Origin of the sequence: Limosilactobacillus portuensis, assembly GCF_028607025.1 — a bacterium.
Taxonomy (GTDB): domain Bacteria; phylum Bacillota; class Bacilli; order Lactobacillales; family Lactobacillaceae; genus Limosilactobacillus; species Limosilactobacillus portuensis.
The window spans coordinates 691,038-1,152,410 of the sequence record NZ_CP117296.1; the positions used below are offsets into that span (position 1 = coordinate 691,038).

At 40.1% G+C, this 461,373-nt stretch carries 449 protein-coding genes, 22 tRNA genes, 2 rRNA genes, 1 other RNA gene, 8 pseudogenes, 4 riboswitches and 2 other annotated features (2 of these 488 running past the window's edge); of the genes and pseudogenes, 222 read left to right on the forward strand and 260 right to left on the reverse strand.

Annotation, left to right across the window (positions count from 1 at the left end):
• From pknB to PRK60_RS03635, 27 genes are all read left to right on the forward strand, one after another.
• Nucleotides 1-883: the end of a Stk1 family PASTA domain-containing Ser/Thr kinase gene (gene pknB / locus PRK60_RS03510; RefSeq protein WP_102169429.1), read on the forward strand. The gene continues 1,019 nt to the left of window position 1, outside the view; only the last 883 of its 1,902 coding nucleotides appear in the window; its start codon lies beyond the left edge, outside the window; it ends in the stop codon at nt 881-883.
• An 11-nt stretch (nt 884-894) separates the two neighbouring features.
• Nucleotides 895-1,779: a ribosome small subunit-dependent GTPase A gene (rsgA, locus tag PRK60_RS03515; protein ID WP_148444666.1), complete on the forward strand. Its 885-nt coding sequence runs from the start codon at nt 895-897 to the stop codon at nt 1,777-1,779.
• 12 nt (nt 1,780-1,791) lie between these two features.
• Nucleotides 1,792-2,445: a ribulose-phosphate 3-epimerase gene (gene rpe / locus PRK60_RS03520; RefSeq protein ID WP_273646332.1), complete on the forward strand. Its 654-nt coding sequence runs from the start codon at nt 1,792-1,794 to the stop codon at nt 2,443-2,445.
• Between the two features lie 186 nt (nt 2,446-2,631).
• Nucleotides 2,632-3,288 carry a thiamine diphosphokinase gene (locus PRK60_RS03525; RefSeq protein WP_102169431.1) on the forward strand — a complete coding sequence of 219 codons (657 nt, stop codon included), beginning with the start codon at nt 2,632-2,634 and terminating at the stop codon, nt 3,286-3,288.
• 130 nt (nt 3,289-3,418) lie between these two features.
• On the forward strand, nt 3,419-3,604 hold the full coding sequence (gene rpmB / locus PRK60_RS03530) for a 50S ribosomal protein L28 (protein WP_003713527.1): 186 nt from the start codon (nt 3,419-3,421) through the stop codon (nt 3,602-3,604).
• 206 nt (nt 3,605-3,810) lie between these two features.
• Nucleotides 3,811-4,173, forward strand: a complete 363-nt coding sequence (locus PRK60_RS03535) for an Asp23/Gls24 family envelope stress response protein (protein ID WP_102169432.1) — start codon at nt 3,811-3,813, stop codon at nt 4,171-4,173.
• 25 nt (nt 4,174-4,198) lie between these two features.
• On the forward strand, nt 4,199-5,905 hold the full coding sequence (locus PRK60_RS03540) for a DAK2 domain-containing protein (protein WP_102169433.1): 1,707 nt from the start codon (nt 4,199-4,201) through the stop codon (nt 5,903-5,905).
• Between the two features lie 78 nt (nt 5,906-5,983).
• Complete coding sequence (gene recG / locus PRK60_RS03545; RefSeq protein ID WP_102169434.1) at nt 5,984-8,020, forward strand: ATP-dependent DNA helicase RecG; 2,037 nt, start codon at nt 5,984-5,986, stop codon at nt 8,018-8,020.
• 13 nt (nt 8,021-8,033) lie between these two features.
• On the forward strand, nt 8,034-9,041 hold the full coding sequence (gene plsX / locus PRK60_RS03550; protein ID WP_273646333.1) for a phosphate acyltransferase PlsX: 1,008 nt from the start codon (nt 8,034-8,036) through the stop codon (nt 9,039-9,041).
• 58 nt (nt 9,042-9,099) lie between these two features.
• A complete protein-coding gene (acpP, locus tag PRK60_RS03555; RefSeq protein WP_003717350.1) occupies nt 9,100-9,354 on the forward strand; it encodes an acyl carrier protein in 255 nt (84 codons plus the stop codon).
• Nucleotides 9,355-9,414: 60 nt separating this feature from the next.
• Nucleotides 9,415-10,137, forward strand: a complete 723-nt coding sequence (rnc, locus tag PRK60_RS03560; RefSeq protein WP_102169436.1) for a ribonuclease III — start codon at nt 9,415-9,417, stop codon at nt 10,135-10,137.
• 5 nt (nt 10,138-10,142) lie between these two features.
• Nucleotides 10,143-13,706: a chromosome segregation protein SMC gene (gene smc, locus PRK60_RS03565; RefSeq protein ID WP_273646334.1), complete on the forward strand. Its 3,564-nt coding sequence runs from the start codon at nt 10,143-10,145 to the stop codon at nt 13,704-13,706.
• Nucleotides 13,707-13,722: 16 nt separating this feature from the next.
• Entirely contained in the window at nt 13,723-15,120 is a 1,398-nt protein-coding gene (ftsY, locus tag PRK60_RS03570) for a signal recognition particle-docking protein FtsY (RefSeq protein WP_102169438.1), read from the forward strand.
• Nucleotides 15,121-15,134: 14 nt separating this feature from the next.
• Nucleotides 15,135-15,476 (forward strand): putative DNA-binding protein, encoded by a 342-nt coding sequence (locus PRK60_RS03575; protein WP_102169439.1) that lies wholly within the window; start codon nt 15,135-15,137, stop codon nt 15,474-15,476.
• Between the two features lie 3 nt (nt 15,477-15,479).
• Entirely contained in the window at nt 15,480-16,934 is a 1,455-nt protein-coding gene (gene ffh, locus PRK60_RS03580; RefSeq protein ID WP_178696376.1) for a signal recognition particle protein, read from the forward strand.
• 325 nt (nt 16,935-17,259) lie between these two features.
• On the forward strand, nt 17,260-20,022 hold the full coding sequence (locus PRK60_RS03585) for a mucin-binding protein (protein ID WP_273646335.1): 2,763 nt from the start codon (nt 17,260-17,262) through the stop codon (nt 20,020-20,022).
• A 36-nt stretch (nt 20,023-20,058) separates the two neighbouring features.
• Complete coding sequence (locus PRK60_RS10110) at nt 20,059-20,127, forward strand: LPXTG cell wall anchor domain-containing protein (protein WP_392391052.1); 69 nt, start codon at nt 20,059-20,061, stop codon at nt 20,125-20,127.
• 83 nt (nt 20,128-20,210) lie between these two features.
• On the forward strand, nt 20,211-20,486 hold the full coding sequence (rpsP, locus tag PRK60_RS03590; protein WP_102169442.1) for a 30S ribosomal protein S16: 276 nt from the start codon (nt 20,211-20,213) through the stop codon (nt 20,484-20,486).
• Nucleotides 20,487-20,498: 12 nt separating this feature from the next.
• Entirely contained in the window at nt 20,499-20,759 is a 261-nt protein-coding gene (locus tag PRK60_RS03595; protein ID WP_102169443.1) for a KH domain-containing protein, read from the forward strand.
• Between the two features lie 56 nt (nt 20,760-20,815).
• The gene (rimM, locus tag PRK60_RS03600; RefSeq protein ID WP_102169444.1) at nt 20,816-21,325 is read left to right on the forward strand and encodes a ribosome maturation factor RimM; all 510 of its coding nucleotides are present in this window, start codon (nt 20,816-20,818) and stop codon (nt 21,323-21,325) included.
• Complete coding sequence (trmD, locus tag PRK60_RS03605) at nt 21,325-22,083, forward strand: tRNA (guanosine(37)-N1)-methyltransferase TrmD (RefSeq protein ID WP_102169445.1); 759 nt, start codon at nt 21,325-21,327, stop codon at nt 22,081-22,083. Before rimM ends, trmD begins: the two co-directional genes overlap by 1 nt.
• Nucleotides 22,084-22,095: 12 nt before the next feature.
• A complete protein-coding gene (locus PRK60_RS03610) occupies nt 22,096-23,532 on the forward strand; it encodes an APC family permease (RefSeq protein WP_102169446.1) in 1,437 nt (478 codons plus the stop codon).
• Nucleotides 23,533-23,646: 114 nt separating this feature from the next.
• The gene (rplS, locus tag PRK60_RS03615) at nt 23,647-24,006 is read left to right on the forward strand and encodes a 50S ribosomal protein L19 (RefSeq protein WP_056974551.1); all 360 of its coding nucleotides are present in this window, start codon (nt 23,647-23,649) and stop codon (nt 24,004-24,006) included.
• A 464-nt stretch (nt 24,007-24,470) separates the two neighbouring features.
• Nucleotides 24,471-25,493, forward strand: a complete 1,023-nt coding sequence (locus PRK60_RS03620; protein WP_102169447.1) for a serine hydrolase domain-containing protein — start codon at nt 24,471-24,473, stop codon at nt 25,491-25,493.
• 110 nt (nt 25,494-25,603) lie between these two features.
• Nucleotides 25,604-25,924 (forward strand): MazG-like family protein, encoded by a 321-nt coding sequence (locus PRK60_RS03625; RefSeq protein ID WP_102169448.1) that lies wholly within the window; start codon nt 25,604-25,606, stop codon nt 25,922-25,924.
• Nucleotides 25,925-25,937: 13 nt separating this feature from the next.
• Complete coding sequence (locus PRK60_RS03630; protein ID WP_102169449.1) at nt 25,938-26,765, forward strand: exodeoxyribonuclease III; 828 nt, start codon at nt 25,938-25,940, stop codon at nt 26,763-26,765.
• 70 nt (nt 26,766-26,835) lie between these two features.
• On the forward strand, nt 26,836-27,555 hold the full coding sequence (locus PRK60_RS03635; RefSeq protein ID WP_219721856.1) for a M57 family metalloprotease: 720 nt from the start codon (nt 26,836-26,838) through the stop codon (nt 27,553-27,555).
• An 84-nt stretch (nt 27,556-27,639) separates the two neighbouring features.
• On the opposite strand, the gene PRK60_RS03640 is transcribed toward PRK60_RS03635, so the two are convergent.
• A complete protein-coding gene (locus PRK60_RS03640; protein ID WP_273646428.1) occupies nt 27,640-29,457 on the reverse strand; it encodes a heavy metal translocating P-type ATPase in 1,818 nt (605 codons plus the stop codon).
• A gap of 198 nt (nt 29,458-29,655) precedes the next feature.
• Here PRK60_RS03640 and PRK60_RS03645 point away from each other — a divergent pair, with 198 nt between their 5' ends.
• Genes PRK60_RS03645 through PRK60_RS03655 form a run of 3 tightly spaced genes read left to right on the forward strand, consistent with a single transcriptional unit; the run spans nt 29,656 to nt 32,824 of the window.
• Nucleotides 29,656-30,612: an aspartate carbamoyltransferase catalytic subunit gene (locus tag PRK60_RS03645; protein WP_273646336.1), complete on the forward strand. Its 957-nt coding sequence runs from the start codon at nt 29,656-29,658 to the stop codon at nt 30,610-30,612.
• Complete coding sequence (locus PRK60_RS03650; protein ID WP_273646337.1) at nt 30,612-31,907, forward strand: dihydroorotase; 1,296 nt, start codon at nt 30,612-30,614, stop codon at nt 31,905-31,907. The genes PRK60_RS03645 and PRK60_RS03650 overlap by 1 nt, the downstream gene beginning before the upstream one ends.
• Entirely contained in the window at nt 31,907-32,824 is a 918-nt protein-coding gene (locus PRK60_RS03655; RefSeq protein WP_102169221.1) for a dihydroorotate dehydrogenase, read from the forward strand. The genes PRK60_RS03650 and PRK60_RS03655 overlap by 1 nt, the downstream gene beginning before the upstream one ends.
• A gap of 101 nt (nt 32,825-32,925) precedes the next feature.
• Here PRK60_RS03655 and adhP read toward each other — a convergent pair whose 3' ends face one another.
• The 3 genes from adhP to PRK60_RS03670 all read right to left on the reverse strand — a co-directional run bounded on the left by adhP (nt 32,926) and on the right by PRK60_RS03670 (nt 35,950).
• Complete coding sequence (adhP, locus tag PRK60_RS03660) at nt 32,926-33,951, reverse strand: alcohol dehydrogenase AdhP (RefSeq protein WP_273646338.1); 1,026 nt, start codon at nt 33,949-33,951, stop codon at nt 32,926-32,928.
• A gap of 286 nt (nt 33,952-34,237) precedes the next feature.
• A complete protein-coding gene (locus tag PRK60_RS03665; protein ID WP_102169272.1) occupies nt 34,238-34,915 on the reverse strand; it encodes an ion transporter in 678 nt (225 codons plus the stop codon).
• 57 nt (nt 34,916-34,972) lie between these two features.
• Nucleotides 34,973-35,950 carry a polyprenyl synthetase family protein gene (locus PRK60_RS03670; protein WP_102169223.1) on the reverse strand — a complete coding sequence of 326 codons (978 nt, stop codon included), beginning with the start codon at nt 35,948-35,950 and terminating at the stop codon, nt 34,973-34,975.
• 73 nt (nt 35,951-36,023) lie between these two features.
• On the opposite strand from PRK60_RS03670, the gene PRK60_RS03675 reads away from it, so the two are divergent.
• Nucleotides 36,024-36,923, forward strand: a complete 900-nt coding sequence (locus tag PRK60_RS03675) for a prenyltransferase (protein WP_102169224.1) — start codon at nt 36,024-36,026, stop codon at nt 36,921-36,923.
• A 481-nt stretch (nt 36,924-37,404) separates the two neighbouring features.
• Here PRK60_RS03675 and ubiE read toward each other — a convergent pair whose 3' ends face one another.
• The 3 genes from ubiE to PRK60_RS03690 form a co-directional block, all read right to left on the reverse strand.
• The gene (gene ubiE / locus PRK60_RS03680; RefSeq protein WP_273646339.1) at nt 37,405-38,103 is read right to left on the reverse strand and encodes a bifunctional demethylmenaquinone methyltransferase/2-methoxy-6-polyprenyl-1,4-benzoquinol methylase UbiE; all 699 of its coding nucleotides are present in this window, start codon (nt 38,101-38,103) and stop codon (nt 37,405-37,407) included.
• Between the two features lies 1 nt (nt 38,104).
• Nucleotides 38,105-39,328: an MFS transporter gene (locus PRK60_RS03685; protein ID WP_273646340.1), complete on the reverse strand. Its 1,224-nt coding sequence runs from the start codon at nt 39,326-39,328 to the stop codon at nt 38,105-38,107.
• Between the two features lie 62 nt (nt 39,329-39,390).
• Nucleotides 39,391-40,758 carry an MFS transporter gene (locus PRK60_RS03690; protein WP_102169227.1) on the reverse strand — a complete coding sequence of 456 codons (1,368 nt, stop codon included), beginning with the start codon at nt 40,756-40,758 and terminating at the stop codon, nt 39,391-39,393.
• A 133-nt stretch (nt 40,759-40,891) separates the two neighbouring features.
• On the opposite strand from PRK60_RS03690, the gene PRK60_RS03695 reads away from it, so the two are divergent.
• The 22 genes and pseudogenes from PRK60_RS03695 to PRK60_RS03800 all read left to right on the forward strand — a co-directional run bounded on the left by PRK60_RS03695 (nt 40,892) and on the right by PRK60_RS03800 (nt 62,589).
• On the forward strand, nt 40,892-41,746 hold the full coding sequence (locus PRK60_RS03695; protein ID WP_102169228.1) for a metallophosphoesterase family protein: 855 nt from the start codon (nt 40,892-40,894) through the stop codon (nt 41,744-41,746).
• 267 nt (nt 41,747-42,013) lie between these two features.
• Nucleotides 42,014-42,283 (forward strand): 30S ribosomal protein S14, encoded by a 270-nt coding sequence (gene rpsN / locus PRK60_RS03700; protein ID WP_102169229.1) that lies wholly within the window; start codon nt 42,014-42,016, stop codon nt 42,281-42,283.
• Between the two features lie 492 nt (nt 42,284-42,775).
• The gene (gene ahpC, locus PRK60_RS03705) at nt 42,776-43,339 is read left to right on the forward strand and encodes an alkyl hydroperoxide reductase subunit C (RefSeq protein ID WP_040531529.1); all 564 of its coding nucleotides are present in this window, start codon (nt 42,776-42,778) and stop codon (nt 43,337-43,339) included.
• 19 nt (nt 43,340-43,358) lie between these two features.
• Nucleotides 43,359-45,023: an FAD-dependent oxidoreductase gene (locus tag PRK60_RS03710; protein WP_273646341.1), complete on the forward strand. Its 1,665-nt coding sequence runs from the start codon at nt 43,359-43,361 to the stop codon at nt 45,021-45,023.
• A 143-nt stretch (nt 45,024-45,166) separates the two neighbouring features.
• The gene (locus PRK60_RS03715; RefSeq protein ID WP_316243091.1) at nt 45,167-46,195 is read left to right on the forward strand and encodes a sugar transferase; all 1,029 of its coding nucleotides are present in this window, start codon (nt 45,167-45,169) and stop codon (nt 46,193-46,195) included.
• Nucleotides 46,196-46,214: 19 nt separating this feature from the next.
• Nucleotides 46,215-46,379 carry a glycosyltransferase family 2 protein gene (locus PRK60_RS03720; protein ID WP_273646429.1) on the forward strand — a complete coding sequence of 55 codons (165 nt, stop codon included), beginning with the start codon at nt 46,215-46,217 and terminating at the stop codon, nt 46,377-46,379.
• 43 nt (nt 46,380-46,422) lie between these two features.
• Nucleotides 46,423-46,980: a hypothetical protein gene (locus tag PRK60_RS03725; protein ID WP_273646342.1), complete on the forward strand. Its 558-nt coding sequence runs from the start codon at nt 46,423-46,425 to the stop codon at nt 46,978-46,980.
• Between the two features lie 231 nt (nt 46,981-47,211).
• Nucleotides 47,212-48,405, forward strand: coding sequence for an accessory Sec system protein translocase subunit SecY2 (secY2, locus tag PRK60_RS03730; protein WP_102169233.1), 1,194 nt, complete (start codon nt 47,212-47,214; stop codon nt 48,403-48,405).
• 2 nt (nt 48,406-48,407) lie between these two features.
• Nucleotides 48,408-49,928: an accessory Sec system protein Asp1 gene (gene asp1 / locus PRK60_RS03735; RefSeq protein ID WP_102169234.1), complete on the forward strand. Its 1,521-nt coding sequence runs from the start codon at nt 48,408-48,410 to the stop codon at nt 49,926-49,928.
• 11 nt (nt 49,929-49,939) lie between these two features.
• Nucleotides 49,940-50,512 (forward strand): accessory Sec system protein Asp2, encoded by a 573-nt coding sequence (locus PRK60_RS03740; RefSeq protein WP_273646343.1) that lies wholly within the window; start codon nt 49,940-49,942, stop codon nt 50,510-50,512.
• Between the two features lie 32 nt (nt 50,513-50,544).
• Nucleotides 50,545-51,078, forward strand: coding sequence for a helix-turn-helix domain-containing protein (locus tag PRK60_RS03745; protein WP_102169382.1), 534 nt, complete (start codon nt 50,545-50,547; stop codon nt 51,076-51,078).
• An 8-nt stretch (nt 51,079-51,086) separates the two neighbouring features.
• Nucleotides 51,087-51,974 carry an IS3 family transposase gene (locus PRK60_RS03750; protein ID WP_260846181.1) on the forward strand — a complete coding sequence of 296 codons (888 nt, stop codon included), beginning with the start codon at nt 51,087-51,089 and terminating at the stop codon, nt 51,972-51,974.
• A gap of 10 nt (nt 51,975-51,984) precedes the next feature.
• Complete coding sequence (asp2, locus tag PRK60_RS03755) at nt 51,985-52,974, forward strand: accessory Sec system protein Asp2 (protein ID WP_273646344.1); 990 nt, start codon at nt 51,985-51,987, stop codon at nt 52,972-52,974.
• Nucleotides 52,975-52,978: 4 nt separating this feature from the next.
• Nucleotides 52,979-53,881: an accessory Sec system protein Asp3 gene (asp3, locus tag PRK60_RS03760; protein ID WP_178695744.1), complete on the forward strand. Its 903-nt coding sequence runs from the start codon at nt 52,979-52,981 to the stop codon at nt 53,879-53,881.
• Nucleotides 53,878-56,245, forward strand: a pseudogene (secA2, locus tag PRK60_RS03765) (accessory Sec system translocase SecA2). The gene asp3 and the pseudogene secA2 overlap by 4 nt, the downstream one beginning before the upstream one ends.
• Before the next feature lie 20 nt (nt 56,246-56,265).
• Entirely contained in the window at nt 56,266-57,801 is a 1,536-nt protein-coding gene (gene gtfA / locus PRK60_RS03770) for an accessory Sec system glycosyltransferase GtfA (RefSeq protein WP_273646345.1), read from the forward strand.
• Complete coding sequence (gene gtfB / locus PRK60_RS03775; protein WP_273646346.1) at nt 57,794-59,137, forward strand: accessory Sec system glycosylation chaperone GtfB; 1,344 nt, start codon at nt 57,794-57,796, stop codon at nt 59,135-59,137. Before gtfA ends, gtfB begins: the two co-directional genes overlap by 8 nt.
• Nucleotides 59,121-59,306 (forward strand): hypothetical protein, encoded by a 186-nt coding sequence (locus tag PRK60_RS03780; protein WP_102169239.1) that lies wholly within the window; start codon nt 59,121-59,123, stop codon nt 59,304-59,306. Before gtfB ends, PRK60_RS03780 begins: the two co-directional genes overlap by 17 nt.
• 334 nt (nt 59,307-59,640) lie before the next feature.
• The gene (locus PRK60_RS03785; protein WP_102169240.1) at nt 59,641-60,300 is read left to right on the forward strand and encodes an amino acid ABC transporter permease; all 660 of its coding nucleotides are present in this window, start codon (nt 59,641-59,643) and stop codon (nt 60,298-60,300) included.
• Nucleotides 60,281-60,958, forward strand: a complete 678-nt coding sequence (locus PRK60_RS03790) for an amino acid ABC transporter permease (protein WP_003717460.1) — start codon at nt 60,281-60,283, stop codon at nt 60,956-60,958. The genes PRK60_RS03785 and PRK60_RS03790 overlap by 20 nt, the downstream gene beginning before the upstream one ends.
• Before the next feature lie 17 nt (nt 60,959-60,975).
• Nucleotides 60,976-61,716 carry an amino acid ABC transporter ATP-binding protein gene (locus PRK60_RS03795; RefSeq protein ID WP_102169241.1) on the forward strand — a complete coding sequence of 247 codons (741 nt, stop codon included), beginning with the start codon at nt 60,976-60,978 and terminating at the stop codon, nt 61,714-61,716.
• Nucleotides 61,717-61,731: 15 nt separating this feature from the next.
• On the forward strand, nt 61,732-62,589 hold the full coding sequence (locus tag PRK60_RS03800; protein ID WP_102169242.1) for a transporter substrate-binding domain-containing protein: 858 nt from the start codon (nt 61,732-61,734) through the stop codon (nt 62,587-62,589).
• A 238-nt stretch (nt 62,590-62,827) separates the two neighbouring features.
• On the opposite strand, the gene PRK60_RS03805 is transcribed toward PRK60_RS03800, so the two are convergent.
• On the reverse strand, nt 62,828-64,231 hold the full coding sequence (locus PRK60_RS03805; protein ID WP_102169243.1) for a C69 family dipeptidase: 1,404 nt from the start codon (nt 64,229-64,231) through the stop codon (nt 62,828-62,830).
• Nucleotides 64,232-64,427: 196 nt separating this feature from the next.
• Between PRK60_RS03805 and PRK60_RS03810 the strand changes: the two genes are divergently transcribed.
• The 10 genes and pseudogenes from PRK60_RS03810 to PRK60_RS03855 all read left to right on the forward strand — a co-directional run bounded on the left by PRK60_RS03810 (nt 64,428) and on the right by PRK60_RS03855 (nt 73,447).
• On the forward strand, nt 64,428-66,260 hold the full coding sequence (locus tag PRK60_RS03810; protein ID WP_273646347.1) for a cation:proton antiporter family protein: 1,833 nt from the start codon (nt 64,428-64,430) through the stop codon (nt 66,258-66,260).
• A 69-nt stretch (nt 66,261-66,329) separates the two neighbouring features.
• A complete protein-coding gene (locus tag PRK60_RS03815; RefSeq protein ID WP_124031687.1) occupies nt 66,330-66,515 on the forward strand; it encodes a 2-hydroxymuconate tautomerase in 186 nt (61 codons plus the stop codon).
• An 84-nt stretch (nt 66,516-66,599) separates the two neighbouring features.
• Entirely contained in the window at nt 66,600-68,105 is a 1,506-nt protein-coding gene (gene glpK, locus PRK60_RS03820) for a glycerol kinase GlpK (RefSeq protein ID WP_102169246.1), read from the forward strand.
• Nucleotides 68,106-68,301: 196 nt separating this feature from the next.
• Nucleotides 68,302-68,643, forward strand: coding sequence for a hypothetical protein (locus PRK60_RS03825; protein WP_273646348.1), 342 nt, complete (start codon nt 68,302-68,304; stop codon nt 68,641-68,643).
• Between the two features lie 210 nt (nt 68,644-68,853).
• A complete protein-coding gene (locus PRK60_RS03830) occupies nt 68,854-69,840 on the forward strand; it encodes a hypothetical protein (RefSeq protein ID WP_273646349.1) in 987 nt (328 codons plus the stop codon).
• A gap of 1 nt (nt 69,841) precedes the next feature.
• A pseudogene (locus PRK60_RS03835) lies at nt 69,842-70,642 on the forward strand (dTDP-glucose 4,6-dehydratase); the annotation flags it as partial.
• Between the two features lie 99 nt (nt 70,643-70,741).
• Nucleotides 70,742-71,104: a hypothetical protein gene (locus tag PRK60_RS03840; RefSeq protein ID WP_102169249.1), complete on the forward strand. Its 363-nt coding sequence runs from the start codon at nt 70,742-70,744 to the stop codon at nt 71,102-71,104.
• Nucleotides 71,105-71,350: 246 nt separating this feature from the next.
• On the forward strand, nt 71,351-72,736 hold the full coding sequence (locus tag PRK60_RS03845) for a hypothetical protein (RefSeq protein ID WP_273646350.1): 1,386 nt from the start codon (nt 71,351-71,353) through the stop codon (nt 72,734-72,736).
• 132 nt (nt 72,737-72,868) lie between these two features.
• Complete coding sequence (locus PRK60_RS03850; RefSeq protein WP_102169251.1) at nt 72,869-73,114, forward strand: type II toxin-antitoxin system HicA family toxin; 246 nt, start codon at nt 72,869-72,871, stop codon at nt 73,112-73,114.
• Entirely contained in the window at nt 73,115-73,447 is a 333-nt protein-coding gene (locus PRK60_RS03855; RefSeq protein ID WP_102169252.1) for a type II toxin-antitoxin system HicB family antitoxin, read from the forward strand.
• Nucleotides 73,448-73,621: 174 nt separating this feature from the next.
• Here the strand turns inward: PRK60_RS03855 and PRK60_RS03860 are convergent, their stop codons facing one another.
• Together PRK60_RS03860 and PRK60_RS03865 are read right to left on the reverse strand one after the other, a co-directional pair.
• Nucleotides 73,622-74,635, reverse strand: a complete 1,014-nt coding sequence (locus PRK60_RS03860) for a lipoate--protein ligase (protein WP_102169253.1) — start codon at nt 74,633-74,635, stop codon at nt 73,622-73,624.
• Nucleotides 74,636-74,638: 3 nt separating this feature from the next.
• Entirely contained in the window at nt 74,639-75,076 is a 438-nt protein-coding gene (locus tag PRK60_RS03865; RefSeq protein WP_102169254.1) for an OsmC family protein, read from the reverse strand.
• 202 nt (nt 75,077-75,278) lie between these two features.
• Here PRK60_RS03865 and PRK60_RS03870 point away from each other — a divergent pair, with 202 nt between their 5' ends.
• The 7 genes from PRK60_RS03870 to PRK60_RS03900 all read left to right on the forward strand — a co-directional run bounded on the left by PRK60_RS03870 (nt 75,279) and on the right by PRK60_RS03900 (nt 80,242).
• Nucleotides 75,279-75,464 carry a type II toxin-antitoxin system HicA family toxin gene (locus PRK60_RS03870; RefSeq protein ID WP_102169255.1) on the forward strand — a complete coding sequence of 62 codons (186 nt, stop codon included), beginning with the start codon at nt 75,279-75,281 and terminating at the stop codon, nt 75,462-75,464.
• Nucleotides 75,465-75,495: 31 nt separating this feature from the next.
• The gene (locus PRK60_RS03875) at nt 75,496-75,882 is read left to right on the forward strand and encodes a type II toxin-antitoxin system HicB family antitoxin (protein WP_102169256.1); all 387 of its coding nucleotides are present in this window, start codon (nt 75,496-75,498) and stop codon (nt 75,880-75,882) included.
• 81 nt (nt 75,883-75,963) lie between these two features.
• Nucleotides 75,964-76,815 carry a dTDP-4-dehydrorhamnose reductase gene (gene rfbD, locus PRK60_RS03880; RefSeq protein WP_102169257.1) on the forward strand — a complete coding sequence of 284 codons (852 nt, stop codon included), beginning with the start codon at nt 75,964-75,966 and terminating at the stop codon, nt 76,813-76,815.
• 347 nt (nt 76,816-77,162) lie between these two features.
• Nucleotides 77,163-78,170 (forward strand): hypothetical protein, encoded by a 1,008-nt coding sequence (locus tag PRK60_RS03885; RefSeq protein WP_102169258.1) that lies wholly within the window; start codon nt 77,163-77,165, stop codon nt 78,168-78,170.
• Nucleotides 78,171-78,368: 198 nt separating this feature from the next.
• Nucleotides 78,369-79,562 (forward strand): hypothetical protein, encoded by a 1,194-nt coding sequence (locus PRK60_RS03890; RefSeq protein ID WP_273646351.1) that lies wholly within the window; start codon nt 78,369-78,371, stop codon nt 79,560-79,562.
• Between the two features lie 60 nt (nt 79,563-79,622).
• Nucleotides 79,623-79,814 carry a type II toxin-antitoxin system HicA family toxin gene (locus PRK60_RS03895; protein WP_273646352.1) on the forward strand — a complete coding sequence of 64 codons (192 nt, stop codon included), beginning with the start codon at nt 79,623-79,625 and terminating at the stop codon, nt 79,812-79,814.
• A gap of 32 nt (nt 79,815-79,846) precedes the next feature.
• Nucleotides 79,847-80,242: a type II toxin-antitoxin system HicB family antitoxin gene (locus tag PRK60_RS03900; protein WP_102169262.1), complete on the forward strand. Its 396-nt coding sequence runs from the start codon at nt 79,847-79,849 to the stop codon at nt 80,240-80,242.
• Between the two features lie 42 nt (nt 80,243-80,284).
• Here PRK60_RS03900 and PRK60_RS03905 read toward each other — a convergent pair whose 3' ends face one another.
• Nucleotides 80,285-80,929: a sunset domain-containing protein gene (locus tag PRK60_RS03905; protein WP_178696390.1), complete on the reverse strand. Its 645-nt coding sequence runs from the start codon at nt 80,927-80,929 to the stop codon at nt 80,285-80,287.
• 197 nt (nt 80,930-81,126) lie between these two features.
• A complete protein-coding gene (locus PRK60_RS03910; protein ID WP_273646353.1) occupies nt 81,127-82,068 on the reverse strand; it encodes an NAD(P)H-binding protein in 942 nt (313 codons plus the stop codon).
• A gap of 120 nt (nt 82,069-82,188) precedes the next feature.
• On the opposite strand from PRK60_RS03910, the gene PRK60_RS03915 reads away from it, so the two are divergent.
• Complete coding sequence (locus PRK60_RS03915; protein WP_148444587.1) at nt 82,189-83,586, forward strand: PucR family transcriptional regulator; 1,398 nt, start codon at nt 82,189-82,191, stop codon at nt 83,584-83,586.
• An 80-nt stretch (nt 83,587-83,666) separates the two neighbouring features.
• Here the strand turns inward: PRK60_RS03915 and PRK60_RS03920 are convergent, their stop codons facing one another.
• Both PRK60_RS03920 and PRK60_RS03925 read right to left on the reverse strand, forming a co-directional pair.
• A complete protein-coding gene (locus tag PRK60_RS03920; protein ID WP_102169265.1) occupies nt 83,667-84,515 on the reverse strand; it encodes a transporter substrate-binding domain-containing protein in 849 nt (282 codons plus the stop codon).
• A gap of 128 nt (nt 84,516-84,643) precedes the next feature.
• Nucleotides 84,644-85,321 (reverse strand): amino acid ABC transporter permease, encoded by a 678-nt coding sequence (locus PRK60_RS03925; RefSeq protein ID WP_219721819.1) that lies wholly within the window; start codon nt 85,319-85,321, stop codon nt 84,644-84,646.
• Between the two features lie 129 nt (nt 85,322-85,450).
• Between PRK60_RS03925 and PRK60_RS03930 the strand changes: the two genes are divergently transcribed.
• Both PRK60_RS03930 and PRK60_RS03935 read left to right on the forward strand, forming a co-directional pair.
• Nucleotides 85,451-86,938 (forward strand): amidase, encoded by a 1,488-nt coding sequence (locus PRK60_RS03930; RefSeq protein ID WP_273646354.1) that lies wholly within the window; start codon nt 85,451-85,453, stop codon nt 86,936-86,938.
• 42 nt (nt 86,939-86,980) lie between these two features.
• Entirely contained in the window at nt 86,981-87,484 is a 504-nt protein-coding gene (locus PRK60_RS03935; protein ID WP_273646355.1) for an SDR family oxidoreductase, read from the forward strand.
• 85 nt (nt 87,485-87,569) lie between these two features.
• Here the strand turns inward: PRK60_RS03935 and PRK60_RS03940 are convergent, their stop codons facing one another.
• Both PRK60_RS03940 and recU read right to left on the reverse strand, forming a co-directional pair.
• On the reverse strand, nt 87,570-89,825 hold the full coding sequence (locus PRK60_RS03940) for a PBP1A family penicillin-binding protein (protein WP_148444585.1): 2,256 nt from the start codon (nt 89,823-89,825) through the stop codon (nt 87,570-87,572).
• A 12-nt stretch (nt 89,826-89,837) separates the two neighbouring features.
• Nucleotides 89,838-90,452, reverse strand: coding sequence for a Holliday junction resolvase RecU (recU, locus tag PRK60_RS03945; RefSeq protein ID WP_273646430.1), 615 nt, complete (start codon nt 90,450-90,452; stop codon nt 89,838-89,840).
• Between the two features lie 423 nt (nt 90,453-90,875).
• Here recU and PRK60_RS03950 point away from each other — a divergent pair, with 423 nt between their 5' ends.
• The 25 genes from PRK60_RS03950 (at nt 90,876) to PRK60_RS04065 (ending at nt 115,528) form a co-directional block, all read left to right on the forward strand.
• Nucleotides 90,876-91,457 carry an SLOG family protein gene (locus tag PRK60_RS03950; RefSeq protein WP_102169270.1) on the forward strand — a complete coding sequence of 194 codons (582 nt, stop codon included), beginning with the start codon at nt 90,876-90,878 and terminating at the stop codon, nt 91,455-91,457.
• A 97-nt stretch (nt 91,458-91,554) separates the two neighbouring features.
• A complete protein-coding gene (gene gpsB, locus PRK60_RS03955; RefSeq protein WP_180960004.1) occupies nt 91,555-91,917 on the forward strand; it encodes a cell division regulator GpsB in 363 nt (120 codons plus the stop codon).
• Between the two features lie 14 nt (nt 91,918-91,931).
• Nucleotides 91,932-92,306: RNase P RNA component class B (gene rnpB / locus PRK60_RS03960), an RNA gene on the forward strand.
• Between the two features lie 144 nt (nt 92,307-92,450).
• On the forward strand, nt 92,451-93,269 hold the full coding sequence (locus PRK60_RS03965; RefSeq protein WP_273646356.1) for an aldo/keto reductase: 819 nt from the start codon (nt 92,451-92,453) through the stop codon (nt 93,267-93,269).
• 511 nt (nt 93,270-93,780) lie between these two features.
• Nucleotides 93,781-94,314, forward strand: coding sequence for a helix-turn-helix domain-containing protein (locus tag PRK60_RS03970; protein WP_102169382.1), 534 nt, complete (start codon nt 93,781-93,783; stop codon nt 94,312-94,314).
• Nucleotides 94,315-94,322: 8 nt separating this feature from the next.
• Nucleotides 94,323-95,210 (forward strand): IS3 family transposase, encoded by an 888-nt coding sequence (locus PRK60_RS03975; protein WP_260846181.1) that lies wholly within the window; start codon nt 94,323-94,325, stop codon nt 95,208-95,210.
• Between the two features lie 26 nt (nt 95,211-95,236).
• Entirely contained in the window at nt 95,237-95,395 is a 159-nt protein-coding gene (locus tag PRK60_RS10115; RefSeq protein WP_392391053.1) for a linear amide C-N hydrolase, read from the forward strand.
• Nucleotides 95,396-95,595: 200 nt separating this feature from the next.
• Nucleotides 95,596-96,846: an argininosuccinate synthase gene (locus tag PRK60_RS03980; protein WP_102168675.1), complete on the forward strand. Its 1,251-nt coding sequence runs from the start codon at nt 95,596-95,598 to the stop codon at nt 96,844-96,846.
• On the forward strand, nt 96,836-98,221 hold the full coding sequence (gene argH / locus PRK60_RS03985; protein ID WP_216972224.1) for an argininosuccinate lyase: 1,386 nt from the start codon (nt 96,836-96,838) through the stop codon (nt 98,219-98,221). The genes PRK60_RS03980 and argH overlap by 11 nt, the downstream gene beginning before the upstream one ends.
• Before the next feature lie 127 nt (nt 98,222-98,348).
• Nucleotides 98,349-99,383: a PhoH family protein gene (locus tag PRK60_RS03990; RefSeq protein WP_273646357.1), complete on the forward strand. Its 1,035-nt coding sequence runs from the start codon at nt 98,349-98,351 to the stop codon at nt 99,381-99,383.
• A 3-nt stretch (nt 99,384-99,386) separates the two neighbouring features.
• Complete coding sequence (gene ybeY / locus PRK60_RS03995; protein ID WP_102168672.1) at nt 99,387-99,866, forward strand: rRNA maturation RNase YbeY; 480 nt, start codon at nt 99,387-99,389, stop codon at nt 99,864-99,866.
• Nucleotides 99,850-100,248 (forward strand): diacylglycerol kinase family protein, encoded by a 399-nt coding sequence (locus PRK60_RS04000; protein WP_191912797.1) that lies wholly within the window; start codon nt 99,850-99,852, stop codon nt 100,246-100,248. The genes ybeY and PRK60_RS04000 overlap by 17 nt, the downstream gene beginning before the upstream one ends.
• Before the next feature lie 15 nt (nt 100,249-100,263).
• Nucleotides 100,264-101,169: a GTPase Era gene (gene era / locus PRK60_RS04005; RefSeq protein WP_102168670.1), complete on the forward strand. Its 906-nt coding sequence runs from the start codon at nt 100,264-100,266 to the stop codon at nt 101,167-101,169.
• A gap of 18 nt (nt 101,170-101,187) precedes the next feature.
• On the forward strand, nt 101,188-101,961 hold the full coding sequence (recO, locus tag PRK60_RS04010) for a DNA repair protein RecO (RefSeq protein ID WP_102168669.1): 774 nt from the start codon (nt 101,188-101,190) through the stop codon (nt 101,959-101,961).
• Between the two features lie 284 nt (nt 101,962-102,245).
• Entirely contained in the window at nt 102,246-103,241 is a 996-nt protein-coding gene (glyQ, locus tag PRK60_RS04015; RefSeq protein ID WP_102168668.1) for a glycine--tRNA ligase subunit alpha, read from the forward strand.
• 1 nt (nt 103,242) lies between these two features.
• Entirely contained in the window at nt 103,243-105,318 is a 2,076-nt protein-coding gene (glyS, locus tag PRK60_RS04020) for a glycine--tRNA ligase subunit beta (RefSeq protein ID WP_273646358.1), read from the forward strand.
• Nucleotides 105,319-105,455: 137 nt separating this feature from the next.
• Nucleotides 105,456-107,345 (forward strand): DNA primase, encoded by a 1,890-nt coding sequence (gene dnaG / locus PRK60_RS04025; RefSeq protein WP_273646359.1) that lies wholly within the window; start codon nt 105,456-105,458, stop codon nt 107,343-107,345.
• A gap of 1 nt (nt 107,346) precedes the next feature.
• Nucleotides 107,347-108,489 (forward strand): RNA polymerase sigma factor RpoD, encoded by a 1,143-nt coding sequence (gene rpoD / locus PRK60_RS04030; RefSeq protein WP_273646360.1) that lies wholly within the window; start codon nt 107,347-107,349, stop codon nt 108,487-108,489.
• A 285-nt stretch (nt 108,490-108,774) separates the two neighbouring features.
• On the forward strand, nt 108,775-109,962 hold the full coding sequence (locus tag PRK60_RS04035) for an aminotransferase class I/II-fold pyridoxal phosphate-dependent enzyme (protein WP_102168664.1): 1,188 nt from the start codon (nt 108,775-108,777) through the stop codon (nt 109,960-109,962).
• Between the two features lie 122 nt (nt 109,963-110,084).
• On the forward strand, nt 110,085-110,780 hold the full coding sequence (locus tag PRK60_RS04040) for a tRNA (adenine(22)-N(1))-methyltransferase (protein WP_102168663.1): 696 nt from the start codon (nt 110,085-110,087) through the stop codon (nt 110,778-110,780).
• Nucleotides 110,780-111,619 carry a Nif3-like dinuclear metal center hexameric protein gene (locus PRK60_RS04045; protein ID WP_102168662.1) on the forward strand — a complete coding sequence of 280 codons (840 nt, stop codon included), beginning with the start codon at nt 110,780-110,782 and terminating at the stop codon, nt 111,617-111,619. The genes PRK60_RS04040 and PRK60_RS04045 overlap by 1 nt, the downstream gene beginning before the upstream one ends.
• A 2-nt stretch (nt 111,620-111,621) precedes the next feature.
• Complete coding sequence (gene pepT, locus PRK60_RS04050) at nt 111,622-112,866, forward strand: peptidase T (protein ID WP_102168661.1); 1,245 nt, start codon at nt 111,622-111,624, stop codon at nt 112,864-112,866.
• Between the two features lie 279 nt (nt 112,867-113,145).
• Entirely contained in the window at nt 113,146-114,060 is a 915-nt protein-coding gene (locus PRK60_RS04055; protein ID WP_102168660.1) for a metal ABC transporter solute-binding protein, Zn/Mn family, read from the forward strand.
• Between the two features lie 2 nt (nt 114,061-114,062).
• The gene (locus PRK60_RS04060) at nt 114,063-114,731 is read left to right on the forward strand and encodes a metal ABC transporter ATP-binding protein (RefSeq protein ID WP_273646361.1); all 669 of its coding nucleotides are present in this window, start codon (nt 114,063-114,065) and stop codon (nt 114,729-114,731) included.
• The gene (locus PRK60_RS04065) at nt 114,731-115,528 is read left to right on the forward strand and encodes a metal ABC transporter permease (protein ID WP_102168658.1); all 798 of its coding nucleotides are present in this window, start codon (nt 114,731-114,733) and stop codon (nt 115,526-115,528) included. The genes PRK60_RS04060 and PRK60_RS04065 overlap by 1 nt, the downstream gene beginning before the upstream one ends.
• 59 nt (nt 115,529-115,587) lie before the next feature.
• On the opposite strand, the gene PRK60_RS04070 is transcribed toward PRK60_RS04065, so the two are convergent.
• The 3 genes from PRK60_RS04070 to PRK60_RS04080 all read right to left on the reverse strand — a co-directional run bounded on the left by PRK60_RS04070 (nt 115,588) and on the right by PRK60_RS04080 (nt 117,315).
• Complete coding sequence (locus PRK60_RS04070; RefSeq protein WP_144356498.1) at nt 115,588-116,532, reverse strand: IS3 family transposase; 945 nt, start codon at nt 116,530-116,532, stop codon at nt 115,588-115,590.
• The gene (locus tag PRK60_RS04075) at nt 116,484-117,017 is read right to left on the reverse strand and encodes a helix-turn-helix domain-containing protein (RefSeq protein ID WP_102169382.1); all 534 of its coding nucleotides are present in this window, start codon (nt 117,015-117,017) and stop codon (nt 116,484-116,486) included. Before PRK60_RS04075 ends, PRK60_RS04070 begins: the two co-directional genes overlap by 49 nt.
• A 91-nt stretch (nt 117,018-117,108) precedes the next feature.
• Nucleotides 117,109-117,315 carry a DUF2929 family protein gene (locus PRK60_RS04080; RefSeq protein WP_273646362.1) on the reverse strand — a complete coding sequence of 69 codons (207 nt, stop codon included), beginning with the start codon at nt 117,313-117,315 and terminating at the stop codon, nt 117,109-117,111.
• Nucleotides 117,316-117,433: 118 nt separating this feature from the next.
• Here PRK60_RS04080 and dnaE point away from each other — a divergent pair, with 118 nt between their 5' ends.
• From dnaE to PRK60_RS04170, 18 genes are all read left to right on the forward strand, one after another.
• On the forward strand, nt 117,434-120,784 hold the full coding sequence (gene dnaE, locus PRK60_RS04085) for a DNA polymerase III subunit alpha (RefSeq protein WP_273646363.1): 3,351 nt from the start codon (nt 117,434-117,436) through the stop codon (nt 120,782-120,784).
• A gap of 170 nt (nt 120,785-120,954) precedes the next feature.
• The gene (pyk, locus tag PRK60_RS04090) at nt 120,955-122,376 is read left to right on the forward strand and encodes a pyruvate kinase (protein WP_273646364.1); all 1,422 of its coding nucleotides are present in this window, start codon (nt 120,955-120,957) and stop codon (nt 122,374-122,376) included.
• A 151-nt stretch (nt 122,377-122,527) separates the two neighbouring features.
• The gene (locus tag PRK60_RS04095; protein ID WP_102168813.1) at nt 122,528-123,424 is read left to right on the forward strand and encodes a CvfB family protein; all 897 of its coding nucleotides are present in this window, start codon (nt 122,528-122,530) and stop codon (nt 123,422-123,424) included.
• Entirely contained in the window at nt 123,408-124,286 is an 879-nt protein-coding gene (locus PRK60_RS04100) for a tyrosine-type recombinase/integrase (RefSeq protein WP_180959987.1), read from the forward strand. Before PRK60_RS04095 ends, PRK60_RS04100 begins: the two co-directional genes overlap by 17 nt.
• A gap of 23 nt (nt 124,287-124,309) precedes the next feature.
• Nucleotides 124,310-124,669 (forward strand): reductase, encoded by a 360-nt coding sequence (locus tag PRK60_RS04105; RefSeq protein WP_191912637.1) that lies wholly within the window; start codon nt 124,310-124,312, stop codon nt 124,667-124,669.
• Nucleotides 124,659-125,450: a segregation and condensation protein A gene (locus PRK60_RS04110; RefSeq protein ID WP_178695433.1), complete on the forward strand. Its 792-nt coding sequence runs from the start codon at nt 124,659-124,661 to the stop codon at nt 125,448-125,450. Before PRK60_RS04105 ends, PRK60_RS04110 begins: the two co-directional genes overlap by 11 nt.
• Nucleotides 125,419-126,051 (forward strand): SMC-Scp complex subunit ScpB, encoded by a 633-nt coding sequence (gene scpB, locus PRK60_RS04115; RefSeq protein ID WP_273646365.1) that lies wholly within the window; start codon nt 125,419-125,421, stop codon nt 126,049-126,051. The genes PRK60_RS04110 and scpB overlap by 32 nt, the downstream gene beginning before the upstream one ends.
• A complete protein-coding gene (locus PRK60_RS04120; RefSeq protein ID WP_273646366.1) occupies nt 126,023-126,745 on the forward strand; it encodes a pseudouridine synthase in 723 nt (240 codons plus the stop codon). The genes scpB and PRK60_RS04120 overlap by 29 nt, the downstream gene beginning before the upstream one ends.
• 61 nt (nt 126,746-126,806) lie before the next feature.
• Nucleotides 126,807-126,924, forward strand: a riboswitch (FMN riboswitch).
• A gap of 118 nt (nt 126,925-127,042) precedes the next feature.
• Nucleotides 127,043-127,624 carry an ECF transporter S component gene (locus PRK60_RS04125; RefSeq protein ID WP_102168819.1) on the forward strand — a complete coding sequence of 194 codons (582 nt, stop codon included), beginning with the start codon at nt 127,043-127,045 and terminating at the stop codon, nt 127,622-127,624.
• Nucleotides 127,625-127,773: 149 nt separating this feature from the next.
• Nucleotides 127,774-128,811, forward strand: a complete 1,038-nt coding sequence (locus tag PRK60_RS04130; protein ID WP_273646367.1) for a helix-turn-helix domain-containing protein — start codon at nt 127,774-127,776, stop codon at nt 128,809-128,811.
• Entirely contained in the window at nt 128,804-130,270 is a 1,467-nt protein-coding gene (locus PRK60_RS04135) for a RecQ family ATP-dependent DNA helicase (RefSeq protein ID WP_102168821.1), read from the forward strand. The genes PRK60_RS04130 and PRK60_RS04135 overlap by 8 nt, the downstream gene beginning before the upstream one ends.
• 61 nt (nt 130,271-130,331) lie before the next feature.
• Nucleotides 130,332-130,898: an SAG1386/EF1546 family surface-associated protein gene (locus PRK60_RS04140; RefSeq protein WP_102168822.1), complete on the forward strand. Its 567-nt coding sequence runs from the start codon at nt 130,332-130,334 to the stop codon at nt 130,896-130,898.
• An 11-nt stretch (nt 130,899-130,909) separates the two neighbouring features.
• Entirely contained in the window at nt 130,910-131,596 is a 687-nt protein-coding gene (gene cmk / locus PRK60_RS04145) for a (d)CMP kinase (protein ID WP_102168823.1), read from the forward strand.
• Between the two features lie 72 nt (nt 131,597-131,668).
• A complete protein-coding gene (gene rpsA, locus PRK60_RS04150; protein WP_098044580.1) occupies nt 131,669-132,904 on the forward strand; it encodes a 30S ribosomal protein S1 in 1,236 nt (411 codons plus the stop codon).
• Between the two features lie 84 nt (nt 132,905-132,988).
• The gene (gene der, locus PRK60_RS04155; RefSeq protein ID WP_273646368.1) at nt 132,989-134,302 is read left to right on the forward strand and encodes a ribosome biogenesis GTPase Der; all 1,314 of its coding nucleotides are present in this window, start codon (nt 132,989-132,991) and stop codon (nt 134,300-134,302) included.
• A 203-nt stretch (nt 134,303-134,505) separates the two neighbouring features.
• The gene (locus PRK60_RS04160; RefSeq protein ID WP_003717019.1) at nt 134,506-134,781 is read left to right on the forward strand and encodes an HU family DNA-binding protein; all 276 of its coding nucleotides are present in this window, start codon (nt 134,506-134,508) and stop codon (nt 134,779-134,781) included.
• A gap of 138 nt (nt 134,782-134,919) precedes the next feature.
• Complete coding sequence (locus PRK60_RS04165) at nt 134,920-136,182, forward strand: tetratricopeptide repeat protein (protein WP_102168825.1); 1,263 nt, start codon at nt 134,920-134,922, stop codon at nt 136,180-136,182.
• A 153-nt stretch (nt 136,183-136,335) separates the two neighbouring features.
• Entirely contained in the window at nt 136,336-137,097 is a 762-nt protein-coding gene (locus PRK60_RS04170; protein ID WP_102168826.1) for a KxYKxGKxW signal peptide domain-containing protein, read from the forward strand.
• Nucleotides 137,098-137,248: 151 nt separating this feature from the next.
• Here the strand turns inward: PRK60_RS04170 and PRK60_RS04175 are convergent, their stop codons facing one another.
• Nucleotides 137,249-137,620: a hypothetical protein gene (locus tag PRK60_RS04175; protein ID WP_273646369.1), complete on the reverse strand. Its 372-nt coding sequence runs from the start codon at nt 137,618-137,620 to the stop codon at nt 137,249-137,251.
• On the opposite strand from PRK60_RS04175, the gene PRK60_RS04180 reads away from it, so the two are divergent.
• A complete protein-coding gene (locus tag PRK60_RS04180) occupies nt 137,611-138,126 on the forward strand; it encodes an LPXTG cell wall anchor domain-containing protein (protein WP_273646370.1) in 516 nt (171 codons plus the stop codon). The two genes, PRK60_RS04175 and PRK60_RS04180, sit on opposite strands and share 10 nt — an antisense overlap.
• Before the next feature lie 69 nt (nt 138,127-138,195).
• On the opposite strand, the gene PRK60_RS04185 is transcribed toward PRK60_RS04180, so the two are convergent.
• Nucleotides 138,196-139,020 (reverse strand): phage integrase N-terminal SAM-like domain-containing protein, encoded by an 825-nt coding sequence (locus PRK60_RS04185; RefSeq protein ID WP_102168829.1) that lies wholly within the window; start codon nt 139,018-139,020, stop codon nt 138,196-138,198.
• A 145-nt stretch (nt 139,021-139,165) separates the two neighbouring features.
• On the opposite strand from PRK60_RS04185, the gene PRK60_RS04190 reads away from it, so the two are divergent.
• The 4 genes from PRK60_RS04190 to PRK60_RS04205 are packed head-to-tail and all read left to right on the forward strand — an operon-like array spanning nt 139,166 to nt 143,783.
• Entirely contained in the window at nt 139,166-140,377 is a 1,212-nt protein-coding gene (locus tag PRK60_RS04190) for a CCA tRNA nucleotidyltransferase (protein ID WP_102168830.1), read from the forward strand.
• 6 nt (nt 140,378-140,383) lie between these two features.
• Entirely contained in the window at nt 140,384-142,294 is a 1,911-nt protein-coding gene (locus tag PRK60_RS04195; protein ID WP_178695752.1) for an ABC-F family ATP-binding cassette domain-containing protein, read from the forward strand.
• A gap of 15 nt (nt 142,295-142,309) precedes the next feature.
• Complete coding sequence (locus PRK60_RS04200) at nt 142,310-143,272, forward strand: thymidylate synthase (protein WP_102168832.1); 963 nt, start codon at nt 142,310-142,312, stop codon at nt 143,270-143,272.
• A gap of 22 nt (nt 143,273-143,294) precedes the next feature.
• Nucleotides 143,295-143,783: a dihydrofolate reductase gene (locus PRK60_RS04205; protein ID WP_102168833.1), complete on the forward strand. Its 489-nt coding sequence runs from the start codon at nt 143,295-143,297 to the stop codon at nt 143,781-143,783.
• Here PRK60_RS04205 and trhA read toward each other — a convergent pair.
• The gene (gene trhA, locus PRK60_RS04210) at nt 143,772-144,410 is read right to left on the reverse strand and encodes a PAQR family membrane homeostasis protein TrhA (protein ID WP_102168834.1); all 639 of its coding nucleotides are present in this window, start codon (nt 144,408-144,410) and stop codon (nt 143,772-143,774) included. The two genes, PRK60_RS04205 and trhA, sit on opposite strands and share 12 nt — an antisense overlap.
• A gap of 182 nt (nt 144,411-144,592) precedes the next feature.
• On the opposite strand from trhA, the gene PRK60_RS04215 reads away from it, so the two are divergent.
• From PRK60_RS04215 to PRK60_RS04240, 6 genes are all read left to right on the forward strand, one after another.
• Nucleotides 144,593-145,435, forward strand: coding sequence for a DegV family protein (locus tag PRK60_RS04215; protein WP_102168835.1), 843 nt, complete (start codon nt 144,593-144,595; stop codon nt 145,433-145,435).
• A 69-nt stretch (nt 145,436-145,504) separates the two neighbouring features.
• A complete protein-coding gene (locus tag PRK60_RS04220) occupies nt 145,505-146,425 on the forward strand; it encodes an SGNH/GDSL hydrolase family protein (protein WP_102168836.1) in 921 nt (306 codons plus the stop codon).
• A gap of 3 nt (nt 146,426-146,428) precedes the next feature.
• The gene (locus tag PRK60_RS04225) at nt 146,429-147,019 is read left to right on the forward strand and encodes a YpmS family protein (protein WP_273646371.1); all 591 of its coding nucleotides are present in this window, start codon (nt 146,429-146,431) and stop codon (nt 147,017-147,019) included.
• 14 nt (nt 147,020-147,033) lie between these two features.
• On the forward strand, nt 147,034-147,261 hold the full coding sequence (locus PRK60_RS04230; protein ID WP_102168838.1) for a YozE family protein: 228 nt from the start codon (nt 147,034-147,036) through the stop codon (nt 147,259-147,261).
• Between the two features lie 12 nt (nt 147,262-147,273).
• Nucleotides 147,274-148,146, forward strand: a complete 873-nt coding sequence (ylqF, locus tag PRK60_RS04235) for a ribosome biogenesis GTPase YlqF (protein ID WP_273646372.1) — start codon at nt 147,274-147,276, stop codon at nt 148,144-148,146.
• Complete coding sequence (locus PRK60_RS04240) at nt 148,139-148,912, forward strand: ribonuclease HII (protein WP_273646373.1); 774 nt, start codon at nt 148,139-148,141, stop codon at nt 148,910-148,912. Before ylqF ends, PRK60_RS04240 begins: the two co-directional genes overlap by 8 nt.
• 65 nt (nt 148,913-148,977) lie before the next feature.
• Here the strand turns inward: PRK60_RS04240 and PRK60_RS04245 are convergent, their stop codons facing one another.
• Nucleotides 148,978-149,922 (reverse strand): IS3 family transposase, encoded by a 945-nt coding sequence (locus PRK60_RS04245; RefSeq protein WP_144356498.1) that lies wholly within the window; start codon nt 149,920-149,922, stop codon nt 148,978-148,980.
• Nucleotides 149,874-150,407, reverse strand: a complete 534-nt coding sequence (locus PRK60_RS04250) for a helix-turn-helix domain-containing protein (protein ID WP_102169382.1) — start codon at nt 150,405-150,407, stop codon at nt 149,874-149,876. The genes PRK60_RS04245 and PRK60_RS04250 overlap by 49 nt, the downstream gene beginning before the upstream one ends.
• A 74-nt stretch (nt 150,408-150,481) precedes the next feature.
• Here PRK60_RS04250 and dprA point away from each other — a divergent pair, with 74 nt between their 5' ends.
• The 3 genes from dprA to PRK60_RS04265 all read left to right on the forward strand — a co-directional run bounded on the left by dprA (nt 150,482) and on the right by PRK60_RS04265 (nt 154,608).
• Nucleotides 150,482-151,348 (forward strand): DNA-processing protein DprA, encoded by an 867-nt coding sequence (dprA, locus tag PRK60_RS04255; protein WP_102168841.1) that lies wholly within the window; start codon nt 150,482-150,484, stop codon nt 151,346-151,348.
• A gap of 137 nt (nt 151,349-151,485) precedes the next feature.
• Nucleotides 151,486-153,612, forward strand: a complete 2,127-nt coding sequence (gene topA, locus PRK60_RS04260) for a type I DNA topoisomerase (protein WP_148444551.1) — start codon at nt 151,486-151,488, stop codon at nt 153,610-153,612.
• 117 nt (nt 153,613-153,729) lie between these two features.
• Nucleotides 153,730-154,608 (forward strand): aldose 1-epimerase family protein, encoded by an 879-nt coding sequence (locus tag PRK60_RS04265; protein ID WP_102168843.1) that lies wholly within the window; start codon nt 153,730-153,732, stop codon nt 154,606-154,608.
• Between the two features lie 57 nt (nt 154,609-154,665).
• Here the strand turns inward: PRK60_RS04265 and plsY are convergent, their stop codons facing one another.
• Nucleotides 154,666-155,292 carry a glycerol-3-phosphate 1-O-acyltransferase PlsY gene (gene plsY / locus PRK60_RS04270; protein ID WP_102168844.1) on the reverse strand — a complete coding sequence of 209 codons (627 nt, stop codon included), beginning with the start codon at nt 155,290-155,292 and terminating at the stop codon, nt 154,666-154,668.
• Between the two features lie 221 nt (nt 155,293-155,513).
• On the opposite strand from plsY, the gene parE reads away from it, so the two are divergent.
• From parE to msrA, 7 genes are all read left to right on the forward strand, one after another.
• Nucleotides 155,514-157,544, forward strand: a complete 2,031-nt coding sequence (gene parE / locus PRK60_RS04275) for a DNA topoisomerase IV subunit B (protein ID WP_273646374.1) — start codon at nt 155,514-155,516, stop codon at nt 157,542-157,544.
• A gap of 22 nt (nt 157,545-157,566) precedes the next feature.
• On the forward strand, nt 157,567-160,038 hold the full coding sequence (parC, locus tag PRK60_RS04280) for a DNA topoisomerase IV subunit A (RefSeq protein ID WP_270512710.1): 2,472 nt from the start codon (nt 157,567-157,569) through the stop codon (nt 160,036-160,038).
• A gap of 147 nt (nt 160,039-160,185) precedes the next feature.
• Nucleotides 160,186-161,121 carry a manganese-dependent inorganic pyrophosphatase gene (locus tag PRK60_RS04285; RefSeq protein ID WP_273646375.1) on the forward strand — a complete coding sequence of 312 codons (936 nt, stop codon included), beginning with the start codon at nt 160,186-160,188 and terminating at the stop codon, nt 161,119-161,121.
• 103 nt (nt 161,122-161,224) lie between these two features.
• Nucleotides 161,225-161,722 carry a GNAT family N-acetyltransferase gene (locus PRK60_RS04290; protein WP_102168848.1) on the forward strand — a complete coding sequence of 166 codons (498 nt, stop codon included), beginning with the start codon at nt 161,225-161,227 and terminating at the stop codon, nt 161,720-161,722.
• A 299-nt stretch (nt 161,723-162,021) separates the two neighbouring features.
• Nucleotides 162,022-163,206, forward strand: coding sequence for an aminotransferase class I/II-fold pyridoxal phosphate-dependent enzyme (locus tag PRK60_RS04295; RefSeq protein WP_273646376.1), 1,185 nt, complete (start codon nt 162,022-162,024; stop codon nt 163,204-163,206).
• Between the two features lie 3 nt (nt 163,207-163,209).
• On the forward strand, nt 163,210-164,202 hold the full coding sequence (locus PRK60_RS04300; protein WP_102168849.1) for an NAD(P)-dependent oxidoreductase: 993 nt from the start codon (nt 163,210-163,212) through the stop codon (nt 164,200-164,202).
• A 148-nt stretch (nt 164,203-164,350) separates the two neighbouring features.
• Nucleotides 164,351-164,881: a peptide-methionine (S)-S-oxide reductase MsrA gene (gene msrA / locus PRK60_RS04305; RefSeq protein ID WP_102168850.1), complete on the forward strand. Its 531-nt coding sequence runs from the start codon at nt 164,351-164,353 to the stop codon at nt 164,879-164,881.
• 311 nt (nt 164,882-165,192) lie between these two features.
• Here msrA and PRK60_RS04310 read toward each other — a convergent pair whose 3' ends face one another.
• Entirely contained in the window at nt 165,193-165,984 is a 792-nt protein-coding gene (locus PRK60_RS04310) for a 2-keto-4-pentenoate hydratase (protein WP_273646377.1), read from the reverse strand.
• 637 nt (nt 165,985-166,621) lie between these two features.
• On the opposite strand from PRK60_RS04310, the gene PRK60_RS04315 reads away from it, so the two are divergent.
• Nucleotides 166,622-167,809 (forward strand): aminotransferase-like domain-containing protein, encoded by a 1,188-nt coding sequence (locus tag PRK60_RS04315; protein ID WP_102168852.1) that lies wholly within the window; start codon nt 166,622-166,624, stop codon nt 167,807-167,809.
• Nucleotides 167,810-167,957: 148 nt separating this feature from the next.
• Complete coding sequence (gene tpiA / locus PRK60_RS04320; RefSeq protein WP_102168894.1) at nt 167,958-168,731, forward strand: triose-phosphate isomerase; 774 nt, start codon at nt 167,958-167,960, stop codon at nt 168,729-168,731.
• A 60-nt stretch (nt 168,732-168,791) separates the two neighbouring features.
• Here the strand turns inward: tpiA and PRK60_RS04325 are convergent, their stop codons facing one another.
• From PRK60_RS04325 to amaP, 3 genes are read right to left on the reverse strand one after another with little or no spacing between them, the layout of a single operon-like run.
• Complete coding sequence (locus PRK60_RS04325; protein WP_102168853.1) at nt 168,792-169,199, reverse strand: Asp23/Gls24 family envelope stress response protein; 408 nt, start codon at nt 169,197-169,199, stop codon at nt 168,792-168,794.
• Nucleotides 169,200-169,219: 20 nt separating this feature from the next.
• The gene (locus PRK60_RS04330; RefSeq protein WP_102168854.1) at nt 169,220-169,411 is read right to left on the reverse strand and encodes a hypothetical protein; all 192 of its coding nucleotides are present in this window, start codon (nt 169,409-169,411) and stop codon (nt 169,220-169,222) included.
• 15 nt (nt 169,412-169,426) lie between these two features.
• A complete protein-coding gene (gene amaP, locus PRK60_RS04335) occupies nt 169,427-169,972 on the reverse strand; it encodes an alkaline shock response membrane anchor protein AmaP (protein ID WP_273646378.1) in 546 nt (181 codons plus the stop codon).
• A gap of 230 nt (nt 169,973-170,202) precedes the next feature.
• On the opposite strand from amaP, the gene PRK60_RS04340 reads away from it, so the two are divergent.
• Nucleotides 170,203-170,742 (forward strand): GNAT family N-acetyltransferase, encoded by a 540-nt coding sequence (locus PRK60_RS04340; protein WP_102168856.1) that lies wholly within the window; start codon nt 170,203-170,205, stop codon nt 170,740-170,742.
• A gap of 48 nt (nt 170,743-170,790) precedes the next feature.
• Here the strand turns inward: PRK60_RS04340 and PRK60_RS04345 are convergent, their stop codons facing one another.
• Together PRK60_RS04345 and PRK60_RS04350 are read right to left on the reverse strand one after the other, a co-directional pair.
• On the reverse strand, nt 170,791-171,099 hold the full coding sequence (locus tag PRK60_RS04345) for a hypothetical protein (RefSeq protein ID WP_102168857.1): 309 nt from the start codon (nt 171,097-171,099) through the stop codon (nt 170,791-170,793).
• Nucleotides 171,100-171,171: 72 nt separating this feature from the next.
• Nucleotides 171,172-172,428 (reverse strand): chloride channel protein, encoded by a 1,257-nt coding sequence (locus PRK60_RS04350; protein WP_273646379.1) that lies wholly within the window; start codon nt 172,426-172,428, stop codon nt 171,172-171,174.
• 232 nt (nt 172,429-172,660) lie between these two features.
• Between PRK60_RS04350 and PRK60_RS04355 the strand changes: the two genes are divergently transcribed.
• Nucleotides 172,661-173,473 (forward strand): alpha/beta hydrolase family protein, encoded by an 813-nt coding sequence (locus tag PRK60_RS04355; protein ID WP_102168859.1) that lies wholly within the window; start codon nt 172,661-172,663, stop codon nt 173,471-173,473.
• Nucleotides 173,474-173,476: 3 nt separating this feature from the next.
• Nucleotides 173,477-173,962: a PAS domain-containing protein gene (locus PRK60_RS04360; RefSeq protein WP_102168860.1), complete on the forward strand. Its 486-nt coding sequence runs from the start codon at nt 173,477-173,479 to the stop codon at nt 173,960-173,962.
• Nucleotides 173,963-174,053: 91 nt separating this feature from the next.
• Here PRK60_RS04360 and thiE read toward each other — a convergent pair whose 3' ends face one another.
• From thiE to PRK60_RS04385, 5 genes are all read right to left on the reverse strand, one after another.
• Nucleotides 174,054-174,704: a thiamine phosphate synthase gene (thiE, locus tag PRK60_RS04365; RefSeq protein WP_102168861.1), complete on the reverse strand. Its 651-nt coding sequence runs from the start codon at nt 174,702-174,704 to the stop codon at nt 174,054-174,056.
• Nucleotides 174,694-175,515, reverse strand: a complete 822-nt coding sequence (gene thiD / locus PRK60_RS04370; protein WP_102168862.1) for a bifunctional hydroxymethylpyrimidine kinase/phosphomethylpyrimidine kinase — start codon at nt 175,513-175,515, stop codon at nt 174,694-174,696. The genes thiE and thiD overlap by 11 nt, the downstream gene beginning before the upstream one ends.
• 24 nt (nt 175,516-175,539) lie before the next feature.
• Nucleotides 175,540-176,319 (reverse strand): hydroxyethylthiazole kinase, encoded by a 780-nt coding sequence (gene thiM, locus PRK60_RS04375; protein WP_219721776.1) that lies wholly within the window; start codon nt 176,317-176,319, stop codon nt 175,540-175,542.
• Between the two features lie 64 nt (nt 176,320-176,383).
• Nucleotides 176,384-176,489, reverse strand: a riboswitch (TPP riboswitch).
• 35 nt (nt 176,490-176,524) lie between these two features.
• Complete coding sequence (locus PRK60_RS04380; protein ID WP_273646380.1) at nt 176,525-177,379, reverse strand: patatin-like phospholipase family protein; 855 nt, start codon at nt 177,377-177,379, stop codon at nt 176,525-176,527.
• Between the two features lie 64 nt (nt 177,380-177,443).
• Nucleotides 177,444-178,328 carry a LysR family transcriptional regulator gene (locus tag PRK60_RS04385; RefSeq protein ID WP_273646381.1) on the reverse strand — a complete coding sequence of 295 codons (885 nt, stop codon included), beginning with the start codon at nt 178,326-178,328 and terminating at the stop codon, nt 177,444-177,446.
• A gap of 99 nt (nt 178,329-178,427) precedes the next feature.
• Between PRK60_RS04385 and PRK60_RS04390 the strand changes: the two genes are divergently transcribed.
• On the forward strand, nt 178,428-178,904 hold the full coding sequence (locus PRK60_RS04390; RefSeq protein ID WP_102168866.1) for a flavodoxin family protein: 477 nt from the start codon (nt 178,428-178,430) through the stop codon (nt 178,902-178,904).
• Nucleotides 178,905-179,018: 114 nt separating this feature from the next.
• Entirely contained in the window at nt 179,019-179,435 is a 417-nt protein-coding gene (locus PRK60_RS04395; RefSeq protein ID WP_102168867.1) for a cupin domain-containing protein, read from the forward strand.
• A 121-nt stretch (nt 179,436-179,556) separates the two neighbouring features.
• On the opposite strand, the gene manA is transcribed toward PRK60_RS04395, so the two are convergent.
• The gene (manA, locus tag PRK60_RS04400; RefSeq protein ID WP_191913489.1) at nt 179,557-180,522 is read right to left on the reverse strand and encodes a mannose-6-phosphate isomerase, class I; all 966 of its coding nucleotides are present in this window, start codon (nt 180,520-180,522) and stop codon (nt 179,557-179,559) included.
• A gap of 186 nt (nt 180,523-180,708) precedes the next feature.
• Here manA and PRK60_RS04405 point away from each other — a divergent pair, with 186 nt between their 5' ends.
• From PRK60_RS04405 to PRK60_RS04445, 9 genes are all read left to right on the forward strand, one after another.
• Complete coding sequence (locus PRK60_RS04405; protein WP_102168869.1) at nt 180,709-181,203, forward strand: prolyl-tRNA synthetase associated domain-containing protein; 495 nt, start codon at nt 180,709-180,711, stop codon at nt 181,201-181,203.
• Nucleotides 181,204-181,322: 119 nt separating this feature from the next.
• A complete protein-coding gene (locus tag PRK60_RS04410; protein WP_273646382.1) occupies nt 181,323-182,441 on the forward strand; it encodes a low temperature requirement protein A in 1,119 nt (372 codons plus the stop codon).
• Nucleotides 182,442-182,580: 139 nt separating this feature from the next.
• Nucleotides 182,581-182,901 (forward strand): ArsR/SmtB family transcription factor, encoded by a 321-nt coding sequence (locus tag PRK60_RS04415; RefSeq protein ID WP_102168871.1) that lies wholly within the window; start codon nt 182,581-182,583, stop codon nt 182,899-182,901.
• A gap of 265 nt (nt 182,902-183,166) precedes the next feature.
• Complete coding sequence (locus PRK60_RS04420) at nt 183,167-183,706, forward strand: flavodoxin family protein (protein ID WP_102168872.1); 540 nt, start codon at nt 183,167-183,169, stop codon at nt 183,704-183,706.
• A 114-nt stretch (nt 183,707-183,820) separates the two neighbouring features.
• Nucleotides 183,821-185,116, forward strand: coding sequence for a PTS transporter subunit EIIC (locus PRK60_RS04425; protein WP_273646383.1), 1,296 nt, complete (start codon nt 183,821-183,823; stop codon nt 185,114-185,116).
• Nucleotides 185,103-185,945, forward strand: a complete 843-nt coding sequence (locus PRK60_RS04430) for an alpha/beta hydrolase (RefSeq protein ID WP_102168873.1) — start codon at nt 185,103-185,105, stop codon at nt 185,943-185,945. The genes PRK60_RS04425 and PRK60_RS04430 overlap by 14 nt, the downstream gene beginning before the upstream one ends.
• 127 nt (nt 185,946-186,072) lie before the next feature.
• On the forward strand, nt 186,073-187,077 hold the full coding sequence (locus PRK60_RS04435) for an aldo/keto reductase (protein WP_273646384.1): 1,005 nt from the start codon (nt 186,073-186,075) through the stop codon (nt 187,075-187,077).
• A gap of 42 nt (nt 187,078-187,119) precedes the next feature.
• The gene (locus PRK60_RS04440) at nt 187,120-187,389 is read left to right on the forward strand and encodes a hypothetical protein (RefSeq protein WP_219721780.1); all 270 of its coding nucleotides are present in this window, start codon (nt 187,120-187,122) and stop codon (nt 187,387-187,389) included.
• Nucleotides 187,364-187,687, forward strand: coding sequence for a type II toxin-antitoxin system RelE/ParE family toxin (locus PRK60_RS04445; protein ID WP_273646431.1), 324 nt, complete (start codon nt 187,364-187,366; stop codon nt 187,685-187,687). The genes PRK60_RS04440 and PRK60_RS04445 overlap by 26 nt, the downstream gene beginning before the upstream one ends.
• A gap of 74 nt (nt 187,688-187,761) precedes the next feature.
• Here the strand turns inward: PRK60_RS04445 and PRK60_RS10070 are convergent, their stop codons facing one another.
• From PRK60_RS10070 to PRK60_RS10080, 3 genes and pseudogenes are all read right to left on the reverse strand, one after another.
• Complete coding sequence (locus PRK60_RS10070) at nt 187,762-188,202, reverse strand: LysR substrate-binding domain-containing protein (RefSeq protein ID WP_316243092.1); 441 nt, start codon at nt 188,200-188,202, stop codon at nt 187,762-187,764.
• Between the two features lie 13 nt (nt 188,203-188,215).
• Nucleotides 188,216-188,323, reverse strand: coding sequence for a hypothetical protein (locus PRK60_RS10075; protein WP_316243095.1), 108 nt, complete (start codon nt 188,321-188,323; stop codon nt 188,216-188,218).
• 189 nt (nt 188,324-188,512) lie between these two features.
• Nucleotides 188,513-188,653: pseudogene (locus tag PRK60_RS10080) on the reverse strand (LysR family transcriptional regulator); the annotation flags it as partial.
• Between the two features lie 108 nt (nt 188,654-188,761).
• Here PRK60_RS10080 and PRK60_RS04455 point away from each other — a divergent pair.
• Nucleotides 188,762-188,869, forward strand: coding sequence for a hypothetical protein (locus tag PRK60_RS04455; protein ID WP_206705635.1), 108 nt, complete (start codon nt 188,762-188,764; stop codon nt 188,867-188,869).
• A 2-nt stretch (nt 188,870-188,871) separates the two neighbouring features.
• Nucleotides 188,872-189,846: an alpha/beta hydrolase gene (locus tag PRK60_RS04460; RefSeq protein ID WP_102168877.1), complete on the forward strand. Its 975-nt coding sequence runs from the start codon at nt 188,872-188,874 to the stop codon at nt 189,844-189,846.
• Between the two features lie 81 nt (nt 189,847-189,927).
• Here PRK60_RS04460 and thrC read toward each other — a convergent pair whose 3' ends face one another.
• Nucleotides 189,928-191,424 (reverse strand): threonine synthase, encoded by a 1,497-nt coding sequence (gene thrC, locus PRK60_RS04465; protein ID WP_273646385.1) that lies wholly within the window; start codon nt 191,422-191,424, stop codon nt 189,928-189,930.
• A gap of 113 nt (nt 191,425-191,537) precedes the next feature.
• Here thrC and PRK60_RS04470 point away from each other — a divergent pair, with 113 nt between their 5' ends.
• Both PRK60_RS04470 and thrB read left to right on the forward strand, forming a co-directional pair.
• Nucleotides 191,538-192,812: a homoserine dehydrogenase gene (locus PRK60_RS04470; RefSeq protein WP_102168879.1), complete on the forward strand. Its 1,275-nt coding sequence runs from the start codon at nt 191,538-191,540 to the stop codon at nt 192,810-192,812.
• A 14-nt stretch (nt 192,813-192,826) separates the two neighbouring features.
• The gene (thrB, locus tag PRK60_RS04475) at nt 192,827-193,690 is read left to right on the forward strand and encodes a homoserine kinase (RefSeq protein ID WP_273646386.1); all 864 of its coding nucleotides are present in this window, start codon (nt 192,827-192,829) and stop codon (nt 193,688-193,690) included.
• 126 nt (nt 193,691-193,816) lie between these two features.
• Here thrB and PRK60_RS04480 read toward each other — a convergent pair whose 3' ends face one another.
• Both PRK60_RS04480 and PRK60_RS04485 read right to left on the reverse strand, forming a co-directional pair.
• Nucleotides 193,817-194,761: an IS3 family transposase gene (locus tag PRK60_RS04480; protein WP_316243096.1), complete on the reverse strand. Its 945-nt coding sequence runs from the start codon at nt 194,759-194,761 to the stop codon at nt 193,817-193,819.
• A complete protein-coding gene (locus tag PRK60_RS04485) occupies nt 194,713-195,246 on the reverse strand; it encodes a helix-turn-helix domain-containing protein (protein ID WP_102169382.1) in 534 nt (177 codons plus the stop codon). Before PRK60_RS04485 ends, PRK60_RS04480 begins: the two co-directional genes overlap by 49 nt.
• A gap of 369 nt (nt 195,247-195,615) precedes the next feature.
• Between PRK60_RS04485 and PRK60_RS04490 the strand changes: the two genes are divergently transcribed.
• The 3 genes from PRK60_RS04490 to PRK60_RS04500 are packed head-to-tail and all read left to right on the forward strand — an operon-like array spanning nt 195,616 to nt 197,527.
• Nucleotides 195,616-196,071, forward strand: coding sequence for a MarR family winged helix-turn-helix transcriptional regulator (locus PRK60_RS04490; protein WP_102169275.1), 456 nt, complete (start codon nt 195,616-195,618; stop codon nt 196,069-196,071).
• A gap of 56 nt (nt 196,072-196,127) precedes the next feature.
• Nucleotides 196,128-196,385 carry a hypothetical protein gene (locus tag PRK60_RS04495; RefSeq protein ID WP_273646387.1) on the forward strand — a complete coding sequence of 86 codons (258 nt, stop codon included), beginning with the start codon at nt 196,128-196,130 and terminating at the stop codon, nt 196,383-196,385.
• Complete coding sequence (locus PRK60_RS04500) at nt 196,334-197,527, forward strand: DHA2 family efflux MFS transporter permease subunit (protein WP_273646388.1); 1,194 nt, start codon at nt 196,334-196,336, stop codon at nt 197,525-197,527. Before PRK60_RS04495 ends, PRK60_RS04500 begins: the two co-directional genes overlap by 52 nt.
• Before the next feature lie 85 nt (nt 197,528-197,612).
• On the opposite strand, the gene PRK60_RS04505 is transcribed toward PRK60_RS04500, so the two are convergent.
• Nucleotides 197,613-197,933 carry a carboxymuconolactone decarboxylase family protein gene (locus PRK60_RS04505; RefSeq protein WP_102169277.1) on the reverse strand — a complete coding sequence of 107 codons (321 nt, stop codon included), beginning with the start codon at nt 197,931-197,933 and terminating at the stop codon, nt 197,613-197,615.
• A gap of 140 nt (nt 197,934-198,073) precedes the next feature.
• Entirely contained in the window at nt 198,074-199,456 is a 1,383-nt protein-coding gene (locus PRK60_RS04510; RefSeq protein ID WP_273646389.1) for a DHA2 family efflux MFS transporter permease subunit, read from the reverse strand.
• A gap of 336 nt (nt 199,457-199,792) precedes the next feature.
• Between PRK60_RS04510 and PRK60_RS04515 the strand changes: the two genes are divergently transcribed.
• Both PRK60_RS04515 and PRK60_RS04520 read left to right on the forward strand, forming a co-directional pair.
• Nucleotides 199,793-200,722 (forward strand): NAD(P)-dependent oxidoreductase, encoded by a 930-nt coding sequence (locus PRK60_RS04515; protein WP_102169279.1) that lies wholly within the window; start codon nt 199,793-199,795, stop codon nt 200,720-200,722.
• Nucleotides 200,723-200,833: 111 nt separating this feature from the next.
• Nucleotides 200,834-201,277, forward strand: coding sequence for a GNAT family N-acetyltransferase (locus tag PRK60_RS04520; protein WP_273646390.1), 444 nt, complete (start codon nt 200,834-200,836; stop codon nt 201,275-201,277).
• A gap of 35 nt (nt 201,278-201,312) precedes the next feature.
• Here PRK60_RS04520 and PRK60_RS04525 read toward each other — a convergent pair whose 3' ends face one another.
• Entirely contained in the window at nt 201,313-202,176 is an 864-nt protein-coding gene (locus PRK60_RS04525) for an AraC family transcriptional regulator (RefSeq protein WP_102169280.1), read from the reverse strand.
• 106 nt (nt 202,177-202,282) lie between these two features.
• Here PRK60_RS04525 and PRK60_RS04530 point away from each other — a divergent pair, with 106 nt between their 5' ends.
• Nucleotides 202,283-202,813 (forward strand): methylated-DNA--[protein]-cysteine S-methyltransferase, encoded by a 531-nt coding sequence (locus PRK60_RS04530; protein ID WP_102169281.1) that lies wholly within the window; start codon nt 202,283-202,285, stop codon nt 202,811-202,813.
• The gene (locus tag PRK60_RS04535) at nt 202,803-203,243 is read left to right on the forward strand and encodes an MFS transporter (RefSeq protein ID WP_273646391.1); all 441 of its coding nucleotides are present in this window, start codon (nt 202,803-202,805) and stop codon (nt 203,241-203,243) included. Before PRK60_RS04530 ends, PRK60_RS04535 begins: the two co-directional genes overlap by 11 nt.
• On the opposite strand, the gene PRK60_RS04540 is transcribed toward PRK60_RS04535, so the two are convergent.
• From PRK60_RS04540 to PRK60_RS04550, 3 genes are all read right to left on the reverse strand, one after another.
• Nucleotides 203,141-203,821: an alpha/beta hydrolase gene (locus PRK60_RS04540; protein ID WP_273646433.1), complete on the reverse strand. Its 681-nt coding sequence runs from the start codon at nt 203,819-203,821 to the stop codon at nt 203,141-203,143. The genes PRK60_RS04535 and PRK60_RS04540 overlap by 103 nt on opposite strands.
• Nucleotides 203,822-203,836: 15 nt before the next feature.
• Nucleotides 203,837-204,310, reverse strand: a complete 474-nt coding sequence (locus PRK60_RS04545; RefSeq protein ID WP_273646392.1) for an alpha/beta hydrolase — start codon at nt 204,308-204,310, stop codon at nt 203,837-203,839.
• Nucleotides 204,311-204,384: 74 nt separating this feature from the next.
• The gene (locus tag PRK60_RS04550) at nt 204,385-205,650 is read right to left on the reverse strand and encodes an MMPL family transporter (RefSeq protein ID WP_316243093.1); all 1,266 of its coding nucleotides are present in this window, start codon (nt 205,648-205,650) and stop codon (nt 204,385-204,387) included.
• On the opposite strand from PRK60_RS04550, the pseudogene PRK60_RS04555 reads away from it, so the two are divergent.
• Nucleotides 205,611-205,964 (forward strand): annotated as a pseudogene (locus PRK60_RS04555) (aldo/keto reductase); the annotation flags it as partial. The gene PRK60_RS04550 and the pseudogene PRK60_RS04555 overlap by 40 nt on opposite strands.
• Before the next feature lie 14 nt (nt 205,965-205,978).
• On the forward strand, nt 205,979-206,842 hold the full coding sequence (locus PRK60_RS04560; protein ID WP_273646393.1) for an aldo/keto reductase: 864 nt from the start codon (nt 205,979-205,981) through the stop codon (nt 206,840-206,842).
• A gap of 49 nt (nt 206,843-206,891) precedes the next feature.
• On the opposite strand, the gene PRK60_RS04565 is transcribed toward PRK60_RS04560, so the two are convergent.
• Nucleotides 206,892-207,275, reverse strand: coding sequence for a winged helix-turn-helix transcriptional regulator (locus tag PRK60_RS04565; protein ID WP_102169284.1), 384 nt, complete (start codon nt 207,273-207,275; stop codon nt 206,892-206,894).
• 116 nt (nt 207,276-207,391) lie between these two features.
• Here PRK60_RS04565 and PRK60_RS04570 point away from each other — a divergent pair, with 116 nt between their 5' ends.
• Nucleotides 207,392-207,682, forward strand: a complete 291-nt coding sequence (locus tag PRK60_RS04570; RefSeq protein WP_191913073.1) for a hypothetical protein — start codon at nt 207,392-207,394, stop codon at nt 207,680-207,682.
• A gap of 68 nt (nt 207,683-207,750) precedes the next feature.
• Here the strand turns inward: PRK60_RS04570 and PRK60_RS04575 are convergent, their stop codons facing one another.
• Nucleotides 207,751-208,542 carry a Cof-type HAD-IIB family hydrolase gene (locus PRK60_RS04575; protein ID WP_102169286.1) on the reverse strand — a complete coding sequence of 264 codons (792 nt, stop codon included), beginning with the start codon at nt 208,540-208,542 and terminating at the stop codon, nt 207,751-207,753.
• A gap of 233 nt (nt 208,543-208,775) precedes the next feature.
• Between PRK60_RS04575 and PRK60_RS04580 the strand changes: the two genes are divergently transcribed.
• From PRK60_RS04580 to PRK60_RS04595, 4 genes are all read left to right on the forward strand, one after another.
• Complete coding sequence (locus tag PRK60_RS04580; protein WP_392391046.1) at nt 208,776-209,312, forward strand: sugar O-acetyltransferase; 537 nt, start codon at nt 208,776-208,778, stop codon at nt 209,310-209,312.
• Entirely contained in the window at nt 209,313-210,170 is an 858-nt protein-coding gene (locus tag PRK60_RS04585; RefSeq protein ID WP_273646395.1) for an alpha/beta hydrolase, read from the forward strand.
• A gap of 191 nt (nt 210,171-210,361) precedes the next feature.
• Nucleotides 210,362-210,643, forward strand: a complete 282-nt coding sequence (locus PRK60_RS04590; RefSeq protein ID WP_273646396.1) for a hypothetical protein — start codon at nt 210,362-210,364, stop codon at nt 210,641-210,643.
• Nucleotides 210,643-211,503, forward strand: coding sequence for an alpha/beta hydrolase (locus PRK60_RS04595; protein ID WP_273646397.1), 861 nt, complete (start codon nt 210,643-210,645; stop codon nt 211,501-211,503). The genes PRK60_RS04590 and PRK60_RS04595 overlap by 1 nt, the downstream gene beginning before the upstream one ends.
• Nucleotides 211,504-211,562: 59 nt before the next feature.
• Here PRK60_RS04595 and PRK60_RS04600 read toward each other — a convergent pair whose 3' ends face one another.
• From PRK60_RS04600 to PRK60_RS04610, 3 genes are all read right to left on the reverse strand, one after another.
• Nucleotides 211,563-212,909, reverse strand: a complete 1,347-nt coding sequence (locus PRK60_RS04600; protein ID WP_273646398.1) for a hemolysin family protein — start codon at nt 212,907-212,909, stop codon at nt 211,563-211,565.
• Nucleotides 212,910-212,988: 79 nt separating this feature from the next.
• Complete coding sequence (gene xerS / locus PRK60_RS04605; RefSeq protein ID WP_102169291.1) at nt 212,989-214,059, reverse strand: tyrosine recombinase XerS; 1,071 nt, start codon at nt 214,057-214,059, stop codon at nt 212,989-212,991.
• 84 nt (nt 214,060-214,143) lie between these two features.
• Nucleotides 214,144-214,217 (reverse strand) — tRNA-Pro (locus tag PRK60_RS04610).
• Nucleotides 214,218-214,440: 223 nt separating this feature from the next.
• Between PRK60_RS04610 and PRK60_RS04615 the strand changes: the two genes are divergently transcribed.
• Together PRK60_RS04615 and PRK60_RS04620 are read left to right on the forward strand one after the other, a co-directional pair.
• The gene (locus PRK60_RS04615) at nt 214,441-215,565 is read left to right on the forward strand and encodes a hypothetical protein (protein ID WP_102169292.1); all 1,125 of its coding nucleotides are present in this window, start codon (nt 214,441-214,443) and stop codon (nt 215,563-215,565) included.
• Nucleotides 215,566-216,338: 773 nt separating this feature from the next.
• A complete protein-coding gene (locus tag PRK60_RS04620; RefSeq protein WP_273646399.1) occupies nt 216,339-217,271 on the forward strand; it encodes a DNA/RNA non-specific endonuclease in 933 nt (310 codons plus the stop codon).
• A gap of 86 nt (nt 217,272-217,357) precedes the next feature.
• Here the strand turns inward: PRK60_RS04620 and PRK60_RS04625 are convergent, their stop codons facing one another.
• The 3 genes from PRK60_RS04625 to msrB all read right to left on the reverse strand — a co-directional run bounded on the left by PRK60_RS04625 (nt 217,358) and on the right by msrB (nt 219,647).
• On the reverse strand, nt 217,358-217,951 hold the full coding sequence (locus PRK60_RS04625) for a site-specific integrase (RefSeq protein ID WP_148444626.1): 594 nt from the start codon (nt 217,949-217,951) through the stop codon (nt 217,358-217,360).
• 272 nt (nt 217,952-218,223) lie between these two features.
• On the reverse strand, nt 218,224-219,165 hold the full coding sequence (locus tag PRK60_RS04630; protein WP_273646400.1) for a 3-hydroxyacyl-CoA dehydrogenase family protein: 942 nt from the start codon (nt 219,163-219,165) through the stop codon (nt 218,224-218,226).
• A gap of 44 nt (nt 219,166-219,209) precedes the next feature.
• The gene (gene msrB, locus PRK60_RS04635) at nt 219,210-219,647 is read right to left on the reverse strand and encodes a peptide-methionine (R)-S-oxide reductase MsrB (RefSeq protein ID WP_148444625.1); all 438 of its coding nucleotides are present in this window, start codon (nt 219,645-219,647) and stop codon (nt 219,210-219,212) included.
• A gap of 179 nt (nt 219,648-219,826) precedes the next feature.
• Here msrB and PRK60_RS04640 point away from each other — a divergent pair, with 179 nt between their 5' ends.
• The gene (locus PRK60_RS04640) at nt 219,827-220,627 is read left to right on the forward strand and encodes an Abi family protein (RefSeq protein ID WP_219721830.1); all 801 of its coding nucleotides are present in this window, start codon (nt 219,827-219,829) and stop codon (nt 220,625-220,627) included.
• A 347-nt stretch (nt 220,628-220,974) separates the two neighbouring features.
• Here the strand turns inward: PRK60_RS04640 and PRK60_RS04645 are convergent.
• A tRNA-Arg gene (locus PRK60_RS04645) sits at nt 220,975-221,046 on the reverse strand.
• Nucleotides 221,047-221,138: 92 nt separating this feature from the next.
• Between PRK60_RS04645 and PRK60_RS04650 the strand changes: the two genes are divergently transcribed.
• Nucleotides 221,139-221,951 carry an HAD-IIB family hydrolase gene (locus tag PRK60_RS04650; protein WP_102169297.1) on the forward strand — a complete coding sequence of 271 codons (813 nt, stop codon included), beginning with the start codon at nt 221,139-221,141 and terminating at the stop codon, nt 221,949-221,951.
• A gap of 102 nt (nt 221,952-222,053) precedes the next feature.
• On the opposite strand, the gene PRK60_RS04655 is transcribed toward PRK60_RS04650, so the two are convergent.
• Nucleotides 222,054-222,578, reverse strand: a complete 525-nt coding sequence (locus PRK60_RS04655; RefSeq protein WP_102169298.1) for a nucleoside 2-deoxyribosyltransferase — start codon at nt 222,576-222,578, stop codon at nt 222,054-222,056.
• A gap of 80 nt (nt 222,579-222,658) precedes the next feature.
• On the opposite strand from PRK60_RS04655, the gene PRK60_RS04660 reads away from it, so the two are divergent.
• Together PRK60_RS04660 and PRK60_RS04665 are read left to right on the forward strand one after the other, a co-directional pair.
• Nucleotides 222,659-224,080: a DHA2 family efflux MFS transporter permease subunit gene (locus PRK60_RS04660; RefSeq protein WP_273646401.1), complete on the forward strand. Its 1,422-nt coding sequence runs from the start codon at nt 222,659-222,661 to the stop codon at nt 224,078-224,080.
• Nucleotides 224,081-224,154: 74 nt separating this feature from the next.
• Complete coding sequence (locus PRK60_RS04665; RefSeq protein WP_003717119.1) at nt 224,155-224,286, forward strand: hypothetical protein; 132 nt, start codon at nt 224,155-224,157, stop codon at nt 224,284-224,286.
• Between the two features lie 65 nt (nt 224,287-224,351).
• Here PRK60_RS04665 and PRK60_RS04670 read toward each other — a convergent pair whose 3' ends face one another.
• The 4 genes from PRK60_RS04670 to PRK60_RS04685 all read right to left on the reverse strand — a co-directional run bounded on the left by PRK60_RS04670 (nt 224,352) and on the right by PRK60_RS04685 (nt 229,601).
• The gene (locus PRK60_RS04670) at nt 224,352-224,516 is read right to left on the reverse strand and encodes a hypothetical protein (RefSeq protein WP_178696315.1); all 165 of its coding nucleotides are present in this window, start codon (nt 224,514-224,516) and stop codon (nt 224,352-224,354) included.
• A gap of 18 nt (nt 224,517-224,534) precedes the next feature.
• On the reverse strand, nt 224,535-225,380 hold the full coding sequence (locus PRK60_RS04675; protein WP_148444624.1) for an alpha/beta hydrolase: 846 nt from the start codon (nt 225,378-225,380) through the stop codon (nt 224,535-224,537).
• A gap of 21 nt (nt 225,381-225,401) precedes the next feature.
• The gene (locus PRK60_RS04680) at nt 225,402-227,705 is read right to left on the reverse strand and encodes an ATP-binding protein (protein ID WP_392391047.1); all 2,304 of its coding nucleotides are present in this window, start codon (nt 227,703-227,705) and stop codon (nt 225,402-225,404) included.
• Between the two features lie 120 nt (nt 227,706-227,825).
• The gene (locus PRK60_RS04685) at nt 227,826-229,601 is read right to left on the reverse strand and encodes an oleate hydratase (RefSeq protein WP_102169302.1); all 1,776 of its coding nucleotides are present in this window, start codon (nt 229,599-229,601) and stop codon (nt 227,826-227,828) included.
• A gap of 181 nt (nt 229,602-229,782) precedes the next feature.
• On the opposite strand from PRK60_RS04685, the gene PRK60_RS04690 reads away from it, so the two are divergent.
• Nucleotides 229,783-230,613, forward strand: a complete 831-nt coding sequence (locus PRK60_RS04690; protein WP_102169303.1) for a DNA/RNA non-specific endonuclease — start codon at nt 229,783-229,785, stop codon at nt 230,611-230,613.
• 58 nt (nt 230,614-230,671) lie between these two features.
• Here PRK60_RS04690 and PRK60_RS04695 read toward each other — a convergent pair whose 3' ends face one another.
• The 3 genes from PRK60_RS04695 to PRK60_RS04705 all read right to left on the reverse strand — a co-directional run bounded on the left by PRK60_RS04695 (nt 230,672) and on the right by PRK60_RS04705 (nt 235,699).
• A complete protein-coding gene (locus tag PRK60_RS04695; RefSeq protein ID WP_102169304.1) occupies nt 230,672-232,051 on the reverse strand; it encodes an amino acid permease in 1,380 nt (459 codons plus the stop codon).
• Nucleotides 232,052-232,341: 290 nt separating this feature from the next.
• A complete protein-coding gene (locus PRK60_RS04700; protein WP_102169305.1) occupies nt 232,342-233,847 on the reverse strand; it encodes an LPXTG cell wall anchor domain-containing protein in 1,506 nt (501 codons plus the stop codon).
• A 76-nt stretch (nt 233,848-233,923) separates the two neighbouring features.
• Nucleotides 233,924-235,699, reverse strand: coding sequence for a 1-deoxy-D-xylulose-5-phosphate synthase (locus tag PRK60_RS04705; RefSeq protein WP_273646403.1), 1,776 nt, complete (start codon nt 235,697-235,699; stop codon nt 233,924-233,926).
• Between the two features lie 180 nt (nt 235,700-235,879).
• On the opposite strand from PRK60_RS04705, the gene PRK60_RS04710 reads away from it, so the two are divergent.
• Nucleotides 235,880-237,127 carry a DUF2075 domain-containing protein gene (locus PRK60_RS04710; RefSeq protein WP_392391048.1) on the forward strand — a complete coding sequence of 416 codons (1,248 nt, stop codon included), beginning with the start codon at nt 235,880-235,882 and terminating at the stop codon, nt 237,125-237,127.
• A gap of 16 nt (nt 237,128-237,143) precedes the next feature.
• On the forward strand, nt 237,144-237,836 hold the full coding sequence (locus tag PRK60_RS04715) for a TVP38/TMEM64 family protein (RefSeq protein ID WP_273646404.1): 693 nt from the start codon (nt 237,144-237,146) through the stop codon (nt 237,834-237,836).
• Between the two features lie 180 nt (nt 237,837-238,016).
• On the opposite strand, the gene PRK60_RS04720 is transcribed toward PRK60_RS04715, so the two are convergent.
• The 3 genes from PRK60_RS04720 to PRK60_RS04730 are packed head-to-tail and all read right to left on the reverse strand — an operon-like array spanning nt 238,017 to nt 241,273.
• Entirely contained in the window at nt 238,017-240,542 is a 2,526-nt protein-coding gene (locus PRK60_RS04720; protein WP_273646405.1) for an excinuclease ABC subunit UvrA, read from the reverse strand.
• An 18-nt stretch (nt 240,543-240,560) separates the two neighbouring features.
• Nucleotides 240,561-240,899, reverse strand: a complete 339-nt coding sequence (locus PRK60_RS04725; RefSeq protein WP_102169308.1) for a FluC/FEX family fluoride channel — start codon at nt 240,897-240,899, stop codon at nt 240,561-240,563.
• Nucleotides 240,896-241,273: a fluoride efflux transporter FluC gene (locus PRK60_RS04730; protein WP_273646406.1), complete on the reverse strand. Its 378-nt coding sequence runs from the start codon at nt 241,271-241,273 to the stop codon at nt 240,896-240,898. Before PRK60_RS04730 ends, PRK60_RS04725 begins: the two co-directional genes overlap by 4 nt.
• A gap of 103 nt (nt 241,274-241,376) precedes the next feature.
• Between PRK60_RS04730 and PRK60_RS04735 the strand changes: the two genes are divergently transcribed.
• A complete protein-coding gene (locus tag PRK60_RS04735; protein WP_102169310.1) occupies nt 241,377-241,769 on the forward strand; it encodes a VOC family protein in 393 nt (130 codons plus the stop codon).
• Between the two features lie 88 nt (nt 241,770-241,857).
• Here the strand turns inward: PRK60_RS04735 and PRK60_RS04740 are convergent, their stop codons facing one another.
• From PRK60_RS04740 to PRK60_RS04750, 3 genes are read right to left on the reverse strand one after another with little or no spacing between them, the layout of a single operon-like run.
• Nucleotides 241,858-242,808 (reverse strand): YdcF family protein, encoded by a 951-nt coding sequence (locus PRK60_RS04740; protein ID WP_102169311.1) that lies wholly within the window; start codon nt 242,806-242,808, stop codon nt 241,858-241,860.
• Nucleotides 242,805-244,571 carry an ABC1 kinase family protein gene (locus PRK60_RS04745; protein WP_273646407.1) on the reverse strand — a complete coding sequence of 589 codons (1,767 nt, stop codon included), beginning with the start codon at nt 244,569-244,571 and terminating at the stop codon, nt 242,805-242,807. The genes PRK60_RS04740 and PRK60_RS04745 overlap by 4 nt, the downstream gene beginning before the upstream one ends.
• 14 nt (nt 244,572-244,585) lie before the next feature.
• Nucleotides 244,586-245,017, reverse strand: a complete 432-nt coding sequence (locus PRK60_RS04750) for a CopY/TcrY family copper transport repressor (protein WP_102169313.1) — start codon at nt 245,015-245,017, stop codon at nt 244,586-244,588.
• Between the two features lie 147 nt (nt 245,018-245,164).
• Here PRK60_RS04750 and PRK60_RS04755 point away from each other — a divergent pair, with 147 nt between their 5' ends.
• A complete protein-coding gene (locus tag PRK60_RS04755) occupies nt 245,165-246,532 on the forward strand; it encodes a DHA2 family efflux MFS transporter permease subunit (RefSeq protein ID WP_273646408.1) in 1,368 nt (455 codons plus the stop codon).
• Between the two features lie 70 nt (nt 246,533-246,602).
• Here the strand turns inward: PRK60_RS04755 and PRK60_RS04760 are convergent, their stop codons facing one another.
• From PRK60_RS04760 to PRK60_RS04780, 5 genes are all read right to left on the reverse strand, one after another.
• Nucleotides 246,603-247,547 (reverse strand): IS3 family transposase, encoded by a 945-nt coding sequence (locus PRK60_RS04760; protein ID WP_316243096.1) that lies wholly within the window; start codon nt 247,545-247,547, stop codon nt 246,603-246,605.
• Nucleotides 247,499-248,032, reverse strand: coding sequence for a helix-turn-helix domain-containing protein (locus tag PRK60_RS04765; protein ID WP_102169382.1), 534 nt, complete (start codon nt 248,030-248,032; stop codon nt 247,499-247,501). Before PRK60_RS04765 ends, PRK60_RS04760 begins: the two co-directional genes overlap by 49 nt.
• Nucleotides 248,033-248,219: 187 nt before the next feature.
• The gene (locus PRK60_RS04770; protein WP_102169351.1) at nt 248,220-248,558 is read right to left on the reverse strand and encodes a branched-chain amino acid transporter permease; all 339 of its coding nucleotides are present in this window, start codon (nt 248,556-248,558) and stop codon (nt 248,220-248,222) included.
• A gap of 3 nt (nt 248,559-248,561) precedes the next feature.
• Complete coding sequence (locus tag PRK60_RS04775; RefSeq protein ID WP_102169350.1) at nt 248,562-249,257, reverse strand: AzlC family ABC transporter permease; 696 nt, start codon at nt 249,255-249,257, stop codon at nt 248,562-248,564.
• 177 nt (nt 249,258-249,434) lie between these two features.
• Complete coding sequence (locus tag PRK60_RS04780; RefSeq protein WP_102169349.1) at nt 249,435-249,962, reverse strand: GNAT family N-acetyltransferase; 528 nt, start codon at nt 249,960-249,962, stop codon at nt 249,435-249,437.
• Nucleotides 249,963-250,137: 175 nt separating this feature from the next.
• Here PRK60_RS04780 and PRK60_RS04785 point away from each other — a divergent pair, with 175 nt between their 5' ends.
• Entirely contained in the window at nt 250,138-250,779 is a 642-nt protein-coding gene (locus PRK60_RS04785; RefSeq protein ID WP_191913220.1) for an endonuclease III domain-containing protein, read from the forward strand.
• On the opposite strand, the gene PRK60_RS04790 is transcribed toward PRK60_RS04785, so the two are convergent.
• On the reverse strand, nt 250,768-251,595 hold the full coding sequence (locus PRK60_RS04790; protein ID WP_102169347.1) for a glycosyltransferase family 8 protein: 828 nt from the start codon (nt 251,593-251,595) through the stop codon (nt 250,768-250,770). The genes PRK60_RS04785 and PRK60_RS04790 overlap by 12 nt on opposite strands.
• A 71-nt stretch (nt 251,596-251,666) precedes the next feature.
• Between PRK60_RS04790 and PRK60_RS04795 the strand changes: the two genes are divergently transcribed.
• Complete coding sequence (locus tag PRK60_RS04795) at nt 251,667-252,323, forward strand: HD domain-containing protein (RefSeq protein ID WP_102169346.1); 657 nt, start codon at nt 251,667-251,669, stop codon at nt 252,321-252,323.
• Nucleotides 252,324-252,368: 45 nt separating this feature from the next.
• On the opposite strand, the gene PRK60_RS04800 is transcribed toward PRK60_RS04795, so the two are convergent.
• Both PRK60_RS04800 and PRK60_RS04805 read right to left on the reverse strand, forming a co-directional pair.
• Nucleotides 252,369-252,998 carry a hypothetical protein gene (locus tag PRK60_RS04800; RefSeq protein WP_273646409.1) on the reverse strand — a complete coding sequence of 210 codons (630 nt, stop codon included), beginning with the start codon at nt 252,996-252,998 and terminating at the stop codon, nt 252,369-252,371.
• On the reverse strand, nt 252,995-253,873 hold the full coding sequence (locus tag PRK60_RS04805) for a DegV family protein (protein ID WP_273646410.1): 879 nt from the start codon (nt 253,871-253,873) through the stop codon (nt 252,995-252,997). The genes PRK60_RS04800 and PRK60_RS04805 overlap by 4 nt, the downstream gene beginning before the upstream one ends.
• Nucleotides 253,874-254,080: 207 nt before the next feature.
• Between PRK60_RS04805 and PRK60_RS04810 the strand changes: the two genes are divergently transcribed.
• Nucleotides 254,081-255,769, forward strand: coding sequence for an NFACT RNA binding domain-containing protein (locus tag PRK60_RS04810; protein ID WP_102169343.1), 1,689 nt, complete (start codon nt 254,081-254,083; stop codon nt 255,767-255,769).
• Between the two features lie 82 nt (nt 255,770-255,851).
• Here PRK60_RS04810 and PRK60_RS04815 read toward each other — a convergent pair whose 3' ends face one another.
• The 5 genes from PRK60_RS04815 to PRK60_RS04835 all read right to left on the reverse strand — a co-directional run bounded on the left by PRK60_RS04815 (nt 255,852) and on the right by PRK60_RS04835 (nt 261,319).
• A complete protein-coding gene (locus PRK60_RS04815) occupies nt 255,852-258,341 on the reverse strand; it encodes an ATP-binding protein (protein ID WP_273646411.1) in 2,490 nt (829 codons plus the stop codon).
• Nucleotides 258,341-259,423: a carbamoyl phosphate synthase small subunit gene (locus PRK60_RS04820; RefSeq protein WP_273646435.1), complete on the reverse strand. Its 1,083-nt coding sequence runs from the start codon at nt 259,421-259,423 to the stop codon at nt 258,341-258,343. The genes PRK60_RS04815 and PRK60_RS04820 overlap by 1 nt, the downstream gene beginning before the upstream one ends.
• Before the next feature lie 131 nt (nt 259,424-259,554).
• The gene (locus PRK60_RS04825; protein ID WP_273646412.1) at nt 259,555-260,472 is read right to left on the reverse strand and encodes an RluA family pseudouridine synthase; all 918 of its coding nucleotides are present in this window, start codon (nt 260,470-260,472) and stop codon (nt 259,555-259,557) included.
• Entirely contained in the window at nt 260,469-260,921 is a 453-nt protein-coding gene (gene lspA / locus PRK60_RS04830) for a signal peptidase II (protein ID WP_102169339.1), read from the reverse strand. Before lspA ends, PRK60_RS04825 begins: the two co-directional genes overlap by 4 nt.
• Nucleotides 260,922-260,923: 2 nt before the next feature.
• The gene (locus tag PRK60_RS04835; RefSeq protein ID WP_102169338.1) at nt 260,924-261,319 is read right to left on the reverse strand and encodes an EbsA family protein; all 396 of its coding nucleotides are present in this window, start codon (nt 261,317-261,319) and stop codon (nt 260,924-260,926) included.
• Between the two features lie 39 nt (nt 261,320-261,358).
• On the opposite strand from PRK60_RS04835, the gene PRK60_RS04840 reads away from it, so the two are divergent.
• Entirely contained in the window at nt 261,359-261,748 is a 390-nt protein-coding gene (locus PRK60_RS04840; RefSeq protein WP_102169337.1) for a ribonuclease HI family protein, read from the forward strand.
• Between the two features lie 120 nt (nt 261,749-261,868).
• On the forward strand, nt 261,869-264,403 hold the full coding sequence (locus tag PRK60_RS04845) for a M1 family metallopeptidase (protein WP_273646413.1): 2,535 nt from the start codon (nt 261,869-261,871) through the stop codon (nt 264,401-264,403).
• A 70-nt stretch (nt 264,404-264,473) separates the two neighbouring features.
• On the opposite strand, the gene asd is transcribed toward PRK60_RS04845, so the two are convergent.
• Genes asd through lysA form a run of 7 tightly spaced genes read right to left on the reverse strand, consistent with a single transcriptional unit; the run spans nt 264,474 to nt 271,731 of the window.
• Entirely contained in the window at nt 264,474-265,571 is a 1,098-nt protein-coding gene (gene asd / locus PRK60_RS04850; RefSeq protein WP_102169335.1) for an aspartate-semialdehyde dehydrogenase, read from the reverse strand.
• An 18-nt stretch (nt 265,572-265,589) separates the two neighbouring features.
• A complete protein-coding gene (locus PRK60_RS04855) occupies nt 265,590-266,774 on the reverse strand; it encodes an aminotransferase class I/II-fold pyridoxal phosphate-dependent enzyme (RefSeq protein WP_273646414.1) in 1,185 nt (394 codons plus the stop codon).
• 12 nt (nt 266,775-266,786) lie between these two features.
• The gene (dapB, locus tag PRK60_RS04860) at nt 266,787-267,566 is read right to left on the reverse strand and encodes a 4-hydroxy-tetrahydrodipicolinate reductase (RefSeq protein ID WP_273646415.1); all 780 of its coding nucleotides are present in this window, start codon (nt 267,564-267,566) and stop codon (nt 266,787-266,789) included.
• Between the two features lie 19 nt (nt 267,567-267,585).
• Nucleotides 267,586-268,503: a 4-hydroxy-tetrahydrodipicolinate synthase gene (gene dapA / locus PRK60_RS04865; protein ID WP_102169333.1), complete on the reverse strand. Its 918-nt coding sequence runs from the start codon at nt 268,501-268,503 to the stop codon at nt 267,586-267,588.
• A 15-nt stretch (nt 268,504-268,518) separates the two neighbouring features.
• Nucleotides 268,519-269,664, reverse strand: a complete 1,146-nt coding sequence (locus tag PRK60_RS04870) for an N-acetyldiaminopimelate deacetylase (RefSeq protein ID WP_102169332.1) — start codon at nt 269,662-269,664, stop codon at nt 268,519-268,521.
• 9 nt (nt 269,665-269,673) lie between these two features.
• On the reverse strand, nt 269,674-270,384 hold the full coding sequence (gene dapD / locus PRK60_RS04875; RefSeq protein WP_273646416.1) for a 2,3,4,5-tetrahydropyridine-2,6-dicarboxylate N-acetyltransferase: 711 nt from the start codon (nt 270,382-270,384) through the stop codon (nt 269,674-269,676).
• Between the two features lie 36 nt (nt 270,385-270,420).
• Nucleotides 270,421-271,731 (reverse strand): diaminopimelate decarboxylase, encoded by a 1,311-nt coding sequence (lysA, locus tag PRK60_RS04880; protein WP_273646417.1) that lies wholly within the window; start codon nt 271,729-271,731, stop codon nt 270,421-270,423.
• Nucleotides 271,732-271,821: 90 nt separating this feature from the next.
• Nucleotides 271,822-272,001: riboswitch (Lysine riboswitch) on the reverse strand.
• A 199-nt stretch (nt 272,002-272,200) separates the two neighbouring features.
• Here lysA and PRK60_RS04885 point away from each other — a divergent pair.
• The 6 genes and pseudogenes from PRK60_RS04885 to PRK60_RS04910 all read left to right on the forward strand — a co-directional run bounded on the left by PRK60_RS04885 (nt 272,201) and on the right by PRK60_RS04910 (nt 280,558).
• A pseudogene (locus tag PRK60_RS04885) lies at nt 272,201-273,507 on the forward strand (NCS2 family permease).
• A gap of 547 nt (nt 273,508-274,054) precedes the next feature.
• Entirely contained in the window at nt 274,055-275,419 is a 1,365-nt protein-coding gene (locus PRK60_RS04890; RefSeq protein ID WP_148444637.1) for an aspartate kinase, read from the forward strand.
• Nucleotides 275,420-275,429: 10 nt separating this feature from the next.
• Nucleotides 275,430-276,419 carry a diaminopimelate epimerase gene (gene dapF, locus PRK60_RS04895; protein ID WP_102169327.1) on the forward strand — a complete coding sequence of 330 codons (990 nt, stop codon included), beginning with the start codon at nt 275,430-275,432 and terminating at the stop codon, nt 276,417-276,419.
• Nucleotides 276,420-276,616: 197 nt separating this feature from the next.
• A complete protein-coding gene (locus tag PRK60_RS04900) occupies nt 276,617-277,732 on the forward strand; it encodes a tyrosine-type recombinase/integrase (protein WP_273645703.1) in 1,116 nt (371 codons plus the stop codon).
• Nucleotides 277,733-277,831: 99 nt separating this feature from the next.
• Nucleotides 277,832-280,162: a KxYKxGKxW signal peptide domain-containing protein gene (locus PRK60_RS04905; protein WP_273645704.1), complete on the forward strand. Its 2,331-nt coding sequence runs from the start codon at nt 277,832-277,834 to the stop codon at nt 280,160-280,162.
• 165 nt (nt 280,163-280,327) lie between these two features.
• Nucleotides 280,328-280,558 carry a hypothetical protein gene (locus PRK60_RS04910; RefSeq protein WP_273645705.1) on the forward strand — a complete coding sequence of 77 codons (231 nt, stop codon included), beginning with the start codon at nt 280,328-280,330 and terminating at the stop codon, nt 280,556-280,558.
• A gap of 176 nt (nt 280,559-280,734) precedes the next feature.
• Here the strand turns inward: PRK60_RS04910 and PRK60_RS04915 are convergent, their stop codons facing one another.
• From PRK60_RS04915 to rpsU, 14 genes and pseudogenes are all read right to left on the reverse strand, one after another.
• Complete coding sequence (locus PRK60_RS04915) at nt 280,735-282,009, reverse strand: glycosyltransferase family 2 protein (RefSeq protein WP_102169323.1); 1,275 nt, start codon at nt 282,007-282,009, stop codon at nt 280,735-280,737.
• A 228-nt stretch (nt 282,010-282,237) separates the two neighbouring features.
• Nucleotides 282,238-282,306: pseudogene (locus PRK60_RS10120) on the reverse strand (hypothetical protein); the annotation flags it as partial.
• Nucleotides 282,307-282,458: 152 nt separating this feature from the next.
• A complete protein-coding gene (locus PRK60_RS04920) occupies nt 282,459-284,246 on the reverse strand; it encodes a KxYKxGKxW signal peptide domain-containing protein (protein WP_273645706.1) in 1,788 nt (595 codons plus the stop codon).
• Between the two features lie 361 nt (nt 284,247-284,607).
• Complete coding sequence (locus tag PRK60_RS04925; protein ID WP_273645707.1) at nt 284,608-284,964, reverse strand: 6-carboxytetrahydropterin synthase; 357 nt, start codon at nt 284,962-284,964, stop codon at nt 284,608-284,610.
• A complete protein-coding gene (locus PRK60_RS04930) occupies nt 284,940-286,295 on the reverse strand; it encodes a TIGR03111 family XrtG-associated glycosyltransferase (protein ID WP_102169320.1) in 1,356 nt (451 codons plus the stop codon). Before PRK60_RS04930 ends, PRK60_RS04925 begins: the two co-directional genes overlap by 25 nt.
• Nucleotides 286,296-286,443: 148 nt before the next feature.
• Nucleotides 286,444-287,577 carry a THUMP domain-containing class I SAM-dependent RNA methyltransferase gene (locus tag PRK60_RS04935; RefSeq protein ID WP_191910617.1) on the reverse strand — a complete coding sequence of 378 codons (1,134 nt, stop codon included), beginning with the start codon at nt 287,575-287,577 and terminating at the stop codon, nt 286,444-286,446.
• 79 nt (nt 287,578-287,656) lie between these two features.
• The gene (locus tag PRK60_RS04940; RefSeq protein WP_102169318.1) at nt 287,657-289,087 is read right to left on the reverse strand and encodes a lipopolysaccharide biosynthesis protein; all 1,431 of its coding nucleotides are present in this window, start codon (nt 289,085-289,087) and stop codon (nt 287,657-287,659) included.
• Between the two features lie 28 nt (nt 289,088-289,115).
• Nucleotides 289,116-289,733, reverse strand: a complete 618-nt coding sequence (gene xrtG / locus PRK60_RS10125) for an exosortase family protein XrtG (protein WP_146001943.1) — start codon at nt 289,731-289,733, stop codon at nt 289,116-289,118.
• Entirely contained in the window at nt 289,654-290,379 is a 726-nt protein-coding gene (locus tag PRK60_RS04945; protein WP_273645708.1) for a hypothetical protein, read from the reverse strand. The genes xrtG and PRK60_RS04945 overlap by 80 nt, the downstream gene beginning before the upstream one ends.
• A gap of 233 nt (nt 290,380-290,612) precedes the next feature.
• Entirely contained in the window at nt 290,613-291,557 is a 945-nt protein-coding gene (locus tag PRK60_RS04950; RefSeq protein ID WP_316243096.1) for an IS3 family transposase, read from the reverse strand.
• Nucleotides 291,509-292,042, reverse strand: coding sequence for a helix-turn-helix domain-containing protein (locus tag PRK60_RS04955; protein ID WP_102169382.1), 534 nt, complete (start codon nt 292,040-292,042; stop codon nt 291,509-291,511). Before PRK60_RS04955 ends, PRK60_RS04950 begins: the two co-directional genes overlap by 49 nt.
• Nucleotides 292,043-292,061: 19 nt before the next feature.
• Nucleotides 292,062-292,928, reverse strand: coding sequence for a choloylglycine hydrolase (gene bsh, locus PRK60_RS04960; protein WP_273645709.1), 867 nt, complete (start codon nt 292,926-292,928; stop codon nt 292,062-292,064).
• 21 nt (nt 292,929-292,949) lie between these two features.
• Nucleotides 292,950-293,396, reverse strand: a complete 447-nt coding sequence (locus PRK60_RS04965) for a GatB/YqeY domain-containing protein (RefSeq protein ID WP_102168677.1) — start codon at nt 293,394-293,396, stop codon at nt 292,950-292,952.
• Between the two features lie 75 nt (nt 293,397-293,471).
• On the reverse strand, nt 293,472-293,660 hold the full coding sequence (rpsU, locus tag PRK60_RS04970; protein ID WP_003716981.1) for a 30S ribosomal protein S21: 189 nt from the start codon (nt 293,658-293,660) through the stop codon (nt 293,472-293,474).
• 311 nt (nt 293,661-293,971) lie between these two features.
• Between rpsU and PRK60_RS04975 the strand changes: the two genes are divergently transcribed.
• Together PRK60_RS04975 and PRK60_RS04980 are read left to right on the forward strand one after the other, a co-directional pair.
• Nucleotides 293,972-295,477, forward strand: coding sequence for an ABC transporter substrate-binding protein/permease (locus tag PRK60_RS04975; protein ID WP_098044601.1), 1,506 nt, complete (start codon nt 293,972-293,974; stop codon nt 295,475-295,477).
• A complete protein-coding gene (locus PRK60_RS04980; protein WP_003716979.1) occupies nt 295,467-296,207 on the forward strand; it encodes an amino acid ABC transporter ATP-binding protein in 741 nt (246 codons plus the stop codon). The genes PRK60_RS04975 and PRK60_RS04980 overlap by 11 nt, the downstream gene beginning before the upstream one ends.
• Before the next feature lie 98 nt (nt 296,208-296,305).
• On the opposite strand, the gene aspS is transcribed toward PRK60_RS04980, so the two are convergent.
• Nucleotides 296,306-298,093, reverse strand: coding sequence for an aspartate--tRNA ligase (aspS, locus tag PRK60_RS04985; RefSeq protein ID WP_102168678.1), 1,788 nt, complete (start codon nt 298,091-298,093; stop codon nt 296,306-296,308).
• Nucleotides 298,094-298,461: 368 nt separating this feature from the next.
• Between aspS and PRK60_RS04990 the strand changes: the two genes are divergently transcribed.
• The gene (locus PRK60_RS04990) at nt 298,462-299,316 is read left to right on the forward strand and encodes a fructosamine kinase family protein (protein ID WP_392391054.1); all 855 of its coding nucleotides are present in this window, start codon (nt 298,462-298,464) and stop codon (nt 299,314-299,316) included.
• Nucleotides 299,317-299,392: 76 nt separating this feature from the next.
• Here the strand turns inward: PRK60_RS04990 and dtd are convergent, their stop codons facing one another.
• From dtd to PRK60_RS05020, 6 genes are all read right to left on the reverse strand, one after another.
• A complete protein-coding gene (dtd, locus tag PRK60_RS04995; RefSeq protein WP_003716975.1) occupies nt 299,393-299,830 on the reverse strand; it encodes a D-aminoacyl-tRNA deacylase in 438 nt (145 codons plus the stop codon).
• A gap of 15 nt (nt 299,831-299,845) precedes the next feature.
• Nucleotides 299,846-302,083: a RelA/SpoT family protein gene (locus PRK60_RS05000; RefSeq protein WP_273645710.1), complete on the reverse strand. Its 2,238-nt coding sequence runs from the start codon at nt 302,081-302,083 to the stop codon at nt 299,846-299,848.
• Nucleotides 302,084-302,113: 30 nt separating this feature from the next.
• Nucleotides 302,114-302,443 (reverse strand): hypothetical protein, encoded by a 330-nt coding sequence (locus tag PRK60_RS05005; protein ID WP_178695851.1) that lies wholly within the window; start codon nt 302,441-302,443, stop codon nt 302,114-302,116.
• Between the two features lie 55 nt (nt 302,444-302,498).
• A complete protein-coding gene (locus tag PRK60_RS05010; RefSeq protein WP_102168682.1) occupies nt 302,499-303,254 on the reverse strand; it encodes a 16S rRNA (uracil(1498)-N(3))-methyltransferase in 756 nt (251 codons plus the stop codon).
• The gene (prmA, locus tag PRK60_RS05015; protein ID WP_273645711.1) at nt 303,254-304,216 is read right to left on the reverse strand and encodes a 50S ribosomal protein L11 methyltransferase; all 963 of its coding nucleotides are present in this window, start codon (nt 304,214-304,216) and stop codon (nt 303,254-303,256) included. The genes PRK60_RS05010 and prmA overlap by 1 nt, the downstream gene beginning before the upstream one ends.
• A gap of 62 nt (nt 304,217-304,278) precedes the next feature.
• A complete protein-coding gene (locus PRK60_RS05020) occupies nt 304,279-304,578 on the reverse strand; it encodes a hypothetical protein (RefSeq protein WP_003716970.1) in 300 nt (99 codons plus the stop codon).
• 505 nt (nt 304,579-305,083) lie between these two features.
• On the opposite strand from PRK60_RS05020, the gene PRK60_RS05025 reads away from it, so the two are divergent.
• Nucleotides 305,084-306,040 (forward strand): L-lactate dehydrogenase, encoded by a 957-nt coding sequence (locus tag PRK60_RS05025; RefSeq protein WP_003716968.1) that lies wholly within the window; start codon nt 305,084-305,086, stop codon nt 306,038-306,040.
• A 71-nt stretch (nt 306,041-306,111) separates the two neighbouring features.
• Here PRK60_RS05025 and PRK60_RS05030 read toward each other — a convergent pair whose 3' ends face one another.
• The 9 genes from PRK60_RS05030 to PRK60_RS05070 all read right to left on the reverse strand — a co-directional run bounded on the left by PRK60_RS05030 (nt 306,112) and on the right by PRK60_RS05070 (nt 315,634).
• The gene (locus PRK60_RS05030) at nt 306,112-306,954 is read right to left on the reverse strand and encodes a transporter substrate-binding domain-containing protein (RefSeq protein ID WP_102168686.1); all 843 of its coding nucleotides are present in this window, start codon (nt 306,952-306,954) and stop codon (nt 306,112-306,114) included.
• A 20-nt stretch (nt 306,955-306,974) separates the two neighbouring features.
• Nucleotides 306,975-307,673, reverse strand: coding sequence for an amino acid ABC transporter permease (locus PRK60_RS05035; RefSeq protein WP_003716966.1), 699 nt, complete (start codon nt 307,671-307,673; stop codon nt 306,975-306,977).
• A gap of 15 nt (nt 307,674-307,688) precedes the next feature.
• Nucleotides 307,689-308,357, reverse strand: a complete 669-nt coding sequence (locus PRK60_RS05040; RefSeq protein WP_273645712.1) for an amino acid ABC transporter permease — start codon at nt 308,355-308,357, stop codon at nt 307,689-307,691.
• 17 nt (nt 308,358-308,374) lie between these two features.
• The gene (locus PRK60_RS05045) at nt 308,375-309,118 is read right to left on the reverse strand and encodes an amino acid ABC transporter ATP-binding protein (protein ID WP_003716964.1); all 744 of its coding nucleotides are present in this window, start codon (nt 309,116-309,118) and stop codon (nt 308,375-308,377) included.
• A 13-nt stretch (nt 309,119-309,131) separates the two neighbouring features.
• Nucleotides 309,132-310,148, reverse strand: a complete 1,017-nt coding sequence (locus PRK60_RS05050) for a uroporphyrinogen decarboxylase family protein (RefSeq protein ID WP_273645713.1) — start codon at nt 310,146-310,148, stop codon at nt 309,132-309,134.
• Between the two features lie 297 nt (nt 310,149-310,445).
• Nucleotides 310,446-311,378, reverse strand: a complete 933-nt coding sequence (locus PRK60_RS05055) for a DMT family transporter (protein ID WP_148444530.1) — start codon at nt 311,376-311,378, stop codon at nt 310,446-310,448.
• 22 nt (nt 311,379-311,400) lie between these two features.
• Nucleotides 311,401-312,120 carry a DnaD domain-containing protein gene (locus PRK60_RS05060; protein WP_102168690.1) on the reverse strand — a complete coding sequence of 240 codons (720 nt, stop codon included), beginning with the start codon at nt 312,118-312,120 and terminating at the stop codon, nt 311,401-311,403.
• Between the two features lie 77 nt (nt 312,121-312,197).
• Nucleotides 312,198-312,716 carry a cell wall elongation regulator TseB-like domain-containing protein gene (locus PRK60_RS05065; RefSeq protein WP_273645714.1) on the reverse strand — a complete coding sequence of 173 codons (519 nt, stop codon included), beginning with the start codon at nt 312,714-312,716 and terminating at the stop codon, nt 312,198-312,200.
• Between the two features lie 53 nt (nt 312,717-312,769).
• Nucleotides 312,770-315,634, reverse strand: a complete 2,865-nt coding sequence (locus PRK60_RS05070; RefSeq protein WP_392391055.1) for a helicase C-terminal domain-containing protein — start codon at nt 315,632-315,634, stop codon at nt 312,770-312,772.
• 204 nt (nt 315,635-315,838) lie between these two features.
• Between PRK60_RS05070 and mvk the strand changes: the two genes are divergently transcribed.
• From mvk to PRK60_RS05095, 5 genes are all read left to right on the forward strand, one after another.
• Nucleotides 315,839-316,744 carry a mevalonate kinase gene (mvk, locus tag PRK60_RS05075; protein WP_273646436.1) on the forward strand — a complete coding sequence of 302 codons (906 nt, stop codon included), beginning with the start codon at nt 315,839-315,841 and terminating at the stop codon, nt 316,742-316,744.
• The gene (gene mvaD / locus PRK60_RS05080; protein WP_102168693.1) at nt 316,744-317,715 is read left to right on the forward strand and encodes a diphosphomevalonate decarboxylase; all 972 of its coding nucleotides are present in this window, start codon (nt 316,744-316,746) and stop codon (nt 317,713-317,715) included. Before mvk ends, mvaD begins: the two co-directional genes overlap by 1 nt.
• A gap of 25 nt (nt 317,716-317,740) precedes the next feature.
• On the forward strand, nt 317,741-318,853 hold the full coding sequence (locus PRK60_RS05085; RefSeq protein ID WP_102168694.1) for a phosphomevalonate kinase: 1,113 nt from the start codon (nt 317,741-317,743) through the stop codon (nt 318,851-318,853).
• A gap of 123 nt (nt 318,854-318,976) precedes the next feature.
• A complete protein-coding gene (gene fni, locus PRK60_RS05090) occupies nt 318,977-320,014 on the forward strand; it encodes a type 2 isopentenyl-diphosphate Delta-isomerase (protein WP_102168695.1) in 1,038 nt (345 codons plus the stop codon).
• Between the two features lie 16 nt (nt 320,015-320,030).
• Nucleotides 320,031-320,717, forward strand: coding sequence for a YjjG family noncanonical pyrimidine nucleotidase (locus tag PRK60_RS05095; protein WP_102168696.1), 687 nt, complete (start codon nt 320,031-320,033; stop codon nt 320,715-320,717).
• A 44-nt stretch (nt 320,718-320,761) separates the two neighbouring features.
• Here the strand turns inward: PRK60_RS05095 and PRK60_RS05100 are convergent, their stop codons facing one another.
• From PRK60_RS05100 to PRK60_RS05130, 7 genes are all read right to left on the reverse strand, one after another.
• Nucleotides 320,762-321,733 (reverse strand): L-lactate dehydrogenase, encoded by a 972-nt coding sequence (locus tag PRK60_RS05100; protein WP_273645716.1) that lies wholly within the window; start codon nt 321,731-321,733, stop codon nt 320,762-320,764.
• 30 nt (nt 321,734-321,763) lie between these two features.
• On the reverse strand, nt 321,764-322,504 hold the full coding sequence (locus PRK60_RS05105) for an LrgB family protein (protein ID WP_182581543.1): 741 nt from the start codon (nt 322,502-322,504) through the stop codon (nt 321,764-321,766).
• Between the two features lie 15 nt (nt 322,505-322,519).
• Nucleotides 322,520-322,924 carry a CidA/LrgA family protein gene (locus tag PRK60_RS05110; protein WP_003716951.1) on the reverse strand — a complete coding sequence of 135 codons (405 nt, stop codon included), beginning with the start codon at nt 322,922-322,924 and terminating at the stop codon, nt 322,520-322,522.
• Nucleotides 322,925-323,335: 411 nt separating this feature from the next.
• Entirely contained in the window at nt 323,336-324,061 is a 726-nt protein-coding gene (locus tag PRK60_RS05115) for a LytR/AlgR family response regulator transcription factor (protein WP_273645717.1), read from the reverse strand.
• Nucleotides 324,039-325,808 carry a sensor histidine kinase gene (locus tag PRK60_RS05120; protein WP_273645718.1) on the reverse strand — a complete coding sequence of 590 codons (1,770 nt, stop codon included), beginning with the start codon at nt 325,806-325,808 and terminating at the stop codon, nt 324,039-324,041. The genes PRK60_RS05115 and PRK60_RS05120 overlap by 23 nt, the downstream gene beginning before the upstream one ends.
• A gap of 17 nt (nt 325,809-325,825) precedes the next feature.
• On the reverse strand, nt 325,826-326,692 hold the full coding sequence (locus PRK60_RS05125; protein ID WP_102168701.1) for an SPFH domain-containing protein: 867 nt from the start codon (nt 326,690-326,692) through the stop codon (nt 325,826-325,828).
• A gap of 14 nt (nt 326,693-326,706) precedes the next feature.
• Nucleotides 326,707-328,074, reverse strand: a complete 1,368-nt coding sequence (locus tag PRK60_RS05130; protein WP_102168702.1) for an RsmF rRNA methyltransferase first C-terminal domain-containing protein — start codon at nt 328,072-328,074, stop codon at nt 326,707-326,709.
• A gap of 158 nt (nt 328,075-328,232) precedes the next feature.
• Here PRK60_RS05130 and PRK60_RS05135 point away from each other — a divergent pair, with 158 nt between their 5' ends.
• Complete coding sequence (locus PRK60_RS05135) at nt 328,233-329,042, forward strand: Cof-type HAD-IIB family hydrolase (RefSeq protein WP_191912726.1); 810 nt, start codon at nt 328,233-328,235, stop codon at nt 329,040-329,042.
• Between the two features lie 91 nt (nt 329,043-329,133).
• On the opposite strand, the gene PRK60_RS05140 is transcribed toward PRK60_RS05135, so the two are convergent.
• On the reverse strand, nt 329,134-329,382 hold the full coding sequence (locus PRK60_RS05140) for a cytochrome b5 domain-containing protein (protein WP_273645719.1): 249 nt from the start codon (nt 329,380-329,382) through the stop codon (nt 329,134-329,136).
• 538 nt (nt 329,383-329,920) lie between these two features.
• Between PRK60_RS05140 and PRK60_RS05145 the strand changes: the two genes are divergently transcribed.
• A complete protein-coding gene (locus tag PRK60_RS05145; protein WP_273645720.1) occupies nt 329,921-331,150 on the forward strand; it encodes an MFS transporter in 1,230 nt (409 codons plus the stop codon).
• Nucleotides 331,151-331,218: 68 nt separating this feature from the next.
• Here PRK60_RS05145 and lepA read toward each other — a convergent pair whose 3' ends face one another.
• From lepA to hrcA, 5 genes are all read right to left on the reverse strand, one after another.
• The gene (lepA, locus tag PRK60_RS05150; protein WP_273646437.1) at nt 331,219-333,054 is read right to left on the reverse strand and encodes a translation elongation factor 4; all 1,836 of its coding nucleotides are present in this window, start codon (nt 333,052-333,054) and stop codon (nt 331,219-331,221) included.
• Nucleotides 333,055-333,226: 172 nt separating this feature from the next.
• Nucleotides 333,227-334,381, reverse strand: a complete 1,155-nt coding sequence (gene dnaJ / locus PRK60_RS05155; RefSeq protein ID WP_102168706.1) for a molecular chaperone DnaJ — start codon at nt 334,379-334,381, stop codon at nt 333,227-333,229.
• A 120-nt stretch (nt 334,382-334,501) separates the two neighbouring features.
• Entirely contained in the window at nt 334,502-336,373 is a 1,872-nt protein-coding gene (gene dnaK / locus PRK60_RS05160) for a molecular chaperone DnaK (RefSeq protein WP_178696293.1), read from the reverse strand.
• Nucleotides 336,374-336,394: 21 nt separating this feature from the next.
• On the reverse strand, nt 336,395-336,970 hold the full coding sequence (gene grpE, locus PRK60_RS05165) for a nucleotide exchange factor GrpE (RefSeq protein ID WP_273645721.1): 576 nt from the start codon (nt 336,968-336,970) through the stop codon (nt 336,395-336,397).
• 12 nt (nt 336,971-336,982) lie between these two features.
• Nucleotides 336,983-338,032 carry a heat-inducible transcriptional repressor HrcA gene (gene hrcA / locus PRK60_RS05170; RefSeq protein WP_102168709.1) on the reverse strand — a complete coding sequence of 350 codons (1,050 nt, stop codon included), beginning with the start codon at nt 338,030-338,032 and terminating at the stop codon, nt 336,983-336,985.
• A gap of 114 nt (nt 338,033-338,146) precedes the next feature.
• Here hrcA and PRK60_RS05175 point away from each other — a divergent pair, with 114 nt between their 5' ends.
• The gene (locus PRK60_RS05175; protein WP_148444533.1) at nt 338,147-338,518 is read left to right on the forward strand and encodes a hypothetical protein; all 372 of its coding nucleotides are present in this window, start codon (nt 338,147-338,149) and stop codon (nt 338,516-338,518) included.
• A gap of 88 nt (nt 338,519-338,606) precedes the next feature.
• On the opposite strand, the gene ribF is transcribed toward PRK60_RS05175, so the two are convergent.
• From ribF to PRK60_RS05270, 19 genes are all read right to left on the reverse strand, one after another.
• Complete coding sequence (ribF, locus tag PRK60_RS05180; protein WP_273645722.1) at nt 338,607-339,572, reverse strand: riboflavin biosynthesis protein RibF; 966 nt, start codon at nt 339,570-339,572, stop codon at nt 338,607-338,609.
• A gap of 14 nt (nt 339,573-339,586) precedes the next feature.
• Nucleotides 339,587-340,486: a tRNA pseudouridine(55) synthase TruB gene (truB, locus tag PRK60_RS05185; protein ID WP_102168712.1), complete on the reverse strand. Its 900-nt coding sequence runs from the start codon at nt 340,484-340,486 to the stop codon at nt 339,587-339,589.
• A 58-nt stretch (nt 340,487-340,544) separates the two neighbouring features.
• Nucleotides 340,545-340,910: a 30S ribosome-binding factor RbfA gene (gene rbfA, locus PRK60_RS05190; protein ID WP_003716934.1), complete on the reverse strand. Its 366-nt coding sequence runs from the start codon at nt 340,908-340,910 to the stop codon at nt 340,545-340,547.
• 15 nt (nt 340,911-340,925) lie between these two features.
• Nucleotides 340,926-343,202 carry a translation initiation factor IF-2 gene (gene infB / locus PRK60_RS05195; RefSeq protein ID WP_273645723.1) on the reverse strand — a complete coding sequence of 759 codons (2,277 nt, stop codon included), beginning with the start codon at nt 343,200-343,202 and terminating at the stop codon, nt 340,926-340,928.
• A 13-nt stretch (nt 343,203-343,215) separates the two neighbouring features.
• Nucleotides 343,216-343,527: a L7Ae/L30e/S12e/Gadd45 family ribosomal protein gene (locus tag PRK60_RS05200; RefSeq protein ID WP_102168714.1), complete on the reverse strand. Its 312-nt coding sequence runs from the start codon at nt 343,525-343,527 to the stop codon at nt 343,216-343,218.
• Nucleotides 343,517-343,819, reverse strand: coding sequence for an RNase P modulator RnpM (gene rnpM / locus PRK60_RS05205; RefSeq protein WP_102168715.1), 303 nt, complete (start codon nt 343,817-343,819; stop codon nt 343,517-343,519). The genes PRK60_RS05200 and rnpM overlap by 11 nt, the downstream gene beginning before the upstream one ends.
• Before the next feature lie 18 nt (nt 343,820-343,837).
• The gene (gene nusA / locus PRK60_RS05210; RefSeq protein WP_273645724.1) at nt 343,838-345,073 is read right to left on the reverse strand and encodes a transcription termination factor NusA; all 1,236 of its coding nucleotides are present in this window, start codon (nt 345,071-345,073) and stop codon (nt 343,838-343,840) included.
• A gap of 15 nt (nt 345,074-345,088) precedes the next feature.
• Nucleotides 345,089-345,571: a ribosome maturation factor RimP gene (gene rimP / locus PRK60_RS05215; RefSeq protein ID WP_102168717.1), complete on the reverse strand. Its 483-nt coding sequence runs from the start codon at nt 345,569-345,571 to the stop codon at nt 345,089-345,091.
• Between the two features lie 114 nt (nt 345,572-345,685).
• On the reverse strand, nt 345,686-350,014 hold the full coding sequence (locus tag PRK60_RS05220) for a PolC-type DNA polymerase III (RefSeq protein WP_273645725.1): 4,329 nt from the start codon (nt 350,012-350,014) through the stop codon (nt 345,686-345,688).
• 82 nt (nt 350,015-350,096) lie between these two features.
• Complete coding sequence (locus PRK60_RS05225; protein WP_102168719.1) at nt 350,097-351,839, reverse strand: proline--tRNA ligase; 1,743 nt, start codon at nt 351,837-351,839, stop codon at nt 350,097-350,099.
• 18 nt (nt 351,840-351,857) lie between these two features.
• The gene (gene rseP / locus PRK60_RS05230) at nt 351,858-353,135 is read right to left on the reverse strand and encodes an RIP metalloprotease RseP (protein WP_273645726.1); all 1,278 of its coding nucleotides are present in this window, start codon (nt 353,133-353,135) and stop codon (nt 351,858-351,860) included.
• A gap of 22 nt (nt 353,136-353,157) precedes the next feature.
• Entirely contained in the window at nt 353,158-353,943 is a 786-nt protein-coding gene (locus tag PRK60_RS05235; RefSeq protein WP_102168721.1) for a phosphatidate cytidylyltransferase, read from the reverse strand.
• Nucleotides 353,944-353,960: 17 nt separating this feature from the next.
• Nucleotides 353,961-354,728, reverse strand: coding sequence for an isoprenyl transferase (locus PRK60_RS05240; RefSeq protein ID WP_273645727.1), 768 nt, complete (start codon nt 354,726-354,728; stop codon nt 353,961-353,963).
• Between the two features lie 156 nt (nt 354,729-354,884).
• Nucleotides 354,885-355,445, reverse strand: a complete 561-nt coding sequence (gene frr / locus PRK60_RS05245) for a ribosome recycling factor (protein ID WP_102168723.1) — start codon at nt 355,443-355,445, stop codon at nt 354,885-354,887.
• Nucleotides 355,446-355,448: 3 nt separating this feature from the next.
• Nucleotides 355,449-356,171 carry a UMP kinase gene (pyrH, locus tag PRK60_RS05250; RefSeq protein ID WP_273645728.1) on the reverse strand — a complete coding sequence of 241 codons (723 nt, stop codon included), beginning with the start codon at nt 356,169-356,171 and terminating at the stop codon, nt 355,449-355,451.
• 76 nt (nt 356,172-356,247) lie between these two features.
• Nucleotides 356,248-357,123, reverse strand: a complete 876-nt coding sequence (gene tsf, locus PRK60_RS05255) for a translation elongation factor Ts (protein WP_124031402.1) — start codon at nt 357,121-357,123, stop codon at nt 356,248-356,250.
• 111 nt (nt 357,124-357,234) lie between these two features.
• Nucleotides 357,235-358,020: a 30S ribosomal protein S2 gene (gene rpsB, locus PRK60_RS05260; RefSeq protein ID WP_102168726.1), complete on the reverse strand. Its 786-nt coding sequence runs from the start codon at nt 358,018-358,020 to the stop codon at nt 357,235-357,237.
• 174 nt (nt 358,021-358,194) lie between these two features.
• Nucleotides 358,195-358,467 carry a GIY-YIG nuclease family protein gene (locus PRK60_RS05265; protein WP_225415963.1) on the reverse strand — a complete coding sequence of 91 codons (273 nt, stop codon included), beginning with the start codon at nt 358,465-358,467 and terminating at the stop codon, nt 358,195-358,197.
• Nucleotides 358,457-359,218, reverse strand: a complete 762-nt coding sequence (locus PRK60_RS05270; RefSeq protein WP_102168728.1) for a tRNA1(Val) (adenine(37)-N6)-methyltransferase — start codon at nt 359,216-359,218, stop codon at nt 358,457-358,459. The genes PRK60_RS05265 and PRK60_RS05270 overlap by 11 nt, the downstream gene beginning before the upstream one ends.
• An 88-nt stretch (nt 359,219-359,306) precedes the next feature.
• On the opposite strand from PRK60_RS05270, the gene PRK60_RS05275 reads away from it, so the two are divergent.
• A complete protein-coding gene (locus tag PRK60_RS05275; RefSeq protein ID WP_273645729.1) occupies nt 359,307-359,945 on the forward strand; it encodes a lysophospholipid acyltransferase family protein in 639 nt (212 codons plus the stop codon).
• A 47-nt stretch (nt 359,946-359,992) separates the two neighbouring features.
• Here PRK60_RS05275 and PRK60_RS05280 read toward each other — a convergent pair whose 3' ends face one another.
• Together PRK60_RS05280 and PRK60_RS05285 are read right to left on the reverse strand one after the other, a co-directional pair.
• Nucleotides 359,993-360,217 (reverse strand): YneF family protein, encoded by a 225-nt coding sequence (locus PRK60_RS05280; RefSeq protein ID WP_003716917.1) that lies wholly within the window; start codon nt 360,215-360,217, stop codon nt 359,993-359,995.
• 74 nt (nt 360,218-360,291) lie between these two features.
• On the reverse strand, nt 360,292-360,543 hold the full coding sequence (locus tag PRK60_RS05285; protein ID WP_003716916.1) for a DUF896 domain-containing protein: 252 nt from the start codon (nt 360,541-360,543) through the stop codon (nt 360,292-360,294).
• Nucleotides 360,544-360,716: 173 nt separating this feature from the next.
• Here PRK60_RS05285 and lexA point away from each other — a divergent pair, with 173 nt between their 5' ends.
• Nucleotides 360,717-361,349: a transcriptional repressor LexA gene (gene lexA / locus PRK60_RS05290; RefSeq protein ID WP_102168730.1), complete on the forward strand. Its 633-nt coding sequence runs from the start codon at nt 360,717-360,719 to the stop codon at nt 361,347-361,349.
• 59 nt (nt 361,350-361,408) lie between these two features.
• On the opposite strand, the gene cytX is transcribed toward lexA, so the two are convergent.
• The 4 genes from cytX to PRK60_RS05310 all read right to left on the reverse strand — a co-directional run bounded on the left by cytX (nt 361,409) and on the right by PRK60_RS05310 (nt 365,778).
• Nucleotides 361,409-362,569 (reverse strand): putative hydroxymethylpyrimidine transporter CytX, encoded by a 1,161-nt coding sequence (gene cytX, locus PRK60_RS05295; protein WP_102168741.1) that lies wholly within the window; start codon nt 362,567-362,569, stop codon nt 361,409-361,411.
• 81 nt (nt 362,570-362,650) lie between these two features.
• Nucleotides 362,651-362,758: riboswitch (TPP riboswitch) on the reverse strand.
• A gap of 15 nt (nt 362,759-362,773) precedes the next feature.
• Complete coding sequence (locus PRK60_RS05300) at nt 362,774-363,934, reverse strand: hydroxymethylglutaryl-CoA synthase (protein ID WP_273645730.1); 1,161 nt, start codon at nt 363,932-363,934, stop codon at nt 362,774-362,776.
• Entirely contained in the window at nt 363,934-364,620 is a 687-nt protein-coding gene (locus PRK60_RS05305) for a ribonuclease H family protein (RefSeq protein ID WP_102168732.1), read from the reverse strand. The genes PRK60_RS05300 and PRK60_RS05305 overlap by 1 nt, the downstream gene beginning before the upstream one ends.
• A 102-nt stretch (nt 364,621-364,722) precedes the next feature.
• Nucleotides 364,723-365,778 carry a dipeptide epimerase gene (locus PRK60_RS05310; protein WP_273645731.1) on the reverse strand — a complete coding sequence of 352 codons (1,056 nt, stop codon included), beginning with the start codon at nt 365,776-365,778 and terminating at the stop codon, nt 364,723-364,725.
• A gap of 48 nt (nt 365,779-365,826) precedes the next feature.
• Here PRK60_RS05310 and PRK60_RS05315 point away from each other — a divergent pair, with 48 nt between their 5' ends.
• Nucleotides 365,827-366,234 (forward strand): hypothetical protein, encoded by a 408-nt coding sequence (locus PRK60_RS05315; RefSeq protein ID WP_102168734.1) that lies wholly within the window; start codon nt 365,827-365,829, stop codon nt 366,232-366,234.
• Nucleotides 366,235-366,303: 69 nt separating this feature from the next.
• A complete protein-coding gene (locus PRK60_RS05320) occupies nt 366,304-367,185 on the forward strand; it encodes an aldo/keto reductase (protein WP_273645732.1) in 882 nt (293 codons plus the stop codon).
• A gap of 65 nt (nt 367,186-367,250) precedes the next feature.
• On the opposite strand, the pseudogene PRK60_RS05325 reads toward PRK60_RS05320, so the two are convergent.
• Both PRK60_RS05325 and PRK60_RS05330 read right to left on the reverse strand, forming a co-directional pair.
• Nucleotides 367,251-368,765, reverse strand: a pseudogene (locus PRK60_RS05325) (YfcC family protein).
• A gap of 8 nt (nt 368,766-368,773) precedes the next feature.
• The gene (locus tag PRK60_RS05330; RefSeq protein ID WP_273645733.1) at nt 368,774-369,928 is read right to left on the reverse strand and encodes an ArgE/DapE family deacylase; all 1,155 of its coding nucleotides are present in this window, start codon (nt 369,926-369,928) and stop codon (nt 368,774-368,776) included.
• A 327-nt stretch (nt 369,929-370,255) separates the two neighbouring features.
• Here PRK60_RS05330 and PRK60_RS05335 point away from each other — a divergent pair, with 327 nt between their 5' ends.
• Both PRK60_RS05335 and PRK60_RS05340 read left to right on the forward strand, forming a co-directional pair.
• Nucleotides 370,256-370,993, forward strand: a complete 738-nt coding sequence (locus PRK60_RS05335) for a glucose 1-dehydrogenase (protein WP_148444536.1) — start codon at nt 370,256-370,258, stop codon at nt 370,991-370,993.
• Between the two features lie 378 nt (nt 370,994-371,371).
• The gene (locus tag PRK60_RS05340; protein WP_273645734.1) at nt 371,372-371,863 is read left to right on the forward strand and encodes a DUF805 domain-containing protein; all 492 of its coding nucleotides are present in this window, start codon (nt 371,372-371,374) and stop codon (nt 371,861-371,863) included.
• 59 nt (nt 371,864-371,922) lie between these two features.
• Here PRK60_RS05340 and PRK60_RS05345 read toward each other — a convergent pair whose 3' ends face one another.
• Both PRK60_RS05345 and PRK60_RS05350 read right to left on the reverse strand, forming a co-directional pair.
• A complete protein-coding gene (locus PRK60_RS05345) occupies nt 371,923-372,867 on the reverse strand; it encodes an IS3 family transposase (RefSeq protein WP_144356498.1) in 945 nt (314 codons plus the stop codon).
• A complete protein-coding gene (locus PRK60_RS05350; protein WP_102169382.1) occupies nt 372,819-373,352 on the reverse strand; it encodes a helix-turn-helix domain-containing protein in 534 nt (177 codons plus the stop codon). Before PRK60_RS05350 ends, PRK60_RS05345 begins: the two co-directional genes overlap by 49 nt.
• 224 nt (nt 373,353-373,576) lie before the next feature.
• Here PRK60_RS05350 and PRK60_RS05355 point away from each other — a divergent pair, with 224 nt between their 5' ends.
• Nucleotides 373,577-374,365, forward strand: a complete 789-nt coding sequence (locus PRK60_RS05355) for an acetoin reductase (protein ID WP_273645735.1) — start codon at nt 373,577-373,579, stop codon at nt 374,363-374,365.
• Between the two features lie 122 nt (nt 374,366-374,487).
• Here PRK60_RS05355 and PRK60_RS05360 read toward each other — a convergent pair whose 3' ends face one another.
• From PRK60_RS05360 to uvrC, 10 genes are all read right to left on the reverse strand, one after another.
• Nucleotides 374,488-375,312 (reverse strand): amino acid ABC transporter substrate-binding protein, encoded by an 825-nt coding sequence (locus PRK60_RS05360; protein ID WP_273646438.1) that lies wholly within the window; start codon nt 375,310-375,312, stop codon nt 374,488-374,490.
• A 91-nt stretch (nt 375,313-375,403) separates the two neighbouring features.
• Nucleotides 375,404-375,742, reverse strand: a binding site (T-box leader).
• 54 nt (nt 375,743-375,796) lie between these two features.
• Entirely contained in the window at nt 375,797-376,933 is a 1,137-nt protein-coding gene (locus PRK60_RS05365; protein WP_102169081.1) for an ArgE/DapE family deacylase, read from the reverse strand.
• 230 nt (nt 376,934-377,163) lie between these two features.
• A tRNA-Ser gene (locus PRK60_RS05370) sits at nt 377,164-377,252 on the reverse strand.
• A 69-nt stretch (nt 377,253-377,321) separates the two neighbouring features.
• Complete coding sequence (locus PRK60_RS05375; protein ID WP_273645736.1) at nt 377,322-377,933, reverse strand: DUF308 domain-containing protein; 612 nt, start codon at nt 377,931-377,933, stop codon at nt 377,322-377,324.
• 24 nt (nt 377,934-377,957) lie between these two features.
• Nucleotides 377,958-378,476, reverse strand: a complete 519-nt coding sequence (locus PRK60_RS05380) for an adenine phosphoribosyltransferase (protein WP_273645737.1) — start codon at nt 378,474-378,476, stop codon at nt 377,958-377,960.
• An 18-nt stretch (nt 378,477-378,494) separates the two neighbouring features.
• Complete coding sequence (recJ, locus tag PRK60_RS05385; protein WP_178695415.1) at nt 378,495-380,819, reverse strand: single-stranded-DNA-specific exonuclease RecJ; 2,325 nt, start codon at nt 380,817-380,819, stop codon at nt 378,495-378,497.
• A gap of 83 nt (nt 380,820-380,902) precedes the next feature.
• Nucleotides 380,903-381,736: an SDR family NAD(P)-dependent oxidoreductase gene (locus PRK60_RS05390; protein WP_102169077.1), complete on the reverse strand. Its 834-nt coding sequence runs from the start codon at nt 381,734-381,736 to the stop codon at nt 380,903-380,905.
• 25 nt (nt 381,737-381,761) lie between these two features.
• Nucleotides 381,762-382,691, reverse strand: a complete 930-nt coding sequence (rnz, locus tag PRK60_RS05395) for a ribonuclease Z (RefSeq protein WP_102169076.1) — start codon at nt 382,689-382,691, stop codon at nt 381,762-381,764.
• Between the two features lie 33 nt (nt 382,692-382,724).
• The gene (obgE, locus tag PRK60_RS05400; RefSeq protein WP_273645738.1) at nt 382,725-384,038 is read right to left on the reverse strand and encodes a GTPase ObgE; all 1,314 of its coding nucleotides are present in this window, start codon (nt 384,036-384,038) and stop codon (nt 382,725-382,727) included.
• Nucleotides 384,039-384,103: 65 nt separating this feature from the next.
• On the reverse strand, nt 384,104-385,915 hold the full coding sequence (uvrC, locus tag PRK60_RS05405) for an excinuclease ABC subunit UvrC (protein WP_273645739.1): 1,812 nt from the start codon (nt 385,913-385,915) through the stop codon (nt 384,104-384,106).
• Between the two features lie 137 nt (nt 385,916-386,052).
• Between uvrC and PRK60_RS05410 the strand changes: the two genes are divergently transcribed.
• On the forward strand, nt 386,053-386,193 hold the full coding sequence (locus PRK60_RS05410) for an SPJ_0845 family protein (RefSeq protein ID WP_178695411.1): 141 nt from the start codon (nt 386,053-386,055) through the stop codon (nt 386,191-386,193).
• A 57-nt stretch (nt 386,194-386,250) separates the two neighbouring features.
• On the opposite strand, the gene PRK60_RS05415 is transcribed toward PRK60_RS05410, so the two are convergent.
• The 8 genes from PRK60_RS05415 to rpsO all read right to left on the reverse strand — a co-directional run bounded on the left by PRK60_RS05415 (nt 386,251) and on the right by rpsO (nt 394,764).
• Nucleotides 386,251-386,550, reverse strand: a complete 300-nt coding sequence (locus PRK60_RS05415) for a nucleoside triphosphate pyrophosphohydrolase family protein (RefSeq protein WP_003716887.1) — start codon at nt 386,548-386,550, stop codon at nt 386,251-386,253.
• On the reverse strand, nt 386,550-387,146 hold the full coding sequence (yihA, locus tag PRK60_RS05420; protein ID WP_102169073.1) for a ribosome biogenesis GTP-binding protein YihA/YsxC: 597 nt from the start codon (nt 387,144-387,146) through the stop codon (nt 386,550-386,552). Before yihA ends, PRK60_RS05415 begins: the two co-directional genes overlap by 1 nt.
• Before the next feature lie 24 nt (nt 387,147-387,170).
• Entirely contained in the window at nt 387,171-388,424 is a 1,254-nt protein-coding gene (clpX, locus tag PRK60_RS05425; RefSeq protein WP_273645740.1) for an ATP-dependent Clp protease ATP-binding subunit ClpX, read from the reverse strand.
• A 248-nt stretch (nt 388,425-388,672) separates the two neighbouring features.
• Nucleotides 388,673-389,989: a trigger factor gene (tig, locus tag PRK60_RS05430; protein ID WP_273645741.1), complete on the reverse strand. Its 1,317-nt coding sequence runs from the start codon at nt 389,987-389,989 to the stop codon at nt 388,673-388,675.
• A gap of 183 nt (nt 389,990-390,172) precedes the next feature.
• Nucleotides 390,173-391,363: an elongation factor Tu gene (tuf, locus tag PRK60_RS05435; RefSeq protein WP_102169071.1), complete on the reverse strand. Its 1,191-nt coding sequence runs from the start codon at nt 391,361-391,363 to the stop codon at nt 390,173-390,175.
• A gap of 186 nt (nt 391,364-391,549) precedes the next feature.
• Nucleotides 391,550-392,443 (reverse strand): hypothetical protein, encoded by an 894-nt coding sequence (locus PRK60_RS05440; protein WP_273645742.1) that lies wholly within the window; start codon nt 392,441-392,443, stop codon nt 391,550-391,552.
• Between the two features lie 86 nt (nt 392,444-392,529).
• On the reverse strand, nt 392,530-394,323 hold the full coding sequence (locus PRK60_RS05445; RefSeq protein WP_102169069.1) for a ribonuclease J: 1,794 nt from the start codon (nt 394,321-394,323) through the stop codon (nt 392,530-392,532).
• 171 nt (nt 394,324-394,494) lie between these two features.
• Entirely contained in the window at nt 394,495-394,764 is a 270-nt protein-coding gene (rpsO, locus tag PRK60_RS05450; protein WP_102169068.1) for a 30S ribosomal protein S15, read from the reverse strand.
• Nucleotides 394,765-395,008: 244 nt separating this feature from the next.
• Here rpsO and rpsT point away from each other — a divergent pair, with 244 nt between their 5' ends.
• Nucleotides 395,009-395,263 (forward strand): 30S ribosomal protein S20, encoded by a 255-nt coding sequence (gene rpsT / locus PRK60_RS05455; RefSeq protein ID WP_003716879.1) that lies wholly within the window; start codon nt 395,009-395,011, stop codon nt 395,261-395,263.
• Between the two features lie 161 nt (nt 395,264-395,424).
• Here rpsT and holA read toward each other — a convergent pair whose 3' ends face one another.
• From holA to pdhA, 16 genes are all read right to left on the reverse strand, one after another.
• The gene (gene holA / locus PRK60_RS05460; protein WP_273645743.1) at nt 395,425-396,462 is read right to left on the reverse strand and encodes a DNA polymerase III subunit delta; all 1,038 of its coding nucleotides are present in this window, start codon (nt 396,460-396,462) and stop codon (nt 395,425-395,427) included.
• Complete coding sequence (locus PRK60_RS05465; protein ID WP_273645744.1) at nt 396,432-398,651, reverse strand: DNA internalization-related competence protein ComEC/Rec2; 2,220 nt, start codon at nt 398,649-398,651, stop codon at nt 396,432-396,434. The genes holA and PRK60_RS05465 overlap by 31 nt, the downstream gene beginning before the upstream one ends.
• A 50-nt stretch (nt 398,652-398,701) precedes the next feature.
• On the reverse strand, nt 398,702-399,187 hold the full coding sequence (locus PRK60_RS05470; protein WP_191912589.1) for a ComE operon protein 2: 486 nt from the start codon (nt 399,185-399,187) through the stop codon (nt 398,702-398,704).
• Between the two features lie 63 nt (nt 399,188-399,250).
• Entirely contained in the window at nt 399,251-399,895 is a 645-nt protein-coding gene (locus PRK60_RS05475; RefSeq protein ID WP_102169064.1) for a helix-hairpin-helix domain-containing protein, read from the reverse strand.
• A gap of 168 nt (nt 399,896-400,063) precedes the next feature.
• Nucleotides 400,064-401,113: a SepM family pheromone-processing serine protease gene (locus PRK60_RS05480; RefSeq protein ID WP_178695404.1), complete on the reverse strand. Its 1,050-nt coding sequence runs from the start codon at nt 401,111-401,113 to the stop codon at nt 400,064-400,066.
• A complete protein-coding gene (gene coaD / locus PRK60_RS05485) occupies nt 401,097-401,618 on the reverse strand; it encodes a pantetheine-phosphate adenylyltransferase (RefSeq protein WP_102169062.1) in 522 nt (173 codons plus the stop codon). The genes PRK60_RS05480 and coaD overlap by 17 nt, the downstream gene beginning before the upstream one ends.
• A gap of 5 nt (nt 401,619-401,623) precedes the next feature.
• A complete protein-coding gene (gene rsmD / locus PRK60_RS05490; protein ID WP_102169061.1) occupies nt 401,624-402,181 on the reverse strand; it encodes a 16S rRNA (guanine(966)-N(2))-methyltransferase RsmD in 558 nt (185 codons plus the stop codon).
• Nucleotides 402,182-402,183: 2 nt separating this feature from the next.
• Nucleotides 402,184-402,462 carry a DUF2129 domain-containing protein gene (locus PRK60_RS05495; protein ID WP_102169060.1) on the reverse strand — a complete coding sequence of 93 codons (279 nt, stop codon included), beginning with the start codon at nt 402,460-402,462 and terminating at the stop codon, nt 402,184-402,186.
• Nucleotides 402,463-402,467: 5 nt separating this feature from the next.
• A complete protein-coding gene (locus PRK60_RS05500) occupies nt 402,468-403,676 on the reverse strand; it encodes an FtsW/RodA/SpoVE family cell cycle protein (protein ID WP_392391020.1) in 1,209 nt (402 codons plus the stop codon).
• 117 nt (nt 403,677-403,793) lie between these two features.
• The gene (gene typA, locus PRK60_RS05505; protein WP_102169059.1) at nt 403,794-405,638 is read right to left on the reverse strand and encodes a translational GTPase TypA; all 1,845 of its coding nucleotides are present in this window, start codon (nt 405,636-405,638) and stop codon (nt 403,794-403,796) included.
• Between the two features lie 107 nt (nt 405,639-405,745).
• Nucleotides 405,746-406,531: an inositol monophosphatase family protein gene (locus PRK60_RS05510; protein WP_273645745.1), complete on the reverse strand. Its 786-nt coding sequence runs from the start codon at nt 406,529-406,531 to the stop codon at nt 405,746-405,748.
• Nucleotides 406,521-406,817 (reverse strand): UPF0223 family protein, encoded by a 297-nt coding sequence (locus tag PRK60_RS05515; RefSeq protein WP_273645746.1) that lies wholly within the window; start codon nt 406,815-406,817, stop codon nt 406,521-406,523. Before PRK60_RS05515 ends, PRK60_RS05510 begins: the two co-directional genes overlap by 11 nt.
• Nucleotides 406,818-406,936: 119 nt before the next feature.
• Nucleotides 406,937-408,364, reverse strand: coding sequence for a dihydrolipoyl dehydrogenase (gene lpdA / locus PRK60_RS05520; protein WP_273645747.1), 1,428 nt, complete (start codon nt 408,362-408,364; stop codon nt 406,937-406,939).
• A gap of 5 nt (nt 408,365-408,369) precedes the next feature.
• Nucleotides 408,370-409,710, reverse strand: coding sequence for a 2-oxo acid dehydrogenase subunit E2 (locus PRK60_RS05525; protein WP_273645748.1), 1,341 nt, complete (start codon nt 409,708-409,710; stop codon nt 408,370-408,372).
• 44 nt (nt 409,711-409,754) lie between these two features.
• Entirely contained in the window at nt 409,755-410,732 is a 978-nt protein-coding gene (locus PRK60_RS05530; RefSeq protein ID WP_102169054.1) for an alpha-ketoacid dehydrogenase subunit beta, read from the reverse strand.
• A 2-nt stretch (nt 410,733-410,734) separates the two neighbouring features.
• On the reverse strand, nt 410,735-411,841 hold the full coding sequence (gene pdhA / locus PRK60_RS05535) for a pyruvate dehydrogenase (acetyl-transferring) E1 component subunit alpha (RefSeq protein ID WP_178695394.1): 1,107 nt from the start codon (nt 411,839-411,841) through the stop codon (nt 410,735-410,737).
• A 315-nt stretch (nt 411,842-412,156) separates the two neighbouring features.
• On the opposite strand from pdhA, the gene def reads away from it, so the two are divergent.
• Entirely contained in the window at nt 412,157-412,720 is a 564-nt protein-coding gene (gene def / locus PRK60_RS05540; RefSeq protein WP_216972238.1) for a peptide deformylase, read from the forward strand.
• 177 nt (nt 412,721-412,897) lie between these two features.
• Here the strand turns inward: def and PRK60_RS05545 are convergent, their stop codons facing one another.
• Nucleotides 412,898-413,401: a hypothetical protein gene (locus PRK60_RS05545; RefSeq protein WP_102169051.1), complete on the reverse strand. Its 504-nt coding sequence runs from the start codon at nt 413,399-413,401 to the stop codon at nt 412,898-412,900.
• Between the two features lie 135 nt (nt 413,402-413,536).
• Here PRK60_RS05545 and PRK60_RS05550 point away from each other — a divergent pair, with 135 nt between their 5' ends.
• Nucleotides 413,537-413,749, forward strand: a complete 213-nt coding sequence (locus PRK60_RS05550) for a DNA-directed RNA polymerase subunit epsilon (protein ID WP_003716860.1) — start codon at nt 413,537-413,539, stop codon at nt 413,747-413,749.
• Nucleotides 413,750-413,817: 68 nt separating this feature from the next.
• The gene (locus tag PRK60_RS05555) at nt 413,818-414,756 is read left to right on the forward strand and encodes a diacylglycerol/lipid kinase family protein (RefSeq protein ID WP_102169050.1); all 939 of its coding nucleotides are present in this window, start codon (nt 413,818-413,820) and stop codon (nt 414,754-414,756) included.
• A 66-nt stretch (nt 414,757-414,822) separates the two neighbouring features.
• Here the strand turns inward: PRK60_RS05555 and PRK60_RS05560 are convergent, their stop codons facing one another.
• The 3 genes from PRK60_RS05560 to PRK60_RS05570 all read right to left on the reverse strand — a co-directional run bounded on the left by PRK60_RS05560 (nt 414,823) and on the right by PRK60_RS05570 (nt 417,283).
• Nucleotides 414,823-415,461, reverse strand: coding sequence for a DUF421 domain-containing protein (locus PRK60_RS05560; RefSeq protein WP_178695388.1), 639 nt, complete (start codon nt 415,459-415,461; stop codon nt 414,823-414,825).
• An 11-nt stretch (nt 415,462-415,472) separates the two neighbouring features.
• Complete coding sequence (locus tag PRK60_RS05565; RefSeq protein ID WP_102169048.1) at nt 415,473-415,916, reverse strand: DUF3290 family protein; 444 nt, start codon at nt 415,914-415,916, stop codon at nt 415,473-415,475.
• Between the two features lie 95 nt (nt 415,917-416,011).
• Nucleotides 416,012-417,283 carry a C40 family peptidase gene (locus PRK60_RS05570; protein ID WP_273645749.1) on the reverse strand — a complete coding sequence of 424 codons (1,272 nt, stop codon included), beginning with the start codon at nt 417,281-417,283 and terminating at the stop codon, nt 416,012-416,014.
• A gap of 269 nt (nt 417,284-417,552) precedes the next feature.
• Between PRK60_RS05570 and PRK60_RS05575 the strand changes: the two genes are divergently transcribed.
• Entirely contained in the window at nt 417,553-417,978 is a 426-nt protein-coding gene (locus PRK60_RS05575) for a Spx/MgsR family RNA polymerase-binding regulatory protein (protein WP_102169046.1), read from the forward strand.
• A gap of 157 nt (nt 417,979-418,135) precedes the next feature.
• Here the strand turns inward: PRK60_RS05575 and PRK60_RS05580 are convergent, their stop codons facing one another.
• The 27 genes and pseudogenes from PRK60_RS05580 to PRK60_RS05710 form a co-directional block, all read right to left on the reverse strand.
• Nucleotides 418,136-419,107 (reverse strand): ribose-phosphate diphosphokinase, encoded by a 972-nt coding sequence (locus PRK60_RS05580; RefSeq protein WP_102169045.1) that lies wholly within the window; start codon nt 419,105-419,107, stop codon nt 418,136-418,138.
• Between the two features lie 73 nt (nt 419,108-419,180).
• Nucleotides 419,181-421,655 carry an SF1B family DNA helicase RecD2 gene (gene recD2 / locus PRK60_RS05585; protein ID WP_273645750.1) on the reverse strand — a complete coding sequence of 825 codons (2,475 nt, stop codon included), beginning with the start codon at nt 421,653-421,655 and terminating at the stop codon, nt 419,181-419,183.
• A 24-nt stretch (nt 421,656-421,679) separates the two neighbouring features.
• Entirely contained in the window at nt 421,680-422,372 is a 693-nt protein-coding gene (locus tag PRK60_RS05590) for a tetratricopeptide repeat protein (protein WP_273645751.1), read from the reverse strand.
• Between the two features lie 15 nt (nt 422,373-422,387).
• Complete coding sequence (locus PRK60_RS05595; protein WP_191912604.1) at nt 422,388-423,044, reverse strand: histidine phosphatase family protein; 657 nt, start codon at nt 423,042-423,044, stop codon at nt 422,388-422,390.
• Between the two features lie 135 nt (nt 423,045-423,179).
• On the reverse strand, nt 423,180-424,313 hold the full coding sequence (gene mnmA, locus PRK60_RS05600) for a tRNA 2-thiouridine(34) synthase MnmA (protein ID WP_102169041.1): 1,134 nt from the start codon (nt 424,311-424,313) through the stop codon (nt 423,180-423,182).
• 107 nt (nt 424,314-424,420) lie between these two features.
• Nucleotides 424,421-424,768 carry a DUF1831 domain-containing protein gene (locus PRK60_RS05605; RefSeq protein WP_102169040.1) on the reverse strand — a complete coding sequence of 116 codons (348 nt, stop codon included), beginning with the start codon at nt 424,766-424,768 and terminating at the stop codon, nt 424,421-424,423.
• Nucleotides 424,768-425,934: a cysteine desulfurase family protein gene (locus tag PRK60_RS05610; protein WP_273645752.1), complete on the reverse strand. Its 1,167-nt coding sequence runs from the start codon at nt 425,932-425,934 to the stop codon at nt 424,768-424,770. The genes PRK60_RS05605 and PRK60_RS05610 overlap by 1 nt, the downstream gene beginning before the upstream one ends.
• A 15-nt stretch (nt 425,935-425,949) precedes the next feature.
• Nucleotides 425,950-426,645, reverse strand: coding sequence for a 5'-methylthioadenosine/adenosylhomocysteine nucleosidase (locus PRK60_RS05615; RefSeq protein WP_178695380.1), 696 nt, complete (start codon nt 426,643-426,645; stop codon nt 425,950-425,952).
• Between the two features lie 11 nt (nt 426,646-426,656).
• On the reverse strand, nt 426,657-426,908 hold the full coding sequence (locus PRK60_RS05620; RefSeq protein ID WP_102169037.1) for a hypothetical protein: 252 nt from the start codon (nt 426,906-426,908) through the stop codon (nt 426,657-426,659).
• Entirely contained in the window at nt 426,901-427,452 is a 552-nt protein-coding gene (locus tag PRK60_RS05625; RefSeq protein ID WP_102169036.1) for an NUDIX hydrolase, read from the reverse strand. The genes PRK60_RS05620 and PRK60_RS05625 overlap by 8 nt, the downstream gene beginning before the upstream one ends.
• 1 nt (nt 427,453) lies before the next feature.
• Nucleotides 427,454-427,669, reverse strand: a complete 216-nt coding sequence (locus PRK60_RS05630) for a cold-shock protein (protein WP_102169035.1) — start codon at nt 427,667-427,669, stop codon at nt 427,454-427,456.
• 89 nt (nt 427,670-427,758) lie between these two features.
• A complete protein-coding gene (gene ileS, locus PRK60_RS05635) occupies nt 427,759-430,554 on the reverse strand; it encodes an isoleucine--tRNA ligase (RefSeq protein WP_102169034.1) in 2,796 nt (931 codons plus the stop codon).
• Nucleotides 430,555-430,608: 54 nt separating this feature from the next.
• Nucleotides 430,609-430,829: a binding site (T-box leader), on the reverse strand.
• A gap of 385 nt (nt 430,830-431,214) precedes the next feature.
• Nucleotides 431,215-431,800 (reverse strand): annotated as a pseudogene (locus PRK60_RS05640) (DivIVA domain-containing protein); the annotation flags it as partial.
• A 25-nt stretch (nt 431,801-431,825) separates the two neighbouring features.
• A complete protein-coding gene (locus PRK60_RS05645; RefSeq protein WP_273645753.1) occupies nt 431,826-432,611 on the reverse strand; it encodes a YlmH family RNA-binding protein in 786 nt (261 codons plus the stop codon).
• A 6-nt stretch (nt 432,612-432,617) separates the two neighbouring features.
• The gene (locus PRK60_RS05650) at nt 432,618-432,878 is read right to left on the reverse strand and encodes a YggT family protein (protein WP_178695423.1); all 261 of its coding nucleotides are present in this window, start codon (nt 432,876-432,878) and stop codon (nt 432,618-432,620) included.
• Nucleotides 432,879-432,901: 23 nt separating this feature from the next.
• Nucleotides 432,902-433,306 (reverse strand): cell division protein SepF, encoded by a 405-nt coding sequence (locus PRK60_RS05655; protein WP_102169031.1) that lies wholly within the window; start codon nt 433,304-433,306, stop codon nt 432,902-432,904.
• An 80-nt stretch (nt 433,307-433,386) separates the two neighbouring features.
• A complete protein-coding gene (gene ftsZ, locus PRK60_RS05660) occupies nt 433,387-434,625 on the reverse strand; it encodes a cell division protein FtsZ (protein WP_102169030.1) in 1,239 nt (412 codons plus the stop codon).
• A 21-nt stretch (nt 434,626-434,646) separates the two neighbouring features.
• Nucleotides 434,647-435,996, reverse strand: coding sequence for a cell division protein FtsA (gene ftsA / locus PRK60_RS05665; protein ID WP_273645754.1), 1,350 nt, complete (start codon nt 435,994-435,996; stop codon nt 434,647-434,649).
• Between the two features lie 118 nt (nt 435,997-436,114).
• Nucleotides 436,115-436,945 carry a cell division protein FtsQ/DivIB gene (locus PRK60_RS05670; RefSeq protein ID WP_273645755.1) on the reverse strand — a complete coding sequence of 277 codons (831 nt, stop codon included), beginning with the start codon at nt 436,943-436,945 and terminating at the stop codon, nt 436,115-436,117.
• An 11-nt stretch (nt 436,946-436,956) separates the two neighbouring features.
• Nucleotides 436,957-438,057, reverse strand: coding sequence for an undecaprenyldiphospho-muramoylpentapeptide beta-N-acetylglucosaminyltransferase (gene murG, locus PRK60_RS05675; RefSeq protein ID WP_102169027.1), 1,101 nt, complete (start codon nt 438,055-438,057; stop codon nt 436,957-436,959).
• A complete protein-coding gene (gene murD / locus PRK60_RS05680; protein ID WP_102169026.1) occupies nt 438,057-439,433 on the reverse strand; it encodes a UDP-N-acetylmuramoyl-L-alanine--D-glutamate ligase in 1,377 nt (458 codons plus the stop codon). Before murD ends, murG begins: the two co-directional genes overlap by 1 nt.
• Nucleotides 439,434-439,455: 22 nt before the next feature.
• Nucleotides 439,456-440,430 carry a phospho-N-acetylmuramoyl-pentapeptide-transferase gene (mraY, locus tag PRK60_RS05685; RefSeq protein ID WP_178695376.1) on the reverse strand — a complete coding sequence of 325 codons (975 nt, stop codon included), beginning with the start codon at nt 440,428-440,430 and terminating at the stop codon, nt 439,456-439,458.
• A gap of 14 nt (nt 440,431-440,444) precedes the next feature.
• The gene (locus tag PRK60_RS05690) at nt 440,445-442,598 is read right to left on the reverse strand and encodes a penicillin-binding protein (protein ID WP_102169024.1); all 2,154 of its coding nucleotides are present in this window, start codon (nt 442,596-442,598) and stop codon (nt 440,445-440,447) included.
• Nucleotides 442,598-442,969, reverse strand: coding sequence for a cell division protein FtsL (gene ftsL2 / locus PRK60_RS05695; protein ID WP_191912617.1), 372 nt, complete (start codon nt 442,967-442,969; stop codon nt 442,598-442,600). Before ftsL2 ends, PRK60_RS05690 begins: the two co-directional genes overlap by 1 nt.
• A gap of 24 nt (nt 442,970-442,993) precedes the next feature.
• Nucleotides 442,994-443,944, reverse strand: a complete 951-nt coding sequence (gene rsmH / locus PRK60_RS05700; protein WP_102169022.1) for a 16S rRNA (cytosine(1402)-N(4))-methyltransferase RsmH — start codon at nt 443,942-443,944, stop codon at nt 442,994-442,996.
• A gap of 13 nt (nt 443,945-443,957) precedes the next feature.
• Nucleotides 443,958-444,386 (reverse strand): division/cell wall cluster transcriptional repressor MraZ, encoded by a 429-nt coding sequence (gene mraZ, locus PRK60_RS05705; RefSeq protein WP_102169021.1) that lies wholly within the window; start codon nt 444,384-444,386, stop codon nt 443,958-443,960.
• Nucleotides 444,387-444,550: 164 nt separating this feature from the next.
• Nucleotides 444,551-444,907 (reverse strand): DUF3397 family protein, encoded by a 357-nt coding sequence (locus PRK60_RS05710; protein ID WP_102169020.1) that lies wholly within the window; start codon nt 444,905-444,907, stop codon nt 444,551-444,553.
• Between the two features lie 131 nt (nt 444,908-445,038).
• On the opposite strand from PRK60_RS05710, the gene PRK60_RS05715 reads away from it, so the two are divergent.
• Entirely contained in the window at nt 445,039-445,158 is a 120-nt protein-coding gene (locus PRK60_RS05715) for a DUF4044 domain-containing protein (protein ID WP_102169019.1), read from the forward strand.
• A gap of 84 nt (nt 445,159-445,242) precedes the next feature.
• Here the strand turns inward: PRK60_RS05715 and PRK60_RS05720 are convergent, their stop codons facing one another.
• The 3 genes from PRK60_RS05720 to PRK60_RS05730 form a co-directional block, all read right to left on the reverse strand.
• Complete coding sequence (locus tag PRK60_RS05720) at nt 445,243-447,546, reverse strand: FtsK/SpoIIIE family DNA translocase (protein ID WP_273645756.1); 2,304 nt, start codon at nt 447,544-447,546, stop codon at nt 445,243-445,245.
• Nucleotides 447,547-447,562: 16 nt separating this feature from the next.
• A complete protein-coding gene (gene trmL / locus PRK60_RS05725; protein ID WP_003716825.1) occupies nt 447,563-448,072 on the reverse strand; it encodes a tRNA (uridine(34)/cytosine(34)/5-carboxymethylaminomethyluridine(34)-2'-O)-methyltransferase TrmL in 510 nt (169 codons plus the stop codon).
• Between the two features lie 169 nt (nt 448,073-448,241).
• Nucleotides 448,242-449,096 (reverse strand): methyltransferase domain-containing protein, encoded by an 855-nt coding sequence (locus PRK60_RS05730; RefSeq protein ID WP_178695983.1) that lies wholly within the window; start codon nt 449,094-449,096, stop codon nt 448,242-448,244.
• A gap of 103 nt (nt 449,097-449,199) precedes the next feature.
• Between PRK60_RS05730 and PRK60_RS05735 the strand changes: the two genes are divergently transcribed.
• Complete coding sequence (locus PRK60_RS05735) at nt 449,200-450,225, forward strand: lactonase family protein (protein ID WP_273645757.1); 1,026 nt, start codon at nt 449,200-449,202, stop codon at nt 450,223-450,225.
• Nucleotides 450,226-450,292: 67 nt separating this feature from the next.
• On the opposite strand, the gene PRK60_RS05740 is transcribed toward PRK60_RS05735, so the two are convergent.
• From PRK60_RS05740 to PRK60_RS05750, 3 genes are read right to left on the reverse strand one after another with little or no spacing between them, the layout of a single operon-like run.
• Nucleotides 450,293-451,177 (reverse strand): RluA family pseudouridine synthase, encoded by an 885-nt coding sequence (locus PRK60_RS05740; RefSeq protein ID WP_102169015.1) that lies wholly within the window; start codon nt 451,175-451,177, stop codon nt 450,293-450,295.
• The gene (locus PRK60_RS05745) at nt 451,177-451,992 is read right to left on the reverse strand and encodes an NAD kinase (RefSeq protein ID WP_003716820.1); all 816 of its coding nucleotides are present in this window, start codon (nt 451,990-451,992) and stop codon (nt 451,177-451,179) included. Before PRK60_RS05745 ends, PRK60_RS05740 begins: the two co-directional genes overlap by 1 nt.
• A 9-nt stretch (nt 451,993-452,001) precedes the next feature.
• A complete protein-coding gene (locus tag PRK60_RS05750) occupies nt 452,002-452,646 on the reverse strand; it encodes a GTP diphosphokinase (RefSeq protein ID WP_040531036.1) in 645 nt (214 codons plus the stop codon).
• Between the two features lie 166 nt (nt 452,647-452,812).
• On the opposite strand from PRK60_RS05750, the gene PRK60_RS05755 reads away from it, so the two are divergent.
• Nucleotides 452,813-453,448 (forward strand): DsbA family protein, encoded by a 636-nt coding sequence (locus PRK60_RS05755; protein WP_244974005.1) that lies wholly within the window; start codon nt 452,813-452,815, stop codon nt 453,446-453,448.
• 58 nt (nt 453,449-453,506) lie between these two features.
• On the opposite strand, the gene PRK60_RS05760 is transcribed toward PRK60_RS05755, so the two are convergent.
• The 4 genes from PRK60_RS05760 to spxA form a co-directional block, all read right to left on the reverse strand.
• Nucleotides 453,507-454,883, reverse strand: coding sequence for a C69 family dipeptidase (locus PRK60_RS05760; protein WP_102169013.1), 1,377 nt, complete (start codon nt 454,881-454,883; stop codon nt 453,507-453,509).
• 67 nt (nt 454,884-454,950) lie between these two features.
• Complete coding sequence (locus PRK60_RS05765; RefSeq protein ID WP_102169012.1) at nt 454,951-455,943, reverse strand: competence protein CoiA; 993 nt, start codon at nt 455,941-455,943, stop codon at nt 454,951-454,953.
• 104 nt (nt 455,944-456,047) lie between these two features.
• Nucleotides 456,048-456,734, reverse strand: a complete 687-nt coding sequence (locus PRK60_RS05770) for an adaptor protein MecA (RefSeq protein ID WP_102169011.1) — start codon at nt 456,732-456,734, stop codon at nt 456,048-456,050.
• 139 nt (nt 456,735-456,873) lie between these two features.
• Entirely contained in the window at nt 456,874-457,275 is a 402-nt protein-coding gene (spxA, locus tag PRK60_RS05775; RefSeq protein ID WP_102169010.1) for a transcriptional regulator SpxA, read from the reverse strand.
• Nucleotides 457,276-457,569: 294 nt separating this feature from the next.
• Between spxA and PRK60_RS05780 the strand changes: the two genes are divergently transcribed.
• Entirely contained in the window at nt 457,570-458,064 is a 495-nt protein-coding gene (locus PRK60_RS05780; RefSeq protein ID WP_102169009.1) for a hypothetical protein, read from the forward strand.
• 634 nt (nt 458,065-458,698) lie between these two features.
• On the opposite strand, the gene PRK60_RS05785 is transcribed toward PRK60_RS05780, so the two are convergent.
• The 21 genes from PRK60_RS05785 to PRK60_RS05885 all read right to left on the reverse strand — a co-directional run.
• A tRNA-Asp gene (locus PRK60_RS05785) sits at nt 458,699-458,773 on the reverse strand.
• A gap of 5 nt (nt 458,774-458,778) precedes the next feature.
• Nucleotides 458,779-458,852: transfer RNA gene (locus tag PRK60_RS05790), tRNA-Met, on the reverse strand.
• Nucleotides 458,853-458,864: 12 nt separating this feature from the next.
• Nucleotides 458,865-458,936 (reverse strand) — tRNA-Glu (locus PRK60_RS05795).
• Nucleotides 458,937-458,943: 7 nt separating this feature from the next.
• A tRNA-Ser gene (locus PRK60_RS05800) sits at nt 458,944-459,031 on the reverse strand.
• A 3-nt stretch (nt 459,032-459,034) separates the two neighbouring features.
• Nucleotides 459,035-459,109 (reverse strand) — tRNA-Ile (locus PRK60_RS05805).
• A gap of 7 nt (nt 459,110-459,116) precedes the next feature.
• Nucleotides 459,117-459,187, reverse strand: a tRNA-Gly gene (locus tag PRK60_RS05810).
• Nucleotides 459,188-459,203: 16 nt separating this feature from the next.
• Nucleotides 459,204-459,276, reverse strand: a tRNA-Phe gene (locus PRK60_RS05815).
• 5 nt (nt 459,277-459,281) lie between these two features.
• Nucleotides 459,282-459,356, reverse strand: a tRNA-Asp gene (locus PRK60_RS05820).
• A 5-nt stretch (nt 459,357-459,361) separates the two neighbouring features.
• Nucleotides 459,362-459,435, reverse strand: a tRNA-Met gene (locus PRK60_RS05825).
• Between the two features lie 8 nt (nt 459,436-459,443).
• A tRNA-Ser gene (locus tag PRK60_RS05830) sits at nt 459,444-459,531 on the reverse strand.
• 37 nt (nt 459,532-459,568) lie between these two features.
• A tRNA-Ile gene (locus tag PRK60_RS05835) sits at nt 459,569-459,642 on the reverse strand.
• Nucleotides 459,643-459,657: 15 nt separating this feature from the next.
• A tRNA-Met gene (locus PRK60_RS05840) sits at nt 459,658-459,731 on the reverse strand.
• 31 nt (nt 459,732-459,762) lie between these two features.
• Nucleotides 459,763-459,836, reverse strand: a tRNA-Pro gene (locus PRK60_RS05845).
• 5 nt (nt 459,837-459,841) lie between these two features.
• Nucleotides 459,842-459,915: transfer RNA gene (locus tag PRK60_RS05850), tRNA-Arg, on the reverse strand.
• Between the two features lie 8 nt (nt 459,916-459,923).
• A tRNA-Leu gene (locus tag PRK60_RS05855) sits at nt 459,924-460,009 on the reverse strand.
• Between the two features lie 16 nt (nt 460,010-460,025).
• Nucleotides 460,026-460,097 (reverse strand) — tRNA-Gly (locus PRK60_RS05860).
• Nucleotides 460,098-460,106: 9 nt separating this feature from the next.
• A tRNA-Thr gene (locus tag PRK60_RS05865) sits at nt 460,107-460,179 on the reverse strand.
• A 41-nt stretch (nt 460,180-460,220) separates the two neighbouring features.
• Nucleotides 460,221-460,293 (reverse strand) — tRNA-Lys (locus PRK60_RS05870).
• A gap of 17 nt (nt 460,294-460,310) precedes the next feature.
• Nucleotides 460,311-460,383: transfer RNA gene (locus PRK60_RS05875), tRNA-Val, on the reverse strand.
• A 6-nt stretch (nt 460,384-460,389) separates the two neighbouring features.
• A 5S ribosomal RNA gene (rrf, locus tag PRK60_RS05880) occupies nt 460,390-460,506 on the reverse strand.
• A gap of 75 nt (nt 460,507-460,581) precedes the next feature.
• Nucleotides 460,582-461,373: ribosomal RNA gene (locus PRK60_RS05885) — 23S ribosomal RNA — on the reverse strand (it continues 2,130 nt past the right edge of the window).

The following is a 461,373-nucleotide window of genomic DNA, read 5'->3' on the forward strand; positions in this document are numbered from 1 at the left end:
TTCTGGCGGTTGGTGGTTTTTTGGTCGAAGTGTAGTGATGCCTGATGTTGATGGACAAAGTGCAGTAAAGGCGGAACAAACATTACATAAGCATAATCTGCGGGTTGGCAACATTACACGGGTATATAATTCAAGTATTCCTAAGAATCATGTAGTTAGTAGCTTGCCAAATGGCAGTGACAAGACACGGGTTAACAGCTATGTTAATCTCAAGGTTAGCCAGGGTATTAAACAGATGACAATGGCTGATTATGTTGGTTCTGATTACAGTGAAGTCGCAAGTAATCTTCGTGCTAAGGGATTTCGTGTTGAACAAGTCAAAGTTCATTCGGAGACAGTTGATCCTGGGCAAATCATGAAACAAAATTACGCAAAGGGGAAGACCGTTGCTACAGCATCCCATACTATTCGTTTTAAAGTCAGTGCAGGCAAGACGCAGATTAAAATTCCTGACTTTAAGAACCAGGATGTTAGTGTTGCCCAAAAATTTGCTAATGAACACCACTTGCAGTTAACAACCCAAGAAAAAACATCCAAGACGGTTGCAACGAACCACGTAATTGCACAGACACCAAAGGCTGGTTCGACTTTAAGCCGTGATGATACGTTAACAGTGACCGTTGCAAATTCGGGAAATGAAACCAAGACTACTAATATCCAGATCAATATCCCGTTTGATGGTAATGGCGGTCAACGAGAAAACCGTGTTCAGGTTTATATTAAGGATGCTCAGCATAATTTAACTATGCAGTATCAAGATATTACAATTAACCAGGAAACGACAATCAATGTTCCATTTACCCTTCGACAAGGTGAAATGGGTGCTTACCGGGTTGTGCGGAACGGGCGAACAATTATGAGTGCAACTAACATTACCGCTTAAGGAGGATAAAGGTGAAACAGGGAATAATACAACAATCTTTAAGTGGCTTTTATGATATTTTGGCTGACGGTGAAATCCACCGGACAAGAGCACGGGGGAATTTTCGTGCTCGGAAAATTAAACCAATTGTTGGTGACCGGGTTGAATTCGAGAATGGCTATCTTCTTCGTGTTTTACCACGAAAAAACGAATTAGTTCGTCCGCCAGTGGCTAATGTTGATATTGCTGTTGTTGTAACGGCAGCTAAGAAGCCAACGTTTTCGACTAATCTGTTAGATCGGCAACTGATTGCTCTCGAAGCACAAAAAATTATTCCAGTGATTTACTTTTCAAAAACTGATCTTCTTAGTGATGACGAGTATGCAAAACTGGCTGAGATCGTTGCTGGTTATCGAAAAATTGGCTACCAGGTCTTCTTTGACCGGGAAGCATTTGCTGAAGATCAGCTGCATCAATTAAAAGAACTTTTAAAGGGCCAAATCGTTACAATGATGGGACAGACAGGTGCAGGGAAATCAACACTCTTAAACCATCTTGCACCGGGACTAGGCTTAGCAACTGGTGAAATTTCAACGGCATTAAAGCGTGGACGACACACAACGCGAAAGGTTAGTCTGTTGAATGTTGCTGGTGCTTGGATTGCAGACACTCCTGGCTTTTCATCGTATGAAACTTTTGACATGACCGTTGAAGAATTACCAAATTTCTTCCCGGAAATGAAAGAGTTAGCGGCTAATTGTAAATTTCGGGGATGTCTTCACCTAAAAGAACCTCAATGTGCGGTTAAAGATGCGGTAAAAAATGGTATAATCATGAAAAGTCGGTATGATGATTATGTTCAATTTCATAACCTAATTGCTAACCAAAAACCAGATTATAGTAAGAATAAGAAATGAGGGATTGATAAAATGATTAAAGTAGCACCTTCGATTCTCAGTGCTGATTACGTTAACCTGCAACGGGATATTGAAAAAGTAGATAAGGCGGGTGCCGAATATCTTCACATTGATGTGATGGATGGTTCATTCGTACCAAGTATTTCTTATGGGCCAGGATTTGTAAAGGCAATTCGTCCAATTACGAAGATGGTTCTTGATTGCCATTTGATGGTTCAAAATCCTGAACACATTTTACCTGCATTTATTGATGCTGGTGCTGATATCATTGGTGTTCAAGTTGAGGCTACTCAACACATCCACCGGGCACTCCAAATTATAAAAAATGGTGGTGTAAAGGCAGAAGTAGTTATTAATCCTGGTACACCAGTTGCCATGATTGAACCAGTTCTTCACATGGTTGACCAAGTATTAGTGATGACCGTTAACCCTGGCTTTGGTGGTCAAAAGTTTCTTCCTGAAACTGTAGAAAAGATTGCTCAGCTTAACCAAATTAAGAAGAATAAGGGATATGACTTTGACATCGAAGTTGATGGCGGTGTTAACAATCAAACTGTTGTAGACTGCTATAAAGCTGGAGCAACTGTTGCCGTTGCTGGCTCATATGTATACAACGTTGATGATCCTGCTAAGCGGATTCAGGCGTTAAGGGATGCAGCTAAATAATTAGTAGAAAAGGGAGCGTGACAGAAGTCATTTATGACTTCGTTTTCACGCCCCCGCGAGCGCAAATAGGGTTCCAGAGTTCGGTTATACTGGACACTGGAACCCATTTGCGTACCGCGCTGTTCGTATTTGAACTTGGTAAAAGTACTTATGTCACAGTCCCTTTTCTTTATTAAGGAGAAATTAATGCGGGTAAATATTATGGTGGGTGGACCTGACTCATTAATTCCACTATCAGAAGTTCACGCACGGCAAAATGAAAAATGGGTCGGGGTCGATATTGGCGCGACCCGTTTGCTAAATGAAGGAATAACACCAGCAGTTGCTGTGGGTGACTTTGATTCAACAAATGATCAACAATTTAATCGGGTGAAAAAGGCAATTAATGATATTCACCTTTTCCCTCCTGTAAAAGACTATACTGATACGCAACTTGGTATGAAAAGCGCAATCGAACTTTACAATCCGGATCAAATTACGATTTTTGGTGCAACTGGCGGACGGCTAGATCAATATTTGAGCAACCTCTTTTTGCCATTAGAAAAGGAATTCAAAGGTTATTTAGAAAAAATCCAATTTATAGATAAGCAGAATATTGTTGATTACTATTTTCCGGGAGAATATGAGATTAAGGCTGAGACGGGTTTTAAGTACCTTGCTTTTGTCAATTTAACGCCAGTAACTGGATTAACATTGGTTGATGAAAAATACCCGCTAACTAACTGGAATTCATCTACTCCTTTCTGTTGGTCAAGCAATGAGTTTAATGGGAAAGTAAACCATTTTAGCTTCCAATCAGGGATTGTGGCTGTGATTAAGTCACGTGACTTAATAATTAAGTAGCCTGTCAAGGAAAATTACTTGAAAGAAAACTGTTGCATTGTTACTCAGCCTATGGTAAATTGTTTAAGTGAGTTATAGCGCAGATGCGTAAAAACGAAAAAACATAGATGAGAAGAGGAGGGTACCACCAATGGCTAAAGATTTTATCAACGGTAAACGGACACGCTTTGGTAATAAGCGTTCTCACGCCCTTAACTCAAGTCGTCGTAGCTGGAAGCCTAACTTGCAAAAGGTAACCATTTTGGTTAACGGCAAGCCTAAGAAGGTTTACGTTTCAGCACGTACACTGAAGTCCGGTAAAGTGACTCGGGTTTAATTAAATCAGAAAATATGGTCGTTCAGTGATGAGCGACTTATTTTTTATTTTAAAAATAGTATATGCCATTAACTATTATTAGTAGACGACTTTTTTCATTTCGTCTGCTATGGTATTATTAATATGAGTTTTTAACAGTATGATTGCTAAACAATACTCGTTTTATATGATAGAGCATTGATTGACCAATATAAGGAGGCCATATGATGGCGGTTAAAATTAAAACACAATCTGGAATGATCGATATCAACAATGACGTAATTTCAGCAGTTGTTGGTGGCGCTGCTACTGATAACTATGGTGTGGTTGGAATGGCATCACGGAATCCACTTCGCGATGGTGTTAACCAAATCCTGCGTCGTGAAAACTTTAGTCGCGGGGTTGTTGTTCGTCAGCAAGATAACGGTGTTGCCATTGATGTGAACATCATCGTCGGTTATGGTACTAAGATCTCGGAAGTTTCAAAGAGTGTTCAATCAAAGGTAAAGTACAACCTTGAATCGATGCTTGGCATTACAGCAAACTCGGTTAATGTTTGTGTTCAAGGTGTTCGCTCACTTGATGATTAATTTGCGTTACTAGGAGGAAAGATAATTGGCTGTAACTGAAATTACGAATCTTGAATTTGGCAAAATGGTTCAAGCTGCTGCTAGTAAGCTGAGCAAAAACGCTGAATTTATCAATTCACTGAATGTTTTCCCTGTTCCTGACGGTGATACGGGGACAAACATGACATCTTCAATGGCTAGTGGTGCCAAGTACGAACGCAACGCAAATAGTACTAAGGTTGGCGATTTGGCTGGGGCCTTAGCTAAGGGACTTTTAATGGGTGCCCGTGGAAACTCCGGAGTGATTCTTTCACAAATCTTCCGCGGTTTTGCTAAGGGAGCAGAAGGGAAAGCAGTTCTTGACGCCCATGATTTTGCTGAAGCTTATGCCAATGGTGCTAAGGTTGCATATAAGGCTGTTATGAAGCCAACTGAAGGAACAATTTTAACTGTTGTCCGTGAATCAGCACAAGCGGGATTAGAAAAGGCCAAGCAGACCGACGATATCGTCGAAATTATGCATACAATTTATGAGGCATCAACAGTTGCTCTTAAGAAAACCCCTGAATTATTGCCTGTTCTTAAGCAGGTCGGGGTTGTTGACTCTGGTGGTCAAGGGCTTGTTTTTGTTCTTCAGGCTTTTGATGAAGCCTTGAGTGGTAAGGTTGATAAGGACGATAGCTACAAGCCTGACAACGCTGAAGTTGATGAAATGGTTAAAGCAATGGATCACCAAAGCGTCCAGGGGAAATTAAATCCAGAAGATATTCAATATACTTATTGTACGCAAATGCTTGTGCGAATTGGTAAGGGGAAACAGGTTAAGCAAAAGTTCGATTATGACACCTTCTACAATTACCTTGCCAAAATGGGTGACAGTCTTCTTGTCTTAAACGATGATTCTGTTGTTCGGGTCCATGTTCATACTGAACATCCTGGCGAAGTTTTATCATGGGGTCAGCAATTCGGTGATCTTCAAACCATTGAAATTCATAACATGGTTTGGCAACAAGAAGAGATTATGGAACACGACGAAGAAGAAGCGGAACGCTCAGAAACACCAATTGACAAAGCCCGTGAAGCAGCTAAGCCTAAGCCAGAAACTGCTGTAATTGCGGTTACGTCTGGTGATGGAATTGCTAAACTGTTAAAGAGTCTTGGCGTAACCCATATTATTAAGGGTGGACAAACGATGAACCCAAGCATTCAAGATATTGCGGATGCAATTAATAATAGTGGTGCCAAGCAAGCAATTGTTTTGCCAAATAACGGCAATATCTTTATGGCAGCAGAACAGGCCGCTGACATTACAGATATTCCAGCTACCGTGGTTCATAGTAAGACGATTCCTCAAGCAATGACTGCACTTCTTGAATATAATCCAGAAGCATCGTTAGAAGATAATCAATCGAATATGGAAGCTAATCTCTCCGCAGTTAAGAGCGGTGAGGTTACTAATGCCATTCGGGATACAGAAATTGATGGTCAAACGATTAAGAAAGATGACTTTATGGGAATTGTTGACGGAAAGATTGTTGATACCGATCCAGACCTCAAGGAAGCTGCTATCAAGATGGTTAAAAAGATGCTTGATGAAGACAGTGAAATTGTCACAATTCTGTATGGACAAGACGGCGATAAAAAGACAGCTGAAGAAATTAAGGCTGCTGTTGAAGAAATGGATGATGAATTGGAAACCGAAATCTATGAAGGTGGCCAACCGGTATATCCATATTTGATTTCTGTCGAATAATTTAAATTAAGGAGTTGGATGCAGAACACCAGTCAACTGATGTCCATCCAACTCTTTTTACAGTGGGGAGGGAGGATGATGAAAAGTCTTCAGGATCCAGTTTCGGTGTTAAAAGGAGTTGGTCCTAAACGGGTGGCTGATTTAGCAACTTTGAATATCGATACGATTGAAGATTTGCTAACATACTACCCGACAAGGTATGATGATTTTACACCGAACGATTTAAGTGCGGTTAAGGATAAGCAACGGGTAACTATTAAGGGAAAGATTGTTTCAGAACCCTTATTTAGCCGGTTTGGTTACCGTCGAAATCGGCTGAGCTTTCGGTTGCAGGTTGGTCAGCAAGTGGTCATGGCCACGTTCTTTAATCAACCATACTTAAAAAAGCAAGTGGAGCTAGATCGCCAGGTAACCGTAATGGGAAAGTGGGATGCTAGTCGTCAACAAGTAACCGGGACTAAACTATTAACGACAACGGGAACCCCAGAGAATGAATTTGGTGCTATCTATCCGACAAATAAGCATCTTCGGCAAAGTACCTTGAGATCGTTAATCCGTCAAGCGTATGAAGATTATCAGCGGGTTATCCCAACATTACTTCCCACTTTTCTTCGCCAAAAATATCGCTTGTTAGATCGGCGAGAAATGATTAAGGATCTCCACTTCCCAGAAAGTCAAATGGTTGCTAAAGCTGCACGACGAACCGCGGCATATGAGGAGTTCTTCTTATTTCAATTGCGTCTCCAAGCGATCAGACGAGCACACCGTCAAGAAGATGGCACACGAATCTTGTACCATAATGACGAGTTAAAAGAATTTATTTCTCGGCTCCCGTTTGAACTTACCAATGCGCAAAAGAAGGTCGTCAATGAAATCTGTCGTGATTTGCGGCAACCAATTCAGATGAATCGCCTTCTTCAGGGGGATGTCGGTTCTGGGAAGACGATTGTTGCTGCAATTGCCATTTACGCGACAATCAGCGCAGGTTATCAAGCAGCCCTAATGGCGCCTACTGAAATTTTGGCAACCCAACATGCGGAAAAATTAGCTAAAGTTTTTGCGGATACTCATGTTCATGTTGGGCTGCTTACTGGTTCGCTAACTGCTAAACAGCATCGTGAACTAGTTAGTGCAATAAAAAAGGGCGATATCAATTTAATAATTGGAACGCATGCATTAATTCAAGCGGACGTAGAGTATGCTAACCTTGGCTTGGTAATTACCGATGAACAGCATCGGTTCGGTGTTAACCAACGTCAACAATTACGAGAAAAGGGCGAACATCCAGACGTTCTTGCCATGACGGCAACGCCAATTCCACGGACATTAGCAATTACCTCATATGGTGAAATGGATGTGTCAGTAATTGATGAGTTACCAGCAGGACGGAAACCAATCGAAACACGTTGGTTAAAGGATAAGCAGAGCAATGACGCGTTAAAGTTCCTTCGTCAGCAATTGGCTAGCGGGGCACAAGCTTATGTTGTTAGTCCGTTAATTGAAGAATCAGAAGCATTGGATGTCCAGAATGCAACTGATCTTTATGAACGATTGGCTAATTACTTTCAGCCGGATTATAAGGTTGGCCTTTTACATGGTCGTCTAAATGGGAACGAGAAGGATGCAGTAATGAAAGACTTTCAAGACGGTAAAATCCAGGTTCTTGTTTCAACAACGGTTGTTGAAGTCGGTGTTGATAACCCTAATGCAACCGTGATGATTATCTACAATGCTGATCGTTTTGGCCTTGCTCAATTACACCAATTACGTGGTAGAGTAGGGCGAGGTGAACGGCAAAGTTATTGTTTATTAATTGCTGATCCAAAAACAGATGAAGGAACAGCACGAATGAAAACAATGGTCGCAACTACTGATGGCTTTAAGGTTGCCCAACGAGATCTTGAACTTCGTGGAGCAGGAGATGTCCTTGGAGCAAAGCAATCAGGACTTCCTGATTTTAAGGTTGGTGATCCAATTGGTGATTTGAAGATTTTACAAATTGCTAAGGAAGATGCCACTAACCTATTAGCAACTCCTCATTGGGATGAGGTAGATGATAATCAGCCACTAGTTCTCTACTTAAAACGAAACCAACTTGAAACACACTTTGACTAGGAGGGTTAATATAATGAAAATTGCTGTAGATGCAATGGGCGGTGATAATGCCCCTAAAGCAATTATTGAAGGGGTCGAAGAAGCTCGGGACTTGTATCCTGACTTGACCTTTGATCTCTATGGTAATCCGGATAAAATTAAAGCCGTGATTACAAATCAAGATCGTTTGAAGATCGTTGAAACTACTGAAGAAATCTCGATGGGTGAAGAGCCAGTCCGGGCGATTCGCAAGAAAAAAGATTCATCAATTGTTCGGGCTGCCAAAGCTGTTAAGGAAGGGGATGCAGATGCATTCTTTTCTGCTGGTAATACGGGAGCAGTTCTGGCCGCAGGAATCTTTATTGTTGGACGAATTCATGGAATCGATCGGCCAGGACTAACAAGTATCCTTCCCATTGCTAAACCAGGATCTAAACGTCAAAATTTTGTTTACCTTGATACCGGTGCTAACGCTGAAAGCAAAGAAAAGAATCTTGTTCAGTTTGCTTACCTTGGTAAATTTTATGCAGAAAAAGTTCTTGGGGTTGCTAACTCGCGGATTGCACTGCTTAATAATGGTGCTGAAGAGGATAAGGGTGATCAGCTCCATAAGGATGTTTGGCAACTGCTTAATGCAGAAGATGAACTTAACTTTATCGGTAATGTTGAATCTGGTGATCTCTTATTTGGTAAGGCTGATGTCGTTGTTAGTGATGGCTGGACAGCTAATGCCGCATTGAAAGCAACTGAAGGAACCGCTAAAATGATGATGACATTGATTAAGGATGGAATCCTAAATGGTGGTATCCGCGCTAAGTTAGGTTATCTAATGTTGAAACCAGTCTTTCATCAGATTGGGCAGAAGATGAGTGCTTCAACTTATGGTGGCGCCGTTCTTCTGGGCTTAAAAGCTCCCGTAGTTAAAACACATGGCTCATCAGACGCGACAGCCGTTAAAAATACCATTAGTCAGATTCGGACAATGCTAAAAACTGGTGTCATTGATGAAACCGTTAAATTTTTTAACCAAAACAATGAGTAGACAAGAAGACAAAAAACGCCTAAAATAGTAGCGAACTAATAAAGAGAGGTAACAGTCAATGGCTGAAGATAAAAAGCAGGAAATCTTTAATAAGGTTTCAGAAATCGTGGCTGATCATTTTGATGTTGATCGGGCAAAAATTACCGATGAATTAAATTTAAAAACAGATTTAGACGCTGATTCAATTGACTTTGTTGAATTTGTCCTTGAGCTTGAGGATACGTTTGGTGAAGAAATTGATGATGAAGATGCTGAAAAGTTAAGTACGATTGGTGAAGTAGTTGACTACATTGCCGAACATACCGCTGATTAATAATTCTTTGAGGTCCGCGATGAAGGCTTGTACTTTATCGCGGCTTTTTTCACATCTTTAATGAAAAGAAAGGAAGTTTTTACTATTAAGAATTTACAAGACTACCTGGCCAAGGAATTTGATATTCATTTTACCAATCCCGATTTGCTTGCGGAAGCATTTACTCAGGCTTCATACGTAAATGAGCACCCACATCAAGGGCTTAAATTTTATGAACGGATTGAGTTTCTTGGCGATGCTGTGTTGGAATTAATTGTTTCCGAATACATCTATAAGCGTTTTCCAGAATTACCCCAGGGGAAATTGACTCGTTTACGTGCCGCAATGGTTTGTGAAGACAGTTTTTCTAAATTTGCAAAAGAGTGTCATTTCGATCAATATATTCGTTTGGGTCACGGTGAAGAGATGGCTGGTGCTCGTCAACGTCCAGGGTTACTCTGTGATATTTTTGAATCGTTTATCGGTGCACTTTACCTTGATCAAGGGCGGCCTGCCGTTGAAAAGTTTGTCCAACGAGTGATTTTTCCTAAACTTGATCTGGGTTGGTTTGACCATGCTGTTGATGCCAAAACAAGTCTTCAGGAATTTTTACAGCGCGATGGTGATGTTGACATTGAATACCATCTTCTTCAGGAATCGGGAACGGAAAATGATCCAGAATTTAAGGTAAACGTTTCAGCTGATGGAGAGGTAATCGGTGAGGGAACAGGTTCCTCTAAGAAACACGCTGAAATGCAAGCAGCAAGTCAAGCACTTAATAAACTCCGTCAAGAAGGTAAGTAGGCACTATGCAGTTATTATCTCTAACATTGGATGGCTTTAAGTCCTTTGCTCAGAAGACGACAATTAAGTTTGAACCAGGAATGACAGGAATTGTTGGCCCTAACGGAAGTGGGAAAAGTAATATTATCGAAGCAATTCGCTGGGTAATGGGTGAACAATCTGCTCATCAACTTCGTGGCGATAAAATGGCTGATGTTATTTTTAACGGTTCTAGTGACCGGAAGCCGCTTAACCGAGCACTTGTATCAATCACATTTGATAATAGTGATCATTACCTTGCTAGTGACTTTACTGAATTAACAATTACCCGGAAACTATACCGCAATGGTGATAGTGAGTACTTGGTTAATGGTCAAGAGGTTCGCTTAAAAGATATTACCGATCTCTTCATTGATTCTGGATTAGGTCGGGAATCCTTCTCCATTATTTCCCAGGGACAAATTGAAGCGATTTTTAACGGTAAGCCAGCGGATCGTCGTTCAATTATTGAAGCGGTGGCTGGAGTTGCAAAATACAAGAAGAATAAGGATACCGCCGAAAAACGGCTCAGCGCAACCATGGATAACCTTAATCGGGTTAACGATATTATTGCTGAGTTGACGAGCCAGCTGGAACCATTAGCTGATGAAAGTGCCCTTGCTGAGGATTATTTAGAGCAAAAGGGACAATATGATCTTCTCGACCGTACCCAGACAGTGCGTCTTTATGATCAAACTAGTAAGGAATTAACGAATCTGAAAGCTAAGCTAGCGGCTGATCAAAAGCTGGTCAGTGATTATACGGCCCAGCTTGCTAAATCAACTGCAGGGTTAAACCAGTTAAAGCGTCAGCAAGGTAATTTGCAGACGCAAAAAGACCAATTACAGGCCAAAATTCTGACGACTACCGAAATGATTGGTAAATTGCAAAATCAGCAATCTGTGTCCTCAATCAAGCGTGAGCAACAGCTTCAGGAACGGGAACGGCTAACTAACCAACTGCAGGAGCTTAAACAGCAACAAATAGAAATTGACCAAAAATTAACCCAGGCTAATGAAGAGGTTCAGTCACAAAAAAAGAAAATTGTTAATCACCAGGAAGAATTGGCTGTTGCCAAGCAAATGACTAGTGGTCAACGGATTCAGCACGTTAATCAAGAGCTAGAAAAATTGCGGGGAAATCAAGTTGACCTAATGCAACAAATTACAACCCTGCAAAATCAGCAAGCTTTTCTGAAAAGTAATCATGAGCAAACCATTAACGCACAGCAGCAAAGCAATGCTGAACTTCAGGCTGCTCAAGAACAATTAGCTGAAATTAAAGCTCAGGAAGCAACGGCAAAAAAAGAAGCAACGGCCCAACAAGCTCACGTTACCGAACTTCAAAGCCAGTTAAGAAGTCAGCAGGAGAAGCAGGAACGCGTCCAGAGACAGTATCAAGAAGCTCAACGTTCTTGGTACCAATCACTTGGGGATGTTCATTCGCTTCAATCACGTCTGAAAAATTATCATTCAATGCAAGAAGAATACTCTGGATATTATCAGGGCGTTCAAAATGTTTTGAAGCAACGGCAACAGTTTTCGGGGCTTGACGGTGCTGTAAACGAGCTATTAGATGTTCCTGAAAAATATACAACTGCAATTGAGACAGTCCTTGGTAGTCAGTTGCAACAACTGGTAGTCGCTCACCAGTCGACTGCTAAGCAGATCATTAATTATTTGGTCCGTCGTCGTGCGGGGCGTGTAACCATCCTGCCCCTTGATACGTTAAGGCATTATCAGACTTCATCGATTTTTAACCAATTACGATCGCTACCTGGATATGTTGGTCGGACAACTGAATTAATCAATTATGATCCTAAGTATGATGTGGTTGCACAACATCTTCTCGGAAATACGGTTGTAGCTGATAATCTTGATCATGCAACAGAGATTTCTCGACACGGTCATCACTATGTCAGGGTGGTAACGCTTGATGGTCAATTGATTAATGCTAGTGGATCAATGACCGGGGGTGCCAATCATCACCAGCGAATTGGTCTACTTAGCCAAAAGCAGTTAGCTAGCCAGCTGCAAAATGCCCTTAATAAGGAGCAGGTTACAGCAAGTCAGTTGGAAAAACAGGTTGCCCAATTGCAGGCTACCCAAAAAGAAATTGATAAGCAGGTAACTGATTTACAGACTTATTTACACCAAGCAAGTGAAAAGCTTCATTCTGCAACAGGGCAGCAGCAAGTGTTGCAAAGCCAGTATCAAGCAATTGAACGTCAAGTATCCGCTCTTAAGTTTCAATCGGGTCAGCAGGATGATCAACACGCTGATTACGAGCAAAAAGTACAGCAAAATACTCAGCAGCTGAAAGATGCTCAGCAACAGTTTGATATTAATAAGCAACGGACTATTGAATTACAGGAACAAATTAAGCAGTTACAAAGTGACGAATCGGCGCAAAGTCAGCAGCTTCATCAGATGGAGCAGTGGATTGCAGTTGCTCAGGAACGATTGCAACAGCTTAAGAGTAACTGTCATGCTCTGCAACAGGAGAAAAACTCACTGCAAATAAATGCTGATCACCTTGAACAACAAATTCAACGACTTAATTTACAAATTAATAGTGATCATGCAGATAACGAGTCAAACGAAACGGCTTTGCAGGATGCTATTCGGCGGTTGGCAACTGTCAAACAACAGTTAGTTGCGGCTAAAGAGGAGTTAAACTCGCTTAGTAAACAGGTTGATAATGCCGAAGAAGGGCATAACCGGTTGCGCGATTTATTATCAGCGGCAACAAATGAACTGAACCATTTAGATGCTCAACGGATTCGTCATGAATCACAGTTGGATAGTTACTTGAATCATTTGAGTTCACAGTATTCAATGACCATTGGTGAGGCCAAAGAAAAGATTAGCGACCTTCCAGATGATCAACTGAAGATTAAGTTGAAACTATTAAAGCGGGGATTAGCTGATCTTGGTGAAGTCAATACTGGGGCGATTGCTGAATATAAGCGTGTTAAGGAACGGTATGATTTCTTATCAACTCAGCAAGCAGATTTATTGGCTTCGCGTGATCAATTAAATGAAACAATGGATGAAATGGACGAGCAAGTTAAAACAAGGTTTAGCGAAACGTTTAATAAGGTTTCAGCTGCATTTGACCAGACGTTCCAGCAGATCTTTGCTGGTGGTCATGCGCGGTTAGTTTTAACGGATCCCCATGATATTTTGACGACGGGAATTGATATTATGGCCCAGCCACCCGGGAAGAAGAATCAGCGAATGAGTCTTCTTTCAGGTGGTGAGAAAGCATTAACCGCAATTACCCTATTATTTGCAATTCTCAAAGTACGGCCAGTACCATTTGCAATTCTCGATGAACCTGAGGCAGCACTTGATGAAGTCAATGTGCAGCGCTTTGCTAACTACCTGAGTCATTTTGGAAATGATGGTCCGCAATTTATTGTCATTACTCACCGTAAGGGAACAATGATGAATGCCAATGTCCTTTATGGGGTAACAATGCAGGAGTCAGGAGTATCCAGAATGGTTTCCGTTGATGTGATCGATACCTTAGAAAGTTCAAACAACTAGGAAGAAGGCGTAAATTATGGGATTATTTGATATTTTTCGTCGGCATAAGAAGCATGAAGATAAGCAAGAAGAACATCCTCAACAGGAAGAGGCCAAGGATCAGGAAGTTGATAGTGAGGTAGCAACAACTTCACAAAATGCTAGTAGTAAATCCGTAGCACAGGAAGAAGCTACTGAGGTTGATCAAGATTCCTCTGCAACTGCAGATGTGCAACCTCAAAATGAAGAGGTTTCCGATAATACAACTCCAGTATCTTCTGTTGAGCAAACTGCTGAATCAGCAAGTGCTGTTGAAGAAGAAACAGTCACAAGTCAAAATGATGAACCAGAAGAAGAGACTCCAACAACAGAAAGTAGTTCTCAAGTAGCCGAAGTGTCGGCTCCTACACCAGAGAGTGAAGTTAAGAGTGATAATGCTGAGGAAGAAGCCGAAGAATCAACGGCTGTAAGTGATGACGAAACTGTTGATGAGGAAAGTACAGCAGCAAAGTATGATCAAGGACTAGAAAAGTCACGGACGGGATTTGGTGCTCGGCTTAACCGTTTCTTAGCTAATTTCCGTCATGTCGATGAGGACTTCTTTGATGATCTGGAAGATCTACTGATTGAGTCTGATGTTGGTTACGATATGGCAATGAAACTTAGTGATGAACTTCGTGAAGAGGTAAAGTTAGAAAATGCCAAGAGTAAACAAGAAGTCTCTAACGTGATTATTGAAAAAATGGTTGAGCTATATGATCAAGCAGGAAAAGATGAAAAGCCTGACCTGAACTTCGCTAAGGAAGGACCAACAGTGATCATGTTTGTTGGTGTCAATGGTGCTGGGAAGACAACTACTATTGGGAAGATGGCAGCATTGTTTAAGAGCCAAGGTAAAAAAGTCCTTTTAGCAGCTGCTGATACTTTCCGGGCAGGGGCTACCGAGCAACTAGATGTCTGGGCTAAACGTGATGGCGTTGATATTGTTACTGGCCCAGAGAATGGTGATCCGGCTGCAGTTGTGTTTGATGCCGTTCAAAAGGCAAAGAAAGAGAATTATGACATTCTATTCGTTGATACTGCGGGAAGATTACAGAATAAGGTTAATTTGATGAAGGAATTAGCCAAGATGAAGCGGATCTTGACTCGTGAAATTCCTGATGCTCCGCACGAAGTTCTCCTTGTCTTGGATGCAACAACTGGTCAGAATGCTTTGAACCAGGCAAAATTATTTAAGGAAAGTACGGATGTTACCGGAATTGTCCTGACTAAGCTTGACGGGACTGCCCGTGGTGGAATTGTCTTAGCTATCCGGAATGAACTTCATCTTCCAGTGAAGTATGTTGGTCTAGGTGAAAAGGTTACTGATCTGCAGAAGTTCGATGCGAGTGAATTTGTTTATGGACTATTTAAGGATTTAGTTGAAGTTAATTAGTTAAGGAGTTGCTGATGGAGATTGAAAAAAACGAGCGGATTAATTCGCTGTTTGAGTTTTATCAACCGCTCTTAACGGAGAAACAGAACCAGTATCTTGAGCTTTATTATGCTGATGATTTTTCACTTGGCGAGATCGCTGAAAACTTCAACGTAAGTCGTCAGGCAGTTTATGATAATATTAAACGGACTGAAAAGATCTTAGAAGCTTATGAAGCTAAGTTGCATTTAGACGCTGAGTTTCAAGCGCGAAATAAGCAGGCTGATGAAATTCAGCAATACGTTAAACAACATTATCCAGATGATCAACAGTTGAATAAACTCGTGGGTCGTTTGGAAAATTTGGAGGAAGAATAAAAGATGGCATTTGAAGGATTAACAGATCGTCTGCAAAAGGCGATGGAGAAACTACGACGGAAGCCCAAAGTTACCGAAGCTGACCTCCGTGAAACGATGCGAGAAATTCGGCTAGCGTTACTAGAAGCCGATGTTAACTTCGCTGTTGTAAAAGATTTCGTCAAGAAGGTTCGGGAAAAGGCTGCTGGTGCAGAAGTCCTCAAGGGATTAAATCCAGCTCAACAAATTGTTAAAATTGTTAATGAAGAGTTAACCGAATTAATGGGTGAAGAAGCGGTGCCGCTTAATAAAGCCGCTCATATTCCAACCGTTATCATGATGGTTGGTCTTCAAGGGGCCGGTAAAACGACAACTGCTGGTAAGTTAGCCCTCCGCTTGAAGAATGAAGACAAGGCGCGACCACTGTTTATTGCTGCCGATGTTTATCGGCCTGCCGCAATTACCCAGTTAAAGCAGGTTGCTGACCAGATTGATGTTCCGGTTTTTGAAAAGGGAACTGACGTTGACCCAGTCGAAATTGTTCGCCAAGGGATGGAAGTTGCCAAGCAAAATCATAATGACTATGTAATTATTGATACTGCTGGTCGTCTGCAAATTGATGAGCAATTGATGGATGAGTTGGCAAACATTAAGCAGCTTGTTAATCCTAATGAAATCTTGCTGGTAATTGACTCAATGACGGGGCAAAATGCGGTTAATACTGCTCAGGGATTTGACGATAAACTAGATATTACCGGTGTAGTATTAACTAAGCTTGATGGTGATACTCGTGGTGGGGCTGCCATGTCAATTCGTGCCGTTACTGGTAAGCCAATTAAGTTCGTCGGTGAAGGGGAAAAGATGGAGGATCTTGATGTCTTCCACCCAGACCGGATGGCTTCACGAATTCTGGGGATGGGGGACATGATGACCCTAATCGAAAAGGCCCAGAAGGATTTCGATGAAGAACAGGCTCAGGCAACAATGGATAAGATGCGTGAAAATACCTTTGATTTCAACGACTTCTTATCACAGATGGATCAAGTAACCAAGATGGGGCCATTAGAGAACATCATTAAAATGATGCCTGGAATGGCTAATAATCCTGCATTAAAGAACTTAAACCTTGATCCAAAACAATTGGATCATATTCGGGCTATCATTTATTCCATGACTCCAGAAGAACGGGAGAATCCTGACTTGATGAATCCAAGTCGGCGTCGGCGGTTAGCGGCTGGGGCTGGTCGGCCGATTGTGGAAGTTAACCGAATGATTAAGCAATTTAACCAGATGCGGAAGATGATGAAGCAAGTTACCAATGGTAATTTTAATGGGATGCAAAATATGTTCGGTGGACAAATGCCGGGAATGCCTGGTGGCCGAATGGGGCAAATGGCTATGAGCCATATGGCACGGAAGATGAAAAAGGATAAGCAAAAGCGGATTAAGAAGTTACGGAAATTGCGGAAAAAACATTAGATAAACAATAACCGGTTAGTTAAGGGTGATAAGTGATTAACTAACCGGTTATTATTTTTGAATTATTATAAAGAAAATAATTCATTTAAATTACAAACTAATATGCACTTTAATAGACATTAACCTTGATCGTGAAAAGCTAATTAAGTCGATTAATTATCAAATTCCAATTTTCCTAATTATCAATTGATTGATTTAAAAATAGTCACCTTGCTATCGAAAAATTAAAGGGCTAAAATTACGGTGTTTTGGGGATCTGCAATCAGCTTTTTTCTGAAACTATAAGCTATATAGAGAAATCTAGCCGATAAGTGGAGTGATTAATATGGTTTCAAAGGGAAACAAAAAGTACTTAATGACAAAGCAGGAACGGTTGATTCTGCATTATGGATTACGGAAGTTAAGTGTAGGGGTTGCTTCTGTATTGCTATCAACGTCAATTTTAATGGGGATGACCACGAAAGCACAGGCTGATACTGCTACTGGGCAAGTTAATCAGGAGAGTAGTCAAACTGATAAAGCTTCAGATAATAACGCGACTAATTCAGTTACCTTGAAAAATAATCAAGCACCAACCGAGACTTCGATAACACAAAAGCAGGGACAAACACCAGCAGAATCACCTGCTTCGAGTAATAGCTCGCAGCAAGCGGTTACGGCGGTTAAACTAACCACTTCAATTAACGACCAGGTTGGTAAGTCAATTAATGTCGTTACCCATGATGTTACTGAAACTACTGGAAACCAGGAAACAGGACAACGGGGGACAACTAACCTTCACCTAGAGCTATCCGTAGCTGCTGACGAGATTAGCAGAATCAAAAATGGTGATTATCTTGACATCAGTTTAGGACTTCCCTATACCACAGTTGATAATCAGACTTATATTTTTAGTTATGGTGCGGTGAATAAAGATAATCAGACACCAATTTATTATCAGGGAATAATTGTTGGTTACCTGATTCCTGCAGGAAATACTGAAAGTTATAAGCAATCAGTTCCTCAGTATTCAGGATCGGGTAAGCCTAGTTGGAGTGTGATTGATAATAACAATAACGAGGAACTTGCCAACCTTGGAAGCAACGGTTATTACCAAATTATATTTAATAATGCCCTAAGTGAGTATGTTAAAAAGAATCCCGGTAAGAATAAGAAGTTAACGGTTAGCGCAAACTTAACTTGGTACAATCCGAGTGGTAATGGTGAAAGAAGTGCTCATAAACCTAGTGAGATGATTTCTCTTTATGGCAATAACCCGTCATCTTCAAAGTATACGCCGAGCGACGACTTGAAGATTGGTGCTCAGACGTTTTCTAGCGGTATTAGTTTAAATGTTGTCCCTAAAAAGCAGGGGACTGGTGAAATTGCGGTTGCAGATAAGATCGTTCAGAATTCGCAAACTGGTAGTATTCAGGCCCACACATGGATAAAAATTGGGGATAAAGGGTATCTTAAAATTGTTGATCCAACTCAGAGCGTGGGAATCTCACTAAAGAATTTAGAAAGGGACTTTACAATAACCGTAACGAAACCGGCTAGTAACGAGGATGTTAAGACTAGTTTTGTAAGTGCAGAAGACTTGAAAAAGCAATTACAGAAGAACATTGTTCCGGTTGGTAATAATGCTTCATCATACCTTAGTGATCAAATCGCTAGCGAGGACTATTACCTCTCGGATCAATTTGCCTACACAACGCCCAAAATCAATGTCGCGGTTTCAAATAATGGTGATAATCAATTAACTTACCATGTGACGATTGATGGAGATTACAAGGGATTTAGGGCAACTTCCGATGATGGAACTTCGGCAATAACATTAATCACGTGGAAGCCCACTGATCAAGTTGCGCTAATGCCAGGTAAAGGAATTAACTCTTACAATGAGGATCGTAGTAAGGTTAATTATAATAACAATTGGGTTGACGGCTGGCTAAGCGGTTATCAGATTCAAAATAAGGCAGTATTTGATTATATGAATGCGCATCCTTGGCATGCTACTGTGAAAGGTCAAGGTGATTCTGATCCCGAATATGATTCGGATTGGGGCTATTGGATCGGGAGCACTACTGATGCGAAGCCAACCAATAAGGCATATGTCGATCTAACATATTACGGTTTCGTTAACCAAACGATCCATTATGTTGATGCAGACGGTAATCAGATGCTGGACAATAGTGGTAAGTCTATTCCTGATACCGTTCGCCAGGTCACTTTTACAAGTAAGACTGGGGAAAATGGTTCGTTTAGTACAGATAATTACTTCACTGATCTTAATATTCCTACGGTAACCGATTATTCGGCTTATCTCGGTAAGATGCAGACTAATGGTAAACCAACTTACAGCGGAGAAAAAATTACCCAGATTGGTAATGAGGGCCAATTTGCATACCCGCATGCTGATTTTGTTGAATATGTTGTGTATGTCAAGAATAGTGACCCGACTCCAGTAAATCCTCAACCGGATCCAAAGCCACAGTCAGATCCAGAGCCAGTAAAAGATAGCACAACAGTTACTGAAACAATTCATTATGTTTATCAAGATGGAACCAAAGCGGCAGAAGACCAAACACAACAAATTACCTTTACGCGAAATGGTTCTAAGACAGCCGAAGGTACTACTTGGAACGACTGGACACCTGCAGAAGGAACGTTTGCTAAAGTAGTATCACCTGAAATTGAGGGTTATACTCCTGATCAAAAGGTAATTAGTGAATTTAAGGTAGCTCCAGAAAATAGCAATATCGAAAAAACAGTTATCTATATTAAAGACCCAGTACCAGATCCTAAACCGCAACCACAACCGGCTCCAACACCAACTCCAGATCCGATACCGACCCCTAAACCGCAGCCAGATCCAACGCCGGATCCAAAACCGACCCCTGAGCCACAGCCGACACCGCAGTCAGATCCAAAACCAGAACATACACCGGCTCCGGCACCAATGCCACAGCCAGAACCCGAGTCAGAACTAACGCCGACTCCACAACCACAACCGGAGTCACCTTCGCAGCCGGGAACAAATAATTCTTCTGAAATGACTAGGTTAGTTGAACCTAAAGCAACGTTAGTCATAGCCAACCAGCAATAATTACCACAAACTGGAACTGACCAAGACAAGGGATTGATGGCACTTGGCTTAGCTAGTTTATTAACTAGTTTTGGTCTTGGAATAAGGAAAAAGAAAAATATTTAAGCTGTCAAGAAAAAATACTTTACATTCTTTTGGAAGACTGGTATATTATTACCTGTTAAGAAATTTATAGGGAGGTGCAAAGAATGTCCGTTAAAATTCGTTTAAAGCGTATGGGTTCAAAGAAGCGTCCATTCTACCGTATTGTTGTAGCTGACTCACGTGCACCACGTGATGGTCGTTTCATTACTTCTTTAGGTACTTACAACCCATTGACCACTCCTAAGGAAATCAAGTTTGACGAAGATGCCGTTATGGATTGGTTACAAAAGGGTGCTCAACCTTCTGACACTGTTCGTAACATGCTTCAAAAGGCTGGAGTTATGAAGAAGTTCCACGAATCAAAGTATGCTAAGAAGTAGTGATGTTTAGTCATGGCTGAGACAAATATTGAAGGGCTGGTTCGTAGTTTAGTAACTCCATTGTTGGAACATCCGGATGCTCTAACAATTACCAAGTCTGAAGATGATCGTTTTCAACGGTACGTTGTTGATGTTCATCCCCAAGATGTTGGTCGCTTAATTGGGCGGCAGGGACATATTGCTTCAGCACTGCGTACAGTCGTTGAAGGAGCACGTCCACGACGCTCCAATTCAAAAAAGGTCCGGTTACTAATAAATGACCACCGTCACTAAAATAAAAACTCCCACACTAATCTGTGGGAGTTTTTGTCAATTTTAGGAGAATTTGAATGAAATTTTATAATGTTGGAAAAATAGTAAATACTCACGGAATCCGTGGTGAAGTTCGGGTAATCCCCACTACCGACTTTATTGATGAGCGGTTTGCTAAGGGGGCTAAACTCTATTTAGATCAACAACAGGGAGAACCGTTAGAGTTAACAATTGAATCGTCACGTCCACACAAAGGCTCAATTCTTGTTAAGTTTGTTGGGTACGACAATATTAATGATGTTGAAAACTTCCGCAATCATGAGTTGAGAGTTAGTGAAGAGGATCAACAACCGCTCGAAGAAGGTAGTTATTATTACCACCAAATTATTGGCTTGACCGTTAAGACGATCGATGGTCGTGAATTAGGAAAGATTAAGGAAATCCTTTCTCCTGGCGCCAATGATGTTTGGGTTGTTCAACGACCACATCAAGCCGATTTATTATTACCCAAGATTGATGATGTGGTAAAAAAGGTTGATCTGGATAACGGCATAGTTGAGGTGGAACTATTGGAGGGACTTGAATAATGCGAATCGATATTTTAAGCCTATTTCCTGATATGTTTCAGGCGACTCTTGGTGAATCAATTGTTGGTAAGGCACAGGATAATGGTTTCCTCGATATCAAGGTAACGGATTTTCGTGATTATACTGATAATAAGCACAATCGGGTTGATGATACGCCATTTGGTGGTGGTGCGGGAATGCTTCTCCAAGCGCAACCAATTTTTGATGCAATGGCAGCAGTTGATGAAGAGACAAAGGATCGTTATCCCAAAGGAAGGGTAATCCTGATGGATCCTGCGGGGCGAAAGTTTGATCAGGATTATGCTCAGGAATTATCTCAGGAAGAGCATCTTACCTTTATCTGTGGTCATTACGAGGGGTATGATGAACGGATTAGAAGCCTTGTGACTGATGAAGCATCATTAGGTGATTATGTTCTTACTGGTGGTGAACTAGCTGCAATGGTAATGATTGATGCTACTGTCCGCTTTGTTCCGGGTGTCCTGGGGAATATGTCTTCACCAATGGGCGATTCCTTTAGTAATGGCTTGCTAGAATATCCACAATATACCCGGCCTGCAGACTTTCGGGGAATGAAGGTTCCTGAAGTTTTAACTAGTGGGAATCACCAGAAAATAAAGGAATGGCGTCAACGTGAGGCGTTACGACGAACGCTTGAGCGGCGGCCAGATTTGTTAAAAACAGCCAAACTGACTCGTGAGCAACAACTTATGCTTGAAGATTTGAAACTCGATCAAGATCCAGATGTGCCGGACTAGAAGGGGGTTCAAATGAAAAAGTTTATTCAACGATTACTGTGGAAGCAGGATCCAGCTTTGTACCGCAGTAAGGATGCCAAATTAACACCCAGTTTGCGGACAATTGATCTAGTTGGTCTAGGGACCGGAATGGTTGTTGGGACAGCAATCTTTACTTTGCCTGGGATCGTGGCTGCTGAACATACGGGGCCAGCAGTTCCATTAGCATTTATTGTTGCAGCAATTGGTGCCGGCTTATCAGCACTAGCGTATGCAGAGACTTCATCAGTATTGCCGTTTGCTGGTTCAGCCTTTTCATGGATTAATGTTCTTTTTGGCGAGTTCTTCGGCTGGATTGCTGGCTGGGCGCTTTTGGCTGAGTATTTTATTTCAGTTGCTTTCGTTGCGTCAGGCTGGTCAGCCTATATGCAGGGGTTTCTCGCTAGTTTTGACATTAAGTTGCCAGTGGCATTAACCGGGGGCTTTAATCCACAACGGGGTTCATATGTTGATATTTTAGCTGCAATTGCTATTTTAGCCGTGGGAATTTTAATTTCTCGTGGGGTTCACCAGGTGAGCCGGATTGAAAATATTATTGTCAGTGTGAAGCTCCTGGTTATTTTAATGTTTATTGTTGTTGGGATGACGGCTATTCATCCGCAAAACTATTCACCATTTATTCCGCCTCATGTTGCTGGAACAACATTTGGTGGTTGGCAGGGGATCCTTGCCGGGACAGCGCAAATTTTTATTGCTTATGTTGGTTTTGATGCAATTGCGGCTAATACGGCTGAGACAATTAATCCCCAAAAGACAATGCCACGGGGATTAATTGGGACGCTGGTTTTAGGTACTGGCTTCTTCATTGCGGTGTCCCTTGTCCTTGTGGGGATGTTTAAGTACAGTCGCTATGCAAATAACGCAGAACCAGCTGCCTGGGCACTCCGTCAGTCGGGGCATTACCTTACTGCTAATTTGTTATCAATCGTTGCCATTGTTGGAATTTTTTCGGCCTTAATTGCGATTTTATTAGCCTCATCACGGCTGATCTATGCTTTTGGTCGGGATGGGCTCCTTCCCCGAGGCTTAGGTCATATCGATCGTAAGCATGTGCCTAATCGGGCGTTATGGATGATTACGTTTTTGGCAATGATCCTAGGCTCTGTTTTCCCGTTCACTTTCTTGGCAACGCTAGTATCAGCGGGAACGCTTGTAGCATTTATTTTTGTCTCGCTGGGAATTTACGCCCTCCGTCCTCGAGAAGGGAAGGATCTTCCTGCAGCTCAGTTTAGAATGCCTGGTTATCCGGTATTACCAGCAATCTCAGCTTTGTTTTCCGCGGTGATTTTCTGGGGATTAAATGCCGATGCTAAGATCATGATGGTTATCTGGTTCCTTATTGGTTTAATCATTTACTTTGTTTACGGTATCCATCATTCAATCATTAATCAGGAACATCAATCAAAATAACCCTTGAAAGGGAAATGAAAAGCTAGTATAGTAATAGGTGGCTGTTTAGCCATAAGAAACGGTATTCCGCTGCCCACATCGGACATGAATGTCGGCGAAAGGAAAGAATTTTTAATGCGTCAAAACAAGTTAATCGAAAAGATTACTGCAAGTCAATTACGGGATGATATTCCAGATTTCCGTGCCGGTGATACTGTTCGTGTTCACGCCCTCATCGTTGAAGGTTCACGTGAACGTGTTCAGATGTTTGAAGGGATCGTTATTAAGCGCCATGGTGCTGGTATCAGTGCTACCTACACTGTTCGTAAGATCAGTAACGGTGTTGGTGTTGAACGTACTTTCCCAGTTCACTCACCACGTGTTGCTAAGATTGACGTTCTTCGTCATGGTCGTGTACGTCGTGCTAAGTTGTACTACTTACGTGAACGTACTGGTAAGGCTACTCGTATCGCTGAAAAGCGTCGCGACAAGTAGTAGCTGGGAACCCTTGTGTATCAAGGGTTCTTTTTTGTTTTAAATTAAAATTGATCATAAAAAAATGCTAATTCGAATCAGCGAATTAGCACTTTCTATATGTTTCAAGTTATTTTTGGGAGGATAACTTGAATTCGGCCTCAAGGACCAATAAATGGTGTGTCTTTGATAAGACAAGTATATTTTACTCCAATTGGCAGCTAGATAAAAGTTTAAAACGAAAAGTGGATGCCAAGAAAGCATTCACTCATACCGTCTTGTGAGCTAGAAAGCACTCACTGCACACGGTATATTCCTTATTACAATTTATATTATATCCTATAAATCAAATATATAGTATGGCTTTCATAAATGAAGTTTACTCAATTCCTGATGCTCTCATTTTCTTGCCCGGGTTATTAAATAAGGATAAAATAAAATTATACTATTTATATTATTGGGCTTTTATTATCTGGAGTACAATTATGAAAAAACTTAATTTATTTATCTTTCTAATGTTTAGTTCCTTCGGGTTATTCTTTGTATCAACTCAGCAGCAAAGTAAAGCGGCCGCAGTGGATAGGCAGACGCAAACACAGCTTCATGACTATTTAAAATCGCACCATATTAATGGTGTAATGTTAGTTAATGGCAAGGGAAGTAAAGCGATCACCATTACAAATAATGAAACAACAAATAACAAACAGTTAGTGAAGGCTAACCGTTTGTTTCCAACTGCTTCTCTCCAGAAAATCGTGACAGGAACAGCGATTTATCAACTTGCACAGAAAAAACAGCTGGGATGGGACACGTCCCTAAATACGTATTTCCCGCAGATTGATGGCAGCGAGGATATCACGATTCGTGAATTAATGAACCATACCAGTGGTCTTGTTAATAATGATCGTCCGGCACTTCCTTTAAGAGGACAAAAACAGCAAATTACCTACATGCTTGAACACATGAGAAATGATCATGTTCACACCTGGGATTACCAGGATGTTGATTATGAATTATTAGCAGCGATTATCAGCAAGCAGGTTCATTTAAGCTACAATACATATATTCATCAACGTTTCGCTAAGCCGCTTCATCTAAATCAGATTAAGGATTTCTCTGAAGTTACTCCAAAGCAAGTTCCTCAACCGATGGATCCAGCTATTAGTTGGCACCAAGTAACGGTTACGACCTCTTCAGATTTTGGTGCGGGAAATCTTTTCATGTCACCAAATAATTACTGGAAATTCATTTATAATGAGGTCCTCGGTAACTCGAAAATGACAACTGAATTTTATCAACAGGCCAAAAAACAAGAAGTTGCCTATTTTGGTGGGGTATATTTTGATGGTGATATTATTCGTGCTAACGGTAGTATTCCTGGCTATAATTGTTGCTTTATCGCTAACTACAAGACAAAGAAAATGGTAATGCTCTTCTCTAATAACATTGACTATCTGACCTTAAAAGCTGCATCAGATGACTTGCTGCATAACTATATGGGAGCATAATTCTTTTCAACACTCAGCTAGCCTTTAAAAACTCTTACGCCGTTATTGCTTTTAGTTGAAATAATGTAAAATAGACAAGAAGAATATATCAGCTTAGGAGGAATATCGTGGTGGAGTACGAAGAATTAATTAATAAGATCCATGATTGGGCGCACCAACGAAAAATTGATCAGGCGGATCCACGAGTTGAATTTATGAAGATGGCTGAAGAGCTCGGGGAATTATCTGGTGCCTATAATAAACAAAATCACGAGCGGTTAGTTGATAGTATTGGTGATCTTCAAATTGCTTTGTTAATTTTCTGCCAGTTAGTTGGTGTTGATCATAAGAAAGCATTGACAGCTGCTTATCAGGAAATTGCGGATCGCCAGGGCAAAACTACTTCTGCCGGTGTCTTCATTAAGCAGAGCGATCTTGAAAAGAAAAATTAGGAGGAAGTTATTTATGAAGTTAATTTCATGGAATATTGATTCAATTAACGCGGCCTTAACTGGGACATCAACAAGGGCCGAAGAAACGAGAAGTGTTCTCCATAAGATTGCAGATCGGCACCCGGATGTGATTGCAATTCAAGAAACTAAATTATCCAAAAATGGACCAACAAAAAAGCATCTTGCGGTTTTGGCAGAGTTGTTCCCTGACTATCAGGTTGCCTGGCGAAGTTCAGTCGAGCCCGCACGGAAGGGATATGCTGGTACAATGTACCTCTATCTAAAAAAATATGAACCAACAATTACTTACCCTCAAATTGGGGCACCGGAAACAATGGATGATGAGGGACGAATCATTACCCTTGAATTCCCCGACTTTTTCGTTACCGAAGTTTATACACCCAATTCCGGAAGCGGGTTGAAACGGTTAGCTGATCGCCAGGTTTGGGATGATTGCTATCGTGAATATTTACAGGAGCTCGATCAACAAAAGCCAGTAATTGCAAGTGGGGATTTCAATGTGGCTCATGAACCGATTGATTTGGCTCATCCAGAAAATAACCATCATTCTGCAGGCTTTACGGATGAAGAGCGGGAACACTTTACAAAATTGCTTGCGGCTGGTTTTACTGATAGCTTCCGTCATCTTAATCCAGAAAAAACAGGTGCCTATTCTTGGTGGGCACAACGGGTAATCACTAGTAAGCAAAATAACTCAGGCTGGAGAATTGATTACTGGCTCGTTAGTGACCGGCTTGCCGATAAGATTAAGAATTCAATAATGATTGATTCAGGTGAACGGCGTGATCATACACCGATCGAATTAGATATCGAGCTTTAAAGTCATGATTAATAAAAATTTAATATCTTGGTCACAATTTAGTAAATATTGCTAGTTAGAATATTAATCATTGAGAAAGAAGGTGGCCAAGATCAGGATCTTTCGTCTTCTTAAACGATTGGTCGTTTTGACGCTAATTATCGGTGGTGGCTGGCTTTACTTTAACAATTCACGAATCCAAGCAGCATCAACCGCGATGATTTGGAACTTTCGCCAACGAATTGTTAATTTAATCGGTCATGGGGATGATTCGATTACTCAAAGCCTTAACCTGAGAGATTCGAATTCTCAAAATAATCAGCAAACGGGTCAGCAACAAACCGATTCAACAACGATTCCTACTAATGGGCGATGGGCAACCAATACCGCAACGATTTATGTTAATACTGGCAACCAAACCCTTGATTCAGCAGCCCAATCAGCAATTCAACAGTGGAATCAAACCGGAGTGTTTACATTTCGTCAAGTTAATAACCGTCAACAAGCAGAAATTGTTGTGAGTGCGATGGATAATGATAGTACTAATGCAGCTGGTCTGACCAAGACTTCATCGAATTCAATTAATAATCATTTTGTTCACGCGAATGTTTATTTAAACCAGCGATATCTTCTGGATCCTGACTACAGTTACGATCAACAACGAATAGTTAATACGGCGGAACATGAACTTGGCCACGCAATTGGCCTTGATCACACAAATCATGTTTCAGTAATGCAGCCTGCTGGTTCTTTCTATACTATTCAGCCAGCCGATGTTCAAGCGGTTAAGAAATTGTATGCAACAAAATAAAAACAACGCAGTACATAAATAATGGGCTCTAGTGTTCGGTCTTGCCGAGCACTGGAGCCCATTATTTGTACTTTTTAAAGCATTCTAATCTAATTTAACTTTCCGTGCTTTCAATGCCCATAAGATTGAAACCGTATCAATCACTTCTTGGAGCATTGCCCCTACAAAAGCAGGAAGGATCCCAGTGCAGGCAACCAACATTAAAATGATGCAGATTGCAATCCCAATTAAGACCGCTTGTTTAGCGATCTTAATTGTGTCTTTAGCAATTTCGACAATTTTGGCAATCCGTGAAAGATCATCGCGAATAATTACCACTGATGCCGATTCACTAGCAGCGGTAGCACCATGAGCTCCCATGGCAATTCCAACGTCGGCAGTCACAAACGATGGGGCATCGTTAACACCATCCCCAACCATAAAGACCGGATGTTGATCTAATGGAATTGCTTTTAGCGCGGCAATCTTTCCTTGTGGCAGTAAGTTCGTTTTAACGTCTGTAATACCAACCTGTTTAGCAACTTCCTTTGCAAAGGCTGCCTGATCACCAGTTAGCATCATCAGGTTAGTAACCCCCATTTTACGGAGGGTATTCATTGTCTGCCGTGCTTCTGGACGAATATGATCAACGAATGTTACTGCTCCAGCATATTGACCATTAATTTCAATATAAACCGCGGTTGAGGGGAGAATAGCTTGCTTTCCCTCAGGATCGACGAATGCTAATTTACCGATCTTCATTTGGTAGCCATCAACTGTAGCCGTGATTCCTTTACCAGTAACTTCTTGGAGATCTTGAACCGGGCTAAGGGAAACTGCTTGCTTTTTGGCATAGTCAACTAGTGACCGGGCAAGGATATGCGAGGATTCGCTTTCAGCACTCGCTACCAGTTGCAAAAGCTGGTCATGAGAAAAGCTGCAATCAGAAGCAGGGATAATTTCCCCAACTGCTAGCTGACCATTGGTAATTGTTCCAGTCTTGTCAAAAGCCCCGGTTTTGGCGTTGGCTAATTTTTCGAGAACGGTTCCGGTTTTAACCACAATCCCGTTTCGGGAGGCGCGGCTCATCCCCGAAACCATTGCAATTGGGGCAGCTAGAATTAATGGGCAAGGCGAGGCAACTACAAGAACCTCTGCGATCCGCACCGGATTTCCGGACCACCACCAAGCAGCTAGCGCAATCACGATTGCAACGATAGTAAATGGCACTGCGTAGCGATCTGCTAACCGGACAAAGTGGGCAGGAGATTCTTCAGCAGTCTTAACCAACTTAACCAGCTGTTGATACTGACTATCCTTGGCGAGTTTAGTTACCCTGATTGTAATTGAGTTGGCACCGTTAATTGCTCCTGACATCACTTCATCACCGGGAATTTTACTTACTGGGCGTGATTCACCTGTAAGGGATGACTCGTCTAGCTCACTTTGACCAGTGACTACTTTTCCGTCTAGCGGAACAATTTCTCCAGGTTTAACAATTACCTCAGCACTAATCTGCACATCCTTTACAGCGAGATCGTTGGTTGTCCCATCAGTTACGACATGAGCAATTTGGGGAGTATTATCCAGTAGTGACTTCAGTTCAGTGTTCGCTTTCTTGGCTGCATAGTCTTCTAGTGCATCCCCACCCGTTAACATTACCAGGATTACCATTGCAGCCCAGTATTCACCTACAGCTAGGGTGGCAACCACGGCTAAAATTGCAAGGAGGTCGACGCCGTAGTCACCGGTACGGATTGACTTGACCATTCCGATAAACATTGAAAGAGCAACGAATGCCCCAACCACCGTTACTAATATTTGTGCAAAAAGCGGATAACCACATGCGTACTGTAAAATAACAGCAACAGCAGCAATGATGATGATTAACCAGAGCTTCTGCTTATTTGATAATTTTTTCACCATTTGACATTTGGCATCAATCAGAGTACATTATTAGCAACAATCAATGTCCTTTAATTTAGTCCCGTGAGGCTAGAAAGACGACTTTTTCAAAGTAAGATTAACTAACTTTAAAAAATTTCGTTAACACCAGGCCTCCATTACGCCTGGTGTTTTTCTTTTAGGACAAATTTTTAGATAAAGGAAGTTAATTCAATTATGACTGAATTACCATTAGTTAAGCTCCCCCACTTTGTTACTGTTGAGGATTTATCCTCTGAACAAGTATTATCATTGATTCACCGCGCTGAATTTTACAAAGATGGTGGTGAGACACCAAAGCTGACAGAACCAGTTTATGTTACCAACGCCTTCTTTGAGAACTCAACTCGGACTCACACAAGTTTTGAAGTTGCTGAAAAGCGCCTTGGGTTAACTGATATTTTCTTTGACCCACAACACAGTTCAGTCAAAAAGGGTGAAACGATGTATGACACTATGTTAGTAATGGATGCCCTCGGTGTTGACCTCGCAGTTATTCGTCACTCAACGAATGCCTATTATGAACCACTGATTCACCCCCAAACAGGCTCTCATTTGAACATGGGAATTGTTAATGCCGGTGATGGTTCTGGTCAGCACCCTTCACAAAGCATGCTTGATATGATGACCATTCATGAACACTTTGGTCATTTTGATGGCTTAAAGGTTGGCATTATCGGTGACATTACTAATTCACGGGTTGCAGGAAGTAACATGGAAATCTTGAATCGTCTTGGTGCTTCGGTTTACTTCTCTGGTCCTGATTACTGGTATGACCATGCTTATGACAAGTATGGTAAGTTTATGCCACTCGATGATCTGGTTGGTGAAATGGATGTCTTAATGCTTCTCCGGGTTCAACACGAACGGCATGCCGGGGATGCTAACGAAGCAAAATTCTCTGCTGAATCCTACCATGAAAAGTACGGAATTAACGAAGCCCGTTACAACCGGATGAAAAAGAATGCGATTATCATGCACCCAGGTCCGATCAACCACGATGTTGAATTAGCAGGTAGTCTGGTTGAAGCACCTAACTGCAAGTTCTATGAGCAAATGCAAAATGGTGTCTTCATGCGGATGGCAATGTTAGAAGCAGTTCTTCGCGGTCGAAAGTTGGGTGGCTTAGACTAATGAGAATGCTAATTAAGGGTGGCCGCTGTTTTGTTGACGGTCGGCTAGTAGATACGGATGTTCTGATTAAGGATGGTAAAATTCAGGCACTTGGTAAGAATTTAGTTGCTGAAGATAGTGTTAATGAGCTAATTGACGCTAGCGGGAAATTAGTTGCTCCCGGCTTAGTTGATGTTCACGTTCACTTCCGGGATCCGGGCCTTACCTATAAGGAAACGGTAGAAACCGGGAGTAAGGCCGCTGCCCATGGCGGTTTTACAACTGTTGGCGCGATGCCAAACGTTGATCCGGTCCCAGATACTCCTGAAAAACTGCGGCAAATGATTGATCATAACCAGCAGACCGGGGTTGTTCACGTGGCTCAATATTCAAGTGTCACGGTTAACCGTCAGGGTGATCAGCCGGTTGATTTTCAAGCAATGAAGGATGCGGGAGCCTTTGCTTTCAGTAATGACGGTAGTGGAATTCAAACTGCCGGAACCATGTATCGAGCAATGGAGGGTGCCGCTAAGGTTGGTCTGCCATTAGCAGCTCACGTTGAAGATAATTCACTTCTCTTTGGTGGCGTAATGACTGCCGGAAAGCGAGCTGAAGAATTAGGTTTACCTGGGGCACCGAGTGTTTCCGAATCGGCTCAGGTAGCGCGTGACCTCGTCCTTGCAAAGGCAACCGGGGTTCATTATCATATCTGCCATGTGTCAACGAAGAAAAGTGTTGAACTTGTTCGTTTGGCAAAGAAAGAGGGGGTTAACGTTACCTGTGAAGTGACACCACACCACCTCTTGCTTGCTGACAAAGACATTCCAGCAAATAACTCATACTTTAAGATGAATCCGCCGTTGCGGCATGAAGAGGATCGCCAAGCTGTTATTGAAGGGTTACTTGACGGAACAATTGATATGATTGCGACTGATCATGCTCCTCATTCACGAAAGGAAAAACCACAAGACGATATGCGCGGTGCAGCTAACGGAATTACCGGGAGTGAAACCGCATTTGAGATGCTTTACACGAAGTTTGTTCGTCCAGGGATCTTTAGTTTAACCCAGCTATTAAATTGGATGAGTACAATTCCGGCAGAACAATTTGGCTTAGACCAGGCTGGACACCTAGAACCTGGCAAGCCAGCTGATATTGCAATTTTTGATCTGAATACAGAGCGGAAAATCTCTGAAGATTCTTACCTTTCCAAGGGCGTTAACAATCCATTCACCGGTCAGCGAGTTTATGGAACCACTGATTTAACCCTAGTTGATGGAAAAATTGCTTATTCACGAAATGGGGAGGGAAAATAATGACTGATGTCCGTCTTGCCGTAAAATTGCCTGGGTTAAAAATGAAGAACCCTGTAATGCCAGCCTCTGGAACATTTGGCTTTGGTGATGTTCCACAAGCACGAAAATATGATCTTAACCGACTGGGCGCAATCGTAATCAAAACTACGACTCCCCAAGCGCGAACGGGAAATCCCCAACCACAGATTGCGGTATTGAACGATGGGGTGTTGAATTCAGTCGGCTTAACTAATCCTGGAGTAAAGGTGGTCGCAGAAGAAAAAATCCCTCAGCTTAAACAACAATATCCTGACCTTCCTTTAGTGGCAAGTATTGGTGGCGCAAGTGTTGAGGATTATGTAATGGTTACTGAACACTTAGCCGCGACCGGATTAGTTGATGCATTGGAACTGAATATTTCGTGTCCCAACGTTAAGCATGGTGGGATGGCTTTCGGAACTGATCCGCAAGTCGCTGAGAAGTTAACTAAGGCAGTTAAAGCTGCTAGTGGCGATGTTCCGGTTTATGTTAAACTAACTCCTAACGTTACCGATATTGTGGAAATTGCGCAGGCAGTTGAAGCAGGAGGGGCTGATGGGTTAAGTATGATAAATACTTTACTAGGGATGAAGATTAATCTGAAAACCCGGAAGCCGGTTCTGGGAAATGTCATGGGTGGCCTTTCAGGAACCGCAATTAAACCACTAGCTATTCGGATGATTTATCAGGTTTCCCACGCAGTAAACATTCCGATCATCGGTGAAGGGGGAATTTCCTCTGCAGAAGACGTTATTGAATTTTTCTTAGCCGGTGCGTCAGCTGTTCAGGTTGGTTCTGCACACTTTCACGACGCTTTAGCAATGCCACACATTATTGAACAGTTGCCGCAAGCGATGGCCCGAGTTGGAATTGGCTCACTGGCAGAGCTAAGAATATAAATTACAGTCTGAACTTGCTTGCAAAAAATTCATCAGATAATAATAAAATCATCTTTAGCTATATCAGTTAAAGGTGATTTTATTATCTATTTTTTTAATATTTAATTAGCGCCATTAGTGAAATCAACAACCATTCGACCAACGATTTTACCGTTCTTCATTTTGTCAACAATATCATTGATTTCGGATAACTTTCGCGTGTGAACAATTGGGTTAATAGCTCCTTCAGCTGTTAATTCAAAGGCTTCAGCTAAATCCTGCCGGGTACCAACTAATGAGCCAACAATTTCAATCCCATCAAGGACTGTTTTAGCGATTGGGACGTCAATATTTCCTTTTGGTAGTGAAATTGCAACAACCTTCCCACCGGCACGAACAGAAGCAAGTGCCTGATCGTAACAAATCGCTGCAGTAGCAGTAACAACTGCTGCCCATGCTCCGCCAATCTTATCTTGAATCTCCTTTGCAGGATCAACCTTGGCAGAGTTAATAACCATATCCGCACCAGCCTCTTTAACGGCTTGGAGCTTTTCATCACTAATATCAACGGCAATTACGTGGGCCTTAAAAACATTTTTCGCCCATTGAACGCCCAGATTACCTAACCCCCCAGCACCATAGATTACTAACCATTGACCAGGACGAATTTGACTAGTCTTAATTGCTTTGTAAGTGGTTACTCCAGCACAGGTAACGGAAGTAGCCTTAATTGGATCCAAGTTTTCTGGAACTTTAACAGCGTAATTAGCTTTCACAATGCAGTATTCAGCCATTGCCCCATCAACAGTGTAACCAGCATTTTCGACGTGACGGCAAAGTGACTCGTTACCAGTAATGCAGTATTCACAGTGACCACAGCCAGAGAAGAACCAGGCAACTGATACCCGATCGCCAATTTTAAGGCTAGTTACATTTGGCCCAACTTTGACAACGCGACCAACACCCTCATGACCGGTAATTCTACCAGGAACCTTACCAAAATCGCCAGCAGCAACGTGTAAATCGGTATGACATAAACCGCAATATTCAATTTTTACTAGGGCCTCACCCGGTTTTAAGTCACGAAGAGTAACATCCTTAACATCAAAGTATCCATCACAATCTTTACGAACAACGGCAGCTTTCATTTTGTTAGCCTCCCAACTTAGTAAAACAGTTAGTTAACAACTATGATCCGAATCACTATGGTCAATGTAACATAGGTTTATTTTTCTTGCAAACGCTTACAAGTAAAGGAACTCTCATTTTATAAACGTAAAATTTTACTAAAAGGGTAATTAGTAAATTGGTAAACTAATGATTAATTTTAGCTCTATGCTAACCGGTTAACATAAAGAATGGTATTGGTCTAGATGAATATATGCAAAATTATTCTAAGAAAAAATAATTTAAAAAATGATCAGTTGATGCTGATCATTTAGTAAGGTGATTCAAGTGTTCATTTAACTCTTGCAATTCTTTGCGCAATTCCTGGTTTTCTCTTTCAATCTGGTCTAATTTATCTTGGATTTGGTTATTGTCTTCTTGGGAGAAATAATCGGTAATTGTACTGGTAATAACCCCGATTAACCCAATTCCCACGAGCATTAATAGGACACCAGCAATGCGGCCGATCGTGGTGGTAGGTGAAATATCACCATAACCAACTGTTGAGGCCGTAGTAATTGCCCACCAAAGAGCGGTGGAAAAATGAGTACCTTCAGAGATGCTGTACATCGAAGCAGAAATCAGAAGGACCGCGCAAGTTACATAAAGGTAGTACAGGAGACCATCCTTTTCGATAAACCGGTTTAACCGCCCAGTCAATCCAATTAGCCGAACGATTCGTAAGAAAGTGAAAACTCGACTAACCCGATTCCACCGGAAAATCCATGCAAGACCATTAACGGGGATAATTGAAAGCAGATCAAAAATATTATGCTTGAAGAACTTTTTCTTATCCTTTGCAAGGTAAAATCGGGTAAAGTAATCAATTGTAAAAATAACTAAGATCCCGTTATTAACTGCCTTGAAAGGTTCATTATTGATATTAAGCTCATGAGCAAAGTCAAATGCGATTAATAGAACCGAAATAACCGCTAATAGGGCCATGGTAAGAAGATATAAAATGTATACTTGACGTTTCAATTTGGCTTAACTTCCTTATTTTTACATTGAGCGGTTCAAGAGTTGGGTTGTTACTTTTTTAAGAAGTTTCTGAGTAGGGCTTGTTGGTAATTTATCAATTAATTGTAATGATTTATTAGTAAACTTACCAGCCAGTTCATGAGCCTGCTTAACACCGCCATACTGGTTAACTAATCGTTGAACCGCCTGAGTATCTTCGACCGTCATTTCCTGTTTTTTGGTCAAGTACGGGTTAAGTTCTTCATAGTGCTCTTTTAAGACTAGGAGAAGTGGCAGGGAATAAACACCGGTAGCGAGGTCTTCAAGAATTGGCTTATTTAATTTTTTATTGGTAGTATAGTCCAACATGTCATCCAGAATTTGGAAGGTAATCCCGATATTTTGCCCGATGTGCTTAGCGAGGTGAACGGTTTTAGCATCGGCACCGCCGAAATATGCTCCTTCTTGAGCAGCCAAACTAAAAAGGGTAGCTGTTTTGCCGTTAATATTCCGATAATACTCAAGAAGTGATTGTTGGCGATAGCGTTGATTCATTTGCCCCAGCTCACCAGCGAGAATCTTGCGCATTGCTTGAGCGTTCGTTGCTAGATAAGGTGAACTCTCCATGGTTTCAACTAATAAGTCGAAAAAGACGGTAAATAGTAAATCACCACTATATACCGCTGTATCCTTGCCAAAAGCTTTTTGAATACTTGGCGCTCCCCGTCGTTCAGGGGAGTCATCAATCACATCGTCATGAATTAAGGTTGCCATGTGGAGGATTTCTAATGAGGAGGCAATTTTGATTAACTTAAAACTGTTCCAATTATCCTTGCCGCTTAATCGAGCAAAGGTTAGGCAGAAAGCAGGACGGAGATACTTACCGCCCTTTGAAGCCATTTGTTTTAGTGCTGCCTGCAAATCAGTATTGTTAACGGTTATTCGCTGATTAATCAGGTGATTGACTTCCTGAAGTGCGTTATTAAGCTGTGGGTCACTACGGAAATAATGTTTGTCCATTGAATGATAATTCCTTTGTATTGGTGTACTATCATATTGTAACAATATTTTTAAATGAATGGGAAGTATGAATGTGTCATTAGATGTCTTTTTAGAGTTAGTTGAGATTAAAGCCAAAACTGCTAGTATCCTCCCGATGCTTCTCGGGGTCTGCATGAGTGTTTATTATTATCACTCATTTAACCTCATTAACTCAATTCTCTTTTTTATTGCGATGCTCCTTTTTAATATGGCCGTTGATATGATGGATAATTATAATGATTATAATCATGCGGTTGATACTGAGGATTACAAGAAAAATACTAATATTATTGGCCGGGAAAAAATTTCTCCCAAACTTGTCTTAGCCTTGATCCTTATTTTTAGTATTATCGCTGCTGGATTGGGAATTTACCTTGTTACCCGAGCTGGATTGCCGCTGCTTTGGATGGGAATCTTCTGCTTTGCTGTGGGAATTTTATATTCGTCAGGCCCATTCCCGATGAACGGGTTACCGGTCGGTGAATTCTTTTCCGGTTTTACGATGGGCTTTATGATTATGCTGATTTCGGTTTATATTAATAAAACTGGTAACTTTGATTGGAGCTGGACTAACTTAATCAAGATTTGGTTAGTGGCTTTGCCATGTGAACTGTGGATTTCAAACCTGATGCTTGCTAATAATATTTGTGATGCTCAAGAAGATGAAGATAACCACCGTCACACCATTATTCATTTTATTGGTGTTCAGCAGGGGCTAAATAGTTTTACCACTAAAAATGTTATTGCGTTCTTAGCAATTATTACCGCTGTCATGGCCCGCTTGGCTCCGTGGACAATGTTGCTTACTCTATTGGTTATTCCGTTTGTTATCAAACAGACAAAGCTTCTGTATCACGAACAGGTCAAAAAGCGCACTTTCCCCTGTGCCGTTAAAATCCTCCTCGTCGGCTCCCTCGCCCAAGTAATAACATATGGGGTGGGAGTGTTATAGAGTTAGAGTGCGAAGCCGTAAAAAGCTCCCGGATGATAACGATTTCTCTCGACGAAGGCGACTCGCGCCTAGGAGAGAGGTCGTTATCTTGGGGGAGCTTAGGCTGAGCACGTTTTGACTATGTTGTCTAGAACGTTAGGGCGAGCACAATTCTACTCAGCTGCATTAGAAAGCTGGAGGTTGCTGGCTCTAGCAAGTTCCTGGCGAGCAGATCTTAGCTATGTTGCATCGGAGGTGGCGGTCGTGACGAAGGAGTGAAGCAGAAAACTTATTTTCGTCTGTGAACCCTCGCAAGGCTGATTAGACTTCTGGCTATCAACTTGTTGATGAAAGAAGTCAATCAGCTACTGCGTACATCTCTATTCCGTTGCCCTAATCCAATAAGCTATCAAACGAAGAAAAGGACCAGGAAGAAACAAATCGTTTCTTCCTGGTCCTTTAACTATTGCCAGTAATTTACTGAGTCTAATTCGTAGTTTGTTTATTCTTTAATTCCAAAATGAATCGCTGCAGCACCAAAATTAAGTGATGAATAGTTGACGGCCTTAAATCCGGCATCAGCTATCATTCTAGCTAATTGATCAGCGGAAACAAATTGCTGGCTTGTTTTTTTGAGGTACTGGTAATCTTTAACGTGGCCACCAGCAAGTTTGGCCAAGTAAGGGAATGCTTTAAAGTAAGCTCCCCAACCAACCTTAATCAGTGAATTGGTCGGCTGTGACATCTCCAGGACTCCTAATTGTCCACCAGGCTTTAATACCCGATAAATTTCGCTTAATGCTTTATCTGCAACGTTCCGTAAGCCAAAGCCAATCGTAACAATATCAAATGACTCATCTTCTAATGGGAGGGCCATTGCATCTCCATTAATCAGGATGAGATTCGGGATTGCCTTGGCTTTTTTCTCAGCAATTTTTAACATTGCAGCATTAAAGTCAACACCGGTAACGCGTCCTTGGGGTAGCCGGTTAGCCAGTGCAATTGCTAAATCTCCGGTTCCACAACATACATCAAGGGCCTTAATTCCCGGTTTGAATTCTAAACCGGCTAAAAGCTTTTTCCGCCAGAGCTTTTGTGTTCCAAGACTAATAATATTGTTAAGCTTGTCGTAATTGGGAGCAACTCTGGTAAACATTTCGTTAACTTCAGATTCGTTTTTGAGGTGATTTGTTTTTGTCATACTAATAACCTTTCTTGTTAGTAGCTGGTTTCTTTGGTTGTACTAGTACAATCAAGATAAAATTAATTAATAGTGTTAGTCCGGTAATCGCGAAGACCATCGGGTATGAGGATAGTCCAGAGATGATCGAGCCCAGAAGTGAACCAAAAACAGCTCCACCAGCTTGGAATGACTGGTTAATGCTGAAGACCCGACCAAAGGCTTCCGTTGGCACATTCAGTGTTAAGACGGTCTGGGCAGCGGGCATTAATGCTGCGTTGGCTAAACCAAGAAGAAAACGCCAAAAAGCTAGTGACCATGGTGAATGGGTAAAAGTCATTGGGATGAACAGGATAAAGGCAGTAATTAGTCCGATTCGTAGGACCTTTTCTGGACCGATTTCGTCCATCGTATGACTAACTTTTGAGGCAGCAATGAGGGTCCCTAATCCCGGGGTTGCGGCAACAATCCCAGCAACAAAGGCAATGTTGCCATGGTTATGCATTAATTGACGGACGTACAAACTAATAATTGGGCTAATTGACATTGACGATGCCATAACGATAAGCGTCGTTAGGAAAGTAACGAAAATTAGCTTGCGGTTAGGAATTTCAGCCATAACTTCCCTAATTGGTCGCATCTTTTCTTTCTTAATCGGTTTGAAATGTCGTTCCTTAACTAGGAATGTCGTGCTTAGAAAGACACAGAACATCAAAAAACCAGTAATGAAGAAGGGGACCCGGTAGCCGAATGCTCCTGAAAGAACCCCACCAAGTAGTGGTCCAACAAGGTTTCCGGCAATCCCGGCGGTTGAAATTGCTGACATTGCCCAACCAGACTTGCTATGGGGAGTTTCACCAGCAATTAAAGCCGCCGCGTTATTAATGTATCCAGAGAAGGCACCCTGTAAAAATCGCATTCCGATAATCATCCATGCTGACTGCGAAAGTCCAGTAACAAAGATTGTACAGGCCATTACTCCAGAAGCCCGCATACACATTAATTTACGCCCTTTTTGGTCGGCTAAACTACCCCAAAGTGGTGAAACAATTGCCTGACTAACAAAGGTGGCACCGAATGCTAATCCTGAGTAGAAATTTAATTGAAATTTTGAAAAGTTACCAAGTTCATTGATAAATAGTGAAACGAATGGCATTGTCATTGAGAATCCCATCCCGGTTATAAAACAGCCAATCCACAATGAATAGAATGTTTTGCGCCACAGGGGAGATAGCTCAGAATCCATATAAATATTTACTCCTTTTTAATTGTAGTAATTACGAGTATAGCAAGTTCACGGGAAAGAAGCTAATTTTGTTCAGTTTTCTTGATTCGTAAATAACGGTAGAAACTAAGGATCATGAGAACAACCATGATGACGGTTGCCCACATTCCATAGCGGATCCCTGTTACTAATGAAGCTGGTGTGTTGGCAATAACCACACAGAGAGTAACTGAAACAGCCCCGAAAACTTGTCGCAGGGTATTGTTTAACGCTGTACCGTGACTATTCTCCTCCTGGTTCAAGTTAGAAAATGCTTCCGAAAGTGCCGGGCTAAAGACAAAGGCATTCCCAATCATTCGGAGCATATAGGTTAGGGTAAGGAGAGTGATGGACGAATGGCGGTTAACGAGAACCAGTGGAATCGAAGCAAGCAGCATAATAACTGCTCCGATCGTAATCAGCCATTTTGGGCCATACTGATCATAGAGTCGACCGACAATTGACGCGGTAATGGCATTGGCAATTGCTCCAGGAAGCAGAATTAATCCAGAGAGAAAACTGCCCATTCCGATAATCTTTTCTGTATAAATTGGAATTAACTGTTCAGTCCCTAAAAGAACCATAAAAGTAAACACACCGACAATCGTCATCCAGCGAAAGGATGGGTAAGTAAAAATTTGAACTTTCAGCATTGGATTCTTTAAGTGAAGCTGTCGTTTGACAAAACCTCCAATGACAATGAAACCGCTAATTAACATTACCAGACCGCACCAAAAATTGATTTGGAAAACGGTTAAACTTCCTAAAGCTAATCCAGAACCAATTAATGAGATGATCACGGAAATGTAGTCGATCTTGATTGGTCGTGGGGTGGAGAAGTTAGGCAATTTCAAATAGCCAATAATAAAGGCCAGAATCATTAGTGGCAGGACAAGGATGAATAACCAGCGCCATGAAAGAAACTCAAGGATCAATCCAGAAATCGTTGGACCAAGGGCTGGGGCGGCAGAAATAACAAGGCTTGAAAGGCCAAGAATCGACCCGCGCTTTTCAATTGGATAAATTGAAATCATTGTCGTCATTTGAAAGGTCATTAGCATCCCACTGGCACAGGCCTGGATCAACCGTGCAATTAAAAGGCTTGCAAAATTACTGGCAAAACAGCCTACTAATGTCCCGATAAGGAAAGTTCCAATAATTCCAATAAAGACGTGTCGATTAGTAAACTTTTCGTACATGTTTGATGAGAGCGGGGTCACAATACCGATAATCAGGGTGTAGCCAGTTGTTAACCATTGGACTGCATTTAATGAAACGTGAAGATCCTCCTGAATAACGGGGAGGGCTGTTACCATCATTGTCTGACTTGCTAAACTAATAAAACACGAGCCGAGCAATACGATTGTAATAATTTTTCGGATCTGTGGGCTTACTTCGCCATTTTGATTCACGCTATTACTCCTTTACTTTTTAAGATTACTAAAATAGTTTACCATGAGGTGTCAAATCAATTGCTGCTTCTTTAACGAATTCTTTGGTACAATTATCAGTGAAGTGTAAATTTTAGGAGAAGGAGCGGACTTAATGAAAACGAGGATTGCAGTTTTTTCAGACGTTCACGGAAACCTAAGTGCAATGCGTGCAATGTACCGTGATAGTCGTCAACAACACGTTGATCAATATTGGTTTGTGGGCGACCTGTTAATGCCAGGGCCGAGTGTTAGTAAAATCTGGCGGTTACTTAAGATCATTAATCCAAGTGTAATCGTTCGGGGAAACTGGGACGATCTGGTAGTTAATGGCGTTCGGGGGAAAATTGATGTTAATTACCCATCTCATATTTACTTTGCTCGGTTAGCCCAGTATGTTGGTCAAAGCGCTCCACGGGGGATGGTTGATGAGATAGCAAATTGGCCTCTTCATATTACCAAGAAGGTTGGTCCCCTGAATTTCGGTATTTCCCATAATCTACCGTGGTTAAATATGGGTCAGGATCTTTTTCCAACCCAATCAACTAAGAATTTTGATCAGGTGTTTACCCCAGCTAATCCGCCAATTGATGTTGCGATCTATGCTCATGTCCACCATGAGATTATGCGGTATGCAAGTGACGAACGAATTGTCATGAATCCTGGGGCTGTTGGTGAGCCATTTAATGGTTGGGATAAACTGCATCGCGATATGCGGGCTCATTACTTGGTAATTGAGGTTGATGATCTCGGAATGGCATCCGTCAATTTCCGTCATGTTGGTTATGACCGAAAGGCAGAACAGGCAATTGCTGATCAGTCTGCCGTTCCCTATGTTGAACTGTACGATCTGATGATGCATACCGGAAGGGCGTATACTCATGATCCCGAAAAATTAACTCGGCTGAATCAAAAGTACGGTTATGCTGCTCAGTATTTAGATTACTGTAAACGTCTTGGTCAAAATTAGTCAGACTTTTTTCTTGTAAGTCTTACAAAAAGTTAGTATAATAATATTTAATGAATTGTTCGCAAATGTTGATTAATGACGCGGGTTCTCATTATCGCTATAAGCTGATGAGAGCACGTTATGCTGTTACAGTCGCTTGAAAATATTAGCCTAAACTAATCGGAAAATTCAATACGGGCCTTAACCATTAGTTTGTTAATATTTCGTTCGTTTTGTTATTAATAGCTTATCCACAAATAATATGAATACAAAGGAGATCTTTAATTTATGGCAAAAAAGTCAAAGATTGCTAAGTTGAAGCACCAAGAAGCATTAGTAAAGAAGTATGCTGAAAAGCGGAAGCAATTAAAGGCACAGGGAGACTACATCGCTTTGTCCAAGTTACCACGTAATTCAAGTGCTGTTCGTCTGCACAACCGTGACCGTTATGATGGTCGTCCTCATGCTTATATGCGTAAATTCGGCATGTCCCGGCTAACTTTCCGTGAACTTGCCCACAAAGGACAAATTCCTGGTGTTAAGAAGGCTAGTTGGTAGTAGAAACAGAGTGCGAGCCAGCAAAGGACTTGCGGAAAGCCAGCAATTTCTCCTGACGAAGGCGTTCTGCGCCTAGGAAGGAGGTTGCTGGCTCTAGTTAACTCTCACTGCGCACATTTCAATTCAGCTGCCGAGAACATAATACTATTATCCAACTAAACCATTGTTAACATGATCACGATCATGTGCTATACTATTGTCTGTAATAGTTAAGTAAATAAGAATTTAATTTAGATAGAGAGTATGATATAGCCTCTTGAATCAGCAAATTTGTTGGTTTAAGAGGTTTGTCTATATTAAGGAGTCATTATAAACAACCTAAGATTAGTTCAGAACGATTGTTTTTCGTTCTGAACTAATCTTAGGTTGTTTATTTTTTAGTTTAAAATATTTTATTTAAAATAATTCTAATTTAGACTTGATCTTAAATTTAAATTAGTTATACTGAAGATGTAGTTAAGAATGATTCTAAATTAAGGAGAGATTATTATGATGAATTTTATTGGCCACGAAATTGATGATTTTAAGGTAAACGCATACCAAGATGGTAAGACTAAGGAAGTTACTAAGAATGATGTTTTGGGCAAGTGGAGCATCTTCTTCTTCTACCCAGCTGACTTCTCATTTGTTTGCCCAACAGAACTTGAAGCTCTCCAAGATAAATATGATGACTTTAAGAAGGCTGATGCTGATATTTACTCAGTTTCAGAAGATACTGAATTTGTCCACAAGGCATGGGCTGAAGCATCAGAAAAGATTGGCAAGATCAAGTACAACATGTTAGCTGATCCTGCTGGTAAGCTTGCCCGGATGTTTGATGTTTTGGACGAAGACGCTGGTCAAGCTTACCGTGGTGTCTTCATCGTTGATCCTGATGGTAAGATCCAATCTTACACAATTAACAACATGGGAATTGGTCGTAGCGCTGATGAAATTCTGCGGACACTTCAAGCTGCTCAATTTGTTCGTGAACATGGTGATCGTGTCTGCCCTGCAAACTGGAAGCCAGGCCAAGACTCAATTAAGCCAAGCCTTGACCTTGTTGGTAAGCTTTAATTTATAGGAGGAAACACCGATGAGTGAGCATATCTATGATTTGATCATCGTTGGTGCCGGCCCAGCCGGATTGACGGCTGGCCTTTATGCTGGTCGGGCAACTCTTGATACGCTAATTCTTGAGGGGAATAGTGTTGGCGGTCAAGTAACGACGACATCCGTTGTTTATAACTATCCCGGGGTAGCAGAGGTTGACGGCACTGAATTGATGAATAAAATGCAAAAGCAGGTTGCGGATTTCGGTGTTGAAATCAAACATGCTGAAGTTGCCAAGTACGATAATTTAACCGCTGACGTTAAAACCGTAACTGATGCTAATGGTCAGCAGTATCAGGCCCGGAGCATTATCATTTCTGGTGGGGCTAACCCAAGAAAGGTTGGCTTCCCTGGTGAAGAAAAGTTCCGTGGCCGGGGTGTTGCCTACTGTTCAACTTGTGATGGTGAGCTTTTCACTGGTCTGCAGATTTTCGTTGTTGGTGGTGGCTACGCCGCTGCGGAAGAAGCTGACTACCTAAGTCGTTACGGGAAACACGTTACCGTTTTAGTTCGGGGTGATCACTTTACCTGTCCGCCATTGATCGCATCTCGGGCATTAGATAATCCAAAGGTTAGCGTTAAGTATAATACTGAGGTAGAAAGTGTTTCTGGTGATGATTACTTAACCGAAGCCACTCTGGTTAATAATAAGACCGGTGAAAAGACAGTTTACCACCTTAATGATGGTGACCAAACCTTTGGCGTCTTTATCTATATTGGGACTCAACCAGCAACAAAGAACCTTGAAGGAGTCATTAATCTTAATCAGCAAGGTTATATTATTACTGATAGTCAACGACAGACAAACATTCCGGGCGTCTTTGCAGCTGGTGATATTATTGAAAAGTCGCTTCGACAAATAGTAACGGCTACTGCTGACGGCGCTGAAGCTGCTACAGCTGCCGAAAAGTATATTGCTGATCAAAAACAGCGGCTTGGGATTCCAATTCATGCAGAAATTAAACAGCCAACCAAGACAGTCGGTCAAACCTCTTCTCTTGATAATCAAGAGGAAGTTACTCCGCACGCTGGTAATTGGTTATCTGCAGATATTGATCAACAATTGAAGCCAATCTTTGCTCGTTTGACAAGAACCGTTACTTTACAAATTTTAACTAACGGGACACCATTAAGCGACCAGTTGCTTGGCTTTGTAACGGAATTTGCCAGCTTGGATGAGGAACATATGAAGGTTGAGAAGCAGGCTGCCCCGCAAGATGTTAAGTATCTGCCACAATTACGGTTGCTTGATGCTAATGGTAATGATACTGGACTTCACTATGCAGGGATTCCGACAGGTCATGAATTAAACTCTCTCGTTTTAGGCATCTATAATGTTGCAGGACCTGGACAAACGATTTCACCGGAAATGGTTGAACGGATTAAAGCACTTCCTGAAGCAACCATTAAGATTGGTGTTTCACTAACCTGTCATTTCTGTCCTGATGTTGTCGCTGCATGTCAACGGATGGCTGCATTAAATCCAAAGATTACGGCAACGATGATTGACCTACAACACTTCCCAGAATTACGGAAAGCTAAGAACATCATGAGTGTCCCCGCAACAATGATTAACGATGGACCTGTCATTTTTGGCAGTCAGACGATGGAACAGCTTGTTACAGCTGTTGAGAACACTCGTACTTAAATTTCTCAGAATAGTCATTTCGTTTTATATTAGATAATGATTGAACATGTATCAGAACAAAGCTCCACGCATTTAGGCTTAAAATGCTGGAGCTTTTTTTATAAAAAAGATTAAGTCTGCTATAATTGGTTTTAGAAAGAAGGATGGATAATTTGAGAGTACACATTACCAACACGCACCATATGATTGGGGTGGCTAGACTGGCCCAGAATATGGTAACGGACATTGCGACGAGAGAACTTGGCTTTCGTGAACTTGGTGTTTTTCAGTATCAGGACAAAAATGAGAGCAAGAGTTCACTAATTTCTCGCTTTGATGGGATGTTAGCGGGAGTCGAAATGGGTGATGTAATCATTTTTCAATCGCCATCCTGGAATTCAGTTGAATGGGACACGGCATTTCTTGAACGAACCCTGATTTATGATGGGTTAAAGCGGATTATTTTTATTCATGATGTGATTCCATTAATGTGGAAGAGTAATCGATACTTGTTGGATAAGTGGATTAGGTATTACAACATGGCTGATGTGATCATTGCCCCATCTCAATCCATGGTTGATCTTTTACGTCAGCATGGCTTAACTGTTAAAAAAGTTGTTATCCAAAAGATGTGGGACCATCTAGTTGACAGTGAGCTGGGGAAGGAAAAGCCTCACTATGCTCCAATCATTAACTTTGCTGGCGACCCAACTAATCCAAATAAATTTGGCTTTGGTGGAACCTGGTTTAATCCAGACGTTAAGCTCCGGGTCTTTACATCACCAAAAGATTGGGGAGTCGGTCGTAATATTGAGTTTGTTGGCAGTATGCCCGATATCGCTTTATTAAATGATATTCGTCGGACAGGGGGCTTTGGTCTAATTTGGTCTGGGGATCCTTACTGGCTTGAATATATGAAGCATAATTGCTCATTTAAGCTATCAACCTATTTGGCTGCTGGGCTACCGGTCATTATCAATAGTGGAACCCCCGCTCGTGACGTTATTGAGAAAAAGAATCTGGGAATTATTGCTGATTCGCTTCCCGAAGCAATCGAACGAGTTCAAACAATGACGACCGCGGAGTACGATCAAATGGTTAACTCAATTGATGACTTTGCAAAGCTGATTCGTGGAGGCTACTTTGTAAAACGAGCATTGACTGAAGCGGTTTTTAAGGCTTTTTATGATTAGTAATGCTGGGTAATTAATGATGAAAAAAGAAGATCAAATATCAGTTATTGTTTCAGTCTATAACACCGAACAGTATTTAGCTCAATGTATTCAAAGTATATTGAAACAAACGTATCAGAACCTTGAACTAATTTTGGTCGATGATGGGTCAACGGATCGCTCACTTGCAATTTGCACTCATTGATGATTATGTAATGCCTAATTATTTAGAGGAGTTATTTGAGGCCTTGAAATCAACTGGGAGCCAGATCGCAATAAGTGACTTTCAGTATTATAAGGGGAATGGTCATCTACTAGTTCACATGCCAGAACACAAGGTTAGTCAGCATATCTTCACTCCACGGGAATGGTTTGATTTTGCTTATACTAACAGGGATGATTTCTTTCAATTAATTTATACTGTTCTTTGGGGAAAACTTTTTCAGCGAGAAGTTCTTAAACAAATTTTTTGCCCAGAAGATACCCAAATTGATGATGAATTTACAACTTGGAAAACGTACCTCCAGACTAGCAAAATTGTTTACTTAGATGACGAGGATTATATTTATCGTCTTAATCAAGAGGGACTCTCGCATTGCAAAAACCAAGAAGACATTCGACCATTGCGGAGCCTGGAGGAGGAGATTACTTTTCTTCACATTTTATGCTATGATCCGCGGATCCTAGAGAAAATTTATATCAAACGGTTAAAGAGATGCCGAAAAGCATACTTGAATGCCGGAATGTACCATGAGTACCAAGATGTTGATTTTAAATTAAGAATGATCGCAAAAAATAAGCCGTGACATTATTAGCTTTAAATAGTAAAGAGGTTGGAGTCAATCCCTGACCTCTTTTAGTTTGTCATGAATTTCGTTTATATGGTAATAAGTGTTTTATTTATGATCTATTTGCATTAAAATTAAGATGTTAGCAAGATTTAGTGGTCAAATTTTAATTATTTGTTGGGGAAAGTTCGTTAAGAGCAAAACCACTATTTCTGTATTTCTAGAAATATATTTGAAAGCGTGTGAAAAATGCGAAAAACATCTCAGTTGTCTAATTTGCGTCGTCGGGTTGCGGTGACGTTGCTTACATTACTGGTTTACATGCTCGGATCGTCAATTCCAGTTCCGTTTGCACGGTTTACCAAGTCGTTTCATCATTTATTAAACAATACGCCGTTGAGCGTTGTTAGCTTCATGAGTGGGGCTAACTTCCAGAAGCTATCGTTGTTCATGATCGGACTAAACCCGCTGATGATTGCAATGCTGATTATGCAACTTTTAATGATGATGAAGCTCTTCAGTCTGGATTCTTTATCAATGCGCCAGATGATGGTGGTTCAACAGTTTGTGACCTTAATCTTAACGTTGATTCAGGCCATTACCCTGGTTATTGGTCTTCACCTAACTTCAGATATCCTGCAAGCGATTGCCGTAATAATTATTTTAACGGCTGGTAGTTTATTCGTTGTCTGGATGGGGTACATGAACATGGAATTTGGTATTGGTGGGACGATCACGATCGTTCTTTTTAACATGGTTACGATGTCACTGCCAAACCTTAAAAAGGCCGTTCAGGGAATTACTACTTTAGGTCACCCAGCATTCTGGATCGTTGCCTTAATTCTTGTCGGAATTCTCGCAATTGTTTTCTGGAACGCCTTTGGTCATGCCTATTACCCGGTTAAGACGATTAATACATCAATGCCAAGTAGCGCCAAACCGATTATTGTGCCAATTGGGCTTAACTCAGGAGCAATGATGACGTACATGATCGGGATGGCCTTATTGATGTTCCCAACAATGATCGGAAGTCTTCTCGGGAGGGATTCAATCTTTGCTAATGTATACTTTGATGCCATTATTAGCGGATTATTAGCATTTGGGTTATTCTACTTTTTTGCATTTATGCAATTCAACCCGAAGGAACAAGCAAAGCAGCTGCGGAACAGCAACAATTACGTTCTCGGAATCCGACCAGGAAAACCAACCCAAGAATACTTGAAACAAAAGTTATTACGGGTCTCATTCTGGGGAGCACTTCTGAACGCCATTCAATTGACACTAGGATTGCTTGGCAATCAGCTATTGGGGAAATTTGCTGGTTTTGCTGTTATCCCAATGAACATTGTTATGTTGGTTATGTTTATGACTGGGATTAAGGATCAATTATTGACCTTGCTGTTCCCAAGTCGTTACGAGAAGTTAATGAAGAAAGAGGGATAATCTTGGATTACTTAGTACCAGCTTGGCATGAATTAATGGAAGACTGGGCGACAACTGTCCCGAAAATTGCTTTTGACGATGCAACGAGTCACATGCAATTGTTACAAAATACCCAGAATAAAGCAGGATTAGTAATAACTGATTACCAGCCCCAGTTAATGACTAAACTGAACGAAATGGCGTTAGCACCTTCAAAGATCTTTTCTGTGTTTGATTATTTGCAGGGGGTTAATCACTTTGCTAGTCGGATTATTGATCTGCATGATCTTAATTGGCCGGATGATACTAGCTTTAACTACACCGCCTTTCGGGTATATGCGATCCGTAAAGATAATCTTTACGCAAAGGTAACATTTGATAATCAAGGGAAAATCCTTACCGTTGAGTACTACGATCAACAGGGACGAATCAACCGCATCCTTGATTTTGACAGTCGCGGTTTTATTTCTCGTGAAAGACGGCTAAATAATCGGCGTCCAGTTCTCCACACCTATTATGATGAGCAGGGACATTGGCGCTTCAAACATCACTTGCAAAGCAATGAAGTAGAAATCAATGCTGATCTGCCACGCTTTACTAAGCAACTTCAATATTCACGGTTGACAGATTTGGTTTCCGAGATCGTTGAGACTCAATTCCTTGCCCATCTTCATAAAGAAGATAACTTAATCGTAACGATGGACGATCATTCCCTGGTTAAAAATGAAACCTTTGCTAAATTGCGGCCGGTTTATTCAGTCAGTGGCTGGCATCCCTTCCAAAAAACACTCCAAGTATTACGCGGGGAGGCTAATCAAGGGGTCCTTGTTGATTCAGAAGAAACGTCTGCAATGTTAAAGAAATCATACGTGGTTGCCATCCAGACAGGGGTAATTCCGCTATTTCCGTCCCAGTTCAAGTTGGGGCACAGTCAGCGGATTAGTCAGCAACGAATCGGTGTCTTCGTGGAAGATGTTGATCCCAACATGCTGCGGCCGATTATCGAATTGGTTTACCAACGACTTCTCAAGAATCCTAAGGGAGAGGCTTTGTACATGTTTGCCTATACTAGCGAAAAAGAACAGTTGGCTAACCAGATGATTGAAGAACTTAAGGCTGCCCACCCCGGAGAATTTAAGTTAAAGCCGGAAAAACCAATGCTGAAACGATCCCTTCCTGATGAGGATGATCAAACACCTGAACTAGAAATTCGGGTTCATCGCTGGACAAACAATAATGATGTGATGAGTGCCTTGGATAAGATTCGCCTCGTTATTGACTGGGGAGAACATCCGGATAGTTTCCTTCAAATGGCAACAATTAATGTTGGAATTCCGCAAATTCGTCAAGTTGGAACAGCTGCTATTGTTGATCGGAAGAATGGCTTTGTTTGTGAGAATATGCTTCAGCTGCCAGTAGCTTTAAGTTACTACATGGATAGCTTGAAGAATTGGAATATGGCGCTAACGTATGATGTTCAAATGCTTAACCAGTATTCAGAAGAGAATATGCTGAAGGTTTGGCAACGAGTTACTGCAAAGTGAGGTGAGAGTTAATGAATGTCCTTCAACTAGGGCCAAGCGATTGGTCAGTAAATTACGCGATTCCGAAAGATGTTAAGTGGGAATATAATGCTTATCCGCGACTGATAAAAGAGGAAAAGCCACACCGCTATACGGTTGTTATTATTACTGGAGCAACCCAGTTGAGTGATGAAGATTGGGCAAAGCTGCAGTGGTTATCTGATCCTTACACCGTCCTTTATGTTCCGGAAGCTAAGGAACAAATTAGTCTTGCGGGGCAAACATATCTCCGTCTCCAACTAGCCAAGCCAATTAATGAGGAACCGCAAGCACTAATTAATACCTTGCCTAGTAAGTATTACTTTGGTCAATCGGGAATACGGATTTCACCACAAAGCCTGATGCTTAATGATCGGTACGTTCAAGAAATGCAGTTCCATGATGAGGGTCACCTGATTCTGAATGTTGATACAAAGGAGGAGTGGCGTTCGTTAGGTAATTATCGGCCATCTCTTTACGTTGACCCAAATCGAGTAATTAAGTTTTGGCTTGAACACCAAAATACTGATGACTTACATCTTCGTGAAGTGCCTCATAATTGTTAGACAAAAGTTCTAACGATTGTGAGGCACTTTTTATGACTAAATACAAACCTGACTTTAAAGCTAAAATTGTCCACGAATATCTGACTACTCCACAAAGTTCTCGAGCCTTGGGGCGCAAATACAGTATCAGTAGCCGACTGATCAGGAAATGGATTCAAAGATATCGCTTAAGTGGGATAGACGCCTTGAAACGGCGTCGTCATCCACGAACCCTTACCGCAGATTTTAAGTTGAGTGTGATAGACTACTACCAAACTCATGAGGAATCGATGGTTAAAGTAGCGGCTCGATTTGACGTGCAAGCGTGCCAAATTTCACTTTGGCGGTCACAGTTCAAGCGAGATGGTATTGAAGCCTTGAAACCTCACCCGAAAGGTAGGCCGTCAAAGGTGAAACATACTAAGAAACGACTTCGTCGTCTTACTAATAAGACTGAAGTGGAACGTTTAAAAGAAGAACTTGCCAAGAAAAGCCAAGAACTCTATGACACAAAATTGGAACGTGACATCTTAAAAAAATCGTTGGCCCTGTTCGGACCCTCCAAGGCAAAGAGAAAACGCAAATAGTTGATCAGATCAGGGCAGATCAAGCATCGCTACCGAAGAAATATCGCTATAAGATTGGTGACATTCTCCATAAAATCAACCTTCCTAAGGCTACTTACCATGATGAGCGCAAGCGCATCGCTAACCATCATGATAAATATGCGAGTGTTAAGCAAGTGATTCTTAGCGTGGCTAAAGAAGGGCAAGTCCGCGGACGATGGACCTACGGTTATCGTCGCGTGAACCAAAAACTGCGGGCAATGGGCATTCATTTGGCGGACATGACGGTGAACAAGTTGATGGCGAAATTAGATGTTCAAGTGGCACTGTATAATCGCCACCGTAGTGGTAAATACTCATCTTATGAAGGTAATGTGGGCACAGTTGCGGATAATCTACTAAAACAACAATTTCAGGCCACCATTCCTTATCAAGTCCTCCACACAGATGTTTCTCAAGTTCGCTTAGCTAATCACAGTTGGGCTTATATTTCCTCAATTATCGATGAAGCCAGTAAGGAAGTTTTAGCCTTCCAATTGAGTCAACATCCTGATCGACAGTTGATTACCGCTACTCTCAACGAGCTATGTACAAAGCTGCCTGATAATGCTCAACCAATTATTCATTCTGATCAGGGGTGGCACTATCAACTGGGGTACTATACCCAAAAGTTAGCTGATAATCACTTTATTCAAAGTATGTCCCGTAAGGGAAATTGTCATGATAACGCACCAATGGAGAGTTTCTTTCACCTGTTTAAGACAGAGTTATTAGATGGTTTCCCACCATGTAAAGACTTAGCTGAATTAAAATCACTCTCAGCTCAATACATTCATTACTTTAATTACCAACGTATCTCCTTAAAAACAAAAGGTATGACTCCGGTTGAATACCGAAATCATACCTTGGTAGCTTAAATAATCAATTTTGTCTAACTTTTTTGTTGCACTTCATCGGTTGCGGGCATTTTACAGTCCGTTAGGTGGGGATGGTGATCCCGCTAAGTCATTTATTCTTGATATGGATACTTCAGATGAACAAGATTTGCCGCTTAAGCCGCTTGAAGTTGGTCGGTTAACCAATGTTCAGTTAGAGGCTCGTGGTCAAGGGGTACTGATTCTTGGTAACCTGCACCTTCGTTGGTCACGACGAGGTGTTGGTCATTATATTGTTGGTGGAGATAGACTAGTTGATCCACAAACAAGAGAAGAGGTTGGCGTTTACTTTAATCCTGGCGATCTAAAGCCACCGCTAAATGTTTACTTTTCTGGTGCCCGTGAATTGGAAGGGTTTGAAGCTTACCCGCTATTCAGAAGTGTCCATGCCCCATCCCTCCTGTTTACGGATCCCCGGCTTGAAGTTGGTCAGTTCTACACCGGCGCTAAAATTTCAGAGTTAATCAAAGAAAAGATCATGACCCACTTGAAAGAGCTGGGCTTCACCAAGGATCAGTTAGTAATGAATGGGATTTCAATGGGAACTTATCCGGCACTAAAGTATGGTGCGGAATTGTCAGCTCATGCAATCATTGTTTCTAAGCCAATTACTAACCTGGGTTACGTCGCGTTACGTGGTCGTCTTCACCGTCCAGATGAATTTGATACAATTTTTGATATTGATTCACAATTAACGAAGAAATTAAGCATTGCCGATCTAAATATGATTGACCAAACATTCTGGGAAGACTTTACTGAATGTGACCTGACTAATACGAAGTTATTTATCGCTTACATGAAAGATGATGACTACGATAATTTGGCATATCATGATCTATCAAACAATCGTGCAGTAAAGAAAGCGCGGCAGTTTATTTATAAGGGTTTCCCTGGACGACACAATGACGATCCAGAAGTTGTTAGCTGGTTTGTCAGTCGACTAAAGGAACTAATGCAAAACGATTTTGGCAGGAAGGGCTAATAAGATGCAGAATTATATTAACCAAGTATATTGGGGACCATCGTGGAATACCTACTATAACGGGTCCAAAGTAACGATTTCCGCCAAAAAGGAAGTGGACTTTAATAATCCGTTAATGGTTCCCGGGAAGGATATTATTAAGTGGGGCTCCGTCTATAATTTTCAGGCGAATAAGATTGTTCCCCAATTACCATTGTTACGAATTAACCAGCGCTACCGAATTTCAATTAAGGCGTCGTCCGAGCCGGCACAGGGTTTCTTTACCCGAATCGTCTTCTTTAATGGACAGGGGGATGAAATTAGTCGGCTTGAATTTCATAACCTTGAAAAGGCATTTACGTTTCCAGAGGGGGCCGTTCATTACGAAGTTAGTCTCGTAAATACGGGGTGTACTAGCCTACAATTTAAACGGCTTGAAATTTGTCCGGCTAAGCTTCCCCGTAGCGTTCACAATGATTTATGGTTCCACAAGCCAGTTAATTCAGATTCTGATCAGCCGGTTAATATTGTTGTAATGCATGACCCAAAGCGGGTGAAGAAAACCTGGGAAACGGTTGGCAAGATGCTCAATGGCTTGCCTTTACAGATCATCAGTATTGGGTGGCAGTATGATGGTGACCTGGCTGATGCAATTGTTCATTGGATTGAACAGAAAAATCAGCTTTATGCACACTTAATTAGTGCATCTGCTGACCTAGATAAGGTCTTACGGAAGGTTCACCAGGCTAGTCCCAAGACACAGCTACTACTGACGGAAGAAAGTCAGGATGACAAATTGCATATTGACTATGAAATTTACGCCAGTCGTGATATTCCCGAGTGGAGTACGGCTAACTTAGTTGATCCGGACTGGATTACAATTACTCACGCAATCAATGGATTATGGGGAGGAGTGAAAGTTAAATGATTCTTGATGCTTTTGAACGTCACCAAATTAAGCGCCAACTGCGGAAAGTCAATAAATGGGCTCCCAAGATGCGCAAGATGAGTGATGAGGAATTAAAGTCACAAACTAAGATTCTCCAAAAGCAATTGGCTGACGGTAAGACTGTTGACCAAATTCTTCCTCGTGCTTTTGCAGCTATGCGTGAGGCCGATTTGCGGGTGCTAAAGATGTTCCCGTATGATGCTCAGGTAATGGGAGCGATTGTCCTTAATCAGGGATACATCGCTGAAATGAAAACCGGTGAAGGGAAAACGTTAACCGCGACCCTCGCCTTATACCTGAATGCGTTGAGTGGCAAGGGCGCAATCCTAGTTACACCGAACGCTTACTTGGCGCAACGTGATGAAGAACAGTTGGCGCCCGTTTATGAATGGATGGGGCTAACGGTAAGTACCGGGTTCCCGAAGGATGATCCTGAGCGAAAGGTTCGACCAGAAGAAAAGCGGCAATGGTATAACTCAGATATTCTCTACACGACCGCTAGTAACCTGGCCTTTGACTACTTATTCAATAACTTAGCAGCCAATAAGGATGGTCAATACTTACGGCCGTACCATTACGTTATTATTGATGAAGTGGATGATGTCCTGCTGGATCAAGCCACTTCACCATTCGTTGTTGCGAGTGCTCCGATGCTTCAGTCTAACCTTTACCGGCTGTGTGATGACTTTGTGCGGACATTGGTTCCTAAACGAGACTTTACCGTTCGTCGTCGGGATAAGGCAATCTGGTTAACGTATAACGGGGTTCAACGAGCCGAACAATATTTCCGGATCCGCAACCTGTATGATGATGAAAGTCGTGAGGTTTACCGTCATATTGCTTTGGCGATGCGGGCTCACTACTTCATGAAAAATGGTCACGACTATCTGGTTGAAAAGGGGAAGGTTGTCCTGCTTGATGAAACCGATGGTCGGCTGAAAAACGGGGTTAAGGTTAATACCGGTCTTCACCAGGCCGTTGAACAAAAGGAGCACGTGAAAGTTACCGATAACCAAAAAACAGCTGCTTCAATCACGTTTCCGAGTTTATTCGGACTATTTGATAAGATCTCTGGAATGAGTGGGACGGTTAAGGGTGATGAAGACGAATTTATCAACGTCTATAACATGAAAGTTGTCCAAATTCCGACCCATAAGCCAGTTATTCGGAAAGACTATCCGCCAAAGATTTACTTAACAACTTCCGAAAAGTTAATGCATGCGTTGAATGACGCAATCACGCTCCATAAAGCAGGACGACCGATTCTGCTAGTTGCCGGTTCGGTGGAAAATTCCGAAATTATTTCAGAACTCTTACTTGACCGCGGAATCCCGCACAACGTCCTGAACGCCTTTAACATTGCCCGTGAAGCTGCCATTGTTAAGGACGCTGGTCAGCCAGGAGCCGTTACGGTCGCAACTAATATGGGCCGGACGAGGGACTGATATTAAGTTGGGCCCTGGCGTTAAGGAGAAGGGCGGTCTTGCTGTTATTGGGACTGAAATGTTACCAGAACGGGTTAAGCTGCAGCTTGCCGGTCGTGCTGGACGGCAGGGAGATCCGGGTTCCAGCCAATTCTACATTTCGTTGGAAGATAGTTATATCGCAAAGGCAAGTACAAAGCGGTTTAAAAAGATGTACCGCAAGTTAGTTGAAAAGCGTCGTAAAGGGGCAATGCCGAAGGAGCTTACCAGTCCTCGAATTCGCTTAAGTCTGGAAATGTTAAAGAGCCGGGTAGCTGATGGTGAAGTCCGGTCACGGAAAAAGACTAACAAGTATGAAGTTGCCCTGCGAATTCAACGAACCCAATTCTATAAGGAACGGGAAAAGTTGATGAATAATGCCCGTCTTGAACGAACCGTTGGTAACTGGTTAAGCGAAGGAATTGACGACTTCCTTAATACCCAGACGGACTGGTCGCCTAGTCAATTGCAACATTTGATTAACGAGCATTTTACTTATCAGGAGGTTAAGATTCCCGATAATTTAATGTATAACCGTAAGGCACTGAAAAAGTACCTGGAAAACTTATGTACAGATATTCTCAAGGATAAATACAAGACGCTGATTAATACGGAACAGTTAAACCAATTTTACCGTTCTGCATTGTTAACCGCCTTGGATAGTTGTTGGACTGATCAGGTTAATTACCTCAATGATTTACGGATCATTGTTGAGCCATGGTCACTTTCTGGTCGTGATCCCGGTTATATTTATCAAGTAAAAGCCTTTGAATCATACAAAAACATGCTACGTGAAGCACGGAAAAAAGCGGTTGATAACTTGCTGCTTAGTCGGATTAAGTTAAATAAGAAGAACCAACTAGTGGTTAGTTTCAACTAGGTAAACGGGAGGACGATTAGATGACTGTATATAATGTCAACCTCGGAATTGGTTGGGCAAGCAGCGGTGTCGAGTACGCCCAGGCTTACCGCGCCCAATCATTACGAAAATTAAAAATACCAGCTAAGTTTATTTTTTCGGATCTAATCTTGGCAAACAACATTGAGGACTTAACGAAAAACCTTGGTTATTCTGACGATGAGATCATTTGGTTCTACAATTTCTTTACTGATGTAAAAATCGCACCATCAGACTATCCTCTGAGTAAGTTTGCGGATGATATTAACCTTAAAGACCGGAGCTTTAGCTGTAAGGAGATCAATGGGGGCAAGAATTACTTCTACACTTCTGATGAAGAAGGACTATCGATCAATGTTCGCTTCCATGATCCCGAAAAGAAGACAATTGATCAGGTTTCCTATGTTGCCAATGGCGCAATGGTAAAACGTGATTTCTACTCGTACACGAAATACGCGACCGAATATTATAGCGGCGAAAAGAACGGCAACCATGTAGTTTACCGTGACTTCTATAATGAGGACGGCAGTGTTGCTTACACTCAACATCTTCGGGGAAAGTATGAAATCTTTGAATTTCCTGATCAGATTTATTATTCAAAGAATGATCTTTATCTTGAAATGTTACAACGACTTCACTTGACGAAGGATGACACGATTATTCTTGACCGTGAGGATGATGGAAACATTCTGATTAATGGTCAGTTAATTTTTGAACATCATAATCCGGCTAAGTTAGTAATTGTTGTCCATGCAGATCACTATGATGAACACTATACTAACAAGAAGAATGTTTTGTGGAATAACTTCTACGAGTACCAGTTTACCCATACAAAGGATGTTGCTAGTTTCATCGTGGCCACTGATAAGCAGCGTGAACTGTTATCCAAGCAATTTAAGCAATACCAGAACGTGATACCGAACGTTACTACTATTCCAGTGGGAAACCTGCAGAAGTTGACGAAGCCAACCACTAAGCGGAAGCCGCATTCACTAATTACTGCCTCGCGGTTAGCTACTGAAAAGCATATTGACTGGTTAGTAAAGGCAGTTGCTAAGGCACATAAGGAAGTTCCAGACGTTACCTTGGATATCTACGGTCAGGGTGGCGAAATGGGCCGGCTGACTGAGCTAATCAACCAGTACCATGCAAATGATTATATTCGGTTGATGGGGCAACATGACCTTACCGATGTTTATAAGAATTATGCAGCCTATATTGCTGGTTCTACTAGCGAGGGCTTTGGCTTGAGTCTTCTGGAAGCAGTTGGGTCAGGATTGCCGATGATCGGGTTTGACGTGCCATATGGTAACCAGACCTTCATTGATGATGGCAAGAACGGTTACTTATTACCGTATACTCAAGATTGGAGCGATGATAAGAAGGTTGACCTCTTAGCTGATGCAGTTATCAAACTCTTTACCACCGCTGATCAGGAGAAATTCATCCAGCACTCCTATGACCTTGCGGAACCATACCTCACCGATAACGTTGCTAAGCGGTGGGGAAAGCTATTGGAGGAATTAAAACATGATTAACCTATTTGAAAAATATGATGGCAGTTCTCGTGACTTCCTCTTTTCACAAAAAACGGCAAAGATCAAGATTCCGTCAGTAGCGATGGTTGATGATGGCTTCTTGCCTGACGATGTTGATTCGCCGTTTAAGTATTTCTGTAATTTGACTGATAACCATGATCCGTTGTACTTTGATCAGCTTAAGATTCCGTATTATTGGCGGATCTTGAGTACAGCCTCTGAAGGCCGGATTTATGATTTAGATAAGAGAAAGGCCCAGATCTTTTATAGTTCTACAAACAATACGCGGCTAGTGAAGGAAGTTCGCTGGTCTGATGATATTGGTCCGGTTTCATGGGTCGACCATTACAATAATCATGGGCACTTATTTGCTAAAACCTACTATGAGAATGGTCAGGCAAAGTACCGGAAGTATTTTGATAATCACGGCAAAATTGTGATTGAGTGGAACCTTACCGCTGGCGATATTTTCTTAGATACCAAGAAGATTCACCGCCACTTTACTTCATTACCGCAGTTCGTCACATTCTACCTTCAGTTACGAAAGTATAACCTTGATCACATCTTCTATAATTCCCTTAGCTACCCGTTATGGGTAATGGATCAATTACCAGCTAATGGTTCAGATACGCTCTTCTGGAATGAAGATACTGGCGCAAAGATCCCCGGGAATATGCAGTACTTGCTGGATAAGAAGACGAGGACAAAGCATATTGTTTTCCAACGTCATCGTGATTGGATGCGTCGACGGGAATTATTCCCTAATGGTACTGGTAATGTTGACGTTCTCCAATATTTGGGGATGATTTACCCGCACCCACGGGGGAATAAGCTACAACCAAGCATTCTCATTATGACTAATTCTGACCAAATTGATCATTTAGATGAATTAGTGCGGGCAATGCCAAATATTCAATTCCATATTGCTGCGGTGACTGAAATGTCCGGGAAGCTCCTCGCATTTGGTGAACGACCAAATGTAACGGTTTATCCAAACGTTAGCCGTCAACGGGCTTTGCAATTATTGAAAGATTGTGACGTCTACCTTGATATTAACCGGGGGAGTGAAATCCTTGATAGTGTCCGGGCAGCGTTTGAACAAAACATGTTAATCCTTGGCTTTAAGGACACCTTGCATGAACCGCAATTTGTTGCGCCACAAAATATTTTTGATCAAAACCAGGCCAAAGAAATGACCCAAACGATTTTGACAGCGTTGCTTAAGCCAGCATTGATGGAGAAACTAATCGATACCCAGCGTGAACATGCTAATGATGCGACTGTTGAACAGTACAAAGAAGTGATTGGAGCGTTGACAAATGGCAAAGCAAGATAAAGATAATGAATCAATGGTAGAGAAACATGCCCTTGACCGGTTGAACCACGTTGAAAAGGAACACCGAAAAGCGTACGCTAAGAAACCTGAAAAGTTTAGTCCGGCCAAGATCATTATGGGGATTATCCTGATTATTGTTCTGCTAACCTCGTTGGTAAGTATTTTCTAGCTAAAACGAGACCTTGTTCAATTGATAACTTACAAAAAGTTAGGATATTCTATTGACTTTTAGCTATTATCGGGTAGAATTTAATTAATTCATCACGAAGGGAGTACAGATTATGCTGAATAATGTCATGCCAAATGAATTCTGTTCTGCTTGTTGCGTTGCTTGTAACAAGTTTTTTGGCGTGATTAAAATTCAGTAATTTGTATTCTAGTAAAATCAAAGGTAATCAAGCTATTTTTAGATTGATTATTAACAAACTAGGCTTACAATTCTGAATTTGAATTGTAAGCCTTTTTTCACTTCGCGGTAAAAGAAAAGAGAGGATGATCTTTATATGGATTGGACGATTATCCAGCAGAGTCTCCCTAACTTTGTCCAAGGGTTCAAATTAACTCTTTGGCTTTCGCTAGTTGGGATTGTCGGCTCAATCATTGTTGGAATTATCACCAGTTTAGTACAGTATTTTCGGGTTCCAGGTCTCCGGCAGGTTCTTAACGTTTACGTTGAGGTTGCAAGGAACACTCCATTACTAATTCAGCTATTTTTCTTATACTATGCCTTTCCGGTAATGGGGATTAAAATGACGGCTGAGACCTGTGGGATTATTGGGTTGATTTTCCTTGGCGGGGCATACATGGCCGAAGGATTTACCGGTGGTTTTAATGGGGTTAGCCAAACCCAGATTGATGCTGGTGAAGCACTAGGGATGAATCAGTATCAGCTTGCACGGTACGTTATTCTTCCGCAGGGATTGTCATTAAGCGTTCCGGCTTTAGCGGCGAACATCATTTTCCTAATCAAGGAAACGTCAATCTTTTCCGTAATTGCAATTCCAGAGCTGACCAATACGGCTCTTGACTTGATTGGAATGTACTACCGGTCAAACGAGTACTTGTTTGTGTTGGTAATCGCCTACGCAATTATCTTGATCCCGGTAATCTTACTGCTTGACTGGCTTGAAAGAAGGGTTCGGTATGGCTCATTCGGGAATTAGTGTTTTATTTGAAGGAACAAACTTTGCCCGGTTAATGGGTGGGCTGTGGACATCGGTTTGGATTGCGGTTGTTTCGTTAGCAATTGGCTTGTTACTGGGAACCATCTTCGGTCTTTTAAGAACCCTGCCTAGTCGAATTATTCGGTTTATCCTGCTTCTTTACCTCGAGTTCTTTCGGATTGTGCCGACAGTAGTTCTCTTGTTCCTGGTTTACTACATTTTACCGCGACAGTTTAATGTTAATTTGCCGGCAACCTGGATGGCAGTTCTGGCGTTCTCCTTGTGGGTTGCAGCTGAATTTAGCGATATTGTTCGAGGAGCGCTTGAATCGGTTCCTAAACACCAGCGTGAGTCAGGATTAGCATTGGGGTTGAACCAATGGCAATTATTCCGTTATGTCCTGTTGCCCCAAGCAATCCAGCTGGAACTCCCGGCAACAATCAACTTAGCAACGCGGGTGATTAAGACAACCTCGCTATTGCTGATGATTAGTGTTATGGATGTCATCAATGTTGGTCAACAGATCATCGAAGCAAATAACCAAACGCACCCAACCGGTATTTTCTGGGTATATGGTCTGATTTTCATCCTCTACTTCATTGTTGACTACCCATTATCTCTCTGGGCAAAGCATCTCACTGCAAAAGAAGAGCATTAATTTTAGTAGGTGGTAATATGGCAGAAGAAATTCTTAAAGTTGAACATTTAAATAAGTTTTATGGTGATTGGCAAGCTCTTCATGACATTAACTTTGAATTGAAGAAGGGCGAGGTTGTGACGTTACTAGGCCCTTCTGGTTCTGGAAAGAGTACGTTGATCCGAACCCTGAATGGTCTGGAACCTTTTCGGGATGGGAGCATCTATTTCAAGGGAAATAAGGTTAACCCTTCACCAAAGGAATGGCAGGAGTTGCGCCAAAAGATCGGAATGGTTTTTCAGAGTTACGACTTATTCCCGAACTTGACTGTTTTGGATAATATCCTCTTAGCACCGACAAAGGTCCAGAAGCGGAATCGGGAAGAGGTTAAGAAAGAAGCAATGACCCTATTGGAACGGGTTGATCTGGCAGACCAAGCAAATTCATATCCTCGTCAGTTGTCAGGTGGTCAAAAGCAACGAATTGCAATTGTCCGGGCATTAGCGATGCATCCTGAACTAATGCTTTTCGATGAGGTCACTGCTTCCCTCGACCCAGAAATGGTGCGGGGGGTTCTCGAGATTATTAAGGAGTTATCTGATCGGGATCACATGACGATGATTATTGTTACTCATGAAATGAATTTTGCGGCACAGATTGCGGATCAAGTTCTCTTCCTGGAAAACGGTCGAATTTTAGAGGAGACACCAGGGAAGCAGTTCTTTGAACATCCGCAAACTGCTCGAGCAGAAGAATTCTTATCAAGCATGGAGTTTTAGAAAGGGAGAATTGATATGTTGAAGATTAATTGGAAAAAGATTATTGCCGGTGCTGTTGCTGTAGCAGGAGCAGTAGCCTTGCTCGCTGGTTCAAGTTACCTTAAGCCAGCCACCGTAAATGCCGCGAGTGATTCTAGTTCCGTTTCTGCAATTAAGAAGCGGGGGACTTTACGAGTTGCCGTCTTTGGTGATTTGCCACCATATGGCTGGGTGAACAAGGATGGTAAGCGTGTTGGTTACGATGTTGAATTGGCACGGCGGATGGCGAAGGATCTTGGTGTTAAGCCAAAGTTTATTCAAGTTAACGCTAACAACCGGGTTGATACGTTGAATTCTAATAAAGCCGATATCGTTTTAGCTAACTTCACTGTTACCCCTGAGCGGAAGAAGGTTGTTGACTTTGCTAAGCCTTACATGAAAGTATCCGTTGGGGTTGTTTCGCCAAAGAAGAAGGCAATCACTAAGGTTAGTCAATTAAAAGGCAAGAAGGTCATCGTTACTAAGGGAACCACCGCTGAAAACTACTTCACTAGTAAGCAACCAGGTGTTCAACTATTGAAGTTTGATTCGAAGACCCAACAATTCAACGCCCTGAAGAATAACCGGGCCGCAGCACTTGCCGATGACAACTCATACCTTTACGCTTGGGTAAAGAATAATCCTAAGTACACTGTTGGTATTAAGAGTATCGGTCCTAAGCAATACATCTCTCCAGCCGTAAAGAAGGGGAACAAGTCCCTCCTCGATTGGAGTAATAAAGAAATCACCAAGTTAAATAAGGAAGACTTCTTTACTAAAGATTACAATAGCCAACTCAAGCCTTACTTCGGTAGTGAAGTAAAGCCATCGGATATTGTGTTGAATAATAAGTAGAGTGTCTTCGCCCCAAAGAGTTCCCGGAAAGCTAGCAATTTCCCTCGACGAAGGCGACTTGCGCCTAGGAGAGAGGTTGCTAGCTCTAGGGAACTCGGGCGAAGCACGTTTCGGCAATGTTGCATTAGAACATTAGCTCTAGCAGATCCTGACTCTACTACCTAGAACAATCTCCAACACAAAAACCAGCAACATCGTAATTGGTGTTGCTGGTTTTTCAGTTTGAATATAATACTAATTACAAATTTTCATCCGTCTTAAAGTTTAACTCGCAGTAATCAGTCATCTTCGTAATTAACTCCATTGCGAGGTTGCGGTATGCGGTTAGGGTATCGTTAGCAAATTTGTCACTTTGTTCGTTTAAGTAGTTGGTTAATGCATCCCCTTGCAATGCAGCTGCCTTAGTATCAGTTTCGCGAATTAACTTTTGTGCAGCGGCGTTCCGTTCCTTTTGAACATCCCGTAGTAGGGGAAGAAAGTCATGAAGGTGACTATCAACCAGAACACTGGCATGTTTGAAGATCCAGTAAGCGGAATTTAATTGGGCCGGTAGTTTTCCTCGACCATAGGCGGCTGGCAACTTGGTAATCCCGTTAAAGAATGGAACATAGGTACTTTCATTAGCCACCCCCATGGCGAGCCAGTGAATATCTGGACCCTTACGGCCGGTTTGGAGAATATGTGATTCTTGAGTTTTTGCCAAGCTGATTGGCCGGTATTTGTGGGCATTCGGACTGCTCGTCAACGGATCAAATTCGGTTCCCTCATAGTGATTGCTCAAGTAGTTTTGTGCATCAATCACTGAAAGAAGGCGATCCGGCTTCATCAAGAATGGTAATTCAGTTGATTCTGGTGTTTCAGCACTAGCTTGACGAGGACTGAACATTTGATGACCGATCCAAACCCGTGGTTCACTATAAATTGCATCCGACCGGTCAGCTGTTCCGAAGATTTTACGAAAGTTAAATGTCGTTGGATCTGGATTAAGATGGTTCTTTTCAACGAATTCCTGAATCCCAGGATGGAACATGAAGTTATCTGGGTCGTTAAAATCAATTTCTTGGATTGCTAATTGGTTAGCAACAACCGCATAACAATCATCAGGAATTCGCTGGGCAACCCAGTAATGGCCAGCACCGCTTTCAAAGTACCAAGCTTCGTTATCGTCAGCAAACAGGACACCGTTAGTTTCGCCCGTTCCGTATTTGGCGATTAAATTACCAAGACGGAGAACTCCTTCACGAGCAGTTTTAATGAATGGCAAAACAACGGTTACCATTGCTTCTTCGTTCAGGCCGTTCTTGACTAGTGGATCAGCACCTAAAACCAGACTATTGGAATAGGCGCTTTCGGTTGCGCTCATTGCAACGTTGTACTCGTTAATTCCGTCCTCTTCAAATAACCCGTACTTATCAGTCCATTCAGGTGTAGCGGAGTAGCGGGCACTGTCATCAGGAAGTTCAAGTTCCAATTTAGTTTCTTTTGAAATGAATTTACGTGGCACAGCACCGTGAGGGTGAACGACCATGTGCTTTGGCCATGCGGCTTTAGCGTCTTCGTTTCGACCAATCATAATTGAGCCATCAATACTGGCTTTTTTTCCAATCAAAATACTCGTACAAGCGGATAATTTGTTTGGCATCTTTAAAACCCCTTTTAATTAATTAAGTGTGAGTACCAAATTGTTCTCAAAATAACGGTTGCTCACTAACATTCTTTCTTAATTATACACCGCTTAGATTAGCAGTGAAAATTTCACCCAGTGAATTCTTTTGCCGTGCACTAGAAAAAGATCATATAATTAGGTTGATTATTTTTTTCGTAAGAGAGGGAAAATTATGCAACAGTTATCAATGCTAATTATTATGTTGGCGGCACTTATTATCCCGATTGCAATGGCTCGATTTAAGGTTTCAAGTATTCCGACCGCCGTTGCAGAAATCGTTGCGGGAATTCTCCTGGGGAAGAGTGCCTTTAATATTGTTCAGGAAACGTCTTCACTGACGTTGCTTTCTGGTTTAGGGGTAATTATCTTAATGTTCCTCTCCGGAATGGAAATTAATTTTGACCTCTTTAAAAAAGCCCCTGGTCAGAAAAAACGTGATGCTAAGTCCCCAGTTTCAATCGCTGTCCTTAGTTTCATCTGTGTGATTATTACCGCCTTTCTGTTGGGCGTGTTCCTTTATTTCACGGGACTGTTCTCTGATATTCTACTGGCAACGTTACTCTTTTCAACGATTGCTTTAGGGGTTGTTATCGCAACGCTTAAGGAAAAGGAGATCCTCGGTCGGCCGATGGGGCAGACACTCTTGTTAACTGCTGTCCTCGGTGAAGTAATTCCGATGTTGGCATTGACATTTTATGCCTCAATTTATGGTCACAACGCGGGGCGTCTTTGGCTAATCGTGCTTCTTTTCTTGGCAGCCATTTTCCTTTTACGTCGGTTCCGTCAACCCTATGTCTGGTTCAATAATGTTTCTAAGGCGACTACCCAACTTGATATTCGATTAGCCTTTTTCCTGATTTTTACTTTGGTGACGGTTGCTGAATCAGTTGGGGCAGAAAATATTCTGGGGGCCTTCCTTGCTGGGATGGTTATGAAATTACTGGAACCAAGCGAGGCTACACAGGAAAAGTTAACTTCAATTGGTTACGGCTTTTTTATCCCGATCTTCTTTATTATGACGGGGGTCCGATTAGATCTAAAATCGTTATTTGCTAATAGTACTGCACTAGCGTTAATTCCAGTTTTGGTGGCCTGCTTTATTATCGCCAAGCTACCAACAATGTTAATCTATCGTCGGCGGTTTAACAGCCGAAATTCGTTTGCTGGTAGTTTCCTAACCGTTACAACCATTACTTTGGTACTGCCATCACTACAAGTGGCTAAGGACCTTCATGCAATTACAAATACGCAATCAGATGCCTTCGTGTTGGCGGCCGTGATTGTTTGTGTCGTGGCACCAATCGTCTTTAATTCAACCTATAAGTTAAATAAAGAAGACCTGGTTAAGGAACGGGTTGTCATTATTGGTGCAAATATCTTAACTGTTCCGGTTGCCCAGCAGTTGTCCCATAATTGGTATATTGTTCGGATGCTGACCGACAACCAAGATAACTACAAGACTTTCAACAGCGAGGTTGATGATTTAAAATACCTTGAAAAAATTGATGAGCAGGCGCTTGATAACGGAGATTACTTTGATACTGACGTGATGGTTCTTGGCTTCAGAAATGATAATAAGAATTATCAAATGGCAGTCCTAGCAAAAAAGCATGGTGTTAAGCGGGTAATTGCGAGTGTTCAGAACCCAAAGATTTCTACCGAACACATTGATGAGCTTAATCGTCTCGGGGTAGAAATCTTCAATAGCTTTGTGGTCCAGAATAGTGTTCTGCGTTCGCTGATTGAATCACCATCGGTCTTTGAAATGCTGATGAGTGCTCATTCAGGATTGTTTGAAGCGACAATTCATAATCAGCGTTATGTTGGTATTGAACTTCGCAGCCTACCATTTATTGATCAAATTACGGTTAGTCGAATTTACCGCAAGCATAAGCCGATTTCGCCAAGTGGGGATACTGTTCTTGAATATGGTGATCACATTCTTTACACTGGGCCGTATGAGATTGTTAATGAAGTACGGAAACGGCTTGGTCGTCGTGGTTAATAAGAATAATTGCCGGAAGATAGTCGATTATGGTAAGATTAAATAAATTTAACAAGGGAGGGCATACAAATGCCATTAGTACATATTGATTTGCTTGAAGGTCGGACTGATGAACAGTTAAAGGCCTTGGTAAAGGATGTTACAGCTGCTATTTCGAAGGATGCTAATGTCCCAGCTGAACGAATTCACATCGTTTTAAATGAAATGCGAAAAGACCGTTACAGTGTTGCTGGCAAGATGGTTAGCGACAAGTAAACAGAGCATTAGAGGGGGCTGGGCAGTTAGCTTGGCTCCCTTTTTTCGACCGTTCCTGAGCTTAATTTGAAAAGGATGAGAATTTTGAATGAACAACAATATGTAATGGCGATTGATGAAGGGACCACTAGTACGCGGGCGATCATCTTTGATCACCAAGGAAATAAAGTAGCAATGAGCCAACGAGAGTTTCCCCAATACTTTCCGCAGCCTGGTTGGGTTGAACATGATGCAATGGAGATTTGGGATGCCGTCCAGTCAGTGATCTCGGATGTCATGATCAAGTCTCAGATCCCACCATATAAGATTGCTTCTATCGGAATTACTAACCAGCGGGAAACCACCGTTATTTGGGATCGTCACACCGGTAAGCCGATCTACCACGCAATTGTTTGGCAGTCAAAACAAACCAGTGAGATTGCTGAACAGCTAATTAAAGACGGCTATAAGGATATGATTCATCAAAAGACCGGGTTGGTAATCGACTCGTACTTTGCAGCAACCAAGATTAAGTGGATCTTGGATCGGGTTCCTGGAGCACGGCAAAAGGCAGTCAATGGTGATTTGCTCTTTGGAACGATCGATACTTGGCTATTATGGAACCTTTCTAGTCGACGGGTTCATGCTACGGATGTTACTAACGCGAGCCGGACAATGCTCTTCAACATTCACGATCTGAAGTGGGATCAGGATATCCTGAAATTATTAGATATTCCAGAAGCAATGCTGCCAGAAGTCAAGCCGAGTTCTGCAATCTATGGCTATACTGGTGATTACCACTTCTTTGGTGTGCAGATCCCAATTGCCGGAATTGCGGGGGATCAACAAGCAGCTTTATTTGGTCAAGCAGCTTATGAGAAGGGTTCGGTTAAGAATACTTATGGGACCGGTGCCTTTATCGTGATGAACACGGGACTGGAACCGACACTTTCGGATAATGGCCTGTTAACAACGATTGCTTATGGGATCAACGGTAAAACGTACTATGCCCTTGAAGGAAGTATTTTTGTTGCCGGGTCTGCAGTGCAATGGTTACGTGATGGCCTGCAGTTATTTAAGCACGCGAGCGAGTCAGAACAGATGGCTGTTGACGCAAAGACTACTGGTGGTGTTTACGTTGTTCCTTCGTTTACCGGACTTGGAGCGCCATACTGGGATCAGGAAGTCCGTGGTGCCATGTTTGGTTTGACCCGGGGAACTAATCGAGGGCACATCGTTCGGGCAACTCTGGAGTCAATCGCCTACCAGACTCGTGATGTCGTTGATACGATGGTTAAGGATACTAACTTGCCATTGAAAGCCTTAACTGTAAATGGTGGAGCATCACGGAATAATTTCATGATGCAGTTCCAGGCTGATATTTTACAAACACCAATTAAACGGGCAGCAATGGAGGAAACGACAGCCTTAGGGGCAGCCTTTCTTGCCGGTCTTGCAGTTGACTTTTGGCACGACCAAGATGAAGTAAAGAAGCTCTCAAAGATTGGGGATGAATTTACCCCAAAAATGGAACCAGAAAAGGCCGCAACTCTCTATGATGGCTGGCAGCAAGCAATTAAGGCTGCGCAATTTTTTAGTCACGGGGAATAAAATTTAATATTATTGGAGACCGAAAGGAGTTTTTTGAGTGGATTAAAATACTAATCCGCAAAAGTTAATTGATGATCTTCAGCATTGGATTACCGCTAACCGTGAAGACCAGGTATGGACGCAACATGAGTCTCTATACCTCGAAATACTTGCACAGTGGAAAGCGGTTAATCGCTACCGCCCTGAAAATGGGACAGTGGATGATCAGCGATTATACCAGCTATATTGGACAGCTATGGATCAATGGCACCAATCATTTGCCCAGCAAAGTGAAGAAATCTTTGAGGCCTTCCCAATTCAAGCAACGGATAAGGTCGGTTTTTATGACGGTGTCCTTCAAGAATTACAAACTGTTATTTTAGATCGACTACCACAGGTTCAGCAGGCTAAAATTGTGCGAATGACCAGCTTCCTCAATATCTTGCGGGTTAGTGTAAATGATATGACTAAATTAAGTTTGGATAATCTGAACGTTGTTGACATGTCACTTTTATTAGATTATTGGAAGTTTCTTGGGGATGCATTGAAAAAGTTTTAGGATAAATTTGTACATTGCGAAATCAGTTTACTAGGGTTATAGTAATAGTTGAGTAATGAATTAATCTATCAACTGAATTATGAAAAAGAGGTTAGCTTCTATTGCAGTAATTTAATGGAAAACAATTACTGTGTTCTTGTGGATTTTATCCATAAGATAACCGCGATTCTGCTAACGGAATAATGATTTAGCAAAGGCAGTGGTAATATTATGGAAAATAAATCTGAAACGTCAGCAAACAATAAACAGGTCTTAACAACTAGTCAAGCACCGACACAATCGCTCAAAAGAGAAAGTGAATCAGCACCAAAAGACTTATCGACTAATAAGGATGCAGAATCCTTATTTGTGGCGACTGCATTTACGACGGCAACAGGGGAGGGCGAACCGCTCTCTTTACGGACAAAGATGAATTTGGCTGATTATCGGTCAATGCTTCGGGAACAACTTGAGAATGCGCAGTCTGCGGTACCTAATAATGAATTATCAACAGAACCGGATGTTCAACAGACGACAACGGAATCTACTGGAAAGAAAATTCAAACAATTTCTATCACCCAACCGCAAACACCAGCATTGGTTAATCCTGCATCAGTGAAAGCAAAGGTTGACCAAGTTGTTGCTAAAGAAGTTGATGGTCAAGATGGCGAGAAGTTTCTCCAAATTCCAATCAAAGAGATCCATTTTGTTATTAATGGTAAGCAATCGAATGCTTCAAAGCTAAAACAGTTTCTAGCTAATGGGGAGAGCAACCTGTTTAAAATTATGGGAAACGCAATTAATGTGGTTCCGGCAAAGCAATTTAGCGGTAAAGTTGCTCCGGTTAAGCTGAGCGTAACAACAGTTAATGGTGATCGCCATACGGTCGATTACGTTACCACAATCCTAAAACCGGCAATTAACTATTCTGCTGACCACCAAAAGGATCAAGTTGTTTTTCGTGCTGGAAATACTGATGTTTCCTTAAAGAAGGCTAATGTACAGCAAGTCTTCTTTGCTAAGGATGGTAGTAACACAACAATTATTAATGTTACTACTAATGGGCAAACTGATGGTGAGGCACAAATCGATCCGGCAACTGGAGAAATTAACCTGGTTCAGTTATCAGGCTATACCGGTCAATTGGACGAGATTACTGTTTTGATTTACCTGAAGGACAATCAGGTAGTTAAGTGTAGCTATCAACCAGTATTTTAAGGTTCACTATGCAGCTGAAAGTCACAATGACAATTCCTTGATTGACCCCACGCCACTTATCAAGACCAACATTGAAGGGACCTTTACCTTAATTCAAGCTTGTCGGAAGTATGACGTGCGTTACCACCACATTTCTACCGATGAAGTTTATGGTGACTTACCACTCCGGGAAGACTTACCGGGTCACGGTGAAGGCAAGGGAGAAAAGTTTACTCCGGATTCACCATACCGACCATCTAGTCCTTATTCCTCATCTAAGGCTAGTTCCGACTTATTAGTCCGGGCTTGGGTACGTTCCTTTGGTCTCCGCGCAACGATTTCTAATTGTTCTAACAACTATGGTCCTTACCAACACATTGAAAAGTTTATCCCCCGGCAAATTACGAATATCTTAAGCGGGATCCGGCCAAAGCTTTATGGTTCCGGAAAGAACGTCCGGGATTGGATTCATACCAATGATCATTCTCGCGCCGTTTGGGATATTTTAACCAAAGGCAAGATCGGTGAAACCTACCTCATCGGCGCTGATGGGGAAAAGAACAATAAGGAAGTTCTGGAAATGATTCTTGAATTGATGGGGCAGCTTAAAGATGCCTATGATCACGTAAAGGATCGTCCTGGTCATGATTTACGGTACGCCATTGACGCCACTAAGCTAGAAACCGAACTTGGCTGGGAACCGGAATTCACTGACTTTAAGAAGGGTTTACAACATACCATTGATTGGTACACTCAGCACGAAGATTGGTGGAAAGATGAAAAGGCCGCCGTGGAAGCTAAGTATGCGAAGAATGGACAGTAAATAGTAAAATGAAACAGATACTAAAGTACTTTCAATTATTGAGTTAGTAACTAGTATCTGCTTTTTGTTACTAGAATATGATTTTATCTGAGGATTATTATGATATCTAAATTTAGAAAGTATAAAACATGGTTCATTTGTGTTTTTGTAATTTGTGTTTTAATGGTTATTAGTTACTTGATGACGGGAAAACAGACATTACCTGATATTTTTTCAAATATTGCTGGCGGAATTGCTGGCGGGGTCTTTGCTGTATGGATTGTTTTTATAGAAATAGATTCTCGGCATCGTGATGAAGCCCAAATCTCTATTATCAAATTGTTAAACTTAATTGATGAATTTTCATTTATCTTACCTGAGAAAGATAGAATTAGAGAGTTATATTCAAACAACTATGATAATGCTTTTATGAACATGCATACTATCATTTGGTTGAATTTAATCATGAGTTTCATATTTTAGCTAATGAATTTGAAACAAAGGTTTATCATTTATACTCATCTTGTAAATATAAAGGAAAATTTCGGTTATTAAACTTTAAAATTTATTGCTCAAAGTTGTTTTAAACACTTTATGGACAAGTTGTACTTCTATTTATGATGTTCTTGCTTTAGAAATCTGATATAATTTTACGGTTAAGGTCAATCAACGCATACACGCTGACTGACCTTTTTAATTTGTATTATATTGCGAAAGGATTGTTTTAGTATGATTTGGGTTCATTATTTCTATGAAGGACAAACATTGATAATTTGGGGAATAATGTTGTTAATTGCGATGGGCTGTATAGAAGCTTTATTAAAGTATGTGTCTAAGATAGCATTCATGAGGTCATACGCTGATGAAATTATTGTTAGTTTTTGGGGGATGATGCTACTTATACAAGGACTTTTATTTAGTGAAAGACTAGCTACTTTTGCTGGGAGCTTATCTATCTTGATAGGAATAGTTCTATCTATATCAAGGAAAATTAATAAGGAGGAGTGGCTAAAGTGGGAAAATTGTGTAATAGGACTTATATTTTTGCTTATAGGTCTTTATTTTAGAGCTATTGATTTAATTCTTATTGGTATTTTGTATATAATTTTTACTTTTATAAAAAAATTTCTATTAAAGAAACAGTTAAATGATTTTTTTGTGTTAAGTGGATTATTATTATTTGCAGGAATTGGAATGTTTCTTATTGCACGTATACAATTACAATCTCCTTTCTTAGAAGTTTCCCAAAATACTGTTGTTCTTAAAGAAAAAGATGTAAGGCTTAAAGTTAATACTAATCCAAATAGTAATGTTGAATTGTGGAAAAATAATAAAAAGTATAAGAAACTCGAGACTGATCAGTATGGGGTAACAAGCGCAAGTTTTTATGCACCTGGTAACTATGAATTGAAAGTAAGAAAGAATAATCTTGTAAAAGTTATAAAGATTCGTGTTAAGGCTTCTAATAGGTATTTGAAATATAAAGCGCATGAAAAGTTGCTAGAAAATAATAAAAATGGGATTAAAGAAAAAATTGAAGTAACATCAGAAAAATTAATGTGGAATAAAAGCCAAGATGATAGTGGCTATTTCGTAAATATAAAAGGAGCCACCTCTCCAGGTGCTCTTGTAACCATTAGTGATGAATATGATGAGGAAAAGACATATGCTGATAAAAAAGGATATTTTAATATTAAATGGAGAAGTTATAATAATGATGAACAGGAGATTGAAGCCTATGTAATTAATAGTGAAAGGACTAAGGAAAACAGAGAAAGACTGAAGATCGAAGTAAATAAAGAACTAAAAAAACAAGAAGAGCAAAATCATAGTAAATATGAAAACAATTTAAATGATAGCTTAGTTGATCAAGAAAATAATGATGATAAGAATAGTTCAGCCTTGAAAGTGGCTACTGAAAACTATGTAATAGAGCGTCATCCAGAAGCTGAAGTAGATCCGTTTAATTATGAAATTAAGAAGGTCTCATCAGGAATGTATAAGATATATGGTTCGTATGATGAAAATGGAATTAAGCACCATTATATCGCACTTGCAATGGATGATGGGATTAGCAAAGTAAAAATTTTACAATTAGCAGATCAAGGTGAATAAAGCACTAAATAACCGAATTAACTGAAACCTCAGACACGTCTGGGGCTTTGTTATTTTAAATTTAAGTCTGTGATTTTTTGATATTATGATGGTAAAATGTAACTATAAATAGTTGCAAAAGGAAAACGATAAATGGGACATCAGAAAACGATTAGTAAGTTACAGAGTGGTTCTAATAATATAACTTTTGATGAAGTAGCATCGTTATTAAAGTCAATTGGCTATAAACAACTTAATAAAGGTAAAACTAGTGGGTCGAGGGTAAAATTTATAAATTCAATCGGGGAACCGATCTATTTACATAAACCTCACCCACGGAAAACATTGCTACCTTATCAAATAAAACAAATTGTCAATGAATTAAAGGGGAGGATTTAAATGAAAGAACTTTTGCATTATAAAGACTATTACGGGACTATAGAGGCCTCATTGGAAGATAATGTTTTGTATGGGAAAGTGGTCGGTATAAAAGGACTCCTTTCTTATGAAGGTACTACTCTAGCAGAGTTAGAAAAAGATTTTAAAGGGGTTGTAGATGAATACTTAAATGATTGTCAAAGACGAGGGATTAAACCTCAAGTATCCTATAAGGGGAACTTCAATGTTAGGGTAACGCCAAAACTTCATCGAGATTTAGTAGTTTATGCCGACCAGAGAGACGAAAGCTTAAATTCAGTGGTTCGCGAGGCAATTGAAAAGATGATTTATTGACAAATTAAATTCAGTCAATTAGACCAATAATAGTATTGAAAAACAATAGTATTTGCTTTTGTAGGGAATAAGTTTATCTTATTTCTGATTTTTGCATTTAAATAAAATTTAAGAGCAATGAATCACTTAAGCCCTGATACCATCCCACTTAATAATCTGGTATCAGGGCTTCTCTTATTCTTGTTTTAATAATAGGTCTAAAATATCAGTTTCTGGAATTTTCCCAAAGTAATCACTTAATTCAATATTATCCAACACATTCTTGACAGCAGTTCGTTCATAACGGGTGCCAATTAATTGTTTTTCAAATTCTTCAATTGGCTTTTGACCGAAGAAATCACCATAGGTTGTTAACGCAGCGATTCGACCATCTTTAATTGTTAGCCGGAAATCAACAGTTCCTTGGGGAAAGTGCTTCCGATGTTGGATTGCGGCTTTTGGTGATTGACCGTAGATCCAATCCCAGTTACTAAAGATTGACTGATTTAGTTTTTCGACATCGCGTTTCGTTTGTGTATCTAATTCGTATTCCTTAGCATCATTTAAATCGTCAACATCCAAGATTGTTTTCGCTAAGGTATCACGAAATTCTTCAATTGTTAAATTTTGAAATTCAGGTTTAAAGAAGGGCTTGAGGTTAGTCACCCGGCTATGAACTGACTTGATTCCCTTAGAAGCAATTTTATCTGCCGGAACATTCAAGGCCTTGCCAATCACGCTAAGATCAACATCATACATCAGGGTACCGTGGGAGAACATTCGACCTTTTTCGGTTTTCATGGCGTTTCCTGAAAACTTCTTGCCGTTAATTTGCAAATCATTTCGGCCCGTCATCTTTGCTTCAGTCGCACCTAGTTTATGGAGTGCCGTAATAACTGGATCAGTAAATTTACGGAAGTTACCAATTGAATCGCCATCATCCTTAGTAATGAAACTAAAACTAACGTTACCGAGATCATCATAAACAGCGCCACCGCCAGAAGTTCGTCGGGTCACGATAATGTTATGTTGATCGACATATTCTTGGTTGATTTCTTCGTAGGCATCCTGATAACGCCCAAGAATAATGCATGGTGAGTTAATGTAGAAGTAAAGAATTGGCTCGTCTAAGTTGGCGTGCTCCATTAAGTAAGTTTCGAGTGCTAGGTTATACCGAATATCACGGCTATCAGTTACAAGATATTTCATTTGTTAGTCCTCTTTTTCATTAAAATCGAAATCATCAACCAGATGAACAGATACGTTGTCACTATTCTGGAGAAGCTTAGCGACCGGGCAACGGGTCTCTGCTTTCTTGAGAATTGCTACTGCTTCGTCATGTTCAACTTGCGGGATCTTTACCTGGGCATCTAGCCAAAACTGAAAGCCAGGATTATCAAATCCCATCTTGATGCCAACTCGAACGACACTTTGATGAGCTAATCCACGACGCTTTTCTTCAGCCTCGATTGTGGCATTAAGACAAGTTGCCAGAGCAAGTCCAATTAACTGTTCTGGATTAGTACCCGGATTATCGTGAATCGGATTACTAGTTAAAACGTCTAAATTACCGCCTTGGATTACCTTCGCATGCCCATTAATCCCAGCATCGTTCTCTACCACTGTTTGATACAATACCTTTTCGCCCATTTTAAATGCCTCCTTTGAATCCGCTTACTTAATTATAATCCGTATGAAAGTAGTTTAAAAGATACAAAAGTAATTAATTTGTATAGTAAAATTTAAATAGTAACATTTCTCTTTCTTTACGTTCTTTATTAATAGAGGTTCTCTAAATGTAGGAGTTAGCCTTCATACGTAGTAAATACGTATGATATAATAAAGAAAAGATATGGAATGTTTGGTAAGACGACGAGATGTCGAAAAAAGGTTCAAGCTAAATGGCTGGTTCTTTGTTAGACATGGTGGAAATCATGATATTTGGTCAAATGGGAAAGTTAAGACTCAATTACCGAGACATCCAAAGATCAGTGATAGACTCTATAATTCTTTAATAAAAAAGTTTAATTTAAGGTAATTGAAAAAAATTCTTAGTAGGAGGAACAATCATGGATGAGATTAGAGTATTTCCAATTATAATTACTAAGGATAAGGGGAGTAACGAATATCCTTACTTTGTTGAAATTCCGGATATTGATGGTATGACTGAGGGGAAGTCTGTTGCGGATGCGATGGAAATGGCAAAGGATTATATTGGTACATTCTCGTTAGAAAATAAATTGCCTGAATCAAATACTAAATTGCCTAAAGCGGGAGAAGGGGCAATTGTAACTTTGGTGACAGTGAACGTTTCTGAATACAAACGTAAGAATGATAATCGGGTAGTTAAGAAGACGATTTCGATCCCCAATTACTTAAATGAATTGGGAAAAGAAAATAAGATTAATTTTAGCGAAGTAATGACGGCAGCATTGAAGAAAAAGTTAAGTGTGTAAATACTAAATACTCTATAGTTAGTTAAGGTGGTTTATACACAGTTAGAAGATTAAAAGTTATTATTTAAGGGGAGTTATTAAATGTCAAAAATCTTAATTACTGGTGCTCACGGTCAACTGGGTACTGAATTATGTCACTTATTAGATGAAAAGGGAATTGCTTATGATGCCTTTGTTTCCAAAGAATTGGACATTACCAATCAAGAACAAGTAAAAGCTAAGTTTGCTGAATTAAAACCAGCAGTTGTTTTCCATTGTGCTGCCTATACCGCTGTTGATAAGGCAGAAGACGAGGATAGGGACCTGAATTGGCAAGTTAATGAAAATGGAACCAAGAACGTTGCCGAGGCTGCTCAAGCAATTGGTGCAACGCTGGTTTATATTAGTACTGACTATGTCTTTGATGGGACCAATGAGGACGAATATCAGGTCGATGCTTCTACTAACCCGAAGAATGAGTACGGTAAGGCTAAACTTGCTGGTGAAGAAGCAGTCAAATCGATCATGGATCGGTATTACATCATTCGGACTTCCTGGGTCTTTGGTAAATACGGGAAGAACTTTGTCTACACAATGCTCCGTCTAGCCAAGACTCATGATCATTTAACAGTAGTTGATGATCAAGTCGGTCGACCAACATGGACACGGACGTTAGCTGAATTTATGCTATATGCAATTGACAATCAGATTCCATACGGTACTTACCAGCTATCAAACGATGATTCTTGTACTTGGTATGAATTTGCCCGAGAGATTTTAAAAAATGAAAATGTTGAAGTTAGCCCCGTTACTTCAGCAGAATATCCTCAAAAGGCTTACCGTCCGCGGCATTCAATCATGAGCTTGGATAAGGTCAAAGCAACTGGATTTGAAGTTCCAACGTGGCAAGAGGCGTTGGGAAGGTTTATGGATGAAATTGGTGAGGATAAGTAAAACCTGGTGCATTGCTACTAAGGGGAGAAATTATGTCAGCAGAGTCGTCACTAAAAAATTTTATTAATTAAATAGAAAGTATTCAAATTAATCGTGAAAAGATATTTAGACAATCAACCGCCCAAATTGATCATAATGTTGATAAACTAATTCAGCTTAACCAAATACTAATTAGTGCCTTTACCGATGAACTAAGTCAACATCTTTCTCGGAAAACAATTACTCGACACCATCATCGCCTTGATGATTTTCTAAGTGGTTACTTAGCTGGTAACTTAGAAAATCTTTTTGGGGATGAAGTCGTTGATCTAGAACTGGCTCTGGATGCTGGCTTTTCTGTAGAAGAGTTGCGTCAGACTAAGACAGCATTAAATAAATTCTATAAGTTTCTTCGTAGTCAAAAATTAATTACTGGTGCTCTTTATCAGCAACAGCTGGAGACTTTAAAGCCGCAATTCAGTGCTGCAGAAGCACGACAAATGCTTCGAGAAGAAAATCAAAGACTTTTAGCTGCATTAGAAGCAAGTAGTCCAGTATTTAGTGCTGAGATTGATGAGCTGATCGAACATTATTTTGATGCTTTTGCTAATTTGTATGGTGTAATTTCCTGCGATCAAGCTTATCGGATTATTCGTCGACAAAATCCACAGTTAGAATTGTCAGTTGATGATTTTATTCAATTAATTGAACGCTTTCAATACCAGAACCAGCATTTATATAGTCTTGTTTCTTCGCCACAAATGACGATAATCAATCATGAATTATTAACTGCTCCTGATAGCCTATCAAGCCTTCACAAATTAACTGAAGGACGTCCTTTCGCAATTCCAAAGCGAACAATTTTACTAAAGTACGTTGATGAAGATTATGTTGAAGATTCTCCACAATTGAAGAACCTTAAAATATTTTATCAGGACGTTCTGGGAATACCTGAATCTAAATTATTGGGTAATATAAACGATACAATTAGAAAATTCCGAACTTGGACATCAGACAAAATAAGTCCGTTATTTAGTGAGATTAATGAAATGCTCCTTAAGCAAGACTATGGATGCAAGGATCGAGCAGAATTGGAACAGTTAGTTCAGAATTTAATTGCTCTTTATAACATTACGCCAAAATGGTCATTGCGTGGACACTCTCCTTCACAGGCAAGGACATATCCGAATGCACTTGAATTGCTGGATAATCATCAGTCAACTTTGAATAAACGATTAGTTAAAATGATCAAGTCGGCAACAATTGATCCAATGGAAATTATTTTGTATTTACTTACAGATAGTGACTTTGATCAGAGTACTATCAGACGGTTTGAACAGCAACTCATAAATTTAGATATCCCGTCATTAGATTAAAATCGGATAAAATCCTTCTAAAATTGGTAACTTAAGCTGATTTTAGAAGGATTTTTTGCGTATGGGTGTTAGTAATAGCGATTATCGATATTGTTCATTATTAAAAATGTGAAGGCTCTTTTCGAACTAATGTTTGCTAAAGAATAAAGATTGATGTATTATTATATAAAAAACATATGTTCGAAAGGAGATAACGTTATGGAAAACAAAGGTGAAATAAACTTTTATTGGGATAAAGTAGGTAATCGATTAAGAAATTTAGATAAAACTGAAGTCAAAAATATAATTGCAGATTATTATACGAATAAAATAAAAGTAAAAGATATTATTACGAAGTATCATTTAAATATACTTAGTTCTCAATTAATAAAAGAGTTTCCTCCAATAGTTGTGGATAAAAAATGTCCTTATGACAATGAAAAAATGATCGTTAATTTACATAGTCGAGACGGGCTTGGATTAAGTGGTGAACCATACTGTCCAATTTGTGGGCATCAGAATTCACAATATTGTCGTTGTGAAAACTGTTTGGAGGAAGAGAAAAAGTATTTAGAGAATTTACGTAATAAGGTTCGTGATACCTATTTAGTTCCTAAAGAGAAAGTAAAAATTGAAGAACTCACACTAAGAGATAAGTTACTTTTAGCAGCGGTGTTAAAAACTGGTTTGAATGAGGAGACAACTAAAATAATTGGGAGTAAGTTAGCGGAAGGGAATCTTTCACCGTTAGCAGATATGAACAAAGATATTTTATCTAATTTAGTATCTAAAGCTATAATTTTAGTTGATCCAGAATCATCACTCGATGCCTTTACCGATGAGAATTTCCCTGAAGCTTATTATATTTATAAAGTCGATTATCTGCTTAATGTAACTAGCGAGAACGATAATCATGATCAATTAATTGGGATGTTAGAGTATCCAAAATCTGAAGAATTTTATTTAGAACCTAAAATAAGTTTAGATTTTTGGAAAGAATTGGCTTTGGCAGAGTGTATAGAATTTTTGAATTGTCGAATGAAGGCTGTTGGATTTAATTTCAATCCAGGAAAAAAGACAAATTTGGTATTAAATAATTTACTAAATAATTTTTCTATCGGTCAAATCTGGCGGTTAATTTATATCTCTGTTGCTTACGCAGTTCAGTGGCAAACTGAGGAAAAAGTACCAAAGAAAAGAGCTGCTAATTCAGTGATAACAGGATTAGAATCGCGAGGTCAAAGAGCAATTGCAGAGGATTGGAATTTAAGAAATTTTGGTCGTAACTATAATTTACCTGAAAGTATGCTAGCAAGGACATTATATGATGGTATTTTAAAGATTGGTAATGAGGGTATAACGGAGATACCATCAATTAAGTTAATTAGTAGGGGTAAATCTAGTGAAAGATAAATTGCTCAATTATTTGATATACACAAGATAGTGTGTATAATTAAAGGAGGAGGTAAAGGTATGCCCATTAAGGCAAGAAAAATGATTCACTATCTTGTGAAAGCTGGATTTAAGGAAGTTGCTAAAAGTGGTGGTCATCGAAAGTTTGTTCATCCAGATGGCCGCATAACTGAGGTTCCCATGCATAGCAAAGAGCTAACTCCTTTTACACAAAGAAAAATAATACAAGAAGCCAAGTTGAAAATTAAATAAGTAATAGGAATACGGCATACTAACTATTAATTATGAAAGAAAAAATTTTAATTTATCCAGTGATTGTAACAGAGTGTAATGATGAGGCAGGTCATTATTATGGGATCTCTTCTCCAAATATTAAGGGGATGGTTACAGATGGTAAAACTATGCAGGAAGCTATCCTTCATGCGGAAGATGCTATAGCAACGATGATTAGTGATATGGCGGACTATCCGGAAGTACAAGATCCGAGAAAGTGGAAACTTGGTAAAGACGATTCAGTTATGTGGGTTACAGTGAATATGGCAAAGTGGCTTAACCAGTATGGTAAAACCGTGCGTCGGAATATTTCACTCCCAGAAGGATTGAATAACTGGGCGAAAGAGAATAATATTAATGTTTCTCAAGTTACAACTAATGCTTTAAGAGAAATGAAAGAAGCATAAATAAAAGAAGTTAAGGATAGATGAATCCCTAACTTCTTTTATTTATCTTAATGACTTCCGGTAACCGGCGGCTTGTGCTTCAGCTTCAGAATTGAAGTAAACAGCATTGGCGGAATTCATATGATAACCTTGTTGGTCTGGTGTATGGTAAATCTTTGAACGAGAATTACCAACTATTAAACCATTAGCTTCATCGGTCTTCATGTCTCCATTGTTTTCAATGGATGAACTTGAAGATGATATACTACTTGCTTCCTCGCTTGATGCGCTACTATCATCATTTTGGGGAGCTGGCTTAACATAAGCAGTATTTTTTACTACAAAGACTTCTTTATTACTCTGACTTTCCTCAGTAGATTTAGCTGAGACAATAAATTTACATTTTTTAGTTGAGGTAGCCAGATTTATCTTTTTGGTAAAATTACCATTCTCATCAGGTTTAACCTTATAGTGATGCTTATTACCGTTATGCTTTTCAATAGTGATAACCGCATCTTTGTCAGCCTTACCTGTAAAGGTGACGCTTCCGTCATTCTCAGAGTCAATTTTGATACTTTGATTTATCACTTGTGCATTGTGACCATCTGGGATATTAACGGTAAGTTGCGTCCTACTAGCTAGAGTAGGTGTAATGAATAAACATAATCCGGCAATTACTCCGCCCAAAACCGATACAAACTTTTTCATATAGAAATACTCCTCCTTGGTTATTTCTACGCTTGTCTATAATAGGTTATCATACTTTAGTATAAATAATAAGGTGAAAATGAAAGTTCACTTTTCCTTAACCTCGTGTTCCAAAACAAGTAATTCTCATCTGCCATTAGATAAAAAATACCTTCTCAAGACTGAATCTTTATTTAGCCTTGAGAAGGTTATTTATTTTACTTATCTTCCGAATGTCGTGCACCAATTTGGAAGTCGTTCGCATGTTCAAACATATATCTAACTGTTAGTGGCTCGTCTCCAGTTAATTTTTGAAAATCATTAGTCTGGAGACTCATTTTACCTTCACGAATTGCTTGGCCAAAAGTTACCATCCCATCACTAGAGAATGGAGCTTCTGAATCTTCTTTAAATTTACCATCTGTGGTCCGGGGAACTCCCATTGCATCAAAGACTTCATAGTTTTGTTCATCAGTAATTTCCTGATAAGTAACATGATTACCTGTTGCTTCATTTCCAATTTGAATGAATTTACTAATTGTCATCGCTTCAGGCCCGTTAATGTTTAGAATTGCGTGATGATAGTCATTCGAAGCTAATGCATAAGCAGCAGCTTTGGCACAATCTCGTCGGGAAATATAAGCCATCAAACCATCACCTTGGTTATTCTTCAATACTCCGTCACTCTTAACATAGGTAAAGTAGTTGGTAATCATTGCTTCCGCATATTGTGAATTCCGGAGAAAAATATAGTCTAATCCAGAGTCCTTAATATAATTTTCGGTATAGATATGATCTTTCTTTTCAACACTTGGATTGGTAGGATCGTCTGCATTAACGAGTGAAGTATAAATGATTTGTTTAACACCAGCTTTTTTAGCAGCATCAATCACGTTTTTATGGGCTTGACGACGTTTCTTACCAACAAATGGCATTGAAATCAATAAAACTTTATCTGCATCCTTAAAAACAGGATCCAAAGTTTCGGTATGGGTGAAATCAATTACTGCTGTTTTAAAACCAAGCTTTTGGTATTGCTGTAATGGCTCATCAGAGGGAGCAGTAAGAATAACATTTTTCTTTGGAATTAGGTTAATAATATCAGTAACAACTTGCTTACCAAGATTGCCATCAACTCCATTGATAATTATTTTGCTCATTGCTTGTTTCTCCTTTCACATTCTATAATTAAAGTATAGTGATGGATTTTTGCTAAATCATCATTCAATTATCGTCAATTTTCAGCGTATTATTACTACATAATGTAGGAGAAACATGAAATGAAACTAAAACTATTCTTAGACTCAATCGTAGATCGTTACAATTTAAACAATGAATTACTGGATGTTGAAATTAATCAAGTGAACTTTAAATTACGCTCAAAAACTATTCAAGTGGTGGATCCTCTAGGCCAGCAACTGATCGGAAACATTCTGATTGTAGATCAAAGGCCATGTAATAATGATGAATCATGGTTAATTACTAAAAGCTCAGCGACAACATTTTTTACTGAGTTTCAGAGTAAGATTATTCAGTATTTAAAATGGGAAGATCAGTTATCCCAATCACTTTCTTACAAGCAACCAGTTAAAAGGATTCTTCATGTTTTACAGCAAAAAATAATTAACCCGCTCTTGATTTTTGATTCTAGTTTAAAGCTATTAGGACACAGTTCGGGTAACCGGAACCAATTAACTGATTGGCAAAAAAGTGTTAGGGCAGGTTATATTAGTGTAAGTGGAAAGACTAATTCTAAATTAGCTGAGCTTTTTAATTCAACTGAGATAATTTCTGGTCGAGTATGCCGGTTATCTGGTTTTAAATTACCGTTCTACCTTCAAGAGATTATTTTACGGAATGATGATCACTTTTATATGATTATTGTGCTTGAAGAGCAGAGTAAACTTCAGAAGGATTTGGCTGTTATTGAATCAGTAACTGATAAAATTGCGGCAACGGTTGGTCTTCATAATTTTCCGTATCAATCACGAGGTGGCAATCTTGAGGGACTATTACGAGATATTTTGGTTCGCCCTAACATTTCAATTAATGAGATTCAGAATCGGCTACAATTTGATCCACATCGGTTAAAGAGACCGTTACGGGTTTTATGTCTTAAGACGCCGCATTCCAATCTTCAACCATTAGGAACAATTCTGACAAAGTTTGTCGTTTTTCATTATGAACAGTATGACGTTTATGTCATTGAGGATAGTAACCCAACGATTCTTAAAACCATTATTCAGGAGTTAGACCCATACTTGAAAGCAAATAGCACTTGTGCAGGAATCAGTAATGCTTTTACTCAGTTACATCAATTTAACCAGTTTTACCAACAAGCTGACCGGGCAATTAAGCTTGGGAAAAGTGTTGGGATTAACGAATATCACGATTATATTGCAGCAGATTTAATCGATCATATTAGTCAGGATCAATCGCTTAGTAATTATCTAAGTAAAAAGGTGCTGGAGCTAAAAGAAAAGGATCAAAAACTATTTCAAACACTAAAAACATTCCTAATTAATCGTGAGAACAAAAAAGAGACAGCCATTGAGTTGCAAATCCATCGATCGACTCTGAATTACCGATTAAGTAAGATCGAAGAAAAGTATAATATTGAGTTAACAACACCTAATCAATACCTCTATACATTATTATCGACGTTACTTATAGATTAAACTTTGGTATGGAAAAAGAGAGCAATAATTGTGACAAAAAAGGATGCCCGTTAATTCTGGACATCCTTTTCATTTATTCCCTAATCACCCTTATACTTACTCTCAATCGTAAAGTGACGGTCGATATGAACATTCGGCTTCTTAGTAACATCAGCGCCATAGTACTTCTTCGCAATTTTAGATAAGGTACCGTTCTTCTTTAATTTAGCTAATTCATCGTTAAATTGTTTTTGCAGTTTTTGGTCATTCTTGTTAAAGACGATTCCTTCACCCTTGCCATCTTCGTTCGTGGTAAAGTACATCCCTTGTCTGATTTTAAGTCCGCTATTAGGTTGTGCTTTGAGGGCCAACTTTTGAAGATAATAGTCATTCATAATAAAGTCGGTTTTCCCGCTTGCAACCCCCTTCATGTAGACGTCATTAGAAACATTGTCGTAGTTAACTAACTTGGCGCCTAGTTGTTGTGCTAATCGTTGGTAATTGGTTCCAGCTTCACCGGCAGACTTCTTTCCTTTAATGTCTTTCCAGTTGTTGATTCCAGAGTTATCGCTCTGTCGAACAATCAAACTATTGAAAGAATGTTTAATTGGGGATGACATCAAATAGTTTTTTTGACGGGCAGGTGAAATGGCAAAGTCATCCGCTGCCATATCCGCTTTTCCAGTCTTGACCGCAGTTAACATCCCATCAACATCGTACTCTTTAAACTTGACCTTCTTATGGAGTCCCTTGGCGACCGCACGAATAACTTCAACATCATAACCAGTTAACTTCTTAGTCTTCGGATCATGATAGGAAGTGGGGTAAAGGGTTCCAGATGTTGCGACAGTCCAGGTATCTTTATCTGCGGCACTCTTTTTCCCACAGGCGGATAAACCAACAATTGCTAAAATAATTACTGAGAAAATTGTTAAAAACTTTTTCTTCATATGGGTGACTTCTTCCTGTATTTTATTTTGATAGTGACGTGAAAACGTTTTAATTATATTCCGAATATTTAGTCGATTCAATCAAATTTGCATAACTATTCAATAATACTAAACATTATTAAGTATGATCATTCATTAACGTAAAGTTGTAAATGATTTTCAACTCTCTGCTCACCCCAACTGAGAATGCAGCAAACAATCCAGTAAATGATGGCAATTTCAATATAAATGGTCATATAATCCTGATTTACTCCAGCGACGACTTTTGCTTTCATGAACATTTCAGAAACGGTAATCATTGCGGCAAGGGAGGTACTTTTAAACATGTCGAGTAAAACGTTCCCCAATGATGGGAGGACGATCCGAAAGGCTTGGGGTAAAATAATGTAAGTCATCATGGTGAAATAGGACATTCCCAAGGCGCGCGCGGAATCATATTGAGATTGACTAACGCCCTTGAGAGCAGACCGGTAATATTCAGCAAGGAACGCACTCGGGACGACGGTAAAAGAGAGGATTGCCGCGGGCAGGGCAGCCATGTTTAATCCAAAGTAGGTCAGGAAAAGCACGACTAGCATTGGAACACCACGGAAAAAGGAAATATAGAAGCGAGCAATCCCACGAAGAAGTCGGTATTTACTAATTTGCATCAGCATTACTAGAACACCAACAATGTTAGAAGTGACAAAACAAATTGCTAACAGGATGATTGATAAGGGCAAGCCACTAAGAATAGTTGGTAGGGACTGCCAAGCTAGTGGTGCATCAAAAAATCCTGGAATGTTAAACCAGTGTTCCCAATTCAAGTGAACCATCTCCAAATTAAGTTATTAACCTAAAGTATATTGAATTAAAAACGCTTTTACAATGACTAATAGACGATTTATAATATAAATGCCTATTTGTAACTGTGATTATCAGAAAGAAGAAAATAGATGGATATTTATTCTTTATTAAGGAAACCAGCTTATCAATTAGCGGATATGGTTAGGGCAAAGAAAGTCAGTAGCCTTGAATTAGTAAGTGCCGCACTTGAAAAAGTTAAAGCGGAGAACCGGCAATTAAACGCAGTAATTCACCTGCGTGCGGAGTCAGCCCTAAAGGAAGCCCGGCAACTAGTTGATCATGGACAGCCGTTCCTGGGTGTTCCAATCTTGATTAAAGGGTTGGGTCAACAACTTGCTGGTGAGCCAGATACTAACGGCAATAAGCTATTTCAAAATAACGTTGCCCAAGCGACCAGTAACTTTGTTCGAGCCTTGCAACAAGCGGGGTTTATCATTATTGGTCAGACTAATTTCCCCGAGTTTGGTTGGAAAAATATTACTGACGCGAAGCTCTTTGGTCCAGCCCGGAATCCGTGGAATACTGCGGTTACCCCTGGTGGTTCTTCCGGTGGCTCAGCTGCTGCGGTGGCCGCTGGTTGGATGCCGTTAGCTGCCGGAAATGACGGTGGCGGCTCGATCCGGATTCCCTCTAGCTGGTCAGGACTAATTGGGTTGAAGCCCACTCGTGGTCGTGTACCAACTGGACCAAGTGATTGGCGATCTTGGCAGGGAGCCTCGATTAACTTTGCTCTGACACGATCAGTTGAGGATTCTGCCCAGCTACTAGATCAGTTACAAACTGTTCAGTCAGCAGCTGTTTTTCAAGTACCAAGGTTTACTCCTGGATTTAGTCACGTTTTACAGCAACCAATGAAAGATATCGAAATTGGCTATACAGTCAAATCGCCGGTTGGAACCCCCGTCAGTGACGAAGCAAAGCAAGCAGTCTTGGATGCAGTAACTTTTTTAAGTGATCAGGGATTTAAATGTACTGAATTTACCGATCCAGTTGATGGTAGAGCGCTAATGAATAGTTATTACACGATGAATGCTGGTGAAACCGCGGCAATGTTTGATGGAATTGAACGGTATCTTGGGCGGCCTGCTAAGCGAGAAGATATGGAATTATTGACCTATGCCCTATGGAAAACCGGTGTGAATGTTTCAGCGGCTCAATACAGTGAAGCATTAAGTCAATGGGATCATGCAAGCTACATTCATGATCAGTTACACGATCAGTATCCATTATTCCTTACGCCAACTAATGCTCAGCCAGCTCCCCGAGTTGATCATGACTTAATTAAGCCAACCGACCGCAAGCGGATGGAAAATATTACAGAATTCTCACCGGTAGAGCAGCGCCAATTGATTTATGATCAATGGCTTCCGGCGCTGACCTATACACCTTTTACCGAACAGGCGAATATGACTGGTGAACCAGCGATTAGTTTGCCGACCCATGTTTGTGCTAATAGAACTCCACTAGGAATCCAGTTTATTGCCCGAAAAGGGAATGAAAGCTTGCTTCTCCAAATGGCCAAGTTTTTTGAAGACCATCATCAATTTAAAATGCTTCAGCCAACCCTTTTCTCATAAAAGGTATAATGAAGTTATCTAATAAGGAAGAAGTGAGGGCAGATGGCACTATATTTTACGGACGTTTTTTCCGGAAGTGCGGATTGGATAGTAACTGATCCCCATGCTCAGGGAACAATTGTGAAGGCCTCCCAGGGAACGGGCTATGTTAATCCAAAATATGAATACCAGTATTCTTTAGCGAAAACTAACGGTCGTTTATTGGGTCTTTATCACTATGCGGGTGGCAATGACCCGGTCGCCGAGGCAACATATTTTCTCGATCATATTCGAGGGAAGGTTGGTGAAGCGGTTTTAGCAGCCGCTCTTGAGCTAGCACCGTATAACATTCGTGTCAACTCGGTTCACCCCGGAGTTGTTGAAACACCAATGATTAAGCAAAATGATAATAGTGATGAGGTTAAGGCATTCGCAAAGACAATTCCGTTGCAGCGAATCGCTAAACCAGAAGATGTTTCGCAAATGGTTGCCTTTCTCGCCTCAGATGAAGCTGATTATTCTACCGGCTCTGAGTTTATTGTTGATGGCGGGTTAACGGCAAAGTAAACAAGTTAAAATTTATCAGTTTAAAAGGAGCAGCTGACGTCTAAAATGCAAACGTTAGCTACTCCTTTAGCTTTTATGTTAATAATTATTGACCATTACCAGTGTTCGGAGCTGGTGGTGTTGGATTAGTAGATGAAGCGGAACTAGCACTGCTACTTTGCGTAGTTGAAGATGAATTACTTTCATTTCTTGAGCCGCCATTCAAAATACTTTCAATGGATCGACTTTCAGAGATTGATTCACTTCGACTATCAGAAGAAGAGTTGGAACTCGAACTAGAACCAGAACGTGATGATTCATTGTCATCATCACCACCATCCCAAGCACCATACATTAATGCCCACTTGGAATCCTTAATTACAAGTTGGCGTTTACCATTTACCCGAACAGCTTCAACAGTATCTGGCATCTTCCAGTTAGAAGCGTGATTCTGTTCGTCAAGGTACTGCATGATGCTTTTATAAAGGAGGACCGCAGTTCGTTCATATTGGGTGGAGATTGCGCCACCATTCATTGGGTGATCAAAACCAGTCCAGATTCCGATCGAGTAGTTCTTCGTGTAACCAGCCATCCAGGAATCCATTACTCCTGATTGGTTCCGGTTAGGGAAGTCGGTTGTCCCGGTCTTCCCGGCCTGGTGAACACCGCTTAAGTAAGCAGAGGTTCCAGTAGAAGCAGAATTAGTGAAGACTCCCTTTAACATATCAGTCATCATGTATGCGGTCGCCTTACTCATTGCTCGCTTACCATGAGGAGAGTAAGTCTTGGTTTTACCATCCATGGTAGTGATTGAACTAATGTAGTATGGCTTATAGTAAGTCCCACCGTTAGCAAAGGCTGCATAGGCGGCTGACATTTGAAGTGGGGAAATGTAGAGGGCAATCCCGTTTTGGAGGGTGTAAGGATCCTTTTGCGAAATTCCTAAGCCACCTAAGAAGGTTGTTGCCCGTTTAATCCCGACTTCCTGCAGTGTCCGAATAGCAGGAACGTTTCGTGATTCGACCAGTGCGGAACGCATTGTCATGTTCCCCTTGTACTTGTTATCAAAGTCGTGAAGAACTTTATTTGTTCCTGGCCAATAGAACTTCGTATCAGAAACGGTCTTGAACGTTGGCCATTGAAGATACTCAATCGCCGGACCATAATCCATCAGTGGCTTAGCGGTAGAACCAGAACTCCGGTTTTCCTGAACAGCCCGGTTAAGTCCATAGATGACGTTAGAATGACGGCCACCAAGCATGGCAATCACTTGACCATTATGTGGATCGGTAACCGCTGCCCCAGCTTGCATTTGGTCGTTTTGGAAGGAAATTTCGCTATTTGCAGCGTTGTATAACTTCTTTTGAGCACCCAGATCCATGTTGGTGTGGACCAGCAAGCCGTCAGTGTTTGGATTGTATCCTTCTGCTTGTAATTGAGCGAGAACTTCCTTGACGTACGGATCAACGATCTTTTCCTTAACGTTAGTCTCACTTGATTCAACGTCACCATGATCTGGGTCGAGGCCATCAGTAACACTTTCACTGGCAGCATTTTGAGCAGCAGACTTAGTAATGTAGCCAGCCCGAACCATCGCGTTCAAAACTTCATTCCGCCGTGCGGTTGCGTACTTAGTATTCGAAGCAAGCGGATTGTAGTTAGTTGGTGATTGAGGCATTCCGGCAAGCAAGGCTAACTGTGAAAGATCCAAATCTTTCAATTCTTTACCATAATAATACTGGGCAGCAGTCCGCATTCCGTAGACCCCATTACCCATGTAAACCTTGTTAATGTAGTACTTAAGAATTTGGTCTTTACTGAAGTGCCGTTCAACATTTAAGGCTAACCAGGCTTCTTGAGCTTTCCGCTTAAAGGTCCGGTCAGATTGAGCAGTTGAGAAGACCGACAATTTAACCAGTTGTTGGGTTAGGGTACTTCCACCTTGCATTCCATCTGAACGACCAATCACGTTATTGATTGCCGCACCGAAGATTCGCCGAACATCAACCCCATGATGCTTATAGAAACGTCGGTCTTCGATTGCGACTACCGCGTGTTTCAAAGTGTCAGGAATTTGCGAATCTTTAGCATAATCCCGTTTTTGAGCACCAAGCCGAGAAATTACCTTATTGTTGGCATCATAGATAATCGTTGTGTTCTGACTTGATAATTCCCGTTGACTGATCTTCGGGGCACTTGAAGCGTAGTAGAAAAATAGTGCACATCCAGCCACGAACAGGAGGACAATTGCCCCTGCTATCCAGAGGAGGATGCGCTTTAATAATGGCTTTTTTCCGCCATCATCATAACTACCATCAGCACGATACTGATCTTCGCGCCGTGGTTCATCGTTATTCGACATGATATTCTCCTTTTACTTTGTATTAGCAATAATTCGGTCGACTGCTTCCAAGTATGGAAGACGGGGATTAAGTCGGTAACCAATTTGATAGCCGCACTTCTCAATTGAAGCAAGCGGAATTGATTTTCGACCGCCGGATTCTTGCTGATCCCAGAATTCAAACAGGTTGGTAGCTGGTAGTAAATAAATAAGATCTAATTCGGTAAATTTAATAAATGCGAAACAGATCCCACCCTGTTTGATACATTCACGCATGTGGCGAATTTGGTGGGGATGAAAATTCTTTAACGGGAACGACCGCTTATTCCGCGTTTCTTTCGCGTCAAAGTCAATATAGTAGCCTTTGTAGACACCGTTATAGTCGGTCGTTGATGGTCGACGAAAATATGCTTCCTTAATAACGGTAGCACTCCGCTTCGGATAATCGACCTTTACTAACTGGATTGGTGTTGGCTTCTTATGAATCACAGCAATGTGGTTTGCTAAATAATACTGGTTGCTATGATTAATTTCATCTTCCAGTGACATTCCCCGTTTTGCGTAAATCGATTGATGGGGGGTCGGCAAATCTCGTTGCGGGTTATACTCCCGTTTCGGTTGCTGACCATTGGGATAGTGAATATTCACCATTGATCACTCTCCTAACTAGAAGTATTATACCAGAGATACATCAAGATGATTGATACAGAATGATTAAATTTAGAGCGTGAGCCGTGACGAATTAGCAACTGAGCACTAGAAAATCCCGGACGATGATTGTTTACAATCAAGGACGGGATAGCTAGGCGGAAGTTGCGGTCACGGCGAACGCATTTCGGCTCGGTCGCCTAGAACATTAGCTCTAGCAAGTTTCTGGCGAGCATATTTTGGCTCTGTTGCAGTAGAACTTTAGCTCGAGGAAGGTTAGGGCGAACACGTTTCGGCTATGTTGCAGTAGGAGGTTAGCTCTAGCAAGTTCCTGGCAAACAGTTCTTGACCTTGTTGCAGTAAATAAACACTTCCTCTAAAAATAACTTTACCTATATAATAGTAGAAAAAGGTGGCGATTAAATGCGACGATTATGGATCACGGGTTACCGGAGCTATGAATTAAATGTTTTCAAGGATGATGATCCAAAAGTTGCTGTAATCAAAGATGTCCTTTCTCGTGAACTAAAAGCACGACTAGAAGAGAGTGATGAAGAATTTTGGTTGATTACTGGTCCTCAGTTGGGAACTGAGCAATGGGCAATTGAAGTAGCGTTGAAACTAAGGGATGATTATCCACAGTTGAAGATTTCGATGATGCTGCCGTTTACCGAGTTTGGTCAACAATGGAATGAGAATAATCAAGCTAAATTAGCTAACCTTCAATCGGCTGTTGATTTCAGTGCGAGTGTCAGCGATCATCCATATCAGTCACCGCAACAGCTTCGTGCCTTTCAACGTTTCATGTTAACTCACACTGATGAAGCACTCTTGCTTTACGATCCAGATCATGAAGGAAAGGAAAAATATGATTATCAAGCAATTCAAAAGTATCAAGCTAATCATGATTATTCCTATCGTTTAATCGACTTTGACGAACTCCAGGAAGCAGCTATTGAATGGCAAGAGCATCAACGGGAAGCAGAAGAAGCAGATAAATTCTAGGTTTTCGTGAATATCGGGCGAAATTGCTTGAATTTGCGGGATGAGTTAGGTATGATAATTAATGTACTTTTGAAGTTTAGCAATTGAGGTGTATAAATTGGATAACATTAAATTTACTCCACAAGATATTTTGCATAAGCAATTTAAAGAACGGAACATCGGAAAGGGCTACGATGAAGCTGACGTTGATTCCTTCTTGGACGATGTTATCAAAGATTATGACACCTTTAACAAAGAAGTTGATCGTTTAAATAGTGAAAATGAACGACTTCGTGCTAAGGTTGATGAACTTAACCGTCAAGTTGAAGTTGGTTCATCAATGAATAATGGAGCTGTTTCTCAACCAGTTTCTAACGCTACTAACATGGATATCCTGAAGCGGTTATCTAATTTGGAACGGCGTGTCTTCGGTTCTCAAATGGGAGCTAACGGTCAAGAGAACGACTCACACTTACTTTAATAATTTCAGATGCAAGTCTTGGGTAATTGAGCATAACTGATGTTATGTTAGGAAGGTCCATGCTCGCACAGACTGCGATGTCTGTAGTGTTTGTGCTCGCTGAAAAAATAAGGCGGGGTACCGATTTATTCGGTAACGGCGGAAAAAACGACTACGGTTTTACTATGTCCGAGTATTCCTGAAAAGTGCCACAGTGACGATACAATAAGGGAAACTTTATTGGTGGAACGCGGTAAACCCCTCAAGCGGTAAACCCAAACTACGGTAGGGGAGCTTTGGATAACGAATTGAAGTGATTCCAGGGGAGAGCTTTATGCTCTGAGATAGATGATTACCTCGGTATAACTTTTACCTGATAGTTATACTACGACAAAACATGGCCTACAGATTCTTGCATTCAGGTAGTCCGGGTTCGCCCGGGCTTTTTTATTTTTAAATTTTTAGTAATAATAAGCATATATTTACTTTAACTAATTGTCAAAACAACAATCTCAATAAAGAAATAATATAATAGAAGTAAGGAGATGAGTTTAATGAAAACAGTAAAACTTAATAATGGTCTTGAGATGCCAATGATTGGATTTGGAACGTACCAAATCACTCCTAATACAACTTTATTAAATGTTGCTAAGGCACTCCGTTTAGGATATCGAATGATTGATACTGCGCAGTACTATGGAAATGAGGAGGGTGTTGGTGAAGCGATTAAGGAAAGTGGCCTTGATCGTGGGCAACTGTTTGTAACAACTAAGGTCCAAACGAGTGGCTATGAAGAGACTAAGAAAGGGCTAGATGGCTCATTGCTTGACTTCAATCAGGACTACTTTGATCTTGTACTAATTCATTGGCCAATGGGAAATGATTTAGAAACTTACCGAGCATTGGAAGATGCATATCAGGAAGGTAAAATCTGTGCAATTGGCTTAAGCAACTTTAATGAACTACAAGTTCAAGAGATTATTGATCATTCGTCAATTAAACCAGTTGTTGACCAAATTGAGACTCATATTCTTTGGCAACAACAGCGGATGCATGATTACTTAACTGCAAATAATATAGTTCATGAATCATATGCACCTCTGGGAGAAGGTAATCCTGGTTTCTTAGATATTCCTATTCTAAAAGAGATTGGTGATAAATATCAGAAAACACCAGCTCAAGTCACCTTACGCTATTTAATTCAATGTGGAATTGTTGTTATTCCTAAATCATTAAACACTAAGCATATGGAAGAAAATATTGATATTTTTGACTTTGAACTTAATGGTGAGGAAATGGCAAAGCTTCGTGATCTTGATGCTAAGAAGTCAATTGATGGTTGGCCAGCTACAATGCAGGAAAATAATTACTAAAAAATCTCAAAAAAATTTTCACTGATAAAGGGATAAGCGAATTTGAACTTTTTGAAGTGGGGGGGGGTAAACGAGCTTCCCTAATGAACTAATTTAGGATCTCTTAAGAACAAGGATTAGTGAGCATAAATCACTATTTTTAACTTATCACTACCAAAACAGCTTTAGCTCACTTAATGAACAACTTCTTATAAATCTGTGAATTGCTTTATCATTTTGTTACGAAAACGAGAATAATTTGTTAAAAATAGTTGAAATTTTATCACAAGTCTAATATAGTAATGATGATTCAAAGTAATTATTGGATCCAATTAGTACTTTTCTACGCTTAGTCAAGTGGGATTACCGACATTAATTGTTTTAGTGTTGGTAATCCCACTTTTCTTTAATTTAAATTTAGTAATTGAATGCGTGCAAAGTTGATCTGGAGCCACGACAAAAAAGCCCAATGTTAATGTGAAGTGCCTCATAATTGTTAGACAAAAGTTCTAACGATTGTGAGGCACTTTTTATGACTAAATACAAACCTGACTTTAAAGCTAAAATTGTCCACGAATATCTGACTACTCCACAAAGTTCTCGAGCCTTGGGGCGCAAATACAGTATCAGTAGCCGACTGATCAGGAAATGGATTCAAAGATATCGCTTAAGTGGGATAGACGCCTTGAAACGGCGTCGTCATCCACGAACCCTTACCGCAGATTTTAAGTTGAGTGTGATAGACTACTACCAAACTCATGAGGAATCGATGGTTAAAGTAGCGGCTCGATTTGACGTGCAAGCGTGCCAAATTTCACTTTGGCGGTCACAGTTCAAGCGAGATGGTATTGAAGCCTTGAAACCTCACCCGAAAGGTAGGCCGTCAAAGGTGAAACATACTAAGAAACGACTTCGTCGTCTTACTAATAAGACTGAAGTGGAACGTTTAAAAGAAGAACTTGCCAAGAAAAGCCAAGAACTCTATGACACAAAATTGGAACGTGACATCTTAAAAAAATCGTTGGCCCTGTTCGGACCCTCCAAGGCAAAGAGAAAACGCAAATAGTTGATCAGATCAGGGCAGATCAAGCATCGCTACCGAAGAAATATCGCTATAAGATTGGTGACATTCTCCATAAAATCAACCTTCCTAAGGCTACTTACCATGATGAGCGCAAGCGCATCGCTAACCATCATGATAAATATGCGAGTGTTAAGCAAGTGATTCTTAGCGTGGCTAAAGAAGGGCAAGTCCGCGGACGATGGACCTACGGTTATCGTCGCGTGAACCAAAAACTGCGGGCAATGGGCATTCATTTGGCGGACATGACGGTGAACAAGTTGATGGCGAAATTAGATGTTCAAGTGGCACTGTATAATCGCCACCGTAGTGGTAAATACTCATCTTATGAAGGTAATGTGGGCACAGTTGCGGATAATCTACTAAAACAACAATTTCAGGCCACCATTCCTTATCAAGTCCTCCACACAGATGTTTCTCAAGTTCGCTTAGCTAATCACAGTTGGGCTTATATTTCCTCAATTATCGATGAAGCCAGTAAGGAAGTTTTAGCCTTCCAATTGAGTCAACATCCTGATCGACAGTTGATTACCGCTACTCTCAACGAGCTATGTACAAAGCTGCCTGATAATGCTCAACCAATTATTCATTCTGATCAGGGGTGGCACTATCAACTGGGGTACTATACCCAAAAGTTAGCTGATAATCACTTTATTCAAAGTATGTCCCGTAAGGGAAATTGTCATGATAACGCACCAATGGAGAGTTTCTTTCACCTGTTTAAGACAGAGTTATTAGATGGTTTCCCACCATGTAAAGACTTAGCTGAATTAAAATCACTCTCAGCTCAATACATTCATTACTTTAATTACCAACGTATCTCCTTAAAAACAAAAGGTATGACTCCGGTTGAATACCGAAATCATACCTTGGTAGCTTAAATAATCAATTTTGTCTAACTTTTTTGTTGCACTTCAGTATTAATTTAACTACGGGGACTTTTTACTATTCAACGTATGGTAATAACCAAATTAATGCGGTTAAATTGGAAAAGGATCGGCTAGATCAAACTGAATTACTTCAATATCCACTTCAGAGTGAACAAGCAATTAATTTTCAAAATTAAATAACTAAGCAGGATTCCCTTCATTTAGGCTGGTGATTAGCTTCACCGAGTCAAAATGAAGGGGATTTTTTTATTCATTAATATACATAATAAATTATTATTTTTGAATAAAAATGACAAATTACTGATTTTTACTTGCTTTAAATTAATATTAAGTGTATATTTATTACCAATTTCTAAAATGGATGGAGGATATACAGATGACAAAAGAAAAAATTGTATTAGCTTATTCCGGTGGTTTAGACACTTCGGTTGCAATTGCGTGGTTAAAAAATAAAGGATATGACGTGATTGCATGTTGTATTGACGTTGGTGAAGGAAAAGATCTTGAAGCAATTAAGGAAAAAGGAAAGCAAGTTGGCGCATGGAAGTCAGTAGTAATTGATGCTAAACATGACTTTGCTGAACAATTTGTTTTGCCAGCACTTCAGGCACACGCAATGTATGAGCAAAAGTACCCACTTGTTTCTGCACTATCCCGTCCATTAATCGTTCAAAAACTGGTGGCTGTTGCCCGTGAATATGGCGCCACTGCAATTGCTCATGGCTGTACTGGTAAGGGAAACGATCAAGTTCGTTTTGAAGCCGGTATTCATGCCCTTGCTCCAGAAATGAAAATCGAAGACCCAATTCGTGATTGGCATTGGTCACGGGAAGAAGAGATTCAATACGCTAAGGATAACAATATTCCGGTTCCAATTACTAAGGCTAGCCCATATTCCATTGATGAAAATCTCTGGGGCCGGGCAAATGAATGTGGGATTCTTGAAGATCCATGGGCTGCCGCACCAGCCGATGCGTATGACCGGACAGTAGCGATTGAAGATGCTCCCGATACCCCGACAACAATCGAAATTAGTTTTGAAGAAGGGGTGCCAACAGCCATTGATGGTGAAAAACTACCACTTGATGAATTAATTATGAAATTAGATCACCTTGCTGGTAGTCATGGAATTGGTCGAATTGATCACGTTGAAAACCGGTTGGTCGGGATTAAGTCACGGGAAATCTATGAATGCCCAGCGGCGACTGTTTTACTGGCCGCTCATAAAGATCTAGAAGATTTGACCTTAGAGCGTGAACTAGCCCATTTTAAGCCGATTGTTGAACAAAAAATGAGTGAGATTATTTACAACGGTCTTTGGTACTCACCGCTAATGAAGTCGCTAGTTGCATTCATCGATCAGGCACAAGCTGTTGTCAATGGTGTTGTCCGGGTAAAGCTATTTAAGGGGAACGTAATCTGTGAAGGACGGAAGTCGCCTAACTCCCTTTACGATAAGAATTTAGCTACATATACCTCAGCGGATGAATTTGATCAGGAAGCTGCTACCGGATTTATCAAACTATGGGAACTCCCTGACAAGGTATATGCTCAAGTCCAGCAAAAAGCATTGGCAACGAAGCAAGAACAAATTAATGATAAAGGTGTGACTGCTGATGCCGATTAAGCGAATGTGGGGTGGCCGGTTTGAGGAAGCTGGCGATGACTTTATTAATAATTTTGGTGCATCAATTGGATTTGACCAGGAGATGGCCGAAGAAGATATCCATGGTTCACTAGCTCATGTAAAGATGTTAAAAGCAACTAACATTCTCTCAGAAAATGACGCTGACCAAATTATTTCTGGCTTAGAGAAACTTGAACAGAAGTTACACCAAGGTAAGTTAAAGTTTTCGGTCGACAATGAAGATATTCATATGAATATTGAAGCATTACTAACTGAAGAGATTGGCCCCGTAGCAGGAAAACTCCATACTGGACGGAGCCGAAATGATCAAGTAGCAACGGACTTACACTTATACGTTAATGAACGCTTGCCATTAGTGATTCAAGCTTTGCGTAATTTGCAGCGCGTTTTAGTTATCAAGGCCGAGAAAAATGTGGAGACAATTATGCCTGGCTATACGCACATGCAACATGCGCAGCCAATTTCTTATGGGCATTACTTGATGGCATATTTTCAAATGTTTCAGCGAGATATTGAACGGTTTGAATTTAACAAACAGCATACTAGTATTTCACCGTTAGGAGCTGCCGCTTTAGCAGGGACCACTTTTCCGATTGATCGTGAATTAAGCTCTCAATTATTGGGCTTTGACCAGCCGTATGCTAATTCATTAGATGCAGTTTCGGATCGTGACTTTGTCTTAGAATTCTTGAGTAATGCCAGTATTCTCATGATGCACTTGTCTCGCTTGTGTGAAGAGATTATTTATTGGTGTAGCTATGAATTTAACTATATTGAATTAGCGGATGAATATTCAACTGGGAGTTCAATTATGCCCCAGAAGAAGAATCCTGATATGGCTGAATTAATCCGGGGAAAGAGTGGCCGTGTTTATGGCGATTTGTTTGGCCTGTTAACAACAATGAAAAGTTTGCCGTTAGCATACAACAAGGATATGCAGGAAGATAAGGAAGGGGTATTTGATGCCGTTAAAACAATTCTTCCTTCAATTAAGATTATGACTGGAATGGTAAAAACGCTACATGTCCATAAGGCACGGATGGAACATGCAACCCATAATGATTTTTCTAACGCCACTGAGCTTGCTGACTACTTAGCAACTAAGGGAATTCCTTTCCGTCAGGCGCATGAAATTGTGGGTGAGTTAGTTCTTCAAGGATTAAAGACGGGGACTAACCTGAGTGACATTCCGTTAAATAAATACCAGGAAATTAATTCAAAAATTCAGGAAGACGTTTACGAATGCCTGAAACCAAAAGTAGCTGTGGAACGTCGGCAGTCACTTGGGGGAACGAGCTTTATCCAAGTATATGAACAAATTAAGCAGGCTAAAGAACTTCTTGCTAATCATTAGCCATTACTTGCTTAAAGGAATAAAATAGCCAAAGAATGATTTTAACGATGAGTCATCCTTTGGCTGTTTTTGTTATGATATAATGTGCTAAGGATCTACTTATATTAACTAAGAGGAGCTATTTTAATTGGTAGAAAATAACGAAGAAATTGAGCAAACATTCCAAATCAGTAGTCCAGAATCTGAGGTTGCTTTACTAGGAATTCAAGATAAGTTTGTCTCCTTATATGAACAAGGAATGAATGTTACCGTTAACCCCTTTGGCGACAATTTAAAGATCAAGGGGTTGCCTGAGGATGTTAAATTAACTGCAGATGTTTTCCATGCTTTATTGGATTTAAGCGAACAGGGGATCCACCTTCATAGTACAGATATTGTCAGTGCAATGAAGATGGCTCATCGAGGAACGCTAGATTACTTTGCCGATCTTTATAGTGAAACAATTATTCGGGATCGTCGTGGGCGTTCCATTCGGGTAAAGAATTTTGGTCAACGTCAATATGTTAATGCCATTAAGCACAACGATATTACTTTTGGGATTGGTCCAGCTGGTACCGGGAAAACATACTTAGCTGTTGCAATGGCAGTGGCTGCACTTAAGCGTGGCGAAGTTGAACGGATCATTTTGACCCGGCCAGCAGTTGAAGCGGGTGAAAGCCTTGGTTTTCTCCCAGGGGACCTTCAGGAAAAAATCGATCCATACTTGCGGCCAATTTATGATGCATTGAATGATATTTTTGGAGCGGATCATACTCAACGACTAATGGAACGGGGAGTAATTGAGATTGCGCCACTGGCTTATATGCGTGGGCGAACCTTGGATGGTGCTTTTGTTATTATTGATGAAGCGCAAAACACTACTAATGCACAAATGAAGATGTTTTTAACCCGGCTAGGATTTGGTTCAAAAATGGTAGTTAATGGTGATATTTCTCAAATTGATTTACCACATGGTACCCGGAGCGGATTAGTAAGTGCAAAACGAATTTTGAAAGATATTAAGTCAATTAAATTTGTTCAGTTTACGGCCGAAGACGTTGTTCGGCATCCCGTTGTCGCCCGAATTATCAATGCCTACGAAACCAATGCAACAAAACGGTTAGTTAAACGGGATGAGGAAAAAGAAGCGGCAGCGAAAAAGGAAGCCGAGAAAAAGGATTAACTTATGGAATTAGAAATATTTGATCATACTTCACAAAAGGTTAGTACAGCTCATATTGAATTAATTAAAAAGCTACTTGAGTTTGCGGGAAATAAGCTGGAATTAGCTGACAGCACTGAAATGTCAGTAACTTTGGTTAATAATCCTGAAATCCGAGAATTAAATTCTCAGTATCGGCATGTTGACCGGGCAACTGATGTATTGAGTTTTGCTGCTGAGGAATCTGGCGATGAAACGCCAATTATTTTGGCGCCTGAACTGGCAGCCGAATTACCGGTAAATCTTGGCGATCTCTTTATTTCAATTGATAAGGTTGCTGAACAAGCAAAGTTCCTTGGTCACTCGTTTGACCGAGAACTGGGTTTTCTTGTTGTTCATGGCTTCCTTCATTTAAATGGTTATGATCATGAGCAACCAGAGGATGAAAAGGAAATGTTTACATTACAACGGGAGATATTGGATCAGTATGGCCTCGAAAGATAGTCGGCAAACAGAAAAGAACCACCACTTGATTCAGGCGATGGGACACGCAATCGATGGTATCTTTGATGTCATTTCACAAGAGCGAAATATGCGTTATCATCTTGCGGCGGCGATAGTGGTTATTATCTTAGGCTTCCTGTTGCGGGTTGATCGGTTGGAATGGCTGTGGCTCCTTCTTGCGATCCTAGTTGTCTTTTCGGCTGAATTCTTGAATACGGTCACTGAATCAGTAACAGATTTACTTGGTGAGCATCACTACGATGTTAATGTTAAGAAAGCGAAGGATGTCGCTGCAGGTGGCGTGTTAATTACCGCAATATTTGCGGTTTTAGTGGGATTAATTATCTTTTTACCAAGGATAATAAAGTTATTAGGTTATTAGAAAGGAAGCAAAAGAATGGATAATCCAAATTATAAGTCCGGCTTTGTTGCTTTAATTGGTCGGCCCAATGTTGGTAAATCAACGTTCTTGAATTACGTGGTTGGTCAGAAAGTTGCAATTATGAGTAATGTTGCCCAAACAACCCGAAATAAGATCCAGGGAATTTATACTACTGATGATGCTCAAATAGTGTTCATTGATACTCCGGGAGTTCATAAACCACAAACAAAACTAGGTGACTTTATGGAAAAGTCTACTTTGTCAGCTCTTGATGAAGTAGATGCTGTATTGTATCTGGTTTCAGCTACTGAGGATCGTGGACCAGGAGATGATTTTATTATTAACCGGTTGAAGAATGTTAAGCAGCCAATCTTCTTGGTAATTAACAAGATTGATCAGGTTAACCCAAATAACCTACCAGAAATAACTGCGCAATATAAAGATGCATTACCATTTGCTGGAATTTACCCAATCTCAGCCCTTCAAGGAAATAATGTTAACCCACTAATTAATAAGCTAATCGAGATTCTGCCGAACGGGCCACAATATTATCCTAGTGATCAGATTAGCGATCATCCCGAACGGTTTGTAATTGCAGAGATGATTCGGGAAAAGGTCTTTGAATTAACTCGCCAGGAAGTTCCTCATTCAGTGGCAATTGATGTGACCTCTGTTAAACGGGAAGATGATGAGCACGTTCACATTTCTGCTAACATTATCGTTGAACGTCCTGGACAAAAGGGAATTATTATCGGTAAGAAGGGACAAATGCTGAAAAAGATCGGTACTAAGGCCCGACAAGATATTGAACACCTTTTAGGTGATAAAGTCTTCCTTCAATTGTGGGTAAAGGTTGTTCCCGATTGGCGAGATAAATCAGCAATGCTTAAAGATTATGGTTACCGTAATAAGGATTATTAATTGAAGGGATGAACCCCAATGAGTCGGATTACCACTGATTTTAGGGGAATAATAATGTTTCGCCGTGATTATCGTGAGCGGGATCTCCTAGTAAAAATCTTAACTGATAAGATTGGCCCGGCAATGTTCTTTGTTAAGGGGGCCAAAAAACGAGGGTTTCGAATGGCTGCAGATATTCTACCCTTTACGCATGGTGAATATATTGGTTCATTAACTGATAACGGATTGAGTTTCATTAATACCGCGAGTGATACTAGTCAGTACCGTTCCATTGCCACTGATATTAGTAAAAATGCATATGCGACATACATATTGGCGTTAGTTGATAGTGCATTTCAGGATGGTCAGGGAATTGGCGGTTGGTTTAACCAGGTTGTTGCAGCCCTTGCTTTGATTAACAACGGCCTTGATGAGCAGGTGATTGCAAATGTGATTGAAACACAATTATTAGTCCGCTTTGGAGTTGCACCAACCTGGGATCGTTGTGTTATTTGTGGTCGTGACGATCTACTATTGGATTTTTCTGAGCAGTATGGTGGAATGCTTTGTCGGAATCATTGGCATCTTGACGAACGACGGCTACATCTTGACCAGCGAACAGTTTATTATTTGCAACGCTTCTCGACGTTAAACCTTCAAAAACTCAATTCCATTAAGATTAATCCTGTGACGAAACGACGACTGCAATTCGTAATGGACTCGTTGTATGACAATGAAGTCGGCTTGAATTTGAAAAGTAAACAATTTATTCGTCAAATGGGGCAATGGGAAGAGAAATTAAAAAAATCGTGATTTAGTAATTGACATTTAGAAAATGTTTATCTATCATAAGTCACGTATAAAAATATATTTACAGCAACGACAAAGAAAAAGCTAATGACGGTTAATATTGAGCGACAGAGGGAGAGTGCAAGCCTTTGAGTTAGCCTATTAGTGGGGCACTTTAGCAGCTGTAATAACTAAGCTGTTTTGTAGTGATACAAAGAAGCAGGGTGGAACCGCGAAATTAATTCGTCCCTGTAGAAATTAGTCGCAGACTAGTTTCTACAGGGACTTTTTTGAAAGGAAGAGTCGATATGTCTGATAAGTTAAGTGTTCAAGATATTATATTTACACTTGAAAAGTACTGGGCAAAACAAGGTTGCATGTTAATGCAGGCTTATGATAATGAAAAAGGTGCCGGAACAATGAGTCCATACACCTTTTTACGGGCAATTGGTCCTGAACCATGGAATGCTGCTTACGTTGAACCATCACGACGGCCTGCTGATGGTCGTTATGGTGAAAACCCTAACCGGTTATACCAACATCACCAATTCCAAGTAATTATGAAGCCGTCTCCTGATAACATTCAGGAACTTTACTTAGGGAGCTTGCGTGAATTAGGAATCGATCCACTTGAGCACGATATTCGCTTTGTTGAAGATAACTGGGAAAATCCTTCAATGGGGTGTGCCGGTGTTGGTTGGGAAATCTGGCTTGATGGAATGGAGGTTACCCAATTTACCTATTTCCAAGTAGTTGGTGAATTGCCAATGAATCCAGTGGCGGCCGAAGTTACTTATGGTCTTGAACGGTTAGCTGAATATATTCAAAATGTTGATTCTGTTTACGACCTCGAATGGGCAGACGGGGTTCTTTATGGTGATATCTTTAAGGAACCAGAGTACGAGCATTCAAAGTATGCCTTTGAAGAAAGCAACCAGGATATGTTGCTAGCAGAGTTCAATAATTATGAGACTGAGGCAAAGCGTCTAATTAAGCTTGGTTTGGTTCATCCTGCATATGATTATGTTCTTAAATGTAGCCATACTTTTAACTTATTAGATGCTCGTGGTGCAGTTTCCGTTACGGAACGTGCTGGTTACCTTCACCGGATCCGGATTATGGCTAAGTCAATTGCCAAGGCCTTTGTTGAAGAACGACGTAAACGGGGCTTCCCACTTATCCATGATGAAAAGCTTCGGCAAAAGACCTTAGACGAGTACACAAAGAAAGCAGAAAAGGCTAAGCAACGGGCTGCAAAGCAAGCTGCTAAGAAAGCAAAGCAAGCTCAAAAGGGGGACAAGTAACATGGCTAACTCATACTTATTAGAAGTCGGTGTTGAAGAAATGCCTGCCCATGTGGTAACGCCAAGTATTAAGCAGCTACATGAACGGGTAGCTAATTATCTTAAGGAACAACGGATTCCCTTTGACGAGATCCAGGAATTCGCAACCCCACGGCGGCTATCATTGTTGATTCATGGACTAAGCGACAAGCAACCTGATGTTGATGAATCCGTAAAGGGTCCCGCAAAGAAAATTGCTCAAGATGCAGACGGCAATTGGACTAAGGCTGCAATCGGGTTTACTCGTGGACAAGGTGCATCAGTAGACGATATTGAGTTTAAGGAAGTTAAAGGCGTTGAATATGTTTTTGTTGAAAAGCATATCAGTGGTAAGCCAGTAGCTGAAGTTCTTCAAGGACTACCAGACGTAATTACTTCAATGAACTTCCCAACCTTGATGAAGTGGGGATACAATAACCTGCAATTTATCCGGCCAATTCGCTGGTTGGTTTCTCTTTTGAACGACCAAGTGGTGCCGTTTAAGATTCTTGACGTTGAAGCGGGACGGACTACTCGTGGTCACCGCTTCCTTGGCCATGAGGTTGAACTAAACCAAGCAACTGATTATGAAAAGGCCTTGCATGATGATTTTGTGATTGCTGATCAAACAAAGCGTAAGCAGTTAATTGAGGAGCAAATTGATAAGATTGTTTCCGCTAATGATTGGGTAATTGATAAGGATCCGGATTTACTAGAAGAAGTTAATAACTTAGTTGAATGGCCAACCGCTTTTGCTGGATCATTTGACAAAAAGTACCTGGTCCTTCCAGATGCCGTTTTAATTACTTCAATGAAGGATAACCAACGGTTCTTCTACCTTCGTGATCACGAAGGTAACCTCTTACCAAACTTTATTGCAGTTCGTAACGGTAATACCGATTACCTAGAAAACGTGATTAAGGGGAACGAACGGGTCTTGGTACCTCGTTTGGAAGATGCTAAATTCTTCTATGAAGAAGACCAAAAGATTAGTATTAATGAATACGTTGAACGATTAAAGCGGGTTAGTTTCCATGATAAGATCAGTTCGATGTACGATAAAATGCAACGGGTTGCTGTAATTGCAGCAGTTCTTGGTAACCGATTGAACTTTAGTGATGAAGAATTAGCTGATCTTGATCGGGCGGCACATATTTATAAGTTTGATTTAACAACTCAAATGGTTGGTGAATTTGCTGAATTGCAAGGTGTAATGGGTGAAATCTATGCTAAGCTCTTTGGTGAAAAGCCGGCTGTTGCTCAAGCAATTCGGGAACATTATATGCCGGTTTCAGCTGAAGGGGATCTACCTGAGAGTAAGGTTGGCGCTGCTTTAGCAATTGCTGACAAGCTTGATAGTATTATGAGCTTCTTTGCTGTTGACATGATTCCAAGCGGTTCCAATGATCCATATGCATTACGCCGTCAAGCGTTTGGGATTGTGCGGATTATTGCTGACCGGAATTGGCATTTACCACTATTGAATATCCAACCGGAAATCATTAAGGCCTTTAATGAAACTGGGCTTGATGTCGATATTGATATTAGTAAGAATGCAGCCCAGGTTCGTTCCTTCTTTATGGATCGAATTCACCAGTTATTGAGTGGTCAACACATGAAACATGATGTGATTGATGCCGTTACTGATACTCAATCTGATGATATTGAAAACGTTCTGGACGCTGCAAAGACAATCAAAGCCCATCATGATGATGAAAACTTCAAGGGTGTTGTTGAAGCATTAACTCGGGTATTACGGATTGCTAAAAAGGGGAATGATGACTCTTCTGTAAAGGTTGATCCAAGTTTATTCCAAAATCCATCAGAACAGAAGCTTTATGATGCCGTTAACGACTTAGTTGATAAGAATGCACAAAGGACGGTTGATGATAACTTTGCTGCTCTGCGGTCATTAGCACCGATTATTAGTGAATACTTCGATGAAAACATGATCATGGATAAGGATGAAAACGTAAAGAATAATCGTTTGACTCAGCTAGGAATTCTTGCGCGGCAAACATACTTAATTGGTAACCTGGATAAGCTAATCGTTAAATAAGCCTTTTTGATTGTATTATTGATGACTTGTGGTATCATATATATTAGTTAATTTTGGCTAAATAGTTATGGAGGTCGCATTCCGCAGGGGTTGCGGCCTTTCGTAGCTGTTCTAGCGTTAGTGGGGGGTGTCAGCTAGTGGCAAGAATACCATCAGAGGTCATCGATCGAATTCGTGATTCCGTAGATATTAGTGATGTAATTGGTCACTATGTACAATTGCACCAATCAGGAAAGGGATTTGTTGGTCTTTGTCCATTTCATGAGGAGCAGACTCCTTCTTTTTCCGTTAACGAACAGAAACAATTTTTTTACTGCTTTGGTTGTGGCCGTGGTGGAAACGTGTTTCAATTTCTAATGGAATTAAAGCATATTCCGTTTACAGAAGCCGTTGCCGAAGTCGCTCAACTTGCTAACGTTGATCTACCTTCTCAATACCTCAATAATGGTGATAGAAATACTCGCCAAGAGAATAATACTCCTAATGGTAAGTTGATGATGATGCATGAAGAGGCTGCAAAGTTATACCACCATATCCTGATGAACACTCCTGCTGGTGCTCAAGCCTTAAAGTATTTAAAAGGGCGGGGGATGACCGATGAGCTAATTAATGACTTTAATCTTGGCTTTGCTCCGGAACAACGAATTTTGAAGCCTTTTTTGGAGCAAAAGATCAATGATTACCAGTTATTACGTAAGTCAGGACTTTTTGTAGAAGATAATGATGGTGGCCTTCACGACCGGTTTGTAGATCGGGTAATGTATCCACTCCGCAACCAAAATGGTCGTGTGATCGGTTTTTCTGGACGAGTAATTGGTAAGGTGCCTGCAGAAACGCCTAAGTATTTAAATAGTCCTGAGACACCGATCTTTAATAAGCGCCGAACCCTCTTTAATTTTGACATTGCCCGTAAGGAGGCCCGAGGGACATCAAAAATATACCTTTTTGAAGGATTTATGGATGTTATTTCTGCTTATAGTGCTGGGGTCAAGAACGGTGTTGCCTCGATGGGGACGAGTCTGACCGAAGAACAGGTTGGCATTCTCGGTCGGGCAGTTAGACAAGTCGATATCTGCTATGATGGTGATTCCGCTGGTCAGAATGCGATTGATCGTGCAGTGACGCTTTTTCGCGATCACCAGCCTCAGGGAATGCAATTGCGTGTCGTTCAATTACCAGCGGGAATTGATCCAGATGAGTACGTTCAACAAAATGGTGCTGATAAGTTTGCTAAGTATTTAGTTGATCAAGAGGAAACGCCAGTTGATTTTTATTTGCGTTTTTACCGGTTGAATAAGAACCTTAACAACCAAAACGAATTGATTTCATACTTAGAACAATCCCTAAAACTGCTAGCCACTCTTTCATCGCCATTGGAACAGGACATGTACCTTACGCAGCTTGCTAAGGAGTTTGACCTTGATAAGGCAACGTTAAAGAGTCAATTACAAGATATTAGTCGGCGATTAGGGGGAAGAAGTCGCCACTCGCAGCCAGTAGGGTTACCGCAGAATGAGGGGGATTCCTCGGAAATTTCATTAGGACCACCTAGTTCGCCAGCACCACAGCGCAATCCCATTAAGCGGACTGAATTAGCAGAGCAGTTACTATTAAGGTATATGTTCCATGATCAGGAAGTTTGGGATCATGTAGCGGCAATAAATGATTTTCACTTTGCACATGAACGCTATCAAACGTTATACTTATTAGCGGAGAGTTATTTTTCTGAGCATGGAGAGTATTCAGCTGCAGGACTAATGGATTATCTTAAGGAAGATAGCTTACGATCAACTCTCGGTCAAATTGAGCAGTTAAACGTTGATGATGTAGTTAATATGCAACTTATTGATGATTGTGTTCAATTGATTCAGGAACAAATCCCCCTGTCACAAAAAATCAAAGAATTACAATCGCAGATTAGAGAAGCTGGTTCGTTAAATAATAGTGAACTAGCAACCCAGTTAACAATGAAGTTAATAAAACTTTTAAAGAAGCAACAAGAATTAAAAGCGGAGGAGACCAATTAATATGGCAAAAAGCAAAAAGAAAGAAATCGTCATTTCAAATAGTGATAACTTCGATCAAAAAAAGTATGATACCGCTGTTGGTAAGTTAATTCGTACTTACAAGAAGCGCAAACACATTAAGTATGATGATCTGACCGAACTTGTTGCAAAACCATTTGAATTGAATGCTGATGGAATTGATAACTTGCTCCAAAATTTTGAAGATTCAGGAATTAGTGTTGTTGATGAAAATGGTGATCCTGATCCGCGAGCATTAAAGGCTACTGAAAAGCTATCTCAAAAAGCGATGAAGGATACTTCTGCTCCTACTGGGGTAAAGATTAATGACCCCGTACGGATGTATCTGAAGGAAATTGGTCGGGTAAACCTGTTAAGTGCTGACGAAGAAGTTGCGCTTGCTCTCCGGATTGAACAAGGCGATGAAGAAGCAAAGCAAGAACTTGCTGAAGCCAACTTACGGTTAGTTGTTTCCATTGCTAAGCGGTATGTTGGGCGAGGAATGCAATTCCTTGATTTGATCCAGGAAGGTAACATGGGGTTGATGAAAGCCGTTGAAAAGTTTGATTACCGGCGGGGGTTCAAGTTCTCAACCTATGCTACTTGGTGGATTCGTCAAGCAATTACCCGGGCCATCGCTGATCAAGCCCGGACTATTCGGATTCCAGTTCATATGGTAGAAACGATTAATAAACTGATCCGGATTCAGCGGCAACTACTTCAGGATTTGGGACGGGAACCACTTCCAGAAGAAATTGGTGCTGAGATGGATATGCCGACTGAAAAGGTAAGAAATATTCTTAAGATTGCTCAAGAGCCGGTTTCTCTTGAAACACCAATTGGTGAAGAGGATGACTCACACTTGGGAGACTTTATTGAGGATCAGGATGCAACTAGTCCAGCCGATCATGCTGCTTATGAAATGATGAAGAAACAACTGGAAAATGTTCTTGATACATTAACCGATCGGGAAGAAAATGTTCTTCGCCTTCGGTTTGGTCTTGATGATGGTCGTACTAGGACACTTGAAGAAGTTGGAAAAGTCTTTGGTGTTACCCGTGAACGGATTCGGCAAATTGAAGCAAAGGCCTTGCGGAAGTTGCGCCACCCATCTCGTTCAAAGCAATTAAAGGATTTCCTTGAGTAAAATAAGTAAAATTAATAGATAAACGATAGAGCGCGTGTGAGAGAAGATTTTCTCACCGCGCTCTATTAAGTTCTAGTTACCAAGACTTATCAATGATAATTAAGACTTTATTTTATTAATTGTTTTTCATCAAATACCTATTAAATTAAATAATTCTAAGAAAAAGATTAAAAGGTGCTTGACTTGGGCATATGTTCCACAGTACACTTAACTTGTTTAAGTTTTAAGGACTTAAACTTAATTATATTTATAATGTTCAATTGTTAACAAGGAGGAACCATTATAATGCCAAAGTTGTCATCAGATTTAACAGGTACTATTAACCATAAATTAGCTGCAACATCGCCTTCGGGGATCCGGGCATTTGATCGCTCAGTTTCTAATATTCCTGGAATCATTAAGTTAACCCTTGGTGAACCAGATATGAATACCCCTGAACATGTTAAGCAAGCTGCAATTAAGAGTATTCAAGATAATGATTCCCACTATGCACCACAAATGGGAAAGCCAGAATTACTTGAAGCAATCTCTAAGTATGTTGAGCGTACTCGTGGTGTTAAATACGACCCTGAAAGTGAAATTGTGGTAACTGTTGGTGCAACAGAAGCATTAGCATCGACCCTTTTTGCATTATTAAATACTGGTGATAAGGTAATTATCCCAACACCAGTATTTGCGCTTTACTTCCCATTAGTAGCAATGACCGGCGCTACTCCAATTCAGGTCGACACTTCAGCAGACGGCTTTGTGTTGACCCCTGAAAGACTTGAAGAGGTATTACAAAAGGAAGGTCATGGTGCGCGGGCAGTTCTTCTAAACTACCCAAGTAACCCTACTGGTCGTGAATACCCTCAGGAAACTTTAGAGGGGTTAGCTAAGGTAATGACAAAGCATCATTTGTACGCGATCGCTGATGAAATTTATAGTGATCTTGTTTACGGGGTGGAACATTATTCGTTAACTTCAATGATTCCTGAACGGACAATCTTTATTTCAGGACTATCGAAGTCACATGCGATGACTGGTTATCGCTTAGGATATGTAGCCGGCCCTCAAGAGATTATGGGTAGCATTGGGAAAATGCACGCCTTCTTGGTAACAACTGTTACTGATAATGTTCAGGCAGCAGCCGTTGAGGCACTTAATAATGGTCAAGAAGATCCAGTTGAATTCCGTAAGACCTACGAAAAACGTCGTGACTTCGTGACTGCTGGGCTACGTGATCTTGGCTTTGAAATGTCAACGCCAGAAGGAGCATTCTATATCTTTGCTAAGATTCCAGAATCATTTGGTAAGGACGATGTTAAGTTTGCCACTGAATTAGCTCATCAAGCGAAGGTCGGGGTTACTCCCGGGAGTGCGTTTGGTGCTGGGGGCGAAGGCTACGTTCGTCTTTCGTATGCTTCTTCTGATGAGGATCTTCACGAAGCCCTTGACCGGATTGGTAAATTTGTAAAAGAATTGAATGATTAATAATTAGCTTGAATTGGATGGGGAGGACAATGATAAAGTCATTTTGGCTTTATTGTTGTCCTCCTTTTGGTTAAACATTTGCTATACTTATATATAAAGAAATGTTGAGAGGAAATGGTATAGTGGATGCACAAAATTTATCCCAGCGGTTAACAACTGTTGCTAAATTTGTTCCTCAAGGAGCACGAGTAGCCGATATTGGGTCGGATCATGGCTACTTGCCAGCAGCATTAGCACTGCAAGATCAGATTGAATATGCAGTTGCTGGTGAAGTCGTAAGAGGTCCCTATGAAAATGCAGTCAGCGAGATTAAAAAGTTAGACTTAGCAAGGACTATCCAAGCACGGCTAGCTGACGGACTAGCAGCGATTAAAGATAGTGATCGAATCGACACAATTACAATTGCTGGAATGGGTGGAGCATTAATTACCCAAATTCTTGATGCTCATCCGGAAAAATTAGCTGGGGTAACTCGATTAATTTTACAGCCGAATGTTGGTGAGGACCGTTTAAGAAAATGGTTAATGAATCACCAATTTCAGATTATGGCTGAAAGAATGGTCGCCGAAGATGGTCATATTTATGAGGTGATCGTTGCTGAACCATCAATTGTTCCTTTTCGTTATAGTAAGTATGAGTTAACTTTTGGGCCGTTCTTGCTTGAACAGCATTCTCCTGTATTTGTCAAGAAATGGCAAAGTGAATTACAACGGCAAGAGGATGTTCTCCGACAAATTAAATGTGCTAGCAAGCCACCAGTTGCTAAAATTAAGCAAGAGGAGGAATACATTAATTTGATAAGGGAGGTTCTTAATTAATGACGACAGGAAATGAATTAATCCAGCGCTTTGAACAATTTGCGAGTCCGCAACTTGCAGAAAGTTGGGACAACCCCGGATTGCAATTAGGGAATCCTGATCGGCCGATTAAACGGTTGATGACGACTCTTGATGTTCGGCCAGAAGTTGTCCATGAAGCAATTAAGCAAAATGTCGATTTTATTTTTGCTCATCACCCGGTAATGTTTCATCCAGCAAAGAATTTGGATACTCGAGTTCCGCAAAATGAAATGTATGCGCAGTTACTTAGTCATGAAATTACAGTGTATGCCGCCCATACTAATTTGGATACGGCTAACGGGGGAATGAATGATTGGCTAGCAGCTAAATTACGGTTAACTAATCTGAAACCGCTTGTTGAAGCTGGTGTTGATCCTGTATCTGGTCAACCAGTTGGGATGGGAAGAATTGGAACCTTAAATGGCTCAATGACCACAAAAGAATTTGCTCGGTACTGTATGCGAATTTTCAATGTTAATGGGCTGCGGTGGTTAGCTGCACCAACAGATCTGGATAAGCCGATTCACCGGGTCGCAGTTCTTGGTGGTGCTGGTCAAGACTTTTGGCAAGTTGCTGTTGATAAGGGTGCGGATGCTTATGTTACTGGTGATGTGACCTACCATTTTGCCCATGACATGGTTGCCAACCATCTAATGGTAATCGATCCAGGGCACCACATTGAGGCGATCTGTGAACCACAATTGGCTAAACTTTTTAACCAGTGGAAACAGGAAAATAATTGGGATTTTACAATTGTACAAAATCAGCTGAATACTGATCCATTTAATTTTATGGTTAATAATGAAGGGAAGAATTAACAATGACAGAAGAAAAATATGAAGGTTTATTACCACGCTTCTTAAAGTATGTAAAGACAGAAACTCGTTCTAATCCTGATTCAGATACTGTTCCTTCTGACCCTAAGGAAACGGCATTCTTAAATGAATTAGCAGCAGAATTAAAAGATTTAGGATTGAGTGATGTTCATATTAATCCGCAATGTTCATACGTTTACGCTACGATTCCAAGTAACTTAGACCATGATGTTCCAACAATCGGCTATATCTCACATGTTGACACAGCGGATTTTAATGCCCATAATGTTAACCCACAAATTGTTGAAGACTATGATGGTCAGAGTGATATTCAACTTGATGAAGATGGTAACTATGTTTTATCAACTGCAGAATTTCCTAATTTGAAGAATTACCAGGGTGATACGTTAATTACTACTGACGGTTCAACTTTATTGGGTGCCGATGATAAGTCGGGAGTCGCTGAAATTGTGACAATGGCTGCATATTATATGAATCATCCAGAAGTTAAGCATGGCGAAATCAAGATTGGCCTTGGCCCTGATGAAGAAATCGGGACGGGTGCTGACCACTTCGATGTTGATGACTTTGGCGCAGACTTTGCCTACACCGTTGATGGCGGTCCGCTAGGTGAATTGGAGTACGAAACCTTTAACGCTGCTCAAGCTGAGATCGAAATTTCTGGGAAGGATGTTCATACTGGTGTTGCTAAGGGAACAATGGTTAATGCCATCCAGGTTGCAATTGATCTTCACAATAGTTTGCCAGCGCATGAACGGGCTGAAAGAACTGAGGGTCGAGAAGGCTTCTTCCACCTCTATAAGTTTGACGGCAGCGTTGATCATGCACGGATGGTTTACCTTATCCGTGATCATGATCGGGAAGTCTTTGAAGAACGGAAGCACTTATTAGAACGGATCGTTGATGGTTTAAATACTGAGTTGGGCAGCAAGCGAATCAGTATGAACCTGTACGACCAATACTATAATCTTAAGGATGCTTTAAAGGGAAAGATGGAGTCGGTTGAAATTGCCAAAAAGGCGATGGAAGACCTAGATATTAAGCCGGTAATCTATCCAGTTCGTGGTGGTACTGATGGTTCAACCATTTCTTATAAGGGCTTGCCAACACCAAACCTGTTTGCTGGTGGAGAAAATATGCACAGTCGGTTTGAATATGTTTCTCTGCAAACAATGGAAAAGGCACTAGATGTTCTTCTTAAGATTAATGAATTAAATAGTGTGAACTAATGAATATTTATTAAAAATCGAAATTACGGATAACACACTAACATAAATGATGGGCTTCAGTAATCGGTAAAACCGAATTCTGAAACCCATTTGTGCTTTCTAAGGACCAGCTGCGTGTCGACGGGGACGTGAAAACAAAATCAGAAATGATTTCTGTCACGTTCCCATATTTTCACCTTTTTAAGTAATTATTCAGTTTTGCCTTGCATTCAAGCGAATAGTTCGGTAAGATATTAATTGTTCTTAATAGTAATTATTACTCTTAAAAGGGAGAGCAGAATGAAGAAATATTTTATCGGTGTAGGGTGTCTAGTTAGTCTATTACTAGTTGTTTTAGTTTTATCTTGCATCCCGTTTAAAACGCACAATATTGACAAAAAGCCAATCCAAGTAGTTACTAGTCTCAATTTTTATGGGGAAGCAGCTAAGCAGGTTGCCGGAAAGTACGGTAAAGTAACATCAATCATTGATAATGCCTCTGTTGATCCTCATGATTACCAGCCAGGAACCGCTCAGGCTAAGCAGGTAGGGAATGCCAACGTGGTGGTTGAAAACGGTTTAAGTTATGATGAGTGGTTGAATAAAGTTGTTAAATCTAGTAGTCATCGGCATTCTCAAGAAGTAATTAATGTTGGCCAGCTGATGGGAAAACATTCCGGGCAAAATGAGCACCTATGGTATGAACCGGCAACGATGAAAAAATTAGCTCAACAATTAGCTCATCAATATAGTAAACTTGATCCAGCGCACCGTGCCTACTACCATAAAAACGCCCAAAAGTACATCGATTCTTTGAAACCGTTAGATCAGGAAATCGCGAAAATTAAAGCCAATGTTAATTCGGAAAATAATAAGGTTGCGGTTAGTGAACCGGTTTTTGATTACTCATTAACAGCGCTTGGCTACCAGATAGTGGATCAGCATTTTGAGAAAGCAATTGAAGATGGCAATGATCCATCGCCACATGATATTCAACAACTACAATCTGCGATAAAGAACCATCAGATCGCTTTTTTTGTCGAAAATTCTCAAACTAGCGACCATGTCGTTAATGGATTAGTAAAACTAGCCCGTGAAAATCATGTTCCAGTGCTTAAGGTAACGGAAACTAAACCAAATAATGCTAAAAGTTATCAGGAGTGGATGCTTTCGCAGTATCGGAATCTTTCGCGAATTCAGCAGGAGGAAAAGTAAAAATGTCAATTGTTGCAGTTAATGATTTAACGGTTGCCTATGGTAATCATCAAGTGATTGATAACTTAAGCTTTAATATTAACCAGGGAGATTTTTTGGTAGTTATCGGGGAAAATGGTGTTGGTAAAACAACTCTTGTTCGCTCAATGTTGGGTTTCATTAAGCCGCAAAAGGGTGAAATAATAATTAGTCCGCAAACCAAAATTGGCTATGTTCCGCAATTTCGGAATATTGATCAGGAATATCCGCTTTCAATTCGTGATTTCATTGCGTTGAATGTTCAGCATAGCTTTCTCCCGTGGTTGAGAACGAGTGAACGTCAACGGGTAGACGAAATAATTAGTCAAACTAACTTACAAAAGATTGCTGATCGGCCGTTAGGGCTGGCGTCTGGTGGAGAAAAGCAGCGAGCATACTTAGCGCAGGCACTGCTTCCCAAGCCTGGCTTATTAATTCTTGATGAGTCAACAGCTAGTTTGGATAATGAAATGAAGTATGAATTATTGGATCTTGTTACCCGTTTTCAACAGCAGGGATTGAGTGTAATGTTTGTTACCCATGATTGGGATCTAGCTCAACATTATGGAACTCGTTTCCTTCAAATGACTGGGGATGGTTATTTGACAGGTCCAATTAATGAACTTCCTCACCCGGAAAAGGAGGCTGAGTAATGTTAACGCTTAGTTTTATGCGTCATGCTTTTGTTGCTAGTACCTTTATTGCAATAGTTAGTGGCTTTGTTGGCGTTTTTGTTGTTGCCAGAAACTTATCCTTTTTAACTCATACCTTATCGGAAATTGGTTTTGCCGGGGGAGCATTTGCTGTCTTTATTGGCTGGCCAGTCTTGAACGGAATGATCCTTTTCACAATGCTTAGTTCGATTCTTGTTGGTCAAATGAGTATTAAAGAATCCCGTCGTGAGGCAGTAACGAGTGCAGTCTCCGCTCTTTTTATTGGCTTAGGGATCCTGTTTCTTTCTCTAAGCAGTAAGAATGCTAGTTCAGCAACTAATATTTTGTTTGGTAGTGTTGTCGGGATTAACTTAGGTGAAGTTCAACAATTGATCTGGTTATCAATCGTTGTCCTGATGGTAATCTTTATCACCTACCGGCAGCTGAAGTTCACCTCGTTTGATGCTATTGGCGCGCGGGTAAGCGGACTTAATGCTGCACTATATTCAGTCATTTTCTTAATTGTTTTAGCGTTGAGCGTGAGTGTAGCAGCGCAAATAGTTGGTTCATTGTTGATTTTTATTCTATTAACTCTTCCGGCAGCTAGTGCTAAATATTTTACTCATGGAGTTGCTAAAATGATTGGCCTGGCGATCCTCTTTTCCCTTTTAGGAACCTGGACAGGACTATTTCTGGGTTACTTAACTAATTGGCCAGTTAGTTTCTTTATTGCCGTGATTGAAGTTGTAATTTATTGTTGTGCCCTAATTAAACAAAAATATAGTGGGGCGGCATAATAAAAAGAACCAGGAAAGTTAACTGAAGTGCAACAAAAAAGTTAGACAAAATTGATTATTTAAGCTACCAAGGTATGATTTCGGTATTCAACCGGAGTCATACCTTTTGTTTTTAAGGAGATACGTTGGTAATTAAAGTAATGAATGTATTGAGCTGAGAGTGATTTTAATTCAGCTAAGTCTTTACATGGTGGGAAACCATCTAATAACTCTGTCTTAAACAGGTGAAAGAAACTCTCCATTGGTGCGTTATCATGACAATTTCCCTTACGGGACATACTTTGAATAAAGTGATTATCAGCTAACTTTTGGGTATAGTACCCCAGTTGATAGTGCCACCCCTGATCAGAATGAATAATTGGTTGAGCATTATCAGGCAGCTTTGTACATAGCTCGTTGAGAGTAGCGGTAATCAACTGTCGATCAGGATGTTGACTCAATTGGAAGGCTAAAACTTCCTTACTGGCTTCATCGATAATTGAGGAAATATAAGCCCAACTGTGATTAGCTAAGCGAACTTGAGAAACATCTGTGTGGAGGACTTGATAAGGAATGGTGGCCTGAAATTGTTGTTTTAGTAGATTATCCGCAACTGTGCCCACATTACCTTCATAAGATGAGTATTTACCACTACGGTGGCGATTATACAGTGCCACTTGAACATCTAATTTCGCCATCAACTTGTTCACCGTCATGTCCGCCAAATGAATGCCCATTGCCCGCAGTTTTTGGTTCACGCGACGATAACCGTAGGTCCATCGTCCGCGGACTTGCCCTTCTTTAGCCACGCTAAGAATCACTTGCTTAACACTCGCATATTTATCATGATGGTTAGCGATGCGCTTGCGCTCATCATGGTAAGTAGCCTTAGGAAGGTTGATTTTATGGAGAATGTCACCAATCTTATAGCGATATTTCTTCGGTAGCGATGCTTGATCTGCCCTGATCTGATCAACTATTTGCGTTTTCTCTTTGCCTTGGAGGGTCCGAACAGGGCCAACGATTTTTTTAAGATGTCACGTTCCAATTTTGTGTCATAGAGTTCTTGGCTTTTCTTGGCAAGTTCTTCTTTTAAACGTTCCACTTCAGTCTTATTAGTAAGACGACGAAGTCGTTTCTTAGTATGTTTCACCTTTGACGGCCTACCTTTCGGGTGAGGTTTCAAGGCTTCAATACCATCTCGCTTGAACTGTGACCGCCAAAGTGAAATTTGGCACGCTTGCACGTCAAATCGAGCCGCTACTTTAACCATCGATTCCTCATGAGTTTGGTAGTAGTCTATCACACTCAACTTAAAATCTGCGGTAAGGGTTCGTGGATGACGACGCCGTTTCAAGGCGTCTATCCCACTTAAGCGATATCTTTGAATCCATTTCCTGATCAGTCGGCTACTGATACTGTATTTGCGCCCCAAGGCTCGAGAACTTTGTGGAGTAGTCAGATATTCGTGGACAATTTTAGCTTTAAAGTCAGGTTTGTATTTAGTCATAAAAAGTGCCTCACAATCGTTAGAACTTTTGTCTAACAATTATGAGGCACTTCATAACTTTCCTGGTTCTTTTTATTAGTTCTTTTAGGAATTAGCTTTTTGATGGATCAGCTTTTCGTGTGATGAAGTATACACAGTTAGCGGCAACTAAACCGAATACAACGGCCAAAATACCAGTAAGTAGGTAATCTGGGGTCATTGTTTCTAGTTGACTATCAATGTAAGCTAAGATCTCACCTAAAATGAGAGCAATGACACCAGCACCGATGTTTGCTTCTAATAGTTTCACTCGGAACATCTCCTTATCCATCTCAATTAAAATAATTTTAACACTTACTAAATAATCTCGCTAGCCTTTCACAGCATAATTTAACGACATTTGTTATAATTTCTTAATGAAAGGGGGATGAATGAAGGTGGATTTTGTACCGCTCCAAGTAAAAAGTAGTTTTTCTCTGTTAAGAAGCCCGATTCGCATTACTGAATTGGTCACAACCGCAAAGGAACGCGGTTACTCTGCAATTGCATTGACCGATAAGAATGTATTATATGGGGCAATTGATTTCTATAATGCCGCTAAAAAAGCAGGTATCAAACCAATAATCGGCTTGCAATTAACAATTGCGTTAAACAATGTTGACGGGACGAACTTGGAATTACTGTTTTTAGCTAAAAATCGGTCAGGCTACCAAAATTTAATGGAGATTTCCACTCGTCAACAAACGAGTGAGCATGATATGCTTCCGTTAACTTTTGAACAAATTAAACCGTTTCTTTCATCACTATACGTTATTATTCCACCGCAATCGACAGTTTTTAGCTGGTTAAAAGCCGAGGATGCAGTTGTTAATCTTCTTCATGAAAGTACTGATCGGGACAGTCTCCTTTTAGGAATTAATCCCCAGTTAGACCAAATTCAACGCTCAACACTGAGCCAACTAGCAGCGAGCCATTCTTTACCATTAGTGGGGGTTAGCCCAGTTGAATATTTGAATGCAGATGATCTATTTACCAGTAAGGTCCTTCAGGCAATTGATGCTAATACTCAGTTAGAAAACGTTGAAGAAAAAGCTAAAGAACTTGGAAAGAACTATCTTCAACCCCAGGCAGATGTTTTAGGGGCCTACCAAGCAGTCGATCTTGAGCAAGCGGCTGAAAAAACGGTCGAAATTGCAGCAAAGTGTAATATTGACTTTGAATTTAAGCAGCCCATCCTCCCGCACTTTGATACGCCAACGGGGAAATCTTTTGCTGAATATCTTCGTTACTTATGTATTGAGGGATTGAAAAAACGGCAGATTGCGCCGGGGTTAAAACTAACTGACTATCAACAACGGTTAACTAAGGAATTAAAAGTAATCCATGAAATGGGATTCGATGACTATTTCCTGATTGTTTGGGACGTAATGCGGTTTGCTCACCGGACAAAAATTACAACTGATCCGGGAAGAGGATCAGCCGCGGGATCATTAGTAGCTTATGCATTAGCAATTACTGATATCGATCCGCTACAATATAATCTTTTATTTGAGCGGTTCCTTAATCCCGAACGAGCTCAAATGCCGGATATTGACCTTGATATTCCTGATAATCGGCGAAGTGAGGTTCTTGAATATGTCCACCAGAAGTATGGACACAGTCGGGTGGCTCAAATTATTACTTTTGGGACGCTAGCCGCTAAGCAAGTTATTCGTGATGTGAGTCGGGTCTTTGGGTTAAACCGTTTTGCAATCAATGAATTAACAGGAGCGCTCCCCCATGGGTTGCACATTAGTCTGGCAGGGAGTTTGAAAGAGTCTCAGCGGTTACGTAACCTTTTGAACGATCACCCAGAATATCGATTGCTATATCAAGTAGCACAAAAGCTAGAAGGTTTGCCTCGTCACTACTCAATTCATGCGGCGGGGATTGTTTTATCTGAAAAGCCGCTTCATGAAATTGTCCCTCTGCAGAACGGAAGTGAAGGGTTATTGATGACTCAGTTCCCAAAGGATACCGTGGAGGCATTAGGGCTATTAAAAATGGACTTCCTTGGTTTGCGGAATCTTTCAATAATGGATAATAGCTTAAAATTGATTCGTCAGCAAAATCCCCAATTTGATCTTTCCAAAATCTCATTAACGGATTCTAAAACGTTAGCTCTCTTCCAAAAAGGGTTAACTGATGGTGTATTTCAATTTGAATCAGCGGGAATTAGGGAAGTATTAGTCAATCTTCATCCTGACAGTTTTGAAGACATTGTTGCGGTTAATGCGCTTTACCGACCGGGTCCGCTTGAAAATATTCCCCATTTTATTGCTCGTAAACAGGGGAAAGAGAATTACCAGTTGCCAGATCCATCACTAGAACCAATTTTGGGAGCAACGTATGGTATCTTAGTCTATCAGGAACAAGTAATGCAGCTAGCATCGGTAATGGCTGGATTTAGTCTGGGTGAAGCCGATCTTTTGCGTCGTGCAATGAGTAAGAAGAAGCGTGCGACAATGGAGGGGATGCGGACTAAATTCATGAAGGGTGCTCAAGCAAATGGCTATTCGGCAGAATTAGCAGAGCGCGTTTTTAACTATATTGACCAGTTTGCTAACTACGGATTTAATCGGTCACATGCGGTTGCGTACTCAAAAATGGCCTTTCAAATGGCTTACCTAAAAGCCAATTATCCTGCTGAATTCTTTACCGCGTTGATGAATGCTGAACCAAACGTCGATAAATTAAAGATGCATGTTCAGGATGCCCGTCGTTCAGGTGTTAAGCTAGTCGGTCCCCGGATTAATGAAAGTCAGCAGCAATTTTCACTGTCTCGGAATCAATTATTCTTCGGCTTGGCTGCTATCAAGGGGCTTCGTCGCGACTTTATTCGTGAAATTCTTCAAGAACGAAACCAAAATGGTCCCTATAAGGATATTCGTAATTTCATTTCTTGCTTAGCCAGTAAATGGCAAAAGCCGGAATTAATTGCACCACTGATTTATGCGGGCGCATTTGATGATCTTGGCTATAACCGTGCCGAAATGATTGATGCATTGCCAATGCTGATCTCTGGAATTCAATTATTTAGTAGCACTAATGAATTAGGGGCAGATCCTGAATTGCAGTCTACAATTGCTGCTCGGCAAGAGTATCCATTAACGGAGCGCTTAGCAAAGGAAAACGAATATTTAGGGGTCTATCTTTCAGGACACCCAGTGACCCAATACCAAGATCTAGCAATTAAATACCGAGTCCAGCTAGCAAGTCAGCTCCGACCTGGCCAAACGGTTGTGATATTAATGTTAATTAATCGGGTTAAAACAATTCATACTAAAAAGGATCACCGTCAAATGGCATTTCTTTCAGGAACGGACCAGACTGGCGAAATTGAAGCCACAGTCTTTCCGCGGCAATATACCCGATATCAGTCATTATTGAAGAGTAACCAGGTAGTGATGATTAATGGACATACAGAGCAGCGAGAGGGACATGGCCTTCAGGTAATTGTTGATCAAATTCGGGACGCTAATGAATTGCGTCAACAGCAACGCCACACTCAACAACGGTGGTTCTTGCGAATCATGCCAGAAAATGATAATCAGCATGTCCTACAACAACTTTATCAGTTTATGACAGCTCATCGGGGACCTATTCCAGTGATTATTTATTATCCTGAAAATGACCAAAAAAAGATTCAACCGCAGTCACGATGGTTGAATTCACAGGCTGAAACGCGTCAGGGACTGATAAAAATCCTTGGTAAGGACAATGTTGTTCTTAAGCGAAGTCAGCAATGAGTTGAAAAATTAAGAGTTAATGAGATTTATTGAATGATAGCGTTTTCTTGATATCTTTTCACAAAAAAGTACAGACACAGATTTTAAAAAGTGCTATCATAAGGCTGTGCAAATGAGGTATGCGATTGCAAACCGCAGTTGATGCATAAATGCAAAGGAGAGATTCATTTATGAAGAAAACCAAGATTGTAAGTACACTTGGTCCTGCAAGTACAGATGTTGACACCATTGTTAAGTTAATTAATGCTGGTGCAAATATTTTCCGGTTTAACTTCTCACACGGTGACCACCCAGAACACTTGGGTCGGATGGAAAACGTTAAGAAGGCCGAAGAAATTACTGGTAAGTACGTTGGTTTGATGCTTGATACCAAGGGTGCTGAAATTCGGACAACTGTTCAAAAGGAAGGTAAGATTACCTACGAAATCGGCGACAAGGTTCGTATTTCCATGGATCCTTCAATCGAAGGTACTCATGACAAGATTGCCGTTACTTACCCAGGCCTTTACGATGATACTCATGTTGGTGGCCACGTCCTCTTCGATGATGGTTTAATCGACATGTTGATCGACGAAAAGGATGAAGAACACAAGGAACTTGTTTGCCATGTTCTTAACCATGGTGTACTTGGTTCTCGGAAGGGTGTTAACGCTCCTGGCGTTTCTATCAACTTACCAGGAATTACTGAAAAGGATAGCAGTGATATCCGCTTCGGTTTGGATAACAAGATTAATTACATTTCAGCTTCATTCGTTCGTAAGGCTCAAGACGTCCTTGATATCCGTGAACTCCTTAAGGAAAAGAACATGGAAGACGTTCAAATCTTCCCTAAGATTGAATCACAAGAAGGTATCGACAACTTCGAAGAAATCATTGAAGTTTCTGATGGTTTGATGGTTCCTCGTGGTGACATGGGTGTTGAAATTCCTGCTGAAAATGTGCCAATTGTTCAAAAGCACATGATCAAGCGTTGTAACGAATTAGGTAAGCCAGTTATTACTGCTACCCAAATGCTTGACTCAATGCAAGAAAACCCACGGCCAACTCGTGCCGAAGTATCTGACGTTGCTAACGCTGTCTTTGACGGTACCGATGCAACCATGCTTTCTGGTGAAAGTGCTAACGGTGACTACCCTGTTAAGTCAGTTGCCATGATGAACGCTATTGACATTAAGGCTGAAAACCACCTTTGGGAATTTGGTACTGAAAAGTTTGATTGGGATAAGTCAGACGTTACTGAAACTATCGGTTCCGCTGTTGCTAATGCTGCTAAGGACTTAGATATTCACACTATTGTTGCTTACACTGCATCTGGTTACACTGCTAAGATGATTTCTAAGTACCGTCCTAACGCTGATATCGTTGCTCTTACACCTAACGAACGGGTAGAACGCGGTTTGATGATCAACTGGGGTGTTCAACCATTCGTTGTTGACGAAATGAGCAACACTGATAAGATGTTCGACTTGGCTGCCAAGAAGGCTGTAGAACTTGGCTTTGCTAAGAAGGGCGACAAGATTATTGTTGTTGCCGGTGTACCTTTGGGTGTTAAGGGTGCTACTAACATGATGCGGATTAAGACTATTGACTAATTAGTCCTATAAAGTTATCAGAATAATGAAAGAAGTTGAGAGGAACTCTCAGCTTCTTTTTGTTTCCCGTAATACTAGTAAAATTGATTAGAGCCGTGTAAAATTATTTATTAGTAAAATGAAATCGGATTAATGAAAGTGGGATTAGTTGATGAATTCAGCATTAGGAAAAGTTGTTACAGCAGTAATGATTGATGAGAACGAAAAGGATTATTTTGTCCAACCTGATCGTAACGGGCAAACATACCGGTTACCAAAAGACGAGAGCCCTCAAGTCTTGCATATTGGTGGGCAAGTTCGGGGATTTGTCTACGAAAATGAAGATCACCAACTACAAATGACATGTAAGCATATTCCAACCGTTCAGGTGGATCATTATGACTACGGAACTGTAGTTAGCGTCCGTCGAGATTTAGGAGTATTCGTTGATATTGGTTTGCCAAATAAGGATATTGCAGTTTCCTTAGACGATCTGCCATCATTAAAGCACCTTTGGCCACAACCAGGCGATCGGCTTCTCCTCGCGCTTCAAGTAGATGATAAGAACCGGATTTGGGGTAAGCTGGCAGATGAGCAGATTTATCAGGCTATTTCGACTGCTCCTAATAAACGACTGTTGAATCAGGATACTTATGCAACTGTTTATCGATTAAAAATGAGTGGTACCTTTGTATTAACTGATGGCTACCACCTTGGCTACATTCATCCAAGTGAACGTGATCAGGAACCACGTCTTGGTCAACGAGTGAAAGCTCGAGTAATTGGTCTTTCTTCTCATGGCGGATTGAACCTGTCTCTCAAGCCCCGAGCTTATCAAGCAATTAACGAGGATGCAAAAATGCTTCTTGCAATGTTAGAGCATAATCCCAACCATCGTTTGCCATATACTGATAAAACTGACCCAGGTGTAATACGAGAAGTCTTTGGAATTAGTAAGGGACAATTTAAGCGAGCAATCGGGCACCTCTTAAAAGCCGACTTAGTGAGGGAAGAGGAAGGGCAACTAGTTCTCCGGGAAAAGAAGAATGATAATGCAGGAAACAATTGATCACTTTATTAACTATTTAATGACTCAAAAGGGTCGTTCACGAAATACAGGAGAAAGTTATCGCCACGACTTAGAACAATGTGCAGCTTTCTTTGCCGCCAACGGGATTAATACGTGGCAGGAAGTAGACCAGTATGCGGTAATTAATGTTATTGCTGAGATGAAACATGAGGATCGTGCTAGTACCACAATTAATCGGACAATCTCAAGTCTTCGCCAACTTTATCGTTACCTTTTACGTCGACATGAGGTTCAGGTAAATCCAATGGACTATATCGATCTTGAAGAAGTAGCAGTAAGAAAGACTCCCGTAACGTTATCCCAACAAGAGATTGAGCAGTTGTTTGCGATCCCTGACACAACTACGGTTATTGGCTTGCGTGACCGGACGCTGCTAGAGTTGATGTATGGGACGGGAATGCTGGTTAGTGAATTAATAACTTTAAAGCGGTCGCAGATTCATTTTGATTTACAAATCCTGCAACTTCAAGATAATCCTCGTCACCAACGCATTGTTCCTCTTGGTAAAATGGCTAAGGAATGGTTAGTAAAATACCTTAAAGCAACGGCAGATAATTCGAGTGACTATGTTTTTTTAAATGCTCGTGGCGGTCAAATGACACGACAGGGGGTTTGGAAAAACTTTAAGGAGATTGTTAGGAAATCTGGCTTATCAAAGGAAATTACATTACAAACGCTTCGCCATACCTTCACCGCAGACTTATTAAAAAATGGTGCTAGTTGGCAAGCGGTCCAGGCGCTCCTTGGCCGAGAAACTGGTCGAGAAAGTTTTGAGTCGTATATTCGTTTTAATACGCAAGAACTTGTGGCAATTTATCATCGCTGTCACCCACGAGCTTGAATTAATTAAAAAGGGAGGAAAGTATGCTAGTTAAATACCGGAAAGACTATCAAAAAATTGCAATGGGTCTCCTATCCTTTCTTCCAGAATTACGAGATTACGATCAGCTAGCAAGCGCGATCAAATTTTCTTTAGATAAAAATTACCAGATATTCTTATGGAAAGATACTGAGGATAACCATTTTATTGGGATCATTGTGATAGAGGTAGGAGAAAAGTACGTCTTGGTTCGCCACCTTTCTTTTACGCCGACTGATCGTTCTGGAAAAAATGTTTATGCGCTATTAACTGCAATTCATGAGCAATACCAAGATCGTCGGTTAATGGGAACGTTAAAAACACAACCACTAATATCAAACTGGGAGCGAAACAATGAAAAATGATCAAGAAGTGATTCCACGGTATCCTTTTCAGCCTACTTTAAAGATTGGTGGCTTTGAAGGACCACTCGATCTCCTTTTACACTTGATTCGTCAATCAAAGATGGATGTTTATGATATTCAAATTGAGCAGATTACTCAACAATACTTTGATTATTTACGGGCGATGAAAAGTCACCAACTTGAAGTAGCTGGTGATTATTTTGTGATGGCAGCAACGTTAATGAATATAAAGAGCCGCTTATTACTACCACAACCAGAAGTAGAAGAAGAGGAAACAAACGAAGAAGTGGTAGACCCGCGACAAGAATTAGTTGAACAATTACTGGAATATCAGCGTTACCAAAAAGCAGCCTCTCATTTAAAAGATAAGGCTGATTTCCGCCAAGCTGAATATACCAGACCAGCAATGCATGTTCCTGCTGAGATGATTGCTCAGCATGTTGAGCCGGGAGTTACCCTTGGCCAGCTTCAACGAGCATTTGCAGACGTTCTTCGGCGACGCCAATTAACCGCACCGGTTCACGAGACGGTGGCAGCGGAAAAAATTAGTGTTGCTCAACGGATGAACCAGGTCTTTGCAACTGTTAAGCAGGCAGCAACGAGGTTTAATGATTTGTTTGTTGGTCAGTGTACCCGTGACGAACTAGTAACAACCTTTTTAGCAGTGTTAGAGTTAACCAAACATCAGGCGATTGCTGTTCATCAGAACGAGTTATTCGGGCCAATTATTTTAGTGGAGGGATCAAAGAGTGAACAATATCGAGCCGACAAATCTAGCTAAAATTGAGGGGCTCCTTTTTATTAGTGGAGATGAAGGAATTACGTTAGGCGACTTATCAAAAATTACCGGTTTTATGAAGCCGGCGATACTTGGATTGCTTCAACGATTAAAAACAAGGTATGAAAACGATCCTAATTCAGCACTTGTGTTATTAAATAGTGGCGATACATACCGGTTAGCAACTAAACACGAGTTGTCGCCAATTATTAAGCATTATTTTGAAGTGCCGCTAACGATTCCGCTAACACGAGCATTGTTGGAGGTCTTGGCGATTGTTGCTTATCGTCAACCAATTACTCGTTTAGAGATTGATGATATTCGTGGTGTTCAGAGTTCAGGTTCACTTCAGAAATTAATGGTTCGGGGACTGCTTGATACTCATGGGCGATTGGATGCTCCCGGAAGGCCGTTCTTATATGTAACAACGGATAGCTTTTTAGATTATTTTGGCCTATCTTCGTTGAAGGAGTTACCACCACTAGCTAAACAAGAAGATCTCGATTTGGATGACATGAATGGTGATTTGTTCTTGGAAGCCTTACAGGCACGACAAAAACAACAGGAGGAAGAAAATGGAACGTCTACAAAAGGTAATGGCTGAAGCAGGAGTAGCATCGCGCCGAGCTTCAGAAAAATTAATTGCTAACGGTCACGTTCAAGTTAATGGAAAGACCGTGACAGAAATGGGAATTAAGGTTGGTGACCATGATGAAGTTGTGGTTGATGGTGTGCCGTTACACCGGGAAGCTCATGTTTACTACTTGCTGAATAAGCCCCGCTCTGTAATTACGAGTGCTCATGATGATAAGGGACGGCGAACAGTTGTGGATATTTTAAAGGAGGAAGGAGTAGAGGAACGGGTCTACCCGGTCGGGAGGTTAGACTATGATACTACTGGTATTCTACTATTGACTAATGATGGAGAACTTGCCAATCGACTAATGCACCCAAAATTTGAAGTAGAGAAAATATATATTGCAAAGGTGCGGGGAATCATTAATAATAATGATTTGAAGCAATTGCGAATTGGTGTTGAGGTTAATGGTCGGTTAACCAAAAAGGCAAAGAGTCGGTTAATTGAGGCTGACCATAAAAAGCAGACTAGTTTAGTCAAGTTAACAATCCATGAGGGACGTTATCACCAAGTTAAGCTAATGTTTGATGCAATCCACCATCCTGTAATAAAACTTCATCGCAAAACCTATGGACCATTAGATCTCCATGGCTTGCAGTCTGGTGAGTTTAGGGAGTTAAAACAGGACGAGGTTAAGCTTTTAAAGAAGATCAGCAAATAAAACGTCAAGCGTTGACAGTTTGAAAAATTACTTGTAAAATACAAGTGTAAAATTTAATAGAAATTGTCTTCAAGGCGGGGTGAAATTCCCGACCGGCGGTATAGCCCGCAACCCATTTTTATGGTTGATCTGGTTAAATTCCAGAGCCGACAGTATAGTCTGGTATGCAGAAGATTCTACTACACTTATTTAAACATGAATTATAAAATGCACGTTGCCGAGGGACAAATTAGGTAACGTGCATTTATTTTATGTTTAGGTAATTTTGAAGACAATCTCAATAGGAGGTTGTTATTGATGGTTACATCTCATCAAAAAGTTCACCAAATGGTGGGTGTCTGTTCACTAAGTGCGTTGGCGTTTATTTTAATGTTGTTTGAATTTCCTATTTTACCGGTTGCCCCTTATTTAAAAATGGATTTTTCCGATTTACCAGTATTAATTGGCGGGTTTATCTATGGCCCTGCTGCTGGGGTAATGGTTGCTTTCTTGAAGTGCCTAATTCATGCAATGACACGTGGCTTTTCTGCCGGTGAATTGGTTGGAATTCTTGGTAACTTTCTATCGTCATTGGCCTTGCTGTTACCATTCTGCTGGGCATGGAAGCATAAGTCGTGGTCGTTCAAGCGTCAATTATGGTTAGGAAGTATTTTAGCAACAGCCACTCTAGTTGTAGTGATGGCCCTATTAAATTGGTGGGTACTGACACCGTTGTACATGGCGTTGTGGAATTGGAAGTCAACTTTGCCAATTCCGGAATTAATTGCGGTGGCAGTTATTCCATTTAATTTGATTAAGGGAGTTCTTGTTTCAGCCGTTTTTGCATTAGTGGCCGTTCGCTTAAAATCTTGGCTTAGTCAAAAGCAGCTAGAACAATAATAATTAAGGCCTTTAAGATCAGTGTTTAGTGTTCAATTAAGATGGACATTGGAGACTGGTCTTTTTGTCTATTTTAAAGATAATCTAATTTTATTTCAGATCATTTTCATTGCTTTTCGTTATAATTAATTAGAGTGGAGAGTGAAAAAATGAATAACTTCTTGTTAAGCTTTTTTGATGAACGTCAGCCACGACGGATCAGGGTGATTGAAAATACGTTAAGGAACCGACGAACTGTATCAACCCTCTTCTGGGCTAAACAGTACGGTATTCTCAAATGGACGGGAGCAACCCGCTCATTAGAACGACAGCAGGTTGAAAATTCAATTGAAGAGTTAGTTAAGGCTAATTTAATTCAGCGAGATCCTGCTGGACAAGTGCTGTTAACTACTTTAGGAGTTTTAAGACAAGAGGAGTTAACAAGTGGACAGTATCAACCTCATTTCTTTGATTGGTACTGGTTAGCTAATACGCGACGGATTGAGCAACGATTATTGCTCGGTATACAAGTTGCCTCTGAAGCGTCGTACCATAATCGCTATTATGCTCCGGTAGTTAATGAATATCATGAACAGCAAATTGTAAAGCAGTGGCTTCTTAGCTGGCATGGAAACATAATTGGTGATCTTGTACGGGAGCTTGAATTATTTGGCGATTCATTGGAAAGTGCTGATGAGCGATTAGCTAATTATTTCTTTTATTCCCTCATTGGTCATCAAATTACTGGTAAAAACGATATGCAGTTTAGCAGGCAGCTAGAGCTTCCCGGTTACCAACTACCAATTATTAAGCAGGATGCCCTACTAGCAATTGCTGCATTTGCTAATAGCTATCACGGAGTCTTAAATCGTTTGTTAGCGGATCTGCTGGCAAATAGTCCGTTAAGTCAAAGTGCTAACCAAACGTTGCTGCTATATCAACAAGGGATGTCAATTAGTCAAATTGCCCAAAAAAGGGAGATCAAGGCTAACACTGTTCGTGAACATTTGTTAGAAGCTGCAATCGTTTATCCTGAATCGATTGATTGGGATCGAGCTTTGCCAGTAAGCATTCGGACTCAACTAGCTGAACGCTATCAAGGGAAAATAGTAGATTGGCAATTTGATCCCGAAATTGTCCCAGGAGGACCGGCGGCGTTCTATTACTTCCGTCTTTACCAATTGTATGAGGAGAGAGTAAATGATTAGTGATCGGCAACTGTTAATAAAACTAAATGAGCAATTTGGCTTCACCACTTTTCGTGACGGTCAACAGGAAACGATTAAAGCAGTTCTTAATCATCAAGATACTTTGGCTATTTTGCCGACTGGTGGTGGAAAATCATTGCTTTACCAAATGCCGGGATACTTGTTGTCCGGGACAGTCTTGATCGTGTCACCGTTAATTTCCTTGATGCAGGATCAAGTTGATCGGCTTCACCGTTCTGGTGAAAAACGGGTTCTAATGATCAATGGCCAGCTAACTGGTAAAAGTCGTCACCAGGCCTTACAGCGTCTGTCTTCGTTTAAATTTATCTTTACTTCGCCAGAAACACTTGCTAATCCTGAAATTATTAATAAGTTAAAGAAAATTCGGATTACGTTGTTTGTTATTGATGAAGCTCATTGTATTTCGCAGTGGGGGCCTGACTTTCGTCCAGAATACCTTTTGCTTAGTTCAGTGAGAAAGGAGCTTGGTTCACCAACGACACTTTTACTGACGGCCACGGCAACTCCGGAAGTACGTCGGGATATTATTCAAAAGATGGGGTTGAAGGAGAACACGGTTACTCAAGTAATTCGTTCTGTGAATCGGCCCAACATTTATTATGCGGTAGAACGTTTCCTTTCCGTTAATGAGAAGGAGCAGTATCTAATTAATCTAGTTAATCAATTAGCAGGTTCTGGAATTATTTATTTTGCAAGTCGTAAATTAGCTACACAGTTTGCTGAAACGTTAAATCAGAAAACAAGGAAGACCGTGGCTGCTTACCATGCGGGAATTGCTCCAATAGACCGCTACCGTTTACAGCAACAGTTTATGGATAACCAGGTTCAGTTAATTTGTGCCACTAGTGCTTTTGGAATGGGAATTGATAAAGATGATATCCGCTTTGTCATTCATTTTCATGAACCAGCGAATCTGGAGAGCTATGTCCAAGAGGTCGGACGGGCAGGTCGTGATGGCAAGCCAAGTCTAGCGTTGCTTCTGTATTCTCCAGGTGATGAACAGATTCAACGAACGCTAAACCATATTGAACTTCCTGATAAGAAATTATTAGATGCTGTAAGGGAAAAGCGCCAACCTAGTAGTGTATTGGGAGATAATCGAGAATTATTTACCTTTTACTTACGACACGGCTATGACGGTGAGACAATTATAAAAGCATTTAAAAGCAGACAAGCAAGTCTAAAGGAGCATTTGAATTGGATGGCAAGATACGTAAATAATACTAAATTATGCCGCCGACAGATGATTTTAGAATATTTCGGTGAACAGCTGGTTAAACCCCAAGTACCATGTTGTGATATTACTGACGAAACGCTGCTTCAACAGTTTGAGAAAAACGATGATGGACTGACTAAGCACTCACAACTAACGGTAAAACTAAATTGGCAAGAACGACTTTATCAGTTATTTAATATTAATCATAATAAAGAAAACTAGACATTCTATGATTGTTTGCGCTACAATCAGAATGTTAATTTTATAAAAAGGAGGGGCAACCATGAGTGAACGACGGGAAGAAAGTCGTGAAGCTAACGACAGGCTATGGGATAAGAAGTTTGCTGATAGTGAAGATTTGGGTAGTGATGGTCACCTGTCACGAACCGAACATCGGCGGCAAAGAGAACATAACTCTACTATTACCACTGTCTTGATCGTTTTAATAATTATTTTGGCAGCTATTCCGCTGATATACTGGGTTAATCATAAGCAAACGATGAATCATCCGGTAAGAACTGAACGGTTAGCGCAGTCACAATCAAATAAAAAAAAAGCCCAGCCAAAGGAACGGGAAGCCAGTTCAAAAAAGCACAATTCTCTGAGTTCGTCTAGTAAGGCTAATGAGAGCTCAGCAACAAGTATGAGTAGTTCTTCATCGGTTAGTACAAGTTCTTCCTCATCAGTGAGTCAATCATCAAGTATGGTTCGCTACGCTACTGTTCCTCGTAATGGTAGCTTATATCGTGTTGCAGCACAGAACGGAATTTCTGTTAATGAGTTAATGCGGTTAAATGGTTTAACCCCGAATGCCCATTTGAGGCCAGGACAACAGTTAAGAGTACGGTAAATGAGGAGTGAATGACGATGGGATTACAGGTTGCAATTGATGGACCAGCTTCAGCGGGTAAAAGCACCGTTGCTAAGCGGGTTGCCAAGAAGTTCGGGTATGTCTATTGTGATACGGGAGCAATGTATCGGGCGGTTACCCTTGCAGCTTTACAACAAGGATTAGCAATGACTGATACCGAAAAAATTAGTGAGCTAGCAAAGCAAATCAAGATCACTTTTCAACCAGCAGAACCAGAACAGCGAGTATTTATTAACGGGCAGGAAGTGACACGAGACATTCGACTTCCTAAAGTTGCCAAAAATGTTTCGGCAGTCGCTGCGATCCCAACCGTGCGTCAGGAAATGACAAAACAGCAACGGCAAATTGCAGCTGAAGGCGGAATTGTAATGGATGGTCGTGACATTGGAACGACAGTTTTGCCTCATGCTCCAGTTAAAATTTTTATGGTAGCGACTGCTCATGAACGGGCACGGCGCCGTTATTTGGAAAACAAGCAAAAAGGGATTACAACCACAAGTTTAGAAGAGCTACAGCGGGCAATCGAATTACGTGATCAAAAAGATTCAACGCGGAAGGTTTCACCGTTAACTCAAGCTAGTGATGCTATTCGATTGGATACAACCAGTTTGACAATTGATGAGGTTGTTGCCGAGATTAGTAAAATAATTAAAAAAACTGAAAAACATTTAGCATAATTACTGGAAATGTGAGCGTTCATCTAGTAAAATGGTTTTTAGAGTTGATTGTCGCAAGGAGGATTTTTTTTAATGGCTGAAAACAACGAAAACAAAAACGATATGTTAGAAGCTCTTGATAGCATTGAAACTGTAAAAGTGGGTGATGTTGTTAAGGGTGAAGTATTGGCAATTGATGATGATCGCCAAGCTATCGTTGGTATTAAAGATGCAGGGGTTGAAGGTGTCGTCCCTGCTAAGGAATTATCAACCAAGCCAGTTGAAGACATCAATGACGCAGTTAAAGTCGGTGACGAACTTGACTTAGTAGTTATTTCTAAGATCGGTAACGATAAGGAAAATGGTAGCTACTTACTTTCACACCGTCGTCTTGAAGCACGTAAAGTTTGGGATGACGTTCAAAAGAAGTTCGATGCTGGTGAACACATTACCGCTAAGGTTACCCAAGCTGTTAAGGGTGGCTTAGTAGTTGATGCCGGAGTACGTGGCTTCGTCCCTGCTTCAATGATTACTGATCACTACGTAGAAGACTTGAACCAATTTAAGGGTCAAGAACTTGAATTCAAGATTATCGAAATCGAACCTAGTGAAAACCGTCTTATCCTTTCTCACAAGGAAATTGTTCAAGCTCAACACGAAGAAGCAGCTAAGGAAATCTTTGCTAAGCTTCAACCAGGCGACGTTGTAGAAGGTAAAGTTGCTCGGATGACTAACTTTGGTGCTTTCATCGACCTCGGTGGTGTTGATGGTTTGGTTCACGTTTCTGAAATTTCTTACGATCATGTTGACAAGCCTTCAGATGTATTGGAAGCAGGTCAAGAAGTTAAGGTTAAGGTCTTAAATGTTGATCCTGAACGTGAACGGATTTCACTTTCAATCAAGCAAACATTACCTGGACCATGGGATGATATTGAAGAAAAGGCTCCAGAAGGCAGTGTCCTTACTGGTACTGTAAAGCGGTTAACCAGTTTTGGTGCTTTCGTAGAAGTCTTCCCTGGTGTTGAAGGTTTGGTACACATTTCCCAAATCTCTCACAAGCACATTGCTACACCAGCTGATGTATTGAAGCCTGGTCAAGAAGTTAAGGTTAAGGTCTTAAATGTTGATCCTGAACATCAACGACTTGGTTTATCCATGAAGGCTCTTGAAGAACGTCCAAAGGATGAAGAAAACAACGGTAACGAAAACCGGGGTCGTCGTCGTCCTCGTCGTAACAATAACCGAAACTTCATGAACAACGCCCCTGAAGAAGAAAGTGGCTTCTCAATGGGTGATTTAATTGGTGATCAATTAAAGGGCTTGAAGTAATCGAGACCACATATTTAACTTAGAAAGGGGTATGGCATTTTGTCATACTCTTTTTATTTCAAATAAAAGAAGGAAGGTGTAAAAATGGCAAATCCAGTTGTTGCGATTGTTGGTCGTCCAAATGTCGGAAAGTCGACATTATTTAACCGAATCGCTGGTGAACGGATTTCTATTGTTGAAGATACACCGGGAGTTACCCGAGACCGAATTTATGCCCATGCTGAGTGGCTAGGCAAGAATTTTAACCTAATTGATACTGGTGGGATTGAAATTTCTGATCAACCCCTCCTCACACAAATCCGTCAACAGGCAGAAGTGGCAATTGATGAAGCAGATGTCATCGTTTTGGTTGTTGATATTCAAAATGGTGTTACTGATGCTGATGAACAGGTTGCCAAGATTTTATATCGTTCAGACAAACCAATTGTCTTAGCTGTCAATAAAGTTGATAATCCAGAACGGCGGAGTGATATTTACGATTTTTACTCATTAGGTTTGGGAGAACCTTACCCAGTTTCTGGAGTTCACGGCGTTGGGGTTGGTGATTTACTTGACGCGGTGATTAATCACTTCCCTGAGACTGCTGATAATGAGGATGATGACACTATTCACTTTAGCTTAATCGGTCGGCCCAATGTTGGTAAATCCTCATTAGTGAATGCGATCTTAGGTGAAAATCGGGTAATTGTCTCCAATGTTGCCGGAACGACACGGGACGCCATTAATACTCGCTTTACGGCTAAGGATGGTCGTGAATTTACGATGATTGATACGGCCGGGATCCGGAAAAAGGGTAAGATCTATGAAAACACTGAACGTTACTCATTAATGCGGTCAATGCGAGCAATTGATGATAGTGACGTTGTTTTGGTGGTTCTAAATGCTGAAGAAGGAATTCGTGAGCTTGATAAGCATATTGCCGGCTATGCTCATGAAGCAGGCTGTGGAGTCATTATTGTTGTTAATAAGTGGGATACAATCAAGAATAAAGACCACCGGACAATGACTGATTTTACGACTTTAATTCGGAATGAATTTCAATACTTAAGCTATGCACCAATTATTTTTGTTTCTGCAAAGACTAAACAACGGCTAAATCAACTGCCAACAATGATTGAAGATGTTTACGATCATAGTCGACGACGGATTCAATCTGCTGTCCTTAACGATGTTTTGATGGATGCACTAGCTGCCAACCCAACGCCAACGCAAAATGGACGCCGGTTGCGGGTATACTATGGTACTCAGGTTGCTATTCAGCCACCAACATTCGTCATTTTCGTCAATGATCCTGACCTAATGCATTTCTCATATCAGCGTTATTTAGAGAACCAAATTCGTCGGGCGTTCGATTTTACGGGGACACCAATCCGGATTATTAAACGAAAGCGTCAGTAAATCATTCAATTTGGTTATAAATTTCTGAAAAAAGGGTGAAAAAGCCTATAAACCGCTTGTCATCAAGGCTTCACTATGCTAATCTTAACAATGAAATTATACGAGTTCTTCGTATGTTTCGTTAATTTTGGACCACTCAAAATTAACATTCATTCATTGATGTAATCAATTCTGGTTACGTTAAATGTTGGAGGTGAAATTCAATGGCTAACAAAGCAGAATTAGTAAGTAATGTTGCAACTGCAACTGGTTTAACTAAGAAGGATGCTACTGCTGCTGTTGATGCAGTATTTAGTTCAATCCAAGCATCATTAGCTAAGGGTGAAAAGGTTCAATTGATCGGTTTCGGTAACTTCGAAGTACGTCAACGTGCTGCTCGTAAGGGTCGTAACCCACAAACTGGTCAAGAAATCCAAATCCCTGCAAGCAAGGTACCAGCATTTAAGCCTGGTAAAGCTTTGAAGGATGCTGTTAAGTAATTCTGGATTACTTGATAAATTATTTAAAGGACTGTGAACGTCATGCTCACAGTCCTTTTTTAGGTGCGGTTAGTAACTGTTTTTGGCTTAACTATGCTAAGATAATTAATGTGATGGGGATAGTAGAGGAGGAAAATAATGACTTATTCTGAAAAAATGTTAGAACAGATCCAAGCTGGACAAATGCCAGCTGCCCAACAATCCTTTACCGAAGCCCTGGCTAAAGATAGTGATGATATGATCTTTAGTTTAGCTGAGGAACTATATGGAATGGGCTTCCTACACCAGGCTCGTCAGGCTTATCTGCACCTATTGGCTAAGTATCCAAATGAGGATGAACTACGGGTTAATTTAGCGGAAATTGCGGTTAGTGAGGGCCACAATGACGAAGCTTTATCTTACTTAGCTCAAGTCCAGCCTGATTCAGATGCTTACTTACAATCATTATTGGTTGCAGCCGATTTGTACCAAACTGAAAATGAGTATGAGGTTACGGAGGAAAAACTGAAGGAGGCCTATCGGATTGCTCCCGATGAGCCAGCGGTCCAGTTTGCCCTTGGTGAATTTTACTTTATGACCAGTCGGTTTGATGAGGCCATTCAATATTACTTCGAACTAATTCGGAATGGGTATACTGAATTTGCCAAGGTCAACATTGCGGGCCGATTGGGGATTTGTTATGCGCAAAGTGGTCAATTTAAGCAGGCGCTAGGTTACCTAAAGCAGGTGAGCCCGGAATATCGGACGAGTGACATTCGGTTCCAAACAGGCCTAACCGAATTGCAACTGGGAGAAACAGCCAATGCAATTAAAACATTTAATGAACTAATTCAGGACGATTCTCAATATGCTTCCGTCTATCCAGAACTTGCTAAGGCTTACGTTGAGGAAAATAAGTACCAACAAGCCCTCAAGACTCTCCAAGAAGGATTGGCGGTCGATCAGTATAATGCTCGTTTATATGCCCAAGCAGCTGAAGTAACTAGCCATTTGGGTAATAATAAACTGATGGATGAGTACCTAAAGAAGGCTCACGAGCTTGATCCCGACAACCTAACGATTACTTTGGATTACAGTAACTTCCTTCTTCATACCCATGATGACGAGGGAAATATCAAACTACTGGAGCCGTTAATTGAAGAAGACGAGGTTGACCCGCAGATTTACTGGAATCTAGCGCGTTCATACCAGCGCTTGGAAAAATTTGACCTTGCTGGCAAGTACTACCGTGAAGCAGCAATTACCTATAGTGAAAATCCAACCTTCTTAAAGGAGTTAGTGAACTATTACCGTGAGGCTGGTGATACCGAGCAAATGGTTGAAGAATTAAAGCATTATCTCAAACTCGTGCCAACCGATGATGAAATGCAAGAACTGCTGGATGAGTATGAAGAGTATTAAAATAAATAAGAAAACTGTCCAACAATTGTCAGTGAAAGACTGCGATTGTTGGACAGTTTTCTTATTTAGAGGTAATAGAAACACTTGATTTTTTATGAGGGAGGGGTAGTAAAATCGGTTCTAATGACAGGAGTTAGGAGGACGTGATTAACAATGAGAGAACATAAAAAATTATATAAAGCGGGTAAAACTTGGGTAACCGCAACAATTTTGACGGTTTCTGTTGCTGCTAGTGGGTTATATCTTGGCACATCTGTTCATGCCGATGCTGGGGAACAAGTAAATGGTGCCGATAGCTATCAATCAACAGGGACTACACAAAGTTCTAGTGATCAATCAAGTAGTGACGTTACAGAAAAGCGTGAACAACTAGAACAACAAGTCCAACAGGCCCAAGCAGATGTTAACCAAAAAGAAGCTAATTACAATAATGCTAAAACTACCCAGGATAAAGCCAGTAAGGAGCTTACGAAAATCGGTGGAGAGTGGGCAAGAAATCAGCGATATGTAAGACAATATAAAAATTACGCGCCCACAACGATAGAGCTATATAATAAAACAGATACCCAATTATCTACGAATTATAATCAGTTGCTTAACGAATATAATGAGATGGAATCGACAGATGCCCAAAAGTTATACGATCAATATTTCCAGAAATGGAATGATGCTTATAATAAGATGCAGCAAATGTTTGATAATAAAAAGGGTAATTACTCATTTTCGGAACAGGAGCAAGCTCTCATTCAAAGGCTTGATAAGGAAAGGGAGGAATATAATGCAAAACTGCAAGAATTAAAACCTCTAAGGGACCAAGGAAATAAGGCTCGTGACAAGGTATACGCTGACTACCAAGCGGCATATGCTAAATGGGAAAATTTAGGGATTTACATAATGAGAATTGGCCAATCCTAGGCAGATGGTATACTTTTGATCCATCGTACCTATCCCCAGAGGATCAAAATGAGTACAATAAAGCAGTTACCTTTTTGAACCAATATAGTGCAAAGTTAAATAAAATTAATGATGAGCATTTACAAGCTGCTAGAAACTATGATAATGCAACTCAAGCAGTTAAGTAGGCCAGCGTTGCCTTAGCACAAGCCAATTCTAAGCTAACAGCATTAGAAGCTGAGCTAGCAAAATTACAGCCAAGCAACAGCAGTGCCAGTTCGAGCGCAGCACAGCCAAGTGACAGCAGTGCTAGTTCAAGTGCCGCACAGCCAAGTGATAGTAGTGCCAGTTCGAGCGCAGCACAGCCAAGTGACAGCAGTGCTAGTTCAAGTGCCGCACAGCCGAGTGACAGCAGTGCTAGTTCAAGTGCAGCACAGCCTAGCGACAGCAGTGCCAGTTCAAGTGCCGCACAGCCAAGTGACAGTAGTGCTAGTTCAAGTGCCGCACAGCCAAGTGACAGTAGTGCTAGTTCAAGTGCCGCCAAGCCGAGTGACAGCAGTTGCCAGCTCCAGTGCCGCCAAGCCGAGTGACAGCAGTGCCAGCTCCAGTGCCGCCAAGCCGAGTGACAGCAGTGCCAGCTCCATTGCAGCTAAACCAAGCGACAGCAGTGCTAGTTCGAGTGCCGCTAAACCAAGCGACAACAGTGCCAGTTCGAGTGCAGCCAAACCAAGTGACAGTAGTGCTAGTTCGAGTGCTGCTAAACCGAGTGACAGTAGTAGTGCCAGCTCCAATGCGGCTAAACCAAGTGACAGTAGTTTTGTAGCTTCGAAAATAATTAATAGTACTTATTCAAACAGTGAAAATTCAAATGCTAATTTATTATCATCAAAGGAAAAGGCTGAATTTCCAGATAATAAATTAATGAATTCACAACAAAAAGCTAACCGACAACTTCCACAAACAGGTGAGAATGATTACTTAGGGTTAATCTTTATAGGCGCCTTCTCCGCATTATTTGGGTTCGGGTTGTCCTTTAGAAAGCAACATTAATATCTGAGTGGTAAAAAGATAATAGTCTCTTAATATCCAAGTTGATTTGAATATTAAGAGACTATTTTATTACTTCCGGTTAATCAATTGCTTTTGATAATACAATAGTGAAGCTGGATCGAGTCTTAGTTTCTCCATTAATTGGCCGTCAGAAAGTTCTGGATGGTGACCAAGTTCGTAGAGGATGAATGACTGGTGGAGAAATTTGGGCGCTAAGCTAAAGCCAAGGTAGCTTTCATCTTGACACAGGTATTTATGTAGACCAGCATTTGATAGTCCGGGATTATCCGGTGAGAAGCGCTGTTTAAGAAAGATCCGCGAAGAGTGTTGAAGTTCTTGAAGTGGCCGAATAAATTGATTGAAGTTTGCGATAAACTGTTTTTCTGTTGAGCTTGTTGGTGAAAGCTTATTCCAAACGTTTTCAAAACCGGGAGCAAGAAATTCACTAACGGTATAACCGCGACTTGATAAGAAAATGGTTAATCTGGTATAGAAGTGGAGGTGCTCATCCTGAAGAATATCAGGAAGCTTCTCAAGCCACTTAGTTGTTAATCGTTTGTTGTTGCTAGTGGCTTTCCCATGGATTGTCAGAGTTGGGTAAATCTTAATTAGCTGATGGGTGAAGAGGTAACGAAAATAACGATTCAGGTGGGAAAGGTTCTTGTTGTAAGTGCTAAGGGTAATCTTTTCATCTTCTTTTAGGGCAGTTAGGAAGGCCCGCACATCTGATTCAGTTAGGTTCTTTAATTTTGGTTCAGCAGCGAATTCTGGTCGATTGTCCATGAGAAAAGTAAAGAAATGGGTTAGGGTAGCATCGTAGGTCTTAATTGTTAGTGGTGCCAGCCCCTGTTGATTCAAGAATAATTGAAAACGATCTTGGTATGGGTAATTCATGTTTTGTCTCCTTGATAAGCAGATATTTACTTTAACTAACATTTTAAACCAAAACCACTCAAAAGAAAAGAATCTACAACAGTTCACACGCCCTTGCTAGATTTGCTATAATCGAGGTTGACTAAAAAATGAAGGACTTGATTAAATGATCATCAAACACTTACCGCCAATCTTTGAACCTGCTCGTCCGGTACTCCAAAAAATTGAGGACGCGGGATTCGAAGCTTATTTTGTGGGTGGTTGCGTTCGTGACACGATCTTAGGCGATTCAATCCACGATATTGATATCGCTACTAGTGCTTATCCAAGTGAAATTAAAGCGATTTTTAACCGCACTGTTGATACCGGGATCGAACACGGCACAGTGATGATTCTTGATCATGGGACGGGATACGAAACCACAACATTTCGAACCGAATCTGGCTATCAAGATTTTCGCCGTCCTGATAAGGTAACTTTTGTTCGGTCGTTAAGCGAGGATCTGAAACGGCGTGACTTTACGATTAATGCACTCGCGTTGAAGGAAAATGGTGAGGTGATTGATCTTTTTAATGGTCTGGATGACTTAAAACATCATTTAATCAAGGCTGTTGGCGATCCCAATGAGCGGTTCCATGAAGATGCCTTGCGGATGATGCGAGCGGTTCGCTTTGCTAGTAAACTGGATTTTGTAATTGCAACGGAAACATTAGCAGGGATTAAACAAAACGCTGCTTTATTGGAAAAAATAGCGGTTGAAAGAATTCGGGTAGAGTTTGAAAAACTATTAATGGGACAAAACCCGGTAGCAGGCCTGAATGAATTTCTGCGAACTGGCCTTTATCAGTATTGTCCAGGGTTAGCAGGAAAGCAAACTGAATTAAGCGGACTATTATTGCTAAATAACTGGCAATTACGGAATGCAGAACAGGTATGGGCAGTTATTGTGACCCAATTGGGATTTGATTCACGGGAGGCTAGTAAGTTCCTTCGCAGCTGGAAGACCTCAAATGAACTGATCACTAACGTTAAAAAGATGATCCCAGTAATTCAGGGGTTGAAGAGCAAAAAGTTATCACCGTTGACTTTCTTTACGGCTGGTAGAAATGCTGTTCAGGATGCTAATCAAGTTGCAAAATTATATGGCTGGGCAATTCCTGATGAACAATTAATGAAGCAGTACAACTCATTACCCATTAAAAGCGGTAAAGAACTGGCTGTTAATGGGGGAGTGCTAATTAACGATACAGGGGTAAAGCCTGGTCCATTACTAGGAAAGATCATTAAGAAGCTAACAGTACAGGTTGTTAACGGCGAATTGCCTAATGATAGGGAAACCTTAATTAATGAAGCAGAAAAAATAAAAAAAGAGGGATAAAACGAGATGCAAACAATGCAAGCTGAGGGATTAACCAGTACTTATGGTGAGAAAACCCTGTTTGATAATGTCTCCTTTACAATTAACGAAAACGATCGAATCGGTTTAATCGGTGTTAACGGGAGTGGAAAGACCAGTCTTCTTAACGTTATTAGTAAGCGGACAAGTCCGGAAAGCGGCTCAATTACCACACCTAATGACTATACAATTGGGTATTTACAACAGCAGCCAGCGCTTGACCCGACCAAAACAATTATGGATGCAATCTTTGAAGGTGACCAGCCTGTTTTTCAAACTATTCGGGAATATGAGCTTGCGCTAGATCGTTTTAGCAACCACCCCGAAGATCCTCAGGCAATGGATCAATACACGAAATTGCAAGCAAAGATGGATCAAGAGGATGCATGGGAAGCTGATAGCCGGGTTAAAACGATCCTTACCCAATTAAAAATTAAGAATGTTAGTCAAAGGGTTAGTGAATTATCTGGTGGTCAGCAAAAACGGGTAGGATTAGCCCAAGTATTAATTCAACACCCGGATTTATTGCTTTTAGATGAACCAACTAACCACTTAGATCTTGATTCAGTAGTCTGGCTTCAAGATTTTCTTGCTTCTTATAAGGGAGCTGTTCTCTTGGTAACTCACGATCGGTACTTCCTCGATCAAGTTACTAATCACATTTGGGAACTGTCATTTGGTAAACTTTATCATTATGATGGTAATTACCAAGATTTTGTTCGGCAAAAAGCAGAACGAGTAGAGTTAGCTAAAGATACCGAGAAAAAGAATCAACAGTTATACAAGAAGGAATTAGCGTGGATGCGAACCGGTGCAAAGGCACGATCAACCAAGCAAAAGGGACGGATTAATCGTTTCCATGAGCTTGAAGATAAGGTTGGTAATCTAAAAACTGACGAAGATATTTCAATCAATTTAGGTTCTCAACGGCTCGGTAAAGATGTGATTAAGTTTAAGAATGCTGATCTGACCCTGGGTAATCACCAGATTCTCCATAATTTTGATTGGTTGGTTCAGGCTGGCGATCGAATTGGAATTACCGGTGAAAATGGTGCAGGGAAGACCAGTCTGTTGAATGTAATTGCGCAACGAGTACCGTTGGATAGCGGAGTGCTCAAAATTGGTGAAACGGTAAAGCTTGGTTACTATACTCAGCAAACTGAGGGAATTGACGATGATAAACGAATGATTAGTTTTCTGAGTGAAATTGCTGAAAATGTTACCGATAAGGACGGCAATAAGCTTAGTGTTACCCAGCTTCTTGAACGATTCTTATTCCCCCGCTTTATGCACGGAACGTTGATTAGGAAACTTTCGGGTGGTGAAAAGCGCCGTCTGTACTTGCTGAAAATTCTTATGCAGCAGCCCAACGTCCTTCTTCTTGACGAACCGACTAACGATCTTGATATTGGAACATTAACGGTTTTGGAAGATTACCTGGATAACTTTGCTGGAACAGTTATTACAGTTTCTCATGATCGCTATTTCTTGGACAAAGTAGCTGATGATTTATTAATTTTCCATGGTAATGGTGATATTCAACGCTACACTGGACGTTTTACTGATTACCTTACCGATGCTAAAAAGCAGGCTGAAGAAGAGCAGCAGCAAAAACGAGCTGCAAAAAAGCAACAAACTGCCAAGCGTCAACAGCCAATGCCAAGTTCAAGCGAAAAGAAGAAGACTAAGCTAACTTATGCGGAAAAGTTGGAATGGGATCATATTGACGATGATCTTGATCAACTTGATAATAAGCGTAAGTCAATTGAGAAACAGATGACTGAACAGTCTGCCAATTATCAAAAACTAGCTGAATTGCAAAAGGAGCTAGACCAGGTAAAAAAAGAAATTGACGATAAAACAGCGCGGTGGGAATATTTAAGTAACTACATTGACTAACAGTGAGGATACGTAATGACAATCAATGAAAATGAACAACAATATTTAAATTTAGCGCAATATGTACTGGATCATGGGCACACTAAAAGTGATCGTACTGGTACGGGAACCAGATCTGTTTTTGGTTATCAGATGCGGTTTAATCTTGAAGAAGGGTTTCCGCTACTTACAACCAAGAAGGTTCCATTTGGCTTAATTAAAAGTGAATTGTTATGGTTCCTTCGGGGAGACACTAATATTCAATTCCTTTTAAAGCATAAAAATCATATTTGGGATGAATGGGCATTTAAAAAATGGGTAGAAAGTGATGAATATCATGGTCCAGATATGACAGACTTTGGTCATCGTTGGCTTCAGGATCCTGAGTTTAAAAAGGCTTATTTAAAAGAAAAACGTGATTTTTGTGACCGGATTGTTAACGATGATGATTTTGCTAAAAAATATGGTGATTTAGGCTTAGTTTATGGAAGCCAGTGGCGTCACTGGAAAACTAGTAATGGACAAACAATTGACCAGATCGCTAATGTGATTCACCAAATAAAGACGACTCCAGATTCACGCCGGATGATCGTTTCCGCCTGGAATCCTGAAGATGTTCCATCAATGGCCTTGCCTCCATGTCATACGATGTTCCAGTTTTATGTGAATGATGGAAAGCTAAGTTGTCAACTTTATCAGCGAAGTGCTGACATCTTTCTTGGGGTGCCATTTAATATTGCCAGCTATGCATTGTTAACGCATATGATTGCTCATCAATGTGGGTTACAGGTGGGCGATTTTGTTCATACCTTAGGGGATGCTCATATTTACTTGAACCATCTTTCACAGATCAAGGAACAATTATCACGAACTCCGCATAAGGCGCCAAAGCTAATATTACCGGATGAACCAAAGCCAATTGACGAATATGAGATGAGTGATATTAAGTTGGAAGGCTACACCCACGAACCTGCCATTAAGGCACCAGTTGCGGTTTAATTAATTAAGGAGAGAAAGAAAAATGCGTGAAGTTAATTTTATTTGGGCTGAGGATCTTGATGGTTGGATTGGGAAGGACAATCAGCTGCCTTGGCATGTTTCAGCAGACTTAGAACATTTTCGCAAATTAACAGCCAATCACCCAATCATTATGGGAAGGAAAACCTATAATTCGATTGGTCAACCATTACCACAGCGGCAGAATATTGTCTTAACTCATCAATCGATTGCTAATGATCAGGTTACAGTTGTCCATGATGTTGAAACCCTTGATCAGCTGATTGATGCGTTACCGGACAATCAAGTATATGTGATTGGCGGAGCACGAATTTTTTCCTTAATGATGCCACTAGTAAACAAGCTTGAACGAACGGTCATCAATGGTCATTATGATGGTGACGTAAAAATGCCATCGATCAATTATGATCAATGGCATTTGATTAATCGTGATGAAGTTAACGAGGATGGTCAGACTAGTTGTTGGTTTGAAACCTGGGAGTTAAACAAATAAAAGGATTGAGAAGAACATAAAGGTAGTCCCTCCTAGTACAAAAATATGCCAGATAAGATGGGTATACTGCGTTGGCCGACTGTAAAATAGCGCGCCAATTGTAAAGGTTAAGCCACCGGCAAAGAGCAAGCCAAAGCCAACGGGACCTAGAGCATCCCAAAGTGGCCAAAAGGCGACAATACATAACCAGCCCATCAGGACATATAAAAGTGTTGACCAGTGACTTTTCTTCCTTAACCAAATGCTTTTATAGACAACACCTATAATTGCAAGTGCCCAAATGATCCCAAATAAGGTCCATCCTTGCCAGCCTTTAATACTTACAAGACAATAAGGAGTATACGTACCAGCAATTAGGATGTAAATAAAATCATGATCAAAGATTTGAAAGATTCGCCGAGCTCTGGTGAAGTAAAGTGAATGATAAAGTGTAGAGAAAAGATAAAATAATACAAGGGTGCTTCCGTATATTGTGAATGTAACGATTCTCATTGGGCTTCCAGTCCTAACAGCCTTGACGATTAACAATACTAAACCAGCGATTGCAAGGGCAAGGCCGATCCCGTGGGTAATTGCATTGCCAATCTCAATAATTACTGAATGCTTTGATCCGCTGCTTTTTTCCATTTTTCTACCCCTTTCATGTAATGTAGCGATGAATTTTACCGCTACTTTTGCTATACTTAAATAATAAATAAACAAGTTGACCATCGCAAATTTATATCGCATAATGGTTCATGAAACTTTATCATCTAGTTTTAAGGACTAGATTATTATAACATAACATTTTCTAGGAAGAGTGAATTTTCATGGGAAAGATTAAGATCGTTTGTGATTCCTCTGCAGGATTAACAGAAGAAGAAATAAAAAAGTATGACATTACTGTTATTCCATTAACGGTAATGATTGATGGAACTGTATATGTGGAACGGGAAACAATTACTAATGACCAGTTCCCAGAACTAATGAAAAACGCAAAATCATTACCTAAGACATCCCAACCGCCAATTGGACGGTTTGTTGATGCGTTTAACAAACTTGGTGAAGATGGCAGTGAGGTTCTATGTGTCAATATGATGGAATCTATTAGCGGAACTGTTCATGCGGCTGAGCAAGCTGCGGGGATGACGAAAACTAAGGTTACTGTTTACGACTCCCAAACAACCGATCGTGGAATGGCTTTCCAGATCATTGAGGCGGCTAAGGTAATTGAAAATGGTGGCTCCGTTGAAGATGCGATCGAACGAATGAAGTATGTTCTTGCACATTCTAAGCTTTATTTGGCAATTGATAACCTCGATAATTTGGTTGCCGGTGGTCGTGTTAGCAGATTTGCGGGAGCCCTTTCTAATTTATTAAATATTAAGGTAATGCTTCAAGTTTATGATGGCCAGATCCATATTATTATGAAAGGCCGGGGAAAGAAAGCTCTTCATAAAGAGTGGAATCGAATCTTAGACGAGATGAAAAATGGTCCTAAAGTTATGGGCGCTGGTATTTCTCATGTTGAAGGAGATAGTGAAGTTAACCGTCTCTTAACGAAGATTAAAGAATTTGAACCTAATCTCGATATCGTTGTTCGGGAAACCGTGCCGATTATCGCCACACATACAGGTTTAGGAGCTTGTTGTTTGCTTTACTATACTGAATAGTTTAAATTTAAACATTTCGGAAGCGGTCATAGTCACTATGCCGCTTTTTTGGTAAAAAGTGAAATAATAATGAAAAAATTAAAGTGGTTATGGGGCGTCTTCTTGTTTGCTCTTCTTGTGGTTGGTGGATGGTATGGTTATCAGCATTTTATTCAACCATCTGTAAGACAGGAACAACAAGTTAAACGTGTAGAAAAGCGTCACGTGAAGTTGGTAGCAGTTGGCGACTCGCTTACTTATGGACAGGGTGATGAGAAGAAAAACGGCGGTTACGTAGGCATTATAAAGCAGAAAATTCAAGATAAATATAAGAAAACGGCCGTTTCGACCGTTAACTACGGTGTAAGTGGCGATCGCTCTGACCAGATCCTTGCTCGACTAAATAAGCAGGCAGAGATGCGGAAAGATTTAAGAAATGCTGATGTAATCGTAATGACGGTTGGTGGTAATGATTTAATGCAAACACTGGAAAAGGACATTATGATGCAATCCCAAACCAAGATTCAGTCGAGCATTAATCAAGCACAGGGAATATATGAAGATAAGTTAAACCAACTATTTACAGCTGTAAGAAAAGAAAACAAACATGCACCGATCTTTGTAATTGGTATTTATAATCCGGTTTATACATACTTCCCAGATGTAGCTGCAATTAACGACTCAATTAATCAGTGGAACCGGGCAACTCAAAATGTTGCAAGAAAATATTCAAAAATGCATTTTGTTAGTATTTATAAGGTAATGTCATATGGTCAATACCAAACGAAAGCTCAACGGCAACAATTGATTCAACAAGAAGAAAAAGTGAACCATGGAAAGGTTCAGCAATCACAACTATTGTCAATTATGAGTAACAAGGACCATAATTTGAACGAATACATTTCGACTGAAGATAATTTTCATCCGAATAATTTGGGATACCAACACATGGCAAGTCGATTGTTTAAGAGTATGGTTAAGTACGATAGTTGGGAATACGTGAGGGAATAGTCAATGAATAGTAAAAAACAAATTAACTGGTGGAAATGGGCATTTATTACTTTGGTCTTGTTAATTGTAATTAGCTGTGGTGTTGTTCTTCAGCGGGCAACCGCACCAGTACCACAAGCAGAAGTGTCGCAAACCACCAGGGCTAATGATTCATCATTAATGGTGGAGTTAAACCGAAAACAAGTAAATGCCTTGTCAGCAAATTATTTGGATAATTTTTTAAAGGATAATAAAATTAAATATAAGTTTATTGTTGGTGAAAAATACGCAACGTTAGTCGGCGATACTAGGTTTCTTGGTACTAAGATTCGGTTCGCAATTAATTTTATTCCTGAACGGACAAGTCAGGGAAACATTCTTTTACGTGCTAAAGGATTAAGTGTTGGGCGCCTCAATATCCCAATTAAGTTTGTGATGGGATACATCGCAAAAAATTATAATATTCCTAAGTGGGTTTCCATTAATTCAAAGAAAGAGACCGTTTTGCTAGATTTAAATCGTTATAGTAAAAATCGACAATTGAAGTATTCAGCGCAAGAAATTAACATGCAAAATGGTCAGTTTAAATTTCTAATTACTGTTCCTGAAAAATAAAAGGAGGAAATTAGATGGCAGTTCGTGAAAGCTTTTATCACTATTTAATGACGCAGCGAAAGCCTACGGATGCGGATGAAGTTGAACAGTTTGCTAATAACGCGTTCTACGATTCAGCCTTTCCAAAGCAGTCAACGGATTTTGACGAAATTTCAAAATACCTAGAAGAAAATGCGGATTATTTACCCTCAATGACAATTTTTGATACCGCATGGCAACAATATCGCGATGCAATGAATTAGGAGATGAAATAAATGGCTACAATTCAATGGTTTCCGGGACATATGGCGAAGGCGCTTCGACAAATTCGTGAGCAAATGTTCTTAGTTGATATTGTGTTTGAATTAGTTGATGCCCGGGTTCCTTATTCTTCACAGAATCCAGAAATAGCGTTAGCAGCAGGGGATAAACCACGTTTATTAATTATGACTAAAACGGATCTTGCGGATCCTAAACGATTAGATGAATGGTTAACTTACTTTAAGGAACACAACCAACCAGTGGTAGCACTTGATTCTCGTCAACAAAATGTTAGTAAAATTGTTACCGCTAAGAGTAAAGAAATCCTTCATGATAAGCTAGCAGAAGAAGCAGCCAAGGGATTAAAAAAGCGACCTATTCGGGCAATGTGCGTAGGGGTTCCAAATGTTGGAAAGTCAACCCTATTAAACCACCTGGTAAAGAAGAATGTTGCCGTAACTGGAAACCGTCCGGGAGTTACAACGGGTCAACAATGGCTACGTTCATCGGCTGAGTTGGAATTGCTAGATACACCAGGAGTTCTTTGGCATAAATTTGCCAGTCAGAAGCAGGGGACAATGCTTGCTTTGTCAGGGGCAATTAAAGATAGTCTTTACGCTAAAGACGATGTTGCCCTATTTGCCCTTGACTATCTTCGGCGCCAACAACCAGAAGAATTAAAGAAACGGTACCGATTAACAGATGCTGACTTAGATGAAAGTGTTTCTAATCCAGACTTATTATTAAGAATTACAGAGAAAATGGGGTTTCGTGATGATTATGATCGGGCCAGTGAACGGTTAATCTTTGAATTACGTAAGGGGAAGCTAGGTCCCATTACGATGGAAATTCCAGCTGACTTAAATGAGGACGGAATTAATGAGTAAGCAAACGATTGCAGAGGTTAAACAAGCGCTTCAAACACTCCATGATTCAAATTCACCGTTATTACTAGAGTTATCTCAGGATCCGCGAAAGGGAGTTCAAAATGCTCTTCAGCAGTGGCAGCGACGAGAAGAACGCTATCAACAAGCATTAGCCGCATTTCATCAGCGGTTTAAATTTGAAAAACAGTATTGGCAGCAGGGATGTCAGTATGTAGCTGGAATGGACGAGGTCGGTCGTGGCCCATTAGCAGGACCGGTTGTAACGTGTGCCGTCATTTTGAGTCCAGAGTTTGATTTGATTGGGGTCACTGACTCAAAACAGTTAACCCGTCATGAACGAGAACATCTTTACCTGCAAATTGTTAATGAGGCGGTTGAGGTTAGCATTGCAGTTAATAATTCGCAGAAAATTGATCAGTTAAATATCTATGCGGCAACACAAGATGCGATGATGACAAGCGTTCGTCAATTACATCATCAGCCCGAGCACTTAATTGTTGATGCTGTTCCTTTACCAGCGCTTGATATTCCCCAAACCACTTTAATTAAGGGAGATCAAAAATCAATAAGTGTAGCAGCAGCCAGTATTGTGGCTAAGGAGTACCGCGATCACCTAATGTGCGATTATGATCAGGTCTATCCCGGATATGATTTTGCTGAAAATATGGGATATGGAACAAAAAAGCATTTAGCTGGTTTACGTGAGTTAGGAGCAACCCCAATCCACCGTCGTTCATTTAATCCAGTTCCAGAATATTTAAAATAATATTAAATTGAAAATTCTCCGTACTGTAATGAAGTGCAACAAAAAAGTTAGACAAAATTGATTATTTAAGCTACCAAGGTATGATTTCGGTATTCAACCGGAGTCATACCTTTTGTTTTTAAGGAGATACGTTGGTAATTAAAGTAATGAATGTATTGAGCTGAGAGTGATTTTAATTCAGCTAAGTCTTTACATGGTGGGAAACCATCTAATAACTCTGTCTTAAACAGGTGAAAGAAACTCTCCATTGGTGCGTTATCATGACAATTTCCCTTACGGGACATACTTTGAATAAAGTGATTATCAGCTAACTTTTGGGTATAGTACCCCAGTTGATAGTGCCACCCCTGATCAGAATGAATAATTGGTTGAGCATTATCAGGCAGCTTTGTACATAGCTCGTTGAGAGTAGCGGTAATCAACTGTCGATCAGGATGTTGACTCAATTGGAAGGCTAAAACTTCCTTACTGGCTTCATCGATAATTGAGGAAATATAAGCCCAACTGTGATTAGCTAAGCGAACTTGAGAAACATCTGTGTGGAGGACTTGATAAGGAATGGTGGCCTGAAATTGTTGTTTTAGTAGATTATCCGCAACTGTGCCCACATTACCTTCATAAGATGAGTATTTACCACTACGGTGGCGATTATACAGTGCCACTTGAACATCTAATTTCGCCATCAACTTGTTCACCGTCATGTCCGCCAAATGAATGCCCATTGCCCGCAGTTTTTGGTTCACGCGACGATAACCGTAGGTCCATCGTCCGCGGACTTGCCCTTCTTTAGCCACGCTAAGAATCACTTGCTTAACACTCGCATATTTATCATGATGGTTAGCGATGCGCTTGCGCTCATCATGGTAAGTAGCCTTAGGAAGGTTGATTTTATGGAGAATGTCACCAATCTTATAGCGATATTTCTTCGGTAGCGATGCTTGATCTGCCCTGATCTGATCAACTATTTGCGTTTTCTCTTTGCCTTGGAGGGTCCGAACAGGGCCAACGATTTTTTTAAGATGTCACGTTCCAATTTTGTGTCATAGAGTTCTTGGCTTTTCTTGGCAAGTTCTTCTTTTAAACGTTCCACTTCAGTCTTATTAGTAAGACGACGAAGTCGTTTCTTAGTATGTTTCACCTTTGACGGCCTACCTTTCGGGTGAGGTTTCAAGGCTTCAATACCATCTCGCTTGAACTGTGACCGCCAAAGTGAAATTTGGCACGCTTGCACGTCAAATCGAGCCGCTACTTTAACCATCGATTCCTCATGAGTTTGGTAGTAGTCTATCACACTCAACTTAAAATCTGCGGTAAGGGTTCGTGGATGACGACGCCGTTTCAAGGCGTCTATCCCACTTAAGCGATATCTTTGAATCCATTTCCTGATCAGTCGGCTACTGATACTGTATTTGCGCCCCAAGGCTCGAGAACTTTGTGGAGTAGTCAGATATTCGTGGACAATTTTAGCTTTAAAGTCAGGTTTGTATTTAGTCATAAAAAGTGCCTCACAATCGTTAGAACTTTTGTCTAACAATTATGAGGCACTTCATAATAGTAGGGGGGATTTTTATGTTACAAGCTCGAGAATTTTTATTAAAACTAAGCCTTTGTCCAGGATTAAGTCCAATTTCCCGGTGGCGACTATGGCGAACTGCAGAAAGAGCACGGGTATTTAATAATCTTAGCCTGTTAATTGAACGTGCTGGTATTAGTATTCGTGCACAAAATGCTCTTTTAACAAAGTGGGACAGTATTGAGTTACGTGAAAAGATTCAATTAAATATGAAGCAGTCCTATATTACAATTGTAGATAGTGAATATCCGCGCCAACTAAGTGAAATTTTCTGTCCGCCATTAGTGTTGTTTTATCAGGGTGATCTTAGTCTTTTGAATACACAAGGTTTAGCGGTTGTTGGTGCTCGCCAGATGACAAGTTATGGGGAGGCAACACTAAAGGGAATCTTGCCAATAATTATAAAACGGGGAATTACAGTCATAAGTGGGTTGGCAGCTGGGGTTGATGGGCTAAGTCATGAGATTACATTAAAAAATCAGGGAAAGACAATTGGTGTCATTGGTTCTGGATTAGACCAGGTATATCCCCGAAACCATCAGTATCTTCAGCAAACGGTTGCTGAGCAGGGACTGGTGATTTCTGAGTACGGGTTAGGCGAGAAGCCATTAGCTTGGCATTTTCCCGAGCGTAACAGAATTATTGCTGGCCTTGCTGAAACGCTCTTGGTTGTGGAAGCAAAGAAACGCAGCGGGAGCCTAATCACGGCAAATATTGCTTTAGAAGAAAATCGGAATGTCTGCGCAATTCCTGGACGAATTGATGCTCCGCTATCATTGGGATGTAACCAGCTAATTGCAGCAGGGGCTAAACCAATTACAGAGGCTAAAGATCTCCTTGACGAATTTCTTTTAACGAATTAATCCTTGCATTTCGGCTCCTTTTTAATTAAAATCAACATTCGATTGGATATAGTTTGACAGATACTATATAAATGCATTAATAATAGTAGTATCGGTAAGCAAGATATTTAAAAGTATAGAAGTAAGGAGCCAATATAATGGCAACTAGTACTACAAAGAAAAAGACAACGAGTAAACGAAAAACGACTCGTCGTGCAAAACCAAAAAAGAAATTAGTGATTGTTGAATCACCATCAAAGGCCAAAACAATTGGGAAGTTTTTGGGCCGCTCTTATAAGGTAGTAGCAAGTTTAGGTCACGTGCGCGATTTACCTAAGAGCCGGATGGGAGTTGATATTGAGAATAATTATCAACCAGATTATATTTCTATCCGTGGTAAGGGTGACGTGATTAAGGAATTACGAAAAGACGCTAAAAATGCCAAAGCAGTCTACCTTGCATCTGATCCCGATCGTGAAGGAGAAGCAATTGCTTGGCACGTTTCAAATATTCTTAAGCTTGATGATTCTGAAAAGAATCGGGTAACATTTAACGAAATTACTAAGGATGCGGTTAAAGAAGCCTTCAATGAACCACGAACTATTAACATGGATCTTGTCGATGCCCAGCAAGCACGACGAGTTCTTGATCGGTTGGTAGGTTATTCCATTAGTCCAATTTTATGGAAAAAGGTTAAGAAGGGGTTAAGTGCCGGTCGTGTTCAATCAGTTGCCCTGAATTTAATTATCCAGCGAGAAAACGAAATTAGGAATTTTAAGCCTGAAGAGTATTGGACAATTGATGCCGAATTTAAACATAATCGTGAAAAGTTTAAAGCAACCTTTTTTGGCGAAAACGGGAAGAAAGTTAGCTTAAAAAATAATAATGATGTTCAACAAGTTTTAGGCAAACTTGATAAGAATAAAGACTTTGCAATTACTAAAGTAACTAAACGGGAGCGTAAGCGTCAACCACAGCCACCGTTTACGACTTCCACGATGCAACAGGATGCTAACCGTCGTTTGAATTTCCGTACCCGAAAAACAATGATGACTGCTCAAATGTTGTATGAAGGGATTGATATTAAGCAAGGGGCACCTGTCGGCTTGATTACTTATATGCGGACTGACTCCACTCGGATTGCATCAATTGCTAAGCACGAAGCATCTAAGTTTATTCATGAAGAATATGGCGGTGAATACGCTGCAATTAAGCCAATTAAGGGTAAGTTGCCTGAGGGCGCCCAAGACGCCCACGAAGCGATCCGTCCGACGTCTGTTTTTCGTACACCCGCTAAAATGAAACCATATCTGACTAATGATCAATATAAGCTGTATAGTTTGATCTGGTCACGGTTTGTCGCTAGTCAGATGACACCGGAAATTATTGATACAATGAATGTCAACCTGCAACAGAATAATGTTGATTTTCGGGCATCTGGTTCAAAGGTGAAGTTCGCTGGTTTTACGAAGGTATATAAGCGGGGGAAAGAAAAGGATAACTTGCTTCCTGAACTAAAAGAAGGCGATAGTGCCCAAATGGTCAGTGATGATCCTGCTCAGCACTTTACCCAACCTCCTGCACGGTATACTGAAGCTGCTTTGATTAAGACGCTTGAAGAAAACGGTGTAGGTCGTCCTTCTACTTATGCACCAACACTTGACACGATTCAGCGTCGTTATTACGTTCGTTTAGTTTCACGGCATTTTGAGCCAACGGAATTAGGAGAAATCGTCAATACAATTATTGAAAAGCAGTTTCCAGATATTGTTAATGCCAAATTTACTGCTGATGTTGAAGATAAACTCGATCAAATTGAAGAGGGAAAGCAAAATTGGATTCGAGTTGTTGATAGTTTTTACCAACCATTCTCAAAGGAAGTTAGTACCGCTGAGAGCGAAGTTGCTAAGATCGAAATGAAAGATGAACTTGCTGGAATGGATTGTGACATCTGTGGTGCTCCAATGGTAGTTAAAATGGGCCGTTATGGTAAGTTTTATGCTTGCTCACGCTTCCCTGAATGTCGAAACACAAAAGCAATTGTTAAGGATACCGGGATTACTTGTCCAAAATGTGGTCAGGGAACGGTTGTTGAGCGGAAGTCAAAAAAGAATCGTGTGTTCTATGGTTGTTCACGTTATCCTGATTGTGACTTTGTTTCCTGGGATAAGCCAATTGGACGAAACTGTCCAAAAGATGGTCACTTCCTAGTTGAAAAGAAAATCAAGGGTGGTACTCAAGTCGTTTGCCCGAATGGAGACTACGAAGAAGAACCGCAAAAGTAGTTTAGTAAAACCGCTTTCATAGTTTTTACTAAATTTTACTATTTTACTAATTTAAAAGAACTCTCTAATTTGCTATTATGCGGTTAGAGAGCTTTTTTACTAAGGAGAAATGGTACTATGATTAAGCTAGAAAACGATGATTTAACTGTTGAGATTGCTGAGCTAGGAGCCCAATTGCATAGTATTCGGCGAAATGACAACCAAATTGAATATCTGTGGCAGGGAGATCCAGCTTCATGGAAACGTCAAGCACCAATCCTCTTTCCATTTGTTGGTCGGTTAAAGGATGATCAATATGAATTTGCCGGAAAGACATATCACCAAACCCAACATGGCTTTGCTCGGGATCGTGAATTTAAGGTAATCGATCAGACTTCTTCTCAGGTTACTCTTGAACAAACCGATAGTGAAGAAACGTTAAAGGCCTTTCCGTTTGCTTTTAACCTTCGTGTCAGTTATAAATTAGTTGATGATCAATTAAACGTTTGCTATTCGGTTATTAATCCTGATAATAATCATTCACTAATTTATGCAATTGGTGCTCATCCTGGCTTTAATATGCCACTGAGCGCTCAAGGTTCTTTCGAACAAGTTCAACTTAGTGTTTCTCCCGCTGAAAAGTATTCACGTGTTTTATTAGATGGATCTTATAATGATTCACAGAACCCAATTACTATTGACATGCAAAAGCCAATGACAATTAGTCATGAACTATTTGACAACGATGCAGTAATTTTTGAAACGGGTGGTGCAAGGTTTACCGCAACCTTAACTGATCCAATTAATAATCACGGTGTTCATGTTCATACTCTTGGGACCCAGCATGTTGGTGTTTGGTCACCATACCCCACTAAAGCTAATTTAGTTTGTGTAGAACCGTGGTGGGGAATTGCGGACAATGTTGATGCAGATGGCAAATTGCTACATAAGCAGGGGATGCATCGGCTAGCACCGCAGGATAATGCTAAGTATGAGTTTAGTATCCAGCCGTTTTAAGACTATAGACTAAAAAAGAAGTTCGAGAATTCATGTTTTGAGTTCTCAAACTTCTTTTTACTTATGGTGCTTTTGCTTTAGATAATAAACAAGTCCAAAACTTACCAGTGACTCTTTGCCAGTAATAATTCGAATAATATTACTTTTATGTCGCCAAAGAACAAGTGCAGTTAAAATTCCAGCAACACAACTAAGAATTAGATCGTGCTCACAAAGAGCAATGATAAATATTGAGGTAATTCCAACGATGCTGGCACAGCTGGCCATACTTGTTAACAATAAAGTGATGATAAAGATCGCACAGGCAAGAGCGAATAATGGTGGGTTGTAAGCTAGCAGAATTCCTGCACTAGTTGCAACTGCTTTACCACCATGGAAATGGTCAAAAATTGAAAAAGTGTGTCCTAGTGAGGCAAAGATCCCAATTAATAATGGATTTACCGAATGAGAAACACCTAAAAGATATGGCTGACTTGCTGCTAGTGTTCCCTTTAGAACATCCATTAGAAGAACTACCACTCCAGCCTTGGGCCCCAATTCACGGAAAGTATTCGTTGTCCCAATGTTACCACTGCCAAGCTTTCGAATATCTTTGTGGTAAAAGGTTTGCCCAATCCATAAGCCGGATGGAATTGATCCTAGAAGATAGGCAACAATCACCATTCCAATTATTTTAATTGTCATTCAATTTACTCCTTAAAAATAGCTACCCACTAAAGATAGCACGAAATCCTGTTAGAAACCACTAGGAAACTTATTTTTAAAAATGTAGTTTGCAAAATAAGGATTAAATGAAGTATTATCGTTATTGTTAAAGATTGTAATATTACTATTACGATCCTGTTCGAATTAGGGTATAATATATAAATCGAACAAACGTTCAAAATAAAAAGGGAGGTCATTTTGTGGCCACAAAGAAAGAAACGTATGATGCATCATCAATTCAAGTTTTAAAAGGGCTTGAGGCTGTTCGGAAACGACCAGGGATGTATATTGGATCTACAGATTCAAGAGGACTGCATCACCTCGTATACGAAATTGTTGATAATGCGGTAGATGAAGCATTATCCGGTTATGGTGACGAGATTAACGTTACGATTGAAAAAGACAATTCAATTACAGTCCAGGATCATGGTCGGGGAATGCCAGTAGGAATGCATGCCTCTGGGAAACCAACACCTGAAGTAATTATGACGGTTCTTCACGCTGGTGGTAAGTTTGGTCAATCAGATGGTTATAAGACTTCTGGTGGACTTCATGGAGTTGGTGCTTCAGTAGTTAATGCTTTATCGACTAGCCTTACGCTAACAATTGTCCGTGATCATGAACGCTACCAAGAAAAATTTAAGGATGGCGGTCAGCCGATCGGTACCTTAAAAAAACTAGGTCATACAAACGCTGGAAACGGAACAACGGTATCTTTCAAGCCTGATCCAGGTATTTTTACGACAACTGTTTATGATTACAATACCTTAGCAAATAGGTTGAGAGAATCTGCTTTTCTGTTAAAGGGAATTAAAATTGTTCTAACTGATAAACGACAGGACCATGAGAAGCAGGATATCTTTCAGTATAAGGATGGTATTCAGGAATTCGTTACTTACCTGAATGAAGGTAAAGATACTTTAGGAAAAGTTTTATACTTTGATGGCAGTCAGGATGGCGTTGAGGTCGAGGTCGCTGCCCAGTATAATGATGGTTATTCTGAATCATTGCTTTCCTTTGTTAATAATGTTCGTACTCCAGATGGCGGAACGCATGAGGCCGGATTTAGGAGCGCTTGGACCAAGACTTTTAATGAGTACGCCCATAAGGTTGGACTGCTGAAAGATAAGGACAAGAACCTTGAAGGAAGCGATGTTCGTGAGGGCTTGACTGCTGTTGTGTCTGTTCGGATTCCCGAACGAATTTTACAATTCGAAGGACAGACAAAGGATAAGTTAGGGACTCCAGAAGCGCGAAAAATTGTAGATTCCATTGTAAGCGAGCAGCTTAGTTATGCGTTAATGGAAAATGGCGATTTTGCCCAGATGTTGATTCGGAAGTCAATCAAGGCCCGTGAAGCTCGTGAAGCAGCGCGAAAGGCAAGAAATCAAGCCCGTGGCGGTAAACGGAAGAGTCGAAAAGAACGAAATCTTTCTGGAAAACTAACTCCAGCACAATCAAAGAATGCGAAAAAGAATGAATTATTCTTGGTCGAAGGTGATTCTGCTGGTGGTTCTGCTAAACAGGGACGTGACCGGAAATACCAAGCCATTTTACCGTTACGGGGAAAGGTCTTAAATACCGAAAAGGCTAAGCTTGATGACGTGTTAAAGAATGAAGAGCTGAACACGATTATCTATACGGTTGGTGCAGGCGCTGGCTCCGAGTTTAATGTTGACGATTCAAACTACGACAAAATAATCATTATGACGGATGCTGATGACGATGGGGCACATATTCAAATTTTGTTATTGACATTCTTTTACAAGTACATGCGGCCAATGATTGAGGCCGGAAAAATTTATATTGCCTTACCACCCTTGTATCGTTTACAAACAGGTCGGGGTGCTAAAACTAAGATCACCTATGCATGGACCAATGATGAGTTAACAGAACTGACCAAGAAAGCAGGAAAGAGTGCTCAATTGCAACGGTTTAAGGGCCTTGGTGAGATGAATGCCGATCAATTATGGGAAACAACCATGAACCCTGAAACACGGACGTTAATTCAGGTACGAATTGAGGACGCTGAATTAGCTGAGCGTCGGGTAACAACTTTGATGGGGAATAAGGTTGAGCCGCGACGGGAGTGGATTGAAGATAATGTTCACTTCACCCTTAGTGATGATAAAGAATCAGATGAATTAGTGGAGAATAAGGGACACTTGTCAAACCATAATGAGCAACCAACAAAAACTAAAAAGACTTTTAACCAAGAGGCACTTTTTTAGGTGAGCAGAAAGGAACATTATAGTGAGAGACGGTAAAATTGAAAAAATGACCCTGGAACAATTGATGGGGGATCGTTTTGGTCGTTATTCAAAGTCAATTATTCAAGAACGGGCGTTGCCTGATATCCGGGATGGCCTGAAGCCAGTTCAACGACGGATCTTATTTGCAATGAATAAGGATGGCAATACCTATGATAAGGGATTTCGGAAATCAGCAAAGTCCGTTGGTAATGTTATGGGGAATTTTCACCCCCACGGAGATAGTTCAATTTACGAAGCTCTAGTTCGTCTAAGTCAAGATTGGAAACTTCGGGAACCATTAATTGAAATGCACGGGAATAATGGTTCAATGGATGGTGATCCAGCTGCGGCAATGAGGTATACGGAAGCGCGGTTAAGCAAAATTGCTGGGTTGATGCTTCAGGACATTGACAAAGATACTGTTGAAATGACGTTAAATTTTGATGATACCGAAAAGGAGCCAACAGTCTTACCAGCGCGGATTCCTAACCTTCTTGTTAATGGTGCTACCGGTATTTCAGCAGGATACGCGACAGAAATACCGACCCATAACCTCGGTGAAGTATTGGACGCTTTGGTTTACCTCCTAAATAATCCAGATGCTAGTTTAGAGAAACTAATGGAATTTATCCCGGGTCCAGATTTCCCAACTGGAGGAATTATTCAGGGGATTGACGGTATTCGAAAGGCTTATCAAACAGGTCGTGGACGAATCGTTGTTCGTGCTAGAACTGAGATTGAAACCCTTCGAGGTGGCCGTCAACAAATTAACGTAACTGAAATTCCTTATGAAGTTAATAAAGCTCAACTGGTTAAGCGAATTAATGATCTCCGCTTAGCTAAAAAGGTGGAAGGAATCGCTGAAGCACGTGATGAGACAGATCGTAGTGGTTTGCGGATTGCCATCGAGTTAAAGCGTGGTGCTAATGCCCAGGGAATTCTTAATTACCTTCTTAAAAATACTGATTTACAAATTAACTATAATTTCAATATGGTTGCAATTGACGAACAACGGCCAATGCGGGTAGGGTTAAAACGAATTTTGACCTCATACCTTTCCTTTCAGAAACAGATTATTCGTCGGCGAACGCAATTTAACCTAAATAAAGCTCAACATCGTCTTCATATTGTAGAAGGGTTAATAAAAGCTTTATCAATCTTAGACCAAGTAATTAAGACTATTCGTGGAAGTAAAAATCGAAAAGATGCTAAGGAAAATCTGATTAGCCAGTATGCATTCTCCGCAGAACAAGCAGAAGCAATTGTTACTTTGCAACTTTATCGGTTAACAAATACTGATGTTACTGAACTCAAAGATGAACAGAAAAAGCTAAACCAGCAAATCGAAGAATTTCAATTGATCTTAACAAATGATCAAGAATTAGCTAATGTTCTCCGGAGAGAAATGTTAGCAATTAAGAAGGAGTTTGGTAACCCACGACGCACAAAGATTGAAAGTCATGTAGAGAAGTTAAAGGTTGATACTAAGGTAACGGTAGCAAACGAAGACGTTATTCTCTTGGTTTCTCACGCGGGATACATTAAGCGGTCAAGTGTACGCTCGTTTAAGGCATCGCCAATAGAAGAAAATGGCCTTCGTGAAGATGATTATCCGATTTTAATTCAGGAAACAAATACTTTAGCGCACTTATTTATGTTCACCAATTTAGGCAATGTTATTTACCGACCGGTTCATGAAATTACCGATACCCGGTGGAAGGATACTGGAGAACATATTTCACAGACGATTGGTTTAGCAGAAAATGAGCATATTATAAAAGCAATGGTCTTTGATAAGCTGGATCAACCAGGAACCATCATTATGGGAACAAGTGATGGTCAGGTTAAGCAGTCGGCATTTACAGATTATAAGCCAGGGAGTCGTTATAAGAGTCGAACAACAGCTGGAATTAAGTTGAAGAGTAACGAATCGAGGTTAGTAAGTGTTGATTATTATGAGCCAACAAATGAAAATCGGTCACTCCTAGTCATTAGTCATGAAGGATATGCGGTTCGGTTTGATGTTGCTGATGTTCCTGTTACTGGTTTAAGAACTGGTGGGGTTCGGGCAATAAACTTAAAAGATGCTGACTATGCCACTGACTTTACTCTTGTTTCTGAAGGCCAAAATTTGGCAATGATTACCCAGCGTGGTGCCTTTAAGGAAATGGCAAGTTCTGAAATTGAAACAGGTGCTCGTGCTCGTCGTGGAGAATTAGTAATTCATAGAATTAAGAATCACCCTCATAAGATTGTCGATTTTCTTGCTTATGATCCAAATAATCATGATGTCCTTGAAATTATTACTGATCGACCAGCTTTCCAAGACGTTGCAGTAGATGATCACCACCTTGGAACGGCTAAATCAAACGGGACATTTGTTGTCGATACTGATACACAAGGAACACCTGTAAAATTAAAGCGTAAACAAGTTAATATCCTAAATGAAGAGCCAGTAAATCAGGAAAATTAATAAACTTTCTCTACTTTCATTTATTTTCAGTGAGATATTTTATAATTATCTCACCAAGCTGGGGCTTCCATGATAGAATAGAAATTGTAGATTGTTTCATGTCTTAGTATTTGCGGACAATATCGAAACAAACAGGAGGAATTTTAAATGAGTAACAAAGAATTAATTTTTGGTCATCAGAATCCAGATACTGATGCAATTACAGCTGCAATGGCTTTTTCATACTTTCAAAATCAATTAGGTTACGAAACTGAAGCTGTTGCTCTTGGTGAGCCTAACGATGAAACAAAGTATGCTTTGGATCACTTTGGAATGAAGGCACCTCGGGTTGTTAAGACCGTTGCAAATGAAGTTGACAAGGTTATGCTTGTTGACCATAACGAACCACAACAAAGCGTTAGCGATCTTGATAAGGTTACTGTTACTCACTTGGTTGATCACCACCGGATTGCTAACTTTAATACTGCTCAACCACTTTGGATTACTGCTCGTCCATATGGTTGTGTAAGCACTATTATCACTGAACTATTCCAAGAAAAGCACATTAATATTCCAGCAGACCTTGCCGGGATGATGCTTTCAGCAATTATTTCAGATACATTACTTTTGAAGTCACCAACCACTACTGACCATGATCGTGAAGCTGTTAAGTACTTAGCAAAGGTTGCTGGTGTTGAAGATTACGAAAAGTACGGCATCGACATGTTGAAGGCCGGCACTAACATTGCTAAGAAGACAGATAACGAAATCGTTGATGGTGATGCTAAGACATTTGAACTTGGCGGTACTAAGTTACGGATCGGTCAAGTTAATACTGTTGACTTAGATGACGTTTTCTCCCGTCAAGCCGATCTTGAAAAGGAAATGCACAATTTAATGGATCAAAATGGTTACGAGACCTTTGTATTAATGGTTACTAACATTTTGAACAGTAATACTGACCTCTTTGTTGTTGGTGATCACACTGATACAGTTGAAAAGGCCTTTGGTAAGAAGCTTGATAACAAGCGGATGAACTTACCAGGTGTTGTTTCTCGGAAGAAGCAAGTTGTTCCTCCATTGACAGACGCCTTTGAAGGATAATAACTTTATTTCTTTAATCGTTCGTGTTCAATTTAATAATGCAATAAAGTGAAAAACTCCTATAATAAGGTATTAAATTATTCTTATTATAGGAGTTTTACTTATGGAGTTTGAATTTTCACTTGCAAGCGAGAAGGATTTACCAAGGGTTGTTGATATTTATAATCAGATTATCCCATCCCGCCTTGCTACTGCTGATCTAGAGCCAGTAACTGTGGCGGAGCGAGAACCATGGTATCATTCATTTACCAAGACTCATCCATTGTGGGTTATCAGAAATAGTCAACAAAAAATAGTAGGCTGGGTAGGGCTTGAACCGTTTTATGGTCGACCAGCTTATGAGCATACCTGTGAAATAGCAATTTATATTGATAAGAGTGTTCGTCATCATGGCCTTGGGACACAAGCAATTAATTTTGTGATCGGCCAATTACCTCAACTAGGAATCACGGCAATCGTAGCCTATATTTTTGGTCATAATTTGCCAAGCTTAGGATTATTTAAATCATTTAGTTTTACAGAATGGGGAAGATTACCTCGAGTAGCAGAACTTGATGGAGTTCAACGGGACCTCATAATAATGGGGAGAAGGTTTGACTAGAATAATAATCGTAAATATTTACCTAAAATACTGGTTGACAAACATTAGAAAATGATTAAAATGATTAATAATTACTTAAAGGAGGAACACAATGATGGATGCTTTAGTTCAACCAAATATTAAAGCGTATGCCTTCTGGTTTAGCGATTAATTATCCGCTAACCAGCAGTGCTTTTCATTGTGCGTTCCCGGATAGTTGTTAACCTTAAACCATCCGGGGCTCCACTAATTCTGACTTAGTCATTACAGTCCTGGATGGATGATAACCATCGAGGACTTTTTATTTTGGAGGGAAAATTATGCCAACTACTAAGTCACAATTATTAAATAACTTGAATACAAATTTTGGTCGATTAAAGCCAGTGGGAATCCGAGAGTTCGATTACAAGGCTAGTGCAATTCCTGGAATCATTAAATTAACGCTTGGCGAACCTGATTTTAACGTTCCTGGGGTGATGAAGAAGGTAGCGATTGATAGTATTGAGAAAAATGATTCTCACTATGCACCAGGTAGCGGGTCAATCCAATTACGGAAAGCAATCGCCAAATTTATGGTAGATCGGTATGGACTGACTTATGATCCAACAAGCGAAATTGCTGTAACGGTTGGGGCAACTGAAGGAATTTATGCTTCGTTATCAGCCTTAGTCAATCCGGGGGACGAAGTTTTAATTACTACCCCAACTTTTCCGTTATACATGGCGGTAACGACAATTCTTGGCGGAAAGCCCGTTGAATTTAACACTAGTAATGACCAGTTTGTCCTAACCCCTGAAAGGCTCCGTCAAGTAATCGCTGAACATCCCCATGCCAAAGCAATTATCTTAAATTACCCGTCAAACCCAACCGGAGTAACTTATACTCGTGAACAGGTTAAACAGTTGGCAGCTGCAATTGACCAAACCAATTTAGTCGTCATTGCGGATGAAATATACTCAGAATTAGTTTACAGTGGGCATCATACTTCGATCGCGGAATTTATTCCGGGACAAACCTTAGTCTTAAATGGAGCTTCAAAATCACAAGCAATGACTGGGTACCGCGTTGGTTTTATCGCAGGGCCACAAGAATTGATGAAACCTGTCTCTGCTATTCATGCCATGATGGTTACCGCTGCTGCTGATCCAATGATGGCAGCGGCAGCTAAAGGCTTTGCCAGTGAGGAAGGTAAACAAGCGACTCTGGAAATGAAGGCAGCTTACAAGCAGCGCCGTGACACCTTAGTTCCGGCATTACGCGAGCTCGGCTTTGAAATTACTAACCCTAATGGAGCCTTCTATGTCTTTGCTAAATTACCAGAACGTTTTGGAACTGATGATGTGAAATTTGCTACTGAACTGGCTGAACAAGGAAAAGTCGCTGTAATTCCTGGTTCATACTTTGGGGCTGGTGGTAGTGGCTACCTAAGAATTAGTTACGCAACAAGCATGGCGGAGATTGAGGAAGCAATTAAACGAATTAACCAATTTGTACAGGAGGACTAGCCAATGACTAAAATTTTAATGACAAGTGTCCGGGATGATGAACAAGCAGCAATTAAGGAATTTGCTAAAGAGAATAATGTTGAAATTATTACTACCGAAAAATTAATCGATGATGCCGTAGATTTGACAAGGGATGTTGATGGCCTGGTTATTCAACAACGAAGTAAGCTGCCCACATCAATCTATGCTAAACTACGGGAGAATGGCTTGAAACAAATTGCCACCCGAACCGCGGGTTTTGATATGATTGATCTTGCTGAGGCACAGACCAATAATTTAACGGTAACGAATGTTCCAGCCTATTCGCCAAGAAGTGTTGCCGAACATGCACTAATGCAGATCTTTCGGTTATTACGGAAAGCTTACCGATTTGATGCTCAGGTAGCAGCAAATGATTACCGGTGGTTTAGTGATGAGCAGGCGATGGAAATCCATACAGCAACCATTGGAATTATTGGTGTTGGTCGAATTGGCGGAACGTTGGCTAAACTATTAAAAGCTTTAGGGGCAACGGTTCTGGGGTTTGATACTAACCCGCGAGAAGAAATGAAAGGGATCGTTGACTACGTTACGAAAGAAGAACTTTTACAGCGGTCAGATGTGGTATCATTACACGTTGACCTTAATCCGACCTCGGTTGGTTTACTCACTGCGAAGGATTTTGCCACGATGAAACCGAGTGCGGGCTTAGTAAATGCTAGTCGGGGACCAGTAGTTAATACAGCTGATTTAGTAGCTGCACTGAAAGCAAAACAAATAACTGCAGCTGCCTTGGATACTTTTGAGGGTGAAAATGAAGTTGTTATGACTGATCGGCGGCAAACTGGCCTTGGTGATGTACCGTTAGTTGCTGAACTTCATTCAATGGATAATGTAATTCTGACCCCACATATTGCTTTCTTTACGAATCTAGCCGTAAAGAATATGGTTGATTTTGCACTTGAAGATGTTTTAACGGTTCTTGCAGGAAAGAAGTCACCACATGAAGTGAACTGATCCTATTAAGTTAGCCGCTTTGGCAGAATAGGGTAGGTTAGTTTTCTCATTTATTTTTAATTTTAATAAATATATGTTAGAATACCTACAATTTATAATCTGTACCAATATAGTTGACATTGGTAGGCTACGAAAGAGGTTGATATAGATGAGTTTAGACACAGCAATCTTTGCGGGCGGATGCTTCTGGTGCATGGTCCAACCATTTGATACTTATCCGGGAATTAAATCAGTTGTTTCCGGGTATACTGGGGGTCATGTCCCTAATCCAACCTATGAAGAAGTTTGTTCAGGAAAGACCGGGCATACTGAAGCTGTCAAAATCACCTTTGATCCTGATGTGATTTCATATGATGATTTAGTAACAATTTATTGGCATCAAACGGATCCAACTGATGCGATGGGACAATTTCAGGATCGTGGAGATAATTACCGACCAGTAATTTTTGTTAATAGTCCTCAACAGCGTGAGATTGCTGAGAAATCAAAGGCTGCTCTTCAAGCTAGTGGACAATTTGGCAATGATAAAATTGTTACTCAAATTGAAGATGCAAAGCCTTTTTATCCTGCAGAGGATTACCATCAAGACTTCTACAAGAAGAATCCAGAACGGTACGCTCTTCAAGAAGCTGGTGGTAGAGAACGATTTAAGCAACAGCATTGGGATAACAAGGATTAATATAGAAAAAGGCAGGGAAAAACATTTTGTTTTTCCCTGCCTCTAATTGTTTACCAGTAGTTTACGAACTTACCGAGTCTAATCGCGGTAATTAACCCGAGCCTTCGAGTCTAACGCAGCGGAGCAAGCCTATTTGGCTACGAACGACTCTGATGATTGCATCATCATTCGTCATTCTAGGTTAGCCCACCAGGCTCTTAAATGGGTTAATTACCAGCTCCTTTTCTTTATCTAGCTGGATAGATAAATTTAACAAGATTATGATGCTTATTAGTTTTGTTGATTATCACTTAATTTCATTTAATCATCTCCTAGTCGACATTTAAATTGACACTACCAAGTTGGTGATCGAAATTGACGGCCCAATGTCCTCCCTTGAGATGTGGTGGTAAAACGAACGTTCCGGAAGAAACCAGTTGACCTTCTTTGAATTGCTTGCCTTGTTCTTCAAGCTTCTTGACAAGCCATTGAAGGGATTTGAGCGGGTTACCAAGAACTTCTTTCGAATCACCCTCATCAAGTTTCTGATCATCAAGGAAGAGTTCAGCATGGACTGTTGCAACATCAGCGACATCCTTGAAAACTTTTGTTGAAGGAACCTCTTTTCCATAAACAACTAATCCACCAACAGCACAATCTGACATGACGTTGTATTTACCAAGACTCGGGAACCAATCCTTAAACCGAGAATCTGGTACTTCTAGTGCACCAGCGACTGTTGTCTTGTTTAAGAGATCTTCTAATGAATCATTACTCGTTAAGTCTGTAGTTGCACGAAAGGCTAATTCAACTTCGACTAATGGTTCCATCAAGTCATTTAAATTGACGTTCGCTGGTGCAGGAAGAAAACGACGATTAACCTGTTGACCATATAAGGGTGAATCCGCGTCAAACATATCTTGGGTTTGTTTGCTTGTAAGCGACACTTTATATCCACCAACAGGGACACCCTTAAGTCGCATTACTTCGTCTTGAACAGCGTATGCAGTATCGTCATCTTCTACAACACCTTTCCAGTCTTTTTCTTCTAATGGCTTGCCAGTTAGTGTCGCATCGTAAAGGGCCATTGCAAATTCTTTTTGGTTAGCGTTTAATGTTGTCATAATTGATTCCTCCAATTTTAGTTATTTATGATTATCATCACCATCAAAAATGCCAACACTGATGAGAATCATTATTCTTAATTATTCCTCGAATGTCACTAATGTCGCTAATGTCACTATCTTTCATGATCCTCACCTCACTTAAAATAAATTTCAAAGTAAACAAAAACCCTTCAAACATATTTGAATATGCTTGAAGGGCGACGTTGCCGCGGTACCACCTTCATTTATGGAAAGAGTCCACATCTTGAACCGGACAAATTCATCTGGAGCCAGGATAATGGTCGGCAGCCAGGCAACCTTACTTAGTTCAGGAGCCAATTCACAGGGGATTTAACATTGATTAACGTTGCTTAGTTCACACCAGCCACTAAGTCTCTGAACCAGTTAATCAGGTTACTTCCTGTTCGGTATCTTTAACGTGTTTACATTTGATGCTTCGTATTCTACTCATTAAATTTTAATCTGTCAACCATAAATTTTAATTTTTTATTATTTTGATAATCCCTTATATGAAGAAATTAAATTTATAAACCATTTGGAAATGCATGAAGTACAATTAGGGGGTTCACAAGTCGAATTTTGTATTGTAAACTACACAACAATTACAAAATGATGAGAAAGAGGAGTGGTAACGATGTTTAAATTTTCAAAAAGAGTTCCTGCTGACGGGACCGATGCTGTTGGTGCAATCTTAAAAGCGGCGGCTGATCCTAAAATCATTTCATTTGCGGGTGGATTACCGGCTCCTGAATTATTCCCAGTTGAAGGGATGAAGAAGGCCACCGATAAGGTTTATGCAGAACATGGTCAACAAGCACTTCAATATGGTGCGGCTAAAGGGGTAACCGAACTGCGTGAATTGATTCTTAAGCGAGTAAAGGAAAAGGAAAATGTTGATGCTAAACTAGAGAATGTCATGGTAACAACAGGTTCTGAACAAGCAATTGACTTAGTCGGGAAGGCATTTGTCAATCCTGGAGATACGGTTTTGGTGGAAGAGCCAACCTACCTTTGTGCTCTCGATGTTTTTCGTTCATATGGCGCTAATTTTGTTAGTGTGCCGATGGATGAGGACGGAATGAAAATGGACGCTTTGGAAGAAGCGCTTAAGGCTCATCCAGAAACAGCGCTGGTTTATACAGTACCAAACTTCCAAAACCCAACTGGACGAACAATGCCAGCGGAACGACGAAAGAAGTTTGCGGAATTGGCAGCGAAATACGATGTTCCAGTTCTTGAAGATAATCCATATGGTGATATTCGCTTTGCAGGAGAGCACGTTCCTTCTGTTAAGTCATTTGATCATGCGGGGAAAGTCTTTTACATGAGCACATTCTCAAAGATTCTTGCTCCGGGATTCCGCCTTGGTTGGTTAGTAGCGGATCCAAAAGTGATTGAAAAATTAACTGTGTTAAAGCAATCCGCTGATCTCCATACGGATAATCTTGTTCAGTATGTAGTTACTGAATTCTTTAAGGAAAATGATGTTGATGCCCATGTTAAGGAAATTAGTGACCTTTATGGCAAACGGAAGCAACTGATGATTGACGGAATTAAGAAATACTTCCCGAAGGATGTTAAGTACACTGATCCAGAAGGTGGAATGTTCCTCTGGGTCGAGGTACCTGGTGTCACTGATACCGTTGAACTCTTTAAACAATGTCTTGAACACAATGTTGCCTTTGTCCCTGGTGACCCGTTCTTTGCTGGCAAGCCACAACCAGGAACATTCCGGTTGAATTACTCTAACATGCAGGAAGACCAGATTGAAGTCGGATTAAAGCGGCTTGGTGAAGCACTTTCACAGGCTCTTGAAGCATAATTACTAAATAGTTCTTGAAGGACGCACGATGATGATGCCCTTTAAGAACTATTTGCGTTTAAAAGCCCGCTCTTTCTTTGTTTGGCAGATAATTGTAAAATATAAGATAATTAGACAAACGGAAGAAATGTTAGAAAGGGTTAAAATTATGCGTAAACCATTTATCGTTGCAAACTGGAAGATGCACAAGAATGTCCAGGAGTCAGTTGATTTTGTTAATCAGATCAAATCAAAACTCCCTGACCCTAATAAGATGGAGGTTGGAATTGCGGCACAAGCTTTTGCTCTGCCAAGTATGGTCAAAGCAGCAGGAAATTCAGGTTTGAGAATTATCGCCCAAAATGCTGCTGCAGAATACTCTGGCCCATATACAGGTGAAGTAAGTCTTCGTGGGTTAGCGGATGCTGGAGTTTCGTATGTTATGTTAGGTCATATTGAGCGTCGACGATTATTTGGTGAAACTAATACTAGTGTACACAAAAAAGTTCAAGCAGCCCTTCAACGTGGCATTACTCCAATTATCTGTACAGATGAAACAATGGTCCAGCAGGTGGTTAATGATGAAATTCACTATGTTTTCCACCAACTGATGACCGTTTTGCATGGTGTCTCGTTAGATCAGATCAAGCAGGTTGTGATCTCTTACGAACCAAGTTGGGCAGTTGGGGCAGGACAACACGCCAATCCCACCTTGGCCGAGGAGGGTTGCCGGCTAATTCGCCAGACAATTGCTGAATATTATAGCTATGAAATTGCGGATAAGATTCGGATCCTTTATGGGGGAAGTGTTAATCCTAATAATATTAAGGACATTATTGATAAACCCGATATTGATGGCGCGTTAATTGGTCGGGCGAGTTTGGACCTAGATAATTTCTTAAAAATGATTTCCAACGCTCAGTTAACACTAAAAGAAGAATAATAAAAAAGTTCCCAGTACTCAATTTACGAATACTAGGAACTTTTTTATTAGGTTAAACCATTAGCTTACTTGTTTATCGTCATCCTTCTTCAATTCTTCACGAGTTTTGACATCATTGACATGTAATTCAAACTTAACTAGTTTCAATCCGGTCATCTTATCTAGAGCACTGTCAATTTCTTTACAGACTGCCTCAAAAATTTCTGGTGCGCTTTTACCGTATTCAATCGTGGCATCCATTTTAATTGCAACTTGTTTTTCGCCTACATCAGCATTGATCCCCTTAGTCATATTATTACCGGACGAAACTTTATCCGCAAATTCAGAGAACATGTTGCCATCAAGTGAAATGATTCCTGGAACTCGAGTAGCTGTGATCCCGGCAATTTTCTCAATTACACTGTCGTCAAAAGTTAGGTGTTGATCAACGTTAGTTTTAGTGGTTTGGTTTGTGTTTGTAGTTGTCATAATTAATTCCTCCTTAGAAATTATTCGGCAAGTTTAGCACTTAATTTATTAACAATTCCCTTAAAAGAGAATCCGATGAGGTCTAAAACAAGACCGATTATGGCGAAGATAGCGGTAGTTAAAAGAATACCAATCGCTGTCCAGAATCCCCAAACGGTCCAACTAATGCTGAGAACTAATCCAATAATCGCACCAATGAGAGCAAGTTTCATTGTTATCCCTCCTTGTTAGACGACTGTGACTGATTTCTTGTGGCTATAAGGTTCGAGGCAAACTCGTAATTTACGAAGTCCAATAGCAAAGTTTATTTGTAAATTGTTTTCGATTGCATCAGTTAAAGAATTCTTCAGTAGTTCTGGATCAGATTGTCCAGAAAGCATTCCAGTAACGGTAACGTCTGCTTCTTGACGATTCTTGAGCATTTTAACTGTCGTTGTGGGATTGTAGAGACCAAAACTTGAGAGGTTAAGTCGAATACTATTTTCCACTGCCGTTTTATCAACTGAGATATGACGAGCACCATCACGAGCAATTATTAATTGTTTACTCGTTGTTGGTCGGAAAATAGAACTTCCGATTACAATTATCGCCATTAGAATGATATAGCTTGCTAAACCAATAATTGTGTATTGTCCGGGGCGGGTTAATAGCCATTGGCTGATTTCTAGTGTCCAGGGTTCGTGACGGAAGATCCAGAGAAGGATGACAATCCCACCGATTAATCCCTGAATTAGCATTGCTAACGTGATCCACCATTTTTTCCAATTAGCCATTAAAGAATCACTCCTTTCTATGTCTGCAGGCTGCTGTTTTAATGTCTTAACTTTAACATGGATGAAAAGGCTTTACAGTAGATTGCTAATGGACATAAGGCTTTCTTATACGGGTGATCATTAATTCTTCACAGGTGTTTACAAATGGAGTATAAATTGGCAAAAAAGACCATTTTTGATTAATAATCTGCTATGATTAGAGTGATTTAATTCTAATTGGGGATGATAAAATGCAAATTCGGAAAGCAACACAAAAGGACCTAAACACTATTTTGGAAATCCTTCGTGATGGGCGCAATCAATTGGCTGAACGCGGGGTTGATCAATGGCAGGGGGACTATCCAAACGCTCAGCACATTCAGGAAGATATTGATAATGGCTACTCATATCTCGTCAAATCTGATGATGGGATGACTGTTGGGGCAGTTGCAATCGTCAATTCACCAGACCACGTTTATGATCATATTAATGGTGAATGGCTAATTAATACGACGAACTATGTTACTATTCATCGGGTAGCCATTCACTCAAGTCATGCGGGGAAAGGTTACGCATCAAAGCTATTTATTAGCGTGATTGATTACCTAGAAAAGCATCGTCCTGATGTGGAGTCAATTCGTCTTAGTACGAACGAAAATAATTTGGTAATGCAACACATTGCCGAAAAAAATGGCTTCCAAAAGGTAGGGACGATGCCAGGAGCATACCGTCCTGAAGAACTTTCTTACGTGTATGAGTTATTAACAAACACTCATGCGTTAGCTAGCTAAAATGAAGGAGACTAGTGCGAAATTATTTTCGCACTAGTCTCCTTCATTTTATTTATTAATTTGTTGAGCGTAATTCCGAGCGTTGTACAGTTCGTAAACAATAATGGTTTCAATTAGAGTGATAATGCAGATTAAAAGAAATGTATATACCTCAGGAAGAATGAAGAGGAGGATCAGTAAAATCCATGAAAACCAACTCCACTGGGTTTCAATCTTAACTACTCGTTGAACCCGTTTAGTTGGGGTAATTCTTCCTGAACGCTGAAAAATATCACGAATTTGGGCAAACCACTTAACTTCAAAGAAACTTTCAATCATAAAAATAATGATCAAAGTCATTAGGTAAATATGTGCCATGTTTTTTAAACTCCTTTAAGCATGATGCAAGGTTAAGTTTAGCTGTTTCATAGTCAATAAGCAAACATCACACTACTTTGTAAGCCTTGTATTAACCCATCGGGAAACGGTAATCGATAATGCGACTCCTAAGGCAAGGGGGATAAAAGCTGTAAAGTTCAAATGGCAGACTTCAAACAACATGAACATCGCCATAAGAGGTGCTTGTTGAGAAGCGGTCAAAAAATAGGCTGCGCCGAGTACAGCACATTGGGTAATTGTTACTCCCGGCATAATTTGGACATAGAGCATTCCTAAAAAAACACCAATAACAGCGCCAAGAGAAATTGAAGGAGTCAGGATTCCTCCATAAGCCCCGCTCTTAATACTAAGAAGGGTCACAACTGCTTTAGCAATGAAACCAAAAAGAAGGGCTAAAATAACGTTTTTATTGATGGCAGTAGTGCTCATTGCTAATTGAGCCAGTCCACGACCATTTCCCATTATTTGTGGGTAGAAAGCAGCAACAATCCCAGTGATAATTCCCATTAGTGGTAGCTGATAGAGAACGTTTTTGGTAACGGCTCGGTGAGCACTTGCCTTCTTAACGCCCAACTTGAAGTAAGCACCCATGATTCCAAGAAGGGGTGCCAAGATGATTACAATTGGAAAGATCCGTAATGAAGGGAAATTTTTGGAGCCAACTAAGTAGTAAGGCTTATACCCCTTAACAATTGATCCAATTAAAGTTGCGATTACCGACATTGTTAAACTAACAGCGACTACTCGAGCGTTAACTTTCTTGTAAAGCAGCTCAATAGCAAAGACGGCACCTGTGATTGGCGCGATATATACCCCTGAGAAACCAGCACCGGCAGCGCACGCGATTAGCATTTTTTGATCTTCTGGATCAAGCTTTAGGTAACGGTTGTTAGCAAAGTACCGTTCCCATTTTTGAGCAATTGCAGCACCAGCTTCCCGTGGAGCCAATTCACGGCCAATGGAATTCCCTGTCCCCACGTAAAAGATTTGTGTAACAACATGGATTAGTGTTTTGACTAGCGGCATTGTCTTACCAGTAATCGCTTTACTGATGCCGACTGGGCGGCAATCTTTTTGAAGAAAATACCAGATAATTGCAGCGATTGCGGAACCAACAAAGACCGAAATAAATCGGTGCCCCGGACCAACAAAAATATCAACCGGAATTCGATTGCTCTCTTCAAAGTTAAGAAAGTATTTTTCTGATAAATCAAGAAGAATACTTAATAGTAGAGAACTAATTCCCACGATTACCCCAAGTACAACCGTAGCAATGACTAAAGGAACATTTTTTGAAATCGACTTCATTCTTCTCTCTCCCATGAATATTTATACCTCGTTAGTTTATAACACCAGAAAGCAGAAATAAAGTCTCTCAAGAGAATCAAGTAATTTAGGTGTATGATAAAGGAAAAAGATCTAGGTGAGTTGAAATGGACAAACAACCGACAAAAAAAGATGCAATTATGTTAATTGTTGTTGCTCTCGCTGTGGCAACCATTCAGGGAATTTGTGCACAGTTAGGTAAGTAGGTGGCAAGATGACGCATTTGGTTAGTGGGAAGCAGTCATTAACTGATTGGCAGCGAGTCCAATTAGCTCAGCTTGAATATCATAACTGGCACTTAGGAGAAGATGTCTTGTTACCAGATGGCCGATTAATTGGTGAAGTGGTTAAATTGATTTGGACGGCTGATGGATTTCGAGCAACAGTAATTCGTTCAGCTACTGCTCCTCAAATAATAGTTCTTTTTCGTGGATCGTCTGGCGTTCGGAAGGGCGATCCAACAACATGGACTAACGAATGGCTTCGGGTTAACTTCCCGATTGGTAATGCAATTATTAACCAGGTTCCTGATGTTCCTCAGGAGTTGTGGACGGCAAGTAAAGAATTTAATCATCTGCTAGCTGTTTACCCACAAATGACCTTTTCTCTTTATGGACACTCGTTAGGATCAATTAACGCCCAATTTGCTTTAGCTAATTGTCACTATCCTGAGCGAATTGGTCGGGCGTATCTTTATGAAGGACCTAATCTTTACTGGTTACTAGATGAACGTCAACGGCAAACAACGACTCTCCTTCGCTGTCAGATATTTAACTATATTGATCCGCTTGATGTGATTGCATTGGGATATATTGATATGGAACATACAATTGGATTGCTTCGGGTAGTTGATTCGATGATGACCAGCCCAATTAATCAGCATATGTGGGGTGGGTATCAATTTGATAAACAACAAAACTTACTACTAGAGAATAATTTTTGGCAAAACAGACGAGCGCAAATTGATCAACGACTGATTAATGCGGTTCAAAAATTAAACCAAAATAATGATGAATGGGAGCGTTAAAAGATGAATTTACCATTTATGGATGACGCCACGATTAACTTTTTCAGTGGTAAATTAACTTTGGCTGAGGTTGATGCTTTATTTCGAACAATGCCATATGAATTAGATTATATTAATGCAGATGACGAATATGTTTGGTATTCACCAAATAGCTGGCGTGATGATCAGCGTCTTCATCAGCGACTTAACCATAATGTCCTTGGTTGTCACCCACAACGAGTTGTTCCAATGGTTAAACAGGTCTTAAAAATGCTGAAGACAGAGGAAAAGGACATGGTTGAATCACCACAGATAATGGACGGTCAACGAACCTTAATTCGGTATTATGCGATCCGTAAGCCTAATGGTCATTATTTAGGAGCATTACAAGTGACAGAAAATGTTGAACATATTTGTCGGCTTTGTGAGCAAGATATCTTCGAACATGGGATTGTAGAGGGACAAGTTATTGATGGTATTTCATCGGCGTCGATTAATGAAAATAAATAAAGCATTTGTAAATTTCATAAGGCTTTATCACGCTAATTGAAATTTACAAATGCTTTTTCGTAGTAAGGGCTCTCAATTTTACGATCAAATACTAATTATTTATCAATGCCTTAATTTCTTCGACGGTTTCCGTAATATATTCACTATTTAAAACCAGTGAAATCATTGATAAGCCAGCAACACCAGTTTTTAAAACCTCTGGAATATTCTTTAGAGAAAGACCACCAATTGCAACTAGGGGATGAGTACTCAGTTTATTTAGTTCTTTAAGTTTAGTGAGGCCCAAGACAGGATCAGCATCGATCTTTGACGTGGTTTCAAAGACGGGACCACAACCTAGATAGTCAATAGCAGATAAATGATTTGCTTTTTCTACTTCAGTAGCCGTGTTGCATGAGTAGCCAATAATTAACTTACCAGCTGCTTCTTTAATTACCTGCTCAATTTGTTCATCATCCTGGCCAACATGAACACCATCAGCACCAACACGCAATGCCATTTGAACATCATCATCAATCAAAACGGGAATTGAGTAGCGTTTTCCCATTTCGACTAGTCGCCTTGCCATGATTAATCGTGCATCGGCAGTCATGGTTGAATTATCTTTTTCTCGATATTGAAATGCGGTAATTCCAGCTTGCATTGCTTCTTCTACTTTAGCGAGGAATTCATAGGAATCATGGTGGGTGTCTTGAGTTCCGCCGACAAGGTATACTTGTAACATTTTTGGATTAAAGTTCATTATTATCGCTCCTTATTTTTGCCCAATGATTTAGTGGACCATGACCGTGACCAACGTTAATGCCTTGCTTAATCGTTGCTTCAACATAGGCCTTTCCAATTTTGAGGGCGTCTTCCATTGATTTGCCCTTAGCGAGTTCAGCAGTGATACAGGAAGAAATAGTATCACCGGTACCATGAGTATTCTGAGTTTGCTTTCGCTTGGCAGTCATCCAAAACGAGTGCCCATTCTCTAATAATACAAAGTCATTTGCTTCACCATCATTTGAAAAATGACCTCCCTTAACCAGGACATTCTTCGCTCCCATTGATTGAAGACGATGTCCAGCAGCTTCCATTTCAGCTTCTGTTGTGATCTTCATTTGAGCTAATTCTTCAGCTTCTGGAAGGTTAGGGGTAATCAAATCGGCGAGTGGCAATAGTTGTTCACGAACCACACTAATCGCATCCTCACTTAAAAGTTTAGCACCACCTTTAGCAATCATCACGGGATCTACCGTTAGTGGACCGAAATTATATTGCTTGAGGTTGTTGACAACGGTTTTGACACGGAGGGAATCCGCCAGCATTCCTGTTTTGCAGGCGCGGATATTAAAATCAGCAGCTAGGGAGAAAAACTGTTCATCAATTAATTTTGGTGGCATTGCTAGGGCATCCTGAACGCCAAGGGTATTTTGCGCTGTTACCGCGACAACAACCATTGTGGCAAAGACACCGCGCATTTGCATGGTTTTGAAATCAGCAGAGATTCCGGCACCACCTCCAGAATCAGTACCAGCAATTGTTAAAGCTTGAGGAAAATCATTTGTCATTTTTATTAGTAACTCCTTTATTTTTTACAATACTGAGAGAACTTCGCTGGATTTAATTGACGCTAGTTCATCCCGGAATTTGACTTGCCATTGGCCAAAGCCACTTGACTCTCTAGCAGCTTTGACTCCCGTGGCAGTAAAAACTGTAGTTGCAGTGCAGGCAGCTGTATAATAATCCTTGCTTACACCGAGATAAGCAGCAATAACACTGGAAAGAATATCACCGCTCCCTACATTAGTTACAAAATAACTAGTGGAAAGCTGATTAATAAAAGTATTATCGCCGTCTGTAATAATATCTGTTTTACCAGTCAGGACGACAATACAGTGATATTTATTAGCGACCGTTTTAGCAATCTCGTGAAGATCCGCTTGCCCACTGCCACTGTCAATTCCGCGTGAATGCCAGTTAACATTCGCTAATGCAGCAATTTCACCAGCATTTCCCCGAATAACAGTAAAGCGGTGGTCTTGTAATAGTTGTTTTGCAAAAGCTAACCGGTAATGACTAGCACCGATCGCAACCGGATCAAGCACCATTGGCTTTTGATTTTGGTTATTTTTGAGGATAGTTGTAATCTCGTTAGCCTGTTCTTCGTGAATGGTTCCTAGGTTAATCGTAATCGCATCGGCTAATTTCATCATTTCTGCTGCTTCTTGAGGTGCGGTAGACATGATTGGTGAAGCACCAATCGCACTCAACCCATCAGCAACCTTATCTGGAGTTACCATGTTAGGGATTGTCAGCACAACCGGGTTTTGATGACGAACTTGCTCTAATAGTTTTAGCTGTAATTTAGTCAAAATCTCACGTCCTAAAAAATGGAGCTACTAGTTAAGTGTTAACTAACAGCTCCATTATTTTTTATATATTGAGTTAGCATTTTCCTTCGCAAGTACTAGCTTAACAGGTTCAAGGGTCCGTATATCTTAATACATCTCAGTCTGGCAAACAGACACCCCTAATGCTGTTTATTAACATACCATTATAATAACATAGAAACCGCTTTTAAGCATTAAGGTAGTCAATTAAACTTGGTAATAGTTGTTCTGCTTCTTGACGCCCAGTTTCGTATAGTTTCCGGATCTTTTTAACGTTACTTTCTACTCGACCAACCTTAACGGGATGTTGGGGTGCAATATTAAAGATTTGTCCGGTCCTTCTAAGATGTTCAATCTGTGCTACTTGTTGGTTATAAACCTCTGGACGAAGGATCCCAGCTTCAGCAAACTGAGGATAGTCTTTGAAATAACGTCGGTATAATTGGCAAACTGGTCGACTTGACGGTTTCTTTCGGTAGCTAACATCGCGAGTACGGATCACAACAATTTTATTGTAGCCTTGTTCTTGGGCGACATCAAAAGGGATTGAATCAGCAATTCCGCCATCGAGGCAAAGACCATCAGGAGTCGGGGCAGGATCCATCATAAATGGCATTGAGCAAGAAGCAATTAATACTTGAGTCAATTTCTCACCCGTTAAGTCCGTAAAGAGTGCTTTTTTACCATCCTGAAGTCTAGTAGCAACAGCTGTGAAATGTGAGGCTGATCTGATATAGGCTCGTTCATCAAAGTTATGCCATGAAAGACCATGATCCTCGAATAGGTAGTTCATGTTGATCACTTGTCGTTTGAAAGGGCGCGTCATAGAAATATAGTCGCGATCATGACGATGGTTAATATTAATGTTTGCTGCTCGACCATATTGCTTTGCTACAAAGTTGACACCATTTAATGATCCAGCAGAAACGCCAATCACACTACTAAATTCAATGTGATTAGCGAGTAATGTGTCACAGACGCCAGCAGTATACTGTCCTCTAAAAGCGCCACCTTCAAGAACTAGCGCTGCGTTATATAGCATTGATTTCACTCCTTAGAATGTTGATAATTTATTGTAAGTCGTTTACCCTATCAATTTCAATCTTCTAAGAATTTTCAGCTTGGTCAGCAAATTCTTGAAGAAATTTTTCCATTACGGGAGTAACGACGGTGTTTTTCCGCCATGCAAGAACATGACCGGTGTCTTTATGTGGAGAAAAGGGGATAAATGTCAATTCGGGATCATGAAATGAATTAATGATCCCTTGAATTCCCAACATATAATAATCTCCGGCTTTCAGCAGTTCATAGGCATTGCTTGGTAAGTTATTTGTCGCCATAATATTTAACTTTGTTTGATCTAACTTTAAAACATCACTAATTTCATCACGAACAATATTCCGGGTGGGAATAATTAGTGGTAGCTTATACAGATCGCTTTTGGTAATCGAATGTTTTGCTGCTAGTTGATCAGATTTCTTGGTAATCAATCCCCACTGCTCATGAACTGGTAAAACAATAAAGTTATACTTGGCAGCCTCCACTGGTTCAATCAACACAGCAAAATCTTCTAAACCGGAATCCAAGCGTTGACGAAGCAAATCACCATTACCATCGTAAAGGTTAAAGCTTACCTTTGGATATTTTTTCTGAAAGTCACTAATAATCTTCATCACGAATTTTGAAACCTTTGAAACAACACAGCCAATATTAAGAACACCAGTTAATTCTTCCTTGGTGTTTTGAAGTTCCTGTTTTGTTTGGCTAAGCAAGGAAGGGATCGTAGACGCACGTTGTTGGAAGAGAATTCCTTCACTAGTAAGTTCCATTCGGCGCTGCTTACGGTCAAATAAAGTTACCCCGAGTTCTTTTTCGAGTTCAATCATTTGTCGGGAAAGAGTTGGCTGAGTAACATGAAGTTGTTGTGCAGCATGGGTAATATTATTCGTTTGTGCTACAGTTAAGAAGTATTTAATTACTCTTGTATCCATAATAGGGGTTCCTCGATTCAAATAGTGAATAGATAACACTATTTTAAGCTAAAATTTGAATAACGTAAATCGATTAGTTTTTGCGAAAGGAAGATAAACATGGTACGAAATGTCTTAATTCTTTACTATTCACAGTTTGGTAACACTGCTAAATTAGCTAGTGCAATTCATCGGCAGACAGGAGCTGATATTCTTCGTCTCCAAGTTCCTGAAGGATATTTCCCTGATGATATGGAGGAAACAGATCAAATTTTTAAAGCTGATAATCAGAATGGTCGACTTCCCCAAATTATCACTGAATTACCAGCATTGGATTATTACGATACCATTCTGGTTGGCGGACCAGTTTGGGACGGTAAGGTTGCCTCCCCAATTATTAGCCTTTTAAGAATGATGAAAGATTATCAGGGGAAGGTAGTGCCATTTAGTACCGGTTGGAGTGATACGGGCAATTATCAAGCTGATTTTGTTGCTCATGCTGGTAAGCTAAAGATTGCTGATGGTTATCACGTTTTAACCCACGCAACTCCCAAATACAGTCCAAGTTCGTTAGCGTCATGGCTTCGAAAATTATAATTCAACTTTTGAATGATTGGACACTTATAATAAGTATTATACATAGTGGCATTTTTCTTATAAGCTAAGAGTAACCAAGAAATTGAATTTTAACTTATTAAGGAGAATGTTTTTATGACGAAGAATGAAGAAGCTGTAAAAAATGATATGTTTGGCTTTGGCGACAAGAATATTGCTTTTGCAAAATATTTTATTGGAACAAGCTATCTTAATGGCTTAGTTTCTCCTGATGACAATATCGATATTAATGTCTCCAACGTTAACTTTGAACCCGGCTGCCGGAACGACTGGCACATCCACCACGATGGTTTCCAAATTCTCCTGGTAACTGCCGGTGAAGGCTGGTACCAAGAAGAAGGCAAGCCAGCTCAACTGCTCAAGCCAGGTGATGTGGTTGCAATTCACGAAGGCGTTAAGCACTGGCATGGCGCTACTAAGGACTCCTGGTTCTCCCACATTGCAATTACCAAGGGGACTAGTGAATGGCTAGAAAAAGTTGATGATGGTTACTATGAGCAACTGGCTGACTAGGGAATATTAATATAAATTTTGAGTTTAAAATTTTAATTCACAATAAAAACATGGGCTAACAGAACTAGAGATTGTTTTTCTCATTTTTGCTAGCCCATATTTTATTAAATATTAGTTAATACTATTCTACCGATTCCGAAGCAATAATCAGCATCTTACCATCCAATTGCCATTCATCAATAGTTGCCGGCATTAGAAGATGAACACCCTTCTTTAATGGGTATGTCTTACCATCAGCGGTTAGGGTCCCTTCACCATCAATAACTGACATTAAGGTATATGGCCCATGTTCATGCTTTCTTGTTAATTTACCATTTACATCCCACTTATAAACACTAAAGAATGGTGAATCAGGTTGGGTAATTAAAGTCGTTACTTCAGAATTGCCAATTTTTTCAGAGGTAATATGTAGTTCAGGTTCTTTGAATGGAACAGTAGTAACATCGATTGATTGCTTCAAGTGTAGATCACGTTTCTTACCAGTCTTTTTGTCGACCCGATCGTAGTCGTAAATTCGGTAAGTAGTATCTGAACTTTGTTGGGTTTCAAGAACGACAATTCCCTTATTAAGGGCGTGGATAGTACCTGATGGAACGTAAACAAAGTCACCAGTCTTAACAGGCTTTTTATCGAAAAGCTTTTGCCATTCATGGTTGTTAATCATTTCTTTGAGCTCTTCACGAGTTTTAGCTGTATGGCCATAAGTTAGGTAAGCACCTTCATCAGCGTGAATAACGTACCAACATTCAGTTTTCCCTAATTCATGCTCGTGTTCTTCAGCATACGCATTATCTGGGTGAACCTGAACCGATAAGCTGGCTTCAGCATCGAGAATCTTAGTTAATAGTGGAAAGACCTTTGATTTGGGATTGCCAAATACTTCTGGATGCTGTGCGTAAACATCTGGAAGGAGTTGTCCTTTAAATTCACCATTTTCAATTACGTTAGGGCCATGGGGATGTCCGGAGATTGCCCAACACTCTCCAATTGTCCCGTCTGGAATATCGTAATTAAAATCTTCAGCTAACCGACGACCACCCCAAATCTTTTCGTGAAAGACTGGTTTTAAAAATAATGGTTCTGTCATAACTATCACTATCCTTTTTATGTTTAGCGTAAAGCTCTTCAAAATAGCCAACACTTTTTATTATGCCTAATAAAGCGCTTTCTGAAGATGATTTTAGCAGTTTTTATAGGTGAAAGCTATCTAAATTACAGAATTTAATTAAATATGAAATGATATAATATAATTATTAAAATGGTGGTGATAGATATGGCAGAAGGAACGTATGAACAGGTAATTAACGAGCTTGACCGACTAGGCATTGAGTATGGAATGGTTGATCATCCTGCTGCAGAAACAACCGAGCAAGCGGATAAGTACATTGAAGGTCATGAGGGTGTTCGGACAAAGACGATGTTTCTGAAGGGGAAGAAAAAGCATTTTTATCTGGTAATTATGGATGATCAGAAGTCAATGAACTTTAAGAAGTTCCAAGAATTAACTGGAGCTAAGCGGGTATCAATGGCTCGACCAAGTGACTTGCAAGAACAACTAGGTTCTCATGCAGGAGTAGTTTCACCATTTGGCTTGATGAATAACGAGGAACATAATGTCAAAGTTTACTTTGATCAGGAAATGCTGGCGGAGGACCCGATCCTTACTTTCCATCCTAATGTTAATACCCATACGATTTTTATTAAGACACCTGATTTGATGAAGTTTATCAAAGAACAGGGGTATGATCCGGAAATAATTGATCTATAAGTATTTAACTTATGGGGAAATAGGGCATTATAGAATCCTGTTGAAGAGTTTTGCCTTTGACAGGATTGTTTTTTTCGTGATTACTTTGTTATTCTTAAATAAAAAAGGGAGGAATGAATGTGGCTAATACCCTAACCAAGCGCGTGTCACTGATTGAGCTGTTCTATGATCTAGTCTTTGTTTACATGGTTTCACAGGCAACGGGATTAATTCACCACCTTCATCATGGAGTCATTAACTTAACAACGCTGGGAATCTTTTTCTTAGTAATCATCGTTTTTATAAACTCATGGATGGTTCAAATGGTCTTTACGAACCGGTACGGCCAATCATCATGGACGAATATCGTGTTCTCGTTCATTGACATGACAATCGTTCTTTACATGTCAAATGCCTTTACCGCAACCTTTGACCAGAACTTAGCGACCTTTTTTATTGCTGCCGGATTGTTATCACTAACCTTGTGTTTACAGTATTTAATAACGTACTTTCAAGTGAAAAAAGAGGTTGATAAAAAGATTGCGGCAGCTTTTACAAGGATTCTTGGATTTCGTACGGTTACCCTATTGATTGGTGGCTTATTTTATAACCCATTTGGTATTAGTATTGCTTTAGTGGGGATCATCATCAGTTGGATCGCTCCCGGGTTTACCGGTAAGTATACACACCAACACCCAATTATCTTTTCACATATTCTTGAGCGTTTAACTGCTTTGATTATTGTGATGTTCGGTGAAACGATCGTGGGGATTGCCAGCTACTTTACTCAATCCAGTCTCTCCAGTCTCTCGTGGCCTTCGATTCTAATTTTTACCGTAGTTGTAGGGTTGTTCTTTACTTATATTGTTGAGTTTGATCACTTAATTGATGAGCATCGGGCAAAAGAAACGGGCAATTTACTGATATACCTTCATTACTTTATTCTTTTTGGCCTCAGCTTAGTGACAGTGGCGCTCAAATTTATTAGCGAACCAGAAGCCAACCATATCTTTGCAATTACTTTCTTATACGGGGGAATTACGCTATTTTATCTTGGCTTAGCAATTGCTAATTACTATAATAAAACTCACTTGAAAGTTAATTCGGTAGTCAAAACGATCTTTGTCTTTTCAACGTTAGCGGGTTACTTATGCTCATTCAAAATTTATGATTTTGGGTGGCTAACGTTTGTTGTTGCTATTGTAGTTCTAATTAATGCCGTTACATTAGTCCGCTTTTTGACTAAACGAATGAATTAGGTTAATTGGCGCTGGGACAAGGCTAACTGGTTTCGTTCGTTGCTCCCAGCACAAGCAGTTAAGAGACTGAGTTAATTCGCAGTCTCTTTTTTTATTGGGATAGTATTGACATATCGAAAAATGACGATATAATGAAATCATGAAATTAAATGAAAAACTATTTAAGGCGTTAGCAAACAAGACACGTCTTGAAATCTTGCATTGGTTAAAGGATCCTGAAAAGACAATCACAGTACCAACCTGTTTACCGATAAGAGAAGAAATCAAAAATTATGGTGGCGTTTGTGTTGGTGACCTGGTTAATCAGTCTGGATTAGCTCAATCAACAATTTCATCTTACCTGAACATGCTTGAGGAGGTAGAACTTGTAATTTCAGAGCGACATGGTAAGTGGACATACTACCGTCGAAATGAGCAAGCAGTTCAAGAGCTGGGGGATCTGATTAAAGAAGAATTATAGTGATTCTTCTTTTATTTTTAGAACAACATATCGTTAAATAGCGATATGTAAATTAGAAGTATTACAGTGGAGGAAGAAGAATGTTAGTCAATCAATTAATTGCAATTGGCGTACTGTCGCTAATTATATTTACCCTAACTGGTGGGAGCATGTCAAAGAGAAAGTAATTTTAAGATAATCTTTTTGCATAGTTAATCATGCAATTTAAGTCTTTTATTTTTGGGAGGTAATTAATTACAATGAAGATAGAAAAGGAGCGATTCAAATGAAAAAGATTGTCGTTTTAACTGGTAGTCCGCACCATCCAGGAACATCAGAAAGACTAGCAGATGCCTTTATTAAAGGGGCAACTGAAGCAGGCAACGAAGTATATCGGTTTGATGCTGGACGGCGAATTAATGAATTTTCAATGATTCAGCTGGAAGATAATCACCCAGGACAAGAAATCGAAGTGGAGCCGGATGACATTATTAAGCAAGAGGTAATGCCTAAGCTATTGGACGCTGATATTGTAGTTCTTGTTAGCTCGCTTTATTATTACGGGGTTAACGCTGCTCTTAAGGCGGTAATTGATCGGTTCTATAATTACAATCATGAATTGCACGGCGGTAAGAAGGCAATTACTTTAATTTCTGGCTATGGTCAGGAAGATGCTTTTGCTTCATTAAAGCTATACTTTAAGCAATTACTTAATTACATGCGATGGGATCAAGTTGGTAGTGTCCTGACAGCGGATTCCTGGAACGAAAAGAAGTTAGCTCAACATGCTCAAGAAGCATATGAACTAGGTAAAGCAATCAAATAATTATGAATCAACTGAGGAGCATTGGTGATTGTTAGCGAATGATAATAAGGCTATAATTTAGAGACTGAAATTGGTTCGGTCTCTTTTTTGTTTTAATATACGAGGAGGAATCATATGAAAAAAGAACGGTGGTTTGTTAAGTGGGCTATCTGGGTTAATGAACGGACATTCATCAAAATTTTTCAGCGAACAATGATTGTTTTATTTCCAATCGTACTAGTCGGCTCGTTTACTTGGGTAATCAGCACGAATTTTTTGGCGACTAATGGGTTTCTAGCCAATATTTTTCGTGTTCGTCAATGGTTACCGCAAATGCAATTTTGGCGACAACTATTTAGGGATGCAACTCTGGTAACGGTCGGGTTAATTTCCCCGTATGCAGCATTTATGAGTGCAAACTTAACGACTTATTACTACCATCGCCCCAATATGATTGCTGGACTAACCGCGGTAATCAGTTATATCTTGCTTTTCTTCCACAGTATTCGTGGCGGGCAAACAATTGATATGCGCTACTATAATGCCGGTTGGTTGATCGTCGCTATTTTACTTGGTTATGTAATCGGGATGATCTTTACAAAATGGGGACATGAATTAAAAATAGCTGATATTTACTTATCTAGTCCGCAACTAATGAAGAAGAACCTGAGTAATTTACGATTATTTGCGTTAATCATTACTGGCGCGTTTTTGCTTCATATTGGATATGCTTTATTACGGGTTTTTAATCTTGATGCCACAGCTACTCAGGTGTTAAGTTCGTTAATTAGCCAAAACAGCAATTATTTATTAAATATTTCGCTTTCGTTTATTAATACGATCATTGTTTGGCTTGGTTTTGGTGAGCCGATTAGCTTATCAGCAAGCGCATATAGTAATGAAATTAGTAGTAATTTAACGTATGCATTAACTCATAAAACACTAGTTAACGTGCCATACCCGTTTACTCCATCATCGCTTTATAATGGTTTTGCTAACTTTGGTGGAATTGGAGTGACCTTGGCCTTAGTTATCGGTATCTTATGGGTTGGAAAACAAAAGAACCAGCAAAGGATCGCTGGTTGGAGTACCTTTCCAGCAATCTTTAATACGGGGATGCCGATTTTATTTGGGTCGCGAGTTTTTCTTAACCCTGTATTTCTGTTACCGTTTGTCTTCTTGCCAGTGTTTAATATGTTAGTTGCTAGTGTGCTTATTTTCATTCATGCAATTCCGCCGATTGTATATCCAGTACCGAACGGAACGCCAGGAATTCTGATCCCGTTTATCGGAACGGGCGGTGACTGGCGCGCTTTAGCAATTTCAATTTGTTTGCTGATTATTGATGTTGCGGTCTATATTCCGTTTATTAAGTTAGCTTTTAAGGTTGAAGAGAAAATAAGCAAGAAGGAGGAACATCAAGATGACTAAGCGTCAACGAATTATCATTGTGATATTTGTCCTGATCTTCGGTTTTCTGACCTTCTTTTCTTATTGTTGGTCCCATCAAAGCGTCAGTGTCCTTCAAAAACGGCAACAATCACGAATGTCACCGGTAATTATGATCCCCGGGAGTAGCGCAACTGTTAATCGGTTTGATACACTAGTTACTCGAATTAACCAAATGGATCACCGAAATCATAGTCTGTTGAAAGTTAAAGTATATAATAGTGGAAAAATTACCTATTCTGGACAAATCCGGCAGAATGATAACGAACCATTTATTGTTGTCGGCTTTGAAAACAACCATGATGGCTATAGTAATATCAAGAAACAGGCAAAAATGTTTAACGTGGCCTTTAACCAGCTGAAAGAACAGTATAATTTCAACAACTTCAAGGGGATCGGTCATTCAAACGGTGGCTTAATCTATACTTACTTTTTGGAACATTATTTTAATGAACGTCAAATTAAGATTAAACGGTTGATGACCATCGGAACCCCGTATAACTTTGCAGAACCTTCTAACCGACGAACACAGATGTTGACTGATTTTATCAAATACCGGAAAAACTTGCCAAGTAATCTCACAATGTATTCGGTGGCGGGTTCGGAAAACTATGTTGAAGATGGACTGGTGCCGCTCAGTAGTGTTCTTGCGGGAAAGTATATTTATCAAGGAATCGTAAAACATTATACTCAGGTCACAGTTACCGGGAAATTAGCCCAACATTCGGCACTACCGCAGAATCGGGAAGTCCTTGACTTAATCCGCCGTTATGTCTTGAATCGCAATAATCCAAGACAATCGAATAATTAGTAAAAGAAGCTGGATTGATACTTTTTAATATACACTAATTGAATGCTTAACTATTAACTATAAGTATTTAACATCATTATTGGCAGCTCCTATACTGATAATTAATAAAGTGAGGGGAGTGCCTGAGATGAAGTACAGTTATATTCCAGGAACAGACATCAAGATTTCCAAGTTAGCGGTCGGGGGGATGAGTTTTGGGATTCCCGCGGTTAAAACTTATCGGTGGATTTTAGACGAGAATCAAACTGATAAGATGGTCCAACATGCCCTCGATTTAGGGATTAACTTTTTCGATACAGCGAATGTCTACGGTGCGGGAACTAGTGAAGAATTTATTGGGAAATCACTAAAGAAGCACCAAATTCCGCGAGATCAAGTGGCAATTGCCAGTAAGGTTTATTTTAATGATGGTCGCTTGTCAAAAGAAGCAATCAATCGTGAAATTGATGGAACTTTGAAGCGCTTAGGCACTGACTACCTTGACCTATATATCATTCACCGATTTGATTATGATCACCCAATTGAAGAAACAATGGCAGCACTTAATAACCTTATTGAAGAAGGAAAAGTTCGTGCGATTGGGGCGTCTGCAATGTATGGCTACCAGTTCCAGAACATGCAGCACATTGCGGAGAAAAACGGCTGGCACCAATTTGTGGCAATGGAGAACCACTATAACTTGCTTTACCGCGAAGATGAACGTGAGCTAATTCCGATTTGTAAACAAGATGGGGTAATGTTAATGCCATATAGTCCACTGGCTGGTGGTCACCTTGCACGGTCAACCTGGGATAGTTCATCGAAGCGTAGTCAAGTTGATACTTCAGCTCGTTCTAAGTATGATCATGCCGAACAACAAGACTTGCCGATTATTAAACGGGTGGCAGAATTAGTGGAAAAGCATAATGTTAAGATGTCACAGATTGCCCTTGCTTGGCAGTGGGCGAAGGGCGTTACTGCACCAATTATTGGCGCCACTAAAGAGCAATATTTAGATGATGCTGCCAAGGCCGTTGAGATCGAATTAACACCAGATGAAGTGGCATATTTGGAAGAACCATACACCGCTCACGAAATCGTCGGTGCTCTTGATAAAAATCCGGATGGTTTGTTGCCTAAGGATGTAAAGTAAAGTCTCACATATAATTATGTTATAATTATATGTGAGGTGGGTATGATGAGATATAAAACTGTTAAGGCACGAAGGCAGGGTACTTCACTGACTTTAACTGTCCCCGCTCAGTTTAAGGTCTGTGAAAATGCATTATTTGAACCACAACTATTAGACGATGGGACAATTCAGTATCGTCCTATTGCAAGTTCGGCTGATATAGAACATGATCGAAAAATGATTGAACAATCATTTGAGTCTGATAAGCTACTTACTGAAGAAGATATGAAGCAGCGCTTTGGAAAATATGGTTGGGGACAAGATGAAGATTAAATATACCAGTCACTTTGCCACTTCATTAGATCAAATTATTTCATATTGGCAAACCCATCTAAAATTATCTCCAGAAAAGATCGATCAATTTACGTTTCATATTGATAAAAAGATTAGATTATTGAAAGATTTTCCAAGACTTGGTCAAGATGTTACTAATTTGTATGGCTTTACTGAACAGACATATCGACTTTTGATTGGCAGTAGTTATGGAATCTTTTATCGAATTAATTCAAAGAAAAATATAATTATCGTTGGTGCTATTTTTGGCACATCAGAAATGAAAGTCAAATTTTAATTATTCTCTCTATATCGAATAATAAATAAGGGCTCGTAGCAGTAATGCCACGGGCCCTATTTTAATAAGCTATTCTAGTCTAATGATGCCAATAATCGCTGGGTAAATAACTTAGCTACTTTAGATTGGGTGACATTCTTTTTCCAAATAATATTTGTTGATTCAGAAATAGATGGTGAAAGCGGCCGGAAGGTGAGTTCGCTGTTGTTTGAAGTGTTGAGGAGGTTATCGAAAGTAAGAATGTAGGCACTCCCTTGTTTAACCATTAACTCCGCATTAAAAACTAACGTGTAAGTACCGATAATGTTAATTTCTTTTCCTACGTTACCCCACCAATCTTGGAAGCGGTGTTCATCAAGAGCTTGCTCGGATACCAGAAGCGGAAGACCAATAAGATCAGCGGGCCCAATAACATTTTTTTGAGCAAGGGGATCGTCTTTTTGCATGGCTAATCCCCACCGATCAGTTTCCGGTAATTGAAGATGATGGTAGCTGTCAAGACTACGGTGAGCCATTAAGACCGCAAAATCAATGGTACCGTGTTTTTAATGCAGTTTCCATTTCATCAGCATTTCCGCTGACTAGTCGAATTTTAACATCAGGATAGTCCTGAATAATCCCGCTTAGTACTTCCATGATTCGTTGCATTCCAATACTTTCGCCAGCACCAATTGAGAGTGTCCCAGTAACAACTTGTTCTTTTTGAATATTAGTGGCTGTTTGGTCCGCAAGTTGAATAATTTCTTTTGCCCGGGCTTGGAGATACTCGCCTTCGTCTGTTAAAGTAATTTGCCGATGCCCACGGATAAATAATTTGACACCAAGTTCACTTTCTAAATCTGCTAGTTGCTTTGATAATGTCGGTTAAGATACTAGTAGTTCTCGAGCAGCTTTGGTGATATTTCGTTGTTGGGCAACAGCGAGAAAGTAACGTAAAACCCGAAGTTCCATATGATCCTTTCCCATAACTAAAAGCTATTTTTAATCATATTATATAAGTATTTCACATCATAGCAAAGGGAAAATATAATAAAGACAGTTGATTATATAAAAATTGGTGGAAGCGTAATTATTTTGCCGAATGTTCATATTGGAACTGATGCGGTAATTGGTGCTGGGTCAATTATTACTCACGATATTCCAGCAAGAGAAAATATTTCATACGTATACGAGGAGAGATAACAATGCAAGAATTACATTTAACTCAAGAATGGGATAAGGTATTTCCTAAAAGCGATAAAGTTGATCACAAAAAAGTAACTTTTACTAACCACTTTGGTATTACTTTAGCAGCAGACCAATACACACCGAAGAACTACGAAGGCAAGTTACCGGCATTGGCAGTGGCTGGACCTTTCGGGGCAGTGAAGGAACAGTCTAGTGGCTTGTATGCTCAAACGATGGCGGAACGGGGCTACTTGACAATTGCCTTTGATCCATCCTTTACTGGCGAAAGTGGTGGCGATGTCCGCGATGTTTTTTCATTGGATATTAATACTGAAGATTACCAAGCTGCAGTGGACTATTTAAGTAACCTAGATAATGTTGATCCAGAGGAAATCGGCATTATCGGTATTTGTGGTTGGGGAGGAATTTCTCTCAATGCTGCAGCGATTGATCCCCAAATTAAGGCGACTGCTGCGGTAACGATGTATGATATGCCACGTGTCGGCTCATGGGGCTACTTCGATCAGGGAACCACGGAAGAACGTTATGCAAGCAAAAAGCAAATTGCTGAGCAACGTACTAAAGAATATGGTAAAAAGGATGTAGCTAAAGCCGGTGGTTGCTATGATTACCCAGCTCCTGATGATCAACCGGACTTTGTTAAGCAATATAGTGCGTACTACAAGACTAAGCGTGGCTATCACAAGCGTTCCGTTAACTCCAATGAAGGCTGGGTCTTGCAGAGTCAGCCAGCTTGGATGAATACTAAGATCTTGGTTCACCCCGAAGACCTGGAGAATGCAGTTTTGATTGTTCATGGTGAAAAGGCTCACTCACGTTACATGGGTGAAGATACCTTTAAGAAGTTGAAGGGTGACAACAAGGAATTAGTAATTGTGCCCGGCGCAACCCATACTGATTTATATGATGGTGGTGACCATGATTACATTCCGTTTGATAAAATTGATAGTTTCTTTAAGAAGAACCTATAGTAATAATTAGCAAAAACCGAAGCATCCTAGAATTGCGAATATTTCTAGGGTGCTTCGGTTAATTTAAAACGATCAAAATTATTAATACGTTGAAGCAAGTAACTTACTAATCGTTTTTTCCATTTTAGCTGGTTGAATTACCAGTTCAGTTCGAATTGATTGTTCAAATAAGGCTTGAACATTGTTACTTAACGGTTGTTGGACAACTTTCTGCAAATCATGAATGGCTGTTAGTCCTGGTGTTGAAACAGCTTGTTCCGTAATAGCCTTGTAAACTGTTTCAGGGAATTTATATGGACTAGCCGTTGATACAATGACCGTTGGTGTTTTATCACTATGGCTGGCTTGGTATTGCTTAGTAACAAATGAAGCAACAGCCGTATGCGGATCGATTAGGTAACCATCCGCTTTATAAACCTGGTGGATCTCTTGGACGACTTGATCCTGAGTTGCAAATCCGGCAGCAAACTGACGATCTAACTGCGCCTTAATAACCGAGTTGACTTGATAATGACCTTCTTGTGCTAATTGATCCATATACTCACTAATCAATTCAGCATTATTACCAGCTAAATCAAATAATAGTCGTTCTAAATTGCTGGATACTAAGATATCCATTGCGGGTGAATTGGTTAAGTAAAACTGACGCTGACGGTTGTATTTTCCGGTTTTGAAAAAGTCGGTCAGGACATTATTTTCATCAGAGGCACAAATCAATTTATTAATTGGTAATCCTAACTTTTTAGCGTAATAGCCAGCTAGAATATCGCCAAAATTACCAGTAGGAACAGCAAAGTTCAGGGCATCGCCGACATTAATTTTACCCTTATCTACTAGTTGACCATAGGCACTAAAGTAATAGGCAATCTGTGGAATTAAGCGCCCGATATTCATTGAATTAGCTGAGGAGAATTGATAGCCGTTTTGTTGTAGTTGCTGATTAAATGTGGTGTCGTTAAAAATTCGTTTGACTTCAGTTTGGGCATCGTCAAAATTACCTTCGATCGCAATAGCAGTAAGGTTATTCCCTCGTTGACCTAGCATTTGTTTCAATTGAACGGGACTAACTCCCCCATGAGGATAAAAGACAATTACTTGTGTACCAGACTGATTACTAAATCCCCGCATAGCTGCTGTCCCCGTATCACCAGAAGTAGCAGTTAAAATAATAATTTTATTACTGATTTGTTCAATGGTAACTGCCGAGGTCATTAAATGGGGAAGGATTTGTAAGGCAATATCCTTAAAAGCTAAGGTTGGTCCATGAAAAAGTTCTAGATAGTAATTATTTGAATGATGGTTAGAAATAGGGGTAATTTGCTGATTGTCCCATTGTTCACCATAAGCCTGCTCGATACCCTTTTGTAGCTGTTCAGAGGTAAAATCGTCAAAAAACAGGTTTAGAATCAGTTGTACAATTTGTTGATAAGTCATCTTCGGCAATTTTTCGATTGGTAAAGATGAAGAAGGAAATTTGACGGGAACTAGCAGGCCACCATCGTCAGCAAGTCCTTTAATAATGGCCTGGGGTGCGTTTAAAGTATCATCAATTGAACCACGCGTACTACGGTATTGCATATGAGTGCCTCCTATTACAACTAAAATCGTAACTCTTTGTTTGATATTGTACCTGTCTTGGTGGTATGTTACAATCAAAAAATGAAAAAATGATGAGAAAATGAGGTGGCATTATGGAAACCGTTCAGGTAGGAATGTTGGGTCTTGGAACAGTTGGATCTGGTGTACTGCAAATGATTCAGAATAATGAAGACAAGGTGGCTAATGTCACCGGTCGGCAACTTAATGTTAAAAAAGTATTAGTAAAACATCCCGAGCGTCATCAGAAGGTCCAGGGAGAAATTGGTTTAACGACTGATATTCAAGAAATTATTGATGATCAAGAAATTCAAATTGTTGTGGAGTTGATTGGCGGCATTCATCCCGCAAAGGAATATATTGAAATGGCCCTCCACTCCCGAAAAAATGTTGTAACTGCCAATAAGGACCTAATTGCAACTTACGGACCAGAATTAAGTAAATTAGCTCATGATAATCATTGTGATTTAATGTATGAAGCAAGTGTCGCTGGGGGAATTCCAATTTTACGGACAATTAATAATAGTTTTTCTGCTGACAAAATAACGGAAGTTAAGGGAATTGTTAACGGAACCACTAACTACATTTTGACACAGATGAGTCAGCAAGGGTGGTCATATGAAAAAGCATTAGGCGAAGCACAAAAATTAGGCTTTGCTGAAGCAGATCCAACAAATGACGTTACTGGAAAAGATGCTGCGTTTAAAATGGTGATCCTTAGTCAATTTGCCTTTGGTATTCAATTAACGATTAATGATTTTAACGTAACCGGGATTGATCGATTGAGTGCATTCGATGTTCAACAAGCGGGGAAATTTGGTTATGTAATTAAGCTAGTAGGAATTTCGCGAGTAATTAATGATGGTGTCTTTGTCGAAGTGGCTCCGGTTTTGGTTCCAGTAGATCATCCACTAGCTACCATTAATAATGAATACAATGCAGTAATGGTCACTGGACAAGCGGTAGGAGATACTCTATTTTATGGTCGAGGTGCAGGTGGATTGCCAACTGCCAATAGTGTTTTAAGTGATATTACTTCAGTTACTAAAAATCTTGTTTTGAAAACTAACGGTAACTTCTTTAATAATTATCAGCAGCGTTATATTCCAGCTACTACTGATCAAGTTGCTTATCCATACTTTTTATCCATTACGATGCCGGATATAACTGGTCAAATGCTGAAGTTAACGCAAATTATGACAGAAATTAATGCTAGTTTTAGTCAAATCACCCAAACAGAAGCAAATGGAATAGCTCGAATAGTAATTATTACGCATGCAATGAGCGAGTCACAGTTACATGAATTTAAAGCGCAGATTGCTAGCGAGCCAACCATTAATCTTGATGCTGCTTATAAGGTTTTGAAATAATAGGGGATGATTAAATGAAAATTAAGGTTCCTGCCTCCAGTGCTAATCTTGGTCCGGGCTTTGATTCAATTGGGCTTGCGGTTTCGCTGTATTTAACTGTAACGGTAAAAGGCGCTGCTAAAGAATGGCAAATCGATCACCAATTAGGAGATTTACCGCATGATAAACATAATATGATCGTACAAACAGCGCTCCAAGTAGCGCCCCAACTTTCTCACCAACATCTTGAAGTAAGTAGTGATATTCCAGTTACTCATGGTTTAGGAAGCAGTTCCAGCGCAATTGTGGCTGGTATTGAATTAGCTAACCAGCTAGCGAATCTAAAATTAACTAAGGCGGCCATGGTAGAAATTGCCAGTCAAATTGAGGGCCATTCTGATAATGTTGCTCCAGCAATCCTTGGTGGTTTAGTAGTAGGGACTAACATTGACCAGCATTTTGATGCTGTGGAAGCTCCTTTACCACCATATGATTTTGTGGCTTATATCCCAGCGTATAGCTTAGCAACCAAAAAAGCTCGGGCGGTTTTACCACGTCAGTTAGACTACCATTCTGCCATCCATGCCAGTGCAGTTGCTAATACATTAGTAGCAGCTTTATTTAAACAAGATTACTCATTGGTAAGTGAACTTATGGAGGCTGATAACTTCCATGAACAGTATCGGGCCCAACTGGTACCGGAGTTAATGCCAATTCGGCAAGTAGGTCATGTCTATGGTGCAACGACATACTTAAGTGGAGCCGGTCCCACAGTTATGACAATGATTACCCCAGACAAAACGGCAGCATTTATTGAAGCACTCCGCAAGAAAGGATTATCTGATCGCATTGAAGTTTTACATCCAGATCGTAATGGTGTGGTCGTCGACGATCAGTAAATTATAGTTTTCAAAGAGGCTATGATAGTGATAACTATTCAGAAAATAATAAAAGAGAATAACCAGTAATTTACTTCAAAGGGATCTCCTTGAAGTGCAACAAAAAAGTTAGACAAAATTGATTATTTAAGCTACCAAGGTATGATTTCGGTATTCAACCGGAGTCATACCTTTTGTTTTTAAGGAGATACGTTGGTAATTAAAGTAATGAATGCATTGAGCTGAGAGTGATTTTAATTCAGCTAAGTCTTTACATGGTGGGAAACCATCTAATAACTCTGTCTTAAACAGGTGAAAGAAACTCTCCATTGGTGCGTTATCATGACAATTTCCCTTACGGGACATACTTTGAATAAAGTGATTATCAGCTAACTTTTGGGTATAGTACCCCAGTTGATAGTGCCACCCCTGATCAGAATGAATAATTGGTTGAGCATTATCAGGCAGCTTTGTACATAGCTCGTTGAGAGTAGCGGTAATCAACTGTCGATCAGGATGTTGACTCAATTGGAAGGCTAAAACTTCCTTACTGGCTTCATCGATAATTGAGGAAATATAAGCCCAACTGTGATTAGCTAAGCGAACTTGAGAAACATCTGTGTGGAGGACTTGATAAGGAATGGTGGCCTGAAATTGTTGTTTTAGTAGATTATCCGCAACTGTGCCCACATTACCTTCATAAGATGAGTATTTACCACTACGGTGGCGATTATACAGTGCCACTTGAACATCTAATTTCGCCATCAACTTGTTCACCGTCATGTCCGCCAAATGAATGCCCATTGCCCGCAGTTTTTGGTTCACGCGACGATAACCGTAGGTCCATCGTCCGCGGACTTGCCCTTCTTTAGCCACGCTAAGAATCACTTGCTTAACACTCGCATATTTATCATGATGGTTAGCGATGCGCTTGCGCTCATCATGGTAAGTAGCCTTAGGAAGGTTGATTTTATGGAGAATGTCACCAATCTTATAGCGATATTTCTTCGGTAGCGATGCTTGATCTGCCCTGATCTGATCAACTATTTGCGTTTTCTCTTTGCCTTGGAGGGTCCGAACAGGGCCAACGATTTTTTTAAGATGTCACGTTCCAATTTTGTGTCATAGAGTTCTTGGCTTTTCTTGGCAAGTTCTTCTTTTAAACGTTCCACTTCAGTCTTATTAGTAAGACGACGAAGTCGTTTCTTAGTATGTTTCACCTTTGACGGCCTACCTTTCGGGTGAGGTTTCAAGGCTTCAATACCATCTCGCTTGAACTGTGACCGCCAAAGTGAAATTTGGCACGCTTGCACGTCAAATCGAGCCGCTACTTTAACCATCGATTCCTCATGAGTTTGGTAGTAGTCTATCACACTCAACTTAAAATCTGCGGTAAGGGTTCGTGGATGACGACGCCGTTTCAAGGCGTCTATCCCACTTAAGCGATATCTTTGAATCCATTTCCTGATCAGTCGGCTACTGATACTGTATTTGCGCCCCAAGGCTCGAGAACTTTGTGGAGTAGTCAGATATTCGTGGACAATTTTAGCTTTAAAGTCAGGTTTGTATTTAGTCATAAAAAGTGCCTCACAATCGTTAGAACTTTTGTCTAACAATTATGAGGCACTTCAAATATTTGTATTTGTTAGGTGGTATTTTTTAAAGCATTAATTTAATTTTTGGTTGTACGGATGCCAAGAATAATGCCAGAGAAGTAAACATTAAAAGGGCAAATAAGCTAAATTATTTCATAATTGACAGATACTATTAGTATGAACTTGTTTTACTGACTGGGCAAGGAAAGTAATCGCTGTCAAAAAGAGCGAACTTTAAATAAGTAGTAGAGAAAAGCAACCAAACGGAAGGAGTAAAATTATGTGCTTTTCTTGTATTATTTAATAATCTGTAGTAAGCTACACATATTGAGAGAGAGGGGATGCTCAAAAATGAAGTCAAAAAGACTACCTACACAGGATTATATTGGACCACAAATCAAAACTCTGAGTATTTTGATTGAAAAAAAGATGAATGCCCAATTGGTTGCCAATGGAATTAACTTAACGGGGACCCAAATTTCAATTTTAGCCTTTTTATATGATCATCAAAAGACGGTAACCCAAAAAGAGATTGAATTAAAGTTCAAAATTAGTCACCCTACTGTGCGAGGAATAATTCGGCGATTGGTTGCATTGAATTTAGTTGAAACAACTACAAGTGATCAGGACAGGCGTCAAATTATTTTAATGTTATCAACTCAAGGACAACAATTTATGAAAGAAAATCTGAAGATAATCCGGGATCCAGCTAAGAAGATGGAATCAAGATTACGAGATAATATTAAAAAGTCAGATTACGATACTTTTCAGCAGGTATTGCATCAGATGATTAATAATTTGCAATAACCTGCTTTATTTTTAGGCATAAATGTAGCTCGCTACATTTATAAGGAGGAAAATTTATGATTACAATTGACACACCTAATAAGCAAAAAGTAAAAATGATAGCAGTATTAATCTTCGGAGCATTTATAATGATGCTCACCGAAACATTTTTCAATAATGCTTTGCCAACAATTATTAATCAGTACAGTGTTAGCCAGTCAATAGCGCAATGGGTCAGCACCGGCTACCAACTTGTGACAGGATTAATGATTCCTTTGTCTGCATGGTTTTTCACCGCTTTAATACTAAACATACTTTCATTAGCTTGTTACTGATTTTCTTACTCGGTTCAGCTTGCGGCTTCTTAGCAAGTAATTTTTGGCTATTACTACTTGGACGATTAATTCAAGCGATTGCTGCTGGTGCAATGATTCCTTTAATTCAAAATGTAGTTCTTGTACTCTATCCTCAAGAAAAACGAGGCTTTATTATGGGAGTAATTGGTTTGGTGATCGCATTTGGCCCAGCACTAGGTCCAACGACTGGTGGATGGATCATTGATAACCTAGGATTGAAATGGTTATTTGGAATTTTAATTCCCTTAACTATTATCTTACTAGCTATCAGTCTTTTTAATGCTAAAAATGTTAATAAAATTGACCGAACGCAAAGAGTTGACTGGGTATCCGTAGTAGAATCTTGTCTTGGCTTTGGGGCGCTATTATATGGCTTCTCTGATATTGGTAATATAGGAACAATTAATTTTACAAACGGCTTTATCACAATAATGGGTTTTGTCGTATTAGTATTTTTCTGCTGTCGCCAATTAAAGTTAGAAAAGCCATTGGTGAATTTAAGCGTTTTTAGGAATTATACTTTTAATTTAACGACTATTTTAAGTGCAATTAGTAATATCGCATTACTTAGTGTTGAGCTAGTCTTACCACTATATTTACAACGAGTTCATGGCCTTTCAGCATTTCAGGCTGGACTGATGCTCTTACCTGGAGCGATTTTGGAGGGAATAACAAGTCCGATTGCTGGAAGACTATATGATAAATTCGGTATTAAGAAACTCTCATTAATCGGCTATGCTATTATTATTTTGGGGACTATGCCGATGATATTTTTTACTCCAGAGACTAATTTGCTACTTGTTGCAGGAGCATATGCTTTCCGAATTATTGGAATTGCTACTGTAATGATGCCAACGTTCACAGAAGGACTTAACGCGTTACCAATTGACTTATATGTTCATGGAAATGCTGCAGCATCGACTGCTCGCCAGATTGCCGGTTCACTTGGAACAGCAGTATTAATGATGATTATTGCCTTTGGCAGCAAGCACATAGCAGGTAACAATATGTTGCAGACTGAGCAGTTTAACTATGGGTATCGATACGCATTTTTAGCTTCCTTTATTTTTGCTTTAATTGGTTTTGTATTATCATTTTGGTTAAAATCAAAACATCAGTAACTTCATAGAGAGTGAGAAAAACACCGAAAAGCGGCTGGCAAGCTGATTTCCGGTGTTTTTTGAGTTGATTTTCAGCCTCTAAACATTAATCGTCCCAAACTTTCTTGGCAACGTTAAATGCTGACCAGGCATTTGGCCAACCAACATAAAAGGCAAGTTGAGTAATAACTTCTGCGATTTCTTCTTTTGTAATCCCATTATTCTTTGCTGTTTGCATATGGTAAGGAAGTTGTTCAAAGGCACCCTTAGTGATTAAAGCGGTAACTGTGATTAAACTCCGATCACGAGGACTTAATTCCTTTTCTCGGGACCATACTTGTCCAAATAGCACATCATCGTTTAATTCAGCAAATTTAGGGGCAAAATCACCTAATTGATCGCGTCCAGCAGTTTGTTTCTTCGCCATGATAAAGACTCCTTTCAAAGTTCTCTTTAGTTATCTTTACTATAAACTAGATCAAATAAAATAAGAAATACTCATATTAAGTAATTATCTATGCAAAAAGTGAATTAAACGCATATGCATAACGGGCTACGCAAGTCTAACTACTTTAATTCAACTGTCGACCGATTCTTAAGTTTGAACAAGAGACAGAAGGCAATAATGTTAAGAACCGCGATCGACCAAAAGGACCAATGAAAGCCTTGGAGAGCCGCTACTGATGTTGAAAGCTTATGGGCGATGCCGTGCTTTTGGCCGAGTGATTGCAAGGTAGCAGCCATCGCATTAGCAAAGGCATCCGCAATTTGGTTCATGTTGACCATAAAAACAACGTACTCCTGAGGAAGAGCATTCAAACCATAAACGCTAACGGGAGAATAGGCTAAGTTAAGGCCACCACAACGTAAGGCATACAGGGTAGTAACAGTAAATACACTAGTAGTCGGTGAGTAGAAGGCCATTGGAATCGTCGTCAGCAAGCCGATTCCAAAGCCTAGGAAAGCGACCTTCTTAATCCCAATTTGGTCATAAAGCCGTCCAGCAATTGGTGAAACTACCATCATCACGAGGGCGCTCGGGATTAGCATTAACCCAGAGATAGTTGGTGTGACTTTGAGAACATTCTGGTTAAAGAGCGGCAGCATTAGCTCAGTTGCCATTAAGGACGAGGTGTTAAGGAGAGCCAGGGTTGCGCCGAGGCGGAAAGAGGGCGCTTTAAAGACCCGCATTTCTAGTAATGGCTTCTTAAGCTTGAGTTGACGTTTAACAAAGAAAATCATGACGGCGATTCCAACTGCTTGAAGGAACAATGTAAGCCAGTCAAACCGTCCCATTTCACCAACACGACCTAGACTATATAGCAAAAGAGCTAGTCCTGATGTTGACGTAAGGACTGAGGAAAAATCAAGTGATGATCGCTTTAATGGAATTATGTTTTTAACGAATAATTGAGTGGCAATCAGAACGAGAATACAGATCGGAATTAAGATAATAAATAACATTCGCCAACTGAAATAATCAACTATGATTCCAGAAACGGTTGGTCCAGTGGCCGGACCGAGATTAATAATAATTCCCGCGAGGCCCATTATAGTTCCACGGTGGCGTGGGGAAAAGATTAGGGCAAGGACGTTTGGAATGAGTGGCATATTGATACCGACTGCAACCCCTTCAATTAGTCGGCCGATCAATAGTAAAGGAAAATTGGGCGCAAATGCTGAAATAATTGTTCCAACCAAAAAGATAGCCATTGTCACGGTAAATAATGTTCTTAATTTTACTGAATTAGTAAGATAGGCGGCAAGTGGCATGGTGATTCCAGCAGCTAGCATGTAACCGGTGCTGAGCCATTGAACGGTCATCTCACTAACATGGACCTCCGCCATTATTGTTGGTAGGCCATTGTTGAGTAGGGTTTCCGAAAAGGCAGTGATGAAGCTTCCACAGAGCAGGGTGATCACCATTAGAATTTTGTTTTGACGAGACATAATAACTCCTTTCAAAGAAAAAGAGCTGGACAGGAAATTAACTTCCTTATCCAGCTCTTATTTTTTCGCCCGCTGTTCTTGAGCGCCTGATATTAAATTACGAGTATCTTACCAAATAATGATTGTGTTTGCAAATTGAATGAAGTTATAAAAAGTTATAAAATATCTGAAAAGTTATAAAGAGTTATAAAATGAGGAGCTATAGTAATGAATAATCCATTTACTCCGAGCTTTGGGACCGTTCCAAATGTTTTTTGACCGCTTTATTGAAGAATAAATAAGGTTAGATGAATTTTAAGATTAGCAGTTAAAGTTAAAAAGGAGTCAAAGGTTAGGATGAATGTTCTTATTATTGGTGATTTTCCATCCAAGACAAAGCAAGAAATTTATAAAGCTTTTCCTCAAGAATGGCAAGTTCACATTACAGATTTACAATCAGCATCATTATACTTATCGACTGCAGAAGCAATTATTCCTGAACATGTGCCAGTTAATTCATCACTACTAAAACAAGCGCCGCAATTAAAGATAATTCAAACCGGAGCTGGTTATGATAATGTTGACGTGGCTGAATGTACTCATCGAGGAGTTAAAGTTTGCAACGCTGCAGGAGTTAATGCTAATGCAGTAGTTGAACACACACTTGCATTAATCCTAAGCTGGTTTAAAAATATTCCATACTTAGACCAATTTATGAAAGAACAGCAACCGGCAAGTCAACTCACATATAGTGGCGCAGAAATTGCCGGAAAAACTTTAGGGATCATTGGCTTGGGAAATATAGGAGAGAGACTTGCCCGTATTGGATTAGCGCTTAATATGAATGTGCTAGCATTTAATCATCATCCACGGCATATTTCAGGAGTTAGAATGGTTGATTTGTCAACATTATACAAAAATAGCGATATTATTAGCCTTCATATTGCTGCGACTTCCGTGACCCACCATTTAATTGATTATCAGGCATTTCAGCAAATGAAATCATCAGCACTCCTAGTAAACACATCACGAGGAAGTATTGTTGATGAGGCTGCTCTTATTTCAGCGTTGCAAACTCATGAAATTGCCGGAGCTTGCTTAGATGTCTTTGAACAAGAACCATTACCCATAAATAGTCCGTTGCGGCATTTAAGTAATGTCATCCTAACACCGCATACGGCTGGTCTTCCCGATGGTGTTAAATTTCACCGTCGTCGATATGAATTCTTTAAGGAGAATCTGACTAGATTTGCTAAAGGAGAAGAATCAGAGAATTTGGTGAATTAATCGTCCTCATTGCTGATTAAATCTGTATACCAAATTTCAAACGATGGATTAAAACTCAGCAAACGTAACAAAAGAAGGCATTATTAAAAGTTAATAGGGAGTGAAAAATAAGTGAAAATCAAAGAATTAACGACAATCAGCGATAGTGAAATGGAACAACTAATTGCTACTTGGGAAAGCTCGGTTATTGCGACCCATCAGTTTCTTAGTCCTCAAGAAATTGCGACGATCAAGCAATATGTTCCGCAGGCTTTTCGTAGCGTTCAATACTTAATAGTTGCTCTTGAAAATGATCGAATTAAAGCGTTAATGGGAATTAATGAGACGAAACTTGAAATGCTATTCGTAGCGGCAAGTGAACGCGGTAAAGGGATTGGCAGTCAACTACTTCGCTATGGAATGACCCAATACCATATTGACGAATTGGCAGTTAATGAACAGAATCCGAATGCTCGTGGCTTCTATGAACACATGGGTTTTAAGATTGCTTCACGGTCACCACTCGATGAACAAGGAAATCCATATCCGATTTTAAAAATGAAACGAATTTATTAAAATCGACAGTATAAAAATAGATATCATTTGCAAGTTTATTCTTTACGAAATTGAAAAGGGGTTAGGTTAGTTTTAGCCTTAAAATACTTACCAAATTGACTAGCTTGACCAAAACCAACCTGATTAGCAATTACACTTATTGGCAACTCTGTCTTTTTCAATAGTTCTGCAGCTTTTGATAATCGATATTCCAGCAAATACTTGTAGGGTGAAGTTTGCAAAATATTGTGGAAGCACCGGTTGCATTCTGCTTTGCTAATATTGGCACTCTTTGCTAATTCCGCTAGTGTAATTTTTTGTGGGTAATTTTCCTGAATATAATTTAACATTGCTGTTATTCTAATTTTAGCGTTGGAGTCTTGCTGTTGCTGAGGCAGTGAGACTCTTTTTTGTAGTTCCAAGAAGATATTAACTAAAGTTGTTAGAACTTCATAAGGATACAGACGTTGTTGTCGATCATTTTCAAATAACTGAGATAAATTATTTAATTTTTTGCATATAGTTGACCACTTACCGGCTGGCTCAAATTTAATTAGTTCCAAGTTAGAATTTAACGTTAATTCTTCAACTAGTCGCTGAGTTGGTCCACCAAAGTAAAATTCTAAGAAATATGTTGGAAAAATAAACGAACGATAATGAGAGTTATTTTGATGAATTACCTGGTGAACAACATTTTGATTGATAAAAGCACCAGCTCCAGCCGAGAGATTTTCAGCCTTTTCTAGTGTTCTAATATTAACTGTTCCTTTTAATACGTAAATAAATTGCAGATCACTATGCCAGTGCATAACGTTAAATCCGGGGTTAATCGGGTTCGCATGATGGTTAATGACGTCTAATACTAAATACGGGAAGTCTGACTGGGCATTAATATTTTTGGAGTTAATATATTTATTCATAGATATTCCTTTTGATAATATTTAGATAATTCTTGGACATATTAACATAATATATAGCTTTTAGCGAAGATATAATCATAATAGTACAGGAAAGGAACGTTGATTTATGCAGTACATTACTAGCTATCAGTCTCCCTTAGGGAAAATATTACTGGCGAGTGATTATCAGGGATTAACTGGATTATGGTTTGAAAATGATAAATATTATGCGGACGGCCTTGGGTCACAGAATATATCGATGGAAACAACGATTTTAAAGCAAACTAAGCAATGGTTAGATGAATACTTTTCGCAACGTCAGCCTTCATTTATATTACCTCTCCATTTAATAGGAACCGATTTTCAAAAAATGATTTGGCAGATTTTGCTAACCATCCCCTATGGACAAGTAATGACTTACCGAGAAATTGCCGACATCGCTGCTGCTAGGCTTCATAAAGAGCATATGTCAGCGCAGGCAGTTGGCGGAGCGGTTGGTCGTAATCATATTGAAATTATTGTCCCGTGTCACCGGGTGGTTGGATCCAATGGGAGCCTAACCGGTTATGCTGCAGGGCTATCAATTAAGAAGAAATTATTACAGCTAGAAAAAATTGATGTAAGTAAATTTAAAATCCCCAAAGGAAGTGAGAATTAGTTTGAAAGTATCGAAGTATATTTATAGCCTATCCCTGGGACATTTATTTGTTGATTTCAGCCAGGGAGCGTTAGCAGCCTTATTGCCGACCCTAATTGCGCAACACTATTATAACTATGCTGTTGCAGCAACCTTAGTTTTTGCGATGAACTTGGTATCTTCCGTTGTTCAGCCCTTATTTGGCTTCTTTTCGGATAAGTATAATACCGGTTGGATTATTATTTTAGCGATTTTGATTACGGGAATTGGTTTTAGTTCTTTGGGCTATGTACCAACATATGCATTATTAGTGATCGGATGTTTAGTTTGCGGAATTGGAATAGCAGCCTACCACCCAGATGCAGCTAAACTCGTCAATGGTCTTGCTGGGGCATACCCGCCCATTTGGGTATGCTGCTGGGCAGTGGAATTTTCATCAAAAAGTAGGTAGTCCTTAGGGCAGGTTAACAAATCATAGAATTCTTTAGCAGCTGTTGGATTAACTTCGGCAGCACCATTAAGAACGAGTGTTTTAGCTGATATTTTATTAATTATTTGGGTATTATCGTATTTTGCCAACTCGTTCAACAGGTTTTCTTCCGAGCAACCTTGTTTCCAAGTATAATCCTTTAACAGATATTCGAGTAGTGCTGGGCGAAGAGATCTTGGTAAGGAAAGAATCTTCTTCAGCCGCTGGCTAATCACCTTTCCCCAAGCAATGTTTCCCGGATCGGTGATACAAATCTTAATCCGCTTATCAAATGCAGCAGCCTGGGGAATTTGGAAGCCACCAAAACTCATCCCCATGACCCCAATCCGATTGTTATCGACGTGCGGTAAACTGGTAGCAAAATCAAGAACTGGTTTCATGACCTTCTCAAAGTCTGGTCTGAATGGTAATCCCTGCAGGCGTAGTGTCATTCCCTGACCGGGGCCATCGAACGTTAAGGCGTTAATACCACGTTTAATTGCAGCATCGGTTACCCAGCGAGTATCGTCAGCCCAAGTATCACGTCCCGGAACAACAATTAATAGTGGAGCATTTTACCCAGCGGATGGAGCGGTAAAGTAATGACCGGGAAGAGTAGTATCCTCATAAGGAATTTGAATCGCGGTTCCTGGATAATCAGATAAGTCAAGAGCTTTATCATAACAATTTTGGCTGGCCAGACAATAGTCCTTCATCCGATCGTCTTCTGTCTTACTGAAATACATTAAAGATACTCGCCAGTAGGTTGAAGCACGGAGATAAGCACTTGCCGCATTAATCTTTTTATCCTTTGCTTCGTAGTTTTGCGCCTTTTTCTGCAGACGGTTAGCCATAGTTGACCAAGAATTGATCCAGTTTTCTTCATTGCCATGCTTTAGGTTAACTGTTACTTCAAATACTTCACCAATATCCGCCATATGATAATTAGTTAGACCGAGAACGTGTTTAATTAAAGCATCCTGCAACATATTTTTACTAAATTTCATTTCCGGCCAATGCTTGTTAAAGCCCTCGTTACTTACCGTCATGATGGATTACCTCCTAAAGTCAGTTATTTTTTATATTCAATTTTACTGCGCCGCATCCCAGGGAATACCTAATTTCATTTACCACATAGTTTAATCATTGCCGGAACAAAAATTAGGCGGACGATAAAGGCATCAAAGAAAACACCGAATGCAAGTGCAAGACCAATTGATTTACTTGTAGGGTTAGATGTAATTGCAAAGCTACCAAAAACAGAAATCATGATTAGACCAGCAGTGATAATTACCTTGGCATTTTCTTTCATTCCAGTCCTAACTGCCTTAGTATTGTCGCCAGTTAGTAAGTAGATTTCGCGAATCCGAGAAACGAGGAAGACTTCATAGTCCATTGCTAGTCCGAAGAGAATTCCAATCGCAATTACTGGAAGGAAGGCAATAATTGGTGCTCCTTTGCTAATGCCAAAGACAGTATTTAACACCGCATCCTGCATGACAGCGGTAAGTGCCCCAAAGGAAGCGAGAAGTGAGAGACCAAATCCAGCCATCGCAACTAATGGAATAATGAATGAGCGAAAGACAATCATCATTAAGACGAACGCCAATGCCATTACGATTCCGGCAAAAATAGGGATTGCCTTATTTAACTTTTCAACAATGTCAATATTAATAGCATTAGTACCAGTCAGAACCAGCTTGGTATTCATTTTATCTTCGGTTGTGTTGGAGTACTTCTTAATATGATGAGCAAGCTGATCGGTCTTCACGGATTCAGGTCCTTCGGTTGGAATGACCATAAAGACTGCATACTTTCCACTACTACTCATCATCCCTGGAGTAGCCATTTTGACATATTTCATTTCTGAAAGATGCTTAGTAATTTCCATTACATCTTGTTGCTTTTCGTCTGGAGTAGCATTTTTATCTAACTTGGCAACCGTTATTAATTGGGCATTCATTCCTTCACCGAACTTATCGGACAAAATATCATAAGCCTTTCGTTCAGTTTGATTGGTAGGTAAGGCTCCATTATATGGCATTCCAAGCCGCATGTGCCCAGAAGGAATTGCAAAGCCAAGCAGAACAAGAGCACTGACGATTACAGTCACAAATGGGTGGCGGATGATAGTGTGCTCAACAAGCCCGTTATTTTTAGCTTTTTGCTTATGCTTCCCTGTTTGATTGTTAGCTGGTCTAATATGTTTATGCACTAATGAAATTAAAGCTGGCAAGAGGGTTAGGGCTGAAAGAATTGCAAAAGCAACGCCAACGGCAGCAGCTAATCCCATTTGGGTTAAGAAGTCAATGCCCACAAGGCTTAACCCAGCAACAGCAATAATAACTTGCGCAAAGCCAAGATGTCCGCGTTGAAGCCTGGGCACCATTTGCCGAGGGTAAACACAATATTTTTACTAACGAAACCATTGCTGAAATTGCTGTCAAGTACGGCAAGAGCAATGGTCAAGTAATCCTGCGCTGGCTCTTACAACGCGGAATCACGGTAATTCCTAAGTCTGTTCATCAGAAGCGGATGGCTGAAAATATTGATGTCTTTGACTTTGAACTTTCTGATGATGATATGAAGAAGATGGCTAGCCTTGATAAGAACGAAAGTCAATTCTTTGATCACCGTGATCCAGTGACGATTGAACAAATTTTTGGCTCCAGTTTGAAGCAAGTGCAAGATAGTGAGAAATAAGGAGGAGCTTAATTATGGCTAATATTCCAACATTTAAACTCAACGACGGTAATGAAATCCCTTCATTCGGTTTTGGAACTTTCCAAATCCCTGCTGACGGCACAACCTGCCAAGTAGTTAAGGATGCTTTAGCTGCTGGCTATCGGCATATTGATACTGCAACAGCCTACTTTAATGAACAGGAAGTTGGTAAGGCGATTAAGGATAGTGGCATTCCTCGTGATCAAATCTGGGTAACTTCTAAGCTTTGGCTCCAAGACTACGCTTATGAAGATGTCAAGAAGGCCATTGATCTTTCATTGAAGAAACTTGGCCTGGATTATGTGGACCTTTACCTAGTTCACCAACCGTACGGCAAAGTTGATGGAGCCTGGCAAGCAATGGAAGAAGCGCAAAAAGCGGGAAAGATTCGTTCAATTGGTGTTTCTAACATGACACCGAAGATTTGGAATAAGTTTGTTCCGAACTTTGATGTAATGCCAGCAGTTAACCAAGTTGAATTTAACCCATACTTCCAGCAAAAAGAATTGCGGCAAATCATGGCTAAGAATGGGGTTGCTCTTGAAGCTTGGGCACCACTAGGTCAAGGTAACGCTGACCTCTTTAAGGAACCAGTCATTACTAAAATGGCGGAAAAGTATGGTAAGGACGCTGGGCAAATTATCCTCCGCTTTGAACATCAAGAGGGGGTAACCGTCTTTCCAAAGTCCGTTCATGAAGCACGAATCAAGAGCAACATGGAGATCTTTGACTTTGAATTGAACTCTGCTGAAATGGCTCAAATGCGGGCTTTAGATAAAGGTAAAGGGATGCACGATCCAGATGCACCGGGCGTTGAAGAAATGCTCAGTCAATATGATGTGCACGCTAATGATTAATTGAAATTGCAAAAGATGACGATCCAGCATTAAAACTGTACCGTCATTTTTAATTCTCAAATTTTGCTCGATGCACTTTCTCAAAATGTTTTCCTGTATATATTTCCGCATCACTATGTTTGATCGCCCAATTAGAAATCGTATTGAGTACCGGAATTAAACTTTCACCTTTAGCAGTCAATGAGTATTCGACCCGAATCGGCATCTCATTATATTGTCGACGCTCAATAATTCCTGCCTGCTGTAATTCATGGAGACTATCTGCTAAGGCAGCGTCTGAGATATTTTCCATTTGCGCTTTTAGTTCACCGTAGCGCATTGAATTAACGTGACCAAGAATACAGAGAATTCGTGGCTTCCACTTGCCGCCAAAGATATCTAATCCATAGTCAACAGTACAATAATATTCTTTTGGTATTTTACGTTGATACATACCTGACCTTCCTCAAAAATTATTTAGTAGCTTAATCGTTTTTGAATTCGTATTAATTTTGATTGTAAACGACTATTATCAAAATTGTAAATTAATTGATTTGAGGAGGAAATAAAATGGCAGTTAAAGCATATTTACAAGTAACAATGGTAATTCCGGAGAAGAATCGGGCAGCTGCAGCAAAGGTTTATACAGACTACCGTGAACCGTTCCTCAAGACCATCCCCGGTGCAGAAACCAAGGATCTTTTAATTCGGGATGAAGATGTTCAAGTTCTTCATGGCTTTGATAGCGTTGAGCATGCCAAGGCATACCTCGACAGTGAAATGTTTACCCAACATGTTTTCCCAGGTTTGAAGCCAACATGGTCAGCAGCCCCCGAAGTACGGATTTATAGTGTAAATTAAATTGAATAGAGTTCCTTAATGGCATCGCATAAATAGTGGTGCCATTTTTTGTAAGCTGATTTTTGAAGCTAATTAAGCAATCTATTTATCTCGTGTAACACTGCTTGCTCATCGTTAGTTCCAATTGTATGCGTGGCTGCTTTCTTAACATTTGTCGGTGCGTTTCCCATGGCGTAACTAGTACCGGCAAGATCAAACATCTCAAGATCATTTTCACCATCACCAAAAACCACTAAGTCTGCTGGTGAAATTTGCCAACGATTGAGTAACTTTTTTAACCCGTATGATTTATTCATTTCTGGAATTATTAAATCAATCGCGCCATTACCACTAGCAGTTGCACGAATAATTCCCGCAAATCTAGTGTTGACGTTATGTGCAATTGTCCGCATGTTTGCTGGCGGGACGACTAGGGCAAATTTAAATATTTTGTCATCAAGGGACGAGAAATTTTTAACGACCTTGGTACGCGTATAGAAGCGATGAAGCCCCTGTTTGAATTTTTCGGGCATAGTATCTTTAACATAGGCAAATTGGCGGCCACAAACAACGTAGTGAGTATCGGGAATCGCATCAACATAGGCGATAATGTTTTCAACATCATTCATCTTTAACTGACCACAGGCAATTTCTTCTCCTTGATCAACCGTTAAAACACCATTTTCAGCGACAAAGGCAATCTGATTAGCAATGTCTGGGAAAAGTGACCGAAGAAAGTAATATTGGTCACCGCTAGCAACAATAAATTTAACATTTCGTTGATGCATTAGCTGAAAAGCAGTATTGAATAGCTGATGGTCATACGTCCGGTTAGTTGTCAGAAATGTGCCGTCAATATCGGTAGCAATTGCACGAATCATAAAGCATCCTCCATATAAGCATTTTGAGTTTATTTTAAAATTAGCCCTGTCAAAAAAGCAAGACGGTAAATGGTTGAACCTCGGAATTAGCGCGATATTATATCAAAGTTAATCAAGGTGCCATATTTATAGTTTTATCATTCTTTTTGATTATAGTTTGCTATAAAATATAAGTATTTAACATTCTTACTGTGAGTAGTTATGATGAATATAACAAATTAATAAAGCGAGGGATGTTAATGCAACACGCAGATCTTAAAGAGATAAAGGAAATTACTAAAACTGCTTTAAAAAACCAAGACCTTCTTCAACAGTTGAATGGCAGGGCGGCAAGTCAAAGAGAAATTCGCCAAGTGATCGGTGATATTACTGGTCAGCAAATTGATGATTCAGTTGAAATCCGATTACCAATCCGAAGTGACTATGGTGCTAATTTAAGGATTGGAAAAGGCGTCTTTATCAATAGCGGTGTAATGTTTACTGACCTTGGCGGGATTACATTAGCTGATAATGTTTTAGTTGGACCAAATGCAACGATTATTTCAGTAAATCACCCGCTAGATCCAAAGAAAAGGCATGAGGTTGAAATGAAGCCAGTGCTAATTGATAAAAATGCCTGGTTAGGTACTAATTCAACGATCTTACCTGGTGTAACAGTTGGTAAGAATGCCGTTATTGCGGCAGGGGCGGTGGTGACGAAAGATGTTCCGGCTAATACGGTTGTGGCTGGTGTACCAGCAAAAATAATTAAGAAAATTGGAGAGAAATAAATGCAAAGAAGCTTGAAACTAATTTTTATCCTAGCAGTGGCACTGTTAGGAGTAGGTGGATTCACTGCTAGTGCCCATGCAGTTACTCACCATGTTCAATCTTCAACCCCAACAATCTTTGTCCATGGCTGGGGTAGTAGTTCCCATGCGGAAGAGAAGATGGCGAACGCTGCTCGTGACGCAGGAGTTACTAAAACAATCGTGCGGGCAAATGTTGATAAGAAGGGGAATGTTACTTTTAACCGCAAAATCCCAGCTAATGCAGTCAACCCAATTGTTGAAGTGAATTTAGAGGATAATAAATTGGCTGGTTACCAGGATGATTATACTCAAGGGTATCGTCACGGGGGAACTTATATCAAAAATGTAGTAGTTGCTTTGCAAAAACAACACCATTATAAGCGGATTAACCTGGTTGGTCATTCAATGGGAAACTTAGAGATTATTAACTACATTAATGATAATGTGAATAATAAAAAATTACCTAAGGTCGCTCACTTAGTCGCAATTGCCGGTCATTATAATGGATTAGTTGGCGAACATGGTGCTGATGCTAAAGTAGATGCACAAACAGGTGAACCGGAACAACAGGATTCTGCATATCGCGGATTATTAGGATTGCGCCAAACCTTTCCGAAGAATACCGCGGTTCTAAATATTTATGGTGATGTTGGTGATGGTAGTCATTCTGATGAAGATGTGCCAGTCAATTCTGCTAAATCACTGAAATATCTTGTTGCCGGTCGGGCTAAATCGTATCAAGAAGTTGAAATCCACGGGAAGAATGCTCAACACAGCAAACTTCATAACAACAGTCAAGTCAATCGTTTATTAATTAATTTTCTCTGGAGAAAATAGTATTTTTGGTTATCAAACATTATTTAGATTGTTCCGTAGTTGAATGCTAGCAGGACAATTTTTTAGTTATTTAGGAGCGAAAAACATTTAGTTTACATAATTATTATTCAGTGTTAACGGATCATTTTCTTGTCGCTCTTTGAAACTAAGCATATAATTAAAATGAGAAATAATTGGAGGAGGGTTGCCTAATGAATAAAATCTTCATGAATGGTTATTACCAAGGTGTTATTGAAGTTGCTCCGGCATCACTTTCAGCATCAAAGGTAGAAGAACTGGCAATTACGATGACTATTCAGCACCTTCGTCATGCAGGGGTTAAGGTTTCAACAATTCATGATTTTCTAACATTTGATATTCAAGCTAATGAGCGGCTTGTTAATAAATACATTAATGATAGTGCGGCGGAACTTGAAGAAATTCAAGCCAAAATTTTAAGCTTAGCATTTACAAAGAAAAGTAGTATTGACTAATGAAGAAAAGTACAATTGGTACTACAATTGCAATTCTTATTGTTTTAACGGCAATTATTGGTGGTGCGGTGTACCATACCCAGAAAAATAATCGATTTGTTCATTCAACAACAGCAACGCTCTTTTTCCATGGTGGTGGAAGTAGTTATCGTGCAGAAACCGGAATGGTTAATGCTGCAAAAAAAGCGGGAGTAACTAATACGGTTATTAGGGCCGATGTTACCAACAACGGGAAAGTTACCCTTCATGGTAATATGCATCGTGGCGCAATTAATCCAATTGTTGAAGTTAACTACGAAAATAACCGTCAGCTTAATTTTAATAAGCACGGTGAATATGCGACTAATGTAGTTAAGATGCTCAAAAAGCGATATGGAATTAATAAAATCAATATGGTTGGTCACTCACTTGGGAATATTTCAATTATCTACTACATGCTTCGCAACGGTCAAAACAAAGATATGCCAAAATTAGAGAAGCAGGTAGACATTGCAGGACACTTCGGTGGTTTAACATTTGATGGTATTCCGGATGACCTTAAGCAACCAGCCGGTATGAAACTGGATTCTAACGGGAAGCCTAATTACATGAACGCTACTTATAAGCAAATGACTGCAGCGCGTAAGGCTTATCCTAAAGGGCAGGTAGCTGTTTTAAATATTTATGGTGATATCGGTAACCATACTGACGGACGGGTTGATAATATTTCATCACGTTCACTTCAGTATTTAGTTGCATCACGGGCAAAATCTTATACTGAATTAAAGGTAACTGGGAAGAATGTTCAACACTCAAAGCTTCATGATAATAAACAAGTTGATCAAGCATTAATTAAGTTCCTCTGGCAAAGAAAAAAGTAAATAAGATCAAGAATGCTCCTCGCTAGGAATATTAGCCTAGCTGAGGAGCATTCTTGATCTTATTTGTCTTCTTGTTTAGTTTTATTTTTCTTTGGTTTAATGTAAATTACTTTGAACTTATTTACGTAAGCATTCTGTAAGTCTAGTGGGATAAATGAGAAGCTGTCGACTCTAATTGGCTGGCCAACTTTTAAGTCATATTGCCGTTCGAGGAAGAATCCTGTAAGAGTCGTTACTTCTGAGTTTTCAAATTGTTCAATTTTAGTATTGAAATACCGTTCAAAATCATCAAGGGGCATCTTACCAGAAACTTCATAAGTAGGGTTCCCCTTGCTATCTGGCTCCTTCTTTTCGATCATATCGGATGTGGCGTGATCAATTTCCTCACCAACAGTTCCAAAGAGTTCTTCGTAAATATCCTTATCGGTAATAATCCCTGATGTTCCACCATATTCGTCTTGAACAACAACAATTGGAACCTGCTTCTTAATCATTTCTTGAAGAACCTTAGTAATTGGCTCATTTTCGTAAACGATTGGAATCTTTCGCATAATCGTCCGAATTGATTGTTGAGGATTAATTTGGTTTTGCCGCATAATATCGTAGGCAAAGATATAACCAAGAATATGATCCTTATCGTTATTAGCGACGACCGGGAATCGAGTAAACTTCTTCTCAAAGTATAGCTGGGCCGCATCAGCAATTGAGGCAGTAATATCGATTACCGCTAACTGAGTCCGGTCAATCATGATATCTTCAGCGACTTTATCATTCATTTCGAAAGCCCGTTGCATAAAGATAACGTCTTCTTTGTCCATTTCACCAGCTTTTTCAGACTGTTGTGAAAGGGTCATAATCTCATTTTGTGAATAAGTATCCTCTTCAGGTTGGACGTTATATCCCAAAAGCTTCGTTACCCAGGCAGCAACGACAGCGAATAACCATACAAATGGATAGAAGATTGTATGGAAGAACTGAATCGGGTGGACAATTGCCAGAAGAATCGGAACTGGTTTATCGATTGCCATATTCTTTGGTACTAAGTCAGTAAAAACAGCGTGGAAGAACGTGAAGATTAGAACACCACAAATAGGGGAAGTAACTTCTCGCACGTCAGCTGGAACAACCGTGATCTTTAACAGTAAGTTGGTAATAAATTGATCACCAATCCACCCTAAAATCAAGGAAGTCATCGTAACCCCAACCTGGGCTGTTGATAGGTACTCATTAAGGTTATTAACCATGTGTTCGGCACGTTGAACCTTCTTAGTTTGACGTAATTCCTTTAACTCACTTGGTCGAACCTTAACAACAGAGTATTCAAGCAAAGTAAATAGTGCTGCTAGCAGCAAAATCAAAATGATAACAATCAGTTGAAACCAATATGAATCCATTAATCCATTCATCTTTTAAATCTCACCTAAGCCTTTAGTTTATTATATTCAAACTCTATTTTAACAGTCTTTTCAAAGAGCGCCAATAACTTCATTCCTTTTCTGGATGATTACTAATTTCGTCAAGTGCCTCTCGCTGTTTTCGCTGATCAACGTGAGTATAGAGGTCAGTCGCGGAAGTTCCTTTCTGACCTAGCTGCTGGGCAACTAACACCTGATCTTTGGTGATGTTGTACATTTCCGAAGCAAGGGTATGGCGAAGTTTGTGCGGGGTCAGCGGATGACCAAAGGCAGTTGAATATTTTTTAACCATTTTTTCAATTGCATTAGCTGTTATTCGCCTGGTTTCACTATGATAAACAGTAAGGAATAGGGCAGTATCTTTTTTTAAGGCGTGGTATCGTTTTGCGCGAATTTCCAAATATGCTTTGATGTACTGCATTGCCCATGGTGCAATTGGCACAGAATCCTTCTGCCCACCTTTCCGCACAACGTCAAGTAAGTTCTGTTTCAAATTTAGGTCAGCCAGGTTAACGTTAGCAGCTTCTGAGACACGAACCCCAGTACCAAGAATCAGGGTGATAATTGCAATATCGCGTTGTTTATTAATTTTATATGCCGGTAACGCGCGCTTATCACACATTTGCGGGTACTGGTTACTGATAAAATCAATAAAGTCGAATTTCATTTCTCCACGATACATGTGAGACGCTAAAGTATGCGCACGGTAGTTTAACGTCTTTGTATCATTTAATGAATCGATCTTGAGCATCACATTTCGGTAAAAATATGGTTCACCATCATTAACATCAGCTGTCACTGTTAAATACTTAAATAGTGAACGTAAGGCATTAATTGAGCGATTGATGGAAGTAGGGGAGTTTAAATGACCTTGTGCATTAGTGGTATGGCCAAGATGATCAATGTACAGCATAATGTCATTTCGCCGTAGCTTAGCAAGTTCATCAGTTTGGATTTCGGTATTGCTCTTTGCCTCAGATATACCACTGATCCGAAGCCAATCAAAAAAGCGCCGGATCTCCGTTAAATACTGGTAAGTAGTGGTAACTGCATGATTAGTTCCCAGATAGTATTCATTTACATAATCAGGAAGCCTTGTAAGTTCCTGTTGAATTAAACTTAGATATTTATCTGATTCCATTATTTTACATTCCACCTGATATATACTTTTATCTACTATTATAATAAAAAAAGCCATCCCGGAGAGGAATGACTCTTAGATTAATCGGGAAAACAGGATTCGAACCTGCGACCCCCTGGTCCCAAACCAGGTGCTCTACCAAGCTGAGCTATTTCCCGTTGACGGGTTGTGTCGCACAACATGAATTATATTACCAGAAGCGTAGTGAGTTGGCAAGAAGATCAAGAAAGAAAATTGAAAGAAGTTAAAAAAGATAATGCATCAGCTAAGAATATCCAACCATTACTTAAATTTTTGTACTTTTACGAATATTCGTTCGAAAAAAAGGAACAAATTTGCTAAAATATATTTTAGCGAACAAACGTTCAGAGGAGAAATAAAATGACATTTGAACTAGTCTATCGCTCTAGTAAGGGTAACAAAAATTATTGGACTACTAAACACCACTTTACGCGGAAAGAGAGCGATCATTACCAATGGGAAACAATTCAAAGGATGAATACAGAATTTCCGCAATTAAAATTTAACTACCCAACACTATTTGCCAATAAAAAGATTGAGCGCTTTTACTATCTGGATTTGGAAAGTAAGAACTTGCGAAAGTTGGTACCTAATAAGCCTAAATCTTCATCTGTTAACGTTTCAAATGAAGATTACCAAAGTCCATTAAAATCGAAAGACCGAAAGTATTATGCTATCGCAATCGACATTGATAATGAAAGGCATTACTTTAACACGAATAAAGGGATCTTCATCAAAGAATTTGGCGAGCAAGTCCGTCGCTGGAAAGAGCTAGATAAAGCGATTGCCACGGCTAATGCGATCCGGTCTAATAAGAAGGTGCTAGCCCAATATCCAGAATTAAAGCCGCTAGCTAATTATGTAGTTAATTTAAAAACTGGTGTGGTTGTTTGGCCTGATAATGTTTCTCTGGTTAAGGAAAATGATACTGATCAGATAACAATCGATAACCCTGTTATTATGTTAATGAAATTAGAACAACTTCAAGGACAGCTTACCCAACATTTTAGCGATAATAATAAGTTTCCCGTAAACGATAGACGAGATTCAATTAAACTAGCCCAAATTAATTTTGAAAAGTTTAATGCTCAGAAAACATTTGAGGCACTTAGCTATTTAGTTACAGTGATGAGCCAAAAGCAGCTAATAGACAAGCTACTTAAGTCTTATGATAAAGGTCTGCTTCAAGATTACTTGCATACAATAGAATTAGCTAACCTAGAATCCTTTGACGCAGATAGCTTCGCTAAACACCTTCAATTAATGCGCCAAGACCGCCGACAAGTTAAGAACTTAGCCCTAATCCTAGATGTATTAGCAAGAAATATCGATTTGAAAGAAATCCTAAAACAACTACTACAAGAGCCCTCATTGAAAAATCAATATCACTACCGCCATAAGGAAACCGGTAAATTGCTATTACGGTTTCTTAATTCAAACTCAGAGGAGCCTTTACCCGAAGACGGACGGGGAGGGGAGGTGTAGTTTTTATATACCCTACTCTCTAGATAAACTCTTATCTAACAGCAATCATGAGAATGAAATTGGCTAGTTTAGTAGTAATATCGGTCTAAACTAAAGATTAAGTCTGGAGCTCTGTGCAACTTCTTACATTAGGAATGTGTAGCCGACATACGAAACAACTGCTTTATATTTTATATAGCAGCAAATATAGTTTGCGGATTATTGATCTTGCTTAAGCAAAGAATAATGGCTAAGGCTGATATGTCAAGAACTGTTGATATATCAGCAATCCAAGAAAGTTATAAGTTACCGTTGATTAGAATCAAGTGACTTCTGAGATCATAAGTATTTGCCAATCTAGTTAATAAAGCAATTTGAGCCCAAATATTATACGTCATCGAATGGATGAACCATGCACCAAAAGCACCCGCTCAAGATCGCGATATTTAAACTTATAATAGATTATGACTTTCAAAATTAAGCATATTATTGCTAAGTAAACAATTTAATATGACAGTGGAATGTAATTAACCAATAAAAATAGTCAAGGTTTGTGACTGATTATTTAAAGAGGGGTTCTCTAATTAAGATATCAACCTGTCATTAAAATTATAGTTTTAATGCTAGAGATATTGAAAAAGTACCCCAGCACTCATTTTTTACTCAATTATCCTTTCATACATAGACTCAACTTTAGTAATTAAATATTTGTAAATTTGTTTTTAGCAACTTGACTCCTCACTACTGACTTAACTAAAATACAAATACTTTGAATTACTAAGGAGAAAATTCTTTTGCGGCTAATTAAAGCAATTAAGATTGGCTTATTATTTATCATTGGATTTGGCATTGGGATTGGTTTTGCATATGGCTATCCATATTACCAGAAACTCCAGTTCCAACATCATTTTCAGCAAAATTACGATCATCGATCATCAAATACTGTTGGCGGAATCACTAGTCATCAAAAACAGATGCTGGCACAATTAAATTATCATTCTGGTCAATATCCGATTATCTATTTAAACAACGGTAAATCAACCTTAAACCCTAAGTCATGGAAAACAAACCATGTTAACTATCAACAACTTGATGCTCAGCAACGAACATCGGCTAGTAATACCGCATTCCTTCAACAACGGAATCATGCCAACACTAGTTTACGAGTTCAGCAAACCGTTGAACCTGCTGGTTGGCATCCTAATCGCAATGGTCTGTTGATTTATAATCGTGGTCACTTAATCGCTTATTCATTAACAGCCGGTCTTAATAAAATAACTGGTAAGTATCAACCAAGTGCCGTTGGTGATCAAGATAATCCACGAAACCTCTTTACAGAAACTGATTTTACTAATCAGATGCTTCAAACAATCTATGAAACGGAAGTTCGTCATGCAATTGAACATGGTAAACACGTTATTTTCCAAGCAACACCAATTTTTCGTAATAATGAAACAATTGCTCGCGGAATTAATCTTCAAGCGCTTTCAACAGATGGAACGCTTAATTTTAATGTTTATCTGTTTAATGTTGAGCCTGGAATAAGGATTAACTACCAAGATGGGACAACAATGGTTGATAATTCACAACAGATTCCAGTTCCATTTGCTGCTGACGATGATTATGAAATCGACAAAAGTAATGAAGCAGATGGTCCAATTAAAGCAACTGGCAAATATTCACGACCGATCACTGATCGACCACGACAATATTATCGTTCGTATTGATAATAGAATATTGAAAAACAGCGGTTCTCGTTGGTTTTTTTGCTAACGAGAACCGCTATTTTTTAATAGATAAAATATTATGTAAACTAACCAAAATCAATCTTATTTAGCATTTGTTCTCGACTGGTTTGATCAAGGCCAAGATACTTTAGTGTCATGGCCTCGCTGGAATGATTTAGCAGACTCATCACCAAACCAATATTATAGTTACTCTGAACGTAAACTCGGTAAGCACCTGTTTTACGCATCGTATGTGTTCCAAGATAATTAATATCTAACAACTCGCCAACTTCGTGCATAACATTATAGAATTGGCGTTCATCAATATGTTTAGTGGGTCGTGTGATTGAAGGAAATAACCATTCGGTAGTTCCCTCAAAATGCATCTTTTTAAGCCATTGCTGATACATTAATAGATCTTGGTTAACCGGTCGTAAATACAAGGTATTCTGTTTACCGGTTTTCTTATCTTTAATAAAAGCATGTTCACGCAACAAGCCATTTTCTTCAAAGACATCTGATTGCTTTAAGCGTAAAACATCACTCACTCGCAATAATGTCGCTTTACCAACTTGAAAGATGGTATAGTTTCGTCGCCCAGCCTTAAAATTGTGAAGGAGTGTGTCTTGAACTTCGGAAAGAATGTTTGAATCCTTAATTGGTAGTACTAATTGTTTCATTTTCCCCACCTAATACTGGTAATGTTATTATTTTGTTATTCACAATAATAACACATCTATTATTTTATTTAAAACGCGATCCTATTATATCAACATTTACGAAGTGTTATTATATACAAATAACACTTCCTTGCTGAGAATAATTTAAATCTAAGTCAAAATTTAGGGGTAATTTCGTTTAAAAACAAAATTAGCTCTCAGACGCAATGAAAATCAGTTAGACATGTAGTTGTCCATTTGATTTATTCTGAGAGCTAATTTTATTTCAATAATTATTTTTGATCGTCCTTAAGCTGATCAAGGAGTGCCTGATCCCGTTGTTTAACGATTTTCTTACCAGCATCCCCTTGCCAATCAAAGAAGCCCTTTCCCGTCTTTAATCCTAATTCATTTTGGGAAACTTTTTTAGCGAGCGCTGGATCAGTTCCGGTTTCGTTAGCTAAATCTGCATATAAGTATGAACTAATATTCTTAAAAACATCCAGCCCGCCTGGATCTGCACTGGCGACTGGCCCAACTAAATTCCAACGACGACCAAGACTATATTTAACAATATCATCAACTGCCTCTGGACTAGCAATGCCTTCATCGATAATATGGAAGGCTTCCCGCAAGACTGCTAGCTGAATTCGGTTACCGACAAAACCGAGTGCCTCCTTCTTAAGCGGTACAGCATGTTTGCCGACCTTATTCATGAGCTTAACAGTAACATCAACCGTTTCTTGAGTCGTCTTTTTACCAGGAACAACTTCAACTAATGGCATTAACTGTGCAGGATTCCAAAAGTGGGCAACGACAAACCGTTCTGGATGCTGAAGGACACTTTGTAAGGCTGTTGGGCTTAATCCCGAAGTGTTAGTTGCCAAAATTGCTGACTCTTTAACAATCTTCTCAATTTCCGTCCAAACTGACTTCTTAATTTCCTCATTCTCAATAATTGATTCAATTACAAAATCTGCATTTTGACAAGCAGCAGTAAGATCAGTTGTATAGGTTAGCCGGTTTAAAATTTCTTCTGGCTTTTCAGTGATCATTCCAGCATCCATAAAAGTTTTCAGATCATGACGAATCAGCTCTTCACCACGCTGAAGTCCCGTTTGCTGACGATCATAAACTTTAACATTATAACCATTCATTGCAAATTGGAGAGCGATCGCGTGACCCATTGTTCCAGCACCAATATTAGCAATCTCTTTAATTCCGGTTAATTCCATCGTCATCACACTCCTTAATATTACTATTATAATTATAATAGATATTATTGGAAAAGTGATTGATATTCACCATATCCTTGAGCAGCTAATTGGTCAACCGGGATAAACCGTAACGCGGCAGAATTGATGCAATATCGTAAGCCTCCGCGATCTTGTGGACCATCAGTGAAGACATGTCCTAAATGAGAATCACCATCCTTGCTACGGACTTCAGTTCTTTCCATTCCAAATGACTGATCACGTTTTTCTTTAACTGCCCGACTCTTAATTGGCTGTGTGAAAGATGGCCAGCCACATCCTGCATCATATTTATCTAAGGAAGAAAACAAGGGTTCACCACTGACAACATCTACGTAAATTCCGGGTTGGTCAAAATGATCATACTTTCCCGTAAAAGGTCGCTCCGTTGCTGCTTCTTGTGTAACCGCGTATTGTGTTGGCGTTAATTTTGCTAATGCTTCTTTTTTCTGCTCTTGATTCATGAGATTACACCCCCATAAGCCATGTTTGTCTTATACTTATAAGATAAACATACTTAATAGATTAATGTCGAGAAAAATGCTTTTATTCTATTGAAAAATATATTCAATTTACGTCTTATGCCTAACAAAATGATCGACGTTAAAAAACTAATTAATACAAAAGTGAGGTAATATCACCAATGGATAAGCCAATGTTAAACAGTGCGCAACTCGTTAAGCATATGCAAGAAAAAGGGATTAAGTTTGAAATTACAACTACTAAAGACGCACGATATATGCTAGACAATGTAAATTATTATTTTAAACTTGCCTCTTATAGGGTAAATTTTCCAAAAAATTATGATAAAAAATATATTAATTTGGACTTTGCATACTTAACCGACTTAGCATCCATTGATATGCAGCTTAGAGATTACCTACTTGATCTATCTTTGGATATCGAACATGGTATTAAAGTAATTTTACTTCACCAAATAGCAAACGATCCCAAAGAAGATGGATATACTATTGTTAAGGAATTTAAAAATAAATTTCCACAATACTACAATAGAGCAATTAAAACTTTTAAGAACAACCGATATGAAAAAGATATGTTTAATAAGTATCAAGCCACCGTACCTGTTTGGGTATTCATGGAAATAATCACATTTGGTACTTTATTACGTTTCGTAAATTTCTATTATGAGAAAACACACTATAAACGTATTAGACCGATTTATAATCATCTAAAATATAGTAAGCATATTAGAAATGCTTGTGCGCACAGCAATCCACTTCTACTAAATTTATTTTCATCAAAAGAGTTTTTACCCCACCCTTCTGATCCAGTAAAAGCTGCAGCAAGATTAATGGGTGTTTCAAATGGATATTTACAAGATTTGAAAGTAAATGATTTAATTTCGCTATTTTACTTACACAAGATTATCGAAAGTAAAAAAAATGAGCGAACACCGTATCAGACAAGGAAAAAGGCTTATTAAACGATTTCACCGTCACAAAGAGTGGTACGCTGACAATACTAAGCTGAACACCTTTTTCACAATACTTACGCAAATGATTGACCACTTAAATATAAAATAGTATTATATATGTATTGAATTAACGGTAAGACCGTTAACTGATGGAGGCCTTGCGCCAAAGTCAGGTATTTATGAAAAGAGTCGATCAAATAAATGATCGACTCTTTTTGCTTAAATAAACTATAATTCTGCACACATGTGTGCAGAGTTCACATTTTTGGGTGTTTTTTGAAAATTACTTAAGAAAACAAAAAGCCTACAACCGCTGATATTTAGACGATTATAGACTTTTCATGATTTATCAATAATGCGCCCCCCGAGAGTCGAACTCGGATCATGAGGACCGAAATCTCATGTGCTATCCATTACACTAAGGGCGCCTTACATAGTTTATTTTAATCCTTTTCTAGTAAAATAGTAAGTAGTAATTAATAAATTAGAGAATTTAATCTCTAATAAAAGGGAGAACGCCATGCTACCACAAAAATTTATCGCGATTGATATTGATGGAACATTATATGACGACAATGATTATTTTGATCATCAACGCTTTAACCGTGACTATCAAGAACTCTTCAATAATGGGATCCTTCTAATCGCTGCGACGGGAAATAGCTATGATGCGGTTCAATCAATTTTCCGCGGATGCCCAGTAGATACATTTGTTGCCGAAAACGGTGGCCGGATAGTCATTAACAGTCAAGATGTTATTAGTCATGTTCATCCACGACCACTATTAAAAGATTTAATTGAGTTTCTTATTCAGCAAGATTATCATCCAGATCTCTTTTCGCTTTCGGGAGCTTCAAATACTTTCATTAGTAATAAATTTAAGGGTATTCCTGTCCCATTTTACCCCCATCATCAATATTTCTCATCGCTTGAACAGGTTAACGAGCCAGTGTATAACGTCAACTTAAATTGGTTTAAAAGCCGCCCACAATTATCAATAATTGAGAAAGTCATTCAATCCATTAACAACGCTTATCCTAAGATGGTCCAGGCTACTTATAGCGGTGCTTACGGGATCGATATTTTACCGTATGGGGTGAACAAGGCAGCTGGACTAAAAGAATTAATTAGTCATTTCCCTGGTAGAAGTCTTGCTGACGTGACTGCATTTGGTGATACTAGTAATGATCTTGAAATGATTCAAGAAAGTGGGATTGGTTTTGCAATGAAAAACGCTACCCCCGATTTAAAACGAGTTGCTGACCAGATTACCCAAAAAGATAATAATCATAATGGTTTGCTTTATGAAATTGAAAAGCAATTTTTAAGTTAACAATTGAAAATATATTATGTAAACTTAGGCAAAAAAGGAACCAGCGCCTTACCAATCTTATACGGTAGACACTGGTTCTCTTTTTGTCTTTACTCGATTAAATTAGTAAACAGCCCCATCATAGAAGTTAAAGGATGGTTTGTTAAAATCAAAAGACGCTAATTCAGACATTTTAATAAATTGATCGGCAATTCCCCAACTCATTAAATTAATTGGTTTTCCCCAATCTTCATCCGGAATAACAACCAGAATGTGCTTGCCAAGTGCAGAGGCCATCCCTAGTTCAACCCCCATCCCAACATCTTCTTCCTTAGGGATATAAACGGCTAATAATAAGTCACTAGTTGAAACACCAACTCGATCACCATTATAGGTAGCTGTTGCCCATTCACGGTCTTCTAGCAACTCAGGGTGTTCATCAACCCTTAATCCCTTATATTGGTGCTCTAATGGAACGTATGAGTTTTCTACATCAACCGTTGGATTTTCCTTAATTGCTGCCATTGCATTCTTATAAGCCTTGTTTTGATTATCTGTAAACCAACCGGCGCAAAAGTAAACAGTCTTTGTCTTTTGACCCACGAAATTTCCTCCTCTAATTAAAACAATCAGATCATATTTTAGCATACGAATGAAAAAAGTGCTTACGAAAAAAATTTAAATCTGGTAGACTAATCAATCGTTGAGTAAAGGAGTGAAGAAATATAATGGATAATACTCAAAATAATACTGCACGAAAGCAGCTTGCGCATCCTAAACTAGCAATGGTAGCAATGTTATTAGGAGCTTTTGTGGGAATGTTAAGTGAAACCTCACTTAACATTGCGCTTCCCAAACTAATGTTGTCCTTACGTGTCAATATGGCAACTATTCAGTGGTTAGTTACCGGGTACATGCTTGTTATTGGAATTATTCTTCCCTTATCAAGCCTAATTTCAAAATGGTTTACTACTCGTCAGATCATTATCTTTGGTTTACTAAGCTTTATCATTGGGGCGGTTATCTCCGCTTGTGCAAGCAGTTTTCCAGGAGTGTTAATCGGTCGAATGGTACAAGGGATTGGAACCGGGTTTATTCTTCCACTAATGTTTGCCGTCGCAATGCAAATCTTTCCACCCCAAAAGCTTGGGGCTGTATTGGGAATCTGTGCACTAGTAATTATGTTTGCACCAGCGATTGGGCCAACACTTACCGGACTAATTCTTGCTAAACTTTCTTGGCGCTGGATCTTCTGGCTATTTATCCCGTTCTTAGTCTTAGCGCTAATTTTTGCAATAACTTCATTAGATAACGTTAATAACATTAGTAAACCACATGTCGACTGGCTTTCAATTATTGAATCCGCAGTTGGCTTTTCTGGGCTAGTCATTAGTGCTAGCCTCTCTAGTCGTGATGGCTGGCTATCAGTTCCCGTTCTCTCGGCATTAGTGGTTGGAGTAATTGTTTTAGGATTTTATATTCACCGCCAACTCCACTTAACAGAACCAATTCTTAATCTAAGGTTATTTAAAATTCCGGCCTTTAGGACAGGAGCTCTGTTAGTGATGCTCGATTTTGGGATCATCCTTTCAGCAATGTACTTATTACCAAACTACCTACAAAATGGTTTGTTGATTCCGGTTGCTCTTACTGGTATGATTATGCTTCCCGGAGGAGTGATCAATGCTATTACATCTGCACTAGCCGGTCGACTTTACGATAATATTGGCGCTAAAAAAACAGTAATGATTGGCTTAGTTATTGCACTAATCGGAACTATTATGTTTGCAAGTACTTCAAATCATTCATCGGTTGGTTATATCATTATGGCTCATGTGATCTTAATGATTGGTTGTCCATTAGCAATGTCCCCCGCGCAGACTAGTTCGCTAAACTCCCTCAATGGTCTTGAATCAGCAGATGGAAGTACAATTCTTAACACTCTCCAGCAAATTGTTGGTGCATTGGCAACTGCATTGGCAACTAGTTTCCTCGAACTTGGGCAAAAGAATGTTACTGGTACTGCAGCTCTTAAATTTACTAATGGGTTCCACTATGGAATTTACTTTACCCTTGTCTTAGTTGTGATTACCTTAATTCTTTCCTTTAGGCTTCAAGACCGCGCTAAGAAAACGCAAGATATTAATTAGCTATCGGTTGCAATTTCTTGGCAAAATGCTGATAATAAGACCAACCGCCTATTAACTATAAGGAGTTGGTTTTATTGTTACCTTCATTACCTGTTGGTATTGGTGAAGTCCATGCAATGCATGAGCTGTTTAAATTAAACCCGCGTTTGGCGATTATTGTTTTGCTACTATTAATATGCCTAGCATTTTACCTGAAAAATAAGTAGAAATAAAAACAGAGCTTTGTCACTCTGCCCTCTAATTAAGAGGAATGAAGGAGCAATGCTCTGTTTTATTTTGTCATTATATCTTTAAGGCCGATTTTTACTAATTCTTTAGCTGCTGCAGAAACGGTTAATGATTGTTTTTCTGCATATTGCTTAACTAGTTGATAAACCGCTAGATCTTCTGGGCCGCGCCAAATAATACCAGTTACCTGCCCATGTTCTTTTTCCATTAAACCACTTCCTTAAACCTAATCCTTATCCCAAAGTATCTTGGCGACTCGCTGTATAATAGCCATTCGATCATGGAGTTGAAAATGATTGGTCTTGGGAACCACTACTTGTCTGTATTGAATCTCTGGATGAATCCTCACAAGTGTTTGAAGCATTTCTGACTGTACACGTGGGACCGATTCATCCCTGCCACCCATGATATTAAAAAACTTGATAGAAGAGTTAGGATGCCAGCTCCTCATCTGCTGCTCCAACTGGTGGAAATTACGATCCTTTGATTTACGGTTTAAATTAGGAACAAACTTTACTTTAACGCCAAAACTCTCTTCAACTGGGACACCAAGAAAAACTACTTTATGAAGTTGAATATTTTTTTGTAGTTTTTCAGAACTCATATAAGCATGAATGAACTCGGTTCCCCCATAAGAATGGGCAATAACATTCATTCGTTTAATATGGTAACGATCATGAAGTAATTGAAGCGCTTTGGTTAATTGGTAAACTTGGGGATGGTAAGAGGCGTTATAGTTCCAATTGTAGAGTATTTGAATAAGCGCATTTTTCTGCTGATGATAACTTCCACTAGTTTTAACCGTTCCTGTTGGTGACACCCATACTGTCATTACCTTTTGCGCATAATGATGACTTTCAAAGTAATGCGTCATTCGATAATAAGTAGTTGTGTTACCGCCCCAGCCAGGAATCATTACAGTTGGCGTTTCATCGTAATGAATATTTGAACGATAGTCACTTGTTTTTAACGAATGATTAGGCAATGGTAATAGGATAGTAAATTGAATGATTAACATCAGTATTAATAGAATACTAATAGTTGCGGTGAACCCTTTTAATAATCGTCTCATTACTTATCATCTCGGTTCGTCTTAACCAAATAACCGGGCCCAGAAGCCTTTCTTCTTTGGCTTTTCTTCTTCAACTGGAGAAGTTGATTGTTCATCAGTACTCGTAACGGGATTCTCTTTCTCATAAGGATTGTGCTCACCAATCCACCGGAAGAATTCTGGAGCCTTAATTTCAACAAACTTCCCTCGTTTACCATTAATCCCATCTACACAAAGCTCAATTGGCAAAGCATTTCGGTATTTTTCGATACTATCAGCTGTAAAGCCGTTAAAGGTATTCAACTTTGAAATATCGAATAGTAAACTGTCATCCCCCTGACGATATTGAAAATCATCTTGCTGGGTCAGGTAAAGCTTAGCCCAACGATTTCGCGAACTTTCCTTAAAGTCATCGCAGATTGTCTCGGAGAAGTAATCAGGCAATGGGAGATTAGCCATTTCATAATAGTTCTTAAATAACTGCCTGGTCATTGCAAGGAAGTCAAGTCGTCCCGTATCAGAATTGAAGCCCCTCCATGGGGTTTCATCGTCTTCAAGAAGGTTCGCCATCCGCATTACAAAGTCCTTAAACAGAGTATTATTCAGTGTCTTTCGAACATTAAAGATATACTGGTTAGCTGCTCCTTTCTGCGACTCATCAATGACCTTGTCAATTTGGAGGTAGTAAGTACGCCGAGCGGTTTCCCGAAGCATAGTAAAACCCGAATCATAATTAGTTGTCCCGATTAATGGAGCAATTGGGTGCGGATGGTTTACAAGCTCATTCATAATATCGACGATCAGATGTCGACTGTATTGATCTTGCTGGAAGAAGTACGGTTCAATTTCATCTAACAAAACCGGGTATGAACTACCAAGTTTCATATAATGTTCCATCGCCTCAACAGTCTTTGCTTTCTTTTGAGGAGTTTGCGATGGGTAGATCGTTCCAAAGTCAATCAACGAGCGATCAGTATTCCATGTGAGCTGATTAATAATCCGGAGAAGAGTTGACTTTCCTGAACCAGCCGTTGCCCCTAAGATTAGGAAATTAGGAACATCATTCCCATCTTCAGGGTTCAGGCTAGCTTTAGAACGAATTTCCCATAAAAATGGCGCAGTAAAACTATACAAAATTGCTTCAAAGAACCGCTTCCCGTAGTCAGCATCATAATCAACGACAAACTGCTGATAGCCTTTCATAACAGCATCAATACTTTTTAAACCGTCACGAATTTCAGAAATAGTTGCAATTTTACCAAATGGGATTGGGTGAGTTCCCGTATCATTAGGAACGTATAGGCCACTATTGTTATTCGCGATGTTTCGTTCCATTGGTCGATCGTACAGAAACGTCGTGTACTTTTTCTCAGCATCCCGTTGCTGTGGTGACATTCCACTGATCAAAGCATCCTGAACCTGCTTGGTAATTTTTTCTCGAGTCTTTAGTTTTGGCTTAGCTGCCCGAGGAGAGACTGCTTCTTTTTGCAAAGTATAAATCGTATCATGTTGCTTAACCTGCTTAGCAATTTTCTCCTTTGCTTGAGAACGATTTATGGTAATATCACGCATTGACTTTGTGATCATTTCAGGAACAAGATTATGGTCAATATCATGCTGAAGGTCATGCTTCAACAGATCCACCATGTCTGTTTCAGCGATCTTATCTGTTGTTTCATTATCAAGGATAACCGGTCCCTTACCGCTATCCTGATCTTTCTTTCCTTCCTCAACTTGCTTTTGAGCTGCCTTTACTAGGTTCGTAGTAAAGAAAGGCTTCAATACTGGCTTAAAATCCTTTTTAAAGTGGTCAGCAAGGTTTTGGTATAAGCGGATATCATTGTCAAATACCAATACTTCTTCAAATTGATTTCGGTGAGCATCAAATGAAGCTTCGTCTAAATCTACACTCCCAAGAATCACACGGGAATCATGAGTAGTTGAACTACTTAACAAGTAAAACTTAGAATGGATAACCTGAGTAGGCGCGATTGATACGCGAAAAAGATTATTTAAAACGTTCGTTTGGTTGTCACTGGTTAACGCTGAGAAGAGTTTAGCAGCTTCTTTATTTGCTGAACTGAGGAGAGCATTGGTAAGTGCAACCTTTGTCACCATCTCATCAGCACTTAATTCACTAGTTGATTGGGAGCTTAACGCTACATTAATACTGATAAAATTACTAAGGTATTTATTAATGAAGTCAGCAGTAATCTTCCCAGTTACTGCGATTAACTGATCGTATTTTTGTGAATCAAATAATTGATGGATCTTTAATGGTGGTGTTTCTTGACCATCAAAAACAATATGAATTTTTCTTATATCAGCAGTTTCTGTCATGACCATAATCCTTTACTATCAATAAATATATTAGTTTTATTTTCGACTATTTAATCCCTTTTTGCAAGTGGTTCCCCGATAAGCTATATAAAAAAAGAAGCCGGAAATTTCCAGCTTCTTTCATCTTTATAGTAAGTGCTGTTGCTCCATTAATTCACCAATCCACGTTCCTTGGAGTTTCTTTAATAATGGCTTTTCAACAATCTTTGGAATTGGCAAGTCCATGTCTTTTAACGGCTTCTTATCATTCATGTAATACATTGCCCGCATCAACTCTCGAAGATCATAAATAGAGTTAAAGACTTCTGGAACACCCCGATCAACATCTAATAGAGTGTAGACGGCTTCCATTGCGGTCCGTACTGAATATTCCGTGGTAAATACGGTATCACGACTTGGGGATTCAGCAAAGTTACCAATAAATGCCAAGTTAGCAGATCCTTCTGGAACAACGTCTGGACGGTCGCCCTTAACTCGTGGCATAAAGTAGCTAGTGATGAATGGCATATATACTGGAACAGTATTAATTGAACTCTCCTTAGCCAAATTGTCAATTAACGCTTCTGGAACTCCCAGATGGTATAGCCATTCCTTGGTAATCTCTTCACCAGTACAATCAACGATCCGTTTCTTAATATAGTTTCCCTTTGTATTAGAGTACAGACCGTAAATCCAAACAATAGTTTCATTTTTCTTTTGCTTCTTGAAGTGTGGTTGACGGTGAATTGTCCAGGAAAGCATCCAATTAGAGTCAGTGACCGTAATGATTCCACCAGTATTAACTTTGCCATCATGGAGATCCCGTTTGGTTAAGCGTTCGATGTATGGTTCAACTTGCGGATTCTTAACGGTTGCAGTAGCGGAAATGAACCAGCTTCTCCCTGGAAGATTCTTGCAAAAGACATCAGGATGACCAAAATCAGCTGACTGCCGAGCAAGGTTTTCCCACAGTTTCCAACTACCACCAAGTGCTTGCGTTGGTCGAGCTGCTTGATGGTGACTGCCGTAAGTAGAACTTTCTGTAATTGAACCGTTTGTGACAAAGACAAGGTCATTGTCCGTTAACTCAACAACTTTATCTTTACCGGCTTGAGTTAATAAGATTCGCTTAGCGTGCTTTTGCCGCCCCTGAGTATCAACAATAACATTCTTTACCTGGGTATCGTACTCAATCTTGACATGATGATCTTTCAAGTAGGCCAATAGCGGCTTGGTCATTGATTCATATTGGTTATACTTATTAAACTTCAGTGCAGTGAAATCCGGTAAACCATCAATATGGTGAATAAACCGCATCATGTAACGACGCATTTCAGCTAGGGAGTGCCACCGTTCAAATGCAAACATTGTTGACCAATAAATCCAGAAATTGCTTTCAAAGAAATCATCAGAGAAGTATTCACCAATAGTCTTCCTTCCCAGCTTTTCTTCAGGGGTCATAATTAGCTTAGTCAGCTCTTTGATTGCCTTTTTACTTAAACCATATTTACCGTCCGATGGAACTTCATTTCCCCGCTTATAGGTTAAACGACAATTAGAACTGTTTGGATCTTCCTTATCTAACCAGTAGTATTCATCAAGGTAGGAAGCACCTGGAATTTCAAGTGATGGAATTGAACGATACATGTCCCACATACACTCGAAATGGTTCTCCATTTCCCGGCCTCCACGAGTAACAAAACCAATTCCAGGACGATCTTCACCATCAAGAGAACCACCAGCAACCGGTAATTCCTCTAAAATATGGATATTCTCACCCGGCATTTGAGCATCACGAATTAAAAACACGGCTGCCGATAAGCCAGCTAAACCACCACCGATGATGTAGGCGTGTTTCTTGTCAACGCCAGCGGGCTTCTTTGGTCGAGCAAAGGCTTCATAATTCCCGTTTGAATAATACATTTTGACGACTCCCTTCTCAGTAAACAAGTGCATCATAACTACCTTAATTTTAGTGAAAGCGGTTGAAAGTGTCAATTTTATTAAACACAATGAACTTATAAATTAATTCTAAATAATTATTCCAAACGTATGTTCAAACTAGTAAAATAGACTTTGGAATTATTAGAAATGGAGTGAATTTATGAAACTTAAGAAACGCCTCTATCACCTTTTATTTGCTCTTGCTGGTTTATTAGTAGTTACTGGAGTTATCCAGCAACCTCAGCTAACAAATGCTTCGTTAAACCATATTAGTAAAATTGCTTATTGGAAGAAAACCAGTCATAACGCTCAAAAAACATTACCGCCAACTCAGGAACAGGCTAATTCAGTCTTAACTCCGGCTGTTCGCCAACAACTTGGCACTTCAATTACCTGGAACAAAGCCGGTGCGTTTATTATCAATAATAACCAAACAAATCTTAACGCTAAGATTGCAAGTGCCCCCTATGCTGTAAATCATCTTGACCGTCAAGGAAGGGCGTGGCAAGGTGATGCCTGGTTAAACAGGACAACTCGTCAATATAAAAGCCGAATTGCCACAGGGAATGGTGCTACGGATTGGCGACCAGCTGGCTTCCTTCAGGCGCATAATCTTAAAGGCGGGTACAATCATGCATACGATCGCGGACACCTTCTTGCCTATGCACTAGTTGGTGGTATTCATGGATTTGATGCATCCGAATCAAATCCATCTAATATTGCCACGCAAACTGCCTGGGCAAATGAAGCACGAAGTAAGAACTCAACAGGACAAAATTACTACGAAGGTCTGGTGAGAAAAGCATTAGATCAGAATAAGCAGGTTCGCTACCGAGTTACCAATATTTATGACGGTAATAATATCGTTCCGGCAGGTGCTCATATCGAAGCTAAATCTAGTGATGGTTCTTTAGAGTATAATGTCTTTGTTCCGAATGTCCAAAGAAACATTACCATCAATTATTCAACCGGTGCAGTAAAGCAAAACTAAAAAAGCAGCTTTGTGAGTCCCCTCAAACAGGATTTACAAAGCTGCTTTAGCTATATATTTACTTTTCTTTTCCTTCATGAACACGGATACGGTAAATAATACTCATAATAATCAGAAAGATAACACCAACTGATACTGAAACCCGAGTATCTGGGTTAAAGAACATGAAGAGCAAGATCACAGTCAAAGCGATCAAACTAAAGTAGTTATAGGCCGGGTAAAGCGGCATCTTGAATGGATGATCTTTAAGCTGTTCAGGGTGTTCTTTCCTGAAGTGAAGTTCTGACAAGAGAATGATAAACCATGGTACCATCCCTGGAAGAACACTGGAACTATATACAATGACGAAAATGTTTTGAGCAGCAGAACTAAAAATCGACATTAATTCATTAATTACAAAACCAAGGAAAATCCAGAAGGAAATCGTGAGGATTGCAACATTAGGAACAACGCGCTTGGAAAGCTTACTAAAGAACTTTGGTACTTCCCCATCAACAGAAAGCTTGAACAGCATCCGACTAGCACTATAAATTCCAGAGTTAGCTCCAGAAAGAGCTGCCGTCAACACAACAAAGTTAATGATTCCGGCTGCTCCAGTAATTCCAACTTTCGTGAAGGTTTCAACGAATGGTGAGCCAACTGACTTCAATTCGTTCCATGGGTAAATAGAAACAATGACGAAAATTGCACCAATATAGAAGATTAAGATCCGCCAGATAACGGACTTAACTGATTTTACAATCGCATGACGTGGTGATTCAGCTTCACCAGCAGTGATTCCCAATAACTCAATTCCCTGATAAGAACCAGCAATCACAGATAGCGAGAACATAAAGCCCATAAAGCCACCAGTAAAGAATCCGCCATGAGACCATAAATTAGAAATCCCAACTGGATGCCAGTTATTACCTAACCCAAGAACAATAACCAGTAAACCAAGAATAATCATCGCAATAATCGTAACAACCTTAATCATAGCAAAACAGAACTCCAGTCGACCATATGCTTTTGCTGATGCTAGGTTCGCTAAGGTCAAAATAACGATCATTATTAACCCAGAAATCCAATCCGGAAGGTTCGGCCACCAATAATTTAGATATTGACTCATTGCGATAATATCAGAAATCCCAACGATGATAAACTGGAAGACATTACTCCATTTCGTTAAATACCCAGCAACTGGATGAATATACTTCGAACCATAATCCGCAAAGGAACCAGTTCCCGGACTAATATAAATTAGCTCTCCAAGGGCCCGCATAACACCATAGAGAACTAAGCCGACAAAGGCATATGCTAGCAGAACAGAAGGACCAGTCCACTTAATAGTGGAAGTAGCCCCCATAAAAAGACCACTACCGATTGTTCCACCAATCGCAATCATTTCCATCTGTCCAGGCGTCATCGTCCGATTTAGTTTTGCTTTATTTTCACTCATGTCTAACTCCTCATTTCCTTCAACTAAAAAAGCTACCCAAAAAGTCCCTCTCAACCAGGTTCAAATCATTTGATAGGCGGTTGAGTAACTTCTGGATAGCTGTTAACTTACAGAATTTATTAAATATTAAAGGTACTCAACCACGGTAGTTGTTGTGGTGGTTGAGGTGGAGGTTAGACGTTGAATAATTGCTTTTCGACTTGACATGATTAATTCCTCCAATTCATTTCTTTCAATGTCATTAGAATACTATTAGAAAATTAAAAATGCAAGCCTTTTTTTATATTTTCTTATTCTTTCTTTCGTCGCTTCCAGAAAAGCATTGTAATAATGGTAACTAATCCAGTGATTACTAATCCAACAAACGTTGTTCGATTATCTGTCTGATTCCCGGTTTGCGGCAACTTTACTCTATGTCGCTGATCTTTATTCTTGTTACTACTTAATTCTTTTAAAGAAGCTGTATCTCGATCAAGGATTTTTTGAATATCCGCATCTCCTATTGATGTTTCTTCATTGCCAGATCGCTGGTCTTGAGCTGCCTGAGAATTATTTTGCCGCGATTCTACCACTTGCTGCTGGCTAGCATTATCCGTTTTAATTTCTGCTGTTTGAGCTCCTTGCTCTTTCCGGGATACTGAATTAGGACGTAAAACTGTTTCTGTTTGGGTTCCTTTAATCGTCTCATCACTTTCATGATTATCGTGATTAGGAAGTTGCTCATCCCCCGTCAAAACATCATTTGGCACCGGATCGGTTTTCTCCTTAATTTTATTTTGACTAGGTTGTTCCTCGTCCAATGAATCTGTTTGAGTAGCATGGTCATTCTTTGGTGCTTCATCAGTTTGACTTTCTTCCTGCTTAACAGTAGTTTTTTCAGTTTGAGTATCATTGGTCTTCGTTTCACGATTATCAGTTTGACTTTCAGCGTCCTTCGCTAATTGCTCACTTTGGCTCTCCTCATCCTTACTACTAGGAGGAGTTGTTTGTTGTCCCTGATCCTGTAGTTGGATTCCGGTTGTTTGCGTTTCATTATCATTAATAGATATTAATTCTGTTTGACTTCCAGTGGCTACTAATTCTTTTTCTTCTGGCTGGTTAATTAGTTGCTCTTTGTTTGCCAATTTCTGATCGACTTTCTCTTCCGCTGGATGCTCATCAAGTTTTTGCAACGGCCGAATTAACACTATAAATGGATCCTGTCTGCTCTGATATAACTTAAGTCTCTTTGGTAATGATTCTGGACAACAATATTCAAATCCTTTTGGCGCAAGAGGAACGTCATACCATTGACCAACCTTAAGTGTCGTACTACTCAAAGCCTTCCCCGTAAATTTAAGGGTTTCATCGTAACAATAAAATGACGGTCGTGCTTCAACTAACCGTTCTCGATCTGCAATCTTATATTGATGATATGTTACTGAAATGGTCTGATCAGAATCATTTACTGACACCGGTTGTGCACGCACTTGCAAGGTATTCGGTTCAAAGTCATCATAGTTTGGTATAAAGAATGATGGCCAAATACTAAGTGATTGCGGTTGCCAGCTATTAGCAATCTTTTTAAAAGTGACTGCCTGTTTAACTGATTGCATCCCCTTGTATGGATCATCAATTTTTATGGTCCGTGTAATTTGACGAACCTCATCCCGGTTGCTTAATTGCTGGTTAATAGTTGTTTGACCTGACTTCTGACTTGCACTGTGACCAGTACCAACTGAAACAGCCATTGTCATTAGAACAGTTGCGGAAGTAATCCCAACACATTGTTTAATAATTGATTTCTTATTACTCATGAAAAAATTCCTCCCAAATTGGCTTACATAATACCAATACGGAAGGAATCTCTTTTTTCACGAAGAAAATTTAATTTTAAAGGGCGTGAATCACTTCTTCAATGTCATCAACAATCTGTTCCGGTTTTAAATGATACCAATCATAAAGGACTTCTAGCGGAACGTTATCAGCAAATTCACGAGGAGCACCAAAGTTCAAAACTTTCATTGCTTTAGGCCCATAATAACGAGAAATGGTTTCACCAAAGCCACCGCTAACGTTGCCATCTTCCAAGGTAACAACAACATCATGGTTTTCTGAAAGATGGTGCAGGTAATTTTGATCAATTCCGGTTAAGGACTTTGGGTTAATTAACGTTGCATTAATGTTTAACTTCTTTTGCAGTTGATCACAAACATCAAGTCCTAATTGCCAAAAATCACCAACAGCCATAATAGCGACTTCACTACCTTCATGGGCCACGTCATAATGAATAACACTGTAATCATCTTGACTAACCTCTCCGTGAAGCAACTTCTTTTCAGGCTCCCGAATTATCACTGGCTGTTCAGTTTGACTAAGAGCCCACTTCAACATTGAAATCAGTTCTTCAACGTTTGTTGGAGCAAGGTATTCAATGTTTGGCAAGTTAGAGATCATTGAAATATCAAATGTTCCTTGGTGAGTAGCAGAATTAGTGGCAATTGTTCCACCCCTAACAATCATTACTACCGGTGCATCATTAAGGGCCATATCATGGATCAATTGATCATATGCTCGCTGAAGGAACGTACTGTTTTGAAAGACAACCGGACGTGCACCAGCAGTTGCCATAGCGACTGCTGTAGTAATGGAGTCTTGTTCAGCAATTCCCACATCAAAATAGTGATCAGGATACTTAGCTTGGAATTTCTTAAGGTTAAAGACACCGGGAATAGCAGCATTTAGAGCAACTACCGGTACACCGTCATCAATTTGGTGGCCTAACTCAGTTAAGATTGCATCACTATAGCTTTCGGTATTTTTATGTTCTTTAAGCTCACCAGTCTTAATGTCAAATGGCGGCTGCCAATGCCAATCCATCTTATCCTCAACGGCCGGTTGATATCCCTTCCCTTTTAAGGTATTAACATGGAGGACAATCGGATGATCAATATTTTTAACTTCCTTAAAGGCATCGATCATTGTTTGAAGGTCATTGCCGTCAGCAACATACTTATAGTCTAAGCCCATGAATTTGAAAATATTATTCTCTGCCTTACCATTAGTATCACGTAATTCTTTCAGTCCTTGATAAAGGCCACCTTGATCCTTATCGATCGCCATTTGGTTATCGTTAACAACAATAATCAAATTAGAATGGAGCTTAGCAACATTGTTCAATCCTTCAAAGGCTAGACCACCACTTAGTGAACCATCACCAATTACAGCAACAATATTATCAGTGGAGTCAGGATGCATTAAGTCACGAGCTTGTGCCAGACCAACTGCCAATGAAACGGATGTCGAGGTATGACCAATTTCAAAAAAGTCATGGACACTTTCTTCAGGAGAAGTATAGCCAGAAATATCCTCATAATGATCCGGATCCAGAAAACCAATCTTTCTACCGGTTAACATTTTATGCGGATAACATTGGTGGGAAACATCCCAAACAACCTTGTCATGAGGAGAGTTAAAAACGTAATGATATGCAATCGTTGTTTCCATAATTCCAAGGTTTGGGCCAACATGACCCCCAATTGCTGCATCTCGTTCAAGAACTAGCTGACGCATTTCGGTTGCTAACTGCTTTAGTTGTTCAAGAGACATTGATTTAATATCAGCCGGTTCATTAACCCGGTTTAGAAGATAATCTGGATGTCGATTCATCTGTGCCACCCTTTCTAATCATTTATTGCTTATTTAGATTATTTTATATTCTTTTGTAAAGATAATTTAAAACATTTATTTCATTTTAACACTTTAAAGTCCACTACAGAAATTCATCGTTACTAAAATTGACGAATACCGTTTCCTCATTTAAAATTAGGCATGATTATCAAAAGAGGGATGAGTGTGTTGAACCAGCTTACCAATAAAGCTACCGAAAAATTATCGCCATTTAAAACTTTAACGACCGAGCAGGAAAACTTGGTTAATTCCATTACTGAATTTGCGGCAAAGCATTTAAACAACAACTTTCCTGCAATTTACACAATTTATGGTGACGCTGGAACGGGAAAAAGTGTTGTTTTATCAAACCTCTTCGAACGATTCCAACAATCAGCTCGTCAGAATCCAACCTCACCATTTTTTAAAACTAAAAACTACTTTCTGGTTAACCATCCAGAAATTTTAAAAGTTTATCGCGAGATTGCTGGTCCAATTAAGGGCCTTTATAAAAAAGATTTCACCCGTCCTACTTCACTAATTAACCAGTTAGATAAAAACCAGCAAAATATTGATATTGCCGTAATTGATGAGGCCCACCTTCTATTATCAAAAGCTGATCATTACAATAATTTTTACCACGATAATCAGTTAGTTGAGATTATCAACCGGGCGAAAGTCGTTGTTCTAGTTTTTGATCAATATCAGGTTCTAAGAATGAAGAGTTTGTGGACTCCTAAGCGACTAGAAAAAATTACTCACCAATACCCTCATCAAGAGTACCACCTTCGTCACCAATTCAGGATGACCGCTAGTGATCAATTGATTGATTGGTTTAATCACTTTACAGATCGATACGAACTTACAGCAATTCCCAAAAATAGTCGTCAGAACTACGACTTTCGGATTTATGACGATGCGGAAAAAATGCGTCAGGCAATTGTTAAACGAAATGATGAAGTTGGTCTTTCACGAATTTTATCGACTTCTGGATATCCCTCAACTCTCGATGGCGGTAAGCACTACATTAAAGAAGGACAATTCAAGTTACCCTGGGATCAATATAACTATACTGTCACTCCGTGGGCTGAACTACCTCAAACAATCAATGAAGTTGGCTCAATTTATACCTGTCAGGGATTTGATTTGAATTATACGGGAATTATCATTGGTCCACCAATTAGCCAAATTCCCGGAACTAAGAAGTTGCAAATTAATCTTGATAAATATACAGATTCAGAAGCATTTAAAAAACGTGATGATTTAACAGATCCCCAAGAAATCAAAGCTCTTGAAGAACGAATGATTATGAATTCTCTCAATGTTCTCTTTAAGCGGGGCGTGTATGGCACATATATTTACGCCCATGACCCGCTCTTGCGTAATTCACTCGTTCAGCTCTTCAAAAACGCTGGTCTTAGTTATTAAGAAAGTAGAGTATATAATGAAAAAAAAGACCCTTAACAAAAAATTGCTAATTGCTCTAGGAATTTTCTTAGCAATTATTATTGTTATTTTTATTTATCAAAACTATAAACCTGAAATTGATCTTTTGATCCACCCCGTACCACACGAAAAAGAAATTCTCCTGCACATGATTAGGGCCCATGGGATCGCTAATTCTCTACTTCTTCTTGGCTTAATTGCGATCTTAAATTCTATTCCCGGACTTTCAAATTCAGTTATTTGTATCCTCTCGGGACTTTGTTACGGCCCCTTCTTTGGTTTTATTATTAACTGGATGGGAAATGTTCTTGGAAACTGTATTGTAATGAGTCTGATCAGAAAAATTAAGTTTTCAAAAAAGGTTAAGCAGCACAAACTAATTAAGTCATTAATGCACCAAAAACATCCCCTTATTGGTTTGACAATCGGTTTTATGATCCCGGTTATTCCCAGCATTCTTGTTAATTACGCTGGTGCTCAGCTAAACGTTAACCGTAGACAGTATATGGCAATGGTTCTGGTAGGGATGGCGCCAACATCATTCCTCTATGCCTTTGGTGGGGATGCAATTTTCCGCGGTAATCTCAAACGAATCATTAGCGTTATTATCTGCATTTTGGTTCTTATCGGGATCTACCTTGTTGTGAAAAAGATTGATGAAGTACATAAGAAACGCTCAGAAACTGAATAACTAAAGGGCTGTGACATAAGTTATATTACCTAGATAAAATACAAACGACGCAGTACACAAATAGGGATTTGGTGCTCGAAAAATCCGAACACTAAATCCCTATTTGTGTTTTCTAAAGACTAGCTACGCATCGACGGGGGTTCAAAAACGAACTAGCGAGCTAGTCCTGTTTCACTCCATTTAATTTTGGAAACGACCAACAAATTCTGCAAGATACTGAGTGGTTAAGCTCTTCGGGTTGCGAATTAAGTCAGCTGGATGGCCTTGAGCAACAATCTGTCCGCCATTCTTACCCCCACGTGGTCCTAAATCAATTAGATAATCAGCATTTACCATTAAATTGACATCATGGGTAATGATAATAATTGTTGCTCCCCGATCAATTAAGCGTTGCATTACCTGAAGCAAGACTTGAACATCAAGGGGATGTAACCCAACTGATGGCTCATCGAAGACAAACAGGGTCGTTTTTTGTTGACGATTCAAATGTTTAACAAGCTTCAACCGCTGAGCTTCTCCACCAGAAAGCGTTGGTGTACTTTCACCAAGATGCAGATAACCGAGACCGACTTCATCAAGAAGCTTTAATTCACGTTGAATTTTAGGCACATCTTTAAAAATCGGAATTGCATGACGAACGTCGAGGTTTAACAAATCAACGATTGAATAATCATGCCACTTAATTTGTTGAATCTCCTTATTATACCGGTCACCGTTACAAACGGGACAAATCTGTTGCATATCTGGTAAGTACTGTATATCAAGGGTTACGATCCCTGTCCCGCCACAGTTTGAACAAGCACCCTGCTTATTATTATAAGAGAAGTAACTCGCAGTCCAGTGTTTTTCCTTTGCTGCTGGTTGAGCTGCAAACAGCCGCCGAAGATTGTCCATAATACTTGTGTACGTTGCGACCGTTGAACGGGTACTCTTCCCCACCGGAACAGCATCAACGCTGACAACGCTTTTGATTGGGGTATTTAATTTATCGATCTGTTTTGGAAGTGAGTCACCCTTCTCTTGAGCCTTTAAGGCCGGCACTAGGCTATCAAGGATCAAACTAGTTTTCCCCGCACCCGAAAACCCGGTAACTGCGGTAATCTGGTTTGTTGGGATTATGGCAGTAACGTTTTTAAGGTTAAAGTAGTTACTGACCGTAAAACTGGTTTCAGAAGCTGCTTTTTCGCTTGTCGTTTGGCGAACCTTAATCTGGGCTTTGCCGTTCAAAAATGGTCCAATTAAGGAAGCAGTTTTCTTTTTTAATTCTGCAGGAGTTCCCTGGTCGATTACCCTTCCTCCCTCGGCACCAGAGCCAGGACCAATCTCAACCACCCAATCTGCAGCTCTAATAATATCAATATTGTGATCAACTACTACTAGTGAATTACCTTGTTCAACCAATTCATGAAATACATGAAGAAGACCGTTAATATTATCAGGGTGAAGGCCAATTGACGGTTCATCCAGAACATACAAAACTCCCGTTGTCTGCGTCCGTAAAGTCCGCGATAATTGAATTCGCTGTAGTTCACCGGTTGATAAGGTATTACCGTTCCGTGAAAGGGCGAGGTAATCTAACCCAAGTTCTAATAATGGGCGAAGATTGTCATCAAATTGCTTAAAAATCGCGGTTGCCATTTTATCCATGTTCGCTGGCAATTCGCTTAAAACGCTTTGCTTCCATTGATCAAGTTCACCAAGAGTTAAATCAGTAACCTCTGCAATATTTTTACCACCAGCTAGTTGGGTTAGGAGTTCCGGGCGCAACCGAGTTCCATGACAAACGGGACAAACTGATGAATGAAAGAATTCGTTAATTCGTTGCTGTGCCCGAGCACTTTTACTTGTCTTTGCCGACTCAAGAACTGCCTCATGAGCATTTTCATACAAAGCATTAAAATCGTGGAAGACCCGGCCAGTACCCGAAACAAAATCCATTTTGTACTTCTTACTTGGACCATTTAAGACAAAATTCTTTTCCTTAAGTGAGAGATCCTTATAGGGAACGTTAATCCGGACACCGGCTTGTTCTGCAACTTGAGGCATAAAGTTTCGACCAGGAAGGTGCCATGACGCAACCGCTCCTTCATCCAGCGTCAAATTCTCATCGCCAATTAATTTTTCTTCGTCTAGCTCCCGAACGCGACCAGTCCCCTGGCATCGCTTGCAGGCGCCATCAGAATTAAAGGCAAAGTCTTCAGCAGAAAAGGCATTAAACTTTACTCCACATTCAGGACAGGTTAAAACACCCATTTCATCTCCAGACTTACTCATTGCTTGGGCAATTTTAAGATTTGGCTTTAACCGGTGACCGTTTGGGCAAACAGGTGAACCTAAGCGAGAAAAGATTAACCGAATTACGTTAAAAATCTCGCTCATTGTTCCAACAGTTGCTCGCTCGGACGGCACTGCTGGGCGTTGGTGAAGTGCTAACGCCGACGGAATATGTTTAACGCTATCAACCTGTGCTTGGGCACCCAGTTTGATCCGCCGTCGCGTGTACGTCGATAAAGCCTCCAAGTACCGTCGGGAACCTTCTTCATACAGAATTCCCATTGCTAACGAGCTTTTTCCAGAACCGGATAACCCCGAAATTGCAACGAATTTATGTAGCGGAATATTAACGTTAATATTTTTCAGATTATGAACACGACAACCCCGCACTTCAATTTCTGCGGGAATTGTCGATTGTACTGCCTTATTCAAAAGATCTTCCCCTTTTCCTTAAAATTGCATTCCAAGCCAAGCAAGACCAAGTCCACCAAGATAGGATAGAGTGCCATAAATTATTAAATTAAACCACTGATGATCATTATACATCGCAACTAATTCAGTGTTTAAGGTTGAGAAAGTTGTGTACCCACCTAAGAATCCTGTTTCCCAAAAAAGAATCGTAAACTGATTAGCAGGAAAGTGGTGAGTTAATATTCCTAAACAGAACGCGCCAGTAAGATTAATCAATAACGTTGCTCCTGGCCAATCAACTCGCAACTGCTTCCATAAATAGGTGAATAGGTAACGAAGAAGGGCACCGCATGATGCGCCAAAGCCAACTAAAATCATTTGTCTTCCTCCATTTTCACCAATAATTGCGCCAAAATAAAACCAATAAGGGCCGCAAAGAAGCCGCCTAAAAGGCTAACAAGGAAATAACCACCGCCAACCCAAAAATTGCTTTTACTAAGATTTAAGACACTAGTAGTAAATGACGAAAACGTTGTAAAGGCGCCAATCAGTCCCGTTCCTAATCCTAAGTTCAACCAACCAGCTAAGAGGTCCCGTTCAATTACATAATAGGTAAGAAATGATAACAGGAAGCAACCAACAAGGTTAGCGAGCATGATCCCCCATTCACCTAAATTAGAACTGAATAAATAGCGAAAAATACCGCCAAAGAAGGCAAAAGCAGCAACAGCAACTAAGTTTTTTATTTTCATTTTTATCCTCCATTTCCATCAACCGATTTTACGCTTCGATTTCCTGTTTGCCAATCTAAAACGGAACATCGTATAATAATAGCCGAGAAAAGAGGAATCAATTATGAAAATGCGAAGAATCGATCATATTGTATTGACCGTTAGTAATCTTGAAGAGTCCATGCGCTTCTACCATGAAGTCTTTGATATGCCAGTAATTGATCAGCAAAGTAATGATGATGTAATTACCCTTCGATGTGGTCACCAGCTTATTCGGCTTCAAAAGACTGACCGACCATCTAAATTAGTGGCTAGCCACCCAACTATCGGGGCAGCCGATCTTTGTTTAGTTGCTGGAGATAAGGTCGACGATATTCTCCACCACTTTAATAGTTATTACGTCGATGTTGTCGAAGGACCAGTCGAAAAGCAAGGTTCTGAAGGAGCAATGACTTCAATTTACGTCCACGATCCCGACAAGAACCTGATTGAAGTTTCGGTCTATGCAAATAAATAAACTTGATTTAGCCAATTAGACGCGATAAATTCGGAAACGTTAACAAATAAATAGAGACCTGGAAAGACAAAGTTTTCCAGGTCTCTATTTATCTTTCAAGCAACTCAGCAATAGCTAGGAAAACAAACAGAATGGCTAACCAACTACGATAATGATCCCGTATAATTCCTAGATAGTCTCGAACAACGGTTAAGGGTTGCAGCTTCCATGGAGTCTTACTAGGAACAATCGACCAGGATAACTTCAACCTGCGTAAATAATTATAGGTCCTAAAGATGTGGAATGAGCTAGTTATAACGATAATTTTCTGTTTAGATTCGGCCCGCTTTTGCAATAACTTTTGGCAGTTTCGTAAATTATCCCAAGTATTCATCGCCTGCTCTTCCAGGATGATCCGATCTTGAGGAATTCCATGAGTCGTCAGGTATTTTGCCATTGCCCGAGCCTCAGATAATTTCTCGCCATGTAAAATCCCACCAGTAACTATAATTGTAGCGTTACGATTTAACTTCCAACAGGTAGCAGCTCGTTGCAACCGTGCTGCCAAAACAGGTGGAACTTTTCCATGTCGCAAGCCAGCACCGAGGACAATCAAACAATCAGCTTTAACAGGTTTTGAGAGCAATTGCAAAGTAACAATTGCTCCCCAGAAAATTACTAATCCAAGAGTGGTTATCCCATTAACTATTAGTGCGGTCAAAATCACCTGGTGGTTAAGCCAGGGAAAATGTTCTTGATACTTAAATAGTAGTGGTAAGCAAACAAACAGGTTTAAAAGCATTAAAGTAAATGTCTTCTGATTGTATTTAACCAGCTGGGCGTCCGTTGAAAAGTGCCGAACCAGAATTGCCTTAATTGATTCCAACCAGATCAAGAGGCTTGCGACCCCTAGACTAAATGCAGTGAATGTCATTGAATAGCCAATTTGTCCGCCAATCAAAATTAACAGCAAGCCGGTCCAGCACAACGCCCACTCATTCTTCTTGGGTAAAGGCCACCACAGGAGAACAATTAGTAAAGAAAGGATTAAAATAATCATTTCTTCCCGTACTCCTTTTTCTGCCGACGATACTTCCGGTAGCGACGGATCAATTCACTAACCGCCATTGTGATAATTATAATGATTGCTAACGAATAACCAAAGACACCAAGATGGTAAATATGGGGATGACCAGTACTGCCTTCCACTAGCAACGATGAACCAACAATAATTGCAGCCAAAATGATTGCAATAATTATCCGGTTAACAATTCGGCTAAGCCACTTCATTAGATGTTCCTGGTCAGCATAATGAAAATTAATTTGGGCATTTCCATCACTAATTGCATCAAAAAAGGTGTTCAGCTTTCCTGGCATTTGTGTAATATTCTTCACAGCACGATAGCTTCCCCATAAACTATTATCTAACTGGGTACGCAAATCAAAATGCTGCTTCAAATACTGCTTGCCAAATGGGCGAGCAACCTCCAGCATTGAAAGTGAAGGATCAAGCTTAGCAATAATTGTCTCTAAGATTCCAAATGCCCGTACTAGCATTGTTACTTGGGAATGAATCTGAAGGTTATTATTTTGACATAGCTGAACAATCTGATAAAGCATCTTAGTAAAATTAATTTCAGCAAGGCCTGCATTTAAGTACGGCCGAAGGAATTTGCCAAGTTCCCGATAAAATTTCTGCTCATCAAACGGTCCCACCTGTTCGCACATTGGAATAATTGATTGACCAATTTCATGAATGTCCTGTGAATTAACGGCTAATACAATTTTGGCAATTCCATCCGCAGTTGCTGGCGAAATTCTTCCCATCATTCCAAAGTCAATCCAGACAACCCGATATGGTGGAAGAACCTTCTCTTGTTGATAGCTGATTTTAGTAGCACCGACCTGCTTTTCTAATTTCTTTTCTAACTCAACCTGGTCCATTTGAGCTTCGTCCTGAGTCAGGTGACGAATTAAGATATTCCCTGGGTGCGGATCAGCCTGGAAAAAGTGATCAACAAAGACTTGCTTAAGGAAGTTCTTAACTAATACTTGAGCAATCTCATGCCGAATCTGTCGTTGAGTTTTTGCTTGTTCAGGTTCCTTACTCAATGGAGCGTTAGCCAGGTACTTAATACTCTTCCCGGACATGTACTCATTAACTAAAATTTTAGGAGCACAGTATTTAAAGTAGACCTTTGGAACCCGGATAATTGACTGACCATTGTTAAGCCGGTAAAACTCAATCCCATTCTTAGCCTCTTGAATTGTGTCAATTTCACTCCTTAGTGAATTACTTAAAGCGTTAAAAATTTTTACGGGATCAACAACGCTAATCCCAGTTGGAACATATTTTAGCAGTTCAACTGCCCGTTTTAACAGCGCCAAATCTGTATCTACTAATTTAGTAACATCAGGATGCTGAATTTTAACAACTACTGGCGTTCCATCTTTCAACTCAGCATGGTGAACCTGCCCAATTGAGGCTGAAGCGAACGGATCTCGATCAAATGTCTTAAAAACTTCACTAATCTTTTTCCCGGTTTCCGTCTCAAAAGTCTTCTTAACACTTGCAAAACTATCAGCTGGAACATCATCCTGAAGCTTTCGTAAGGCCTTTATATATTCTGGGCTTACCAAGTCTGCACGAGTAGAAAGAATTTGTCCCATCTTAATAAAAGTTGGCCCGAGCTCTTCTAGCGCCTGACAAACCTCTTCCGGATTTTTTTGATGATAAAAGTTGCCTAGGAAGTGATACTGGCGCATTACCTGCATAATCCGCCGAAGACGCTTTCTTGGGGATGGTATTGTCTCTTCAGCCATTAATAAGCTCCTCCTTACTTACAATCCATTGCCATTCCCGGAACACAGTTACATTCGACGTTCTCCGGGGCGTTTTTCTTTTTTTCGACTAATAATCTTTGGAGTTGTTCAATATCTTTTCGACTGAGAACGGCGCCATTAATCACATGGCTAAGCGTCGCACCAACATGCATCTCGCAAATACTGTTAAACAACTGATCCGCGGCTTCATTCATGGTAATCTGCTCCTTGATTAATGGGGAATAGATAAAACCACGGCCTTGACGAGTTGTCTTTAGAGCCCCCTTTTCTACCAAACGCCGGAGCAATGTCTTAATTGTCGCGGGTTTCCAATCAACCTTTTGCTGGAGAATTTCAATTACTTGGGTACTAGTTGCTTTACTGAGGGTCCAGATGATCCGCATTACTTGCCATTCTGCTGGTGTAATATCTGTTTTTTCTTCCATGTCCTCACCTCAATTTAAAATCTACACCTGTCGATAAAAAGCGTCAAACAATTTCTGGTTTAATCCAGATACTTATTGTGACCTAGATTAAGATCTGCTAAACTACTGCATTAGTTATGCTAATTTTCATAAAAGGAGTCGATGTTCTTGAGCGACCAGCGAATTAGGCGTGCCCTAATTATAATGGTTTTTGGAACTTTCTTTGGAATCCTTTGTTCGACCTTAATGAACATTGCGTTGCCAACATTTATGGACGTTTTTCATATTAGTGAAGCCCACGTTCAATGGGTAACGAACGGCTATATGCTAGTTAACGCGTTAATGATTCCAGTCAGTTCCTACCTAATTAAACGCTTTTCATTTAAATGGCTATTTATCTTCTTTACGGGGATTTTTCTTTGCGGAACCGGAATTGGCGGGTTAGCGAATTCCTTTAACCTCTTAGTAATTGCGCGAATGATCCAAGCAATCGGTGCTGGAATGATGATGCCCCTTGTTAACGTCCTTGCAATCCGCTATGCTCTTCCAGGGAAGAAGGGCCGGATAATGGGAATCATTGGACTGGCATTTAACTGTGCACCAATCCTTGGTCCTGCGGTATCAGGTTTTATGCTTGACTACCTCTCATGGCGATACCTATTTATTTTGATTATCCCCTTTGCAGTGATTACATTACTTTTGTCGCTTTGGATGCTCCCTTATATTCCCCATAACGGGTTTCCCCAATTTAACAGCTTCGGTTTCACGGTAATTACCCTTGGTTTATGGTCATTATTAATGGGGCTTTCGAACGTCTCTAATTATCCACTATTATCGCTTAATGTTGGTGGGATGGCAATCATTGGGCTAGTATTTATTATTATCTTTTATCTTAACCAGCGACGAAGTACCCACCCATTGATTAACCTCAGTGTGTTTGAACACCGCCAATTTTTTCTAGCAACTGTTATTAATATGCTAATTACCGCGACAATGTACGGCAACGCAATCTTAATTCCATTACTTGTTCAGATTGTTCTTGGCGAAAGTACCGTGATCTCCGCAATCGCTGTTCTTCCAGGAGCAATTCTTACAGGGCTACTATCAACAACTAGTGGCCGGTTCTATGATCGCTACCCAATTCAATGGCTCGTTGGTGCTGGCCTTCTAATTGATATTATTGGAACAACCGGACAGGCAATGATTGGTGCTCGAAGCTCAGTGGTTATTACCACGGTTTTCCAAACAGTACGGCAATTTGGACTAGTAACTATGTTGATCCCACTTCAAACACAGGCACTTTCTCTTTTGCCCAACGAAATCGTTCCCGATGCAGTAGCTTGCTTTAATACCCTGCGACAGATTGCAGCAGCATTTGGGACTGCACTGATTGTCTCCGTTGTTGGGATCGTAAACCACCTTGTCCACAGCTCAACCTCCCATTTAGGAATCCAATCAGGATTTGCCTTTTGCTTGGTTCTCCTCTTGATTTCTCTCATTCTCAGCAGAAAACTTTACCACCAAATAAAAAGTTAAAATATCAAAGTAACGCCAGACAATGGACCAAAAATGAAGTGCAACAAAAAAGTTAGACAAAATTGATTATTTAAGCTACCAAGGTATGATTTCGGTATTCAACCGGAGTCATACCTTTTGTTTTTAAGGAGATACGTTGGTAATTAAAGTAATGAATGCATTGAGCTGAGAGTGATTTTAATTCAGCTAAGTCTTTACATGGTGGGAAACCATCTAATAACTCTGTCTTAAACAGGTGAAAGAAACTCTCCATTGGTGCGTTATCATGACAATTTCCCTTACGGGACATACTTTGAATAAAGTGATTATCAGCTAACTTTTGGGTATAGTACCCCAGTTGATAGTGCCACCCCTGATCAGAATGAATAATTGGTTGAGCATTATCAGGCAGCTTTGTACATAGCTCGTTGAGAGTAGCGGTAATCAACTGTCGATCAGGATGTTGACTCAATTGGAAGGCTAAAACTTCCTTACTGGCTTCATCGATAATTGAGGAAATATAAGCCCAACTGTGATTAGCTAAGCGAACTTGAGAAACATCTGTGTGGAGGACTTGATAAGGAATGGTGGCCTGAAATTGTTGTTTTAGTAGATTATCCGCAACTGTGCCCACATTACCTTCATAAGATGAGTATTTACCACTACGGTGGCGATTATACAGTGCCACTTGAACATCTAATTTCGCCATCAACTTGTTCACCGTCATGTCCGCCAAATGAATGCCCATTGCCCGCAGTTTTTGGTTCACGCGACGATAACCGTAGGTCCATCGTCCGCGGACTTGCCCTTCTTTAGCCACGCTAAGAATCACTTGCTTAACACTCGCATATTTATCATGATGGTTAGCGATGCGCTTGCGCTCATCATGGTAAGTAGCCTTAGGAAGGTTGATTTTATGGAGAATGTCACCAATCTTATAGCGATATTTCTTCGGTAGCGATGCTTGATCTGCCCTGATCTGATCAACTATTTGCGTTTTCTCTTTGCCTTGGAGGGTCCGAACAGGGCCAACGATTTTTTTAAGATGTCACGTTCCAATTTTGTGTCATAGAGTTCTTGGCTTTTCTTGGCAAGTTCTTCTTTTAAACGTTCCACTTCAGTCTTATTAGTAAGACGACGAAGTCGTTTCTTAGTATGTTTCACCTTTGACGGCCTACCTTTCGGGTGAGGTTTCAAGGCTTCAATACCATCTCGCTTGAACTGTGACCGCCAAAGTGAAATTTGGCACGCTTGCACGTCAAATCGAGCCGCTACTTTAACCATCGATTCCTCATGAGTTTGGTAGTAGTCTATCACACTCAACTTAAAATCTGCGGTAAGGGTTCGTGGATGACGACGCCGTTTCAAGGCGTCTATCCCACTTAAGCGATATCTTTGAATCCATTTCCTGATCAGTCGGCTACTGATACTGTATTTGCGCCCCAAGGCTCGAGAACTTTGTGGAGTAGTCAGATATTCGTGGACAATTTTAGCTTTAAAGTCAGGTTTGTATTTAGTCATAAAAAGTGCCTCACAATCGTTAGAACTTTTGTCTAACAATTATGAGGCACTTCAAAATTGATTCATTGCCTGGCGTTTTTTACTAAATCAAGAAAGCTGTCGATTGCTTCATCGTCTTGGCTCAACTTGCCTACAAGAGCACTAAAAAATAGTCGTTCACTAATCACCAAATTTTTGCTTGGGATTATTAGAAAATAAAATTCACTAGAATAATGTAGCTAACTGTCCCTACCAATAATGATAAACACATGCTTCTCTTTCGTAAGTGAACAAGGATTGTAATGATGCTAGCAATAATTTCTGGCAAGCCAAAATTACCACTAAGGAAGTGAACATTTCTAAAACAATAAACCACAAGCATTCCCATGATTGCGGGCGGAAGGAAATTCCCTAGACCCTCAATAAAGGGACTCACTTCTTCTTTACCATTTCGCTGTCGGTCAAAAACAAGAAATGGCACGACACGAGTAAAGAAGTTAGCAATTGCAGCGATCGCTATTGAAATTACCTGCTGAACAACTGTCATTTCTTAATCATCCCCCTTTGCTCGCCGTTTTGTTAAATAGTAGTATTCCGCAACCAGTAAAAGCAGGGTAACAACCAAAAAGTACGTCTTGCCAACGGTCAATAAACTAATAATGGTAATTACGACCCCACTAACTGAGCTGACGTGGCTCTCTTCTTGTAAGAACTGATCCAATGCCAGGACGATAAATAAGGCTGTCATAACGAAATCAAGTCCCTTTACCTGAAGTTGTAAGGCACTTCCCAAAAAGCCGCCTAAGAAAGCACCGAGAACCCAGTAACCCCAATCTAAGATCGTGATCCAAGTATTAACCTTCACTTGACTCATTTCTTGAGGAACCTTGGTATAGTGGTTAATAACAAAGGTTTCATCAGTTAGGCCAAAAATTAACAGCCACTTTCGCCACCCAGCATGTTGATACTGCTTAAGCATGGATAAAGCATAAAACGATTGACGAAAGCCGACCACTAAGGTAATTAAAAGGACATTCAAGGGGTTAAAATGTTGGACTAGCATATTGGCAATCACAAATTCAACTGATCCCCCATAAATTGTTAATGCCATCAATGTTGGATACCAAAAAGAAAACCCCAGGTTATGCATGTAAAGGCCATATCCTAAACCAAGGGTCACATAGCCAAACAGGACTGGCATTGACTTCTCCAGCGCAAAGCGGAATTCACTATCCAGCTTTTTCATTACTTACTCCCCCCTCAGGATAAAAATCAATTGACTTTTATTTTAGCGAACGACCAGGATGCATACAAGAACTAAATTGTATGTATTACAATGTGACCAAATAATGATTATTCAATTTTCACAATTAAAAAACATGGCACCAATTGACTATCGGTACCATGTCTCAAATTATAATGTTTAATCCTTTTGGGTTACTAGTTCGTAAACGTAGGATTCTTCTTCAGGACGGTATACGCCGTGAAGTTCACCAACTTTAGTGAAGCCATTCTTAGTGATCAAGTGTTGCATAATTTCGTTATCTTCATGAGTATCAATCCGAAGGGACTTAATGTCCTTCCGATTTTCTTTGATATAATCAATCACGCTTTCAAAAAGTCGTGAGGCATAACCGTGACCGGCATGCTTTGAATGAATCGCAACCCGGTGAATAACCTGGTACTTATCAGTATCTAACAACCACTTGCCATCTAATGCATCGTATGAGTGGTCTGGAGCATCCACAATTGCTAAGGCACCTACAGTTTGATCATCGTCTGACTCAACTAAGTATGCCCAACCATGCTGAATATCTTCCTTAATGTGTTCTTCGTTCGGGTAATCACCCTGCCATTGATCAATTCCCCGTTCTGCTAATTGGTTACGACCATCACGAAGAATATCCATCACTGTATCCAAGTCTTCCATGGTAGCTTTGCGTAATTGCATTCGTATTACCTTCCCTTCTGATCAATTGAAATTTAATTTTCACAAATTAACAACCATACTAACTTACCATATTAATAATGATATGTGCAAGTCAAAAGTTCCTCTTCCCTTAATCCTACCGCAAAGTTCGGTTTAATGATAAATTAAGGGTATCATCGTGAAGAGGAGAAGGAGTATGAAGCTTACCATTACGGAATTATATGAAAAGATGCACCAAAATATGGGGGATTCCGGTTGGTGGCCCGCTGAATCAAAAGCTGAGATCATCATTGGTGCAATCATGATTCAAAATACCAATTGGCGCAACGCTGATAAGGCTGTTGCCGGTTTTCGAAAACAAACTAATTTTGATCCTAACCAGATCCGTCAGTTAACTACTGCAGAATTATACGATCTCGTTCGGCCAGCAGGTTTCTACAAGAATAAAAGCCGAGCAGTTGCGGCTGTCTTTACCTGGTTATCGCAATATAATGACGATTACCGACAGGTTTGCCAAGCTTTGGGGCCAACATTGCGGAAAGAATTGCTTAAACTTCACGGAATTGGTGATGAAACCGCTGATGTCCTACTCACCTATATCTTTGAACAACCAACATTCATCAGTGATAAATATGCCCGAGTATTATTTACCCAACTTGGCATCCCTAACCTTACTAACTACCAAAGTCTCGCAAGGCAAGTCAAACTGCCTGCTAACTTCACTAGTGCAGCCGCCCAAGATTTCCATGGTTTAATTGATGAGTTCGGTAAGGTCTACTTTCACCCGCTTACAAAGTTTCAAGAAAGTTTTCTCGCTGGTGATCGGCTAATCCTGTAAACTTGACTGGAGTTTTGCTGTCATGTGGAAATACTGTTTATATAAGGCCGTCAGTCTTCCTGAGTTTTTCGTTGGTAACCACGGCTTTTCACGGCCACAATAATGTAAAATCACTGTATTTTTAATCACCCAATCAAGATCCCATTCACCAAGCGATATTGTTTCATAAATTTTTCCGTTACGGGTATCAAAGTTATATAATTGGTCAGGAATTGTTTTGATTCGTTCACTATAGAGTGCATTTAGGACATCCTGATCGGGTAATAGTAAAATGTGGCGGCGGATATAATCAAAGATTTGATTCGCATCAACCTCCTGACGCATCAAATCAAGATTCATTAAGAGCACCCCCGAGTTATAGTAACCATCTGCCCCAAAGTTCTGTAAACGAATCTTATTAATTACGTCAGTAGTATTCGTTAAGCTGGCATGGATTGCTGACGCAAAGAGGTTATTGCCCAATGCGGTATTATATAAAGGTGAAAGGTCATTAATACAAAGTATGTCAGCATCCAGATACAGGATTTTATGGAGATCCTGAGGAAGCATTTGGTGAGCTAACAATCGGTAATAAATTGTGGTTGGATAGCGATCGGTTACTGGGGCATTTTCAAATAATGATTGTTTGACCATTACTGGATGGTACGTCATCTTTAACTGCTTACAAAAAGCTGCTAATTCTGCTTCCTTCGCTAGCCGCTTTTTCTGTAAAACATAAATGTTGAATTCTTGAGACTTGGTGTTTAAATGAATCGACAGTAAGACGGTTTCTAACTGTTGAACAAAATTGTCATCAATCGCAAATAATAAGTTCATTATGAATTTCCTCCAAACACTCCTGATTATATCAATTATACTAAATTAAAATACTGGAAAGGATTGATTTGATGAATCAAGAACAACAACTAGCGGCAGTTAAGCAATTTACGGTTAATAAACTCGCCAATGATCGGACTGGTCACGGGATGGACCATATTAATCGAGTTGTAAAAAACGCTGCCCGAATTGCTGCCGGTGAGGATTACGATCCCTTCCTCCCCCAAGTAGCAGCTTATCTTCACGATACTGTAGACGAAAAGATTGTTGATAGTGTTACCGCTGCTCAAAATGAGGTCAAGGAATTTCTTCAAAAAATCGAAATGACAACCGAGTACGTGGATACCGTGATGGAAACAATTGATAACATCTCGTTTGCTCATACACTGGAGGGACATCAGATTCAGCTTAGCAAAACAGCCCAAATTGTCCGGGATGCTGACTGGTTAGATGCAATCGGGGCAATTGGAATCACCCGTGCAATCTATTATGGCGGTGCTCATGGCGAGACTATTTATGACCCGAAAATCAAGCCACGGGAAAAGATGAGTAAACAAGAATATCGCAATCTTGACGACGAGACAATTATTAATCATTTTGATGAAAAGCTTCTTGGATTAAAAGACAAACTTTTTACGCCGACTGCACGCACCATTGCCGAACACCGACAACAAGTAATGCTTGATTTTCTTCATGAATTTCATCAAGAATGGGACGCTAAAGCATAAAAAACATCCCTGTAGTTAACACAATTGTTAATTACAGAGATGTTTTTATTTTTGATTATCCTGATCTTTTTTCTTCTGTTTTTTACCCATGTCAATAATTACCGAATCGTTTGAAGACTCATGGTTTGTTGAACTAGGCAACCATTTCTTCCCGAGACGTAATAATAGAATACTAATTGGTGGAACCAAGAATGCGTAGCAAAGCCCCGTTAGCAAAGAAGTGGGTAATGCTAATCGAGCAATTTCAATCATTCCATTGCTACTGCCAGTTAATCGCCAACCGACAATTAAGAAGGCAAGTTCTAGCAACACAAGAATGATCAATCCACTGCTAATTCCAATAGTAATCATTTGTTGATGACGTAATTCTTGCGAAGTCGCCTGTTGCCACCTAACTACCCAGCCACTAAAAAGAGTAGCTAAAGCAGTGACCACTACAGTTAACCAGTCACTTTGGTTGAACCCTAACAAAATTAATTGGGAAACGACCATTAACAAAGCGGAATTCAACATTCCTAACAATGGGATCGTTGCAATTGCTAGCAAAGAGGTCACCGGAGCAATAACTGTTCCGCTCGGCAATACGCCATGAAGGTTTAGCGGTGACAACAGACAAATCGCTAGTAGGATAATTAGCCAAACGATAACGTGAAATAAACGAACTCTCTTCATCATGATAAAGGCTTCTTTTCTGTATCTTGCAGCCAAGCAAGTGCTAATGCTCCCTGACCCAAATGAACACCAATTACCGGGCCAAAGTAAGACAATTCAAATTTAATATCAGGATGTTCTTCCTGTAACTTGGTCAACCATTTTTCTCCTGCTTCTCTAGCATTAGCATGAAAAACAATTGCCCGTACAGGATAATCGAGTTTTTCAATCGACTCATTGAAAAGCTGTTCACACCGGGCCTTTGCCTTCTTCATTGACCGAACCTTTTCAAAGGCTTCAATATCATGGTTAGGATTATCAAAAGAAAGCAACGGTTTAATCCTTAAAATCGATCCAACAAAGGCGGATGCGTTTGATAATCGTCCCCCACGCACTAAGTTTTGCAGGTCATCAACAACAAAGACATCATGGAACGTATCCCGTAACTCGGTTAGTTTCTTTATAATTTCGTCAACGTCCGCTCCTTGCTTAGCCAATCGTGAAGCTTCAATTGCAAGGTATCCCATTAACTTAACCGTGATTCCAGAATCAAAGGGAACAATCTTAATTGTATCTTTCATTTGTTCTGCAAGCTGAGTAATATTGTTGAGAAATCCTGAAATAGTCTTTGTAAGGTGAATACTAATCGCAACATCATAGCCATCGTCAGCAAGTTTCTGGTAAAGTTCCATCATCTCACCAATTGAGGGCTGAGAAGTACTGGGGAAAGTACTAGCCGTCTTTAATTGATCATAAAATTCCTCGGTGGTGATATCAACACCTTCACGGTAAGTCTTACCATTGAGGATGAACGGGATTGGTACCACATGAATATTATTGGCTGCGATCTCCTCTTCAGAAAGATAGCAGGTACTGTCAGTTACAACAGCTATTTTCATTAATACTACCTCCATTGGAATGTTGTTATTAATGATTAAAGAATAATTGCATAATATAGGTATTTTAACAACATCGTAATAGATATAGAATACCACATCACTGTACAGAAACCAATAATCCTTTGAATTGTCCATTTAGTAAAACAAACGGTATAATAGTGATCGCTATGAAAAATCGTTTAATTAAAACAAAGGAGGAACTAACTAATGACATTTGATGGTTTCTTTACCCATGCAGTCGTCCACGAATTAAATCAGACCCTAGCGACTGGACGAGTAGCTAAAGTTAACCAACCTTACCCTGCAGAATTAATTATGACCATCCGCGCACATCGGCATAATTACTCTCTGCTTCTTTCAGCCAACCCGACATATCCACGAATGCAAATTACACAAATTGCCTACCAGAATCCCGCAGTTCCCAGTAATTTTGCAATGACTATGCGTAAATACCTTGAGGGGGCAATTTTAGAATCGATTGAGCAAGTCGATAATGACCGGATTATTAAAATGAATTTTAAAACCCGGGATGAATTGGGAGATCAACAACGACTTATCCTGGTGACCGAAATAATGGCCCGGCACAGTAATGTTTCATTGGTTAACGAAAAGACCAATAAAATCATCGATACAATTAAGCATGTTGGTTCCGATCAAAACCGTGTCCGCCTGCTTCTCCCTGGAGCAACCTTTGTGATGCCACCGAAACAAGATAAGGTCAATCCATACCTTCCTAATCAAATCTATACGGATCTAATTCGTGAAGACCTCGATGAAAGCGAATTGGCTAAGCAACTTCAAGCACGTTACCAAGGATTAGGTCGCCAGTCTGCTCAAGAACTAGCTCGTGAACTTAAGGCAAGTTCCGATTTGCCAACGACTTATCACACTTTTTTGAAGCGGTTTGAAAATCCGGATCCCGTGATTTATGACGACAATAATGGAAAACGGCAATTTGCGGCATTTCCACCAAGCAACATTAAAGAAGAGCAGCTTACCCATTATGATATCCTTTCTGTAATGCTTGATGCTTTCTATGCACAAAAAGCAGAACGGGACCGGTCTAAAGAATTAGCTGGTCAGGTTCTTAAAGTGCTTCATAATGAACTAAAGAAGGACCGCCGTAAAGTCAAGAAGCTCAACCAGCAACTTGAGGATGCAGCAAAAGCAGATTACTACCGGATTCGTGGTGAAATTTTGACAACTTATTTAGGGAAGCTGACTGCGGGAATGACAGAAATTACCCTGCCGAACTTTTATGATGATAATAAACCACTCAAGATCAAACTTGATCCAGAGCTTTCCCCTTCACGAAACGCCCAAAAGTACTTTACTAAGTACGACAAGTTAAAGACGTCGGTTGATTATGTTAAGGAACAGTTGAAACTTGCCAATGACGAAATTCGCTACCTTGCAAATATCGAGAGTCAAATTGACCTTGCTTCACCAGCTGATATTCAGGAAATTCGTTTAGAACTTCAGCAACAAGGTTACATTAAACAAAAACGACAGAAAAGTAAGAAACGGCGAAAAGTTAGGGTAAGTAAGCCGGAAGAATTTCATACTAGCAACGGGACAACCGTTCTTGTCGGGAAAAATAACCTGCAAAACGATCGCCTTAGCTTTAAGATTGCCAACAAAAACGATATTTGGCTTCACGTTAAGGATATTCCTGGTTCGCACGTCATTATTCGTGATAGTGATCCGGATGACCAAACACTGCTTGAAGCTGCCCAACTTGCTGCTTACTTCTCAAAGGGACGCGATTCTGATAACGTTCCTGTTGATTATCTGCCCGCTAAACGTCTCCATAAACCAAATGGTGCTAAGCCCGGTTTTGTGATTTTTACCGGTCAGAAAACATTGTATGTTACACCACATAAACTAAAAAATTAATCTAATGTTAGATTGAAAATGAGGATTCAAAGCTCGTTAACCCCGGTCTTTGAATCCTCACTTTTTATAATTATGTAATTTTTTAATCCATAAATTGGATCTCTGCACCGATAATCTTATTCGGACCAAGAATTTCTTGAGGCTTCATCTGGAGCGACTCAACTGGAAAAGTGGCGCGATAGGTCACGGTTCCTGTTGGTTGCGTGATTTCAGTATCAGCAAGATTAAAGCTCTGATCACTAACAACTCTTCCCAGAAGCGCTGGAAGGTTAATCCCTAGTGATTTTGAAAGGAACGCTACTTCCGGAAGGCTAATTGATTGAACTGTTAATGCTTTATATTCCAGTCCATCTTGTTCAAAAATTACCTGATAAAAGCCTGGCTTCGACTGCTGCTCAACTACCTCACAAGCAGTAGCCTGCATTTTCTTTAACTCCTCATCTTTAATTGCAGCCGGTAACTGTAAATTAACCATCTCGTAATCAAAATTAGTGGCAGATTGTAAAGCTGCGGTTGAAGCGAGAAACTTTTCATTTTTCCCGTCCCAGAGGTAATCAAGTGCTACTAACTGGTTAGAGCGTGGTTGCAAATTGCCTAAACGGTCATCTGGCAAGGTAATAACTTTGCTTTGCAAATCATATTGTTTTAACGTCTCTAAGAGATTAGTGTAACTAGCGGGAATGAAAATTAACTGTGGCTGATCGATCTCAACAACCGAAAGAACATTCTCAGCTGATGCGGGTTCAATATACCGCTTATCGGCAATTAATGTGTTAAGGGTCACAGAACTTGGATTACAATTCATAATAATTGTGTGGAAATTCTGTCGGTGAAGCTGCATCATCATAGAAGCAACAAAAAAGTCCCCAGCATTACTAAGTCCCAGTCGTAAGCCACCCGTGCCGATAAATAAAGCACTTGGTTGTGGCAATGTTAATGCTTCATTTTCATCCTCATAGGCCGAATAAAACGTCTGGGTATGTTGATCAAATTCACCAGCAGATGGTTCAACTTCCTTATACTTCACTGTAAGATTATGATCCTGCATCATTTGGTAAATCTGTTTAGGAGTCGTTTCCCAGAGCTTAGCAATTAACTGGTTGCTTAATCCGTTGTGCTTAGCCTTAGCTAAAACCGGCTCTTTTCCTGGATGTTCAATCAATTCGGTTATAAGTTCCTTTATCTTTGCTAGTTGATCAAAATAAAAGGGATCGATCTTAGTCATTTCAACTAGTTCGTAGGCGGTATAGCCACGTTGCATCGCTTCCAAAAGAGAAAATAGTCGTTCAGCATGCGGATGGACTAGTCGATCAACTAATTCATCATCAGATAACTTTGCCTGCGATTGGAGGTGAAAGTCAGTTGGTTCATGATACCGCGATTCAATCGCCTTAAATAACGCTTCCGCTGGGCTTCTGCCAATTCCAAAAACCGTCCCGACAGACTTCTTTTCAGTCCCCAATAATTGCTTTTGCGCTTGTTCCGGACTAAATCCCCAAACGGGTACCCGTGCCGCAATATGATCCATTGCCGGTTCAATTAAGGCCGCATGTTTAGCAAATCCCGGACCTAAATCAATCTCCCGCAATGTTTTGCCTAAATATAACTGGGCGCTCACCATTGCTACTGGATAGCCAGTTGACTGGGCGACAAAGGAAACCATCCGGTCGAAATATGGACTACTCTTAATGACATAAAAATTATCATTAACTGGATCTAGGGCAAATTGAACGTGATTAACGCCAACAATCCGTAATTTTCGGGTAATCGCAAATGCAGTATCCTGCATATCCTGGATTTGGCGGTCAAGGAGCGTCTGCACGGGATTAAAGGCAATCGAATCACCAGCATGAATCCCAATCGGATCCATATCCTCAACCATCCCGAGCATCATCATTGTTCCGGATCGATCACGCTGAACAACCACTTCAATTTCCTTATAGCCAGCAAGACTTTGCTGAACGTAAACCTGTTCTGCTCGCGATTGACTGAGACACTTGCTGACAGCAGCGGCTAACTCACTTTGATCATGAACGATCTGCCTGGTACTTGTAATTTTAGGTAAGACAGAGCGAATAATTACCGGATAACCGAGTCGTTGGGCTTCTTCTAATGCATCAGGATAATTATTAACCGTAACGATTTTCTTCATCGGCGCACCCATTTGACGGAGAGTTCGCTCAAGTAACACTGGGTTATTCACTTGACGCACGGTTGCTTCCGGTACTCCAAGAAGTTCAATCTCTTTTTTTCGCAAAATTCCCTTTTCAAGCAACTCCTGCGTAAGAAGAAAAGCTTGCCGATTACCTAATGTCGGCAGGATTGCCCGTGGTTGGTATTTTTCGATCAATTCAATCAAATGGTTAACGGTCAATGGTCCAATTAATGAATGATCGATCACGGAAGAATCATTCAGGCTATAAGAAAATGGGTTATTGTCCGCTAAGATAGTGGTAACACCAGCTCGACGAAGGTAGGTTGCTAGCTGATAAGTTGCGGAATCAACTTCATCCCCATGCTGAATATTGTTCGGACCAGCACCAATAATCAAAATTGATTTTTTATTTGTCACTACCGTCGTTCCTCCTTCCGCTTCATCGTGTCAATAAATTCATCAAATAAGCCATCTGTTTCATCTGGTCCTGGTGCACCATCCGGAAAGAATTGGACGGAGAAAGCTGGAAACTGCCGATGACGCAATCCCTGGACGCTACTGTCAATCATATCAGTATACGTAACGAATAATTTTGACCGATCGACTGTACTCCAATCAACTGTATAACCCTCTGATTGGTTCGCATAAACGATGTGATCAGTAATGATTTCCTTAATTGGGTGATTCATCCCGTGATGCTCAACACCAAGCGGCATTACCTGAGCGCCATTAGCCAACGCAAATAGTTCATGGCCAAGGCCAATTCCGAAAAGCGGTACTTGTTCCTGAACTTTTCGGATCATTTCTAGGACCGCTGACTTCACATAATGCGGATCGCCAGGACCACTTGAAAGAACTACCCCGTCAGGATCAAGCCGTAAAATTTCGTCAGCAGTCGCGTTATATGGCAGAACAGTGACATTGCACTTTCGCCGACTCAGCTCCCGAAGGATCCCGTTCTTTAAGCCAAAATCAACCACAACCACACTCATTCCAACTCCAGGATTAGGGTATGGTTTAGGCGTTGAAACCTGAGCGACCTGCTGATTTGTCAAAACGGTCGCGTGAAGCTGATCAAAGGCATGATCATCGGGGACCGGAACGATACTTACCTTTAATGGTTTGCCAGCATCACGAAGTTTATGGGTGATTGCCCGAGTATCAATATTAGTAATTCCCGGAATATTCATTTGGTTTAAATATTGATCCAGGGTTAATCGACGGATATTATCGGTTGCTACATTCGATAACGAGCAAACAATTACCCCCTTAATAGTCGGGACAATTGATTCATAAATATTCCGTTGGATCCCGTAACCGCCAATATTCGGTTGGGTAAAGGTTACAATTTGATTATCGTAAATCTGGTTAGTAATAATTTCCTGATAACCCGTCATGCTTGTATTAAAAACTACTTCACCAAAGGTTACTGCTGGTGAGCCAAATCCATCACCTTTAAAGATGGTTCCGTCTTCAAAAATTAGGTAGCGTGCTGCCACAGTGCTCACTCCTTTTTTCACCGCATTTGTTTCCTTAACTATTATATAAATGATCGGAAATGTTTCAAAGAGCTATTAAATAAAAAGCCTAGCAAATTTTAAAAATAGTTTGCTAGACGTTTACCAATTCACTATGAAGGTCGATCCGTTTTCTCCAAATGATCGATCATTTTTTGGAAGTATTCTGGTAACGGCGACGTAAAAGTCATTTGCTTACCAGTACGAGGGTGTTTAAACCCCAGCAATCGTGCATGGAGATATTGACCATTGCCAGGCAGTGTTTTCCGTGGTCCATATAGTGGATCGCCTGCTAGTGGGTGCCCAATATACTTCATGTGAACACGAATCTGGTGTGTGCGTCCCGTTTCTAACTGGCAGCTGACCAACGTATAGTGCTGAAAACGTTCTAAAACCTTAAAATGGGTTACCGCGTGCCGACCATCTTCAACCACTGCCTGCTTTTTCCGATCCTTCTTTGATCGACCAAGCGGCGCATCAATCATTCCACGCTCTTCCTTAATCACACCATGAACCAGGGCGACGTATTCCCGTTCATTAGTCTTTGCTTTTAGCTGAGCAGCTAATGAGCGGTGGGCGAGATCATTTTTAGCAATCATTAATAACCCAGAAGTGTCCTTATCAATTCGGTGAACAATTCCTGGACGAAACTCGCCGTTAATTGTCGACAATGGCGAATGGTAAAGAAGAGCGTTAACTAGGGTATGGTTGGGATGCCCTGGAGCCGGGTGAACTACCATCCCCTGTGGCTTATTAACGACAATCACGTCATCATCCTCATACACAATGTCTAAGGGAATATTTTCTGGCTCTAAGTCAATTTTCTGTGGCTTTTCCGGCTGAACAACAACCTCGTCGCCAACAGCAAGCTTGTACTTTGGCTTAACGGTCTCACCGTTGACGGTAACGTTACCGTCCTCGATCCACTTTTGGAGTTGTGAACGGGAGATATCGGTTAGATGGTGGGCAAGCTCCTTATCAATTCGCCCAGTCATTGCTGAATCAATCGTTAACTTCAACTCATCTGTCACTTTTCATCATCCTCACGAAGCACAATAATAATCAGCATAATTACCCCAATCGTTAGGCACATATCCGCAATATTAAACACCGGGAAATTAACTGGTAAAAATTCAAACATATCAACGACATAGCCTTGAAGCAAGCGGTCAATAAAGTTGCCAATTGCCCCTGCCAAAATTAGACTCAAACATAGTAAAATCTGGTGACGTTGACGAAAGCGCCAAAAACAGTATCCAATTCCCACAATTACAACAACCGTTACAATGCTGAAAAATAATTGCTGACCCTGAAACATACTCCAAGCAGCTCCATAGTTATGGAGGTTAGTTAAATCCATAATCCCAGGAATAAAGTGTTGACTGTGATTCAACGCAATATTAGTGCTGACCCAAATTTTCAGCCATTGATCAAGACAGATTAAAGCAAGGATCAATAAGAGGTAACTAAAAAAGATCATCCCTACTGTTCCTCCTTTAAGTTGCTCAACGCCAGTTTCAGTCGCCGAATAGCCTTATTTGAAAAGGCAAAGTTAAATACTTCCCCATTTACAGTAAAACTAACCGTATGTTTAGTGAACCGTGGCTGACGAATATCAGCTAATGGAATTACTAAATAGTCTTTTTGCAAAACTCTGCTAAAGACCATTTTACTTGGAGTAATTAGCACGGTCCGCCGAAAAATTCCCAAAAGCGTTACAATAATAAAAAGTAAAAAAAGAAGGGCTGTTAACCACTGGAAGTGAGTAATCTCAAGCCAGACAACTAGACCAGCGATAAAAATCAAGAATGTCCAGCACCAGCTAATGATTGTCGTAGTAAGGTTAGGTTGATAAAAATAACGAGTTTCTTCTTCCATAAAGTAAAGTTTTCCTTTCAATTGGGGTGAATTAATTTTATGCTAAAAATATATACAGATGCCGCAACCAAGGGTAATCCCGGACCAACAGGACTTGGAATCCTAATTATTAATCAGCACCAACAGCAACAACTCTCACAAACTCTTGAGTCCGCAACAAACCACGAGGGTGAATTTGCGGCAGCGATTGCTGGTTTTCAGTACCTAGTTGACCATTATGACCATCAGGAAACAGTTTTATTTTATACCGATAGTCGGTTATTAAGCGATGCGATTGGTAAAAATTATACTAAACATTACCAATCGCAATTAAAACAGTTAAATCAGCTTCTTAGCCAATTTACAACGGTGGTTACCCAGTGGATTAGTGAGCGCGAAAATCACGGTGCCCACCATCTAGCCAATCAAGCTCTCCAACAACTTGAATGAAATCGCCCACTATTATAGCAAATTTTAGGCTAAAATGCTGTCTTATTCAGCTAAGAACCAAGTTACGGTATAATGGTAAAAGAATTTGTTAAAGCAGTTAAGTAAAGGACTGGTGAATTTATGTCGACAATTAAACATCTTTATGAAAAGTTTCAACCTTCCCACTACGATGTCTTTATTGATATCGATCGGGAAAAGAAAACCATCACTGGTAACACAACCATTACGGGAAATGCAAGTGAACCCCAAATCAGTGTTAACCAAAAATTCCTCACAATCTCATCCGTCCAAATTGCTGGTGAAGATGTTCCCTTCACAGTAAATAACGATGATGAAACGGTAAATATTACCGTACCGGAAACCGGAGAAGTTACCTTAACAATTAATTACTCTGCACCATTAACAGATACAATGATGGGGATCTACCCTTCATACTACAAGGTTAACGGTGAAAAGAAGCAAATCATCGGAACCCAATTTGAGACTACCTTTGCTCGTCAAGCGTTCCCTTGTGTTGATGAGCCTGAAGCCAAGGCTACTTTTAGTTTAGCAATTAAATTCGATGAACATCCAGGAGAAACAATCATCGCTAACATGCCAGAAGATCACGTTTCAGCTGGAGTACACTACTTCCAGCAAACCGTTCGGATGTCGACTTACCTAGTCGCCTTTGCTTTTGGTGAACTTCAATCCAAGAAGACAACTACTGAAAGCGGTGTTGAGGTCGGTGTCTTTGCTACTAAGGCTCACCAACTAAAAGAATTGGACTTTGCTCTTGAAATTGCGAAAAAAGCAATTGAATTCTACGAAAAGTTCTACCAAACTCCGTACCCGCTTCCCCACTCATGGCAACTAGCGCTCCCTGACTTTTCTGCCGGGGCAATGGAAAACTGGGGATTGGTAACATACCGGGAAGCGTACCTCCTTCTCGATCCAGACAATACTTCATTAGATATGAAGCGCCTTGTTGCCACTGTTATTACTCATGAGTTGGCTCACCAATGGTTTGGTGATCTGGTCACAATGAAGTGGTGGGATGATCTCTGGCTTAACGAAAGTTTCGCTAACATGATGGAATACGTTGCGGTAGACGCAATTCATCCTGAATGGAAGATTTGGGAATTGTTCCAAACTTCTGAAGCACCAATAGCTTTACAACGGGATGCCACTGATGGTGTCCAATCAGTCCACGTTCAAGTTAACAATCCGGCTGAAATTGATGCCCTGTTTGATGGCGCAATTGTCTATGCGAAGGGTGCACGGATGCTGGTAATGGTTCGCGCATTAATTGGCGATGATGCTTTACGTGAAGGGCTGAAGAACTACTTTGAAGCTCATCAGTACCATAATGCAACTGGAGCGGATCTCTGGGACGCTCTTGGTAAAGCCGCTAACCTTGATATCGGTGCCATCATGAAGTCATGGCTTGAACAACCTGGTTACCCAGTTATTGAGGCAAAAGTGGTTGATGGGCAGCTTCAATTAAGTCAACAACAGTTCTTTATTGGTGATGGTCATGATACTGGTCGGTTATGGCAAATTCCATTAAATGCTAACTATAAGGAAGCACCGCAAATTATGAAGGAACAGACCATTAACCTTGGTGACTATCAAGAATTACACCAGCAAGAAGGGAAGCCATTCAGGCTCAATATTGGCAACAATTCACACTTTATTGTTAAGTACGACCAAACTTTGATGAATGACATCCTTGATCATCTCGATGAGTTAACCGCGATTGATCAACGACAACTACTTCAAGATTTCCGGCTCTTAGCCGATGGTCAACAATTATCCTACGCGGACATCATTCCGCTCCTGCCACGCTTTGCCGATAGTCATTCCGAAATCGTTAATACCGCACTTTATGCAATTGTGAATAAGTTAAAGCAATTCGTAACTCCCGGTAGCGCAGAGGAAAGTGCATTAAAGAAATTTGTGAACCAATTAAGTGCTAAGCAGGTTAGTCGACTTGGCTGGAAACCGCAAGCTGGTGAATCAAATGATGATCAATTGACGCGGCCAATCGTCTTGGGCGCTGCTCTCTATGCAGAAAATCCAGAAGCAATTAAGGCTGCTCATGAAATCTTTACTAACAACCATCATCGGTTAGAAAAGCTCCCTGCTGATATTCGACCACTAGTATTGCGGAATGAAGTTAAGCATTACGGAAGCAAGGAACTCTTCAACGAATTGCTTGAAGATTACCGGGAGACAACCGATGCTAGTTATAAAGGTGACTTAAACGGTGCAATTACTAGCACTCCAGATAATTCATTAATCACCGAACTAATTAATGAATTTGAAAACGCTGATACAATTAAGCCCCAAGACCTTCGTGGCTGGTACCGCAACGTTCTTGCAAACAATGCCGGTCAACAAGCTGCCTGGGATTGGATCCGTAATGATTGGGACTGGCTTGAAAAGACCGTCGGTGGTGATATGGAATTTGCAACCTACATCACCGTAACCGCGAACGTATTCCATACTCCAGCCCGACTAGCTGAATTCAAGCAGTTCTTTGAACCAAAGATTGACACTCCAGGATTAACTCGTGAAATCACCATGGATATTAGCGTAATCGAAAGTAAGGTTAAACTGGTTCAAGCTGAAAAGGATGCTGTTGTTAAGACTCTTCAGTCAGTTACTCGTTAGTAACTAAAACCATTTAAAAAATAAAAGCGGTTCAGAAATTTTCTGAATCGCTTTTCATTTTTAAATATTACTAATCACGAGGTTCAAGGTAACCCTTAGCTGCCAAAAGTTCGGCTAGTTCAATTGCGCCACCAGCAGCTCCCCGGGCAGTGTTATGGGATAAGCCAACAAACTTCCAATCAAAAATCTTGTCAGGACGAAGCCGACCGATTGAAATTCCCATGCCGTGTTCAAAGTTGACGTCATAGCGGACTTGCGGACGATCATCATCGTTTAAGTATTGAATAAATTGATGTGGTGCACTTGGTAATTTTAATTCTTGTGGAACACCACTGTATTCTTCCAAGGCTTCAATCAATTCTTCCTTGCTTGGATTTTGTTTGAAGTTAATAAAGGTGGCAACAGTATGCCCATAGAGTACAGGAACCCGTAAGCATTGACTCGTAATTACTGGAGACTGTGCCTTTACGATTTCCTTCTTTTCTGGATCGAGATGGCCAAAGATTTTTAGTGGTTCATCTTCAGACTTAGCTTCTTCACCTGGAATGTATGGGATAACGTTATTTTGAATTTCAGGAGCAGTCTCAAGAGTTTTTCCAGCACCGGAAATTGCTTGATAGGTACATGCCAGTACTTGGGTTGGTTCAAACTTTTGCCAAGCAGCAATTGCAGGGGTGTAACTTTGAATGGAGCAGTTTGGCTTAACGGCAACAAACCCCCGCTGCGTCCCTAACCGTTCCCGTTGTGCTTTAATGATTTCAATGTGATCGGGGTTAATTTCCGGAACCACCATCGGAACATCAGGAGTCCACCGGTGAGCGCTATTATTCGAAACTACTGGAGTTTCATGCTTAGCATACTCATCTTCCAGCTTCCGAGTATCTGCCTTATCCAAGTTAATTGCTGAAAAAATAAAGTCAACTTGTGAAGCAACCGCATCAACATCTTCGGCATCAAGCACTGGCAAATTCTTAACCGCATCCGGAATTGGCGTTTCTCCCATCTTCCAGCGACCGCTAACGGCTTCACCATACGTTTTTCCAGCACTGTGCTTACTAGCAGCAACCGTTGTCACTTCGAACCAGGGATGGTTGGCAAGCAGGGTAACATAACGCTGACCAACCATTCCCGTTGCCCCGATAATTCCCACTTTTAATTTTTCACTCATCATAAATTCCTTCTTACTTTAATTTAACTGTTCCATAAAGGAGCCTAACCGGCGAATTACTGTTTCAATATTGTCGTCCGAAGCGGCGTAGGAAAGACGAATGTGTCCTTCACCACCAGGGCCAAATGCTTGACCAGGAATTACCCCGACCTTAGCTTCATGGGCTAACTGACGAGCAAACTTGAAATCATCATTACCAAACGCTTCCGGAATCTTCGCAAAGATATAGAAAGCACCATCTGGTACCGCAATTTCAAAGCCCAGCTTCTTCATTGCCGCTGCCAAACGATCCCGCCGTTTTTGGTAATGCTGCTTAAATTCAACTGGATCAGCAGCACCGTTAGTCAGAGCTTCAAGCGCTGCCGCCTGGGCAGTATCATTCGGTGCCGTTACCATAAACGAATGCATCTTTGAAATTTGGTTGATTGCGTCTTGCGGAGCTGCTACATAGCCTAATCGCCAGCCCGTCATTGCATGGGACTTTGACAAGCCACTAATGAGAATCGTCTGTTCAGGAAGGAGCGTTGCTAACGAGGTAAACAGTTGATCATAAATCAATTCACTATAAATCTCGTCGACAATCGCTAGCAGGTGATGTTCCTTAATTACCTTTGCCAGCGAAACTAGTTCATCTCGGGAATAGCATCGGCCGGTCGGATTATTCGGGTAGTTAAGAATGATTGCTTTAACCATACTGCCCTCACGCTTTAAGACCTTTTCTAATCGTTCCACAGTTAGCAAGAACCCATCATTTGAGGTATCAACCTTGACTGGCGTTGCTCCCGTAAGCGAAACGCTCGGGAAATAGAGGGAGAAGATTGGTGTCGGAATAATAACCTCATCCCCAGGATTTAACAGGGCAAATGTTGTTGCCGTAATTGCTTCAGTTGCCCCCACCGTGACAATAATTTCTCCTTCTGGATCATAGTGAACTGACCGAGTCTTCATTAAGTAGTCACTAATCGCCTTGCGTAATGGTAAAGTGCCCCGACTTGCTGAATAGTGGGAGTCATTGTCCTTAATACTATTGATAGCTACTTGCTTAACGTGGTCGGGAACATCAAAGTCAGGTTCGCCTAAAGTTAACTTAACAATTCCTGGAACCGCGGAAATTTCATCATCAAATGCTCGAATCTGTGCAGGCGGTAATTCAGCAACCCGCTGATTGACAACCTGTTCTAGTTGTTGATCTAACTTTGGCATTTCAAATTCCTCCTACAAGATCTTTTCGAGACCAACGACGAGGTGATCTAAGTCACCTACCTTCTCTAAAGCAACTTTAACCCCGCTCATAAAGGATTGGCGGTCAAATGAGTCCTGACGAATTGTCAAGGCTTCCCCAGCACCACCAAAGAGGACCTGCTCATGAGCGATGTAACCGGGAAGACGGACAGAATGAATCTTAATTCCGTGGTAGTCACCACCACGAACACCAGCCAAGGACTCGGTTTCATCAGGATTACTTTCGTGCGGCTCACGAACCTGATCAATTAACTTTGCCGTGCTTAAAGCAGTCCCAGATGGTGCATCCTTTTTATCTGCATGGTGCATTTCAATCACTTCTACATCCGGGAAGTACTTTGCTGCTTCTTGGGCAAACTTCATTAAAAGAACCGCTGACATCCCGAAGTTTGGTGCAATTAAGCCACCAAGGTGCTTGCTTTCGCTCAGTTCAATCAGTTCTTGTTCTTGCTCATCAGTCAAGCCGGTGGTCCCAACAACTGGCAATAAACCATTATTCAACGCATACTTAACGTTCTCGTAAACGACGCTTGGCACTGTAAAGTCAAGCCAGATATCCGCTACTGTTGGATCAACATCCGTTAACGAATTAAACACCTTGACGCCCTCGCCCAAATGATATTGCTCACGGTCAGCTGCATCCAGGTGCGGTGCTAAAACAGCGGTGATTTCCATGTCCGGCATTGAGTTAACCAGGTCAACCGCTTTTTGACCCATTGCACCAGTTGCTCCTGCGATTAATACGTTTGCCATTAGCGATCTCTCCTCTATTTTATAAGTCTAACGGAAGTGTCTTATTTTCTAAGGAATCTGCTGGTAAGTCGAGTGCTTGTTCAAGCTGAGTTTGTTCTTCCTTATTAAGGGAAAGAATTGGCAGACGGCAGTCACCAGCATTAAAGCCTTGGGCATTCAGAACGGTCTTGACTGGAGATGGGGATGGGAACATGAAGCATGCTGCCATCCGTGGAGTTAACCACCGCTGAAGCTTTCCGGCAAGCTTGTAATCGCCACGGTAAAGGGCATCGAACATTTGCCGCATTTCCTTAACATAAATATGTGAAGCGACTGAAACAACCCCATTAGCGCCTAATACTCGTGAAGTCAATGCTTGGGCATCTTCACCGGTAAAGACAAGGAAATCATCCGCCTTATGTTCAATGATGTATTCCATATCTTCTAGTGGTGCACACTGCTTAATTCCAGCGATATTTGGGTGTTGGGAAAGTTCAACGACAGTTTCTGGAGCCATCTTTGAGCCGGTCCGTCCTGGAATATTGTAGATAATAATTGGCAAGTTCACGTTGTCTGCTACCGTCTTAAAGTGGGCAAGCATCCCCCGTTGGTTTGGCTTGTTGTAAGGTGGTACTACTACTAAAGCGTAGTCAATCCCGTTAATTTGGCCAACTTCATTAGTGAGGGCAATTGTTTCTTGAGGATTATTACTTCCTGTACCAGCGATTACAGGAACCCGACCATCAACGATTTCCCCAAACCGGGTATATAAAGCAATCTTCTCATCATGGGTTAGTTCCGGAGTTTCACCAGTAGTTCCACCGATGACAAAGCCGTTACAACCACGGTCAATCAATGAGTTGGTTAACTTTTCTAACGCGTTAAAGTCGATCTCGTTATCACTATTAAAAGGCGTTACAATCGCTGTTAATAAATCTGCATTTGCTAATGTTGTCATATTCTCTTCCTCCAATTATTCTGTCATCCGATATTCCAAGAAACCTGTAATTGCGTCAACACCGTGCTGGATGGCTTCTTCCTTTGGCTTTAAGGTTGCTGAATGCAATTGTGAATCATCATCGACTCCCAACCAAAACATTGTTCCCGGAAACTTTGCCAAAAGAAAGCCAAAATCTTCTCCGGTCATTGCCGGTGCGGTTTCAATAAAGTTTACATTAGGCGTTGACTTCATGTATGAGATAAAACGCTTGGTCAATTCAGGGTTATTCTCAACTGGCCAATAGCCACCCTGGTTTAATTCAAGGTTAACCGTCATGTTGTAACTTCGGCCAATTCCTTCACAAATATCTTTTAACCGCTGATCAATCGTTTCGATCATCTTTTGGGTTAGCCCGCGGATCGTCCCTTCGATTCGGGTATGACCAGCAATCACGTTTCTGATCGTTCCGCCATCAATCTTTCCTAAAGTAATTACCCCGCTTTGAATTGGGTCTATACTCCGTGAGATTATCGTTTGCACCTGACTAATCAGCATTGCCGCCGCGACAATCGTATCGTTGGCGTCTTGCGGGTAAGCGGCATGACCACCCTTTCCGGTTAAATCAATGTTCACTTCAGTTGTTCCCGCAAATAAGGTTCCCATTCGACAACCAATTGCCCCAGCAGGCAAATCAGGATTATCGTGTAAGCCATAAAATTCGTCAGGACGCCAACGACCATGAAATAACCCTAGTTCATATGATTGCTTACCACCGCTCTCGCTTTCTTCTGCTGGTTGGAAGAAAAAGAGAAGGTTGTCCTTGGGTTGGTGTTCACTAAAGTAGGAAAGGACTCCTAATGCCACAGTCATGTGAATATCATGACCACAAGCGTGCATCACGCCCGGGTGCTGAGAAGAATACGGCAAACCAGTCTGTTCTTCTACCGGTAAAGCATCGATATCTGTCCGGTACCCGATTGTCCGTTGCGGATCAAAGCCGTGAACTAACACCATCATTGAAGTTGGCAGTTCATCTGGATTACGAATCTCTAAGAATTTCTGATTCATCGCCTTCACCGTTTCTAAAAGGAACTGGTGAGTTTTGGTCTCCTGAAGTGCTAATTCCGGAATTTGATGAAGATGACGCCGAATCTTAATTAAATCACTTTCGCTTAACATTTTGCGCTCCTATAACTTCCGCAAGTCGTCTTCTAAGCCGGTCTTACTTTCAGTCTTAGCATCAACCTTTTTGACAAACTTAGCTGGGACCCCGGCAACCATTATATGTGGCTCAACGTCATGGGTAACAATTGCTCCCGCAGCCACAACGGCGCCTTCACCAACATGAACTCCTTCAATAACCACGGCATTAGCACCGATTAATACGTTATCGTCAATCAGCACTGGTTGGGCTGAAGCAGGTTCGACAACTCCGGCAAGGACGGTTCCCGCACCGATATGACAATGCTTACCGACAATTGCTCGGCCACCAAGGATTGCCCCCATATCAATCATCGTGTCATCACCAATTTCAGCACCAATATTAATTGTTGCTCCCATCATGACAACGGCATTGTTCCCAATTAAAACCTTGTCACGAATGATTGCTCCTGGTTCAATCCGAGCATTAATTCCCTTTAAATCAAGCAAGGGAACTGCCGAATTACGACAATCATTTTCAATATGGTAATCAGCAATCAAATCAGCATTTTCTTTCAATAATGGTTCAACCACCGACCAATCACCAAAGATTACACCGGTATGATTGTCAACAAATGATTGAACTTCTTCTGGAAAGTTAATTTCGCTTAAGTTTCCTTTTAAATAAACCTTTACGGGCGTCTTCTTGGGAGCATTGCCAATGTAGTTAATAATCGCTTGTGCATCTAATTCAGCCATTGTTGTTACCTCTTTCTTCCTATTATTTATTAGTCATTATTGTTGATATTTACGATCCAAGTGAACCAAGTCAGCTAAGGACTCCCGCTCAATCACAAGCTGGGCGTTGCCGTCTTCAGCAAAGACAACTGCTGGACGGGGATTACGGTTATAATTTGAAGCCATTGAATAACCATAAGCACCAGTATCAAGCATGGCAAGAACGTCACCTGGTTGAGTTTCCGGTAGGCCTTGATCTTGGGCTAAAATATCACCAGACTCACAGTACTTTCCGGCAAGACGGACATGTTCCTTGATCGGTGCTTGCGGATTACTTGCCAGAACGGTTTCGTATTCGGCTTGATAGAGCGCTGGCCGAATATTGTCACCCATCCCCCCGTCAACCATGACGTATGGTTTCAAACCCGGTACATCCTTACGGGAACCAACCGTATAGAGGTTATATCCCGCTGGTCCAACAATTGACCGTCCTGGTTCAATCCAAATTGCCGGCATCGAGAGTCCTTTTGCAACAGTTTCCTTTTTAATTGCCTTAATGATGGCATCAACGAATTCTTCGGGTTTGAGAGGGTGGTCAGCAGCGACATAACGAATCCCAAAACCACCACCAACGTTAATTACCTGTGCTTCATAGCCAAATGCATCTCGCCAATGAGCAGCAACTTCAACTAACTTCTTTGCCACGCCTTCAAAGCCTGCTAGTTCAAAGATTTGTGAACCAATATGAGCATGAAGACCACGCATCTTCATTCGCGGATTAGCCAGAACCTTTTGCAATGCTTCATCTGCTTGATCAGATTGAAGATCGAAGCCAAATTTGCTATCAACTTGCCCAGTTTGGATGTATTTATTTGTATGAGCTGAAATCCCGGGAGTGATTCTTAGCATTACATCAACGGATGCATTTCGTTCTTCAAGTACCGCGGCTAATAATTCAATCTCATGGAAGTTATCAATCATGATTGTCCCAACATGGTGGTCGATTGCCATTTCCAGTTCTTCACGCGACTTATTATTACCATGGAAACTTACCCGTTCCATCGGGAAGTCAGCCTTAATTGCTGTATAAAGTTCCCCAGCGGAAACAACATCAACGTGGGCTCCTTCGGCTGCAGCAACCTGATACATTGCAATTGCGGCAAAGGCCTTACTTGCATAACTAACTGCATAGTTAACGTGGTTAGCATCAAATACTCGCCGAAAGCTACGAATTTGCTGCCGGATTTGGGAAACGTCATAAACAACTAATGGCGTTCCATATTCCTGAGCTAGTTCAATTGAATCACAACCACCAATCATCAGGTGTCCCGCGTCATTCAATTGGTCAGCAGTAATTTGTTGGTTCATACTTATTCCTCCATTACTCATTCGGGGAAAACAAAGTGATAAAAAAATCCACTGTCTGCGCGAAGACAAACAGTGGATGCATTTTATCCGTTTTGTCGATAGCGCAACGTGGGCTGATATTGTCCCACGACAGTCCGTAACTTATTCAGCCACGCCCCAGTGCCTTAACCGTGCCAAGTTAAGTACTTCGGCGACCGCCCTGTTCATCAATTCTCATTGCTTGGCAGGCTAAAATTGATTACTGGTGTTGGCCGCGCCTCTTCGATTTATAAATATAATAAAGTTATTAGATTAGAATGTCAACGGAAACATTAAATTTTCTCATATTTATTTAATTAAGTTTCGTTCTCAATTGAATATTTCTTTCATATTTAGTCAATCTTCAAGTTCGGCAATCATTAGGCAGGATTCTGTGATATTCTAGTAGGAATAAGTTTTTAAATTTGTTTTAAGAAGAGGAGAATTGATCGTGTTAGAACGGATCTTTCATTTAAGTGACGCTCATACCACCGTCAAGGCTGAATTAATCGCTGCCCTGACGACTTTCGTGAGTCTGTCATATATTCTATTTGTTAACCCGAACATCCTGCACGCGGCAGGGATTAATAAAGGGGCAGCCTTTACGGTTACCGCAGTCGCAACGGCGGTTGGTTGTTTCCTAATGGGACTAATTGCTAACTACCCAATTGCTTTAGCGCCAACGCTGGGAAGTGCCGCTTTCTTTACTTACAATGTAGTTATTGGGATGCACATTAATTGGCAAACAGCCTTAGCCAGTGTCCTCGTGGCCTCATTCCTGTTTATCTTAATTACAATCTTGAAATTGCGGGAAAAAGTGGTTGATGCAATTCCAAAAGACATCAAATACGCGATCTCTGCGGAATTGGGTTATTTATTGCCTTCATTGGTTTACAGAACGGGAAATTAATTGTTAACAACTCATCATCCCTGGTTGGTCTTGGTTCATTTGGTAACCCAGATGTCTGGTTAACCCTATTTGGCTTAATCTTAACCGTGATCCTGATGGCTGCTCGAGTACCGGGGTCAATTTTTATTGGAATGATCATTACCGCTATCTTTGGGATGTGCATCGGTCAAATCCCACTACCTCATGGAATCATCTCAACAGCACCAAGTATGGCCCCGACATTTGGTCACGCCATCTTCCACTTAAAGGACATTAATACACCACAACTATTCATGGTTGTCCTCACCTTCCTGTTAGTTACTTTCTTCGATACTGCCGGAACACTAATTGGGATGACTCAACAAGCTGGCATGGTTGACAAGAATGGTAAGATCCCCCGAATTGGTAAGGCCTTCCTCTCTGACTCCCTTGCCATGGTTGAAGGGGCAATTTGTGGTACCGCACCACTAGGAACTTCCGTTGAATCCAGTGCCGGAATTGCCATGGGTGGTCGAACTGGTTTAACCGCCGTCTTTGTCGGTATTCTATTCTTGATCTCCATGATCTTTAGTCCCCTGTTAGCAGTAATTCCAACAACGGTCACTGCACCAGCATTAATTATTGTCGGAGTCCTAATGGCAAATAACCTGAAGTACATTAACTGGGATCGCTTTGAAGTGGCCTTTCCTGCCTTCCTTGTTGTGGTCGGAATGCCATTAACCTACTCCATTTCCGATGGTTTAGCCCTTGGAATGATCGCTTACCCAATCACCATGATTGCTTCTAAGCACCATAAGGACGTCTCCCCAATGATGTACGCCCTCTTCGTTATCTTTATTCTGTTCTTTGCAATAACGAATATGAAGTAGAGGAAAGTGCGAGCTGGGTAAATGCCTTACAGAAGGCTAGCAATTTCTCCTGACGAAGGCGACTTGCGCCTCGGAAGGAGTTTGCTAGTCCTAGTAAGGCACCAGCGAGCACATTATGACTCTGCCGCCTAGAATCGTTAGTTCTAGCAAGTCACAGTGAACACGTTATGGCAATGTTGCCCGGCAACCATATTATGACTAGGTTGATTTCAGCCTAGTCTTTTTTTGATCTCTTTATGGGGTTAATGTTCTAATGCAATTAAGCTAAAAGGTGTTCGCCCAAGTTTCTACTTTTACCAAGTCGGAACGTGCATCGTCCAAGTTTTTTAGCTGTTACATAGTTAAGATCTGCTCGCCGTGACCGCAATCTCCGTCTAACTATCCCGCCCTTGATTGCAAACCAATCATCGTCCGGGATTCCTTAGTACTCGATTGCTAGTCCGTCACGGCTCGCACTCTAAATTTTTCTCTTGCATATTTATCAATCAATGTTAAAATTCGATTAAAAAGTTTGCGTGGGATTCTCATGCAAGAAGGAGAATTGAGAATGAAAGTAGTTAAGTTTGGCGGTAGTTCATTAGCTGATGGGGCCAGCTATGAACACGCAATTAAGATTATTACGGGTGATCCTGAACGGCGAATAGTGGTTACTTCAGCCCCTGGGAAGAGAACCGCTGATGATATTAAAGTAACTGATCTCCTGATTAAATATGCGCACGCGATTATTAGGAATGATGAGCAAGAAGCAATGGTCGTTCGGAAGAATATTCTTAGTCGCTACCAAGCAATTGCGGACTACTTTGATTTACCTAGTGGTCAAATGCAACCGCTGGCTGATCGCCTTGCTAATTTACCTAATGGGGACTACCCGAATAATAATTACCTACTGGCCGCGTTTAAGGCTCACGGTGAACGATTAAATGCCGAATTAATGTCATTGGTTCTTAACCGTCTTGGATACCCTTCCCGCTTCGTCACTCCTGAAGAAGTTGGCTTAAAGGTTGCTGGAACACCAAATAATGCTACTGTGATTCCGGAAACTTATGCGCGGTTAGCCAACTTCTCATTCAGCAAGCACGACATTATTGTTTTCCCTGGTTTTTACGGAATCACGCTTGCCGGTCACATTGCAACCTTCTCTCGAGGTGGTTCTGATATTACCGGAGCGATTCTTGCACGGGGACTACATGCTGAAATGTATGAGAACTTTACTGATGTTGACGCAATCTACTCTGCTAACCCAAATGTAGTTAAAGATCCGCAACCAATCACAAGAATGACCTACCGCGAAATGAGAGAGCTTTCCTATGCGGGCTTCTCTGTCTTCCATGATGAAGCGTTAATTCCAGCAATCCAAGGAAATGTTCCAATCAACGTTAAAAATACTAATAACCCAGAAAAACCGGGGACCCTAATTGTTCCTGATCATTCGTTCCAGCCAACTGATATTATTACGGGGGTTGTTAGTGGAAAGCACTTTGCGGCTTTATACTTACATAAATATCTGCTAAACAAGGAATCTGGGTTTACCTTACGCATTCTGGAAATCCTCGCTCGGCATGACGTTTCATATGAACACATGCCATCCGGGATTGATGATATTACAATCATTTTCGATAAAAAGGAACTTGATGATGAGCTAGTTGATATTATCTGTAACGAAATTCAGGAAGAAATTAATCCTGATCGTTTGGAATGGATTGATAATTACGCGATTACGATGGTTGTCGGCGAAGGAATGCGTAACCGGACTGGCGTTATTAATGATATTTTGAATCCCATCGCTGAAAAACATATTGCAGTACCAATGATTAATATGGGAGCTTCCCGAATCGCAATTATGATTGGGACCTATAACCAAGATGCTGATGTTGCAGTTCGCGCAATTTACCACCGCTTTTTTGTTAACTAGGAGGAAAGTTATGACTGAAATATTAAAAGTTCATGGTTCGCAAAATTGTTTCTTTATTCTGGACCAAACAAAACTCCAACAGGAATTAACCGATGATGAATTAGTCGCCCTTGCTCGACAAATTACCAGTAAAGGGAATGGCCTTCTGGATGGCGCTGACGGTGTGTTAGTAGTCAACCGTCCTGTCCGTGAGGGCGCTACGGCACAAATGCGAGTGATTAACGCTGACGGCAGTGAAGCATCAATGTGCGGTAATGGGTTGCGAACAGTTGCTCGCTATGTTGCTGAACGTGACGGCCTAGAAGATTTTAAGGTTGATACGATGGATGCCAGTCTAAAAGTCAGGAAGCAACCCGACTTAGCTCCTGGAGTACCGGCATTTGCCGTTGAAATTTCACCAGTTCGGTTTAATAAGGAAGCTTTACCCTACGATCACTTAGGTCACGAACGCTTGCTAAATACTCGTGTTCCGGAACTTCTTCCTGGGTTCCGTTTTTCGGGAATTGCCGTCCCTAACCCACACTTAATTTCATTTGTCGATGAAAATGGCTTTAAGGAATTGGGGCCATTAGGCGAGTGGCTTAATGGTGAAAATCCCTACTTCTCAGACGGGGTAAACGTTAACTTTGGTCATATTCTTGGGCCAAATAAGATTTTTGTAAAGACTTATGAACGTGGTGTGGGCTTTACGAATGCTTGTGGTACGGGGATGTCTGCTACTTCGCTAGCCTTTGCCCTGATTCATCCTGAATTAGCTAGTTTTGATGAACCAATTACCGTTTTTAATCCAGGAGGAATGGTCCGGACAATTCTTCACCATGAAAACCATCGTTACTGGATTGAACTGATCGGGAATGCCACTTTTACTCACCGGATTGAAGTCCCTGAAGACTCATTGCACAATGCAACAGTTACGGATCAAAATTCTCAAGTAGTTCCTACTGGCGAACAAGAAGGCTATCTTAAATTCATTAACGACTTGGATAAACCAGAATTTTAAATAATTATCCATTTAGGGCTTGCGATACTATCAGATAGGCACTATAATGTAGATGTTATAAAAAGTTCTGGGATCCAGTAATTTTACAGTTCTAGAAAAAAGAGACGTGATGTTTGGTCACGTCTCTTTTTTATTTTACAAACTGTTTACCTCCTATTCACAATAGAAAGTAATCTTAAAATGAAAGGAACTTAACTATGTGGATAGAAAAGCGTTCAGCCAAAAGTTTTAAATTTGTCGAACAATATAAGGATCCTCTTACAAATAAATTTCACCGAGTTAGTGTTACATTTTCACGTAATACCACCCATACCCGAAAAGAAGCCAATCGTGTTTTGACAAAGAAAATTCATTCTCGGTTACGCCACTATGGTATTGTAAGCATTAAATCAAACATAACATTAGGCGAACTTACCATAGAATGGCTACAGCAATTAAAAAGAAAAGTTAAGTTTAACACATTCCAAAATAATAAAAGTCGAACTAAGGGAATTATTTCTTTTTTTGGAAGCGATGCCCTAATTCAGAAAATTTCACCATCGCTTCTTTCAAATTACATTGACTTTCTCATTCAAGTTAAGAATTATCATAATTCAACTATTAGGAAGTTTAAGGGAACGCTGAATTCATTATTCAAATACGCTATTAAACACCAATATCTAGCACAAAATCCCTTGAATTACGTTGATATCGACTATCAAAGTCCTGAATATAAAGAACGACCGGAAGAAAAATTTTTAGACGATTATGAATTAGAAGAAGTTCTTAACTATATGTATAAACGCTCCCCACATTATGGACATTTTTGTGAATTCCTATATTTAACCGGTCTTCGCTATGGAGAAGCTGCTGCACTAATCCCTGCAAATATTCAAAAGGATAGTTCAGGAAAACCATTTGCAATAATCAGCGGGACAATTGTCAATGGGAAAAGGCAATCTTCCCCTAAAACAGCTAACAGCTGGCGGAATGTTTCCCTTACCGAAAGAGCATTGAGAATCTGTGAAGAAGAAAGTAACTATCGTTCAAAAAAAGTTGACTTTATTTTTTCATCAGAACGGGGAAATTACCTTGGAAATACTGTACTAAATCTTTGGTTAAGACAAGCAAAAAAAGATTTAAATATCCATAAGCAGCTTACACTTCATACCTTTCGTCATACCCATATTTCTAAACTGGCAGAATTAGGCGTTCCACTATACCTTATTCAAGCCCGCGTTGGTCATAAAAATGCTGAAACTACTAATAATATCTACCTTCATGTGACACGAAAGGCTGAACACTTGTTAGACCAGAAATTAAAGTATCTTTAACTCCCCTTTTATCCCCCTATTATTATCTTAATCTTAATTGCCCCTAGAGCTATTAGGATCTTACCCTCTCTTTGTTTATTCAAAGGGAGGATTATTATTATGGAAAACCGTAATAATGCTTTACATTACAAGATGTACAAGTCTGGTAAGAGCATCGTTTATGCTGGACTTGCTACTACTGCCGCTTTGGCAGGGTTAGTATTAGCTAACACTAATGCTACTGCTGTTCACGCTGCTACTGCTCCAGCTTCAGCTGCTGTTACTTCACAAGCAGCTTCTACTGCTGTTGCTTCAGATGCTGTTTCTGATGCAAACTCAACTGTTGCTAGTGCTAACACAGCTAATTCCAGCGCAATTGCTTCAAACTCTGCTGCTGTTAAGAGTGATGCAGATACTACTGTACCTGCTTCAAGCACCACAACTGAACCAAAGGCTGCTACTTCAGAAGCTGCTCAATTAACTAGCCAAGCTAAGGGAATTACTGATAACACTGCTACTGCTTCGCAAAACTTAAGCAATGCACAAACAACACTAACTAGTGCTTCTGCTAATGTTAAGAGTGCCACAACTGCTTACGAAGCTGCTAAGAGTGCTGCAGACGTCGCTTCAAAGAACGCTAACAAGACTGCTGAAGATTACACTACTGCTAAACAAGCTGCTAAGGATGCACAAGCTGCTGCTATGGCCGCTCAAAAGAAAGCAAATGAGGCGGGACAAAGCTTTAATGCAGCTTCTGATGCCTTAGTTGCTGCTAAGAAGGCTGCTAAGGATGCACAAGATGCCGCTAATGCTGCTGGCGAAAAGCTTGAAGTAGCTAAGAGTACTTTAGCTAATGCTAATAAAGCATTGAATGATGCTCATGAAGCTAACGTTGCTGCTATTAAGAGTTACAATGATGCTAAGAGTGCGCTAGAAAAAGCTGAACAGCTTGTTAAGGGTGCTCAAGATGCAGCCGACCAAGCAAAGAATAATGTAACTGCTGCTCAAAACGGCTTGGAAAATGCTAAGAGTGCCGCTAGTGCATATACTGAAGCTCAAAAACTTGATGCATACAAGAATGCCTACCATGTTTGGAACAATGATCGGACTCAAGAAAACTGGAATAAGTATTTGCAAGCTGGGAAACAATATCATGAAGCTCAAAGTGCAACTACTGATGCCCAAACCGCTGCAACTAAGCTAGGCCAAGAATACACCGATGCAGATAATGCTGCTCTTAAAGCAGAAGCTGCTGTTAAGGGTCCTCAAACTGCTGCAGATCAGGCTAAGAACAATGTTACTGCTGCACATAATGGTTTAATCAATGCTCAAAAGGCTCATCAAGATTACCTTGATGCTCAAGCTACTGTCCAAAAGACTGGTAAGGCATTAAATAATGTTCAACAGAACCTTAAGGCTACCCAACACCAAGTAATTGTTGCTCGTAACAACTCCAAGAAGGCCGCTAATGATGTTAAGGTTGCTAAGGCTAATGTTGCAGCTGCACAAACTGCCTTTGATGAAGCTCGTAATACTGAAACAAACGCTGCAGAAGCTGCTGCTAAGGCTGGTACTGTAGATGAATGGCAACAAAATGTTGAGAGTTCTGAAAAGGCAGCCGAAAAGGCAGAAACTACTTTACACAATGCTCAAAACGCATTAACAGAAGCTCAACAAAACCTTAAAGCTGCTCAACACCAAGTAATTGTTGCTCGCGACAACTACAAGAAGGCTGCTAATGATGTTAAGACTGCCAAGGCAAACGTTGCAGCTGCACAAACTGCCTTTGATGAAGCTCGTAATGCTGAAACTAAGGCTGACGAAGCACAAGCTGCAGCTCAAGAAGCATTTAATAAAGCACAAACTGCCTTTGACGAAGCTCGTAATGCCGAAACTAAAGCTGACGAAGCTGCTAAGGCTGCTAATGATAAGTTAGCTACAGCTACTAAAGCTTACGATGATGCTGAAAATGCTCTGACTAAGGCTGATGAAGCTGTTAAGACTGCTCACCAAGATGTTCTGAATGCTAACCAAAACTTAAAGGATGCTCAAGCAAACGTTGAGGCTGCCCAAAAGGTTGTTAACGAAGCTGCTGCTAACGCTGCTAAGGCTTCACAACTTCTTGAACAAGCAAATAACTTGCTTAAGAACATTGATTGGAACCAAAATGCTAACAACGATTCAGATAACAATAACAGTGGTTCAAACAGTACTAACGATGATAACATCATCACTAACAACAATGGTTCAAATGTAAATAATAGTAGTAGTCATGCTGTTAACAATGGTTTAGTTTCTGAAAAGGTTGCAGTTAAGAGCAACAATAATAATGATACTAAGGCTGCTACATTGCCACAAACTGGTAACGAAAATGCCTCAGCTATTGTTGCATTAGGTGCTGTTTCTGCAATGTTCGGTCTTGGCCTTGCTGCTAAGAAGCGTGAATTCTAATTACCTCCTCCCAAGATAACTAGAACTGACTTTAATTGTTCGTACTGATAAGGGAAAAGCCTCAAGCACTGAATTCTTCGCTTGAGGCTTTTCTTGTGCTTGTATACAAATAATAAAGTTGGGATATAATTATTTAGAAGGTACTAATATTTAGGAGCAAGATATATGGAGCGTAATTTACAAGAGATCATTAATTCATCAAAAAGAATTATGGAAAATTCTAAAAATGAATTGGCAAGAATCGATAACGATCCCCATCCAAATAAGGAGTTACGAAGGGTTATTGAAGACAACTATAATACTGCTAAACAGACTTTAGAGATTGCTGATAGTATAACGAGCCACCCAGTAGTCCCTTCAGCTTCTAAAACCATCTACTCATCAACCAGCTGTTAAAGACAGTAACCAAGAAGAGCATGTCAAAGTTTCATTTACTTCAACCAAACCAGCTAATGATGAAGATAAACTGATGACACGTGCTGAATATCGTAAAACATTAAAGAAAAACAAGTAATTGCTTTTATAAATGGCATACCATCACAGGATTACCCTATGATGATATGCCATTTTACTTAACGTTCCACATGGGTCCATTTGCTATGACCTTTTTTCAATAAGATTTCCCTGAAATTAGCTATACAACGTACTAAACAAATAAAATCAACAATGTTAATGATATATAGAAATAGGTATGTAAATGGCGAAACTAACGTTAATTTTAATTTAACTTTTGTTGAGATGCTTTCAACAATAATCGTATCGATCGCAAAAATAAAATAGATAATCAAAATAGAAAATATGATCGAAAAGTCACAGTGGATAAAAATAATAATAGACATCCAGATTAAAATAACCGGTTCTATCAAAAGTAAAAATTCTTCGAAAAAAACTTTAGGTAATTTCCACCAACTTAAGGTGATACTGTAAAGATTAAGTTTCTTGTTAAAAATTAATTTACGGTGTTTGATGAGTGCTCTAAACCGTCCAAATTTCCACCGATACCTTTGCTTAATAAGTTGTCTAAAATTATGAACTGCTGGTGTGGATACAACACAATCGAAAGCGTAACAAAATTTATATGATGTATTACCAAACTTCCTTAAGAGTTTCATTGTTAAATCAATATCTTCCGTGACGGTATCAGTATCGTAAAGGTTTACTGCTTCCATAATAGTACGCCGGAAAGTAGAACCTATCCCACCGATAATATACTCTAAATTAAGCATTTGTTCTGATGATTTTAGCTGGTAACCAACTAAATACTCTATATATTGAACCAGTTCAATCAGATTGAGAGCCCGCTTTATTCTTACATTTGCTGCGACTGCAACGACATTCGTACTTTGGAAGTGGTTAATCATGTTAGCTAAGAAATTTGGCTTTAGCTCAGAATCAGCATCCAAGACAGTTATCAATTCACCCTTAGCATAATTTTTAATTCCATTATTTAATGCAATGCTTTTTCCGCTATTTGGTTGATTAACGATTATAAATCGTTCTTTATATGGAATACTATCTTCAAATAATCGTTTAACAGAATTACTAGAATATATTTTTTTATTAATACTATCCAAGATATTTTTAGTAGCATCATCAGAACCATCATTAACAATTATTACTTGTCGATTTAGGTATGTTTGCTTCATCACAGAAGAGACACAGGCTACAATCGTTTTTTCCTCGTTATATGCTGGTATTATTACTGATACTAATGGCGCGTATTTTTCTCTCCTTACTTTTGTAAGATAGATGATTTGATGAATATTTGCCAGTAATAATCCTAGAATTATTCGAATAGCTGAAAAACCACCTAAGATAACGATTACTAATGATATGATTACACTCACTTCTTTCGGTTCTTAATAATCCATAAAACTAATATTGAAATTAATAATAATGTGCTGAGGATCGTTAGGACAACGGCTAATATAGAAATCAAAATTAATTGCATTTTCATTTTTTAATAATTTAGTGGGGATCATAAAAGAAAAGCCCCAGGCAATAAATGCTTGAGGCTCTCTCTTATTAGTACGAACAAATAAAGTTAGTTCTAGTTATCTTCCAAAAAGAGGTAATTAGAATTCACGCTTCTTAGCAGCAAGTCCAAGACCAAACATTGCAGAAACAGCACCTAATGCTACAACAGCTGAAGCATTTTCGTTACCAGTTTGTGGTAATGCCTTGGAGTCGTTAGCAGTAGCAGCAGCGCTAGCACCCTTAACTGATGTCTTAACAGTAGCAAGTGATTGGTTTGCAACATGTGCATCGTAAGCAGCCTTAGTTACTTGCTTACCGTTTACATAGTAGTTACCGTTCTTTTCACCAGTGAAGTCAGAGGCAACATTATCCTTGTTAGTATTAGTGTTACCGTTATTGTTATCATTAGTGTTTTGACCAGGCTTGTCAGATGGTTGATCTGGAGTGCTTGGTTGGTCTGGATTAGTTGGTTGATCTGGGTTAGTAGGCCCTTCATTGCAGCTAACTTAGCTTGAGTAGCAACTAATTGGTTTTGGTAAGCCTTCAAGGTTTGAAGTGCTTCATCATAAGCAGCCTTGAGAGGAGCAACCTTTTCAGCTGAAGCGGCAGCATTCTTCATGTTAGTCTTTGCATCATTGAACTTTTGAACGATTGCCTTGTCAGTGTTAATTTCGTTTACAAATTCTGCGTAACGAGCACTGTCCTTAACACCCTTAACTTGGTTAGTCCAGTAGTCAACTTGTTCTTGTTGTTTCTTTTGTGCCTTTTGAGCATTAGTAAGTGTAGCTTGAGCAGCAACTAATTGACCATTGAAAGTACCAACTAAGCCATTAGCATTATCAACTAATTGCTTGTTAAGAGTTGTAGGATTCTTAGCATAGTTAGCCTTAGCTTCTTCAAGAGTCTTATTAGCTTCATCAAGCTTAGTTTGGAAGAACTTGACATTGTTTTCAAATGTTGGAAGTTCTGAGTTAGTATGATCAAGCTTAGTTTGTGCTTCCTTAGCCCATTCTTCAGCTTGACTAAGAGCAGTACCATCAGCAGTTGGCAATGCCTTCATTCCAGCTTCATCACGAGAAATTTGAACAGCAGCACTTGATGCAGCATCACTTAAGCTTTGGTAAACCGGATCATCAGTACCGTATGGTAAGTTATTAGCTTTGCGAGCAGCGGTCCAAGCATTGTACTTGGCATTTGCAATATCACCAGCATCCTTAGTAGCTTGAACAGCATCCTTGTAAGCTTGTTCAGCTTCTTGAGCGGCTTTCTTTAATGCTGGAAGTTGATCCATGATTGCCTTAGCATCATTTAAGGAAATACCATCCTTGGTATCATTAAGCATTTTATCGGCAGCCTTAACATCCTTACGAGCAGTTTTAATTGCATTTTGAACGGCAACCATATTGTTGTAAGCAAGACTCTTTTGAGCGTTTAAAGCCTTCATTTCATCGCTGTCAGACTTAAGACCAGCCTTTTCAGCAGCAGCAACTGCATCAGATGCTTGGTTCCAAGCGTTAACAACAGAATCACTTTGAGCTTGTGCTTCATCTAAGTTAGCTTGTGCATTGCTCTTAGCGTTCATTACCCTGTTGTAATCTGATTGACCACTTTGATTCCACCAAGCTGTAAGGTCAGCAGTATTAACACCACTTACAACAGCAGCTGAATCTGAAGCAGCATTAGCAGCCTTATGTGCAACAGCTTGTGCATGACGTGCGGCATAGTAGTCACTGTTAGCAGCGCTATAAGCAGAAGCTGCAGAAGCAACAGCAGCTGAATTGGAGTTCAAGTTAGTTGCTGATTGAAGTGCATCACTAGCGGCATTAACAACATTTTGTTGTTGTGCAACATTAGCACTAGCAGAGTTAACAACAGCTTCTTGGCTAGCAATTTCTGCTGAAGTAGCAGCAGATGAGTTAGCAGCAGTAGTAGCTGCTTGTGAAGTAACAGCAGCTGAAGTTGGAGTAGTAGCAGCGTGAACAGCAGTAGCATTAGTGTTAGCTAATACTAACCCTGCCAAAGCGGCAGTAGTAGCAAGTCCAGCATAAACGATGCTCTTACCAGACTTGTACATCTTGTAATGTAAAGCATTATTACGGTTTTCCATAATAATAATCCTCCCTTTGAATAAACATTGGGAGGATTCATTGATATGTAGCTGTTTAGAGGTAATCCTAGGGGAGTAGCTCGATATTATTAAATACCGTTTAATCAAGCAACATAAGCTATTCTCTACAAAATTTATCAAAAATAATCCCCCTAAAGTCCCCCTGGGGGGATAAATTATGGATGTTTTTAGATCCCAATTAAATAAAGAGGATTCCCCTGACGATTGAGTAAGTTATCAAATTACTGCAAATACTTTTAGCAGTATTAAAGGGAAATAGTTAACCTATATACTAGCCCAGCGCTTAAATCAAGAAAGATTACGAAAATTAATAGCAACAAGCCCTTAGAGTTTAAGAGCCTTATTTTGCTTCAATCATAAAAGTTCTTACCGGTGATTCGGATACTTCAAGTTTTACTAACCTACAACTAACCGATTTCAGATTAGCACTCATTGCTCTATATAAAAGCCTAGTTAGATTTTCTAGTGTTGGTATAATATTTTGAAATGCTTCAAGCCCGTTTAAGTATTGATTATTGAGCTTATTAAGGATTTGATTGATATTATCCTCCATTATTTCAAATGCAATAATTTTTTTGCTTTTAATAAAGCAGTTAATTTCAAACGTATGAGGGTGAATTGATGAACTTTTACCATCTATAACTACCATATGAGTTGCATTAAGAAAAAAAGTTAATCTGTATGTTTCGTTTTCCATTTTATTCTGAAAATTCTCCTTAAATCTTTTCTAAACATTTTCTTTATTTCTTTCATTTCAGCGCTAAAGGATTCAACTTTCCAGGCGGCAGGTTCAGTCATTGAATTAATGATCCCAATAAACTGAATAGTGCTACACAACATGTAATATAACGGGAGGGTTACTAGTATATAAAACTTTGATACATAGTAATGACGTTCCTCCGGAAAAAAGCGTAAATAATATTGAATATCAATAAAATTTAGTAAACAAATAAAGACATAGAGCAGATACAAAATTACAAAAGATATCAGAATTAATTTAAGAGAATAACCAAACGGAATTAAAACAAGGAACGCTGCCATCCAGATAATCCGCAAAAATAAAATGGTATGATCCATAATTAAACGGCGAACGATAAAGTTCTTAAATATGTTCTTTAGACTCAATTGTTTTTTATTCATATAATAGTGAATTGCTTCTAGTTCACCACGTTGCCATCGTTGCCTTTGAGTATATAATTTACCTAAATTATCAAGTGGTTCAACATAGAAAATTGCCTCAGGACATAATGCAACTTTTCCCTTAAGTTGATAACGAATTTGAAAAGTCATATCAATATCTTCACCAACAGTTTGAATATTATACAGCTTTGTTTGAAGAAGTTTTTCTCGGCGAAAAGCTGAAAAAGCTCCTGACATTGTAAATAAGTGATTTTCTTGAGACTCAATTGCACGACCAGCTAAAAAAGACTGAGCATATTCAAAGTATTCATTTTCTCTTAGGAACTTTAATAATGGACTCCTAGTTTTCTTGATTGAGTCCTTTTGGGTGAGAATTGTGCCAGTCTGTGCATCAAGTTCAGGATCATTTTCAAATGCTCTAACAATATTCATTAATGCATCTTTTTGCAGTTGTCCATCACTATCTATGTGAATAATATATTCACCATTTGAACGATAGATTGCAGAATTCAATGCACGCGCTTTTCCTTTAGTAGTATCTATCCACTGCATAAATAACTGTTGAAATTCAAAATGGGCTCGACGATACTCACTAAAACTGCGATCAATACTTTGATTATTCGCCACAATAATACTAACTAGGTGATCTGGATAAGTTGAATCAGCAACCGAGCGAATACAGTTATAAATAGTATTCTCAGAATTGTATACTGGAATTATCAATGATATTCTAGGCAAACAATTTAGTCTCTTCAACTTTCCTAATTTTCTTCCTGCTATTCCTAACGTAATAAAACCATATAACGCTGGAAGAAATTCATAAATCAAAGGGAGTAGAAGCCAAGAGATCCAAAAGCCAAGTTCAACGATGATTCCAGATAAAAACACTTATTTCATTCTCCCTTCTCAAAGGTTCACATATTTTGTTATAACAAAATAACTGAAACAAAAAATAACTCTGTTGTACCTTAAAGTACTCTGAGTTATTTTATTGATTAATATTACTAATTATGAATGGTTATAGAAATAATAAACTCTAACGCTTTTTCTTTCCCCAATACTGGAAAAGATCAGTTCTTAATGCACCATTGTAGAGTTTACGTTTCTTGGTTGCTGGGGCACCGTAGTATTTTTCAAATTCCAAGTCTGCCGTTAGGATATACTTACTCCAGGTGGTCATTGGTCGGTAAATCTTTCCCATTTGGCGATAAAGCTCATGTACGGTTTCTTTATCACTTAGTCGTTCACCATAAGGAGGGTTGGCAACAATAACACCATTGATTTTATCGGTATGCCAATCCTTAACTGCTAACTGTTTGAAAGTGATGTCGTGGGTTAGCCCGGCTGCTCGACAGTTCTCTTGGGCAATATCAATCATATTTTGATCAATATCATAACCATGGATATCCAGTTCAACATCATAATCGGCCTTACTATCTGCCTCGTCACGAACATCATCGGCTAAGCCGTCTGGCACCAAATTGGTCCATTGTTCACAAACAAAGGAACGATTAATTCCTGGAGCAATGTTATGACCATATAGAGCTGCTTCGATTGGAATAGTTCCCGAACCACATACTGGATCGACAAATGGATTATCAGGGAACCAGTGGGCAAGCATTACCAGGGTAGCTGCCATATTTTCCTTTAATGGTGCACCACCCTTTGCTTTTCGATAGCCACGCTTAAATAGACTGTCACCAGTAGTATCAAGCGTTAGCATTACATGATCCTTATTAATAGCTACTTCTAGTGGGTAGAGAGCACCGGTTTCCGGAAGACGTGTTCGCCGGTGATAAACATCACTCAATCGACGAACAATTGCTTTCTTAACGATTGCTTGAACTGAGGGAACATTATGTAATTGTGAATGATGACTTTTACCCTCTACTGGGAATTGGGCATCAACAGGTAATAGGTTTTCCCAAGGTAAAGCTTCAGTTCGATCAAAAAGCTCTTCGAATGTTTTGGCTTCAAATTCACCGACAATAATTTTGACCCGGTCTGCTGTCCGTAACCAAATATTTGTATTTAAGACATCTTTAATTGTCCCGATGTAACGTACCCGACCATTTTCTACTCGAGTATCGTAACCGAGGTTTCGTAATTCTTTACCAACCAGTGCTTCAATTCCAGAAGCAGCAGTCGCTATTAGTTGATATTCTTGCAAAGTAAGAACTCCTTACGCTTCTTTAGTAATACTGTAATTTTACCATATATTAGACTATTTATTTTTTTATAAATCTAACTTATCTTTTTAAGAAAACTTTTAGTATTCTTTTTAATTCAACATGATAAACACAAAGAGTCAAAATAGTATATATAACAAGATAAATAATTAACGAAATCCAAATATTACTGATCTGTGTGGTTAATTCAAAAACTAGAATCATTCCTCCAAGATAGAAAGTGTTCTTTCTCCAATCAATTTTGTACTTTTGAATGAAATAAGTATTAGTAAAAACGTACCAACAAAAAAGAACAATTAAGGAGATGACTGCAATGACAATAGCACTTTTAGTCAAGTAATACCCAATTAAATTAAGGACAAGTGAGCCAATTAAAGTTACAATACCTTGAACAAGATAAACATTAGATTTCTTAATAACTTTGTAGTAATTAAAAACTAATATTGAGATACAACTAGAAACACCAACACCTGGAAGCAATAAACGGAAAAATATTAAAGATTCATCGTAATTTGGTAGATACCACTCAATAAAAAGTCGAACAGGATAATAAACAGTTAGAGAAGCATATATAAAAATGAACAAAATAGCTGTATTAAAGCTATATTGCCCCATTACGGTATTTTCACTTTGACGATTCAAAAAGGGAAAAATCACTGTTGATATTGGAACAATCACAGTAGAAATTATTGAAATCAGGCTATAAGCAAATGAATAAATACCAAATAAACGGTTATCAAAAAACATTGAAATAAGTTGGTTATCTATATTGAGAATAAATGTACCTATCTGATAAGAAATTGCAACAGGAATTCCTAACTTAAAGAGTTCAACTATAGACTTGTTCGTTACTGTTTCTCTTAGCAATTTTTTATTTATAGAAAGTGTCTTTTTTAATGAACTGTGTAAAACAATTAATAGAATTAGAAACACAACTAAAAAGAGAATCAAATAAACTACTGCTGGTAATGGAGATAGTAATTTAAGCTTAACGATTGAAAAACAGATTATAACAATCAAGCATGTCAAAAGTGATTGCAACATGTTTACCCGACTAATCAAATCAAATTTCAACATAGCCTGAGCCAAATATCGGTAATAGGTTACGATATTACTTAATAAGGTAAAAATACTAAGAAGTAAAAAGATTTGCCTATATTCGCCTTGTAAAAAGCAAGCACAGCAAATAAACATTACCACACTTACTACTATCTCCATTTTTATAAAGAATTTTGTTATATATTGTATTTTGAATTTGTCTATCTGAGTATCATCTTGTCCGCCATATTTAACTAACATCCCATCAGCTAAGCCAAAATACAACAACACAATATACGTTGCATAAAGCATAAAGAGCTTATAGTAACCATATTCATCAACACCCATTATTTTAGGTAAGACAAAGCCAACTAAAACACCACTTAGCAAAATAAAAATATTACTAAATATAACTGTGAACACACTTTTAATAAAATTGTTCTTCGTTTTCAATTTATTACCAACCTAACTCTATAGTGATCTAATGCCACCTAATAATTTGCGGACGAGTAAATACTTCATAAAAGACGACAACAATAAATACATAGAATAATAAGCGACAAATAATAAGCTGGGTTATTGTTTCACTCAGGTAGCGACTTAGATAAATAATTAATAGTAGTCTAAGGATAGTGGCTATAAATATCAAAATACAGCTATAAAAACCAATAATAATTTTTTCTAAAACAGTATATATTGGGAAAAAGCATAGTAAACTTTCCAGTGAGATTATTTCAATAACTCCAGTATATTCATATGTAATCTTTACTTTAGAATCATAAAAGCTTACAAAATCACGGGACATACTAATTGAATATCCTTTGAAGAAGAAAGATAGAGATTTCATAGTATAAAGAACTGATTTTATCGAGCTTTGGATAAAAAAATCCTTAAAAGTTAAAATAATAAGGAACAACCCAATACTACCAACTATGAAGAAAAACGCGTTTAACTTTGTTCTCTTAAGAACATAAAGCAAATATAACCATAGTAAAATGACTATTCCAAACACTGTCATATTAATATTTCCCAACAAAAGTGAATAATTCATAGTATGAAGTACCAGCTCGAAGATTATCAACAAGACAAAATCCTGCATATAAACAAAGAATTATCATCATTATATAAATAGCAACCGTTTTTAACGATATAGACTCATTACTTCTTAATTCAGAACTAAACTCAGCTGGTAGAACAATGATTAAAGGCAAGATAATTGGTAATGATACCAACATACATCTCTCGAAAAGCAACTGATCAAAGAAAGCGCCACAGGCAAAGTAGAAGAAGATTATTATAAATTCTATATAACGACGGTCAATAAATTGTTGTTTTACCCATAAAGTGATTATTAGTAATAAACCAAATATTAGTAATCTTCCAATATCTCGAAACAAATTTGCTGTAGAAGAAATTAAAATAGTCGCATTTTTCCCTAGATATTGATTACTTTTAAGAATAATACTTGAAAAGAAAGGAATACCTGCTAATGGAATTAGTAGCATTATAATTGCCCTTTGGAAAAAACTTTGAAGAAGCATTAATCCGTCAATGATTCTTAATATCGTTTTATATCTCCAAAAAATGATCACCAATAAAAGCAATAGCCCTAATAACAAAGTATACGGATGAACCAAACTCAGAAGTATTATAATCAGCAGGAGAGAAATGGTTGACCACGAAAAAAAGACTCGTTCATTCTCTAAATATTTAAGAGCAAAATAAGCAAACACTGTTCCAACCATATTATTTCTAATTCCGCTCACCACAATGCTGTATGCGAAAATACAGCAAAAGATAATAAATCCAAAGCAATAATACGATATTGACAATTTATTTTTATCAACTACTAATTGGATAATCTTTAATGCAAAGAAGTAGTCAATAAAACAAACCACTGATAATAGAACTATGTCTGGAAAATAAGACATCCCCAGCATAATGAAGTGCAACAAAAAAGTTAGACAAAATTGATTATTTAAGCTACCAAGGTATGATTTCGGTATTCAACCGGAGTCATACCTTTTGTTTTTAAGGAGATACGTTGGTAATTAAAGTAATGAATGCATTGAGCTGAGAGTGATTTTAATTCAGCTAAGTCTTTACATGGTGGGAAACCATCTAATAACTCTGTCTTAAACAGGTGAAAGAAACTCTCCATTGGTGCGTTATCATGACAATTTCCCTTACGGGACATACTTTGAATAAAGTGATTATCAGCTAACTTTTGGGTATAGTACCCCAGTTGATAGTGCCACCCCTGATCAGAATGAATAATTGGTTGAGCATTATCAGGCAGCTTTGTACATAGCTCGTTGAGAGTAGCGGTAATCAACTGTCGATCAGGATGTTGACTCAATTGGAAGGCTAAAACTTCCTTACTGGCTTCATCGATAATTGAGGAAATATAAGCCCAACTGTGATTAGCTAAGCGAACTTGAGAAACATCTGTGTGGAGGACTTGATAAGGAATGGTGGCCTGAAATTGTTGTTTTAGTAGATTATCCGCAACTGTGCCCACATTACCTTCATAAGATGAGTATTTACCACTACGGTGGCGATTATACAGTGCCACTTGAACATCTAATTTCGCCATCAACTTGTTCACCGTCATGTCCGCCAAATGAATGCCCATTGCCCGCAGTTTTTGGTTCACGCGACGATAACCGTAGGTCCATCGTCCGCGGACTTGCCCTTCTTTAGCCACGCTAAGAATCACTTGCTTAACACTCGCATATTTATCATGATGGTTAGCGATGCGCTTGCGCTCATCATGGTAAGTAGCCTTAGGAAGGTTGATTTTATGGAGAATGTCACCAATCTTATAGCGATATTTCTTCGGTAGCGATGCTTGATCTGCCCTGATCTGATCAACTATTTGCGTTTTCTCTTTGCCTTGGAGGGTCCGAACAGGGCCAACGATTTTTTTAAGATGTCACGTTCCAATTTTGTGTCATAGAGTTCTTGGCTTTTCTTGGCAAGTTCTTCTTTTAAACGTTCCACTTCAGTCTTATTAGTAAGACGACGAAGTCGTTTCTTAGTATGTTTCACCTTTGACGGCCTACCTTTCGGGTGAGGTTTCAAGGCTTCAATACCATCTCGCTTGAACTGTGACCGCCAAAGTGAAATTTGGCACGCTTGCACGTCAAATCGAGCCGCTACTTTAACCATCGATTCCTCATGAGTTTGGTAGTAGTCTATCACACTCAACTTAAAATCTGCGGTAAGGGTTCGTGGATGACGACGCCGTTTCAAGGCGTCTATCCCACTTAAGCGATATCTTTGAATCCATTTCCTGATCAGTCGGCTACTGATACTGTATTTGCGCCCCAAGGCTCGAGAACTTTGTGGAGTAGTCAGATATTCGTGGACAATTTTAGCTTTAAAGTCAGGTTTGTATTTAGTCATAAAAAGTGCCTCACAATCGTTAGAACTTTTGTCTAACAATTATGAGGCACTTCATACCGTCAGAATAAATTGTATATTCAAATTGTCCAGGAGCTACTTGATCGAGGCCCTTTTGTTGTTCAACCGCATGCAGATTATGAAAATAATTAGTGATATTTTCAATTTCCGATTTTCCCTTGGGTGCATGTGCTTTGGTGAAAACTTCTTTGACAAACCGGCTTTCTGAATCCATCCCACCCGGTAAGAAGCGGGAACCAAATCCACGGCTATAAGTATTGAGCTTAACTTCAGGGATCAAAGTGTTCTCTGGATAGGCCGGCGAAATACTCTGATAGTTACTCAAATTTAGCAATTGTTTAGGAAATTCAGGATTATTAGTCAAAACACCGACAGGATTATCGTAAACATTTAATCCCTCTGCCGTTGACTCAACCACAATTGCCTCACCGGATTTATCAGCAATAAGCCAGTGAAGCGGTGATAAGTGGAGCTTTGCGGAGAAATCAATCTTAACTAAGTTCAAATTACTAAGTAGCTTGCGTGCTTCAGTAACATTTTTACATTGTCCTAATATGTAAGGGATAAATTCGAATGGGGTTACGTTATCCTTTGCTGGATCCTCCGGGAAATAGCGGCAAGGTCCGTCAAAATTTAACCCAGCCATTCCCAAACCTTCTTCATTTGCTCCATCAAAATACAATGGATAGCCATCTTCAACTAATGCCATCCCGGTAATGGCATAGTGGTGATCCAATGATGGCATTTTACGGAAACTAAATGGATAGTTTCGCGGTGTCACAACCACCTCTTGACCAAACGAAATTTCTAAATCAAGGTTCCGGCCGAAATAGCTGTCACCAGCCGTATAAATAATCGATGTACACATATTTCTTATCCCAATATAAAGCTACTTATTCAATTCTTCCTTAACGGTTTGGTTAACTAACTTACCGTCAGCTTGTCCCTTAACCTTAGGCATCACAGCACCCATGACCTTACCAAAGTCCTTCATGCTAGAAGCATTAACTGCCTTAATCGTTTCATCAACGATTTTCTTAACATCATCAGCAGAAAGTTGTTGTGGCATATACTTTTCAACAACTTTCATTTCTGCTTTAGTCTTGTCAACCAGATCTTGGCGTCCTGCTTGTTCAAATTCTTCAAGTGATTCTTTTCGTTGTTTATATTCACGAGCCATTACCGCAACTTCTTCATCTGAAGTTAAATCATGACCTTGTTCAATCTGTTCATTTTGAACAGCCGCCTTTAACATCCGGACTGTTGCTAACGTTTCCTTATCACGGTTTTTCATAGCAGAAACCATATCTGCAGTTAGATCATTTAATAAACTCATTATCCTGCTCGCTCCTTTAGCTAAAATTAAAGATGAAAAAACTCCTACCTGTCATGGAGAGGTAGGAGTTAAAAATTAATAACGACGGCGCTTGTTCTTACGCTTCCGTGCCGCTTCAGATTTCAACTTACGTTTTACACTTGGCTTTTCGTAAAATTCGCGTTTACGGTATTCTTGCAAAGTTCCGTTGCGTGAAACTGTACGTTTAAAGCGTCGAAGAGCGTCATCCAAAGATTCATTCTTACGAACGACTGTTTTTGACATGTTGATTCCCTCCCTCCGAGCTTAAAGTTACGTATTAGAACGGTATAATCCCGCTCTTTCACTACAAAAGCAATTGTAACCAATTAGATTCTGAGTGTCAATATTACTTCCTAAATATTTAAGATAAATTTTCTTACTATATTATCAATCTAATCTCTGCATCGAAAGCGCTTTTATTCATCTATAATTTAATTATTCACATTTACTGAATAAAATACACTATTTTTTAAATATCTATTGCATATTTAATCATTTAAGCGTATATTACATACCAATGTAATTATTTTAAGAAATTGAAGGAGTTATTGATTATGAAATGTTTCAAACATTGGTTAATGCTAATAATCATTGCGTTTCCAATACTATGCGCACCAGTGTCAGCATTAGCCGCCGATGAAAGTAGCAGCTCAAGTTCAGCTACTAATACTTCACAGGTAGCCGAGAATGATTCTCTGCAAAAGATTAAACAAAAAGGAACCTTAGTTGTCGGAACAAGTGCCGACTATCCACCATATGAATTTACGACCAAGGAACATGGCAAAACAAAGTATGTTGGGTTCGAAGTATCACTCATGAAGCAATTTGCTAAAGACATCGGTGTTAAATTAGTAATTAAAAACATGGACTTTGATTCACTTTTAGTTGCTCTAGAAACCGGGAAAATTGACTGTATTGCCGGTGCGATGAACATCACCAATGAACGGAAAAAGAGTGTTGACTTTTCCGATGTCTACTATACCGGTGACAGCTACTTCCTCATCAATAAGAGCGACAAGGATAAGCTAGTTAACGCCAAAAGTTTCAATGGCAAGACTGTTGGTGCCCAAAACGGGACCTTACAATCAACAATGATTTCTAAGGACATGCCACAAGCTAATGGAAAGGGATTAGCAAAACTTTCTTCATTAGTAATCGGTTTACAATCCCATAAATATGACGGTATTTTAATGGATGCGGCGACCGCAAAAGCATACGCATCTAATAATTCTAACCTCTACGCTTTTAACTCAAAATTACCGGTTACTGCCGGTGGAATCGCCCTCGCCTTTCCAAAGGGTGATACCTCCCTTGTAAATGCTGCTAACCAAACGATCAAAAAAGTCAACGATGAAGACTTAATTAATAAAAAATGGATTCCAGAGTCAGCCCAATATATGAAGAGCTATAAAAAGCAAAACACCGTTCTTAGTTACTGGCGTTACTTTGCAAAGGGGCTTGAGTACACACTGATTATTACGATCGTCTCAGTATTCTTCGGTTTCATTTTAGGAACCCTCTTCGCTCTTATGCGTCTTTCAAAGAATAAGCTTCTGCATACAATTGCGGTTTGCTATATCGAATTCCTCCGGGGAACCCCAATGATGGTTCAAATCATGTTTGTTTACTTCGGTATTGGTGCAATTATCCAATCCCTCCCCGCCTTACTTGCCGGGATCATTGCCGTTTCGTTAAACTCTGGGGCCTACGTTGCTGAAATTATTCGTTCTGGGATTCAGTCAATTCCGCTCGGTCAAACTGAAGCAGCTCGAAGCTTAGGAATGGATAAAAATAAGGCTTTCCGTTATGTAATCATGCCTCAAGCACTTAAGAATATTTGGCCTGCTTTAGGAAACGAATTAATTACCTTGCTAAAGGATAGTTCACTAGTTTCCGTTATTGGTGTAACTGAATTAATGTTCCAAACACAATTAGTTCAATCTGCAACCTACAAAGGAGTTCTCCCATTATTCATTACTATGATGATTTACTTCATCTTAACGTTTACACTTTCCAGAATTCTACTTTACTTTGAAGGGAGAATGAAACATGTCCACTAAAATGATTGAAATTCAAAATTTGCAAAAAAAATTCAAGAATAACATTGTCCTTAAAGATATCACCGAACATGTTGATAAAGGTCAGGTTATCTGTGTAATTGGTCCCTCTGGTGCTGGTAAAAGTACCTTTCTTCGTTGCCTGAACTGTCTCGAACAGCCAACTAGCGGCAAGGTCTTTTTTGAAGGAAATGACTTAACTAAGATTAACGATAAGCAACTTAATCAGTTACGGGAAAAGATGGGAATGGTTTTCCAAGGATTCAACCTCTTCCCAAATATGAACGTGATTGAAAACATTAAACTAGCACCAATGAAGGTCAAAAATATTCCCGAGAAGCAAGCCGAAGAAACCGGAATGAAGCTTCTGGAGAAAGTCGGTTTAGCAGAAAAGGCAAAGCAGTATCCTGACCAGCTATCTGGTGGGCAAAAACAACGGGTGGCGATTGCTCGTGCTTTAGCAATGGATCCTGAAGTAATGCTCTTTGACGAACCAACAAGTGCCCTCGATCCAGAAATGGTTGATGAAGTGTTAACTGTAATGCACGATCTTGCTGACTCTGGAATGACAATGGTAGTTGTTACTCATGAAATGGGATTTGCTCATGAAGTAGCGGATCAAATCTGGTTTATGGCCGATGGTTATATTCAGGAAACTGGTAAACCGGATGAGTTCTTTGCCCACCCGACAAGTGACCGGGCAAAGGAATTCTTAAAGAAGATTCTCAAGTAATCAAGGATCTACAATAATAATCATTGATAATATCCGATAAAATTAAAGAGACAGAAAAACAAACCGGTTTTTCTGTCTCTTTAATTTTATTCTGCTAATTATTTATCCTGCTTATAATCAACCTGATCGTCAAACTGAACCTTCAAGTCATCCAGTTGTTGTTGACTAACCTTACCAGGTGCTGCTGTTAATGGCTCAACAGCCTTAGAGTTCTTAGGGAACGGAATAACGTCACGAATATTGTCTGCTTGTGCAAGTAACATTACCCAACGATCCAGTCCAAAAGCTAATCCACCTTCTGGAGGCATCCCCATCGTCAATGCCTTCAAGAGGAAGCCAAAGCGAGCTTCCGCACGTTCCTTAGTGTATCCCAATGCCTTCAAGACTTTTTCTTGAACCTTTGGATCGTGGATCCGGATTGAACCACCACCAATTTCTTGACCATTAAGAATAATATCGTAACTTTGGGCATGCGCCTTGTGAGGATCTTCGCCATCTTCAAGGTAGTGAAGATCTTCTTCGTTTAACATGGTGAATGGGTGGTGAGCTGCAATCCACTTTCCAAACCCTTCATCATATTCAAACATTGGCCAGTTAACAACCCAAAGGTAGTTCCATTGGTTAGGCGCAATCATATCTTGTTCCTTAGCAATCTCACGACGTAAATAGCCAAGAGCATCACAAACAACGTGGAATGAATCAGCGACAAAGAGGATTAAGTCTCCTGGCTTAGCCCCCATTTCTTCATTAATTGCATCAGCGTTATCATTAATAAACTTTGCAATTGGCCCAGAATAACCGTCTTCAGTAACCTTAACCCAGGCAAGCCCTTTAGCTCCGAAACGCTTAATATACTCTTCCTTCTTAGAAATATCCTTCCGGGAGTACTTGTCAGCCCCACCAGGAACACAGATTGCTCGAACAAAGTTTCCTTTAGCTACGGTTCCAGAGAAGACCTTAAATGAACTGTCCTTAACAATTGAAGATAAATCATGAATTAACATTCCAAACCGGGTATCAGGTTTGTCAGAACCATACTTATCCATTGATTCCTGCCACTCCATCCGTGGGAATGGGGTCTTAACATCAACACCTAAAACTTCCTTCATAACCTTCTTAATTAATCCTTCGGTTACTGTTTGGATGTCTTCAGGGGTAGCAAAACTCATTTCAGTATCAATTTGAGTAAATTCAGGTTGGCGGTCACCACGTAAATCTTCGTCCCGGAAGCATCGTGCAATTTGATAATACTTATCAACTCCGGCAGCCATAAGTAATTGCTTAAATAGTTGTGGTGACTGTGGCAAAGCATAGAAATGTCCTGGATAAACACGTGATGGAACAATGTAATCACGAGCACCTTCTGGAGTTGAACGAGTTAAATCCGGTGTTTCAACGTCCATGAACCCTTGATTATCATAGTAATGATGAACAACAGACGTAACCTTACTCCGGAGCATCAAATTCTTCATCATTTCAGGACGACGGAGATCAAGGTAACGATACTTCATCCGTAAATCTTCACTTGCATCAACGTCATCAACAATATCAAATGGCGTTGTTTCAGACTTTGCCAGAACCTTAATCTGATCAACCGCAACTTCAACTTTTCCGGTCTTCATTTCAGGATTAATTTCTTTTTCAGCCCGCAATTGAACCTTTCCTTGAACTTCAAGAACGTATTGATTCCGAACCGCATTAGCAACCTTAAATGCTTCGGGATTTTCCTTCTCATTAAAGACCAGTTGAACGATTCCTTCACGATCCCACAGATCAATAAAAATTAAGCCACCAAGATTACGACGTTTGGCAACCCATCCTTTTAGGACAACTTCTTGACCCACTTGCTTTTCACTGGTTTCCCCAGCGTAATTAGTTCTCTTCATTCTCTAATTACCTCTTTAACCATTTTTAGATTGGTAGTGTTAATACTAATTTCTAATAAAAAAAGCACCCCTTACATCATAAGGGTGCTTTTTGCACGGTACCACCTTAGTATCACTCATTGATAACGTCGAAATACCGACGGGGACAACTGCCCAGCCTCAAAAGCGTCAATTATTACCTCATTGTCATGGACTTTCACCAGCTCCCACTCGCTATCGACTTAGGTAAATAAGCATTCTTTTTCATTGGCTATTAGTATTAAAATTACATTCTTACAGTACCCGAGTTCAGCAAAAATGTCAATAGCTATAGTTTCATTGGCTTTCTACTAACAAAAGTTTAAAATATAAGCCAAAAGAGGGTGTCTATTTTGAATAATCATCAATTATCTAATACATGGTTATCACAATTACCATTAGACAATATTACCAATTGCCAATCAGTTAGCGGTGGTGACATTAACCTGGCTTATCAAATCACTACTAACCAGGCGACATACTTTGTTAAAGTCCAACCACATCATCCGGCATCTTACTTTAATCATGAACTTGCTGGACTTAGGGAAATTGGTAAGACAGCTAATGTTCCTACTCCCGTGGCTAACGGTGAAATTGATGGTGATGCTTACCTAATATTAAATTGGATTAATAGCGGTTATGGTAATCAATACGCACTTGGTCAAGAGGTTGCCAGAATGCACCAACAACGAAGAGAAGAATTTGGCTTTATGGACAACCACCAAACCAAGGTGTTGGTTAAAAACAACCAGTGGAATCCCAGTTGGCGTGATTTTTATATTAACCAACGATTAAAGCCAGAGATTTCGGCAGCAATAAAGCAAGATTGCTGGAACAAGTGGCGACAAGAACACTTTGACCGGATGGTTGCCAAGTTCGACAATTACTATTCTACACATGAAGTTCGGCCAAGCCTGCTGCATGGTGATCTCTGGGCCGGGAACTTCATGTTTAGTCAAGATCACCAGCCGTACCTAATTGATCCGGACTGTGTTTATGGTGATCGGGAGTTTGATTTAGCCATGACAACAGTCTTCGGTGGCTTCGATGATCAATTTTACCGTGGCTATAATGACACATATCCAATTACTCCGGGAATTAACGAGCGACTTCCGTGGTACAGGTTTTACTATCTCTGCATGCACCTCATCTTATTTGGTGAAAGTTATGGTCCTGCAGTCGATAACATTTTAAGCAACTATTAATGATTAATAATATAAAGGATCTCCAGAGGTAGTCCGACATTACCGTACTTTGGAGACCCTTTTTCGTACTATTTATTTACTTCTCATAAATGATTGTTGTTGGTCCGTCATTTTCCAGATCAACCTTCATCTCGGCACCGAACCGCCCAGTTTCAACATGAACACCGGTAGCAGCCAGTTTTTCATTAAATCGCTGATAAAGCGGCTCAGCAATTTCAGGACGAGCCGCATCAGTAAAGCCGGGACGATTACCATGTCTTGTATCAGCATACAAGGTAAATTGTGAAATAGAAAGGATGGCACCGTCAACATCTTGAAGGCCAAGGTTCATTTTACCGTTTTGATCTTCAAAGACGCGAAGGTTAACAATTTTATGGACAAGGTAATCCAGTTGCTCATCCCCATCATCAGGAGCAAAGCCAACTAATAACATGTAACCACGCTTAATTGCCCCAACAACTTCACCATCAATTGAAACTGAAGCATGGTTGACCTTTTGCAAAACTACTCTCACTATTCTTCCTCCTCACTAACGAATGGTTCGCTTAACGACATAAACATCCTTAATATTCTTTAACGAATCCATAATGAACTGCAATTGATGAAGGTTCCGAACACCAATTGTCATACTAATAGTGACCATCTTGTTATGGTCAACCTTCCCGTTTACGGAGTTTAAGAATTTTGTAGTGTTATTTACTGAACGAAGAACATCATTTAATAAGCCGCTTCGATTATAGCCTTGAACTTCAATATTCGAGTTATAGTTCGTCTTATCCCCATTTGGATTAGCCCAATAAACATGAATAATCCGTTGACCACTCTTCTCGGCAGCTTTAATATTGGGGCAATCTGAACGGTGAACTGATACACCGCGCCCTTTAGTAATATAACCAACAATGTCATCACCGGGAACTGGACTACAACAGTGACTGAGACGAGTCAATAGGTTATCAACACCCTCAACAACAATCCCTTCACTTGTCTCCTTAGCCTGTTTCTTTTTTTCTCGTTGATCAGGCTTTTCCAACGTTGCATGTTCTTCAAGAACGGCTTTCTCAGCAGCCTGTTTCCGTGAATCTTCTTCCTTTTTTCGTACATCAGCGGTAAAGCGATTCCGGACGCCAACCGGAGCCATATCGCCAAAGCCAATTGCAGCAAACATATCATCACTGCTTTGATAGTGCATCTGGTTGGCTACTTCTTCGTTCTTTTCCTCAGTCATCAAGGCAAACGGGTCAAAGCCGGCTTCCCGGATTTCCCGTTCAATCATTCGCTTACCTTCCTCGATATTTGTTTCCCGATCATGGGCTCTAAAGAATTGACGAATCTTATTTCGTGCCCGTCTTGTAGACACGAGTTCCAGCCAATCACGACTTGGCCCGGCAGATGAAGAAGAAGTCAGAATATCCACAATATCTCCGGTTTTGATTTCATAATCCAGGGGAACAATCCGACCATTAACCTTGGCTCCGGTCGTGTGGTTACCAACTTCAGTATGAATCTGGTAAGCCATATCAAGTGGCCCTGATCCTTGTGGCAATTCGATTACATCACCCTTTGGCGTGAAAGCATAAACCTTATCAGCAAAGATGTCGCTTTGGACACCCTGCATAAATTCATCCGTCCCATCGCTTTCGCTACGTAGTTCGAGAATTTCCTTAACCACATTCAGCTTTTGGCTATCGCGGGTCTGTTGAATTCCGTTAGTTTTTCCTTCCTTATAAGCCCAGTGTGCTGCAACACCATATTCTGCAACCTGATGCATATGGTGAGTTCTAATCTGAACTTCTAGCGGTTTACCTCCAGGCCCCATGATCGTCGTATGTAATGATTGGTAACCATTTGCTTTAGGCATTGCAATGTAGTCTTTAAACCTTCCTGGCATTGGCTTCCAGTTAGTGTGGATTGCCCCTAAGGCTGCATAACAATCCTTGATTGAATCAACAACGATTCGCACTGCCAACAGATCATAAATTTGACTAAACTGTTTATGCTGGTTAACCATTTTACGGTAAATTGAATAGATATGTTTAGGCCGACCATATATTTCAACGTTTGGTCCTAAATTGAGATCGCTAATCGCCTTTTTAATCTCTGCAATAGCCTCATCAATATATTCAACTCGTTGGTCCCGCCGCGAATTCATTAGGTGGACAATCCGGTAGTATTGTTGCGGATTAAGGTAACGAAGAGAGAGATCCTCCAGCTCCCATTTAATGGTACTAATCCCTAATCGATCAGCAATTGGCGCATAGATTTCTAAAGTTTCGTTTGAGATCCGACGCTGTTTATCTGGCCGTAAATGCTGAAGGGTTCGCATATTATGAAGCCGATCAGCAAGTTTAACAATCATCACACGAATATCTTTAGACATTGCAAGCAACAATTTACGGTGGGTAGCAGCCATCTGCTCCTTGTTTGATTTATACTGGATTTTCCCCAGCTTAGTATCGCCATCAACAATTAAGGCAATTGTTGGGCCAAACAGCTCCTTAATGTCATCTAAAGTTGCCCCGGTATCTTCAACAATATCGTGAAGGTAGCCAGCACAAACTGTCTCCGGATCCATATGAAGCTCAGCCAAGATTCCCGCAACTTGAATTGGGTGAATGATATACGGCTCACCTGATTTCCGCCGCTGATCTCGATGACAAACAGCAGCAAACTGATATGCCCGTTCAACTAAAGCAACATGCTCATCATTCATATATGAAGAAACCATTTTAAGGACATCTTCATGTGATAACTCTTTAACCTCTGACAATGTGCGACCCTCCAATCTAAACTACTTTGGTTAGCTCTGTGAACTAATCGACCAAGCTAGGTAAGTAACCCCTAAATAGAATAGAGCAAAATAAACAGTATACTTTGGCATGAATATGGATGAAACAAGAAGGTATAAGACTGGAAATACCAATAAGTTCCACCATTTCAAGCCATTTTTCTTTATATATTGACCGAGCCAAATACTAAAAAGCATATTAACCAAGAACAGAAAAAAGCCAACCATCCATACCCGGTGAATCAACCGAAATTTATCGCTAAATAATGGAAGAACAATTCCAAAAAGGATCCCGAATCCCCATACAGCAATGCTTTTGTTACTTTCAACTTTTTTAGCCAATCCATAACCTAACTTCCTATACTTAATATGATGAAAATAATTGTACCACAAACTACTAATTATTCTTCGACAATTCAGTAACAAATGAGACGGTTGCCAAGAAATATAAGGGAGCCGTTTCCGTTCGTAAGATTCGTGGCCCAAAGCCAACCGGAATGATCCCGTTTTCTTCCATTATAGTAACTTCTGCCGAACTCAATCCACCTTCTGGACCAAATATGGCAAGAATGGAATCTCCTGTTTGTAACTTAGCCAGCGCTTGAAACAAACGACTGCTCTCTCCTTCCTTTGCCGACTCTTCCCAGGCAACTAAACGGATCGTTGCAGGATAATTAGCAAGGAGCTGTTTTAATGAAGGGCAATATTCAATCTGTGGCTTAACATTTCGGTGTGATTGCTCAGCCGCAGCGTCAGCAATTTTCTGCAAGCGGGCAATTTTCCGTGGTTGCTTTTGGCTATTCCAGTGACTAATCGAACGTTCAGCCTCAAAAAAGACGATCTTATCGGCACCAAGTTCCGTCCCCTTTTGAACAATCAGCTCAGGTTTTTCCTTAGTCTTAGGTAAGCCACAAGCAAGAATCGTTTTCACTGGGAGTTCACTATCTTTACCAAGGTTCTCGATCAATTTGGCTATGACATTGCCTGGAGTTATCGAAATCAGCTCAGCAAGATAAGCCTGATGATCCGCCGTTACTAATTCAAACTTGGTTCCAACGGCTGCTCGAAGAACTGTCACAAGGTGGTGGGCAACTTCTTCTGGAAGGATAACTTTACCTGCTGTTTTACTTTGATCTATAAAATAACGTTGCATTATTCCTGACCCTCTACTGCTTTATGAGCAATCATTCCATACCAATCTTTCATTCGTAACTTCTGGTCAATACCAAAGTGGTGGCCCTTTAATTCCCGTTCAACTAAGTCTGCCTTATCCTTAATAATTCCGGAAACAAGGAACCGACCACCTGGTTTTAAATTTTCAAACGCCTGAGGGATTAATGGAACAATTATTTCAGCCAAAATATTTGCAACGATTAGGTCCACCTGGGTATGAATCCCATCAAGCAGGCTATTAACACCAACTTTAACGTCAGAAGCAACCGGATTTAAGTCGATATTCTTCTTTGCGGATCGAACAGCAACCTCATCGATATCATAAGCAGCTACTTGGCCTACCCCTAGCTGTTTTGCTGCAATACTTAAGACTCCAGAACCTGTACCAACATCAATCATTGATTCACCACCACGAGCAACAATTTCAAGTGCTTCAATCATTAAGCGCGTCGTTGGGTGAGTTCCTGTTCCAAAGGCCATCCCTGGATCCAAAACGATTAATTTCTCATTAGCAGAACTTGGTTGATAGTCTTCCCATTGAGGAACAATTGTTAATTGGCTGGTTACTCGCAATGGGTGGTAGTATTTTTGCCAAACGGTTGCCCAATCCTTATTATTGACTGCTTCTGAAACAACAAGGCCTGCTCCAGGATCAAGTTGGTAATCCTTTAACTTTGCAACCCGCCCTTTAATTGTTGAGATAAGTTCAGGAACAAAGACATTTCGCGGAAAGTATCCGGTAACTGCAGCCCCATTTTTCCGGTGGGGGATCTCCTGCGGATCAATGATTTCTCCGTATTTCCCATAACGACCAGGCTTTAAATTTGCGAAATCTTTCGCATCATCAATTTGAACCCCGACTGCTCCTTCGTTAGTTAAAATATAACTAACTGCTTCAACTGCTTCACTGGAAGTAATTACTTTTACTGCTGTCCAATCCATATTATTCTCCTCTTTAAATAAAAAATGACCACCAATATGATGGTCACAGTAATATCGCTCACCTATTTTTCATTCCCAAAATTAACAGGCTGCGATGGATTCTCCTCATCATCTTTTTGGGCAAAGTGACTCTTTAAATATTCAATCAAGTCAGCTTCAGTCCGAAAAATCCGTGGATGATGCTGGTGGTGCAGGCGAACATCAATCTCATTAATCCTTAGTCGCCCCGTCCATGTATGGGAGTAACGAATGATTACCCGATTGTTCAATCGATGCTTCCCAAATCGAAAGACATATACATGCTGCGGCGTCATCATTGGCCGAATATATTCTTTCTTATACATTAAGTCATTATCACGCATAAAACGCTTCGTTTGATTCAACACGGTAATCACCTCCTCCTTTTATATAATCAATTCATTAACATATGTTTCATTTTATCACATGGTTAAGATTGTGCAAAATGTTAACGTGAATTAATCTTTTCAATTTAAAAAATGATATAATTCCTTCACTATTTAGCTTAGGAGGTTAGTGAAGTTGGGAATTTTGATCACATTATTAGTTTTATGGATCATGTGGAAATTAGGTGTTTTTACCCTCAAAGTTCTCGGACTGCTCTTTTTAATTTTCGCGATCGGCTTCATTTTTCATGTCTTACTGATTCCTGCAATCGTAATTGCACTTTTTATTATACTAGTTAGCGGTCTCCAATCATGAGCCAAACTAGCAATTATTAGCTAGTTCCCATAAAAAATGACAATAATTCCGAATTTAATAGCTTTTTTCACAAGGAATGTTATAATTAGTCATGTGAGAGAAATCTCAAATAGCATATTTACTGGATGAAAGGGAGACTGTTTAATTATGTCTAAGAATCATCAAAAAGTTGTTCTTGTTGGTGACGGTGCTGTAGGTTCAAGTTACGCTTACGCATTAGTACAACAAGGTTTGGCTGAAGAATTAGCTATCGTTGATCTTGTTAAGAAGCGTACTGAAGGTGACGCTTTGGATCTTGAAGATGCTACTGTCTTCACTGCACCAAAGCAAATTTACTCTGCTGATTACGACACTTGCAAGGATGCTGACCTGGTTGTTATCACTGCTGGTGCACCACAAAAGCCTGGTGAAACTCGTCTTCAATTAGTTGACAAAAACTTGAAGATCATGAAGTCAGTTGTTGAACCAATTGTTAAGTCTGGCTTTAACGGTATCTTCTTGATTGCTGCTAACCCAGTTGACATTTTAACTTACGCTGTTCAAAAGCTTTCTGGCTTCCCAAAGAACAAGGTTATTGGTTCAGGTACTTCACTTGACTCATCACGTCTTCGTATTGCTTTGGCTAAGTTGTTCGATGTTGACCCACGCGATGTTTCAGCAAACATTCTTGCTGAACACGGTGACTCCGAATTTGCTGCTTACTCAAGTGCAACTATCGGTGGCAAGCCACTTCTTGACATTGCTAAGGAAAACAATGTTTCAATGGATCAATTACTTAAGATCGAAGATGATGTTCGTAACAAGGCTTACGAAATCATTAACCGTAAGGGCGCTACCTTCTACGGTGTTGCTACCTGCTTGATGCGGATTACTCGCGCTATCTTACGTGATGAACACGCTGTATTACCAGTTGGTGCCCCAATGGACGGCGAATACGGAATTAATGATCTTTACATCGGTACTCCTGCTGTTATCAGCGCATCCGGTATTGACAAGGTTATCGAAGTTCCTTTGGATGACCGTGAAAAGAAGGCTATGGATGCTTCTGCTGCTGCCCTTGAAAAGGTTGCTAAGGACGGTATGGCTAAGCTCCAAAACAACTAATTTTCACTTATCAATATAAATAATTAAAGAAGACTAGGAAGATTTTGATTTCTTCCCAGTCTTTTTGTTTATTACTTATTAAATTCAGCATTATAGTTCTTCTTAGCACCTCGTAAAGCAAAGGTGTTCTCATAGAGATACTTCTTTGTCAGCTTTTCCAAATAACCATTATCATATAACTTTTTAATCTCCTTATTCAGTACCCGCGTTAATTTTTTATTCTTTGCATCCTTATGTAAGAGCAAGTATGCTGACCGCTGATCAATTGATTTTGAAACTGTCAATTTCTTTCCATTTTTGGAATTAGCAACCTGTTTATAGGCAGCGTATGGGTATAGTGCAACGTCATATTTACCATTAGCCACTTGAGCTAACGCATCAGCTGAAGATTGGTCACCAATTGCTTTCAAGTTCACCTTTTTACTATGTGATTTATTATAGTCTTCTAAAACACTATAACGGGCATCATCAGTTGAAACGGGAACTAACTTTAAATTCTTCTTAGCAACATCATCTAATGAGCTAGCTTTCTTTCCACTCTTATTATAAACCAGGCGTAAGTCGTCAAGCCCGACTGCCCGTGTATGATAGTATGTCTGGAAACGCTGCTTGTTGTACCAAGAATTATTTAAGGCAACGTCATACTTACCACTTTGCAATCCTGAAAAGACCGCGTTTTGGGATGTGAACGTAGTCTTAAACTTATATTGAGGTAAGTCCTGATCAATTTTTTTGATTAGTTCACCGTAGTATCCCTCAGGTCCGTTATCAGTATTAACAATATATGCCGGATTACCATTTGGTGCAGCAACATTAACCGTTGTTGTCGCATGAACTGCTGTTGCTGAACTAACTGCACCAGTACTAACTAAACCAATCACCGCTAACTTTGTAAATAACTTTGAAATTTTCATAATAAATAACCTCTCTTTCCCTATACAACGAAATAGCGTTGCCGTAGTTTTCCTTCAACCAACCTAAATAATTGAGCAAAGATCCAGCAAATAATAATGTAAATAATTAATGCATCAGTGTAAGTTTCCAGGTACTTAAACCCAATTGATGAAACAATATTTGCCTGCCCCATGATCTCGACTAAGCCAATATTGTAAATCAGCGCTGTGTCCTTGATTAAATCTAAAAAAATGTTCGTAAAATTAGGAATTAAATTAATAATTAACTGGGGAATTACAATTTGAGTCATTGCCCGAAAAGGCGTCATTCCAATTGATAACGCGGCCTCATATTGCCCAAAATCAACCGAATGGTAAGCTGCTCGAATGCTCTCCGACAAGTTAGCCATCGCATTTAAGCCGTAAGCAGAAAAGGCAATGATGATTGCTGGCAGGCCATTAGGATTCGTGTTCCAGCCCCATTCATTCATCAACACTAACAATTGAGGTAGTCCATAATAAACAACATATAGTTGAACTAAAATTGGTGTCCCCCGAATAAACGATACTAGTATCGCTAAAAACTGAGAAAGGACCGGGATTCGCTTTTCTCTGGCAATTACTACTAAAATCGCTAGACCTAATCCAATAATAGTTGCAACTAAAGCTACAATTAGCGTTAGTGGTGTTGCTGCCAGAATTTGGTTAAACGAATCCTTCGCGAAATTCAAATCAAACACATAATCACATCCTTCCTAAGCTAGCCACTGGTAACGCCGTCTGATAAGACGAAATAAGACTTCAATTACTAATACCAATCCCCAATAGCTTAAAGCCAAAAGAATAAATATTTGCAACTGGTGTAAGCCGGCAGTTTGGTTTGAAAGATTAGATGCCTGATTATACATGTCATATAAACCAATAACATAAACTAATGAAGTTGCCTTAACCAGCCCCACTACCAAATTTTCAATATTAGGCAAAGCAAGCATTGCCGCTTGAGGCAAGATAATTTGCCTAAAGGTGGTCTGATCCTTCATTCCTACAGAATGAGCAGCTTCAATTTGACCCGTATCGACTGAGAGGTAGGCTGACCGAAACGCTTCCGCTAAATAACCACTCCACCCTAAGGAGAGCCCAAGAATTCCAAACATTAACCTTGTCCAATGATCAATATTGATCCCGATTGCTTTCAACAAAACCGGTAATCCATAATAAGCAAGTAACAACATTAGCAACGGTGGTGTTCCTCGAACCAGATTCAGGTATACTGTTGCAATTCCTTGAGCTAACCTATTTTTACGCAACCCAACCCAAGTTAAGAGCAATCCTAGAAGAGTTGCAAAGATAAAGGAAAAGATTAGTAATTCAATCGTGTTCGGAAAGCCTCGCCAAATAATCCCAATAATCTTCTGACTATTCATTGATCTACCTCCCATTCCTAATAGTTATCTGCCAATGCATTTAAGAATTGTTTAGTTCTTTGTTTCTGTGGATGTTCAAAGATTTGCACAGGCGTCCCTGACTCGATGATCTCACCATCAGCAAAGAACAACACTCGACTTGCAACGTTCCGCGCAAACCACATCTGATGGGTAACAACAATCATCGTTTGCCCCTGTTCAGCTAACTGCTGAATATCTTTTAAGACAGTTCCTACTAACTCGGGATCAAGAGCACTGGTTGGTTCATCGAATAATATAATTTCTGGATTAAGAACTGTTGCCCGAGCAATTCCGATTCTTTGCTGTTGACCACCTGATAGTTGCGAAGGATAATAATCTTTTCGTTTATCCAAGCCCAAATTTTTCAATGCTTGGACTGCTTTTTGGTTTGCCGTCTTAGCATTCTCACCATGACCATAAATTAATCCCTCAGCAATATTTTCCTGAGCAGTTTTGTTCTTAAACAGATTATAATTTTGAAATACCATTGCTGTTTTTCGTCGAACCATCTGAATTTCTGACTTAGTCGCTTGAGCCAGGTTAATTTTTTCTCCAGCAAATTCCATCAAGCCACTATCAGCTTGTTCGAGGAAATTTAAGTTTCTCAATAGGGTTGTCTTTCCTGAACCAGAGGGACCGATAATAACCACTACTTCGCCCTTGTTAATTGAAAGGTCAATCCCATTTAAAATTTGTTGACCATTAAATTGTTTTTTCAAATCCGTTATTTTCAATAACATTCCCGATAACCTCCTAGCCCTGGTGAGCCGCTTCAATCGCCCAATTTAACCGTTCATAAGAAATATCACGGGAAACCGTGCAGTCAGCTCCCAAAATAATCCCCCGGTGACCGGCTTCATCAATTAGCCTTTTGACTTCCGTTTGAATTTGCTCCTTAGTTCCGCGATAGAGAATTCCGGTTGTACTATTATCAAAGCCACCCATTACTGGCCGATCACCAAACAGCTTTTTCCCCTCACCTAGCGAATAACCATCAATTCCCGTTGCCCAATTAACAACTTGCAACGGATAATTAGTAAACCATTCAAGATGATTAGTTGCACCATCAAATCCGCAGATATGAAGAATATTCAATCGTGACACTTGGTTAATTCCTTCTTGAACCTTAAGATCAATCGGCTCCATTACTTGCTTAAAGAATTGGGTGTCATCACGTAAACGTGAATCCTGAATTGACTGCGTACTGTAATAAATCCCATCGACTGTAGTGTTAGCCATTATTGCCTGGACAACTTTGATTTGATCGTCAGCAATTACTTCTAAGACCTGAAAAATTAGTGATGGATCTTGTTCATAAAGATCTGTGAATCGTTGATCCGCTAATAAAAGCGGTTCTGTATAATGCTTAATTAACGCCCACTTAAAAAGCAGCGTTGGGGAAAATATCGTAATAAAAGTTGGCCGTTCCCCAGCAATCTGCTGTTGTTGTTGAGCAAGTTCAACTTGACCGGTAATCCACGGATCGTCCTGATTCAGTGGTTGAAGCTTTTGAAGATTAGTTAAACTTCGTGGATCATCAACTCCGCGAAATGGGTAAGCAAAATAGCCATCTAACATCGTTTTAGCAAAATCAACATCTACAGCATTGTAGTATTTTTGGTGACCTCCCAAGTTTGTTTGGAGGACTGCTGGCTCTTGAAAGACATTCGTAAACTCATCTACCGCAAAATGGCGCCAAAAAGAAATTGGGATTTTACCAGTTTCTTGATTATTTAAAGCCGCAATTACTTCTTCACATGCCAATGTCATTATCATCACTCTTTTCTCTAATTCAGTGCACAAAAAAAGCTACTAATCACTGACATGATTAGTAGCTTTGACCACTTATTTCGGAGTAGCCGCTCATTTTAAGATTTAATCAACCTCAAAAAGAATGGCCAACTGAACTCATGTCAGAATGTCCATTAATTTTTGAAGTTTGACAACAATTAAATAAACGGTTAACTAACATGAGCCCTGCTCCTTTCTAATAATTAATGACCTTAATATACCGGTTCCCTTACTTTTTGTCAACAGTAAATTCTAATTTTCTCAGATTATTTTAATTTAATAGTGTAAGTCATTTTCAGTAAGTGCTTTTCGCCGACCATCTTGCAAGATGTAAACCGCAATAATAACAAGAGCAATCCCAATTATTTCAATTAAGGTTAAGTGCAGATTAAAGAAGAGAACACTTAATAACGAGGTGGTAATTGGCTGTAAAGCATCCATAATGCTTACAACATCGGAAGGAGCATATCGAGTAGCAACCATTAGTAAGCTAAACGGTAAAATTGTTCCAAAAAGCACAACAGTCGCAACTGCTGCGACCAACTCACCGCTAATTTGTGGCGGATTAACCCAAAATGGCCGATAAATGTTAAACAGAATACTTGCGATAATGGTTCCCCAACCTAACACGACAATCGGTGGGTTAGAATCAGCGGCTTTTTGAGGCAAGACAACATATAATGCTGCCGTAATTCCTGAACCAAGACCCCACAATAGTGAATCAATTGGAATATCTAACTGAGTAAAATTCCCCTTGGTTAAAGCAAAGAAAACCCCTAAAAGAGCTAAAACAAATGCAATCAGGTCACTTCTAAATGGGTGTTGACGTTTAAATATCACACCACCAAGAACAATAAATAATGGTGACAAATATTGGAGAATCGTTGCTGCTGAAGCATTTCCCTTTTGAATAGCATAGTAAAAGGTCAATAAATTAGCCATCAACCCAAAAACCGCGTAGGAAAGAACCGAAATTGTCGTATCGCGACGTTTAAACACATTGAAGGTTTTTTTGCCATACATAAACCCACTAATTACAAGTAAAATAATTCCTGCAGAAAATGTTCGGATAGAAAGCATCCAAGCTGCCGGAATTGCAAGGTTTTGGGAGATCAATTGAAGTGTCGTTCCTGAAATCCCCCACATTACTGATGCAGCTGCAGCAATGATAATCCCTTTCATTACTGGATTATTTGTTTTTTGCGCCATAAAGCACCCTTCTTCCTGTAAATTAATTCTTTTTTGTCTGCGAGTTAAGGTTAAAAATTGGAATCTTAGGACCCTGAATTTTTCTGGCATCCTGGTGTGAATAATTTGCCTTTCGTTCTTCAAATTGACGTTCATGCTCCTGAACATCATGAACCGACTTCAACCCTTGCCTGGACCAGTTTCTTAAGATGCGGTCCATGTACTGGAGGCTTAGTGCATTATTCATTACCGCCTGTCTCAGTGCAAGATCAATAATTGCAGTTTTGTAATGATCACGATCAATCCAATCATTGACAATTTGCATTTCCATTGGTGACAATGGTCGACCGACTTCTGCCTCAATTTTGTTGAACGTTTCTTTCCGCAAATTACCGGTACTAGTATTAACTTGTTCAGTAGCTTCCTGCTCGTTAAACGCACTAAGTTTATTTATCAGTGGTGTGAAGTCCCAAAAGGCATCTTCCTTACCATCATCCAACTTACGCATCTGCTGAACTACTAGTTTATTACTCATCATTTGGTGAAGAAGATCAAAAACTTGATTTTCATCCGTTTGCAAGTGTCGGGCAATCTGGCGAATATCAGGATCAATCACGCCCCGATCAAGATAAGACTTAAATTCGAGATAAACAACCAATTGGGCCGTTGACATCCCCAATTCATGATAATGATGGAGAAGGATGTTACTGATGGAAGTTTCCCCGGCTTTAAGATATCGGACTAGTGAATTAGTTTCTGTCATCATGAACCCCCTTAACAAAAATTAACCAAAAAAGATAAGGGCGTAACGATAATAAATCGTCCCCCTATCTTCACGAACTACAAATTATTAATTGTCTGAACAACCTTACCTGTTTTGAAGTTAATCAGATCATAGCATAATTGTCCTTTTTGGTTACGATAAGTAACTTCCCAAACTACTTTATCATTAAAGACTCCTGGAGCAGCTTTTAATACTTTTTGCGGGTGATGATCCTGTCGAACTTGCTGGATTACCTGCTGTGCTGTTAAGCCACTACTCTGCTTCAATACTCGAACATTGTCACCATGCTGAGAAACAACCACTAAAATTGGTTGATTTTGATTATTTCTTCCGGCAATGGTGTAATAAGTATTCTCCCGATTATAAATATAAAAACTCCCTGGATCCTTGAGGTGGGCATACTTTTTTGCAATTGAAACGGTTTGTCGTCTGGCTGCCGAACGTGGCTGGTTACTGATAAGGTAAAAGATCCCCACAATAACAATAATTGCAACAATGACAATCAAAAGATTACGAATCGTTTGTCCAGTAGAACGGTGTTGCTTATCACGCTGGACCTCACGACGACTTTGCATGTAACTTCCCCTCTTTAAAAAATTATTAATCTTAGAAATTATACCAGAAATTCTTACTTTTCGTTATTTGTCCGGTGCTTTTTTAAAAATTTTTTGGCATTTTCTACTAGCTCAACAGTCGATAATTCCTTTATCGGCAAATCTTTAGGAAGATTCTTAAGCATTGAACTTCCGTAACGCCGGGTGCTGATTCGCGAATCAAGGATAATACCTACTCCAAAATCATCTGGTGTTCGTAATAGTCGGCCAATTCCCTGCTGAAGTCTCATGGTTGCCTTAGGAAGGGCTGCATGGTAGAATGGATTTTTCCCTTCATGTTTCAGTAAATTATTATGTGCACGCGTCATGATTTCATTTGGAGAATCAAAGGGCAATCTAGTTATGATCAGTAGTTCTAAAGATGATTTAGGAAGGTCAATTCCCTCCCAAAAACTAGATGCGCCTAACAAGATCGAACTTGTCCCGCTTGCAAACTGCTTTAATAATTTTTCTCGACGGCCAGTAATTCCTTGAGCCAAAATGTCCCGCTGATCAAATAAGTCGGTTTCCTTAAGCTGACTATAAACCTGCTCAATTGTTACTAACGAATTGAAGAGAATCATTGTTTGGCATTGGTTATTTTTACATAATTGATAAATTGTCTGTGCCAAATAACGAGTATATTCCTCATTATTAGTTTGGTTTGGAATGGGTGCATCCTTAGCAATCAGCAACTCTGCTTGTTCCGCATAGTTAAACGGTGAAGCAAAGCGCTTTTGTAATGTCCGAGCTTTTTCTAAATCTAACTGTTCATACAAATAGTTAGACCGACTGGAGGTGAACAGTGTTGCACCAACAAATAATGGTTGCGCAAAATATGGGTAAACGTTCTCTGTTAAGAAGTGATTAACCGTCAAAAGGCCACCGCTAAGCTGCATTGAACTGTGCTCAGTCGACTGCTGAACGGTAAGCCAAAAAGCAGCGGATTCACCACGTTCCTCAAGGGTTTCAATAAATTGGTGAAGCTTATTATCTGCATCAGCAAGAACCATCCACTGGCTCTGAAACTGACTCATTAAGTACCGATCACTAAATAACCATCGGTCAGCCTGCTGTTCAAAAAGGTGCCGGAGAGCCATAAAATGAAGTTGAACACTTGCTAATGCCTGCTCAAGCTGCATGATCGGCTTATTACTTGGTGTTAATAGTGAGAATAGTTGTTGATTATCCAACGGCTGTTCAATTAATTCATTACTATTATTTCCCTGAACGTTAAGCATAAATTGGCGGTACAACGCTTGTTGAAAAGCATCTGTAGCTTCACTAAGCGAACGTAAATCATCCCTTAACAGTTCAACATTGTATGTCCCTAACGCGTGTTCTTCAAAAATATTTGCAAGGTTTCGTTCCTGATTATCGCTAACTAAATTCTCCAACACGTGGATCGCAGTTCTAATGTTTTGAAAATCAAGCGTTTGTCGTGAACGGCGGAGGATACTTTCACTTAAGTGCTGAGCCTCATCAACAACTAAGTATGGTCGTCTAGTACCATCCCCTAATTCTTGCGCATGCGCAACTAAGTAGGCATGGTTCGTAATAATTACATTTGCAGTATGCAATTGCTTTTGCCTGCGGATTAGGAAGTCATCTTTATAAAACTCATTATCTTCGCGCAGGGTTTTAACACCTTGGTGACGAATTTCAGCAAAATACGGTGAACGTTGCGCGTTTAAGTTCAATTCATCAAGATCACCACTGGTAGTCCCCAGCAGCCAGACAAGAATTTTTGCCTTAATTAACTGAATATAGTCAGAATCTTCAATAATACTTAAAGAATGAACAAACTTGGCCAGATCTAGGTAATGTGAATTGCCCTTAATTACTACCCCATTTAATTCAAATGGTAAGAGTTTGTTCAATTGCTTCATTGTCCGTTGTGCGATTTGTTGTTGCAAAAGATTAGTTGCCGTGCTGATAACAATTTTTTTATCTGGATACGCTGCATAGGCTAAGGGAAGAAGGTACCCTAATGTCTTCCCTGTTCCGGTTCCAGCCTCTACAATCATCGATTTAGGTTCATCATGAGTATAATTATTATAAATACTATTCATCATCTTTGATTGGGTAGGACGAAATTCCAGTAAGTCTCCATACAACTTAATCTTTGCCCGCTTTGTTGATGGATAGCGGACATTGGCTACCTCTCCTAAACTTGTTGCCGGACGAACCTTGTGGAGAACAATTCCGTGACTAACATATAGACTATCAGCTAATGGCAATGGATTAGCACCCCGCCGCTCTAACTCCTGTTCCAAAATCATTGTCGTTTGTTGAGGTAGGTTCAATTTAAGTTCAACAAGCTTTTCAAGGGGTAGCGTCGGCAATTCTCGTAACTGCTTCATTAAGTCTACTAGTAAATGAGCAGTTGCTTCTGCGTCAGAAACCGCGCTGTGAGGATGATCATGCTCAATTGATAATGAACTTGTCAGATCTCGCAAGCGGTAGCTCTTTGCAGTCGGCATTAATATTTGACTTAGCGTTACCGTATCAATGGCCTTAATTGATAACGGAGGGTAACCAGCACGTTCTAACTCAGCATTCAAAAACGGAAAATCAAAATTAACATTATGCGCCACAAAAATAGTGCCACTAAGAAGACTGTATAGTGTCCCAGCAACATCTTCAAATAACGGTGCATCCCGTACATCATTATTTTTAATTCCCGTTAATTGGGTAATCTGCCGCGGAACTGCTACTCGCGGATTAATTTTGGTTTCAAAATGATTAATGACTTCGCCATCTTGAACAAGTACACAGCCGATCTGGATAATGCGGTCACCATGATTAACACTTGTCCCGGTCGTTTCCAGATCAACAACCGAATATATTGGTCCACGTGACTTTTTTGCTTTCTGTCGACGTTTTTTCGTTGTTGACAAACTATCACCATGTTTCATTATTTATTCGATCAAAGTTCTGTTTTTATGATACACCATTCGTTTTTTAAATTATAGTAACAATTGCCGTTGTCCTTTGGCAAATCAGTAATTTTACGCTATTATTAATAATGGTATTTTACGAAGAAAGTAGGTTTTGATGTGAAAGAACAAGGAATCGGTCACAGTCATGCCAAAATAATATTAATGGGTGAGCATAGCGTGGTCTATGGTGAACCAGCAATTGCCCTCCCGCTTCCAGATGTTACGTTAACGGTAATAATTAAGTTAACGAATAAGGGCGGCCACCAAATTAAAAGCCGCTACTTTGAAGGACCATTAAATCAACTTCCCGAAAAGATGGCGGGAGTTCAACGATTAATTTCTTCATTAATGCAGCGCTTTAACGGTGAAAGCGATCAATGGACAATGACAATTAAAAGCCAATTGCCGGCAGAACGTGGTATGGGATCATCCGCTGCTACAGCGGTCGCTATCGTTCGCGCTTTTTTTGATTTATACGAAGAAAAACTTGAGCGTAAGCAATTGCTCCACCTTGCCGATATTGAAGAAGAAGTGACTCACCGCAGTCCTTCCGGTTTAGACGCGGCAACTGTCAGCTCAACATCACCACTTTACTTTGTTAAGGGTCAAGCAGGCGTACCACTAAAAATGAACTTACAGGCAACAATGGTCATTGCTGATACAGGAGTTAAGGGAGCCACTAAGGAAGCAATCACTGCTGTTAAACATGAATTAGAAACTAACCATAATACAGCATTGAGCCATATTAATCATTTGGGAAAACTGGTTAATTTAGCTAAAGATTACTTAAGTCATAATGAGGCAATGAGCCTTGGCATCGCACTTAATAGCGCACAAAGCGACCTGACTGCACTAAATGTTAGTGACGAGCACTTGGATCGATTAATCACTACTGCTAATCATAACGGCGCATTAGGAGCTAAACTAACGGGAGGTGGCCGTGGCGGTTGCATGTTTGCGATTACCAGAACTGCGCTTGGTGCCAGAAAACTAGCAGGAATTTTAAAAGATAATGGTGCTAAGCAAGTATGGTTACAACTACTTGGGGATACGGAGGAAATAAATTAATGATCACCGCACGGGCACACACTAATATTGCGTTAGTTAAGTACTGGGGGAAAAAAGATCAAAAGCTGATCATTCCGCAAACAGATAGCCTTTCACTAACGTTAAATGAATTTTACGCTGATACAGGAGTTGAATTCAGAGATGACCTAACAGCAGATGACATTGAAATTGATGGTCAACCGATCACTGGCCGCTCTGCCAAAAAAGTTAAGGACTTTCTCGATATTATTCGGCAAATTAGCGGCAGCCATAATTATGCTAAAGTGGTTTCCACTAATCACGTACCAATATCTGCAGGGTTAGCGTCTTCCGCTTCCGCATTTGCCGCTCTTGCAACTGCAGCTAGTAAGGCAGCTGGACTAAACCTTGACCGGCGTTCCCTTTCTCGCCTTGCTCGTCGTGGCTCAGGTTCTGCTACACGTTCCATTTATGGTGGCCTTGTTGAGTGGCATCGGGGAACTGATGATCAATCTTCCTTTGCTGAACCGATCATGGAAAAAGTTGATTTTGGAATTGAAATGATGGCAATCCTAATCAATACCACCAAGAAAAAAATTTCAAGTCGTCAGGGAATGCAGTCAAGTGTTGAGTCTTCACCTTATTACCCCGCTTGGCGAAAAGTTGTTGCTCAGGACATGGTTGCAATGAAAAAAGCTATCTCAGATAAGAATATTGATCAGATTGGCCACATTGCTGAAGAAAATGCTCTCCGAATGCACGCCCTGACTCTTTCTGCTGATCCAGGATATACTTATTTTAATGGTGACACGATCCGCGCAATTCAAGCAATTAATGACTTGCGTTCACACGGGGTGAGTTGTTACTATACTATGGATGCTGGTCCAAATGTTAAAGTGATTTACAATCAAAAAGATCGCGAAAAAATTGTTCAATATTTGGGGAACCTTTTCAGTAAACAAAGGTTAATTATTTCGCAGCCTGGACCAGGAGTAAAAATTATCGATAAATAGGATTTGATTGAGAGGTTATGTAAAATTGATTACTGAAAAAGCACCTGGCAAACTTTATATTGCTGGTGAATACGCTGTTGTGGAAAATGGTTATCCGGCGATTTTAGTAGCATTGGATCAATTTGTCACTTGTTCAATTGAAGAAAGTGCTGCAGAAGTTGGTAAAATTATTAGCCGACAATACCATAATAATGCCTTACAGTGGTATCGCCTTGGGGAACAAATGGTTGTTGATAATCGTGATAACCCGTTTTCTTATATCTTGTCCGCAATTAAGGTAACTGAAGAATACGCCCGTAGTTTTGCTCGTGAATTGCGGATATTCGATCTCCATATTGACAGTCAGCTGGATAGCGACTCAGGGAAGAAATATGGTCTTGGTTCTTCGGCTGCCGTCACGGTTGCCACAGTAAAAGCCCTTTGCCATTTCTATAACTTGCCAGTTACTAAGGATGAAATCTTCAAATTAGCTGCAATTGCTCACTTTGAAGTTCAAGGAAATGGATCACTGGGAGATGTGGCGGCTTCCGTTTATGGCGGTTGGATCGCCTACCATTCATTTGACCGTCAATGGCTTGCTCAGCAACGAAAATATCTCGATTTAAGAACCCTCGTTGATCTACCATGGCCCGATCTCAAGATTGAATCCTTGAAAGCGCCAAGCAACCTTCAGCTTCTTATTGGGTGGACTGGGAAGCCGGCATCGACTTCGCAATTAGTCGATAAGATTTCCCTATTCAAGGCTCGGCAACAAAAAGAGTACCGACAGTTTTTGGAAGATAGTAAGCACTGCATTCAGCGAATGGTTGAAGGTTTCCATAATGCTGATTTGGAATCAATTAAAAATGAGATCCGGTATAACCGGGAATTGTTAAAGCAACTCGGTACGAACTCTGGTGTTCATATCGAGACCCCCGTCCTAAATAAACTCTGTCAAATTGCTGAAGATTTTGGCGGAGCAGCAAAGACATCCGGTGCTGGTGGTGGTGATTGTGGAATCGTTGCTATCGATCGTGATAGTAACTTCAAACAGGTATTGAAGAAGTGGACGGCTAATAAAATTGAACAACTCCCCCTTTCAGTTCACTTTATCGAAAATGTTAAGGGTGAGATCAAGCACCACCTCATCAAAAAATAATAGTTAATGATAAAAGAGTGTGATAATTGATCGATCATGATTCAAAAGTCACACTCTTTTAGTTAATTTTAATAATCAAAGTACCGTAATTTTAATTCAGAAAGTTATTTAAGGAGAAAAACTATGGAATCAAGTCATGCCCAACGAAAAAATGAGCACCTTTCGTTAGCAACTAAGCTTTATAACCAGGTCCATACTAATTCATTTAACAGTATGCAGATCATCCACAAAAGTCTTCCAGAAATTAGTCTTGAACAGGTGAACCCCGTTACTAACTGTGGAAATTTAAGGCTGGCGGTTCCCTTTTTCATTGAGGCAATGACCGGTGGCAGTCAAAATGCATTTAAGATTAATCAAGGACTTGCAATGATTGCCAAAAAGCACCACCTTGCAATGGCACTTGGCTCAGCAAGTATTATCTTTCATGATCCAACTGCTAAAAAGAGCTTTAAAATTGTCCGTGATATTAATCCGGACGGAATTGTTATTGCTAACCTAAGTGCCAAAGCCAATTTAGAACAGGCAAGAGCGGTGATTGATTTGCTAGATGCCGATGCCCTTGAACTCCACATTAATACTACCCAAGAATTAATTATGGATGACGGTGATCGTGACTTCCACTGGCTAACTAATATTGAATCTCTGGTTAGCCACCTTAATATTCCGGTTATTGTTAAGGAAGTTGGTTTTGGTATGGATAGTTCGACAATTAACCAGCTGCAATCAATCGGTGTTTCCATAATTAACGTTAGTGGCCGCGGTGGAACTAACTTTGCTGCAATCGAAGATCGACGGAATCATACAGCAGATTTTAGTTTTCTCGATTATTGGGGGCAAACAACATTAGAATCAATGTTGGAGGCTCGTGAAGCACGGACTAAGGATACCCAAATTATTGCTTCTGGCGGGATCTGTTCCCCGCTAGACGTTATTAAAGCGGGGATTCTTGGTGCTAATGCTGTTGGTGTTGCTGGCTATTTTCTTAATATTCTCATTCGTGATGGGATTGATGCGCTTGATAAAGAAATTACTAATTGGCAAATGGCCCTTCCACGACTGCTCGCCCTTCTCGGTTGTAAATCATTTAACGAGTTACCATCAACTAATTTTGTCTTACACGGTGAAGAACTCGAATATGCTCAACAACGTGATTTAATTTAAGGATGGTGATTATCGAATGACAGCGTATCAAAACATTCTTTTTGACCTTGACGATACACTATTAGATTATGGAGCTGCCGAAAGCCACGCCTTAAAACAACTCTTTAGTGATTTTAACCTGAAATTAACACCAACCGTTAAACAAACATTTCAAAATTATAATGTCGGGATGTGGCAACGGTTTGAACGAAATGAACTCACCTGGGATCAACTTATGGAACACCTCTTTGCCGACTATTTTAAGGCTTACCACCAGCTAAATGTTCCTGGTAGAGAGACAATTCAAACCTACCTTAAATACCTCAGTAACAATCATCAACTTGTTTCCGGAACGCGAACGGTAATGGAGTACCTAAAGCAAAATAACTACCACGTATATGCCGTTACCAATGGGCAAAAGATAGTGCAAGATCAGCGACTGAAGGATGCTAAATTACTTCAATATTTTGATGATATTTTTATTTCACAAGTGATTGGACTTCAAAAGCCGAACAAAGAAATGTTCGATTTTGTGCTTCAACACATTAACGGTCACCGTAATAACACTTTAATGATTGGAGATTCATTAAGTTCTGATATTCAAGGCGGCATTAACGCTCATCTTGATACAGTCTGGTTTAACCCCCATTCATTGCATAATTCAACCCGCTTAAAGCCTACCTTTGAAATCCACCGTTTAACCGAGCTTAAAGCAATTCTTTAAAAAGAAAAAGATGTGATGAATTTTTCATCACATCTTTTTTATTACTACTTAATCAGGTAATTAACTAAACCAACCTTAGTCATCCCGTCAGTAGCAATTTTCTTCAAAGCTTCAGCTGACTTAGTCATTGCTTCACTTTCACGTTCATTTAATGGAACTTCGATAACCTTCGAAATACCAGATGCATTAATAACAGCTGGAGTTCCAAGATAGTTATCCTTAATACCATATTCACCATCAATGTAAGCACCAACTGGTAATACAGCATTTTCATCCCGTAGAATTGCCCGCGTAATTCTCATTAAGCAAGTTGCAACACCATATGCAGTAAAGCCTTTGCGGTTGATGATTTCGTAAGCCTTGTGACGTACGTCATCTTCAATCTTTAGCAATTCATCATTACTGATGCCTTGTTCTTCACAGATTTGAAGAAGTGGCTTCCCACCAACTGTTGCACTAGAATATGCAGCAAATTCTGAATCACCGTGTTCTGCCATCACATTAGCACTAATATCAAGTGGACTAACTCCCAACTTCTTTGCTAACGCAACACGTAAACGTGCTGAATCAAGCGAAGTACCGGATGAAATAACCCGGCTAGCAGGTAATCCTGAAATCTTTTGAACTGCATAAGTTAAAACATCAACTGGGTTTGTTGCAAGTAAAAGAATTCCGTCGAAACCAGTAGCCATAATACTCTCCGTAATTTGCTTCATGATTTCAAGGTTCTTTCCAACTAAGTCAAGGCGAGTTTCACCTGGCTTTTGGGCAGCCCCAGCACAAATTACAACTAGGTCTGCATCTGCACAAGCATCGTAATCAGCTTGATAAACTTGCTTTGGGGCAGTGAAAACAGTTGCGTCTTCTAAATCGAGGGCGTCACCTTCAGCTTGTTCCTTTGACAAGTTAACAATTTCTAATTCCTCAGCCAACCCTTGTTGAACTAATGCATAAGCATAAGCTGAACCAACTTGTCCGTCACCAACAAGAACAACTTTTTGATGATTTTTTGACATAATTCAGTTTCTCCTTAATGATAAATTAAATTACATGAATAAGTGGGCGTAGATTGGAACCAAGATATCCATTGCTAATGAAATAATCAGAACAGAAACACCAGCCATGGCACCTTGAACTTCACCAAGTGAAAGAGCCTTAACAGAACCAACGGTGTGCCCTGCAGAACCTAAACCTAAACCAGTAGCAACAGCTGAAATCTTCTTCAAACCAAGAACCTTAATAAGGAATTCGGCCAAAGCATAGATAACAACGGCGTTAAGGATACATGCCATTGCAGTAACGGCTGGAACACCATGAACACCAGCAGCAATTGGCATGGCAACAGCAGTAGTTGCGGCTTGTGGCAACATTGATGCAGTTGAAGCGGCAGAAAGACCGAATAACTTACATACAAGGTTGATAAGGAACAATGAAATAAATCCACCAACGAAGCAGATTACGATAATATCGAACCAGTACTTCTTGAAAATGTTGTTAACACGGTAAACTGGAATAGCGAAGGCCATAGTAGCTGGGTTCAAGAACCAGAAAATCATGTTACCACCAGGAAGGTAGAACTTCTTGTAAACAGCAGCGGTAGTGGAACCAGTGCCCTTAGCCCAAATTGCTAAGACAACGATACCAAGTACCATCCCAACAAGTAATGGGTTAAAAAGGAAGAATCCATTACTAATCTTTGTTAACCACATACCAATTAGGTAAACAATCAATGAAATGAAGATACCAGTAAATGGTAATGCTAGATTTGTAACAATCGTATTAGCCATAATTATTGTGCCTCCCTAGTCTTCTTTAGTACCAGTGATCTTGTGGTGAATGCTCATAACAAGGGCACCAACGTAGGCAATAACAACAAGAATGATAATCGTAGCAATAATAATTACGATAACGTCTTGAAGTCCTTCCTTCTTCATGATGTCAAGGTGAGCAGCTAATTGAATACCTGATGGAACGAACAGGAATGCAATTAGTCCGATCATAAAGTCACCAAACTTAGCAACTTGGTGAAGCTTAACAATATGAGTAGCCAACAGAATGTAAAGCAATACCATACCAATTAAAGGAGTTGGTACAACAAAGCTCTTTGGAAAAAGATCAGAGATCAATTGAGAAACAAATAAAATAGCAGCAAAGATTCCCATTTGAACATAAATGTTGGAATCCTTAGGTTGTTTGTCCTTTTCCATAACTTATTCCCTCCCACAGAAATAAAAATAAATTTTGTTCGGTACCGTTTTCACAGTGCCTCTTCAGTTATTTAATTTACACTTTTTTTACTATTTGTGTTGAATTTCACACTTAAATAGCCATATTTAAGGATGAGATGCCCTAACCAATAGATGAAATGCCCTCGAGATTGTTAATTTATTTACAATTAGTTACTATATCAATCGATCTTTAACCATTAATCCTTTACTAATTCTTTTCTAATTTACTGTTATAACGGCTGTTTTACTATCTTCCATCTACTTTGTACATTACTGATCGAATGATTAACAGGAAACGGGGCAGAAAAACAAAATATTTTTCTGCCCCGTTTCTTATTTTTTAATATTCTAAAACTATTAAAGTATAATCGCAGGAATTTAATTTGCTAACTATACTCCTAATGCCTTCTTGGTGGTAGCAACAAATGACCGGCTCACAGGAACTTTACTCCCATCATCAAGGGTTAGTTCATAAGTATGATTAAAACTTGGTTGCAGTTCATGAACCTTATTCAGGTTAACAACAAAACTGCGGTGAACCCGAATAAACCTGTTAGGATCTAACAAATTAATAATACTATTGAGAGTTTGCTTACTAACGATCTCCTGATCTTCGGTATGAACAATAGCTTTCCCCGCTTGTGCTTGAATATAAAGAATATTTCGCTTCTGAATGACAATTGTTCGTTCATCATTAGTTAGTGAAATTCGCGGATTTCTTTGTTGAACAGTTGCTCCCCGACTGCCATTCTGGTTATCCATTAGTCTAACGACCCGTTTGACGGCATCATTAATCCGCTCTGCTTCAAAAGGCTTCAAAACATAATCGATTGCGTCCGCCTCAAAGGCATCTAATGCATATTGGTCATAAGCAGTGGCAAAAACAATGTAGGGACAATTTCCCTTTTTCTTCAAGCTCTTGGCAAATGCCATCCCACTACCATCATCCAACTGAATATCCAAGAAGATTAAATCCGGCCGATTATTTGCCACTTCTTCGCGAGCAGAATTAATTCCATCAGCCTCATTTATTTCGTCAATCAGGTCATTTTGTTCTAATAGGTAGCTAAGCTCGTCACGTGCTAACGGTTCATCATCCACAATTAAGACTTTCATTTACTTGTCCTCCCTTTTTGGTAAATGGAATGGAGATACTGACTGTTGTCCCCTGATTACTACTGGTAAAGTGAAGGCCGCTTTTCTTGTCATACAACCCGATTAATCGCTGGTTCAAATTATGCAACGCAGTCCCTGAACCATGCTTAGACGGGACTGCCTGTTGGCCGAGACGCTTTATCAAGTCTGGTGAGATTCCCTGACCATTATCTTTGACCGTAATTATTAACCGGTCTTTTTGCTGATAGACATCAATGATCACGTAATTACCGATTTTCCGTTCCCCAAACGCGTGCTTTAATGCGTTTTCCACCAAAACCTGAATTGTAAATGGGGGTAGTAAAACATCATCACTAACGGTCGTATGTAGTTGAACATCGTATTTTCCTGGAAAACGAGTCATTTCCAAACTAAGGTAAGCATTAACCTGTTGACGTTCTTGAGCTAGGGTAATTTGCGTCTCTCGAGCACCAATTAAATTTGAGCGGAAATAGGTACTTAACTGCAGAAGCAATTGACGCGCCTTATCACTGTCTCGTCGCATCATTGCACTAATCGTATTAATCGCATTAAAGAAGAAGTGCGGATTAACCTGTGCCTGTAGCGATTTAATTTCGGCATCACGAACCAATCGGGCCTGCATTTCAGCATCCCCTAAAGCAATCTGGTTAGCAAAGATTCCGCCTAAACCGGTTGCCAGCTGAATTTCAACCGGCGTTAGCTTCCAACTATCGGTATAATACATTTTTAAAGTTCCGGCCACTCTATCCGCAACTCGCAACGGGACAACAATTGCTGCCTGTAAGGGACAGTCAATTTGCGAACAGCCAATCTCCTCAGCATTCCGTGCAACTTTTACCTGGCCACTCTGAATTACTGATTCAGAGAGCGTTGTCACCATCGTTTCCCCCGAAATATGGTGATCACTCCCTGCACCAATATGAGCAAGGATCGTGTTCCGATCAGTAATACTAATTGCATCAAAGTTTGTGTATTTTTTGATAATGCGAACTACTTGCTGGGCTGATTTAACATTAAGACCGTTACGAAAATAGGGTAGCGTCTGGTTAGTTAACTTCAGTACCGAGTGAGTTTGCGTAGCTCGAGTTTCTTCTTCCTGACGAAGATACATTGTAATAATTGAAATGAAAATTGATGTCCCTAACGAACTGATTAAAATCATTGGAACCGCAATGTAACGAACCAATAACCATCCCGTTGGACTAAACAGGAAGACGAAAATCATCTGAATTGATTCCATCGATAAACCAACAATAAAACTTCGCCATGACGTCATTACCGTAAACGAACTATTTTTATCCTTATACAAATAGCCAGACAACAATCCAATCAGTGTTGAACTTGGGATATAAAACCAAGCTTCACTAGCAAAGCCAGCTTGAAACGCCCGGTGAAGTCCAGCGATCAAACCAACCGAACCACCAACCCATGGTCCACCAATAATTCCCGCCGTAGTTACAGCAAGAATTCTGGCATTGACAACCGAATAGTCATGAGAAACGGCCGTTAGTAAAACTTTATTATGCAGCTCATTAGCCGGGTCAATTTCAATTCCCGTAATATTCGCCATAATCGCAAATAAAGAGAAGATTACCACTAACTGGAGCTTTGCCGTAAGTGTTTGAGCAAAGAGACAACGACGAAACGCTGGAATATTAACCAAGAGGAAAGCACAAATAATAACAAAGCCGACCCGCTCGGTCATTAAAATTGTTAGATATAACATGCGCTTATTAACTCCACTTATTGTTGTGTTCCGGTATTAATTACTGGTTGCGTTCCCCGTTCACTAATGATCGCCACCATAATGTTATTAATAATTTGTAAACGTTGTTCGTCCGTTAATTCTAGATCTGCTTCCTTTGCCAAGCGATCAATTGCATCCTCAGTAATTGATACAGCTCCCTCAACAATAATCTTGCGGGCAGATAAGATCGCTGATGATTGTTGCTTTTGCAGCATCGCACTAGCAATTTCGGTTGCATAAGCAAGGTGAGTCAACCGAGTTTCAACAATTTTCACTCCGGCAACATTTAGCCGTTCCTGTAATTCACTTGCTAACCGGTTAGATACCTCGGTCGGATTACTTCGCAAAGTCAATGCATCCTCGTTTTCAAATGTATCGTAAGGATATTCACTAGCAACGTGACGAATAGCTGACTCACTTTGAATTTGAACAAATTGTTCATAATCATCAACCGAAAAGAGAGCCTTAGCGGTATCGACTACTTTAAAAACAATTACCGCAGCAATTTCAACCGGATTCCCCTTTGAATCATTAACCTTGAGGATTTGACTATTAAAGTTCCGAACCCGAAGAGAAACCGGTTCTTTATCAGTAAACGGTACGGTCATAAATAGTCCCGCATCCCGAATTGTCCCAATGTAATTACCAAAGAACGTTAATGCCTTGGCTTCATTTGGTTGAATAATCGTTAAACTACTCGAAAGGACTAGGATAAGGACTACTAACACGATCCCTACTATCATGCTTAGCAGGTGACCAAAACGAAAGCCGCTATATATAAGCCAAAGACCGACTAATCCACCAAGAATTGCTATTAATAACCCCAAATAACCGTTAACATGAAATGCTTGTTTTTCTTTCATTTTATCTAACTCCTCTAAAATCTTAACCCCTTTGGATAGAAGTTTTTTACCGTCCTTTGTACTAATTTTCCAAACCCACAGGAATGATTATTACAAACTAGCAAGTACCAGCCACTAGCTAACTCTTTATCAATTGTGATCGTATCACCGTGAACATATTGCCGCCACTGCTCTTCACTCAATTCGAGCGTTTCCTTAACTTCAGTCGGTTTTAACGCTAGCGCTAATGCTAACGATGGTTCAAATCGTCGTTTCTTAAATGTCCCAAGATGTAACCCCGGCCGAAGTATATTGAGATCATCAATTTTATCAATCCCGACTGGCAAATCATATAGTTGTTCACCAAACAAGACTAATCTAGTAGGTTGGTAGTCAGGAATAACCGTATCCCGAAAATCATTAAATAGTTCTTGCTGATCCCTAGTCAGGGAATATGAACTTGCGTGCTTTTTCTTTCGCCGCCTCTTTCGTAAGGGCTTTTCAGCAACAGGCGTACCATAACGGAACTTAGCAATAAAGTGTCCCTCGCCCTTGATATGATGAGGAAAAAGACGAATTGCCTTTGCTAATTCCGGATTACCGTCTGCCCATTCAGGACGCCCATGATCCATCCCCGGAAATGCTTTAACTTCTTCCATTTGCATCGCGGGATAGTTTTCAAGAATCCAATTAGCATTTTGTTCGTCTTCTTCAGGAGCAAATGTACAAGTTGAATAAACTAAAATACCACCCGGTTTTAGCATTCTAATCGCTGAAGCAATAATTTTACGCTGCCGATTAGCACATTCTGCTGGATAATCTGAATTCCAATATTCAATTCCAGCTGGCTCTTTTCTAAACATCCCCTCGCCAGAACATGGAGCATCGATTAATATCCGGTCAAAAAACTTAGGGAACTGCTTTTCTAGCTTCTCTGGACTTTCATTCATCACTACTGTATTACGTGTGCCCCATCGTTCCAAATTTTCCGCTAAAATCAATGCCCGCTTCCGAAAGATCTCATTAGCGACCAATAGTCCTTGATCCTTCATTAAGGAAATGAGGTGGGTTGATTTCCCTCCTGGCGCTGCGCAGAGGTCGAGAACCCGCTCTCCTGGTTGTGGATTAACCACTTCCCCTACGTACATTGCAGAAGGCTCCTGACTATATACCCAACCAGTAACATGATCCAGGGACTTTCCATTAACTTGACCATAATATCCAGTAGGGACGTACGGTACTTTCCCTTCAGCTTGACTAATTGTCTCTTGTGGCAAGGCATCCTTCAGCGGATTAACCCGGAAACCACTAAAACTTTGTTCATTCAACGCTGCTAAAAATGCCGAGGCTTCATTTCCCAATAGTTGCTGATACTTAGTTTTAAATGCACTTGGTAGCTGCATTCTCTTAATCACTCCATCAATTTAATCTTAAACAAATTATAACTTATTTTAACCCGTTCCTAAACATTTCCCGAAAGCATTCTTGGAATTCATTTAACTTTTTCTTAATTCCAGGTATAATAGTTAATTATTCGTAATAAAGGGAAGTGACACGCTTAATGGATCAACACCTAATTGCCATCGATCTGGATGGAACCACTCTCAATAATCAATCAAAATTAACCGCTGAAACAATTAATACGCTACGGGCTGCTGCTAAAGACGGCCATATTGTTAGTATTATCACCGGCCGACCTTACCGAATTGCTCAACACATTTATGATCAAATTGGGATTCAAACGCCGATGGTTAATTTCAATGGTGCTCTAGCTCATATTCCTCACCAAAACTGGGATAAAGAGTATGAAATCGAATTAACAAAAGAACTAGCACTAGATCTTTTGGCACATAAAGAAGAATTGGGAATTGATACCATTACCGTTGAAAGCAAGGATCATTTCTGGGCAAACCAGGCAACTAAGGATGTCCCTGAATTTCTTCCCAACCACCTTAAGCCCAGTCAGCTACTGAGTGAAAGGAATCTCAGTGATAATCCCATCGCAATGACAATTGAATATCAACCAGCCAGTAAAGATAAAATCATCCGTGCAGTCAACGAAAAATACGGTAACTTTGTTGAACCTCGGGTATGGGGCGGCCCGTATAATATCCTTGAACTAATTCATCGCGGAACCCATAAGGAATCAGGAATGTTCTATGTTGCTAAGCAGTACGGAATTGACCGTACCCATATTATCGCTTTTGGCGACGAGAAAAACGATCAAGAAATGATTGCTGCAGCTGGTCGTGGTGTTGCAATGAATAATGCAATTCCCGAAATCAAAGCCATTGCGGACGACGTTACCCCAATTGATAATGAACATAATGGTCTCGCAAAATACTTAAGGGATTACCTGAAATTAGCTTAAAATCCACTATAGTAAAAAAGCAACCTAAGATTAACTCAAGACGAGGGCAATCTTAGGTTGTTCTATTTTAAATGATTTAGCCTAAAGAAAATTAAACTTCAGGATCACCGGTAAATTTACCAACAACTGGCAAATCTTCAAGAACCTGCTTCATATGAAGTGAGCGTTGAATTGCAGCGCTAACATCATGACCTGCTAAGTTGCCATGATGCTTACCGTTACGCCAAGCCGGAACATTACTGACGTCATAAACCATTCCATCAATTGCGACATAAGCTGGGGCGCCATCTTGGCCATTGTATTTTGCAAGTTCTTCAGCAGTAAAGGTTCTTGTAGTCATACTAAAATATTCCTCCCGATCCTCATTGTTAATTTTATTATAGCACTTTTAATTTACCGATTAAGGCAATCGCAATCAGCACTTATTAGTAATAAAACAAAAATTAGGTGAAAATTAATTTTATCGTAAATAATACCTATATTATATAACAACTGTCAAAAATATTGTTATAATGTAAAAGAAGGTGATTCTGCAATCACTTTCGCTAAATACTTCTACTTGGGGATCACGGTGTGTCATGTTATCGCGATCCTCAATTTTTATTTAATCAGACTGTCTAAAAAGGTCACAATGTAATACAGTAAAATTGCAGCGATAATAAGGGAAAGAACATCTCTAACCTGGCGCCAAATGTTTTTCTTCATTCCATAACCCCCTCGAATCAATATTTCATATTATACACCACCTTTTCAACTCAATCGTTAAACTTTTAATTGCATTTTAAGTTAAGGCGTGTATAATACGTTGTCAAACAGGGATTAATAATCCTAAAGCAAAATAATCGATGTCAGTGAGCATCATTTTGGAGGAATTAAATATGGAACAGACAAGTAATCATGTCGGCCAAGCAATGACTAAAAACCAGAAATGGGTCCTAGCATCTACTGCATCCGGATTTTCATTAGAAAACATGGATATTATGTTTTTGTCATTTGCCCTTGCACCAATTATCGCTAGCCTACATATTTCAAGTACGGCTGCTGGATGGATTGGTTCTATTACTAACCTTGGAATGTTAGCGGGTGGTGCGATATTCGGTCTTGTCGGTGATCGAATCGGTCGTGTAAAAACATTTACTTACACGATCTTTATTTTTGCCTTGGCAACGGCCGCAATGTTCTTCGCCCACTCATTACCAGCAATTTACCTTTGCCGTTTTCTTGCCGGAATTGGCGCTGGTGGTGAGTACGGTGTAGGGATTGCGCTAATTGCCGAGAACTTTGAGCCCCATCTTATTGGTCGATTGACTTCTGTCGCGGCTATCGGTGGTCAAGTTGGTGCAATTTTTGCTGCTATAATGGCCGCTTACATCATCCCTCATTTTGGGTGGAACGCACTTTTCCTTTTAGGTATTATTCCAGTAATCTTAACTTTCTTTATTCGGCGCCACGTTCACGAAAGTCAAGAATTTATTGTCGCTCACCAAAAGACAATTGCCAATCATCAAAAGATTTCTGTTAGTCGTCTCTTTGCTACACCACGATTAGCCTTACAAACCCTTGGCTTAATGGTAATGACAATTGTTCAAATTGCGGGATACTTTGGTCTAATGAACTGGCTCCCATCCATTGTCCAAAAGCAGCAAGGACTGTCCGTTTCGGGATCATCAATTTGGATGATCGCTACCATTGTTGGAATGAGCATCGGAATGATGGTCTTTGGGACAGTAATGGATAATTGGGGTCCACGTTGGGCTTTTGGGATCTTCCTTCTTGGTTCTGCCACGGTAATGTTTACCATCCTCATGGTCCAAAGCTCAATTGCCCTCATTCTTGCCGGCGCGCTAATCGGCTTCTTCTCTAATGGAATGTTTGGTGGTTATGGTGCAGTTATCAGTCAACTTTACCCAACTGCCATTCGTTCTACTGCCAACAGTATCATTATGAATGTCGGTCGAGCAATTGGTGGATTTTCATCAGTAGTTATTGGATTGCTAATGGACCACTACTCATTAGGAGTAACAATGGGCTTCTTATCAGCACTTTATATTCTCAGCTTCATTGTTATGTCTTCATTGCCTGGAATGCGGAAGCTCGCTAATCATTAACAATAAACGAAATAAGGTTCAGAGTTCAAATAAACGAACTCTGAACCTTTTATTATATTGATAGTAATTTACTTTTCGTCAACTTCTTCATCGGTCTTTAGAACCGCCATAAACGCCTCTTGAGGAATGTCAACTTTACCAACAGCTTTCATCCGCTTCTTTCCGCGCTTCTGCTTTTCAAGAAGCTTAGCTCGCCGATCGGGATCCCCCGTATGGATTCGTGCAGTAACATCTTTCCGATAAGCCTTAATATTAGTTCTGGCAATAATTTTTGAACCGATTGCTGCCTGAATTGGGATCTCAAAGTTTTGCCGTGGAATAATCTTCTTAAGCTTAGAGGTAATGTCACGACCTCGTTCTGCTGCAAAGTCTTTATGGGCAATGAAACTTAATGCATCAACCTTATCGCCATTTAGCAGGATGTCAATCTTGACTAACTTACTTGGCTTATAGTCGTCGATCTCATAATCAAGAGAAGCATAACCACGAGTTGAACTCTTCAGCTTATCAAAGAAGTCGAAGATGATTTCTGACAATGGAATATGATAGATTACGTTTACCCGCGTATCACTTAAGTATTCCATAGTTTCAAAAATTCCCCGTTTTCGCTGACAAAGCTCCATTACCGGTCCAACATAATCATTGGGAACCATGATTGAAGCTTTAACATAAGGTTCCTTAATGTCCTTAATCGATGAAGCATCTGGCATTTCAGCCGGGTTTTCGACTTCTTTCGTGGTTCCGTCTGCCAAGTCAACATGGTAAGTAACAGATGGCGCTGTAGTGATTAAATCAAGGTTAAATTCTCGTTCAAGCCGCTCTTGAATTACATCCATGTGCAACAAGCCTAAGAAACCACAACGGAACCCAAAACCCAATGCTTGTGATGATTCAGGTTCAAAAGTCAATGCCGCATCATTCAACTGCAATTTTTCTAAGGCATCCCGTAAATCGTTAAACTTGGCATTATCGGTTGGGTATAAACCAGCATAAACCATTGGGGTCATTTGCCGATAACCTTCTAACGGTTTAGCGGTCGGATTATTAGCATCCGTAACGGTATCACCAACCCGGGTATCTTTAATATCCTTAATTGCAGCAGTAATATAACCAACATCACCGGCCATCAGGACATCTCGCGCTAATGGCTTAGGCGAGTTAATCCCGACTTCAGCAACTTCATACTCGGTACCACTATTCATTAGCCGAATCTTATCACCCTTTTTTACGGTTCCTTCAAATACCCGAACACTAAGAACTACTCCGCGGTAATCATCATATTTCGAGTCAAAAATCAACGCCTTTAATGGAGCTGTTAGATCCCCAGTTGATGCCGGAACCTTCTTCACAATTTCTTCTAGGACTTGATCAACTCCTAGCCCAGTCTTTGCACTAACGTCTAGTGCATCATCTGTATCAAGGCCGATTTCATCTTCAATTTGCTTCTTTGTTCCTTCAGGATCCGCAGATGGCAGATCAATTTTGTTAATTACCGGTAAAATTTCCAAATCATTATCCAATGCCAGGTAAACATTCGCTAAAGTTTGTGCTTCCACTCCCTGAGTAGCATCAACGACTAACACTGCTCCTTCACAGGCAGCCAATGATCGAGAAACCTCATATGAAAAGTCAACGTGACCCGGGGTATCAATCAGGTGAAAAATATAATCTTGGCCATCTTTAGCATGATAAGTTAGGGCGACTGCATTTAACTTGATGGTAATCCCCCGTTCACGCTCTAATGGCATATCATCAAGGACCTGATCCTTCATCTCCCGCTTACTAATTGAATCTGTCATTTCCAAGATACGGTCGGCAAGGGTCGATTTCCCGTGATCAATATGGGCCACAATTGAAAAGTTACGAATCCGTTTTTGCCGTTCTTTCATTTCATCAAGATTCATTGTCATGAATTAGTTCACTACTTTCTAAACTTGTAAATACTAATACTAGTATACCAAAGACTATCCACGCTTGAAAAGCTAATCAAATCAGCATTCAACAATACTAAAAGAAATAGAATAAGCCAGCAATTCCGCTTTTCATGATCGGAGATTACTAGCTTAATTTAATTCTTTACTTATCTTCAAATGCATCCCGAAGCTTGTCAAGGACGGTTTTCTTAACTCCTTTGACATCTTCACCACTAGCAGCAGCGAAAGCCATCATTGCCTCTTTTTGGCGCTTATTAAGACTCTTTGGTGTATGAACATGAACAGTAACATGTTCATCCCCGTTACCATTACCGTTCAAGTGAGGAACACCCTTGCCCCGAAGACGGAAGTTTGTCTCAGATTGAGTACCAGCAGGAATCTTAAGATTAACATCACCATGAACAGTCTTAACTTTCACTTCATCACCTAATGCGGCTTGAGCAAATGAAATGTCTTGATCAACATAAATTGTTGAACCATCACGGCGGAATTCCCGACTTGGCGTTACACGGAAAACAATGTAAAGATCCCCATAAGGACCGCCATTTTCACCAGCATCACCCTGGTGTTCTAACCGCATTTGCTGACCATCGTCGATTCCCGCAGGAACCTTAACTTCTAATTCATGTCGCTCATGAATATGCCCAGAGCCATGGCATTTAGTACACCGATCTTCCGGCTTAATAATCTTACCAGTCCCATTACATTCAGGACAGGTAGTTTGAGTTTGAATATTACCAAGGGGTGTCCGCCGTACGGTAAGAATGACTCCACTACCATGACAGCGTGAACACGTTTCGGGAGACTTTCCAGGTTTAGCGCCACTCCCTTTGCAGACGTCACATTGAGCATCCCGTTCATACTTGATTGTTGTGGTCTTGCCAAAAACAGCGTCCATAAAGTCTAATGTCATTGAATATTGCAAATCACGACCCTGGCGTGGTGCAGTCGGATCAGCTTGACGACGACCGCCACCACCAAAGAATTGACTAAAAATATCACCAAAATCGCCACCAGCAAAATCACCATAGCCTTGTTGACCGCCAAAGCCACCAAATCCTTGACCAGCTCCTGCATTTGGCCCTGCCGAACCAAACTGATCATACTGAGCACGCTTTTGTGGATCACTCAGTACTTCATGTGCTTCATTAATCTTCTTAAACTTCTCCTCAGCACCAGGTTCATGATTAATATCCGGGTGGTATTTTGCTGCAAGCTTCCGGTAAGCCCGATTAATTTCCTTTTCAGAAGCATCCTTTTTTACACCTAGGATGTCGTAGTAACTTTCTTCTGCCATACGGATCCTCCATTTATATTGCTTGTTTAGTTATACCATACATGACAAACGAAAGTAAAAGCCAAAGTCCTTTCCTCCGGCCTTTGGCTTTTAACAATTGTTTATTAACGGCTGATAGAATTACTTCTTGTCATCTGGAGTAACATCCTTAAAGTCACCATCAACGGTCTTGCCATCATCGGAACCAGAATTATTATTGTTTCCGTTAGTGCCATTGTTACCGGCATTACCAGCTTGACCGCCTTGAGCACCTTGGGCTTGTTGATAAAGCTTTACGCTAAGATCTTGGATAACCTTATTTAATGCGTCTTTCTTAGTCTTCATATCGTCTAAGTTGCCGCTTTCCTTAGCCTTCTTCAAGTCGTCACGAGCACTTTCGGCCTTCTTGATGTCTTCTTCAGGAACCTTACCCTTAACTTCCTTCAAGGTCTTATCTACTTGGAAGAGTTCTTGGTCAACTTCGTTCTTCAAGTCAACCTCTTCCTTCTTCTTCTTATCAGCTGCTGCGTGTTCTTCAGCGTCCTTCTTCATTCGCTCAATTTCCTCATCACTTAAGCCAGAGTTAGACTTAATGGTGATGTTTTGCTTCTTATGAGTTCCTTGGTCTTCAGCAGAAACGTTAACAATCCCGTTCTTGTCAATATCAAAAGTAACCTTAATTTGAGGAACACCACGAGGAGCAGCTGGAATGTCGGTAAGTTGGAAGTTCCCTAAAGTCTTGTTATCAGCTGCCATTGGCCGTTCACCTTGAAGTACGTGGATATCAACAGCAGATTGATTATCAGCAGCAGTTGAGAAGATTTGGCTCTTGGATGTTGGAATGGTGGTATTCCGGTCGATTAACTTAGTGAATACCCCACCCATGGTTTCAATCCCAAGTGAAAGTGGCGTAACATCAAGTAAAACAACATCCTTAACATCACCAGTAAGGACACCACCCTGGATAGCAGCACCAAGGGCAACCGCTTCGTCTGGGTTGATGGAGTGGTTAGGTTCCTTACCAGTTAATTCCTTAACCATTTCTTGAACAGCTGGAATACGAGTAGAACCACCATTAAGAATTACTTCATCAATATCATCAAAGCTTAAATCGGCATCCTTCAATGCATTCATAACTGGTTGCTTAGTCCGTTCAACCAAATCATTAGTTAATTGGTTGAATTGTGCCCGGCTCAATGTCTTTTCAAGGTGTAGCGGACCATTTTCACCAGCAGAAATGAATGGCAAACTGATTTGGGCTTCTTGAACACCAGATAAGTCCTTCTTAGCCTTTTCTGCAGCGTCCTTTAACCGTTGAAGCGCCATCTTATCCTTAGACAAGTCCACGTCATTTTCTTCCTTAAAGCCATCGATTAACCAATCCATGATCTTCTTATCAAAGTCATCCCCACCAAGGTGAGTATCACCATTAGTTGAAAGGACTTGGAAGACACCGTCACCTAATTCAAGAATGGAAACATCGAAAGTCCCACCACCAAGGTCATAAACAAGGATCTTTTCATCCTTGTCTTTCTTATCAAGACCATAAGCAAGTGATGAGGCAGTTGGTTCGTTAATAATCCGCTTAACATCTAATCCGGCAATCTTACCAGCATCCTTAGTAGCTTGACGTTGAGCATCATTAAAGTATGCAGGAACAGTAATAACTGCTTGGCTAACTGTATCACCAATATAATCTTCAGCGTACTTCTTCAAGTATTGAAGAATCATTGCAGAAATTTCTTGTGGGGTATACTTCTTGCCGTCAACTTCAACGGTATATCCGGCTTCACCCATATGACTCTTAATTGATGAAATAGTATTAGGGTTAGTAATTGCTTGACGCTTTGCTACTTCACCAACTTGAGTTTCACCATTCTTAAATGAAACAACAGATGGAGTTGTCCGACTCCCTTCTGGATTTGTAATAATCTTTGGCTCGTTACCTTCCATAACGGCAACGGCGGAGTTTGTAGTACCTAAATCAATACCAATAATCTTGTTACTTGCCATTGTTTATTCCCTCTCTTATTTTTATTGTGCAACTACAACCATTGCAGGACGAAGAACCCGATCCTTTAATTGATAACCAGCCTGCAGTACTTTTACCACTGTTTCGGCCTTCTGATCACCTTCCACCGGCACTGTTTGTACTGCCTGGTGAAGGGTCGGATCAAACGGCTTGCCGTCTGCATCAATCTCCGTAATTCCGTGGTCCTTTAATGCATTGATTAGGTGGTCATGAACCATTTGGATCCCCTTCTTTAACTGCTGACCATTTTCGTCGTGAACTTCAATCGTCAGTGCTCGCTTAAGGTTATCCAGAACAGGTAAAACGGACTTGGCTAAGTCTTGACCATCATACTTCAGTAATTGAGCACGCTCTTTCTTAAAGTGGGTAGTCATATTCTGTATTTCTGCTTCAGCCCGCAAATACTTATCGTCCTTATCATCTAATTGCTGTTGCAAATCTTTAACTTGACTTTCTAATTTTGTCACTTGAGTTTGTAACTTTTTAGCATCAAACTGGTCGTTCTTTTCAGAAGCAGCACCCTGACTTTGGTGCTTTGCTTCTTTACCTGTTTGCTTTGCAGCTTTGTCTTCTGCCAATCGACTCGCCTCCTATGAATCGTAGTAATGACGGTAAAAGTTTAAAAGTCGTTTTGCTAGCTCCTGACGAAATGCATTCACTAAACCAATCGTCCGTGAATAAGGCATCCTCGTTGGGCCTAGTACTGCAATAATGCCCTTACCATATTGGTCAACATCATAGGTTGCCGTGATCAAACTATAGTTATCCAAGGCCCTATCTTTTGAAATCTCAGAACCAATCTTAACGTTTACTCCATCGTCAGAAACATTTGAATCTAACAAATTCGATAACTGATCGTTATGGTCAAGCAAACTATACAGTGTCTGTAAGTCAACCGAATCATGCTTTTCTGAGAAATCTAAGAGATTTAGCCGGCCGCCAACAAAGAATTGCTCACGTGCTGCCCTTGACACGACACTATCAAAAAGATCCAAAAAGCCATCTGCACTTTGCATGTAGTGCATCACCCGAAGCGGAATATCATCATTCAGGCGCTTCATCACGTTAGCTAATGGCTGCCCCACCAGCTGGTCATTAATCATCCGAATAACCGCTTGAAGAGCATCTGTATCGTAATTTCGTGGTAACGTAAATGCCTGACTTTCGACATCACCGCTATCAGTAACTAAAATTGCGATCACCTTTCGATTACCTAACGGAACAACCCGAAATCCGCTCAACCGAACATCAGCTTGCTCAGGCTTTAGTGTAAAGGCTGTATAGGAAGTAAGATCAGATAAAATATCAGCTGAGTGCGAAATGATCTCATCAATCTTTTGAAAACTTGTTCCTAGTGAATTTTGGATTACTACTAAATCGTTGTCAGTAATAACCTCTGGATCAAGCAAATGGTCAACATAATAACGGTAACCCTTTTTAGAAGGTACCCGTCCTGAAGATGAATGCTCTTTGGTAACAAAACCAACTTCTTCAAGAACACCCATTTCATTTCGAACCGTAGCAGAACTTACCTTAAAAGGTAATTTTTCTGCCAGGTGTTTTGACCCGACAGGTTGACCTGTTGCGGTATATTGACGTACAATCGCTTGCAGGATCTTGTTTTGACGCTGTGTTAGCATTTGTATCACTTCCCCTTTTAGCACTCTATAGGGTTAAGTGCTAAACACATGTATAATATAACAATCTGAATAGTAAAAGTCAAGAAACGTCAAATAAAATCTAGGAGTTTTTCAATGAAACATAAGAAGCAACGATTTATTCAGCCAAGTGGTCCCGAAGATGCTATGCGAATTATTCAGAAGCTCTTCAATAGTTACCGCAATGCCCCACCAACAAGGGAGTTGCTTGACTATCATAATAATTTGATTAATCGATTACAAACTGACATTCATGATGCTGTAATGAAGGCCAATAACGATCGCCTTAGTAAAGAGCTTGATGAAATGATAGAGATCATGCGTCGTTGGGTTTCAATACGATTATCAAACCGTCCATTCAACGCTAAAATGCGTCACTTCAAGTTAGTCACGGACGGCGGTATGAAGTTTAAGCGACACGTTCATAAAATTAGTCAATCAGCCAATCATCAGGCAAGTCGTCATTAATAAGGTAAAAAGGCTGGAAAAACAAAATGTTTTTCCGGCCTTTTTCATAATTAGCAGTGCCTAACCTCACCAAACTCAATTGTAAAATCTAAATTAGCCACTTTATACTAGGGGCTATTTTTTGTAAATTCTGACGAGCTAATTGTTCATCCTGCTTCATCTGGTCAACAAGCTCATCAGCGCCATTAAATTTCATTTCACCACGTTGATAATAAAACCACCGAACTCTAACTTCTTCGCCGTATACCAACTGATCAAAGTCAAAAAGGTATATTTCAACAGTAAGTTTATTTTGATCACCAAAAGTAATGTTATGACCAACGCTCGCCATTCCACCATACCATTCTTGACCAATTTGCACTTGAACAGTGTATACGCCAATACCGGGAAGACGTTCACTTTCAGGAGTTTCAACGTTAATTGTTGGAAAGCCTAGTGTGCGCCCCCGTGCTAAGCCATGGACAACGATCCCCGTTGTCGTGTAATAATAACCTAGCATCTGGTTAGCCAATTCAACATTCCCTTGATCAATCGCTTTACGAATAACCCGCGAACCAATCTTGTGGTTACCATTACCGGTAAACTTTGGAACCGTGATTACGTTAAATCGGCTGTTAGCGTACTCCGGTAAACGCGCCATCGTTGCCACCGCAGCTTTACCATAAGTATGATCAAACCCCGCCACCACTGTTTTGGCGTGAAAACCAATTAAATACTGATCAACAAATTCTTGTGGCGAGAGACTCGCAAATGAAGAAGTAAAGCTAACCAAATATACCAGATCTACTCCTAATTGTTTTAAAAGATCCAGCTTTCGTGGTGTTGTTGACAGGTATTTAAAACCACCTGGATATTGTTGATAAACGATTCCGGGCGCATGATCATAAGTTAAAACTGCTAACGGGAGGTCCTCCTGTTCAGCAATCTTTTTAGCAGTATTAATCACTTGTTGGTGACCACGATGGACACCATCGAAGAAGCCCATTGCGAGTACTACCGGACCTGTAAGCACTAACTCCTTTTGCAACGGGTGGTGGATTCTTACTACTTCCACTTGTCCTTCCTCCTTTACTTTACAGAGAACATCTTTGTTGGCTTATATCCCTGAGCCGTTAAGTGGTATAGCGCCTTAGTCGAACCGTCATATTTCAGGACCACTTCATTTGCTACTGTCTGCAACTCATCCTCCTTAAGCCAGCCACCATGCTGAACAGACTGCCATTGTACTGGAGTTAATTCTACTGCTGGATAGTCTTTCAGGGCATAATCAATTGGGTAAAGATGACGATTAATTGTTTGATGAGCTACTGCATCTTGAATATCATTTAAGCTCAGAGTCTGGTCAAGCGTAAAACCACCACTTTCAAGCCGGGTTAGCCACTTCATCGCACCAGGATAGCCAAGCGAGCGCGCTAAATCGGCGACAAGTGTCCTAATGTAAGTTCCTTTACTACACTTTACCTTAAAATAAACGTGTTGTTCTTGATGTTCTAAATCATATTCGTTTCGACACATAACAAAACTACTAATCAACGCTTTCCGTCGCGGTCGTTCCACGGTTTCACCAGCACGGGCATACTCATAAAGACGCTTACCATTCACCTTGACGGCAGAATACATTGGTGGAATCTGAATGATTTCTCCCGTCATTTTCTGCATTGCTCTCTTAATTAGTTCACTACTAATTGCTTCTTCGACTGGCTTAGTTTCAATCACTTCACCATCAAAGTCTTCAGTCGTTGTCGCTTTCCCGATTACTAGTTCTCCCTGATATTCTTTGCCCGACTGCATCAAGTATTCTACCACTTTAGTCGCATTACCAACACAAATCGGCAAAACACCATCAACAGAGGGATCCAACGTCCCTGAATGACCAATCTTCTTGGTCTTTAATATCCGCCGCAACCGACTGACACAATCAAAGCTTGTCATTCCACGTTCTTTGTACAAGGGAATAATTCCATCCATATAATTCTCTCCATAAAAAAACGAACTAAGAGATAGCTCCCAGCTCGTTCATCCTTAATTACTTATCTTGTTCTTGCTGGTGAAGCTTATTGATCAGCTGATCAATCCGACTTCCATAGGCAATTGATTTATCTCGTTCAAATTTAATTTCAGGTGTTTTGAAAATGTTCAACCGTGCACCTAATTCACTCCGAATTAAACCAGTTGCTTTATCCAAACCAGCTTGAACTTTTTCCATATCAGAAGCTTTATCAGACAAGATACTGTAATAGATTGTTGCTTGTTGAAGATCACCAGTAACATCTACACCAGTAATGGTTACTCCTTGTACGCGAGGATCACGAACCCGCTTTAAGAGAATATCGTCAACTTCACGTTGGATTTCCTGAGCTAATCGATCAACACGATATTGCTTATTAGGCATTTTAATCACCTCGGTTTACTTAACTGGTACTTCCTTCATTTGGTAGGCTTCGATAACGTCATTTTCCTTAATGTCATTGTAGTTTTGAATTGTCAAACCACATTCAAAGCCAGCCTTGACTTCCTTAACGTCGTCCTTGAACCGCTTCAAACTGCCAAGTTCACCACTATAAACGACAATTCCGTCACGAACAAGCCGAACCTTGGAGTCACGGGTAATCTTACCAGAAGTTACCATTCCCCCGGCAATTGTCCCAACCTTAGAAGCCTTGTAGATTTGCCGTACTTCAACTTGACCAATAGTTTCTTCTTTATAAACCGGTTCAAGCATCCCCTTCATTGCGTCTTCAACTTCTTCAATTGCGTTGTAGATTACTTGGTGGAGACGAATATCAATTTTATTTGAATCAGCTAATGACTTTGCAAGTGAAGTTGGCCGAACATTGAAACCAATAATAACGGCATTAGAAGCTTCAGCCAATGTTACATCGGATTCATTAATTGCACCAACGGCTTGGTGAATAATATCAACCCGAACACCGTCAACCTTAATCTTTTGCAAACTTTGACTAAGTGCTTCTACTGAACCTTGAACATCAGCCTTAATGATTAATGGGAGGGTCTTCATTTGCCCCTTCTTCATCGTATCAAATAAGTTATCCAATGTAACGTGAGAAGTCCGCTTTCGTTCTTCTTCTTGTGCTTGTTCTGCACGCTTCTCACCAGCAGCACGGGCAGTCTTTTCATCGTCAAAGACAACAAAGCGGTCCCCTGCTTCCGGAACAGAATTAAGCCCGGTAATCTCGACAGGAGTTGATGGGGTAGCTTCCTTAATCCGCCGACCATTTTCATTCGTCATTGTCCGAACACGGCCATAAGTGTTTCCAACAACAATTGGGTCACCGACATGTAAAGTTCCTTGTTGTACCAGAACAGTAGCAACAGATCCTTTACCTTGATCGAGTCGTGCTTCAACAACGGAACCAGCAGCATTTTGGTCTGGGTTGGCCTTAAGTTCCATCATTTCAGCTTGGAGTTGAATCATATCAAGCAATTCATCAATGTTCTTCCCAAACTTAGCTGAGATGTTAACAAAGATTGTGTCACCACCCCAGTCTTCTGGAATCAAGTTGTACTTAGCTAATTCCTCAATTACTCGTTCCGGATTAGCACCTGGCTTATCAATCTTGTTAACTGCAACAATAATTGGTGTTTTGGCAGCTTGGGCGTGGTGGATAGCTTCAACGGTTTGAGGCATAACACCATCATCTGCGGCAACAACTAATACAGTAATATCAGTGATATTAGCTCCCCGAGCACGCATTTCAGTAAAGGCAGCGTGTCCTGGCGTATCCAAGAATGTAATTAGATCATCTTTGTAATGAACTTGGTAAGCACCAATCTCCTGAGTAATTCCCCCAGCTTCATGTTCAGTAACATGTGAGTGACGAAGCTTATCAAGCAACGTAGTCTTACCATGATCAACGTGTCCCATAACCGTAACAACTGGTGGACGAGAAACTAAGTGATCCGTATTGTTTTGCTCTTCTTCAAACATCTTATCGATATCTGAAATATCTTCTTCAACCTTTTCCTTAGCTTCAATTCCATAATCAGTTGCTAACAATTCAATTGTATCCTTATCTAAGGATTGGTTTTGGTTAATCATTACACCGAGCATAAAGAGTTTCTTAATAATCTCGGCTGGTGAACGGTGCAAAATTTTCCCAAGATCTTGCGCATTCATTCCCTCGGTATACTCAAGAACATCCGGTAATGGCTTATCTTTTCGCTGAGTAGGTTGTTGGTGCTTAACCTCACGAAGACGACCATTGCTGTTATGTTTCTTGTTTCGCTTTTTATTCTTCTTATTGAATCGCTTACCCTTTCGACCAGATTCATTTAAGCTGCCGCCAAAGCGACCGTTGTTATCATTTTGATGACGGTTATTGCTTTGGTTTGTTTGCTTAGAAGAATGGTTATTATCACGATGCTTTTGATCATGATGTTCATTTTTCTTGTTATGGTTAGCTTGGTTTATTGATTGTTGGTTTCCCTTATGCCCTGCTTTTGCCTGAGAATTCTTTTCGTGGTGCTTAGCATGTTGTTTAGATTGGTTAGCGCCGTTCTTGTTGTTCCCCTTAACAACTTGACGTAACTTTTGTGCTTGATCAGGCGTTACAGATGACATATGGCTTTTAATACCCATCCCTTGATCCTTGGCCACCTTTACAAGGCTTTTGCTTGGCATCTTGAGTTCTTTGGCTAATTCATAAATTCGTTCTTTGGCCATGTACTCACGCTCCTTAATTCATCGTTAGTAGTTCCTCAAACTTTCTTGCAAATCCAGATTGCGTTACACAAATAACAGTTCTCGACTGTCCAATTGCTTGACTTAGTTGCTTTTTAGTAAAAAGCGTACAGAGTGGAACCTTGTAGAAGGTACATTTATCCGTAAACTTCTTTAATGTTGCTGAACCAGCATCTTGAGCTAAGAAAACAAACTGGGCTTTTCCTGTTTGAATTAATTTTAAGACACCGCCCTCACCACTTTGAATTTGTTTGGCGCGGCGTGCTAATCCGAGTAAGTTCAAAACGGATTGTTGATTATTTTTCATTATTACCAAATAACGCTTGTCGTGCTTGAAGATGATCCGTGTATTGAATTAATTCATCATAGAATGAATCATCCAACTTAACATGAAAGGCTTTTTCGAAAGTTTTTTCTTCCTTTGCCCGCTTAGCAATCTCTACATCTACCGCAATGTATGCACCCCGACCAGACTTTTTTCCGGTTGGATCAAGCGTAACTTCGCCTTCCTTATTCTTAACTACTCGGATCAATTGTCGCTTCGGCATCATTTCGCCAGTAACAATATCTTTACGCATCGGTATTTTTCTCTTTTTCATTTATTTCACCCCGCTGCTTTAATCTTCTGAAGCGTCAGTTTCTTTTTCAAGTGTATCAGTATTATTTTCCATCTCAGAAGCCGGCTTAATATCGATCTTGTATTTTGTTAATCGAGCAGCCAACCGTGCATTTTGGCCTCGCTTACCAATCGCAAGTGAGAGTTGGCTATCAGGAACTACAACCGTGCATGAACGCTCTTCAGTTGTTGCAACTGGTTCCTCTTCTTCAGTATTTTCCGTCTCAGTTGCGGCATCGGTGTTCTCCGTTACAGAAGCATCAGTTGAATCTTCTTCTGATTGTCCTTCAGTAACTGAAGCTTCCGGTTCGTTAAAAATAACGTCCAGAACTTCTGCAGGGTTGAGAGCATTAGCAATAAATTGAGCCGGGTCCTTAACATATTCAACAATATCCATGTTCTCGCCATCTAGCTCATTCACAATTGCTTGAACACGTGAACCACGAGGACCGACACAAGTACCAACGGGATCAACGTTTGGATCATTGGAATAAACAGCTACCTTAGCACGATCTCCAGCTTCACGGGCAATATTCTCGATTAAAACTGTCCCGTCCTTAATTTCAGGAACTTCCCGTTCAAATAGCCGTTTTAATAATTCTGGAGCTGTCCGACTGACAAAGATTTGTGGACCATGACGATCATCATTTACTTTTGAAACGTAAACTTGGATCCGGTCGTGAATATGGTAGTGTTCATTAGGCATCTTATCCCGGTAACCCATGGCACCTTCAACACCATCACCAAGGTCAACCCACGTAAAACGTTTATCCTCACGAGAAACTTCACCAGTAATAATTTCATTCTCGTAGGTCTTGTACTTATTATAGATGATCTTCCGTTCTTCTTCGCGTAACCGTTGCATTATAACTTGCTTTGCCGTTTGCGCTGCAATTCGGCCGAAATCACGTGGCGTAACTTCTTCACGAATCTCATCACCAACATCGTATCCTTGACCATGTGGCAACTTCCGCGCATCGGCAAGGCTCATATACTCGTTGTCATCTTCCTCAACCAAGTCTTCGTTATCGGTAATCGTCTTAACAGCATAAACCTTGATATTACCAGTAACCCCGTCAAAGTCAACTTCAACGTTCTTTTCACCGTAATTTTGCTTATATGCGAGTTCCAAAGCCTGTTCTAAGGCTTCAATAACAATTTCCTTCTTGATTCCCTTTTCTTTCTCTAAGTAATCAAGAGCGGCGATCATTTCAGTATTTGTTTTTGCTTTGCTCACCTTTTAACACTCCCTTTAAATCTTACTAAAGTCGATTGCTAATCGTGCTTGCGCGATCATTTTACGTTCAATTTTAATTCGACGCTGACGAGTCTTATCCATGTATTCCAATGTTAGTTCGTCAGGCGTAAGTTCAACCAATGTTCCCTCGTATGCCTTTTTTCCTTCTATCTGCTGGTAAAGGGAAACGTGAATGTAATCATTGATTGCCCGCTCATAATCAGCTTCCTTCTTCAATGGACGTTCGGCACCAGGAGAAGATACCTCAAGGAAATATGCCTGAGGAATCGGATCAGGCTCGGTATTATCAAGCGCCTCACTCAATTCATCACTAATATCAGCACAGTCTTCTAGGGTAACTCCCCCATCCTTATCAACATAAACTCGTAAGTACCAGTTTTTACCTTCCTTAACGAATTCAAGATCGTAAAGGTAGCAATCATATTTGGCTAAAATCGGTTTAGCTAATCCGGTTACTATTTCAACGACATTGCTCAACTGCGTCACCTCCATTATTTGCAATAAAAAGAGCGAGCATCTCTGCTCACTCCAACGAGTTATTTACCATAATTAATTATAGCATGAACTCACTCAACTAGCAAGCGACTATCCCTAGAACAGACTTAATTGGTTTTCATCCGGCAATCCATCTAAGACATGATTCTGAGTCATAAAATCTATAATTGTCTGTGAAACCTTTCCCCGCTCAGCTAGATCCTGCTTCGAGAGAAATTTCTTTTCTTCCCGAGCAGCAACAATCTGTTTAGCAACGTTTAGTCCCAACCCAGGAACTGCACGGAATGGAGCAATTAATGAATTACCATCAATTAACCAGTTGCTTGCGTCAGATCGCTCAAGATCAACCATCTTGAACTTAAAGCCCCGCTCTAACATTTCATTAGCTAATTCAAGGATCGTCAACAAACTCTTGTCCTTAGCGCTTGCATCATTCCCTTGAGAATTAATCTCTTTCATCCGTGTCTTAACAGCATCTTTACCGTGTGACATTGCAACTACGTCAAAGTCATCAGCACGGACAGAGAAGAAAGCACAGTAATAAACAAGCGGGAAGTAAACCTTAAAGTACGCAATCCGTAACGCCATCAAAACATAGGCGGCCGCGTGGGCTCGTGGAAACATATATTTAATCTTCAAGCACGAGTCCATATACCATTGTGGAACGTTCGCCTCACGCATTTTCTCTTGCCAATCGTCAGGAATTCCTCGACCGTGACGAACCGATTCCATTACCTGGAATGAAGTTTCAGAGTCAAGACCATAGTGAATTAAATCGGTCATAATGTTATCCCGACATCCAATCACATTAGCAATTGTTGCGACTCCCTGTTTAATTAACTCTTGAGCGTTGTCCAACCACACGCCCGTTCCATGAGAAAGTCCAGAGATTTGCAGGAGTTGCGAATAGTTCTTCGGGTGGGTATCTTCAAGCATTCCCCGAACAAAACGAGTTCCGAATTCTGGTAAGCCAAGAGTTCCCGTTTTACTTTGGATCTGCTCTTCACTCACCCCCAACGCCTCGGGACTAGAGAACAGGCTCATTACTCCCGGATCGTTCATCGGAATAGTTTGTGGATCAACCCCAGATAAATCCTGTAAGGCACGAATCATCGTTGGATCATCATGTCCCAAAATATCCATCTTTAAAATATTATCGTGGATAGAGTGGAAATCAAAGTGAGTTGTTTCCCAAGCTGCATCTTGATCATCAGCCGGATATTGAACTGGTGTAAAGTCATAAATCTCCATATCATCAGGAACAATAATAATTCCAGCCGGGTGCTGTCCTGTTGTTCGTTTAACACCGGTAGCACCATGAGAAAGCCGATCCTCTTCTGCTCCCCGAAACTGCTTATCCGTATCACGTTCATAAGCCTTAACGTAACCATAGGCAGTCTTATCGGCAACAGTACCAATCGTCCCAGCACGAAAGACATTCTTTTCACCGAACAACACTTTCATGTAGTTATGAGCAATCGGTTGATAGTCCCCAGAGAAGTTCAAATCAATATCTGGAACCTTATTTCCCTTAAACCCTAAGAACGTTTGGAACGGAATATCATGCCCATCCTTAACTAATAGCGTTCCACACTTAGGACACTTCTTTTCTGGAAGGTCAAATCCTGAACTATATTCACCTTTAGTATAGAAGTGAGAATAATGACATTTAGGGCATCGGTAGTGTGGTGGCAATGGATTAACCTCTGTAATTCCAGAGAGCGTAGCAACCACACTTGAACCAACAGATCCCCGAGAACCTACCAAATAACCATCCTTATTTGACTTTGCTACTAGCCGTTGAGCAATCAAATAAATTACCGAGAACCCATTTTTAACAATACTATTTAACTCAAGCTCAACCCGGTCTTGAACAATCTTTGGTAACGGATCACCATACCATTTCTTAGCAGTATCCCAAGTACGATCTTGAATTTCTTGTTCCGCGCCCTTCATATGGGGAGTATAGAGCTTATCTTTAACTGGGCAAATACCGTCATCAATCATATCCGCAACCTGATGGGTATTTGTGACAACGATTTGGTGTGCTTTATCAGCCCCAAGAAAACTAAATTCATTGAGCATCTCATCGGTTGTCCTAAAGTGAACGTCCGGTCGTCTGGTTCGGTTAAGCGGGTTCGCACCACCTTGAGAATTAATGAGGATCTTACGATAAATAGCATCGTGAGCATCCAAATAGTGGACATCTCCCGTTGCAACAACTGGTTTCTCTAGGTTTTCACCTAGTTTAACCATGTTCTTCAAAATATCTTCCAAGTGAGCGTCATCAGCAATGACCTTCTGATCCAACAGTGGCTGATAATTAGGCTTCGGCTGAACTTCAATAAAGTCATAGTATTTAGCCTTTCTCTCGGCTTCAGCAAATCCCTTTTCCATCATTGCGGTAAATACTTCACCTGAAGAGCAGGCAGTGCCCAAAAGGAGCCCCTGGCGATACTTGGTCAGAATACTACGCGGAATCCGTGGTACCCGTGCAAAATACTCGACATTAGATAGCGAAACCAACTTGTAAAGGTTTTTCAATCCTTCTTGAGTCTGGGCAAGAATTGTAACGTGAAATGGCCGCGCATGGCGGTAAGCATCGTTATCTGCCATATGCTTGTTCAAATCATTAATTCGTTTAATTCCATACCGCTTTTCCGCATCCTTTAAAAAGATATGCAGTAGCTTTCCTGTTGCTTCGGCATCGTAATTTGCTCGGTGGTGGTGCTCAAGAGCAACTTTGAATTTCTTACTTAAGGTATTCAAACGATATCCACGCATATGAGGATAAAGGAACCGGGCCAGTGGCAAAGTATCAATGACGGGCGCCGTAATCTCTTCCATGTTATGACGACGGTAACCAGTATTCATGAATCCCATATCGAAGGAAACATTATGACCAGCAATAATACACCCTTCACAGAAGTCTCTAAACATCTTGAAGACTTCTTCCTCACTTTTTGACCCCTGAACCATTTCATCAGTAATTGATGTTAGGTTAGTTGTCTGTTCAGAAAGGGGAAATCCAGGATCAATAAATTCATCAAACCGTTCTAAGACTTCACCGTCTTTCATCTTCGAAGCGGAAAGCTCAATCACTTTATCATAAATTGCTGAAAGTCCCGTTGTTTCAACGTCGAAGATAACATATGTCTGACCATCTAGTGGTGTATCATTTTCGTTATATACTAACGGGATCCCGTCATCAACCACATTTGCTTCCACACCATAGAGCATCTTAATCCCTGTTTTTTTAGCCGCCTTAAATGCTTCTGGAAATGCTTGAACATCTGCGTGATCTGTAATCGCAATTGCAGGATGCCCCCACGAATGAGCACGGTTAGCTAATTCGGTAATTGAATTAGTGGCATCCATTTGACTCATCTCTGAATGAGCATGTAATTCAATTCGCTTATCATCAGCAGGCGCCTTATCCTGACGTTCTTCATGTTTAATTTCATTAATGTCGAAAGCATTAATAACTAAATCATGCATCCACGTATCTTCTTGTACCGGACCACGAACTTTAAGCCACATTCCCTCTTTGATATTTGCAAATTGGGCTTCATCAGCTTCGTTCCGGGAGAATTTCTTTACCGCAAACGAAGAAGTATAGTCGGTAATCTCAAATGTCAGTAATTGCCTACCCGAGCGCAGTTCCCGTACCTCAGTGCTAAAGACATAGCCCTCAACGACAATCGAACGCTCTTCCTCAACAATGTCTTTCATCTGCTTTACTTCTTGAGAATCATTAATTACTCGGCCAAGTTGAACAGGCCCATCGGCGGGGGCAACATTACTTTGCTGCTTTTTCTTTTTAGCAACGTTATTCTTTTTAATCTGTTCCATTGCCTTAGCAGCAAGGGCAGCATCGTCTGCTTCATGCTTAGCCTTTAATTCCTTAATCCGGGCTTCCGAAGCAGATTCATCAACGAACGGGTGAATCCGAAATTTAGGAAAACCAAGGTCAACATAGTCCTCTTCAATCTTTCCTAAAACATTCTTAGTAAGGAAATCTTTCATCATCTCGTTTTCAATAACAAGAGTTACCCGACCATCCTTAACTTCAGGTGATGTCTGTGTACAGACTTGTTGAGTCATCGGTGAATCAGGTGCTGTTTGCCGGACTACATATTCCCAATAATCACCAATTAGCTTGGGATCAAGCTCGGTCATTGAGCTGCTAATTTTCACTCGCGTATTAGCAATATCCCGAAAGCCCATCGTTAATGCGTTTGAAAATTCACTAAAAAGGTTAAATGGTAACGGCTGTCGGAGCATTAAATGAAATTCCCATAGACGCGAATCCTTATGAACTACGACAGATTGAACCTTTGCATCATGAAAGGCGGGGTTATCTTTTTCGGGAAAGTGAATTTGTTCAAGTAGTTTTTGAAATAATTCTTGTCGTGATAAACTCACTTTTTATCCTCCTACAATAAAAAAGTGGCGCGTTGATAAATTAAATTCTACCATCGTCACCACCAATTAATGATTAGACTAATTATTTAGCTTCAGTAGCATCTTGTCCACTAAGTTGCTTAAGCAAAATAGCAACAGTATTAACGACTTCCTCAGTCTTAACTTCAATTGTTTCACCGGTTTTCCGGATCTTAATTTCAACAATACCATCTGAAGCCTTCTTACCAACAGTAATCCGAATTGGAATCCCAATTAAGTCAGAATCGGCAAACTTAACACCAGCACGTTCCTTTCGGTCATCTACTAAGACATCATAGCCAGCTTTTTCAAGAGCTACGGTAAGTTCATTTGCCATTTCCATTTGATCTGCTTTTTTGGCATTTACAGGAATTACATGAACATCAAATGGTGCAATACTGTCAGGCCATACTAGACCATTGTCATCAGCTGTTTGTTCAGCAACTGCAGAAAGCAACCGGCTAACACCAATCCCGTAGCTTCCCATAATAACATCAACTAGCCGACCATTGCTATCAAGTACTTGTGCACCAAGCTTCTTCGAATAATGGGTTCCTAACTTAAAGATATGACCAATTTCAATCCCTGGTGTGAACTTGATTGGGTGACCATCCGGCGCAATTTCGCCTTCCTTAACATTACGGAAATCACCGAATTGATCAACGCGGAAGTCACGGTCAATATTGGCATTAATATAGTGGTGACCATCATCATTAGCCCCACAAGCCATATTAACCATTACTTTAACGTAATTGTCAGCATAGATTTTAACATCTTCACCAACACCAACTGGGCCAAGCGAACCCGGATGTGCTCCCAGATACTTCACAGCATCTTCTTCGTCAGCTAACTCTAATTCTTCGCAACCTAATTCATCCTTCAGCTTGGCCTCGTTAACTTCATCATTGCCGCGCATCAAAACAAGAACTGGTTGTGTTTCCTCTTCACTCATTTTGGCCATGTAGAACATTGCCTTAATGATCTGGCTTGAGTCCATTCCAAGGCTTTCCGCGGCTTCGTCGACACTGTGAGCCCCTGGAGTTGGCTTCTTTTCAAGCTTTTCTGGTTCAGCAGTTTGTTGAACACCGGTAAACTTACTAGTAGCCTTTTCCAAATTAGCAGCGTAATCCCCGTCAGTATAAGCAATGATATCCTCACCAACCGCTGCTGGAGCAGAAAATTCTTGTGAGTTCTTACCACCCATTGTTCCTGAATCGGCTAGGATTACCTTGTAGTCTAAGCCAACCCGGTCAAAAATATTACGGTATGCTCTTGCTTGAAGATCATAAGCCTGGTCTAAGCCAGCTTGATCAGCAGAGAATGAATAACCATCAAGCATTTCAAATTCCTTACCACGAAGGATCCCATAACGAGGGCGATCTTCATCTCGGAACTTATCTTGTAGTTGGTAAACAACTAATGGCAGCTTCTTGTATGACTTAATACTATCCCGAATAACTTCAGTAAACGTTTCTTCATGAGTTGGTCCCATGATAAAGTCACGATCACGACGATCCTTTAGCTTAAATAGGTTATCGCCATAGCTCTCATACCGACCAGATTCTTTCCACAAGTCAGCAGGAAGAAGCGCCGGCATCATCATTTCAACCGCACCAGCTTTTTCCATTTCTTGACGAATAATATTTTCAACCTTCCGAATTACCCGGTAGGCCATTGGCAAGTAAGCCCAAACACCAGCGGACACTTGGTAAATGTAACCAGCCCGAACCATCATTTTATGACTAAGCGCTTCCGCATCACTTGGCGCTTCCTTTTTTGTTGGAATTAAAATCTTTGATTGTTGCATTAAAATACTCCTTTTCCCTTATCGAATGAAATAACGCTGAATGTCATTCCACGTAACCAAAATCATTAATACTAGCAGCAAGAAGAACCCAATCATCGTCACAATTCCCTCGGCTTTTTCTGGAATTGGGCGACGAATAATCGCCTCAATGATATTTAACAATAGTTTTCCTCCATCTAACGCCGGAATTGGTAATAGGTTAACAATTCCCAGGTTAATTGAAAGCAGTGCTAAGAAATTCAAAACACCCGTAAAGCCAAGCGACGTTGCTTGAGACGTTCCTGCATAAATAGCAACTGGTCCACCAAAATCGTTTAATGAAAAGCCGTGGGTAAACATGTGGCCGAGGACACTAAAGATTAATGTACCTGCTTGAACAAACCGTTGCCAACCAAAATTAAGCCGTGCTGAGAAACTTTTATCCGTTTCTTCAAGAATCCCAATTTGACCAACTTTCTGACCTGACTGTTTAACTGTTTTGGGAACCATTGTGGTGGTGTGCTGTTTTCCCTGGTGTTCATAAGTTACGGTAATCTTTTTCCCTGGATGACTAGAAATGGCAGTTGATAAATCTGTCCAATCTTTAATTTTAATATTGTTGACTTGCTTAATTCGATCACCGCTTACGAGACCTGCTCGAGCAGCAACTGAATTAGCATTAACATGTCCGATCTTATTACTATTCACCGGAACTCCTCCGCTTAAGAGGAAGCCGAGAATAATAAAGACAACAAGGGACAAAATAAAGTTATTCATTGGGCCAGCAAAATTTGTCATCATCCGTGCTGATAAGCTAGCTGAATTAAATTGAACATCTTTAGGTGCAATTTGAACAACTGTTCCATCATGCTCAGTAATTAAAGCATCATGAGCAACATTGTAAACTTTCAAGTCGTTCTCATCACCATTGACATATCCCTTAATCCATAAATCGTTAACTAAATCAGAATCAACAATTTGAAGCGGGATCCCTTGAAACAATGTTGTCTTTTGACTTGCATTAATATTAGTGACTTGATCCTGATCATTAAGCTGAATAGTTACTGGAGTTCCTGGACGTAATTCATCTTCGTCCTCATCATCCGCACCAGCAAGACGAACATACCCCCCTAATGGCAAGATCCGAATCGTATATGTCGTGCCACCAGACTGTTTCCACCAAATTTTAGGACCCATTCCAATTGAAAATTCACGGACCAGGATCCCTGCTCGCTTTGCGAAATAATAGTGACCAAATTCATGGACTAAGACCAGTATTCCGAAAACGATTATAAAGGTGATGATTGTTATTATCACAAAATCCCCTCTTCTTTCAGAACTAAATAATACCTAAGAGGTGCATCATTGGCATAACGATTAGCATACTATCAAACCGGTCAAGGATCCCACCATGTCCTGGTAAAATTTTTCCAGAATCCTTTACGCCATAGAACCGCTTAAGTGATGATTCAATCAAATCACCAAACTGGCCCATAATTGACAGAATTAACGTTAGGCAAACCATTGGAATGAAGGATCCACCAACCGGAATAAAGTATAAGTAAATGGCAATCAGAATTGTGGCAGAAACGGTTCCGCCAATTGATCCTTCCCAGGTCTTGTTTGGACTAATCTTAGGTGCTAATTTATTTTTCCCAATTTTTCTTCCGATTAAGTATGCCCCACTGTCGGTAATCCAAACAATCAGCATCCCGTATAGTAAGGTTTGGAAGTTAACTGCCCGTGCTTCAACAAAGTAGCGAAAACCTAATCCAATGTAAAGCATTGCTAAGGTTAGCACACCGGCATCATCAAAAGTGAACCGTTGTTTTCTAATAACCGTATGTAATAGTAACAAAATTACCAAGAAATAGAATGCAAACCACCGTGTTGCAACACTTGGTAAGAAGTCTAACCAGCTATCAGGTAAGATCAATAGCGCAACTCCAAGATAAGAAACAATTGCCTCAAACGAAATCAGGAACATTCGTTTCATTGCTAAGATCTCACTCATAGCAACGATCCCAAGTACAATTGCGGCAATTGTTAATGGCCAGTGACCATAAACTATTAACGGAATGAAGATTGCTAGACCAACAACAGCTGTTATTATCCGTGTTTTCAATATTATTCTCCCCAAACTTAGTTATTTTTTAAGCCACCATAGCGACGGTGACGTCCCTGAAATTTTACAATAGCATCTTCTAATGAATGCCGATCAAAATCAGGCCAGTAAACATCAGTAAATTCTAACTCACTATAAGCAATTTGCCAGAGCATAAAATTACTAATCCGTTCCTCACCACTTGTCCTAATAAGAAGATCGGGATCTGCTAACTTATCTAGGTCTGCTGTCATCATATTTTGAGACAGTAACTGTTCGTCAATTTGATCAACACTAATCTCTTTAGCAGCCACTTTCTTTGCAATTTGTTGGGTTGCCCGGATGATTTCATCACGACTGCCATAGTTTAAGGCAAAGTTTAGAATCATCTCGTTACAATCAGCCGTATCAGCAATTGCGTCATTAACTGCTTTTTGAGTTCCTTGAGGTAATTTAGTAATGTCACCCATCACCATCACCCGAACATTATGCTTAACTAAATCTGGAACAAAAGTTGAAAAGAACTTGATTGGTAGTTGCATCAAATAACTTACTTCACTCGAAGGTCGTTTCCAATTCTCGGTAGAAAAAGCGTAGAGTGATAGAACCTTTACCCCTAATTCACTAGCAGCGATCGTTACATTTTTTACGGTCTGCATTCCCTGTTTATGGCCTGCAACACGTGGCAAATGACGCTCTTGAGCCCAGCGACCGTTTCCATCCATAATAATCGCAATATGGTCAGGAATTCGGTTTGGGTCTAACTTCGCATTACTAGTCGAGGATCCTTCTTTTTTGCCAAACAAAATAGTTCCTCCAGACAAAATTTTGTGTTTAAAGTAAAAACTACTTGTCAATTATAAATGTATTAGGGAGAAAAGCCAACCCCAACCAAAAAAAGGGCGAGAATGAACTAGCTTCCTAATTCATTTTCCCACTCTTAATTAGTAATTGAGACTAATCTAGCCCATTAATTCTTTTTCCTTATCAGCAGCAATATTTTCAAGGTTCTTAATCCCGTTGTCGGTCTCGGTTTGAACCTTCTTTTCAAGATCATGAAATTCATCATCATTGAAATCGCCGTCTTTGTTACCCTTCTTCAAGTCATCCATCGCTTCACGACGAACATTTCGAACAGCAACCTTGGCCTTTTCAAGTTCAGCCTTAACATCCTTAACAAGCTCTTTTCGCCGTTCTTCAGTTAATTGTGGAATCAAAATCCGAATTGCTGAACCATCATTTTGTGGTGTTAAGCCAAGATTTGCAGCATAAATTGCTTTTTCAATGTTATCTAATGAGCTTTCATCATATGGAGTAACAAGTAATTGACGTGCTTCAGGAATTGTAATTGATGCCACCTGGTTAAGTGGTGTTGGAGCACCATAGTAATCTACTTTCACACCATTAAGCAGACTAGCATTTGCTCGTCCTGCACGAATATCAGCTAAAGTCCGACGTAATGCATCTCCAGACTTTGCCATTTTGTCCTTTGCTTCATTTAAAATTTGTTTACCTGTAGCCATAGGTTAATCCCCCTCAATCGTGGTTCCAACTTCTTGTCCCTTAACAACCTTCATAATATTTCCGGGAGTATTTAGGTTAAATACAACTAATGGAATATGATTATCCATAGAAAGTGAACTTGCGGTGGTATCCATAACATGGAGATTCTTTTCAATCAGATCCATGTGAGTTAAATGATCAAACTTAACCGCGCTAGCATCCTTATTTGGATCAGCATTATAAACACCATCAACGCCGTTCTTTCCCATTAAGATAGCATCTGCATTAATTTCAGCTGCGCGTAATGCAGCAGTAGTATCAGTTGAGAAGTATGGGCTTCCTGTACCACCAGCAAAAATCACAATTCGGTCCTTTTCAAGATGGCGAATAGCCTTCCGTCGAATATATGGTTCCGCAATTTGACGCATTTCAATAGAAGTTTGGACCCGGGTTGGAACATCAAGTGATTCCAAGGCATCTTGAAGAGATAGCGCATTCATAATAGTTGCTAACATTCCAATGTAGTCAGCCTGGGCACGTTCCATACCGAGTTCAGCCCCGGTAACGCCACGCCACATATTTCCACCACCAACAACGATAGCAATTTGAACCCCTAATTCATGAACTTCTTTTAATTCCTTGGCAACATCTTTAAGTACTGGTGGATTAATCCCAAAACTTTTTTCACCGGCTAGAGCTTCCCCACTGAGCTTTAAAATGACACGATTGTATTTAATGTCTGACATAAACCTGCCTCCTAATGGTAATGTTTTCAAAAAAAGGCGCACTTCAAAGAGTACGCACTTTTTAGCCGAACGTTGTTTAGTTCATTTGGTCCTTAACTTCTTGAGCAAAGTCATCTTGCTTCTTTTCGATTCCTTCACCAACTTCGTAACGAATAAATGACTTCAACTTACCATCGTTAGCAGAAACAAATTCTGCAACAGTTTGGTCTGGGTTCTTAACAAAGTCTTGGTCGGCCAAGCAAATTTGTGAAAGGAACTTGTTCAAACGACCTTCAACGATCTTGTCAACGATCTTAGCAGGCTTACCTTCATTTAAGGTTTCTTCCTTGAAGACTTCACGTTCGTGATCAAGACGATCTTGAGATACATCATCACGAGTCATGAATTCAGGGTTGATAGCAGCAACGTGCATGGCAACATCCTTAGCTGCATCTTCATTTCCACCTTCAAGAACAACAAGAGCAGCGATTTGGCCACCTTGGTGAAGGTATGCACCAAAACTGTCGTTATCGTTCTTTTCAACAACTGCAAAACGACGAAGACTGATCTTTTCACCGGTCTTTTGAGTAGTGCTGATCAAGTCATCATTTAAAGTGCCGTTTTCGGTCTTCATAGCAAGCGCTTCTTCCACGTTTGCAGGCTTGTTTTCGCTGATTAACTTAGTAACCTTCTTCAGTAAGTCCTTGAATGGGTCACTTGCAGCAACGAAGTCAGTTTCTGAGTTTAATTCAACGATAGCAGCGGTATTACCACTAACAGCAATGTCAGCTAACCCTTCGGCAGCAACACGATCACTCTTCTTAGCAGCTTTGGCAATACCCTTTTCACGTAAGTAGTCCATTGCCTTATCCATGTCACCATCACTAGCAACTAATGCCTTCTTGGCATCCATGATACCGGCACCAGATTTCTTACGTAATTCCATAACTTGAGCAGCTTTAATTTCAGCCATGATTAGATCTCTCCTTCGTTTAACTTTTTAATAAAAAAGGCTATTTGGTACTCAGGCCACAATGGTCCGTACGCAAACAGCCCAAGTATTTAATACTTAATTATCGTTTAATTACTTGCCTTCAACGCTGTCCTTAAGATTCTTCAATGAATCTTCAGAAACTTCTTCATGTTCTTCAGTTGCGTCGTTAGCATCAGCTTGCTTGTTGTCATCTTGACCTTGCTTACCTTCGATAACAGCATCAGCCATCTTGGAAGTGATAAGACGAACGGCACGAATAGCATCATCGTTTGATGGAATTACGTAATCGATGTCGTCAGGGTCAGTGTTGGTATCAACCATAGCAACGATTGGAATGTGAAGCTTTTGAGCTTCCTTAACAGCAATTTGTTCCTTGTGTGGGTCCACGATGAACATTACATCAGGGATCTTTGGCATATCTTCAATACCACCTAAGAAACGTTCAAGCTTTTCGCGTTGCTTAGTCAAAACAGCAACTTCCTTCTTTGGAAGAACATCAAAAGTGCCGTCTTCAGACATCTTCTTCAATTCCTTCAAACGAGCAATCCGTGACTGAATAGTCTTCCAGTTAGTCAAGGTACCACCTAACCAACGGTGGTTAACGTAGTATTGACCTGCACGAGTAGCTTCTTCTTCAATTGCATCTTGAGCTTGCTTCTTAGTACCAACAAAAAGAACAACACCACCATCAGCAGCAACATCCTTCATGTAGTTGTAAGCAGTATCGATTAACTTAACAGTCTTTTGTAAGTCAATGATGTAGATACCGTTACGTTCAGTAAAGATGTATTCTTCCATCTTTGGGTTCCAACGGCGAGTTTGGTGACCGAAGTGAACACCGGCTTCAAGCAATTGCTTCATAGTAACAACAGACATAAAATATGTACCTCCAAAATGTTTTTTCCTCCCCAATAATCATCTGGCAGTCAAACTAAAATAGCACATTAACCACCATCCTATTGGGTGTGAAATTGGCGTTTAACACCGAAATATAGTATACAAAAAAGCATCTCATCTGACAAGCATTTATCCTTAACTTAATGAATTAATTTAAATCTTGATTCCTCTTACATGAAGGTAGCGTTCCTTTTGTCGTCTGCTTTGGTGCTTAAAATGGTATTCAGCACTTAACGCCTTATGCTTTGTTGGGTATTCGCACCAATACATCAATCGGAGCGGGTGGCGTGATTTTACACGAGTATATTTAGCTCCCTTATAAGACTGATGGGTATTGAATCGTTGTTGTACGTTAGTGGTAAAGCCACAATAAAGGCTTTTGTCTGCACAATGAAGGACATATATATAATAATGTTTACTTTTTATCTCCATATAATAACTGTTGCACCTCGGGTCCGTATTCACCATTGGGTTGATTAACCACTAATGGCGGGACAATTCGGATTCCCCCGTTTCCCCCATCTTTTATTACTTCAATCAAGACAATATTAGCTTCCCGATCCGGTTTGGGATGAATAAAGCGAATCCGCTTGGGCGCAAGACGATGACTGGTTAATTCAGTCAAGATTTCTGCTAAGCGATCCGGTCTATGAACTAAGTATCCCCGACCATTCATTTTCAATAAGCCACTCATCTTTTCTACAACCATTGTCAAATTAGTTGTGATTTCATGCCGTGCAATTGCTAAAGCTCGATTAGGGTTCTTTTGACTATGTTCGTTATTGGGGAAATATGGCGGATTGCACAGGACAATATCCGCAGAATCCTTGGGAATTTGATTGTAAATATCTTTAATATCCATATTCAAAACATCATAACGTTCCTCAAGACGGTTCAGCTTAATTGTCCGTTCCGCCATATCAGCAATTGGCCTCTGCAACTCGACCTCTGTAAAATGACCACCAAGCTTATTATGCAGGAAGAGGCCAATCGCACCATTACCAGCACAAAGATCAATGATGTTCGCCTGACGCTTCTTATTTGGGCGAACAAAGTCAGCTAGAAGAACAGCGTCAAGAGAAAAAGCAAAGCAATGGGGATTCTGAATGATTTGGACATCCTGACTATATAATTGGTCAATTCGTTCGTCTGCCTTCAATAAATTTTCGTCATCCATTTATTATTCACCTCTTTTAGACTTGCAAGGAATTACTTTTTTAGTCATAATAATGCCAGTTATTATACAGATTAGATTGGATGATTTTATGTTATATTCATTTCTCGTTGCCATTGTTCAACCATTCTTAAACCTAATCAATGGCAAAGCAAAAATTTATAATAAGGAAAACATACCTGACGGCAATTATATCATTGTTGCTCCCCATCGAACATGGATGGATCCAGTTTTAATTGCCCTCGCAATCTACCCCAAGAAATTTAGCTTTATGGCAAAGAAGGAGTTATTCAAGAACCCAATTGCTGCCTACTTTTTAAAAAAGTTAAACGCCTTCCCGGTTGACCGCAAACATCCTGGTCCTTCAGCAATAAAAAAGCCGGTACAAATCTTACGAAAAACAGATCTATCAACAATTATTTTTCCATCAGGCTCCCGCTATTCCAGTAAATTAAAGGGTGGAGCAACATTAATTGCTAAATTAGCAAACGTTCCGCTGGTTCCTGTGGTCTACCAAGGGCCACTCAAATTTAGTGAATTGTTTAAACGGCATTCCCGTCACATTACCTTTGGAAAGCCAATTTATATTGACCGGAAGAACAAACTTGACGAGGAAAGCCAAGCTAAGTTAGAGAGCGAAATGCAGCAATCATTTGATGAGCTAGATCACCAAATCAATCCTAACTATAAATACATCATGCCGCCTAAACCAAAAGACGATGATTTCTAAATAAAAAAGAAACCGGAAATAAAATTCCAGTTTCTTTTTTTATTTAATTACTTGTTTGCTTTTTTGGCTTGTGCCTTCATGGTTTGCATCATTTGATGTAACTTTCGACTAGATGGCTTTTGGCCCATTTGCAACATCATCGTCCGCAACATTTCTTCACTAATAGGTGGATTATTGCGGAGATAGTTTTCCATGTAACGACGAGCACCAAAGAAACCGCCAACTAAACCGATTAGTAAGGCGAGGATTACCAATGAAATTGTTAATGCCACAACTACTTTCCTCCTTTTTTAGTTACTGTTCAATAGTACACGAAAGTAGTCGAATTGAAAAGGGCTAAACAAGGTTAATCATCACGTAATCCCTTTTTCCGTTGAATTTCACGAACCTTTTCCGGAGTAACCTCTTTACCATTATCATCAAAGATTCGCATCATTTCGATATTACTCCGCATTGCTTCACGGAAGTTCTTAAGATACTCTTTCCGTAGTTTTGCCCGTTCCTTAGTTTCAGCCTCTGTTAACCCTTCTTCTTTATTTTTATGGGCAAGCTCGTTAATTCGCTTTAATAATTTTTCTTGGTCTGTAGATTCAGCCATAATTATCTCCTCGCATTCCAAATATCCTTAATTTAACTATTTACTTCGATCTTAGCTAACTTAATAATTATTTTCAAGATATGTACTAACTTCTTCGCGAACGTACGTTTGAAAGTTGACGATTACTATGGTATTCTAAGATTAATAATAATCTAGCCAAATGAGGTGTCAAAATGGCAAAAGTAGCAAGTCAAAAACAAATTGCCGTATTAAGTTGCATTTATAAACACGTTAAGGATCACGGGTATCCACCAACAGTCCGTGAAATCTGTGGAACTGTTGGCCTTTCCTCAACCTCTACTGTCCATTCTCACCTAAATAATCTAATCAAGGAAGGTTACCTACAAAAGGATCCTTCCAAGCCGCGAGCACTTGAGATTACTAAACAGGGATTAGATCTCTTAGGAATTGAACCAGAGCAAAAAGAGATCCCAATGATCGGTGTTGTTACCGCAGGACAGCCTATCTTAGCAGTAGAAGACACCACAGATTATTTTCCCCTACCACCTTCAATTAAAGATGCATCTGGATTATTCATGTTAAAAATTCACGGTACTAGCATGATCAAAGCCGGAATTCTTGATGGTGATGACGTAATTGTTCGTAAGCAATCAACCGCTAAAGATGGTGAGATTGTGATTGCAATGACAAGTGATAATGAAGCTACTTGCAAACGGTTCTATAAAGAGCCAGAGAATCACCGATTCCGCCTTCAACCTGAGAACGATGCAATGGCGCCTATTTATCTGGATAACGTTACTATTCTTGGCAAGGTTATTGGTCTATACCGTGACCACATTTTCTAAACTTCCCTTTAATTAGCAATGTTTCTTTATTGAGGGTAGGAATGAACTAATAATTTTGTTCATTCCTGCCTTTTTTTGTGATCGACAATCCACACCAAAAAGATCACAATTAAAATATCGGGCAACGTATTTCCTACGGGAAGATCTACTAACATTAAGCAGCGGTATACTATAAAACCAATTAGCCATAAGATAAAATGATTCCAACTAATCCAGCGATCCTTATTGTCAAGCCGAAGAACAAAGCGATCCATAATCTGAATGGCAATCATCGGGGTAAAGACTGAGCTAATGATATAAAGGAAGTTACTAAAATTATCCATCGGCAAAATAATTGCACCAGCACTTCCAATAACGGTTACAATAATCGCCGTTAAACGTGAGGACCACTTAACCTTTAATGTTTGCGCAGATACTCCTGCAGAATAAGCATCCATAAACGTGGTTGTAACCGTTGAGAGGAGAACAATAATTAATCCGCTAATTCCAACACCAGCACCGACCATTATTTTGGCAATATCTGTCTGCCCGGTTAATAGAGTTGAGCCAAGACCAATAATTGCCATCCAACAGCTAATGACACCATAAGTGAACGCACTAACTCCACTCGCTTGGATCGGTTTTTGGGCAACAGAAGTATAATCAGAAATTAAAGGAAGCCAGGATAGGGGCATTGAAACGGCCAATTCTAATCCTTGCCCAAATGATAGTGTCCCCAAGTGGCTATTAACATGTGGCTCTGCAAAAATTAAATAGCACAACCAAATCGTCAAAAGTAATAAAGCAGTTAAAGCAATGGTGTTCAGCCATCTTAAGCGACGAATCCCGATAATTAACCACACTATAATTAGGAATCCAATCAATCCGCACCATAATGGTTGGCCTAACTTCCAAAGGCCATTAGCCGCCAGCGATCCATCATAAATCATGATTCCCGTCCAGCCAATCAGTTGTAAAACATTTAGACTAGCAAAAAAGATTCCACCAAATTGGCCAAAACTGATTTTTACCGATTCCATCGCACTAATCCGCAACTGGCCACCGATTATTCCAGCAAGGAAAAGCAACCCACAGCCAATTAAATGACCTAAGATAATGGCTGTTATTCCTTTAACCATTCCCAATGGCGCTAAGTAAGTTCCTGTCAAAATCTCTGCAATTGATATTCCCGCGCCGCACCAAATCATTCCATTTTCTACCAGTGATGTCTTATGTTGCATCAGTTTCACCATCCTTTTATTGATTAGCGAAACTTGATCTTGATAAAGAAAAATCGACCAGGCACCTACCTGATCGATTCTAAAATTCTTAACTGAATTCCCTCCGTTGGCATTATCCAAATCAGGTCCCATGGGTCGAAGATCACATCTTCCTCTCAGCCTGTTATACAAGCTCCCCGTTTGTGTTAATTATATTGTAACACTTTATTTCTTTTCCTGATAAATCCGTTTGTGTTCCTTTTGACCCTTTAATATAAACGGTGCTGGATCTGATTGCCAATCTAATTCAACATCATCCGGGTTCATCCCCAGTTGTGAATTGAACTGCTTCTCATATTCAGCAATTGAAACCTGATGATGATTTGCTAGATCATCCTTAACGTCACTCAAGTATTTTTCAAAGTGAGGCTGAAGAATCCCACTGTAGAATTCACCTTCTGCTCCGGAACCGTAACTAAAGAGACCAATCCGGTCCCCAGGATTAACTTGACCATTTTGTAAGAGTGACATTACTCCAAGGTAAAGTGAACCAGTATAGAGGTTTCCTACCTCACGACAGTACTTTTGACTTGCGGTCAGCTGCTCACGCAATTTATTAGCAACCGGTGATTGATTGTCCTTGAGAAGCGCCTCCAATGCCTTCTTCCCCATCTTGGTAAATGGCAAGTGGAAAGTTAAGGCAGCAAAATCATCTAATTGGCGTCCGGTCATTTGTTGATAGCGTTGCCAGCATTGGAGGAAAAAGTCAATGTAAACATTAGTCGAGTATTTGCCATCCACATGTGCTTCGGTTGCGTAAAGCGGCCGCCAAAAATCCATAACATCCTTTGTATATGAAACCGTAGTATCCTCAAGAGCCAAGATGTGAGGGTCAGCAGAAATCAACATTGCGACTGCCCCAGCTCCTTGGGTAACCTCACCAGGTGTTTTCAACCCATAACGAGCAATATCAGCTGCAATTACTAAGACTGTCGACTGAGGATTCATCGCAACTAATCCCTTAGCAAACTGAATCCCTGCCGTTGCTGAATAACAGGCTTCCTTTAATTCAACTGCACGGGTAAAATCATCCAGTTCCAAAAGATGTTTGATATAAATGGCACTTGCCTTAGAATTATCAATCCCCGATTCAGTAGCTACAATCACAGTGGAAAGATGTTTTTTGTCATCTTCGGATAATAGCTTCTTGGCTGCTGCTGCTCCCAAAGTGACAATATCTTGAGTTGGTGGAACAACTGCCTGCCGATCCTGACCAATTCCAATCGTGTACTTATCAGGCTCATCTCCCCGTTCACGAGCTAACTCGCGTAAATCAATATACTCGTCAGTAGTTGCAAATGCCATCTTATCAATTCCAATTTTCATTATTCTTCCCCCATTTGATCCATTGTTTGGTTTAATAAGTGATCAACAATAACATTGCCTTGGTTGTTTGCATGTCCCTTAGTCCATTGAAAATGTAGCTGCTTAAACTGTGGTAGTAATTGAATAACCTCTTGCCACAACTCTTGATTAGCCACCGGTGAACCAGTGCTTGTTTTCCACCCCCGATGTTGCCAACCATTCAACCAATTCTTCATGATCGGGTCTAGGACATAGTGTGAGTCAAGAACTGCAATAATTGGGTCCTCTTGTTTTTGGTTCTTTACTAAAATCTGGAGAGCATTCCGGAGCGCCATTAATTCCATCCGATTATTCGTCGCGCCAAACTCACCACCAGTCTTGGTAAATTGCTGACTACCTTTACTGATCAGCAATGCCCAAGCCGCTTTATCTGTTTGCTTAACGTGCTGCCCCGGCTTATTACCGTGATTGCGTGAACCACCATCTGTATACAGGTAAATGATATTTGGATCATTTAGCTTACCATCATGATCTTTATCTTTTGTTTGACTTTTATCATCGCCAGCAAGCCATTCTCTAGCTAACGACTTACTGGAAAAGCTCTTATACACCGCACCCGGATAACCATTAATTTCCTGCTGACATTCTGGCCAGGTAAGATAAATTCCTGGGTGCCGCCCCTTCCTAACTGCATATACTTTACTCATGTCTAACCTCGAAAAAAATAATACATTAATTATAACGAATTTAGACGTAATGTGGAAAATGAAAAATCCCAGCATCATAAAATAATGCCAGGAAATTTAAAATTACACGTGCCATAAATGGATTCCAACCCGCTTAAGGCCGCCCAAATCGAGATCATTCTTAATCATATAAACTGAGTCAAGATCAATAAAGTAAACATTAGCGTGAGCATTAGCAAAGGCTACCGCAGCCGCAATACTTTCAGGAGCCTCAATCATACTACCAACCATGCACGGAATTCCTGCACTTTCACACAACTGATTAATCTTAGTTGCTTCGTAGATTCCTCCACACTTCATTAATTTAATATTAACATAATCTGTTGCTCCCGCTTTAATTACCCGTAAGGCATCCGCTGGTGTAAATACACTTTCATCCAACATTAACGGAATGGTTGATTGCTGACGGAGCAGCGCTAACTCACGCAACTGATTTGCTGGAAGCGGCTGCTCAATAAAATCAAGGTTTAGATTCGCGTCAGCTAGCATGTTGAAAGCTCGCAAGGCTTGCTTATAACTCCACCCTTGATTAACATCAAGGCGTAATGTAACGTCCGATCCGACAGCTTGAGCAATTTGCTTAACACTCTCCACATTCTCATCAATGGAATGGTCGCCAAGTTTAATCTTTAATGCAGTAAACCCACGTTGAACCGCCTTCTTTGCCTGCTCCACCATTTCAGTTGGCTTACCAATGCTGATAGTATAGTCGGTCGCCATTGATTGTTTACTCCCACCAAGCAAATGGTTAAGTGACACGTGGTAAATTTGAGTTAACAAGTCATAAATTGCGATATCAACCGCGGCCTTTGCTGGTCCGTTTGCTACTACAGCAGTATGCAATCGTTTCATCAGGGGTTCAACATTAGCCAAAGAAGAGTTAATTAGTCGTGGTGCAATTACCTCTTCAATAATTATCTTAAGAGTGTCAATATTATCACCCGTAACCATTTCATTTGGAGTTGCGGCACCGATACCAACTAGCCCATTTTTCAATCTTATCTTCACCCTGATTGCATGGATTGCATTAACCGTATGGAGATGAGTAATAAATGGTCGCTCCAGAGGTATCTTGATCATTTCAGTCGTTATTTTAGAAATCGTTAATTCATCTTTCATCAAAAGCACCTCACACTTTGCCACTTTCAAGTCACTAAGGAGTCCATTATGCATAAAAAAGCGTTCATTATTTTATTGGTCTTATCTTTTAGTCTAATCCTAAATATTGGCAATGCAAATGCTAAGCAACAACCTTTAAGAAGGATCAATCAGCAGCTTACTGATAACCTTGAAGAGCATCAGGAATATGCCGACAGTGATCCGGGTAATTATGATTATGCAAAATATATTCAGCGAATTTATTATCTTAATCGCAAAACAATTATCATTCAGGTCAAGCCAGGTTTTCAAGAAATGACCAAAAATGACAAGACAAGCATTAGCAATCAAGCCGCCGCTCTTACCAGATCGGTTCAGTCGACTGATTATAGTCGTCCAGAAACAATCAAAGTTAAATGCAATAAGAAAGTAATTGGCCTTAAAAAACCCGCCCAAAAGAATTATCAATGGAAATAAACCAGTTAAATATAATTCATCTTCATCACCCAGAACAATTACTGCTAAAATTAACCTGAGAAGGTGAAAATGTTGAATAAAAATCAACAAAAATTAATTAAGCTAAGTAATGGGATTGAAATGCCACAAATTGGTTTTGGGGTTTGGAAAATTCCCTTTAATCAAACCGCCAAGGTCGTTACTGACGCGATTAAAAATCATTATCGGTTAATTGATACTGCTAAACAATATGGAAATGAAGAACAGGTTGGTCAAGGAATTAAAGACTCAGGAATTGAGCGAAAGCAGCTTTTCCTTACTACCAAGATTTTTAACGGGGACCAAGGGAACTTTGATCAGCTTCGAAATGCCTTTAATGAACAATTAAGGAAGCTTGGCACCGACCATGTTGATCTCCTCCTTCTCCACTGGCCCGTATTTAATAAATATATCGAAAGCTGGCGAGCACTAGAAGCGATTTATAATGACGGACAGGCGCGGGCAATTGGGGTTTGCAACTTTGATGTTAACCACCTCCAGAATTTAATGGATCACGCTAATATCATGCCAATGGTCAACCAGATTGAGTTCAACCCACGAATTCATCAACCGGATACCGTTGCCTTCTGTCAGGATAATCACATTCAATTGGAAGCCTGGTCACCACTAGGCAATGGTCAACTACTAAATAGTCCAGTGATTGATAAGATTGCTAAGGAGCATGGGAAGTCACCAGCACAAGTGATCCTTCGCTGGGAGCTTCAGCAAGGCTTCATCGTTATCCCTAAATCAATTCATGAAGAACGGATGCGAGAAAATCGTGATGTCTATGATTTTGAATTAGACGCGGATGAAATGGAAGCAATTGCAATGCTCGATGAAGAAAAGCACTCAATCTGGTATGACAAATATAAGTGGTCTGGAAATCCAAACGGCCGTGATGATTACATTGCTAAGCCGGGCGAATTTTAGCAATTTGAATAATTAAAAGCAGACAAGGAATCGAATTGGTTGACGATCACTTGCCTGCTTTACTTTTAAAGTGCTGTTAAGATTGCGAGGTAAACACAAGTTACTAAGAATAGGAGAAGAATAAATTTATAAACCCACTTCCAATAGATCGTAATTGGGATCCGTGAAAGAGCGAGAGCACCAACCAGCATTCCAGCAGTCGGTGTAATTGCAGTAATCAATCCCGTAGCGGCCTGGTAAGAAGTAACCAATACACTCCCGTCAACGTGGGCAAACTGAGCCAACGAACCCATAATCCCCATCGTTGCTGCAGCTAATCCAGAGCTTGATGGGATCAGGAATGAGAGAATAATAAAGAATATAAAGGCTAAGATAATAAAAGCAGCTTTGGGCATTCCCGCTAAAGGAATTTCACCCCAATGAAGGATTGTTCCGGTAATCTTACCGTTATTCATAACAACCTGGATTCCCCGAGCAACCGCAACAATAATTGCAACATTCAGCAGGTCACTCATCCCACTCATAAAGGAATTAATAAATTCGGTTTCTTTAATGTGACCAACAAACATAATGACGACTGACATAAATAAGAACAGCATTGTAATTTCGTTAAAGTACCAACTACCCAATGCGGTCATATCAGCACCTAAGAAGTCGCCAAGGAACGGAATCTGGGTGAGCCATTTAGTAAAGCTTTCAAAGAATGTCCAGGACTTATTAATACTTGTCCAGGGAACTAACCCCACAATCATAATGATAAACGTTAAAGCAAAGACCCAGAGGACATGCTTTTAAACCTTGGTTAACGGTTGTGGTTTTGTCGTCCGCTGGTCAACTTCAAAGAACTTCATATCCGCTTTTCGTTGCGAATAAACTAATGATTTTGTCGGATCCTTTTTAATCTTGTCAGCATAGCGTAATACAAAAGCAATCGTTAAGGCGGTCACAATGATCAATAAGATGATCCGGGAACCGAGTCCTGATCCAGGAGAAATTTTAATGATACCAGAAGCGACCCCGGTTGAGAACGGATTAACTGTTGATGCTAAATCACCAACCCTAGTCCCGAGTAAAATAATCCCAGCAGCAACAAGTGAGTCATAGCCGACTCCCATCATGATTGGGACGATCAGCGGGAAAAATGCGAGGGTTTCTTCACCCATTCCATACGTGGAAGCACCAATTGCAAAGATAATCGTCAGCACAACAATTAACCGTTTTTCATGTCCCTTAGAATTCTCCACAATCGAACGGATACCGTCGTCCAGAGCGCCAGTCTTATTAACAACCCCCAGAAAACCACCAATAACCAGAATAAAAAGAGCAATATCAATCGCACCAGTAGTTGCCTTATCACCAATCATTCCAATAATTGGCGCCATAAAGATGTCCCAAATTCCTTACGGGTGACTAGCAACCGTGTGATAAGTACCAGAGATCATATTTCCCGCACTATTAACTTTGTATTCCCCAGCCGGTATAATCCAGGTCAAGACTGCGATTAAAGCAATCAGCAAGAAAAGAATTGTAAAGGCCGAGGGCATATGGAACCGATGCTTCTTTTCTACTTTTTTCTCCATAAGCTCACCTACTTTGTAAAGAATTCCTTAGCTACTTGTTTATAGAATTCGACTGACTTATAAAAAGTTTCAATATTCACGAATTCATCAGTTTGGTGTTGCGTATTGTTCCCTGGTCCAATTTCCGCAATTGCAAAGTCACCTTTTCCATGAAGAAATTCTGAACCATCACTTGCACCAGATTGACCGATTGCTTTTACTGGGCGATCCTTAAATATTTCACCATGAACCTTTTCCATCAGCTTAATCAATGGAGCATTCTTGTCTCCCGGCATTGCTTCTTCCGGAAAACTATAACGAATACTTAAATCATAGCCATCCTTCTGGTTCAACTTTTCTACCAGATCATTTAAGGCAGCAAAGACGACCTTATTCGGGTATTCAGGAATCGTTCGGATGTTCCCTTTAATAATTGCCTTATCAGGAACGGAATTAATCTGCGAACTACCCTGGAAAACGGATTGAACATGGGTCAGTTTACCCAGAATTGGGTTTACCTGATCAAATTGTGCCATTAACGGCTTTACTTGGGTCGCAAAATCAATTAGGTGATCAATCGCGTTAATCCCCTTTTCCGGTTGAGAACTATGGGCCTGCTTTCCTACCGAGGTAACAATATAATCAATGACTCCCTTCGACGTGTAGCCGATCTCAGTCATATCATTCCCCGGTTCAGCAATGATTAGACCAGCTAACCCATCCGCATAGCCTTCTTTGGTGAGTTGAGCCGCACCATACTCGCCCGTCTCTTCGCCAACCGTACAAAGTAACCTAATTTTCCCAGGAACTGAATTATCTTCGAGCATCTCAAGCATACTGATAATTAAAGCAGCTAACCCACTCTTCATATCAGAAGCGCCACGGCCGTACAAATTACCATCTTTTATCGTTGCTTGAAATGGATCCGTCTGCCAATCAGCTTCATCCCCAGCAGAAACTACATCCTCATGACCAGAAAAGCCCAAAATCCGGTCACCAGAACCAATTGTCACTACCAAATTATCTCGTCCTGGAGCGTATTGAATCCGATCAATCTGAACCCCCTGATCTTGATATGGGGCAAAAAGTGATTCGATATAGTCAGCGACTTCGCCCTCGTTATCGTTTACTGACTTAATACTGATCAACTTCGCTAAAATATCAATTTGCTTCTGCTTTTCCATGATGACCCCTCCTGAAAAAACATTTGCTAAGGTAACCGTTTACAATAAAATCATATCATACATCCGATATTCATATAACACTAAAATTATTTGTTATTAATGAATAATAATACACTATATTAAATATAGCAAAATAAAAATTCAATTAAATGAGTTGCTTAATATTAAAGACTTAGTCAGCAAAGGAGTTCCAACCATAAAGCCACAAGGTTAATCACCTTTTATCATCAATTAAGTTTGTTTTATCTATTACTTAGTGATAACATTAACATGTAAGCGATTACAAATAAATTAATGTTGGTTTCTATATAGAAAGGGTGTTTCTTTATGGGTGAACTAGAAGGCAAAATCGCGATTGTAACTGGTGCGGCTAAGGGGTTCGGTCTTGCAAGTACCAAGGCCTTCATTGATGAAGGAGCTAAGGTTGTCATGACTGATGTTGATGATGCTGAAGGACAAAAACAGGCTGAACAATTTGGTGATAAGGCCATTTTCATCAAGCAAGATGTTTCTGATGAATCTTCATGGCCAGAAGTATTTAAGAAAGCTGAAGAAGTTTTCGGGCCAGTGAATATTTTGCTGAATAACGCTGGAATCCTGCTGTTCGATAATGCTGAAGACGTTAAGATGGAAGACTTCCACAAGATTCTTTCCGTTGACCTTGATGGAGTTATGCTTGGTCAAAAATATGCCATCAAGCATATGAAGAAGAATGGTGGATCGATCATTAACCTTTGCTCAATCGCTGGATTAATTGGGATTCCAAACCTCTTCTCTTACAACGCTGCTAAGGGTGCCGTTCGACTAATCACTAAGTCCGCTGCCCTCTACTGCTGTGACAAGAACTATCCAATTCGGATCAACTCTGTTCACCCTGGATACGCTCATACACCAATGGTTGATGCCTACCCAGAAATACGGGCTGATTTGGAAGCATTACACCCAATGGGCCGGCTCGGTGACGCAGATGAAATTGCTAACATGTGTGTCTTCCTCGCTTCTGATCGTTCTTCATTCAGTACTGGCTCTGAATTTGTTACTGACGGGGGTTACACTGCTCAATAAAAATACATTCTTAGTTTTTAGCCATTAATACCAAAATAAACTGCCACCCAAGTTATTAACTCAGGTGACAGTTTTTAAGTTACTGCTATATTTTATTCTTTATTTTGAATGCTTTTTGGCAAAAATGCATACGGGTAAGGCAATTGCGCTGCTAATCAAACTAACAGCCGCAATTTTTTGCTTTTTAGAAAGTGGCTTTTTAGCAATTTTCATTAAAATCAGCTCCTTTATATAAAAATCCAATACCTTTCCTTCCCATACTTATATTCTAGTGTGAATACAGAATAATATAAACTGATATGCATTAGGGAGGTTTTTAATAATTAAGGCCTCCATTAATATGCTATAGTAAATATAATGATTAGGAGGAATGTAATTATGTTAAAGGCTTACAAATATTATTGGGAAAATGCATTTAAATATCAGACAACCTCAACCAGAGCGGATTACTGGTGGGCAGTGTTAATGAACGTCATTATTTATGCTATTTTATGGCTTCTACTAGCCGCTTCTGGGGTTTCATCAATTGGCTCCTTGGTAAACGGGACAACCCAAGGACTGGGGATGGTACTAATCATCGTAGTTATCATGGGAGTTTTCGGGTTTGCTAATATCTTCCCCGCAATTTCAATCACTGTTCGTCGGCTTCGGGATGTCGGCCTTTCCGGTTGGTTCCTGTTTGCCGTTTGGCTCCTTTCAGTTGTTTTAGGAAACGTTGATAACGCATTTTGCGAAGGACTGATGGCTGCTTTAGAAATCGTTGTATTGGTTTTCATGTGTTTACCAAGCAACTATATTAATAAGCAAGGCTGGTGGAGCCCAAATAAGGATAATGATCAAGAGGTTCCTAGCTTACGTAATGAAAATTAATTTAAGAATGAACCCAAGCGTTGTGAAGTGCAACAAAAAAGTTAGACAAAATTGATTATTTAAGCTACCAAGGTATGATTTCGGTATTCAACCGGAGTCATACCTTTTGTTTTTAAGGAGATACGTTGGTAATTAAAGTAATGAATGTATTGAGCTGAGAGTGATTTTAATTCAGCTAAGTCTTTACATGGTGGGAAACCATCTAATAACTCTGTCTTAAACAGGTGAAAGAAACTCTCCATTGGTGCGTTATCATGACAATTTCCCTTACGGGACATACTTTGAATAAAGTGATTATCAGCTAACTTTTGGGTATAGTACCCCAGTTGATAGTGCCACCCCTGATCAGAATGAATAATTGGTTGAGCATTATCAGGCAGCTTTGTACATAGCTCGTTGAGAGTAGCGGTAATCAACTGTCGATCAGGATGTTGACTCAATTGGAAGGCTAAAACTTCCTTACTGGCTTCATCGATAATTGAGGAAATATAAGCCCAACTGTGATTAGCTAAGCGAACTTGAGAAACATCTGTGTGGAGGACTTGATAAGGAATGGTGGCCTGAAATTGTTGTTTTAGTAGATTATCCGCAACTGTGCCCACATTACCTTCATAAGATGAGTATTTACCACTACGGTGGCGATTATACAGTGCCACTTGAACATCTAATTTCGCCATCAACTTGTTCACCGTCATGTCCGCCAAATGAATGCCCATTGCCCGCAGTTTTTGGTTCACGCGACGATAACCGTAGGTCCATCGTCCGCGGACTTGCCCTTCTTTAGCCACGCTAAGAATCACTTGCTTAACACTCGCATATTTATCATGATGGTTAGCGATGCGCTTGCGCTCATCATGGTAAGTAGCCTTAGGAAGGTTGATTTTATGGAGAATGTCACCAATCTTATAGCGATATTTCTTCGGTAGCGATGCTTGATCTGCCCTGATCTGATCAACTATTTGCGTTTTCTCTTTGCCTTGGAGGGTCCGAACAGGGCCAACGATTTTTTTAAGATGTCACGTTCCAATTTTGTGTCATAGAGTTCTTGGCTTTTCTTGGCAAGTTCTTCTTTTAAACGTTCCACTTCAGTCTTATTAGTAAGACGACGAAGTCGTTTCTTAGTATGTTTCACCTTTGACGGCCTACCTTTCGGGTGAGGTTTCAAGGCTTCAATACCATCTCGCTTGAACTGTGACCGCCAAAGTGAAATTTGGCACGCTTGCACGTCAAATCGAGCCGCTACTTTAACCATCGATTCCTCATGAGTTTGGTAGTAGTCTATCACACTCAACTTAAAATCTGCGGTAAGGGTTCGTGGATGACGACGCCGTTTCAAGGCGTCTATCCCACTTAAGCGATATCTTTGAATCCATTTCCTGATCAGTCGGCTACTGATACTGTATTTGCGCCCCAAGGCTCGAGAACTTTGTGGAGTAGTCAGATATTCGTGGACAATTTTAGCTTTAAAGTCAGGTTTGTATTTAGTCATAAAAAGTGACGCTTGGGTTTTTGTTTTAAAGTTGATTCATGTAGAGATAGTTTAAGCGATGGACGTCTTCATTTGGCATTATCATCTTAAAGTGAAGCGTGAAAAGCTTCCAATTAACTCAAATAGAACATCAAATTTAAAACGCTTTCTATCCATTTTAACTATTTTGTGCAATAATAAACTTGTTGATTGATACTCTGTGAATCATAAAAGGAGATCTTAGTATGGTTGAAGAACAAAAAGTCGCTGTTATTACTGGTAGTAGTCGTGGTATTGGTAAAGGAATTGCCGAACAACTCGGTAAAGATGGCTATGCAATGGTTATTAATGGCTACCATAAAGACGAAACCGATAAAACTACTAAGGAATTAGCTGATAAGGGATTTAAAGTTGTTTCTGCGCCAGGTGATGTTTCCAAGAAGAGTACTCACGAAATGCTTGTTAAGACAGCCGTTGATAACTTTGGTCGTCTTGATACTTACATTAATAATGCAGGGATTGCTCAAATTTGCAACTTACTTGACGAATCTGCAGAAGACTTCCATAAGATCTATGCAACAAATGTTGACAGTGTTCTCTTTGGCATTCAAGCAGCTGCCGAACAATTTAAGAAGCAAGATGATGGCGATAAAATTCGTAAGATTATCAACGCCTCAAGTATTGCTGGACATATTGGTTATGAACAACTCGGTGCCTACTCTTCAACTAAGTTTGCTATCCGTGGTTTAACTCAAGTTGCTGCTAAAGAATTAGCTAAGTTTAACATCACCGTTAATGCATATTGCCCTGGTATCGTTGGTACTGATATGTGGGACTTCATCGACGAAAAGATGGTGGAAGAAAACGGCGGTGAAAAAGGTCAATACCTAAAGGCAGCCATCGACGGAATCGCCCTTGGTCGTGTCGAGCACCCATCAGATGTTGCTAACTTTGTATCTTACCTTGCTTCAACCAAATCCGACTACATGACCGGTCAAGCAGTCCAAATCGACGGTGGGGTTCAATTTATTTAATTAAGTTTTACGGATGCGTCTCCATAGAATTTTAAATATTACAATAGCGGCTTGATTACAGAATTTTTCTGTAATCAAGCCACTTTCTATTTGTATAAGCACGATTTAAAATTTAATTACTACTAATTCCGAAACTCCTTCGTCGATCCCAAATAATTAGAATCAATTCCTAACCATTTTTCATTAATTCGTCGAAGGGTCCCGTCTTTTTGCAGGACGCCAAGAGCATAATTGATCTTCTTTACTAATGTTCGGTCCCCCTTGCGCATCCCGACGGCAACCCGATCTTGCGGAAAGACATTACTACCAATAAGCTTATATTGGTTAGTCTTAGCTAAATTTTTCGCATAATAACCAGCATCAATCGTTCCGGCAAGAACTCCTTGTGTCCGTCCTGCTTTTAAATCCATAAAGGCAGAGTTGTTATCCTGATAAATGATTGGCGACCCGCTAATATACCTTTTTAGCAACCGTGGGTACTTATTGAAGTCAGTAAAAGCTGTCGAGCCTTCTTGAAGACCAAGCTTTTCCCCCTGCATATCCTTGAAGCTATTAATTCCCGAGTTCTTTTTAACGACCAGTGACTGTCCAGAACGTTCATAAACCCGGCTAAAGGCTTCCTTTTTCTGCCGTTCTGGAGTTGCGGTATAGCCATTCCAAATTACGTCAATCGTTCCATTCTTTAATTCGGTTTCTTTCATTGACCAGTCGATCGATTGAAAGTTAGCCTTTAACCCGAGCACTTTGCAGACTGCTCGCGAAAGATCAACGTCATAGCCAACTAATTTCCCGTTTTTCTGGCGAAAGTCCATTGGTACAAAGCTATCATCAACCCCGATATTGAGCTGACCTGATTTCTTAATCCGTGACCATTGATCAACGTGATTAGCACGGTAATTAGGATTAGCAGACTTTTTGCAGCCAGCAATTGGTAATAGAGCAATCATTAAGGTTAATGCGATTAGTATGCGAATAAGTCGTTGTGTTCTCATGACTATTTCCCTCCTAAATAAAAAAGCCCTCCAAAGCATCATTGCTTTAGAGGACGCGAATGCGCGGTTCCACCCCACTTTTCGATCACCTCACGATAACCGACTCACTAAGTTCGTTGATTAAACAAAAAACGCCTTCGCTACCACATTAATGGTAACGAGGGCGTTGCCGCGGTCCCACCTCGTCCTTGCTGCTTTCTCACAAAAACAACCTTAATAAGTTCAATCAATAAACTCTTGGCGATAACGGGCTCCCCGGTCATTCCTACTTTTTTCAGAAATTCAACTAGCAGATGTGTTTCCTAGAGTCATTTGGTTAGCATCCCATCAATCGCTAACTCTCTAAACAAAATTCCCTAGTACTAATTCTGTTGATCGTTTTTGAATATTGGTTATTACTATAGTCTAATTTCTTATAAAGTCAACAAATTTATTAAAATTAAATTAGAAATTTTTCAGCAATCTGTTGATAAATCGTCGGTGCTTGTAAAAAATCATCAACTAAAAGGTGTTCGTTAATCTGGTGAGATTGGCGATCATCCCCTGGTCCATACTCAACGAACGAAAACGGCCTTTCAGCTAATGAATACCGAGAAGCATCGGTTGCCCCGTGTGAAACAATCACCTTTGGCTTACTTCCCTTGGTAGCCGCAACCGCATCACTAACAAGATTGATGAACGGATCATGCGGATCAGTTACGACTGGTGCAAAGCTAGCAACTACTTTAAGACGTAGCTGGGCACCCTGCTTATTCAGCTGATCGATAATTTTTTGCAATCGTGCTTGCGTCTCTTTATTATCACACTCAGGAACGGTCCGCACATTTCCCTTCAAGTAAGCATAATCCGGAATCGAATTTAATTGCTCACCACCATGAAAGACGGTTACCGAGTGAATCACCTTACCAAGAACGGGACTCGGTTGAGCATCAGCAAAGGCAGTTCGTTCACCATCAATAAAGCGGGCCAAATTTGCTACCGCGTTAATACCTAAATCAGGACGTGAACTGTGCGCCGTCTTGCCAAAAGATTCAATTTTATAATCAAATGAACCACAGTGAGCATATTCAAGCTGGTTTGAACTGGCTTCACCCATTACCATGGCATCCAAATCATCGGCGTATCCCTTTTGCGTTAACAACATCGATCCCTGACCACCAACTTCTTCATCAACCGAAAGTAATAAGCGAACCTTACCATGCTTTGGCAGTCCTGCTTCTTTCATCTGAATTAAGCTAATGACCATGGCTGTTAGACCACCCTTCATGTCCACCGAACCACGACCGTAAATATTACCATTGACGATTTTCCCTGAGAAAGGCGGGTATTGCCATTTTGCTGGATCACCAGTCGCTACCGTATCCATGTGCCCAGCAAAAGCCAGCACTTTCCCGGGTTGATCACCGATCTCAGCTACTAAGCATGTCCGCTTATCCGCAAACTTAACCAATTGACTATCAATATGATGTTGGGCAAGCACCTCTTTCAAATATCCGGCCAAAGGTTGTTCATTGCCATTAACGGTATTAAACTGAATTACCTTTTGTAACAAGGCAATTTTTGCTTGGTCATCCATTGTCCCACTCCTTTCTCATTAATTTTTAATATTAAACACTGTACTCTTAATTAATGGGTTTGTAAAGCATGAGCAATTTTCTTTTTTACAAGAAATCCCAAAATAACGAGTTTAATCGTTATCTTAGATAATATATCATCTTCTATTTCACACAAAAATTAAGAAGTGATGATTTGATGTACAAACAAAAAGAGAACCCTTGTATATCAAGGATCCTCTTTGCTATATAAAGGAGAGTACAGGATTTGAACCTGCGCGCCCGCTCTACACGGGTTCGCCGGATTTCGAGTCCGGTGCATTACCACTCTGCCAACTCTCCATGATTGGTTATTCAGAATAAAACCGAACAACCAAATTGTATCAAAATTGTGTTCCACAGTAAAGGTAATTATTGATTTGCAATATCATAAGTTGTCTTGCCATTCTTTGCTGTGTACATGGCCTGACTATCATCAGCGGGATTCATGATACTAAGTGAGTAATCATCCCCGATTGCCTTATCAATATCCTTAGAGTTTTTCTTGAAAGAACTTGTTAACTTGCTCCAACCCATTTGTTCAGCTTGGCTAGGATCTTGAGCTAACTGCTTAAGTGCATTAACAGTATCATCATCCGTTGGCGTTACCTTGTAGGTCTTAGTTTTGCTATCAAAAGAAACATCACCAAACTTGGAATATCCCTTTTGGAGCTGACGTAAGATTGCCATTTCCTTATTTTCTTGAGAAGCTGAACCAGTTTCGGAACCGATATTAGCCTTATTAGAAAATGATGACATACTCCCACTATTACTTGTAACCTGAGAAGATTGAGCTTCAGATGAAGAATGTTGCTTACTCCGGTTAAATGCTGGAAGATTAATTACACCATATATTACAGCAGCTAAGCTAAGAACAACGATGATCGTTCCACCCTTCCATTCACGGTATTGTTGCCATGAATTAGCAAGGTAAAAACCACCTAAGATTAACATTAAGCCACCAAAAACAATCAAGAAAATCATTAATAAATACCCCTATTTTTGATACTAAAACTCCATTAATGCTTTCATGTCATAGTCTTTAATCTTTTCCCGACCATGTAAATCTTTCAATTCGATTAAGAAGGCACAACCAACGACAATTCCACCAAGTTCTTCAACCATTTTAATAGTTGCGGAAATGGTACCACCAGTAGCTAAAAGATCATCAACAACTAATACCCGTTGACCTGGCTTAATAGAATCGGCTTCCATTTGCAAGGTTGCTTCGTCGTATTCTAGATCATAGGTGGCACTAACAGCCTTCCGGGGAAGCTTGCCCTTTTTTCGTGCTGGTGCAAACCCAACTTGCAATTCACGAGCAATTGGACAACCAACGATGAATCCCCGTGCTTCTGGTCCCACAACCATATCAACCTTTTTGTCCTTAGCGTATTCACAAAGCTCGTCAGTTGCTTGCTTAAACGCTGCACCATTCGCCATTAATGGTAAAATGTCCCGAAAAATTACGCCCTTTTCAGGAAAATCTGGGACACTCGCAACGTACTTGTAGAGGTCTAAAGTCATAAGAAAAAATTGTCTCCTTTAATGTATGTTTAGACAGTTCAATACCCACTTTGCCAGAGCCTTACTATCACTAAATAACAGCACTTGTTCTGCCTGATATTGAGCAACGCGTCGCTGGTATGGGCTTGTTTCTTTTATGTCAGTTTTATTTACGTCACTGACAGGTTTTAAAATACCATCTTTTATTGTAACAAATCCGGCCGCAGAAAACACTCTTAACATAAAAATTAATCGGTCAGCATTAATTTTTAGCTGGGAACTTAACTGGTTTAATTGCCGATTCAAGTCAATTTGAGTCGTTCTCACTACTAGACGATATAAGCGGGCAAATTCATCCCGAACGGGCATCCCGCTTAAATAAACGCTGTGAGGCTGAAAAAGCAGTAGCCGAATCAGTGAAGGTGCCTGCTGATCATTACTAAATAACTTTTCAAATTCTTCAAGGTTCGATGGGCAATCAACAATTGTTACTCGTTGAGCAGAAAAGTCAGTCTGGGCTGCTTCAGCAGGTGATAATGCACTCCCCTCTGGTAAATGTGGCTGAATATTATCGCGCAGCTTTTTGTCAAACGCAATGTAATATCCCGTCTCATTAAAGAGTTGCGGATTTAGTTTGTTGGTTCGCTGATCAATAATTACTGGACTATCGATGCTAATATCCTCTAACATCAACTGAACCGTTCGTTTTCCCCGCCACTCATTAATTGAGAGTTTAACTGCCAGCTTAATTTGACTTGCCATCGCTGCTTTTAAAACTGCAGCAAGTTTCCCCTTACCAAACGCAATTACCGTAACCTGAGACTGTGGACCGCCCACCATAAATTTCAGGTGTGAGTTATCCTTCCCCATAGTGACAATGCTATTAATTTGATCCGGCTGTAATTCAAAGACTGGCTGTTCATTTCCCGGACCAAACGGCGAAAGACTCACTAACTGGTCATATAATTGCATATTTATTTCAGCAGGACTAATCGAAGCAGCAATTTCCAATGGTTGCTTTTTCTTTCCATCAAAATGCTGGTTTTCTGCCTCACTAATTAAAACATCTCGTAATTTTTCGCCATTTTCAGTCGCAAAACCTAAACCACAAGCAGCTGGGTGACCACCGAATGAAGTCATTAGATCCCGATGACCATCCAGGGCGGCAAACAGGTTAAAGCCATCTACGCTTCGGCCAGAACCCTTAGCAATCTTTTGGTCATCATTTGTACTAGCTACAATGGTTGGTTTCCCCGTTTGATCCATTAAGCGACTTGCAACAATGCCTAAAACTCCCTGATGCCAGTCATGACCAATCACCAACAATACCGGTTGATCCTGAGGTAACCGCTCAACCTGCTGCTGAGCCTCTCCCATGATCTCATTCACCAGCTCCTGGCGCTTGCTATTAGCTTGGTCAACTGCCTTTGCCAATTTAGTTGCGCGATCCTCATCAAGGGTCGTTAACAGTTCAACGCCCTCATTAGCATCAGCAATCCGCCCTAACGCGTTTAACCGTGGGGCAATTACAAAACCGATATCCTGATCAGTCAAGGACTGTTCACTAATCCCTGCTTCTTTAACTAGCGCATGTAGTCCCGGACGCATCCCCTGACGAAGTTCTTGAATTCCCATCATAATTAGCGGCCGATTCTCATCACCAACACTAACGACATCAGCAATTTCACCAATTGCAACCAGATCAAGCAGCTCTTCTGGAAATTCATCCAGCAACGCCCACGCTACTTTAAACGCTACGCCAACCCCAGATAGATCAGTAAACGGGTAATTACTTCCCGGGTAACGCGGGTGCACAATCGCGTAAGCATTAGGCAAGTCTTCGGGCATCTCGTGGTGGTCCGTTACAATAACGTCGATCCCCTGCTTGATAACCGGATCGATGACTGCCTTACCACTTACCCCGTTATCAACGGTAATGATCAATGTTGTTCCCTGATCAATTATTTTTTGATATGCTTCTGCATTTGGTCCATAACCGTCACGAAAACGGTTGGGAACATAATAATTAACGTTAGCGCCAACATCCTGGAGGACTTCATACATCAGGGCAGTACTGGTAATCCCATCAGCATCATAATCACCATAAACGGTTATTTGTTCTCCTGCTGCTACCGCTTTTTGAATCCGTTCAACAGCCTTATCCATATCATGAAGTTGGTGCGGATCATGAACTGCTTGCATCGACGGTTGAATAAAACGATGAGCCTCTTCTGGAGTAGTAATTCCTCGTTCTGCTAACAATCGTGCAATCACAGGACTAATCCCTAATTCTTGACTCAATCGCCCCACTATTTGCTTATCTGGTGCTGCTATCCGTTGCCAATCATACTGTGCTTCTACCATTCAAATCACCATTCGTTTTTAAAATCAAGAGAGGAGTGAGACTGACAATTTTGATCGTCCCACCCCATTGCCTGGAGAGTTAATTATAGTTCTTTCTTGTTTTGCTGAAAATCAAAGAACTTTTTGATTGCCCAATCACCGAGACCAGGAATAATTCCATATATCCAGCTTAGGCAGGTTACATACCCTGGAAGATTGATTTCCCGTGTCTTGTAGCCAACGTTATCCCAGATTTGTTCAGCAAGCTTATCTGGAGAAATAAACATCCACTTTGGCAAGTGGGCCCGATATTTTCCCTGAGTATCCGCCTTTTCAAAAAATGGGGTATTAATTGGTCCAGGATTAACCGTTAAAACCTGCACACCATAGTCAGCAACTTCCATTCGTAAGACGTTATCAAACTGATTGACTCCTGCTTTAGTGGCGGAGTATGCCGCACTATTCGGTGTTGGAATTTTTCCGGCCATTGAACCAAGATTGATAATTGCCCCATAACCCTGATCCATCATTTGGCGGGCGACACAACGACTAATGTACATTAGAGCAAGGAGGTTAACATCAGTCATTCGTTTAAGCGTTGCGAACGATTCACCAGTTGCTGGTGAGAAATCTCCCAGACCAGCCGAATTAACAAGAGCATCAATTCCCCCAACCTCATGCTGAATTTGAGATAAAACAGCATCAATTTGGTCAGGATCAGTAACATCTAGCTGGTAAGAAAAGGCAGGTCGACCAGATAAAATCAAGCACTGGTTAGCAACTTTTTCCAAGCGCTTTTGATCCCGTGCTACCACAATCACAATTGCTCCCCGCCGCGCTGCTTCAAGAGCCAATGCCTTGCCGATTCCACTATCGCCACCAGTTATCAAAACTACCTTGTTTTTTAAGAATCGTAGTTGCTTAAACCTTTTCTTCATCTTAAGGACCTCCTTGCTAGTCTACTTATTTTTTAAATGGGACATCAATCACATCAAAGTCATTTACTACCCTCGTGTCTGGTACAACATCACGGACCTGGTATGCTAACTGGTATGCCGCTTTCCCTGTATACCGTGCTGAAATATGGGTCAACAATAACTTCTTTGCGCCTGCCTGCTTGGCAACCTCCGCCGCTTGGAGACTCGTTGAGTGATAGTAATTGTGCGCCATTTTGGCCTCATTTTTAGCAAACGTACTTTCATGCACGAGAACGTCCGCTTGATGAGCAAGGACTACCGCGTTAGGCGTTTGCCGTGTGTCGCCAAGAATTGCGATAATTCGCCCTGGTTGCGGTTTTCCAATATAGTTTCTCCCATCAATTACTCTCCCATCGTCAAGCTTAACTGTCTTTCCTGCTTTTAATTGACCGTAGATTGGCCCAGAAGGAATATTATCTTGACGTAACTTATCTACTTGCAGCTCACCAGGATGATCAGCCTCTTCAATCCGGTAGCCGTAGCAAGCAATCTTATGGTCAAGTGACATCGTTGTTACTTTAAAGCCGCGATCGTTAAATAATTCTTGACTATGATCAATTTCAACGAATTTCAGAGGATAACTTAGTCGTGATTCACTCACCTGAAGGGCCGTTATCACAAACTTTTTAATTCCCACCGGTCCATAAATTGTTAACGGCTCATTTCCACCCTGAAATGACCGTGAACTTAAGAATCCTGGTAAGCCAAAAATATGGTCGCCGTGAAGGTGGGTAATAAAGATCTTTGTTACCTTTCTTGGGCGAATCGTCGTGTGAAGAATTTGGTGTTGGGTTGCTTCTCCCGCATCAAATAACCAAATTTCATTTAACTCTTCTAATAATTTCAAGGCAACACTAGTAACGTTTCGCTGCTTACTTGGTGAGCCGGCTCCAGTTCCTAAAAATTCAAGCTGCATGCTTTTTCCTCAATTCCTTCTGATTTTTATTTATTATTGTACAAATTCAAAGACAAATTTATCGATCCGGACAGTATCACCGTCTTGAATTCCCTTAGCCCGTAATGCTTCATCAACTCCCATATGACGAAGCTGACGAGCAAATCGTAACTGACTTTCTTCATGGGTTAGATCGGTCATCTTGAATAAGCGGAGAAGCTTTTCACCGCCAAGAACCCAAGTACCATCTTCATCACGACTAATGGTAAAGGCTGCCTGATCTTTTTCTGGTGCTTCAGCCTTGTAAGTTGCCTCAAGTTGTTCGTCATGACTTTCACTATCGAATGCTGGCGTCTTATCGAGCAGGTCAGCAGTTAATTGCATTAGTTGTTGAACTCCCTGATGAGTAACTGCTGAAATTGGAAAAATTTCAGGCTGCTTTGCTAGTGTCTTGTCAGCTACCAAGTCTTTCTTAAAGGCGGCTAGATTCTTTTCAGCATTTGGCAAATCCATCTTCGTTGCGACGACAATTTGTGGGCGCTTCAAAAGCTCTGGATCGTAGTTAGCTAATTCATGATTAATCTTCTTAAATCGCTCAATCGCTTGCTTTGGATCATCACTGCTCATATCGACCAGGTGAAGAAGGACCCGCGTCCGTTCAATATGACGAAGAAACTTCAAGCCAAGGCCAACACCCTTAGAAGCTCCTTCAATCAATCCTGGCATGTCAGCCATTGCAAAGTCACGACCATCAGGCAATAGGACCATCCCTAAGTTAGGAACTAATGTCGTAAATTCATAGGCCGCAATTTTCGGCTTAGCGCCAGTAACAACCGATAATAGGGTCGACTTACCAACTGATGGAAAGCCAACTAAGCCGACATCAGCAAGCATTTTCAATTCAAGTTCGAGATAGCGATCCTGTCCTGGTTCGCCATTTTCGGCAATTTCAGGAGCTGGGTTCTTCGCACTGGCAAAGTGAATATTACCACGACCTCCACGGCCACCCTTGGCAACTACCAAGGTTTGACCATTCTCAACAAGGTCGCCAATGATTTTACCAGTATCCAAGTCCCGAACCGTTGTCCCTTGAGGCACGCTAATAACAGTGTCTTCTGCACTCGGACCGGTCATCTGCTTACTCATCCCGTTGCCACCGTTTTTTGCTTTAAAAATTCGGTAATAACGAAAGTCCATTAATGTTCTTAGTCCCTCGTCAACTTTCAGGACGATATTACCGCCGTGGCCACCATCACCACCGGATGGTCCACCATTAGGGACATATTTTTCACGCCGAAAGGAAACCATTCCATTTCCGCCTTTTCCGGCATGAGCTTCAATTTTAATTTGATCAACAAAAGTATTCATAAGTTGATTTCTCCGTTCTTCTGTTCTAATTACAAGTATATTGGAAAAAATTACCAGCGTCAAAATCAATCATGACTACTACCCTTAGCTATTTCGGCGTTTCCTTGAAGAGAAACTTTAATTAGCTGGGCAGTCTTCATGTTAATTCCTAACGAATGAATATCCTCGACTGGAGCTGCAGCGATTTTGGTAATTGAACCATATTTTTGCAGCAGCTTTGTTCGGGTCCGTGGTCCGACCCCCTTAATCGCATCCAATCGTGAGGCCATCGAATGACGAGCATGAACTCGCCGGTGGAAAGTAATTGCGAAGCGGTGAACCTCATCTTGAATCCGTTGAACAAGGTAAAATCCCTGACTCCGCGGATTCAAATTAATATGTTCATCATGGTCACCAAAAAGAAGATCCGCTGTCTTGTGCTTATCATTTTTAACCATTCCAACTACTGGAATATCCAAGCCGAGTTCGTTTTCAAGCACATCTTTAACCGCGTTCATTTGAATTTCACCACCATCCATGAAGATCATGTCAGGCATTGGCTTATTTTCCTTCAGTAGTCGTGAATAACGGCGACGAATTACCTCTCGCGTACTAGCAGCTTCATCAGCATGATTAATTACACTCTTCAGTTTATATTTTCGATAAAGTTTCTTCGCTGGTTCGCCGTCAACAAAAACAACCATTGCACTAACCGGGTCAGCCCCTTGGATATGTGAGTGATCAAAGGCTTCAATCTTATGTCCTTCCGGTAGTCCTAACGCATCAGTAATTTCTTTCATTGCGCCAGTTGTCTTCTTGGTATCAAGCTCAAGAAGCCGGAACTTTTCATCAAGAGATAATTGGGCATTTTCACGTGCCATCGCCATTAAATCACGTTTTTCACCCCGTACGGGCGTTCTTACCGGTACTCCTAAAATTTCACTAATTTCTTTATTTGGGAGGCCGTTGGGCAGAAGAATTTCTTTTGGTAAAACATTATTTCGGCGATTATAAAATTGCAGAATAAAACTAGTCATTTCTTCGACATCAGTATCAACAACCGGAAATAACCGTTTTTCCCGCTTCATTAAACGCGCCTGACGAATAAAGAACACTTGGATAGACAACCAACCCTTATCCATATAGAAATTAAAGAGATCTCGCGGTGTCTTATCGTTAGAAATAATCTTCTGCTTTTCAACCGTTACTTTAATATAGTGTAACTGGTCACGAATCTCAGCCGCACGTTCAAACTCCAAATTTGCTGCTGCTTCATCCATTTGCTTGGTTAACCGACGCTTCACAGTCGCTGTATTCCCGTTTAAGAAAGACTTAATCCGCTTAATTTGCTCATCGTATTCTTCACGAGGGACAGTTTTAAAGCAGGCACCAAGGCATTGTCCCATATGGTAATACAAACACGGTCGATTTTGGTAGCCATTACAGCGCCGCAAAGGATATACTTTCTGAATGAAATGAAGGGTTTCTTCAGCAGCATAAACGTTTGGATAAGGGCCAAAGTAATAAGCACCATCCTTCTTTACCTGCCCCGTAATCATTGTCCGCGGATCCCGTTCATTGGTAATCTTGATGTACGGATAACCAGTTCCCCGTTTTAACCTAATATTAAAGTAGGGTTGGTGCTTTTGAATTAACGTAATTTCCAGTAAAAATGATTCCTTATTTGTTGAGGTCACGATCGTTTCAAAATCAGCAATCTCGGATACCATTTTCGCCACTTTTCCCGTATGCGAACTCTTAAAGTAAGAGCGAACCCGATTCTTTAAGTTTTTGGCTTTGCCGACATAGATAATCTGATCGTTAATATTCTTCATCAAATAGCAACCAGGCTTATCCGGTAATAATGCCAGTTTATGTTCAAGGTGTTCACTTGCCATAAAAATTCCTCCACTTAAATTGCTAAGTATTAATTATACGTTAAATCAAAGGAACAACGCAAAGGATCTGTCCAGATAATTGTACTTTCAGCCCTTTTTATGCTAGAGTATGAAAAAACTAGAGGAGAGTGTTGAAAATGGGACTTGTTACCCGACGCAGTACGCAATTAGATAAGCTGTTTGATCAATTTGCGGTTGATCCCAAAAAGACGAAGAAACAACCCAAAGATACTGAAAAAGATAAAGAAACAGCCAAAAAGGAAGATAATAACAAGTAATAAGTAAAGCGACAAGAATGGTGTTAGTTGAAACCACTCTTGCCGCTTTACTATTAGTTAATCCTGTTTTTTAAACCCTTGTGGATAGCGTTTATTTAATTCATTAATATTAGTCTTAGCAACTTCATCAAACGGAATATCAGCCCATTCGGCAATTTGTGAAAGGTACCAAAGAACATCACCCATTTCATGAATAAGTTGTTGACGATCTAATTTGCGACCACGGAAGGTATAGTTCTTTACCAGGTCAACTACTTGACCAGATTCGCCAGCTAACCCCAACGCACAATTAGTTAATACTTGTTCATTACCATAGAGCGTCCGTTTTGCCGCATTTTGGTATTGATCGAAATCCATTACTTTTGTTCCTCCCCAATTCGCTGTTCAATCCAATTCCACACTTGATCCTTCCCCTGCTTTTTAACGGCAGAGAATAATATCAATGGTGTCTTAGGTGTTAAGTCCAGCGTTTTGCTAATATCATTTTTTACCCGATTTCGAGCATTTGGCTTAACCTTATCAATCTTCGTCCCAACAATTAGGGTCGGAATATCATAATAAGCAAGCCACTGATACATTGAAACATCATCAGCTGTCGGTTTATGTCGACCATCAACCAATTGAATAACACCACGTAATTGTTGACGTGTTGTTAAGTATTCCTCAATCATCTTACCAAATCGTTCCCGTTCCTTTTTGGAAACTTTTGCGTAGCCATAACCAGGAACATCAACAAAGTATAGTTCATCTTCAACATTATAGAAGTTTAATGTTTGTGTTTTTCCCGGCTGGCTAGATGTATGAGCAAAGTTCCGTCGGTTAATTAGGACATTGGTTAATGACGATTTACCGACGTTCGATCGACCAACAAGTGCAATCTCCGGATAGTTAGTTGCAGGGTATTGTTTGGGTTCTACCGCACTGATCGTTAAATCAACATTATTGACTTGCACTGCCTTGCACTCACCTTTCTTAAATTATGAAGCTTCCTTTTCGCCCTTCATAACGTATCGTGGCTCCGTGTGTTGAGTTACACAACGCTTATCGATAATTACCTTCTCAACGTCCTTTCGGCTTGGCAAATCAAACATCACATCACGCATAACGCCTTCGATAATCGAACGAAGACCCCGGGCCCCGGTGTTTCGCTTAATTGCTAATTGAGCCATTGCACGTAATGCTCCATCCGTAAAGGTCAACTGACTGCCATCAAGACGAATTAATTCTTGATACTGCTTAACAAGCGCATTCTTCGGTTCAGTTAAAATCCGGACAAGATCATCTTTATCGAGCTTTTGTAATGCCGTCATTACTGGGAGCCGACCAATAAATTCTGGAATTAACCCAAATTTCAGGAGGTCTTCAGGAATAACGTGTTGCAAAATATTCTTTTCGGTAACATTAGCGGCTTCGTCGGAGTTAGTCCCAAAACCGATTGTCTTATCGCCAAGACGTTCCTTAACAATTGTCTCGATTCCATCAAATGCACCACCGACAATAAACAGGATATTCTTAGTATCAACCTGAATAAATTCTTGTTGAGGGTGTTTCCGACCACCTTGAGGAGGGACATTAGCGATGGTTCCTTCAAGGATCTTCAAGAGAGCCTGTTGAACACCTTCACCAGAAACATCACGGGTAATTGAAACATTTTCACTCTTCTTCGCGATCTTATCAATTTCATCGATATAGATAATTCCTTTTTCAGCCGCTTCAACATCGAAGTTTGCAGCCTGAAGAAGCTTTAAAATAATGTTTTCAACATCTTCACCAACATATCCTGCTTCAGTCAATGTAGTCGCATCAGCAATTGCAAACGGAACGTTTAGGATCCGTGCTAGTGATTGAGCTAAGTATGTTTTCCCCGAACCAGTTGGCCCAATTACTGCAATGTTACTCTTTTGCAATTCGGTATCATTATTATCACCAGTTGTCATTGCATTAACCCGTTTATAATGGTTATAAACCGCAACAGAAAGGGTCTTTTTAGCATCAGACTGCCCAATTACGTAGTCATCAAGCTTGCTCATGATTTCTTCAGGTGTTGGAACCTTAAATGTACTGTTCTTACGGTCCTCTTCAAGCTCCTGGTCAATAATTTCTTGGCACAGGGCAACACATTCATTACAGATGTAAACCCCCGGGCCCGCAACAATCTTTTTTACTTCATCTTGCGACTTACCACAAAATGAACAGTGGACTGAATCCATACCACTAGTATCTTCAAACATGGATTGTAGCCTCCTATTAAATATACTGCTTTAATAATAACAAACTTAACTGATTAATTCGAATGATTAGTTTACAAAAATAATCAAAATTAAATTAACACGAATATCACAGTAATACAAATGGCTTCAAGAGCCTGCCTAGTAAAAACGAACTCTTGAAGCCTATTTGCAACCACGAAAGCATGGGAAAAGTTTATTTATCCCATGCTTTTCGCGTTTAAATATTATTTAACTGATAATAGGATCGATTACTTATCTTCCTTCTTATCATCGGCCTTTTCAACTTGCTTAGCTGAATCAGTAACTAAGTCAACAGCCTTCCGAATCTTAATGTCATGTGTAAGCATGTCTTCAGACAAAGCGTTCTTAACTTGGTCTTCCTTCATGCCATATTGCTTAGCAAGGTCACTAATTTCAGCCTTAATTTCATCTTCAGTTGCAGCTAAGTCTGCATCGTCAACGATTGCTTCAAGGACTAAGTTAGTCTTAACCCGTTGTTCAGCATCAGCAGCAAATTGCTTCTTCAAATCATCTTCCTTAGTACCAGTGATTTGGAAGTACATTTGTGGGCTAATACCTTGTTGTTGCATTCCAGCTAAGTATTGTTGCATTTGACGGTTAGTGTCTTCATCCAACATTGATTGTGGAATATCTTGAATTTCGGCATTTTCAACCGCAGCGTTAATTGCTGCATCTTCAATAGTAGCCTTAGCTTGGTTGTCCTTGTTTTCTTGTAATTCCTTCTTAGTCTTGTCCTTTAATTCAGCAAGAGTATCAACATCTTCGTCAACATCCTTAGCAAAGTCATCATCAAGTTCTGGAAGTTGCTTTTCCTTGATTTCGTGAACCTTTACCTTAAAGATAGCTTCCTTACCAGCTAAGTCTTTAGCATGGTAATCTTCAGGGAATGTAACCTTAACATCAACATCATCGTCAGTGTTGTGACCAATCAATTGATCTTCAAAGCCAGGAATAAATGATCCTGAACCTAATTCAAGGGAGTAGTTGTCAGCGGAGCCACCATCAAACTTCTTGCCATCAATGCTACCTTCATAGTCGATAACAACAGTGTCACCCTTTTCGGCTGGCTTGTCTTCCTTTAATACAAGTTCTGCTTGTTGTTGACGCTTCTTTTCAAGTTCAGCGTCAACGTCAGCATCACTAACTGTAGTATCTTGCTTTGGAACTTCCATTCCCTTGTAGTCGCCAAGCTTTACTTCTGGCTTAACGTCAACACTAGCAGTTAATACCCAAGGTTGGTCCTTGTCCATGCTCTTGATATTAATTTGTGGTTGAGCAACAGGTTCAATACCAGCTTCCTTAACAGCATCACTGTAAGCTTGTGGTAATACCTTGTTTAAGGCATCTTGGTAAAGTGATTCTTCACCGTACATTTGGTCAAAAATTTGACGTGGTACCCGACCCTTACGGAAACCTGGAACAGTAATCTTCTTCTTGGTTTCTACGAAGGCTTCGTCAAGTCCCTTCTTAATAGTGTCGACATCGATTTCAAATGTCAAAGTACCTTTACTGGCGTCGCTATCGCGTTCCCATTTTGCTGACATTTTATTTCCTCCAATATACATCAGATTGACCAAACACTAATCAGGCTGGTCTTTACATACTCTACTAGTTTACCGTACGTAAGTAGTAATTGCAACTAATCAAGAAATTCGATCAGATAAAAAATTTTAAAACAAAAAAGGTTCGGAAACCGAACCTTTTTCTCACTAAAACTAATAATTAAATTAGTCTAAGATGTCGGATACAACACCGGCACCAACAGTGTGTCCACCTTCACGAATAGTGAACTTAAGACCCTTTTCAAGGGCAACTGGCTTTTGTAATTCAACAGTGAATGTTACGTTATCACCAGGCATAACCATTTCTACACCATCTGGCAATTCAATAGTACCAGTAACATCAGTTGTGTGGAAGTAGAATTGTGGACGGTAGTTTGAGAAGAATGGAGTGTGACGACCCCCTTCTTCCTTGGTCATAACATAAACTTCACCCTTGAACTTCTTGTGAGTTTGGATGGAACCTGGTTCAGCAAGAACTTGACCACGTTCGATTTGATCGTGTGAAATACCACGAAGCAATACACCAACGTTGTCCCCAGCTTCACCAAGATCAAGAGTCTTGTGGAACATTTCCAAACCAGTAACAGTTGACTTAAGAACGTCGTCAGTCAAACCAACGATTTCAACTTCGTCACCGATCTTAACAGTACCACGGTCGATACGACCAGAAGCAACAGTACCACGACCAGTAATAGTGAAGACGTCTTCGACAGGCATCATGAATGGCTTGTCAGTAGGACGCTTTGGAGTTGGGATGTAGTCATCAATAACATCCATCAAGTGAAGGATAACCTTTTCTTGTTCTGGGTCACCTTCAAGTGCCTTAAGAGCAGAACCACGAATAACTGGAACATCGTCACCAGGGAAATCGTATTCGCTAAGTAAGTCACGAACTTCCATTTCAACCAAGTCAACCAATTCATCATCGTCAACCAAGTCAGTCTTGTTCAAGAATACAACGATGTATTGAACACCAACCTGACGGGCAAGAAGAATGTGTTCACGAGTTTGTGGCATAGGACCATCAGTTGCGGCAACAACAAGGATAGCACCATCCATTTGTGCGGCACCAGTGATCATGTTCTTAACGTAGTCCGCGTGACCTGGAGCGTCGATGTGAGCATAGTGACGCTTTTCAGTTTCGTATTCAACGTGGGCAGTGTTAATAGTGATACCACGTTCCTTTTCTTCTGGAGCTGCATCGATATCAGCGTAGTCTTCAGCCTTAGCCAAGCCCTTTTCTGATAATACCTTAGTGATAGCAGCAGTTAAAGTAGTCTTCCCATGGTCAACGTGGCCAATAGTACCAATGTTTACATGGGGCTTTGTACGTTCATAATGTTCTTTTTCAGCCATTAATGAAAACCTCCTGTGAATTTACAAGTATAATGCCAGTCATTCCAAAAAAACAACTGACACACCCTTATGGATATTGTACTACTTCTTTTCGCCAATGAAAAGATTAATCAAATGGCTCTCAAGAAGAATTCTATAACATGATATCAACTATCTGCCAATTTGTAAATAATTTAATTCATGTTTTTATTGTAATTTATCAATGAACTGATTTAGTCTTTTCTGCCAATGAATAATCTGTTCGTTTTTACCACTATATTCACCTGTAGTAGCTCGTTTATACATTACATCAACCCACTGTTCTGGATCCGTGATTGCCTCATCAATTAACGGGTTCAACAAAATTGCTTGAAGATCCAGTTGAATTTGTAACGCTCTCAGGATTTGCGGGTCGGTTTGTCCTAATCGCTTGCTTAATATTTGCTGACACTTAACTATTACAGAATTTTGATAAGCGGTCGGTAAATTGTTAGGAATAATCAAATGCTCTTTCTGATCGATACACAGCATTGTAATTTCCTCTTGGCACTTAAGCTGTTGCAATATATTTAAAATATCAGCTTTAACAAATTGCTGGGTAAATGGATCACGAAGTAGAAACTTTGCACCAACCATAAAATCAGCTAGTGGGAGCTGATCGGCAGCTAATAGTCGCTTTCGTTGCTCTTCTAGCGGGTAATCACCAAGATGATAGAAAGCCCGGAGTTGGTTTTGAATTGTCGTCTTAAATTCCTGACGATAGTCCGATTCCGCCTGTTGAACAAGGGGTAGCAGTTCAGTAATTACCTCTTCCGGCTGGCGTAAAATCATTGCTCGCGTAGAAACAAAATGCTGAGCCTTTAATCCAACCTGAACAAGGAACTTCACATCATTTGAAAACACTTGAGGATTCTGAGTGGCAACTTGATAGGCAAGCTTATACTGCTTTGAATTATACAGTGCCCTCGTTGTCCACTCGGTAAGTCGTTCGTCATCCACCTCATTTTGTAAATCAACCAAAATTGTCGTTGCATCACGCCACTTATTTTCCGTAAAAAGCTTCTTAGCCCTTTCAAACTGTTCTGTTTGTTCAGGATTCATTTTACTTCACCTTCAGTTCTTTTAAAATCAAGAAACCAGGAAGTTTAGTTCTAAATACCCAACTCCCTGATTTCCTCCAGTATTATTTATGCGTTATTTTTCTTGGCATGGTGTTTCCGCCCACGGCCACGACCCGAATGCCGTTTTGCTTTTTTCTTATTATCCTGTTTATTAGGCTCACTCTCTTCATTTTTCTGAGAACTAACCTTTTTCCGTGAATTTTGGTTAACTTCCATAATTACCGGAAGGATTACTGGATGTCGTTTGGTTTGATCAAACAAGAACCTGTTTAATTTTTCCCGAACATCCTGTTTTAGGTGTCCCCAATCAAATTCCTTTTGATCTAAGTTCTCTTGAACAACCTTCTCAACTAAGTCAGCACTTTGCTTCATCAATTGGCGGTTAGTTTTAACAAAAACAAAGCCACGAGACGTGATTTGTGGACGAGCAACAATTTTCTTATTCTTCCGGTCAATCGTTGCAACAACAACAAAAATTCCATCCTCAGATAATACTCGACGATCACGTAAAACGATATTACCAATATCACCAATTCCTGTCCCGTCAATCATGGTATTAGCAACATCAATGTGTTCACCCACATGGAATTTACCATTCTTATAAGTTAAGACATCGCCCTTATTTACAATAAAGATGTTTTCTACAGGAATACCTACTTCTTCAGCTAATTCTGCATGACGATCTAATAGTCGGTATTCACCTTGAATTGGAACAAAGAACTTGGGCTTCATAAAGTTAAGTATCAACTGTTCATCATTTTGGTTTGCGTGTCCAGATGGATTAAGATCATCTGAAACAAACTTAACCTCAGCTCCGGTCCGATAAATCATATCCTTAGTCTTTTGAACTTCGGTTTCTTGAGCATATGAAGGCGTTGTTGTAACAAAGACTAAGTCGTTATCAGATAAATGAAACTTCGGATTGTCCCCATTAGCAATCTGCTGGAGTGACTTAATTGGTTCCCCCATCTTCCCGGTTTCCAAGATCACAACCTGATCTGGTTCAAGGTCATTGGCTTCTTCCATACTAATAAGCAGATCCTTAGGAAGCTTTAATTTACCTAATTGCATTGCAGTATCAATAATCTGCTCAATATCTTCACCTGAAAGGACCAATTTACGATCAACCTTAACAGCTGCGTCAATAATTTGCTGAACCCGCATAATGTTAGAAGCGACACTTGCAACAACAATCCGCCCTTTTTGATACTTAAACGTTTCAAGGATATATTCACCGATATCCTTTTCACGTGCTGAGGCACCAGTAATTCCTGCTCCTGCAGAATCACTTAACAACGCTAAAACTCCTTGAGAACCAATTTCAGCTAGTCGTGCAAGGTCAGTCTGGTATCCGGTGCTGGCGGTTTGATCAAACTTAAAGTCACCGGTATAAACAATGTTTCCTTCAGACGTTTCCAAGACAATCCCCAATGTTTCTGGAATCGTATGGGTTGTTGCAAAGAAAGAAACAGTAACATCGTTAAAATCAATAGCCGTTGACTCATCAACAACGTGAAAGTCATTAAACTTTTTAACTTCTTTATGACCCTTGACCGCTAATTTTGCTAAAGCAATCGTCATTTCACTACCAAAAACAGGAACGTCAAAATCCATTAAGAAATATGGTAATGCACCAATTGCATCAGCATGTCCATGGGTAAGGAAAACACCGACTATATCGTCTTTTCGTTTCTTAAGATATTCCCAGTCAGGAATAACAACGTCAATTCCCATTAATTCATTTTCAGGGTACTTTAATCCAGCATCAAGAATGAAAATCTGGTTTTCAATCTCGACAGCGTACATATTTTTTCCATTTTCGCGTACTCCACCAAATGGAATTATCTTTATACTACTCATTTAGCGAGCTCCTTTGTTTAGTTTTACCTTTTTCAGGCATTTTATCGTACAAAATCACTATGTAATATCTTACCACAGAATAGTTAAGAATTGGAATAAGAGTACTCTAGAGCTAAAATTTAAAAATAAAAAAGCCAGAACTTTTCAGTCCCAGCTTTCCACGATGATGAATTACCGACGAAGACCCAACTTTTGGATAAGTTCACGGTAAGCATTCAAATCAGTCCGACGTAAGTAAGCCAAAAGGTTACGACGGTGACCAATCTTCTTCATCAAACCACGTTGTGAGTGGTAATCATGCTTGTGTGTACGCAAGTGGTCATTCAATTCGTTAATATCTGCAGTTAAAACAGCAACTTGTACTTGGGTAGAACCAGTGTCACCTTCGTGAGTTGCGAATTCCTTGATAATTTGATCCTTACGTTCTTTAGAAATAGCCATGCTATTTTCCCACCTTTCAATTTTTAAATGCGCCAAGTTCTAAGTATTGCGTCGGTGAGGATCGCAAAACTGAGAAGAGGCATGGTTCGAATAAACCTTTAATAATATAACCAATTTTCTTCCAAGATGCAAGTCAATCGTTTCAAAATTCCTCTTTACTATTGCATTGAGAACTAGTCTTTTGTATAATGACAGATGTTGAAAATTCTGGTCAACTGAATATTGGGTAACGGAGGTGAAACTCATGCCAATTATTAAATCAGCAATTGAACGTGTTCGTACTAGCGAAAAAGCTGAAGCACGTAACGCATCCCAATTAAGCAAAATGCGTACTGCTATCAAGAAGTTTGACAAGGCAAAGCTTGCTGGCGCAGATAACCTTGATGATCTTTACAAGGCTGCAATCTCAGCAATTGACCGTGCCCACTCAAAGGGTCTTATCAAGGCTAACAAGGCTGCTCGTGACAAGTCACGTCTTTCAGCACGTTACGCTAAGTAATTAAAAAAGTGAAACTGGAAAGTTTCACTTTTTTATTTTTTAAACAAAAGGAACTATAACATAAGCATTATTATCTCGATAAAACATGGACTGTGCAATTAACAAAGGGGCTTCAGCGCTCGGTAAACTCCGAACTCTGAAACCCCTTTTGTTGATCATAGTCAACCCATCCCTACGCCTTGTTGCTGTCCATACTGAAGCATAAACAGTTGGAAGAGTAGCTTGGGATCGCGTTGTGTTGTTTTCAATGCTTTTTCAATGTTAACCAATCCTAAGTATGCATTCTCTAATGCAAGCAAACTAAATTGACGAACGGTTCGCAGTCCCAGCTTAACCCGATATGGGTGAACTTTTAATTTCTGCGCCAAGCTCCCTTGACTAAGTCCTCGTGAACTCAAAATTTTTATTTGCAATAATAAGCGAAACTGGCTAATTAATACTGCATTAATCCTTAATGGCAGTTGTTGTCCCGCAATTAATTGATCATACAAGTCAATAGATCTCGTTTGATCATGCTTAAGAACAGCATTAACTAAATCAAAAACGTTTTCATCAAGTGATTGGGGCACTAGCTTTTCAACCGCCTGCTGGGTAATATGACGATCCTGGTATGTCAATAACTTTAACTTGCTTAAATTAGCATTCATTAACTCATAGTCAGCATTGGTCCGTTGAACTAGCTCGTCAATGGCCGCTTCATCAATTGTATACTGATTGCTAGTAAGCTCAGCACGGACCTGTTGACGAGCATGTGCTTCATCCAATGGAGCGGTATCAACCGTCACCGCTACCTTTTTTAACTCTTTAACAATCTTTTTACGACCATCCAGCTTTTCATATGGGGCTAAGAAAACCAAAATAGTTGATGGCTCCGGATGTTGTAAATAATTACTTAGCGAGTCAAGATCGTGTTCGATTTTTGTTGGTCCTTTTTCTCCAATAAAGAAATACGGCTTATTGATCAAAACTAGCCGTCGTTCACCAAAAAATGGGGCTGCCATCGCATCATCAAGTGCAACTGCTAGCGGTGTTGTTTCCATATCATAGCTTCCCACATTCATTACCCGTTCTTCTTCTGGAATCAGATTAATAAACATCTCACGTACACGTTGTATCAATACCTGCTGCGTTCCAAGGGCAAGATAGACCATTGCAGGAGTTTTACTCGTTATTTGTTGTTTAAGCGTGGTAACATCCACCCGTATTCATCTCCTTTTAGTTTTGTTTGCCAATGATAGTTGTTTCCATAGTAACGATACCGAATCATTCCATACTTCTGGGTTGATATTGACTTAACATTATTTTTTCCTAACGTAATTATTGTCTCTTGATTAGGATGGCCGTACCGGTTTTGTCGTCCAGCGGAAATAATACCTATTCGTGGAAGAAGTTGCCTTATGAATTCCGGATCACTTGATGTTCTACTACCATGATGACCTAATTTTAAGACATCTACTCGTAAATCAGGGTTGCGTTGAATAACATTTCTTTCTCCCTGACGATCCAAATCTCCCATAAACATAAATTTAAGCTGACCAAAGGCTCCTACTAAAACCATTGAATCTTCATTTCTTCCTCTTCCTCTGTCAAAAGGGTGCAGAACATGGAGCTTTGAGCATGATAATTTATTACCAGCTACTACTGGAAGAATTTGGGGAGCTTGTTGATAATCGACAGGAATTAACTTCATCAAGGAATACTGCTTTTCCATTCCCTTTGGCACCACAATCCGCTTTACTCTAAAGTTTTGTAAAATCGACGTTAAGTAACCAATATGATCTAAATCATGGTGGCTAAGGTAAATTGTATCGATTTTACTAACCCCGCAGCTCTTCAAATAATTAATGCTGGTCTTCGTAGCATAATCCCTTTTTGCTCGCGTAAGTCGTTTCCCAAATGATAATTTTCCACCTGTATCAATGAGTTCAACCCGATTACTAAACGGGTAGCGAATTATCACACTATCACCCTGACCAATATCAACAAAGCTAACCTCACCATATAGTGGTACATGAACAGTGATAAAAGCAATGGCATACAAACCGGCAAGAAAAAGCAATGTTCTCAGCCGATAATGATCAATTATTAGTAAAGTTACAATAAACAGTAACCAAATAATGATAACTGATGGTTTGCCAAACCTAATCAATCCTGGCCAACTACTTAGTTCACCTAAAAGCCATTCAAACTCCCTTAGCAAGGAATTAACAAGTACTGGGAAAAGTGGCAACCATTTAAATAACAATGCGCTAATAATTACAGCTGGGAAAATAATTTCCGAAAAGAATGGAATTATAAGGAAACTACAAATAAATGTTAAAAGGTGAATTTCATAAACAAATGCCAACACTGATGGCAAACTAACCAAGTTTAGAAGTAATGACTGTCGATAAGAGCGAATATTATCAGGAATAACCTGTAATGCAAACGATAATAAATAACTTAACTGACCACCGAGAGTTAGGAGAAGCCAAGGATCAAACAATAAACCGCCAAGCAGACTCATTGCCCACCCATCAAGCGAACTTAATCCCGTCACCCGTTGAATCAGGCTCATTTCCGCCATGATCACAGCTCGAATCAGACTAATCGAGCCACCACCAATAATTAAATAAACTGGCAGGCTAACAATTAAGAACCATTCAATATCTTCGCGATTAAAGCGTACCCTAATCAATCCCTTTCTTAGGCAATCGATTATTAAAACAACGTGCATCCCAGAAATACAAAATAAATGTAATAACCCTAACCGTTTAACATTCTCCAACATCTCCGCACTCTGGTCATTCTTCATCCCCAAAATTAGTTGTTGACAATAACTAGCAAGTGGGTGAGGGAAATGGCTAAAGTAGGTAGATAACTTTGCACGTAAAATATGACACCGTTGGGTTAATCCTGGCTGATAATCGTTCTCAATTCGCAGTTGTTTACACTTAACCTGATTATAAATATGGAACTGCCAATAATAACGTTGTGAATCAAATTGATTAAAATTAGTAGCCGGCTCAAGAGGATGCTTATTCCCGGAAATTGTCCACCGCACTAGTTCCCTTGTCTTGCTAATTTTTTGGACTTCCCGATAATTTTTTGCAAAGTAAACTAGAATTATCCTTTCACCGGTTTTAATATCTGTTGCCCGAGCACTAATAAAATAGTCATTACTTGTTACTTGATCTGGTAAAACCAAGTATGTCCGATTAGTAATCTCGCACTGTTGCTTGACCGTAGTTGACCGAATCTTCTGCTGTTCATTAAAACACCCAACTGATACAAGAACTGCAATACAGCACGTTATGATTAAAATTAGTCGTTCTTTTAAGCTAATGATTCGATAAAAGATTAACGCAAGCAGAATCAGCAGCCAATAATAATGATTTAGGATAATCACCGTTACTAATCCGGCAACAATCGCCGGAAAAATAACCCGATTATAAATCGTTACTTCTGCTCTGGATGGATGTATTGATCCAAAGCAACCTGTTCAAGGATATTGTCGTCTAATTTAATTTGATTAAGGCGGATATTCTTTAATTTAATTAGTTTCATAGCATACTCATCATTATGATAATTCCGAATATAGTTAATTTCCTTGATTCCAGCCTGCAAAAGACTCTTTGTACACTGCAAGCAAGGAAAATCAGTTACGTACAAGCTAGCACCATCAGTAGAAATCCCAAACTTCGCACATTGCAAGATTGCGTTCATCTCAGCATGAATAGTTCTTACACAATGACCATCACGTAGGTAACACCCCTCGTCAATGCAATGCGCATCCCCCGAAACAGAACCATTGTAACCACCGGCAATAATCCGCTTATCCCGTACTAAAACGGCACCAACAGATAACCGATTACAAGTACTTCTTGATGCTAATAGTGCTGCTTGGATCATAAAATATTGATCCCAATCAATCCTCTTTTTCATCTTTTCCACACTTTCCGAATACTTTTGATGACTAGTATAACAAACTTAAAATCAAACTAAAAATTAGACTGCTAACATCGGTTTCAACTTAGTAACGGTTTTTTCACCAAAACCATTAATATTTTTTAGATCATCGACCGAATTAAAATTTCCATGTTCCTGACGATATTTGAGGATTAGATCCGCTTTTTTATCCCCGATTCCCGTAATCTTACATAATTGCTCTTTAGTAGCGGTATTAAGATTAACAATTTCCTGACCACCATTAGGAGTGTTCTCATTTGTTGCCGAGGTTGATAATCCCCCTCCCGATAATGATGCCGGAATTTGTTCACCCTTTTTCGGAATATAGATAACCTGAGCGTCAACTAGCTGCTTAGCCAGATTCACTTGGTTCATATCAGCATCGGGAGTTTCATGACCCGCCGCAGCTAAAGCTTCATTTATCCGCGAACCTCCCGACAATCGATAAACTCCTGGATGAAGGACTGCTCCCTTAATGTCGACACATACGGCCTTCCCTCCCTTCACCTGTGATTGTTTCTGGGTGGTCGGTATTTTCTTATCAGTCGTCACAAAGGGATCATTATTAACACTAGTCTGTAGATGATATACTTTTCCACCAACTATGATAACCCCTACTAAAAGAACGCCAACCATAATTATTTTATTACGGTAATTCAACCAGATTTCCTCTAAGTGTTCCATAAATTATCCCCTACTAATAAAGAACGCTAAAATTTAGTTTTTGCACGTTTAAATTTTAAAAAGGGAAGAATAACCTATATCCTCATTCTTCGGAGACCCACTCGACCTTCAATCCAAAAAATAAGAGACCAGAAAATTGCTGTTCTCTGATCTCTAACTTAACACCTGCTATGGATGTGCTTTTAAATATTTAACTGCATCATTAAATGACGATACTGGCACTACTTTCATCCCCGGTGCAGACTTTTGTGCGGTTTTCTTGGCTAATTGGTAATTCGTCATGTGTTGCTCTTCATACTTGAGAAGGAGCTTAGATGGCTTGACATAAGGGGCAAAGAAGATTGTTGCACCAGCTTTATGGGCCGCAATTACCTTTTTGTCAATTCCACCAATTTCACCAACCGAACCATCAGGATTAATCGTTCCAGTTCCAGCAATCTTCCGTCCGTGGCGTAAATCCTGACCAGTCAATTGCTGGTAGATCTGTAAGCTGAACATTAAGCCACCAGAAGGTCCTCCTAGCTGGCCCGGATTAACCTTAACCGGAATTTTAGTATGAACCTTAACATTATCAGTCAAAACAATCCCAATTCCAGCCCGAGAACTAGCAATCTTTACTAATGGCTTAGTAACCGTATGCTGATGACCATCATGAAGATAGGTTACCGTTAACGGTGAACCGACTTTTCGCTTAGCAATATACTTCTGAAATCCTTGAGCGGTATCAAAGTGATGACCATTAACTTTGGTTATCGTATCACCAACTTTAATATCTTTTTTGAATTTTGAATTCTTTTCAACTTCAAGAACATAGATCCCCAGGTACCGTTTGCTGACTTCCTGATGGGCAGCTTTATATGCGTTCGCAATCGCTTCATTAATTGCGCTTTGCATGTAAAAGTCTTGAACCTTATCAAAGGTTGCATTATTTTGACCACCAGTAACGGCTTGCTTGCTTTCAATTGTATTATAAGGGGTTAACTTAGCCCAAAGATAGGTTGCAGGACGCGCTTGCTGAAGATAAACAGAAGTAATCATGAAGCTCCCCTTTTGCTTATCAGGATGGCCCTTAATTTTAACGTAAGAACGTAAACTATCAGCGGTCCCCGGACTCTCAATATACTTATTAAGCGGCCAAAACAGGAACCAGCCGACAAATAATACGGCAAATAAAGTTAGTAATATTCGCCGCATAATTAACTTATCTTGTTTTTTCATTATGCTCCTTAACCTGCTTTAGCTTCTCCTCTTCAATCCGCTGTTTCAGTGCTTCATTAATGTTTTTTGGCAAGTAAGCAGAAATATCACCACCAGAAGATGTAACTTCCTTTAAGATACTGCTAGACAAGTGCTGATATTCTGGCTTTGCAAGGAAGAATACCGTCTCACACTGATCATCTAAGAAATTATTCATTGCGGCAATATCACGTTCATATTGAAAATCGGTTGTATTCCGCAAACCACGCATTAAGTAATCGGCACCAATTCTATTCATTAAATCAACGGTTAGGCCGTCATTCGTGATTACTGAAACATTATCCAACCCCGAAACGGCTTCACGAATCTGTGCTACCCGTTCTTCAACCGTAAATAACGGCTTTTTACTGCGATTAGTCATTACCGCAACTGCTAACTGATCAAATAGCGCACTTCCCCGTTTAATCAGGTCAAGATGTCCTAACGTCAACGGATCAAATGTTCCGGGAAATACTGCAACTTTCATTCTATTTACCCTCTTTCAAATCGATAAAAATTCAAAACCGTAATTCCGTAATTCTGTCGTTTAATAAAGCTAAACGAATCTATATTCTCAGGCAGATTAGCTTCCTGATTAGTTTCGGCAACTATTAATGCATCATCATTCAGAAGATTAAGTTCAGCCATTCTTGTCATATCCTTAACAATCTGCTGTTTAGCATATGGGGGGTCAAGATAAACCAAGTCAAACTTTTTTTCCTGTTTTACAAGAACGGTCAAGGCTTTGCGCGAGTCCATCTTCAAAACAGTGAATTTTTCAGGATGCTTTGTTACCCCAATATTATCCTTAATCGTCTTAATTGCCGAATAAGCGCGGTCAACTAAAGTAGCATGCTCAATTCCTCTTGAGACTCCCTCGATACTAAGGCCACCACTACCGCCATATAAGTCTAGACTCGTTCCGCCACTAAAATAAGGACCAATAATGTTAAATAATGCTTCTTTTACTTTATCAGTCGTCGGTCGCGTCGCCATTCCTGGAACAGCACTTAATCGACGACCACCAAATTCACCAGCAACAATTCTCATTTTTAATCATCCTCATCATGTTGTTTGTATAAACCTGTTTGTTCCAGATCGGTTAAGGTTGGATCGAGATCTGGGCGAGCAGAACTAATAACTCGCTTAACCGCACGCAAATGTTGAACTCGCTCTTTAACTTCATCGTAACGATCCTGATTAACGTATAGAATTGCATAATGGAAATGCTTTGATGCATACCGCAACTGACCATAATGATGTAAGCTTCGCAATACCCGACGTCCATTGTAGTAGACAATGATTGCTCGTCGTTTGGTTAAGTTGAACATGGTCTTTACCCCCTAGCACTTCTTTGTTGACGAACGCTTCTTCGTAATGCCCGCTGTTTATTTTGCTGGATACTAATATTCATAATGATTCCAACAGTGAATGATAGGATCAGCATACTCGACCCACCGTAACTAATAAAGGGAAAAGTTACCCCAGTAATTGGCAACAAACCTAAAACTCCCCCAATATTAAAGAATGCTTCAATTAAAATAAACGTCGCCGAACCATAGCACAGTAACATCTCATACATTGAATTACTACGGACGCCAATTTGAATCATCCGACAAATGATGATCATCAATAGTATTAGAATAACACTAACACCAACAAGTCCTAGTTCTTCACTTGTGATTGACATAATAAAGTCGGTGTTTGGTTCAGGAAGGTAGCCCATCTTCTGAACACTATTTCCCAGACCAGAACCAAAAACACCACCATTACTGATCGCATAATACGAATTAACTAACTGACTTCCAGATCCAGAAGCATTACCGAATGGGTTCAAGAAAGCCACAAATCGTGCCATCCGATAACCATGAATCAAGCCACTTTCAACGGCTTTTTCAACTAATAGGTAGCACATTGTCGGAATAATAAGCAAAACACTAATTCCAAAACTCCAGCGAAAATCACAGGCGAGAAAAAGAACGGCAACAATCATCACATTAATTGCCATCCCTCCGATATCAGGTTGGAGAACAATTAAGAGCAAGCAAAGAGCAACTACCAGCCAGGGACCACCCCCAGAACTAATAAAGTGATCATTTCGAGCCCGAACCCGTGCCATCCGATCAGAAAGATATAAGATAAAATAAATCTTACAAATTTCCACTGGTTGAATGTTAATCACACCAAGGTTAATCCACCCCTTGGCCCCATTGACCGCATGACTCAGCACAAGAACAAACAAGAGCATCCCAACCATCACAAGTGTTGAATCACGTAAAAAACGTGGCGTTCGGTAATGCCTTAGGGGATAGTTAGCCCCAAAAATTAAGCAGCCGATCCCCATAATTACATAGATCGTTTGCTTAATCAGGTAGGAAGTTGGGTTTCCTCCATTCTGCATTTCAATTGCTGAACTAGCAGAATATACCATGACAATTCCAATCATACACAAAACTAAGTAGGGGACCATTAAATAATAATCCCAGTAATGAAAGTTCTTTCTGATCTGAGAAATATGAATTTTATGAATATGTTTAACTTTCACTATTGCACCTACCTAATTGAAAAAATTCTCTTTTATTATACACCAAAAAGAAAAATAGTCCTGAAGATGATGTAAAGACTACCATCCACAGCACTATTCTTAAAATAATATTATTAATTACTTCCGTGAAGCAGCACGACGACGCTTAGCTTCCTTTTCACGGGCATTAGTATTCAAGATCTTCTTCCGCAGACGAATATTTTCTGGAGTAACTTCACAGTATTCGTCTTCATTCAAGAATTCAAGTGATTCTTCAAGTGAGAAGTGAGTAGGTGTCTTGATATGAGCCATTTCATCGGAACCAGCAGCCCGAACGTTAGTCAAGTTCTTACCCTTGGTGATGTTAACCGTAATATCATTTTCACGACTGTTCTCACCAACGATCATTCCCTCGTAAACTTCAGTACCTGGATCAATCAATAATTGTCCACGACTTTCAATTCCCATCATAGCATAGGTGGTTGCCTTACCGGCATTCATGGAAACAAGAGTACCCTTTTGTCGACCAGGGTTCCAATTCTTAATTACAGGAGCATACTTTTCAAAGGTATGACTCATAATTCCGTAACCACGGGTCATCGTCATAAATTCGGTTGAATAACCGATCAATCCACGTGATGGTGCTAAGAAGATTAACCGAGTTTGACCATTCTCACCTGGTTCCATGTTCTTCATTTCACCCTTCCGCTTGGAAAGACTATCAATAACTGAACCAGTGTATTCATCTGGTGTATCAATTTGAACTTCTTCGAATGGTTCACACATTACACCATCAATTTCCCGGTAGATAACTTCTGGACGTGATACTGATAATTCATAACCCTCACGACGTAAAGTTTCAATTAAAATTGAGAGGTGTAATTCACCACGACCTGAAACAGTCCAGGCACCTGGATCATCCGTATCTTCAACCTTTAATGAAACATCAGTCTGCATTTCACGCTTCAACCGGTCTTCAAGTTGACGGGCAGTAACAAACTTACCTTCACGACCAGCAAATGGTGAATCATTAGTCCGGAAGGTCATCCGTAATGTCGGCGGATCAATCCGCAATGGTGTAATTGCTTCTGGATGTTCTGGATCTGTTACGGTTTCACCAACATTGATGTCTTCCATTCCGGATACAGCAATTAAGTCACCGGCTTCAGCTTCCTTAATTTCCAACCGCTTCAATCCGAAGAAACCGAATAGCTTAGTAACCCGGAAGTTCTTCTTTGAGCCGTCAAGCTTCATTAAGGTAACGTTATCACCAACCTTGATCTTGCCACGGAAGACCCGACCAATACCAATTCGACCAACAAAGTCATTGTAATCCAAGATCGCAACTTGGAATTGAAGAGGCTCATCAGAGTTATCAATTGGTGCAGGAATCGTCTTGATAATGGTATCAAACAATGGCTTCATGGTATGTTCTTGAGTAGAAATATCAGAATCATAGCTTGAAGTACCGTTCATTGCTGAAGTGTAAACAACAGGGAAGTCAAGTTGATCTTCATCAGCCCCTAATTCAATAAAGAGGTCAAGAACTTCGTCAACAACTTCTTCAGGACGAGCACCCTTACGGTCAACCTTGTTGATAACAACAATTGGTGTAAGGTGTTGTTCAAGAGCCTTCTTCAAAACGAACCGGGTCTGCGGCATGGTTCCTTCAAAGGCATCAACAACCAAAAGAACACCATCAACCATCTTCATAACCCGTTCAACTTCACCACCAAAGTCAGCGTGTCCTGGAGTATCAAGGATGTTAATTTGGTACTTACCATATTTAACAGCAGTGTTCTTTGACAAGATGGTAATACCACGTTCACGTTCAATAGCGTTAGTATCCATTGCCCGATCTTCAATGGAGAAGTGTTCTGGCAAGGTATCTGATTGTTTAAGCATTTCGTTAACTAAGGTAGTCTTACCGTGGTCAACGTGGGCAATAATCGCAATGTTCCGAATGTCGTCACGAGATTTCAAGATTCAATCTTCCTTTCATCTTAACTCTACTCTAACAAGTTCAGTATACACTGTCCCGCGAGTGATTTCATAAAAAAACTGCGACAAATTAGTCACAGCTTCGACAACTATTTAGTAATCTGCCAGATGTCCTGACAAACTTTTTTCGTTGCTACTAATACAGTGTTTGATGATAGCACATTAAGCGGTTGGTCGTCAATTGTTTTCACTAGCAAACTAAGTTCTTCTGCAATTACCCTTCCGGCAGCAATATCCCACGGCTTTAACCTTGACGTATACCCACCTAATTGGCCATTTAACACGTGGATTGTTTCAATTCCTGCACTACCATACATTCTTAGTCCAGCAGCCCGCTGAGCAATTTCTTGTTGATGACACTGATTTTTAATTAATTGCCAGCCATTAATTGCAATTAAACTATCTGCTAAAGAAGAATTGGCTGGTGCCTTTAATTGCTGCTCATTGACATATGCTCCATGTCCTCGCCAAGCATGGTATAAGCGCTTATTCATGACATCCATAATGTAGCCTAACGTTGGCTCCCCATCACAATACAAGGCTACCATAATGGCAAAATGATCCCGTTGCTTAACAAAGTTTAGCGTTCCATCAATCGGGTCAATAATCCAGACATTCCCATTTAAATCCGGATTGATTTTTTGGTTAAAGCTCTCTTCTTCGCCAACAATTCGTGCTGATGGGTCAATTTCTAAAAGACGCTTCCTAATTAATTGTTCATTCTGGCGATCAACATTGGTCACCAAATCATTAGCTGACGACTTAGTATCAACCTTAAGCGGTGTATTCATTAGCTCAATTGTCTGCTCTCGAACATTCCACAAAAGTTCTTGAACTTTTTGGTCAAACCTTTCTAGCGTTTCACTATTTATCATCCTGATTCACCCGTATCTTCCCAGCTGTTTTTTCTTTTGCTGCCTGCATTACCTTATATAAGGAATAACCAGAAGTATCCTCAAAGCGCTTCCCTAACTGTTTTTCATATGCCTTTGAGTTTGCTACCTGCTTAAACTTTTTATACTGATCGATAATTGCCTGCCGGTCAATACCAATCTCATACGCATCTTCTACTACCCGAAACATACCAATCACTTCGTTCATTTCATCAATTGTCCAATCAGGATCAATCGGATAAGAATAACTATTCTGCTTAGTCGCCATCAACCATCACATCCTTTCATTATATTGTTATCTACTACCATTTATTTTAGCTTTAAACCCACAAAACACGCTACCAAAATGATAGCGTGTTTTGGAATTATGGATGTTTTTTCGACATTCTAAATGTGAGTTGGGAAACCAAGAGCAACATCAGCTGCTTCTTGAATTGGTTCATTCAATGTTGGGTGTGGGTGAATTGTCAAAGCAACATCTTCAACGTTCATTCCACAGTTAACAATCAATGAAAGTTCCCCAGCTAACGTACTTGCTTCTGGGCCAACTACTTGTGCACCAACAACGTTCTTCTTATCCTTAGTGTAGATAAAGCGAACGAATCCTTCTGGCTCATCAAGTGAAACGGCACGTGCATTACCGGCAAATGGGAATTGTGCTGTAGCAACTTCGATTCCCTTTTCCTTAGCTTGGTCAGCGTTCATACCAACTTCAGCCAATTCTGGATCTGCGAAGCAAACTGCAGGAACACCAACCCAATCATTGGCAGTATTCTTACCAGCAATTGCACCAGCAGCAGTCTTCCCTTCGAAGAATGCCTTGTGTGCTAAGGCAGGACCTGGAACAATGTCACCAATAGCATAGATATGATCAACCGAGGTCTTACCTTGCTTATCAACAACAACCTTACCATGGTCATCCAGCTTAACACTGGTCATTTCAAGACCAAAGTTGTCGGTGTTTGGCTTCCGGCCTACTGAAACCATGCAGTAGTCAGCAGTCAATGATTGTTCTTTGCCATCTACTTCATAGTTAACAGTAACACTCTTGTCGTCTTGTGAAGAACTCTTTGCCATTGCATTTGTAACAATGTCAATGCCCTTCTTCTTCAAGTTCTTTTCAACAACTTTAACCATGTCCTTGTCAAAGCCATTCAAAATTGAACCGGTTCCTTCAAGAATTGTTACGTGTGAACCAAGGTCAGCATATGCACCAGCCAATTCAGTACCGATGTAACCACCACCGATAACAACGAACTCTTTTGGAATTTCAGGAAGGTTCAAGCCACCGGTAGAATCAATAACCCGACCATCAAACTTGAAGCCCCTGATTTCAACTGGACGTGAACCAGTAGCAAGAATTAAGTTATTCCACTTAATTACCCGGCCATTATCATTATCCATGAATTGCTTAGGACCAGTCTTCATAACCCGAAGTTGTGAGTCATTGTCCATAACAGCTTCACCATCAATGATTTCAACCTTGTGCTTCTTTAAGAGCATCTCAACACCACGGGTCATCCGGTCAACAACCTTGTGTTGCTTCCAATCTTGAGTTTTTGCAAAGTCAATTGAAGCATCAGTCTTTGAGATTCCGTATGTTGAAGAATCTTTAGCTTGTTGCAAACGGTGACCAGCAACAATTAATGCCTTTGATGGAACACAACCAACATTAAGACATACACCACCAAGTCCTGGTTCACCCTTTTCAATCAAGGTAACCTTTTGACCTAATTCTGAGGCACGAATAGCGGCAACGTAACCACCAGGACCTCCACCTACAATAACAGTATCTTTTTGTTCAACATCAGCCATACTAATTAGCCCTCCATCATTAATAATTCAGGATCTTCAAGGAGCTTCTTCAAGTAGTTCAAAGCTTCTGTAGCAAGGGCACCATCAATCAAACGGTGATCAACGGTTAATGACAACTTCATGTTGTGACCAACGACAATTTCACCATCTGCGTTAACAATTGGTTCAGTTGCAATTGTACCCATACCAAGGATAGCTACTTCTGGTTGGTTGATGATTGGGGTGAACCAGCCACCACGCATTGAACCAATGTTAGAAATAGTCATGCAACCATGAGCCATGCTATCAGGGCTAAGCTTGTTTTCTTCAGCAGCTTCAGCGTTATCAGAAATTTCCTTAGCGATTTCAAACATGCTCTTTGAGTCAGCATTCTTAATGTTAGGGTTGTAAAGACCGTGATCAGTGCTTGTAGCAATGCCAATGTTGTAGTAGTGCTTTTGAACAAGTTCTTGAGTACTGTCATCAATTGAACTATTGAATTCTGGGTACTTCTTCATCATCGCAATCAGAGCCTTAACAACGTAAGGTAAGAATGTTAAGTGAATGCCTTGATCAGCGGCAATAGCCTTGTACTTCTTCCGGTTAGCCATCATCTTTGAAACTTCAGCGTTTGCGAAGACAGTAACCATTGGACTGATGTCAACAGAATCACGCATGTTCTTAGCAATGATTTGACGCATCTTGGATAATGGTTCACGAGTTTCAGCATCCTTGCCGGCACCTTCATAAGGCTTAATAGCATTACCCGCAGCTGGAGCACTAGCAGCAGTGCTTGCAGTATTAGCAGCAGGAGCTGAAGCGGAAGCACCATTAAAGTTGTCAATATCTTCTTTTAATACCTGACCGTGATTACCACTTGGTTGAACCAATGAAATGTCAACACCCTTATCACGAGCATATTGACGTACAGATGGCATTGCCATAACAAGCTTATTTGGTTCAGCTAATGGTGCTACTCCGCCTTGCTTTGGAGCAGGTGCAGGTTCACTAGAAGCGGCTGGGGCTTCACTCTCAGCTGGAGCACTTGATTCTTCAGCAGCAGTGTCGTCAGCACCGTCATCGGCATCTTCGGCGTCTTCACTATCAACGTTTGTGCTTACACCATCCTTGCCATCATCGATCAATACAAGGTCATTACCCTTTTCAACGTGATCGTCTTCCTTTGCTTCGATCTTCTTAATCGTCCCAGCAACAGGAGAAACAAGTTGGGTAGTTGATTTATCAGTTTGAATTTCTACTAATGGGTCACCATCTTTGACTTGATCGCCTTCCTTAACTAAGAAAGAAGCGATGTCCCCTTCAGTCAAACCTTCACCCATTTCAGGTAGTCTAAATTTATAAGCCATATCGATTTAACTTCCTTTCTTAATCAGTGGTGTATGCACCGCGATTAATAATTAACAGCTTGTGTTGCGGCATCTTCAATGTCATCAGCACCAGGAAGCCATACATTTTCTGCTTGTGGGAATGGGTAAACAGAGTTTGGAGCAGCTACACGAATAACTGGAGCATCCAAGTACATGATGGCACCTTCTGAAATAGCAGAAGCTACTTGTGCACCGACACCGGCCATCTTTTGTGCTTCTTGAACAATTACTACACGGTGAGTCTTCTTGATAGATTCAAAGATAGTATCTGTGTCAAGTGGGTAAAGTGAACGGAGATCGATAATTTCTGCTGAGATATTCTTCTTAGCAAGCTTCTTAGCAGCCTTTTGAGCTTCTGAAACTTCACCACCATAAGCAATGATTGTTACATCGTTACCTTCTTCAACGACATTTGCCTTGTCCAAAGGAACAGTGTACTTGTCATCAGGAACTTCGCCCTTAACTGAACGGTAGAGACGAAGGTTTTCAAGGAAGAGAACTGGGTCATTATTTTCAATAGCGGAAATAACAAGTCCCTTAGCATCATAAGCTGAACTTGGCGTAACAACACGAAGACCTGGAATACCTACAAAGAAGTTTTCAAGATCGTCCCCGTGTAATTCAGCAGTATGAGTACCACCACCGTATGGAGTACGGATAGTGATTGGCATGTTCTTAGTGCCATCATATTGGAAACGTACCCGTGACATTTGTCCAGCAATTGAATCCATTGCTTCAAAAGTGAAGCCCATGAATTGAATTTCTGGAACTGGACGCCAACCAGTAGCGGCTAAACCAATTGATAGACCTAAAATACCAGATTCAGCTAATGGTGTACTAAATACACGATCCTTACCGTACTTTTCTTGCAAGCCGTTAGTAGCACGGAAGACACCACCGTTTTTACCAACATCTTCACCGAAGACCAAGGTCTTTGGATCTTCAGCCAAAGCAATGTCAATACCTTCAGTAATAGCTTTGATATAAGTCTTTTTAGCCATGATTACTTCGACTCCTTTGCTTCGTACTTCTTAATTTGTTCTTTGATATCTGGGGTTGGAACTTCGAAGGTCCGCTTAAGCATGTCTGTAACCTTTTCTGGTTCTACAGAGTCAGCTTCCTTCATAGCCTTCTTGAAGTCTTCCTTGCATTCATCAGCATACTTGTTTTCTTCGTCTTCAGACCAGAGGCCCTTCTTAGTCAAGTACTTACGAAGCCGAATCAATGGATCCTTGTCGAACCATGGCTTTTCTTCTTCCTTAGTACGGTAACGACTAGGATCGTCACCAGCGGAACTGTGAGCACCAAACCGGTATGTTAAGGTTTCGATTAATACTGGACCATTGCCGGCAGCAGCAAATTCACGAGCTTCCTTAGCAACTTCATAACATGCCAAGATATCCATTCCGTCAACTTGAACACCTGGAATACCAGCTGCAACACCCTTTTGAGCAATGGTTTGAGCATAAGTTTGAAGCTTCCGTGGGTATGAAATTGCCCAGCCGTTGTTTTGAATAATAAATACGGCAGGAGCTTGGAATGCACCAGCAAAGTTCATCCCTTCGTAGGTGTCACCTTGTGATGAACCACCTTCACCGGTATAAGCATAAGCAACGGCATCCTTTTCACCGTTCTTCTTAATACCAAGAGCACCACCGGCCATTTCAACCATTTGGGCACCAATGATAATTTGTGGACGTAATGCACGAGCGTCAAACATGTTACCTTTGAGGTGACCCTTTGACCAAAGGTACATTTGAGCAACAGTTGCACCGTGTTGAATTAATTGAGGTAAGTCACGATATGCAGGGAATAAGAAGTCATTCTTCTTAAATGCAGCCGCGGTCCCCATTTCTGAGGCCTCTTCACCCCAAGTTGGGGCGTAAAATCCTAAACGACCTTGCTTTGAGAAACTCATGGTTTGTTCGTGAAGTGCACGTTCCCAAACCATCTTCTTCATTAAGTCAACTAACAGATCATCACTGAAGTTAGCCATTAAATCCTTGTTAACGACATTCCCATCATTATCGAGAATTTGAACAGGCTTTGCATATGGAGCGCCTTCTTCAGCTTTAATCTTTGCAAAGTCAACAGCTTTGGTATTGGCCATTATAAAACATCCCTTTCCAAATCCAATTAACATCATCGTAAGCGATTACTTACCTTACTTACATTATTTAGTATACCTCTCTTTCAACATAATACAAGCGCTTTCATAGACTTATTTTGATCAATTTGACTAATATTTTCTTAAATTGTATACGTTTTCAACAAAATCGATTGTTTATTCTTTATTTTTTTACTTTTCTTTGTTTTTACCGTTATTTTTATTCGATTTCAGTTTGTGATAAACTACTATTTGTTTGAACAATCAATTTTAAACGATTAATAATGTAGATTAATTTTTATTTGGAGGATGATCATTGTGTATTTAATGAAAGATATTGTTCGCGATGGTGACCCTGTCTTACGGAAGCGTGCTGCAAAAGTAACATTTCCACTTTCAGCAGAAGATCAAGAATTTGCCGAGCGTGCGATGGAATATCTTGAAGTAAGTCAGGATCCAGAACTATGTAAAAAATATAAACTCCGTGCTGGTGTCGGCCTAGCAGCGCCACAAGTTGGTATTTCAAAGCAAATGGCTGCTGTCTTGGTCCCATCCCTAGACGAAGATGACAATCAGCCTTCATTCAAAGATGTTATCATTAATCCGGTAATCGTCAGTGAATCTGTACAATACGGAGCACTCACTGAAGGCGAAGGTTGCCTTTCTGTTGACAAGGATGTTCCCGGATATGTTCCTCGGCATGACCGTATCACTTTACGCTATCAAGATGTTAAGGGTGAGACTCATCAAGTTCGGTTGAAAAATTACCCAGCAATCGTTTGCCAACATGAAATTGATCATCTTCATGGTGTTCTTTTCTATGATCATATTAATAATGATGATCCATTTAAGGCCCCTGATGATACAATCATGATTAGCTAATCTTACTTCCACAATAAAATGGGGTTGTGGCATAAGTTATATTACCTAGATAAAAATACAAACGACGCAGTACACAAATGGGCTTCAGTGCTCGGAAAATCCGAACACTGAAGCCCTATTTGTGCTTGCGGGGGTTCGAAAACAAACTAGCGAGCTAGTTCTGTCTCACTCCCACTTTCAATTATAATAATCCCTATTTTTTATTTTTTGATCATGCTGATCCAACCGGCGAAGATCCGCAATATATTCTCGCGTAGCCTCATTTAAGACATAAGCAACGTCAATATGCAGAACATTCTCATACGTCCACCAATCGGTTACTTTAAAGACTGTTGAACTTTTTTCAAAAGATTGAATCTGGTTTTGCTTAGCATAGTCAGTTAGTTTTTTTTCAAGATCCTCCCTACTAAACTGATCGTCTGTAAGATAATATTGCGCCGGAGTAAAGTGAAACTCAAACGCTAAAACGCCTTTTCCCCAAACGTCTGCAACGATTTCGGAAGATAATGAAAAAGAGTGCCCGGTTAGCTGAGTAAGACAATGATTTACTGCCTGATCGGTTACTGATTGGGCCTGATTTTTTAACATTAGCGTTGCACGGTTAATCAATAGACGATGAACGACAACGTAAATAAAAATAACAACAATAACCGCTAAGAGAACTAGCCAAAAGAACGACATAGGCTCATCCCATTTCTTAATTATATTTAACTTAATCATACCATTTTACAATTTTAAGTAACACAGTTGATTAGATGTGCTAAAATAATTTAAGTAACTAAAGTTTAAATAACATAATAAGGAGCATTTTACAGTATGACTTTTAAGGTATACTACCAACCCGATGCAACTAAACGGCCGGTTCGTGAAAATACTCAATCATTGTATATTGAAGCTGATTCAGAGGCTCAAGCATTATTATTGGTTGAAGAAAATACTGACTACAACATTGAATTTGTTGAACAATTAGACGATAAAGCTTTGGAATACGAAAAGCAAAATCCAAACTTTAAGATTACTAAGTTCTAATTGCTAATTAAGACAGTCGGGAAGAAAATCTCTCGACTGTCTTTTACTTAATCCCAGGAGGCCAAATCATGCATTATGAGATAATCCTAAATCCAACTGCAGGAAATGGAAAAGCAAAAAAGACTTGGAACATTCTCCAGCCAGTTATTGAAGGACAGTTAGATTATTCCCTCCACCAAACTGATTATGCTAATCATGAAGCTTTCTTTGCCAAGCGAATTGCTAAAGCCCACCCTCACAATTCAGATACTGTTGTAATTGTGATCGGTGGCGATGGAACCCTTCACAACGTCCTAAATGGATTAGTAAAAGCTGGTTCCACCCTTCCATTATCATACATTCCTGCGGGAACCGGCAATGACTTTGCTCGGGGCTACGGGATTTCGCTGAATCCAGAAAAAGCCCTCCAGCAAATAGTTTCTACAACAAAAGCACACACCATTACAATTGGTCATTACACCGAGTCAATTAAGAATGAGGAAGGTTATTTTCTCAACAATATTGGGATTGGCTTTGACGCTGCAATTGTTAGTCGAACCAACTCATCAAAGGCCAAAAAGAGCCTCAATAAGTTGCGGCTAGGGAACTTTTCCTACCTTAGCAAGGCATTCGGTGTTATTTATGATCAACAGCCGTTCCAACTAACTCTTCAGGAACAAGGGCACCACTATATTTTCGCTAATGCTTTTATTGTAGTTGCAACAAATCATCCATACATTGGTGGTGGCTTTCAAATTGATCGTTCAGCCAATGTTAATGATGATGCAATCAGTATGGTCATTGCTGAACGAAAGAATTGGCTGCTTACCCTTTGGGAGGTTATTCAGTTTGGTCGCGGTAAATTAGCGGAATCACGCTTTGCCCATCATTTTCATGCTAAGACTCTCCATTATTCCACAACTTCATTAGAATTTGGTCAAATTGATGGAGAAAACATGGGAAACCGATTTTATGATTTGAATGTTGATACTAGTCATTATCAATTTTGGCAGGAACCGCTTAATTAAAGCCGATAATCGAAAATGGACCGAGAATTTGATGTTTCTCAGTCCATTTTATTATTTGTTAGTAAATTAATTATCTTTAGGATAGCCAACCAAGTGTAGTTTACCGTGAACATATTCACCAAGATAAATATCATTAATACTCTTAAAACCGGCTTTTTTTACCTGTTCAGCAATCCATTTCTCATCATGATGAATTAATTCAAGAACATCCAGATTAATTTGACCATCATTAATTAAGGGGAAACGAATATTCTCATCACTATTTTCAATTACTACCAATTGACCGTTCTGCTCCAAAATACCACTTTTAACTTTAGCAATTTCATAGATTCCATGACTTCGTAAGCGGAACATTAACTCATTGGCAGTCATTCCTGCTCGCATACAATTATCTACCAGCAACCGACCGTCTTTAATTAAGAGTCGGGGACGACCGTCAATAATATTTTGAATTGTCGCGTTATGCTCCTTAGCATACTTAACGATAAACACAATCAATGTCCAGATTAATAGAACCATTACAAACTGTAACACGGTAATATCTTGGTTATAAATGATCCCACCAATAATTCCCCCAAGAACATAATTTTGTACTTGGTCGATTGCGGATGTCGGTGCTAAATTTCCCTTCCCCAAAATATTAATCTGGAAAATAAGACAAATCATTCCCAAAACAAATTTAATCGTAATTAATCCGTAATCCATAACTATCCTCCCTATTTTTGAATAATTACCCGATGATCAACAACGTGTGCACGAGTAAGCGTATAGTTATCGCCACTTGGGCTTAAATTGACCCGATAATCCTTTTTATCAAACCGAACAATAATTCCATCAGTTAGGGTTGTCGAATTAACAACAACTTTATTTGGATTAATACCGTGATCCTTAGCAACCGCACGAATAAAAGGACGCATTTGCAATGATTGTGACTGTTGAGAGTATGTCTTTTCCAAATTAGTAACTTGCAATCCCGCAAAAATTAATAAAAGAAGAAAGAAGATAATTCCTAAATCTCGATAACGAGTTTGCAATTGATGGCGAAAATAACGAAAGGAGTTAATCAAAACTAATAATATTAATACCAGGATTACAGCATAGTTTACTAAGCTATTAAATTGCTGTTGATGCATGAAGTAGCTCTCTGTATAAAAAGTCATCTATTCCGCCTCGCTATTAATAAATCACAAAAACAAGCTAAGATTAGTTCAAAATGGGATAATCTTAGCTTGTTTTATTTTATCATCCTTAATGTTTACTTAACTGTACCAGCAAAACTTGGTGCAAAGTATGAACTTAAGTTATATACGGCAACGTTTGTTCCAGGCTTAGCCGCAGCAGCGTATTGGTTGTTCCCCATGTAAATACCAACATGGTATGAGCTTCCTTGGTTTCCCCAGAAGAGAAGGTCTCCTGATTGAGCCTGATTAACCGGCTTGGTATTAACGTAGCTTTCCATAGCAACGGTGTTGTGTGGCAATTGCTTTCCTTCAGCATTTGCGTATACATATTGAACAAATCCTGAGCAATCCATCCCACTTAACGAATTACCGCCCCACTGGTATGGAACACTGTTAGAACTAGCGATCTTACTTGCTAAACTAACAACAGAGCCAGATTGCAAGTTAGCATTGTTTTGACTTGCTGCTTGTTGACTAGTTGCTTGCTGAGCAACTTGGCTTTGTTGGGCTTGTGATTGTTGTGCTGGTTGAGATGCAGCTGAAGTAGTAGTAACCTGCTGACTCTGTGCCACAGTTTGGTCAGTTGCAGCTACCCGTGAAGCCGTGCTATAAGCTACTGCTTGAGTACTGTTAGCAGAAACGGGTTGTTGACTACTTACCTGTTGACCAGCTGCTACAGTAACTGCAGAGCTTTGTTGACTAGGAGCAGCAGAATTATAAGCAGCTGCATTGACTGTACTTGTGTATGCTGAACCAGTCATTTGTGATGATTGACCTTGTTGATTAACTGCTTGTTGGACTGTGTTCCCCATTGCTTGTGGTTGGGCAGCCTCACTAACAACTCCTTGAACAACTTGCGGTTGAGACTGTTGAACATTTCCTGTAACGGTAAATGATTGTGGTTGAGCAACTGGGGCAGTACTTGATTGTGAGACTGCTGAATTAACGTTTTCGCCGTTAATTGATAATTGTTGACCAACATAAATCAAGTCTGGATTCTGAATATGATTCCAGGCAACAAGATCATTAAGACTAACGTTAAATTGAACAGCTAGTTCACTTAAAGTATCGCCGCTCTTAACCACATAGATACCATTCTTAGTAGCTGAAGCCGACTTAGAAGAAGCTGATGATGATTGAATTGGTGCTAATGATAACTGGCCGCTATTACGAACCGCATTAGCAGAAGAACTCATTGATGCTGGTTGTTCAGCATGATTAGAACTCTTCGCCTTTGCTTCAACAGCATTATTAGCTTGGGTAGTCAGTGCAAAAACACTTAATGCTCCCAGCGTTCCAGCAACTAATCTTGTTGATGAACTATACTTACGTACTTTCTTTACCATACAGAAACATCCTCTCCAAATAAACGAAAAAATAATTGCTAATTACTTAGTTGATAAACTCAAATCTTCTTTACCATATCATTTTTTTAGAAATTCTTGTACTAATTTTAACATTTTTAAAGATTTTATTTCTTAATCAAGTAAAGATGGGATGAAGAAAGTTACAAAAAGGTTATTTTGCTTAAATTTTATTAAAGACAAGTCAGGATTAAGACTGTTAATTTCATTTCATTGATAAAATAAAATTAGTTATAGGAGGAAGTGATCGCATGATTTGTATATATTACCACACTAACGATCCTTCAAAACGGAAGGCAGTTAAGTGGCTCACCGCTCACCAACTAACGGTTCATGAACGGAACATCGAAAAACAGCCATTAACTAAGGCAGAAATTCTTGCTCTGCTAAGCAAATCGATTAACGGGACTGCCGACTTAATTTCTACCCGTTCTCGAGACACTAAAGCACTTCAGTTAAATTCTGAAACCATAACAATTAACCAGCTAGTAAAAGCAATTCAAAAGAGCCCTCACGTTTTGAAAAATCCAATTATCTGTGATGAAAGCAAGTTAGTAACTGGCTTCGATCAAGAAAAAATAGGAATTTTTATTTCACAACAAGAACGGAAAGACGAATTGGCAGATTTATTACTAAAGCAGGATATCCAAACAAGTCATTTTGCATTCCCGATCTAAAGCTGGTGGCTTTACTATGCAATTATAATTATTATCTTAACGAAAAACGCCAGACTAAGTTAAAGTAATTGTTAGTCCCGGCGTTATCTTTATTACGTTCAAAAAACAGGAAACTATTAGGAAGAGTGGTAATTCTTAATAGTCTCCTGTTTTTTATTTAATGTTCAAACAACTCATGAATTGATTGGTGATTGTGAACCCGAATGATTGCCTCTTTTAATAAGTCCGCCACGGAAAGCCGGTGAAGCTTATTAAATTCCTTTTCAGTAGGTAATTCAATTGTATCGGTTACCCACATTTCTTCAAGTGGCGAGTCTTCCAGTACTTGAGGAGCATCGCCAGATAAAACTGCGTGAGTTGCAACCCCGTAAATCTTTTTAGCACCAAATTTTTGAAGTGCTTTAGCGGATAAGCTCATTCGTATACCAGTATCAACAATATCATCAACGATAATGGCAACCTTATCCTTAACGTCTCCAATAACGTATTCTGGAACTTCTTGACTACTCCGTTCACGAACCTCATCATTCCGGTTATCAACAATTGCAATTGGTGCTTTAATTTTTTCTGCAAAGCGACGAGCCAAACTAACCCCTGCGTGATCAGGTGAAACCACAACGATATCGTTATCAAGATCACGTTTTTCTACGTACTTAGCAAATAATTGTGTAGCTTGCAGGTGATCAACTGGAATATCAAAGAAACCTTGAACCTGAGCAGCATGAAGGTCGATCGTAATTAAGCGATCAATCTTATCCATCTCTAGTAAATTAGCAATTAATTTAGCGGTAATTGGTTCCCGACTGCGTGCCTTACGATCTTGACGTGCATACCCGTAATATGGCATTACAACATTAATCTTGGCGGCACTTGCTCGACGTAAAGCATCAACCATAATCAGTAATTCCATTAAATTGGTATTAACTGGATCAGAAACCGATTGGATTACATAGGTTTCACAGCCACGGACACTTTCGTCAATCGTTACCTTAATTTCCCCATCCGCAAAGTGACTAACGGAAGCTTTACTAAGAGGAAGACCAATTTTGTCAGCAACGCTCTTAGCAAGGGGTTCATTAGAATTCAAGGCAAATAAGCGAACATCTTTCGCATCTTTTATTTCAGTCATTGTTATTCTCCTCAAGATAAAATCAACAATACACTGTTATTATCGCAAGTTTTCTTATCTGGTGCAAGCTGAACTATTTTTTAAATTCAGCTGGTCGAATTCCTTCCATCCCGATCATTGGATCAATTTTTCCTGACTTAACCAGTGCAGGAGTTAGGATCGTTTGCTTAGTTTGACCTAATTGATCATCAGAGACGTCTTGAACGCTAGCATACTTCTCGCTACTATCTGATTCAAACTGACTTTCGGTTCCCTGATCAAGCGGTGATTCCAATTTACCATGATGTTTCCAAGTATCCGTTAATCTCTTTACCAGACTAGTTTGTCGGTTAACAGATTGACTATTAATTGCCGTAACGAAGGCATACGTCTCCCCAATCATTATTAGCTTATCAGCCGCTCGAGTAACAGCCGTGTAAAGGAGATTTCGCTGTAACATCCTACCAAATTCATGAACTAAGGGTAAAATTACCATCTTAAATTGACTACCTTGAGATTTATGGATTGAAATACTATACGCCAACCGAATTTGCGACCACTCTAATCGACCATAATTAACTTCATTTCCATCAAAGTCAATTGTCATTGTGGCATTCTTTTTTCCCTTATTACTACCGTTTTCAATTGCAGTAATTCGGCCAATATCACCGTTAAAAACGTTATTCTCTGGACTATTAACCAGTTGAAGAACCTTATCACCAACTCGGAAAGCCTGTCCCCGAAATTCAATCTCCTGCTTATTAGCAGCCGCTGGATTATAAACGGCTTGGGATAGCTCATTTAATCGATCAACCCCCGCTGCACCCCGATACATCGGTGCCAGGATTTGGAGATCATTAGCATCATAACCGCGCTTTTGACTCATCTCAATTATTTGTTTCACAACCCCTGGCACTTGCCGTGAGTGACATGCAATAAATGAACGATCCGCCATTTTTACCGTTAGATCACTTGGAATTTTTCCTTCACGAATATCATGGGCAAGGGGGATAATTGTTGAGTCTGCTGCCTGACGGTGAATTTTTTTTAATTCAATCCGTGGTAGGTCAGCAAATTCTAGCAAATCATGAAAAACCTGTCCAGGACCGACTGAAGGTAACTGATCCTTATCACCAACAAAGATAACGTGCATTGATGTCGGGATCGACTGAACCAGAACTTTAAACAGCAATGTATCAACCATTGACATTTCGTCCACAATCAATAATGAGCCTTCAAGATCCTTAGCGTTTAATTCTGTTGGCATTTCACGACCATTTAAGCCTAGTAAGCGATGAATCGTGCTTGCTGGTAAATCAGTTGCCTCACTCATCCGCTTGGCAGCCCGACCAGTTGGCGCAGCAAGTAAAATGGGGAATGCTTTTTCCTTATACTGGTTTGGATCAAGAGCAATTTCATGCAGTTCAGCAAATGCTTCAACAACACCCTTAATAATTGTTGTTTTCCCGGTTCCTGGTCCCCCAGTAAGGAGCATTACCTTAGAAGTTAATGCCGTCTTAATCGCTTCTATCTGGATTTCATCATATTTGATCCCGGTTTTGACTGGAAGTTTTTCCAGAATGGTCGTAATTTGCTTCTCATTTTTTGATTCATCCTGATTTTGACAAAGCCGGTGTAAATTTTCAACAATTTGCCATTCAGCCTTATACAAACTTGCCGGATAGATTCGTTTATCTTCATACTGAATGGTACCGTTTTTTTCCATTTCAACAATCTGCTGGGTAACTTTGGCAGTTGGAATTGGTTGACCATTAGCATCTGAAAGCAAACGCATACTTTCCTGAAGCAACGGCTTAGCGCTGGTATAAGTATCACCACTCATCATTGTTAAATCATCAATTGACTGGATAATTGACGCTGAGATCCGTCGCTGATCGTCTGCGGGAATTCCCATTTTAATGGCTACCTGATCTGCCCGCTTAAAACTAATTCCGTCAATATCTTGAACAAGCTGATATGGATTTTCACTAATAATATGAAGAGTTTCATCACCATAACGATCAAAAATCGCACTGCTAAGATTACTGCCAAATCCAAGGTCATTTAACCCAATGATAATTTGGTCCATTCCTTGATTAGCGTTCAGGTTCTCAACAAGACTAGTTCGAACTGCTTCACGTAATTTTAAGCCATCAAGGATATGCGGGTCAGCAGTGATCTTGTCAATTGCGTGAATTCCCAATTGCTCAACAATCTTTTCAGCAGTCTTTTTTCCCACTCCAGGGAACTGCTTACCAGCGAGAAAATTAATAATTCCCTCTTTACTGGTTGGCTGATTAGCATGATATGAGCTTGCCTGGAATTGACGGCCATATTTAGGGTGATCAATTAATTTACCTTCAAAGCGATATGTTTGATCATCGCGGAGATCACCGAAACTCCCCGTAACCGTTATTTCACTTTCGTTCCAATCAAAATTAGCGTCTTCTACCGACACTAATAAAACCTTATAAAAGGAATCAGGACTATCAAAAATGTCCGATTGTACTTGGCCAATAAAAAAGGATGGCTCTTCTGGCGCCTCAAATAGGTTAATTTCTTCTGCCATGAAAGTCATCCTTCCTTAAACTTATTATTTATCATTTTGCGACTTCTGGGTTGCTTGTAATGTCTTTTCAATTTCAGCAATCCGCTTTTCACTCTTTGTGTAGTAATCTAAGTCAATCTGCCGTGCCTGATTCAAATAATCCTTATACGGTTCTCCAAGGACCATTGCTACTAATCCACGGTTAAACTGTGTATCTGCTCGACCAGGGTGATGCTTCAAAATTGCGTCATAATATGATGCGGCCTGGTTAAATTCACCCAAGGCAAGGAGGGCATCCCCCAGAGCTTGATCTATTTCTGGATCTTCCGGTCGTAATTCATGGGCTGTTAAGCCATAAGCAACTGCCTGCTTATACTGCTTTTTCTTACTGTAGCTTTGGGCAAGCATTAGGTAAGAATCTGCCTTCAGTTTCTTATCATCAATCTTGTTGTAGAGCTTAATGGCTTGATCAACCTTACCAACCTCATAATACAAGTTTCCAAGCCCATAATTTAATAGGTTTTGCGCTTCCTGATCACCCTTAGCTTCAAAAATTCCTAAAGCCTTCATAAATAATTCTTCGGCTTGAGCATAATCCTGAAGGCGAGTTAACAATGAACCCAAATCATAGTAGTTGTTAGCTTTATCAGGATATTCATCAATCGCGGTAATCAACTTATGCACCAAACGTTCTGTTTGTTTCTTTTGTTCTTCACGATTAGTTTGTTGTTCAGTCATTTAAATCCACTCTCCTCAGATGGTATCAGTCGGATCAACATTAGCCTTATGCAAATATGAAGTGTCATTCCACTTTTCTAATTCAAAATGTTCAGCATCATCAGTAGTCAGGATGGTAGTAGAAGTATTACTAAGACCACCACGATCCTTCAAATGTGCCAGGGGGGTTCCCACAAGCGCATTAATACTAGCATTAAGGGCCGCCCCATGGGAAACAATTAAAATCGAGCCGTGGGGATCATTCCGACAAAACTCTTTAATGGCTGCCCCCATACGGTTAATCACTTGCGCAAAGCTTTCACTTTCTACGATAGAACTATCATATTTATCTGGATGATGGCGAAAATTTTTTAACACATCAGGCCACTTTTTAGCAACCGCATCGAAATGCATTCCCTCCATTTTTCCCAGATTAAATTCTTTTAACCGGCTATCAATTGTTAGAGGAACTGGCCGATTAAGATACTGTAGTAACGTCATTGCCGTTACCCGAGCACGCTTTAACGGACTAGCATAGACATGATTGATTGGAACATTCTTTAACGATTCCGCAAGCAATTCAATTTCCTTATAGCTTTGATCAAGTAACGGTGAATCCCCGTTAGCACCTTGATAACGAGATTCAAGATTCCATTGTGTTTTCCCGTGACGGATTAAGTAAACTTTAGTCATATTATTCGACCTTTTTCCTCTATTTTAACAAAAATTAATCGCCGTGTTTCAAACTTTTCTAAATATGTATAGGGAAGCATACCACCTATATACTAATAACGGCATCTTCCCTACTTTGCATTATTTTTTTATGTTTTAAACGTATTGGCAAAGGTGATCATGATTATATGCCCGGTCAATAATTGCACTCCCCAGACATTCTTCACCATCATAGAAGACAACTGCCTGTCCCGGAGTAATTGCCCGTGCCGGGTCATCAAAGGTTACGGTAACCATTTGTTCATCTTCAGAGATGTGAACCGTTACACCGACATCTTTTTGCCGATAACGGAATTTGGCAGTACAGTGAAAATCATGACCATACCGGCTTACCACATCATCAACCCAGTGAATATCACTAGCTTCAAGGTGAGTTGCATAGAGGTGCTCATTTTCATATCCTTGGCCAACGTAAAGGACGTTCTTCTTGATATCCTTACCAATGACGAACCAAGGAGCATTACTCTTCTTATTGCCACCAAGGCCAAGACCCCGACGCTGACCAATTGTGTAGTACATTAGTCCCATATGTTGGCCAACTACCTTACCATCAACTGTCTCCATATTTCCTGGTTGTGCTGGGATATATTGACTCAAGAATTCACGGAAATGACCATCTTCACCGATAAAACAGATCCCCACAGAATCTTTCTTTTTGGCTGTAGCAAGTCCAGCTTCTTCAGCAATTTGGCGAATTTCTGGCTTGGTATAATTTGCCAGTGGGAACAGCACCTTATCTAATTGCTGGTAGTCTAACTGACTTAAGAAGTAAGTTTGATCCTTGTTTTGATCCTTTGCCCGCATCAGATGCATCCGTCCGTCAGCATCACGCTTTAAATCAGCATAGTGTCCAGTCGCAACGTAATCAGCACCAAGCTGGTTAGCATAATCAATAAACGCCTTAAACTTAATTTCCTTATTACAGATAACATCCGGATTAGGCGTCCGCCCCTTCTTGTATTCAGCAATAAAGTACTTGAAGACGCGATCCCAATACTCCTTTTCAAAGTTAACTGAATAATAAGGAATGCCGATTTTAGTTGCTACCTTAGCAACATCTTTATAGTCTTCTGTTGCGGTACAAACCCCATTTTCATCGGTATCATCCCAATTCTTCATAAAGACACCAACGACGTCATATCCCTGACGCTTTAATAGGAGGGCGGTAACTGAAGAATCAACCCCGCCACTCATTCCAACAACCACCCGTGTATGGCTCTTGTCAGACATTATTTAATCACCATCATTTCAAATAGATTCTGGAACAATCTACGATAGAAGGTCGCATGTTACCAGTGTGAACTATTGTATCAAAACTTGCTAACTACTGCATTAATTTACCCTTTTGTTACTAAAAAAACATCCCGTTTAAGCATTTCTTTTAAAATAAAATGATACTGCTCAACAAATTCCTTAGCACGAGGGTGGGTAAAGATATTAATTTTCCGCATTCCGTTTCCGGTAACTGTTTCCATTTTAAACCCAGATAAATCAGCAGAAATCAGGATCCGAAGCTTAGCAACTGGCTTAAATGGATTGTCAGTATCAACACTGCCAACATATTCAAAATTTCCCCGTTTGGTTTCCTCAAACCCTAAATCAATCAGGGTGTATCGTTTAATGTCGGGACTAAGTGAATACTTGTCCGCATCGCCTTGAAGTTGAACTGTTTTTACAAACTGCATTAATCTTCAACTCCTTTAATATCTTTTAGCTTATTAACAATTTCGATAATTGTATCCACTAGGCCATTAACTTCTTCTTCCGTGTTTAATGCCCCAAAACTAATCCGAATTGATTCACTAATTCGTGGACTATTCTCTCCAAACATCGCTGTCAAAACATGAGAAGGCTCAATACTTCCAGCAGTACATGCAGAACCACCCGAAACGGCATAACCAGCAAGATCAAGATCAGTTTGCATTACATAGGTAGAAATTCCTTTAAACCATAAATTAAGAACATGGTTAAGCGCATGAGGATCTAGTTGCCCATTGACCGCAAAGTCAACTCCAGCATCCGTTAACCGCTTAACGATTAACTGCTTAAAGTGATAATAACGTTCCTGACGCTTTTGCTTTTCCTCAGGGGTATCAATGGAAACTGCCTTAGCAAATGCCGCAATGGCTGGCACATTCTCAGTCCCCGCGCGACGCTTTGTTTCCTGGTCACCACCGCGAACAAAGCTCGGGAAACTAATCCCGTCGCGACGATATAGAAAACCAACCATTTTTGGACCATTCAGCTTATGGGCCGAAGTTGACATGAGGTCAATGTGATCAGCTTCAACATCAATTGGCAAAAGACCATAAGCTTGAACAGCGTCCGTATGGAACCATGCTTGGTGATCCTTTAAGATTTCACCAATTTCATGAATCGGCATCCGACTCCCGACCTCATTATTTCCCATCATGATTGACACAAGAATCGTATCATCACGTAAGGCTGCCTTGAAATCTGCTAATGAAATATTACCATTCTCATCAACTGGCAGGTAGGTAACATCAAACCCTAATGATTCCAAATAATGCAATGGCTTCAAAATTGCTTCGTGCTCAATCGCGGTGGTAATGATATGCTTGCCAAGGTTTTGCCGCGTTAATGCCGTCTGAATGATTGCGGTATTATCGCTTTCTGTTCCCCCACTAGTAAAGACAATTTCTTCATCCTTAGCGTTAATACTTTGAGCGATTATATGACGACTATTTTCAAGGACTAGTTTAGAGTGACGACCGTAAGAATATCCCGTTGAAGCATTCCCCCAGGTATTCTCCGTTTGCTTTATCAGCTCATCAATCACCGGCTTGGTCATTGGTGTTGTCGCAGCATTATCAAAATATACTTCACTCACTCTTCATGTGCCTCCCTATTTATTCAAATCCGCAAAGAGTTGTAATAACATCTTGGCGGAACGCTTACCAGCATCGATAATAAACTCATCAAAGCTAACCCCGGCATCTTCGTCTCCAGTATCAGACATTGCTCGAACAACGACATACGGAACATCATGGTCAGTTGCAACCTGTCCAACAGCCGCCCCTTCCATTTCACTTGATAATGCATCAGGGAAGTAATGAAGGATCTCTTGAATTGCATCTTTACTAGCAATAAATTGATCACCGGAAACGATTAGTCCGCGTTTAACATTCAAACCAGTCTGTTCACCAGCCTTTTCAATGGCTTGTCCCCACTTTGCGGATGCTTTAAAACGAGGTTCTTTTCCTGGTAATTGACCATAAACATAGTCAAATGCCCGTGCATCAACGTCATGGTAGGCAGTTTCACTTGAAATGACAACATCGCCAACATGAAGTCCTTGACCAATTCCACCCGCAGAACCAGAGTTAATCACTACATCAACTCCAAAGTCTGTAATCAAGTGTTCTGTTGTAATCCCAGCTTCAACCTTACCAATGCCGGATTCAACTAAAATAACATTCTGGTTATCAATTTGTCCAGAATAATACTTTTTACCACCGATTTCCTTTACATGTTCATCATTTAATGCCGCTGTTAATTCCTTAATTTCTTCCGGCATTGCGCAAATAATTCCAAACTTCATTTTCTTCATCCTTACTTTACAAAAAATAAAATTAAATAAACGATTATAATAGCGACTACTAAACTAATAATGGCAATATTTAACCGTTTTCGTAGCCGTTGCATCTTCTGCTCACTGATTAGCTGTTCCTGCTCAATTTTCTGATCAGCACGAGAACGAGAAAGCTGTTGCTCCTCTTCACCATCATTAGAACCGGTCGTTTGTTGCTGACGATATTGTTGACGCGTCAGCCGCTCATTATTATTTTGCGGATCCTTATCCATGATTATTCATCCCTCGCCAATAATAAATTGCCATAATCGTCTTGGCGTCTTCAATTTGTCCTTCATCAATCATTTTTAATGCTTCATCAAGGGTTACCTTTTCTAACACCAGTTGCTCATCCCGATCTTGAGGCAGTTCATTTTCCACCGGTGTTAGATCCGTCGCTAAGTATAGTGTCATGAATTCATCCATAACCCCGATTGATGTATAGAATGATGAAATTTTCTTGATTGTTCCTGCTTTAAGACGGGTTTCCTCATTCAATTCACGTTTAGCAGCATGAAGAGCATCACGACTATCACGTGAATCAACCTTTCCTGCAGGAATTTCTAAGGTCGTATTGTGGATTGGCGAGCGCCATTGCTTTTCCAAAATTATTTTGTGATCAGCAGTTAATGCCAGGATCGCCACTGCTGGAGCATGGTGGACAATTTCTCGTTGAGCTTTCAACCCCTTGGGAGTTTCAACCTCCTCAACAGCAACCTTAATCAACTTACCGTTAAAAACACTCTTCTCACTTAATGTTTTCTCTTCAAAATTCATTTTAATAGCCTCGCTTACTGAGCCGTTGAACATGTGCCGCTTGTGGTCCGCGTTTTCCTTGAACAATAACTAACGCAACCCGTTCTCCTGGAGTTAAAATTCTTAAGCCGTGGCCTTCAATTCCCGTATAATGGACGAAAACCTCACCTTCATGGGGAACATTGATAAATCCCCAACCCTTTTCACGATCAAAGCTTTTGACTGTGCCTTGTAACATTAATTTCACCTACAATAAAAAATACCAAGCAACATAAACGTCACTTGGTATTTTACAACGCTAACTAGGTATTTGTCATTGATGGACGACTATTTTTCTAGGCCTTCATCAACTGTTTCCGGGAAGCTTTCCCGAACTACCTTAGCACAACGAGCACAGAGAGTTGGGTAAGCTGGATCTGACCCGACATCCTCCTTAACCATCCGGCATCGTTGACAAGTTTCTCCTGGAGCAACACTTACCTTAACCGCAACGCCATCATTATATTGATCAGCATCATCAGCAGCTTCATCAAGAGAATGAAGGTTAAGCTTTGAAACTCCCAATAATAATTGAACATCCGTATCAAGGCTCTCTAATAGTTCCTTATTGTGCTCATTTACATAAAGATCAACTTGCGCTTCTAATGACTTACCAATCATCTTAGCGTTCCGTGCCTCTTCAAGACTCTTCAAAACGTGTGAACGAACTCCCATAAATTCAGACCACTTATCTAATAGTCCTTCTTCACCATCAAAGTGGCGTGCTTCCGGAATTTCAGTTAATTGTACGAATTCTTCCGGTTCGTTCATGTAGCTCCAAACTTCTTCAGTTGTGTGAGGCAAGATTGGAGTAAGCAACTTAACCATTGTTAACAAGATGTCATAGAAGACGGTTTGCATTGAACGTCGAGTTTGTGAATTTTCAGGTTCAATGTAGAGAACATCCTTTGCCACATTCATGTAGAAAGCTGACAAATCATTGTTAACAAAGTTAATTAATAACCGATAAGCATCAAGGAAGTCGTAGTTGTCAAAATCAGCTCGCATATTTTCAAGGAAATGATTAAGCTTAACGAGCATGTACTGATCTACGGAATTCAAATATTCGTAGGAAACGGTATTTTCATTTGCATCGAAATCACTAGTATTAGCAAGCAAGAACCGAAAAGTATTCCGTAACTTCCGGTATGCTTCTGAAATCTGTTGGAAAGTTCCCATTGAAACCCGCACATCAGCGGAGGTATCAGCACTCATTACCCAGAGACGAATAATTTCGGCACCCATTTGTTGGACAACCTTATTTGGATCGATAACGTTTCCTTGTGACTTACTCATCTTGTTACCACGCTTATCAAGGGTAAATCCTTGGGAAACAATTTCCTTATATGGGGCGTGACCAGAACAAACAACACTAGTAATCAAACTAGAATTGAACCATCCACGGTACTGATCGGATCCTTCAAGGTAAAGGTCAGCTGGATAAGTCAAGTAATCCCGTTCAGCAAGAACCCCTTGATGGGAAGAACCAGAGTCAAACCAAACATCCATAATATCGGTTTCCTTAGTAAACTTACCATGAGGTGAATGTTCGTTAGTGTATCCTTCTGGGAGAAGATCCTTTGCGTCACGTTCAAACCAAACGTTAGAGCCATATTTTCTAAAGAGATCTGCAACATGATTGATCGTTTCTTCTTCCATGATTGGTGTACCATCTTCAGCGTAGAAGATTGGCAGTGGTACACCCCAAACACGTTGCCGTGAAATTACCCAGTCACCACGATCCTTAATCATATTGCGAAGACGAACTTTCCCCCATTCTGGGTGGTACTTAACATCTTCTAAAGCGTCCAGGATATTTTGACGCATCTTTTCAATGGATACAAACCACTGATCCGTTGCCCGGAAAATGATTGGCTTCTTTGTTCGCCAGTCGAATGGATAACTGTGTTTTAATGGTTCTTCAAGAAGAAGGGCATTATTATCTTCAAGTTTTTGCAGTGAGATATCATCAGCCTTTTGGTAGAAGACACCATCAAAGTCGTCACCATTTTCTTTGGTCAGGACACCCTGATCATTGATTGGGGCGAAAATTGGCAAGTCGTATTTTTTACCAAAGTTGTAGTCATCATCACCATATCCGGGAGCGGTGTGAACAAGTCCAGTACCTGCATCAGCAGTAACGTAATCAGCAATTCCAACCAAAAGCTCACGGTCAAGGTATGGGTGCTGAGTAGTTAATCCTTCTAGATCCTTACCAGCGACATGTTTAACTACTTGGTAATCTTCCCAACCAAGTTTCTCTGCTAAGCCTTCCAAAAGCTCTGTTGCAACAACAAACTTCCGATCATCATTAGCTGGCTTAACAACTGAGTAGTCAAACTTGGCATTTACCGCTACCGCTTCAGATGCTGGAACTGTCCATGGAGTAGTAGTCCAAACAACTAGGTAGGTGTTACTATCAAGAACGCCCTTGCCTTCTTTAACTTGTTCAGCAAAGAAAGCTGTCTTAGCAGTGACATCGTGGTATTCAACTTCAGCTTCTGCCAATGCTGATTCGGATGACCATGACCAGTAAACTGGCTTCTTAGCTTGGTACAAGAGACCCTTCTTAGCAAATTCACCAAAGACACGAATTTGTGCAGCTTCAAATTCTTTATCCAAAGTTAGGTACGGGTGATTCCAGTCACCGCTAACTCCCAACCGTTTGAAGTCTTTGCGTTGTTTATCAACCTGTTCCAAAGCGTACTTCCGACAAAGGTCACGAAATTCTGTTAAGCTCATCTTCTTCCGGTCATAACCAGCCTTCGTCAATTGGTGTTCAATTGGCAACCCATGAGTATCCCAACCAGGAACGTATGGTGAGCGGAAGCCACTCATTGACTTGTAACGAACGATAAAGTCCTTAGAAATCTTATTCATGGCGTGACCAATGTGAATATTACCATTGGCATATGGAGGACCATCGTGAAGAACAAACGTTGGCTTTCCCTCATTTAATTTTTGTCGTAATTCATATACTTTATTTTCTTCCCAAACACTTTCACGTTGTGCTTCAGTGACTGGTAATTTCCCTCGCATTGGGAACTTGGTCTTCCCCAAGTTTAATGTGTCTTTAACTCGCATATGCAATTCTCCTTCCTCAATTAACAATTAATAACTAAAAAAACTCCATCCCATCACTGGGACGAAGTTTTCCGTGGTACCACCCGTTTTCAGGATATTTAGTTAATCTAATATCCCCTCAACCATTGTTTAACGGTAATGAACCGACCTGATTTAAATATATTCAATCAAGTACTCAGGACCGATCAAGTAAAACAATACTAAATATTAGCCTCACACCATTTGCTAACTCGCTGAATCATTCTTGTCTTACTAATGTCCTTCGACGTTTTCGTTACTAATTATTACAATTTAATTTAAACAACTAGTTATTATCTGGGAAAACAACGACAGTGTCACCCTCATCTTCACTATTACTTGATTCAGTAGACGAGGACGCAACAGAGTCATTGGTTGTCGTTGATTGTGCTTCGCTCTCATCACTTTGCGCTACTGTTGAAGTATCGGCAAATGCTGAAGCAAAGTCGGTAGGTGAATTAAAGGAAATTGTTTCTGCAGAACTAGCAGGAGCACTTTCACTTTCTTCTGATTTAACAACAACCTCTGAATCTGACGGAACAGCTGAATCGGATGCAACGTTACTTTCAATTGCAACACTGCCTGAAGTAGTCTCATCCGCAACAGTAGCAGTTGTACTTTCAGATTCAAAATCACTAGTTGTAATTGAGGTTGATTCTACACTTTCACCCGAATTATTGTCAAGACGAGTTCCCAAAATATTTTGAATTTCTCCATATTTATCAATATCATCGTTTGCTAATAACTTATCCCATTCATCACTCTTAACAACTTCCAATTGGGATTCAAGCATTACTTGTAGCCGCTGACGGAAGATCCGCGTTTGTTTCTTTAAGTCACTAGTTTCTGAAGTTAACTTTCGAGTCCCCTCTGCAGTATTTTCAACAATTTGATTAGCCTTTTCGTTAGCCGTTGAAACAATGTCAGTTGCTTGTTTTTGAGCTTCACGCACCATAATATCAGCTTCACGCTTGGCATTGTTTTTAACTTTATCGGCAGCTTCTTGAGCAACCAAAATTGACTTATTCAGTGAATCCTTTAATTCACTAAAGTATTTCAACTTGCTTTCATCGGCCTTGACCTTTTCTTGTAGTGTCCGATTTTGATCAGTCAATTCCTGAACTGTTTGTGCAACTTCCTTAATAAAGTCATTCACTTCAGTTGGATTGTAGCCACGCATTTTAGTGTTAAATTGGATTTGATTAATTTCATCTACAGTTAAACTCATCGGTTTTTCCTCCATGTGCTCTTAATTAAGCGTGAATAATTGATAAAGTAATCCGTTGCTTATTTTTTCTAGTAATGCTCCCAATCTGATCCATTCTTAAACGACCAGCATGTCTAACGGACAACATATCATGTTCCCGGACTAAATAATCCGGTCGTTGCATTTCTTCCCAGTTAATTTGAACAAAGCCATGTTCTAATAACTGTTTTGCCCGATTACGGGAATAGTTAAATCCTGCTGCAATTACCGCATCAATTCTTAGTGACGAAACAGTGGTTGATACCTGTTCCCAATCATCTTCAGGAACAATTAACTCTTCAAGTGGGATCGGCTTCCATTTTACCTTAATCTTGCCAACGTGATCGATTCGCTCATGAACAAACCGAGCCATCTGATTAGTAACCATCACTTGCCACCGTTTTCCATCAGTAACGATATCACCAAATGACGCTCGTTCTAATCCCTCACCTAATAATGTTCCCATTATTTGCCGATGATGAAGTTCAGCAAATTTTTGCGGATAGTCAACTTCTAAGCCCGTAACTGCAAAGTCAGCTACCTGTGGCTGATAATACGACGGGAAGAAGAGCAACCGCTGCATTTCAGCATTTTGCCAGCCACCAAATGATTTCAGTTTAACGTTGTCATCACTATTAACAAGTGTTTGTGCAATATATTGCTGCCGAGGATTAAGAAAAGGTGTTAATACCGGACGATACTGATCATTAGCCTGGACGATCCAATCACTGATCTGATCAATAATCGGCCCTTCATCGGCACGGAAATGTTGTTTTATATTCAATTCATCCATTATCTATTAAATCATCATGGTAATTGCTTTTAGCCCATACTGAACAAGGTAAAGAACAAAGATCGCTACAATCGGCGAAAAACTGATTCCTCCTAATGGCGGAATGAAGTCAAACCACCGCATATACGGTTCTACCAACCGATTGACAATCTCTCCCAAACGACTTCCTCTTGCATTTGGAAACCATGATAGCAAGCACCAAATGACAATCACCAGGATATAAATATCAATTAGTTGGTAAATTACCCAGGCTAAAAAATTAATAATTGCCATTACAAGCTCCTTTTCCGCTATATTTTATCCGGATCATTTTTAAGCGTATCCGATAAATTACCAGAAACCTCAAAATTCTTTGGTGTACAAAGGAATATCTCTTTCCCGATCCGCTTAATATCACCATTAATTGCAAAAATAGTTCCGTTCAAAAAGTCAACAATCCGACTAGCCACTTTGGCATCCATTTGAGAAAAGTTAACAATTACTGCTCGATCGTTTAATAATTGATCAGCAATTTGTTTAACATCCGCATAAAGTCGCGGTTCATACAACGCAATTTTGCTTGAACGTTGACGAACACTATTCATTGAAACAACCTTGTTATCTCCTTGAGGAACAGGAGTCTGTTCATCATAATATTCTTCTTGATTATCAGAGTCACCATCACTAAAAAGACTCTTAAAAATATTATTAGCCATCTCAATTCCTCCTAACCTTTCTAAAATTACGAAATGGGAGATGCCCTAAATAGTGCTTCTCCCCATCTTTTACCTATTCATTATTGACGACGATTCTTAAAGAATGGTGGTGTTGACAAGTTATCATCGTCATCATCAGTTGCGGCAGAATCATCATTAAAAACATTAAATTCTGGCTTCTTTACGTGTGAAAATTCATTATCCGCTTGTTCATTTGAATCATTGATTCCTGCAGTTGGATCATTCCAACCATCAAAAGGATCATCTGATGCATTTTCTTGACTCGACTTACTATCATCACTCTTAGGTTCTTCACTTACTGGAGCAACGTGTTGAGCTGGGTGAGCTTTCTTGCTCTTCTTTGCATCAATTCCCGTAGCAATTACGGTTACCCGCACTTCATCGCCAAGGGATTCATTCAGCGACATCCCAAATGAAATATCAACATTTGTGCCAGCAGCTTGTTTAATTACATCAGAAGCTTCTTGAGCTTCAAACATTGAAAGATCCTTGCCTCCAGTAATATCCATTAAGACATGCTGTGCACCAGAAATTGACACTTCAAGAAGTGGTGAAGAGATTGCCTTCTTAGTAGCTTCAGTAGCACGGTTTTCTCCCGTTGCGCTACCAACACCCATTAAGGCAGAACCTTGGTTAGACATCAATGTCTTAATATCAGCAAAGTCCAAGTTGATGTAACCAGGAGTAACGATCAAGTCAGAAATCCCCTGAACACCCTGACGAAGAACGTTATCTGCTTCCTTAAACGCTTCCATCATTGGAGTCTTTTTATCAATCATTTCAAGCAAGCGGTTATTAGCAACAATAATCAAAGTATCTACGTTCGCCTTTAATTTTGCCAATCCTTCACTAGCAAACTTGTCCCGCCGTGGTCCTTCAAAAGAGAATGGTCGGGTAACAACACCGACTGTTAATGCACCACTATCTTTAGCGATTTTAGCGACTACTGGAGCAGCACCGGTTCCAGTACCACCACCCATTCCAGCGGTGATAAATACCATATCTGAGCCTTCAAGTGCCTTTTGAATTTGTTCTTCACTTTCTTCAGCGGCCTTATCACCTACTTCAGGATTAGAACCAGCACCAAGTCCCTTAGTCAACTTAGGTCCTAACTGGATCTTTGTTTGTGCTTGTGAGGCATTTAGTGCTTGCAGATCAGTATTAGCAACAATAAAGTCGACACCCTGAACCTTTTCGGTAATCATTCGGTTTACGGCATTACCGCCACCACCGCCGACACCAATAACCTTAATTTTAGCTCCGGCAAATTGATTTTCCATTGAATTCTCGTTATCCATTCGACACCCTCCGTTAATTTATTAATCGAATAAGTTATTAAAGAGGCTCTTGAACTTATTACTGAACGAGCCATCTTTCTTTTTTGTATTTTGTTCTCGATCAGCCCGTTTTTGGATCGGTCTGCTATTGCTATTAACAGCACTTTCACTTTGGGGTTGATAATTACCATTATTATTTTCTGGCGTAGTCTTACCAAAATCAGCTTCTTGAACGACTTGCTTAATCAATCGATCAATCCCGGACAGCCGATCTTCATAAAGCCCAAGCGCGTAACTAATAGCAAAGCGTGGGTGACGAATTCCCATCTGTTCAGGAACAAAGACTTTAACGTTACCCGAAAAGTATTGCTTAGCTAGTGATCTAATACCTGGTAGAGCAGCAACACCACCAATTAAAATCACTCCACCTGGTAACTCAGGAGCATTAATCCGTTCCAATTGACGCGCAACCCGGTTAAAGATTTGCCGAACTCGAGCTTCAATAACCTCTGAAAGGTAACGTTCACTATATTGAACCGGCTTATCCTGACCAACAACGTCAACATCAATCTGAACATCATCATCTGCTTGGGTACTATCCGCAAAACCATGATCCCGTTTTAATTGCTCAGCATTTTTCAACGAAGTGTTTAAAACGGTTGAAATATCCTTAGTGATATACTGACCACCCTCTGGATCAACGTAACTATACTTTAACTGGTGATCATGAATGATACTCGTTGTTGTTTGACCACCACCGAGGTCGATTACGATTGTTCCAAAATCTTGTTCACCATCATTAAGCAGGTTGAATCCTGTTGCAATTGGTGCAACAACAAAGTCACGAACGGTATAACCAGCCTTTTGGATTGCCTTCTTGGCATTATGGATAATCGTTTTTGGACCGGTATAGAGAGTTCCCTTCATCTCAAGACGAACCCCAACCATTCCGCGGGGATCTTTAATTCCATCAAAGCCATCAACAGTGAATTCTGTTGGCACTAGATCAATTACCGTTCTTTCAGGCGGGATGCTTTGTGTTAACGCTTCTCGTGCTAAATTCAAGACATCTTGATCAACAATTTCACGTGATTGACCATTATCAGCAATGGTAATCATTCCGTGAACCCGTTGCATTTGTAAATAATTTGCTGGCAAACCAACAATAACTTGTTTAATGTCTATATTGGACTTCTCCTCAGCCTGAGCAATCGCATTTGAAATTGCGCGAGCAGTCTTATCAATATCAACTATTACACCGCGACTCATGCCTGCCGCTGGCTCAACACCGACACCAATGACCTTAATTTGCCCCTTAACATTTTCACATACTAATGCTTTTATCGAGGTGGTTCCAATATCTAACCCAACATAAACCTCAGAATTATCCATTGAGAGGAACCTCCTAAATTTTTTACACTAAAATAATATTTTAATTTATTAGTCTAGTTTAGATTTTACCATAGTTAATCACTTGTAAAAAAAGATCTTCGCAAGTTTTTTAATAAATTCATTTATCTTTTGAACCATAGTCATAAGAATATGCTCCAACCCGCAAATCGACAACTCCTTGTCCCTTCATTTTAGTGAGGATTGATGGATAATATTTTAGCTTATTGCCAACATTCGTTAAATTAGCTTTAACCGTATTGCCATCTTTCATATATAAAATAATTTGGTGGGGAGACTCCTTAGTGGGTTGGTACTCTATTGAAGAAATCCCATGATAGATAACCGACTTTAATTTACCAAGCTGTTGTCCCAGGATTTTTAGCTGTTCACGATCCTTTTCAAATCCTTTAAAGTCAATATTGGTATTTTGTGCTGTTGTTAATTGCAGTTGACCATTCGTTAAAACAGCATATTTCTGTTTGCCGATTTGACCTTCTCCCAGCAAATGATTTTCCGTAATCGCTACATGAACGCTCTGGGGCCCACGAAGATTAACTCTTAACGACCTAATTTGCGGATCCCTTATTTTAGCCTCACGCTCTAGGTGACGCTGTGCTAAAAATGCTGTCCAAATCAACCTGCCCCGCCAAATAGTGGTTGCTTTTTCGACCCGTTCATTCGATAATTCATTATTTCCACTTATCGTAATATCAGTAATTTTACTTAATGGAGAAATAATATATATCATTATCAGCAAAATGATCCCGAAAAACCGTGCCAGAACACTAATTCTTTTTTTACTAGAGTTTCGACGCTGCTTTTTTATTCCAACAACCTTATTGCTTATTGGTTGGTGTTCTCTTGCTTGCGCTGAGTTATTCTGCCTCTCTAAATGAGCTAACCGTTGTGAGTAGCGACGGTGCTCTGGAATAAAATTGTCTCTCGTCATTTTACTCACCACTAATGTTCATTAATTGCTTTATGAAGGACTGCAATTAACTCATCAGCAGCTTGTGGATGGCCAATTTTACGGGAAGCATCAGCCATTTTGGTGCGAAGATCTTTGTTTTCCATGATTTTATCTGCTTGAAGCAACAATGCCCTACTATCTAGCTTATTCTCAGTAATCATTACTGCTGCATTCTTTCGTACTAATGATTGAGCGTTCTTCACCTGATGATTAGCAGTTACGTATGGACTAGGAATCAAAATCGTTGGAACTCCCAACGCAGTTACTTCCGCAATTGTTGTTGCTCCAGCACGAGAAACTAAAGCGGCAACTTTAGGCATCTTAGCTGGCATATCCTTAATATATGGAACTACCTTAACGTTTTTACCAACATTTACTCCCTGAAGCTGTTTCTTAACATTATCGTACCGTTTTTGACCAGTCGCAAAAATTACTTGATATGATCGCTTGCTAAGTTCGGGAATTGCATTAACAACTGTTGTGTTAATCTTCGGTGCACCCTGACTACCACCAAAGACCATCAATGTCGGAACATCGTCCTTCAATCCATATTCTTTCCAGGAAAAGGTACTGGCAGTCTGAGAAGCAACCTGTTGAGCACGCGGGTTACCAGTCATCGTTACTTTTCCTTCAGGGAATTGGCTTCGGGCGGCATCAAAAGCAATTGCAATTTGATCAACATACCGACTCAAAAACTTATTTGTCACTCCTACGACACTATTTTGCTCATGAATAACGGTTGGAATATGTTGCTTAGCCGCAGCATATAGGACAGCACCACTAACATACCCTCCTGTCCCCAAAACAACATCGGGTTTAAAGTCGCGAATAATTTTCTTTGCATGGTGAACAGAACGGAGAAACAGATAAACCGTCTTAAAATTTTCAAGCGAGAGTGACCGTTTGAACCCTTGCATGTGCATCGTTTCAAGCTTGATTCCTGCGTCAGGAACAATTTTATTTTCGAGGCCGCGAGTAGTTCCCACGTAAAGGACTTCAGTATCTGGTTCAACCTGCTTTAAACGTTCGATTAAGGCTAGCGCTGGATAGATGTGACCACCAGTACCACCTCCAGAAACAAGTAACCGCATTATTTCTCCTCCTTTGTTTTAATTAGAGTATCAACTGCTTCGATAAACTTATCACCGCGAACTTCAAAACTGGGGAACTGGTCCCAGCTAGCGTTAGCAGGTGAAAGAAGAATAACGTCTCCTGGAGCACTGACCTTCCAGGCCTCTGGAACAGCAGTAATAGCATTTTCGCTTTCAATAATGGTTGGGATCTCCGCTTGTTCAGCGGCATCCTTCATCTTATCCTTACACTGACCAAACACAATGATTGCTTTGACATGCTTCTTGAAGTACGGTACCAGGCGTTCAAAGGTATATCCTCGATCCAGCCCACCAGCAAGTAAGATTACTGGTTGTTCAAATCCTTGAAGAGCGACCTCGGTTGCTTCAATGTCAGTTGACTTAGAATCATTGTAGAACCGTCGTCCTTGGTAATCAGTTACGTACTGAAGACGATGACGAACCCCGCTAAAGCTTGTCAGGACATCAACAATATCCTGGTTAGTTACACCACTCAACTTAGCAGCAGCAATTGCGGCTAACGCATTTTCAACATTCTGTGGGCCGATGAGACGAATATCCTTGGCATCCATAATGTAGTCACCACGCCAATAGATCTTCCCATCTTCTTCATAAGAGCCATCATGACTCTTATTCTGACGTGAGAAAGGAACAATTGTTGCTTGTGAACGACGAGCAATTTGTTGCCACTCATCACGATCCCAGTTCATTATGAGATAATCAGCACTTGTTTGGTTTCGCGTAATATTTAATTTAGCATTAATATAATTCTCTCGAGTCTTATGGTAATCAAGGTGGTTAGAAAAAATATTCGTAATGATTGCGATATGGGGATGAATCGTTGGTGCTCCTAACAATTGAAAACTAGAAAGCTCCGTTACCAACGTATCTTCCGGACCTAATTTTGCAGCAACCTTGCTGAAAGAGACGCCAATATTACCGGCATATTCTACCCGGTGAGCATTACTCTTAGCAATCATTAGTTGTGTCAACGTTGTTGTAGTCGTTTTCCCATTACTTCCCGTAACACTAACAAGATGGCCTTCAAAGATTTCCCATCCCAATTCTGCCTCAGTAATAATTGGGATCTTTTTTTCGACGAATTTAGCAACTAGTGGATTATCATAGGGAATTCCTGGATTCTTTACAACAATATCAAAGCCTTCTTCTGCAAGGCTAAGTGGGTTAGAACCAGTAATTACTTTAATCCCTTCATTTTCTAAGTTTTCGACTACTGATGGATCCTTAGGAGTTGCTTGATCGTTAGCAACCACATTTGCACCAAGTTCTTTTAACAAGTGAACAGCATTAAGCCCACTAATTCCGAATCCCATTACGAGAACTTTTTTATTACTATATGTTGTTACTTTTTTCATTTTTCTAGCCACCTGGTTAAAGTTAAATATTAAAGATTAAAATACTTGCCACTGCAATAATTGAAGCAATTAAGCCTACACACCAAAAAACAATATCAATTTTCCATTCACTCCATCCACACAGTTCAAAATGGTGGTGAATTGGGGTCATTTTAAAGATCCGCTTTCCGGTAAGCTTAAATGAGGCAACCTGCATAATTACACTAGCAGTTTCACATACATAAACAATTCCAATTACCAACAGTGACCATTCGTGATGAAGCAGTAATGAAACAGCAGCTAAAGAAGCCCCAATTGCCAGCGATCCCATGTCACCCATAAAAATCTTCGCAGGCTTATGATTGTACGGGAAGAAACCACAAAGCGTCCCGATCATTGCTAAACAGAAAAGAGCAATTTCAGCATAGCCTGGTTGATTGATGTTAACCAACGCAATAATTAAGTAGGCAAGAAATGAAATAATGGATAAGCCACTGACTAAGCCATCTAAACCATCAGTTAAGTTAACAGCATTGGAGAACCCAACAATCCAGAAGATAATAAAGAGCCCGTACCACCAACCAATTTGACTAGTTCCAAAGCCCATTTGGAACCCTTCATGTTGATAAATTACCGTAAAGACCATTGCGGCAATTACCTGGCATAAAGCCTTTTGCCATGCTTTAAATCCTTCGTTTTGGTGGTGAAAGATCTTAATGCTGTCATCCCACATTCCGATCAAACCATACACAACAAGAATGAAGAGGAGTGCCCACATGGTATTAGTCAGCATTCCTAAGAAACCACCAACAACTAAAATGGTAATCACAGCAGAAATAATAAACAAGAGGCCTCCCATTGTAGGAGTTCCGGCCTTCTTAGCATGCCACTTTGGTCCCTCTTTTCGGATTTGCTGCCCTTCCTTTTTTGCGCGAAAATAACGAATTAACGAGGGCATTAATAGAAAAGTGATTAAAAACGAACAAACTAATGTTACTACAATACTAATAAAATTCATGTTTTCCTCCTAGATTAATGCCGAGAAGAATACTCGACAGTCAGTGTTGATGACTTCTTTACACTATCATTAGCCTTGATACTTTGCTTTGTAACGTAGCCAGAGCCCTTTTCCTTCAACTTAATTCCCATCATTTGAGTAAGTTTTTGAACATCATCGGAACTCCAGTTACTGATATCGGGCATCTTATATTCTCCTCCGGTATCTAAAATAATCCGTTGATTAATTAGGGAAGGTTGCCCGCTAGCAACTGATTGACGTTTGACCCTTTGGCCTGATCCAATAATAACCGGGATAAGGTGCTTTTTATTAAGTCGATCACTTGCGGCCTGTGATGATTGGTTAATCATGTCAGGAACCTTAACAATACCAGAATTCTTTTGCTTAGTACTCTTTTGTCGACTAAGAATAAATTTCATTGTTGGGTTAAAGACTTCTGCAATCATCTTCGTTGCTGGTTTACTTAGGTTATGCGGCTTTCGTAGCGTTACGTACATTACATAGCGCGGATTATTGGCAGGTGCGATCCCAACAAATGAGTAAAGGTAACTACTATCACTATTACCATATCCTCCAGCACCACCAATTTGCGCAGTCGCCGTTTTCCCCGCAATTTTATAACCATCAATTTGATAATCATGACCAAGGCCTTTTTGATCATAAATAACTCCCTCCATCATCTTAACGACTTTTTTAGAGGTTGAGGCTTTGATTGGTTGACCAACCTTCTTCGGGGTTACTTTTTGGATTGTTTTTCCTTGGTTATCGGTTACTTTATCAATAATGTACGGCTTCATCATCTTACCATTATTAGCAATTGCACTAAAGCCCTGCATCATTTGCATTACATTTACAGTAATTCCTTGACCAAATGCGGTGTTGGCTTGTTGAAGGATTCCCTTAAAAGCACTATAGCCACTAACTTCATTATTCATTCCCTCAACATTTACCTTGTTAAACATTCCAAAGCGGGTTAAATACTTTTTCCAAGTTTTGGCCCCCATATTTTGTTCAACATGGGCAAAACCAACGTTACTTGATAAATCAAAAGCATCCTTATATGAAATTACTCCCCATCCAGATGTTTGCCAATCAGTAACCTTACCCCCGCCGATCTGCCAGGTTCCAGAGTTAAAGGTTGCGTTGGGGTCAAAGTGCCCGGAATCAATTGCTGCACTTAGGGCAAATGTCTTCATCGTAGAACCTGGTTCATATACATCCTGAACAAGCATGTTCCGCCAAACGGGATCCTTTTTTGAACGCAGTGTCGGCCGCTGAGATGCAGCAATGATTTTACCGGTTTTGGCATCCATAACCACTGCGGTCATTGACTCTGCCTTCGATTCTTTAAATACCCGGGTCATTTTATTTTCCATAATATGCTGAACCTTAGCATCAAGGGTTGTGTAAATATTATCCCCATTGACCGCCTTTTTTACTACCCGGTTACTATTAGCTAAACTATAGCCGTAGACATCTTTCTTATCCTGGCGAAGTCCATTCTTTCCCGTTAACTTTTTATTGAAATAACTTTCAAGACCGACCTGACCAACCAGTGTCATTTGTCCCGTTTGCTTATTGGTTATTTGGGGTGTTGCCATTCCAATTATCTGCGATGCAAATTCTCCCTCTGGATATGACCGAGCTGGTGTTGCAATAAACCCGATTCCTGGAAGGTTTTCCGCTTTAATCTGCTGCATTTTGGCAACCGATAAGTTCGCACCAGCACTCCCAAATTCAACCTGATAAGACTGTCCCTTTTTAGAGAGAGTCTTAAGGATTTCTGACTCTGGCATTTTAATGTACTTAGCGAGGATCTTTGCTGTTCGTTTTTTATTTTTCACGTATAACGGTTTCCCATCCGCAGAGCGCTGACTCTTATCTAAAACAGCATAAAGTGTGTACCTACTGGTATCTGTCGCTAAAACTGAACCATGCTGATCATAGATATTCCCCCGTTTGGCAAGAATGGTTCTTCTTTGGGTATAGATCTGTTCAGCTTGAGAACGGAGGTTAACGTGTTGAACATCCTTTGTAATTGCAATATACGCAAAACGAACGATAAATAACGTAAACATTGCAACTACTATTATGAAGAGCCACTTACCAAAAGTTTCTCTGTTGCCGTTATTTCCGTTATTTTTCGTTCGTTGAGTCATCTTATTCATTATTTATTAACGTTCCTTACGTTTGAATTATGATCCACTAATCCATACTTTTTAGCAGCTGACCGCAATTGAGACTGACTCGTCATTTCAGCAATTGCTTGCCGATGACTAGCATTATCATTTTTTGCTTGATATACCTTCGTTTGCAGATCTTGTAATTGATGCTGACGAGTATTAATTGTGTTTTTAGTTGATAGGAGTGAAATTGTTAAACATAAAGTTACAATACTACAAACAGCAACTAGCCCGCGTTCAAAATTTGACCAGGTAACCGTCTTAACAGCAGGCCCCAATTGCTGGCGAGCTTGGGCACCAGGATCAGTTGTCCTCGGCTGATCACGCGAAATCCTTTTTGCAGTATTTGAAACCATCTCAATCACTTTCCTTTTGTATTTTTACTTCTTTATTCTTTCAATTATCCGTAACTTAGCACTGTGAGCACGGTGATTATCAGCTAATTCTTCTTGACTAGGAAGGATTGGCTTCTTATTAATTAATTTAAATTTAGGTTGCATTTCTGGCGGAATTACCGGCAAACCTGGTGGTAACTCATCAGCTAATGAGACCTGTTCATGAAACATTGTTTTTACTAACCGGTCCTCTAATGACTGAAAAGTTATCACACTAATTCGACCACCAACGTTAAGCAATTCGAGGGCCTGCTCCAATGAATCTTCTAACGCTCCCAATTCATCGTTAACCGCAATTCTAATTGCCTGAAAAGTCTTTTTTGCCGGGTGACCACCATGTCGACGAGCGGCTGCAGGAATAGCTTCCTTTATCACATTAACAAGCTCAAAAGTGGTTTTGATTGGCTTGCTCTCTCGGCGTCGTTCTATCTTACGCGCAATTTGTTTAGCAAACCGTTCTTCGCCATAACGGTAAAGAATCTTGACCAGCTTTTCATATGGCCATTCATTAACAACATTCATTGCAGAAAGGGCCTGCTGTTGATTCATCCGCATATCTAATGGCGCATCCAGCTTATAGCTAAAGCCCCGTTGCGCATCATCGAATTGTGGTGATGATACTCCCAGATCATATACGACTCCATCAACACTCTTAACACCGTTTTTCGACAGTGCCGTCTCCAAATTGCGAAAATTATCTTCAATTAGGATTGAACGACCATCATTAATGAATTTTTTTAAGTGCTGTTGATTATATTTGATTGCTGTCTGATCCTGATCAAATGAGTACAAGCGACCAGTTGTTAACTGGTTGAGGATTGCCGAACTATGACCCCCACCACCTAATGTGGCATCGACATAGGTTCCATCTGGGTGGACATTTAGACCAGCAACAGCTTCATTTAATAATACTGTTACATGTTTGAACTCTGTCATCAAAAATCCCCCATTAAAAATCGATATTTAGATCTTCAGCAATCTGGTCAAAATCATCTTCAGTAGATTCAGTAAACTGCTCCCACTTTTCTGCGCTCCAAATTTCGAGCCGATTAGCAACTCCTACTACAACACACTTCTTTTGTAATTTGGCATGTTGACAAAGGGTATCCGGTAAGTTAATTCGTCCTTGCTTATCAAACTCGCAATCCATTGCGGCTGAATAAAGGAAACGAACAAAAGCCCGGGCATCACGTTTTGTCAGCGGTAATGCCTTTAGCTTTTCTTGTAGCTGTTCCCATTCATTAAGCGGGTAACCAAATAGGCACCCATCTAAGCCACGAGTGACAATAAAGTGAGTGCCTAATAGTTCACGAAATTTTGCAGGGATGATCAGTCGGCCCTTGCTGTCGATCGAATGTGTATATTCGCCCATAAACATTGGCCTTTGCCTCCCCACAACCACTTTATAGGTAAAGTCTACCACAATCCCCCACTTTCCACCATATCATTTCAAAAATAATAGTTGATAATAAAAAAAGGTAGCAAAAAGTCATCATTTTCATAAAACAACTTTTCGCTAACCTATACTTAACATTATTAATATTATATTAGTGGTAAATTCTGACAGAACAGTGATCCTACAAAGACAATCACTGCCAAAGCAACTGATAATCGCCAAAATACCGGCCAATAGCGACGATAAATAAATTCTCCATAGTGAACTGTTTGAACAATAATTAAAAGGATTGCAACAATCATCCAAACTGCAATCGGGTACGCAATCCAGTAAAGACTGGCGATATTATACACGCTTAGCAACCATAAAATAATTGTCCAAATAATTGGACTATGAATGTGACGATGCCGACGAGCAAGGTGAAAGACCTTGCCAATTAAATTTTCAACAAACCAAATAACAACAAGTAATATTAATTGAAGAAATGCGATTCGATAATCCATAACTGGTTCTAACTACTCCCGATTAATTTATAATAATAGTTTATCACAGCACACTAAGATGTTTGAAATTACCTTATAAAATGATGTAGACTGTTATTATTATAAATTCATCTATGAAGGGCGGTAAAAGGATGCAACACAAAAAGAAAACACGTTTTCAAAAGATTACGATGGTTGCTATCTGGCTTATGTTAATTGCAATGCTTGGTTCATTAATTTTCGGTGCCATTGCTTCATTAGGCGTAATGTAATTAAATTAAGCGAATAATAAAATAAGGAGTTCAGGGATTTTTGGGTCTCTGAACTCTTATTTATTATTCAAATCAAGCTTACATCTATTCATCCTCAGCCTGATCCTTTTGCTTAAAAACTTCCCGCGGCTTAGAGCCATTAGCTGGCCCGATGTAACCGCGCTGCTCCATGTCATCAATAATTCTAGCAGCACGATTATAACCTATTCGAAACCTTCGTTGAATTAGCGAAGTCGAGGCTTTTTGCTGGTCCACAACAAACTTCAATGCTTCAGGGAAAAGCTCGTCTTCATTCTCAGCCTTTTCTTCCTGAGCAATTTCATTATCGGTAACAACCATCTTCTGATCATATTCCGCTGGCCGTTCCTTTTTAATAAAGTCCACCACCGCCTCAACATCTTGATCAGAAATAAATGCTCCTTGTACACGAACAGGTTTATTTTGGTCAATCGGTTCAAAAAGCATGTCACCCCTACCGAGTAATTTTTCCGCCCCGTTAGTATCAATTATCGTCCGTGAATCAATCCCACTAGACACCGCAAAGGCAATCCTCGATGGTACATTTGCTTTAATTAAACCAGTAATAACATCAACTGAAGGTCGCTGAGTAGCAAGAATCATATGAATACCAGCAGCCCGCCCCATTTGTGCAATCCGGACAATTGCATCTTCAACATCATGGGAGACGGTCATCATCAGATCCGCTAATTCATCAACAATTACCAGGATTAACGGAAGTGCTGGCTGTTCTGTTGCCTTTTCTTGATCATTATTATCACGAACTAACTGGTTATAGCCCTTCAAATTACGAACACCAAACTTGGCAAACAGTTCGTACCGGCGTTCCATCTCAGCAACAACTTTACTTAATGCCCGGGCAGCCTTTTTAGGCTCAGAAACCACCGGACTAAGCAAGTGGGGAATGCCATTATAAACACTCAATTCGACCTTTTTAGGATCAATCATTAAAAACTTTACCTGATGTGGCTTGGCTTTTAATAAAATGCTTGTAATGATGTCGTTAATCGCAACTGACTTCCCACTACCAGTAGCACCAGCAATTAACAGGTGCGGCATTTTGGTTAAATCAGCCATCATTACATCACCCGTAACGGTTCTGCCCAAGGGAACATTCATTGGGTGATCATCGTGGGGCATTGACTCAATCATGTCACGAAAGCCAACAGTTGCAACTTGCTGATTTGGAACTTCAATCCCGATCAGTGACTTTCCCGGAATTGGTGCCTCAATTCGAATATCCTTAGCAGCAAGGGCTAATGCTAAATCATCAGCTAAGTGGGTAATTCGACTAACTTTAACACCAACCGCTGGACGTAATTCATATTTTGTTACCGATGGACCAAGATTAACATTTTCAACCGTTGCTTCAACGCCAAACGATTTTAAGGTATCCTGGAGCTTTTGGGTATTCTTTTTAATTGCGTGTAAGTCATCCCCTTGATCCGTTTGGGGGATCTTAGTTAACAGGTTAAGTGGTGGTAACTGGTAATCAGCATCTTCTTTTTCAGTTGCTGTTGCTAACTGCAAATCATCACTCGCGGAATCTTGTTGTTCAGCAGCAGTTGCTTTAACAGGCGATTCTTCATTACTCGTATTAGCAACGGTAATCCGTGGTTCAGCCTGAGAAGAGCTCATTTGCTGGGGTGAGCTGGTAACAACCGATTCATTAACAGCTGGTTTAGGATTTGACTTTTTTACTAAGCTAACGTTCTTTTTCGGTGATGTTCGTCTTACACGAGAACGTTTAGGAAGCTGTTGTTTAAACTGGCGAACTGCAGCCGGAACTTTTTTTAACTGCTGACCAAAACTCGTTAAAGCCTGATCCCAAGGAATCGCAAAGAAGATCACAATTCCAGCAATAATCATTAGCCAAGCTAAAATTGCTGTCCCCTGCTGACCGATTAAGTAATTACTTCCACTATAAAGCAATGCCCCAATCATTCCACCACCAATGTTCGTTGAATTACTGGTTTGAAAGAATACTTTACTCAAATTATTCCAGGTAACAGCAAGAAAATTAGCATGAAGATTTAAGTGATTAAACATTAAATAGTGGAGCCAGATCAAAGCTCCAGAATAAGCAACAATAAATCCCCAGATCCACCGTTGATTATACTTTGGCTGATGACCAAAAAAAGTCAATGATATTCCAGAAATAAGAGCAAGGATCATTACTACTGGGTAAGACTTCCCCACTAAGACACTGAAAATCCCGACCAGGAGCTGACCAATAACTCCTAGATTAAATAACCCAATTAGCATTAAGAACGCAAGGATTAACCCTACTAAATTAGCTACGAGCTTTGCTTGCCCCTTTTTGTTTGTTGATCGACGGCGACCGGTTCCCGATCGTTTTTTCCTTGCCATGATAGAACTTCCCCACTTACTTTAACTTATCAAAATGGTATTTATGCACCCGAGCTAGGTTTGGAAAACTTTGCTGACGAAGTGCTTCGTAAATAACAATGGCTGCACTATTCGAGAGATTTAATGCCCGAATATTATTGTCATTTTGTGGAATCCGGATAGCATTTTCCGGGTACCGTCGCATAAATTCTTCAGGCAGCCCCGTCGTTTCTTTACCAAATAAAAAGTAATGATCCCCATCAGCTGTATAATCCACATCAGTATAATCACGACTCGCAAATTTTGATACAAGATAGAGCTTGCTAATATCAGGAACAGTCGAAACAAATTCCCGTAAGTCATCGTGGTAGGTAATCTTAACCTTATCCCAATAATCTAATCCTGCACGCTTCATGTGTTTATCATCCGTTGAAAATCCAAGTGGTTTAATTAAATGCAATTCCGTATTCGTCCCCGCGCATGTTCGGGCAATATTTCCAGTATTGGCTGGAAATAATGGTTCAAATAGTACAATATGGTTTGTCATTATGATTCTCCTTAGGCAAATAAAAAAAGCAGGGTCTCGGTGTTGGCACGGCGAAACGCTGCTTTAATGAAGTACTCCTTGGCAATTACCAACGAATCTGTTCGATGTCAATTGCCAAACGATTTCTCATAAGATAATTTACCACCTTTAAATCGAATTAGCAATACCCTTAATCACTTTTTTTCGCTACCAATAAACTAACATCAACAGTAATTGAAGTAAGATTTACTAATTCATCCCCAGTCGGCTGGTGGACATCCTTACCCCAACTCATTGGCGTCATCTTAATCATATCGGTAACTAGTTCATGAGGAAGATTAAATTGGTAACGGATTGGAATCTGTTTTGCATCTGGATAATGCTGTTTGAATAAACTTAAAACTCTACTATTGTCGTAATGATAATGTTGATCCTGATTTCCATATAGTAAATGGCGCAATTCCAGAAGGTAATCGGCATTGGGAATTACTTTCATTAAATTACCGCCCTCTTTTAGAACCCGATTAAATTCACGATAATCTGAAGGCGAAAAAAGCTCCAAGACTGTATCGAAAGATTGATCAGCAAAGGGTAACTGCCGTAGATCCGCTACGCAAAAGAAAGCATCAATGTCAAGCTGAGTTGCCAAGGTAATCCCGGGTTTTGAAATATCAAAGCCAACATAGAAATCTTGGTTGTGACGAAGGGCAGCTAACTGACCTAATGGGGTTCCTTCACCTGTTCCGACATCTAAAATGGTCTGTGGAGTTGTTGGAAGCAGCGAATTAACCTCTTCAATAATCGGTTTAAATAATCCTGCTTCAAGTAGTCTTCGCCGTGATAAAAACATTGTCCGATCATATTCCGTTGTCCCCTGGGTATTCAAAAAGTGAAGGTAACCATGACGATTAAAATCAATTGTATGTCCTTCTTCACACACAAGCGTATTTCCAGTTAGTCTAATATACCCCTGGTGACAAATTGGACAACGAAACGTATTCAGATGACCCTGAACTAATTTTTCAGCACGTTCGATCTTTTTCATTTGATTTCTCCTAATTTTTTACTATTTACAGTGTACCATAGCTAGTATTAAGCTTAACGAATTGCTATCATAGAGGTAAGCATTTTCAAAGGAGGCAGTTTAATTGACTGAACAATTTTTAATCGGTACGTATACCAAGAAAGATAGTAAGGGTGTCTACAAGGTAACCTTAGATCCCCAAAAAGAAGAAATTACCAAGGTTGAATTAGCAATTCCTTCACAGAAGCCGGCTTACTTACAAGTTGGTTCAGACAAACGGGTTTACGCAGTTAAGCAAGTTGATGATCAAGGTGGTGTTGCATCATACTCCTTGAAGGACGACAATGCTAAGATGCTAAGTAAGGTTTTGGCTGCTGGCGCCCCTCCTGCATATGTTGGCCTTGATGAAAAGCGGCACTTACTTTACAGCGCCAATTACCACACTGCAAAGGTTGATGCCTTTAAGATTAACGATGACGGAACATTAACCCAAACTGACTCAGTCCTTCACCAGGGAGCTACTGGCCCACAACCTGAACAGGATAGTCCTCACGTTCACTTTGCAGATTTAACTCCTGATCAGCGTTTAGTTGTTTGTGATTTGGGAATGGACTTGGTTGTTGTTTATGATGTTTCTGCTGATGGAAAATTGACTGCGGTTTCCCGTTATAAGTCAGAGGATGGCTTTGGCTCACGTCATATTGCATTCCACCCTAATGGTAAGTATGCTTACCTTCTCGGTGAACTGAGCAGTAAGCTTGAAGTCCTTAAGTATAATGCTACTGATGGAACCTTCAGTCATGTTCAAACCATTAAAACAATTCCCGATGATTGGACTGCTCACAATGGAGCTGCCGCAATTCGTCTTTCCAAGGATGGCAAGTTTATTTATACTTCAAACCGTGGGGAAAACACCATTGCGGTCTTCGAAGTACAACCTGACTTTACGGTTAAGCATATCCAATCCATCTCAACTGAAGGTGATTTCCCTCGTGACTTCAACCTTAGCTCTGATGAATCATTCTTATTAGCTTCTAACCAAAACAGTGATAACTTGACCCTTTACAAGCGTGATCCAGAAACCGGAAAGCTAACCTTATTGCAAAAAGATGTAGCATGTCCTGAACCAGTTTGTGTTCAACGCTTCTAATTTATTAAGTAATCAAAATGACCACTACAGTTTGTTAATTTTCTAAACTGTAGTGGTCATTTCTAGTTTAAATTGAATCAATCAAATTCAGCATATCTTCCGGTACAGGAGCCTGAACCTCTATCCATTGCTGCTTAAATGGGCTATAGAATTTCATCCAGTAACAATGGAGCGCTTGGCGAGAAATTATTTGTTTACCACCATACATTTCATCACCAATCAATGGATGACCTAAGTACTGGAAGTGAACCCGAATTTGGTGGGTTCTTCCCGTATGGAGGCGAATGCGTAATAGCGACATTTGAACTGCTGATTTTTCTAGCCAATATTCCGTAACTGATGGTTTTCCCGTAGAAATTACTGTTCGCGAAACGAATTTCTCGGGATCCCGATCAATTGGTGCATCAATATAGCCATGGCGAGCATTGATCTTTCCACCAACAACTGCATAGTAATTTTTCTTTACTTGGTGTTTCTTTAATTGTTGATCCATAACCGCGTGAGCAAAACGGTGCTTGGGAAAAACCACCAAACCACTAGTATCCTTATCCAACCGTGTAGCAACGTGAATTACTAAGTTCTCATAACCTTGACGTTCATAATAATTACGAACCCGGTTAACTAAACTGTCAGCAACGGTAACGTGATGTGCCGGAACAGTCGCAACCCCCGCTGGCTTATTAAGGATTAAAAAGTCACGATCCTCATAAACAATATCAATAGGAAGATCACTAGGAATAACATTATCATTTGGTTTTTCAGGAGGTAGGATCAGTGAAAAATGATCACCAGGATTAACAAGATCGACGGTCCACCGATCCTCTCCGTTAATCTGCATTTTTCCTCCATGATAAACTGCGACCTTGATTAGACTTGCGCTGACCCCTTCATGTTTTAAGGCAGCACGGAGTTTTCGTGGTTGACTCCCTGTGTATTGCCATTCAAATTTCATTATTTTGCGCCACCAATAAATGAATCTTTAACCCGGTGCCAGAAATTATTGTGACGGTATTGGGCAAAGTTAATCCGTTTTTTGGCAACTTGATAAGTAATTTCTACTAATTTACGCTCCCCAACTGATGGTTTTAAACGAACTTGATCCCGATCACAGGTCATCACATGTCCATTAAGATCTTTTAAGCGAAGCATCAGCTTTGACTCAGAGCCAAAAATAATCGGCGATCCTAACGTCCTAAATACCCGATTATTTAAAGATGCCATTTCTGCTAGCTGAAAGCCAACAATTTGAGGATCCATAATTGCACCACCAACAGACTTGTTATAAGCAGTCGAACCTGTTGGTGTGGAAATGCACAGCCCGTCACCCCGAAATGTTTCAAAAAGTTCATTGTTAATGAAAACATCACAAACCATTGTCTTCGTAATATTCCGGACAGTTGATTCGTTTAATGCCGTGTAGTGATCAATCGAACCGTCGGAATAAATAGCATGCATATCAAGCAGTGGGTACGAAACAGACTGTCCGCTATCATTGACTAGACTTTCAACTAGATCGTCCATCTCATAATTTCGCCAGTCAGTATAGAAGCCAAGGTGTCCCGTGTGGATTCCAACGAACCGAATCTTATCTAATAAAGCTTCATAGTGATGAAATGCTGACAGTAAGGTTCCATCTCCACCAATTGTAATAACAACGTTGGGCGCATTCTGATCAAGCACTAACCCAGCCTTGCTCATTTCAGCTTTAAGTAACTTACTAATTCGTTGTGACTCTGCTGTTTCATTGTTATAAATTGCGACTCGCATATAATCTCCTTATCTGTCTGGTATGTTCTGATCACCTGGTGTTCGATTTGAGAACATCGTTTGTGCTTCTTGAATTTCCTCGCGAATTTCTGACATTTCATTATCAAGTTTAAATGCAGCTTCTGCAGCTCGCTGTAACCGTGCAGATAATTCTTCTGGAAATTCACCCTGGTACTTATAATTTAGTGAGTGTTCAATTGTTGCCCAAAAGTTCATTGCTAGTGTCCGAACCTGGATTTCGGCAAGGATCTTTTTCTCACCGGAAATCAACTGAACCGGATACTCAATAACAATATGGTAGGAACGATACCCACTCGGCTTAGCATTACTAATATAGTCACGCTCTTCGAGGATTGTCATATCACTCCGTTGACGAAGCAGATCAACTACTTGGTAAATATCTTCAACAAACTGGCACATAATTCGTAATCCGGCAATATCCTGCATATCCTGTTCAAGTCGATCTTCCTGAACATGACGTCTGATCATTTTTTCCTTAATACTATCTACTGGTTTTACTCGCCCAGTAACAAATTCGATCGGTGAATGCTGTGTTTCATCCTGATATTGTTTACGGATACCTCTTAATTTAACTTTTAACTCATTAACAGCTTGTTGGTAAGGTAGTAGAAAGTGTTGCCAATCTTCAACCATATAAAACCCTCCCATTAAAGTTCGCATTTAATTCTAGCACAATCATTCCCAAAACAGCATAAAACTGATTCATAAATCATAATTCTTTACAAATTTAGCTTTTTTTGCAAAAATAAATTTGTTTAGAAAAATTGTCAAGTTAGTGTTAAACGAGGGGGAGCATTTAATGCTAGAAATTCATTTATTTGTCAATCCACTAGGGAGTCGTTGCTTTCGGTGCGAGCATGATGTTCTTAAAATTGATCATCAACTTAATACCAAAGTTAATTATCGTTTTATTCCATTCTTTAACATGGCAACCATTCAACAAACTATTGAATCTTACCACTTAAATCAACACAGTTTAGCCGTTCGTCAAAACGTTTCTCGGACGATCTATCAAGTAATTCTTGATTACATGGCGGCCTCTTTTCAAGGGAAGAAACGGGGGCGGCAATTTCTCTTAATCCTTCAAAATGCCTTAATCAAAGAAAACATTAACTATAATAATGATCTGGTAAAGAATGCTGCTTTACGATCTAACCTTGACCTAGAAATGTTTATGGAAGATCGAAATTCGTCCCTAGCGAAGAAAACATTTCGTCAGGAGCAGCAGGTTGCAAAAAGTCTAGGAGTTAAGGAGGCTGCGACTGCTGTCGTTTTCGATTCGGACCAATCACAATATGGATTTTTACTCAATAATTTTGATTACGATACACTTATTAATGCCTATCAGAATAGGCACTTAGAAGATGAAATATCGTTAACCAACTTTATTAAAAATTACCAATCGCATTCCCAAATAAGAACTGTTCAAAAATAATAAAGCTAAGAATGGCCCTCAAAGTTCAAGTGAGAACTTTGGGGGTCACTTATATTAATTAGTATTTTAAGTGAGCATTCATAAATCCATAATTAACAAGTTTTCCTAGCAACTTCATTGCTTCTTGATAGGATATTTCTGCCATCTGTCCATTAACCTTACTTAAAAATGCAGTAATGTCATCTTTAGTTAGAAATTCACGATCAGCTTGGTGTTGTAATGCCAATGTCTGCGTCATAACTTGCTCTGCAAAATCTTCAATCATTGGTTCCACCCTTTGATAATGTTGATCGGCAATTGCCATTATGGTGTGATTTAGCCAGTAAATATCTTGAATATCAAAAGTTGTTTTTGTATCACAATAATGTTGTGGTGTTTCTTGAATATTTGTATAGAATGGAACAACTGCATTAACTGTGTTCGGACCAAAGGCAAGCCACTGAACTCCACTAATTCGTGGATCAACGTTATTCCTGATTTGAAGAATATGAAGCTCAAGATTACGGTTTAAGGCAATTGAACGAAATGGCGCATTCTCATTAGTGTATGGATCATAATCAGTACCTTGATAATGGGAACTCATTAACTCCTTAATCTCTTGAATCGTAATTTTATGTTGTGGGTAATTAATAAATGGCAGCATTTGATCTGTCGGTTGGTTCCCCTGATCACCACTTAGCCGACATTGAACGTACCATGCTCGAGGATTATTATATCGAGTATCACGGACTGTACTACTACCAAAAATCAATCGCAAATTATAATCATCTGGTTCCGGATTGAGGTGGTTACTGTCTATTAATTCTTTCAAATCTGCAGAACATAGAGTATTATTTGCTGAAAAATCAAAGTGGGTAATGTTCAGTCGATTTGGTGCAATCACATATGCATCGTCAGGAATTCTAACTGCAGCCCAATGATGGCCACTAATTGTTTCTAAATACCAAACTTCATCTTGATCTCCAAATGCCATTCCATTTGCTTCATAGGTTCCATGTTTTTCTAAGAGTTGGCCAACCCGTTCAACAGCTTGCTTAGCGGTTCTGACATAAGGCAAAACGAGAGTTAGAAAGTCTTCTTCACCAATCCCATCTTCACTATTATACGGGTCAAGACTGAGAATTCGTGGATTACTAGTAATTGTTTCAGTTGCTGTCATTGAAACATTAGCAGAATTAATCCCATTGGCTCCAAAAATTCCAGCACTACTATCCGCATCAGGGGTTGATGTATACCGTAACGGGTTAGTTGGGAGGTTAATCGTAAACTTTGTTGTTTTACTTTCATAATGTCGTGGCTGCTTTTCCGGCTTAACTACTACAAATCGCTGTGGATCAAAGTTATTTGAATAGTCTTCAACCCGGCAAACAATTGTTGAACCATCAATGGTCGCCTTTTTCCCTGCAAGGAACGTTGTACAAGTATGATATTTCATCTAGGTCATCCCCGATTTATTTTTTCTCTTCTATTATTTCATATTTTATCAATCACCACTAATAATTTTATTGAATTAATCGTTGAATTTCTTGATATTGTTTCATAATCGATCTGTGATAACTTGGATGACTTATTAAAATAACTGTCTGTCCATCAATTATAATGTTACCGCTTTTTAGTAATTGTTTAGTAAATACTTCTAGGTAATCATTAACGATCTTTGATGAAGAAAGACAGGGAAATTTCAACCATTCAGTTAAGTCTACCTTTTTCAATAAGCGATACCATGAATCTAAACTAAAGCTAGCAAACAGCGGGATATTACTTAACTTCTTTACAACCAAACACCGCCAATATATTTCTGGATGATTAGTAACTTGAATTCCTAAAGTTTTTTGGTGACAAATAACTGGTAATTCCCTTGTAAATTCCTTAATACAAGAGTTAATTCCCTGGAGTAATGAAAGTCGATGAAGAATGCGGTAATCATGGGTTACTTCTTTTAAACTGAGTGGTTTTTCTTTTATAGCCAGTTTAACTAATCTGAGTATTTTAGCTTTAGTATCCCAAAACATAATTGTATACTGCTGATTAACTAATTGGATAAATTTTTGCGTTTGCCGCTGATTTAACTTCTGCTTATACGGTGAACCCAAAAACCAATAACACTTTATCCCAATGCTTTGATAACCGAGTGTTCGTTTTTGCAGAGCGGTTAAAGATAATGGACTACATTGAAATTCAATGACAACTCGTTGTCCGCCTATTCTAAGAAAAACATCTGCCCGTTGTTCTAACTGGGGAATATAAACCTCAAGTTCTGCTTGCCACCCCTTTTTCCGTGCCCATTCAAAGATTTGTTGTTTTCCCAGGAGGTGTTCATAACTCTCACCTTCCCGTAAAACACACCCGCTATTTCCCTGATGGGCAAAATGAGCAATCTTCCTCTGCCCGTGCTTAAGAATAAGGTGCGCCCCACATTCCGGACAACAATAGTTCTTTCCTTGACAAGCATCAGTGGCATTGATAAATTGATCGTTTAACTTTGCTACTAACAACTTTTTCGCCTCCCCTTACATACAAGACGGCAAAATTTATTAATTGCATCAAAAAACATCCTTTGAATTTTAGGTAATTCTCGGGATGTTTTTGTTATGATACTTTAGTTAAAATAATGTTGAATCAAATGTAGGGCTGAGATTTCCATTAGCTTTTTTGAATGTTCTGCTAAATAATCAGATGCCAGATTAGTTGCGTTCCCATATTCATATGCTAATGCAATCTGGTTCTTTATCTCTTCATCTGTATTCTCATCAGTAATAAGATATTGCAAAGTTAAATAATATTGATCATTGTACTTATACAACTCACTAACCACATTATCATCCTCGGCAACTTTTGCGTATTGAATCAGGTCTTCAAATTGATCAAACCTAACAACAACCAGCTTTGTTAATGTGTCTGAATCACTTGATGATATTGGATAATCATCAGCTTTCAGCGACTCATCCGACTCATTAGTTGATGATTCTTCTTTCCTGCGCTGAGCAATACTCTGTCGAATATAATCTGTAATTGCATCGTTTCGATCATCACCCATCGCATTCACTTGATCATTCTTACTGATAAAAAGCTCCAGACCATTTCCTGTTGGCATTACCTGAAAAGTTACTGAATCATTATCTTGAAATTGGTGAGTGGAATCAACTTCCTTTAAAATACTATAGAAAAAATCTTGAATCTGCTTATGGTCACTTAACAAATCAAGAATCTTTATTCCCCGTTCCTCAAGATCATTCGAGTCGACTAAAACACGAATTGTATTTTCATTAATGCGCTCCATTTCCATAAAAAGCACCTCCTTCGACTCGACATCTATATTACTACTATTCTAACCAATTTATCACAAAAGTAAAGGAAGAAAAAACGCAACATAAGACTCGTCCAAGTCAATACATTGCGTCTATTTAATCCTTTATTCTCTAATTTTAAATCATATTAGCTTTTCGCTCAGCTTCAGCTAATTCTAATTCACGAACCTGACGAGGGAGAAAACGACGAATCTCATCCTCATTATAACCAACCTGAAGTCGTTTCTCGTCAACAATAATTGGTCGTCGTAGTAATCCTGGATTCTTACTAATCATTTTATACAATTGCTTCATTGGCAACTCATTCAAATCAACATTTAACTTTGAATAAGCTTTAGAACGCTTAGAAATAATATCTTCCGTACCATCCTCTGTCATTCGCAAAATGTTTTTGATTTCACCTATATTAAGCGGTTCAGAAAAAATGTTCCGTTCTTTAAAAGGAATTCCATTTTCTTGTAGCCATGCTTTTGCCTTGCGACATGAAGTACAACTTGGAGACGTGTAAAGTGTAACCATTAAATAAGAAGCCTCCTTTAGAGCTAATCCTTTATAATAAACTCACCATTATAGTTTTAATTATACAATGTTTTTTATATTATTAAAAGTGGCAGCGTGATTTAGTTACTTTTTGTAAGTAAAATTATAACATGTGGCTGTAGCATTTCAACCCCTTTTACTAATAAACTAAATATTTTAAATAAAATTTTGCTCCAAATCGAAGCTAGATTTGGTAGTCAATTAACTGATAATTGGTAATTAACTGAAATAAAGTATTATAATAAATCTATACAATTAAAAGGAGGAACTGCCATGTTATCAAAATTAAGTTTAACGTTTGGATCACGGCAAATTTTACAAGATATCATTAACAAGTATCCAGACAGAAAATTTAAACTCATGCAGGCTTCGGTTCACAGCAATAATTTAGCACTATTCGATTTTTCTAATGAACCAACTATTTTTAAGTCTCCCGTTGAATATACGGTATTAGGAGAACGATTAAATAGTAATTATCGAGGAATCCTTTATTATCAATCATTCCAAGTGGATAATGATCACCAAAAAGTTCTCTTTAACACACTTAGTAAGATGGTTGATGACCCATCCCCATTAATTAATGGACAGGCTTTTCTCCAAGTTGACAACAAAGATGAAAGTACCACGTTAGTTCTCCTTACCGCATTAAATGATTTTGATGATTTAATGGCCTGGAAGGAAACTGAAGACTTCAAGCAGTTAGCTAGCTTTACTACTCGCGATCCTAATAATACATACTATGATGAAGTATATCGTCCATTAATGTAATCGAATTAAATAATTGGTAAATCACAAAATAATGACTAGGTAATTACTCCTTAACTTAGATATTATTTTGTGATTTTTTGTATCTAAAATTACTCTATTAAGGCTCTCGATTGGCCGTTAATCCCCTTGATAATCTTATTGATGGATTAAAACGGTCACAGACACGGTAAGGTAATTTTTGAAAGAGTTAATAATAATAAAAAGTATAGGTAGTAAGAAATTATATATATTTATGACTATTCAAAATTACTAGTGTTAATCGCTTTTTCTTTTACTATTCATATAGATAAAATTACGGATATTAATGCTTCGATATTAAAATACAGACGACTATAACTATCACCAATGGCTTCCTTATTAATCTTCTTCCTCCTTTAACTGTAAACTCGGAAGTGAGTAGTTATTGAGCATACAATTTATTAGTATAAGAAGAGGTGTAGTCGCGTTTCATTCCCTACATACCAGCGAACAAGTACGATACTTTAATCATAAGAAAACAAATTTAAGTAAGTTAAAAAGGAATCACCTTATTAGATGATTCCTTTAGGACAACTTTACATAATAGATAAATTGAGATTCCCAATCAATATTACTCAAAAATAAAAAAGCCAAGTAACAAACTTGACTATTAAAACGGTCCGTACGAGACTCGAACTCGTGATCTCATCCGTGACAGGGATGCGTCCTAAACCAACTAGACCAACGGACCAACAATTGCGGGGGCTGGATTTGAACCAACGACCTCCGGGTTATGAGCCCGACGAGCTACCAGGCTGCTCTACCCCGCGATAATAAAAAAATGACCCGTGCGGGATTTGAACCCACGATACCAGCGTGAAAGGCTGGTGTCTTAACCACTTGACTAACGGGTCAAAATAACGGAGAAGGAGGGATTCGAACCCTCGCACCGCTCTCGCGATCTACACCCTTAGCAGGGGCGCCTCTTCAGCCACTTGAGTACTTCTCCAAATGGGCCTAAATGGACTTGAACCATCGACCTCACGCTTATCAGGCGTGCGCTCTAAACCAGCTGAGCTATAGGCCCATATAAAAGCGGGTAACGAGAATCGAACTCGCGACAACAGCTTGGAAGGCTGTGGTTTTACCACTGAACTATACCCGCATAATATTAAGTTAAATGGCGCGGGACGGAATCGAACCGCCGACACACGGAGCTTCAATCCGTTGCTCTACCAACTGAGCTACCGAGCCAAAAACGGTCCGTACGAGACTCGAACTCGTGATCTCATCCGTGACAGGGATGCGTCCTAAACCAACTAGACCAACGGACCAACAATTGCGGGGGCTGGATTTGAACCAACGACCTCCGGGTTATGAGCCCGACGAGCTACCAGACTGCTCTACCCCGCGATAATAAAAGGAGGATGAGGGATTCGAACCCTCGCGTCGCTCTCACGGCCTAGCGGTTTTCAAGACCGCCCCCTTCAGCCACTTGGGTAATCCTCCATAATGTAAATAATAACAATCCATCACAGATAGTTGATGGACCTTGTAGGACTCGAACCTACGACCGGGCGGTTATGAGCCGCTTGCTCTAACCAACTGAGCTAAAGGTCCAAAACAGCCAGTCAATCGCGGCGGGGGGAATCGAACCCTCGACCTCCCGGGTATGAACCGGACGCTCTAGCCAGCTGAGCTACACCGCGAAAACCTAATAGATTAAATATTAGAATTAAATCGGGAAAACAGGATTCGAACCTGCGACCCCCTGGTCCCAAACCAGGTGCTCTACCAAGCTGAGCTATTTCCCGAAAAATGCACCCAGAAGGAGTCGAACCTTCAACCTTCTGATTCGTAGTCAGACACTCTATCCAATTGCGCTATGGGTGCATAAGAAGTGCCGAGGACCGGGATCGAACCGGTACGGTTATCACTAACCGCGGGATTTTAAGTCCCGTGCGTCTGCCAATTCCGCCACCCCGGCATTATAGAATTGACAAAGCGGAAGACGGGATTCGAACCCGCGACCCCCACCATGGCAAGGTGATGTTCTACCACTGAACTACTTCCGCATATATAAGTGCCGACTAGAGGATTCGAACCTCCGACCCTCTGTTTACAAGACAGATGCTCTGCCAACTGAGCTAAGTCGGCGTACACTTTTTTATTATACCAAACCGTTACCTATTTGGCAATGAGCCGTGGCGGTCTCGAACCGCCGACCCTCTGATTAAAAGTCAGATGCTCTACCAACTGAGCTAACGGCTCATGAGCTTAATGCTCAATGGAGGATACAGGGCTCGAACCTGTGACCTCCTGCTTGTAAGGCAGATGCTCTCCCAACTGAGCTAATCCTCCATAATCGCGTGGCAACGTCCTATCCTCGCAGGGAGCGATCCCCCAACTACTTTTGGCGTGTTGAAGCTTAACTTCTGTGTTCGGCATGGGAACAGGTGTATCCTTCAAGCCATCATCACCACACTTACCCTTCCGGGCAAGAGCTTGCGCTCTCAAAACTAAACAATATCGCTCTTCTTCCAAACCTTACCGCTTAACTTGGTTAAGTCCTCGACCGATTAGTAATGGTCCGCTCCATGCCTCACGGCACTTCCACTTCCATCCTATCTACCACATCATCTTTGTGGGGTCTTACTTCCCGAAGGAATGGGAAATCTCATCTCGAGGCGAGTTTCACACTTAGATGCTTTCAGCGTTTATCTCGTCCATACATAGCTACCCAGCGGTGCTCCTGGCGGAACAACTGGTACACCAGCGGTATGTCCATCCCGGTCCTCTCGTACTAAGGACAGGTCCTCTCAAATTTCCTCCGCCCGCGACGGATAGGGACCGAACTGTCTCACGACGTTCTGAACCCAGCTCGCGTACCGCTTTAATGGGCGAACAGCCCAACCCTTGGGACCGACTACAGCCCCAGGATGCGATGAGCCGACATCGAGGTGCCAAACCTCCCCGTCGATGTGGACTCTTGGGGGAGATAAGCCTGTTATCCCCAGGGTAGCTTTTATCCGTTGAGCGATGGCCCTTCCATGCGGAACCACCGGATCACTAAGCCCGACTTTCGTCCCTGCTCGACCTGTCTGTCTCGCAGTCAAGCTCGCTTGTGCCTTTACACTCTGCGAATGATTTCCAACCATTCTGAGCGAACCTTTGGGCGCCTCCGTTACCTTTTAGGAGGCGACCGCCCCAGTCAAACTGCCCACCTGACACTGTCTCCCAGCACGTTCAGTGCTGCGGGTTAGAGTGGTCATAATGCAAGGGTAGTATCCCACCAACGCCTCCGTCGAAACTAGCGTTCCGACTTCTATGGCTCCTACCTATCCTGTACAA

Coding starts and splice junctions, on each gene's coding strand:
- PRK60_RS05065 (WP_273645714.1), bottom strand. CDS start 312,716: ATGCAAAGTCGTCGTGAGGTCCAGCGTGATAAGCAACACCGTTCTACT.
- PRK60_RS04625 (WP_148444626.1), bottom strand. CDS start 217,951: ATGAAACAATTAGTACTACCAATTAAGGATTCAAACATTCTTTCCGAA.
- PRK60_RS04780 (WP_102169349.1), bottom strand. CDS start 249,962: ATGCAATTACGCAAAGCTACCATGGAAGACTTGGATACAGTGATGGAT.
- PRK60_RS05760 (WP_102169013.1), bottom strand. CDS start 454,883: ATGAAATATCATACTTGTACAACGTTCCTTGCAGGGAAAAAGGCGACC.
- PRK60_RS04920 (WP_273645706.1), bottom strand. CDS start 284,246: ATGGAAAACCGTAATAATGCTTTACATTACAAGATGTACAAGTCTGGT.
- PRK60_RS04670 (WP_178696315.1), bottom strand. CDS start 224,516: ATGGAAAAAGAACATGGGCAGGTAACTGGTATTATTTGGCGCGGCCCA.
- PRK60_RS05320 (WP_273645732.1), top strand. CDS start 366,304: ATGTTGAATAAAAATCAACAAAAATTAATTAAGCTAAGTAATGGGATT.
- PRK60_RS04900 (WP_273645703.1), top strand. CDS start 276,617: ATGTGGATAGAAAAGCGTTCAGCCAAAAGTTTTAAATTTGTCGAACAA.
- PRK60_RS05335 (WP_148444536.1), top strand. CDS start 370,256: ATGGGTGAACTAGAAGGCAAAATCGCGATTGTAACTGGTGCGGCTAAG.
- PRK60_RS04640 (WP_219721830.1), top strand. CDS start 219,827: ATGGATAAGCCAATGTTAAACAGTGCGCAACTCGTTAAGCATATGCAA.
- rpmB (WP_003713527.1), top strand. CDS start 3,419: ATGGCTAAAGATTTTATCAACGGTAAACGGACACGCTTTGGTAATAAG.
- PRK60_RS03950 (WP_102169270.1), top strand. CDS start 90,876: ATGCGACGATTATGGATCACGGGTTACCGGAGCTATGAATTAAATGTT.
- ffh (WP_178696376.1), top strand. CDS start 15,480: ATGGCATTTGAAGGATTAACAGATCGTCTGCAAAAGGCGATGGAGAAA.
- PRK60_RS04565 (WP_102169284.1), bottom strand. CDS start 207,275: ATGTATCAACGTAAAATACCAAAAGAATATTATTGTACTGTTGACTAT.
- PRK60_RS04065 (WP_102168658.1), top strand. CDS start 114,731: ATGTTAACGCTTAGTTTTATGCGTCATGCTTTTGTTGCTAGTACCTTT.
- PRK60_RS04810 (WP_102169343.1), top strand. CDS start 254,081: ATGACATTTGATGGTTTCTTTACCCATGCAGTCGTCCACGAATTAAAT.
- PRK60_RS04735 (WP_102169310.1), top strand. CDS start 241,377: ATGAAAATGCGAAGAATCGATCATATTGTATTGACCGTTAGTAATCTT.
- cytX (WP_102168741.1), bottom strand. CDS start 362,569: ATGCAACATAAGACATCACTGGTAGAAAATGGAATGATTTGGTGCGGC.
- PRK60_RS04945 (WP_273645708.1), bottom strand. CDS start 290,379: ATGGTTGGAACAGTGTTTGCTTATTTTGCTCTTAAATATTTAGAGAAT.
- PRK60_RS05025 (WP_003716968.1), top strand. CDS start 305,084: ATGTCTAAGAATCATCAAAAAGTTGTTCTTGTTGGTGACGGTGCTGTA.
- rpsA (WP_098044580.1), top strand. CDS start 131,669: ATGGCTGAAAACAACGAAAACAAAAACGATATGTTAGAAGCTCTTGAT.
- spxA (WP_102169010.1), bottom strand. CDS start 457,275: ATGGTTACACTTTACACGTCTCCAAGTTGTACTTCATGTCGCAAGGCA.
- PRK60_RS04100 (WP_180959987.1), top strand. CDS start 123,408: ATGCAGGAAACAATTGATCACTTTATTAACTATTTAATGACTCAAAAG.
- PRK60_RS04675 (WP_148444624.1), bottom strand. CDS start 225,380: ATGAGACGATTATTAAAAGGGTTCACCGCAACTATTAGTATTCTATTA.
- PRK60_RS04515 (WP_102169279.1), top strand. CDS start 199,793: ATGAATGTTCTTATTATTGGTGATTTTCCATCCAAGACAAAGCAAGAA.
- PRK60_RS04680 (WP_392391047.1), bottom strand. CDS start 227,705: ATGGTCATGACAGAAACTGCTGATATAAGAAAAATTCATATTGTTTTT.
- PRK60_RS03630 (WP_102169449.1), top strand. CDS start 25,938: ATGAAGTTAATTTCATGGAATATTGATTCAATTAACGCGGCCTTAACT.
- lexA (WP_102168730.1), top strand. CDS start 360,717: ATGGCAAAAGTAGCAAGTCAAAAACAAATTGCCGTATTAAGTTGCATT.
- PRK60_RS03875 (WP_102169256.1), top strand. CDS start 75,496: ATGGATGAGATTAGAGTATTTCCAATTATAATTACTAAGGATAAGGGG.
- PRK60_RS05100 (WP_273645716.1), bottom strand. CDS start 321,733: ATGTCAAAAAATCATCAAAAAGTTGTTCTTGTTGGTGACGGACAAGTT.
- adhP (WP_273646338.1), bottom strand. CDS start 33,951: ATGAAAGCTGCCGTTGTTCGTAAAGATTGTGATGGATACTTTGATGTT.
- PRK60_RS03790 (WP_003717460.1), top strand. CDS start 60,281: ATGGCTCATTCGGGAATTAGTGTTTTATTTGAAGGAACAAACTTTGCC.
- PRK60_RS04710 (WP_392391048.1), top strand. CDS start 235,880: ATGAGTGTGTTGAACCAGCTTACCAATAAAGCTACCGAAAAATTATCG.
- PRK60_RS04360 (WP_102168860.1), top strand. CDS start 173,477: ATGAATTTACCATTTATGGATGACGCCACGATTAACTTTTTCAGTGGT.
- PRK60_RS05670 (WP_273645755.1), bottom strand. CDS start 436,945: ATGACGAGAGACAATTTTATTCCAGAGCACCGTCGCTACTCACAACGG.
- PRK60_RS05715 (WP_102169019.1), top strand. CDS start 445,039: ATGCAACACAAAAAGAAAACACGTTTTCAAAAGATTACGATGGTTGCT.
- ahpC (WP_040531529.1), top strand. CDS start 42,776: ATGAATTTTATTGGCCACGAAATTGATGATTTTAAGGTAAACGCATAC.
- PRK60_RS03940 (WP_148444585.1), bottom strand. CDS start 89,825: ATGTCGAATAACGATGAACCACGGCGCGAAGATCAGTATCGTGCTGAT.
- PRK60_RS05470 (WP_191912589.1), bottom strand. CDS start 399,187: ATGAAAAAGAGGATTGATTGGGATCAATATTTTATGATCCAAGCAGCA.
- gtfA (WP_273646345.1), top strand. CDS start 56,266: ATGACTGTATATAATGTCAACCTCGGAATTGGTTGGGCAAGCAGCGGT.
- dprA (WP_102168841.1), top strand. CDS start 150,482: ATGTTACAAGCTCGAGAATTTTTATTAAAACTAAGCCTTTGTCCAGGA.
- recO (WP_102168669.1), top strand. CDS start 101,188: ATGAGTCGGATTACCACTGATTTTAGGGGAATAATAATGTTTCGCCGT.
- lepA (WP_273646437.1), bottom strand. CDS start 333,054: ATGAATCTTGATGAAATGAAAGAACGGCAAAAACGGATTCGTAACTTT.
- PRK60_RS05110 (WP_003716951.1), bottom strand. CDS start 322,924: ATGGAAAAGGACAAACAACCTAAGGATTCCAACATTTATGTTCAAATG.
- PRK60_RS04855 (WP_273646414.1), bottom strand. CDS start 266,774: ATGCCAAAGTTAGATCAACAACTAGAACAGGTTGTCAATCAGCGGGTT.
- PRK60_RS05565 (WP_102169048.1), bottom strand. CDS start 415,916: ATGACTTTTTATACAGAGAGCTACTTCATGCATCAACAGCAATTTAAT.
- PRK60_RS04805 (WP_273646410.1), bottom strand. CDS start 253,873: ATGAAAATAGCTGTTGTAACTGACAGTACCTGCTATCTTTCTGAAGAG.
- PRK60_RS04510 (WP_273646389.1), bottom strand. CDS start 199,456: ATGTCTCGTCAAAACAAAATTCTAATGGTGATCACCCTGCTCTGTGGA.
- PRK60_RS03655 (WP_102169221.1), top strand. CDS start 31,907: ATGACTGATGTCCGTCTTGCCGTAAAATTGCCTGGGTTAAAAATGAAG.
- PRK60_RS05285 (WP_003716916.1), bottom strand. CDS start 360,543: ATGGCTGAATCTACAGACCAAGAAAAATTATTAAAGCGAATTAACGAG.
- PRK60_RS03845 (WP_273646350.1), top strand. CDS start 71,351: ATGATTTGGGTTCATTATTTCTATGAAGGACAAACATTGATAATTTGG.
- acpP (WP_003717350.1), top strand. CDS start 9,100: ATGGCTGAAGATAAAAAGCAGGAAATCTTTAATAAGGTTTCAGAAATC.
- PRK60_RS04215 (WP_102168835.1), top strand. CDS start 144,593: ATGGGAAAGATTAAGATCGTTTGTGATTCCTCTGCAGGATTAACAGAA.
- PRK60_RS04975 (WP_098044601.1), top strand. CDS start 293,972: ATGAAATGTTTCAAACATTGGTTAATGCTAATAATCATTGCGTTTCCA.
- PRK60_RS04785 (WP_191913220.1), top strand. CDS start 250,138: ATGAAGCTTACCATTACGGAATTATATGAAAAGATGCACCAAAATATG.
- rimM (WP_102169444.1), top strand. CDS start 20,816: ATGAAATTTTATAATGTTGGAAAAATAGTAAATACTCACGGAATCCGT.
- dapB (WP_273646415.1), bottom strand. CDS start 267,566: ATGGCAAACGTATTAATCGCAGGAGCAACTGGTGCAATGGGTCAAAAA.
- era (WP_102168670.1), top strand. CDS start 100,264: ATGGATAATCCAAATTATAAGTCCGGCTTTGTTGCTTTAATTGGTCGG.
- msrB (WP_148444625.1), bottom strand. CDS start 219,647: ATGAATCAAGAGCAGAAAAAAGAAGCATTAGCAAAATTAACGCCAACA.
- glyQ (WP_102168668.1), top strand. CDS start 102,246: ATGTCTGATAAGTTAAGTGTTCAAGATATTATATTTACACTTGAAAAG.
- uvrC (WP_273645739.1), bottom strand. CDS start 385,915: ATGGCAAGTGAACACCTTGAACATAAACTGGCATTATTACCGGATAAG.
- rpsP (WP_102169442.1), top strand. CDS start 20,211: ATGTCCGTTAAAATTCGTTTAAAGCGTATGGGTTCAAAGAAGCGTCCA.
- dapD (WP_273646416.1), bottom strand. CDS start 270,384: ATGGCTGAATTAGATGCACAAGCGATTATTAACTACATTGGCAATGCT.
- PRK60_RS05270 (WP_102168728.1), bottom strand. CDS start 359,218: ATGGATGACGAAAATTTATTGAAGGCAGACGAACGAATTGACCAATTA.
- PRK60_RS05040 (WP_273645712.1), bottom strand. CDS start 308,357: ATGAATAGTCAGAAGATTATTGGGATTATTTGGCGAGGCTTTCCGAAC.
- PRK60_RS03715 (WP_316243091.1), top strand. CDS start 45,167: ATGGATAATTTGAGAGTACACATTACCAACACGCACCATATGATTGGG.
- lysA (WP_273646417.1), bottom strand. CDS start 271,731: ATGAACCAACAAATTACTGCTGACCAATTGAATGACGCGGGACACCTG.
- PRK60_RS04655 (WP_102169298.1), bottom strand. CDS start 222,578: ATGCTAAAATATGATCTGATTGTTTTAATTAGAGGAGGAAATTTCGTG.
- PRK60_RS04330 (WP_102168854.1), bottom strand. CDS start 169,411: ATGAAACTTGCTCTCATTGGTGCGATTATTGGATTAGTTCTCAGCATT.
- PRK60_RS04325 (WP_102168853.1), bottom strand. CDS start 169,199: ATGACAACTACAAACACAAACCAAACCACTAAAACTAACGTTGATCAA.
- PRK60_RS05360 (WP_273646438.1), bottom strand. CDS start 375,312: ATGATTGCTCTATTACCAATTGCTGGCTGCAAAAAGTCTGCTAATCCT.
- tpiA (WP_102168894.1), top strand. CDS start 167,958: ATGCGTAAACCATTTATCGTTGCAAACTGGAAGATGCACAAGAATGTC.
- PRK60_RS04055 (WP_102168660.1), top strand. CDS start 113,146: ATGAAGAAATATTTTATCGGTGTAGGGTGTCTAGTTAGTCTATTACTA.
- mvaD (WP_102168693.1), top strand. CDS start 316,744: ATGATCACCGCACGGGCACACACTAATATTGCGTTAGTTAAGTACTGG.
- PRK60_RS03850 (WP_102169251.1), top strand. CDS start 72,869: ATGGGACATCAGAAAACGATTAGTAAGTTACAGAGTGGTTCTAATAAT.
- glyS (WP_273646358.1), top strand. CDS start 103,243: ATGGCTAACTCATACTTATTAGAAGTCGGTGTTGAAGAAATGCCTGCC.
- PRK60_RS04500 (WP_273646388.1), top strand. CDS start 196,334: ATGGTTTTTCACCGCTTTAATACTAAACATACTTTCATTAGCTTGTTA.
- PRK60_RS04660 (WP_273646401.1), top strand. CDS start 222,659: ATGGATAATACTCAAAATAATACTGCACGAAAGCAGCTTGCGCATCCT.
- mraY (WP_178695376.1), bottom strand. CDS start 440,430: ATGAATTTTATTAGTATTGTAGTAACATTAGTTTGTTCGTTTTTAATC.
- ftsA (WP_273645754.1), bottom strand. CDS start 435,996: ATGGATAATTCTGAGGTTTATGTTGGGTTAGATATTGGAACCACCTCG.
- PRK60_RS04200 (WP_102168832.1), top strand. CDS start 142,310: ATGACAATCAATGAAAATGAACAACAATATTTAAATTTAGCGCAATAT.
- PRK60_RS04845 (WP_273646413.1), top strand. CDS start 261,869: ATGTCGACAATTAAACATCTTTATGAAAAGTTTCAACCTTCCCACTAC.
- PRK60_RS04575 (WP_102169286.1), bottom strand. CDS start 208,542: ATGATTCGTGCAATTGCTACCGATATTGACGGCACATTTCTGACAACT.
- PRK60_RS05620 (WP_102169037.1), bottom strand. CDS start 426,908: ATGGATAAGGATCCGCAAAATAATAATGAGCGGCTGACGCGTCAACAA.
- recJ (WP_178695415.1), bottom strand. CDS start 380,819: ATGGTAGAAGCACAGTATGATTGGCAACGGATAGCAGCACCAGATAAG.
- PRK60_RS05020 (WP_003716970.1), bottom strand. CDS start 304,578: ATGCGTGATAATGACTTAATGTATAAGAAAGAATATATTCGGCCAATG.
- xerS (WP_102169291.1), bottom strand. CDS start 214,059: ATGGAATCAGATAAATATCTAAGTTTAATTCAACAGGAACTTACAAGG.
- PRK60_RS04775 (WP_102169350.1), bottom strand. CDS start 249,257: ATGAAAAAGCTGGATAGTGAATTCCGCTTTGCGCTGGAGAAGTCAATG.
- PRK60_RS05480 (WP_178695404.1), bottom strand. CDS start 401,113: ATGAAAAAACAAGATAAGTTAATTATGCGGCGAATATTACTAACTTTA.
- PRK60_RS04705 (WP_273646403.1), bottom strand. CDS start 235,699: ATGAATCGACATCCAGATTATCTTCTAAACCGGGTTAATGAACCGGCT.
- PRK60_RS05300 (WP_273645730.1), bottom strand. CDS start 363,934: ATGAAAATTGGAATTGATAAGATGGCATTTGCAACTACTGACGAGTAT.
- PRK60_RS05770 (WP_102169011.1), bottom strand. CDS start 456,734: ATGGAAATGGAGCGCATTAATGAAAATACAATTCGTGTTTTAGTCGAC.
- plsY (WP_102168844.1), bottom strand. CDS start 155,292: ATGACAATTAAAATAATTGGAATGGTGATTGTTGCCTATCTTCTAGGA.
- pyk (WP_273646364.1), top strand. CDS start 120,955: ATGAAGAAAACCAAGATTGTAAGTACACTTGGTCCTGCAAGTACAGAT.
- PRK60_RS03535 (WP_102169432.1), top strand. CDS start 3,811: ATGGCGGTTAAAATTAAAACACAATCTGGAATGATCGATATCAACAAT.
- PRK60_RS05340 (WP_273645734.1), top strand. CDS start 371,372: ATGTTAAAGGCTTACAAATATTATTGGGAAAATGCATTTAAATATCAG.
- PRK60_RS04550 (WP_316243093.1), bottom strand. CDS start 205,650: ATGGTGCCCAGGCTTCAACGCGGACATCTTGGCTTTGCGCAAGTTATT.
- PRK60_RS05625 (WP_102169036.1), bottom strand. CDS start 427,452: ATGAATTTTGAAGAGAAAACATTAAGTGAGAAGAGTGTTTTTAACGGT.
- dapA (WP_102169333.1), bottom strand. CDS start 268,503: ATGACAACATTAGCAAATGCAGATTTATTAACAGCGATTGTAACGCCT.
- PRK60_RS04060 (WP_273646361.1), top strand. CDS start 114,063: ATGTCAATTGTTGCAGTTAATGATTTAACGGTTGCCTATGGTAATCAT.
- aspS (WP_102168678.1), bottom strand. CDS start 298,093: ATGAAGAGAACTAATTACGCTGGGGAAACCAGTGAAAAGCAAGTGGGT.
- rpoD (WP_273646360.1), top strand. CDS start 107,347: ATGGCAAAAAGCAAAAAGAAAGAAATCGTCATTTCAAATAGTGATAAC.
- dapF (WP_102169327.1), top strand. CDS start 275,430: ATGACTGAAATATTAAAAGTTCATGGTTCGCAAAATTGTTTCTTTATT.
- PRK60_RS05755 (WP_244974005.1), top strand. CDS start 452,813: ATGCTAGAAATTCATTTATTTGTCAATCCACTAGGGAGTCGTTGCTTT.
- tig (WP_273645741.1), bottom strand. CDS start 389,989: ATGTCAGCAAAATGGGAACGCGATAGCGACGCCAGTAAAGGTACTTTG.
- PRK60_RS04965 (WP_102168677.1), bottom strand. CDS start 293,396: ATGAGTTTATTAAATGATCTAACTGCAGATATGGTTTCTGCTATGAAA.
- PRK60_RS04195 (WP_178695752.1), top strand. CDS start 140,384: ATGCAAACAATGCAAGCTGAGGGATTAACCAGTACTTATGGTGAGAAA.
- PRK60_RS04170 (WP_102168826.1), top strand. CDS start 136,336: ATGAGAGAACATAAAAAATTATATAAAGCGGGTAAAACTTGGGTAACC.
- PRK60_RS04240 (WP_273646373.1), top strand. CDS start 148,139: ATGAGTAAGCAAACGATTGCAGAGGTTAAACAAGCGCTTCAAACACTC.
- recG (WP_102169434.1), top strand. CDS start 5,984: ATGAAAAGTCTTCAGGATCCAGTTTCGGTGTTAAAAGGAGTTGGTCCT.
- PRK60_RS04420 (WP_102168872.1), top strand. CDS start 183,167: ATGAAAAAGATTGTCGTTTTAACTGGTAGTCCGCACCATCCAGGAACA.
- asp3 (WP_178695744.1), top strand. CDS start 52,979: ATGCAGAATTATATTAACCAAGTATATTGGGGACCATCGTGGAATACC.
- smc (WP_273646334.1), top strand. CDS start 10,143: ATGCAGTTATTATCTCTAACATTGGATGGCTTTAAGTCCTTTGCTCAG.
- cmk (WP_102168823.1), top strand. CDS start 130,910: ATGACGATGGGATTACAGGTTGCAATTGATGGACCAGCTTCAGCGGGT.
- PRK60_RS04525 (WP_102169280.1), bottom strand. CDS start 202,176: ATGAATAAATATATTAACTCCAAAAATATTAATGCCCAGTCAGACTTC.
- PRK60_RS05375 (WP_273645736.1), bottom strand. CDS start 377,933: ATGATTTTCTTGATTGTTTTTGGTGGCTTAATGTTAATCTTAGGTGGT.
- PRK60_RS05410 (WP_178695411.1), top strand. CDS start 386,053: ATGGGACTTGTTACCCGACGCAGTACGCAATTAGATAAGCTGTTTGAT.
- PRK60_RS05225 (WP_102168719.1), bottom strand. CDS start 351,839: ATGCAACAATCAAAGATTTTAATTCCAACAAAAAAGGAAGCGCCAAGT.
- clpX (WP_273645740.1), bottom strand. CDS start 388,424: ATGTTTGAAGATACTAGTGGTATGGATTCAGTCCACTGTTCATTTTGT.
- PRK60_RS05095 (WP_102168696.1), top strand. CDS start 320,031: ATGACAGCGTATCAAAACATTCTTTTTGACCTTGACGATACACTATTA.
- trhA (WP_102168834.1), bottom strand. CDS start 144,410: ATGGAAAAAAGCAGCGGATCAAAGCATTCAGTAATTATTGAGATTGGC.
- truB (WP_102168712.1), bottom strand. CDS start 340,486: ATGGATGGAATTATTCCCTTGTACAAAGAACGTGGAATGACAAGCTTT.
- PRK60_RS04265 (WP_102168843.1), top strand. CDS start 153,730: ATGATTAAGCTAGAAAACGATGATTTAACTGTTGAGATTGCTGAGCTA.
- xrtG (WP_146001943.1), bottom strand. CDS start 289,733: ATGCAGGATTTTGTCTTGTTGATAATCTTCGAGCTGGTACTTCATACT.
- plsX (WP_273646333.1), top strand. CDS start 8,034: ATGAAAATTGCTGTAGATGCAATGGGCGGTGATAATGCCCCTAAAGCA.
- murD (WP_102169026.1), bottom strand. CDS start 439,433: ATGAAAAAAGTAACAACATATAGTAATAAAAAAGTTCTCGTAATGGGA.
- PRK60_RS03830 (WP_273646349.1), top strand. CDS start 68,854: ATGGAAAATAAATCTGAAACGTCAGCAAACAATAAACAGGTCTTAACA.
- mvk (WP_273646436.1), top strand. CDS start 315,839: ATGGGTGAGCATAGCGTGGTCTATGGTGAACCAGCAATTGCCCTCCCG.
- PRK60_RS10075 (WP_316243095.1), bottom strand. CDS start 188,323: ATGGAAGTACTAAGCGGGATTATTCAGGACTATCCTGATGTTAAAATT.
- PRK60_RS04835 (WP_102169338.1), bottom strand. CDS start 261,319: ATGGAAGAAGAAACTCGTTATTTTTATCAACCTAACCTTACTACGACA.
- frr (WP_102168723.1), bottom strand. CDS start 355,445: ATGGCTACAGGTAAACAAATTTTAAATGAAGCAAAGGACAAAATGGCA.
- PRK60_RS05475 (WP_102169064.1), bottom strand. CDS start 399,895: ATGGAACACTTAGAGGAAATCTGGTTGAATTACCGTAATAAAATAATT.
- PRK60_RS05140 (WP_273645719.1), bottom strand. CDS start 329,382: ATGACTACAAGAACCTTTACTGCTGAAGAACTTGCAAAATACAATGGC.
- PRK60_RS03840 (WP_102169249.1), top strand. CDS start 70,742: ATGATATCTAAATTTAGAAAGTATAAAACATGGTTCATTTGTGTTTTT.
- PRK60_RS05010 (WP_102168682.1), bottom strand. CDS start 303,254: ATGCAACGTTATTTTATAGATCAAAGTAAAACAGCAGGTAAAGTTATC.
- PRK60_RS04345 (WP_102168857.1), bottom strand. CDS start 171,099: ATGGCACATATTTACCTAATGACTTTGATCATTATTTTTATGATTGAA.
- PRK60_RS04395 (WP_102168867.1), top strand. CDS start 179,019: ATGACGAAGAATGAAGAAGCTGTAAAAAATGATATGTTTGGCTTTGGC.
- PRK60_RS04080 (WP_273646362.1), bottom strand. CDS start 117,315: ATGTTCCGAGTGAAACTATTAGAAGCAAACATCGGTGCTGGTGTCATT.
- PRK60_RS05115 (WP_273645717.1), bottom strand. CDS start 324,061: ATGAAAGTCTTAATTGTGGATGATGAACCGTTAGCACGTGACGAGCTT.
- PRK60_RS05745 (WP_003716820.1), bottom strand. CDS start 451,992: ATGCGAGTCGCAATTTATAACAATGAAACAGCAGAGTCACAACGAATT.
- PRK60_RS05135 (WP_191912726.1), top strand. CDS start 328,233: ATGGATCAACACCTAATTGCCATCGATCTGGATGGAACCACTCTCAAT.
- PRK60_RS03935 (WP_273646355.1), top strand. CDS start 86,981: ATGGCACTATATTTTACGGACGTTTTTTCCGGAAGTGCGGATTGGATA.
- rsmD (WP_102169061.1), bottom strand. CDS start 402,181: ATGAGAATTGTTGCTGGTGAATTTGGTGGTCGTCGATTAAGTGCTGTT.
- thrB (WP_273646386.1), top strand. CDS start 192,827: ATGAAAATTAAGGTTCCTGCCTCCAGTGCTAATCTTGGTCCGGGCTTT.
- PRK60_RS04310 (WP_273646377.1), bottom strand. CDS start 165,984: ATGACAACATTAAACGCTAACCAAAAAGAATTTGCAATGGCCCTTTAC.
- PRK60_RS04105 (WP_191912637.1), top strand. CDS start 124,310: ATGCTAGTTAAATACCGGAAAGACTATCAAAAAATTGCAATGGGTCTC.
- asd (WP_102169335.1), bottom strand. CDS start 265,571: ATGAGTGAAAAATTAAAAGTGGGAATTATCGGGGCAACGGGAATGGTT.
- PRK60_RS05550 (WP_003716860.1), top strand. CDS start 413,537: ATGACTTTTAAGGTATACTACCAACCCGATGCAACTAAACGGCCGGTT.
- PRK60_RS05590 (WP_273645751.1), bottom strand. CDS start 422,372: ATGACTGAACAACAAACTAATCGTGAAGAACAAAAGAAACAAACAGAA.
- ileS (WP_102169034.1), bottom strand. CDS start 430,554: ATGCGAGTTAAAGACACATTAAACTTGGGGAAGACCAAGTTCCCAATG.
- PRK60_RS03890 (WP_273646351.1), top strand. CDS start 78,369: ATGGAAAACAAAGGTGAAATAAACTTTTATTGGGATAAAGTAGGTAAT.
- fni (WP_102168695.1), top strand. CDS start 318,977: ATGGAATCAAGTCATGCCCAACGAAAAAATGAGCACCTTTCGTTAGCA.
- PRK60_RS04745 (WP_273646407.1), bottom strand. CDS start 244,571: ATGGCTGAAGAGACAATACCATCCCCAAGAAAGCGTCTTCGGCGGATT.
- PRK60_RS04690 (WP_102169303.1), top strand. CDS start 229,783: ATGAAACTTAAGAAACGCCTCTATCACCTTTTATTTGCTCTTGCTGGT.
- rpsT (WP_003716879.1), top strand. CDS start 395,009: ATGCCAATTATTAAATCAGCAATTGAACGTGTTCGTACTAGCGAAAAA.
- PRK60_RS04595 (WP_273646397.1), top strand. CDS start 210,643: ATGAAGAAAAGTACAATTGGTACTACAATTGCAATTCTTATTGTTTTA.
- PRK60_RS04730 (WP_273646406.1), bottom strand. CDS start 241,273: ATGAAAATAAAAAACTTAGTTGCTGTTGCTGCTTTTGCCTTCTTTGGC.
- PRK60_RS05125 (WP_102168701.1), bottom strand. CDS start 326,692: ATGAAAGAAAAACAAGCATTTCATGTTAACGGTTATTTGGGGTTATTA.
- rpsB (WP_102168726.1), bottom strand. CDS start 358,020: ATGTCTGTTGTTACTATGAAGCAATTGCTTGAAGCCGGTGTTCACTTC.
- thrC (WP_273646385.1), bottom strand. CDS start 191,424: ATGCAATACCGTAGTACGCGTGGTTCAATTGATGATACTTTAAACGCA.
- PRK60_RS04545 (WP_273646392.1), bottom strand. CDS start 204,310: ATGACGGTAAGTAACGAGGGCTTTAACAAGCATTGGCCGGAAATGAAA.
- PRK60_RS05580 (WP_102169045.1), bottom strand. CDS start 419,107: ATGACTGAAATAAAAGATGCGAAAGATGTTCGCTTATTTGCCTTGAAT.
- infB (WP_273645723.1), bottom strand. CDS start 343,202: ATGGCCAAAGAACGAATTTATGAATTAGCCAAAGAACTCAAGATGCCA.
- PRK60_RS04295 (WP_273646376.1), top strand. CDS start 162,022: ATGCCAACTACTAAGTCACAATTATTAAATAACTTGAATACAAATTTT.
- PRK60_RS04790 (WP_102169347.1), bottom strand. CDS start 251,595: ATGAACTTATTATTTGCGATTGATGACAATTTTGTTCAACAGTTAGAA.
- PRK60_RS04580 (WP_392391046.1), top strand. CDS start 208,776: ATGTTAATGCAACACGCAGATCTTAAAGAGATAAAGGAAATTACTAAA.
- PRK60_RS04205 (WP_102168833.1), top strand. CDS start 143,295: ATGCGTGAAGTTAATTTTATTTGGGCTGAGGATCTTGATGGTTGGATT.
- PRK60_RS05730 (WP_178695983.1), bottom strand. CDS start 449,096: ATGAAAAAGATCGAACGTGCTGAAAAATTAGTTCAGGGTCATCTGAAT.
- PRK60_RS04440 (WP_219721780.1), top strand. CDS start 187,120: ATGATGAGATATAAAACTGTTAAGGCACGAAGGCAGGGTACTTCACTG.
- PRK60_RS03695 (WP_102169228.1), top strand. CDS start 40,892: ATGAAAACGAGGATTGCAGTTTTTTCAGACGTTCACGGAAACCTAAGT.
- PRK60_RS03815 (WP_124031687.1), top strand. CDS start 66,330: ATGCCATTAGTACATATTGATTTGCTTGAAGGTCGGACTGATGAACAG.
- PRK60_RS05495 (WP_102169060.1), bottom strand. CDS start 402,462: ATGTTCAACTTAACCAAACGACGAGCAATCATTGTCTACTACAATGGA.
- PRK60_RS03720 (WP_273646429.1), top strand. CDS start 46,215: ATGAAAAAAGAAGATCAAATATCAGTTATTGTTTCAGTCTATAACACC.
- PRK60_RS04505 (WP_102169277.1), bottom strand. CDS start 197,933: ATGGCGAAGAAACAAACTGCTGGACGCGATCAATTAGGTGATTTTGCC.
- rnz (WP_102169076.1), bottom strand. CDS start 382,691: ATGCAGCTTGAATTTTTAGGAACTGGAGCCGGCTCACCAAGTAAGCAG.
- pdhA (WP_178695394.1), bottom strand. CDS start 411,841: ATGGCCAATACCAAAGCTGTTGACTTTGCAAAGATTAAAGCTGAAGAA.
- PRK60_RS04700 (WP_102169305.1), bottom strand. CDS start 233,847: ATGAGTAATAAGAAATCAATTATTAAACAATGTGTTGGGATTACTTCC.
- PRK60_RS03585 (WP_273646335.1), top strand. CDS start 17,260: ATGGTTTCAAAGGGAAACAAAAAGTACTTAATGACAAAGCAGGAACGG.
- rsmH (WP_102169022.1), bottom strand. CDS start 443,944: ATGACAGAGTTCAAACATGTAACAGTATTATTAAATGAAGCTGTTGCT.
- ftsL2 (WP_191912617.1), bottom strand. CDS start 442,969: ATGGTTTCAAATACTGCAAAAAGGATTTCGCGTGATCAGCCGAGGACA.
- manA (WP_191913489.1), bottom strand. CDS start 180,522: ATGACAGAACCATTATTTTTAAAACCAGTCTTTCACGAAAAGATTTGG.
- rnc (WP_102169436.1), top strand. CDS start 9,415: ATGAAAAGAAAGGAAGTTTTTACTATTAAGAATTTACAAGACTACCTG.
- PRK60_RS04315 (WP_102168852.1), top strand. CDS start 166,622: ATGTTTAAATTTTCAAAAAGAGTTCCTGCTGACGGGACCGATGCTGTT.
- PRK60_RS05130 (WP_102168702.1), bottom strand. CDS start 328,074: ATGCAGCTACCAAGTGCATTTAAAACTAAGTATCAGCAACTATTGGGA.
- PRK60_RS04140 (WP_102168822.1), top strand. CDS start 130,332: ATGAGTGAACGACGGGAAGAAAGTCGTGAAGCTAACGACAGGCTATGG.
- secY2 (WP_102169233.1), top strand. CDS start 47,212: ATGCGAAAAACATCTCAGTTGTCTAATTTGCGTCGTCGGGTTGCGGTG.
- ubiE (WP_273646339.1), bottom strand. CDS start 38,103: ATGACAAAAACAAATCACCTCAAAAACGAATCTGAAGTTAACGAAATG.
- rpe (WP_273646332.1), top strand. CDS start 1,792: ATGATTAAAGTAGCACCTTCGATTCTCAGTGCTGATTACGTTAACCTG.
- hrcA (WP_102168709.1), bottom strand. CDS start 338,032: ATGCTAACACAGCGTCAAAACAAGATCCTGCAAGCGATTGTACGTCAA.
- PRK60_RS04650 (WP_102169297.1), top strand. CDS start 221,139: ATGCTACCACAAAAATTTATCGCGATTGATATTGATGGAACATTATAT.
- PRK60_RS05315 (WP_102168734.1), top strand. CDS start 365,827: ATGCATAAAAAAGCGTTCATTATTTTATTGGTCTTATCTTTTAGTCTA.
- tsf (WP_124031402.1), bottom strand. CDS start 357,123: ATGGCTGAAATTAAAGCTGCTCAAGTTATGGAATTACGTAAGAAATCT.
- PRK60_RS05655 (WP_102169031.1), bottom strand. CDS start 433,306: ATGGCTAATAATATTTTTAAGAGTCTTTTTAGTGATGGTGACTCTGAT.
- dnaK (WP_178696293.1), bottom strand. CDS start 336,373: ATGGCAAGTAACAAGATTATTGGTATTGATTTAGGTACTACAAACTCC.
- PRK60_RS03860 (WP_102169253.1), bottom strand. CDS start 74,635: ATGAAATATCTTGTAACTGATAGCCGTGATATTCGGTATAACCTAGCA.
- PRK60_RS04795 (WP_102169346.1), top strand. CDS start 251,667: ATGAATCAAGAACAACAACTAGCGGCAGTTAAGCAATTTACGGTTAAT.
- amaP (WP_273646378.1), bottom strand. CDS start 169,972: ATGGCTAATTGGAAAAAATGGTGGATCACGTTAGCAATGCTAATTCAG.
- PRK60_RS04910 (WP_273645705.1), top strand. CDS start 280,328: ATGGAGCGTAATTTACAAGAGATCATTAATTCATCAAAAAGAATTATG.
- gtfB (WP_273646346.1), top strand. CDS start 57,794: ATGATTAACCTATTTGAAAAATATGATGGCAGTTCTCGTGACTTCCTC.
- PRK60_RS05310 (WP_273645731.1), bottom strand. CDS start 365,778: ATGAAAGATGAATTAACGATTTCTAAAATAACGACTGAAATGATCAAG.
- PRK60_RS05060 (WP_102168690.1), bottom strand. CDS start 312,120: ATGACAGAAACTAATTCACTAGTCCGATATCTTAAAGCCGGGGAAACT.
- PRK60_RS04340 (WP_102168856.1), top strand. CDS start 170,203: ATGCAAATTCGGAAAGCAACACAAAAGGACCTAAACACTATTTTGGAA.
- PRK60_RS04630 (WP_273646400.1), bottom strand. CDS start 219,165: ATGGAATTAACCGGAATTAAAGAGATTGCTAATATTGGTGCTGGAACA.
- PRK60_RS04740 (WP_102169311.1), bottom strand. CDS start 242,808: ATGATTATTTTAATCCTTTCTTTACTAATTGTTCTCCTGTGGTGGCCT.
- ybeY (WP_102168672.1), top strand. CDS start 99,387: ATGGAATTAGAAATATTTGATCATACTTCACAAAAGGTTAGTACAGCT.
- PRK60_RS03685 (WP_273646340.1), bottom strand. CDS start 39,328: ATGGATTCTGAGCTATCTCCCCTGTGGCGCAAAACATTCTATTCATTG.
- PRK60_RS03900 (WP_102169262.1), top strand. CDS start 79,847: ATGAAAGAAAAAATTTTAATTTATCCAGTGATTGTAACAGAGTGTAAT.
- PRK60_RS05055 (WP_148444530.1), bottom strand. CDS start 311,378: ATGGCGCAAAAAACAAATAATCCAGTAATGAAAGGGATTATCATTGCT.
- PRK60_RS05380 (WP_273645737.1), bottom strand. CDS start 378,476: ATGACTTTAGACCTCTACAAGTACGTTGCGAGTGTCCCAGATTTTCCT.
- lpdA (WP_273645747.1), bottom strand. CDS start 408,364: ATGGCTGATGTTGAACAAAAAGATACTGTTATTGTAGGTGGAGGTCCT.
- PRK60_RS04905 (WP_273645704.1), top strand. CDS start 277,832: ATGGAAAACCGTAATAATGCTTTACATTACAAGATGTACAAGTCTGGT.
- PRK60_RS04110 (WP_178695433.1), top strand. CDS start 124,659: ATGAAAAATGATCAAGAAGTGATTCCACGGTATCCTTTTCAGCCTACT.
- PRK60_RS05530 (WP_102169054.1), bottom strand. CDS start 410,732: ATGGCTAAAAAGACTTATATCAAAGCTATTACTGAAGGTATTGACATT.
- PRK60_RS04415 (WP_102168871.1), top strand. CDS start 182,581: ATGAAATTAAATGAAAAACTATTTAAGGCGTTAGCAAACAAGACACGT.
- PRK60_RS05780 (WP_102169009.1), top strand. CDS start 457,570: ATGTTATCAAAATTAAGTTTAACGTTTGGATCACGGCAAATTTTACAA.
- PRK60_RS05595 (WP_191912604.1), bottom strand. CDS start 423,044: ATGACTAAAGTTTACTTAATCCGTCACGGGAAAACACAATGGAATCTT.
- PRK60_RS04470 (WP_102168879.1), top strand. CDS start 191,538: ATGGAAACCGTTCAGGTAGGAATGTTGGGTCTTGGAACAGTTGGATCT.
- PRK60_RS03595 (WP_102169443.1), top strand. CDS start 20,499: ATGGCTGAGACAAATATTGAAGGGCTGGTTCGTAGTTTAGTAACTCCA.
- PRK60_RS04000 (WP_191912797.1), top strand. CDS start 99,850: ATGGCCTCGAAAGATAGTCGGCAAACAGAAAAGAACCACCACTTGATT.
- PRK60_RS03910 (WP_273646353.1), bottom strand. CDS start 82,068: ATGAGCAAAATAATTATCAATGGAGTTGATGGCAATCTTGGTAAGCAA.
- PRK60_RS04445 (WP_273646431.1), top strand. CDS start 187,364: ATGGTTGGGGACAAGATGAAGATTAAATATACCAGTCACTTTGCCACT.
- PRK60_RS05390 (WP_102169077.1), bottom strand. CDS start 381,736: ATGAAGAAAAGGTTTAAGCAACTACGATTCTTAAAAAACAAGGTAGTT.
- PRK60_RS03710 (WP_273646341.1), top strand. CDS start 43,359: ATGAGTGAGCATATCTATGATTTGATCATCGTTGGTGCCGGCCCAGCC.
- der (WP_273646368.1), top strand. CDS start 132,989: ATGGCAAATCCAGTTGTTGCGATTGTTGGTCGTCCAAATGTCGGAAAG.
- PRK60_RS03785 (WP_102169240.1), top strand. CDS start 59,641: ATGGATTGGACGATTATCCAGCAGAGTCTCCCTAACTTTGTCCAAGGG.
- dnaJ (WP_102168706.1), bottom strand. CDS start 334,381: ATGGCAGAAGAAAGTTACTACGACATCCTAGGTGTAAAAAAGGATGCT.
- PRK60_RS03980 (WP_102168675.1), top strand. CDS start 95,596: ATGACAAAAGAAAAAATTGTATTAGCTTATTCCGGTGGTTTAGACACT.
- PRK60_RS04355 (WP_102168859.1), top strand. CDS start 172,661: ATGACGCATTTGGTTAGTGGGAAGCAGTCATTAACTGATTGGCAGCGA.
- PRK60_RS05030 (WP_102168686.1), bottom strand. CDS start 306,954: ATGAAAATTTCAAAGTTATTTACAAAGTTAGCGGTGATTGGTTTAGTT.
- PRK60_RS04035 (WP_102168664.1), top strand. CDS start 108,775: ATGCCAAAGTTGTCATCAGATTTAACAGGTACTATTAACCATAAATTA.
- PRK60_RS04570 (WP_191913073.1), top strand. CDS start 207,392: ATGGCAGTTAAAGCATATTTACAAGTAACAATGGTAATTCCGGAGAAG.
- PRK60_RS04890 (WP_148444637.1), top strand. CDS start 274,055: ATGAAAGTAGTTAAGTTTGGCGGTAGTTCATTAGCTGATGGGGCCAGC.
- PRK60_RS04770 (WP_102169351.1), bottom strand. CDS start 248,558: ATGACAGTTGTTCAGCAGGTAATTTCAATAGCGATCGCTGCAATTGCT.
- PRK60_RS04190 (WP_102168830.1), top strand. CDS start 139,166: ATGATCATCAAACACTTACCGCCAATCTTTGAACCTGCTCGTCCGGTA.
- PRK60_RS04380 (WP_273646380.1), bottom strand. CDS start 177,379: ATGCTATATAACGCAGCGCTAGTTCTTGAAGGTGGCGCTTTTAGAGGA.
- PRK60_RS04750 (WP_102169313.1), bottom strand. CDS start 245,017: ATGGAAGAAAAAACAGATATTACACCAGCAGAATGGCAAGTAATGCGG.
- PRK60_RS05720 (WP_273645756.1), bottom strand. CDS start 447,546: ATGGCAAGGAAAAAACGATCGGGAACCGGTCGCCGTCGATCAACAAAC.
- PRK60_RS05365 (WP_102169081.1), bottom strand. CDS start 376,933: ATGGATGACCAAGCAAAAATTGCCTTGTTACAAAAGGTAATTCAGTTT.
- PRK60_RS05350 (WP_102169382.1), bottom strand. CDS start 373,352: ATGACTAAATACAAACCTGACTTTAAAGCTAAAATTGTCCACGAATAT.
- ylqF (WP_273646372.1), top strand. CDS start 147,274: ATGGCTACAATTCAATGGTTTCCGGGACATATGGCGAAGGCGCTTCGA.
- PRK60_RS05630 (WP_102169035.1), bottom strand. CDS start 427,669: ATGTTACAAGGCACAGTCAAAAGCTTTGATCGTGAAAAGGGTTGGGGA.
- topA (WP_148444551.1), top strand. CDS start 151,486: ATGGCAACTAGTACTACAAAGAAAAAGACAACGAGTAAACGAAAAACG.
- recD2 (WP_273645750.1), bottom strand. CDS start 421,655: ATGGCAGAAGAAATTAACCTATTTGAGGCGCCAGAAGAGCCATCCTTT.
- PRK60_RS04460 (WP_102168877.1), top strand. CDS start 188,872: ATGCAAGAATTACATTTAACTCAAGAATGGGATAAGGTATTTCCTAAA.
- murG (WP_102169027.1), bottom strand. CDS start 438,057: ATGCGGTTACTTGTTTCTGGAGGTGGTACTGGTGGTCACATCTATCCA.
- PRK60_RS04385 (WP_273646381.1), bottom strand. CDS start 178,328: ATGGATACAAGAGTAATTAAATACTTCTTAACTGTAGCACAAACGAAT.
- PRK60_RS05120 (WP_273645718.1), bottom strand. CDS start 325,808: ATGTTATATCTAACAATTTTAATGACCGAGCGGGTCGGCTTTGTTATT.
- PRK60_RS05045 (WP_003716964.1), bottom strand. CDS start 309,118: ATGTTATTGAAAATAACGGATTTGAAAAAACAATTTAATGGTCAACAA.
- PRK60_RS03670 (WP_102169223.1), bottom strand. CDS start 35,950: ATGGACAAACATTATTTCCGTAGTGACCCACAGCTTAATAACGCACTT.
- PRK60_RS04495 (WP_273646387.1), top strand. CDS start 196,128: ATGATTACAATTGACACACCTAATAAGCAAAAAGTAAAAATGATAGCA.
- PRK60_RS05175 (WP_148444533.1), top strand. CDS start 338,147: ATGAAACATAAGAAGCAACGATTTATTCAGCCAAGTGGTCCCGAAGAT.
- PRK60_RS05515 (WP_273645746.1), bottom strand. CDS start 406,817: ATGGCGACTAAGCAGAATAGTTATTCTTATCCGATTGATCCTGATTGG.
- PRK60_RS05575 (WP_102169046.1), top strand. CDS start 417,553: ATGATTTGTATATATTACCACACTAACGATCCTTCAAAACGGAAGGCA.
- PRK60_RS04590 (WP_273646396.1), top strand. CDS start 210,362: ATGAATAAAATCTTCATGAATGGTTATTACCAAGGTGTTATTGAAGTT.
- PRK60_RS04485 (WP_102169382.1), bottom strand. CDS start 195,246: ATGACTAAATACAAACCTGACTTTAAAGCTAAAATTGTCCACGAATAT.
- PRK60_RS04405 (WP_102168869.1), top strand. CDS start 180,709: ATGGCAGAAGGAACGTATGAACAGGTAATTAACGAGCTTGACCGACTA.
- PRK60_RS03800 (WP_102169242.1), top strand. CDS start 61,732: ATGTTGAAGATTAATTGGAAAAAGATTATTGCCGGTGCTGTTGCTGTA.
- ftsZ (WP_102169030.1), bottom strand. CDS start 434,625: ATGGATAACGAGAATTCAATGGAAAATCAATTTGCCGGAGCTAAAATT.
- PRK60_RS03970 (WP_102169382.1), top strand. CDS start 93,781: ATGACTAAATACAAACCTGACTTTAAAGCTAAAATTGTCCACGAATAT.
- PRK60_RS03645 (WP_273646336.1), top strand. CDS start 29,656: ATGACTGAATTACCATTAGTTAAGCTCCCCCACTTTGTTACTGTTGAG.
- PRK60_RS04300 (WP_102168849.1), top strand. CDS start 163,210: ATGACTAAAATTTTAATGACAAGTGTCCGGGATGATGAACAAGCAGCA.
- PRK60_RS05415 (WP_003716887.1), bottom strand. CDS start 386,550: ATGGATTTCGATCAATACCAAAATGCGGCAAAACGGACGCTCTATGGT.
- PRK60_RS04125 (WP_102168819.1), top strand. CDS start 127,043: ATGGTTACATCTCATCAAAAAGTTCACCAAATGGTGGGTGTCTGTTCA.
- PRK60_RS04075 (WP_102169382.1), bottom strand. CDS start 117,017: ATGACTAAATACAAACCTGACTTTAAAGCTAAAATTGTCCACGAATAT.
- PRK60_RS05200 (WP_102168714.1), bottom strand. CDS start 343,527: ATGAAAAATAATCAACAATCCGTTTTGAACTTACTCGGATTAGCACGC.
- PRK60_RS03780 (WP_102169239.1), top strand. CDS start 59,121: ATGGCAAAGCAAGATAAAGATAATGAATCAATGGTAGAGAAACATGCC.
- PRK60_RS04130 (WP_273646367.1), top strand. CDS start 127,774: ATGAATAACTTCTTGTTAAGCTTTTTTGATGAACGTCAGCCACGACGG.
- obgE (WP_273645738.1), bottom strand. CDS start 384,038: ATGAATACTTTTGTTGATCAAATTAAAATTGAAGCTCATGCCGGAAAA.
- PRK60_RS04435 (WP_273646384.1), top strand. CDS start 186,073: ATGAAGTACAGTTATATTCCAGGAACAGACATCAAGATTTCCAAGTTA.
- rnpM (WP_102168715.1), bottom strand. CDS start 343,819: ATGAAAAAGAGAAAAATACCGATGCGTAAAGATATTGTTACTGGCGAA.
- PRK60_RS05145 (WP_273645720.1), top strand. CDS start 329,921: ATGGAACAGACAAGTAATCATGTCGGCCAAGCAATGACTAAAAACCAG.
- PRK60_RS04160 (WP_003717019.1), top strand. CDS start 134,506: ATGGCTAACAAAGCAGAATTAGTAAGTAATGTTGCAACTGCAACTGGT.
- rpsN (WP_102169229.1), top strand. CDS start 42,014: ATGGCAAAAAAGTCAAAGATTGCTAAGTTGAAGCACCAAGAAGCATTA.
- PRK60_RS03965 (WP_273646356.1), top strand. CDS start 92,451: ATGAAAACAGTAAAACTTAATAATGGTCTTGAGATGCCAATGATTGGA.
- PRK60_RS04695 (WP_102169304.1), bottom strand. CDS start 232,051: ATGAGTGAAAATAAAGCAAAACTAAATCGGACGATGACGCCTGGACAG.
- tuf (WP_102169071.1), bottom strand. CDS start 391,363: ATGGCTGAAAAAGAACATTATGAACGTACAAAGCCCCATGTAAACATT.
- trmD (WP_102169445.1), top strand. CDS start 21,325: ATGCGAATCGATATTTTAAGCCTATTTCCTGATATGTTTCAGGCGACT.
- PRK60_RS04225 (WP_273646371.1), top strand. CDS start 146,429: ATGAATAGTAAAAAACAAATTAACTGGTGGAAATGGGCATTTATTACT.
- PRK60_RS04045 (WP_102168662.1), top strand. CDS start 110,780: ATGACGACAGGAAATGAATTAATCCAGCGCTTTGAACAATTTGCGAGT.
- PRK60_RS05330 (WP_273645733.1), bottom strand. CDS start 369,928: ATGGAAAAGCAGAAGCAAATTGATATTTTAGCGAAGTTGATCAGTATT.
- PRK60_RS04955 (WP_102169382.1), bottom strand. CDS start 292,042: ATGACTAAATACAAACCTGACTTTAAAGCTAAAATTGTCCACGAATAT.
- PRK60_RS05545 (WP_102169051.1), bottom strand. CDS start 413,401: ATGTCGTTCTTTTGGCTAGTTCTCTTAGCGGTTATTGTTGTTATTTTT.
- PRK60_RS04615 (WP_102169292.1), top strand. CDS start 214,441: ATGACATTTGAACTAGTCTATCGCTCTAGTAAGGGTAACAAAAATTAT.
- PRK60_RS04600 (WP_273646398.1), bottom strand. CDS start 212,909: ATGAATGGATTAATGGATTCATATTGGTTTCAACTGATTGTTATCATT.
- PRK60_RS04685 (WP_102169302.1), bottom strand. CDS start 229,601: ATGTATTATTCAAACGGGAATTATGAAGCCTTTGCTCGACCAAAGAAG.
- PRK60_RS04715 (WP_273646404.1), top strand. CDS start 237,144: ATGAAAAAAAAGACCCTTAACAAAAAATTGCTAATTGCTCTAGGAATT.
- PRK60_RS03745 (WP_102169382.1), top strand. CDS start 50,545: ATGACTAAATACAAACCTGACTTTAAAGCTAAAATTGTCCACGAATAT.
- PRK60_RS05525 (WP_273645748.1), bottom strand. CDS start 409,710: ATGGCTTATAAATTTAGACTACCTGAAATGGGTGAAGGTTTGACTGAA.
- PRK60_RS05560 (WP_178695388.1), bottom strand. CDS start 415,461: ATGGATTACGGATTAATTACGATTAAATTTGTTTTGGGAATGATTTGT.
- PRK60_RS03665 (WP_102169272.1), bottom strand. CDS start 34,915: ATGGCCCTATTAGCGGTTATTTCGGTTCTATTAATCGCATTTGACTTT.
- PRK60_RS04220 (WP_102168836.1), top strand. CDS start 145,505: ATGAAAAAATTAAAGTGGTTATGGGGCGTCTTCTTGTTTGCTCTTCTT.
- PRK60_RS05645 (WP_273645753.1), bottom strand. CDS start 432,611: ATGGATGAATTGAATATAAAACAACATTTCCGTGCCGATGAAGGGCCG.
- PRK60_RS04185 (WP_102168829.1), bottom strand. CDS start 139,020: ATGAATTACCCATACCAAGATCGTTTTCAATTATTCTTGAATCAACAG.
- coaD (WP_102169062.1), bottom strand. CDS start 401,618: ATGAAAGTTGCAGTATTTCCCGGAACATTTGATCCGTTGACGTTAGGA.
- lspA (WP_102169339.1), bottom strand. CDS start 260,921: ATGATCTTTTTTAGTTACCTCTTATTGATCCTTGCTTTAATCTGTCTT.
- rpsO (WP_102169068.1), bottom strand. CDS start 394,764: ATGGCTATTTCTAAAGAACGTAAGGATCAAATTATCAAGGAATTCGCA.
- mraZ (WP_102169021.1), bottom strand. CDS start 444,386: ATGTTTATGGGCGAATATACACATTCGATCGACAGCAAGGGCCGACTG.
- PRK60_RS05275 (WP_273645729.1), top strand. CDS start 359,307: ATGTTATATTCATTTCTCGTTGCCATTGTTCAACCATTCTTAAACCTA.
- PRK60_RS04095 (WP_102168813.1), top strand. CDS start 122,528: ATGAATTCAGCATTAGGAAAAGTTGTTACAGCAGTAATGATTGATGAG.
- rpsU (WP_003716981.1), bottom strand. CDS start 293,660: ATGTCAAAAACAGTCGTTCGTAAGAATGAATCTTTGGATGACGCTCTT.
- PRK60_RS03610 (WP_102169446.1), top strand. CDS start 22,096: ATGAAAAAGTTTATTCAACGATTACTGTGGAAGCAGGATCCAGCTTTG.
- PRK60_RS05105 (WP_182581543.1), bottom strand. CDS start 322,504: ATGGCTAATACGATTGTTACAAATCTAGCATTACCATTTACTGGTATC.
- PRK60_RS03805 (WP_102169243.1), bottom strand. CDS start 64,231: ATGCCAAACAAATTATCCGCTTGTACGAGTATTTTGATTGGAAAAAAA.
- PRK60_RS05740 (WP_102169015.1), bottom strand. CDS start 451,177: ATGAAATTTGAATGGCAATACACAGGGAGTCAACCACGAAAACTCCGT.
- rplS (WP_056974551.1), top strand. CDS start 23,647: ATGCGTCAAAACAAGTTAATCGAAAAGATTACTGCAAGTCAATTACGG.
- PRK60_RS04840 (WP_102169337.1), top strand. CDS start 261,359: ATGCTAAAAATATATACAGATGCCGCAACCAAGGGTAATCCCGGACCA.
- PRK60_RS04290 (WP_102168848.1), top strand. CDS start 161,225: ATGGAGTTTGAATTTTCACTTGCAAGCGAGAAGGATTTACCAAGGGTT.
- PRK60_RS04490 (WP_102169275.1), top strand. CDS start 195,616: ATGAAGTCAAAAAGACTACCTACACAGGATTATATTGGACCACAAATC.
- PRK60_RS04230 (WP_102168838.1), top strand. CDS start 147,034: ATGGCAGTTCGTGAAAGCTTTTATCACTATTTAATGACGCAGCGAAAG.
- PRK60_RS03810 (WP_273646347.1), top strand. CDS start 64,428: ATGCAACAGTTATCAATGCTAATTATTATGTTGGCGGCACTTATTATC.
- prmA (WP_273645711.1), bottom strand. CDS start 304,216: ATGGATTGGACAGCAGTAAAAGTAATTACTTCCAGTGAAGCAGTTGAA.
- PRK60_RS03865 (WP_102169254.1), bottom strand. CDS start 75,076: ATGGGCGAAAAGGTATTGTATCAAACAGTGGTAGAGAACGATGCTGGG.
- PRK60_RS03620 (WP_102169447.1), top strand. CDS start 24,471: ATGAAAAAACTTAATTTATTTATCTTTCTAATGTTTAGTTCCTTCGGG.
- PRK60_RS04725 (WP_102169308.1), bottom strand. CDS start 240,899: ATGATTTTAGTTGGCTTTGGCGCATCATGCGGTGCCCTTCTTCGTTAC.
- PRK60_RS03740 (WP_273646343.1), top strand. CDS start 49,940: ATGAATGTCCTTCAACTAGGGCCAAGCGATTGGTCAGTAAATTACGCG.
- PRK60_RS05445 (WP_102169069.1), bottom strand. CDS start 394,323: ATGAGTAGTATAAAGATAATTCCATTTGGTGGAGTACGCGAAAATGGA.
- rfbD (WP_102169257.1), top strand. CDS start 75,964: ATGTCAAAAATCTTAATTACTGGTGCTCACGGTCAACTGGGTACTGAA.
- PRK60_RS04120 (WP_273646366.1), top strand. CDS start 126,023: ATGGAACGTCTACAAAAGGTAATGGCTGAAGCAGGAGTAGCATCGCGC.
- PRK60_RS04870 (WP_102169332.1), bottom strand. CDS start 269,664: ATGTTAAGCGAAAGTGATTTAATTAAGATTCGGCGTCATCTTCATCAA.
- PRK60_RS04390 (WP_102168866.1), top strand. CDS start 178,428: ATGGTACGAAATGTCTTAATTCTTTACTATTCACAGTTTGGTAACACT.
- PRK60_RS04350 (WP_273646379.1), bottom strand. CDS start 172,428: ATGAAGTCGATTTCAAAAAATGTTCCTTTAGTCATTGCTACGGTTGTA.
- PRK60_RS04250 (WP_102169382.1), bottom strand. CDS start 150,407: ATGACTAAATACAAACCTGACTTTAAAGCTAAAATTGTCCACGAATAT.
- PRK60_RS04800 (WP_273646409.1), bottom strand. CDS start 252,998: ATGATGAAGAGAGTTCGTTTATTTCACGTTATCGTTTGGCTAATTATC.
- PRK60_RS04585 (WP_273646395.1), top strand. CDS start 209,313: ATGCAAAGAAGCTTGAAACTAATTTTTATCCTAGCAGTGGCACTGTTA.
- PRK60_RS05605 (WP_102169040.1), bottom strand. CDS start 424,768: ATGCAGTTTGTAAAAACAGTTCAACTTCAAGGCGATGCGGACAAGTAT.
- PRK60_RS05690 (WP_102169024.1), bottom strand. CDS start 442,598: ATGAATAAGATGACTCAACGAACGAAAAATAACGGAAATAACGGCAAC.
- PRK60_RS10070 (WP_316243092.1), bottom strand. CDS start 188,202: ATGGCTCACCGTAGTCTTGACAGCTACCATCATCTTCAATTACCGGAA.
- PRK60_RS03650 (WP_273646337.1), top strand. CDS start 30,612: ATGAGAATGCTAATTAAGGGTGGCCGCTGTTTTGTTGACGGTCGGCTA.
- rbfA (WP_003716934.1), bottom strand. CDS start 340,910: ATGCCTAATAAGCAATATCGTGTTGATCGATTAGCTCAGGAAATCCAA.
- PRK60_RS03575 (WP_102169439.1), top strand. CDS start 15,135: ATGGAGATTGAAAAAAACGAGCGGATTAATTCGCTGTTTGAGTTTTAT.
- PRK60_RS04285 (WP_273646375.1), top strand. CDS start 160,186: ATGAGTAACAAAGAATTAATTTTTGGTCATCAGAATCCAGATACTGAT.
- PRK60_RS04980 (WP_003716979.1), top strand. CDS start 295,467: ATGTCCACTAAAATGATTGAAATTCAAAATTTGCAAAAAAAATTCAAG.
- pepT (WP_102168661.1), top strand. CDS start 111,622: ATGACAGAAGAAAAATATGAAGGTTTATTACCACGCTTCTTAAAGTAT.
- PRK60_RS03905 (WP_178696390.1), bottom strand. CDS start 80,929: ATGAAAAAGTTTGTATCGGTTTTGGGCGGAGTAATTGCCGGATTATGT.
- mnmA (WP_102169041.1), bottom strand. CDS start 424,313: ATGTCTGACAAGAGCCATACACGGGTGGTTGTTGGAATGAGTGGCGGG.
- msrA (WP_102168850.1), top strand. CDS start 164,351: ATGAGTTTAGACACAGCAATCTTTGCGGGCGGATGCTTCTGGTGCATG.
- PRK60_RS05440 (WP_273645742.1), bottom strand. CDS start 392,443: ATGAATCCTGAACAAACAGAACAGTTTGAAAGGGCTAAGAAGCTTTTT.
- thiE (WP_102168861.1), bottom strand. CDS start 174,704: ATGAACTTTAATCCAAAAATGTTACAAGTATACCTTGTCGGCGGAACT.
- PRK60_RS03920 (WP_102169265.1), bottom strand. CDS start 84,515: ATGAAGAAAAAGTTTTTAACAATTTTCTCAGTAATTATTTTAGCAATT.
- PRK60_RS03915 (WP_148444587.1), top strand. CDS start 82,189: ATGAAACTAAAACTATTCTTAGACTCAATCGTAGATCGTTACAATTTA.
- PRK60_RS05050 (WP_273645713.1), bottom strand. CDS start 310,148: ATGACATTGGCATGTGAAGAAGTAATTGCGGCTTTAAATAATCAAGAA.
- bsh (WP_273645709.1), bottom strand. CDS start 292,928: ATGTGTACATCGATTATTTATACGGCTGGTGACAGCTATTTCGGCCGG.
- PRK60_RS03795 (WP_102169241.1), top strand. CDS start 60,976: ATGGCAGAAGAAATTCTTAAAGTTGAACATTTAAATAAGTTTTATGGT.
- PRK60_RS04765 (WP_102169382.1), bottom strand. CDS start 248,032: ATGACTAAATACAAACCTGACTTTAAAGCTAAAATTGTCCACGAATAT.
- PRK60_RS03895 (WP_273646352.1), top strand. CDS start 79,623: ATGCCCATTAAGGCAAGAAAAATGATTCACTATCTTGTGAAAGCTGGA.
- PRK60_RS03930 (WP_273646354.1), top strand. CDS start 85,451: ATGGATATTTATTCTTTATTAAGGAAACCAGCTTATCAATTAGCGGAT.
- PRK60_RS05615 (WP_178695380.1), bottom strand. CDS start 426,645: ATGAAGTTTGGAATTATTTGCGCAATGCCGGAAGAAATTAAGGAATTA.
- PRK60_RS05710 (WP_102169020.1), bottom strand. CDS start 444,907: ATGGATTATCGAATCGCATTTCTTCAATTAATATTACTTGTTGTTATT.
- PRK60_RS05355 (WP_273645735.1), top strand. CDS start 373,577: ATGGTTGAAGAACAAAAAGTCGCTGTTATTACTGGTAGTAGTCGTGGT.
- PRK60_RS05750 (WP_040531036.1), bottom strand. CDS start 452,646: ATGGTTGAAGATTGGCAACACTTTCTACTACCTTACCAACAAGCTGTT.
- ftsY (WP_102169438.1), top strand. CDS start 13,723: ATGGGATTATTTGATATTTTTCGTCGGCATAAGAAGCATGAAGATAAG.
- thiD (WP_102168862.1), bottom strand. CDS start 175,515: ATGACAAATGATTTTCCTCAAGCTTTAACAATTGCTGGTACTGATTCT.
- argH (WP_216972224.1), top strand. CDS start 96,836: ATGCCGATTAAGCGAATGTGGGGTGGCCGGTTTGAGGAAGCTGGCGAT.
- PRK60_RS05510 (WP_273645745.1), bottom strand. CDS start 406,531: ATGATAAATAGTGAAACGCTAGAAAGGTTTGACCAAAAAGTTCAAGAA.
- PRK60_RS03525 (WP_102169431.1), top strand. CDS start 2,632: ATGCGGGTAAATATTATGGTGGGTGGACCTGACTCATTAATTCCACTA.
- PRK60_RS04530 (WP_102169281.1), top strand. CDS start 202,283: ATGCAGTACATTACTAGCTATCAGTCTCCCTTAGGGAAAATATTACTG.
- PRK60_RS04925 (WP_273645707.1), bottom strand. CDS start 284,964: ATGGAAAACGAAACATACAGATTAACTTTTTTTCTTAATGCAACTCAT.
- PRK60_RS04135 (WP_102168821.1), top strand. CDS start 128,804: ATGATTAGTGATCGGCAACTGTTAATAAAACTAAATGAGCAATTTGGC.
- PRK60_RS03870 (WP_102169255.1), top strand. CDS start 75,279: ATGGAATGTTTGGTAAGACGACGAGATGTCGAAAAAAGGTTCAAGCTA.
- pyrH (WP_273645728.1), bottom strand. CDS start 356,171: ATGTCAGACATTAAATACAATCGTGTCATTTTAAAGCTCAGTGGGGAA.
- PRK60_RS03855 (WP_102169252.1), top strand. CDS start 73,115: ATGAAAGAACTTTTGCATTATAAAGACTATTACGGGACTATAGAGGCC.
- PRK60_RS04560 (WP_273646393.1), top strand. CDS start 205,979: ATGGCTAATATTCCAACATTTAAACTCAACGACGGTAATGAAATCCCT.
- PRK60_RS05305 (WP_102168732.1), bottom strand. CDS start 364,620: ATGAGTAAAGTATATGCAGTTAGGAAGGGGCGGCACCCAGGAATTTAT.
- PRK60_RS04165 (WP_102168825.1), top strand. CDS start 134,920: ATGACTTATTCTGAAAAAATGTTAGAACAGATCCAAGCTGGACAAATG.
- PRK60_RS05570 (WP_273645749.1), bottom strand. CDS start 417,283: ATGGTAAAGAAAGTACGTAAGTATAGTTCATCAACAAGATTAGTTGCT.
- trmL (WP_003716825.1), bottom strand. CDS start 448,072: ATGACAAACCATATTGTACTATTTGAACCATTATTTCCAGCCAATACT.
- PRK60_RS04425 (WP_273646383.1), top strand. CDS start 183,821: ATGAAAAAAGAACGGTGGTTTGTTAAGTGGGCTATCTGGGTTAATGAA.
- PRK60_RS05555 (WP_102169050.1), top strand. CDS start 413,818: ATGCATTATGAGATAATCCTAAATCCAACTGCAGGAAATGGAAAAGCA.